389 protein-coding genes, 2 tRNA genes and 10 pseudogenes (1 of these 401 cut by a window edge) are annotated in these 456,631 nt (G+C 70.4%); 189 read left to right on the forward strand and 212 right to left on the reverse strand.

Annotation, left to right across the window (positions count from 1 at the left end; genetic code table 11):
- Positions 1–240: 240 nt before the first annotated feature.
- The 3 genes from ACIA8X_RS07920 to ACIA8X_RS07930 all read left to right on the forward strand — a co-directional run bounded on the left by ACIA8X_RS07920 (position 241) and on the right by ACIA8X_RS07930 (position 4,655).
- Entirely contained in the window at positions 241–2,637 is a 2,397-nt protein-coding gene (locus tag ACIA8X_RS07920) for a Tex family protein (protein ID WP_393444398.1), read from the forward strand.
- Between the two features lie 123 nt (positions 2,638–2,760).
- Positions 2,761–3,318 carry a putative glycolipid-binding domain-containing protein gene (locus ACIA8X_RS07925; RefSeq protein ID WP_393444400.1) on the forward strand — a complete coding sequence of 186 codons (558 nt, stop codon included), beginning with the start codon at positions 2,761–2,763 and terminating at the stop codon, positions 3,316–3,318.
- A gap of 116 nt (positions 3,319–3,434) precedes the next feature.
- Positions 3,435–4,655: a serine hydrolase domain-containing protein gene (locus ACIA8X_RS07930; protein WP_399457981.1), complete on the forward strand. Its 1,221-nt coding sequence runs from the start codon at positions 3,435–3,437 to the stop codon at positions 4,653–4,655.
- 20 nt (positions 4,656–4,675) lie between these two features.
- On the opposite strand, the gene ACIA8X_RS07935 is transcribed toward ACIA8X_RS07930, so the two are convergent.
- From ACIA8X_RS07935 to ACIA8X_RS07955, 5 genes are all read right to left on the reverse strand, one after another.
- Positions 4,676–6,316 (reverse strand): ABC-F family ATP-binding cassette domain-containing protein, encoded by a 1,641-nt coding sequence (locus ACIA8X_RS07935; RefSeq protein WP_399457982.1) that lies wholly within the window; start codon positions 6,314–6,316, stop codon positions 4,676–4,678.
- Positions 6,317–6,523: 207 nt separating this feature from the next.
- Complete coding sequence (locus ACIA8X_RS07940; RefSeq protein ID WP_399457983.1) at positions 6,524–7,546, reverse strand: oxidoreductase; 1,023 nt, start codon at positions 7,544–7,546, stop codon at positions 6,524–6,526.
- A 103-nt stretch (positions 7,547–7,649) separates the two neighbouring features.
- Positions 7,650–9,353: a BCCT family transporter gene (locus ACIA8X_RS07945; RefSeq protein ID WP_393444409.1), complete on the reverse strand. Its 1,704-nt coding sequence runs from the start codon at positions 9,351–9,353 to the stop codon at positions 7,650–7,652.
- Positions 9,354–9,441: 88 nt separating this feature from the next.
- Positions 9,442–10,701: a M14 family metallocarboxypeptidase gene (locus ACIA8X_RS07950; protein WP_399457984.1), complete on the reverse strand. Its 1,260-nt coding sequence runs from the start codon at positions 10,699–10,701 to the stop codon at positions 9,442–9,444.
- Complete coding sequence (locus ACIA8X_RS07955; protein WP_399457985.1) at positions 10,698–12,653, reverse strand: Xaa-Pro dipeptidyl-peptidase; 1,956 nt, start codon at positions 12,651–12,653, stop codon at positions 10,698–10,700. The genes ACIA8X_RS07950 and ACIA8X_RS07955 overlap by 4 nt, the downstream gene beginning before the upstream one ends.
- Before the next feature lie 208 nt (positions 12,654–12,861).
- Here ACIA8X_RS07955 and ACIA8X_RS07960 point away from each other — a divergent pair, with 208 nt between their 5' ends.
- Positions 12,862–14,409 (forward strand): M1 family metallopeptidase, encoded by a 1,548-nt coding sequence (locus ACIA8X_RS07960; protein ID WP_399457986.1) that lies wholly within the window; start codon positions 12,862–12,864, stop codon positions 14,407–14,409.
- Between the two features lie 287 nt (positions 14,410–14,696).
- Here ACIA8X_RS07960 and ACIA8X_RS07965 read toward each other — a convergent pair whose 3' ends face one another.
- Positions 14,697–16,163, reverse strand: a complete 1,467-nt coding sequence (locus ACIA8X_RS07965) for an amino acid permease (protein WP_393444418.1) — start codon at positions 16,161–16,163, stop codon at positions 14,697–14,699.
- A gap of 218 nt (positions 16,164–16,381) precedes the next feature.
- Here ACIA8X_RS07965 and ACIA8X_RS07970 point away from each other — a divergent pair, with 218 nt between their 5' ends.
- Positions 16,382–17,095, forward strand: coding sequence for a MerR family transcriptional regulator (locus tag ACIA8X_RS07970; RefSeq protein WP_399457987.1), 714 nt, complete (start codon positions 16,382–16,384; stop codon positions 17,093–17,095).
- Here the strand turns inward: ACIA8X_RS07970 and ACIA8X_RS07975 are convergent.
- Positions 17,081–17,806 carry an SDR family NAD(P)-dependent oxidoreductase gene (locus tag ACIA8X_RS07975; protein ID WP_399457988.1) on the reverse strand — a complete coding sequence of 242 codons (726 nt, stop codon included), beginning with the start codon at positions 17,804–17,806 and terminating at the stop codon, positions 17,081–17,083. The genes ACIA8X_RS07970 and ACIA8X_RS07975 overlap by 15 nt on opposite strands.
- 153 nt (positions 17,807–17,959) lie before the next feature.
- On the opposite strand from ACIA8X_RS07975, the gene ACIA8X_RS07980 reads away from it, so the two are divergent.
- Genes ACIA8X_RS07980 through ACIA8X_RS07990 form a run of 3 tightly spaced genes read left to right on the forward strand, consistent with a single transcriptional unit; the run spans position 17,960 to position 21,582 of the window.
- The gene (locus ACIA8X_RS07980) at positions 17,960–18,982 is read left to right on the forward strand and encodes an ABC transporter permease (protein ID WP_393444424.1); all 1,023 of its coding nucleotides are present in this window, start codon (positions 17,960–17,962) and stop codon (positions 18,980–18,982) included.
- A gap of 55 nt (positions 18,983–19,037) precedes the next feature.
- Entirely contained in the window at positions 19,038–20,105 is a 1,068-nt protein-coding gene (locus ACIA8X_RS07985; protein ID WP_399457989.1) for a sugar ABC transporter substrate-binding protein, read from the forward strand.
- 1 nt (position 20,106) lies between these two features.
- Complete coding sequence (locus ACIA8X_RS07990; protein WP_399457990.1) at positions 20,107–21,582, forward strand: sugar ABC transporter ATP-binding protein; 1,476 nt, start codon at positions 20,107–20,109, stop codon at positions 21,580–21,582.
- Between the two features lie 70 nt (positions 21,583–21,652).
- On the opposite strand, the gene ACIA8X_RS07995 is transcribed toward ACIA8X_RS07990, so the two are convergent.
- The 7 genes from ACIA8X_RS07995 to ACIA8X_RS08025 all read right to left on the reverse strand — a co-directional run bounded on the left by ACIA8X_RS07995 (position 21,653) and on the right by ACIA8X_RS08025 (position 30,742).
- Complete coding sequence (locus ACIA8X_RS07995) at positions 21,653–22,399, reverse strand: IclR family transcriptional regulator (protein ID WP_393444430.1); 747 nt, start codon at positions 22,397–22,399, stop codon at positions 21,653–21,655.
- A 75-nt stretch (positions 22,400–22,474) separates the two neighbouring features.
- Positions 22,475–24,103: a thiamine pyrophosphate-binding protein gene (locus ACIA8X_RS08000; RefSeq protein WP_399457991.1), complete on the reverse strand. Its 1,629-nt coding sequence runs from the start codon at positions 24,101–24,103 to the stop codon at positions 22,475–22,477.
- Positions 24,104–24,432: 329 nt separating this feature from the next.
- The gene (locus ACIA8X_RS08005; protein WP_393444435.1) at positions 24,433–26,610 is read right to left on the reverse strand and encodes a 3-hydroxyacyl-CoA dehydrogenase NAD-binding domain-containing protein; all 2,178 of its coding nucleotides are present in this window, start codon (positions 26,608–26,610) and stop codon (positions 24,433–24,435) included.
- A gap of 34 nt (positions 26,611–26,644) precedes the next feature.
- Positions 26,645–27,859 carry an acetyl-CoA C-acetyltransferase gene (locus ACIA8X_RS08010; protein ID WP_399457992.1) on the reverse strand — a complete coding sequence of 405 codons (1,215 nt, stop codon included), beginning with the start codon at positions 27,857–27,859 and terminating at the stop codon, positions 26,645–26,647.
- 21 nt (positions 27,860–27,880) lie between these two features.
- The gene (locus ACIA8X_RS08015) at positions 27,881–29,023 is read right to left on the reverse strand and encodes an acyl-CoA dehydrogenase family protein (protein ID WP_399457993.1); all 1,143 of its coding nucleotides are present in this window, start codon (positions 29,021–29,023) and stop codon (positions 27,881–27,883) included.
- Complete coding sequence (locus ACIA8X_RS08020) at positions 29,020–30,252, reverse strand: CaiB/BaiF CoA transferase family protein (RefSeq protein ID WP_399457994.1); 1,233 nt, start codon at positions 30,250–30,252, stop codon at positions 29,020–29,022. The genes ACIA8X_RS08015 and ACIA8X_RS08020 overlap by 4 nt, the downstream gene beginning before the upstream one ends.
- Before the next feature lie 109 nt (positions 30,253–30,361).
- Positions 30,362–30,742, reverse strand: coding sequence for an MmcQ/YjbR family DNA-binding protein (locus ACIA8X_RS08025; protein ID WP_399457995.1), 381 nt, complete (start codon positions 30,740–30,742; stop codon positions 30,362–30,364).
- Between the two features lie 92 nt (positions 30,743–30,834).
- On the opposite strand from ACIA8X_RS08025, the gene ACIA8X_RS08030 reads away from it, so the two are divergent.
- Positions 30,835–32,016, forward strand: coding sequence for a saccharopine dehydrogenase family protein (locus ACIA8X_RS08030; RefSeq protein ID WP_399457996.1), 1,182 nt, complete (start codon positions 30,835–30,837; stop codon positions 32,014–32,016).
- Between the two features lie 60 nt (positions 32,017–32,076).
- On the opposite strand, the gene mmpA is transcribed toward ACIA8X_RS08030, so the two are convergent.
- Both mmpA and ACIA8X_RS08040 read right to left on the reverse strand, forming a co-directional pair.
- Positions 32,077–32,223, reverse strand: a complete 147-nt coding sequence (mmpA, locus tag ACIA8X_RS08035; RefSeq protein WP_393444448.1) for a morphogenic membrane protein MmpA — start codon at positions 32,221–32,223, stop codon at positions 32,077–32,079.
- 91 nt (positions 32,224–32,314) lie between these two features.
- The gene (locus ACIA8X_RS08040; RefSeq protein WP_393444450.1) at positions 32,315–33,004 is read right to left on the reverse strand and encodes an endonuclease V; all 690 of its coding nucleotides are present in this window, start codon (positions 33,002–33,004) and stop codon (positions 32,315–32,317) included.
- A gap of 62 nt (positions 33,005–33,066) precedes the next feature.
- Between ACIA8X_RS08040 and ACIA8X_RS08045 the strand changes: the two genes are divergently transcribed.
- Positions 33,067–33,363: a YciI family protein gene (locus ACIA8X_RS08045; RefSeq protein ID WP_393444452.1), complete on the forward strand. Its 297-nt coding sequence runs from the start codon at positions 33,067–33,069 to the stop codon at positions 33,361–33,363.
- Between the two features lie 3 nt (positions 33,364–33,366).
- Here ACIA8X_RS08045 and ACIA8X_RS08050 read toward each other — a convergent pair whose 3' ends face one another.
- Both ACIA8X_RS08050 and ACIA8X_RS08055 read right to left on the reverse strand, forming a co-directional pair.
- The gene (locus tag ACIA8X_RS08050) at positions 33,367–33,693 is read right to left on the reverse strand and encodes a plasmid stabilization protein (protein ID WP_393444454.1); all 327 of its coding nucleotides are present in this window, start codon (positions 33,691–33,693) and stop codon (positions 33,367–33,369) included.
- A 48-nt stretch (positions 33,694–33,741) separates the two neighbouring features.
- Complete coding sequence (locus ACIA8X_RS08055; RefSeq protein WP_393444456.1) at positions 33,742–34,809, reverse strand: WD40/YVTN/BNR-like repeat-containing protein; 1,068 nt, start codon at positions 34,807–34,809, stop codon at positions 33,742–33,744.
- Positions 34,810–35,136: 327 nt separating this feature from the next.
- Here ACIA8X_RS08055 and ACIA8X_RS08060 point away from each other — a divergent pair, with 327 nt between their 5' ends.
- From ACIA8X_RS08060 to ACIA8X_RS08080, 5 genes are all read left to right on the forward strand, one after another.
- The gene (locus ACIA8X_RS08060; protein WP_393444458.1) at positions 35,137–35,553 is read left to right on the forward strand and encodes an SsgA family sporulation/cell division regulator; all 417 of its coding nucleotides are present in this window, start codon (positions 35,137–35,139) and stop codon (positions 35,551–35,553) included.
- 284 nt (positions 35,554–35,837) lie between these two features.
- Complete coding sequence (locus ACIA8X_RS08065) at positions 35,838–37,463, forward strand: ABC-F family ATP-binding cassette domain-containing protein (RefSeq protein ID WP_399457997.1); 1,626 nt, start codon at positions 35,838–35,840, stop codon at positions 37,461–37,463.
- Positions 37,464–37,473: 10 nt separating this feature from the next.
- Positions 37,474–39,738 (forward strand): ATP-binding cassette domain-containing protein, encoded by a 2,265-nt coding sequence (locus ACIA8X_RS08070; RefSeq protein WP_399457998.1) that lies wholly within the window; start codon positions 37,474–37,476, stop codon positions 39,736–39,738.
- Between the two features lie 102 nt (positions 39,739–39,840).
- Complete coding sequence (gene ddaH / locus ACIA8X_RS08075) at positions 39,841–40,617, forward strand: dimethylargininase (RefSeq protein WP_393444465.1); 777 nt, start codon at positions 39,841–39,843, stop codon at positions 40,615–40,617.
- A 219-nt stretch (positions 40,618–40,836) separates the two neighbouring features.
- Complete coding sequence (locus tag ACIA8X_RS08080; protein WP_393444467.1) at positions 40,837–41,811, forward strand: acyl-ACP desaturase; 975 nt, start codon at positions 40,837–40,839, stop codon at positions 41,809–41,811.
- An 88-nt stretch (positions 41,812–41,899) separates the two neighbouring features.
- Here ACIA8X_RS08080 and ACIA8X_RS08085 read toward each other — a convergent pair whose 3' ends face one another.
- Complete coding sequence (locus tag ACIA8X_RS08085) at positions 41,900–42,154, reverse strand: WhiB family transcriptional regulator (protein ID WP_177001316.1); 255 nt, start codon at positions 42,152–42,154, stop codon at positions 41,900–41,902.
- A 272-nt stretch (positions 42,155–42,426) separates the two neighbouring features.
- Here ACIA8X_RS08085 and ACIA8X_RS08090 point away from each other — a divergent pair, with 272 nt between their 5' ends.
- Both ACIA8X_RS08090 and abc-f read left to right on the forward strand, forming a co-directional pair.
- Positions 42,427–43,233, forward strand: a complete 807-nt coding sequence (locus tag ACIA8X_RS08090) for a VOC family protein (RefSeq protein WP_393445467.1) — start codon at positions 42,427–42,429, stop codon at positions 43,231–43,233.
- 124 nt (positions 43,234–43,357) lie between these two features.
- Positions 43,358–45,031: a ribosomal protection-like ABC-F family protein gene (abc-f, locus tag ACIA8X_RS08095; protein WP_399457999.1), complete on the forward strand. Its 1,674-nt coding sequence runs from the start codon at positions 43,358–43,360 to the stop codon at positions 45,029–45,031.
- A gap of 17 nt (positions 45,032–45,048) precedes the next feature.
- Here the strand turns inward: abc-f and ACIA8X_RS08100 are convergent, their stop codons facing one another.
- From ACIA8X_RS08100 to ACIA8X_RS08110, 3 genes are all read right to left on the reverse strand, one after another.
- Positions 45,049–46,086 (reverse strand): LacI family DNA-binding transcriptional regulator, encoded by a 1,038-nt coding sequence (locus ACIA8X_RS08100; RefSeq protein ID WP_393444471.1) that lies wholly within the window; start codon positions 46,084–46,086, stop codon positions 45,049–45,051.
- 137 nt (positions 46,087–46,223) lie between these two features.
- The gene (locus ACIA8X_RS08105; RefSeq protein WP_399458000.1) at positions 46,224–47,159 is read right to left on the reverse strand and encodes an ornithine cyclodeaminase family protein; all 936 of its coding nucleotides are present in this window, start codon (positions 47,157–47,159) and stop codon (positions 46,224–46,226) included.
- Between the two features lie 14 nt (positions 47,160–47,173).
- Complete coding sequence (locus ACIA8X_RS08110; protein ID WP_399458001.1) at positions 47,174–48,175, reverse strand: multicopper oxidase domain-containing protein; 1,002 nt, start codon at positions 48,173–48,175, stop codon at positions 47,174–47,176.
- A gap of 178 nt (positions 48,176–48,353) precedes the next feature.
- Here ACIA8X_RS08110 and ACIA8X_RS08115 point away from each other — a divergent pair, with 178 nt between their 5' ends.
- Entirely contained in the window at positions 48,354–50,834 is a 2,481-nt protein-coding gene (locus ACIA8X_RS08115; RefSeq protein ID WP_399458002.1) for a ThuA domain-containing protein, read from the forward strand.
- Positions 50,835–50,890: 56 nt separating this feature from the next.
- On the forward strand, positions 50,891–53,053 hold the full coding sequence (locus ACIA8X_RS08120) for an OmpL47-type beta-barrel domain-containing protein (protein ID WP_399458193.1): 2,163 nt from the start codon (positions 50,891–50,893) through the stop codon (positions 53,051–53,053).
- On the opposite strand, the gene ligD (ACIA8X_RS08125) is transcribed toward ACIA8X_RS08120, so the two are convergent.
- On the reverse strand, positions 53,040–54,092 hold the full coding sequence (gene ligD / locus ACIA8X_RS08125; protein ID WP_393444479.1) for a non-homologous end-joining DNA ligase: 1,053 nt from the start codon (positions 54,090–54,092) through the stop codon (positions 53,040–53,042). The genes ACIA8X_RS08120 and ligD (ACIA8X_RS08125) overlap by 14 nt on opposite strands.
- A 74-nt stretch (positions 54,093–54,166) precedes the next feature.
- Between ligD (ACIA8X_RS08125) and ACIA8X_RS08130 the strand changes: the two genes are divergently transcribed.
- Positions 54,167–55,237 carry an ATP-dependent DNA ligase gene (locus ACIA8X_RS08130; RefSeq protein WP_399458003.1) on the forward strand — a complete coding sequence of 357 codons (1,071 nt, stop codon included), beginning with the start codon at positions 54,167–54,169 and terminating at the stop codon, positions 55,235–55,237.
- Positions 55,238–55,274: 37 nt separating this feature from the next.
- On the opposite strand, the gene ACIA8X_RS08135 is transcribed toward ACIA8X_RS08130, so the two are convergent.
- Entirely contained in the window at positions 55,275–56,465 is a 1,191-nt protein-coding gene (locus ACIA8X_RS08135; protein ID WP_393444483.1) for a zinc-dependent alcohol dehydrogenase, read from the reverse strand.
- Between the two features lie 228 nt (positions 56,466–56,693).
- Here ACIA8X_RS08135 and ACIA8X_RS08140 point away from each other — a divergent pair, with 228 nt between their 5' ends.
- Complete coding sequence (locus tag ACIA8X_RS08140; RefSeq protein ID WP_393444485.1) at positions 56,694–57,686, forward strand: DUF3048 domain-containing protein; 993 nt, start codon at positions 56,694–56,696, stop codon at positions 57,684–57,686.
- Between the two features lie 12 nt (positions 57,687–57,698).
- On the opposite strand, the gene ACIA8X_RS08145 is transcribed toward ACIA8X_RS08140, so the two are convergent.
- The gene (locus ACIA8X_RS08145) at positions 57,699–58,163 is read right to left on the reverse strand and encodes a MarR family winged helix-turn-helix transcriptional regulator (RefSeq protein ID WP_393444487.1); all 465 of its coding nucleotides are present in this window, start codon (positions 58,161–58,163) and stop codon (positions 57,699–57,701) included.
- Positions 58,164–58,374: 211 nt separating this feature from the next.
- On the opposite strand from ACIA8X_RS08145, the gene ACIA8X_RS08150 reads away from it, so the two are divergent.
- The 8 genes from ACIA8X_RS08150 to ACIA8X_RS08185 all read left to right on the forward strand — a co-directional run bounded on the left by ACIA8X_RS08150 (position 58,375) and on the right by ACIA8X_RS08185 (position 65,794).
- Positions 58,375–59,157: a CoA transferase subunit A gene (locus ACIA8X_RS08150; RefSeq protein WP_393444489.1), complete on the forward strand. Its 783-nt coding sequence runs from the start codon at positions 58,375–58,377 to the stop codon at positions 59,155–59,157.
- Positions 59,157–59,801 carry a CoA transferase subunit B gene (locus tag ACIA8X_RS08155; protein ID WP_393444492.1) on the forward strand — a complete coding sequence of 215 codons (645 nt, stop codon included), beginning with the start codon at positions 59,157–59,159 and terminating at the stop codon, positions 59,799–59,801. The genes ACIA8X_RS08150 and ACIA8X_RS08155 overlap by 1 nt, the downstream gene beginning before the upstream one ends.
- Positions 59,798–61,000 (forward strand): thiolase family protein, encoded by a 1,203-nt coding sequence (locus ACIA8X_RS08160; protein WP_399458004.1) that lies wholly within the window; start codon positions 59,798–59,800, stop codon positions 60,998–61,000. The genes ACIA8X_RS08155 and ACIA8X_RS08160 overlap by 4 nt, the downstream gene beginning before the upstream one ends.
- A gap of 142 nt (positions 61,001–61,142) precedes the next feature.
- On the forward strand, positions 61,143–61,916 hold the full coding sequence (gene pcaH / locus ACIA8X_RS08165) for a protocatechuate 3,4-dioxygenase subunit beta (protein WP_393444497.1): 774 nt from the start codon (positions 61,143–61,145) through the stop codon (positions 61,914–61,916).
- A gap of 6 nt (positions 61,917–61,922) precedes the next feature.
- A complete protein-coding gene (gene pcaG / locus ACIA8X_RS08170) occupies positions 61,923–62,528 on the forward strand; it encodes a protocatechuate 3,4-dioxygenase subunit alpha (RefSeq protein WP_393444499.1) in 606 nt (201 codons plus the stop codon).
- Positions 62,525–63,823 (forward strand): 3-carboxy-cis,cis-muconate cycloisomerase, encoded by a 1,299-nt coding sequence (gene pcaB, locus ACIA8X_RS08175; protein ID WP_399458005.1) that lies wholly within the window; start codon positions 62,525–62,527, stop codon positions 63,821–63,823. The genes pcaG and pcaB overlap by 4 nt, the downstream gene beginning before the upstream one ends.
- The gene (gene pcaD, locus ACIA8X_RS08180; RefSeq protein ID WP_399458006.1) at positions 63,820–64,938 is read left to right on the forward strand and encodes a 3-oxoadipate enol-lactonase; all 1,119 of its coding nucleotides are present in this window, start codon (positions 63,820–63,822) and stop codon (positions 64,936–64,938) included. The genes pcaB and pcaD overlap by 4 nt, the downstream gene beginning before the upstream one ends.
- Positions 64,939–65,002: 64 nt before the next feature.
- A complete protein-coding gene (locus tag ACIA8X_RS08185; RefSeq protein WP_399458007.1) occupies positions 65,003–65,794 on the forward strand; it encodes an SDR family NAD(P)-dependent oxidoreductase in 792 nt (263 codons plus the stop codon).
- Positions 65,795–65,897: 103 nt separating this feature from the next.
- Here the strand turns inward: ACIA8X_RS08185 and ACIA8X_RS08190 are convergent, their stop codons facing one another.
- On the reverse strand, positions 65,898–68,567 hold the full coding sequence (locus ACIA8X_RS08190; RefSeq protein WP_399458008.1) for an ATP-binding protein: 2,670 nt from the start codon (positions 68,565–68,567) through the stop codon (positions 65,898–65,900).
- Positions 68,568–68,797: 230 nt separating this feature from the next.
- On the opposite strand from ACIA8X_RS08190, the gene ACIA8X_RS08195 reads away from it, so the two are divergent.
- From ACIA8X_RS08195 to ACIA8X_RS08205, 3 genes are all read left to right on the forward strand, one after another.
- A complete protein-coding gene (locus ACIA8X_RS08195; protein ID WP_393444509.1) occupies positions 68,798–70,075 on the forward strand; it encodes an MFS transporter in 1,278 nt (425 codons plus the stop codon).
- Between the two features lie 4 nt (positions 70,076–70,079).
- Complete coding sequence (locus ACIA8X_RS08200) at positions 70,080–71,234, forward strand: anhydro-N-acetylmuramic acid kinase (RefSeq protein WP_399458009.1); 1,155 nt, start codon at positions 70,080–70,082, stop codon at positions 71,232–71,234.
- Positions 71,235–71,309: 75 nt separating this feature from the next.
- Positions 71,310–72,521 carry a DUF2510 domain-containing protein gene (locus tag ACIA8X_RS08205; RefSeq protein WP_393444513.1) on the forward strand — a complete coding sequence of 404 codons (1,212 nt, stop codon included), beginning with the start codon at positions 71,310–71,312 and terminating at the stop codon, positions 72,519–72,521.
- A 183-nt stretch (positions 72,522–72,704) separates the two neighbouring features.
- Here ACIA8X_RS08205 and ACIA8X_RS08210 read toward each other — a convergent pair whose 3' ends face one another.
- Complete coding sequence (locus tag ACIA8X_RS08210) at positions 72,705–73,319, reverse strand: TetR/AcrR family transcriptional regulator (protein WP_093910243.1); 615 nt, start codon at positions 73,317–73,319, stop codon at positions 72,705–72,707.
- A 189-nt stretch (positions 73,320–73,508) separates the two neighbouring features.
- Between ACIA8X_RS08210 and ACIA8X_RS08215 the strand changes: the two genes are divergently transcribed.
- On the forward strand, positions 73,509–74,321 hold the full coding sequence (locus ACIA8X_RS08215) for a phosphatase PAP2 family protein (protein WP_399458010.1): 813 nt from the start codon (positions 73,509–73,511) through the stop codon (positions 74,319–74,321).
- The gene (locus ACIA8X_RS08220; RefSeq protein ID WP_399458011.1) at positions 74,318–75,283 is read left to right on the forward strand and encodes a hypothetical protein; all 966 of its coding nucleotides are present in this window, start codon (positions 74,318–74,320) and stop codon (positions 75,281–75,283) included. Before ACIA8X_RS08215 ends, ACIA8X_RS08220 begins: the two co-directional genes overlap by 4 nt.
- A gap of 27 nt (positions 75,284–75,310) precedes the next feature.
- Here the strand turns inward: ACIA8X_RS08220 and ACIA8X_RS08225 are convergent, their stop codons facing one another.
- On the reverse strand, positions 75,311–77,362 hold the full coding sequence (locus ACIA8X_RS08225; RefSeq protein WP_393444518.1) for a phosphocholine-specific phospholipase C: 2,052 nt from the start codon (positions 77,360–77,362) through the stop codon (positions 75,311–75,313).
- A 162-nt stretch (positions 77,363–77,524) separates the two neighbouring features.
- On the opposite strand from ACIA8X_RS08225, the gene ACIA8X_RS08230 reads away from it, so the two are divergent.
- Entirely contained in the window at positions 77,525–78,832 is a 1,308-nt protein-coding gene (locus tag ACIA8X_RS08230; RefSeq protein ID WP_399458012.1) for an MFS transporter, read from the forward strand.
- Positions 78,833–78,863: 31 nt separating this feature from the next.
- On the opposite strand, the gene ACIA8X_RS08235 is transcribed toward ACIA8X_RS08230, so the two are convergent.
- Positions 78,864–79,895: a LacI family DNA-binding transcriptional regulator gene (locus tag ACIA8X_RS08235; protein ID WP_399458013.1), complete on the reverse strand. Its 1,032-nt coding sequence runs from the start codon at positions 79,893–79,895 to the stop codon at positions 78,864–78,866.
- 348 nt (positions 79,896–80,243) lie between these two features.
- Here ACIA8X_RS08235 and ACIA8X_RS08240 point away from each other — a divergent pair, with 348 nt between their 5' ends.
- From ACIA8X_RS08240 to ACIA8X_RS08295, 12 genes are all read left to right on the forward strand, one after another.
- Entirely contained in the window at positions 80,244–81,263 is a 1,020-nt protein-coding gene (locus ACIA8X_RS08240) for a sugar ABC transporter substrate-binding protein (RefSeq protein ID WP_399458014.1), read from the forward strand.
- Positions 81,263–82,342 carry an ABC transporter permease gene (locus ACIA8X_RS08245; protein WP_399458015.1) on the forward strand — a complete coding sequence of 360 codons (1,080 nt, stop codon included), beginning with the start codon at positions 81,263–81,265 and terminating at the stop codon, positions 82,340–82,342. Before ACIA8X_RS08240 ends, ACIA8X_RS08245 begins: the two co-directional genes overlap by 1 nt.
- 5 nt (positions 82,343–82,347) lie before the next feature.
- Positions 82,348–83,262 carry an ATP-binding cassette domain-containing protein gene (locus ACIA8X_RS08250; protein WP_399458016.1) on the forward strand — a complete coding sequence of 305 codons (915 nt, stop codon included), beginning with the start codon at positions 82,348–82,350 and terminating at the stop codon, positions 83,260–83,262.
- Positions 83,263–83,310: 48 nt separating this feature from the next.
- Positions 83,311–84,162, forward strand: coding sequence for a sugar phosphate isomerase/epimerase family protein (locus tag ACIA8X_RS08255; RefSeq protein WP_399458017.1), 852 nt, complete (start codon positions 83,311–83,313; stop codon positions 84,160–84,162).
- Between the two features lie 91 nt (positions 84,163–84,253).
- Complete coding sequence (iolC, locus tag ACIA8X_RS08260) at positions 84,254–85,234, forward strand: 5-dehydro-2-deoxygluconokinase (RefSeq protein WP_393444532.1); 981 nt, start codon at positions 84,254–84,256, stop codon at positions 85,232–85,234.
- A 4-nt stretch (positions 85,235–85,238) separates the two neighbouring features.
- Entirely contained in the window at positions 85,239–86,111 is an 873-nt protein-coding gene (locus ACIA8X_RS08265; protein ID WP_399458018.1) for an aldolase, read from the forward strand.
- Positions 86,108–87,004: a 5-deoxy-glucuronate isomerase gene (gene iolB, locus ACIA8X_RS08270; RefSeq protein WP_393444537.1), complete on the forward strand. Its 897-nt coding sequence runs from the start codon at positions 86,108–86,110 to the stop codon at positions 87,002–87,004. Before ACIA8X_RS08265 ends, iolB begins: the two co-directional genes overlap by 4 nt.
- On the forward strand, positions 87,001–88,884 hold the full coding sequence (gene iolD, locus ACIA8X_RS08275) for a 3D-(3,5/4)-trihydroxycyclohexane-1,2-dione acylhydrolase (decyclizing) (RefSeq protein ID WP_399458019.1): 1,884 nt from the start codon (positions 87,001–87,003) through the stop codon (positions 88,882–88,884). Before iolB ends, iolD begins: the two co-directional genes overlap by 4 nt.
- A 29-nt stretch (positions 88,885–88,913) precedes the next feature.
- Complete coding sequence (locus tag ACIA8X_RS08280; RefSeq protein ID WP_399458020.1) at positions 88,914–90,410, forward strand: CoA-acylating methylmalonate-semialdehyde dehydrogenase; 1,497 nt, start codon at positions 88,914–88,916, stop codon at positions 90,408–90,410.
- Between the two features lie 36 nt (positions 90,411–90,446).
- Positions 90,447–91,889, forward strand: coding sequence for a sugar porter family MFS transporter (locus ACIA8X_RS08285; RefSeq protein ID WP_399458021.1), 1,443 nt, complete (start codon positions 90,447–90,449; stop codon positions 91,887–91,889).
- 62 nt (positions 91,890–91,951) lie between these two features.
- Positions 91,952–93,148, forward strand: a complete 1,197-nt coding sequence (locus ACIA8X_RS08290) for a Gfo/Idh/MocA family protein (RefSeq protein WP_393444545.1) — start codon at positions 91,952–91,954, stop codon at positions 93,146–93,148.
- Between the two features lie 31 nt (positions 93,149–93,179).
- A complete protein-coding gene (locus tag ACIA8X_RS08295; RefSeq protein ID WP_393444547.1) occupies positions 93,180–94,178 on the forward strand; it encodes a sugar phosphate isomerase/epimerase family protein in 999 nt (332 codons plus the stop codon).
- Between the two features lie 101 nt (positions 94,179–94,279).
- Here the strand turns inward: ACIA8X_RS08295 and ACIA8X_RS08300 are convergent.
- Positions 94,280–94,396, reverse strand: a pseudogene (locus ACIA8X_RS08300) (GntR family transcriptional regulator); the annotation flags it as partial.
- Positions 94,397–94,555: 159 nt separating this feature from the next.
- Here ACIA8X_RS08300 and ACIA8X_RS08305 point away from each other — a divergent pair.
- Positions 94,556–95,887, forward strand: coding sequence for a Gfo/Idh/MocA family protein (locus ACIA8X_RS08305; RefSeq protein WP_393444549.1), 1,332 nt, complete (start codon positions 94,556–94,558; stop codon positions 95,885–95,887).
- Positions 95,888–95,909: 22 nt separating this feature from the next.
- Here ACIA8X_RS08305 and ACIA8X_RS08310 read toward each other — a convergent pair whose 3' ends face one another.
- A complete protein-coding gene (locus ACIA8X_RS08310) occupies positions 95,910–97,076 on the reverse strand; it encodes an acyl-CoA dehydrogenase family protein (protein ID WP_399458022.1) in 1,167 nt (388 codons plus the stop codon).
- Between the two features lie 30 nt (positions 97,077–97,106).
- On the reverse strand, positions 97,107–98,306 hold the full coding sequence (locus ACIA8X_RS08315) for a CaiB/BaiF CoA transferase family protein (RefSeq protein ID WP_399458194.1): 1,200 nt from the start codon (positions 98,304–98,306) through the stop codon (positions 97,107–97,109).
- 165 nt (positions 98,307–98,471) lie between these two features.
- Here ACIA8X_RS08315 and ACIA8X_RS08320 point away from each other — a divergent pair, with 165 nt between their 5' ends.
- The 10 genes from ACIA8X_RS08320 (at position 98,472) to ACIA8X_RS08365 (ending at position 106,893) form a co-directional block, all read left to right on the forward strand.
- Positions 98,472–99,455 (forward strand): LysR family transcriptional regulator, encoded by a 984-nt coding sequence (locus ACIA8X_RS08320; protein ID WP_399458023.1) that lies wholly within the window; start codon positions 98,472–98,474, stop codon positions 99,453–99,455.
- Between the two features lie 97 nt (positions 99,456–99,552).
- Positions 99,553–100,092 (forward strand): phosphonopyruvate decarboxylase, encoded by a 540-nt coding sequence (locus ACIA8X_RS08325; RefSeq protein WP_399458024.1) that lies wholly within the window; start codon positions 99,553–99,555, stop codon positions 100,090–100,092.
- Positions 100,092–100,688, forward strand: coding sequence for a thiamine pyrophosphate-dependent enzyme (locus ACIA8X_RS08330; protein ID WP_399458025.1), 597 nt, complete (start codon positions 100,092–100,094; stop codon positions 100,686–100,688). Before ACIA8X_RS08325 ends, ACIA8X_RS08330 begins: the two co-directional genes overlap by 1 nt.
- Before the next feature lie 15 nt (positions 100,689–100,703).
- On the forward strand, positions 100,704–101,378 hold the full coding sequence (locus ACIA8X_RS08335; RefSeq protein ID WP_399458026.1) for an aldehyde dehydrogenase family protein: 675 nt from the start codon (positions 100,704–100,706) through the stop codon (positions 101,376–101,378).
- The gene (locus tag ACIA8X_RS08340) at positions 101,375–102,172 is read left to right on the forward strand and encodes an aldehyde dehydrogenase family protein (RefSeq protein ID WP_399458027.1); all 798 of its coding nucleotides are present in this window, start codon (positions 101,375–101,377) and stop codon (positions 102,170–102,172) included. Before ACIA8X_RS08335 ends, ACIA8X_RS08340 begins: the two co-directional genes overlap by 4 nt.
- Positions 102,173–102,222: 50 nt before the next feature.
- Positions 102,223–102,954, forward strand: a complete 732-nt coding sequence (locus tag ACIA8X_RS08345; protein WP_399458028.1) for an MFS transporter — start codon at positions 102,223–102,225, stop codon at positions 102,952–102,954.
- The gene (locus ACIA8X_RS08350; protein ID WP_399458029.1) at positions 102,955–103,575 is read left to right on the forward strand and encodes an MFS transporter; all 621 of its coding nucleotides are present in this window, start codon (positions 102,955–102,957) and stop codon (positions 103,573–103,575) included. It abuts the gene before it with no gap.
- A 19-nt stretch (positions 103,576–103,594) separates the two neighbouring features.
- Positions 103,595–104,476: a hypothetical protein gene (locus ACIA8X_RS08355; protein ID WP_399458030.1), complete on the forward strand. Its 882-nt coding sequence runs from the start codon at positions 103,595–103,597 to the stop codon at positions 104,474–104,476.
- A complete protein-coding gene (locus ACIA8X_RS08360; protein ID WP_399458031.1) occupies positions 104,473–105,414 on the forward strand; it encodes an HpcH/HpaI aldolase/citrate lyase family protein in 942 nt (313 codons plus the stop codon). Before ACIA8X_RS08355 ends, ACIA8X_RS08360 begins: the two co-directional genes overlap by 4 nt.
- Before the next feature lie 150 nt (positions 105,415–105,564).
- On the forward strand, positions 105,565–106,893 hold the full coding sequence (locus ACIA8X_RS08365) for a lipase family protein (RefSeq protein WP_399458032.1): 1,329 nt from the start codon (positions 105,565–105,567) through the stop codon (positions 106,891–106,893).
- Between the two features lie 749 nt (positions 106,894–107,642).
- Here the strand turns inward: ACIA8X_RS08365 and ACIA8X_RS08370 are convergent.
- A complete protein-coding gene (locus ACIA8X_RS08370) occupies positions 107,643–107,849 on the reverse strand; it encodes a hypothetical protein (RefSeq protein ID WP_399458033.1) in 207 nt (68 codons plus the stop codon).
- A 295-nt stretch (positions 107,850–108,144) separates the two neighbouring features.
- On the opposite strand from ACIA8X_RS08370, the gene ACIA8X_RS08375 reads away from it, so the two are divergent.
- Positions 108,145–109,830 (forward strand): ribonuclease J, encoded by a 1,686-nt coding sequence (locus ACIA8X_RS08375; RefSeq protein WP_393444577.1) that lies wholly within the window; start codon positions 108,145–108,147, stop codon positions 109,828–109,830.
- Positions 109,831–110,505: 675 nt separating this feature from the next.
- On the opposite strand, the gene ACIA8X_RS08380 is transcribed toward ACIA8X_RS08375, so the two are convergent.
- A complete protein-coding gene (locus tag ACIA8X_RS08380) occupies positions 110,506–111,090 on the reverse strand; it encodes a YceI family protein (RefSeq protein WP_399458034.1) in 585 nt (194 codons plus the stop codon).
- Positions 111,091–111,132: 42 nt separating this feature from the next.
- The gene (locus ACIA8X_RS08385; RefSeq protein ID WP_393444582.1) at positions 111,133–111,615 is read right to left on the reverse strand and encodes a hypothetical protein; all 483 of its coding nucleotides are present in this window, start codon (positions 111,613–111,615) and stop codon (positions 111,133–111,135) included.
- Positions 111,616–111,951: 336 nt separating this feature from the next.
- Between ACIA8X_RS08385 and ACIA8X_RS08390 the strand changes: the two genes are divergently transcribed.
- The 3 genes from ACIA8X_RS08390 to ACIA8X_RS08400 are packed head-to-tail and all read left to right on the forward strand — an operon-like array spanning position 111,952 to position 114,124.
- Positions 111,952–113,022: a Rieske 2Fe-2S domain-containing protein gene (locus ACIA8X_RS08390; RefSeq protein ID WP_399458035.1), complete on the forward strand. Its 1,071-nt coding sequence runs from the start codon at positions 111,952–111,954 to the stop codon at positions 113,020–113,022.
- A complete protein-coding gene (locus ACIA8X_RS08395; RefSeq protein ID WP_393444587.1) occupies positions 113,019–113,189 on the forward strand; it encodes a hypothetical protein in 171 nt (56 codons plus the stop codon). The genes ACIA8X_RS08390 and ACIA8X_RS08395 overlap by 4 nt, the downstream gene beginning before the upstream one ends.
- Positions 113,186–114,124, forward strand: a complete 939-nt coding sequence (locus ACIA8X_RS08400; protein ID WP_399458036.1) for a PDR/VanB family oxidoreductase — start codon at positions 113,186–113,188, stop codon at positions 114,122–114,124. The genes ACIA8X_RS08395 and ACIA8X_RS08400 overlap by 4 nt, the downstream gene beginning before the upstream one ends.
- On the opposite strand, the gene ACIA8X_RS08405 is transcribed toward ACIA8X_RS08400, so the two are convergent.
- Positions 114,039–114,944 carry an IclR family transcriptional regulator C-terminal domain-containing protein gene (locus ACIA8X_RS08405; RefSeq protein ID WP_393444592.1) on the reverse strand — a complete coding sequence of 302 codons (906 nt, stop codon included), beginning with the start codon at positions 114,942–114,944 and terminating at the stop codon, positions 114,039–114,041. The genes ACIA8X_RS08400 and ACIA8X_RS08405 overlap by 86 nt on opposite strands.
- A 168-nt stretch (positions 114,945–115,112) precedes the next feature.
- Here ACIA8X_RS08405 and ACIA8X_RS08410 point away from each other — a divergent pair, with 168 nt between their 5' ends.
- From ACIA8X_RS08410 to ACIA8X_RS08425, 4 genes are read left to right on the forward strand one after another with little or no spacing between them, the layout of a single operon-like run.
- Complete coding sequence (locus ACIA8X_RS08410; protein WP_393444594.1) at positions 115,113–116,081, forward strand: ABC transporter substrate-binding protein; 969 nt, start codon at positions 115,113–115,115, stop codon at positions 116,079–116,081.
- A gap of 47 nt (positions 116,082–116,128) precedes the next feature.
- The gene (locus ACIA8X_RS08415) at positions 116,129–116,902 is read left to right on the forward strand and encodes an ABC transporter permease (RefSeq protein WP_399458037.1); all 774 of its coding nucleotides are present in this window, start codon (positions 116,129–116,131) and stop codon (positions 116,900–116,902) included.
- Positions 116,899–117,678, forward strand: a complete 780-nt coding sequence (locus ACIA8X_RS08420) for an ABC transporter permease (protein WP_399458038.1) — start codon at positions 116,899–116,901, stop codon at positions 117,676–117,678. Before ACIA8X_RS08415 ends, ACIA8X_RS08420 begins: the two co-directional genes overlap by 4 nt.
- A 20-nt stretch (positions 117,679–117,698) precedes the next feature.
- Positions 117,699–118,505, forward strand: coding sequence for an ABC transporter ATP-binding protein (locus ACIA8X_RS08425; RefSeq protein WP_399458039.1), 807 nt, complete (start codon positions 117,699–117,701; stop codon positions 118,503–118,505).
- A gap of 276 nt (positions 118,506–118,781) precedes the next feature.
- Here ACIA8X_RS08425 and ACIA8X_RS08430 read toward each other — a convergent pair.
- The 13 genes and pseudogenes from ACIA8X_RS08430 to ACIA8X_RS08490 all read right to left on the reverse strand — a co-directional run.
- Positions 118,782–120,587: pseudogene (locus tag ACIA8X_RS08430) on the reverse strand (glycosyl hydrolase family 28-related protein); the annotation flags it as partial.
- A 45-nt stretch (positions 120,588–120,632) separates the two neighbouring features.
- Positions 120,633–122,222, reverse strand: a complete 1,590-nt coding sequence (locus tag ACIA8X_RS08435) for an alpha-amylase family glycosyl hydrolase (RefSeq protein WP_393444602.1) — start codon at positions 122,220–122,222, stop codon at positions 120,633–120,635.
- 30 nt (positions 122,223–122,252) lie between these two features.
- Positions 122,253–123,116, reverse strand: a complete 864-nt coding sequence (locus tag ACIA8X_RS08440; RefSeq protein WP_399458040.1) for a carbohydrate ABC transporter permease — start codon at positions 123,114–123,116, stop codon at positions 122,253–122,255.
- Positions 123,113–124,078: a carbohydrate ABC transporter permease gene (locus tag ACIA8X_RS08445; RefSeq protein ID WP_393444607.1), complete on the reverse strand. Its 966-nt coding sequence runs from the start codon at positions 124,076–124,078 to the stop codon at positions 123,113–123,115. The genes ACIA8X_RS08440 and ACIA8X_RS08445 overlap by 4 nt, the downstream gene beginning before the upstream one ends.
- A 6-nt stretch (positions 124,079–124,084) precedes the next feature.
- A complete protein-coding gene (locus ACIA8X_RS08450) occupies positions 124,085–125,434 on the reverse strand; it encodes an ABC transporter substrate-binding protein (RefSeq protein ID WP_399458041.1) in 1,350 nt (449 codons plus the stop codon).
- A 117-nt stretch (positions 125,435–125,551) separates the two neighbouring features.
- Positions 125,552–126,550 carry a LacI family DNA-binding transcriptional regulator gene (locus ACIA8X_RS08455; protein ID WP_399458042.1) on the reverse strand — a complete coding sequence of 333 codons (999 nt, stop codon included), beginning with the start codon at positions 126,548–126,550 and terminating at the stop codon, positions 125,552–125,554.
- Positions 126,551–126,618: 68 nt separating this feature from the next.
- On the reverse strand, positions 126,619–127,317 hold the full coding sequence (locus ACIA8X_RS08460) for a GntR family transcriptional regulator (protein WP_393444613.1): 699 nt from the start codon (positions 127,315–127,317) through the stop codon (positions 126,619–126,621).
- 93 nt (positions 127,318–127,410) lie between these two features.
- Positions 127,411–128,412 carry a proline racemase family protein gene (locus ACIA8X_RS08465; protein ID WP_393444615.1) on the reverse strand — a complete coding sequence of 334 codons (1,002 nt, stop codon included), beginning with the start codon at positions 128,410–128,412 and terminating at the stop codon, positions 127,411–127,413.
- Between the two features lie 63 nt (positions 128,413–128,475).
- Positions 128,476–129,390, reverse strand: a complete 915-nt coding sequence (locus ACIA8X_RS08470) for a dihydrodipicolinate synthase family protein (RefSeq protein WP_399458043.1) — start codon at positions 129,388–129,390, stop codon at positions 128,476–128,478.
- Between the two features lie 29 nt (positions 129,391–129,419).
- Complete coding sequence (locus ACIA8X_RS08475) at positions 129,420–130,844, reverse strand: NAD(P)/FAD-dependent oxidoreductase (protein WP_399458044.1); 1,425 nt, start codon at positions 130,842–130,844, stop codon at positions 129,420–129,422.
- Positions 130,837–131,139: a (2Fe-2S)-binding protein gene (locus ACIA8X_RS08480; protein ID WP_393444621.1), complete on the reverse strand. Its 303-nt coding sequence runs from the start codon at positions 131,137–131,139 to the stop codon at positions 130,837–130,839. The genes ACIA8X_RS08475 and ACIA8X_RS08480 overlap by 8 nt, the downstream gene beginning before the upstream one ends.
- Positions 131,136–132,287 carry an NAD(P)/FAD-dependent oxidoreductase gene (locus tag ACIA8X_RS08485; protein ID WP_393444624.1) on the reverse strand — a complete coding sequence of 384 codons (1,152 nt, stop codon included), beginning with the start codon at positions 132,285–132,287 and terminating at the stop codon, positions 131,136–131,138. The genes ACIA8X_RS08480 and ACIA8X_RS08485 overlap by 4 nt, the downstream gene beginning before the upstream one ends.
- 156 nt (positions 132,288–132,443) lie before the next feature.
- The gene (locus ACIA8X_RS08490; RefSeq protein WP_399458045.1) at positions 132,444–133,106 is read right to left on the reverse strand and encodes a hypothetical protein; all 663 of its coding nucleotides are present in this window, start codon (positions 133,104–133,106) and stop codon (positions 132,444–132,446) included.
- Between the two features lie 223 nt (positions 133,107–133,329).
- On the opposite strand from ACIA8X_RS08490, the gene ACIA8X_RS08495 reads away from it, so the two are divergent.
- Positions 133,330–133,980, forward strand: coding sequence for a helix-turn-helix domain-containing protein (locus ACIA8X_RS08495; RefSeq protein WP_393444628.1), 651 nt, complete (start codon positions 133,330–133,332; stop codon positions 133,978–133,980).
- Between the two features lie 38 nt (positions 133,981–134,018).
- Positions 134,019–134,543 carry a toxin-antitoxin system, toxin component gene (locus ACIA8X_RS08500; RefSeq protein ID WP_393445474.1) on the forward strand — a complete coding sequence of 175 codons (525 nt, stop codon included), beginning with the start codon at positions 134,019–134,021 and terminating at the stop codon, positions 134,541–134,543.
- Positions 134,544–134,559: 16 nt separating this feature from the next.
- Here ACIA8X_RS08500 and ACIA8X_RS08505 read toward each other — a convergent pair whose 3' ends face one another.
- Positions 134,560–135,603: an alpha/beta fold hydrolase gene (locus tag ACIA8X_RS08505; protein ID WP_399458046.1), complete on the reverse strand. Its 1,044-nt coding sequence runs from the start codon at positions 135,601–135,603 to the stop codon at positions 134,560–134,562.
- 266 nt (positions 135,604–135,869) lie between these two features.
- On the opposite strand from ACIA8X_RS08505, the gene ACIA8X_RS08510 reads away from it, so the two are divergent.
- Positions 135,870–136,100, forward strand: a complete 231-nt coding sequence (locus tag ACIA8X_RS08510) for a hypothetical protein (RefSeq protein ID WP_393444631.1) — start codon at positions 135,870–135,872, stop codon at positions 136,098–136,100.
- Positions 136,101–136,125: 25 nt separating this feature from the next.
- Here the strand turns inward: ACIA8X_RS08510 and ACIA8X_RS08515 are convergent, their stop codons facing one another.
- Together ACIA8X_RS08515 and ACIA8X_RS08520 are read right to left on the reverse strand one after the other, a co-directional pair.
- The gene (locus tag ACIA8X_RS08515; RefSeq protein WP_399458047.1) at positions 136,126–136,806 is read right to left on the reverse strand and encodes a 4'-phosphopantetheinyl transferase; all 681 of its coding nucleotides are present in this window, start codon (positions 136,804–136,806) and stop codon (positions 136,126–136,128) included.
- A complete protein-coding gene (locus ACIA8X_RS08520) occupies positions 136,803–137,663 on the reverse strand; it encodes a metallophosphoesterase family protein (RefSeq protein ID WP_393444635.1) in 861 nt (286 codons plus the stop codon). The genes ACIA8X_RS08515 and ACIA8X_RS08520 overlap by 4 nt, the downstream gene beginning before the upstream one ends.
- A 258-nt stretch (positions 137,664–137,921) precedes the next feature.
- Between ACIA8X_RS08520 and ACIA8X_RS08525 the strand changes: the two genes are divergently transcribed.
- The gene (locus ACIA8X_RS08525) at positions 137,922–139,040 is read left to right on the forward strand and encodes an ATP-grasp domain-containing protein (protein WP_393444638.1); all 1,119 of its coding nucleotides are present in this window, start codon (positions 137,922–137,924) and stop codon (positions 139,038–139,040) included.
- Between the two features lie 291 nt (positions 139,041–139,331).
- Here ACIA8X_RS08525 and ACIA8X_RS08530 read toward each other — a convergent pair whose 3' ends face one another.
- From ACIA8X_RS08530 to ACIA8X_RS08545, 4 genes are read right to left on the reverse strand one after another with little or no spacing between them, the layout of a single operon-like run.
- The gene (locus tag ACIA8X_RS08530) at positions 139,332–140,582 is read right to left on the reverse strand and encodes an alpha-L-fucosidase (protein WP_399458048.1); all 1,251 of its coding nucleotides are present in this window, start codon (positions 140,580–140,582) and stop codon (positions 139,332–139,334) included.
- A gap of 3 nt (positions 140,583–140,585) precedes the next feature.
- On the reverse strand, positions 140,586–143,642 hold the full coding sequence (locus tag ACIA8X_RS08535) for an alpha-mannosidase (RefSeq protein WP_399458049.1): 3,057 nt from the start codon (positions 143,640–143,642) through the stop codon (positions 140,586–140,588).
- A gap of 49 nt (positions 143,643–143,691) precedes the next feature.
- Positions 143,692–145,032, reverse strand: coding sequence for a 6-phospho-beta-glucosidase (locus ACIA8X_RS08540; RefSeq protein ID WP_399458050.1), 1,341 nt, complete (start codon positions 145,030–145,032; stop codon positions 143,692–143,694).
- Complete coding sequence (locus tag ACIA8X_RS08545) at positions 145,029–145,793, reverse strand: DeoR/GlpR family DNA-binding transcription regulator (RefSeq protein ID WP_399458051.1); 765 nt, start codon at positions 145,791–145,793, stop codon at positions 145,029–145,031. The genes ACIA8X_RS08540 and ACIA8X_RS08545 overlap by 4 nt, the downstream gene beginning before the upstream one ends.
- Positions 145,794–145,945: 152 nt before the next feature.
- Between ACIA8X_RS08545 and ACIA8X_RS08550 the strand changes: the two genes are divergently transcribed.
- The 9 genes from ACIA8X_RS08550 to ACIA8X_RS08590 all read left to right on the forward strand — a co-directional run bounded on the left by ACIA8X_RS08550 (position 145,946) and on the right by ACIA8X_RS08590 (position 158,619).
- The gene (locus ACIA8X_RS08550; RefSeq protein WP_393444649.1) at positions 145,946–146,965 is read left to right on the forward strand and encodes a carbohydrate kinase family protein; all 1,020 of its coding nucleotides are present in this window, start codon (positions 145,946–145,948) and stop codon (positions 146,963–146,965) included.
- 85 nt (positions 146,966–147,050) lie between these two features.
- Complete coding sequence (locus ACIA8X_RS08555; RefSeq protein WP_393444651.1) at positions 147,051–148,337, forward strand: extracellular solute-binding protein; 1,287 nt, start codon at positions 147,051–147,053, stop codon at positions 148,335–148,337.
- Complete coding sequence (locus ACIA8X_RS08560; protein WP_393444654.1) at positions 148,337–149,287, forward strand: carbohydrate ABC transporter permease; 951 nt, start codon at positions 148,337–148,339, stop codon at positions 149,285–149,287. Before ACIA8X_RS08555 ends, ACIA8X_RS08560 begins: the two co-directional genes overlap by 1 nt.
- Positions 149,288–149,299: 12 nt before the next feature.
- Positions 149,300–150,154 carry a carbohydrate ABC transporter permease gene (locus tag ACIA8X_RS08565; protein WP_393444656.1) on the forward strand — a complete coding sequence of 285 codons (855 nt, stop codon included), beginning with the start codon at positions 149,300–149,302 and terminating at the stop codon, positions 150,152–150,154.
- The gene (locus ACIA8X_RS08570) at positions 150,151–153,099 is read left to right on the forward strand and encodes a glycoside hydrolase family 2 TIM barrel-domain containing protein (RefSeq protein ID WP_399458052.1); all 2,949 of its coding nucleotides are present in this window, start codon (positions 150,151–150,153) and stop codon (positions 153,097–153,099) included. The genes ACIA8X_RS08565 and ACIA8X_RS08570 overlap by 4 nt, the downstream gene beginning before the upstream one ends.
- 72 nt (positions 153,100–153,171) lie before the next feature.
- Entirely contained in the window at positions 153,172–155,001 is a 1,830-nt protein-coding gene (locus ACIA8X_RS08575; protein ID WP_399458053.1) for a LamG-like jellyroll fold domain-containing protein, read from the forward strand.
- Positions 155,002–155,015: 14 nt separating this feature from the next.
- Positions 155,016–156,707 (forward strand): PHP domain-containing protein, encoded by a 1,692-nt coding sequence (locus ACIA8X_RS08580; RefSeq protein WP_399458054.1) that lies wholly within the window; start codon positions 155,016–155,018, stop codon positions 156,705–156,707.
- On the forward strand, positions 156,707–157,555 hold the full coding sequence (locus ACIA8X_RS08585) for a hypothetical protein (protein ID WP_399458055.1): 849 nt from the start codon (positions 156,707–156,709) through the stop codon (positions 157,553–157,555). Before ACIA8X_RS08580 ends, ACIA8X_RS08585 begins: the two co-directional genes overlap by 1 nt.
- Before the next feature lie 167 nt (positions 157,556–157,722).
- The gene (locus ACIA8X_RS08590; RefSeq protein ID WP_393444667.1) at positions 157,723–158,619 is read left to right on the forward strand and encodes an alpha/beta fold hydrolase; all 897 of its coding nucleotides are present in this window, start codon (positions 157,723–157,725) and stop codon (positions 158,617–158,619) included.
- A gap of 7 nt (positions 158,620–158,626) precedes the next feature.
- Here ACIA8X_RS08590 and fxsT read toward each other — a convergent pair whose 3' ends face one another.
- From fxsT to ACIA8X_RS08630, 8 genes are all read right to left on the reverse strand, one after another.
- Positions 158,627–162,682, reverse strand: a complete 4,056-nt coding sequence (gene fxsT, locus ACIA8X_RS08595) for an FxSxx-COOH system tetratricopeptide repeat protein (protein ID WP_399458056.1) — start codon at positions 162,680–162,682, stop codon at positions 158,627–158,629.
- Complete coding sequence (locus tag ACIA8X_RS08600; protein WP_393444671.1) at positions 162,669–163,970, reverse strand: TIR-like protein FxsC; 1,302 nt, start codon at positions 163,968–163,970, stop codon at positions 162,669–162,671. The genes fxsT and ACIA8X_RS08600 overlap by 14 nt, the downstream gene beginning before the upstream one ends.
- 50 nt (positions 163,971–164,020) lie before the next feature.
- Positions 164,021–164,857 carry an aminoglycoside N(3)-acetyltransferase gene (locus ACIA8X_RS08605; protein ID WP_393444674.1) on the reverse strand — a complete coding sequence of 279 codons (837 nt, stop codon included), beginning with the start codon at positions 164,855–164,857 and terminating at the stop codon, positions 164,021–164,023.
- The gene (locus ACIA8X_RS08610; protein ID WP_399458057.1) at positions 164,854–166,986 is read right to left on the reverse strand and encodes an FxsB family cyclophane-forming radical SAM/SPASM peptide maturase; all 2,133 of its coding nucleotides are present in this window, start codon (positions 166,984–166,986) and stop codon (positions 164,854–164,856) included. The genes ACIA8X_RS08605 and ACIA8X_RS08610 overlap by 4 nt, the downstream gene beginning before the upstream one ends.
- A 447-nt stretch (positions 166,987–167,433) precedes the next feature.
- Entirely contained in the window at positions 167,434–167,889 is a 456-nt protein-coding gene (locus ACIA8X_RS08615; RefSeq protein ID WP_399458058.1) for a MaoC family dehydratase, read from the reverse strand.
- A gap of 8 nt (positions 167,890–167,897) precedes the next feature.
- The gene (gene menE / locus ACIA8X_RS08620) at positions 167,898–169,400 is read right to left on the reverse strand and encodes an o-succinylbenzoate--CoA ligase (RefSeq protein ID WP_393444681.1); all 1,503 of its coding nucleotides are present in this window, start codon (positions 169,398–169,400) and stop codon (positions 167,898–167,900) included.
- Positions 169,401–169,410: 10 nt separating this feature from the next.
- Positions 169,411–170,286 (reverse strand): amidohydrolase family protein, encoded by an 876-nt coding sequence (locus ACIA8X_RS08625; protein ID WP_393444683.1) that lies wholly within the window; start codon positions 170,284–170,286, stop codon positions 169,411–169,413.
- Between the two features lie 11 nt (positions 170,287–170,297).
- The gene (locus ACIA8X_RS08630) at positions 170,298–171,215 is read right to left on the reverse strand and encodes an SDR family NAD(P)-dependent oxidoreductase (protein ID WP_393444685.1); all 918 of its coding nucleotides are present in this window, start codon (positions 171,213–171,215) and stop codon (positions 170,298–170,300) included.
- 207 nt (positions 171,216–171,422) lie between these two features.
- On the opposite strand from ACIA8X_RS08630, the gene ACIA8X_RS08635 reads away from it, so the two are divergent.
- The 3 genes from ACIA8X_RS08635 to ACIA8X_RS08645 all read left to right on the forward strand — a co-directional run bounded on the left by ACIA8X_RS08635 (position 171,423) and on the right by ACIA8X_RS08645 (position 173,985).
- A complete protein-coding gene (locus ACIA8X_RS08635; RefSeq protein ID WP_393444687.1) occupies positions 171,423–171,848 on the forward strand; it encodes a MarR family winged helix-turn-helix transcriptional regulator in 426 nt (141 codons plus the stop codon).
- Positions 171,849–171,858: 10 nt separating this feature from the next.
- Complete coding sequence (locus tag ACIA8X_RS08640) at positions 171,859–172,647, forward strand: IclR family transcriptional regulator (protein WP_393444689.1); 789 nt, start codon at positions 171,859–171,861, stop codon at positions 172,645–172,647.
- 930 nt (positions 172,648–173,577) lie between these two features.
- On the forward strand, positions 173,578–173,985 hold the full coding sequence (locus tag ACIA8X_RS08645) for a hypothetical protein (protein WP_393444692.1): 408 nt from the start codon (positions 173,578–173,580) through the stop codon (positions 173,983–173,985).
- Positions 173,986–174,720: 735 nt separating this feature from the next.
- On the opposite strand, the gene ACIA8X_RS08650 is transcribed toward ACIA8X_RS08645, so the two are convergent.
- The 3 genes and pseudogenes from ACIA8X_RS08650 to ACIA8X_RS08660 form a co-directional block, all read right to left on the reverse strand.
- A complete protein-coding gene (locus tag ACIA8X_RS08650; protein WP_393445513.1) occupies positions 174,721–175,161 on the reverse strand; it encodes a hypothetical protein in 441 nt (146 codons plus the stop codon).
- A 263-nt stretch (positions 175,162–175,424) separates the two neighbouring features.
- A complete protein-coding gene (locus tag ACIA8X_RS08655) occupies positions 175,425–175,556 on the reverse strand; it encodes a hypothetical protein (protein WP_393445515.1) in 132 nt (43 codons plus the stop codon).
- Between the two features lie 124 nt (positions 175,557–175,680).
- A pseudogene (locus ACIA8X_RS08660) lies at positions 175,681–175,800 on the reverse strand (lipase family protein); the annotation flags it as partial.
- A gap of 2,097 nt (positions 175,801–177,897) precedes the next feature.
- On the opposite strand from ACIA8X_RS08660, the gene ACIA8X_RS08665 reads away from it, so the two are divergent.
- Positions 177,898–178,281 carry a hypothetical protein gene (locus tag ACIA8X_RS08665; protein ID WP_399458059.1) on the forward strand — a complete coding sequence of 128 codons (384 nt, stop codon included), beginning with the start codon at positions 177,898–177,900 and terminating at the stop codon, positions 178,279–178,281.
- A 217-nt stretch (positions 178,282–178,498) separates the two neighbouring features.
- Here ACIA8X_RS08665 and ACIA8X_RS08670 read toward each other — a convergent pair.
- Positions 178,499–178,717, reverse strand: a pseudogene (locus ACIA8X_RS08670) (IS5/IS1182 family transposase); the annotation flags it as partial.
- A 1,466-nt stretch (positions 178,718–180,183) separates the two neighbouring features.
- Between ACIA8X_RS08670 and ACIA8X_RS08675 the strand changes: the two are divergent.
- Positions 180,184–181,017 carry a hypothetical protein gene (locus ACIA8X_RS08675; RefSeq protein WP_399458060.1) on the forward strand — a complete coding sequence of 278 codons (834 nt, stop codon included), beginning with the start codon at positions 180,184–180,186 and terminating at the stop codon, positions 181,015–181,017.
- A 1,577-nt stretch (positions 181,018–182,594) separates the two neighbouring features.
- On the opposite strand, the gene ACIA8X_RS08680 is transcribed toward ACIA8X_RS08675, so the two are convergent.
- The gene (locus ACIA8X_RS08680) at positions 182,595–183,518 is read right to left on the reverse strand and encodes an AraC family transcriptional regulator (RefSeq protein ID WP_393444700.1); all 924 of its coding nucleotides are present in this window, start codon (positions 183,516–183,518) and stop codon (positions 182,595–182,597) included.
- Between the two features lie 177 nt (positions 183,519–183,695).
- Between ACIA8X_RS08680 and tkt the strand changes: the two genes are divergently transcribed.
- From tkt to ACIA8X_RS08720, 8 genes are all read left to right on the forward strand, one after another.
- Positions 183,696–185,771 carry a transketolase gene (gene tkt, locus ACIA8X_RS08685; RefSeq protein WP_399458061.1) on the forward strand — a complete coding sequence of 692 codons (2,076 nt, stop codon included), beginning with the start codon at positions 183,696–183,698 and terminating at the stop codon, positions 185,769–185,771.
- Positions 185,772–185,790: 19 nt separating this feature from the next.
- Complete coding sequence (gene tal / locus ACIA8X_RS08690) at positions 185,791–186,963, forward strand: transaldolase (RefSeq protein WP_393444704.1); 1,173 nt, start codon at positions 185,791–185,793, stop codon at positions 186,961–186,963.
- Positions 186,960–188,501 carry a glucose-6-phosphate dehydrogenase gene (gene zwf, locus ACIA8X_RS08695; RefSeq protein WP_393444706.1) on the forward strand — a complete coding sequence of 514 codons (1,542 nt, stop codon included), beginning with the start codon at positions 186,960–186,962 and terminating at the stop codon, positions 188,499–188,501. Before tal ends, zwf begins: the two co-directional genes overlap by 4 nt.
- On the forward strand, positions 188,498–189,433 hold the full coding sequence (gene opcA / locus ACIA8X_RS08700; RefSeq protein ID WP_399458062.1) for a glucose-6-phosphate dehydrogenase assembly protein OpcA: 936 nt from the start codon (positions 188,498–188,500) through the stop codon (positions 189,431–189,433). The genes zwf and opcA overlap by 4 nt, the downstream gene beginning before the upstream one ends.
- Positions 189,426–191,105, forward strand: a complete 1,680-nt coding sequence (pgi, locus tag ACIA8X_RS08705) for a glucose-6-phosphate isomerase (RefSeq protein WP_399458063.1) — start codon at positions 189,426–189,428, stop codon at positions 191,103–191,105. Before opcA ends, pgi begins: the two co-directional genes overlap by 8 nt.
- 16 nt (positions 191,106–191,121) lie before the next feature.
- On the forward strand, positions 191,122–191,997 hold the full coding sequence (gene gnd / locus ACIA8X_RS08710) for a phosphogluconate dehydrogenase (NAD(+)-dependent, decarboxylating) (protein WP_399458195.1): 876 nt from the start codon (positions 191,122–191,124) through the stop codon (positions 191,995–191,997).
- A gap of 6 nt (positions 191,998–192,003) precedes the next feature.
- A complete protein-coding gene (locus ACIA8X_RS08715) occupies positions 192,004–192,591 on the forward strand; it encodes a histidine phosphatase family protein (RefSeq protein WP_399458064.1) in 588 nt (195 codons plus the stop codon).
- A gap of 213 nt (positions 192,592–192,804) precedes the next feature.
- Positions 192,805–194,271, forward strand: coding sequence for a membrane-associated oxidoreductase (locus ACIA8X_RS08720; protein ID WP_399458065.1), 1,467 nt, complete (start codon positions 192,805–192,807; stop codon positions 194,269–194,271).
- 6 nt (positions 194,272–194,277) lie between these two features.
- Here the strand turns inward: ACIA8X_RS08720 and ACIA8X_RS08725 are convergent, their stop codons facing one another.
- Together ACIA8X_RS08725 and ACIA8X_RS08730 are read right to left on the reverse strand one after the other, a co-directional pair.
- Positions 194,278–196,104 (reverse strand): bifunctional sugar phosphate isomerase/epimerase/4-hydroxyphenylpyruvate dioxygenase family protein, encoded by a 1,827-nt coding sequence (locus ACIA8X_RS08725; RefSeq protein ID WP_399458066.1) that lies wholly within the window; start codon positions 196,102–196,104, stop codon positions 194,278–194,280.
- Between the two features lie 97 nt (positions 196,105–196,201).
- Entirely contained in the window at positions 196,202–197,098 is an 897-nt protein-coding gene (locus ACIA8X_RS08730; protein WP_393444721.1) for a shikimate dehydrogenase, read from the reverse strand.
- A gap of 171 nt (positions 197,099–197,269) precedes the next feature.
- Between ACIA8X_RS08730 and ACIA8X_RS08735 the strand changes: the two genes are divergently transcribed.
- Both ACIA8X_RS08735 and ACIA8X_RS08740 read left to right on the forward strand, forming a co-directional pair.
- The gene (locus ACIA8X_RS08735; protein WP_399458067.1) at positions 197,270–197,935 is read left to right on the forward strand and encodes a TetR/AcrR family transcriptional regulator; all 666 of its coding nucleotides are present in this window, start codon (positions 197,270–197,272) and stop codon (positions 197,933–197,935) included.
- Between the two features lie 212 nt (positions 197,936–198,147).
- A complete protein-coding gene (locus tag ACIA8X_RS08740; RefSeq protein WP_393444726.1) occupies positions 198,148–199,488 on the forward strand; it encodes an MFS transporter in 1,341 nt (446 codons plus the stop codon).
- A gap of 150 nt (positions 199,489–199,638) precedes the next feature.
- Here the strand turns inward: ACIA8X_RS08740 and ACIA8X_RS08745 are convergent, their stop codons facing one another.
- From ACIA8X_RS08745 to wecB, 4 genes are read right to left on the reverse strand one after another with little or no spacing between them, the layout of a single operon-like run.
- Entirely contained in the window at positions 199,639–201,843 is a 2,205-nt protein-coding gene (locus ACIA8X_RS08745) for a glycosyltransferase (protein WP_399458068.1), read from the reverse strand.
- The gene (locus ACIA8X_RS08750) at positions 201,840–203,648 is read right to left on the reverse strand and encodes a hypothetical protein (RefSeq protein ID WP_399458069.1); all 1,809 of its coding nucleotides are present in this window, start codon (positions 203,646–203,648) and stop codon (positions 201,840–201,842) included. The genes ACIA8X_RS08745 and ACIA8X_RS08750 overlap by 4 nt, the downstream gene beginning before the upstream one ends.
- Positions 203,648–204,304 (reverse strand): class I SAM-dependent methyltransferase, encoded by a 657-nt coding sequence (locus tag ACIA8X_RS08755; RefSeq protein WP_399458070.1) that lies wholly within the window; start codon positions 204,302–204,304, stop codon positions 203,648–203,650. Before ACIA8X_RS08755 ends, ACIA8X_RS08750 begins: the two co-directional genes overlap by 1 nt.
- A complete protein-coding gene (wecB, locus tag ACIA8X_RS08760; RefSeq protein WP_393444738.1) occupies positions 204,297–205,385 on the reverse strand; it encodes a non-hydrolyzing UDP-N-acetylglucosamine 2-epimerase in 1,089 nt (362 codons plus the stop codon). The genes ACIA8X_RS08755 and wecB overlap by 8 nt, the downstream gene beginning before the upstream one ends.
- A 35-nt stretch (positions 205,386–205,420) precedes the next feature.
- On the opposite strand from wecB, the gene ACIA8X_RS08765 reads away from it, so the two are divergent.
- Genes ACIA8X_RS08765 through ACIA8X_RS08775 form a run of 3 tightly spaced genes read left to right on the forward strand, consistent with a single transcriptional unit; the run spans position 205,421 to position 209,443 of the window.
- Positions 205,421–206,890 (forward strand): glycosyltransferase family 4 protein, encoded by a 1,470-nt coding sequence (locus tag ACIA8X_RS08765; protein ID WP_399458071.1) that lies wholly within the window; start codon positions 205,421–205,423, stop codon positions 206,888–206,890.
- A gap of 5 nt (positions 206,891–206,895) precedes the next feature.
- The gene (locus ACIA8X_RS08770; protein WP_393444743.1) at positions 206,896–208,221 is read left to right on the forward strand and encodes a nucleotide sugar dehydrogenase; all 1,326 of its coding nucleotides are present in this window, start codon (positions 206,896–206,898) and stop codon (positions 208,219–208,221) included.
- Between the two features lie 55 nt (positions 208,222–208,276).
- The gene (locus ACIA8X_RS08775) at positions 208,277–209,443 is read left to right on the forward strand and encodes a glycosyltransferase (protein WP_399458072.1); all 1,167 of its coding nucleotides are present in this window, start codon (positions 208,277–208,279) and stop codon (positions 209,441–209,443) included.
- 24 nt (positions 209,444–209,467) lie between these two features.
- On the opposite strand, the gene ACIA8X_RS08780 is transcribed toward ACIA8X_RS08775, so the two are convergent.
- A complete protein-coding gene (locus tag ACIA8X_RS08780) occupies positions 209,468–209,878 on the reverse strand; it encodes a VOC family protein (protein WP_399458073.1) in 411 nt (136 codons plus the stop codon).
- Between the two features lie 294 nt (positions 209,879–210,172).
- Entirely contained in the window at positions 210,173–210,658 is a 486-nt protein-coding gene (locus tag ACIA8X_RS08785; protein WP_399458074.1) for a PPOX class F420-dependent oxidoreductase, read from the reverse strand.
- A 101-nt stretch (positions 210,659–210,759) separates the two neighbouring features.
- Between ACIA8X_RS08785 and ACIA8X_RS08790 the strand changes: the two genes are divergently transcribed.
- From ACIA8X_RS08790 to ACIA8X_RS08800, 3 genes are all read left to right on the forward strand, one after another.
- Positions 210,760–211,362, forward strand: a complete 603-nt coding sequence (locus ACIA8X_RS08790; RefSeq protein ID WP_393444754.1) for a TetR/AcrR family transcriptional regulator — start codon at positions 210,760–210,762, stop codon at positions 211,360–211,362.
- Entirely contained in the window at positions 211,359–212,732 is a 1,374-nt protein-coding gene (locus ACIA8X_RS08795; protein ID WP_399458075.1) for an MFS transporter, read from the forward strand. Before ACIA8X_RS08790 ends, ACIA8X_RS08795 begins: the two co-directional genes overlap by 4 nt.
- 66 nt (positions 212,733–212,798) lie before the next feature.
- Positions 212,799–214,031 carry a serine hydrolase domain-containing protein gene (locus ACIA8X_RS08800; RefSeq protein ID WP_399458076.1) on the forward strand — a complete coding sequence of 411 codons (1,233 nt, stop codon included), beginning with the start codon at positions 212,799–212,801 and terminating at the stop codon, positions 214,029–214,031.
- 24 nt (positions 214,032–214,055) lie between these two features.
- Here ACIA8X_RS08800 and ribA read toward each other — a convergent pair whose 3' ends face one another.
- The gene (gene ribA, locus ACIA8X_RS08805) at positions 214,056–214,724 is read right to left on the reverse strand and encodes a GTP cyclohydrolase II (RefSeq protein ID WP_093905925.1); all 669 of its coding nucleotides are present in this window, start codon (positions 214,722–214,724) and stop codon (positions 214,056–214,058) included.
- A 41-nt stretch (positions 214,725–214,765) separates the two neighbouring features.
- Between ribA and ACIA8X_RS08810 the strand changes: the two genes are divergently transcribed.
- Positions 214,766–215,554 (forward strand): creatininase family protein, encoded by a 789-nt coding sequence (locus ACIA8X_RS08810; RefSeq protein WP_393444760.1) that lies wholly within the window; start codon positions 214,766–214,768, stop codon positions 215,552–215,554.
- 146 nt (positions 215,555–215,700) lie between these two features.
- Here the strand turns inward: ACIA8X_RS08810 and ACIA8X_RS08815 are convergent.
- The 5 genes and pseudogenes from ACIA8X_RS08815 to ACIA8X_RS08835 form a co-directional block, all read right to left on the reverse strand.
- Positions 215,701–216,765, reverse strand: a pseudogene (locus tag ACIA8X_RS08815) (lysylphosphatidylglycerol synthase transmembrane domain-containing protein); the annotation flags it as partial.
- Complete coding sequence (locus ACIA8X_RS08820; RefSeq protein ID WP_393444763.1) at positions 216,762–217,826, reverse strand: class I SAM-dependent methyltransferase; 1,065 nt, start codon at positions 217,824–217,826, stop codon at positions 216,762–216,764. The gene ACIA8X_RS08820 and the pseudogene ACIA8X_RS08815, both read right to left, overlap by 4 nt.
- Positions 217,823–219,007 (reverse strand): glycosyltransferase family 4 protein, encoded by a 1,185-nt coding sequence (locus ACIA8X_RS08825; RefSeq protein ID WP_393445479.1) that lies wholly within the window; start codon positions 219,005–219,007, stop codon positions 217,823–217,825. The genes ACIA8X_RS08820 and ACIA8X_RS08825 overlap by 4 nt, the downstream gene beginning before the upstream one ends.
- A gap of 11 nt (positions 219,008–219,018) precedes the next feature.
- Complete coding sequence (locus ACIA8X_RS08830) at positions 219,019–219,417, reverse strand: 6-carboxytetrahydropterin synthase (RefSeq protein WP_093747920.1); 399 nt, start codon at positions 219,415–219,417, stop codon at positions 219,019–219,021.
- A 151-nt stretch (positions 219,418–219,568) separates the two neighbouring features.
- Complete coding sequence (locus tag ACIA8X_RS08835; RefSeq protein ID WP_399458077.1) at positions 219,569–220,552, reverse strand: zinc-binding alcohol dehydrogenase; 984 nt, start codon at positions 220,550–220,552, stop codon at positions 219,569–219,571.
- Between the two features lie 108 nt (positions 220,553–220,660).
- Between ACIA8X_RS08835 and ACIA8X_RS08840 the strand changes: the two genes are divergently transcribed.
- Positions 220,661–221,422 carry a CDP-alcohol phosphatidyltransferase family protein gene (locus ACIA8X_RS08840; RefSeq protein WP_399458078.1) on the forward strand — a complete coding sequence of 254 codons (762 nt, stop codon included), beginning with the start codon at positions 220,661–220,663 and terminating at the stop codon, positions 221,420–221,422.
- Between the two features lie 760 nt (positions 221,423–222,182).
- Here the strand turns inward: ACIA8X_RS08840 and ACIA8X_RS08845 are convergent.
- Genes ACIA8X_RS08845 through ACIA8X_RS08860 form a run of 4 tightly spaced genes read right to left on the reverse strand, consistent with a single transcriptional unit; the run spans position 222,183 to position 227,266 of the window.
- On the reverse strand, positions 222,183–223,415 hold the full coding sequence (locus tag ACIA8X_RS08845; RefSeq protein WP_399458079.1) for an MDR family MFS transporter: 1,233 nt from the start codon (positions 223,413–223,415) through the stop codon (positions 222,183–222,185).
- A complete protein-coding gene (locus ACIA8X_RS08850) occupies positions 223,412–225,208 on the reverse strand; it encodes an ABC transporter permease subunit (protein WP_399458080.1) in 1,797 nt (598 codons plus the stop codon). Before ACIA8X_RS08850 ends, ACIA8X_RS08845 begins: the two co-directional genes overlap by 4 nt.
- Positions 225,209–225,211: 3 nt before the next feature.
- Positions 225,212–226,726, reverse strand: coding sequence for an ABC transporter substrate-binding protein (locus ACIA8X_RS08855; protein ID WP_399458081.1), 1,515 nt, complete (start codon positions 226,724–226,726; stop codon positions 225,212–225,214).
- Between the two features lie 3 nt (positions 226,727–226,729).
- The gene (locus tag ACIA8X_RS08860) at positions 226,730–227,266 is read right to left on the reverse strand and encodes a GNAT family N-acetyltransferase (RefSeq protein ID WP_393444774.1); all 537 of its coding nucleotides are present in this window, start codon (positions 227,264–227,266) and stop codon (positions 226,730–226,732) included.
- Between the two features lie 170 nt (positions 227,267–227,436).
- On the opposite strand from ACIA8X_RS08860, the gene ACIA8X_RS08865 reads away from it, so the two are divergent.
- Positions 227,437–228,384 (forward strand): ATP-binding protein, encoded by a 948-nt coding sequence (locus ACIA8X_RS08865; protein ID WP_393444776.1) that lies wholly within the window; start codon positions 227,437–227,439, stop codon positions 228,382–228,384.
- Positions 228,385–228,456: 72 nt separating this feature from the next.
- Complete coding sequence (locus ACIA8X_RS08870) at positions 228,457–228,849, forward strand: SCO5389 family protein (RefSeq protein WP_393444778.1); 393 nt, start codon at positions 228,457–228,459, stop codon at positions 228,847–228,849.
- A 28-nt stretch (positions 228,850–228,877) separates the two neighbouring features.
- Here the strand turns inward: ACIA8X_RS08870 and ACIA8X_RS08875 are convergent, their stop codons facing one another.
- A complete protein-coding gene (locus tag ACIA8X_RS08875; protein ID WP_393444781.1) occupies positions 228,878–229,237 on the reverse strand; it encodes an amidase in 360 nt (119 codons plus the stop codon).
- 349 nt (positions 229,238–229,586) lie between these two features.
- Here ACIA8X_RS08875 and ACIA8X_RS08880 point away from each other — a divergent pair, with 349 nt between their 5' ends.
- A complete protein-coding gene (locus ACIA8X_RS08880) occupies positions 229,587–230,738 on the forward strand; it encodes an EcsC family protein (RefSeq protein ID WP_393444783.1) in 1,152 nt (383 codons plus the stop codon).
- Between the two features lie 52 nt (positions 230,739–230,790).
- Here the strand turns inward: ACIA8X_RS08880 and ACIA8X_RS08885 are convergent, their stop codons facing one another.
- Positions 230,791–230,967 (reverse strand): DUF397 domain-containing protein, encoded by a 177-nt coding sequence (locus ACIA8X_RS08885; RefSeq protein WP_393444785.1) that lies wholly within the window; start codon positions 230,965–230,967, stop codon positions 230,791–230,793.
- Between the two features lie 104 nt (positions 230,968–231,071).
- On the opposite strand from ACIA8X_RS08885, the gene ACIA8X_RS08890 reads away from it, so the two are divergent.
- Complete coding sequence (locus ACIA8X_RS08890) at positions 231,072–231,506, forward strand: hypothetical protein (RefSeq protein ID WP_393444787.1); 435 nt, start codon at positions 231,072–231,074, stop codon at positions 231,504–231,506.
- Here ACIA8X_RS08890 and ACIA8X_RS08895 read toward each other — a convergent pair.
- From ACIA8X_RS08895 to ACIA8X_RS08925, 7 genes are all read right to left on the reverse strand, one after another.
- The gene (locus ACIA8X_RS08895; protein ID WP_393444789.1) at positions 231,466–232,824 is read right to left on the reverse strand and encodes a GH1 family beta-glucosidase; all 1,359 of its coding nucleotides are present in this window, start codon (positions 232,822–232,824) and stop codon (positions 231,466–231,468) included. The genes ACIA8X_RS08890 and ACIA8X_RS08895 overlap by 41 nt on opposite strands.
- A 29-nt stretch (positions 232,825–232,853) precedes the next feature.
- Positions 232,854–233,693 (reverse strand): carbohydrate ABC transporter permease, encoded by an 840-nt coding sequence (locus ACIA8X_RS08900; RefSeq protein ID WP_393445481.1) that lies wholly within the window; start codon positions 233,691–233,693, stop codon positions 232,854–232,856.
- A gap of 7 nt (positions 233,694–233,700) precedes the next feature.
- Positions 233,701–234,690 (reverse strand): carbohydrate ABC transporter permease, encoded by a 990-nt coding sequence (locus tag ACIA8X_RS08905; RefSeq protein ID WP_393444791.1) that lies wholly within the window; start codon positions 234,688–234,690, stop codon positions 233,701–233,703.
- 5 nt (positions 234,691–234,695) lie between these two features.
- Positions 234,696–236,012, reverse strand: coding sequence for an ABC transporter substrate-binding protein (locus ACIA8X_RS08910; protein WP_393444793.1), 1,317 nt, complete (start codon positions 236,010–236,012; stop codon positions 234,696–234,698).
- Positions 236,013–236,241: 229 nt separating this feature from the next.
- A complete protein-coding gene (fusA, locus tag ACIA8X_RS08915) occupies positions 236,242–238,353 on the reverse strand; it encodes an elongation factor G (RefSeq protein WP_399458082.1) in 2,112 nt (703 codons plus the stop codon).
- Positions 238,354–238,736: 383 nt separating this feature from the next.
- Positions 238,737–238,934, reverse strand: a complete 198-nt coding sequence (locus tag ACIA8X_RS08920) for a ferredoxin (RefSeq protein ID WP_393444797.1) — start codon at positions 238,932–238,934, stop codon at positions 238,737–238,739.
- A gap of 32 nt (positions 238,935–238,966) precedes the next feature.
- Positions 238,967–240,181 carry a cytochrome P450 gene (locus ACIA8X_RS08925; protein ID WP_399458083.1) on the reverse strand — a complete coding sequence of 405 codons (1,215 nt, stop codon included), beginning with the start codon at positions 240,179–240,181 and terminating at the stop codon, positions 238,967–238,969.
- A 244-nt stretch (positions 240,182–240,425) separates the two neighbouring features.
- Here ACIA8X_RS08925 and ACIA8X_RS08930 point away from each other — a divergent pair, with 244 nt between their 5' ends.
- A complete protein-coding gene (locus ACIA8X_RS08930; RefSeq protein WP_393444802.1) occupies positions 240,426–240,992 on the forward strand; it encodes a MarR family winged helix-turn-helix transcriptional regulator in 567 nt (188 codons plus the stop codon).
- A 21-nt stretch (positions 240,993–241,013) separates the two neighbouring features.
- Here ACIA8X_RS08930 and ACIA8X_RS08935 read toward each other — a convergent pair whose 3' ends face one another.
- From ACIA8X_RS08935 to ACIA8X_RS08970, 8 genes are all read right to left on the reverse strand, one after another.
- Entirely contained in the window at positions 241,014–241,373 is a 360-nt protein-coding gene (locus ACIA8X_RS08935) for an iron chaperone (protein ID WP_393444804.1), read from the reverse strand.
- Positions 241,374–241,480: 107 nt separating this feature from the next.
- Positions 241,481–242,398 (reverse strand): TIGR03564 family F420-dependent LLM class oxidoreductase, encoded by a 918-nt coding sequence (locus ACIA8X_RS08940; RefSeq protein ID WP_399458084.1) that lies wholly within the window; start codon positions 242,396–242,398, stop codon positions 241,481–241,483.
- An 86-nt stretch (positions 242,399–242,484) separates the two neighbouring features.
- Positions 242,485–243,633 (reverse strand): LLM class flavin-dependent oxidoreductase, encoded by a 1,149-nt coding sequence (locus ACIA8X_RS08945; protein ID WP_399458085.1) that lies wholly within the window; start codon positions 243,631–243,633, stop codon positions 242,485–242,487.
- A complete protein-coding gene (locus tag ACIA8X_RS08950) occupies positions 243,626–244,708 on the reverse strand; it encodes an LLM class flavin-dependent oxidoreductase (protein WP_393444810.1) in 1,083 nt (360 codons plus the stop codon). Before ACIA8X_RS08950 ends, ACIA8X_RS08945 begins: the two co-directional genes overlap by 8 nt.
- A complete protein-coding gene (locus ACIA8X_RS08955) occupies positions 244,705–246,087 on the reverse strand; it encodes an NtaA/DmoA family FMN-dependent monooxygenase (RefSeq protein WP_399458086.1) in 1,383 nt (460 codons plus the stop codon). Before ACIA8X_RS08955 ends, ACIA8X_RS08950 begins: the two co-directional genes overlap by 4 nt.
- Positions 246,088–246,108: 21 nt before the next feature.
- Positions 246,109–247,314: an LLM class flavin-dependent oxidoreductase gene (locus ACIA8X_RS08960; protein WP_399458087.1), complete on the reverse strand. Its 1,206-nt coding sequence runs from the start codon at positions 247,312–247,314 to the stop codon at positions 246,109–246,111.
- Between the two features lie 118 nt (positions 247,315–247,432).
- On the reverse strand, positions 247,433–247,579 hold the full coding sequence (locus tag ACIA8X_RS08965; protein WP_393444816.1) for a putative leader peptide: 147 nt from the start codon (positions 247,577–247,579) through the stop codon (positions 247,433–247,435).
- 11 nt (positions 247,580–247,590) lie between these two features.
- The gene (locus ACIA8X_RS08970) at positions 247,591–248,337 is read right to left on the reverse strand and encodes a GNAT family N-acetyltransferase (RefSeq protein ID WP_393444818.1); all 747 of its coding nucleotides are present in this window, start codon (positions 248,335–248,337) and stop codon (positions 247,591–247,593) included.
- Positions 248,338–248,908: 571 nt separating this feature from the next.
- Between ACIA8X_RS08970 and ACIA8X_RS08975 the strand changes: the two are divergent.
- The 4 genes and pseudogenes from ACIA8X_RS08975 to ACIA8X_RS08990 form a co-directional block, all read left to right on the forward strand.
- Positions 248,909–249,262 (forward strand): annotated as a pseudogene (locus ACIA8X_RS08975) (ATP-binding cassette domain-containing protein); the annotation flags it as partial.
- Positions 249,263–249,353: 91 nt separating this feature from the next.
- Positions 249,354–249,761 (forward strand): hypothetical protein, encoded by a 408-nt coding sequence (locus tag ACIA8X_RS08980; protein ID WP_393445483.1) that lies wholly within the window; start codon positions 249,354–249,356, stop codon positions 249,759–249,761.
- The gene (locus tag ACIA8X_RS08985; protein ID WP_393445485.1) at positions 249,758–250,792 is read left to right on the forward strand and encodes an aliphatic sulfonate ABC transporter substrate-binding protein; all 1,035 of its coding nucleotides are present in this window, start codon (positions 249,758–249,760) and stop codon (positions 250,790–250,792) included. Before ACIA8X_RS08980 ends, ACIA8X_RS08985 begins: the two co-directional genes overlap by 4 nt.
- The gene (locus ACIA8X_RS08990; RefSeq protein ID WP_393444820.1) at positions 250,789–251,589 is read left to right on the forward strand and encodes an ABC transporter permease; all 801 of its coding nucleotides are present in this window, start codon (positions 250,789–250,791) and stop codon (positions 251,587–251,589) included. The genes ACIA8X_RS08985 and ACIA8X_RS08990 overlap by 4 nt, the downstream gene beginning before the upstream one ends.
- Before the next feature lie 109 nt (positions 251,590–251,698).
- Here ACIA8X_RS08990 and ACIA8X_RS08995 read toward each other — a convergent pair.
- From ACIA8X_RS08995 to sucC, 4 genes are all read right to left on the reverse strand, one after another.
- Positions 251,699–251,783: transfer RNA gene (locus ACIA8X_RS08995), tRNA-Leu, on the reverse strand.
- Between the two features lie 268 nt (positions 251,784–252,051).
- Positions 252,052–253,593, reverse strand: coding sequence for an aldehyde dehydrogenase family protein (locus ACIA8X_RS09000; protein WP_393444822.1), 1,542 nt, complete (start codon positions 253,591–253,593; stop codon positions 252,052–252,054).
- Positions 253,594–253,703: 110 nt separating this feature from the next.
- Positions 253,704–254,588, reverse strand: a complete 885-nt coding sequence (sucD, locus tag ACIA8X_RS09005; RefSeq protein WP_393444825.1) for a succinate--CoA ligase subunit alpha — start codon at positions 254,586–254,588, stop codon at positions 253,704–253,706.
- 29 nt (positions 254,589–254,617) lie between these two features.
- Positions 254,618–255,748, reverse strand: coding sequence for an ADP-forming succinate--CoA ligase subunit beta (sucC, locus tag ACIA8X_RS09010; RefSeq protein ID WP_393444828.1), 1,131 nt, complete (start codon positions 255,746–255,748; stop codon positions 254,618–254,620).
- Between the two features lie 145 nt (positions 255,749–255,893).
- Between sucC and ACIA8X_RS09015 the strand changes: the two genes are divergently transcribed.
- The 5 genes from ACIA8X_RS09015 to ACIA8X_RS09035 all read left to right on the forward strand — a co-directional run bounded on the left by ACIA8X_RS09015 (position 255,894) and on the right by ACIA8X_RS09035 (position 263,875).
- Positions 255,894–257,576 carry a thiamine pyrophosphate-binding protein gene (locus ACIA8X_RS09015; protein ID WP_399458088.1) on the forward strand — a complete coding sequence of 561 codons (1,683 nt, stop codon included), beginning with the start codon at positions 255,894–255,896 and terminating at the stop codon, positions 257,574–257,576.
- A gap of 10 nt (positions 257,577–257,586) precedes the next feature.
- Positions 257,587–258,828, forward strand: coding sequence for a formyl-CoA transferase (gene frc, locus ACIA8X_RS09020; RefSeq protein WP_399458089.1), 1,242 nt, complete (start codon positions 257,587–257,589; stop codon positions 258,826–258,828).
- Between the two features lie 4 nt (positions 258,829–258,832).
- Positions 258,833–260,977: an acetate--CoA ligase family protein gene (locus tag ACIA8X_RS09025; protein WP_399458196.1), complete on the forward strand. Its 2,145-nt coding sequence runs from the start codon at positions 258,833–258,835 to the stop codon at positions 260,975–260,977.
- A 119-nt stretch (positions 260,978–261,096) separates the two neighbouring features.
- A complete protein-coding gene (locus ACIA8X_RS09030) occupies positions 261,097–262,485 on the forward strand; it encodes an OFA family MFS transporter (protein WP_393444835.1) in 1,389 nt (462 codons plus the stop codon).
- A 1-nt stretch (position 262,486) separates the two neighbouring features.
- Entirely contained in the window at positions 262,487–263,875 is a 1,389-nt protein-coding gene (locus ACIA8X_RS09035) for an OFA family MFS transporter (protein WP_399458090.1), read from the forward strand.
- Between the two features lie 86 nt (positions 263,876–263,961).
- On the opposite strand, the gene ACIA8X_RS09040 is transcribed toward ACIA8X_RS09035, so the two are convergent.
- The 18 genes from ACIA8X_RS09040 to ACIA8X_RS09125 all read right to left on the reverse strand — a co-directional run bounded on the left by ACIA8X_RS09040 (position 263,962) and on the right by ACIA8X_RS09125 (position 287,256).
- Positions 263,962–265,038 carry a sugar phosphate isomerase/epimerase family protein gene (locus tag ACIA8X_RS09040; RefSeq protein ID WP_399458091.1) on the reverse strand — a complete coding sequence of 359 codons (1,077 nt, stop codon included), beginning with the start codon at positions 265,036–265,038 and terminating at the stop codon, positions 263,962–263,964.
- A 115-nt stretch (positions 265,039–265,153) separates the two neighbouring features.
- Entirely contained in the window at positions 265,154–266,617 is a 1,464-nt protein-coding gene (locus ACIA8X_RS09045; RefSeq protein WP_399458092.1) for a nucleotide pyrophosphatase/phosphodiesterase family protein, read from the reverse strand.
- Positions 266,614–267,783 carry a metabolite traffic protein EboE gene (eboE, locus tag ACIA8X_RS09050; protein WP_399458093.1) on the reverse strand — a complete coding sequence of 390 codons (1,170 nt, stop codon included), beginning with the start codon at positions 267,781–267,783 and terminating at the stop codon, positions 266,614–266,616. Before eboE ends, ACIA8X_RS09045 begins: the two co-directional genes overlap by 4 nt.
- A 3-nt stretch (positions 267,784–267,786) precedes the next feature.
- Entirely contained in the window at positions 267,787–268,755 is a 969-nt protein-coding gene (locus tag ACIA8X_RS09055; RefSeq protein WP_399458094.1) for a TatD family hydrolase, read from the reverse strand.
- Entirely contained in the window at positions 268,755–269,606 is an 852-nt protein-coding gene (locus ACIA8X_RS09060) for an EboA domain-containing protein (protein ID WP_399458095.1), read from the reverse strand. The genes ACIA8X_RS09055 and ACIA8X_RS09060 overlap by 1 nt, the downstream gene beginning before the upstream one ends.
- The gene (locus ACIA8X_RS09065; protein ID WP_399458096.1) at positions 269,603–270,574 is read right to left on the reverse strand and encodes a sugar phosphate isomerase/epimerase family protein; all 972 of its coding nucleotides are present in this window, start codon (positions 270,572–270,574) and stop codon (positions 269,603–269,605) included. The genes ACIA8X_RS09060 and ACIA8X_RS09065 overlap by 4 nt, the downstream gene beginning before the upstream one ends.
- Before the next feature lie 176 nt (positions 270,575–270,750).
- Complete coding sequence (locus ACIA8X_RS09070; RefSeq protein ID WP_393444847.1) at positions 270,751–271,935, reverse strand: inositol-3-phosphate synthase; 1,185 nt, start codon at positions 271,933–271,935, stop codon at positions 270,751–270,753.
- A gap of 86 nt (positions 271,936–272,021) precedes the next feature.
- Positions 272,022–275,744, reverse strand: coding sequence for a ThuA domain-containing protein (locus ACIA8X_RS09075; RefSeq protein WP_399458097.1), 3,723 nt, complete (start codon positions 275,742–275,744; stop codon positions 272,022–272,024).
- 335 nt (positions 275,745–276,079) lie between these two features.
- Positions 276,080–277,078: a sugar phosphate isomerase/epimerase family protein gene (locus tag ACIA8X_RS09080; protein WP_399458098.1), complete on the reverse strand. Its 999-nt coding sequence runs from the start codon at positions 277,076–277,078 to the stop codon at positions 276,080–276,082.
- 15 nt (positions 277,079–277,093) lie between these two features.
- On the reverse strand, positions 277,094–278,377 hold the full coding sequence (locus ACIA8X_RS09085) for a Gfo/Idh/MocA family protein (protein ID WP_399458099.1): 1,284 nt from the start codon (positions 278,375–278,377) through the stop codon (positions 277,094–277,096).
- Positions 278,378–278,687: 310 nt separating this feature from the next.
- The gene (locus ACIA8X_RS09090; RefSeq protein WP_399458100.1) at positions 278,688–279,725 is read right to left on the reverse strand and encodes a substrate-binding domain-containing protein; all 1,038 of its coding nucleotides are present in this window, start codon (positions 279,723–279,725) and stop codon (positions 278,688–278,690) included.
- A 49-nt stretch (positions 279,726–279,774) separates the two neighbouring features.
- Positions 279,775–280,794 (reverse strand): ABC transporter permease, encoded by a 1,020-nt coding sequence (locus ACIA8X_RS09095; protein ID WP_393444856.1) that lies wholly within the window; start codon positions 280,792–280,794, stop codon positions 279,775–279,777.
- Positions 280,791–282,311 carry a sugar ABC transporter ATP-binding protein gene (locus ACIA8X_RS09100; RefSeq protein WP_393444858.1) on the reverse strand — a complete coding sequence of 507 codons (1,521 nt, stop codon included), beginning with the start codon at positions 282,309–282,311 and terminating at the stop codon, positions 280,791–280,793. Before ACIA8X_RS09100 ends, ACIA8X_RS09095 begins: the two co-directional genes overlap by 4 nt.
- Before the next feature lie 113 nt (positions 282,312–282,424).
- The gene (locus tag ACIA8X_RS09105; RefSeq protein WP_393444860.1) at positions 282,425–283,606 is read right to left on the reverse strand and encodes an ROK family protein; all 1,182 of its coding nucleotides are present in this window, start codon (positions 283,604–283,606) and stop codon (positions 282,425–282,427) included.
- Between the two features lie 299 nt (positions 283,607–283,905).
- On the reverse strand, positions 283,906–284,583 hold the full coding sequence (locus tag ACIA8X_RS09110) for a GntR family transcriptional regulator (RefSeq protein WP_393444861.1): 678 nt from the start codon (positions 284,581–284,583) through the stop codon (positions 283,906–283,908).
- A 139-nt stretch (positions 284,584–284,722) separates the two neighbouring features.
- Entirely contained in the window at positions 284,723–285,661 is a 939-nt protein-coding gene (locus ACIA8X_RS09115) for a beta-ketoacyl-ACP synthase III (protein ID WP_093905877.1), read from the reverse strand.
- Between the two features lie 148 nt (positions 285,662–285,809).
- Positions 285,810–285,944, reverse strand: a complete 135-nt coding sequence (locus ACIA8X_RS09120; protein WP_393444863.1) for a hypothetical protein — start codon at positions 285,942–285,944, stop codon at positions 285,810–285,812.
- Positions 285,925–287,256: an OFA family MFS transporter gene (locus tag ACIA8X_RS09125; protein WP_393444866.1), complete on the reverse strand. Its 1,332-nt coding sequence runs from the start codon at positions 287,254–287,256 to the stop codon at positions 285,925–285,927. Before ACIA8X_RS09125 ends, ACIA8X_RS09120 begins: the two co-directional genes overlap by 20 nt.
- A gap of 281 nt (positions 287,257–287,537) precedes the next feature.
- Here ACIA8X_RS09125 and ACIA8X_RS09130 point away from each other — a divergent pair, with 281 nt between their 5' ends.
- The 7 genes from ACIA8X_RS09130 to ACIA8X_RS09160 all read left to right on the forward strand — a co-directional run bounded on the left by ACIA8X_RS09130 (position 287,538) and on the right by ACIA8X_RS09160 (position 297,387).
- Entirely contained in the window at positions 287,538–288,509 is a 972-nt protein-coding gene (locus ACIA8X_RS09130; RefSeq protein WP_393444868.1) for a 2-dehydropantoate 2-reductase, read from the forward strand.
- A 10-nt stretch (positions 288,510–288,519) separates the two neighbouring features.
- Entirely contained in the window at positions 288,520–290,445 is a 1,926-nt protein-coding gene (locus tag ACIA8X_RS09135) for a molybdopterin oxidoreductase family protein (protein WP_399458101.1), read from the forward strand.
- Between the two features lie 5 nt (positions 290,446–290,450).
- The gene (locus ACIA8X_RS09140) at positions 290,451–292,274 is read left to right on the forward strand and encodes an NAD(P)H-dependent oxidoreductase subunit E (protein WP_393444872.1); all 1,824 of its coding nucleotides are present in this window, start codon (positions 290,451–290,453) and stop codon (positions 292,272–292,274) included.
- Positions 292,271–293,131: a 2Fe-2S iron-sulfur cluster-binding protein gene (locus tag ACIA8X_RS09145; protein ID WP_393444874.1), complete on the forward strand. Its 861-nt coding sequence runs from the start codon at positions 292,271–292,273 to the stop codon at positions 293,129–293,131. The genes ACIA8X_RS09140 and ACIA8X_RS09145 overlap by 4 nt, the downstream gene beginning before the upstream one ends.
- An 8-nt stretch (positions 293,132–293,139) precedes the next feature.
- Positions 293,140–293,988: a formate dehydrogenase accessory sulfurtransferase FdhD gene (fdhD, locus tag ACIA8X_RS09150; RefSeq protein WP_393444876.1), complete on the forward strand. Its 849-nt coding sequence runs from the start codon at positions 293,140–293,142 to the stop codon at positions 293,986–293,988.
- A gap of 269 nt (positions 293,989–294,257) precedes the next feature.
- Positions 294,258–296,126 (forward strand): exo-alpha-sialidase, encoded by a 1,869-nt coding sequence (locus ACIA8X_RS09155; RefSeq protein WP_399458102.1) that lies wholly within the window; start codon positions 294,258–294,260, stop codon positions 296,124–296,126.
- 19 nt (positions 296,127–296,145) lie between these two features.
- Complete coding sequence (locus tag ACIA8X_RS09160; RefSeq protein WP_399458103.1) at positions 296,146–297,387, forward strand: DUF4185 domain-containing protein; 1,242 nt, start codon at positions 296,146–296,148, stop codon at positions 297,385–297,387.
- Here the strand turns inward: ACIA8X_RS09160 and ACIA8X_RS09165 are convergent.
- The gene (locus ACIA8X_RS09165) at positions 297,323–298,393 is read right to left on the reverse strand and encodes a bile acid:sodium symporter family protein (protein WP_393444882.1); all 1,071 of its coding nucleotides are present in this window, start codon (positions 298,391–298,393) and stop codon (positions 297,323–297,325) included. The two genes, ACIA8X_RS09160 and ACIA8X_RS09165, sit on opposite strands and share 65 nt — an antisense overlap.
- 180 nt (positions 298,394–298,573) lie before the next feature.
- Between ACIA8X_RS09165 and ACIA8X_RS09170 the strand changes: the two genes are divergently transcribed.
- Positions 298,574–299,437 (forward strand): LysR substrate-binding domain-containing protein, encoded by an 864-nt coding sequence (locus ACIA8X_RS09170; protein WP_393444884.1) that lies wholly within the window; start codon positions 298,574–298,576, stop codon positions 299,435–299,437.
- 106 nt (positions 299,438–299,543) lie between these two features.
- Here the strand turns inward: ACIA8X_RS09170 and ACIA8X_RS09175 are convergent.
- Positions 299,544–299,803: pseudogene (locus ACIA8X_RS09175) on the reverse strand (Lrp/AsnC family transcriptional regulator); the annotation flags it as partial.
- Here ACIA8X_RS09175 and ACIA8X_RS09180 point away from each other — a divergent pair.
- The 3 genes from ACIA8X_RS09180 (at position 299,720) to ACIA8X_RS09190 (ending at position 302,994) form a co-directional block, all read left to right on the forward strand.
- A complete protein-coding gene (locus ACIA8X_RS09180; RefSeq protein ID WP_399458199.1) occupies positions 299,720–299,944 on the forward strand; it encodes a hypothetical protein in 225 nt (74 codons plus the stop codon). The pseudogene ACIA8X_RS09175 and the gene ACIA8X_RS09180 overlap by 84 nt on opposite strands.
- Before the next feature lie 248 nt (positions 299,945–300,192).
- A complete protein-coding gene (locus tag ACIA8X_RS09185; RefSeq protein ID WP_393444886.1) occupies positions 300,193–302,019 on the forward strand; it encodes an AMP-dependent synthetase/ligase in 1,827 nt (608 codons plus the stop codon).
- A gap of 138 nt (positions 302,020–302,157) precedes the next feature.
- Positions 302,158–302,994, forward strand: coding sequence for an aldo/keto reductase (locus tag ACIA8X_RS09190; protein ID WP_393444888.1), 837 nt, complete (start codon positions 302,158–302,160; stop codon positions 302,992–302,994).
- A 127-nt stretch (positions 302,995–303,121) separates the two neighbouring features.
- Here ACIA8X_RS09190 and ACIA8X_RS09195 read toward each other — a convergent pair whose 3' ends face one another.
- On the reverse strand, positions 303,122–303,733 hold the full coding sequence (locus tag ACIA8X_RS09195; RefSeq protein WP_393444890.1) for a hypothetical protein: 612 nt from the start codon (positions 303,731–303,733) through the stop codon (positions 303,122–303,124).
- A 123-nt stretch (positions 303,734–303,856) separates the two neighbouring features.
- Between ACIA8X_RS09195 and ACIA8X_RS09200 the strand changes: the two genes are divergently transcribed.
- Positions 303,857–304,555 (forward strand): glycoside hydrolase family 75 protein, encoded by a 699-nt coding sequence (locus ACIA8X_RS09200; RefSeq protein WP_399458104.1) that lies wholly within the window; start codon positions 303,857–303,859, stop codon positions 304,553–304,555.
- A gap of 13 nt (positions 304,556–304,568) precedes the next feature.
- On the opposite strand, the gene ACIA8X_RS09205 is transcribed toward ACIA8X_RS09200, so the two are convergent.
- Together ACIA8X_RS09205 and ACIA8X_RS09210 are read right to left on the reverse strand one after the other, a co-directional pair.
- Positions 304,569–305,270 carry an SDR family oxidoreductase gene (locus ACIA8X_RS09205; RefSeq protein ID WP_393444894.1) on the reverse strand — a complete coding sequence of 234 codons (702 nt, stop codon included), beginning with the start codon at positions 305,268–305,270 and terminating at the stop codon, positions 304,569–304,571.
- A gap of 88 nt (positions 305,271–305,358) precedes the next feature.
- Positions 305,359–306,264 carry a class I SAM-dependent methyltransferase gene (locus ACIA8X_RS09210; protein WP_393444896.1) on the reverse strand — a complete coding sequence of 302 codons (906 nt, stop codon included), beginning with the start codon at positions 306,262–306,264 and terminating at the stop codon, positions 305,359–305,361.
- A gap of 136 nt (positions 306,265–306,400) precedes the next feature.
- On the opposite strand from ACIA8X_RS09210, the gene ACIA8X_RS09215 reads away from it, so the two are divergent.
- Positions 306,401–307,171: a phytanoyl-CoA dioxygenase family protein gene (locus tag ACIA8X_RS09215; RefSeq protein ID WP_393444898.1), complete on the forward strand. Its 771-nt coding sequence runs from the start codon at positions 306,401–306,403 to the stop codon at positions 307,169–307,171.
- Between the two features lie 109 nt (positions 307,172–307,280).
- Here the strand turns inward: ACIA8X_RS09215 and ACIA8X_RS09220 are convergent, their stop codons facing one another.
- On the reverse strand, positions 307,281–309,002 hold the full coding sequence (locus ACIA8X_RS09220) for a glycoside hydrolase family 6 protein (protein WP_399458105.1): 1,722 nt from the start codon (positions 309,000–309,002) through the stop codon (positions 307,281–307,283).
- 367 nt (positions 309,003–309,369) lie between these two features.
- On the opposite strand from ACIA8X_RS09220, the gene ACIA8X_RS09225 reads away from it, so the two are divergent.
- Positions 309,370–312,285: a glycoside hydrolase family 48 protein gene (locus tag ACIA8X_RS09225; protein ID WP_393444902.1), complete on the forward strand. Its 2,916-nt coding sequence runs from the start codon at positions 309,370–309,372 to the stop codon at positions 312,283–312,285.
- 282 nt (positions 312,286–312,567) lie between these two features.
- The gene (locus ACIA8X_RS09230) at positions 312,568–315,225 is read left to right on the forward strand and encodes a cellulose binding domain-containing protein (protein ID WP_399458106.1); all 2,658 of its coding nucleotides are present in this window, start codon (positions 312,568–312,570) and stop codon (positions 315,223–315,225) included.
- 62 nt (positions 315,226–315,287) lie between these two features.
- Here the strand turns inward: ACIA8X_RS09230 and ACIA8X_RS09235 are convergent, their stop codons facing one another.
- The 4 genes from ACIA8X_RS09235 to ACIA8X_RS09250 all read right to left on the reverse strand — a co-directional run bounded on the left by ACIA8X_RS09235 (position 315,288) and on the right by ACIA8X_RS09250 (position 319,437).
- Entirely contained in the window at positions 315,288–315,659 is a 372-nt protein-coding gene (locus tag ACIA8X_RS09235) for a hypothetical protein (RefSeq protein ID WP_399458107.1), read from the reverse strand.
- Positions 315,656–316,225, reverse strand: a complete 570-nt coding sequence (locus ACIA8X_RS09240; RefSeq protein WP_393444908.1) for a DUF6313 family protein — start codon at positions 316,223–316,225, stop codon at positions 315,656–315,658. Before ACIA8X_RS09240 ends, ACIA8X_RS09235 begins: the two co-directional genes overlap by 4 nt.
- Before the next feature lie 293 nt (positions 316,226–316,518).
- The gene (locus ACIA8X_RS09245; protein ID WP_399458108.1) at positions 316,519–318,429 is read right to left on the reverse strand and encodes a rhamnogalacturonan lyase; all 1,911 of its coding nucleotides are present in this window, start codon (positions 318,427–318,429) and stop codon (positions 316,519–316,521) included.
- A 39-nt stretch (positions 318,430–318,468) separates the two neighbouring features.
- Positions 318,469–319,437 carry a helix-turn-helix transcriptional regulator gene (locus ACIA8X_RS09250; RefSeq protein ID WP_399458109.1) on the reverse strand — a complete coding sequence of 323 codons (969 nt, stop codon included), beginning with the start codon at positions 319,435–319,437 and terminating at the stop codon, positions 318,469–318,471.
- Between the two features lie 39 nt (positions 319,438–319,476).
- Here ACIA8X_RS09250 and ACIA8X_RS09255 point away from each other — a divergent pair, with 39 nt between their 5' ends.
- Both ACIA8X_RS09255 and ACIA8X_RS09260 read left to right on the forward strand, forming a co-directional pair.
- Positions 319,477–319,968, forward strand: coding sequence for a hypothetical protein (locus tag ACIA8X_RS09255; protein ID WP_393444914.1), 492 nt, complete (start codon positions 319,477–319,479; stop codon positions 319,966–319,968).
- Positions 319,969–320,171: 203 nt separating this feature from the next.
- Positions 320,172–320,324: a hypothetical protein gene (locus ACIA8X_RS09260; protein ID WP_399458110.1), complete on the forward strand. Its 153-nt coding sequence runs from the start codon at positions 320,172–320,174 to the stop codon at positions 320,322–320,324.
- Here ACIA8X_RS09260 and ACIA8X_RS09265 read toward each other — a convergent pair.
- The 3 genes from ACIA8X_RS09265 to ACIA8X_RS09275 all read right to left on the reverse strand — a co-directional run bounded on the left by ACIA8X_RS09265 (position 320,293) and on the right by ACIA8X_RS09275 (position 322,549).
- Positions 320,293–321,036 carry a class I SAM-dependent methyltransferase gene (locus ACIA8X_RS09265; RefSeq protein WP_393444919.1) on the reverse strand — a complete coding sequence of 248 codons (744 nt, stop codon included), beginning with the start codon at positions 321,034–321,036 and terminating at the stop codon, positions 320,293–320,295. The genes ACIA8X_RS09260 and ACIA8X_RS09265 overlap by 32 nt on opposite strands.
- 5 nt (positions 321,037–321,041) lie before the next feature.
- Positions 321,042–321,344 carry a 4a-hydroxytetrahydrobiopterin dehydratase gene (locus ACIA8X_RS09270; RefSeq protein WP_393444922.1) on the reverse strand — a complete coding sequence of 101 codons (303 nt, stop codon included), beginning with the start codon at positions 321,342–321,344 and terminating at the stop codon, positions 321,042–321,044.
- Positions 321,345–321,442: 98 nt separating this feature from the next.
- A complete protein-coding gene (locus ACIA8X_RS09275) occupies positions 321,443–322,549 on the reverse strand; it encodes an ADP-ribosylglycohydrolase family protein (protein WP_393444924.1) in 1,107 nt (368 codons plus the stop codon).
- A gap of 30 nt (positions 322,550–322,579) precedes the next feature.
- Between ACIA8X_RS09275 and ACIA8X_RS09280 the strand changes: the two genes are divergently transcribed.
- Positions 322,580–323,410, forward strand: a complete 831-nt coding sequence (locus ACIA8X_RS09280; protein WP_393444927.1) for a helix-turn-helix domain-containing protein — start codon at positions 322,580–322,582, stop codon at positions 323,408–323,410.
- On the opposite strand, the gene ACIA8X_RS09285 is transcribed toward ACIA8X_RS09280, so the two are convergent.
- Positions 323,392–323,817, reverse strand: a complete 426-nt coding sequence (locus tag ACIA8X_RS09285) for a hypothetical protein (protein ID WP_393444929.1) — start codon at positions 323,815–323,817, stop codon at positions 323,392–323,394. The two genes, ACIA8X_RS09280 and ACIA8X_RS09285, sit on opposite strands and share 19 nt — an antisense overlap.
- A gap of 262 nt (positions 323,818–324,079) precedes the next feature.
- Between ACIA8X_RS09285 and ACIA8X_RS09290 the strand changes: the two genes are divergently transcribed.
- From ACIA8X_RS09290 to narI, 6 genes are all read left to right on the forward strand, one after another.
- Positions 324,080–324,943: a helix-turn-helix domain-containing protein gene (locus tag ACIA8X_RS09290; RefSeq protein ID WP_393444931.1), complete on the forward strand. Its 864-nt coding sequence runs from the start codon at positions 324,080–324,082 to the stop codon at positions 324,941–324,943.
- Positions 324,944–325,073: 130 nt separating this feature from the next.
- Positions 325,074–325,889 (forward strand): SAM-dependent methyltransferase, encoded by an 816-nt coding sequence (locus tag ACIA8X_RS09295; protein WP_393444933.1) that lies wholly within the window; start codon positions 325,074–325,076, stop codon positions 325,887–325,889.
- A 103-nt stretch (positions 325,890–325,992) separates the two neighbouring features.
- Entirely contained in the window at positions 325,993–329,688 is a 3,696-nt protein-coding gene (locus tag ACIA8X_RS09300; protein WP_399458111.1) for a nitrate reductase subunit alpha, read from the forward strand.
- A complete protein-coding gene (narH, locus tag ACIA8X_RS09305; RefSeq protein WP_399458112.1) occupies positions 329,688–331,328 on the forward strand; it encodes a nitrate reductase subunit beta in 1,641 nt (546 codons plus the stop codon). The genes ACIA8X_RS09300 and narH overlap by 1 nt, the downstream gene beginning before the upstream one ends.
- Positions 331,328–331,822, forward strand: a complete 495-nt coding sequence (narJ, locus tag ACIA8X_RS09310) for a nitrate reductase molybdenum cofactor assembly chaperone (protein WP_399458113.1) — start codon at positions 331,328–331,330, stop codon at positions 331,820–331,822. The genes narH and narJ overlap by 1 nt, the downstream gene beginning before the upstream one ends.
- Complete coding sequence (narI, locus tag ACIA8X_RS09315; protein WP_393444940.1) at positions 331,819–332,541, forward strand: respiratory nitrate reductase subunit gamma; 723 nt, start codon at positions 331,819–331,821, stop codon at positions 332,539–332,541. The genes narJ and narI overlap by 4 nt, the downstream gene beginning before the upstream one ends.
- On the opposite strand, the gene dnaK is transcribed toward narI, so the two are convergent.
- From dnaK to ACIA8X_RS09345, 6 genes are all read right to left on the reverse strand, one after another.
- Positions 332,538–334,424 carry a molecular chaperone DnaK gene (gene dnaK, locus ACIA8X_RS09320; RefSeq protein ID WP_393444942.1) on the reverse strand — a complete coding sequence of 629 codons (1,887 nt, stop codon included), beginning with the start codon at positions 334,422–334,424 and terminating at the stop codon, positions 332,538–332,540. The genes narI and dnaK overlap by 4 nt on opposite strands.
- Positions 334,425–334,684: 260 nt before the next feature.
- Positions 334,685–335,113 carry an OsmC family protein gene (locus ACIA8X_RS09325; protein ID WP_393444944.1) on the reverse strand — a complete coding sequence of 143 codons (429 nt, stop codon included), beginning with the start codon at positions 335,111–335,113 and terminating at the stop codon, positions 334,685–334,687.
- A gap of 65 nt (positions 335,114–335,178) precedes the next feature.
- Positions 335,179–336,996, reverse strand: a complete 1,818-nt coding sequence (locus ACIA8X_RS09330) for a hypothetical protein (protein ID WP_393444946.1) — start codon at positions 336,994–336,996, stop codon at positions 335,179–335,181.
- Positions 336,993–338,054 (reverse strand): ATP-binding protein, encoded by a 1,062-nt coding sequence (locus ACIA8X_RS09335; protein ID WP_393444948.1) that lies wholly within the window; start codon positions 338,052–338,054, stop codon positions 336,993–336,995. Before ACIA8X_RS09335 ends, ACIA8X_RS09330 begins: the two co-directional genes overlap by 4 nt.
- 80 nt (positions 338,055–338,134) lie before the next feature.
- Positions 338,135–340,171: a phage holin family protein gene (locus ACIA8X_RS09340; protein WP_393445492.1), complete on the reverse strand. Its 2,037-nt coding sequence runs from the start codon at positions 340,169–340,171 to the stop codon at positions 338,135–338,137.
- Between the two features lie 294 nt (positions 340,172–340,465).
- Positions 340,466–340,873: a hypothetical protein gene (locus ACIA8X_RS09345; protein WP_393444951.1), complete on the reverse strand. Its 408-nt coding sequence runs from the start codon at positions 340,871–340,873 to the stop codon at positions 340,466–340,468.
- An 84-nt stretch (positions 340,874–340,957) separates the two neighbouring features.
- Here ACIA8X_RS09345 and ACIA8X_RS09350 point away from each other — a divergent pair, with 84 nt between their 5' ends.
- A complete protein-coding gene (locus ACIA8X_RS09350; protein WP_393444953.1) occupies positions 340,958–341,731 on the forward strand; it encodes an MBL fold metallo-hydrolase in 774 nt (257 codons plus the stop codon).
- Positions 341,728–342,354, forward strand: a complete 627-nt coding sequence (locus ACIA8X_RS09355) for a DedA family protein (RefSeq protein ID WP_393444955.1) — start codon at positions 341,728–341,730, stop codon at positions 342,352–342,354. Before ACIA8X_RS09350 ends, ACIA8X_RS09355 begins: the two co-directional genes overlap by 4 nt.
- A 107-nt stretch (positions 342,355–342,461) precedes the next feature.
- Here ACIA8X_RS09355 and ACIA8X_RS09360 read toward each other — a convergent pair whose 3' ends face one another.
- The 4 genes from ACIA8X_RS09360 to ACIA8X_RS09375 all read right to left on the reverse strand — a co-directional run bounded on the left by ACIA8X_RS09360 (position 342,462) and on the right by ACIA8X_RS09375 (position 346,799).
- Complete coding sequence (locus ACIA8X_RS09360; protein ID WP_393444957.1) at positions 342,462–343,550, reverse strand: MBL fold metallo-hydrolase; 1,089 nt, start codon at positions 343,548–343,550, stop codon at positions 342,462–342,464.
- Positions 343,551–343,564: 14 nt separating this feature from the next.
- Positions 343,565–344,794, reverse strand: a complete 1,230-nt coding sequence (locus ACIA8X_RS09365) for an aminotransferase class I/II-fold pyridoxal phosphate-dependent enzyme (RefSeq protein WP_393444959.1) — start codon at positions 344,792–344,794, stop codon at positions 343,565–343,567.
- 135 nt (positions 344,795–344,929) lie between these two features.
- Positions 344,930–345,925, reverse strand: a complete 996-nt coding sequence (locus tag ACIA8X_RS09370) for a hypothetical protein (protein WP_393444961.1) — start codon at positions 345,923–345,925, stop codon at positions 344,930–344,932.
- 157 nt (positions 345,926–346,082) lie between these two features.
- The gene (locus tag ACIA8X_RS09375; protein ID WP_393444963.1) at positions 346,083–346,799 is read right to left on the reverse strand and encodes an ANTAR domain-containing response regulator; all 717 of its coding nucleotides are present in this window, start codon (positions 346,797–346,799) and stop codon (positions 346,083–346,085) included.
- Between the two features lie 121 nt (positions 346,800–346,920).
- Here ACIA8X_RS09375 and ACIA8X_RS09380 point away from each other — a divergent pair, with 121 nt between their 5' ends.
- Positions 346,921–348,030 (forward strand): PAS domain-containing protein, encoded by a 1,110-nt coding sequence (locus ACIA8X_RS09380; RefSeq protein ID WP_399458114.1) that lies wholly within the window; start codon positions 346,921–346,923, stop codon positions 348,028–348,030.
- Positions 348,031–348,137: 107 nt separating this feature from the next.
- On the opposite strand, the gene ACIA8X_RS09385 is transcribed toward ACIA8X_RS09380, so the two are convergent.
- Both ACIA8X_RS09385 and ACIA8X_RS09390 read right to left on the reverse strand, forming a co-directional pair.
- The gene (locus tag ACIA8X_RS09385; RefSeq protein WP_399458115.1) at positions 348,138–348,929 is read right to left on the reverse strand and encodes an RNA polymerase sigma factor SigF; all 792 of its coding nucleotides are present in this window, start codon (positions 348,927–348,929) and stop codon (positions 348,138–348,140) included.
- Positions 348,930–349,117: 188 nt separating this feature from the next.
- Positions 349,118–349,249, reverse strand: a complete 132-nt coding sequence (locus ACIA8X_RS09390) for a hypothetical protein (RefSeq protein WP_393444969.1) — start codon at positions 349,247–349,249, stop codon at positions 349,118–349,120.
- 132 nt (positions 349,250–349,381) lie between these two features.
- On the opposite strand from ACIA8X_RS09390, the gene ACIA8X_RS09395 reads away from it, so the two are divergent.
- On the forward strand, positions 349,382–349,780 hold the full coding sequence (locus tag ACIA8X_RS09395; protein ID WP_393444971.1) for a DUF2795 domain-containing protein: 399 nt from the start codon (positions 349,382–349,384) through the stop codon (positions 349,778–349,780).
- Between the two features lie 33 nt (positions 349,781–349,813).
- Entirely contained in the window at positions 349,814–350,374 is a 561-nt protein-coding gene (locus ACIA8X_RS09400; protein WP_393444973.1) for a type 1 glutamine amidotransferase domain-containing protein, read from the forward strand.
- Between the two features lies 1 nt (position 350,375).
- On the opposite strand, the gene ACIA8X_RS09405 is transcribed toward ACIA8X_RS09400, so the two are convergent.
- From ACIA8X_RS09405 to ACIA8X_RS09415, 3 genes are all read right to left on the reverse strand, one after another.
- Entirely contained in the window at positions 350,376–350,600 is a 225-nt protein-coding gene (locus ACIA8X_RS09405) for a DUF6158 family protein (protein ID WP_393444975.1), read from the reverse strand.
- Positions 350,601–350,742: 142 nt separating this feature from the next.
- Positions 350,743–352,362 carry an ABC-F family ATP-binding cassette domain-containing protein gene (locus tag ACIA8X_RS09410; RefSeq protein WP_399458116.1) on the reverse strand — a complete coding sequence of 540 codons (1,620 nt, stop codon included), beginning with the start codon at positions 352,360–352,362 and terminating at the stop codon, positions 350,743–350,745.
- Positions 352,363–352,517: 155 nt separating this feature from the next.
- Positions 352,518–353,177 carry a histidine phosphatase family protein gene (locus tag ACIA8X_RS09415; RefSeq protein WP_399458117.1) on the reverse strand — a complete coding sequence of 220 codons (660 nt, stop codon included), beginning with the start codon at positions 353,175–353,177 and terminating at the stop codon, positions 352,518–352,520.
- 72 nt (positions 353,178–353,249) lie between these two features.
- Here ACIA8X_RS09415 and ACIA8X_RS09420 point away from each other — a divergent pair, with 72 nt between their 5' ends.
- From ACIA8X_RS09420 to ACIA8X_RS09430, 3 genes are all read left to right on the forward strand, one after another.
- Positions 353,250–354,743, forward strand: a complete 1,494-nt coding sequence (locus ACIA8X_RS09420) for a bifunctional phosphatase PAP2/diacylglycerol kinase family protein (RefSeq protein ID WP_399458118.1) — start codon at positions 353,250–353,252, stop codon at positions 354,741–354,743.
- Positions 354,744–354,823: 80 nt separating this feature from the next.
- A complete protein-coding gene (locus tag ACIA8X_RS09425; protein WP_393444983.1) occupies positions 354,824–355,645 on the forward strand; it encodes a methyltransferase domain-containing protein in 822 nt (273 codons plus the stop codon).
- 42 nt (positions 355,646–355,687) lie between these two features.
- Positions 355,688–355,858 carry a hydrophobic protein gene (locus tag ACIA8X_RS09430; protein ID WP_393444985.1) on the forward strand — a complete coding sequence of 57 codons (171 nt, stop codon included), beginning with the start codon at positions 355,688–355,690 and terminating at the stop codon, positions 355,856–355,858.
- Between the two features lie 25 nt (positions 355,859–355,883).
- On the opposite strand, the gene ACIA8X_RS09435 is transcribed toward ACIA8X_RS09430, so the two are convergent.
- From ACIA8X_RS09435 to ACIA8X_RS09495, 13 genes are all read right to left on the reverse strand, one after another.
- Complete coding sequence (locus ACIA8X_RS09435) at positions 355,884–356,147, reverse strand: gas vesicle protein K (protein ID WP_399458197.1); 264 nt, start codon at positions 356,145–356,147, stop codon at positions 355,884–355,886.
- Positions 356,148–356,251: 104 nt separating this feature from the next.
- Entirely contained in the window at positions 356,252–356,440 is a 189-nt protein-coding gene (locus tag ACIA8X_RS09440) for a gas vesicle protein (protein WP_031475810.1), read from the reverse strand.
- Complete coding sequence (locus ACIA8X_RS09445) at positions 356,437–357,240, reverse strand: GvpL/GvpF family gas vesicle protein (RefSeq protein ID WP_393444987.1); 804 nt, start codon at positions 357,238–357,240, stop codon at positions 356,437–356,439. The genes ACIA8X_RS09440 and ACIA8X_RS09445 overlap by 4 nt, the downstream gene beginning before the upstream one ends.
- Positions 357,237–357,575 (reverse strand): gas vesicle protein, encoded by a 339-nt coding sequence (locus tag ACIA8X_RS09450; protein WP_399458119.1) that lies wholly within the window; start codon positions 357,573–357,575, stop codon positions 357,237–357,239. The genes ACIA8X_RS09445 and ACIA8X_RS09450 overlap by 4 nt, the downstream gene beginning before the upstream one ends.
- Positions 357,572–358,690, reverse strand: a complete 1,119-nt coding sequence (locus tag ACIA8X_RS09455; protein ID WP_399458120.1) for an SRPBCC family protein — start codon at positions 358,688–358,690, stop codon at positions 357,572–357,574. The genes ACIA8X_RS09450 and ACIA8X_RS09455 overlap by 4 nt, the downstream gene beginning before the upstream one ends.
- A complete protein-coding gene (locus ACIA8X_RS09460; protein ID WP_393445497.1) occupies positions 358,687–359,382 on the reverse strand; it encodes a DNA primase in 696 nt (231 codons plus the stop codon). Before ACIA8X_RS09460 ends, ACIA8X_RS09455 begins: the two co-directional genes overlap by 4 nt.
- Entirely contained in the window at positions 359,382–359,642 is a 261-nt protein-coding gene (locus ACIA8X_RS09465) for a gas vesicle protein GvpG (RefSeq protein ID WP_393444993.1), read from the reverse strand. Before ACIA8X_RS09465 ends, ACIA8X_RS09460 begins: the two co-directional genes overlap by 1 nt.
- 10 nt (positions 359,643–359,652) lie before the next feature.
- The gene (locus ACIA8X_RS09470) at positions 359,653–360,423 is read right to left on the reverse strand and encodes a GvpL/GvpF family gas vesicle protein (protein WP_393444995.1); all 771 of its coding nucleotides are present in this window, start codon (positions 360,421–360,423) and stop codon (positions 359,653–359,655) included.
- Positions 360,420–360,848 (reverse strand): gas vesicle structural protein GvpA, encoded by a 429-nt coding sequence (locus ACIA8X_RS09475; protein ID WP_393444997.1) that lies wholly within the window; start codon positions 360,846–360,848, stop codon positions 360,420–360,422. Before ACIA8X_RS09475 ends, ACIA8X_RS09470 begins: the two co-directional genes overlap by 4 nt.
- 52 nt (positions 360,849–360,900) lie before the next feature.
- The gene (locus ACIA8X_RS09480; protein WP_393444999.1) at positions 360,901–361,233 is read right to left on the reverse strand and encodes a gas vesicle protein; all 333 of its coding nucleotides are present in this window, start codon (positions 361,231–361,233) and stop codon (positions 360,901–360,903) included.
- Positions 361,234–361,292: 59 nt separating this feature from the next.
- Positions 361,293–362,234 (reverse strand): non-homologous end-joining DNA ligase, encoded by a 942-nt coding sequence (ligD, locus tag ACIA8X_RS09485; protein WP_399458121.1) that lies wholly within the window; start codon positions 362,232–362,234, stop codon positions 361,293–361,295.
- Complete coding sequence (locus tag ACIA8X_RS09490) at positions 362,231–364,078, reverse strand: transketolase (protein WP_399458122.1); 1,848 nt, start codon at positions 364,076–364,078, stop codon at positions 362,231–362,233. Before ACIA8X_RS09490 ends, ligD (ACIA8X_RS09485) begins: the two co-directional genes overlap by 4 nt.
- Positions 364,075–365,691: an FAD-dependent oxidoreductase gene (locus ACIA8X_RS09495; protein WP_399458123.1), complete on the reverse strand. Its 1,617-nt coding sequence runs from the start codon at positions 365,689–365,691 to the stop codon at positions 364,075–364,077. Before ACIA8X_RS09495 ends, ACIA8X_RS09490 begins: the two co-directional genes overlap by 4 nt.
- A gap of 283 nt (positions 365,692–365,974) precedes the next feature.
- Between ACIA8X_RS09495 and ACIA8X_RS09500 the strand changes: the two genes are divergently transcribed.
- A complete protein-coding gene (locus ACIA8X_RS09500; RefSeq protein WP_399458124.1) occupies positions 365,975–367,066 on the forward strand; it encodes an enolase C-terminal domain-like protein in 1,092 nt (363 codons plus the stop codon).
- Positions 367,067–367,087: 21 nt separating this feature from the next.
- Here ACIA8X_RS09500 and ACIA8X_RS09505 read toward each other — a convergent pair whose 3' ends face one another.
- Positions 367,088–367,600, reverse strand: a complete 513-nt coding sequence (locus tag ACIA8X_RS09505; protein WP_393445011.1) for a phage holin family protein — start codon at positions 367,598–367,600, stop codon at positions 367,088–367,090.
- Positions 367,601–367,697: 97 nt separating this feature from the next.
- Here ACIA8X_RS09505 and ACIA8X_RS09510 point away from each other — a divergent pair, with 97 nt between their 5' ends.
- Positions 367,698–368,045 carry a VOC family protein gene (locus ACIA8X_RS09510; RefSeq protein ID WP_093905805.1) on the forward strand — a complete coding sequence of 116 codons (348 nt, stop codon included), beginning with the start codon at positions 367,698–367,700 and terminating at the stop codon, positions 368,043–368,045.
- A 100-nt stretch (positions 368,046–368,145) separates the two neighbouring features.
- On the opposite strand, the gene ACIA8X_RS09515 is transcribed toward ACIA8X_RS09510, so the two are convergent.
- From ACIA8X_RS09515 to ACIA8X_RS09550, 8 genes are all read right to left on the reverse strand, one after another.
- A complete protein-coding gene (locus ACIA8X_RS09515) occupies positions 368,146–368,727 on the reverse strand; it encodes a GNAT family N-acetyltransferase (RefSeq protein ID WP_393445013.1) in 582 nt (193 codons plus the stop codon).
- Positions 368,728–368,746: 19 nt separating this feature from the next.
- Positions 368,747–369,001 carry a DUF1049 domain-containing protein gene (locus tag ACIA8X_RS09520; protein WP_393445015.1) on the reverse strand — a complete coding sequence of 85 codons (255 nt, stop codon included), beginning with the start codon at positions 368,999–369,001 and terminating at the stop codon, positions 368,747–368,749.
- Between the two features lie 55 nt (positions 369,002–369,056).
- A complete protein-coding gene (locus ACIA8X_RS09525) occupies positions 369,057–370,832 on the reverse strand; it encodes a CocE/NonD family hydrolase (RefSeq protein WP_399458125.1) in 1,776 nt (591 codons plus the stop codon).
- Positions 370,833–370,986: 154 nt separating this feature from the next.
- The gene (locus ACIA8X_RS09530) at positions 370,987–371,922 is read right to left on the reverse strand and encodes an LD-carboxypeptidase (RefSeq protein WP_393445019.1); all 936 of its coding nucleotides are present in this window, start codon (positions 371,920–371,922) and stop codon (positions 370,987–370,989) included.
- Positions 371,919–373,913, reverse strand: a complete 1,995-nt coding sequence (locus tag ACIA8X_RS09535) for a prolyl oligopeptidase family serine peptidase (protein WP_399458126.1) — start codon at positions 373,911–373,913, stop codon at positions 371,919–371,921. The genes ACIA8X_RS09530 and ACIA8X_RS09535 overlap by 4 nt, the downstream gene beginning before the upstream one ends.
- Positions 373,914–373,930: 17 nt before the next feature.
- Positions 373,931–375,235 (reverse strand): M20/M25/M40 family metallo-hydrolase, encoded by a 1,305-nt coding sequence (locus tag ACIA8X_RS09540; protein ID WP_399458127.1) that lies wholly within the window; start codon positions 375,233–375,235, stop codon positions 373,931–373,933.
- On the reverse strand, positions 375,228–376,061 hold the full coding sequence (locus ACIA8X_RS09545; RefSeq protein WP_399458128.1) for a M55 family metallopeptidase: 834 nt from the start codon (positions 376,059–376,061) through the stop codon (positions 375,228–375,230). Before ACIA8X_RS09545 ends, ACIA8X_RS09540 begins: the two co-directional genes overlap by 8 nt.
- Before the next feature lie 731 nt (positions 376,062–376,792).
- A complete protein-coding gene (locus ACIA8X_RS09550) occupies positions 376,793–377,245 on the reverse strand; it encodes a hypothetical protein (protein WP_399458129.1) in 453 nt (150 codons plus the stop codon).
- On the opposite strand from ACIA8X_RS09550, the pseudogene ACIA8X_RS09555 reads away from it, so the two are divergent.
- Positions 377,236–377,610 (forward strand): annotated as a pseudogene (locus tag ACIA8X_RS09555) (DM13 domain-containing protein); the annotation flags it as partial. The gene ACIA8X_RS09550 and the pseudogene ACIA8X_RS09555 sit on opposite strands and share 10 nt — an antisense overlap.
- Positions 377,611–377,649: 39 nt before the next feature.
- Here ACIA8X_RS09555 and ACIA8X_RS09560 read toward each other — a convergent pair.
- Together ACIA8X_RS09560 and ACIA8X_RS09565 are read right to left on the reverse strand one after the other, a co-directional pair.
- A complete protein-coding gene (locus tag ACIA8X_RS09560; protein ID WP_399458130.1) occupies positions 377,650–378,300 on the reverse strand; it encodes a peroxiredoxin-like family protein in 651 nt (216 codons plus the stop codon).
- A 145-nt stretch (positions 378,301–378,445) separates the two neighbouring features.
- Positions 378,446–378,592: a hypothetical protein gene (locus ACIA8X_RS09565; RefSeq protein WP_393445034.1), complete on the reverse strand. Its 147-nt coding sequence runs from the start codon at positions 378,590–378,592 to the stop codon at positions 378,446–378,448.
- A gap of 166 nt (positions 378,593–378,758) precedes the next feature.
- Between ACIA8X_RS09565 and ACIA8X_RS09570 the strand changes: the two genes are divergently transcribed.
- Positions 378,759–379,358 carry a TetR/AcrR family transcriptional regulator gene (locus tag ACIA8X_RS09570; protein WP_393445037.1) on the forward strand — a complete coding sequence of 200 codons (600 nt, stop codon included), beginning with the start codon at positions 378,759–378,761 and terminating at the stop codon, positions 379,356–379,358.
- Between the two features lie 19 nt (positions 379,359–379,377).
- Here the strand turns inward: ACIA8X_RS09570 and mctP are convergent, their stop codons facing one another.
- From mctP to ACIA8X_RS09595, 5 genes are all read right to left on the reverse strand, one after another.
- A complete protein-coding gene (gene mctP, locus ACIA8X_RS09575; RefSeq protein ID WP_399458131.1) occupies positions 379,378–381,000 on the reverse strand; it encodes a monocarboxylate uptake permease MctP in 1,623 nt (540 codons plus the stop codon).
- An 87-nt stretch (positions 381,001–381,087) separates the two neighbouring features.
- Positions 381,088–382,464: a cation:proton antiporter gene (locus ACIA8X_RS09580; protein ID WP_399458132.1), complete on the reverse strand. Its 1,377-nt coding sequence runs from the start codon at positions 382,462–382,464 to the stop codon at positions 381,088–381,090.
- Positions 382,464–384,116: a histidine phosphatase family protein gene (locus ACIA8X_RS09585; protein ID WP_399458133.1), complete on the reverse strand. Its 1,653-nt coding sequence runs from the start codon at positions 384,114–384,116 to the stop codon at positions 382,464–382,466. Before ACIA8X_RS09585 ends, ACIA8X_RS09580 begins: the two co-directional genes overlap by 1 nt.
- A complete protein-coding gene (locus ACIA8X_RS09590; RefSeq protein ID WP_393445047.1) occupies positions 384,116–386,170 on the reverse strand; it encodes an FAD/NAD(P)-binding protein in 2,055 nt (684 codons plus the stop codon). Before ACIA8X_RS09590 ends, ACIA8X_RS09585 begins: the two co-directional genes overlap by 1 nt.
- A 30-nt stretch (positions 386,171–386,200) precedes the next feature.
- Complete coding sequence (locus tag ACIA8X_RS09595) at positions 386,201–386,611, reverse strand: OsmC family protein (RefSeq protein ID WP_393445050.1); 411 nt, start codon at positions 386,609–386,611, stop codon at positions 386,201–386,203.
- Positions 386,612–386,895: 284 nt separating this feature from the next.
- Between ACIA8X_RS09595 and ACIA8X_RS09600 the strand changes: the two genes are divergently transcribed.
- The 4 genes from ACIA8X_RS09600 (at position 386,896) to ACIA8X_RS09615 (ending at position 390,477) form a co-directional block, all read left to right on the forward strand.
- A complete protein-coding gene (locus tag ACIA8X_RS09600) occupies positions 386,896–388,353 on the forward strand; it encodes an NB-ARC domain-containing protein (protein ID WP_399458134.1) in 1,458 nt (485 codons plus the stop codon).
- A gap of 49 nt (positions 388,354–388,402) precedes the next feature.
- Entirely contained in the window at positions 388,403–389,092 is a 690-nt protein-coding gene (locus ACIA8X_RS09605) for a haloacid dehalogenase type II (protein WP_393445056.1), read from the forward strand.
- 504 nt (positions 389,093–389,596) lie between these two features.
- Entirely contained in the window at positions 389,597–389,902 is a 306-nt protein-coding gene (locus ACIA8X_RS09610; RefSeq protein ID WP_393445059.1) for a DUF427 domain-containing protein, read from the forward strand.
- Positions 389,899–390,477, forward strand: a complete 579-nt coding sequence (locus ACIA8X_RS09615; RefSeq protein ID WP_399458135.1) for an SRPBCC family protein — start codon at positions 389,899–389,901, stop codon at positions 390,475–390,477. Before ACIA8X_RS09610 ends, ACIA8X_RS09615 begins: the two co-directional genes overlap by 4 nt.
- 12 nt (positions 390,478–390,489) lie before the next feature.
- Here the strand turns inward: ACIA8X_RS09615 and ACIA8X_RS09620 are convergent.
- Positions 390,490–391,091, reverse strand: a pseudogene (locus ACIA8X_RS09620) (TetR/AcrR family transcriptional regulator).
- Between the two features lie 105 nt (positions 391,092–391,196).
- On the opposite strand from ACIA8X_RS09620, the gene ACIA8X_RS09625 reads away from it, so the two are divergent.
- Complete coding sequence (locus tag ACIA8X_RS09625; RefSeq protein ID WP_399458136.1) at positions 391,197–391,844, forward strand: peroxiredoxin-like family protein; 648 nt, start codon at positions 391,197–391,199, stop codon at positions 391,842–391,844.
- Between the two features lie 19 nt (positions 391,845–391,863).
- Here the strand turns inward: ACIA8X_RS09625 and ACIA8X_RS09630 are convergent, their stop codons facing one another.
- The 3 genes from ACIA8X_RS09630 to ACIA8X_RS09640 form a co-directional block, all read right to left on the reverse strand.
- The gene (locus ACIA8X_RS09630) at positions 391,864–392,118 is read right to left on the reverse strand and encodes a TfoX/Sxy family protein (RefSeq protein ID WP_399458137.1); all 255 of its coding nucleotides are present in this window, start codon (positions 392,116–392,118) and stop codon (positions 391,864–391,866) included.
- A 93-nt stretch (positions 392,119–392,211) separates the two neighbouring features.
- Positions 392,212–392,457, reverse strand: a complete 246-nt coding sequence (locus ACIA8X_RS09635) for a hypothetical protein (RefSeq protein ID WP_393445069.1) — start codon at positions 392,455–392,457, stop codon at positions 392,212–392,214.
- Between the two features lie 353 nt (positions 392,458–392,810).
- Complete coding sequence (locus ACIA8X_RS09640; protein WP_393445071.1) at positions 392,811–393,482, reverse strand: CDP-alcohol phosphatidyltransferase family protein; 672 nt, start codon at positions 393,480–393,482, stop codon at positions 392,811–392,813.
- A 127-nt stretch (positions 393,483–393,609) separates the two neighbouring features.
- Between ACIA8X_RS09640 and ACIA8X_RS09645 the strand changes: the two genes are divergently transcribed.
- Genes ACIA8X_RS09645 through ACIA8X_RS09660 form a run of 4 tightly spaced genes read left to right on the forward strand, consistent with a single transcriptional unit; the run spans position 393,610 to position 396,788 of the window.
- The gene (locus ACIA8X_RS09645; protein ID WP_399458138.1) at positions 393,610–394,065 is read left to right on the forward strand and encodes a MauE/DoxX family redox-associated membrane protein; all 456 of its coding nucleotides are present in this window, start codon (positions 393,610–393,612) and stop codon (positions 394,063–394,065) included.
- Positions 394,049–394,360, forward strand: a complete 312-nt coding sequence (locus ACIA8X_RS09650) for a hypothetical protein (protein WP_393445075.1) — start codon at positions 394,049–394,051, stop codon at positions 394,358–394,360. Before ACIA8X_RS09645 ends, ACIA8X_RS09650 begins: the two co-directional genes overlap by 17 nt.
- 35 nt (positions 394,361–394,395) lie before the next feature.
- A complete protein-coding gene (locus ACIA8X_RS09655; protein ID WP_399458139.1) occupies positions 394,396–395,958 on the forward strand; it encodes a radical SAM protein in 1,563 nt (520 codons plus the stop codon).
- A complete protein-coding gene (locus ACIA8X_RS09660) occupies positions 395,955–396,788 on the forward strand; it encodes a class I SAM-dependent methyltransferase (RefSeq protein ID WP_399458140.1) in 834 nt (277 codons plus the stop codon). Before ACIA8X_RS09655 ends, ACIA8X_RS09660 begins: the two co-directional genes overlap by 4 nt.
- On the opposite strand, the gene ACIA8X_RS09665 is transcribed toward ACIA8X_RS09660, so the two are convergent.
- Positions 396,778–397,848 carry a class I SAM-dependent methyltransferase gene (locus tag ACIA8X_RS09665; protein ID WP_399458141.1) on the reverse strand — a complete coding sequence of 357 codons (1,071 nt, stop codon included), beginning with the start codon at positions 397,846–397,848 and terminating at the stop codon, positions 396,778–396,780. The two genes, ACIA8X_RS09660 and ACIA8X_RS09665, sit on opposite strands and share 11 nt — an antisense overlap.
- A gap of 222 nt (positions 397,849–398,070) precedes the next feature.
- Here ACIA8X_RS09665 and ACIA8X_RS09670 point away from each other — a divergent pair, with 222 nt between their 5' ends.
- The 3 genes from ACIA8X_RS09670 to ACIA8X_RS09680 all read left to right on the forward strand — a co-directional run bounded on the left by ACIA8X_RS09670 (position 398,071) and on the right by ACIA8X_RS09680 (position 400,347).
- A complete protein-coding gene (locus ACIA8X_RS09670; RefSeq protein ID WP_399458142.1) occupies positions 398,071–398,814 on the forward strand; it encodes a DNA alkylation repair protein in 744 nt (247 codons plus the stop codon).
- 127 nt (positions 398,815–398,941) lie between these two features.
- Entirely contained in the window at positions 398,942–399,430 is a 489-nt protein-coding gene (locus ACIA8X_RS09675) for a hypothetical protein (protein ID WP_399458143.1), read from the forward strand.
- A gap of 197 nt (positions 399,431–399,627) precedes the next feature.
- A complete protein-coding gene (locus tag ACIA8X_RS09680; protein ID WP_393445088.1) occupies positions 399,628–400,347 on the forward strand; it encodes a Crp/Fnr family transcriptional regulator in 720 nt (239 codons plus the stop codon).
- Positions 400,348–400,440: 93 nt separating this feature from the next.
- Here ACIA8X_RS09680 and ACIA8X_RS09685 read toward each other — a convergent pair whose 3' ends face one another.
- Positions 400,441–401,004 (reverse strand): DM13 domain-containing protein, encoded by a 564-nt coding sequence (locus ACIA8X_RS09685; RefSeq protein ID WP_393445091.1) that lies wholly within the window; start codon positions 401,002–401,004, stop codon positions 400,441–400,443.
- Between the two features lie 110 nt (positions 401,005–401,114).
- The gene (locus tag ACIA8X_RS09690; RefSeq protein WP_393445093.1) at positions 401,115–401,852 is read right to left on the reverse strand and encodes a flavodoxin family protein; all 738 of its coding nucleotides are present in this window, start codon (positions 401,850–401,852) and stop codon (positions 401,115–401,117) included.
- A gap of 416 nt (positions 401,853–402,268) precedes the next feature.
- On the opposite strand from ACIA8X_RS09690, the gene ACIA8X_RS09695 reads away from it, so the two are divergent.
- Both ACIA8X_RS09695 and ACIA8X_RS09700 read left to right on the forward strand, forming a co-directional pair.
- Positions 402,269–402,343 (forward strand) — tRNA-Arg (locus ACIA8X_RS09695).
- A 396-nt stretch (positions 402,344–402,739) separates the two neighbouring features.
- Positions 402,740–403,267: a glycosyltransferase gene (locus ACIA8X_RS09700; protein WP_393445095.1), complete on the forward strand. Its 528-nt coding sequence runs from the start codon at positions 402,740–402,742 to the stop codon at positions 403,265–403,267.
- On the opposite strand, the pseudogene ACIA8X_RS09705 reads toward ACIA8X_RS09700, so the two are convergent.
- A pseudogene (locus ACIA8X_RS09705) lies at positions 403,191–403,565 on the reverse strand (hypothetical protein); the annotation flags it as partial. The gene ACIA8X_RS09700 and the pseudogene ACIA8X_RS09705 sit on opposite strands and share 77 nt — an antisense overlap.
- A gap of 58 nt (positions 403,566–403,623) precedes the next feature.
- On the opposite strand from ACIA8X_RS09705, the gene ACIA8X_RS09710 reads away from it, so the two are divergent.
- The 15 genes from ACIA8X_RS09710 (at position 403,624) to ACIA8X_RS09780 (ending at position 420,299) form a co-directional block, all read left to right on the forward strand.
- Entirely contained in the window at positions 403,624–405,192 is a 1,569-nt protein-coding gene (locus tag ACIA8X_RS09710; protein ID WP_393445097.1) for a site-specific integrase, read from the forward strand.
- A gap of 92 nt (positions 405,193–405,284) precedes the next feature.
- A complete protein-coding gene (locus ACIA8X_RS09715) occupies positions 405,285–407,084 on the forward strand; it encodes a hypothetical protein (protein WP_393445099.1) in 1,800 nt (599 codons plus the stop codon).
- A gap of 101 nt (positions 407,085–407,185) precedes the next feature.
- The gene (locus ACIA8X_RS09720) at positions 407,186–409,222 is read left to right on the forward strand and encodes an integrase SAM domain protein (RefSeq protein WP_393445101.1); all 2,037 of its coding nucleotides are present in this window, start codon (positions 407,186–407,188) and stop codon (positions 409,220–409,222) included.
- Positions 409,219–409,656 carry a hypothetical protein gene (locus tag ACIA8X_RS09725; RefSeq protein WP_393445103.1) on the forward strand — a complete coding sequence of 146 codons (438 nt, stop codon included), beginning with the start codon at positions 409,219–409,221 and terminating at the stop codon, positions 409,654–409,656. Before ACIA8X_RS09720 ends, ACIA8X_RS09725 begins: the two co-directional genes overlap by 4 nt.
- 316 nt (positions 409,657–409,972) lie before the next feature.
- On the forward strand, positions 409,973–410,860 hold the full coding sequence (locus ACIA8X_RS09730) for a helix-turn-helix transcriptional regulator (RefSeq protein WP_382178839.1): 888 nt from the start codon (positions 409,973–409,975) through the stop codon (positions 410,858–410,860).
- 214 nt (positions 410,861–411,074) lie between these two features.
- A complete protein-coding gene (locus tag ACIA8X_RS09735; protein ID WP_393445106.1) occupies positions 411,075–411,956 on the forward strand; it encodes an aldo/keto reductase in 882 nt (293 codons plus the stop codon).
- A gap of 78 nt (positions 411,957–412,034) precedes the next feature.
- Positions 412,035–413,291 carry an MFS transporter gene (locus ACIA8X_RS09740; RefSeq protein WP_393445109.1) on the forward strand — a complete coding sequence of 419 codons (1,257 nt, stop codon included), beginning with the start codon at positions 412,035–412,037 and terminating at the stop codon, positions 413,289–413,291.
- A gap of 94 nt (positions 413,292–413,385) precedes the next feature.
- On the forward strand, positions 413,386–413,715 hold the full coding sequence (locus ACIA8X_RS09745; protein ID WP_393445111.1) for a carboxymuconolactone decarboxylase family protein: 330 nt from the start codon (positions 413,386–413,388) through the stop codon (positions 413,713–413,715).
- Between the two features lie 136 nt (positions 413,716–413,851).
- Positions 413,852–414,832 (forward strand): aldo/keto reductase, encoded by a 981-nt coding sequence (locus ACIA8X_RS09750; RefSeq protein WP_393445113.1) that lies wholly within the window; start codon positions 413,852–413,854, stop codon positions 414,830–414,832.
- 86 nt (positions 414,833–414,918) lie between these two features.
- Positions 414,919–415,692, forward strand: a complete 774-nt coding sequence (locus ACIA8X_RS09755; RefSeq protein ID WP_393445115.1) for an SDR family NAD(P)-dependent oxidoreductase — start codon at positions 414,919–414,921, stop codon at positions 415,690–415,692.
- A gap of 13 nt (positions 415,693–415,705) precedes the next feature.
- The gene (locus ACIA8X_RS09760; protein ID WP_393445118.1) at positions 415,706–416,023 is read left to right on the forward strand and encodes a putative quinol monooxygenase; all 318 of its coding nucleotides are present in this window, start codon (positions 415,706–415,708) and stop codon (positions 416,021–416,023) included.
- Positions 416,024–416,059: 36 nt separating this feature from the next.
- Positions 416,060–416,848 carry an SDR family NAD(P)-dependent oxidoreductase gene (locus tag ACIA8X_RS09765; RefSeq protein ID WP_393445120.1) on the forward strand — a complete coding sequence of 263 codons (789 nt, stop codon included), beginning with the start codon at positions 416,060–416,062 and terminating at the stop codon, positions 416,846–416,848.
- 45 nt (positions 416,849–416,893) lie between these two features.
- Positions 416,894–417,778, forward strand: a complete 885-nt coding sequence (locus ACIA8X_RS09770) for an aldo/keto reductase (protein WP_393445122.1) — start codon at positions 416,894–416,896, stop codon at positions 417,776–417,778.
- Between the two features lie 117 nt (positions 417,779–417,895).
- Positions 417,896–418,876, forward strand: a complete 981-nt coding sequence (locus ACIA8X_RS09775) for an SMP-30/gluconolactonase/LRE family protein (RefSeq protein WP_393445124.1) — start codon at positions 417,896–417,898, stop codon at positions 418,874–418,876.
- A gap of 274 nt (positions 418,877–419,150) precedes the next feature.
- Positions 419,151–420,299: an FAD-dependent monooxygenase gene (locus ACIA8X_RS09780; RefSeq protein ID WP_393445126.1), complete on the forward strand. Its 1,149-nt coding sequence runs from the start codon at positions 419,151–419,153 to the stop codon at positions 420,297–420,299.
- A gap of 167 nt (positions 420,300–420,466) precedes the next feature.
- On the opposite strand, the gene ACIA8X_RS09785 is transcribed toward ACIA8X_RS09780, so the two are convergent.
- The 7 genes from ACIA8X_RS09785 to kdpF form a co-directional block, all read right to left on the reverse strand.
- Positions 420,467–421,150, reverse strand: a complete 684-nt coding sequence (locus tag ACIA8X_RS09785; protein ID WP_393445128.1) for a phosphotransferase — start codon at positions 421,148–421,150, stop codon at positions 420,467–420,469.
- Between the two features lie 266 nt (positions 421,151–421,416).
- Positions 421,417–423,969 carry an ATP-binding protein gene (locus tag ACIA8X_RS09790; RefSeq protein ID WP_393445130.1) on the reverse strand — a complete coding sequence of 851 codons (2,553 nt, stop codon included), beginning with the start codon at positions 423,967–423,969 and terminating at the stop codon, positions 421,417–421,419.
- 13 nt (positions 423,970–423,982) lie between these two features.
- Positions 423,983–424,666 carry a response regulator gene (locus tag ACIA8X_RS09795; protein WP_393445132.1) on the reverse strand — a complete coding sequence of 228 codons (684 nt, stop codon included), beginning with the start codon at positions 424,664–424,666 and terminating at the stop codon, positions 423,983–423,985.
- 118 nt (positions 424,667–424,784) lie between these two features.
- On the reverse strand, positions 424,785–425,399 hold the full coding sequence (gene kdpC, locus ACIA8X_RS09800; RefSeq protein ID WP_393445134.1) for a potassium-transporting ATPase subunit KdpC: 615 nt from the start codon (positions 425,397–425,399) through the stop codon (positions 424,785–424,787).
- A gap of 5 nt (positions 425,400–425,404) precedes the next feature.
- Positions 425,405–427,534 carry a potassium-transporting ATPase subunit KdpB gene (gene kdpB / locus ACIA8X_RS09805; protein ID WP_393445136.1) on the reverse strand — a complete coding sequence of 710 codons (2,130 nt, stop codon included), beginning with the start codon at positions 427,532–427,534 and terminating at the stop codon, positions 425,405–425,407.
- Positions 427,531–429,195: a potassium-transporting ATPase subunit KdpA gene (gene kdpA / locus ACIA8X_RS09810; protein ID WP_393445139.1), complete on the reverse strand. Its 1,665-nt coding sequence runs from the start codon at positions 429,193–429,195 to the stop codon at positions 427,531–427,533. Before kdpA ends, kdpB begins: the two co-directional genes overlap by 4 nt.
- Positions 429,196–429,204: 9 nt before the next feature.
- Positions 429,205–429,294 (reverse strand): K(+)-transporting ATPase subunit F, encoded by a 90-nt coding sequence (gene kdpF, locus ACIA8X_RS09815; protein ID WP_033264828.1) that lies wholly within the window; start codon positions 429,292–429,294, stop codon positions 429,205–429,207.
- A gap of 372 nt (positions 429,295–429,666) precedes the next feature.
- Between kdpF and ACIA8X_RS09820 the strand changes: the two genes are divergently transcribed.
- On the forward strand, positions 429,667–430,194 hold the full coding sequence (locus ACIA8X_RS09820) for a hypothetical protein (protein ID WP_393445142.1): 528 nt from the start codon (positions 429,667–429,669) through the stop codon (positions 430,192–430,194).
- A gap of 165 nt (positions 430,195–430,359) precedes the next feature.
- Entirely contained in the window at positions 430,360–432,357 is a 1,998-nt protein-coding gene (locus ACIA8X_RS09825) for an amino acid permease (protein WP_393445499.1), read from the forward strand.
- 188 nt (positions 432,358–432,545) lie between these two features.
- On the opposite strand, the gene ACIA8X_RS09830 is transcribed toward ACIA8X_RS09825, so the two are convergent.
- Positions 432,546–433,304 carry a DUF4118 domain-containing protein gene (locus ACIA8X_RS09830; protein ID WP_393445144.1) on the reverse strand — a complete coding sequence of 253 codons (759 nt, stop codon included), beginning with the start codon at positions 433,302–433,304 and terminating at the stop codon, positions 432,546–432,548.
- Between the two features lie 18 nt (positions 433,305–433,322).
- The gene (locus tag ACIA8X_RS09835) at positions 433,323–433,412 is read right to left on the reverse strand and encodes a potassium-transporting ATPase subunit F (protein WP_393445146.1); all 90 of its coding nucleotides are present in this window, start codon (positions 433,410–433,412) and stop codon (positions 433,323–433,325) included.
- 1,355 nt (positions 433,413–434,767) lie between these two features.
- Between ACIA8X_RS09835 and ACIA8X_RS09840 the strand changes: the two genes are divergently transcribed.
- Positions 434,768–435,115: a GntR family transcriptional regulator gene (locus ACIA8X_RS09840; RefSeq protein ID WP_393445148.1), complete on the forward strand. Its 348-nt coding sequence runs from the start codon at positions 434,768–434,770 to the stop codon at positions 435,113–435,115.
- On the forward strand, positions 435,112–436,095 hold the full coding sequence (locus ACIA8X_RS09845) for a DUF1648 domain-containing protein (protein WP_393445150.1): 984 nt from the start codon (positions 435,112–435,114) through the stop codon (positions 436,093–436,095). Before ACIA8X_RS09840 ends, ACIA8X_RS09845 begins: the two co-directional genes overlap by 4 nt.
- A gap of 1,099 nt (positions 436,096–437,194) precedes the next feature.
- Here ACIA8X_RS09845 and ACIA8X_RS09850 read toward each other — a convergent pair.
- The 4 genes from ACIA8X_RS09850 to ACIA8X_RS09865 all read right to left on the reverse strand — a co-directional run bounded on the left by ACIA8X_RS09850 (position 437,195) and on the right by ACIA8X_RS09865 (position 441,263).
- Positions 437,195–438,613, reverse strand: coding sequence for a M1 family metallopeptidase (locus tag ACIA8X_RS09850; RefSeq protein ID WP_399458144.1), 1,419 nt, complete (start codon positions 438,611–438,613; stop codon positions 437,195–437,197).
- A 70-nt stretch (positions 438,614–438,683) separates the two neighbouring features.
- The gene (locus tag ACIA8X_RS09855) at positions 438,684–439,340 is read right to left on the reverse strand and encodes a M15 family metallopeptidase (protein WP_399458145.1); all 657 of its coding nucleotides are present in this window, start codon (positions 439,338–439,340) and stop codon (positions 438,684–438,686) included.
- Between the two features lie 52 nt (positions 439,341–439,392).
- A complete protein-coding gene (locus ACIA8X_RS09860) occupies positions 439,393–440,106 on the reverse strand; it encodes a hypothetical protein (protein WP_393445156.1) in 714 nt (237 codons plus the stop codon).
- The gene (locus ACIA8X_RS09865; protein WP_393445158.1) at positions 440,103–441,263 is read right to left on the reverse strand and encodes a serine hydrolase domain-containing protein; all 1,161 of its coding nucleotides are present in this window, start codon (positions 441,261–441,263) and stop codon (positions 440,103–440,105) included. The genes ACIA8X_RS09860 and ACIA8X_RS09865 overlap by 4 nt, the downstream gene beginning before the upstream one ends.
- A gap of 207 nt (positions 441,264–441,470) precedes the next feature.
- Between ACIA8X_RS09865 and ACIA8X_RS09870 the strand changes: the two genes are divergently transcribed.
- Positions 441,471–442,421: a MarR family transcriptional regulator gene (locus tag ACIA8X_RS09870; protein WP_399458146.1), complete on the forward strand. Its 951-nt coding sequence runs from the start codon at positions 441,471–441,473 to the stop codon at positions 442,419–442,421.
- Positions 442,422–442,498: 77 nt separating this feature from the next.
- On the opposite strand, the gene ACIA8X_RS09875 is transcribed toward ACIA8X_RS09870, so the two are convergent.
- The 6 genes from ACIA8X_RS09875 to ACIA8X_RS09900 all read right to left on the reverse strand — a co-directional run bounded on the left by ACIA8X_RS09875 (position 442,499) and on the right by ACIA8X_RS09900 (position 451,793).
- Entirely contained in the window at positions 442,499–443,803 is a 1,305-nt protein-coding gene (locus tag ACIA8X_RS09875) for an MFS transporter (RefSeq protein WP_399458147.1), read from the reverse strand.
- Positions 443,800–444,891 (reverse strand): PLP-dependent cysteine synthase family protein, encoded by a 1,092-nt coding sequence (locus ACIA8X_RS09880; protein WP_399458148.1) that lies wholly within the window; start codon positions 444,889–444,891, stop codon positions 443,800–443,802. The genes ACIA8X_RS09875 and ACIA8X_RS09880 overlap by 4 nt, the downstream gene beginning before the upstream one ends.
- Positions 444,892–445,029: 138 nt before the next feature.
- On the reverse strand, positions 445,030–445,458 hold the full coding sequence (locus tag ACIA8X_RS09885) for a hypothetical protein (protein WP_399458149.1): 429 nt from the start codon (positions 445,456–445,458) through the stop codon (positions 445,030–445,032).
- A 625-nt stretch (positions 445,459–446,083) separates the two neighbouring features.
- A complete protein-coding gene (locus ACIA8X_RS09890; protein ID WP_393445168.1) occupies positions 446,084–448,222 on the reverse strand; it encodes a hypothetical protein in 2,139 nt (712 codons plus the stop codon).
- Between the two features lie 256 nt (positions 448,223–448,478).
- Positions 448,479–450,263 (reverse strand): ABC transporter permease subunit, encoded by a 1,785-nt coding sequence (locus ACIA8X_RS09895; RefSeq protein WP_399458150.1) that lies wholly within the window; start codon positions 450,261–450,263, stop codon positions 448,479–448,481.
- A 6-nt stretch (positions 450,264–450,269) separates the two neighbouring features.
- Positions 450,270–451,793 carry an ABC transporter substrate-binding protein gene (locus ACIA8X_RS09900; protein ID WP_393445173.1) on the reverse strand — a complete coding sequence of 508 codons (1,524 nt, stop codon included), beginning with the start codon at positions 451,791–451,793 and terminating at the stop codon, positions 450,270–450,272.
- A 361-nt stretch (positions 451,794–452,154) separates the two neighbouring features.
- On the opposite strand from ACIA8X_RS09900, the gene ACIA8X_RS09905 reads away from it, so the two are divergent.
- On the forward strand, positions 452,155–453,528 hold the full coding sequence (locus tag ACIA8X_RS09905) for a glutamate decarboxylase (RefSeq protein WP_399458151.1): 1,374 nt from the start codon (positions 452,155–452,157) through the stop codon (positions 453,526–453,528).
- On the opposite strand, the gene ACIA8X_RS09910 is transcribed toward ACIA8X_RS09905, so the two are convergent.
- Complete coding sequence (locus ACIA8X_RS09910; protein WP_399458152.1) at positions 453,521–454,762, reverse strand: DUF418 domain-containing protein; 1,242 nt, start codon at positions 454,760–454,762, stop codon at positions 453,521–453,523. The genes ACIA8X_RS09905 and ACIA8X_RS09910 overlap by 8 nt on opposite strands.
- Positions 454,763–454,936: 174 nt before the next feature.
- On the opposite strand from ACIA8X_RS09910, the gene ACIA8X_RS09915 reads away from it, so the two are divergent.
- Together ACIA8X_RS09915 and ACIA8X_RS09920 are read left to right on the forward strand one after the other, a co-directional pair.
- Entirely contained in the window at positions 454,937–455,602 is a 666-nt protein-coding gene (locus ACIA8X_RS09915) for a response regulator (RefSeq protein ID WP_393445179.1), read from the forward strand.
- On the forward strand, positions 455,599–456,631 hold the 5' portion of the coding sequence (locus tag ACIA8X_RS09920; protein ID WP_393445182.1) for a sensor histidine kinase. 83 nt of this gene lie beyond the right edge of the window; only the first 1,033 of its 1,116 coding nucleotides appear in the window; its start codon is at positions 455,599–455,601; the stop codon falls past the right edge of the window. Before ACIA8X_RS09915 ends, ACIA8X_RS09920 begins: the two co-directional genes overlap by 4 nt.

A 456,631-nucleotide genomic window follows, 5' to 3' on the forward strand; every position in this document is an offset into this window, starting at 1 on the left:
GAGCTCGTTCGAGCGTGGGGGAGTCGGCGACCGACGACAACGCCGCTGGGGGTCCCCCCTCTGGGGGAGTGCGTGCCAGGGCCCGCGACGCCGGGATGATCCAAACGACAGGTCCTAGGCGGGCCGGCCTCGAAGGGGTGCCACCCGTCGCGACCTGCCGGGTTGCCGCCCTGATCCACGGTTGTCGGTGTCACCTGCCACAATTGCCGCGCAACCTCAGTGAGAAAGCGGGTCGGGATCGTGACGACACCCCTCGTAGGGTCCATCGAAGGCAGGATCGCCGCGGAGCTCGGCGTACGGGAGCGGCAGGTGAAGGCTGCCGTGGAGCTGCTCGACGGCGGTTCGACGGTGCCCTTCATCGCCCGCTACCGCAAGGAAGCGACCGAGATGCTCGACGACGCGCAGCTGCGCACGCTCGAGGAACGGCTGCGCTATCTGCGCGAGTTGGAGGAGCGGCGGACGGCGATTCTCGACTCGGTTCGGGAACAGGGCAAGCTGACCGAGGAGCTTGAGGCGCAGATCCGCGGAGCCGAGACCAAGGCTCGGCTGGAGGATATCTATCTGCCGTTCAAGCCCAAGCGCAGGACCAAGGCGCAGATCGCTCGGGAGGCCGGCCTTGAGCCGCTCGCCGACGGGCTGCTCGGTGACCCGACCGTCGAGCCCGCCGCCGCTGCCGCCGCGTTCGTCGACGCCGACAAGGGCGTGGCCGACCCGCAGGCCGCCCTGGACGGCGCCCGCGCGATCCTCACCGAGCGGTTCTCGGAGGACGCCGACCTGATCGGCGAGGTGCGCGAGCGCATGTGGGTGCGCGGTCGGCTGGCCGCCAAGGTGCGCGACGGCAAGGAGGAGGCGGGCGCCAAGTTCGCCGACTACTTCGACTTCGCCGAGCCGTTCACCGAGCTGCCCTCGCACCGGATCCTCGCGATGCTGCGCGGCGAGAAGGAAGAGGTCCTGGACCTGGTCCTGGAGCCCGAGGAGGCCACCGAGGGGCCCTCGTCGTACGAGGGGATCGTCGCCCACAAGTTCGGGATCGCCGACCGTGGCCGCCCCGGCGACAAGTGGCTGACGGACACCGTGCGCTGGGCCTGGCGCACCCGCATCCTCGTCCACCTCGGCATCGACCTGCGGCTGCGCCTGCGCACGGCCGCCGAGGACGAGGCCGTGGGCGTCTTCGCGGCCAACCTCCGCGACCTGCTGCTCGCCGCCCCGGCGGGCACGCGCGCGACGCTGGGCCTGGACCCCGGCTTCCGTACGGGTGTGAAGGTCGCCGTCGTCGACGCGACCGGCAAGGTGGTGGCCACCGACGTGATCTACCCGCACGTTCCGGCCAACAAGTGGGACGAGGCCATCGCCAAGCTCGCGCGCCTGGCGAAGGAGCACGCGGTCGACCTGGTCGCGATCGGCAACGGCACGGCCTCCCGCGAGACCGACAAGCTCGCCGGTGAACTCATCACCAAGCACCCCGAGTTGAAGCTCACCAAGGTGATGGTGTCCGAGGCGGGCGCCTCCGTGTACTCGGCCTCCGCGTTCGCCTCGCAGGAGCTGCCCGACATGGACGTGTCGCTGCGCGGCGCGGTCTCCATCGCGCGCCGACTCCAGGACCCGCTCGCCGAACTGGTGAAGATCGACCCGAAGTCGATCGGCGTCGGTCAGTACCAGCACGACCTGTCCGAGGTGAAGCTCTCGCGCTCGCTGGACGCGGTGGTCGAGGACTGTGTGAACGGCGTCGGCGTCGACGTCAACACCGCCTCCGCGCCCCTGCTCGCGCGCGTCTCCGGCATCACCTCCGGTCTCGCCGAGAACATCGTGTCCCATCGGGACTCCAACGGGCCGTTCACGTCCCGCTCGCAGCTGAAGAACGTCGCCCGGCTCGGCCCGAAGGCGTACGAGCAGTGCGCGGGCTTCCTGCGCATCCGCGGCGGCGACGACCCGCTGGACGCCTCCAGCGTGCACCCGGAGGCCTATCCGGTGGTCCGGCGGATGGTGAAGACGGCCGGCCAGGAGGTCGCCGCCCTCATCGGCAACACGGGCGTGTTGCGGTCCCTGAAGGCGAACGACTACGTGGACGAGACGTTCGGTCTGCCGACCGTGACGGACATCCTCAAGGAGCTGGAGAAGCCCGGGCGCGACCCGCGTCCCGCCTTCAAGACGGCCACCTTCAAGGAGGGCGTCGAGAAGATCTCCGACCTGGCCTCCGGGATGGTCCTGGAGGGCGTCGTGACGAACGTGGCGGCTTTCGGGGCGTTCATCGACGTCGGTGTCCACCAGGACGGTCTGGCGCACGTCTCCGCGCTGTCGAAGACGTTCGTCAAGGACCCGCGGGACGTGGTGAAGCCCGGAGACATCGTCAAGGTGAAGGTCCTGGACGTCGACATTCCGCGCAAGCGGATCTCGCTGACGCTGCGGCTCGATGACGAGGCGGCTCCGCAGGGACAGGGACAGCAGGGTGGCGGTGGCGGCGAGCGCCGGCAGCGGGGCGGGCGGCCGCCGCAGCAGCGGCAGGGCCGTGGTGGTAGCGGCGGCGGTGGTGGCGGGGGTGGCGGTGGCTCGCGCCAGGCGCCGCCTCCGGCCAACAGCGCGATGGCCGACGCACTGCGCCGCGCGGGTCTGCTCGACCCGAAGAAGGGCAAGCGCTGAGGCGACATACGCCCGGCAGGCGCTGAGCCGGCACACTCCCGGCAGGTGCTGACGCGACACGCGGGCCCGGACTCTCCTGTGCGCCACGGAGGGTCCGGGCCCGTTCGCCCGTAGGGTGATGACATGGCGACGTCACGGGTCATCACCTGGGAAGTGTCGGAGAGCAAGGGCATCGAGACCGCCTGGACCGAGCTCGGCGCCGACGCCCTGCGGGCCCGCGGCCGGGCGGTCGGGACATCGCCACAGCCGTACTGGGTCTCGTACGAACTCGACACGGCCGACGGCTTCGTGACGCGCCGGCTGCATGTCACCGCCGAGTCCGCGGACGGCGTGCGCACGCTCGATCTACGGCATGACGGTGCGGGCGGGTGGACGGCGAACGGTGGGCGTCTGCCCGACGTCGACGGCGCCCTCGACTGCGACCTCGGCCTGTGTCCGCTCACCAACACGATGCCGGTGCTGCGGCACGGGCTTCATCTGGCGCCCGGGGAGCGGGAGTTCCTGATGGCGTGGGTGTCGGTGCCGGACCTGGCCGTCGTGCCCTCGCGGCAGGCCTACGCGCACCTGGGGCGGGGCCTGATTCGCTTCGTGTCCGGCGACTTCCGCAGCGACATCACGTTCGACGACGACGGCTTCGTCGTGGACTACCCGGGGCTGGCGACGCGGTTCGGCCGGTCCTGAGGGGCGCGCCGCCTGTTGGGCCATGTGCAGTAGCGGGCGGCGGCTGCCCGGATCCGGGCGGGAATGGCTGGACGGACCGGACCGCTCGTGGGTCCGCCGCCGCCCGGGGAGAGCCGATGCCGATCCCCACACCGTCTCACCGCCGTTCCCCGCTCGGCCGCCGTCTGGGGGCGGTGTCCCTCATCACCGTCTGCCTGGTCCTGCTGTCCGCTGTCGGCGCGGGCGCCGCCCAGCCGCCCGGACCGCACCCGCACCCGCACCCGCACCCGCACCCGCACGACACCCTCCAGCACCAGCTCGACGACCTGGTCCGCACCCCGGGCGGCCCGCCCGGCGTCATCGCCGTCCTCAGCGACGGCCTGGGCAGCCGGGTCGTCCGGGCCGGCGTCGCGAACCTGGCCACGGGCCGCCGACCGGAGCCCGGCGACCACATGCGCATCGCCAATGCCGCGAAGGCGTTCAGCGGTGCAGTGGCGCTGTCCCTCGTCGACCGCCGCCACCTGCGTCTCGACGACACCTTGCGCGAGCGGCTGCCGCGCCTGCCGCGGGCCTGGGGCGCCGTGACGCTGCGTCAGCTGCTGAACCACACCAGCGGTCTGCCCGACCACGCGCAGGCCCCGGCGTTCCAACAGACCCTTCAGGCCGACCCCCGGCACCGCTTCGACTCCCCCCGGCTGCTCGACCACGTCGCCGACCGGCCGTTGCTGTTCCGGCCCGGCACCCGGTACCAGTACTCCAACTCCGACAACATCGCCGTCGCCCTGATGGCGGAAGCGGCCACCGGCGTTCGGTACGAGCGGCTGCTGGACGAGCTGGTGTACCGGCCGCTGGGCCTGCTCCGCACCAGCCTGCCGCAGGGCTACCGGATGCCGGTGCCGTATCTGCGCGGCTACGACGTGAGCCCGCCCGCGGCGCCGGAGGACGTGAGCGAGGTCCTCGGCATGTCGGGGGTGTGGACGTCGGGCGGCATCGTCTCCACGCCCGTCGACATGACCCGCTTCGTGCGGGGGTACGCCGGTGGCCGGCTGTACGGGCACCACGTCGTACGGGAGCAGCGGCGCTGGATCCCCGGGGCGTCGTCCGAGCCCGCCGGGCCGGGACGCAACGACGCGGGTCTCGGCATCTTCCGGTACACGACCCGCTGCGGTGTGGTGCTGGGGCACACCGGCAACACGCTCGGCTACACGCAGCTGATCGCCGCCACGCCGGACGGGCGCCGGTCGCTGACCTTCTCCGTCACCACCCAGATCAGCGAGGCCCTGAAGCCGGATCTGCTGCGGAAGCTGCGCGCCGTGCAGGAGAACTTCGTCTGTGAGCTGCTGCGCCACAGGGGCTGACCGAGGCTCGCGGACACGGCCTAGCGTTCCGTCACCTTGCCGTCGGCGACCTCCAGGCGGCGGGTGACGTGGACCGCGTCGAGCATGCGGCGGTCGTGGGTGACCAGGAGCAGCGTGCCCTCGTAGGCGTCCAGGGCCGATTCCAGTTGCTCGATGGCCGGCAGGTCGAGGTGGTTGGTGGGCTCGTCCAGGACCAGGAGGTTGACGCCCCTGCCCTGGAGGAGGGCTAGGGCGGCTCGGGTCCGTTCGCCCGGGGAGAGGGTGGCCGCAGAGCGCAGCACGTGGTCCGCCTTGAGGCCGAACTTGGCCAGGAGGGTGCGGACTTCCGCCGGTTCCGTGTCCGGGACCGCCGCGCAGAAGGCGTCCAGCAGGGACTCCTCGCCGTGGAAGAGCTTGCGGGCCTGGTCGACCTCGCCGATCAGGACGCCGGAGCCGAGGGTCGCCTGGCCCGCGGTCAGCGGGACGCGGCCGAGCAGGGCGGCCAGCAGTGTCGACTTGCCCGCGCCGTTGGCGCCGGTGACGGCCACCCGGTCCGCCCAGTCGATCTGGAGGGACACCGGGCCGAGGGTGAAGTCGCCGCGTCGCAGCTCGGCGTCCCGTAGGGTCGCGACCACCGCGCCCGAGCGGGGCGCCGAGGCGATCTCCATGCGCAGTTCCCACTCCTTGCGGGGCTCCTCTACGACCTCCAGGCGCTCGATCATGCGCTGGGTCTGGCGGGCCTTCGCGGCCTGCTTCTCGCTGGCCTCGCTGCGGAACTTGCGGCCGATCTTGTCGTTGTCGTTGTTCGCCTTGCGGCGGGCGTTCTTGACACCCTTGTCCATCCAGGAGCGCTGCATCTGCGCCCGGTCCTGGAGGGCGGCCTTCTTGTCGGCGTACTCGTCGAAGTCGTCGCGGGCGTGGCGGCGGGCCACGTCGCGCTCCTCAAGGTAGGCCTCGTAGCCGCCGCCGTAGAGGTTGATCTGCCCCTGGGCGAGGTCGAGTTCGAGGACCTTGGTGACCGTGCGGGTGAGGAACTCGCGGTCATGGCTGACGACCACCGTGCCGGCGCGCAGGCCGGCGACGAAGCGTTCGAGGCGCTCCAGGCCGTCGAGGTCGAGGTCGTTCGTCGGCTCGTCGAGCAGGAAGATGTCGTAGCGCGACAGCAGGAGCGAGGCGAGTCCGGCGCGTGCCGCCTGGCCTCCCGACAGGGACGTCATCGGCTGGTCCAGGTCCACGGCCAGGCCCAGCGAGTCGGCGATCTCCTCCGCCCGCTCGTCCAGGTCGGCGCCGCCCAGGTCGAGCCAGCGCTCCAGGCTCGTCGCGTACGCGTCGTCCGCGCCGGGCGCCCCGTCGACGAGGGCCTGCGTCGCCTCGTCCATCGTGCGCTGGGCCCCGGCGACTCCGGTACGGCGGGCCAGGAACTGCCGTACGGTCTCGCCGGGGCGCCGCTCCGGCTCCTGCGGGAGGTGACCGACGGTCGCCGTGGGCGGAGACAGCCGCAGATCTCCCTCCTCCGGGGCGCTCAGCCCGGCGAGCAGGCGGAGCAGCGTGGACTTCCCCGCGCCGTTGGCCCCGACCAGGCCGATCACGTCTCCGGGCGCGACGACGAGGTCGAGCCCGCTGAACAGGGAACGGTCGCCGTGCCCGGCGGCGAGGTTCTTGGCGACGAGGGTGGCAGTCACAAGGGGCGATCCTAATGGCCGCGCCACCTCGGACGCGCCGAGGTTTCCGGCGCGCGAGATCGCCGGGGGCGGCAACGCCCTCAGGGGCGCGGGGCTGTATCGATATGCGGCTCCGCCGCGTGGGCGCGACCAGCCACTGTGAGCCCGCGGACGGCTGACGGCATTCAGCGGCACCCACCTCCGTTCCATCGCGGCCCAAGCGGAGCGCTACCGCGCCATGGCCTCCACCAGCACACTCCCCGAAGTCCGCGCCACCACGAACGACTCCCCCCTCACCGCCTTCGCGTCCAGCGCGATGCGGTGGCGGCCCGGTTCCAGGATGCCGTCGAAGACCTCGTGGGTGTGGGTGCGGTAGAGGCGGTCGAGGCGGTAGGCGGTGAGGCGGACCCGGCAGGGGGAGGTGACCTCCAGGCCCGCCTCGCCGTCGGCGGCCACCAGGCGGGTCAGGCGACGCTGTTCGAGCGGGCTGCGGTCCAGGGCGTGTTCGATCTGGGCGACCAGCAACGGCACGATGGGCGCGAGGCCGTCGACGTACGACACGTCGACGCGGGCGTCCGCGAAGGCGTGGTGTACGGCGGCGCGCTGCTCCTCGCCGATCCCGCGGCCGAAGGCGACGGCGCCGTAGGCCCGCAGCTCGTCGGTGGCGACGCCGCTCACGTCGTGGGTGATGTCGGCGCCGATGCCGATGGTGCGCAGGGCGGCGGCGAGCTTGGCCAGGAGGGCGACGCGGGCGCCGATGAGGAGCACCCTGCGGCGTGGAGTGTCGGTGTCGTGGTCGAGCAGGGAGCCCAGTGCCGCGCGGTACTGGGCGCCTTGGAAGCGGAACGGACCGATGCCGTGGTAGCCGTTGAGCTCCAGGTCGGCGTGTTCGTCGGTCTGCCAGGCGAAGTCCTGCCAGATGTAGTCGTCGCCGTCCTGGTCGATGACCGCGGTGACGGCACCGCAGGCGAGGTCGGCGCACTCGGGGCAGCCGTATATGACGTACCGGCTGCCTGGAAGCGGGGCCTCCGCCTCCAGGAGCAGGCTGCGGACCTGTGCGGTGAAGATGGCGGGCGGGACGTCGGAGGCGAGCGGGGAGACGGCGTCGAGGTCGGAGAGCTGGAACAGCAGCGGGCGTCCGTCGACGATGAAGTCCACGAAGTCCCGGTGCACTTGGTAGTCACCGTTGGCCAGGACGCCACCGGCACGCATCGCCGGTGCCAGGCCGAAGGTCGCGTACTCGGCAGACATGCTGTGAGTATCCCCAGGGCGGGACCGATATGAGCGCGGCATGACATATTCCGCTACGTCCCGCCCTGGGAAGCGAACAGGTGGGCGAGGCCTGCGTGCGCCGTCAGGCGTGGTCGTGGCCCAGTGGGTCGCCCTCCGCTCCTGTGCCCGGGCCCGGCCCGACCTTGATCTCGAACTCGCCGTCGTACTTCCTGTGGCCCTCGATCACGGCCATTTCTACGGCCTCGGAGCCCATCTCGGTGCGCACGATGACCGGGTCCCGGCGCAGGTCGCGCATGAGGGCGACGCACATGCCGATCATCACGAGGACGAAGGGCGCCGCGGCCAGGATCGTGAGGTTCTGCAGGCCGGTGAGCGCGTCGCCCTGACCGCTGCCGACGAGCAGCATGATGGCGGCGACGGCTCCGGTCACCACACCCCAGAACACGACGACGAAGCGGCCGGGTTCCAGGGCGCCCTTCTGCGAGAGCGTGCCCATGACGATGGAGGCGGCGTCGGCTCCCGAGACGAAGAAGATGCCGACCAGGATCATCACGAGCAGGCTGGTGGCGGTCGCGATGGGGAACTCCTGGAGGAGGCCGAAGAGCTGGCCCTCGGGAGTCTCCTCACCGCCGAGCCCGCCACCCTCCTTCACCTTCATCGCCGTACCGCCGAAGATCGCGAACCAGACGAGGCTGACCGTGCTGGGCACGAGGATGACGCCGCCGACGAACTGCCGGATGGTGCGGCCCCGGCTGATACGGGCGATGAACATGCCGACGAAGGGCGTCCAGGAGATCCACCAGGCCCAGTAGAAGACGGTCCAGCTGCCGAGCCAGTCCGCGACGCCCTCGCCTCCGCTGGCCTCGGTGCGGCCTGCGAGCTGGGGCAGATCGCCGAGGTAGGAGAAGATCGACGTGGGCAGCAGGTCGAGGACGATGATCGTCGGGCCCGCGATGAACACGAAGAGCGCGAGGATCAGCGCGAGCACCATGTTGGTGTTGGACAGCCACTGGATGCCCCGCTCGATGCCGGAGACGGCCGAGGCGACGAAGGCCAGGGTCAGTACGGCGATGATCGAGACGAGCAGGCCGGTATTCGCCTCGTCCATCCAGTCCAGCTCCTCGAACCCGGAGCCGATCTGGAGCGCGCCGAGGCCCAGGGAGGCGGCGGAGCCGAAGACGGTGGCGATGATCGCGAGGATGTCGATCACCCGCCCGGCGGTGCCGTTCGCGTGCTTCTCGCCGATCAACGGCGTGAAGACCGCGCTGATGGTCTGGCGCCGGCGTTTGCGGAAGGTGCTGTAGGCGATGCCGAGTCCGACCACCGCGTAGATCGCCCAGGGGTGCAGCGTCCAGTGGAAGAGGGTGGTCGCCATCGCCGTCTCCATGCGTTCGGCGGAGTCGGCGGGGTTGGTGCCCGGTGGCGGGGTGTTGTAGTGCGCGAGCGGCTCGCTGACGCCGTAGAACATCAGGCCGATTCCCATGCCGGCGCTGAACATCATCGCGACCCAGGAGACGGTCTTGAACTCGGGCTCTTCGCCTTCGGCGCCGAGGTGGATACGGCCGTAGCGGCTGATCGCGAGCCACAGCGCGAACACCACGAAGCCCGAGGCGGCCAGTATGAAGGCCCAGCCGCCGTTGTGGATCAGGCCGTTCAGCATCTTCGTGGACACGCTCTCCAGCGAGTCCGTGGCCGCCCAGCCCCAGATCACGAAGGCCACAGTGATGGCGGCGGTGACGCCGAACACCACTCGGTCCGTGCTGCGGTGGTGAGGAGCGTCCGGAGGAACGTCCCCACCACCTCTCTTCTTCAGATCTTCGGTCATCAGCGGCACCTTCCCCGGTGAACGGTGGATACGCCGGTTCCACGTCGTCTTCCAGGACCTACCACAGATCCCGTCGATCTCAGCCGTTTCAGCAGTCGGTGTCGGGTTCTCCCGCCGTGAGGTGGTACGGGGCCCGCTCGTCGAGGAGCAGCGGGACGAGGGCGCGCAGCGGCTGGCGGAGCGGGACGTAGGTGCCGTGTGTCCTCACTCCGTGCAGGGCGAGTTCGTCCTTGACCTGGGCGTACTGGTCGGTGGTGAGCCGGTAGCCGCAGGGCGGGTCCTGGATCACCTCGGCCGGTTCGGCCGGGTCGTTGTCGGCGCCGCCGACGTACACGGGTCCGGTGTCGGCGTAGCCCGCCAGCCGGGCCAGACCGGTCGCCGCCTCGACCTGACCGCGACGGGCGTCCGTGAAGTCGAACAGGCCCTCCAGTGCGGCGAGTTGGGAGTGCACCCGGCGCCGGTTGTTGAGGGCCTCGTCGGTCTTCTCCGCGTCCGTGAGCGGATCGACCCGGCTCTCGATCAGCAGGCCGACCGAGTGCTTGACGCCGGACATGTTCCGCAGGATGCGTTCCTGGCCGTCGCCGGCGACCTGCTTGATCGGGTCGCCGGTGACGGGGTCGGTCCAGATGCCGTACGTGCCGGTCGAGTAGCCGGCGCTGGTGGCGGCGGGGCGTACGTACGACTCGGACAGGGCCTGGGCCTCGTCGTGGACGTGCGCGTCCGTGTTGAGGTTGCGCGGCCACAGGTCGAACAGGTCCTTGTCGTAGTACTGGGGTGTGGCGCCGTACTCGTGCAGGTCGTAGACCACGTCGGGGCGCTGGTCGCGGATGACCGCGGCCATGGCCCGGCCCTCGGCGGTCTGGAGCGCGAGGTGGTCGCGGTTGACGTCCACGCCGTCGCTGTTGCCGCGGGTGTCGGCGACCCGGCCGTCGGGGTTGGCGGTGGGCACGACCAGCAGGGTGGTGCGCTCCAGGAAGCGCCGGGTCTGCCGGTCCTTCGCGTAGGCCAGGTCGCGGATCGTGGACAGGCAGGCCTCGCGGCCGGAGGGCTCGTCGCCGTGCTGGCTGCAGATGAGGAGCACCTTGTTGGCGGCGGGGCGCGTGCCGATGCGCACCAGTTGGAGCGGGCGGTCCTGTTTCGTCGTACCGATGCGGGCGACGGAGACGCGGTCGCTCGCCTTGTCGACGGCCGCGAGGAAGCCCTGTTCGTCGGACTCCCCCGTCCAGGCGGCGCCGTTCGACTGCTCGAAGCCCGTGCGGGGCGGGGAGTCGGTGGCGTGGGCGGGGACGGCGACGACGGATGCGGCGAAGGCCGCCGCGATGACGGTGACGGCTCGGATGCGGGTCACCGGCCTCCCTCCGGGATGCGGTGGGTGGTGCGGGGTGCGGTCACGCCGTCGAGGGGCGTGGCCTGGGGAGTCGCGTGGACGGAGCCAGCCGTGGCGCGGGCGAAGGCGTGGGCGCCGCCGACGAACGGGACGCGGGCCTTGGTGCGGGAGAGGTCGAGGGTCAGGGTCGGCTTGGTCGACGGTGGGTCGATCAGGTCCTTGTCCGTGCCCGCGACGATCAGGGCGAGGCGGTGGCCGGCCGGGACGACGTGGTCGGTGGCCGCCAGATCGAGGGTCATGGTGTACGCCTTGCCCGGGGTGAGCGGTGCGCCGTGCAGATCGGAGGCGTGATTGCCCAGGTCGGCCCAACCCCGACTGACGACCGTGTAGTCGACGTCGGCTGTCTTGGCCTGGGTCTCCTTGAAGCAGGCGCTGTCGCCGGTGGTGCTCGCGCCCCAGCAGGTGCGGTCGGTGAGCGTGGTGATGCCCTCGCCGCTGGTCGCGTAGTCGCGGATGGTGTCGGGGCCGAGGTCGACGAGCACGGCGGAGAGGTGGGCCGTCGTGGTGCTCGGGGTCGCGGTGACGGTGATCTCGGAGGAGCCGGCCAGGCGCAGGTCGCGGGTGAGCGGCTTGGTCACGAAGCCCGCCTTGTCGGGAGTCGGCTGGTCGATGTGGGCGGCCCAGTCGGTCTCGCTGTGCTGTGGGTCGTCGGTGAAGGTCTCGGTGCCCTTGCCCTTGCTCAGGCCGAGGGTGCCGACGCCCGCCTGGGTGCCCTTGGCGGGGCGCAGGGTGGTGGTGTCGGTGCCGCGCGGGGGCCAGACCTTTGAGGTGACCCACTGGTCGGGGTGGCGCTCGATGTCGGCCATCGGCTCGCGGTCGATGCCGTTGTCGTAGCCGAGGAGTTCGTGGTCGAACCAGCGGTGCAGCGTGTCGACCCATTCGGCGCGGCGGAAGTCGAAGGGGTCGACGTGGCCGGTCTGGGAGAGCCAGATCTTGCGCTCGACGCCGTTCTTCGCGAGGGCGTCCCACCACTGGCCGACGTGCTTCATCCGGACGTTGAGGTCCTGCATGCCGTGGATCAGGAAGACGCTCGCCTTGACCTTGCGCGTGTCCTTCACGTAGTCGCGCTCGGTCCACAGGGGCGTCCAGTCGCCGGTGCGCGGGGCGCCGTCGACGAGCGTCTGCTGAACGGGGCCGCACTTGGCGCGGGCGTCGGTGCTTTCGACGTAGTCGGAGAGCCAGTCGGGGCCGGAGTCGTAGAGCGGCGCGCCCTGCTGGAAGTAGTAGTCGTACCAGGAGGAGATGGCGCTGATCGGGACGATGGTCTTCAGGCCCTCGACGCCGGTCGCGGCGACGCCGTTGGCGATGGTGCCGTCCCAGCTCTTGCCTATCATTCCGGTGCGGCCGTTGGTCCAGGTGGCCTTGGCCTTGGTGGCGCCGGTGCGGGTCGTGTACGCCTTCGCCCTGCCGTTCAGCCAGTCGACGACGGCCTTCGCGGAGAGGATGTCGGAGCGGCCGCCGACGTCCACGCAGCCGTCGGAGCGGTTGGTGCCGGCGAGGTCGACGCCGACGAAGGCGTAGCCGCGGGGCACGAAGTAGTTGTCGTAGAACAGCGGCATCTGGACGACGTCGCCGTCGGCGTCGTACGTCTTCAACTGGCTCTCGTTGCCGCGCCCGCAGCAGGAGTAGTACGGGCTGGCGTCCATGATGACGGGCACCCTGCGGCCCTGCGCGGCCGCCTCGCGGGGCCGGACGATGTCGACGGCGACGCGGTCGTGCTTGCCGTCGCGGTCGAGGTCGAGTCCGGTGTCCACCCATACGGCCTCGCGGATGGCGTCCTCGTACGAGTAGACGGGCCTGCTCTCCCGCGGGGCGGCGTGGGCCGCCGCGGGTGACAGGAACGCGGCCATCAGCGCGGCTGTGGCCGCCGTCGCGAGCAATCTCCAGATCGTGAAGCGCATGCGGTTCGGCATGCGCGGACGGTACATCGATCAACTCCCGTGCAGAAGGGGGTGGCTGATGACTTATGAGGTCCTGCGTGGCCGATAAACGTCCCTGGGGCGGGTCGGCTCATGTCGGCCGAATGGCGATCATGTGACAGCGGCGGTCATGGACACACAGGAGTCACAGGTGGTGAATAGGCTCCGGACAGACTTCGGGCCCCTACGACTTGGAGCTTTTGTGCACCGCAGAATCATGGCGCCGGGCGCGCTCGCAGCCGCCTCATTGATGCTGGTGATCCCGGCGTCGGCCGCGAGCAACACCCCCGGCGCTCCGGGCATCGGCGACCCCTACTACCCGGCGTACGGCAACGGCGGATACGACGTCTCCCACTACGACCTCCGGCTGAAGTACCAGCCGGCCACGGACGAGTTGGAGGGCACGGCGACCCTGCTGGCGAAGACGACGCAGGACCTGTCCCGCTTCAATCTGGACTTTCTGCTGGACGTCAGCGAGGTCCGGGTCAATGGCGCGAAGGCGTCGTTCGCGACGTCCGGCGAGCACGAGCTGGAGATCACGCCGAAGAAGCCGCTGGCCAAGGGCACGGACCTCACCGTCGTCGTGCGCTACCGCGGGGTGCCGTCCTCGAAGGAGGCGTACGGCTTCACCAGTTGGCACCGTACGCCGGACGGCGGAGTCGGGGCGAACGAGCCCGAGGCCGCCTGGTGGTGGTTCCCCAGCAACGACCACCCGCTCGACAAGGCGACGTACGACGTCTCCGTGCTGGTCCCGGACGGCACGCAGGCGATCTCCAACGGCACGCTGCAGTCGACGAGTTCACGGGTGGGCTGGACCCGCTACAACTGGCGCTCGGACAAGCCGCAGGCGACCTATCTCGCCACGCTCGCGGTCGGCAAGTTCGACGTGACCACGGGGACGACCGAGAGCGGCATTCCGGTCGTCAACGCCTACAGCAAGGACCTGGGCGCACACTCCGGCGCGGCGCGGGCGAGCATCGAGCGGACCGGGGAGATCGCGGACTGGCTGGCCGGGTACTTCGGGCCGTACCCCTACAACGCGCTCGGCGGCTATGTGCCGAACACCGACACCGGGTACGCGCTGGAGACGCAGACCCGGCCGTTCTACAGCCCGTCGAACTTCGCGAACGGGTCGAACACCTCGGTGGTCGTCCATGAGCTGGCCCATCAGTGGTACGGCGACCTGGTGTCCGTGAAGGACTGGAAGGACATCTGGGTCAACGAGGGCTTCGCGCGGTACGCGCAGTGGCTGTGGTCGGAGCACGAGGGCGAGGGGACGGCGCAGGAGATCGCCGACTACGTGTACGCCTCGCGTGCGGCCGACGACGCGTTCTGGACGGTCAAGCCCGGTGATCCCGGGCCGGAGAACCAGTTCCACATCGCGGTCTACGACCGGGGCGCGCTGACCCTGCAGGCGCTGCGCAACGAGATCGGGGACGAGGCGTTCTTCGCGATCCTCAAGGGCTGGACGAAGAAGTACGCCTACGGCAACGCGTCGGTGGCCGACTTCCAGCGGTACGCCGAGGAGGTGTCCGGCAAGCCGCTGGCGGCGCTCTTCGACACGTGGCTGTTCCAGCCGTCGAAGCCGGGTGCTCCCGCGGCGCGGGAGGCTTCGATCGCGAGGGCGTCGGTGGCTCCGGTGCAGCCGAAGTCGTGGAAGAAGATCGCGGCGACGAACGGCGTGCACGATCACGGGGCCGAGGGCGGCAAGGCGCACGAGGACGAGCACGCGCACACGCACGAGCGCTGAGCGCGCCGCTGGATTTGCCACGCCATGTCGTCCGGCGGCCGCGGGTGCGTCGTGGCTTGTCGCGCAGTTCCCCGCGCCCCTAGGGGCGCGGGCGCCGGCCACCGCACTGTGCAGGGTGCACTGGTGCGGTGGCTCGCCGTGGGCCCTTGGGACGGCGGTCGACTGCGAGTCGTACGTGGTTGGTCGCGCAGTTCCCCGCGCCCCTTCAGGGCGCGTCCGTGATCGTAGGACGACAAGCTCTGGACTGCGCGCCACCGTAGAGGCCGCCGCTGACGGCGGCCTCGGAACTACTTCGTGAGCTCGGTCAGCTCCCGGTCCTCCGTCTTCGCGACCCGGCGCCGGATCGCGTACCAGCCGCCGACGAGCATCGCCGCGATCACCGGGATCAGCAGCAGGGTCTTGCGGCCGACCTCGGGGTCGTTCCACATCATGCCCAGGCAGGCCAGCAGGAAGGCGATCGTGGTGATCTCCGTGATCGGGCTGCCGGGGAGGCGGAAGGAGGGCCGGGCCAGCAGGCCCGCCTTGGCGCGGCGGACGAAGACCAGGTGGCAGATCATGATGATCACCCAGGTCGAGATGATGCCGAGAGAGGCGACGTTCAGCACGATCTCGAAGGCCTGGCTGGGCATGAGGTAGTTCAGGCCGACGCCGAGGACGCAGACCGCGCAGGTGAGCAGGATGCCGCCGTAGGGGACCTGGCTGCGGTTCATGCGGGCCGTGAACTTCGGGGCCGAGCCCGCCATCGCCATCGAGCGCAGGATGCGGCCCGTGGAGTACAGGCCGGAGTTGAGGGAGGACATCGCCGCCGTGAGGACCACCAGGTTCATCACGTCGCCCGCCGCCGGGACGCCGATCTTCGACAGGACCGTGACGAAGGGGCTCTGGTCGGCCGAGTAGACCGAGCCGGGGAGGAGGAGGGCGAGCAGGACCACCGAGCCGACGTAGAAGAGGCCGACCCGCCACATGATCGAGTTCACCGCGCGCGGGACGATCTTCTCCGGCTCGGCGGTCTCGCCCGCGGCGACGCCGACCAGCTCCAGCGCGGCGTACGCGAAGATCACGCCCTGCATGACGAGGACGACGGGCATCATGCCGTGCGGGAAGACGCCGCCGTTGTCGGTGATCACGCTCAGGCCTGGGGTCTGGCCGCCGACCTCGTGCTGGGTGGCGAGGAGGAAGATGCCCACGAACATGAACGCGACCAGCGTGGCGACCTTGATGATCGCGAACCAGAACTCCATCTCGCCGAAGATCTTCACCGAGATCAGGTTCACCGCCAGGACCACCGCCAGGGCGATCAGGGCGAGCACCCACTGCGGGATGTCGGTGAACAGGCTCCAGTAGTGCGTGTAGAGCGCGATCGCGGTGATGTCGGCGATACCGGTCGTCGACCAGTTCAGGAAGTACATCCAGCCCGCGACGTACGCGCCCTTCTCACCGAGGAACTCGCGCGCGTACGACACGAAGGAACCGGAGGACGGGCGGTACAGGACGAGCTCGCCCAGCGCCCGGACCACGAAGAAGGCGAAGATGCCGCAGACCAGGTAGGCGATCGCGAGCGCGGGGCCCGCGTTGTGGAGGCGGCCGCCGGCGCCGAGGAAGAGGCCGGTGCCGATGGCCCCGCCGATGGCGATCATGTTGACGTGGCGGGCCTTGAGGTCCTTGCTGTAACCGGCGTCGCCCGCGTCCGCGGGCATCTGCGCCGCGTCGCTCTGGGGTGCGGCCACGGCCGTGTTCACGGCGTCCTTGCTCACGGGTGGTACCACTCTCTGGTGCGCCCGAGCGGGTCGCGCTCGGGTGTCCGGACGTACGTAGGTCTGCGCCCTCGGTGGAAGGCACAGACCAAGGGGCCACCTTCCCCGGAATCCCACCGGCACGCGGTGGTGTACGTCACAGAGCGGGACATCTCACATGGTCATCCAGGGTGCGGCAGAGGTTTCACAGCATTGGTGAGACAGCGATACTGCTGCACATGACGACCGAACCCATCGACGTCGAGGAGCCGACCCTCACGATCGACGAGCTGGCCGCGCGGGCGGGTGTCACGGTCCGCACGGTCCGGTTCTACGGCACCAAGGGGCTGCTGCCACCGCCGGTGATCGGTCCCCGGCGGGTGGGGCACTACGGGCAGGAGCACCTGGCCCGGCTCGCGCTCATCGAGGAACTGCAGCAGCAGGGGATGACGCTCGCCGCCATCGAGCGGTACGTGCAGCAGCTGCCGACGGACCTGAGCGTGCACGACCTCGCCATCCACCGGGCCGTCGTCGCCTCCTGGGCTCCGGACACCGTGGAGACGGTGACGCGCCAGGAGTTGGAGCGGCGGGCGGGGCGGGGCCTGGGCGACGACGACATCGAACGGCTGGGCGCGATGAACGTCGTACGGCACGAGAACGGCTCGTACCGTGTCGACCTCGGGCTGCTCAGACTCGGCGTCCAGCTCCTCGACGTACCGCTGTCCCAGGACGCGATCCTCGCCGCGCGGAAGGTCCTGATCGAGCACTCGCGCGCGGCGGCCCACGAACTGTCGCAGCTGCTGCGGGGCGAGGTGTCGGAACGCGCCGCGCAGGACGTGAAGTCCCTGTCCGCCCATATGCAACCCATCGTCATGCAGGCCCTGCTGACGACCTTTCAGCGGTCGCTGAAGGAGGAACTGCACGAGTGGCTGACGGACTCAGAGGAACGCTGATCCGCCTGACACGTTGAGGGTCTGCCCGGTGAGGAAACCGCTGCCCTCGTCGACGACGTACAGCAGTGTCGACACCAGGTCGGACGCCTCCTGGGTCCTGCGTACGGCCTGCCGGTCACGGACGTGCGCGAAGCCGCCGTCCGCGCCGACCGTGCGCTCGGCGGTGGCGGTGCGGACCATGCTGGGCGCGATCGCGTTGACGGTGATGTCGTACGGCGCGAGGGCGGCGGCGAGCGATCGGGTGAAGCCGATCAGGCCCATCTTCGAGGCGACGTACGGGACCATCGTGGGCGGCGCGGTGAGCACGGCGGCCGAGGCGATGTTGACGATCCGGCCCCACCCGGCCGCCTTCAGATAGGGCAGCGCGGCCCGGGTCACCAGGAACGGGGCCTCCAGGTTGACGCGCATGACGCGGCGCCACTCCTCGACCGACGTGTCCTCGAAGGGTTTCGCCGGGTAGACGCCCGCGTTGTTGACGACGACGTGCAGCGTGCCGAACCGGTCGATGACGCGCTCCAGTTGGTGGCACACCTGGGTCTCGTCGGTGACGTCGGCGGTCAACTCCAGGTAGTCGAGGATCATTCCGGCGGTTTCCGGCTGTGGCGCGAGGTCGAGGCCGGCGACCCGGTAGCCGCGCCCGGCGAGCGCGACGGCGAACTCCCGTCCGAGGCCCTGTGCCGCTCCGGTCACCAGGGCGGTACGCGTCTCCATGGGGCGAGTGTGATGACCCGTCAGCCGCTGGGCAAGGGTGCATTCCACTCCCTGAAACGCCCGTGTTGCCGCCGGGCCCCGCGCGCCCGACGCTGCGGGACGACACCCCCGGCGCCGCACCGGCGCAGGCCGTACGTACGGGAGCCGTGCCCGATGACCGAGACCGAGCGTGCCGTGGACGACGCCTCGCACGCCCCCGAAAAGGAGGGCGGCACCCGGCGGTCGATGCCACGCCGGCTGGTGCGGGACGAACTCGGTGTGCTGCTCGTGCTGGGGCTGCTGATCGCCGCGATCGGGATTCCGTACCCGGACTTCCTCGGCACCGACAACCTGCTGTCCACCGCGCACAACTCGGTCTACATCTCCCTGATGGCGTGCGGCATGGTGTTCGCGCTGGCCATGCGCGAGGTCGACCTGTCGGTGGGCGGCACCTACGCGATGTGCCTGGTCGTCGGGGCCCTGGTGGTGCGCGAGGGCCTGCCGCCCTGGTTGGCGGTGCCGGTGGTGCTGCTCACGGGGACCGTGCTGGGCGTGTTCAACGCGCTGGTGACGACGCTGCTGGCGCTGCCGTCGTTCATCGTCACGCTGGGCACGCTGATGCTGTACCGGGGTGTCGGGCTGGCGCTCGCCGACGGCAAGCAGATCACGGATCTGCCGCTGGACGACTCGTTCTTCACGTTCGCGGGCGGGGATCCCGGCGGGGTGCCGTTCGCGCTGTGGGTGCTGGTCGCGGTGGTCGCTGTGCTCGCCGTGGTGCTCGCCCGCACCCGTTTCGGGGCTCGGGTGCGGGCGATCGGGTCCAACCCCGACGCCGCCGCGTTCAGCGGCATCCCGGTCGTCCGCACCCGGATCCAGGCCCTGGCGCTGTCCGGGTTCACCACGGCCTGCGCCGCCACGCTCGCGCTCGCCTTCTACGGGGCCGGTGACCCGACGCTGGGCCAGGGTTACGAGTTGCAGGCCATCGCGGCGTGCATCATCGGCGGCACCCCGCTGGCCGGCGGACGTGGCTCGGTGGTCGGTGCGGTGGCCGGGGCGATGATCCTGTCGGTCGTGGCCTCCGGGCTGGTGTTCTTCGAAGTCCCCATCAACTGGACGTCGTTCGCGACCGGCGGGGTGATCCTCGTCGCGGTCGCGGCGGACAGCGCGCTGCGGCGGACCGGACGTCGCCGTGAATGAGCGTCGGCGTGACGCCGCCGAACCGCCCCTGTGAGCCGCCCCCTTGGAGGACCTGATGCACTCCCGATCCCGTACGGTGGCCGCCTCCCTCGGCGTCCTGGTCCTGCTGGGTGCCGCCGGATGCGGCGAGAGCGACGGCGCCGGTGGCGAGGGGGGCAAGCTGGAGATGGGCATCGCGGTGGCCAACATCTCGCTCAACTTCGCCCACGAGATGGTGCTCGGCGCCGAGAGCGCCGCGTCGCACGCCAAGGACGTCGACTTCCAGGCGGTCGGCCCGCCCAACACCGACGGGCCGGCCGAGGTGCAGCTCTTCCAGAACCTCACCACCACCGCCAAGGACGGCATCGTCCTGGAGAACCTCGACCCGCCGATCTTCACCCGCCCCGCCGCCCGTGCCGTGGACAAGGGCATCCCGATCGTCGCCCTGGACACCTCCCCCACCGACGGCAGCAAGGTGAACTTCTATGTAGGCAACGACAATTACGCGCTCGGCGAGCTGATGGCGAAGGAGGCGCTGGAGCGGCTGGGCGACGACCCGAAGGGCGAGGTCGCCATCGGCGTGCCCAACCCGGGGACGCCTGTGCTGGACAACCGGGCGCAGGGCATCGCCGACACCTTCAAGAAGGAGGCGCCGAACGTGCAGATCATCGGCCCCTTCCAGACGTACAGCGACCCCGGCCAGAACTACAGCTCCTGGTCCTCGCAGGTCAACGCGCACCCGAACGCGCTCGCCTTCCTCGGCGTCGGCGACGCCGACAGCTACAACCTCGCCAAGATCAAGAAACAGAAGAACGGCAAGTGGCTGACCGCAGGCTTCGACGTCGACCCGAAGACCCTCGACGCGGTCGAGGACGGCTCCAACTTCGTCGCCATCGACCCGCAGCACTTCCTCAAGGGCTACCTCTCGACGGCGATCCTGGTCGAGTCGGTGCGCGGACACGACGGCAAGCTGCCCGACGGCTGGTTCCTGTCCCCCGGCGGCGTGGTCGACTCCTCCAACATCGACGAGATCATCACCCGGCAGAAGTCGGCGGAGGCGGCGTACGACTGGTACAAGCCGACGATCGACAAGCTGCTCGGCGGCCAGGAGGGGAACATGCGCCCCTTGAAGGACGCGCGCTGAGATGACGTACGGCGACATCCTGGTGGCGCAGGGCCTGGTCAAGTCGTACGGCGGTGTTCGCGCCCTGGACGGGGCGGGGATACGGCTGCGGGGCGGCGAGGTGCACGCGCTGGTCGGCGAGAACGGTGCGGGCAAGTCGACGCTGGTGCGGATCCTGTCGGGCCAGCTGGCGGCGGACGAGGGGGCGGTGCGGTCGGCCGCGGACACCCGGATCGCCACCGTCTCCCAGGAGTTGAGCCTGTTCCCCGACCTCACCGTCCGGGAGAACCTCTTCCCGTACCGTCCCCCGCGCCGCCTCGGCCTGCTCGACCGGGGCGCGATGGACCGGGCGGCCCGGCCGGTCCTGGACGAGCTGGGGCTGGACGTGGACCTCGGCACGGAAGTCGGTGAACTCCCGCTCGCCGACCAGCAGTTGACGGAGATCGCGCGCGCTCTTCTGCGCGAGCCGAAGCTCCTGATCCTGGACGAGCCGACGTCCGCCCTCCCGGCGGCCGCCGTCGATCGCCTCGAACGGGTCCTGCGCACCCTCACGGGACGCGGTATCGCCGTCCTCTACGTCACCCACTTCCTGGAGGAGGTGATGCGCTTCGCGCAGCGGGTGACGGTGCTGCGCGACGGCCGGGTCGCGCTGCCGGGGGTGCGCCGGGCAGAGGTCGACGTGCCCGAGCTGGTGACGGCGATGCTGGGCGGTCGCCCGGAGCAGCCGGTGCGCCGGACGCGGACCGTGGTGGATCTGCCGCCGCCGGTGGTGCTGTCCGGGGTGAGCGTGCCCGGGCGGCTGGCGGACGTGACGTTCACGGTGCGGGCCGGCGAGGTGGTGGGGGTCGCCGGGCTGCAAGGCGCCGGGCATCTCGGCGCGTTGGAGGTGGTGTGCGGCCGTACGGCGATCTCGGCGGGGCGCGTGGACGTCGGTGGCCGCGGGCTGCCGCGCTCCCTGCGCGACGCGATCCGCGCGGGCGTCGCCTTCGTGCCGAGCGACCGCAAGCGGTACGGGCTGATGGCCGACCGCACGGTGTGGGAGAACGCGACGGCGGTGAGCTGGCTGGGACTGGGACGGGGCGGCTTCGCACCGTCGCGTGCCGAACTGGTCCGCAGGGCCACCGATCTGACGGAACGTCTGCGTCTGCGCGGCGGCCCGTACGACGTGGTGGCCCGACTGTCCGGCGGCAACCAGCAGAAGGTCGTCTTCGCCAAGTGGCTGGCGACCGAGCCGAGGATCGTCGTGCTGGACGATCCGACGCGGGGCGTCGACGTCGGCGTACGGGGCGAGATGCACCGCATCGTCGGCGAGTTGGCGGCGGGCGGGGCGGCGGTGCTGATCGCGTCCACGGATCTCGCCGAGCTGACGGAGGTGTGCGACCGGGTGCTGGTGTTCGTGCGTGGGCGCATCACCGGGGAGGTGAGCGGGGGGCGGCTGACGGAGCGGGGGTTGGCGGTGGCGGTGCAGCGAGGGGTGTCGAACCCGCCCTCAGGCTGAGACATCGCAGGCTGAAGACATCGCAGGCTGAAGACATCGCGCCAACCCACGGCTCAGGCTGAACCAGCCTTCACGCCGACAGCGTCCGCGTCAGTGCCCGTGCCGCCGCGCACACCCGGGCGCCCAGGCGGTCCACGTCGAGGCGTCGGGTGCCGCCGGTGACGGAGATCGCGGCGATCGGGTGGGACTCGGGGCCCTGTGCGTAGACGGGCGCGGCGACGGCCGAGACGCCGACCTCCGCCTCCTCAAGGTTGACGCCGTAACCGCGGGCCCGGGTCAGGGCGAGGTCGCGGGCGAGCTGGCCGGGCAGGACGAGGGTGCGCGGGGTGAGGCGGGGCAGCGTGCGGTGCGGTGGGCGCGGGTTCTGGGTGAGGGCGAGGAACACCTTGCCGGTGGCGGTGCAGTGGGCGGGCAGACGGCCCCCGGTGTGGGAGACGATCGGGGTGGCGCGGCGGCCGGTGACCTTCTCCAGGAACAGGGTGTCGGTGCCGTCCGGGACGGCCAGGTGCACGTTCTCCTGCGTGGCGTCGTGCAGATCGCCCAGATACGGCAGCGCGGCGTCGCACAGTTCGCGCACGGACGGCGCCGACTGGCCTAGGACGAACAGGCCGAGCCCGATGCGGTAGGCGCCCTCGGGCGTGCGCTCGACCAGGCCGAGCCGGACCAGTTCGCCGATCAGCCGGTGTGCGGTGGGTTTGGGCAGTCCGGTGCGCAGGGCGAGTTCGGCGAGAGTGAGGGCGGTGTCACAGTCACCGCAGGCACGCAGCAGCGCCGCGCCGCGCGCGAGCACCGACTTGGGCAGCGGGCCGTCCGTCATGGACCGATGGTGGGGGGCTGGTGGGTGCGGTGACAAGGTGTGGGCAGCTGTGAGTCGGGTGCGCGGGTGTCCTCGTCATGGGCGCAGCGGTACGTCGACCAGGAGCGGTCCCTTCAACTTGCCTGCTCCGGCGACCAGTTCGCGCAGCTGGGCCGCGCTCTCGGCGCGTACCGCGTCGACGCCGAAGAAGGCCGCGGCCTGCGTGAAGTCCAGTTGCCCCAGGTCGGTTCCGGGGCAGGTGCCCTTCCCTCCCATCGCCTCGTAGGTGTCCTGGAGGGTGCGGTAGGCGCCGTTGCCCATCACCACGAACAGGACCGGGGCGGCCTGCCGGGCAGCGCTCCACAGGCCCTGCAGGCCGAACATCGTGGAACCGTCGCCCAGGACCGCGACCACCGGCCGCCCGGGTTCGGCGAGCGCGCGGCCGACGGCGGCGCCGATGCCCCAGCCGAGGCCGCCGCCGACGGTGTGGGTGTAGCTGCCGGGGCGGTCGAGGCGGACGAAGCGGCGTAACAACAGGCCGACGGTGATGGCCTCTTCGACGACCACGGCATCCGGCGGCAGCCCACGGGCCACGGCGTGGGCGGCGGCCCAGGGGGCCAGCGGGGCCTTGGAGTACGCGGCGCGGGCGGCGGACTCGGCGCGGTCGCGCTCGGCGGAGTGCCGTTCGCCCGCGCGCAGGATGCGGGCCTTGGCGGTGTGGTCGGTGACGCGGTCGCCGAGCAGCGCGGCGAGGCGGTGCAGGGAGGGCGCGAGGGCGCCGACGAGTCCGGCGTCGACGGGGAAGTTGCGGCCGATCTCGTCCGGGTCGGAGTCGAGTTGTACGACGGTGAGGCCGGGCGGCAGCGCGGGGCCGGGGGTGTAGTGGTGCGGGGTGAAGGCGTGCGCGCCGGCGATCAGCACGGTGTCGTGCGCGGCGAGCACGGTGCGGATGGCGTCGTGGCGCGGTGGCAGCATCCCGGCGTACAGGGGGTGCGTGGTCGGGAAGTTCAGGCAGTCGGCCATCGGTTGGTGGTGGACCGTCGCGCCGCAGGCCTCCGCCGTGCGCACGAGCGCGCCGAGGGCGTCCTCGCGGCCCACGCCGTCGCCGGCGACGATCGCGGGGCGGGCGGCGTCGCCCAGCAGGAGGGCGGCGCGTTCCAGACCCGGGGCCGGTCCCGGTGCGGGATCAGGGGTGCGGGCCGGGACCTCGATCTCGGTGTCCTCGCCGAGCAGGTCCATGGGGACGGAGAGGAACACCGGCCCGGCGGGCGGCCGTACGGCCAGCGCGAAGGCGCGACGCAGGGCGAGCGGGAGGTCGCGGGCGTGCTGGACGTCGTACGTCGCCTTCACCGCAGGGGCGGCCAGGGCGCTCAGGTCGCCCGAGAGCATCGGGTCCTGCTGGAGGTGCCGGCGGTCCTGCTGGCCTGCCGTCACCACCAGCGGGGTGCGCGAGCGGCGGGCGTTGAGCAGGCCGATCAGGCCGTTGGCGAGGCCGGCCGCGATGTGCAGGCTCACGAAGGCGGGGCGGCCCGTGCCGCGTGCGTAACCGTCGGCCATGGAGACCACGGCGCCCTCGTGGACGCCGAGGACGTACTCGGGGGCGTCGTCGGCCTCCGACAGTGCGGCCAGGAAGGGCAGTTCGGTGGTGCCGGGGTTGCCGAAGACGCGGTCCACGCCCTCGCCGCGCAGGATGTCCAGCATTGCGAGGGCGGGGCGGGATCCCATGGGGGGCTCCTCGGGGAGACGGGGACCTTGCTACAGCTTTGCCCGTCAGGGTCGGTGACCGTGCCATGGGAGGGCAAGAATGGCGTGTCGGTCAGCGGTACGGGGGTGCGGCGGAGAGGGTTCTTCGCCCCCGCCGCCCCTATCCTTCCCGTCCTTCTGGGGCTCCGCCCCAGACCCCGCTCCTCAAACGCCGGAGGGGCTGATTTCAGCCCGTCCGGCGTTTGAGGACGAGGCCCCTTAAGGGCCGAAACGGGGGTCTGGGGGCGGAGCCCCCAGGGACGGGACGGGTAGGGGCGGCGGGGGCGAAAACCCCTCCCCCGCGCCCGGCGTCACGCGTCCCCGAAGCGCTCCCCCTTCTCCGCCTTCTCCACCAGCAGCGCGGGCGGCGTGAACCGGTCGCCGTACCGCTCGGCCAGCTCACGCGCGCGTGCCACGAAGCCGGGGAGCCCACCCTCGTAGCCATTGATGTACTGGAGGATGCCGCCGGTCCACCCGGGGAAGCCGATCCCGAAGATGGAGCCGATGTTGGCGTCGGCGACGGAGGTCAGGACGCCCTCCTCCAGCAGCTTGACCGTGTCGAGCGCCTCCGAGAACAGCATGCGCTCCTGCATGTCCTCGAACGGGATCTCGTGCCCCGCCTTGGTGAAGTGCTCCCGCAGACCCGGCCACAGCCCGGCCCGCTTGCCGTCCTCGCCGTACTCGTAGAAGCCCGCCCCGCCGCTGCGGCCGGTCCGGCCGAACTCGTCCACCATGCGGTCGATGACGCCCTCGGCAGGGTGCGCCGTCCAGGTGCCGCCCGCCTCTTCCACGGCCCGCTTGGACTCGCCCCGGATCTTGCGCGGCAGGGTGAGCGTCAGCTCGTCCATCAGGGACAGGACCTTGGCGGGGTAGCCCGCCTGGGCCGCCGCCTGTTCGACCGACGCGGGCTCGATGCCCTCGCCGACCATCGCCACGCCCTCGTTGATGAAGTGGCCGATGACGCGGGAGGTGAAGAAGCCACGGGAGTCGTTCACGACGATCGGCGTCTTGTTGATCTGCCGGACCAGGTCGAAGGCGCGGGCCAGCGCCTCCTCCCCCGTCCGCTCGCCCTTGATGATCTCGACCAGCGGCATCTTGTCGACGGGCGAGAAGAAGTGCAGCCCGATGAAGTCGGCCTGGCGGTCGACGCCTTCGGCGAGGGCGGTGATCGGGAGCGTCGAGGTGTTGGAGCACAGGAGTGCGTCCGGCTCGACGATGTCCTGGATCTCCTGGAACACCTTGTGCTTGAGCTCGGGGTTCTCGAAGACGGCCTCGATGACCGCGTCGCAGCCGGCCACGTCCTGCGGGTCGGCCGTCGGCGTGATGCGGGCCAGCAGCGCGTCGGCCTTCTCCTGCGTCGTACGGCCCCGGGAGACCGCCTTGGCGCACAGCTTCTCGGAGTAGCCCTTGCCCTTCACGGCGGCTTCCAGGGCCACGTCCTTCAGGACCACCTCGATGCCGGCACGGGCGCACGAGTAGGCGATGCCCGCGCCCATCATCCCGGCGCCCAGGACGGCGACCTTGCGGACCTTGCGCGGCTCGATGCCCTTGGGGCGGTTGGCGCCCGAGTTGACGGCCTGGAGGTCGAAGAAGAACGCCTGGATCATGTTCTTGGAGGTCTGGCCGGCCGCCAGCTCCACGAAGTAGCGCGCCTCGATGATCTGCGCGGTCTCGAAGTCGACCTGGGAGCCCTCGACGGCGGCCGCGAGGATGTTGCGCGGGGCCGGGTAGGGGGCGCCGTTCGTCTGCTTGCGCAGGCTGGCCGGGAAGGCGGGCAGGTTCGCCGCGAACTTGGGGTTGGCGGGGGTGCCGCCGGGGATCCGGTAGCCCGGCTTGTCCCAGGGCTGCTGCGACTCGGGGTTGGCCTCGATGAAGGCGCGGGCCTTGGCGAGCAGCTCCTCCTGGGTGGCGGCCACGTCGTCGACCAGGCCGTTCTGCAGGGCGCGCTGCGGGTTGTACTGGGTGCCCTGAAGGAGGACCTTCAGCAGCGCGTCGGCGATGCCGAGCAGGCGGACGGTGCGGACGACACCGCCGCCGCCGGGCAGCAGGCCGAGGGTGACCTCGGGGCAGCCGATCTTCGAGCCGGGCGCGTCGAGGGCGATACGGTGGTGGCAGGCGAGCGCGATCTCGTAACCGCCGCCGAGGGCCGCGCCGTTCAGCGCGGCGACGACCGGCTTGCCCAGGGTCTCGATGCGGCGCAGGTTGCGCTTGATGGCCATGCCGCCGTCGAACAGGTCCTGCGCGGTCTCGGGGGTGACCCGGATCAGGTCACGCAGGTCTCCGCCCGCGAAGAAGGTCTTCTTGGCGGAGGTGATGATGACACCGCGGATGGTGTCCTTCTCCGCCTCCAGGCGGTCGACGACCACGGCGAGGGAGTCGCGGAACGCCTGGTTCATGGTGTTCGCGGACTGGTTGGGGTCGTCCAGGACGAGGGTGACGACGCCCGAACGGTCCTGCTCCCAGCGGATGGTGGTGGACTCAGTGCTCATGTGGAGATGCTCCGTGTGATCCGTCGGGAGGGGGTCAGATGCGCTCGACGATGGTGGCGATGCCCATGCCGCCGCCCACGCACAGCGTGGCGAGGCCGTACCGCTTGTCCTGGCGCTCCAGTTCGTCCACGAGCGAGCCGAGGATCATCGCGCCGGTCGCGCCGAGGGGGTGGCCGAGGGCGATCGCACCGCCGTTGACGTTGACCTTGTCCAGGGAAAGGCCCATGTCCCGTACGAAGCGCAGGACGACCGCGGCGAACGCCTCGTTGATCTCGACGAGGTCGATGTCGTCGATGGTCAGCCCGGCCTTCGCGAGCGCCTTGCGGGTCGCGGGCGCGGGGCCGGTCAGCATGATCGTGGGCTCGGAGCCGGAGACGGCCGCGGAGATGATCCGCGCGCGCGGGGTGAGTCCGTGGCGCTCGCCGACCTCCTTGTTGCCGATCGCGACGAGCGAGGCGCCGTCGACGATGCCGGAGGAGTTGCCCGCGTGGTGGACGTGGTCGATCTTCTCGACCCAGTGGTACTTCTGCAGGGCGACGGCGTCGAAGCCGCCCAGGTCGCCGATGTCCGCGAAGGACGCCTTCAGCTTGGCGAGGGAGTCGGCGGTGGTGCCGGGGCGCATGTGCTCGTCGTGGTCGAGGACGACGAGCCCGGAGCGGTCCTTGACCGGGACGACAGAGCGGTCGAAGCGGCCCTCCTTCCAGGCCGTCGCCGCCCGCTCCTGCGAGAGCGCCGCGTACTCGTCGACGTCTCGGCGCGAGAAGCCCTCGATGGTGGCGATCAGGTCGGCTCCGATGCCCTGCGGCACGAAGTTGACGGAGAGGTTGGTCATCGGGTCGTTGAACCAGGCGCCGCCGTCGGAGGCCATGGGGACGCGGGACATGGACTCGACGCCGCCCGCGAGGACCAGGTCCTCGAAGCCCGAACGGACCTTGGCTGCGGCCATGTTCACGGCCTCCAGACCCGACGCACAGAAGCGGTTCTCCTGCACGCCCGCGACCGTGTCCGGCAGCCCCGCGGCGATGGCGGCGATGCGCGCGATGTCGGAGCCCTGGTCGCCGACCGGGCCGACGACGCCGAGGACGATGTCGTCGATGGCGGCCGGGTCGAGGCTCGGGAAGCGGTCGCGGAGCTCGTGGATGAGGCCGACGACCAGGTCGATGGGCTTGGTGCCGTGCAGGGCGCCGTTCGCCTTGCCGCGGCCACGCGGGGTGCGGATCGCGTCGTACACGTACGCTTCGGTGCTCACAAGCAAGCCTTTCAGTGAGGGTTAGCCCAGCAGGGAACGGCCGATGATCTCCTTCATGATCTCGGTCGTCCCGCCGTAGATGGTCTGGATACGGCCGTCGGTGAAGGCACGGGCGACCGGGTAATCACTCATGTAGCCGTAGCCGCCGTGCAGTTGGAGGCAGCGGTCCGCGACCCGCTTCTGGAGCTCGGTCGCCCACCACTTGGCCATCGACGCGTGGACTGCGTCCAGGTCCCCGTTCGAGTGATCCTCTATGCAGCGGTCGAGGAACGTGCGGGTGACGGCGCACTCGGTGGCCATCTCGGCCACCTCGAAGCGGATGTGCTGCTTGGTCGCCAGCGGCCGGCCGAAGGCCTCGCGCTCCTTGACGTACTCGGTGGTGATCTCCAGCAGGTGTTCGGCGGCGGCGATCGCGGAGACGGCGATGCTCAGGCGCTCCTGTGCGAGGTTCGTCATCAGGTGGACGAAGGCGCCGTCGAGGTCGCCGAGGAGGTTTTCCTTGGGCACGCGGACATCGTGGAAGAACAGCTCGGCCGTGTCCTGCGCCTTCTGGCCGATCTTGTCGAGGTTGCGGCCGCGCTCGAAGCCGTCCATGCCGCGCTCGACGACGAGCAGCGACAGTCCGTGGGCGCCGCCGTCGGGGGTGGTCTTCACGACGACGATCACCAGGTCGGCGAGGATGCCGTTGGAGATGAACGTCTTGGAGCCGTTCAGCACCCAGTGGTCGCCGCGGTCCTCGGCGTGGGTGCGGATGCCCTGGAGGTCGGAGCCGGCGCCGGGTTCGGTCATGGCGATGGCCGTGATCAGCGTGCCGTCGCAGAAGCCGGGCAGCCAGCGGCGCTTCTGCTCGTCGGTGGCGAGTCCGGTCAGATAAGGGCCGATGATGTCGTTGTGCAGGCCGAGGGCGAGTCCGGGCGCGCCCGCGCGCGTGAACTCCTCGGCGAGGACGGCGCTGTAGCGGAAGTCGGAGGTACCGCCGCCTCCGTACTCCTCGGGCACGGCGAAGCCGAGCAGGCCCTGCTTGCCGGCCGCGCGCCAGGCAGCGCGGGAGACGATGCCGTCCTTCTCCCACTGCTCGTAGTACGGCAGCACCTCCTTGGCCAGGAAGCTGCGCACGGTCTCGCGGAACGCGTCGTGCTCGGGGGCGAAGATCTGGCGCTTCATGCGAGGTCCTTCGTTGCGGGGCCGTCGGGGTCGGGGCCCTTCGATGCGGGGCCGCCCGGGTCGGCGCCCTTCGACGCGGGGCCGCCCGAGCCCGCGCCCTTCAGAAGGTCGGGGACCTCCCAGTCGTGGGCCACGTCCGCGGTGTGGGCGCCGGGCTGGGCCGGACCGGTGCGTACGGTCGTGGGGGTCGCCGAGAAGCGGGGCGCCGGGGCGGGCTGGGTGATGCCGCCGTGGTCGGTGAAGGTGCCGCGGGCGGCGAGGTGCGGGTGGTGCGGGGCCTCGCGCAGGGACAGCACGGGGGCCACGCAGGCGTCGGTGCCCTCGAACACTGCCGTCCACTCGTCCCGCGTACGGGACTTGAAGCGGGCGGCGACGGCCTCGCGCAGCTCGCCCCAGCGGGTCCAGTCCTTGCGGGCGGAGGCGAACTCCGTGATGCCGAGAAGCTCCAGGAACTCGTCGTAGAACTGCGGCTCCAGGGCGCCGACCGCCATGTACTTCCCGTCGGCCGTCTCATAGGTGCCGTAGTACGGGCAGCCGCCGTCCAGCAGGTTGGCGCCGCGCCGGTCCTGCCAGCCGCCGGCGGCGAGCATGCCGTGGATCATCGCGGCGAGGTGGGAGGTGCCGTCGACGATGGCGGCGTCGACGACCTGGCCGGTGCCGGTCGCGCGCGCGTGGTGGAGCGCGGCGAGGACACCGACGACGAGGTAGAGGGAGCCGCCCGCGTAGTCGCCGACGAGGTTGGCGGGGACGGCCGGCGGCTCGTCGGGGCTGCCGATCATGCCGAGGGTGCCGGTGAGCGCGATGTACGCGATGTCGTGACCGGCACGCTGAGCGAGCGGCCCCTCCTGGCCCCAGCCGGTCATCCGGCCGTAGACCAGCCCGGGGTTGCGGGCGTGGCACGCCTCGGGCCCGACGCCGAGGCGCTCGGCGACACCGGGGCGGTTGCCCTCGATGAGGATGTCGGCGCGAGCGGCGAGGTCGAGAACGCGGGCCGCGCCGTCGGGAGACTTCAGGTCGATGATCACCGACCGCTTGTTGCGGTTGGTGATGTCGTACTCGGTGTTGATCGCGAGCCCGTTGCCGCCGGGCCGGTCCACACGCACGACATCGGCGCCCAGGTCGGCGAGGAGCATGGCCGCGAACGGGCCGGGCCCGATACCGGCCAGCTCGACCACGCGCACGCCGGTGAGCGGGCCGTGCCCGGGCGTCGGCGTCGTTGCCGTTGTCATCCAGCCCCCATTGGCGTGACACAACTGATGTAACACCAGTGATGCTAAGAACGTGCCCCGACGGGCACAAGACCTGAGCGAGCAAGCGCTTAGCCAATTTACCGGCCGGTCAGCGTCCGTCCAGCTCCGCCGTCAGCCGCTTCGGCGCGATCACCCGGTAGCTCTCCTCCACCCAGTCGCACAGCAGCTCCGCCGCCGGGGCGCCCTGCTGCTCCAGCGGGATGCTCACCCAGCCCGACTTGCCCAGCCCGTATCCGGCGGGCTCGGCGCCCGGGCAGGTCAGGGCGTGGGCGTGGGCCGACTCGTCCTTGAGCTTCACGGTGATGCCCAGCGGATAGCTGCCGTCGTCCACGCCGAGGAAGACGAACACCTTCTTGTTGACCTTCGCGACCGTCTCGCCCCAAGGGAACTCCTCGGTGGCACCCGGCAGCCCGAGCGCGAACTCGCGCACTTTCTCCCACTTCTTCAGGGCATTCCTGGGCACGGCCACCGCGCTACCTCCGGGCTCGTCGTCGGGCTCCGCACACCTCACGCTAGCCTCGGCCACCGACAACGGCGCGTGGTGCGGAACCGAGGGGTGTCATGAGCAGGCCGAGCAGGACGGATCGTCCGTACGACATCGTGCTCTTCGGAGCGACGGGCTTCGTCGGAGCACTCACCGCGGAGTACCTCGCCGCGCACGCGCCCGAAGGGCTGCGCTGGGCGATCGCCGGGCGCAGCGGCCGGAAATTGGAGCTGCTGCGCGAGTCGCTGCCCGGCGGCGGTGAGGGGATCGGGGTGCTGGAGGCGGACGTCGCCGATCCGGCCTCCATGCGCCGGCTCGCCGAGCACGCGCGCGTGGTGGCCACGACGGTGGGCCCCTATGTGAAGTACGGCGAGGATCTCGTGGCCGCCTGCGCGGATACCGGTGCCGACTATCTCGACCTGTCCGGTGAGCCGGAGTTCGTGGACCGGACGTACGTCCTGCACGACGCACGCGCGCGTGAGACGGGCGCGCGGCTGGTGCACGCCTGCGGATTCGACTCCGTTCCGCACGACCTGGGCGCGTACTTCACGGTCCAGCAGCTGCCGGAGGGCGTGCCGCTCACGGTGGACGGGTTCGTGACCGCCGACGCCACCTTCTCGGGCGGGACCTTCGCGTCGGCGCTCAACCAGTTCTCGCGCGGGCGGCAGATGCTGGCCGCCGCACGGGACCGGGCCCGGCACGAACCGCGGCTCATGGGCCGCCGGGCGCTGGCGCCGACGGGCGCACCCCGGTTCGCCAAGGAGGTCGGCGCCTGGGCGGTGCCGCTGCCGACGATCGACCCGCAGATCGTCAAGCGCTCCGCGAGGGCCCTCGATCGCTACGGCCCCGACTTCCGCTACCGCCACTACGCCGCCGTACGGCATCTGCCCGTCGCGGTCGGCGGGGTCGCGGCTATGGGCGCGCTCTTCACGGCCGCTCAACTGCCGCCCGCCCGGCACTGGTTGTCCGACCGGCTCAAGCCCGGCGAGGGGCCGGGCCCCGAGAAGCGCGCGAAGAGCTGGTTCTCGGTCCGCTTCGTCGGCGAGGGCGGTGGACGGCGGGTGTTCACCGAGGTCGCGGGCGGTGACCCCGGCTACGGCGAGACGGCGAAGATGTTCGCCGAGTCGGCGCTGTCCCTGGCCTTCGACGAACTGCCTCCTACGGCCGGGCAGGTCACGACGGCGGTCGCGATGGGGGACGCGCTGATCGAGCGGCTGCGCCGAGCGGGGCTCACCTTCCGGGTGGCCGCGACCCGCTGAACCGATCCTGCGGCGCCCCTCTCCGGCTGCCGGCGGGGTGACCGCTCCGCCCGTCCGCTGCTAGAGCGGCCATCCGGCGATGGTGTAGATCATCCCGACGATCCAGCCAAGACCGGCCAGCGTGGCCAGAACGAGCGCGGCCGTCACGGCGCGCTCGATGGGGCGGTCGGAGTCGGTGAGGGGCTTCGGGGAGCGGTGCGTCGTCATGCGGCCCAGCCTGCCGGGCAGCGTGACGCACTCACATCCGTACGGGTACTCAGTCCAGGTACTCAGATCACGCACGCCTCGACGAGCCGCCTCACGGAGCCACCTCCCGCAGCGCGCTCCGGCACAGCGCGTCCGCCCTGCGCGTGGTCTCCGGGAGGCGGTAGGCGGGGCTCAACGCGAGCGTGTGGGCGCAGGCGTTGTCGAGGGTCACCCGGTGACCGACCGAGACGAAGACCGGCTTTACCGCGTCCCGGGTCCGCAGTGCCCGCCCGACCTCCTCGTCGTCCGCAAGCAGCGGGGCGAAGGAGCCGCGCGGCGCGTCCGGGTCGTCGTAGGTGAAGGTGAACGGGTTCTTGGCGACGCCGATCGTGGGCAGGCCGGTGAGGACGCCGAGGTGGCTGGCGAGGCCGAAGCGGCGGGGGTGGGCGAGGCCGTAGCCGTCGCACACGACGAGTCCGGGCGGGCAGGGCAGGGCGTCGAGCGCGGCCAGCACCGTGGGGATCTCCCGGAAGGCGAGCAGGCCGGGGACGTACGGGAAGGAGACCCGGCCGACCGCCGTGGCCTCGGCGACCACGTCCAGGGTCGCCGCGTCGAGGACGACCGCCGCGGCGGCGACGACATCGCGCTCGTCGTCGTAGGCCACGTCCACTCCGGTCACGTGCCCGGTTCCGGGCGGTGGCCCCGGCTCGTCGAGCACCACCCGCTCCCGCAGCTCGTCCTGGACGGCGCGGGCCTCTTCCTCGGTCGCGGGCCAGCCCGCGGGAATGCGTACGGTCGTCATGGTGGGCACGAGCGTACGGGGACCGGGCCGGTCGCCGGCGGCCCAGGGGTAGGCTGGTGATCATGTTCGTGCTGGAGCTGACCTACGCCGCCCCGATCGAGGACGTCGACGCCGTGCTGGAGGCGCATGTGGAGTGGCTCGACGAGCGGTACGAGCAGGGGGTGTTCCTGGCGTCCGGGCGCAAGAACCCCCGTGACGGCGGGGTGATCATCGCCGTCGCGGAGAACCGGGCGCGGATCGAGGAGATCGCGGCGACCGATCCGTTCGTCGGCGCCGGCGTCTGCGCGTACCGGATCACCGAGTTCGCCGCCACGAAGACGGCGCCGGAGCTCGCGCGGTACCGCGAAACGCCTGCCTGACCGTCACTTGCCGCCCAGCGCCTGCTTGAGCTGGGTCTTGTTCATGTCCGAACGCCCGTGGATGTTGCGCCGCTTGGCCTCCTCGTACAGCTGGTCGTACGTGGGGCCCTGGGAGCCCTTGCCCGACCGCTGACCACCGCGCTTGCCGGACGACATGTCCTGGGTGGACGTACGGCTGGCGGTCTTCGACTCACCGGAGCGGGCGCGTTCCTTGTTCACCGTCCGCGCGGCGATCTCCTTGGCCCGATCGGTGCTCTCGCCCCGCTCCTGGGCGCTCTCCTTGATGTGCTCGTACTGGCGTTCCCGCTTGGGACTCGAACCACGTGGCATGTCGGGTCACTCCTCTCGCAGTCGGCGCCCGAGTACCCGCATTCCGGCTCAACTCTCCAGACGAGCGACCCGGCCCTTCTCCCCCGCGGCCCAGCAGCCCAGGTCCGGTGTGCAGTCCACGGTGTCGTACGAGCCGGTGTCGACGGTCCGCCAGGTGCGGCCGGCGTCGGTCGTGAGGTCGGTGCCGGTGGGGCCGACGGCCAGGGCGGCGGTACGGCTGTGCGGGAGCCAGGCGACGCCGGAACGGTAGGCGGTCACCGGCGTCGCGGCGGGCTGCCAGGTGGCGCCCTTGTCACCGGTACGGGCGGCTGCCCGCGGTGACGCCTGGTCGGGGCGGTAGTCGCCGCCGACCGCGAGGCCGTGCGTGCGGTCGCGGAAGGCGAGGGCGAAGACACCGCGGGCCGGGTCGCCGGCCGGGATCGGTGTGTCGGCCACGGTCCACGTCAGCCCTCGGTCGGCGGAATGCAGCACACGCGCGCGTGCCGCTCCCCCGGTGGCCAGCCAGACGTCCTTCGGCCCGGAGCCGACCAGACACTGCCCGCTCGCCGCGAAGCCGGCCTCGCCCTCCAGCGCGGCAGGCATCCCGTCGCTCGGAAGCACCCGCCACGAGCGGCCGCCGTCGCTCGTCGACAGGATGCGGAACTTGCCGTCGACCGGGTCGCTCATCGCCAGTCCGTGCCGTCGGTCGAAGAACGTCATGCAGTCGTAGAAGGCCCGCGCGTCGGTGTTGCGGAAGGACTCGGTCCAGGTCGCGCCGCCGTCGTCCGTGCGGTACACCCGGGACGCCTCGCCCTCTCCGATGGCCAGCACCACGGCGCGCCGCGCGTCGAATGCCTCGATGTCCCGGAACTGCAGCTCGGCGGCGCCGGGCGGTGAGACGTCGCGCCAGCTCGCCCCGCCGTCGGTGGTACGCAGGACGGTGCCCGCGGTTCCGGCCAGCCAGGCGGTGTTCCGGCTGACCGCGGAGAGCCCCCGGAACCGCACCTCGGGCGTGCCGCTGTCCTTGAGCTCCCAGTGCGGCGACCGGCGCTCCGGCTCGTGCGCCTGCGCGGGTACGGCCGTCAGCGCGGCCAGCGCCGCCCCGCACGCCACCCCCGCGGCCAGTGTCCGAAACATGTACCCCGACCGTCGCGTGCTCCCCGAACGCCTCATGGCGGGCGAAGCTAGCCCACCGCCGCGGCGCCGTCCAGATGGCCACGACGGCCACGACGGCCACAGGAGAAGACAGGAGAAACCAGCGAAGGCAGGAGGAGACAGAACGAGACAGACGACCACATGTGACTTTCCGGTCACGGGAGGGCGAACGGCCCACTCCCGTGCATGAAGGTGGTGACGGAGGTCACTCGCCCTTCGTGTGCACGGATTGGCTGATTCCGTCGTCTCTACCAGTGCCCGGTCTCATCCGCCCGGACGTTCGTCCAGCCATCACAAGGGAGCAAGGCGTTGTCCACCGTCATCGAGCAGCCCGTAGAGGCCCGCCTCGTCGCCGCCGCGCCGCGGATGCCGAGCATTCCCGCGACCCTTCACTACGACCGGCGCGACCCCTTCGCCGTCCGCATGACCTTCCCGGCCCCCGCCACCCTGGAGGGCGTGGAGGTGTGCTGGACCTTCAGCCGCGAGCTGCTCCTGGCCGGCCTGGACGAGCCCCAGGGCCACGGCGACGTCCGGGTGCGACCGTACGGCTTCGACCGCACAGTCCTGGAGTTCCACGCCCCCGAGGGCACCGCGGTCGTGCACATCCGCACCGGTGAGGCCCGCCGCTTCCTGCAGTCCACGAGCGAGCTGGTCCCCCTCGGCCTGGAGCACCTCCAGCTCGACCTGGACCGTGACCTGGCGGAGCTGATGCGGGACGCCTGCTGAGGCGTCCCGCCGGGCCGCTTTTAATTACGTTGACACCCTCGTAGCCCCCTCCTACCGTGTAACTCGGTCCTGTTGCCGTCGATTGGAGAAGGACGTTGCTCGTCTGAGGTCCTGAGACACCGCGTCACACACCTGAAGTGTGTGTGCGCTGCGTGCGACCTCGGCGTTCGAGCCGTCCTCCGGAAACAGGGCTTTTCTCATGCCCTCCCGAGGCCTCCCCGTCGGTCGCCGGTGTCTCGAAACGCGTTTGCCCTTGATCGCTTCGAGCATCCGCGGAGGCCCGCATGTCTACTTCCATCACCTGTACGTCCCTCTCCTTCACCTGGCCCGACGGCACCTCCGTCTTCGAGGGCCTCGACGTCGCGTTCGGCCCCGGCCGCACCGGCCTGGTCGGCGTCAACGGGTCAGGAAAATCAACCCTGTTGAAGCTCATCGCCGGTGAGCTCACCCCGGCCGACGGCACCGCGCGTGTCGCGGGCGAGGTCGGCTATCTCCCGCAGAACGTCACCCTCGACACCGGCCTGAAGGTCGACGAGGCCCTCGGCATCGCCGCACAGCGGGCCGCGCTGCACGCCATCGAGGCGGGCGACGTGGCCGAGGAACACTTCGAGACCGTCGGTGACGACTGGGACGTGGAGGAGCGCGCGCTCGCCACCCTCGGCGAACTCGGGCTCGGGCACGTCGAGTTGGACCGCACGATCGGCGAGGTATCCGGCGGCGAGTCGGTGCTGCTGCGGCTGGCCGCGCTGCTGCTGCGCCGCCCGGACGTCCTGCTGCTCGACGAGCCCACCAACAACCTCGACCTGTACGCACGCCGGCGGCTGTACGCGGCCGTCGAGTCCTGGCCGGGGGTGATGGTGGTGGTCAGCCACGACCGTGAACTCCTCGACCTGGTCGACCAGATCGCCGATCTGCGCTCCGGGGAGATCACCTGGTACGGCGGCAACTACTCGGCGTACGAGGAGGCGCTCGCCACCGAGCAGGAGGCGGCCGAGCGCATGGTGCGGGTCGCCGAGGCCGACCTGAAGAAGCAGAAGCGTGAACTGGTCGACGCCCAGGTCAAGTTGGCCCGTCGCAAACGCTACGGACAGAAGATGTGGGACCAGAAGCGCGAGCCGAAGATCGTCATGGGAGCACGCAAGCGCGCGGCACAGGAGTCCGCGGGCAAGCACCGCATCATGCACGAGGAGAAGCTCGCCGAGGCCAAGGACCGGCTCGACGACGCGGTGGACGCCGTACGGGACGACGACGAGATCCGCGTCGACCTGCCATACACGGCCGTACCGCCGGGCCGGGGCGTCCTCACGCTGCGCGACCTGGAGCTGGCGTACGGCGCGCGCGTGGCCGGTGGCTTCGATCTGCACGGTCCGGAGCGGATCGCGCTGATCGGGCGCAACGGCTCGGGCAAGACGACGCTGCTGCGGACGATCGCCGGCGAGCTGGCGCCGGTGGCGGGCGAGGCGACGGCGCATGTCCCGCTCCGGTTCCTGCCGCAGCGGCTGGACGTCCTCGACGACGGGCTGTCGGTCGCCGAGAACGTGGCCCGGTTCGCGCCGGGCGCCACCAACAACCGGATCCGGGCGCGGCTGGCCCGCTTCCTGTTCCGGGGCGCCCGTGCCGACCAGAAGGCGGCGACTCTGTCCGGCGGCGAACGCTTCCGGGCGGCGCTGGCAGCGCTCATGCTGGCGGAGCCAGCGCCCCAGCTGCTGATGCTGGACGAGCCGACGAACAACCTGGACATGGCGAGCGTGCGGCAGCTCACCTCGGCCCTGGAGTCGTACGAGGGGGCGCTGATCGTGGCCAGCCACGACCTGCCGTTCCTGGAGTCGATCGGCATCACGCGCTGGCTGATGATGGAGGACGGAGAACTGAAGGAAATCACGCCAGAAGCTGTCGGGTATCCCGCCTAGCTTCGGGTGCATGCCCGATTTCACGCCTGAGTTCATCACCATCACCGGAGCCCGGGAGAACAACCTCAAGGACGTCACCCTCCGCATCCCGAAAGGCCGGCTGACCGTGTTCACCGGCGTTTCGGGATCGGGGAAGTCGTCGATCGTCTTCGACACGATCGCGGTGGAGTCGCAGCGCCAGCTGAACGAGACCTTCACCTGGTTCGTGCGCAACCGGCTGCCCAAGTACGAGCGCCCGCACGCGGAGGAGCTTCAGGACCTCTCCCCCGCGATCGTCGTCGACCAGCGGCCGATCGGGGGCCACTCCCGGTCCACGGTCGGCACGATGACCGACATCTACTCGGTGATCCGGGTGCTGTTCTCCCGGCACGGCGCCCCGAGCGCCGGACCGGCGACCGCGTACTCGTTCAACGACCCCTCCGGCATGTGCCGCGAGTGCGACGGCCTGGGGCGGACGGTACGGCCGGACTGGGACCGCATCCTCGACCCCGACCGCTCCCTGGCCGACGGGGCGGTCCGCTTCCCCCCGTTCGCCGCGGGCACCTGGCAGGGACAGGCGTACACCAACAGCGCCGACCTCGACCCGCACAAGCCCGTCGGGCGCTTCACCGCCGCCGAGCGGGAGTTCCTGATGCACGGCCGTCCCGGCAGCAAGGTCACCGTCAACGGCACGGGCGGCACCTGGACGACCGAGTACGAGGGCCTCGCGGATCGTTTCGAGCGGCTGTATCTCAAGCGGGACCTGTCGGCGATGAGCCAGAAGACCCGCGACCTGGTCCGGGAGTTCCTGGCACAGGGCACCTGCCCGGACTGCGCCGGAGCCCGCCTCAACGCGGCGGCACTCGCGACCCGCGTCAACGGCCTGACCATCGCCGACTGCACGCACATGCAGGTCACGGACCTGATCGACGTGCTGAAAGACATCGACGACCCCGTCGCCGGACCGATCGCCCGCGCCGCCGCCACTGCCCTCGAACGCATCGACGCCATCGGCCTCGGCTACCTCAGCCTCGACCGCGAGACGTCCACGCTCTCCGGCGGCGAGGGGCAGCGCCTGAAGACGGTCCGCCACCTGGGTTCCAGCCTCACCGGCATGACGTACATCTTCGACGAGCCCAGCGTCGGACTGCACCCGCGCGACGTCGGCCGGCTCGGCGATCTGCTGCTGCGGCTGCGCGACAAGGGCAACACCGTGCTGGTGGTCGAGCACGACCCGGACGTCATCGCGCTCGCCGATCACGTCGTCGACATGGGTCCTGCGGCCGGTGCGGACGGCGGGCGGGTCGTGTTCGAGGGGACGCCGGGCGAGCTGGCCGGGTCGGGCACGGTGACCGGGCGGTGCCTGGGGCGCCATACCGCGATCAAGGAGGACGTGCGGACGGCGGGCGGTGGGCTCTGGGTGAAGGGTGCCGGCCGCCACAATCTGCGCGACGTGACGGTGGAGTTCCCCACCGGGGTGCTCACCGTGGTGACCGGGGTCGCCGGATCCGGGAAGAGCACGCTGGTCGCGGAGTTCACCGCTGCTCACGACGCCGTGGTCGTGGACCAGTCGTCGATCGGGATCTCGGCGCGGTCGACCCCGGCGACGTATCTGGGGATCATGGACACGGTACGGAAGATCTTCGCGCGCGAGACGGGCGCCGAGCCGGGGTTGTTCAGCTTCAACTCCTCCGGCGCGTGCGGCACTTGCGAAGGTCGCGGGATCATCTACACCGACCTCGCCTTCATGGACCCGGTGACGACGACCTGCCACGACTGCGAGGGACGGCGCTTCAAGGACGAGGTGCTGCGGCTGACCCTCGGCGGCAACTCCGTGGCGGACGTGCTGGAGATGACGGCCGGACAGGCGCTGGAGTTCTTCCAGGACGCGGGCGTACGACGACGCCTGCGCGCCCTGCGAGACGTGGGGCTGACGTACCTCACGCTCGGCCAGCCGCTCTCCACCCTCTCCGGCGGTGAACGTCAGCGCATCAAGCTGGCGACGCGGCTGCACCGCACCGGGGCGGTGTACGTCCTCGACGAACCGACGACCGGACTGCACATGTCGGACGTCGACGGGCTGCTCGGACTGCTGGACCGGCTGGTCGACGCGGGCAACACGGTCGTCGTCGTCGAGCACAACCTGGATGTGGTGGCGCACGCCGACTGGATCATCGACCTGGGGCCGGACGGGGGCCGGGACGGGGGTCAGGTGATCTTCGAGGGACCGCCACGGCAGCTCCTCAAAACCTCCGGCTCCTTCACCGCGGAGCATCTCAGGAGGGCCACAGCCTGACACCGAGGGTTTTCTACGGGCGGGTAAGCCCTGCATGATGGCGGACCGGTGCCCCATACATCAGGGGGCACCGAAACCTGCCACCGATCCGGAGATCCCGTCGTGCCCAGCAAGAAGGCCCTCGTCCGCCGCCCGAGCCCGCGCCTCGCCGAAGGGCTGGTGACGCACATCGAGCGGGAGAAGGTCGATGCCGATCTCGCGGTCGAGCAGTGGGAGGCGTACGGGGAGGCACTGCGCAAGCACGGCTGGGAGACCGTCGAGGTGGACCCGGCCGACGACTGCCCCGACTCGGTGTTCGTCGAGGACACGGTCGTCATGTACCGGAACGTCGCGCTGATCGCCCGGTCCGGTGCCGAGTCCCGGCGCGACGAGACCCTCGGCGTCGAGGAGGCCGTGGCCTCGCTCGGCTGCTCGGTGAACTGGATCTGGGAGCCGGGCACGCTGGACGGCGGCGACGTGCTGAAGGTCGGCGACACGATCTACGTCGGCCGCGGCGGCCGCACCAACGCGGCCGGCGTGCAGCAGCTTCGGGCCGCGTTCGAGCCGCTGGGGGCGCGGGTCGTCGCCGTGCCCGTGAGCAAGGTGCTGCACCTGAAGTCGGCGATCACGGCGCTGCCCGACGGAACGATTCTGGGCCGCATCCCGCAGTTGGACGCCCCATCGCTGTTCCCGCGCTTCCTGCCGGTGCCGGAGGAGTCCGGGGCGCATGTGGTGCTGCTCGGCGGCGACAAGCTGCTCATGGCGGCGAGCGCGCCGAAGACGGCGGAGCTGCTCGCCGACCTCGGCCACGAGCCCGTCCTGGTCGACATCAGCGAGTTCGAGAAGCTCGAAGGGTGTGTGACATGTCTCTCGGTGCGGATGCGGGAGCTGTATGGCTGACCGGGCTGAACGGATCTCGCTTTCAGCCGCGGGACCTGCGGGTCCTGGGGCGTTTCGCAGGCCCGTGAAATCCCGACGGAACGGCTGCTGATCAGCGGTGTTTACGCCGCTCTTAACCTACGGCTTCGTAACCTACGGTTTCGTAGCCTACGATTCCGTAGGTTCCGGCAACCGCTCGCCGGTCATCTTCCTCAGTGTCGTGCGTCCCCAGGAGTTCCCGTGACGATCGCTTCCCCTCACCTCGGCAGCCCCGCCGTCTGGACCGACGCCAAACTGCTGTACGCGCTGGAGGAAGTGGTCGAGAAGGAACTCAACCGGCATCTGCAGGTCACCAAGGACTGGATGCCGCACGAGTACGTGCCGTGGAGCGACGCCCGTAACTTCCCCGGTTTCTTCGAGGACGGCGAGGCCTGGGACAAGGAGCAGTCCAAGGTCACCGAGATCGGCCGCATCGCGCTCGTGGTGAACCTCCTGACCGAGGACAACCTCCCCAGCTACCACCACGAGATCGCCACTCTCTTCGGCCGTGAGGGCGCCTGGGGCACCTGGGTGCACCGCTGGACCGCAGAGGAGGGCCGCCACGGCATCGTGATGCGCGACTACCTGCTCGCCTCGCGCGCGGTGGACCCGGACAAGCTGGAGCAGTTCCGGATGGCCCACATGAGCGAGGGCTTCGAGTCGGACAACCGCCACTCGATGCTGCACTCGATCGCCTACGTCGCCTTCCAGGAGCTCGCGACCCGCATCTCGCACCGCAACACCGGTCACCAGTCCGGTGACCCGGTCTGCGACCGCATGCTGGCGCGCATCGCGACCGACGAGAACCTCCACATGGTCTTCTACCGGAACCTGCTGAAGGCCGCGTTCGAGCTCGCCCCCGACCTGACCATGCAGGCGGTGCGTGACGTCGTGGTCGACTTCCGCATGCCCGGCCACGGCATGCCCGGCTTCGAGCGCGCCGCCGCGCAGATGGCCATCGGCGAGGTCTACAACATGCGCATCCACCACGACGACGTCCTGCAGCCCGTCCTGCGCTTCCTGAAGGTCATGGAGATCGACGGCCTCGGCCCGGAGGGGCAGAAGGCACAGGAGGAGCTGGGGCTGTACATGGGCGGGCTGGACGCGGAGGCCGCGAAGTTCGACGAGAAGCTCGCCGCCCGCAAGGCCCGGATGGCGGCTCGCGCGGCGGGCTGATCGACCCGGTTCGTGCCGAGGGCTCGGGCGGGGAGGCCGACGGGCAGGTCGGTGGCCCCGCCCTGACGCGAGCGGCGAGTCCGGACGTTCAGCGGGACGTGCGCCGGAGCTCCAGGCGTTCCTTCTCCGAGAGGCCGCCCCAGACTCCGAAGCGTTCGTCGTTGTCCAGTGCGTACTCCAGGCAGGTGGAACGGATCGGGCACAGGCCGCAGATCCGCTTCGCCTCCCGTACGGAGCTGCCCGGCTCGGGGAAGAAGAAGTCCGCCCCGGTCTGTGCGCACAACGCCTCCTGCTGCCAGTCCAGGTCGGGCGAGGTGATCGTTGTGATCGTGTCGATGTGCATGCGCAGGATCGTGCCGGTCGGCGAAAAACGTTCGATCAACGCGGGATCAACGCCGCGCCGCAGGGCCTCCGCCCGACCCGATGGTCTCCTTCCACGCGCCGCGGCGCACGGCGGCGCGCGCGGAACCGGGTGAGAACAAGGAGATCCAGGCCGGTCACCGAGGGTGACCGCGGCCGTCGCCCCCACCGGCGGCACGGTTCCGGCGGCGATTGTCAGTGGGCGGTGCGAGACTCGGCAGAGCAGACAACGGGACCCTTCCGAGGAGGGCCATGATGCTCACCACCCGTTACGTCACCGGGGCGCCGAACTGGATCGACCTCGGCACACCGGACATCGAGGGCGCCCGTGCCTTCTACGGCGACCTGTTCGGCTGGCGGTTCCAGCCGGGCGGGCCCGAAACCGGCGGCTACGGCCTCTTCCAGCTCGACGGCAGGACGGTGGCCGGCGGTATGCAGATCACCGAGGGGCAGGGTGCGCCCTCCTGGACGGTGTACTTCCAGACGCCGGACGCGGACGCCACGGTGAAGACGGCCGAGCAGGCGCACGGCTCGGTGTGGATGCAGCCCATGGACGTGCTGGACCTGGGCCGCATGGCCATCCTCGCCGACAAGGCGGACGTGCCCTTCGGCCTGTGGCAGCCCGGCACCAACAAGGGCCTCGACGTCGTCCAGGAGCCCGGTTCACTGTGCTGGCTGGAGCTGTACACGACGGACGTGCCGGCCGCCGCGGGGTTCTACAACGCGACGCTGGGCTTGGAGACCTTCGCCCTCGACTTCTACGGCGGCACGTACACGACGTTCAGCCCCGCCGGCGCCGGGGAGGACGCCATGTTCGGCGGCGTCGTCGACAAGTCCGACGACCCGGCGGAGGCGGAGGGCCCCCCGTACTGGCTGCCGTACTTCGAGGTGACGGACCCGGACGCCACGGTCGCCAAGGCGCGGGAACGGGGCGGCACGGCCCGCACGCAGGCCACCGACCTGCCGGACGTCGGCCGCATCGCCAAGCTCACCGACCCATACGGCGCACGTTTCGCGGTGATCAAGAGCGCGGCGTCACCGAGCCGAGAAACGCACGACTAGAGACGAGACGTTCCGTTCTGTTAAAGTGAACGTGTGGCTTTCTACTACTTCCCCTGAGTCCGGGCGCGGCCGACGCCGCCGTCTTCGCCGCCCGTAGACCCTTCACACCCTCAGGGGAAGTCACATGCGCGAACGCGCCCATGCCTCCATGCCCGCTGCCGTGGCGCAGCTGTCCGTCAAGGGCGTCACCAAGTCCTGCGGCACCCGGCTCGTCCTCGACCAGGTCTCCTTCACCGTCCGCCCGGGCGAGAAGGCCGCCGTCATCGGCGAGAACGGCTCCGGCAAGTCCACCCTGCTCCGGCTGCTCGCCGCGATCGAGACGCCGGACGCCGGGGAGCTCACCGTCGGCTTCCCCGGCGGCACCGGTCACCTCGCCCAGACCCTCGACCTCGATCCCGACCGCACCGTGCGGGACGCGGTCGACCTCGCCCTTGCCGACCTGCGCGATATGGAGCGCCGGCTGCGCGCGGCGGAGGAGCGGCTCGGGGAGGCGTCGGAAGGCGAACTCGCCGCGTACGGCGAGCTGTTGATCGCATACGAGGAACGGGGCGGCTACGAGGCGGACGTCCGCGTGGACGCCGCGATGCACGGGCTCGGGCTCGCCGGCATCACCCGCGACCGCGTGCTCGGCTCGCTCTCCGGCGGCGAGCAGTCGAGGCTCGCGCTCGCCTGCGTCCTGGCCGCCGCCCCCGAGCTGCTGCTCCTCGACGAGCCGACGAACCACCTCGACGCGACGGCCGTGCGCTGGCTGGAGGAGCATCTGCGCGCACACCGCGGCACCGTCGTCGCGGTTACGCACGACCGCGGCTTCCTGGAGCGCATCGCCACCACGATCCTCGAAGTCGACCGCGACGCGCGCACCGTGCACCGGTACGGCGACGGCTGGGCCGGCTACCGCGCCGCGAAGGCCGCCGCCCGACGCCGCGCGGAGCAGGAACACGCGGACTGGCTTGAGGAGGTCGCCCGTACCGAGGAGCTGCTGGACGCCGCCGGGAAGCGGCTGGCCACCACCGGCAAGGATCCGCGGCAGGGCTTCGGCAAGCACCGCCGCTCGCACGAGGCGAAGCTCGGCGGGCAGGTACGCGCGGTCCGCGAGCGGCTGGCCCAGCTGCGGCGCCACCCGGTGGCGGCGCCGCCACAGCCCCTGCGGTTCACGTCGGCTCTGCCGGCAGCGGACGGCGGGCATCCCGTAGAGCGCCCGCTCGCCGAACTCGACGGCGTGGCGGTCGGCGAGCGGCTGCGGCTGGACGGGCTGCTGTCCGTCGCGTCCGGGGAGCGGCTGCTGGTCACGGGAGAGAACGGGGCCGGCAAGACGACACTGCTGCGCGTCCTGGCCGGCGACCTGGAGCCGGACGCGGGCGCGGTGCGCCGTCCCGCCCGCATCGGGTACCTGCCACAGGAGCTGCCCGCACGCTCCACCCGGCTCCCGCTGCTCGCCGCCTTCGCTGCCGGGCGGCCCGGGCTGCCGGACGAGTACGCCGAACAGCTGCTGGCGCTGGGTCTGTTCCGTGAGGAGGACCTGCACGTCCCGGTCGCGGCGATGTCCGCGGGCCAGCAGCGGCGGCTGCAGATCGCGAACCTCGTGACCCGGCCCGCCGACCTCCTCGTACTCGACGAGCCGACCAACCACGTCGCGCTCGACCTGGTCGAGGACCTGGAATCGGCGCTCGCGGCATACCCGGGGGCAGTGGTCGCGGTCTCACACGACCGCGGCTTCCGCGAACGGTTCCCGGGACAACGGCTCGCACTGCACGGCGGCCGGACGACCGCGGGGCCCCTGCGCGCGTCCGTGCCCTGAGCCCCGCCTCGGAGGGCCTACGCCGATGCCCGCCGCACCAGCGTCGTAGGCAGCACGACGCTGGACGGCGCGGCGCCGATGCCCTGGTCGGCTGAGTGGCGGTCGAGTCCGCGCAGGAGCAGGCGGGTCATCAACCGGCCCATTTCCTCGATGTCCTGACGGACCGTCGTGAGCGGTGGGTCGGTCTGCTCCGCCACCGGCAGCATGTCGTCGAACCCGACCACGGCGACGTCGTCCGGCACCCGCCGCCCCGACTCGCGCAGCACCCGCAACGCCCCCGACGCGGTGAGGTCGTTGGCGGCGAACACCGCGTCCAGGTCCGGGCAGCGGGCGAGCAGCTCTCGCATCGCCCGCTCGCCGCCGGCCGGCGTGAAGTCTCCCTCGGCGATGAGTCGCGGATCGGCGTCGACCATGACGTCCCGGTATCCGTCGAGCCGGTCCACGGCCGACGTCTGGTCGAGGGCGCCGGCGATATGCGCGATGCGGCTGCGGCCGAGGCCGATGAGGTGCCGTACGGCGTCTCGCGCACCGCCCCGGTTGTCGCTGTCGACGTAGACCACGCTCCGCCGGTCGCCGCTCCAGTCGGGCCGTCCGCCGAACACGGTGGGCACTCCGGCGCGCTGGATCAGTCCGGGCAGGGGGTCGTCGAGGTGCAGCGAGAACACGAGCGCCCCGTCGACATGCCCGCCGGCGAGGTAGCGGGCGACGCGGGCGTGGTCGTCGCGCCCCTCGGTCAGCAGCAGCACCAGCTGGTTGTCGTGGGCCGTCAACTCCTTACTGATGCCCCGGAGTTGCAGGGCGAAGAAGGGGTCGGCGAAGACGCGGGTCTCCGGTTCGGCCACGACGACCGCGACGGCGTCGTGCCGCCGGGTCACCAGACTGCGGGCGGCCTGGTTGGGTACGTACCCGAGCTCCTCCACCGCCTTGCGCACCCGCTCGACGAGCGGTTCCCGCACCCCGTCGCCGCCATTGACCACCCGCGACACGGTGGCCCGCGAGACCCCGGCACGTTCGGCCACGGCTTCCAGGGTGGGACGCGGGGCGGTCTCGGTCACTGCGCGGCTCCTCCTCGGTGGCTGCGGATCAGGATAGCCCCGAGGTGGGTGGACTCGTGAGAGCGCTCTCGCACAGGCGGAGCCACACCCGCGACGAACATCACCGGAGCCCGCCGGAATGGTCCGGGACGGTCCGGTCACGCCAGCAGATCCACCCGCCGCCCGACGCCCGCCCGCTCCGCCGCCCGATACGCCAGCCGGCTGAGCGCCAAGTCCTGCCAGGGCAGCCCGACCGGTGCGTAGACCGTACGGCCCTCGGCGCTCACCCGCCCCGGATGCTCCCCCCGCAGCACGTCCCCGAGCGTGGCGTCGGCGGCCGACGCCGGAAGTCCCGCCGCCGCCAACGCCCCCATGCTCGCGGCGAGTTCCCGGTCGTCCACGACCAGCAGGGCTGCTCGCAGCAGGTCGTCCGCCAGCTCCTGCTTGCCGGGCTCGTCCGCACCCACGCTCGTGAAGTGCTGGCCCACCCGTGTGTCCGACAGCTGCAGCAACGGGGTCCGGGCCCAGGTCGCCAGCAGTACGGTGTCGGCCGCCGCCGCGACCTCCTGCGGCGAGCCCACGGCCCGGCCGTCGTGCCGTTCGGCGAACGCGGAGGCCCGCCCGGGGTCCGTGTCATGGACGACGAGTGCACGGTGCGGCCGCAGCACCGCCAGCCCTCGCACCATCAGCTCGGCCTGCGCCCCCGCGCCGATCACGCCGAGGACCTCTCCGGCCCCGGCCAGCGCATGCGTGCCCAACGCCGCCGCCAGCCCCGTACGCCATGCGGTGACCGTCGACGAGTCGAGCAGCGCCAGCAGCTCGCCGTCCCGTCCGCTGTGCAGGCAGATCACCCCGCGCAGGGCGGGCCGCGCGCCCGGGAACTTGGCGTTGACCTTCACCGTGTATGCCTCGACGCCCGGCAGGAGTCCGGGCAGCAGAGCGGTCGCAGTGCCCGGGAACGGCAGATCGGTCCGCACCCGCTGCCCCGCGACCGATACGGCGTCCGCGCACCGGAATCCCTCGCTCAGCGCTGCCAGGCACGCCTCCGGCTCCAGTACGGCTTCCAGGTCACTTCGCGTCAGAACGAGCGTCACCCGGCCATGATCCCTCAGTGCTCGTGCGCGGCCCCCGAGCTCGGCTCATGACCGTGCTCGTGCGGGTCGTAGCCCGGAATCGTCCCGTCCGCCTTCTTCACCAGGAACAACCCGACCATCCCCATGTCCGAGTGGCTCTGCACATGGCAGTGGTACATCCACGCCCCCGCGCCGACCCCCTCCCCCGCGATCACCTGGAACCCGAACGAGTCCGCCGGGCCGACGATCTTGTTGTCGATGACCTGACTCGGGTCGTCGGGGCCGGTGAGCATGCCCGTGCGGTTGTCCGCCCAGCGGTGACCGTGCATGTGGAAGGTGTGGTAGTACTCGCCGTGCGTGATCATCACGAACTCGACGCGATCACCCACCGTGGCCTCGAAGTTGGGGCCGGTGTGCGCGGGCTTGTTGTTGATCAGCATGTCGTTGAAGACGACGGTGTGGGTCGCGTCCGGGAGGATGTCGCCCTTGCGCCGCACGATCACCGGCCCGTACAGACCCTTGCGGATGCCGCCTGTGCCGTGCTCCGTGCCGACGACGTGGTCGTGGTAGTGCCAGTAACCGGCGCTGCCCGCCCGCCAGGTGCCGTCCCCCCGACGGCCGGGGGCGTGGGTGCGCCAGGTGTAGGTGCGGGTGCCGCCGGGCTCGACGTCGCTCTTGTTCAGCTTCGTGCCGTCGCTGGTGATCTCGTAGTCGAGGCCGTGGACATGCAGGCTCACCGGCACGTCCATCGTGTTCTCGAACTCGATGTGCGCGGTGTCGCCCTCGTTGAGCTCGATCAGGGGGCCGGGGATCGTCGCCTTGCCCTTCTCGAAGCCGTAGCCCATCTGTCCGTCGGCGAGCTTCTCGGCATACAGCTTGAGGTGCCGGACCTCACCGCCGGCCGGCGCCGTCTTCGGTGGTGTGTCGGCACCCATGGCCTCGGGTGCCGATGCCAGCGACAACGATGTCGCGGCGGTCGCGCCACCCAGCAGTACACCTCTGTTGAAGGTACGCCTGTTGAAGCTGCGTCTGTCCATGCCGAACTCCCCACGGCGGTACGGAATTTACGGGGATGAACCGCTGAGACGGTACCGGCCGTCCCCTCGTTTATCCACACTCAGGACAAAGTTGGTCCCAGTGCGGTCATAGGTATTGGCGAGCCGTTCAAAGGGGTCTAGCTTCCTTGTCGCTGTTGCTGTGACCGTGGAGGTGCCCATGCGCTTAAGAGCTTTGAGCACAAGAAGACAGACCTGGGTGGCCACCGTGACCGCCGGGATCGTCGCCGCCGGGCTGATGTCGGCCCCGGCCGCCGACGCGCGCCCGGCCCCGGAGCCACCCCTGACAACGATGTCCGTCAAGTCGCCGCCGGGCGGCGCGAATGTGCGTGTGCTGGTCTTCTACGGATCCGCGGCCGCAGGCGAGGAGTCGCCCCTGGTGAACGCCGGCATCGAGGCGATCGAGAAGATCGGCCTGTCCGGCGCGGCCGACCAGCGCTTCAAGACCGAGGCCACGAACGACGCCTCGGTCTTCACCGACGAGACCAAGCTGGGCCGTTACAACGCGATCGTGTTCCTCACGGGCGGCGGCGACGTCCTCGATCCCGAGCAGGAGGCGGGCCTGGAGGCCTACATGGAGGCGGGCGGCGGTTTCGTCGGCATCCATGACGCGGCCCGCGCCGAGCCGTACTCGGACTGGTTCACCGGCCTCGTCGGCGCCCGCCCGGCCGCCGCGAGCCCAACGGCCGTACAGCGTGCGGTGGTTGAGGTCGGCGACCGGCGGCATCCCGCCACCAAGGACCTGCCGGTGCAGTGGAAGCGTCCCGACCAGTGGTTCAACTGGACGAAGAACCCGTCGGGCGAGGTGCACACCGTGGCCCGGGTGCGCGAGTCGACGTACCAGCCGGGTGACAGCAAGAACGGCTGGGACCACCCGGTGAGTTGGTGCCGCGACTACGACGGCGGCCGCTCCTTCTACACCGGCATGGGCGGCACGGTGTCGTCGTACGACGAGACCGACTTCCGTACGCATCTGCGCGGCGCCCTGCTGTGGACGACCCGGCTGGTGCAGGCCGACTGCAAGGCCACCATCACCGGCAACTACAAGGCCGAGCGCCTCACGCAGCCCAACCAACCCGGCCAGAACGACCAGATCGGCGAACCGCACGGCCTGGTCACGGCCCCCGACGGCCGCGTCCTCTACATCGGCCGGGGCGGCGCCGACTCCGCCCAGCCGGTCGTCACCGACTGGAACAACCCGGACATCGGCAAGGGCCAGGGCGAGATCCACGTCTACGACCCGCAGACCAAGAAGGTCACCCTGGCGGGGGCGCTCACGGTCTTCGGCAACAAGGGCGGCGGCGACGAGCTGATCAAGGTCGAGGAGGGGCTCCTCGGCATCGAGCTCGACCCGCGCTTCGAGGAGAACGGCTGGGTGTATCTGCACTACACCCCGCACTCCCAGCTCAACCGTGACACACGGATGGCCGAGCGGCGCGTCTCCCGCTTCACGCTCGACCTGGCCACGAACAAGCTGGACCTGAGCAGTGAGAAGGTGCTGCTCAAGTGGCCGGTGCAGGTGCACAGTTGCTGCCACTCGGGCGGCGGGATGGCCTGGGACTCCAAGGGCAACCTGTACATCGCGACCGGCGACAACAACTCCAGTGGCTTCAGCGACGGTTACTCGGGCAACAACCCCGAGCCCAACTACAAGGGCGTCTCCTTCGCCGACGCGCGCCGCACCGCCGGCAACACCAACAACCTCAACGGCAAGATCCTGCGCATCCACCCGGAACCGGACGGCACGTACACCCTGCCGGACGGCAACCTCTTCACCGGCGAGGAGACCGACGAGGGCGGCGGCAAGACGCGCGGCGAGATCTATGTGATGGGCGTCCGCAACCCGGCGCGCATCTCCGTCGACAAGCAGACCGACGTCCTCTACGCGGGCTGGGTCGGCCCGGACGCCTCGGCGCCCTCGACCACATGGGGCCCGGCGAAGTACGACACGTTCGCCGTCATCACCAAGGCGAGCAACCGGGGTTGGCCGTACTGCATGGGCAACAAGCAGCCCTACCGGGACCGCAATCTGACGGATCCGAGCAAGCCGCTGGGCTGGTACGACTGCGACCACCCGAAGAACGAGTCGCCGAACAACGACGGCCTCGTCAACCTCCCGCCGGTCACCGGCAACAACATCTGGTACTCGCCCCAGGGCGGCGCCCCGGACTTCCCGCGCGACGCGAACGGCGTGCCGTCGTACAAGCAGGAGGAGTCCACCTATCAGCTGCCATGGCTCAAGGGCGGCGGCCAGGCCGCGATGAACGGGCCGGTCTACCGGTACGACGCGGCGAGCACCAGCGGGACCAGGTGGCCGGCCTACTGGGACGGCAAGTGGTTCGTCGGCGACTTCTACGACGCCGACCAGCCGCGCAACGCGGTGATCACCGACCCGAAGACGCACGGTGACGGCGGTCTGCCGATTCACTCGGAGTCGCTGAAGAAGATCGTGCCGATCGGCAACGACGGCATCAAGAACCTCATGGACTGGAGGTTCGGTCCGGACGGCGCGCTGTACGTGCTCGACTACGGCCGGGGGTTCTTCACCTCGGACGCCAAGTCGGCGCTGTGGCGGGTCACTTACACGGGCGGCGGAGCGACTCCGGCCGCCGACCAGCTGGCGAGAGGAGGAGCCCAGTGATCCGCAGACGCCGTCAACGAAGAGTCTGGACGGCCTTGGTGGCCGTACTGCTCGTGATGCTGGGGCTGCAGTCCGCGCCCGTCGCCGCCGGACAGCCCGATGCCCCGACCCCGACCGCGGCCGCCGCGCAGGTGCTCACCTGGACCGCGGGCGACGACATCACCAAGTACACGACGGCTCCCGCGACAGCCGTCGCCGGTCAGACGACGATCGTCTTCGAGAACAGCACGGCGACCGGCAACACCACCGGAATGCCGCACACGTTGACGTTCGACACCTCCGACCCGGAGTTCAACAACGACGTCCAGCTGAACATCCTCGCCAACCCGAACGACGACCAGGGCGGCAAGCACACCGCCGAGGTCACGCTCACCCCCGGCCGCTACCGCTACTACTGCACGATCCCCGGTCACGGGCAGATGCAGGGCATCCTGGTGGTGACCGAGGGCAGTGGCGAGGACACGACGGCGCCCGAGGCGTCGGCGCACGTCAGCGGGGTACAGAACGGGCAGGGGCAGTACGTCGGTTCGGCGAGCGTGGCCATCCATGCCACGGACAACGAGGGCGGTTCCGGGGTCGACCGCGTCGAGTACGCGATCGGCGATGCGGGCGCCTGGCAGCCGTACACCGCCCCGGTCGTCGTCGACCAGGTCGGCGACCACAAGATCCGCTACCGCGCCCTCGACAAGGCGGGGAACGTCTCGGCGGAGAAGAGCGCCCAGTTCACGGTCGTCCCACCGTCGACCGACGACACGACGGCGCCGGAGACCTCGGCGACCGTCAGCGGTGAGCAGAACCCCGACGGCACGTACATCGACATGGCGACCGTCACCGTGTCCGCCTCCGACACCGGTTCCGGCGTCAACACCATCGAGTACGCGATCGGCGACGGCGCCTGGCAGCCGTACACCGCGCCCGTGATGGTGCACGAGGTTGGCGCTCATACGGTGCGCTACAGGGCCACCGACAAGGCGGGCAACGTCGCCGCCGAGAAGAACGTGCGGTTCACGGTGGTCGCGGCGCCCCAGCCGGACACGACCGCGCCGGTGACCGGTGTGACCGTCGAGGGCACGAAGAACTCGTCGGGGGCGTACGTCGGCAACGCCAAGGTGACCGTCACGGCGACCGACGAGCACCACGGCTCGGGGGTCGACCGGATCGAGTACTCGATCGACGGCGGACCGTACCTCGCGTACGGCGCCCCGGTGGTCGTCGACCGCGCGGGCACCCACACCCTCGCCTACCGGGCGACGGACAAGGCGGGCAACACCTCGGCGGCCCGCACGGTGACCTTCACCGTCGTATCCGGTCAGGTTCCGGCGCCCAACTGCCCAGAGTTCGACGAGCGGTTGACAGTGATCGTCGGCACGGTCGACTCGGGTGTCCCGAACCGGCTCACCAACAGCCGATGCCGGATCAACGAGTTGATCGAGGACGAGAAGGAGTGGACGTCCCACGCGCTGTTCCTCAAGCACGTGACGACGGTCCTGGACAAGCTCCTCAAGGAAGGGGTCGTCGACCAGCGCGAGTACGACGCCGTCCGCAAGGCCGCCCGCCAGTCCGGGATCGGCAAGCCCGGCCAGACCGAGGGCTACCGCACGATCCTCGACGGCAGCGCGGAGTCGTTCGCCAAGTGGCAGCAGGTGGGCGGCGGTTCGTTCGCGCAGAACGCCGACGGCTCGATCACCAGCGGAACCAGCAAGGCGGGCCTTGGCATGCTGTGGTTCCCCGAGCGCAAGTACGGCGACTTCTCGCTCAAGCTGCAGTGGCGTGACGACGCTCCGGGCACCGGCAACGCCAACTCGGGCGTCTTCGTCCGGTTCCCGTGGGTGCACGACCACGCCGAGGAGTCACGGCCCGAGTGGGTCGCCATCAAGTACGGGCACGAGGTGCAGGTGCTCGACCGTCCTGACGGCGACATGTACAAGACGGGCTCGGTCTACGGCTTCGACCGGGTGGGGCTCGCCGGTGCCGGCGTCACCCAGAAGGGCACGTGGAACGACTACGAGATCCGCGTGGTCGACCAGCACTACTCGGTCTACCGCAACGGCGTGCTGATCAACGAGTTCGACAACATCGGCGGCCAGGACTTCGTCCCGCCCCGCTCGGACGACCCGGGCACGGACGGGCGCAGGTTCGCCTCCGGTTACGTCGGGCTCCAGGTGCACGGCACGACGGATGTGGTCTCGTACCGGGACATCCGGATCAAGGAGTTGTAGGTTCCGAGGGAGGCGCCTGTGACGGGGGCGCCTCCTTCTTCGCCCGGCTCGGCTGCACCCGCTTCGGCTCGCCCGGCATCTTCGGATACTCGGGCGGGTACGGCAGATCGCCGAGCCCGTGGTCGCGCTCGTCCTTGTTGGCCAGCTCCAGCAGCGCGTCGAGCGAGAAGCGATGGTCGTCCATGTCCGCGTGCACGTCGCCGAGTTCGGCGAAGCGCGCGGGCATGGTCGCGATGTCGAAGTCCTGGGGATGGGCCACGCCGACCTCGTCCCAGCGCAGGGGCGCGGAGACCGGGGCGTGCGGGCGGGGCCGTACGGAATAGGCCGAGGCGATGGTCCGGTCCCGGGCGGTCTGGTTGTAGTCGACGAAGATGCGCTCGCCCCGCTCCTCCTTCCACCACTTGATCGTCACCTGCTCCGGCATCCGCCGTTCCAGCTCCCGGCCGACCGCGATGGCGGCGCGCCTGACCTGGGTGAAGGTCCAGCGTGGCTCAATGGGCACGAAGACGTGCAGGCCCCGGCCGCCGGAGGTCTTGGGCCAGCCGCGCAGGCCGCCGAACTCGTCGAGGACGGCGCGCAGTTCGTGGGCGGCGCGGACGGCGTCGTCGAAGTCGGTGCCGGGCTGCGGGTCGAGGTCGATGCGCAGTTCGTCGGGGCTGTCGACGTCGTCGCGGCGGACCGGCCAGGGGTGGAAGGTGAGGGTGCCGTACTGGGCGGCCCACAGGACGGCGGCCTCCTCGGTGGGGCACATCTCGTCGGCGCTACGGCCGCTGGGGAAGGTGATGTGGGCGGTGGGGATCCAGTCGGGCATGTTCTTGGGCGCCCGCTTCTGGAAGAAGTTCTCGCCGGTCACGCCGTCCGGGTAGCGCTCCAGTGTGGTGGGCCGGTCGCGCAGGGCGCGCAGGATGCCGGGGCCGACGGCGATGTAGTACTGGGCGAGGTCGAGCTTGGTGAAGCCGCGCTCCGGGAAGAAGATCTTGCCGGGACTGGACAGGCGCACCTTCCGGCCGCCCGCCTCCAGCTCCACCGCTTCACCCATGCGAGCCACGGTAGGCCCGGCGCCCACCCCTCGCACACTGGGCGGCGGCTGCCTTGTGCGCGCAGAATCGGACCATGGACCTTCCGGTGATGCCGCCCGTGAAGCCGATGCTCGCCAAGTCGGTGCCGAAGATCCCGCCGGGCATGCAGTACGAGGCGAAGTGGGACGGGTTCCGGGCGATCGTGTTCCGCGACGGGGCCGAGGTCGAGCTGGGCAGCCGTACCACCAAGTCGCTGACCAGGTACTTTCCCGAGCTGGCTGCGGGGCTGAAGGAGCGGTTGCCGCAGCGGTGCGTGCTGGACGGGGAGATCGTGATCGCGCGGGAGGGGCGGCTCGACTTCGACGCGCTCACCGAGCGCATCCATCCGGCGGACTCCCGGGTGCGGATGCTGGCCGAGCGGACGCCGGCGTCGTTCGTGGCCTTCGACCTGCTGGCGCTGGCGGACCAGTCGTTGCTGGAGACCTCGCTGGCGGACCGGCGGGCGCTGCTCACCATGGCGTTGTCCGGGGTGACGGAGCCGGTGCATGTGGCGCCGGCGACGACGGACATCGAAACGGCGCAAGGGTGGTTCGAGCAGTACGAGGGTGCCGGGCTGGACGGGGTGATCGCCAAGCCGCTGACCCTGCGCTACCTCCCGGACGAGCGCGCCATGTTCAAGATCAAGCACGAGCGGACGGCGGACGTCGTCGTCGCGGGCTACCGCCTGCACAAGAGCGGACCGATCGTGGGATCCCTGCTGCTCGGCCTGCACGACGACCAGGGCACCCTCCAGCACGTGGGCGTGTCGGCCGCGTTCTCGATGAAGCGGCGCGCGGAGCTGATCGAGGAGCTGGAGCCGCTGCGTATGGCGGATGCCGCGGGGCATCCCTGGGCGGCCTGGGCCGAGGAGGCGGCGCACGAGTCGGCCCGGCTGCCGGGCGCGCCGAGCCGCTGGTCGGGCAAGAAGGACCTGTCCTGGGTACCGCTGAGGCCGGAGCGGGTGGCCGAGGTGGCCTACGACCACATGGAGAACGGCGTGCGCTTCCGGCACACGGCCCGCTTCCGCCGCTGGCGCCCGGACCGCACCCCCGAGAGCTGCACCTACGCGCAGCTGGAGGAGCCGGTCCGCTACGACCTGGCGGAGATCTTCGCGCCGCAGGCCTGATCAGAAACAGCGGCCTGATCAGAAGCAGCAGCGGGTTTCAGGGCTTCATCAGCACCTTCACCGCGCCCTCCTGCTTGCGCTGGAACATCTCGTACGCGTGCGGGGCATCGCTCAGCGGCACGCGGTGCGTGGCGAAGTCGTCGACGCCGAGGGGGTCCTCGTCCGTCAGGTACGGCAGGATGTCGTCGCTCCAGCGGCGCACGTTGGCCTGGCCCATCCGGATCTGGAGCTGCTTGTCGAAGAGGGTGACCATCGGCAGCGGGTCGGCGGTGCCGCCGTACACGCCGGACAGGGAGATCGTGCCGCCGCGCCGGACCAGGTGGATGGCCGTGTTGAGTGCGGCGAGCCGGTCGACGCCGAAGCGTTCGGCGAGCGGGCCGCCCAGTTTCCGCGGCAGCATCGCGGAGGCCTGCTGGGCCAGCCGGGCGGCCGCGCTGCCGTGCGCCTCGGTGCCGACCGCGTCGATCACGGCGTCGGGGCCGCGGCCGTCGGTCTCGTCGCGGATGGCGGCGACGAGTTCCTTCTCGTCGTGGAAGCTTCGCAGGTCGTACGTCTCGACACCCCGCTCGCGCGCCCGCCGCAGCCGCTCGGGCACCAGGTCCACGCCGAACACGCGCCCGGCGCCCTGCACCTGGGCGACCCGGCAGGCCATGTCGCCGATGGGGCCGAGGCCGAGCACGGCGATGCTGCCGCCCTTCGGGACCTCGGCGTAGCGGACCGCCTGCCAGGCGGTGGGCAGGACGTCGGAGAGGTAGACGAAGCGGTCGTCGGGCGGCCCTTCCGGAATCTTGATCGGGCCGAACTGCGCCTGCGGGACCCGTAGGTACTCCGCCTGGGCGCCCGGCACCGAGCCGTACAGGCGGGTGTAGCCGAAGAGGGCGGCGCCCATGCCCTCGCCGGTGACCTGGGTGGTCTCGCACTGGGTCGGCAGCCCGGTCAGGCACATCCAGCAGTTGCCGCAGGCGATCTGGAACGGCACCACGACCCGGTCGCCCGCCTGTAGGTCCGGCACCCCGGCGCCGACCTCCTCGACGATGCCGATCGGTTCGTGGCCGAGGATGTCGCCCGGGGTCATGAACGGGGTGAGCACCTCGTAAAGATGCAGGTCGGAGCCGCACAGTCCGCTGGACGTGATGCGGATGACCGCGTCCGTCGGCTCCTGGATCTGCGGATCCGGGACGTTCTCCACGCGCACATCGCGCTTGCCCTGCCAGGTCACTGCCTTCATCGCCGCGCGCTCCCTCCGTCACTCGCGCGCCTCCGCGCGTCCGGTGGCCGCCGGGTACCCCGGCGGTCCGCGCGGCATACACCGACCGGCCGAACCACCGACCGGCCACCCGAACCAGGGGCGACCAGCGGAGTGAACCGGGCGGTCGAAAGCGATCGACCGTGGGCACTAATGAACTGATAAGCACACAATTAACGAGACGGACTGGGCGGGTGGTGGCGGGTGACCATGAAGGTCAGGCAACGAGCGACGCGCACAAGACGCGCCACGACGACGGCGCTGCTGGCCGCCGCACTGAGCGCCGCGCTGGCGGCCGGCTGCACGACGTCCGACGGCGCACGCGACGACGGGCGCGGCCAGGAGCAGTCACCGGGGTCGAGCGAGGGCGGAAGCCGGCAGGCCCAGGGGGCGGTGCTCGCCGTGAAGATCGACAACGTCAGCGCCGCGCGGCCCCACACCGGCCTGAACGAGGCGGACATCATCTACGTCGAGCAGGTCGAGGCCGGGCTCAGCCGGCTGATGGCGGTGTACGCGCAGAAGCTGCCGAAGGTCATCGGGCCGGTGCGCAGCGCCCGCGAGACCGACCTCGAGCTGCTGGGCCAGTTCGACCGGCCGACGCTCGCCTTCTCGGGGGCGCAGGGCAAGCTCATGCCGCTGATCAACAAGGCGCCGCTGCAGGCGGAGCCGCCCGGCAAGGCGTCCGACGCCTACTTCCGCAGCCCGTACAAACGCTCGCCGCACAACCTCTACCTGCGGCCCGACCGGTTGATGTCATCCGCGCCGGGCACCAGCGTGCTGACGACCGGCTTCCGCTTCGGCGCCGCCCCCGCGGGCGGCAAGGCCGAGACCTCGCGGACGGTGAGCTTCGAGGCGGCCCGGTACACGTTCACCTGGTCCGAGAGCCAGGACCGCTGGCTGGTCGCCATGGACGGCAAGGCCGCCGCGACGTCGGACGGGAAGCCGATGACGGCCGGGACGGTCATCGTGCAGTACGTGAAGGTGCGCAAGTCCGAGTTCCACGACTCCCGCGGCAACTACACGCCGTACACCGAGACGGTGGGCTCCGGGACGGCGTCGGTGCTGCGCGACGGGCGCGCCTACGACGACGTGCGGTGGCAGCGGCCGACGGCCAAGGACGGCACGACGTTCACGACCCACGAGGGCAAGCCGATGAACTTCCAGCACGGGCAGGTGTGGGTGGTGTTCGCGACGGCGCCCTGAGCGGCCCCGGAGTCAGGGCTGTGCGACGAGGGGTTCCGCCGGGTTGCGGAGTCCCTCGGCCGCGTCCGCGACCCGCTGGATCAGGTCGAAGAACAGGGCCTGTTCCTCGGCGGAGAGCGGGGCCAGGAACACCTGGTTCATCCGGGCCGTGCGGACGGTCAGCTTCTTGTGCGTGCGCAGCCCCTCGTCCGTGAGCCGCAGCAGGAAGCGGCGGCCGTCCTGAGGATCGCGCACCTTGTCGAGGAGCCCACGGCGGCCGAGCCGGCTGATCACCTCGGCGATGGTGGACCGGTCGAGCCCGACCCGTTCCCCCACGGTCCGCTGGTCCAGGCCCGGCTCGGCGACGAGCGTGTTGAGCACGGCGAACTGGGGCGAGGTGATCTCCTCGGAGACCATCGTGTTCCACAGCAGGTAGTGCGCCTGCTGGAGCCGCCGGGCCAGATGCCCGGGGTGGGTGGTGAGGTCCACGGCGCCCATGCGCACTCCCCTGATCAGATTCGTCGGTGCACTGAACAATACCTGGCACCGACGAGACTGTCTGCGGTGCGCGCACTCCACCGAGGCTCGCATTTGCCGAGGTCTTGACGGACTTCCCGGTCCAGTGGCAGCGTGAAGGAGAACCTCGAAGAAATAATCAGTGCCCTGACTAATCCGGGTGCTGGGAGCTCGCAGAGATGAGGCTTCTCGGATGGACAAGGTGGTCGCCACGGCCCTGGAGGCGGTGGCCGATGTGGGTGACGGCGCGTCGCTCGCGGTGGGTGGTTTCGGGCTGAGCGGTGTGCCGAACGTGCTGATCCAGGCGCTCTACGAGCGTGGCGTGTCCGGCGTTTCGGTCGTCTCCAACAACTGCGGGGCGATGGAGTCCGGGCTCGCCGTCCTGCTGTCGGCCGGGCGGATCGCGCGGGTGACCGGCTCCTACATCGGCGCGAACAAGGAGTTCGCGCGGCAGTACCTGTCCGGGGAGCTGGAGGTCGAGATGATCCCGCAGGGCACGCTGGCCGAGCGGCTGCGGGCCGGCGGTGCCGGGATCCCTGCGTTCTTCACGCCGGCGGGGGTGGGTACGCAGGTCGCCGAGGGCGGGCTGCCCTGGCGGTACGACGGCTCCGGTGGGGTCGCGCTGGCCTCGCCGCCGAAGGAGGTGCGGGAGTTCGACGGCGCCGAGTACGTACTGGAGCGCGGTATCCGTACGGACTTCGCGCTGGTGCGAGCCGCGAAGGGTGACCGGCACGGGAACCTGGTGTTCAACAAGTCCTCCCGGAACTTCAATCCGCTGGCCGCCATGGCCGGGCGGGTGACCATCGCCGAGGTCGAGGAACTCGTCGAGCCCGGCGAGATCGAACCGGACGCGGTGCATCTGCCGGGGATCTTCGTGCAGCGGGTGGTCGCGCTGACCCCGGAGCAGGCCGCGGACAAGCAGATCGAGAAGCGCACGGTTTCCGCGCCTTCAGCACGAGGGACGGAGAGCAACTGATGGCCTGGACACGTGAGGAAATGGCCGCCCGCGCAGCGCGCGAGCTCCAGGACGGCCAGTACGTCAACCTCGGCATCGGGCTGCCGACCCTGATCCCCAACTATCTGCCGGAGGGCGTCGAGGTCATCCTGGAGTCGGAGAACGGCATCCTGGGCACCGGCCCCTACCCCACCGACGACCAGGTCGACCCGGACCTGATCAACGCCGGCAAGGAGACCGTCACGGTCCTGCCGGGCGCGTCCTTCTTCGACTCGGCGCTGTCCTTCTCGATGATCCGCGGCGGGCACATCGATGTCGCCGTGCTCGGCGCGATGCAGGTCTCGCAGACCGGTGACCTGGCCAACTGGGCCATCCCCGGCAAGATGATCACCGGCATCGGCGGGGCGATGGACCTCGTGCACGGGGCCCGTACCGTCATCGTCGTGATGACCCACACCGCCAAGGACGGCTCGGCGAAGATCCTCGCCGAGTGCGCCCTGCCGCTGACCGGCAAGGCGTGTGTGAACCGGATCATCACCGACCTCGGCGTCCTCGACGTCACCGACGACGGGCTCGTCCTCGTCGAGACCGCGCCCGGTGTGAGCGTCGACGAGATCATCGCCAAGACCGACGCCAAGCTGACCGTCGCGGAGGCACTGCTGTGAACACCGTCTATCTCGTCGACGCGGTCCGCACCCCGATCGGCCGCTACAACGGCGCCCTCGCCTCCGTCCGCCCGGACGACCTGGCCGCGCACGCCATCCGTGAACTCGTCGGCCGTACGCCCGACTTGGACCCGTCTCGGATCGAGGATGTGTACTTCGGCAACGCCAACGGCGCCGGCGAGGAGAACCGCAACGTCGGCCGCATGGCCGCGCTGCTGGCCGGCCTGCCCACCAGCGTTCCCGGCGTGACCGTCAACCGGCTCTGCGCGTCGGGTCTTGAGGCTGTGATCCAGGCGGCCCGCGCCATCGCGGCCGGGGACGCCTCCATCGCCGTGGCCGGTGGCGTCGAGTCGATGACCCGGGCGCCGTACGTCCTGCCCAAGTCGGACAAGCCGTTCCCGGCCGGGCACGCCGAGCTGTACTCCACCACCCTGGGCTGGCGCATGGTCAACCCGAAGATGGAACCGCAGTGGACCATCCCGCTGGGCGAGAGCGCGGAGCTGATCGCCGAGAAGCACAAGATCAGCCGCGAGCAGCAGGACGAGTTCGCGCTCGCCAGCCATCGGAAGGCCGCGCGTGCCCAGCAGGCCGGTCTGTTCGACGCCGAGCTGGCCCCGGTGAGCATCCCGCAGCGCAAGGGTGACCCGAAGGTCTTCGGCACCGACGAATCCGTACGGCCCGACGCGTCGCTTGAGGCGATGGCGGGGCTCAAGCCGTCGTTCCGCAAGGAGAACGGCACCGTCACCGCGGGCAACGCGTCCCCGCTCAACGACGGCGCCGCGGCCCTGCTGCTGACCGACGAGGAAGGCCTGAAGGCGACCGGTCGCGAGCCACTCGCCCGGATCTCCGCCACCGGTGTGTCGGCGCTCGATCCGCACTACTTCGGGCTCGCTCCCGTCGAGGCGGTTACGCGTGCGCTGGCCAAGGCGGGCAAGGGGTTCGGCGATCTGTCCGTGCTGGAGCTGAACGAGGCGTTCGCCGCCCAGGTGTTGGGCTGTGTCGCCGAGTGGCCCGAGTTCGACCCGGCGATCCTCAATCCGCAGGGTGGTGCCATCTCCCTCGGGCATCCGCTGGGCGCCTCCGGGGCCCGTCTCGCCGGTACGGTCGCCCACCAGCTCGCTCGCGCGGGCGGTGGGGTCGGTGTGGCCACGTTGTGCATCGGCGTTGGCCAGGGACTCGCCCTCGTCCTGGAGCGTTGAGCATCGTCAGCGGCTGCGGGCCCGTTGTGGCTGGACGCGCCCGCGCGGCGGAGCCGCATATTGATACAGCCCCGCGCCCCTATGGGGCGCTCCACCAACCCCCTGCTTTGACGTGAACGTCAGGAACCCACAGGAACCTCCCATGACCCTCACCCAGCACGACATCGACCAGGAGATCGCGGCCGAGCACGCCGCCTACGAGAAGCGTGTCGCCGACGGTGCCCCCGTCGAGCACCAGCCGCGCCGCGACTACGCCCCGTACCGGTCCTCGGTTCTGCGTCACCCCAAGCAGCCGCCGATCTCGATCGACGTCACCAAGGACCCGGAGCTGGTGGAGCTGTCCTCCCCCGCGTTCGGGGAGCGGGACATCACCGAGATCGACAACGACCTCACCCGGCAGCACAACGGCGAGCCGATCGGTGAGCGGATCACCGTCGAGGGCCGGCTCCTCGACCGTGACGGGCGACCGATCCGTCGGCAGCTCGTCGAGATCTGGCAGGCGAACTCGGCCGGTCGCTACGCGCACCAGCGTGAGCAGCACGACGCGCCGCTGGACCCGAACTTCACCGGCGTCGGCCGCACGCTGACGGACGACAGCGGCTTCTACCGGTTCACCACCGTCCAGCCGGGCCCGTACCCCTGGCGCCAGCACGTCAACGCCTGGCGGCCGGCCCACATCCACTTCTCGCTGTTCGGTTCGGCGTTCACGCAGCGGCTGGTGACGCAGATGTACTTCCCGAGCGATCCGCTGTTCCCGTACGACCCGATCATCCAGTCGGTGACGGACGACGCGGCCCGGCAGCGGCTGGTCGCGACGTACGACCACAGCCTGTCGGTGCCGGAGTTCTCCATGGGCTACCACTGGGACATCGTGCTCGACGGCCCCCATGCCACCTGGATCGAAGAAGGGCGCTGACCTGCGATGACGAAGATCGACACGAGCCGTCCGGAGACGGTGCTGCCCACTCCGTCGCACACCGTCGGCCCCTTCTACGGCCACGCCCTGCCCTTCCCCGGCGGCGGTGACATCGCGCCCGTCGGCCACCCGGACACGATCGCGCTGCAGGGGTACATCCTCGACGGCGAGGGCAAACCGCTCCCGGACGCCTTCGTGGAGCTGTGGGGCGCCGACCCGGACGGCAATCTCCCGCAGGTCGACGGCTCGATGCGGCGCGACCCGGCGAGCGGCGGCTTCCTGGGCCGCAACGGCGTGGAGTTCACCGGCTGGGGCCGTATCCAGACGGATGCCAACGGGCACTGGTCCGCGCGGACCCTGCGGCCGGGGGCACGCGGGCAGAGCGCGCCGTACCTCAGTGTGTGCGTGTTCGCGCGCGGGCTGTTGGTGCATCTGTTCACCCGGATCTATCTGCCTGGCGACGACGCGGTGCTGGCCGCCGACCCGCTGCTCTCCCGGCTGGACGAGGCGCGGCGCGACACGCTGATCGCCGAGGACCGGGGCGATGGCACATACCGTTTCGACATCCGCCTTCAGGGCGAAGGCGAGACGGTCTTCCTGGAGTTCCAGTGACTTCTGTCGATTCCGACGACACCGGCCTGCTCGCCCCCGGGTGGGCAGGCTCCCCCGCCGCCCACGCGACCGGCGACACGGCCTACCTCCAGGCCCTGCTCGACGCGGAGGCTGCCCTCACCCGGGCCCAGGCCGCCCTGGACCTCGCCCCGGCCGAGGCGGCGTCGGCGGTCACGGAGGCGGCGGACGCCGGCCGATTCGACGTACGCTCCCTCGCCGAGCGGGCCCGTGCCGGCGGCAACCCGGTCATCCCCCTGGTCGCGGATCTGACGAAGGCGGTCGGCGACACGTACGGCCCCTACGTCCACCGGGGCGCGACCAGCCAGGACATCATGGACACGGCGACGATGCTGGTCGCCGCGCGCACCCTCGACCTGGTCCTCCGCGACCTCGACCGCACGCAGCGGGCGCTGGCCCGGCTGGCCGCCGAGCACCGCGACACCGCGATGCCGGGGCGGACGCTCACCCAGCACGCCGTACCGACGACGTTCGGTCTGAAGGCGGCCGGTTGGCGGTCGCTGGTGCTCGACGCGCGGGACCGGGTGACGGCCGTACGGGACTCGCTGCCCGCCCAACTCGGCGGCGCGGCGGGCACGTTGGCGGCCTTCGGGACGTACGGCGCGAGCGATCCGACCGCGCTGCCGACGGCGTACGCCCGCGAACTCGGCCTTCGGGCGCCCGATCTGCCCTGGCACACCCTGCGGACGCCCGTCGCCGATCTCGCCGGGTGCCTCGCTTTCACGGCGGGGGCGCTCGGCAAGGTCGCCGTGGACGTCCTCACCTTGTCCCGCACCGAGATCGCCGAGGTCGCGGAGGGCAGTGGCGGGGGCTCGTCGGCCATGCCGCACAAGTCCAATCCCGTACGGTCCACCCTCATCGCGTCCGCCGCACGGCGGGCGCCGCAGCTCGCGGCCACGCTGTACGGGTCGCTGGCCGCTGAGGACGAGCGGCCGGCCGGGGCCTGGCACGCCGAGTGGGAGCCCCTGCGGGAACTGCTGCGGCTGGTCGGCGGCGCCGCGCGGGACGCGGTCGAGCTGGCCGAGGGGCTGCGGGTGCGGGCCGACGTGATGCGTGAACACCTGGATCTCACCCGCGGGTTGATCGTCTCCGAGCGGCTCTCCGCGGAGCTGGCCCCGGTGCTGGGCCGGGCCCGCGCCAAGGAACTGCTCACCCGGCTCGCGTCCGCGGGGCGCCCGCTCGCCGAGGCACCCGAGCTGGCGGACGTCGACCTCGATCCCACCCACTACACCGGTTCCGCCGGTTCCCTCACCGACCGTGCTCTGGAGCGACGTTGACCGACAAACTCCTCAACCACCGTGCCGAGGGGCCCACTTCCGCTCCCCCGCTGCTGCTCGGCCCCTCGCTCGGCACGTCGTACGCCCTCTGGGACAAGGTCGCGCCCGAGCTGTCGATCACCCATCGGGTGGTGCGCTGGGATCTGCCGGGGCACGGTGGATCCGCCGCCGATCTCATCGGGGCGGGCGCCACCGTCGGTGATCTCGCCCGCCTGGTGCTGGCGCTCGCCGACTCGCTCGGCATCGAGCGGTTCGCGTACGCGGGTGTCTCGCTCGGCGGTGCCGTGGGGCTGCATCTCGCCGTGCACCATCCGGAGCGGGTCGCGTCCCTGGCCGTGATCTGTTCGTCGGCGCACTTCAACGGTGCGAAGCCGTGGGAGGAGCGGGCCGCGCTGGTGCGGCGCGAGGGGCTGTCGGGGCTCGCCGAGGGCGCGAACACCCGCTGGTTCACGCCCGGGTTCACCGTGCCTGAACTGGTCCAGGACCACCGGGACGCCGATCCGGCCGCCTACGCCGCCTGCTGTGACGCGCTCGCCGCCTTCGACCTGCGGGAGCGGCTGGCGGAGATCTCCTCGCCGACCCTGCTGATCGCCGGACGCGAGGACCCCGCGACCCCGCCCGCGCATCTGCGGGAGATCGCGGACGCCGTGCCGGGTGCCGCGCTCGTCGAACTCCCGGGCGCCTCGCATCTGGCGCCTGCGCAGTGTCCGGAGGCCGTGCTGACCGCCCTGCACGCACACTTGGACGGGGGTGCCAAGCGGGGCATGGAGGTGCGGCGCGAGGTCCTCGGCGACGCGCACGTCGACCGGGCGCAGTCCCGGCAGACCCCCTTCACCGCACGCTTCCAGGACTTCATCTCGCGCTACGCCTGGGGCGAGATCTGGACCGACCCGACGCTCACCCGTCGCGAGCGCAGCATGATCACCCTGACGGCGCTGGTCGCGCACGGTCACTACGACGAGCTGGCCATGCATGTGCGCGCGGCGCGGCGCAACGGGCTGACGCCGGAGGAGATCGGGGCCGTACTGCTGCAGACGGCGGTGTACTGCGGGGTTCCGGCGGCGAACTCGGCGTTCGCGGCGGCGCAGCGCGTCCTCGCCGAAGAGGAAGGGTGACCCTGCTGGTCGTAGCCTCAGCAGCACCTCGCGCATGCCTCCACCCCGTGCCTACGGTGGAGGCATGTCCACGATTCTCATCACCGGCGCGACCTCGGGTCTCGGCCGGTACGTAGCCTTCGAGCTGGTCCGCTCGGGACACGTCGTCCTCGTACACGGACGGGACCCTGGCCGTACGGAACAGCTGGTCGAGGAGTTGCGCACCGAGGGTGACGCCGAGGGGTTCGTCGCCGATCTGGCCTCGCTGACGCAGGTGCGCGAGCTGGGCGCGCATGTCGCCGACGCGCATCCCGACCTGGACGTGCTGATCAACAACGCGGGCGTGGGAGCGGGTGCGTCCGGCGCGGGGCGCGAGCTGAGCGCCGACGGCCACGAACTACGGCTCGCCGTCAACTACTTGGCTCCCGTGGCGCTGACCCTCGCGCTGCTCCCGGTGCTGCGCGCGAACACCCCCGCCCGGATCGTCAACGTCGGCTCGGTCGGCCAGGAGCCCCTCGACTTCGACGACGTGGAGTTCCGACGCGGATACGACGGCTTCGCGGCCTACCGACGGGCCAAGTTCGCCCTGGCGGCCCATACGTTCGCCCTCGCCGAGGAGTTGGCGGACACCGGTGTCGCCGTGAACGTGCTCCACCCGGCGACCTTCATGGACACGGCGATGGTGCGCGAAGGCGGGGTCGCCCCCTGGAACACGGTCGCCGACGGCGCCCCGGGTGTCCTGGCCCTGGCGACCCAGGACCTGGGCACGGGCGCGTACTTCGACGGCACGAGCCCTTCCCGGGCGCACGAGGCGACGTACGACCCCGAGGTGCGCAAGCGGCTCTCGGCGGTCACCGATCAACTCCTGACGATCTGACGCGCCCTGAAGGGGCGCGGGGCTGTAACAATGTGCGGCTCCGCCGCAGGGGCGCGACCAGCCACGACGGCGCCGCAGAAGACAGACGGCCCCCCGCGGCCCCCTAGCGGAGCGCAAGCGCCGCCTCCGCCTCCAGCACCAGCCCGTCCGCACCGCACGACCGTGCCAGGGTCAGCCCGCGCTGGAGTTCCGTGGACGAGCGGGCGGCGAGGCCGTACTCGACGCGGGCGGCCGCGTGTTCGTACTGGCAGGGCGAGGACTCCAGGTAGGTGACGGCCTGTTCGGCGAGGCGGACCGCGCGCTGGCCGGTCTCCAGGGCGGCGGCGCAGCGCAGGGCCTCGCCGATGGCGGTGTCGGTGCCGAAGCGCTCGGCGTGGCGGCGGACCTCGGTGGCGAGCCGGGCGGCGCGCGCCGGGTCCTGGCTCGCGAGGGCGCGGGCGAGGTCCACGGCCCAGGGGACCAGAACCGTGTTGTGGTGGCCGCGTACGGCCGCCGCCTTCTCCGCCGCCTCCAGTTCGTTGATGCCTTCCTGCGTGCGGCCGACCGCGATGAGCAGACGGCCGCGGACCGAGCGCGGGTCCGGCAGGACGATGGTGGACGGGTAGGGCGGGGCGAAGCCGTGCTCCTCGGCGACCTCCCAGGCCTCATCGACATGGCCGCGGGCGAGCAGGGTGTCGACGAGGTTGCAGGTCGCGGACCAGTGCAGGGGCAGTCGGCGGCCGACGCGCTCGGCGAGCGCCAGCGACTTGCGCAGGGATGCCTCGGCCTCGCGGAGCCGGCCGCGCCTGCGGTGTCCGACGCCGACGTAGGCGTGGGCCAGGGCGAGGTGGCCGCCGCTCCAGCCGGCCGACTCGTAGGCGCGCAGGGCCTCGTTGTAGAGGGCCTCGGCACGGTCGAGGCGGTCGGTGAAGGCGTAGGAGTTGGCCAGCATCATCAGCAGCTCGATGCCCCACTCCGGGTCGGTCCAGCCGAGCCCGGGGGCGAGGCGGCCGTTGACGAGGGCGCGGTCGCACAGCTCGGCGACCTCCTCGGCGTTCTCGCCGCGGGCCATCACGTCGAAGCCGCGCAGGATGAGCAGCGCGCGCTCGGAGTTGTCGCGGCCGGTGCAGGTGCCGGCGAGGTCGGCCAGGCGTGCGGAGCGTCCGGGTGAGGTGGCCTCGCCCGCGTAGATGCCCTCCCACATGAACTGCACCGCCTGGAGCCGCAGTTTGGCGGGTCCGGCCTGGTGCTTGGCGGCTTCCGCCTCGACGGTGCGGACGGCCTCCTCCAGCTGGTCGTTGTGGAGCAGCGCCTGGGAGAGGCGAAAGACGGCGTCGACGCGTTCGTCGCCGTCGAGGCCGGGCATGGCCAGGGCGGTCTGGAGGTGGTCGATGGTGGTGGCGGGCGCGGTGAGCAGGGTGGCGCAGCCGAGTTCGTGGAGCACGCGCGCGTGGACCTCGGGCAGGGGCGGCTCCAGCAGGGCGCGCTCCAGACAGCGGCGGGCCGCGTCGGGGGCGCCGACGGCGAGGTGTTCGCGGGCGGCCTCGCGCAGCTGCTCGACGAGTTCCTCGTCGTTGTCCGGGTGGACTTCGAGGAGGTGGCGGGCGGCGACCGCGGCTCCGCGACCGTTGTCGGTGACGACGCGGGCGGCGATGCCGTGCATCGCGGTGCGCAGGGCGTCGGGGATGGAGTTGTAGACGGCGGTGGCGATCAGGGGGTGCACGAACTGCAGCTCGCCGTCGTCCGGTTGGGCCCCGGCCGGGTCGGGCTCGGTGAGGATGCGGGCGGTGCGCAGGAGGTCGGCGCAGCGCTCGGCGTCGTCCACGCTCATGGTGGCGAGTTCGGCCACCAGGTCGACCGAGATGCCGGTGCCGAGGATGGCGGCCGCCCAGGCGAACCGGGTGGCGTCGATGCCGAGCGTCTCCAGACGGGCGACGAGGCCGCCGCCGCGTGCCGCCCGGTTCAGGGCGCGCAGTTCGCCGGCCGCGGACTCGGTCGGCTCGAACTCGCTGTCCTGCACCTTGGCGAGGAGTTCCACGGTCTCGTAAGGGTTGCCGCCGGTGACGGCCCAGACCTCTCGGCAGAACGGGGCGTCGGCGTGCTCGCCCAGGGTGGCGCGGGTGAGGCCGGCGGTGGCGTCCGGGGTGAGGGCGCTCAGGTTGGCGACGGAAGAGCCGGCGGCGGCGATCGTGTCGAGGTGGCGGGCGCTGTCGCCGCTGACTCCGCCGGGGCGGCGGGCCATCACCACCATGACGCTCTGCTCTCCGAGGCGTTCGGCGAACGCGGCGAGCCAGCGCAGGGTCTCCTGGTCGGCCCAGTGGGCGTCGTCGATCAGCAGCACCAGCGGCCAGTCGCGCCGGGCGAGTCGGCGTACGACCGCCACCAGGCCGTCGCACACGCCCTGCGGGTCGGCCTGGCGCTCGCCGGGGTCCGTTATGCCGAGGGCGGGTCCGGCGATGTCGTACCAGTCGCCGAGGTACTCGCGCGCCTCTTCCGGCATCAGCGACAGCAGCGCCGGCTGCAGCAACTGCCGTACCACGTTGAAGGGGACGGAACTGAGGGTCTCGCTGCCACGCGCGGACCACACCATGCAGCCGCGGGCCTCGGCGAGGCGGCGGGTCTGGGCCAGCAGCGCCGTCTTGCCGAGTCCGGCTTCGGCCCGCAGCACCAGGAGGCTGCCCGAGGAGGACTTGTCCGCTGCCAGAGTGTCGAGGGCCCGCTCGACCGCGGCGAGTTCCTCGTCGCGCTCCCAGAGGGAAGCCGAGGCGGCCGTTGTGGGCCGTACCTCCGTCATCCCGCTACCTCCCCAAGTCGCCCGAACGACGTACAGACCTTGAGCGTAGCCGTCCGATTGCCTAAGTGGAGGCCGGTCCGGGCAGCTGTTGCCGTGATGGGTGAAAGCGCGTGCGCTCGGGCGACGCGCATGGCCCGCGACCTGCCCGGCTGAAACTTACCGACAGTCAAGAACCGACGGTCAAACGGCAGTCCGACCGGCAGTTGGACCGATAGTCAGAAGGCTCGGGAATGACACTGACGCAGCATGACCGCAGCACGGTCCGGTCCCGCAAGGCGCTGGTCGCGGGATCGGTGGGCAACTTCATCGAATGGTACGAATTCGGTGTCTACGGCTACTTCGCGACGATCATCGCGGCGCGCTTCTTCACGCCGGAGGGCGGCAGCGAGGCCGAGGCGCTGGTGAGGACGTACGCCTCGTTCGCGCTGGCGTTCTTCTTCCGCCCCGTCGGAGCGGCCCTGTTCGGCCGGCTCGGCGACCGGATCGGCCGCAGGCCGGTACTGATCCTGGTGATCACACTGATGACGGGTGCGACGACGCTGATCGGAGCGCTGCCGACGTACGCCACGGTCGGCGCCCTCGCGCCCTGGCTGCTGACGTTTCTGAGGGTGCTGCAAGGGCTCTCCGCGGGAGGGGAGTTCGGCGGCGCGGTCTCGGTGATGACCGAGTTCGCGCCACCGGGGCGGCGCGGGCTGTACGGGTCGTGGCAGTCGTTCACCGTGGCGCTGGGTCTGCTGGGCGGGGCGGGTGCGGCGGCGCTGCTGGCCACCGTACTGACTGAGGATCAACTACATGACTGGGGCTGGCGGTTGCCGTTCCTGCTGACGTTACCCCTCGGGCTCGGCGCGCTGTGGCTGCGGCTGAGGCTGGACGAGACACCGGCGTTCCGGGAGGAGAGGGAGGCCGAGCGACCGCCGGCGCGGGAGATCGCGAGGGCGATCGCGCTGGGCGCCGGGCGGATCATGGGCTGGGCGGCGGCCGGGTACACCTTCCTGGTGGTGCTGCCGTCGTATCTGCAGTCCACGCTGGACGCGACCTTCCAGCAGGCGCTGATCGCCACGGTGCTGGCCAACCTCGGTTTCGCGGTGACGATCGTGCCGGCGGGTTGGCTCAGCGACCGGTTCGGGCGGCGGCCGGTGATGCTGACGGGGGCGGTGCTCGTGGTGGTCCTCGCGGTGCCGTTGCTCAACCTTCTCCAGGACCCGGGCGTTTCCCTCACCGTGAAGGGAGTGGCGGTGTGCGGCGCGGGTGCCGTCGTGGGGCTGATGGCGGGACCCGGTCCGGCGATGCTCGCCGAGCTGTTCCCGACGAACGTGCGCTACACGGGGCTGGGACTCGCCTACGCCCTGTCCAATGCGGTGTTCTCGGGCTGCGCCGGGCTCATCATCACGGAGACGATCGAACGGACCGGGAGCGTGGACATCCCCGCGTACTACGCTGCCGCGACCTGCGCGGTGAGCGTCCTCGCGCTGGCATGGAACCCCAGGGCCTGGAGAAAGGCGAGTTGAGCGGATGCGGGTGATCGGCCTGATGTCGGGCACGTCGTACGACGCCATCGACGCGGCTGCCGCCGACCTGAGCCTCGTCGGGGACTGCCTCGTCCTCAAGCCGCTGGGGCTGGTGAGCGAAGCGTACGACGCAGCGCTGCGCGAGGCGCTGGCGGCGGCGCTGCCGCCGGGGACGACCTCGATGGCCGAGGTGTGCCGGCTGGACACGCGGATCGGGCAGGCCTTCGCGGCGGCGGCCGTCCGGGCGGACCGTGAACTGTGCGACGGGCGGGCCGAGTTGGTCGCCTCGCACGGGCAGACGGTGTACCACTGGACCGAGGACGGACAGGTGCACGGCACGCTGCAGCTCGGGCAGCCCGCGTGGATCGCCGAGGCGACCGGGCTGCCCGTGGTCGCCGACTTCCGGCCACGCGACATCACCGCCGGCGGCCAGGGCGCACCGCTGGTCAGCCTGGTCGACCTGCTGTGGCTGCGCGGCCGGACGGGCTCGCCCGTCGCCCTCAACCTCGGCGGCATCGCCAACCTCACCGCACCCGACGGCACCGCTTTCGACACCGGGCCGGGCTGCGCGCTGATCGACGCGGCGGCCCGGGGGTTCAGCGGCGGGCGTCTTGCGTACGACGTGGACGGGGCGCTGGCCGGTCGCGGCACGGTCCACGAGCCGCTGCTGCGCAGGCTGCTGGAGGAGCCGTACTACGCGCTGTCCGCGCCCAAGACGACCGGCAAGGAGCTGTTCCATCTCGGCCATCTGCGGGACGCGCTGGCCGGGGTCGGGACGCTGCCCGCCGAGGACGTCGTCGCCACCCTGACCATGCTCACCGCCCGGACGGTCGCCGACGCCGTGCGCGCGGTGGGCGCGACCGAGGTGATCGCCTCGGGGGGCGGGACGTGCAACCCCGTGCTGATGAGGATGCTCGGGCAACTGCTGCCCGGGGTGGCGCTGCGCACCTCCGACGAGCTGGGGCTGCCGGCGGCGGCCAAGGAGGCGTATGCCTTCGCCGTGTTGGGGTTTCTGACCGCGCACGGGTTGCCCGGCACCGTGCCGACAGCCACCGGTGCGCGGCACGCGCGCGTGCTCGGTTCCGTCACCCCCGGCCAGGACGGACTGCGGCTGCCTGCGCCCGCTCTGGAGCAGCCGGTACGGCTCGTTCTGGAGTGACGCGGATCGAAGTCCGGAGGCGTCGGGGCCGGATCCTCTCATCACACTTTCACCGAGGCCTCATACGGTGGACCCATGACGCAGGTGACTCCTCCCGGCTGGTACCCCGACCCCGGCCGGAAAAGTGACGGTCCGCCCACCGAGCGCTGGTGGGACGGCAAGGCATGGACGGACCAGGTCCGGCCCGCGGGGTCGGCCGCCGAAGGGACGCCTCCAGGGCAACCTCCGGCCGACGGGGCGCCCTCGGGGCAGCCGGCGGCCGACGGTTCTCCGTCGGGGCAGTCGGCGACTGACGATTCTCCGGGGCAGCCCGCAGCCGACGGTGCTCATCCGGCGTATCCGGCGCAACCACCGGCCGGCGCGGCTCATCCGGGGTATCCGGGACAGCCGTCGGCCGACACGGCTCATCTCGCGTATCCGGTGCATCCGGGGTATCCCGGCGAGCCTCCGTCGAGCGGGCGGCGGGGACTGCGCACCGGCATAGCGGTGGGGGTGGCCGCGGTCGTCCTCGCGAGCATCGGTGTCGGTGTGTACGCGCTGACCGCCGACGGCGGCTCGGGCGGCGCCGGCGCCGGCGCCGGCTCCCAGCAGGGCAGCGGTGGTCAGGGCGGGCCCGGCGGACAGGGCGGTCAAGGCGGGTCCGGCGGTGGTCAGGGCGGCCCCTTCGGTGACTCCGGCGGCGGCAACGGGGGTTCCGGCGGTGGCAACGGGGGTTCCGGCGGTCAGTCGCCCTCCCCCGACCAGTCCGAGGCGCCGAAGGTGGACAGCGGTTCGGTGACCGACCCGGTGAGCGGGATCAGCATCCCGATTCCGGACGGCTGGTACGGCCAGCAGCTCAACTTCGGCGCGCACGTGGCGTCGGACGACACGTACAAGTGCCCCGCCGACACCTCCCAGACCTGCCAGAAGGGCGGCGCCTACTCGGCCCCGGCGATCGCGCACGGCACCAAGGGCGACACGGCCGAGGAGGTCGCCAAGGCGGACATCGAGGCGAACGCCGAGGAGTCCTACGGCAAGGGGTACGGAAAGATCACCTCGCACGAGGTGCTGGCGTCCAAGGCGGTGACGGTGGCCGGGCAGAAGGGCTACCTGGTCCGCTGGAAGGCGATCACCAGCAAGGGCACCGACGGCTATGTCGAGTCGCTGGCCTTCCCCTCGCCCGCCATCGACCAGCAGATGGTCGTGGTCCGTCTCGGCGTCGACACCACGGAGAAGCAGTCGATCCTGGACGAGATCGCCAAGGGCATCAAGGTGTCCACCGGGGGTGGCAACGGCCAGGACGTCTGAGCCGCTCCTGCGCTCGTTCGCCTGTTTCGCCCCGGACATGATCCGGACATGATGCGGCCGGGTGGGGCGCCCCTCCACTCAAGGGGAACCCCACCCGGCCGGGGGGTGCGCGCCGCCCCCGTCCCCACGGTGCGGCGCGGAACAGGTCACCGTCCAGTCATCCCGTGGACGGCGGCCTGAGTCTCAGGTCAGGCCCAGCGTCGGCAGCACCGCGGCCTCCACGAACCGGACGATGTAGTCGGGGTCGGCGTCCTCGCCCTCCAGGACGGGGCGGGCCCGCAGCACGCCGAAGATCTGCGCCGGGATGTACTCCAGGGCCGGATGGTCGGCGGCCACCTCCCCCCGGTCGACACCGCGCTGCAGGATCTCCTTCAGCGCGTCGAGCTCGGGGTCGATGAGCGCCTCGCGCAGCGCCCGCTGGAGTTCCGGGTCCTGCATGACGGCGTGGCCGAGGGCCTGGAACAGCCGGGTGTCCTTGCCCGACCACGCCCCCGCCGCCCGGGCGGCCTCCTTCAGATCCCCCGCGAGGGTGCCGGTGTCGATGCCCTCGAAACGGGTCCGCCGACTGGCACGCAGGGCTGCCGCCACGAACTGCGGCTTCGTCTTCCACTGCCGGTAGAGCGTGGACTTGCTGCAGCGCGTGCTGGCGGCGACGCCCTCCATGGTGACGGAGTCGTAGCCGCACGCGCGGATCTGTTCGAGCACGGCGTCGAAGAACTCCTGCTCACGCTCGGGCGTGATCTTGGAGCGGCGCGAGGCGGTGACCGTGTCCGGTCCGTCCGCAGCCTGCGACGTCATCTGCTCGTCTCCTCGCTCGGTGCGACGTCCCGCGGTGTGAAGGGGGCCGCGTTTCCAGTGTGGCGTACGTCTATCGATACGCCACTGTACCGGAACGCTCCCGTATCGGTACAGTGGCGTATCGGTACAGTGGCGTTTCGGTACGTCGCCGTATCGATGACCCACCGTTCGGCGAAAGGGCCGGGGGAAATGAATGGCCGCACCGAGCCTGCAGAAGCGGAGACCGACGCGATAGCGCGGCCTCCGCTGGTCCGTGAGCTCCTGCTCGTCGCAGGGCTCTTCCTCGTCTACAAGCTCGGCCGGCAACTGGCCACGGGCCACACCGGAGAGGCCTTCCGCAACGCCGACCGTGTGTGGAACTTCGAACGAGCAGCCCACCTCCCGGGCGAGGGGTCGGTGCAGAACCTCCTCCTGCACGACGACGCGCTCATACACATCGCGAACACCTACTACGCGACCGTCCACTTCCCGGCCACAGCGGCCTTCCTGGTCTGGCTCTACCTGCGGCGCCCCGCGCACTACGTCTGGGCCCGCCGCGTCCTCGCCGCCGTCACCGCCGCCGCCCTGGTGGTGCATCTGACGTTCCCGCTGGCCCCGCCGCGCATGCTGGCCGCGGCCGGTCTGGTCGACACCGGCCAGGTGTACGGCCCCTCCGTCTACGGCTCCCCCGAGACCGACCACCTGTCGAACCAGTTCGCGGCGATGCCGTCGCTGCACTTCGGCTGGGCCCTGATGGTGGCGATAGGCCTGATCGCGGCGACCCGGTCGCGATGGCGCTGGCTGTGGCTGCTGCATCCGCTGCTGACGCTGCTGGTCATAGTCGGCACGGCCAACCACTACTGGCTCGACGCGATCGTGGCGACGGCGATGCTGGGCCTCGCCCTCGCGGCCATCAACCTGCCGCAGCGCACGGCGACGACGGCCGGACGCGGCGCCGACCGGCTCGTACCGGCCGCCCGGGACGAGGAGAACGCCCTCGTGGGAGCGGGAGCGGGCCGATGAACGCCACCCTCCTCGCCATCGTCCTGTCCCTCTTCTCCGCCGTCGCCTACGCCGCCGCGGCCGTCACCCAGGAGCGGCTGGCCTCCCGCGCGCAGGGTTCGGGTCTGCTCCGGCTGCTGGGTTCCGGCGCCTGGTGGGGGGCGGTTCTGCTCAACGGCTCCGGCGCGCTGCTGCACGTGGTGGCTCTCAAGTACGGTCCGCTGACCGTGGTGCAGCCGCTCGGTGCGCTCACCCTGGTGACGGCGGTGCCGCTGGGTGCGCGCATCGCGGGCCGACGGGTCAGCGCGGTCGAGTGGCGCGGTACGGCGCTGACCCTGGTCGGCTTGGCCGCGATCCTCGTCACGGCGTCCGGGCACGCGCCCGACGAGGTCCTGAGCACGTCCGAGGCGCTGGCGGTCGCGGCGGCGACCGTGGCACTGATCGGCATGCTGTCGCGGCCGGGCGCCCGGCCGGGGCTGCGGCACGCGGCGGCGTCCGGCTTCGCCTCCGGGGTGGCCTCGGCACTCACGCAGACCGTGACGGTGGCCCTGACGGACCACTCCGCCCCAGTGCTCAGCCTCCAGGTGTCCGGGGTGGCGCTGCTCATCGCAGCCCTCGCGGCGAGCGGACTGCTGCTGTCGCAGACCGCCTACCGGGGTGGCCTGGGCGGCCCGCTCGCGGTGGTGACCCTGGCGAACCCGATGGCCGCCGCGGTGATCGGGCTCGTCCTGCTCGGCGAGCGGTTGCAGGGCGGCGCGGCAGGCATCCTGCTGGCGCTGGCCGGTGCGGGCCTGGCGTCCTGGGGCGTGGTGCTGCTCAGCCGGGCGGCACCGGAGTCCGCCTCGGACACGGAGCACGTCGATCCCGCGTCGGTCGACGAGCACCCCGTGGCCGCCGTACTGGCCCTGGAGCCCGAATCGGCGAAGCCGGAGCCCGCGTTGGTGCCCCGGCAACCGGAGCCGGGGCACCTCACAGCACTCTGATCCGAGGAGTCCGTCCCTCGCGACCGGTTACTCGGTGATGATCGCCGGGTCGCTCACCCCCGGCCGCCCGTTCTCGACGCGCCCCGCGAACCGCCGCAGGAACGCCGGGTCGGCCTCGGAGGTGACGGTCAGGTCGTACCAGCGCCGGCTCGCCAGCAGGTCGACCGTGCGGCACACCGTGGCGCCGGGCCGCACGGTCACCGTCGTGGCGCGACCGTCGTATCCGCCCGCGATCTTCAGGCGGACGCTCGTCGTTCCCTTGTTGGTGAAGGTCAGCTCGATGTCGTCGCCCTTGTGCCGGGCTGTGACCTCGGGGCCGGCCGCCTTGTTCGAGCCCTTGAAGTAGCGCACGAAGCCGGCCGGGCCGTGCACGGTCAGGTCGTACGAGCCGCCCGAGTACGCCGAGTTCCAGGTGTCGGCGAGGCTCTTGCCGGCCTCGGTCGTGTACATCCAGGGGCCGTCGGTGCGGTTGCCGGACGTGACGTGGAAGGCGGCACCGGCCTTGGCGCCGGAGGCGAAGGACAGCGTGAACTTGCCGGCCGCGGCGTCCACCGAGCCGTCCACGTGCGGGGCGTACTTGAGCGGCCGGGAGGGCCGCAGACCGCGCTCCTGCTTGGGCATGTCCGGGTCGGCCGGCGGCGTCGGCTTGTAGTCCGGGTGACGCTCGCGGTCCTGCGGCTCGTACTCGTCCGTCTCCGGCAGCGGGGCGGGGCGGCTGTCCTTGCGGGAGAAGTCGAAGGCCGAGGTCAGGTCGCCGCAGATGGCCCGGCGCCAGGGCGAGATGTTGGTCTCCTCGACGCCGAAGCGGCGCTCCATGAAGCGCAGGATCGAGGTGTGGTCGAGGGTCTCGGAGCAGACGTAGCCGCCCCTGCTCCACGGCGAGACGACCAGCATCGGCACGCGCGGGCCGAGGCCGTAGGCGCCGGCCGGGCGGTTGCTGTCGCCCTTGTAGAGGTCGAGCGAGACGTCGACGGTGGACTTGCCCCGGGAGGCGTCCTTCGGCGGCAGCGGCGGGACCACGTGGTCGAAGAAGCCGTCGTTCTCGTCGAAGGTGATGAACAGGGCCGTCTTCGACCAGACCTCCGGGTTGGCGGTCAGGGCGTCCAAGACTTGGGCGATGTACCAGGCACCGTAGTTCGAGGGCCAGTTGGAGTGCTCCGAGAAGGCCTCGGGGGCCGCGATCCAGGAGATCTTCGGCAGCTTGCCGGCCTTGACGTCGGCCTTCAGCCGGTCGAAGTAGCCGTCGCCGTTCTTGACGTCGGTGCCGGTGCGGGCCTTGTCGTACCAGGGGTCGCCGGGCCCCGCGTCGCGGTACTTGTTGAAGTACAGCAGCGAGTTGTCGCCGTAGTTGCCGCGGTAGGCGTCCTCGATCCAGCCCCAGGAGCCGGCCTTGTCCAGACCGTCGCCGATGTCCTGGTAGATCTTCCAGGAGACACCCGCCTGCTCCAGGCGCTCGGGGTAGGTCGTCCAGCCGTAGCCCAGCTCGTCGTTGCCGAGGACCGGGCCGCCGCCGGTGCCGTCGTTGCCCGTGTAGCCCGTCCACATGTAGTAGCGGTTCGGGTCGGTGGAGCCGATGAACGAGCAGTGGTAGGCGTCGCAGACGGTGAACGCGTCGGCGAGGGCGTAGTGGAAGGGGATGTCCTCACGGGTCAGGTACGCCATGGTCGTGGTGCCCTTGGCGGGGATCCACTTGTCGTACTTGCCGCCGTTGTAGGCCTGCTGGCCGTCGGTCCAGCCGTGCGGGAGGCCCTCCAGGAACTGCATACCGAGGTCGTCGGCGTCCGGGTGGAACGGCAGGATGTCCTTGCTGCCGTTCGACTGGTGCCAGTTCGACTTGCCGTTGTCCAGCTTCACCGGGCGCGGGTCGCCGAAGCCGCGCACACCGCGCAGCTTGCCGAAGTAGTGATCGAAGGAACGGTTCTCCTGCATCAGGACGACGATGTGCTCGACGTCCTCGATCGAGCCGGTGCGGTGGTTCGCCGGGATGGCGGCAGCCCGCTGGATGCTGCTCGACAGAGCCGTGAACGCCGTGGTCGCGCCCGCGAGTTGAAGGAAGCTGCGCCGATTGACTTCGGGCATGAGTGAGGGACCTCTTCCCATTGAGGGTGATTTGACCGGACGGCATGTGACGGAATGCGCGCGGAAGGAGTGTTCCAGGAGCACCAAACGTCAGGGAAGGGTCCGGTGGCGCTCGTGTGAAAGTCGTGGGTACGTGAGGTGTGCCGGGGCCGGGGTGGGGGGATGGTCGCGATCATGACAGAGACGACCCAGAAGGATCCCTCGCCTTCCCCGCCGACGAAACGGCCCGTACGCCAGCTCCTCGCCGCCTCGGTCGGCAACGCCGTGGAGTGGTACGACTGGTACGCCTACACCTTCCTCGCCACCTACATCGCGGCCGAGGTCTTCCCCAAGAGCGCGGACAACTCCCTTGTCCCGCTGCTGTCGACGTTCGCGGTCTTCGCGGTGGGCTTCTTCATGCGGCCGGTCGGCGGGCTGCTCATGGGCGCCATCGCGGACCGACAGGGGCGGCGCGCCGCGCTGACGGTCACCATCCTCCTGATGGGCGGCAGCAGTCTGCTGGTCGGGCTGACCCCGACGTACGAGTCGGTGGGCGTCCTCGCTCCGGTGATCCTGGTCCTCGCCCGCCTCCTCCAAGGCCTGTCCGTGGGCGGCGAGTTCGCGGCGTCGACGACCTTCCTGGTGGAGTCGGCGGGGCCGGGGCGGCGCGGGCTGTTCTCCAGTTTCCAGTACGTGTCGACGACCGTCGGGCAACTGGTGGCGTCCGGTATCGCGACGCTGCTGGTGGACACCTTGAGCGACGGGCAGATGAACGGCTGGGGCTGGCGGGTGCCGTTCGTGCTCGGCGCCGTACTCAGCCTGGTCGGCTTCTGGATCCGGCAGGGCGCTGAGGAGACCAGGAGCGCCGAGCAGCAACAGGCCCCGCGCCCCGGCCTGTTGGAGGCGCTGCGCCGCCATCCCCGCCAGTCCCTGCTGATCTGCGGCATCACCGCGGGCGGCACGATCGCGTACTACACCTGGACGTCGTATCTGCCGACGTACGCCGAACTCAACGCGGGCATCGAGAAGTCCGACGCGCTGCTCGCGGGCACGATCTCGCTGGCCTTCTTCGCCCTGCTCCAGCCGCTGGGCGGCCTCCTGTCCGACCGCTTCGGCCGCCGCCCCCTGCTCCTCTTCTTCGGGCTGGGCTTCGCCCTGCTCACCGTCCCGCTGCTGCACGCCCTGCGCGACTCGTTCGCGGTGCTGCTGCTCGTGCAGTGCGCGGGCATGGTGCTGCTGACCGGGTTCACGTCGATCAGCGCGGCCGTGAACGCCGAGGTGTTTCCGCCGCGGGTGCGAGCGGCGGGCATCGGGTTCCCGTACTCGCTGACGGTCGCGATGTTCGGGGGTACGGCGCCGTACGTGGGCACGCTGTTCAAGGAGCTGGGTCACGCGGGCCTGTTCCCCTGGTACGTGGCCGCACTGTGTCTCGGCTCGTCGCTGGTGTACCTGCGCCTTCCGGAGACGGCGCACAAGGCGCTCGAACGGTGACTTCGCGGCGCCGGGGCCGCACCGCAGCGGCTCAGCGCGGCTCGGCGATGGTCCCGCGCACGACGAGCTGCGGGGTGAGGACCACCTCTCGGGGTTCGGTGCGGTCCTGGTCCAGGCGCTCCACCGCGGCGGCGACCGCGTACCGGGCCTGTTCCCGGGCCTCCTGGCTGACCGTGGTCAGGTTGAAGCAGCTCAGCCGGGACAGCGTGTCGTCGTCGTAGCCGGCCACGGACACCTCGCCGGGGACGGCCACTCCGGCGCGCTGGAGGGCGGCGAGGACGCCGATGGCGCACTGGTCGTTGTAGGCGACCACCGCGGTGGGGAGGTCGCCGGAGTCGAGGAGCTGGCGGGCGGCTCGTTCGCCGGCCTCCTCCGTGTTGTCGCCGCGCAGCACCCTGATGTGCGCGTCCAGGCCGTGCCGGCGCATGGCCGTGCGGTACCCGCGGCGCCGGTCCGTGGCGATCACGCCCTTGCCGCCGTCGACGTAGGCGATCGCCCGGTGGCCGAGGCCCACCATGTGGTCGACGATCTGGCCGACCCCTTCGTCGTCCGCGCTGCGCACGACGTCCAGCTCTCCGTCGGCGATACGGCGGCCGACGACGATGACGGGGGACTTCTGGTCCAGGGAGGTGAGGGTGTCGGCGGGGGCGGTCGGGCCGAGCAGGATCAGGGCCTCGCTGCGGAAGGCCAGCAGCGTCTCGACGGCGGTGTGCTCGTCGCGGGTGCGGGTCTGGGTGCTCAGGACCAGGTCGTAGCCGACCTCCTCGGCGGCCGTGTGCAGATGCTCGACCAGTTCCGCGTGGAAGGGGCTGTGCACGTCGACCATCACGCCGAGTAGCCGGGTGCGCCTGGAGGCGAGCATGCTGGCGGTGCGGTCCACCTGGTAGCCGAGGTCGGCGGCGGCCTTCAGGACCTTCTGACGGGTTCGTTCGCTGGGTCCGGGTACTCCGCGCAGCACGAGTGACACGGACGCGGTGGACACGCCCACGCGTGCTGCCACGTCCTCCAGTCGCGGGCGCCTGTTGGCGCCGTTGCGCCGACCCTCGGCCTCGACATCGCCCACTGCAAACCTCCCGGCGGCAATCTCCTCGCGCAACACCCTTGACACGCTCTGGAAACGAGCCGATAGTACCAGCACTTAAAGCGCTTTAAATTGTCCTGTTGTTTCAACCAAGAAAGCCCGAGAGTCAGGTCGATCGGGGTCGGCGTCATCGGCGTCGGTGACGCCCACAAGGTGTACACCCGCGACACGGCCACCACCCCTGCGGCTCCCCGTATGCCGATGCCGACCACGGCATCGTCGTCCCGACCCAGTTCATGACATCGCGGGCGTGCCCGATCCCGGCCCACCAGCAGCCCCGGATCCCCACCCCGAATTCCCCGCTCCGTCGCACAGTGAGGTGCACGCACCATGAACCGTACGTTCCGCCCCCGCTCCCGCAGACTCGCCTCCGCCGTGGCCGTGGCCGCCGCGGCCGCGCTGGTCCTCGCCGGCTGTTCCAGCAGCTCAGGCGGCAAGGAGGCCGAGGACGCCGACAGCGGCGTGTCCGCGGGCAAGGCCAGCACGCCCCGGATGACCATCGCGATGGTCACCCACGCGCCCTCCGGCGACACCTTCTGGGACACCATCCGCAAGGGCGCCGAGGTCGCGGCGGCCAAGGACAACGTCAAGCTGATCTACTCCAACGACGAGACCGCCGCCGATCAGGCGAGCCTCGTCCAGAACGCGATCGACCAGAAGGTCGACGGCATCGCCGTCACCCTCGCCAAGCCCGACGCCATGAAGGACGTGGTCGCCAAGGCGGTCAAGGCCGGGATCCCGGTCGTCGGCCTCAATGCCGGGATGTCCGACTGGCAGAAGCAGGGCCTGCTGTCCTTCTTCGGCCAGGACGAGGCCATCTCCGGCGAGGCGCTCGGCACCAAGCTCAACGACACCGGCGCCAAGCACGCTCTGTGCGTCGTCCAGGTCCAGGGCGCGGTCAACCTGGAGCAGCGCTGCGCCGGTGTGGAGAAGGGCTTCAAGGGCAAGACCGACAAGCTCTACGTCAACGGCGCTGACATGCCGTCCGTGAAGTCGACGATCACCGCCAAGCTCAAGCAGGACTCCTCCATCGACCAGGTGGTCACGCTCGGCGCGCCGATCGCGCTGACGGCCGCGCAGTCGATCGACGAGACGGGCAGCAAGGCGAAGATCGCGACCTTCGACCTGAACAAGGAGCTCATCGCGGCCATCAAGGACGGCTCCATCGAGTTCGCCGTCGACCAGCAGCCCTACCTGCAGGGCTACCTGGCGGTCGACTCCCTGTGGCTCTACAAGAACAACGGCAACTACATGGGCGGCGGCGAGGCGCCGATCCTGACCGGTCCGGCCTTCGTGGACAAGTCCAACGTCGAGACGATCGGTCAGTTCGCCGCGAAGGGCACTCGGTGATGAGCATGACCCAACAGGCTGCGCCGGCGGTGACCACACCGCCGGCCTCCGGCCCCGGCAAGGAAACCGACGGGCGGACCCGGCAACGGCCTCTGGCGCTGGGCCTGCTCGCCCGTCCCGAGGTGGGAGTCTTCCTCGGCGCCGTCGCCGTTTTCGTGTTCTTCCTCGTCGCGGCGCCCCCGGTGCGCGACGGGGGCTCGATGGCCAACATCCTGTACCAGTCGTCGACGATCGGGATCATGGCTCTGCCGGTCGCGCTGCTGATGATCGGCGGCGAGTTCGATCTCTCGGCCGGTGTCGCGGTGATCACCTCGGCGCTCACCGCGAGCATGACCGCATACCAGCTGAGCATGAACGTGTGGGTCGGCGTGATCGTCGCCCTCGCCGTGTCCCTCGCGGTCGGGCTGTTCAACGGCTGGATGCTGGTCAAGACCGGGCTGCCGAGCTTCCTGATCACCCTCGGCACCTTCCTGATCCTCCAGGGCGTCAACCTGGCGGTGACCAAGCTGGTCACCAGCAATGTCGCCACGGACGACATCAGCGACATGGACGGCTTCGAGCAGGCCAAGGCGATCTTCGCCTCGTCCTTCGACGTCGGCGGGGTCAACGTGAAGATCACGGTGGTGTGGTGGCTGGTCTTCGCGGCCCTCGCCACCTGGGTGCTGCTGCGCACCAAGTACGGCAACTGGATCTTCGCCGTCGGCGGCAACCAGCAGTCCGCCCGCGCGGTCGGTGTCCCGGTGACCTTCACCAAGATCTCGCTGTTCATGCTGGTCGGCTTCGGCGCCTGGTTCGTCGGTATGCACCAGCTGTTCTCGTTCAACACCGTGCAGTCGGGTGAGGGCGTCGGCCAGGAGCTGATCTACATCGCCGCGGCCGTCATCGGCGGCTGTCTGCTGACCGGTGGTGCCGGTTCGGCGATCGGCCCGGTCTTCGGCGCGTTCATGTTCGGCATGGTGCAGCAGGGCATCGTCTACGCCGGCTGGAACCCCGACTGGTTCAAGGCGTTCCTCGGCGTGATGCTCCTCGGCGCCACGCTGATCAATCTGTGGGTCAGCCGTACGGCGACCAGGAGGTGACCGACATGACGACCACCCAAGGAACCGGCACCCACGGCGCCGTCCTCCAGGACACCGCGTCCCAGGACGACAGCACCGTCGTCGAACTGCGCAACGCGGGCAAGGCCTACGGCAACATCCGCGCCCTGCACGGCGTGAGCCTCGCCGTCCACCCCGGCAAGGTGACCTGCGTCCTCGGCGACAACGGCGCCGGCAAGTCGACGTTGATCAAAATCATCTCGGGTCTGCACCAGCACACCGAGGGCGAGTTCCTCGTCGACAACGCCCCCGTGCGGTTCTCCACCCCGCGTGAGGCGCTCGACGCCGGTATCGCCACCGTCTACCAGGACCTGGCGACCGTGCCGCTGATGCCGGTGTGGCGGAACTTCTTCCTCGGCTCCGAGATGACCAAGGGCCCCTGGCCGATCCGACGTCTCGACATCGAGAAGATGAAGAAGACGGCCGACCAGGAACTGCGCAACATGGGCATCGTCCTCGACGACATGGAGCAGCCCATCGGCACCCTGTCGGGCGGCCAGCGCCAGTGTGTGGCGATCGCCCGTGCCGTCTACTTCGGCGCCCGGGTACTGATCCTGGACGAGCCGACGGCCGCGCTGGGTGTGAAGCAGTCCGGTGTCGTGCTGAAGTACATCGCCGCCGCCCGCGACCGCGGACTCGGCGTCATCTTCATCACCCACAACCCCCACCACGCCTACATGGTCGGCGACCACTTCAGCGTCCTGCGCCTCGGCACCCTCGAACTCTCCGCCGCCCGCAGCGAAGTCAGCCTCGAAGAGCTCACCAACCACATGGCCGGCGGCACCGAACTCGCAGCCCTCAAGCACGAGTTGGCACAAGTACGCGGCGTCGACGTCGAGGAGCTCCCGGAAGCGGAAGACCTCAGCGCACCCGTCGCGAAGGCGCCCGACGGCTCGGCCTGACACCGGCGCACGATCCACCCTCTCCTACTGACCCGAAGGCATTCCCTCATGAAGATCGCCCTCGACCCGTACATGATCCGCAACGTGCCGTTGCTCGAACTCCCGGCCGTGGTGGCCGAGTTGGGCTACGAGTGGATCGAGCTCTCCCCCCGGGAGGACTTCATCCCCTTCTTCCGGCACCCGCGCGTCGACGACGCCACCGTACGGAAGTTCCGCAAGGCCCTGGACTCGGCCGGTGTCGGCATCTCCTCCCTGCTGCCGCTGTTCCGCTGGTCCGGCCCGGACGAGGACGCCCGCCAGGCCGCCGTCCGCTACTGGAAGCGGTCCATCCAGATCTGCGCGGACCTCGGCGTGGACAGCATGATCTCCGAGTTCAACGGCCGCCCCGAGGACGCGGACCGCAGCGAGGCGCAGTTCTGGAAGTCGCTGGACGAGCTGCTCCCGGTCTTCGAGCGCGAGGGCATCAAGCTCACGCTGGAGCCCCACCCGGACGACTTCATCGAGAACGGGTACGACGCGATCAACCTGATCCGGGGCATCAACCACCCCAACGTCACCTTCCTCTACTGCGCGCCGCACACCTTCCACATCGGCAACGACGCCCCCGGCATCATCAAGTACGCGGGCGACCTCCTCACCCACGTGCACCTCGCGGACGCCTTCGACCACACCGCGTCGTCCGGCCTGCGCTACATCCTCAACCCGCCCGGCACGGCGGCCCGCGTCCACCAGCACCTGGACATCAGCCAGGGCGAGGTCGACTTCGACGAGCTCTTCCGCGAGCTGCGCGCGAACGGCTTCGACGGGACCCTCACCGCCTGCGTCTTCGCCTGGGAGGAGCGGGCCAAGGAGTCGTCCCTCTTCATGCGCGAGAAGATCGCCGAGTACCTGGCCAAGTAATCCGGACAACCTATTGACATGACATTTAGGCGCAAGGCATCGTACCAACGAGCTTTTAAAGCGCTTTAAGTCACGAAGGGAAACCAGTCAGATGCCGTTCGAAGTGCTGACCATCGGCCGTGTGGGAGTGGATGTGTATCCGCTCCAGACCGGCGTCGGGCTGGCCGAGGTCACGTCGTTCGGCAAGTACCTGGGCGGCAGCCCGACGAACGTCGCCGTCGCTGCCGCCCGGTACGGGCACTCCGCCGCTGTGATCACCAAGACGGGCCGCGACCCGTTCGGGGACTTCGTCCGGACCGCGCTGGAGGGCTACGGCGTCGACCCCCGCTTCGTGGGGACGTCGGACATCGCGCCGACGCCGGTGACGTTCTGCGAGATCTTCCCGCCGGATGACTTCCCGCTGTACTTCTACCGGCTGCCGAAGGCTCCCGACCTGGACATCCGGGCCGACGAGCTGGACCTGGAGGCGGTCCAGGACGCGACGATCTTCTGGTTCACGGGCACGGGGCTGAGCGAGGAGCCGAGCCGCTCGGCCACGCTCGCCGCTCTCGCCCACCGGGCCAAGGCGGGCACGACGGTCTTCGACCTGGACTGGCGGCCGATGTTCTGGACCGACCCGGCCGAGGCGCGGTCCTACTACGCCGAGGCCCTGCGCCATACGACGGTCGCGGTCGGCAACCTCGACGAGTGCGAGGTCGCCACCGGTGAACGCGAGCCGTACGCCGCGGCGAAGGCGTTGCTGGCGGCCGGGGTCGAGCTGGCGGTGGTGAAGCAGGGTCCCAAGGGTGTGCTGGCCATGGACCGGGACGGTTCGGCCGCCGAGATCGCGCCGGTCGCGGTGGACGTGGTCAACGGGCTCGGTGCCGGTGACGCCTTCGGCGGGGCCCTGTGCCACGGGCTGCTGTCCGGCTGGGACACCCGCCGCACGGTGTCCTTCGCCAACGCCGCCGGTGCCATCGTCGCGGGCAGGCTGTCCTGCTCCGACGCGATGCCCACTCAGGACGAGGTCGACGCCAAGCTCCGCGAGGCGGGCGCCTCCCCCGCCGCAGTCTCCACCGATCGAAAGGCGTGACGACGTGCCCTCCACCAATGTGAGCCGGATCGTGGACGCCCGGGTCAACGCCCCCGGCGCCATCGCGGCCGCCGCCGCACGCCGCGTCCGGGCCGGCTCGCTGCTCGGCGAGCACGGCAAGGCGATGATCATCGCCGCAGACCACCCCGCGCGTGGAGCGAATGGTGTGGGCGCCGACCCCAACGCCATGGCCGACCGCTTCGAGCTGCTGGACCGTCTGTGCATCGCCCTGGAGCGGCCCGGCGTGACCGGTGTGCTGGGCACCGCCGACATCCTGGAGGACCTGCTGCTGCTCGGCGTCCTGGACGGCAAGAGTGTGTTCGGCTCCATGAACCGGGCGGGGCTTGCGGGTTCGGTCTTCGAGATCGACGACCGCTTCACCGGCTACGACGCCGCCACGATCGCCGCGATGGGCTTCGACGGCGGCAAGATGCTCACCCGTATCGCCCTGGGCGACCCCGCCACCCCGTCGATCCTGTCCGAGACGGCACGGGCGGTCAATGAACTCAACGACCGTCAGCTCATCGCGATGGTCGAGCCGTTCCTCTCCGCGTGGCAGGACGGCAAGATCCGCAACGACCTGTCCACCGACGCCGTCATCAAGTCCATCACCATCGCCTCCGGCCTGGGCCGGCGCACCGCCTACACCTGGCTGAAGCTGCCGGTCGTCGACGACACGGAGCGCGTCCTGGCCTCCTCCACGCTGCCCGCGCTGCTGCTGGGCAGCGAGGTCAAGGACGCCGACGCGGCCTTCGCCTCCTGGGGCAAGGCGCTGAAGCAGCCCACCGCGCAGGGCCTGGTCGTCGGCCGGTCGCTCCTCTACCCCTCCAGCGGCGATGTCGCCGGTGCCGTGGACCGGGCGGTGAGCCTGCTGTGAGCGAGACCAGCAAGTACCACCTCCCCGCGGGGAGTGCGGCCGATGGCCCTTACGACCTCCTGGTCACGCCCGAGTCGGCGGGCTGGGGATACTCCGGGCTCAGGATCCTGACCCTGCAGCCCGGTGAGGCGCACGCCCTGTCCACCGGAGAGTCCGAGTTCCTGGTCCTGCCGCTGACGGGCTCCTGCACCGTCACCACGGACGGCAGGGCCTTCGAACTCACCGGTCGGACAGGCGTGTTCGCCTCGACCACCGACTTCGCGTACCTCCCCCGCGAGTCGGAAGCCTTGATCAGCAGCGCATCCGGTGGGAGGTTCGCGCTGCCCTCCGCCCGTACCGAGCAGGGAGGTCAACCGGCTCGGTACGGGCGCAAGGAGGACGTCCCCGTCGAGCTGCGCGGGGCGGGGCCGTGCTCCCGGCAGGTCAACAACTACTGCCTGCCGGGGACGTTCGAGGCCGAACAGCTGCTGGTGTGCGAGGTGCTCACCCCGGGTGGCAACTGGTCGTCGTATCCGCCGCACAAGCACGACCAGGCCCGCACCGACGAGAACGGCGACCCGGTCGAGTCCGAGCTGGAGGAGATCTACTACTTCGAGGTCTCCGGCGGCGAGAACGGCTTCGGCTACCAGCGGGTCTACGGCACGGACGAGCGGCCCATCGACGTGCTCGCCGAGATCCGCTCCGGCGACACCGTCCTGATCCCGCACGGCTGGCACGGCCCCTCGATCGCCGCGCCCGGCTACGACCTGTACTACCTCAACGTCATGGCCGGCCCCGGCCAGGACCGCGCCTGGCTGATCTGCGACGACCCCGCCCACGGCTGGGTCCGCGCCACCTGGGACGCCCAGGACGTCGACGACCGGCTTCCCTTCGAAGGACACAACGAGCGATGAACACCGTCCGACTGACCACCGCTCAGGCCTTGGTTCGCTTCCTGGCCAACCAGTACAGCGAGCGCGACGGCCAGGAGCAGCGACTGATCCCCGGGGTGTGGGGCATCTTCGGGCACGGCAACGTGGCCGGGATCGGGCAGGCGCTGCTGCAGGCGGCGATCACGCGCGAGGCCGATCTGCCGTACTACCTCGCCCGCAACGAGCAGGGCATGGTGCACGCCTCGGTCGCCTACGCCAAGATGCGCGACCGGCTGGCCACCTTCGCCTGCAGCGCCTCGACCGGGCCCGGCTCCACCAACATGATCACGGGCGCGGCGCTGGCGACGACCAACCGGCTGCCGGTCCTGCTCCTGCCGTCCGACATGTTCGCCACCCGCGCCGCCGACCCGGTCCTGCAGCAGCTGGAGGACACCCGCGGCGGGGACGTCACCGTCAACGACGCCTTCCGCGCCGTATCGAAGTACTTCGACCGCATCCAGCGGCCCGAGCAGCTGATCCCGGCCGCGCTGGCGGCGATGCGGGTGCTGACCGACCCGGTCGAGACCGGCGCCGTCACCCTCGCACTCCCCCAGGACGTGCAGGCCGAGGCCTACGACTGGCCCGTCGACTTCTTCCGGCGCCGGGTCTGGCACGTGGGCCGTCCGGTGCCGGAGCAGGCCGCTGTGGAGCGGGCCGCCGCGTTGCTGCGGAACGCGAAGAAGCCGCTGATCGTGGCCGGTGGCGGGGTCGTGTACTCCGGTGCGGAGACCGCCCTGCGCGCCTTCGCCGAGGCCACCGGCATCCCGGTCGCGGACACCCATGCCGGCAAGGGCGCCGTCCCCTGGGACCACCCCTACGCCGTCGGCGGCATCGGCTCCACCGGCTCGCACGCGGCCAACGAGCTCGCGAAGGACGCAGACGTCGTCCTGGGCATCGGCACGCGGTACTCCGACTTCACCACCGCCAGCCACACCGTGTTCGGCGACCCCGACGTCACCTTCGTCAACCTCAACGTCGCCCGCCTGGACGCCGTCAAGCACTCCGCGGAGCCGCTGGTGGCCGACGCCCGGCTCGGCATCCAGGCCCTCGCCGGAGCGCTGACGGAGTGGGAGGTCGAGCCGGAGTACCGCACGCGCACCCGTCGACTCATCGCCCGCACGCGTGAGATCGAGAACGAGTGCTTCGCCCCCGACCGCAACACCGGCGACCTCCCCGCCCAGACCCAGATCCTCGGCGCCCTCAACGACGTACTCGACGACCGCGCGGTCGTCATCAACGCCGCCGGATCCATGCCCGGTGACCTGCAGCAGCTGTGGCGGGCACGCGACCCGAAGGCCTACCACGTCGAGTACGCGTACTCCTGCATGGGCTACGAGGTCGCCGCCGGAGTCGGCGCCAAGATGGCCGACCCGACGCGTGAGGTCGTCGTCCTCGTCGGCGACGGCTCGTACCTGATGATGGCTCAGGAGATCGTGACCATGGTCGCCGAGGGCCTGAAGGTCATCATCGTCCTGGTCCAGAACCACGGGTTCGCCTCCATCGGCTCGCTGTCGGAGTCGCTCGGATCGCAGCGGTTCGGCACCAAGTACCGCTTCCGGGACGGGGATTCGGGCCAGCTCGACGGCGACGTCCTCCCCGTCGACCTCGCGGCCAACGCCTCCTCGCTGGGCGCGGACGTCCTGCACGCCACCTCCGTCGACGAGTTCCGAGCCGCGATGGAGAAGGCCAAGGCCGCGACCCGCACCACCGTCGTGCACGTCGAGACCGACCTCTACGGCCCCAACCCGCCCGGCCACGGCTGGTGGGACGTCCCGGTCAGCCAGACCTCCGCCCTGGAATCCACCCGCGCCGCCTACGAGACGTACGCCGCGAACAAGCTCAACCAGCGGCACTACCTGTAAGCCCCGTCCCCGCAAAGGAAACCCGCACCGTGAAGACCATCCCGCACTGGATCAACGGCAGCCCCGCCCCGGGCGCCACCGCCGACACCCAGCCGGTGTTCAACCCGGCCACCGGCTCCGAGCAGGCTCAGGTCGTCCTCGGCGCCGGCGCCGATGTGGACGCGGCCGTGCAGGCCGCCTCCGCCGCGTTCGAGACCTGGTCGGAGTCCTCCCTCACCCAGCGCACCCAGGTCATGTTCAACTTCCGCCAACTCCTCGTCGAGCACGAGGAGGAGCTGGGCCGGATCATCTCCGCCGAGCATGGCAAGACCGTCGACGACGCCCGCGGCGAGATCGTGCGCGGCCGGGAGGTCGTGGAGTTCGCCTGCGGTCTCGGCGACGTGTTGAAGGGGTCCTTCTCCGACCAGGTCTCGCGCGGTGTGGACGTGCACAACTTCCGCCGGGCCCTCGGCGTCGTCGCGGGCATCACACCGTTCAACTTCCCGGCCATGGTGCCGCTGTGGATGCACCCGATCGCCATCGCGACCGGCAACACCTTCATCCTCAAGCCGTCCGAGCGCGATCCCTCCGCCGCCAACTTCGTCGCCGAGCTGTACAAGAAGGCCGGCCTGCCCGACGGCGTCTTCAACGTCGTCCACGGCGGCAAGCCCGCCGTCGACGCGATCCTCACCCACCCCGGCATCCGGGCCGTCTCCTTCGTCGGGTCGACGCCGATCGCCAAGTACGTCCACGAGACCGCCACCGCCCACGGCAAGCGCGTCCAGGCCCTCGGCGGCGCCAAGAACCACGCCGTCGTCCTGCCCGACGCCGACCTCGAATTCGCCGCCAACCACATCACCGCGGGTGCGTACGGTTCGGCCGGCGAGCGCTGCATGGCCGTCTCCGTCGCCGTGGCCGTGGGTGACGCGGCCGACGGGCTGGTGGAAATCCTGGAGCGCAAGGCCCGCGAAGTGAAGGTCGGCCCCGGCGACGCGCCCGGCACCGACATGGGCCCGCTGGTCACCAAGGCCGCCCAGGAACGCGTCGAGAACGCCGTCGGCGGAGCCGCCGCGCAGGGCGCCACCGTCGTCGTCGACGGCCGTGGCCTGAAGGTCGAGGGCCACGAGGAGGGCTTCTTCACCGGCCCGTCCCTCCTGGACCACGTCACCATCGAGATGGACGCCTACAAGGAGGAGCTCTTCGGCCCGGTCCTCGCGATCGTCCGTGCCGAGAGCCTCGATCAGGCGATCGACCTCATCAACGCCAACCCCTACGGCAACGGCACCGCCCTGTTCACCGGCTCCGGCGAGGCGGCCCGCCGCTTCCAGCGCAAGATCGACGTAGGCATGATCGGCATCAACGTGCCCGTCCCGGTCCCGATGTCGTACTACTCCTTCGGCGGCTGGAAGGACTCCCTCATCGGCGACTCCCCCATCCACGGCCCCGAGGGCATCCGCTTCTACACCCGCCCCAAGGTCGTCACCACCCGCTGGCCGGAGCCCAAGCAGCAGGTCACCGCCGGCTTCAACTTCCCCACCTCCAACTGAGGTCCCCCCCCACACATCGACCGGTAGGAGGTGGCCATGGACGTCAGGGACGACGCATCCCAGGCCCTCACACCAAGCAGTACCGCCAAGGACAACGCCTCGCCGGAGGTCTATCGACGACTGCGGCTCATCACCGTCATCGCCACCTTCGGCGGGCTCCTCTTCGGCTACGACACCGGCGTCATCTCCGGCGCGCTGCCCTTCATGTCCCTCTCGGCCGAGGAGGGCGGGCTCGGGCTCACCCCGCTGACCGAGGGCGTCGTCGCGTCTTCGCTGGTGCTCGGCGCGGCCTTCGGGGCGCTGTACGGCGGGCGGCTCGCCGACCGCCACGGGCGCAGGCGGACGATCCTCGGGCTCGCCGTGCTGTTCTTCGTCGGTGCGCTGGGCACCGCGCTCGCGCCGGGTCTCGAAGTGATGGTGCTGTTCCGGGTGCTGCTCGGGCTGGCCGTCGGCGGTGCGTCCGCGACGGTGCCGGTGTTCATCGCCGAGTCGGCCCCGGCGGAGCACCGCGGTCGGCTGGTGACACAGAACGAGCTGATGATCGTGACCGGGCAGTTGCTGGCGTACACCTCGAACGCGGTCATCGCCAGGACCGTGGGCGAGGGTGGTGTGTGGCGCTGGATGCTCGCGATCGCCACCGTTCCGGCCGTGGCCCTGTGGATCGGGATGCTGTTCGTGCCCGAGTCGCCGCGGTGGCTGGCCTCGCGCGGGCGGTTCGACGACGCGGCCCGCACGCTCGACCGGATCCGTGACGCGCGGGTCGTGGATGCGGAGTTCGCCGAGATCAAGCGCACCGTCGCAGCCGACGCCGATGAGCCGCGGGCCGGTTGGCAGGATCTGCGTACTCCGTGGGTACGGCGCATCGTGATAGTCGGGCTCGGGCTGGCCGTTCTGTCGCAGCTGACCGGCGTCAACTCGATCATGTACTTCGCGCCGACGATCCTGCTGGACACCGGCCTCGGCACCCAGGCGGCCCTGACGGCCACCATCGCCAACGGCGTCGTCGCCGTGCTCGCGGTGTCCACCGGCATGTGGCTGCTGGGCCGGTTCGGCAGGCGTCCGATGCTGCTCACCGGGCAGGTCGGCGTCACCGTCTCCCTGGTGCTGATCGCGCTGTGCTTCCTGCTGCTGCCGGAGTCCACCGTGCGCAGCTATCTCGTGCTCGCGTCCATGCTGACGTTCCTGCTGTTCATGCAGGGCTGCATCGCGACCGTGTTCTGGCTGATGCTCTCGGAGATCTTCCCGCTGCGGCTGCGCGGCTTCGCGATGGGCATCGCCGTGTTCGGCACCTGGATGGCCAACTTCGTGGTCACGCTGGTGTTCCCGCCGCTGATCGACGCGGTCGGCGGGGTCACGTTCCTGATCTTCGCCGCGATCAACGTCGCGACGTACTTCTTCTATCTCCGCACCATCCCCGAGACCAAGGGCCGCTCGATGGAAGCCATCGAGTCCCACTTCCGGCAGCAGTTCGCCGCCTGAGCACGCTTCCCTTCCTTCCCCCCAACCCCGCCTCTCTTCTGAGACCTCTGAAAGGCACCGCCATGACCACCTCCGCCAAACCACTCTCCGTCGCGGTCATCGGCGCCGGTATGGCCGGGCGCAGCCACGCCGCCGGGTACCGCAACGTGAACACGGTCTTCGGCGCCGGCCTGCCGCCCGTCCGGCTGGCCGCGATCGCCGACGCCAACGTCGCGCTCGGTGAGGACGCCGCGCGTCGCTACGGGTTCGAGAAGGCGCTCCCGAGCTGGGAGGCCGTGGTCGAGGACCCGACGATCGACGCCGTCAGCATCGTCGTCGGCAACGCTCTGCACCGGCCGATCGCCGAGGCGCTGGTCGCCGCGGGCAAGCACGTGCTCTGTGAGAAGCCGCTGGCCGGCTCGATGGAAGACGCCCGTGCGATGGCCGAGTTGGAGCGCACCGCCGAGGTCGTGACCTCGGTCGGGTACACCTTCCGGCGCGCCCCCGGCATCGCCGCGGTCCGCGAGCATGTGCGGGGCGGTGAGCTGGGTGACCTGACCCTGTTCAGCGGTCGCTACTGGTGCGACTACGCGACCGACCCGAAGGGGCCGCTGAGCTGGCGCTTCAAGGGCGGCCCGGGTTCCGGCGCGCTCGGCGACATCGGCTCGCACGTCATCGATGTCGCCGAGTACGTCGCCGGGCCCATCGCCTCGGTGTCCGGCGCCTCGCTGTCGACGCAGATCCCGAAGCGGCCGTTGCCGCTCGGCGCGGTCGTCGGGCACAACGCCGCCCCTGTTTCGGACGAGTTCGGCGAGGTCGAGAACGAGGACACCGCGACCTTCACGGCCCGCTTCGAGTCGGGTCTCGTCGGCACCTTCTCGGTGTCGCGCACCGGTTTCGGTCTGCCCAACGGCCTCTTCTTCGACGTGCTGGGCGTGGGCGGCCGGGCCGCGTTCGACCAGCACCGGCCCGCCGAGTACCTCTTCGACGACGCCCAGCCGGAGGCCCGTACGCGGGGCGCCCGGCAGATCATCGCCGGCCCGCAGATGCCGTACTTCGCGGGCGGTGTCCCGATGGAGGCGCCGGGTGTGGGCGCCAGCAACGGCGACAACTTCACCTACCAGGCCCGGGCGTTCCTCGACCAGGTCGCGGGTGTCGCCGAGCCGCTGCCGGCCTGCGCGACGTTCGCCGACGCGCTGCGGACGATGGAGATCATCCAGGCCGTCGTCGAGTCCTCCCGCACCAACGGCGCGGCCGTCACCGTTCCGCCCGTCGCCTGACTTCCCGCACTTGTCTCCAAGGAGCACCCGCATGGCCCTCAAGCTCGGCGCCTACACCGCCTGTCTGCACGACCGCACCCTCACCGACGCCCTCGACATCCTCAAGGAGAACGGTCTGACCTCGGTCGAGGTCAACACCGGCGGCTTCATCCCGTCCCCGCACTGCCCGGTCGACCTGCTGCTGTCCTCGGCCAAGGCGCGCGAGGAGTACCTGGCGACCTTCGCCGACCGCGGCATGGAACTGACCGGCCTCAACTGCAACGGCAACCCGCTCAACCCGCTGCCGGGCGTCGGCCCGAAGCACGCCGACGACCTGCGCCGCACCATCCGCCTCGCCGGCCTGCTCGGCGTCAAGCACGTGGTCACCATGTCCGGCACGCCGGGCTCCGACCCGGACGCCAAGTACCCCTCCTGGGTCGTGAACCCCTGGGACGGCGTCTACATGGACGTCCTGGACTACCAGTGTGGCGTGGCCGTCGAGTTCTGGAAGGAGATCGACGCCCTCGCCCGGGAGAACGACGTCCGGGTGGCCATCGAGATGCACCCGCACAACGTCGTGTTCTCGCCGGTGACCTTGAAGCGGCTGGTCGACGAGGGCGGCTTGACGAACGTCGGCGCGGAGATGGACCCGTCCCACCTGATGTGGCAGGGCATGGACGTCATCGCCTCCATCAAGTGGCTGGGCCCGCTGGTGTTCCACGCCGCCGCGAAGGACGCGACGCTGTGCCCCGGCGCCGACATCCGCGGCGTCCTGGACACGTCGTTCACCCGGGTGCCGGCCGACGCCGACGGCAAGGTGCCCACCGGTTACGGCTTCTGGTGCAACGCCTGGCCCGAGAACCCGGCGTGGAAGTTCGTCGCCGTCGGCCTCGGCAACGACGTGCCGTTCTGGACCGAGTTCCTCGGCGCCCTCGCCGAGATCGACCCGGACATGGCCGTGAACATCGAGCACGAGGACGCCGCCTACTCCCAGACCGAGGGCCTCGCCCTGGCCGCGAAGAACCTGCACAGCGCCGCGGCAGCCTTGTAGCCCGCCCCGCGTCACATGGCTCCGCCCCCGCCAGTCGGGTGCGGGGCCATGTCGCGTTCCGGTACGGACTCGTCGGCGCTCAGGTGCTCCCGCAGCCCCCGCAGCCACTGCTCCGTACTGCCGACATGCACCAAAGCCCGGTGGAACGCCGCGTCGTGCGCGTTGAGTTGCTCGACGTCGTCGCGGGCCTCCCGCATCGCGTCCAAGTGCCGCTTCACCGGTGACCGGGGCCGCCGCCGTGCTGCTGACCATGGCCCCGGTCCTGCCGCTCGTCGTCTTCGGCCCGCCGGCCTTCGCCGCCACGGCGGCGGACGCCTGGCAGCCCCTGCCATCCTGATGGTTGGCCCGACAACTCCCCTGTTGGAACGGAGACTTGCATGCCCCGAGACACCGCACGCCGCCGAGCCGCCGTGGTCGGTCTGGGCGCCCGCGCCCGGCTGTTCACCCAGGCCCTGGCCGGTCCCTACGCGGACCGGATCGAGCTGGCCGGCTTCTGCGATGTCAATGCCCACCGGATGACGGTCCACGACGCCTGGCTCGCGGACGCCCACCCGGGACGGCCGCCCGTACCGACGTACGCCGCCGAGGACTTCGACGAGATGCTGCGCCGCGAACGGATCGACCTGGTCGTGGTGTGCACGGTGGACCACACCCACGACGACTACATCGTGCGGGCCCTCGAAGCGGGCTGCGACGTGATCACCGAGAAGCCCATGACGACGGACGCCGACAAGGCCCGCCGCATCCTCGACGCCCGGCGGCGCACCGGCCGGGAGGTCCGGGTCGCCTTCAACTACCGCTACAACCCGGTGCATTCGGCCGTACGGGAGCACCTGGCGGCCGGTGCGATCGGCGAGGTCGGCTCGGTGCACTTCGAGTGGCTGCTCGACCTGCGCCACGGCGCCGACTACTTCCGCCGCTGGCACCGCGACAAGGCCAACTCCGGCGGCCTGATGGTGCACAAGTCCACCCACCACTTCGACCTGGTCAACTGGTGGCTGGGCACCCGGCCCGAGACGGTCTACGCCCAGGGCGGCCTGTTCTTCTACGGCGACGAGGCCGGCCGGCGCCGGGGCCTGGCGCGTGACTACGACCGCGCCCACGGCTCCCCCGCCGCCGAGACCGACCCGTTCGCCGTGCACCTGTCCGACTCGGCCGTGCTCAGTGCGCTGTACCTGGACGCGGAGGCCGAGGACGGCTACCACCGCGACCAGAACGTGTTCGGGCCCGGCGTGACGATCGAGGACGACATGGCGGTGCTGGTCCGGTACGCCACGGGCGCCACCCTGACGTACCACCTCACCGCTTACTCCCCGTGGGAGGGCTACCGGATCGCCTTCAACGGCAGCGAGGGACGCCTGGAACTGCTGGTGGAGGAGTCGACGTGGACCCGTCCCGGCGTCCGGACCGACAGTGCCGACCCCGTCCTGCACGGTGCCGGGGCGGACGACAACGCCGGGCGCACCGAGCTGCTGCTGCGCCCCTTCTGGGAGAAGCCGCGCGAGATCAAGGTCACGACCGGCGAGGGCGGGCACGGCGGCGGTGACGTACGCATGCTTCAGGACCTGTTCGGCACCCCGGCCCCGGACCCCCTGCACCGGGCGGCCGACGCGTCCGACGGCGCCCGCTCCCTGGTCACAGGGCTGGCCGCGAACCGCTCGTTCGAGACGGGGCTCCCGGTACGGGCCCGGGACCTGCTCGACGTCTGACGGGACCTCCCCGCACAGGACTTCAGGCGTCCAGCCCTCCCCGCTTGACCAGCTGGCTCGCGATGACGTTGCGCTGGATCTCGTTGGTGCCCTCGCCGACGATCATCAGGGGCGCGTCACGGAAGTAGCGCTCGACGTCGAACTCGGTCGAGTAGCCGTACCCGCCGTGGATGCGTACGGCGTTGAGGGCGATCTGCATGGCCGTCTCGGAGGCGAAGAGCTTCGCCATCCCGGCCTCCATGTCCACCCGGCGTCCGGCGTCCGCCTCCCGGGCCGCGTACAGGGTGAGTTGCCGGGCCGCCGTCAGTGAAGTCGCCATGTCGGCCAGGTAGTTGCCGATGGACTGGTGTCGCCAGATGGGCTTGCCGAAGGACTCGCGTTCCTGGGCGTAGGCGAGGGAGTCCTCCAGGGCGGCCCGGCCGACGCCGAGGGCGCGGGCGGCGACCTGGAGGCGGCCGGTCTCCAGGCCCTTCATCATCTGGGCGAAGCCCTTGCCCTCGACGCCCCCGAGCAGTGCCTCGGCCGGTGCACGGTGGTCCTCGAAGGACAGCTCGCAGCTCTCCACGCCCTTGTAGCCGAGCTTGGGCAGGTCGCGGGAGACGGTCAGGCCGGGGCCGTGCTCGACCAGGAGGATGGAGATGCCCTGGTGCGCCGGGCTCGCCTCCGGATCGGTCTTGCACAGCAGCGCGATCAGCTGGGAGCGGCGGGAGTTGGTGATCCAGGTCTTCGCGCCGTTCACCAGATAGCCGTCCGCGTCCCTTCGGGCGACGGTGCGCATCGCCTGGAGGTCGGACCCGCCGCCCGGTTCGGTGAGGGCCATCGTCGCGCGGATCTCGCCGGTCGCCATGCGCGGCAGATAGCGCCGCTTCTGCTCCTCCGTACCGAACCGCAGCAGCAGCTTGGCCACCACCGTGTGCCCGCCCATCGCGCCGGCCAGGCTCATCCAGCCGCGGGCCAGCTCCTCGGTGATCAGTACGTAGCAGGGCGTGGAGACGGGTGTGCCGCCGTACTCCTCGGGGACGGCGAGCCCGAAGACGCCGAGCTGCTTCATCTGCTCGATCAGGGCTTCGGGGTAGGTGTCGGTGTGCTCCAACTCCCGTACGACCGGCCTGACTTCCTTGTCCACGAAGTCGCGCACCGCGCGCACGGCGAACCGCTCGTCCTCGGACAGGGTGTCCAGAGTGCTCATGCTGTGTTGCTCCCGGAAGTGGGACCGGCGTCAGAGGACGCGGTCGGCTCGTAGGGCCTGGATCTCGGCAGGTGTGTAGCCCAGTTCGGCGAGGACGGTCTCGGTGTGGTCGCCCACGGCGGGGACGGCGCCCATACGGGGGGTGACGCCCGCCAGGTCCGCCGGCGGGACCAAAGCCGGTACCGCGACGCCAGCGGGTATCGGGACGTCCCGCCAGCGGCCGCGGGCGGCGAGCACGGGGTGGGCCAGGAAGTCCTCGATGTCGTTGAGCCCGGCGTTGGCGATGCCCGTCTCGTCGAGCACCTTCATCACCTCGGCGCTGGTCGAGGCGGCGAACCGCTCGGCCACGATCGCGTTGAGTTCGTCGCGGTGGGCCACGCGCGCCGGGCCGGTGGCGAAGCGGGGGTCGTCGACGAGGGCGGGGGCGTCGAGGAACCGCTCGCACAGGGCGGCCCACTCGCGCTCGTTCTGGATGGAGAACAGGACGTCCTTGCCGTCGGCGCAGGGGTAGGCGCCGTACGGGGCGATGGTGGCGTGCTGGGTGCCGACCCGCGGGGGCTGGCTGCCGCCGAACCGGGTGTAGTAGGCGGGCTGGCCCATCCACTCGGCGAGCGCCTCGAACAGGGACACCTCGACGGCCCGGGCAGCGCCCGTGGTCGCCCGGGCGAGCAGGGCGGTGAGGATGCCGGAGTAGGCGTACATGCCGGCGGCGATGTCGGCGATCGAGATGCCGACGCGGGCGGGCTCGTCGCGGCCGCCGGTCAGGGAGACCAGACCGGTCTGGCACTGCACCAGCAGGTCGTAGGCCTTGCGCTCGGCCCAGGGGCCGGTGGCGCCGTAGCCCGAGATCGAGCAGGGGATCAGCGAGGGGAAGCGCTCGGTGAGGGCCTGCGCGCCCAGGCCCATCCTCGTGGCCGCGCCGGGCGCCAGGTTCTGCACGAACACGTCGGCCCGCGCGAGGAGTTGCTCCAGGACACGGCGCCCGCTCTCCGCCTTCAGGTCGAGGGTCAGGGACTCCTTCGACCGGTTGAGCCACACGAAGTAGCTGGACTCGCCGTGCACGGTGGTGTCGTACCGGCGGGCGAAGTCGCCGCCTCCCGGGCGCTCCACCTTGATGACCCGGGCCCCGAGGTCGGCCAGCTGGCGGGTGGCGAAGGGGGCGGCCACCGCCTGCTCGACACTGACGACGGTGATGCCGGACAGGGGCAGGGCTTCGGGGTGTTCGGGCATGCGCTGGCCTCCGGGGGTGGGCTCGACCCGCTGGACTACCATCATGTGCGCTCATGAGACCCTGAGTGAAATAGCGAATTCTGATGCATCCATGCCCGGCGCGGATGGCCGTGGCATGGATGGCCGTGGTGCGGATGCCCGTGCAGCGATGGTGGTGGAGAAGCCATGGACGTCAAACAGCTCAAAGCGCTCGTCACCGTCGCCGAGGTGGGCAGCGTCACCCGGGCCGCGGAACTGCTGCACCTGGTGCAGCCGGCCGTGACCCGGCAGATCCGCACCCTGGAGCAGGAGCTCGGCGTCCCGCTCTTCGAGCGCACCCGGCAGGGCATGCGGCCCACCGAGGCCGGGACGATCATGGTGGACCGGGCGCGGCGCGCCCTGAACGAGCTGGAGCGGGCGCGGGCCGAGGTCCAGCCCACTCCGGGCGCGGTCACGGGCATCGTCACCGCCGGACTGCTGGAGAGCACGACCGACCTGCTGGCCGAGCCCCTCGTCTCGACCCTCGCCCGGGATCACCCCGGCATCGAACTACGCCTGATGACCGCCTACTCGGGACACCTCCAGCAGTGGCTCGACGACGGCGACCTGGACCTGACCCTGCTGTACAACCTGGACAGCACGCCCTCGCTCAACGCCCGGCCACTGGTCCGGGAGCAGCTGTGGGCGGTCGCTCCGCCCTCGGCCGGACTGCGGGCCGACCGTCCCGTGCCCTTCACCGACGCCGCGGCCCACCCCCTCGTCATGCCCGCCTCCGGCCATGCCCTGCGCGCCCTGATCGACGCCGCCTCGGCGCGGGCCGGGACCACCATGGACATCGTCGTGCAGACCAACTCGATGCGGGTGCAGAGGCAGCTCGTCCTCGCCGGGCACGGCTGGACGGTCCTGCCGGGCGTCGGTATCGCCGAGGACGTCGCCGACGGCACGCTGAGCGCGGCGCCGCTGTGCGAGCCCGACGTGTGGCGTTCGATCGTGCTCGCCACGCCGCGGTCCGGGCGGACGCCGCCCGCCGTGGAGGTCGTCGCGCGGGAGCTCGTACGGCAGATCAACACGGCCGTACGGCAGGGCAGATGGCCGTCGGCGCGACAACCGCAGCCGCAGCGTCAGACGGAGCCGCAGCCGGAGCCGCAGCAGCGATCGCAGGGCGGGTGAACGACGCGGCCAGGACGTGTGGTCATGCGGGCGGCGCATGCCGGGATCACACTTTTTTATTGTTCAGGGCCATCCATCAGTACCCATGATGTGCGGCATGAACGAGACAGCCGCTGCCGCGCCACCCTCCTGGCAGGAGGACGTCTTCGCCGCTCTGAAGAAGCGTGGCGTCCAACAGATCGCCTACGTCCCGGACTCGGGCCACTCCCACGCCATCCGCGAGGCCCAGCGGGACCCCGCGATCCACGACGTGGTGCTGACCACCGAGGAGGAGGGCGTCGCCGTGGTCAGCGGCGCGTGGCTGGGCGGTCAGCGGGCGGTGCTGTTGATGCAGAGCAGCGGCGTCGGCAACTGCGTCAACATGTTCTCCCTGCTAGAAATGTGCCGGTTTCCCTTCCTGACGCTGGTGACGATGCGGGGCGAGTACGCCGAGTTCAACCCGTGGCAGGGCCCCATGGGCCGCACCACCCAGCAGGCCCTGGAACTCATGGGCATCACCGTCCTGCGCGCCGACACCCCCGACGAGGTCGAGGAGACCGTCGAAGCCGCCCTGGACTCGGTGTTCGAGGCGGGCGAGCGCGTCGCCGTCCTGCTCGGACAGAAGCTGATCGGCCGCAAGAAGTGGGAGCGGGACTGATGACCGCCACGACCGACATACGTCTCGACCGGCGCAGCTTCGTCGCCGACCTGATCGGCCGCGTTCCCGAGGACACCCTGATCGTCTCCGGCCTCGGTTCGCCCAGCTACGACCTCTTCGCCGCCGGCGACCGACCGGAGAACTTCTACCTGTGGGGCGCGATGGGCGCCGCCGCCCCGCTCGCCCTCGGTCTCGCCCTGGCCCAGCCGCAGCGCGCGGTCATGGCGGTCACCGGGGACGGCGAACACCTCATGGGCATCGGCACGTTGGCCACCATCGGCGCCCAGCTCCCGCTCAACCTCACCCTCGTCGTCCTCGACAACGCCCACTTCGGCGAGACCGGCATGCAGCCCAGCCACACCGGCCTCGGCACCGACCTCGTCGCCGCCGCCCGGGGCTTCGGCATCCCCGATCCCCTCCGGATCACCGACCTGGGCCAGACCGAGGAGCTCGCCCGGCGCATCGCGGCGCGCGCCGAGACGACGTACGCCCAGGTACTCATCGCCACCGACGAACCGCCGCGCGCACTGCCGCCCCGCGACGGCGTCGCCAACAAGAACTCCTTCCGCGCCTCGCTCGGCCTGAGCACCTTCTGAACGGGTGGGTCACCCATGCAGCGCTACGAGTTGTTCATCGACGGGGAGAGCCGCGCGGCCGCCGGCGGTGAGTGGTTTCCCACCGACAACCCCTACCTGGGCACGCCGTGGGCGGAGATCGCCAAGGGCACCTCGCAGGACGTCGACGACGCCGTGCGAGCCGCCGACCGCGCCCTGCGTACCGGCCCCTGGGCCGAGCTGACCGCCAGTGCGCGCGGCGCCCTGCTGCGGCGGCTCGGCGACACCGTCGCGGCCCACGCCCGCGACCTCGCGGAGCTCGAAGTCCGCGACAACGGCAAGCTGTTCACCGAGATGCACGGCCAGGTCGCCCACCTGGCCGAGTGGTTCCACTACTACGGCGGCCTCGCCGACAAGATCGAGGGCAGCGTCCCACCGCTCGACAAGAGGGGCTACTTCGCCTACACGAAGAAGGAGCCGGTCGGGGTCGTCGCGGTCATCACGCCGTGGAACTCCCCGCTGTTGCTGCTGGCCTGGAAGATCGCTCCGGCGCTGGCCGCGGGCTGCACCGTGGTGGTGAAGCCGTCGGAGTTCACCTCCGCCTCCACCCTGGTGCTGGCCCGGCTCTTTGACGAGGCGGGGCTGCCCCCGGGCGTGTTCAACGTCGTCACCGGGTTCGGCCAGGACGTCGGCGCCGCGAGCTCGTCGAGCACCCGCTGGTCCGCAAGGTGAGCTTCACCGGCTCGGACGCCACGGGCCGTCGTATCAACGAGTCGGCCGCCCGCGACTTCAAGCACGTCAGCCTCGAACTGGGCGGCAAGTCGCCCAACATCGTGTTCGCCGACGCCGATCTGGAGGCCGCCGTGAACGGCGCCGTCTCCGGCATCTTCGCCGCCACCGGACAGACCTGCATCGCAGGCTCCCGCCTCCTGGTGCAAAGGGACGTGCACGACGAGGTCGTGGGCCGCCTGGTGGAGCTGGCGGGCACGGCCCGCATGGGCGATCCGATGGACGAGGCCACCCAGGTCGGCCCGATCACCACCCCCGCCCAGTACGCCAAGGTCCTCGACTACATCGGCATCGCGGGACGGGAGGGCGCCACGCTCGCCCTGGGTGGCCGGGCCGCCGACCGGGGCGGGTGGTTCGTCGAACCCACCGTCTTCACCGGCGTGCACACCAGCATGCGCATCGCCCAGGAGGAGGTCTTCGGCCCGGTCCTCGCCGTCATCCCCTTCGAGGACGAGGACGAGGCGGTCGAGATCGCCAACGACAGCCGCTACGGCCTCGGCGCCGGCGTGTGGACCGGTGACATCGGCCGCGCCTTCCGTATGGCCGACCGCATCCGCTCGGGCACCGTCTGGGTCAACACCTACCGCGCGGTCAGCTACCTGACGCCGTTCGGCGGCTTCAAGGACTCCGGCCTCGGCCGCGAGAACGGCATCGCCGCCGTCGCCTCCTACCTGGAGGACAAGAGCGTCTGGATCAACACCGGCGCGCCCACGGGCAACCCCTTCGTCCTGGGCTGAGCGGGACCGCACGAGCCGTCCCCACCGCGACACAAGCAACGGAGCTTCACATGTCGCAGAGCCGCACCCCTGCCCCCGCACGCTCCCAGGTCACCGCCAACGTCGTACGCGGCTGTCTGGGCAACCTGATCGAGTGGTACGACTGGTTCGCCTACGCCACCTTCAGCATCTACTTCGCCGCCGCCTTCTTCCCCGAGGGCGACGCCACCGCCCAACTCCTGTCCACGGCCGTCGTGTTCGCCGTCGGCTTTCTCATGCGGCCACTCGGCGGCTGGCTGCTCGGCGCGTACGCCGACCGGTACGGCCGCCGTCGCGCCCTGACCCTGTCCGTCACGTTGATGAGCGTCGGCTCGCTCACCATCGCCCTCGCCCCCGGCCACGCCACCATCGGCGTGTGGGCGCCCGTCCTCCTGGTCCTGGCCCGCCTGCTGCAAGGGCTCTCCGTGGGCGGCGAGTTCGGCTCCAGCGCCTCCTACCTGGCCGAGGTCGCGCCGCCGGGCCGACGCGGCTTCTACTCCAGCTTCCAGTACGTCTCCATCGTGCTCGGCCAGCTCGCCGCCCTGCTCGTGGCCATCGTCCTGCAGCACCTGCTCACCGACGACCAGGTGCAGAGCTGGGGCTGGCGCATCCCCTTCGTGATCGGCGCCGTGGCCGGTCTGGCCGTGATGTACCTGCGCCGCACCATGGAGGAGTCGCAGCACTTCCAGCAGGAGCGTGCGAGGGCCTCCGCACCCCACGAACGCAAGGGCCTGTACGCCCTGTTCACCGAGTATCCGCGCTAGTTGCTCGCCGTCTTCGGGCTGGCCGTCGGCGGTACCGTCGCCTTCTACACGTACACCACGTACCTGCAGAAGTACCTGGTCAACACCGCGGGCATCGCCAAGTCGACGGTCTCCGTCATCGGCTTCGCCGCGCTGTTCGTCTACATGCTGCTGCAACCGGTCGCCGGCGCGCTGTCCGACCGCTACGGCCGCCGCCCCGTCATGTTCGTCTTCTCCCTCGGCGGAATGGCGCTCACGGTCCCGATCATGACCGTCCTCGGCCACACCGACAGCCCAGGGCTCGCCTTCCTGTTGATGACCGTGGCCCTGACCTTCCTGACCGGGTACTCGGCGCTGGCCGCCATCATCAAGGCGGAGATGTTCCCCACCAAGGTCCGGGCCCTGGGCGTGGGCCTGCCGCACGCCCTGGTCACCGCCACCTTCGGCGGGCTGACGGAACCCATCGCCCTCGCCCTGAAGAAGGCCGGACACGAGACCGTCTTCTTCTGGTACGTCACCGGGTGCATCGCCCTGACCTTCCTTGCCACCCTGGTGGTACGCGAACCGTCCCGCACCTCCCTGCTGGAGACCGGGGCGACCAGCGCGACACCCGCCCCGCCGACGACCGCCCCACTCCCCTGACCTCCCCCGAGGACCCGACATGCCCGCCTCCCTCTCCTCCCACGTCGAGTCATGGCACCCCGAAGCGGTCACCGACGAGGACGCCCTGCCGCCCGGCCCGGCCACCGCCCTGTCGGCGCTGCTGGACCTCCCCGACGCCGCCGCGAAGTCCGGCGACGCGCTGCCACCGCTATGGCAGTGGCTGTACTTCCTGCACTGGGCACCACAGCGGGCCCTCGGCCCCGACGGACACCTGCGCGAGGCCCGCTTCCTGCCGCCCCTCCCCCGGCGTCGGCGCATGTTCGCCGGGGGACGCTGCGAGATCGCCGAGCCCCTGCGCCTCGGCGAACCGGCCGAGCGTGTCAGCAGCCTGGCCGCGGTCACGCCCAAGCAGGGGCGCAGCGGCGAGCTGCTGTTCGTCACCGAGCGACAGGAGTTCCGGCAGAACGGCCGTACCTGCCTGGTCGAGGAGCAGGACATCGTCTACCGGTCGGGGCAGGGTTCCACTCCACGGCACCCGGCCGCCGTCGACGACACGGCCGTACCCGAGCCCGAGGTCCCGGACTCGGGCGCGGGCACGTGGCGGCTGCGCCTGCGGCCGGAGGAGACCCTCCTCTTCCGGTTCAGCGCGCTCACCGCCAACGCCCACCGCATTCACTACGACGCCCCGTACTGCCGCGACGTCGAGGGCTACCCGGGCCTCGTCGTCCACGGCCCCCTGCTGGCCGTCCTCATGCTCGAACTGGCCCGGCGCGAGGCCCCGGAACGCCGGGTACGGTCGCTCTCCTACCGGCTGCACCGGCCGGCGTTCACGGGCGAGCACCTCCTCGCGGCGGGCACGCCGACCGACGCGGGCGCCGAGCTGCGCGTCGCCACCCACCGCGAGGCCCGGCACGCCACCGCCGAGGTGACCTTCGCATGAGCCACCCGGACCGCGCCCGCGTCGCCGCCGCGCGCACCCTGCTCTTCGTCCCCGGCGACCGGCCCGACCGCTTCGCCAAGGCGGCCTCCTCGGGCGCGGACCTGGTCATCATCGACCTGGAGGACGCCGTCGCCCCCGGCGACAAGGACAGCGCCCGCGCGGACGCCGCCGCGTGGCTGGCCGACGGCAACCGGGCCGTCGTACGCGTCAATCCGCCCGGTACCCCCTGGTTCGAGGCGGACCTGGCGCGGATCGCAGGCCACGGCGTGCCCCTCATGGTGCCCAAGGCCCAGGACCCGGCCGTCCTCGCGGACATCGCCGCCCGCACGGACGGACGCTGCCCACTGATCCCGCTCGTCGAAACCGCCCTCGGCGTCGAGCGGGCCCTCGACCTGTGCACCGTCGCCGGAGTCGTCCGGGCCGCCTTGGGCAACGTCGACCTCGCCGCCGGGCTCGGCATCGCCCACGACGACCACCTGGCCCTCACCCACGCCCGCTCCCGGCTGGTCCTCGCCTCGGCGGCAGCGGGCATCGCCCCGCCCGTCGACGGTGTCACCACCGCCGTACGCGATCCGGCCGCGCTCGACACCGACGTCACCCACGCCCGACGCCTGGGCTTCACCGCCAAGCTCTGCATCCACCCTGCCCAAGTACCGTCCGTCAGCGACGGGTTCACCCCCACCCCGGACGAACTGCGCTGGGCCCGCCGCGTCCTCGACGCCGGCGAGTCGGTCACCATGGTCGACGGGGAGATGATCGACCGGCCGGTACTCGAACGGGCGCGCGGCGTCCTGGCCCGAGCCACGCCGCCGGGCGCTCGGACGCCATGCGGAGCTACGCCCGGGCACCTGGCGCGAGAACAGCCGGTGGTTCGCGCCGCGCCGAAGGCAGCGAGGCCGAGCCGAAAATTAGGTAGCCCGTCAATTACCGAACCGTAACCTCCAGGGTGCTACCACGAGTAACTTACTCATAAGTAAGGTCTTGGCGAACCACTCCCGAGCGGCGTGGGCCGGCCCGTGGGACGGCCGTGCTCCCGTGCCGCATTCACCCGTGCACCTCTCTGCCGGCCGCTTCACAGGAGGTTCGCCATGCCCGCACGCAGAAGGCTCCTGGGCGCAGCAGTCACCGCTGCCGCCTGCCTCGGCGCCCAGGCCCTCTCGGACACCGCCGCCGCCACCTCAGCGGACGAGGTCGTCTCCCGAGGCGTCACCATCCCCACCTTCTACAACCCGCCCGCCACCCTGCCCACTGCCAACGGCATGCTCATACGCAGCGAGCCCCTCCCCCTGGCCCTCAGCCTGCCCGGCCTGGGCGGCCCGCTGCCGGGACGCGCGACCCGGCTGATGTACAAGTCCACCGACTCGAACGGTCAGCCGATGGCCGTCACCGGCGCCTACATCGAACCGACCGCCGCGTGGAAGGGCGACGGACCGCGGCCTCTGGTCGCGGTCGCGCCCGGCACCATGGGACAGGGCGACCAGTGCGCCGCGTCCATGGGCCTGGAACACCCGCTGACGCTGAACGGCCAGACGGTGTCCGTCGGTTACGAGGACCTGGCGATCTACCGCCTCCTCGCACAGGGCGTGGCCGTGGTCGTGACCGACTACGCCGGTCTGGGCGCGACGGACCGGCTGCACACCTATGTCAACCGGGTCGACGAGGGGCATGCGGTGCTGGACGGCGTCCGCGCCGCCCGCTCGGTCAACGGGGCCTCCGTCACGACCGCTTCCCGGGTGGGCCTGTTCGGGTACAGCCAGGGCGGCGGAGCGACCGCCGCCGCGGCCGAACTCCAGTCCTCCTATGCCCCCGACGTCACGCTCGCCGGGACCTACGCCGGCGCGCCGCCCGCCGATCTGACCTCGGTCACCAAGGCCGTCGACGGCAGCGAGCTGGCCGGTGCGCTGGGCTGGTCGCTGAGCGGCTTCCTCCAGTCCGACCCGTCCCTGAAGCCCATCGCCGAGGCGCATCTGAACGCCGCCGGCAAGGCCGCCCTCGCCGACCTGTCGACGATGTGCGTCGGGGACGCCCTCTTCGGCTACGGCTACGCGAAGAGCACCAAGTGGACGACCGACGGACGATCCGTCAACGACATCATCGCCGCCACGCCCGCGCTGCAGGCGTTCCTGGACAGCCAGCGCATCGGCACACGGAAACCGTCCGGCCCCGTCCGCCTGGCGACGGGGGTCAGCGACAACCTCGTCCCGCATGGCCAGGCCCGCCAACTTGCCGTCGACTGGTGCAAGAAGGGTGCCGACGTCACGTACAAGGCCGTCGTTCTGCCCAACGTCGGCAGCGCGCTCCTGAACCACTTCGCACCGCTGCTGACCGACCAGGGCGACGCCATCTCCTGGTTGACCGACCGGCTGTCCGGCAAGCGGGCCGCCGCCAACTGCTGGAGCCTGCCCGCACAGCCCTGACCGGGTCAGTCGGCGCGAACCGGCGGCGGCGTGGGCAGTGCCGGCTCAGGTCAGAGTTCGTAGATGCGTCCGGTCTGGGCGCCTTCGATGGAGCGGACGTATGCCTGTGACGGCGTTGATCCGCTGTGGTGCGAAGTGAAGGAGCCGCGCTCGGTGACGTGGGGCAGGCCCTGGCGGACCAGTTCGATCTGGGAGCGGACCTGGGTCGGTCGTGTCGTAGCGCAGGTCGCCGGAGCTGCGGCCGACGGTCAGGACGCGGTGGCCGCGCTCCTGCAGTGTGGTGTGGAGGGCCTGGCCCAGGGTTCCGGCGCCGCCGATCAGCAAAATGTTCATGCCTCCCGAGCATCAGTCGTTGAGGGGAGGCATTTCCCTCCAGGTGACGGACACCCTGTTCCGGCGGCAGCGGGTACTCGGCGAGAACCACCCCAACACCCTGCACACGCTGACCTGCGAGAGGACATCAGCTAGCAGCTGATAGGCAGTAAGCCAGTCGTGTGGGCGCAGCCGCGAAGAGCAGCCGGCCCAGATCCAGAAGGGCTTGCACAAAGAACCAACCGCCGGCGCACGGGCCCGTCGCCGCTCACCAGGCCCCAACTCCCTTGCATGCCCGCGGACCGTCCTCGCCAGATCCTCCATCGCTCCGCCCGCGCCCGCTCAGCACCGCCCGGGCCGCGTTCCGGGCATCGAGCGGGTCCGACTTGCCGCGCCAACGGCGGTCGGTCCGGTCGGGCCGGTTCACGTCGAGCACGTCACGCCCTGGGCCAGTGGGCAGCGGGACAGGCCGCCCCGAAGGAGCCGGTCCCCTCCACTCCGGCCCGCCGCACCGTGCCCAGCCCCCTGGCCCACTCCAGCATTTCGCGGTACCCGTCCGCAGTGGCCCGGAACACCTCGATGCCGATCACTGCCCCCACCAGGCAGAGCACAGCAGCCACATGAGCGTCACTGTGCATGTCCACGCCAAGGACCACCTCCCCCCGGCGTCGGCGGCCACGCGAGGCAGGAGACGTACTGGTCATGCCCATTCATCTTCCGACCCGAATGGCGCATCGCGTAGCCGGCACCGGACCGCGCGGACGGTCGGATTCGTGACGACGTCTGGTCGGCAAGCCCCTATCGATGAAATCGCCTCTGTCCGACCACAATCTCGAAGGCCGATCGACGTCACCCACTGCGCACGTCCCGCTCCGTCGGGAAGAAGAGATCACACAGGTAATGGATCACCCCGTCCCGCTCTCCGGGTAACGTCAAGGTATGAGTCATCCGCACCCCGAGCTCAAGTCCGCTCCGCCCCTTCCCTCAGGAGGGTTGCGGGTCGTTGCTCTGGGCGGCCTGGGTGAGATCGGCCGCAACATGACCGTCTTCGAGCACGCCGGCAAGCTGCTCATCGTCGACTGCGGCGTGCTGTTCCCCGAGGAGACCCAGCCCGGCGTGGACGTGATCCTGCCGGACTTCACCTCGATCCGGGACCGGCTGGACGACATCGTGGCCGTGGTACTCACCCACGGCCACGAGGACCACATCGGCGGCGTGCCGTACCTGCTGCGCGAACGGTCCGACATTCCCGTCGTCGGCTCCAAGCTGACGCTGGCGTTCCTGGAGGCCAAGCTCAAGGAACACGGCATCCGGCCGCGCACGGTGCGGGTGCGTGAGGGCGACCGGCGCGGCTTCGGGCCCTTCGACTGCGAGTTCGTGGCGGTCAACCACTCCATCCCGGACGGCCTCGCGGTCGCGATCCGCACCGGCGCCGGGATGGTGCTGCACACCGGCGACTTCAAGATGGACCAGTTCCCTCTCGACGACCGCATCACCGATCTGCGCGCCTTCGCCCGCCTCGGCGAGGAGGGCGTGGACCTGTTCCTCACCGACTCCACCAACGCCGAGGTCCCCGGCTTCACCACCTCCGAGCGTGAGCTGAACCCGGCGATCGAGCAGGTGATGCGCACCGCCCCGCGCCGGGTCATCGTCTCCAGCTTCGCCAGCCATGTGCACCGCATCCAGCAGGTCCTGGACGCCGCCCACCAGCACGGCCGCAAGGTCGCCTTCGTAGGCCGCTCCATGGTCCGCAACATGGGCATCGCCCGCGACCTGGGCTACCTGAAGGTCCCCTCCGGTCTGGTCGTGAGCCCGAAGGAGCTGGAGAAGCTCCCGGACCACAAGATCACTCTGGTGTGCACCGGCTCCCAGGGCGAACCGATGGCCGCGCTGTCACGGATGGCCAACCGCGACCACGTGATCCGCATCGGCAAGGGCGACACCGTCCTGCTCGCCAGCTCCCTCATCCCAGGCAACGAGAACGCCATCTACCGGGTGATCAACGGACTCACCCGGTGGGGCGCCCACGTGGTCCACAAGGGCAACGCCAAGGTGCACGTCTCCGGGCACGCCAGCGCCGGCGAACTCGTCTACTGCTACAACATCGTCAAACCCCGCAACGTCATGCCCGTGCACGGCGAATGGCGCCACCTGCGGGCCAACGGCGACCTCGCCATCCGTACCGGCGTCGACCCCGAGCGGGTCGTCATCGCCGAGGACGGCGTCGTCGTCGACCTCGTCGACGGGCGCGCGTCCATCACCGGCAAGGTCCCCGCCGGCAACGTCTACGTGGACGGCATGGAAGTCGGCGGCGCCACCGAAGCGTCCCTCAAGGACCGTCTCACCCTCGCCGCCGAAGGCGTGGTCACGGTGGTCGCGATCGTCGACGCTGACACCGGCGCCCTCGCCGAGGCCCCCGACTTCCTGGCCCGCGGCTTCGTCCACGACGACACCACCTTCGAGCCGGTCATCCCCGTCATCGAGAAGACCCTGGCCACCGCGGCCGAGGAAGGCGTCGGGGACGCGCGCCAACTCGAACAACTGGTCGCCCGCGCCGTGGCGAACTGGGCGTTCCGCACCCACCGCCGCAAGCCCCTCATCATCCCCGTCATCATCGATGCCTGAGCCACAGCCCGTCAGCACTCCCCTGGTTCCGGTCGAGGTCTCGCCGGCATCGAGTTCGGCACGGGAGTCAGCAGCCACCCCCGGAGGCCGGGGTGGCAACGCACTCCACATGATGCGTCATCGGAAACACCTCACAGTGAGCATGGTTGGGAGAAACCACAGGTCAATCCGGGTTTCCGGCTCGACGAGGGGCACCTATCAGGCGGCCGGAGCGTCAAACGAGCGTCACGACCGATCCGCACTGCCTCGGCCAGGTCGGCGGGCCGGGCAGGGCGGGCATCGACCGCTTGCCGTAGCGACGAGGCGATGCTCGGAGCAGGGTGCTCCTGCCGATGCCGCGACGACGAGTGTTCCGCCTCGGGCGACGGTGGCACCGAGGACGTGTCCCGGCGGGAGGGCCATCGGCGAATGGAGCAGTCGGCGACGTCGATGCCCTGCTCAGTGGACCATGACCGCATCACCGGAACGGTGGAGTCGCTCGCGGTGAGGAGCACGATTGTCGTGAGCCTTCGGTGTGCGGCCTTCGCGGTGGCTCGGGCTTCGGCGGCGTTCGCCAGTTGCTCGGCCTGGGCCGGCACACCGAGCGCGGCCGGGCTCAAGCGCCAGGCTCTCTCGGTGCTGACCGGCGCGGATCGGAGTCAGGTAGGGGGGCCAAAGGCCGCCGGTAAGCCGTGATCAGGCGGCCGGTTCGCCGGCCTCAAGGACGGCCTCAAGGACGGCCTCGATGTCGACCACGACATCGACCATGGCGCTGACGACGACTCCACCCCGGTCGACCACGTCGTTCCAGCTCACCCCGAAGTCATGGCGATTGATGCGGGTGGTGGCCGTGAACCCGGCGCGCCTCCTGGGGCCCATGTCTCGGCCGCCCTCCCACCAGGGGGTATCCCACTGTCCCAGGCAGGTGACGTCGAAGCGTACGGGATGCGTGACGCCCCGTACGGTGAGATCTCCGGTGACCTCGAATTCGGTTGCGCTGAGCTGATGAACGCGTGACCCGACGAATGTCCACGTCGGGTGCTCTTCGACGTCGAAGAAATCGGCACTGCGTAGATGGGCGTCACGCTGGGGCTGACCGGTGTACACCCCGGTCGCGTCGACGGTCGCCTCGACGCGGGCCTTCTCCGGCTCCTCGAGATCGACCTCCAGCCAGCCGTGCACGTTCTTGAACTGTCCGCGCACGTAGGTGACCATCATGTGCCTGGCGCGGAACTCCGCGCCGGTATGGCCGGGCTCGAAGAACCATCTCGTCGTGGCCATGTCGGCTCCTCTGGCACCGTTGCGCCCGGGGCGGTGAGTTGATCAGCCTCGCAGCATGCGGCGCCAAGGGCCGAGGGCGGCGGTCGCGGGCCCCTGGTGTCTGGTCATGCCCTCGGCGATGAGGGAGATGCCGACGCCCAGCATCCAGACATCCTTGGCCAGCACGGTTCCCTGCTCCGTGGGGCGCAGACTGCCTTCCTGACGCATGCCCGGCGTACGCAGGTAGAGCCCGAGAGTCCCGCAGGAGAATGAGGTGAGCGCAGCCCCGGCGACAGCGGCAGGGACGACCGGCAGGAGCAGCGCGGTGGCAATGGCGATCTCCCCGGTGGAAAGCAGCCGGGTGAACTTCTGGGCGTCGAGCTTGCCCAGGAAGGGGTAGGTGGCGGCGGCGAACTGCTGGAGTCGCTGAGCGGTGGCCTGGTCCGCGTTGCGTTTCGACAGTCCGGAGTTGAGGAAGAACGCACCGACGGTGAGCCTGAGTGGCAGTTGCCGCGCCGCGCAAGGCCATACCGAACCAGATGCCATACCGGGCCTCCCAACCGTCGCCCCGTCACCACCTTGCCACCCGTCCGAACCATGTCAAACGGGGAGTAGTCGCGGCCGAAGCGGCGTATCCCGGCGAGTGTCACCGCAACCGCGCCTACTCCACCTCCCAGACCGCCCTGGCTCAGATCCAGCAGGTTGAGGTGGAAGTCGTCGGTAGGCGGCACCTTCCGCTTGGGTCGAGCACCGGGGCGTATCCAGATCAGCCATCTGAACAGGCCTTTTACGTCGCGCCTTCCGTGAGGCGGAAGCCGTATTGCGTCCCTGTGGCGCCCTTGCGGACGATGTCGCCACCACCCAACGACGGGAGCCGCAGCCATGCCGCACACGACGAGTTTCGCCAGGAACCAGTGGTACGTCGCCGCCTACAGCCACGAGGTCGGGCGCGAGTTGCTCGGACGGACGATTCTCGGGGAGACCCTCGTCCTCTACCGCACGGAGGAGGACGGGACGCCGGTCGTCCTGCACGACCGGTGTGTGCACCGCCGCTACCCGCTGTCCGAGGCGCCGACCCGGCTCGACGGTGACCGGATCGTGTGCGGGTACCACGGGTTCACGTACGACACGACCGGTGCGTGTGTGTACGTGCCGGGGCAGAAACGCGTCCCGCGGACGGCGCGTGTCGCCTCGTACCCCGTCGTCGAGCAGGACTCCCTGATCTGGGTGTGGATCGGTGACCCGGCGCTCGCCGACCCCGAGAGCATCCCGCGGGCCAAGCACCTGGACTCCCCCGGCTGGGTCACCGTGCGCGGCATGGAGCCCATCGACTGCGACTACGGCCTCCTCGTCGACAACCTCCTGGACCTGTCCCACGAGACCTATCTGCACGGCGGCTACATCGGCACCCCCGAGGTCGCCGAGACACCGATCACCACCGAGGTCGACGAGGGCGCCGGCATCGTCCGGGTCAGCCGGCACATGGACGACGCCGAGTGCCCGCCGTTCTACGCCAAGTCGACCGGCATCGAGGGCCGCATCACCCGCTGGCAGGACATCGACTACCACGCCCCGTGCCTGTACCTGCTGCACAGCCGCATCGCCCCGGTCGGCGTGCTGCCCGAGGCGGACGGCAGCGACCCGAACGGCTTCCACACCGAGATCACGTACGCCATCACGCCGTCCGGCGACGGCAAGGTGTACGACTTCTGGGCGGTCTCCCGGGACTGGGCGACGGACGACGAGGAGGTCACCGAGTTCCTGCGCGGCAACAACCACACGGTCGTCATGCAGGACGTCACCGCCCTCAACCTGCTCCAGAAGACCCTCGGCACCGAGCGGCACGGCTACCAGGAGCTGAGCATCAACATCGACACCGGTGGACTCGCCGCCCGCCGTATCCTCGCCCGGCTGGTCGAGGAGGGCGCCAAGCCGATGGAGAAGGTCCAGTGACGAGCCCTACCGGCGAGATCTACCGCATCGAGTGGCTGCCGGGCACCGACGTCCTGCACGGCACCTGTCACTGCGGCCGCGAGCACACCGCGAAGGACCCGGTGGAGATGTGGGAGTGGATGCTCGCGCACCCACAAGGACACGAGCCGCGAGGAACCAGTTCATGAGTGACGTGTACGAAGCCGAACTCGTCGTCGACCGCAGAGAGTTCGCGGCCGACGGCGTGCTCGCCCTCACCCTGCGCCACCCGCTGGGCGAGCAGCTCCCCGCCTGGGAACCCGGCGCTCACATCGACGTCGTGCTCGGTCCGGAGCTGGAGCGGCAGTACTCGCTGTGCGGCGATCCGGCCGACCGGACGCGGTGGCGGATCGCCGTCCTGCGGGAGCCGGACGGGCGCGGCGGATCCGCCCATGTGCACGAGCAGGTGGGGCAGGGCGACAAGCTCCGGGTGCGCGGTCCCCGCAACCACTTCCGGCTGGAGCCCGCCCCCCGCTACCGCTTCATCGCCGGCGGTATCGGCATCACCCCGATCCTGCCGATGCTGGCCGCGGCCGAGGCGGCGGGCGCCGAATGGACGCTGCTGTACGGCGGGCGCAGCCGTCAATCGATGGCTTTCACCGAGGAGTTGGGGCCGCACGGCGCACGGGTCACCGTCGCCCCGCAGGACGAGTCCGGGCTGCTGGACCTCGCCTCCGTGCTGGACGACGTACCCGACGGCACCCTCGTCTACTGCTGCGGTCCCGGTCCACTGCTGGACGCCGTCGAGGAGCGCTGCCCGTCCGGTGCACTGCGCATCGAGCGGTTCCAGGCCAAGGAGCAACCGGTCGGTGAGGACGGAGAGTTCGAGGTCGGGCTGGCCCGGAGCGGGCTCACGCTGACCGTGCCGCCGGGGGTCTCCCTGCTGGACACGGTGCGGGCGGCCGGCGTCGAGGTGCTCTACTCCTGCACCGAGGGCACGTGCGGGACCTGCGAGACCGACGTGCTCGACGGAACCCCGGACCACCGGGACTCCGTCCTCACGCCGGAGGAGCAGGAGAGCGGCGAGACGATGATGATCTGTGTGTCGCGGTGCCGGGGGCAGCGGCTGGTCCTGGATCTGTAATCCGTCCTGGATCCGTGCCCCGCCCCGGATGCGTGACCCGCCCCGGATGCGTGATCCGCAGGTCGGCCTCGATCCCGGCGACGGTCGCCAGCAGATGCGGCAGCAGGTCCCGGCGTACGGAGTCGACGGAGTTGCGGCCGGCGTGCACGGCGATGTTCACGGCCGCGACCACCTCGCCGCTCCGGTCCCGCACCGGGGCGGCGACCGACCTCAACCCCTCCTCCAGCTCCTGGTCGACGACGGCGTAACCCTGACCGCGGACGCGGCGCAGCTCCGCCCGCAGGGCGTCCGGGGAGGTGATGGTGCGCTCGGTCAGGGGCTTCAACTCCACGCGGGCGAGCCGGACTTCGACCTCCTCGTCCGGCTGATGGGCGAGGATCACCCGGCCCACCGACGTCACATACGCCGGGAAGCGGGTGCCGACCGTGATGGTCGCGGTCATGATGCGGTGGGTCGGGACGCGGGCGACGTACACGATGTCGTCGCCGTCGAGAACGCACAGCGACGACGACTCCCGTATCTGCGCGACGAGTTGCTCCAGATGCGGTTCGGCGATCTGGGGCAGGGTGTAGCTGGAGAGGTAGGAGTAGCCGAGTTCCAGCACGCGCGGGGTGAGGCGGAAGAGCCGGCCGTCCTGGTGGACGTAGCCGAGGTCGGCGAGGGTGAGCAGGAGGCGGCGGGCCGCGGCGCGGGTCAGGTCACAGGTCTGGGCGACCTCGCTGAGCGTGCGGGCGGGATGCTCGGCGTCGAAGGAGCGGATCACGGCGAGGCCGCGCTCGAAGGACTTCACGAAGTGCGGTGCGCGGGCTTCGGCGGACATCGCCACCTCCAGAAGTGTCAACAATGTTGTCGTCGAATACCTTGCGAACCCATTGACCGGATCCGCTTGAGGCTTCTACCTTCCCGCTGAGCAACCTCGCGCACTACTGTGCGCCTTGCGCACAACCTGTCGGAACACCGCTGCACCGTTGTCTGTACAGGAGGAGCCATGCGTCGTCTGTCCGCCGGTCTCACCGCCGGCGCCCTGCTGTTCGTCGCGACGGCCTGCGGCTCGTCCGACGGCGGTTCACCGTCCGCCGGCACGTCGTCCGGCGGTGTCACCACCGTCAAGCTCGGGCTGATCCCGATCGTCGATGTCGCGCCGCTGTATCTCGGCCAGAAGAAGGGCTTCTTCGAGAAGCAGGGTCTGAAGCTGGAGTTCACCACCGCTCAGGGCGGTGCGGCGATCGTGCCGGGGGTGGCGAGCGGTCAGTTCCAGTTCGGGTTCAGCAATGTGACGTCCCTGATGGTGGCCCAGTCCAACGGCGTCCCCGTGAAGGCCGTCGCCAACGGGATCGCGTCGACCGGCGTGCGGGGCAAGGACTTCAACGGCCTGATGGTCAAGAAGGACAGCCCCATCAAGTCGGCGAAGCAGTTGGAGGGCAAGAAGGTCGCCATCAACACCCTGAAGAACATCAACGAGACCGCGGTCCGCCAGGCGGTGCGGGTGGCGGGCGGCGACCCGGACAAGGTGACCCTCGTCGAGATGGCCTTCGACCAGATGCCCGCCGCCCTCGACCAGGGCCAGATCGACGCCGCGTGCGTGGTCGAGCCGGCGACCGCCACCATCCGCAGCGAGGGCGGCCGGGAGATCGCCTCGCCGTTGATCGACATCGCGCCCGAGCTCACCGTCGCCATGTACTTCACCTCGACGCAGTACGCGCAGCAGAACCCGGACGTGGTCAAGAAGTTCCAGGACGCCACCGCCGAGTCCCTCGCGTACGCCGAGGCGCATCCGGACGAGGCCCGGCAGATCGTCACGACGTACACCAAGATCCCGGCGAACGTGCTGGACCAGGTGACCCTGCCCAAGTGGCCGGCCGAGGCGAACCGCTCCTCCATCGAGGCCCTGATGAAGCTCGGCGAGGAGGACGGCCTCTTCAAGAAGACGCCCGACCTGGACGCGCTGCTGCCGTGAGGGGCACCCACGGATGAGAGACGGGGACGCATGAGGGACGCAAACCCATGAGGGGCGTGAACGTCGCCCTCGGTGCGGCCGGGCTCGCGGTCTTCCTCGCCCTGGGCGAGGCGGTGCCGCGGCTCGGCCTGGTCAAGGAGGCCTACTTCCCGCCGACCAGCCGGATCGCCGACGCGCTCGCGGACGAGGTCGCCGACTCCGCCTTCTGGACCGCGCTCGGCGACACGCTCACCGGCTGGGCGCTGGGCCTGATGATCGCGTCCTGCGCGGGCATCGTGATCGGCGTGCTCGTCTCGGTCGTGCCGTATCTGCGCGAGGCGACGGCCTCCACCATCGAGTTCCTGCGCCCGATCCCGTCGGTCGCGCTCATCCCCCTGGCCGTCCTGCTGTACGGCACCGAACTGCGCTCGGTCCTCCTCCTCGTCATCTACGCCTCCTTCTGGCAGGTGCTGATCCAGGTCCTGTACGGCGTCCAGGACGTCGACCCCGTCGCCGAGGAGACGGCGCGGTCGTACGGCCTCGGCACCTGGGCGCGGATCCGGCATGTGCTGTGGCCGACCGCGCTGCCGTACGTCATGACCGGCGTGCGGCTCGCGGCGGCCGTCGCGCTGATCCTCGCCATCACCGCCGAACTCGTCGTCGGCGCACCGGGGTTGGGCAAGCGCATCGGCGTGGCGCAGGCGTCGCAGGCCGTGCCCGAGATGTACGCGCTGATCGTGGTGACCGGGCTGCTGGGGCTGCTGATCAACGTGGGCGCGAGGACCGTGGAGCGACGGGCGCTGGCCTGGCACCAGTCGGTGCGCGGGGAGGTGGCGGTGTGACGCGCGTACTGCTGCGGCTGGTCTTCGTGTTCGCGCTGCCCGCGCTGCTGGTCACCGTCTGGTGGGTGGCCTCCGCCGGGAGCACGGACGTGTACTGGCCGCCCTTGCGGACGATCCTGGAGGCCTTCCCGGACGTATGGACGGCGGCGCGGCTGAGGGAGGACGTGCTGCCCAGCGTGCTGCGGCTGGCGGGCGGCTACGCCCTGGCGGCCGTCGTGGGCGTGGCGGTCGGTACCGTCATCGGCTCCTATCGGCGGGTGCGGGCCGTGTGCGAACCGGTCCTGGAGTTCCTGCGGGCGGTGCCGCCACCCGTGCTGGTGCCGGTCATCATGCTGTTCGCGGGCATCGGCGACACCATGAAGGTCACGGTGATCGCGAGCGGCTGCGTGTGGCCGATCCTGCTCAACACCGTCGAGGGCGTGCGGGCGGTGGACCCGGTGATGGCGGAGACGGCACGGTCGTACGGCGTGACAGGCGTGGCCCGCCTGCGACACCTGGTCCTGCGCTCGGCGAGCCCGCAGATCTTCGCGGGCCTGCGTCAGGCCCTGTCCATCGGCATCATTCTCATGGTGATCAGCGAGATGTTCGCCGCCAGCAACGGTCTGGGCTTCACCATCGTCCAGTTCCAGCGGGGCTTCGCGATCCCGGACATGTGGACCGGCATCCTCGTGCTCGGTCTGCTCGGCTTTGTGCTGTCGGTCGTCTTCCAGTTGGTCGAGCGGCGGGTGCTCGGCTGGTACCACGGTCTGCGCGCCTCGACCCGGCGGTCGCCGTGAACATCGAGAAGGGGTGGTCCATGCTCGACGTACGCGGCCTGAAAAAGGTCTACGAGGGGTCGGGGCGGCGGGTGGAGGCGGTCCGCGACCTCACCTTCACGGTCGACGCCGGGGAACTCGTCTGCCTCGTCGGCCCATCGGGCTGTGGCAAGACGACACTGCTGAAGTGCATGGGCGGACTGCTCGCACCGACGGGCGGCGAAGTACTCCTGGAGGGGCGCAAGGTAACGGGCCCGCCGCCCGGGATGGCCTTCGTGTTCCAGGAGTACGGGCGCAGTCTGTTTCCCTGGATGCGGGTCGGCGAGAATGTAGAACTGCCCCTGAAGCAGAAGGACTTGAGCAAGGCGCGGCGCCGGGAGCTGGTGCGGGACGCGCTGGAGTCGGTCGGTCTCGCGGATGCCGTGGGGGCGTATCCGTGGCAGCTGTCGGGCGGGATGCAGCAGCGGGTCGCGATCGCCCGGGCGCTGGCGTACGAACCCCGTGTGCTGCTGATGGACGAGCCGTTCGCGGCGGTCGACGCACAGACCCGGGCCGATCTGGAGGACCTGGTCCGGGGGCTCTGGCGGGAGCGCGGCATCACGATCCTGTTCGTCACCCATGACATCGACGAGGCCGTCTATCTGGGCGAGCGGGTGATCGTACTGTCCGCATCGCCGACCGTCGTCCAGGAACAGCTGAAGGTCGACCTGCCCGCCCAGCGCGACCAGTTGCACACCCGCGTGGACCCGCGCTTCGCCGAGCTGCGGACCCATGTGTACGAGCAGATCCAGGCGGCGAAGCGCGGGGGGACCGACAATGCCGGCCCCCCCAGGAAGAGCGTCACCTGAGATACGCCTCCACCTCAGTCAACTACCCAGCGCGAGGCACCAAGGGCTTGCACAGCGGGCGTCACTGGCGGTCACACGTCGCTTGCGTCCAGCTCCGCCGGGCGGAGCAGGGGTGGTTGACGGCACCCCGCACCTACGTGATCGACGCCCCGTACAACCGGGTCCACCGGCCATGCCGGAGTTGTGCCTTCGGGGGCTCCCACGTGGGACCACCAAGACTAGAGTAACTGTTCGGAGTTGACCAACTCCACAGTGCTGTCACCTCGAAGCGCCGCCCTGAGAGCCGGTGGCGGTGGCCGGGCGGCCCTTGGCCAGGTTGCGGTGCGGATCCGGGTCCGGGTTGCCCTGGCCGGGCTGTGGCCAGGTCGAGCAGTCGGACCAGGTGCTGCTCCAGCCGGAGTTGCCGCCGCCGTCGGTGAGGGTGAAGGTGCCGGAGCCGGACGGGTAGGGGCAGTTGTAGATGCCCGCGGCGCCGACGCCGGTCGCCGTGACGTTGCGGAAGGTGGCGGCGCCCTGGGTTTCGGCCTGGACGACGACCGTGCCGGTGTTGCGTACGGTCGCGCCGTCGACGGTGACGTTCTTCGCCGCGAAGCCGCGCCCGCTGCCCGAGACGAACTCGAAGGCGCTGTACGGGCTGTCGGTGATGGTCGTGTTGGTGATGCGGACGTTCGCCTCGATGGCACTGTCGTAGGAGTCGACGCGCAGGGCGCCCATCGGGTGGTTCCAGTTGGGGTTCATCGCGCCCGTGCGGACGAGCGTGTTGCCGTCGACCGTGATCGTGCCGGACAGCGGGTGGAAGGGGTCCAGGAACTTCTGGTTGGAGATCGCGATGCCGCTGCCGAGGGCGTTGGTGTCGGAGATCAGGTTGTCCTTGACGGTGATGTCGGTGCCGCCGTAGATCGCGATGCCGTTGGCCAGGTTCGGCTGCGTGATGGTGTTGTTCTCGAAGCTGCTGTTGGTGTCCGGCGCGTACAACGACCACATGGCGAGCGCGTCGTCGCCCTGGTTGCGCAGGAAGTTGTGGCGGACCCGGACACCGCGCGCGTTGCCGTTGAGGTTGAGGCCGTCGGCGGTCATGTCGAGGAAGCGGTTGTTCTCGACGACCAGGTTGTCGTTGTTGCCCATCAGCCAGAGGCCGACCTTGAGGTGCTGGAGCCACATCCCGGAGACGGAACTGTTCGGCCCCAGCGAGCCGTTGACGAAGTTGTCGGGGTTGGAGTCGACCCGCTCGGTGACCTCGCCGATGACCGCGAAGTCCGTGATGTGGACGTTGCCGGAGGAGCTCGACTGGTCGATGAAGCGCGAGGTGCGCACGATCGAGTGCCAGCTGCCCGCGCCCTGGAGGGTGACGTTCTGGACGCCGCTGAGGGAGGATGTCAGCCGGTACTCGCCCGGCGGGATCCACACCACCCCGCCCTGCGCCGAGGCGATGGCGTCGCGGAAGGCCTGGGTGGAGTCGCCCTGGCCGCTGGGGTCAGCACCCTTGGACGTCACCGACACCGACCCGGCGGGCTGGCCGCCCGCCCCGGCGACCTGCTCGAAGTCGGCCACGTCGACGGTGACTTGAGCGTCGGCCGCCTCCAGGGCCACCTTGTCGCCCGCCTGCACGTTCTGGCCGAGCAGTAGTCGAGCGTTGTCGTAGAAGTGGTGGGTCTTGGCGCCGGGGATCCAGGCGGTGTCGACGTACGAGTACTTGGAGGTGACGGCGACGGTCTTGGCGAGCTTCGTTCCGTTGACGTACACGTCCAGGGAGCCGGACTGTCCGTCGGGGACGCTGTAGGCGACGTTCAGGGCGTTGGCCGCGCCCGGGGCCGTGAACTCGACGCGCTGGCCTGCTGCGAGGCGGACGGCCTGGCGTCCGGAGGCCTCGGAGGCGAGGGTGCCCTGGGTGTAGTCGGGGCCGATCTTCGTGCCGGTCGTGGTGGCGGACTCGGCCTCGACCGAGGTGAAGGGGAGGGTGGCGCCCGCGGCCGCGTGGGCAGTGGGGGCCGTTGCGGTGAGCAGGCCGGCGGCGAGGGCGACGGTGATCGCGGTCGAGGTGACGTTTGGCGTGATCCTGACAGATCTGCGCGTGTGCTGCATGGCTGATCCCTTCGGGGTGGGGGTACGGGGATAGCGGCCGCGGTCTCAGGCGCGCAGCCAGACCGCGGTGTCCTTCGGCAGTCGCCCCATGTCGTCCAAGGGGCCGCTGGCGAGGAGGAGTTCGGTGTGGGCGGGCAGGTCGGCGGGCTCGTCCGCCAGGTTCAGCACGCAGGTCACGCCCGGTGCGCGGGTGAAGGCGAGCACTCCGTGGGGTGCGGGCAGCCAGGTGAGTGGACCGTCCCCGAACACCGACCGGAGCGCGATCGCGCGGCGGTAGAGGGCGAGCATCGACGCGGGGTCCGCGGTCTGACGGTCGGCCGCGTACGCCGCCCAGTCGGCGGGCTGTGGCAGCCACGGCTCCTCATGTGAGCCGAAGCCCGCGTGCGGCGCGTCGGCCGCCCACGGCAACGGCACCCGGCAGCCGTCCCGGCCCGGGTCGGTGCGGCCGGAGCGGGCGTGCATCGGGTCCTCGATGCGGTCGAGCGGGATGTCGGCCTCGGGCAGGCCCAGCTCCTCGCCCTGGTAGACGTAGACGGCTCCGGGCAGGGCGAGTGACAACAGCGCGGCGGCGCGGGCCCGGCGGGTGCCGAGGGCGAGGTCGGTAGGGGTGCCGAAGGCCTTGGTGGCGAAGTCGAAGCCGGTGTCGGTCCGGCCGTAGCGGGTGACCGTGCGCGTCACGTCGTGGTTGCACAGCACCCAGGTCGCGGGAGCGCCGATCGGAGCGTGCTCGGCGAGCGTGTCGTCGATGGCCGTGCGCAGCCGTGCCGCGTCCCAAGGGCAGGTCATGAAGGAGAAGTTGAAGGCGGTGTGGAGTTCATCGGGGCGCAGATAGCGGGCGAAGCGTTCGGTGTCGGGGAGCCAGACCTCGCCGACGAAGACGCCGCCGTACTCGTCGGCGATCGCGCGCCAGGAGCGGTAGATGTCGTGGAGTTCGTCGCGGTCGACGTACGGGTGCGGGTCCCGGCCTTCGGTGAAGTCCGGCAGCCGGGGGTCCTTGGCGAGGAGGGCGGCGGAGTCGATGCGGACACCGGCGACCCCGCGTTCGAACCAGAAGCGCAGGATGTCCTCGTGTTCCCGCCGGACGGCCGGGTGGGCCCAGTTGAGGTCGGGCTGCTGCGGAGCGAACAGGTGCAGATACCAGTCGCCGTCGGGCAGCCGGGTCCAGGCGGGGCCGCCGAACTCGGAGCGCCAGTCGTTGGGCGGCAGTGCGCCGCGGCCCGCGCGGAAGTGGAACAGGTCCCGTTCCGGCCCGCCCTTGAGTGCCGCCCGGAACCAGGGGTGCTGGTCCGAGACATGGTTCGGCACGATGTCGACGAGGGTGCGGATGCCGAGTGCGTCCGCCTCGGCGATGAGTTTCTCCGCCTCGGCCAGGGTGCCGAAGGCCGGGTCGATCGCACGGTAGTCGGCGACGTCGTAGCCGCCGTCCTTCATCGGTGAGACGTACCAGGGTGTGAACCAGAGCGCGTCCACGCCGAGTTCGGCGAGGTACGGCAGCCGGGCGCGGACGCCCGCGAGGTCGCCGGTGCCGTCGCCGTCGCCGTCCGCGAAGCTGCGGACGTACACCTGGTAGATGACGGCGGTACGCCACCAGTCGTGCGCCTCACGGGCCGTCCGGGCATGGGTGGGCTGTCCCACGGTGGGTGCCTTTCTGTCGGAGGGGCGGCGTCAGCCCTTCGAGCCGCCCGCGCTGATGCCGGCGATGATGTGCCGCTGGAAGACCAGGAACATCGCGACCATGGGGATGCTGGCGATCACCATCGCGGCGATGAGCACGGTGAGCTGGATGTTCTGCGACAACTGCACGAGGGCCACGCTGACCGGCTGTTCGTCGGTGTCGGAGAAGACCATCAGCGGCCACAGGAAGTCCTGCCAGACGGCGACCAGCGCGAAGATCGACACGACGCCGAGCACCGGCCGGGACATGGGCAGCACGATCGACCACAGGACGCGCAGCCGGCCGGCCCCGTCGATCTCGGCGGCCTCCAGCGCATCGCGCGGGATCTGGTCGAAGAACCGCTTCAGCAGGTAGAGGTTGAAGGCGTTGGCGACGGCCGGGAGCCAGATGGCGAGGGGGTCGTTGAGCAGGCCCAGGTCGGCCACGGTCAGGTACTTCGGCACCACCAGCGCCTGGGCCGGGACCATGAGGGTGGCGAGGATGCCGCCGAGGATCACCTTGCCGAAGGCGGGCCGCAGCTTGGACAGGGCGTAGGCGGCGGCCGTACAGAACACGAGCTGGAACGCCCATGCGCCGGACGCCTGGACCACCGTGTTCCACAGGTGCGTCGGCAACCGCATCAGTTCCCAGGCATCGGTGTAGCCGCTGAGGCGCCATTGCTCCGGTACGACCGTGGGAGGCGTCCGCGCCACCTCGTCCGGGGATTTCATCGCGCCGGTCACCATCCAGTAGACCGGGAAGAGGAAGGCGAGCGCGAAGAGCAGGACGACCCCGGAGAAGACGGTCCAGTAGGCGGCCTTCCCGCGTGGGCGGGCCAGCACGGCCGGGGAGACGAGGGTGCGGGTGGTGCTCATACGTCCCCCTCGGTGCGGGTCAGCCTCAGGTACAGGACGGAGAACAGGCCGAGCAGCGCGAGGAGCAGCACGCTCAGTGCGCAGGCGCCGCCGAAGTCGTTGTAGAGGAAGGCGTACTTGTAGATGAGGTAGAGGACGGTGACCGTGGCGTTCTCGGGGCCGCCGCCCGTGATCACGAACGGTTCGGTGAAGACCTGCATCGTGGCGATGATCTGAAGGAGCATCAGCATGAGGATCACGAAGCGGGTCTGCGGGATCGTCACATGGCGGACGCGTTGCAGCAGGTTCGCGCCGTCGAGTTCGGCCGCCTCGTACAGCTCCCCCGGGATGGACTGGAGCGCCGCCAGGTAGATCAGGACGGTGCCGCCCAGGTTGGCCCAGGTGGCGACGATGACGAGGGAGACCAGGGCCGTGTCGGCGCCGTTGGACCAGTTCGACGTGGGCAGGTGCAGGAACCGCAGCGCCTCGTTGGCGAGGCCGGTTCCGGGGTCGTAGAACCACTTCCACAGCAGGGCGCTGACCACCGGCGGGATCATCACCGGCAGATAGACCACGACCCGGAAGAACGCCTTGGCGTGCCTCAACTCGTTGAGAACCAGGGCGAGTACGAAGGGGACCGCGAAGCCGATCAGCAGGGCGAGCAGCGTGAAGGTGAGCGTGTTGCGCCAGGCCGCCGCGAACTCCGGGTCGGCGAAGACACGGGTGAAGTTGGCGGTGCCGACCCACTCGGGGTCGCTGCCGGGCGTGTACTTCTGGAAGGCGATCACGACCGCGCGGATCGCCGGGTACCAGGAGAAGAGGGCGAAGCAGACGACGCCGCCGAGGAGGAACCCGTAGGCGCGGGCCTGGTCGGTGAGACGGCGCCGCCTCCGCTCCCCTGCCGGGTGCGGCGCCTGCATCGGGCGGACCGCGACCTTCTCCGCGGTCTTTTCCATGGTTCGTCGCTGAGCCGTCCTGGTCACGGCCCGTCAGTCCCGCGCCAGGATGCCGTCGATCTTCCCGGACGCGTCCTTCAGGAGCCGGTCGATGTCAGCGTCCTCCTTGGTGAGGACGGCGGAGACGACGCCGTCGAGGACGGAGTAGATCTGCTGGGCGTGCGGTGGCTCGATCTTCATGTCGAGGCTCTGGTTGCCGTCGAGGAAGGCCTGGTAGTTCTCCACCGGGACGTTGGCGTTGGCCTCCTTGACCTGCTGGTCCTTGGTGTCGGCGGGGCCGGTGAAGAGCCGCGGTTCGGGCAGTCCGACGGGGGCGTCGTTCTTCTTGGCGCGTGCGTAGTCGCCGAGGTAGCCGTCGCCGGGCGTGAGGAACATGTGGTCGAGCCACTTCAGGCCGGCGCGGATCTGCTCGGGGCTCGCCTTCTTGTTGAACATGTAACCGTCGCCGCCGATGAGCGTGCCCTTGCCGCCGGGCATGGGGGCGAGGGCGAGGTCCTTGTAGTCGCCGCCCTTCTCCTTGACCAGGATCGGGATGTTGTCGGGCGCGGCGAGGTACATGCCGAGCTTGCCGGAGCCCATCATCTGCTGGACGTCGTTGATGACGAGGAGCTGCTTGCTGCCCATCGAGTCGTCCGTGAAGCGCATGTCGTACAGGTTCTGCAGCACGGCGCGGCCCTCCGGCGTGTCGACGGTGGCCTGCTTGCCGTCGGCGCTCACCACGTCGCCGCCCTGGGAGTAGAGCTCGGCGGTGAAGTGCCAACCGCCCTGGTTCTGGGCGCTGTAGTCGGCGTAGCCGACGGTGCCGTTGCCGAGAGCGGCGATCTTCTTGGCGGCGGCGCGGACCTCCTCCCAGGTGGCCGGGGGCTGTTCGGGGTCGAGTCCCGCCCGCTCGAAGAGCTTCTTGTTGTAGATCAGGCCCATCGAGTAGCCGGTGCGCGGGATGCCGTAGATCTTGCCGTCGACGGTGTAGATGTCGCGCAGCTGCTGCTGGATGGTGTCGTAGCTCTTCAACTCCTTGACGTACGGCGTGAGTTCGGCCGCCTGGTTGATGTCCACGACGTGCCGGGCGTCCGTGAAGTACGTGTAGAAGACGTCCTCCATCTGCCCGCCGGCGAGCTTCGCGTCGAAGGTCTTCGGGTCCTGGCAGGGGAACGCGTCATGGGCCACGACGTCGATGTCCGGGTTGGCCTTCTCGAAGGACGCGATGTCCTGCTCGAAGAACTGACGGTCGACCTTGGCGCTCTTGGGCGGCATGCAGTTGACCGTGATACGGGTCTTACCGCCGCTCGCCGCGTCGTCGTCCGACCCGCAGGCGGAGACGGCGAGGGCGAGGGAGCAGACGCTCAGCGCGGCAAGGGCACGGCGGAACCCGGTGCTTCTCATCGGTGGACCCCTCTGGGCTCTGGGCAGGAGCGGTGGGCGCCGCACACTCAAGCACCGGCGACAGGGGTTCGCAAGATGTCGCGCACAGTTTGCAATTTTTGAACAGAGGAAGGGATCTCAGGAACGAGGCGCCTGCGCCGTGGATCCGCGCACCACCAGCTCCGGCTCGAAGAGCAACTCCTCGACGGGTACGGCCGTGCCCGCGATCTGCGCGTTCAGCAGCTCCACGGCCGCCCTGCCCATGGCCTCGATGGGCTGACGGACGGTGGTCAGGGGCGGTTCCGTGCAGTTCATGAACGCCGAGTCGTCGTACCCGACCACGGAGATCTCCGACGGCACGTCAAGTCCCTTGCGGCGGGCGGCCCTGATCGCCCCGAGCGCGAGCGGGTCACTGGCGCAGATGATGCCGGTCACCCCCCGGTCGATCAGCCGGGAGGCCGCCGCATGACCGCCCTCGATGGAGAAGATGGCCCGCGCGACGTGCCCCTCGGGCAGATCCCCGGCGATACCCCGCGCGGCGGCAAGCTTGCGTGCCGACGGCACGTGGTCGGCCGGCCCGAGCACGAGCCCGATGCGCTCGTGGCCCAGCGAGGCGAGATGGCGCCAGGCCTGCTCCACGGCCACGGCGTCGTCGCAGGACACGCCCGGGAAGCCCAGGTGCTCGATGGCCGCGTTGACCAGCACGACCGGGATGTTGCGGTCGGCGAGCTCCTGGTAGTGGTCGTGCGGCGCGTCGGCCTGGGCGTACAGCCCGCCCGCGAACACGACGCCGGAGACCTGCTGTTGCAGCAGCAGCGCGACGTAGTCGGCCTCGGAGACACCGCCCTTGGTCTGCGTGCACAGCACCGGGGTCAGGCCGAGCTGGGCGAGCGCTCCGCCGATCACCTCGGCGAACGCCGGGAAGATCGGGTTCTGCAGCTCCGGCAGCACGAGGCCGACCAGCCGGGCGCGTTCGCCGCGCAGTTGGGTGGGCCGCTCGTAGCCGAGGACGTCCAGGGCGGACAGCACCGCCTGCCGGGTGGCCTCGGAGACGCCGGGTTTGTCGTTGAGCACCCGGCTGACCGTGGCCTCGCTGACCCCGACCTTCTTCGCCACTTCAGCAAGTCGTCGCGTCATGAGCGCAAGAATAACGCAAGAAGCGCAAGCGGCTTGCGTTGCGATGCCACCTTGCCTTGCGCAGCCGCCTACTTCTTCGCCGCCCAGAGTCCGCGAACGTGCCCGAGGTGACGGGTCATGACCTCGTGTACGGCCTCCTCGTCGCGGGCGATCAGCGCGTCGAGGAGTTCGAGGTGCTCCTCGGCGGAGGCCAGCAGGCGGCCCGCCTCGACGAGCGCGGTGAGGCCGTAGAGGCGGGAGCGCTTGCGCAGGTCGCCGACGACCTCGACGAGGTGGGCGTTGCCGGCGAGGGCGAGCAGGCCGAGGTGGAAGCGGTTGTCGGCCTCGACGTAGGCGATGAGGTCACCGGAGACGGCGGCCTGCACGATCTCCCTGGCGGCGGGACGCAGCGCCTCCAGGGAGACCTTGTCGGCGGTCCGGGCCAGCTCCACCACCGTGGGGATCTCGATGAGCGCCCGGATGTGCTTGTACTCGTCGAGCTGCTTCTCGGAGACCGCGGTGACCCGGAAGCCCTTGTTGGGAACCGTGTCGACCAGGCCCTCCTTGACCAGGTCCAGCATGGCCTCGCGCACCGGCGTCGCCGAGACGCCGAAGCGGGTGGCCAGCGTCGGCGCCGAGTACACCTCGCCCGGGAGCAGTTCCCCGGCGATCAGCGCGGCGCGCAGGGCGTCGGCGACCCGCTCCCGGTAGCTGCTCTTCTTGCCGCCCAGGGTGGGCAGCGCCGGGCCGGCTGCGGCGGACGGGGCGCTTGTGCGCTGGGCGGCCATGGGTCCTGGGTCTCCTAGCTGTGCAATGTCACGCGGTACGCGGCCTCATTATTCCCGCCGCTCGGGATCCTCGACCCGCAGAACCCTCGATGCTCAGAGCACGAACCCGGCAGGGAACGGGTCCGACGGATCGAGCAGGTACTGCGCCGTGCCCGTGATCCACGCACGGCCGGTGAAGCTCGGCAGGACGGCGGGGCGCCCCGCGACCTCCGTGGTGCCGAGGAGGCGTCCGGTGAAGCGGGTCCCGATGAACGACTCGTTCACGAACTCGGTGTGCAGCGGCAGTTCGCCCCGGGCGTGCAGCTGCGCCATCCGCGCGCTGGTGCCCGTACCGCAGGGTGAGCGGTCGAACCACCCGGGGTGGATCGCCATGGCGTGCCGGGAGTGCCGGGCGGTGGCGCCGGGGGCGATCAGGTGGACGTGGTGGCAGCCGCGGATGGACGGGTCCTCGGGGTGGACGGGCTCCTCCTCGGCGTTGATCGCCGCCATGAGGGAGAGCCCGGCCTGAAGGATGTCGTCCTTGCGCGACCGGTCGAAGGGCAGCCCGAACTCCTCCAGCGGCAGGATGGCGTAGAAGTTGCCGCCGTACGCCATGTCGTATGTCACCGTGCGCCCGTCGGCCAGTGCGATCTTGCGGTCGAGGGCGACGGAGAAGGAGGGCACGTTCTGAAGGGTGACCGCCTTCGCGGCGCCGTCCTCCACGGCCACCTCGGCGACGACCAGGCCCGCCGGGGTGTCGAGCCGGATCGTGGTGACCGGCTCGACGACCTCGACCATGCCGGTCTCGACGAGCACCGTCGCCACACCGATCGTGCCGTGCCCGCACATCGGCAGATAGCCGGAGACCTCGATGTAGATCACGCCCCAGTCGCAGTCGGGGCGGCTGGGCGGCTGCAGGACGGCGCCGCTCATCGCCGAGTGGCCGCGCGGTTCGTTCATCAGGAGCTGCTTGATGTCGTCGCGGTGCTCACGGAAGTACAGGCGCCGCTCGTTCATGGTCGCGCCGGGGATCGTGCCGATGCCGCCGGTGATCACGCGGGTGGGCATGCCCTCGGTGTGCGAGTCGACGGCGTGCAGGACGAGTTTGCTGCGCACGGTCCAGCCTCCTTTGCGGTGACGCGAGTTGCGATGACGCGAGTTGCGAGAGCGCGGGTGCGGTTACGCGAGCCCTGCGGCGACGGCCTTCTCGGTGGCGGCGCGGACGGCCGCCTCCTGCTCGGGCAGCAGCGGGACCCGCGGCGGGCGGACCGGGCCGCCGTGCCGACCGACGAGGTCCATGGACAACTTGATGGCCTGCACGAACTCCACCTTGGAGTCCCAGCGCAGCAACGGGTGCAGTTGCTCGTACAGCTTCTTGGCCGTGCCGAGGTCGCCGTCGACTGCGGCGCGGTACAGCTCGACGGAGGACTTCGGCAGCGCGTTCGGGTAGCCGGCCACCCAGCCCTTCGCACCCGCGATGGCGAGCTCCAGCAGCACGTCGTCGGCGCCGATCAGCAGGTCGAGTTCCGGTGCGAGTTCGGCGAGTTGGTAGGCGCGGCGGACGTCGCCGGAGAACTCCTTGACCCCCTGGATGCACCCCTCGCCGTGCAGCTTGGCGAGCAGTTCGGGCACGAGGTCGACCTTGGTGTCGATGGGGTTGTTGTACGCCACGATCGGCACGCCCGCCTCGGCGACCTCGGCGTAGTGGGCGAGGACGGAACGCTCGTCGGCGCGATAGGCGTTGGGCGGCAGCAGCATCACGGCCCCGCAGCCCGCGTCGCGCGCCTGCTCGGCCCAGCGGCGGGACTCGGCGGATCCGTAGGCGGCGACGCCGGGCATCACGCGCGCGCCGCCGATGGCGGTTACGGCCGTCTCGACGACCTTGGCCCGCTCCTCGGGGGTGAGGACCTGGTACTCGCCGAGCGAGCCGTTCGGGACGACGCCGTCGCAGCCGTTCTCGACCAGCCAGGCGCAGTGCTCGGCGAACCTGCCGTGGTCGACGGAGAGGTCGTCGTTCAGCGGGAGCGCGGTGGCGACGAGGACGCCGCGCCAGGGGCGGCTGCCGGAATCGAGGGTGGTGGAGCCATGGGTCATGAATTTCCCTCTCAATAGCGTGTGACATTTTACTGATGGTCGGTCTCTCCGGCCCGGGCCAGAACCCCGAGCGGCACCGGACGGGCGAACGGCCGCCGGGACGGGGTGAGTTCGCACCCGGCGAGCCCCGCGACCGCGGGCCCGCACATCCGCCCCTGGCACCAGCCCATCCCAGCCCGCGTCAGCAGCTTCACGGTGCGCGGGTCACCGGCCCCGAGCTCTGCCACGGCCTCACGGACCGCCCCGCCGGTGACCTCCTCGCAGCGGCACACGACGGTGTCGTCGGTGACCTGCTCGGTCCAGTGAGCGGGCGGGACGTACACGGAGTCGAGCGCGGCGAAGAACGCGCGCAGTCGGGTACGGACCTTGGCGGCCGCCGCCCATGCGCCCGGGTCGGGTGCGATACCGCACAGGCGCGCCGCGGCCGAGCGTCCGGCGATATGGCCCTCGGCGAGGGAGAGGGCGTTGCCGCCGATGCCCGTGGTCTCCCCGGCGGCCCAGACGCCGGGTACGTCGGTGCGCTGCTCGGCGTCGACGTGCACGCCGAGCCCGTCGAGCCGGCAGCCCAGTGTCTCGGCGAGGTCGGTGTGCGGGAGCATGCCGTGGCCGACGGCGAGGGTGTCGCAGGGGATACGGCGCTCACTGCCGGGCCTGACCCGCCCGTCGCCGTCGAGGTGGGCGACGGTCACGGCCTCCAGCCGCTCGGTGCCATGCGCCTCGACGATCGTGTGCCGGGCGAGGATTCGCACCCGGTGGCGCAGCAGTTGGGCGGCGAATCCGGCCCCCTCGACGACCTTGCCGGGCTGTGCCGCCAGCGCGCGGGACTGTCGTAGGAAGGCCTTGGGGTCGGCGGAGTCGACGAGCGCGGCCACCTCGACCCCGGCCGCGGCGAGTCCGGTCGCCACGGGGAGCAGCAGCGGGCCGGTCCCGGCGACCACGGCGGTGCGTCCCGAGACGGCGAGGGAGCCCTTGAGCATGGCCTGGGCGCCGCCCGGGGTGACGACACCGGGGAGGGTCCAGCCGGGAAAGGGCAGCACCTTCTCGTAGCCGCCGGTGGCCAGGAGCACGGCGTCGGCGGGTACTTCGGCCGGCTCCTCCTGTTCGGGGCCGAGGAGGGCGTGCACGGTGAAGCCCTGGTCAGGGTCGGCACGGTGCTCGACGAGCCAGACATGATGCTCCGTCAAGTGCCGTACGGTGCCTGCTCGGACGTACCGGTCGAGCCCGTCCCTCAGCCGCTCCCATGTGCGCCACTGGTGGTGCAGGGCCTGCGGTCGGCGCGCGCCCAGCCCGGCCGCGGGCCGACGGTAGAACTGCCCGCCCGCCTCCGCCGCCGAGTCGACCAGCGTGACCCGGATGCCCTGTGCCGCGGCGGCCACGGTCGCGGCCAGCCCCGCCGGACCCGCGCCGATCACGGCGAGGTGCGGGTCCGCCCCTCCGCGGTTCGGGTCAGTCATCGTGGCCCGTCCCTTCCTGGGTGCGGATGGCGTCACCCGGGTGCAATGGCACCAGGCAGGCCCGCTGGTTCGGGCGGTCGTTGACGGTCACGAGGCAGTCGAAGCACACGCCGATGCCGCAGAAGACCCCGCGCGGCCGGCCCTGGCCCCGAGTGCTGCGCCACGACGTGACACCGGCGGCCCACAGCGCCGCGGCGACCGTCTGGCCGGGCAGTGCCTCGATCTCACGGCCGTCCAGGGTGACCGTGAACGCCGGGCCGGGGTGGGCGTCGGCAAGCTCCAGCGGGGTTCTCACGCGGCCTCCTCGGCGAAACGGTCGGGGCGCAGCGGTGTCAGGTCCAGGTCGGGGGTCTTCGCGGTCAGCGCTTGGGCGATCAAGTGGCCGGTTCCGGTGGCGAGTCCGATGCCCGCGCCCTCGTGACCGCAGGCGTGGTACAGCCCGGGGACACGGGGATCCGGTCCGACGGCGGGCAGGTGGTCGGGCAGATACGGGCGGAAGCCGAGGTAGGAGCGCATCGCGCGCACCCGCTCCAGGAACGGGAACAGCCGGGTCGCCCCCGCGGCCAGCGCCCGCACGACCGGCAGCGAGAACGTCCGGTCGAAGCCGACCCGTTCCCGGCTCGCCCCGATGAGGATCGGCCCCGCGGCCGTGCCCTCCACGACCGGTGAGGTCTGCAGCGCGGCCGAGTCGCTGGCCACGTCGGCCACGTAGTCGGCGGCGTACACCTTGTGGCGGACGCGGCGCGGGAGGGGTTCGGTGACGAGGACGAAGCCGCGCCGGGGAAGGACGGGCAGGTGGACGCCCGCGAGTGCGGCGAGCTCGCCGCCCCAGGTGCCGGCCGCGTTGATGACGGCCGGGGCGTGGATGTCCCCCTTGTCCGTGCGGACCCCGCGCACGGCGCCGTCCGGCGAGCGCAGGACGTCGGTCACGGTGTGGCCGGTCAGCAGGCGGGCGGTGGAGGCGCGCAGCAGGTGGGCGGCTGCCAGGGCGGGCATGACCTGGGCGTCCTGGGGGTAGTGGACGGCGCCGGGCAGGCCGGGGGCCAGATGGGGTTCCAGGTCGTGGAGCCGGTCACCCGGCACCGGTTCGGCGACGACCCCGGCGGCACGCTGCCCTGCGGCGAACCGCTCCAGCGCCGCGAGTCCGCCGGGCGACGAGGCCACGACCACTCCCCCTTTGGCCTCGTGCTCGACGGCCGCACCGAACTCCCGCGCCAGTTCGTCCCACAGCCGACCGGACAGCAGCGCGAGGTCCAGCTCGGGGCCCGGTTCCTTGTCGGAGACGAGGAGATTGCCCTCCCCGGCCCCGGTCGTGCCGCCGGCCACCGTGCCACGGTCGACGAGGATCACGTCGAGGCCCGCCCGGCCCGCGTACAGGGCACAGGCCGCGCCCACCATTCCGGCGCCGACGACCACGACATCGCAGGTCAGTCGCTTGCTCACGCCAGTACTATGTCACATGTCGCTGATGCTGGGAATGACACCGACACCAGGAATGACGCTGAGGCAGGGCACGAGGGAACTCGACCCCGTCACGGGCCAGAGGCCGTCCTTGCTGACGGGGCGCCGTCGGCGACCTGAACGCCGACGGTGCCCCGTTCAGTCCTCGGAGTTGCGCACGATGCTCAAGTGACTCGCGGTGCGGCGTACCCCACGCCCCCTGGGCCGGTCGCGGCGCGCCTCGCGCAGCACCAGGGTCAGCCGGGTGTAGCCCAACTCCTGAAGGGTCCTGGGCGTCTCGTCGACGACCCGGCACTCGGTCGCACCCCAGCGCGGGTCGGGGTGCAGCAGCGGTCGTACGGCACCGTCCTGTGCGACGGCCCGCTCGCCGACCGCGCGGATCCAGTGCGGCAGGCCCTGCCGGTAGGCGGCCTCCATGATCGGGTCCTGGGCGATCTCCCGGCGGATGGCCTGCAGCCCGTGGTCGTGGCCGTCGCGTTCCAGGGCGGCGGTGAAGTGGGCCAGCATCGGCAGGCACCACCTGGACTCATGCTCACCGAGGACGGTGTTCGCGTCCGGGTGAAAGAGGACGAACCTGAGGAAGTTGTCGCCGGGCATGGCCGTCGGGTGCGGGCCCACACCGCGGAAAAGTGACGCGAAAGCGGTGTTCGCCAGAACGACGTCCCAGCGGTGGTCGAGGATGACGGACGGGAAGGGTACGGCCTCCACCAGAGCGGCGTAGTCCCGCAGATAGGCCTGGGCCTCGCAGCTCTCGGGGACGGGCCGCGGCTCGAACCACTGCCCACCTGCCTGATATGCCATCGGGAGGTCACCCCTCTTGCCTATGCGGCCTTCACGCGGCGCCTTGATCCTGCTGCCCTGGTCGGAGCCGTGTCAACTATCGTGGCATTCCACGCTTGTTGACGGCTGAAATTGGCCACAGTTGTGGCGAGACCTGGATGTGAGTTCGAACCAGCGGGTAATCTCCGTCCAGTTCACGGCAACCGCTTGTGAGAAGCCTGTGAGAGACGTAGGAGATCTGTCGGTGACGGATGGCATCGAGGGTCCGGGCGCCACGTCGACGGCTGCGCTGCCGGCCGTCGTCGCTCGTATCACCGCGCTCGCCGACCGGCTCGGCGTGCCGCACGCGGAGGTCTTCGACACCCGTCGCCTGTCCGTGGCCTCAGGCGTCCCGGAGCCCGTGGTCAAGGCCCTGCTGAGCGGCCGCCTGGCGGGTGAGCCCGACGTACAGGCCCGCTTCCTCCAGCGCCTGGACCTCCTGCGCCGTACCCGCCTCAAGCCGAACGGCCGCAAGTACACCCAGCAGGAGATCGCCGACGGCGCGGGCATGTCGCGCCAGCAGGCGGGCGCCCTCATCAACGGCGACCGGCGCCCCACCATGGAGCACTGCGACGCCATCCAGCGCTTCTTCCGCGTGCACGCCGGCTTCCTCACGGCCGAGGACCCCGAGGCACTGGCGGGCGCCCTCCAGCGCCCCGAGCAGGATCTGCTGCAGAAGCTCGCCGAGCGCGAGACGGCGCAGGCCACCGAGGATCCGCTGGAGAAGCTCCTCCAGGACCACGGCGTACGCGGAATCGCCTGGCGGGCCGCCCAACTGCCCACCGACCAGCACCGTGACAAGGTCGCCGAGTGGCTGGACATGCTCTTGGAGAGCGTCAAGCGGCCCGAGTCGTGATGTGGGAGAACGGGAGACTTGTGGGCATCGGTAGGGAAATGCGCCGCCTGTGCGGCGAGTTGGTCGCGGAGCTGACGCTTCCCGCGCCCGCGGCGCCCGAGAAGTTGTACGGCGCCCTGTGCGACGCGATGAGCAGACGCCGCGGCCGTCCCGTCCTCTTCCGTACGTCCGCCTTCCCGCCCGGCACCGCGAGCGGGCTGTGGCTGGACATGCCCGACCAGGATCTCGTCGTGATCGAGGAGCGCACCGCGCCCGACCACCAGTTGGTGATCCTCGGCCATGAGCTGTGGCACATGAAGGCCGGCCACTGCAGCCACAGCGTCGACGGCGCCACGGTGGCGGCTCGTCTCCTGGACGACGAGGCCGATCTGCGCTCGACGGTCCTGAAGGTCGCCGCCCGCAGCCACTTCGACCAGGCCGAGGAGAAGGAGGCCGAGACCTTCGGACTCCTGCTGGCCAGCAAGTGCCGCACCTGGCTGGCGGTTTCGTCGGCACGGGGCCAGCGGGACCACTTGGCGGGCCGGATCGAGGCGTCGCTCGGTTACCTCGGGCCACAGGGCTGACCCGGCACGCCTCGGCTCACGTCGCGCTGCGTTCGCTCGCCTCCCGCAGGTCGCGTTCCCTCGCGCGCGAACGGGCCGTGTCCGGCTGCCCCGCGGCCGTGCCGGGCCGCCCCGTCCGCAGCAGCTCACGCCAGGACTCGCGGCTCCAGTCCGCGCGGGCGGTGGTGGCCGTGAACTCCTCGACCAGCGCCACGAACCGGGCCGGGTCGGTATGGAAGGGGAAGTGCCCCGCTCCCTCGAAGATCTCCAGCCTGCTGCCCGGCATCGCCTCATGCGCCCCGTACGCGTGCCGCACCGGCACCACGCTGTCCCGGTCGCCCCACAGCAGCATGGTCGGCATGCCCTCGGTCAGATAGCAGCGGTCCAGCATGGTGACCACCTGGCCACGCCAGTCGACGACCGCCCGCAGGGTACGGATGAAGGCGTTGCGCGAGGTCTCGTCGGGCAGCGCGTCCACCAGAGTGAGCAGTTCCGGCGCGTCCTGACCGAGATCGGTGTCCAGGAGCCTCATCAGCCGTACCGCCAGCCCCACTTGGAGCCGCATCCCCGGCAGCCGCAGCGTCGACAGCATCAGATGCGCGCCCGGCAGCGAGACCAGCCGCAGCACCGGGTTGACCTCGCGGCCCACCCCGCCCGCGCTGACCAGGATGAGCCGCTCCGTACGCTCGGGGAACTGGTAGGCGAACTGCATCGCCACTCCCCCGCCCAGCGAGTGCCCGACCAGCGTCGCCGACTCGATGCCGAGGGTGGTCAGCAGATCGCGCACGCCGTTCGCGTAGGCGGCCACCGAGTAGTCGGCGCGCGGCTTGTCGGAGGCGCCGTGGCCGAGCAGGTCGGGGGCGATGACGGTGTGCGTGCGGGCGAGGTCGGGGATCAGCTCGGCCCAGGTGTCGGAGGAGTCACCTATGCCGTGGATCAGCACCAGCGCCGGACCCTCGCCGGCCATCCGGAACGCGCGCCGGTAGCCGTGCACGACGCGGTACTGCAACTCGAGTTCTCCGTCGCCCACCGGGCGCAGCCGTACGGCGCGCGCCTGGCGCGGTCCCGGGATGTCGACCACGCTTCTCGCCCCAGTTCCTGTCGCCGTTCCAGTGCCCGTGCCTGGCCACTTCCTGACCTCGTCCCCTGCCACGAGAGCGCGGCCGAAAGCCCTTCCCCCAGCGTAGGACGGCTTTCCCACAAGGGATTTCGGGGAGGTTTCGCCTCCGCTAAGCGGGCGAACGGAGGTGTGGCCGGGCCCGATTGTCAGTGGTGGGCGGCAAGCTGGTGGTACGCCCTCATATGCAGGGCGTGACGCGACGACGCCGACTTGGGGAGAGCCGACCGATGCCCACCGCCGTACTGACCGACCGCGAGCGCACCGCCGTCCAGGCCTATCTGCGGCTGTTGCACACCGTACGAGCCGCGTTCGACGCTCCCCCGGGCTCCCGCCGACCACCCGTGGTCCCGCCCTCCGTCCTCGCCGAGGCGGAACAGGCCCTGGCGGACGCGGGACTGAGCGGCAACGAGGAGGAGTTCTTCCGGCTGCTGCAGAGCTGGTGCCCGGCGGAGCCGTAGCGGAGTCCGCCGGATGCCAGGGGGCTCAGGTGTGCGGCACGCTCACCGCTGTCGCCACCAGCCCCCGCCGGACCGTCCACCGGCCCTCGAAGACGTCCACCCGGCGGTCGCCCACCGTCGGGCCCGGTACGAGGAGCCGCGCCCGGAAGCCGCCGCCGTACTGCTCACCGGGGTCGGCGAAGAGGTCGATGTCGGCCTCGGTGAAGTCCAGCCACTTTCCGGTGAGGGGGAACCACGCCTTGTAGACGGACTCCTTCGCGCTGAACAGGAGCCGGTCCCAGTGGACGGCGGGGTGGTCGCCGGCCAGCCGGCGCAGCCGCTCCTCCTCGGCGGGCAGGGCGACGGCCGGCAGGACGCCCTCCGGGAGCGTCTGGTGGGGCTCGGCGTCGATGCCGAGGGAGGCCAGGTCGGCGGCGCGGACCAGGGCGGCGGCGTGGTAGCCGTCGCAGTGGGTCATGCTGCCGACCAGACCGGCCGGCCAGCTCGGGGCGCCGCGTTCGCCGGGCAGGATCGGCTGCGGCGGCACGCCGAGCTTCTCCATGGCGTGGCGGGCGCAGGAGCGTACGACGGCGAACTCCCGGCGGCGCTTGGCGACCGCCTTGGCCACGACCGCCTCCTCCTCGGGGTAGAGGGCCGTGTTCGGGAGCTCCTCGTCGCCGTACGCCTCGACGGTGACGACCGAGTCCGGCAGCAGTTCCTCGATCAACGGGTCCCGTCCTCCCTGGGCAGAATCCGGCGCAGCCGGCCCGGCGGATCCGGTCGCTTTCGCCACTCCCGGGGGTACCCCACCGACACCTCCTCGAAGCGGACGCCCTCGTGCCAGGTGGTGCGCGGGATGTGGAGGTGGCCGTAGACCATGGTCTCCACGCGGAACCTGCGGTGCCAGTCCGCGGTCCGCTCGGTGCCGCACCACATGGCGAACTCGGGGTACCACAGGACGTCCGTGGGGTGCCGGTCCAGTGGGTAGTGGTTGACGAGCACGGTGGGCAGGTCCGCGGGCAGTGCGGCGAGCCGGCGCTCGGTCTCGGTGACCCGGGCCTCGCACCAGGCCTCGCGGGACGGGTACGGGTCGGGGTGCAGCAGGAACTCGTCGTTGCAGACGATCCCGGTCCCGTGCGCGTACCTCAGCCCCTCCTCCTTGGTGGTGCAGCCGGAGGGCAGGAAGGAGTAGTCGTACAGCAGGAACAGCGGCGCCACGGCCACCGGCCCGCCGGGGCCCTCCCAGACCGGGTAGGGGTCCTCGGGGGTGGTCACGCCGAGTTCCCGGCACATCTCGACCAGGTACTCGTAGCGGGCTACGCCGCGCAGGGTGACGGAGTCCTTCGGGTGGGTCCACAGTTCGTGGTTGCCGGGTGCCCAGACGACCTTGCGGAAGCGGCCGGCGAGGGTCTCCAGGGTCCAGCGGATGTCGGCGACGGTCTCGGCCACGTCACCGGCGACGAGCAGCCAGTCGTTGTCCGATTCGGGGCGCATCTTGTCGACGAGGGCGCGGTTCTCCTCGTAGCCGATGTGCAGGTCACTGATGGCCAGCAACTGTCCGGCACCGCCGGCCGTCGACGTCACCCCTCGCCCCTTCCGATGATCCGAATGACTCCACGAGACCACATGGCGCCGCGCGAGGACAAGGCGGGATCACGTCGGCATGATCGGAAATCCGTAACACGTACGTTGCACGCGGCACCCTTTGAAAGCCGTATGATCGCCCCAACACCACCGCTCTGAACGTCCCTTCGCACGGGGCGATTTGGTGTCCCTCCAAACACCCTGCCCGGGCACGGGCTTGCTTCGCCCTGCCCGCGAACCCCGAAAGGACGGCCCTGCATGGTCTCTCGCGTACGCGTCTGGCTCAACCGCACGTACGCGGAGAACGTGTTCTTCATGGATCAGCTGCGGAGAAATCCCAGTGATCGGGCGGTCGAGATCCATGCGACGCACGGCGACGCCGATTCGCCGGTGCTGGCCGCCGCCGACACCGCCGATCTTGAGCCGGAGGGCCTGTCCCCGGCCGGGTATGTCGAGTACGCGCTCGCCCAGTGCCGGCGTCGCGGCATCGATGTCTTCGTGCCCCGGATGCACCAGTCGGCGATCGTCGCGCACCGCGCGGAGTTCGCGGCGGTCGGTACGGCACTGCTGGCGCCGCCGCCGGAGGCCGTGGCGGTCTTCCACGACAAGGTGATCGCGTACGAGGCCGTACAGGCGATCGGGGTGCCGGTGCCGCCGTGGTGGCGGGTGCGCACCGCCGACGAACTCGTGGCCGCCGTCGAGGAGTTGGAGGCCGGCGGGTACAAGGCCTGCTTCAAGCCGGCGTCCGGTGCGGGCGGGGTGGGCTTCCGAGTCATCACGCGCTCCCCCTTCTCGCTCATGCACCTCAACGGGTTCCCGACCCCGTACGTGCAGCTGGATCTGGTGGTGGACGCGCTACGGCGGGCCGACGAGCCGGTGGACTGGCTGGTCATGCCGCGGCTTGAGCAGCCGGAGGTGTCGGTGGACTGCCTCACCGGTCCGGACAACCGGGTGCGGCTGGCGATCGGCCGCAGCAAGAACGGTCGGCGTCGTGGGTTCACGTTGCAGGAGCAGTGGCTGGAGCCGGCGCGGCGGATCGCGGAGGGGTTCGGGCTGCACTACCTGTCCAACATCCAGTTCCGGATGTTCGGGGAGACGCCGGTGCTGATGGATGTCAACACGCGGCCCGCGGGTGGGTTGCATCAGCTGTCGCTGTGCGGGGTCAATGTGCCGTGGCTGGCTGTGCAGCTGGCGCTCGGGGAGGATCCGGGGGAGGTTGTGCCGCCGTTCCTCGGCCAGGACTACACGGTGGTGTCCGGGCCGCGGCAGGTCAGGCCCGTGTCCATTCCCCAGCAGCGGGCGGAGGAGACGGAGCGGTTGTTGCCTGCGATGCCCGTGCCTCCGGCGGTGGGGGCGGCTCAGGTACTGCCGCTTTAGGTTGGCTGCCGGGTGCGGGTTGTGTGTGGTTGCTCGCGCAGTTCCCCGCGCCCCTGAGGGCGTCATCTGATCCTCGGTTTGACCAATCCCGGAAACTTTTCCCGGCGCGGGTGTATCAGGGCGCCGAACTCGCGCTCTACAGAAGTGAAAGGCAACGGGGGAACAACGGGGGAAACGCACCACCACGGGGGAAGCACCACCATGGGGAAGCACGGGGGATTCGGGCCGGCCGACCGCTGTTCACGGGGGCGGCGGCCGACCGGTCCGAGTTGATCCGCGGAGCCCGAAGGCTCAGAAGCGGCCCGCGCCCCGGTAGAGCTCCAGCTCGCCGTCCAGTTCGACGGCCAGCACCGTGGCGTGCGGGTCGAGGTCCGCCTCTGCGGGCGGCTCGATCCACAGGACACCCGGCGTCTCGTGCAGGCCACCGGTGATGCGGTGGGCCAGTTCCGTACCGCTGCCGAGCACCGTGACCCGGCGTACCGAACCGAGCAGCCCGCGTACGTTGATCTCGGCGCGCGGGGCGTCGAAGAGGATCAGGTACAGGGTGCGGTGGTCCTTGGAGAGGGTGCTCGGGCCGTAGTGGTGACCGGCCGGGAGGCCGCGCTCGGTGCCGTAGACCGCCTCCGCGTGCTTGGCGATCCAGTCGCCGAGCCCCTCCAGCCGCTCGACATGCTCCCGTGGGACCGTGCCGTCCTCCCTCGGACCGACGCTGAGCAGCAGGTTGCCGCCGCCCCCGATCGTCTCCGTGAAGTAGCGGACCAGCTGGTCGACGGACTTGTGGTTGTGGTCGTGGTGCTGGTGACCCCAGGAGTCGTTGAGCGTCAGGCACAGCTCCCAAGGGCCCTCCGGCGGGATGACCGGGGCGCCCTGTTCCGGTGTCGCGTAGTCGCCCTCGCTGAGCATGCGGGCGTTGAAGACGACGTCCGGCACCTCGGAGCGGATCAGCGCGGCGAGTTCGGGGATGCGCCATTGCTCCGCGCTACGGTCCCACTCGCCGTCGAACCACAGCAGGTCCGGCTTGTAGCGGGAGGTGAGTTCGCGGATCTGGCCGTCCCGGTAGGCGAGGAAGCGTTCCCAGGCGTCCAGGTCCTCGAACTCCTCGGCGACTTCGGAGTACCGGTTGTCCTCCTGCTCCGGCGGACGGCCGGGCTTGCGCGTGGAGGCGTAGTCGGGGTGGCTCCAGTCCGAGTGGGAGTAGTACAGGCCGACCTTGAGGCCCTGCTCGCGCAGGCCGTCCGCGTAGCCGGCGATCAGGTCGCGGCCCACGTTCAGGTCGCCGTGGGCGGTGTCCCAGAGGGCGACGCCGTCGTGGTGGCGGCTGGTGAGGACGGCGTACTTGGCGCCGGCCCGCGCGAAGAGCTTCGCCCAGTCGCGCGGGTCGTAGCGGGAGGCGGTGAAGCGGTCGAACTGGGACATGTACTGGTCGTACGGGACGATGTCGTCGTAGAACGACCAGGACTCCTGGACGCCGTCCACGGCGTAGATGCCCCAGTGGATGAAGATCCCCAACTTGGCGTCGGTGAACCAGGGTTGCATCGGCACGGTTCAGTTCCCCTCGGCGCGCTTCAGGCGGAGCGTGAGGACCTGGAACGGGCGCAGGGCGACCGCGACCCCGCCGTCGGCGGTGATCTCCGCGTCCTCCTCCAGCGGCCGCTCCAGCAGGTCGGTCACCTGGGCGCCCGCGAGCGGGAAGCCGGTGCGGACGACGCCGGTGGCCCGGCCGCCACGGGACTCGTAGAGGCGTACGACGACGTCGCCGGAGCGGTCGTCGGCCAGCTTGACCGCCTCGACGGTCACCCCGTCCCCGTCCCCGGCGACGACCGGCTCGGGCGCGCCCGCCGCGTCCGCCACCCGCAGGGGGAGGTTGAGCGCGTAGCCCTCGGCGACCGCGTCCTCGATGCTCGCGCCGGGCAGCAGGGAGTACGTGAAGCGGTGCTTGCCCTGGTCGGCCTCGGGGTCCGGGACGCGCGGGGCGCGCACCAGGCTGAGGCTGACCCTGGTCGTCGTACCGCCGTCGTCACGGACCGTGCGGGAGACGTCGTGGCCGTACGTCGAGTCGTTGATGACCGCGACGCCGTAGCCGGGCTCGGCGATGTGCACCCAGCGGTGGCCGGAGACCTCGAAGCGGGCCGCCTCCCAGCTGGTGTTGGTGTGGGTGGGGCGCTGGATGTGGCCGAACTGGATCTCGGCGGAGGAGTGCGGGGCGCGGATGTCCACCGGGAAGCCGGCCTTGAGGATCTTCTCGGCCTCGTGCCAGTCGATCTCGGTCTCGAAGTCGATCCGAGGGCTGTCGGCGCGGAGCGTGATCGTCTGGGTGATCTTCGAGCCCTTGCCGAAGGACCGCTCGACGCGGATCGCGCCGATGAGCGGGCTCTCCTCGACGACCTTGACGGACTCGGGGTCCAGCAGATCGGTGAAGCGGTTCTTGTAGTGCTTGTCGATGTCCCAGGCGTCCCAGTAGTTGGGCAGGTCGGTGTGGAGGCGGAGCAGGTTGCCCTTCTCCGCCAGGACCTCACGGCCTGCACGGAGATCCCGTACGGAGGCCAGCGTGCCGTCCTCCGCGACCTCGACCCGGATCAGGCCGTTGTCGAGGACACGGCCGGAAGCCGAGACCGGGTGCGCGGGTTCGGCGGCGCCGAGGGGCGCGCTGCCGCTCGCGGGCACCTGCACATACGCCGGTGCGCCGTCGGCCGTACGGACCACGTCGGCACGCTCGAACGGGCTCGTGTTGAACACCCGCGCGTCGCCACCGCCCAGCGCGGCCACCGCCTCCGCCGTCAGCGCCTCCAACTCCTCGGCCACCCGGGCGTATTCGGCCTCGGCCTCGCGGTGCACCCAGGCGATGGACGAGCCCGGCAGGATGTCGTGGAACTGGTGGAGGAGGACCGTCTTCCAGAGGCGGTCGAGCTTCTCGTACGGGTAGGCGTAGCCCGGCGCGTGCAGCGCCGCCGTCGTCGCCCACAACTCGGCCTCGCGGAGCCGGTGTTCGCTGCGGCGGTTGCCCTGCTTGGTGCGGGCCTGGGAGGTGTACGTCGCCCGGTGCAGCTCCAGGTACAGCTCGCCGACCCAGACGGGGGCGTCGGGGTACTCCTCGCGGGCCTTGGCGAAGAAGTCGTCCGGGTGCTCGACGACGACCTTGGGCGAGCCCTCCAGGTCGGCCAGCCGACGCGCCCGCTCCATGATCTCGCGGGTGGGGCCGCCGCCGCCGTCGCCCCAGCCGAAGGGCGCGAGGGAGCGTGAACCGCCGCCCTTCTCCGAGTAGTTGCGGACGGCGCGGTCCATCTCCTCGCCGCTGAAGCGGGCGTTGTAGGTGTCGACCGGCGGGAAGTGGGTGAAGATGCGGGTGCCGTCGATGCCCTCCCACCAGAAGGTGTGGTGGGGGAACTTGTTGGTCTGGTTCCAGGAGATCTTCTGGGTGAGGAACCAGTCGTTGCCGGCGAGCTTGGCGAGCTGCGGGTAGGCGGCGGTGTAGCCGAAGGAGTCCGGCAGCCAGACGCCCTTGGTCTCGACGCCGAAGTGCTCGATGAAGAACCGCTTGCCGTGGATGAGCTGGCGGGCGATGGCCTCGCCGCCGGGCAGGTTGCCGTCGGCCTCCACCCACATGCCGCCGACCGGCGCCCACTGGCCCTTCTTCACGGACTCCTGGATGCGGGCCCAGACGTGCGGGTAGTTGTCGCGCACCCACTCGTACTGCTGGGCCTGGGAGCAGGCGAAGATGAAGTCGTCGTACTCGTCGGCCAGAGACGTCACGTTGGAGAAGGTGCGGGACGTCTTGCGCTTGGTCTCGCGGATGGGCCACAGCCACGCCGAGTCGATGTGCGCGTGGCCGACGCCGGAGATGGTGTGCGCGCTGGCGTGGGCGGGGCGGGCCAGGACGGGGGCGAGCACCTCGCGGACGGCCGCGGCGCTGCCGGAGATGTCGTCCAGGTCCAGGGCATCCATGGCCCGGTCCAGGGTGTGCATGATCTCGTGCCGGCGCGGCTCGTGCTCGCCGAGGTGGACCATGAGCTCGCGCAGCACCTGGAGGTCGAGGTCGAGGTGCCAGACCTCCTCGTCCAGGACGGCGATGTCGGCGCGCTGGAAGGTGTAGAGGGGCTTGTCGCCCGCCGTGCGGATGTCACCGAGCGGGGTGGGGGCCACGAAGTTGTTGGCCAGGATGTCCGGGTTGGAGGCGGCCTCGACCAGGTAGTCGATCTCCTCGCCGCCCGAGACCGGGTTGCCGATCGGCACGTACTGGTTGAGCGGGTTGACCGCCTTCAGGGGCCGGCCGTCGGCCAGGTGGACCAGGGCCTCGGCCTGGTTGCCGGGCCAGTCGCCGACGAAGCCGAGGTCGATGACCGCCTCGACCCGTCGTCCGGCCCACTCGGCGGGCACCCGGCCGCGCATACGGAACCAGGTCGTGCCCCAGGGCGGGCCCCACGGGGTGTCCATCGCGAAGGGTTCGTACCGGGCGGCCGCGGCCTCCTCGAAGGAGACGGGCTCCCCCGGTGCCTGCCAGGCCTCGACCTCGAAGGGGACGGTGGCAGCGTACGTCGCGGGCTTGATGCGCTGGTCGTGGAGGCGCTCGACGCGCTCTTCGATCCGGCGGCGTTCGTCGTGCATGAAGAGTCTCCAGAGAGAGCTGGCGGGAAAGCGCTTTCCGTCAGGGGGCTTACTTAAGGTACGCGAGACCGGGGTGGACGGAGGTGTAGCCGTCGACGAGGCGACGGGCGACGTTCACGGAGTCGACGAGCGGGTGCAGCGCGAAGGCCTTCACCGCCGTCGTACGGGAGCCGGACTCGGCGGTGGCGAGCACCTCGCGCTCGACGGCCTTGACCGCGCAGACGAGCCCGGTGGCATGGTCGGGCAGCGGGGCGACCGCGACCGGGTGGGCGCCGTTGGCGTCGACCAGGCAGGGCACCTCGATGACGGCGTCCGTGTCGAGGACGGACAGGGTGCCCTGGTTGCGGACGTTGAGGATCAGGGTCGTGCGCTCGTCGCGGGCGATGGCCCGCATCAGGGCGAGCGCCACCTTCTCGTACCCACCGGAGAGATCGTCGGCGTCGCGCTCGCCGGCGCCGGCCGTCTCCCGGTTCTCCGACATGTAGGTGGCCTCGCGCTCGGCGCGGGTGCGGTCCCAGACGTCGAGGGCGGCGGCCTCCGGGTCGCGCATCTGCTCGTAGAAACCGGCCTGCTGGTCGCGCAGGAACGCGCCGCGGGTCTTCTCCGCCTGCTGGTAGGCGTGTACGGCTTCCCGGTTGAAGTAGTAGTAGTGCAGGTACTCGTTCGGGATCGCGCCGAGCGAGCGCAGCCAGTCGACGCCGAAGAGCTTGCCCTCCTCGAAGGAGCCGAGCAGGTCGGGGTCGGCGAGCAGGCGCGGGAGTTCGTCGCGGCCGGCGACGCGCAGGCCGCGGACCCAGCCGAGGTGGTTGAGGCCGACGTAGTCGATCCACGCCTCGCCGGGGTTCTTCACGCCGAGCACGCGGGCGATACGGCGGCCGAGGCCGACCGGCGAGTCGCAGATGCCGATGACGCGGTCGCCGAGGTGGCGGGACATGGCCTCGGTGACCAGTCCGGCGGGGTTGGTGAAGTTGATGACCCAGGCGTCCGGCGCGAGGCGGGCCACCCGCTGCGCGATGTCGACGGCGACCGGGACGGTCCGCAGGCCGTAGGCGATGCCGCCCGCGCCGACCGTCTCCTGGCCGAGGACGCCCTCGGCGAGCGCGACCCGCTCGTCGTTCGCCCTGCCCTCCAGGCCGCCGACGCGGATCGCCGAGAAGACGAAGTCGGCGCCGCGCAGGGCCTCGTCGAGGTCGGTGGTGGCGGTCACCTCGGGTGCGTCTGGCACTCCGGCCGCCTGCTCGGCGAGGACGCGGGTCACCGCGGAGAGCCTCTGCGCATCCAGGTCGTGCAGCACGACATGGGTGACCCGGCCCTCGGCGCGGTCCGTCAGGAGCGCCCCGTACACGAGCGGCACGCGGAATCCTCCGCCGCCCAGAATCGTCAGTTTCACGCTTGCACCTTTCCCGCCACGACGACCTCGACGCCCGCCTCCTGCAAAGAGGCCTGCGTCGCCGTGTCGACCGGCGCGTTCGTCACCACCACGTCCAGTTCCTCGGGACCGCACACCTTCGCCATCCCGTGCCCGGGGAACTTCGCCGCGTCGGCGAGCAGGACGACCTTCTCACCGGCCTTGATCATGGCCCGCTTGACCGGCACCTCGACGACCGTGGTGTCCATGACCTGCCCGCCCGGCCGTACCCCGCTGGTGCCGAGGAACAGCCAGTCGGCGTGCAGCTGGCGCAGGTTGTCCTCGGTGAGGAAGCCGACCAGGGAGCGGTACTCGCGGCGGAGCATGCCGCCGAGCAGCACCAGCTCGATGCCCTCGTCGTCGGCGAGCTCCTCGTAGACCACCAGGTTGCTGGTGATCACGGTGAGCCGGCGGCCGTGCAGCTGGCGGGCGAGCCGGAAGGCGGTGGTCCCGATGTCGAGCAGCACCGACTGACCATCTTCGATCATCGCGGCGGCGTGCGCGGCTATGGCGTCCTTCTCGGCCACGCGCATCTCGGCGACCTCGGCGAAGGGCTGGTCGCCCTCCTCCACGACCGCGCCGCCGTGCACCCGCGTGAGCAGGCCGTCCTCCTCCAGTTTGACCAGGTCACGCCTGATCGTGGCGGGGCTCACACCCAGCTGCTCGGAGAGATCGGTCACGGCCGCGGGGCCACCGGCACGCAGGGCCCGCAGGATGAGTTGGTGTCGTCGTTCCGCTAGCACGCCGTGAACACTACTCGTCATCTTCAATCATCGCCATGCTCATTTCTGCTCGGGTATTGACCAATCTCTCCGAGCGGCGCACGATTCCGGTCACCGAATTGAAGAGTTTTGACGAGCTCTGCTGAGCGGGTCCCGAACGAGAGGACGTAACCGTGGACGACGACCGGCCCGATGTGCTGCTGACCGGGCTGCTCTTCTACGACCTCGTCCTGACGGGGCTCGGGAAGCCGCCGACGCCGGGCGAGGAGATCTGGACGGGCGGCATGGGCTGCGGCCCCGGCGGCATCGCCAACCTGGCGGTGGCCGCCGCGCGCTTCGGCCTGCGCACCTCGCTGGCCACGGTGTTCGGCGACGACCTGTACGGCGAGTACTGCCGGGACGTCCTGTGCGACCAGGAGGACATCGACCTCTCGCTCTCCCGCACGGCGGACGGCTGGCCCACCCCGGTCACCGTCTCGCTCGCCTACGGCCACGACCGGGCCCTCGTCACCCACGGCCAGGAGCCCCCGTACTCGCAGGACGCGCTGATGGGCGACCCGCCCGAGGCGCGCACCGCCCTCGTGCACATCGAGGCCGAACCGCGCGAGTGGCTGGCCAAGGCCGCCGCGAACGGCACGCGGATCTACGCCGACGTCGGCTGGGACCCCACTCAGCAGTGGTCCACCGACCTGCTCGACCAGCTCCGCCTGTGCCATGCCTTCCTCCCGAACGAGACCGAGGCGATGGCGTACACCCGCACCGACAGCGCGGTCGCGGCCCTGTGGACGCTCAGCGAGCTGGTGCCGGTGGCCGTGGTGACGCGCGGCGGTGACGGGGCGGTCGCCGTGGACCAGGTGACCGGCGAGTACGCGGAGGTGCGCGCCCTGGACGTCGACGTCCTCGACGCGACGGGTGCGGGCGACGTGTTCGGGGCGAGCTTCGTCGCGGCCTCGCTGGGCGGCTGGTCCCTGGAGGAACGGCTCAGGTTCGCCGTCCTGGCCGCCGGGCTGTCGGTCGGGCGGCACGGCGGCGCCCTGGCCGCGCCCGGCTGGTACGGCGTCGACCGCTGGTGGCGCTCCCTGACCGACCCCGACCTGAAACGGACGTACGGCTTCCTCACGGACCGGCTCCCGGCGGATCCCGGTCCCCCGCTCGCGTACGCCCCCGTCACCCCACCCGCACGGCAGCACTGACTCCCCCCACCTGCCTTCCTCACCTGTCCCCCACATGCCCCTGCTCATGCGAAGTCCCGAACAGATCCGAAAGGCGGTGGGAGCTGTGCGGCTCTCACGAAGAGGCCTGCTGCGCGCGGGCCTGGCCGGTACGGCCGCCACGGCGCTCGGCGGCCTGGCGTCCGGCTGCGCCGTACCGACCGGCTCGACCGGCCGGAACATGGTCCTGTGGTACTGGAGCGGCGGTCTGAGCGACACCGTCGTGAAGAACGCCAAAGCGCGTTACGACAGCTCCGTGGACCTTGATGCCATCCAGATCGGCGGCCAGTACCGCTCGAAGCTCATCACCACCATCACCGGCCGGGCCCACATCCCCGACATCGCGGGGCTCAAGGGCGAGGACATGGCCGCCTACCTGCCGAACGCGGACCAGTTCATCGATCTGCGGACGCTGGGCGCGGAGAAGTACAAGAGCCAGTACCTGTCCTGGAAGTGGGACCAGGGCATCGCCGACGACGGCTCGATGGTCGGCTTCCCGATCGACTGCGGGCCGGTCGCGCACTACTACCAGTTCGAGATCTTCCGCAAGGCCGGGCTGCCGTACGAGCCGGATGACGTGTCGAAGGAGCTGAACACCTGGGAGAGGTTCTTCGACGCGGGCGTGCAGCTGGGCAAGCGCGTGCCGGGGGCCAAGCTGCTCACGGATGTCAACTCGGTCTTCGAGAACGTCGTGCAGCAGGGCGCGCAGCGCTACGTCGACAAGGACCGCCACTTCATCGGCGACCAGGACCATGTGCGCCGGGCCTGGGCGCTCGCCGTGGAGGCCAAGCGGCGCGGGATCGTCTCGGACCTGGTCAGCGGCACCCCGGACCAGCAGTCGGCCGTCCAGGACGGCAAGCTGCCGAGCCAGCTGAACGCCTCCTGGGCCAGCTTCGACATCAAGAACGGCGTGCCGAAGACCAAGGGCAAGTGGCGGGTGGCGCAGATGCCCGTGCGGCCCGCCAACAACGGCGGCTCGTTCCTGTCGATCACCAAGGCGTGCCGGGAGCCCGAGCAGGCCTTCGAGATCATCACCTGGCTCCTCAACGCCTCCAACCAGGCGCAGGGGTACGTCGACGCGGGCCTGTTCCCCTCGACCCCCGCCTCCTACGGCCTGAAGCAGATGCAGGAGCCGGACGACTTCTTCGGCGGCCAGGTCACGACGGACGTCTTCGGACCCGCCGCGCAGAAGATCGTGGTCGCCTACAACAGCCCGTACGACATCGCGCTCGGGCAGCCCCTCAAGGACGAGATCAAGAACGTCGGCGTCCTCGGCAAGGACCCCAAGAAGGCCTGGAGTGACGCCATGAGCAAGTGCCGTCGCATCGCGCAGCACCTGGGGGTGAGCTACTGATGGCCGTCATCGAGCAGACCCCGCCCGCCGTGGCACAGCCCTCCCCGACGCAGCCGAAGAAGGGCTGGCGCAAGTACTGGCACCTCTACGCCGCGATCTCCCCCTTCTACCTGATCTTCCTCGGCTTCGGCCTGTTCCCGGTCGGCTTCTCGCTCTACCTGTCCTTCCACCGCTGGGACGGACTCGGCTCGATGGAGTGGGCCGGGCTCTCGCAGTACCAGTACCTGCTGAGCGACAGCGACTTCTGGAACTCGATCGGCAACACGATCATCATCTGGGCGCTGGCCACCTTCCCCATGATCTTCCTGGCGATGATCACGGCCGTGATGCTCAACTCGGCGGTCCGGTTCAAGGGCCTGTACCGCGTCGCGTACTTCCTGCCGAACGTCACCTCGGTCGTCGCCATCGCGATCGTCTTCGGCTCGATCTTCTCCACCAACGCCGGCATGGTGAACGCCGTCCTGAACGCGGTGGGGATCGACCAGATCGCGTGGCTGAACACGCCCTGGGGCATCAAGGTCACCATCGCGGCGCTGATGACCTGGCAGTGGACCGGCTACAACGCCATCATCTTCCTCGCCGGACTCCAGACCATCCCGAGCGACCTCTACGAGGCGGCGCGCATGGACGGAGCAGGGCCCGTCCAGACCTTCTTCCGGATCACGCTGCCCCTGCTGCGGCCCACCCTGCTCTTCGTGCTCGTCGTCTCGACGGTCACGGGCCTGCAGAGCTTCTCCGAACCACAGGTCCTGCTCCAGACCTCGTCCAACGACTCGACGTTCGCGGGCGGTCCGGGCCACTCGGGCCAGACGATGGTCCTCTACTTCTTCCAGCAGACCTTCGACAACAACGACTTCGGGTACGGCGCCGCGGTGGCGTGGGGCATCTTCCTCGTCGTCGTCCTCTTCTCGATCATCAACTGGCGCCTCGTGCAGCGCCGGGGCGACTAGGAAGGGCGCGCCATGTCATCCATCAAGGGATCGTCCATCAAGGGGTCCCGCCGCAGAGGGATCGCGCTGCACCTCCCCCTGGTCATCGGCACCCTGCTCTCGGCCTTCCCGTTCTACTGGGCCGTGATCATGTCGACGCACAGCTCGTCGGAGATCTTCTCGTACCCGCCGAAGCTGCTGCCGGGTACGCACTTCCTGGAGAACGTCCGCAACCTCTTCGACGCCGTCGACTTCTTCGGGTCGATGTGGAACTCGCTGCTGGTCGCGGTGGCGGTGACCTTCCTGGTCCTGCTCTTCGACTCCCTCGCCGCCTTCGTCTTCGCCAAGTTCGAGTTCCCCGGCAAGGGGCTGCTGTTCGGGCTGCTCATGGTCATCTTCATGGTGCCGGCGCAGCTGTCGGTCATCCCGCAGTTCGTCCTCATGGCGAAGATCGGCTGGATCGGCTCGATGACCGCGCTGATCGTGCCGGCCGCGGCCAACGCCTTCGGCATCTTCTGGATGCGCCAGTACATGAAGACCGCCATCCACGACGAGCTGCTCGACGCCTCCAAGCTCGACGGCGCGAACTTCCTGCGCCAGTACTGGCATGTGGCGCTGCCGGTGGTCCGCCCCGGCCTCGCCTTCCTCGGCATCTTCACCTTCATGGCCCAGTGGAACGACTTCGCCTGGCCCCTGATCGCCCTCACCAACCCGAACAACGTGACCCTCCAGGTCGCGCTCTCCCAGCTCAACGGCACCCACGGCACCACCGACTACGGCATCGTGATGACCGGCGCCCTGCTCGCCCTCATCCCGCTGCTGATCGTGTTCGCGATCGGCGCCAAGCAGATCATCGGCGACCTCGCGAAGGGAGCCGTGCGCGGATGAACGATCCGTCGATCCTCGGTCCCGGCGCCGTCGATCCCCTGATCGCGCTGCGCCCCTGGGAGGCACCCGAGGTGACCTCCTGGGGGCGGCTGCCCATGAACGCCGTCGACCGGCGCTCCGGAGCACCCCCCCTCGACGGCGACTGGCGTTTCCAGTTGCTGTTGGCTCCGGACGCGCCGGTCGGCGGTGCGTGGTCCTCGGCCCGGGTGCCGGGTGTGTGGACCATGCAGGACACCGACGACCTCCCGCAGTACCTCAACATCCGGATGCCGTTCGCCGAGTTCCCGCCGGGCTCGCCCGCCGCCAACCCGACGGGCGTGTACGAGCGTGAGGTGGACGTGCCCGCCGAGTGGGCGGGGCGCCGGATCGTGCTGCAGGTCGGGGCCGCCGAGAGCGTGCTGCTGGTGCATGTGGACGGGCGGCCCGTCGGTATCTCCAAGGACTCCCATCTGGCCGCCGAGTTCGACCTCTCCGACGTCGTACGCCCCGGCGAGCGCGCCACCGTACGGCTGACGGTCGTGAAGTGGTCGGACGCCTCGCACATCGAGGACCAGGACCAGTGGTGGCACGGCGGGATCACCCGCTCGGTGCTGCTGTACGCGGGGCATCCCCTGCACCTCGCGGACGTCACCGTGCGGGCGCCGTACAGCGGTGAGCTGCGGGTCGACTGCCGGGTGCGGGACGCCGGCGGTGCGCTGCCGGAGGGGTGGTACCTCACCGGCGAGGTGGACGGCCGGCCGCTCACCCAGGACACGGAGTTGGACCGCGCCAACGTCGAGGACGAGCGCGTCTCCGACTTCCTCGGCGAGGCCCGGCTGCTGACCACCGTCCCCGAGGTGCGCACCTGGAACGCGGAGACGCCCGAGCTTTACGACCTGACCGTCCGCCTGCACCGCGCCGACGGCACGGTCGCCGACACCTCCCGCCACCGGATCGGCTTCCGGGACGTCGAGATCGTCGGCCGGGACCTGCTGGTCAACGGCGAGCGCGTGTTCATCCGGGGCGTCAACCGCCACGACTTCCACCCGCTGACCGGGCGGACGGTGTCGTACGACGACATGCGCGCCGATCTGGTGGTGCTCAAGCGCTTCGGCTTCAACGCGATCCGCACCGCCCACTACCCGAACGACCCCGCGCTCTACGACCTCGCCGACGAGCTCGGCTTCTACGTCGTCGACGAGGCGGACATCGAGTCCCACGACCACGCCCACGAGATCGCCGACGACCCGCGCTATCTGAACGCCTTCGTGGACCGCGTCTCGCGCATGGTGCTGCGCGACAAGAACCACCCGTCGGTCATCATCTGGTCGCTGGGCAACGAGTCCGACTACGGCGCCAATCACGACGCGGCGGCGGGCTGGGTGCGCCGGCACGACCCGACGCGGCCGATCCAGTACGAGGGTGCGGCCAAGCTCGACTGGGCGGCGACGGACGACGCCTCGGACATCGCCTGCCCGATGTACGCGCCGCTGGAGGACTGCGTGGCCCACGCCCGGTCCGGCGAACAGACCAGGCCGCTCATCCAGTGCGAGTACTCGCACGCCATGGGCAACAGCAACGGCACGCTGGCCGACCACTGGGCCGCCATCGAGGCCACCCCAGGTCTTCAGGGCGGGTTCATCTGGGAGTTCTGGGACCACGGGATTCTGCAACGCGTGAGCAACGGAAGACCGGTCGGGCGTGGGGGCGCCGGGCTCTACGACAACGGTGTCACCGCGCCCGGGTACCGCTGGGCGTACGGCGGCGACTTCGGCGAACCCGAGCACGACGGCGCGTTCATCGCGGACGGCGTGGTGTTTCCCGACCGCACGCCCAAGCCCGCGATGTACGAGCACCGGGAGCTCGCGGCGCCGGTGCGCATCGAGTGCTACAAGCACGAGGGCATCGTGCTCGGCAACCACCAGCACTTCCGTGGCCTGAACTGGCTGGCGGGCGTATGGGAGCTGGTCCTCGCGGACGGCCGGACCTTTACCGCTCCCGCCGAACTCCCCGACCTGTGCCCCGGAGAGACGGCCGCCGTACCGCTGCCCTTCGAGGTGCCGCGCGACGGCGGCGAGGTCTGGCTGACGCTGCGGGTGACGACGGCCGACGACGAGGCGTGGGCGCCGCGCGGCACCGAGGTGTGCGTTCCGCAGATCCGGCTGCGCGGGCCCGCCGTGGCGGCGGAAGTCGCCGTGGACGGGCGCGTCGAGGTCGACGGCGAGGGCCACCTCGTGCACCCGTTGCTGACGGCCGCGCCCGCGCTCTCGCTGTGGCGGGCGCCCACCGACAACGACGAGTTGGGCGGGATGGCGCCGCGCTGGCGGGACTGGGGTCTTGACGCGCTGGTGCGCAAGGTCGTGTCGGTGCGTGAGGACGCGGGCCGGGTGACGGTGGAGGCCGAGTACGCGGGCACGATCGGCGTCGTACGGCACCGGCAGGTGCTCACGGCCGTCGAGGGCGGGGTCCGGGTCGAGGAGGAGGCCGAGCTGCCGGAGGCGTTCCACGACGTGGCGCGGGTCGGCACGGTCTTCGAGACGGTCGCGGGGCTCGACCTGCTGGAGTGGTTCGGGCAAGGGCCCTGGGAGTCGTATCCCGACCGCAGTGGGGGCGCGCCCGTCGGCCACCACTCCCTTCCCGTGGACGAGTTGTTCACCCCCTACCTGCGCCCGCAGGAGAGCGGCGGCCGGCACGGCGTACGGCGGTTCACGCTGTCCGCACCGGACGCCACCGGCCTGATGGTGGCGCTGGACGAGCCGCGCCAGGTCTCCGTCACCCGCTACCGCGCCGAGGACCTGACCGCCGCGGCACACCACGACGAACTGGTGCCGCGCCCCGGCTGCGTGGTCCACATCGACGCGGCGCACCGAGGCCTCGGCACGGCGTCGTGCGGCCCCGACACCTTCCCCTCCTATCGCGTCGCACCGGGCATCCATCGCTGGAGCTGGACCCTGCGCGTTCTCTGACTCCCCCACGCCTCCTCTCCCTCCTCCCTCCCCCCACGCCTCCCCTCCCCTGTCACCCTTCACGGAGCACACGTGTGTACTTCGCATGACCATGTCCCGGGCGGCGAGGCCGCGCAGGCCGGCGCCGGACGACGCAGTTTCCTCCGGGCCACCACGCTGCTCGGTGCCGCCGCGACGGCCTCCGTCGCCGTCCCGGCGGTCGCCGAGGCCGCGCCCGCCAGCGGCTGGCGACCCGACCCGGACAGCCGGCGCTTCACGGTCGCCGTCATGCCGGACACGCAGTACCTCTTCGACGGGCCGAGCATCGACAAGGCCCCGGTCGAGGCGTCCCTGCGCTATCTGCTGGAGCACGGCCGGGAGGAGAACATCGTCTTCCTGTCCCACCTCGGCGACCTCACCCAGAACGGCACCCAGCCCGAGGTCGCCGCGATCGGCGAGGCGTTCCGGCTGCTGGACCGGCGGGGCGTGGGCTACAGCGTCCTCGCCGGCAATCACGACGTGAAGTCGTCCACGGACGACCAGCGCGGCGCGACGCCGTATCTGGACGCCTTCGGGCCGGAGCGGTTCCAGGGGAAGAAGACGTTCGGGGGCGCCTCCCCCGACGGCTACAACACCTTCCACCTCTTCAAGGCCGCCGGACGCGAGTGGCTGGTGCTGGCGCTGGACTGGCGGCTGTCGGCGAAGGGCTACGCCTGGGCCAAGGACGTGCTGGCCCGGCACCCGAAGACGCCGGTCATCCTCACCACCCACGAGCTGGTGGTCGAGGACAACTCCCTGTCGGAGTACGGGCAGCAGCTGTGGGACCGGCTGATCGAGGACCACGACCAGATCTTCCTCACCCTCAACGGGCACTACTGGCCAGCGGGGCGGGCGACCCGCAAGAACGCGGCGGGCAACGACGTACACCTGCATCTGACGAACTACCAGAACCGCTACTTCGGCGGCGCGGCGATGATCCGCCTCTACCGCTTCGACCTCGACCGCAACGTCATCGACGTGGAGACGGTCTCGCCGTGGATCCTCGGCCGGGCCGCCAAGGGGCTCAACGAGCTGGAGCGGCAGGAGATCGAGCTGAGCGGCGACGTCGACCGGTTCTCCGTGGACATCGACTTCGCCGCGAGGTTCGCCGGCTTCGACCCGGTTCCGGCGCGTCCTGCGCGACCGGCGTCGAAGATGCTGGTGCCGGGCACGGTCGCCTACTGGCGCTTCGACTCGGCCGCTTCCGGCACGGTCCGCGACCTGTCCGGACGCGGCAACGACCTCACCCTCGTGACGGTGGGCGGCGGCAAGCTGGGCTGGTCCGACGACCACCACCCGGACCAGCCCGGCCACGGCAGCCTGGAGTTCCAGGGCTTCAAGTCCCCGCTCAAGGGCGCCTACCTGCGCACGATCGACGGCGCACCGCTCAACTCGGCGACGTTCAAGGCCGGTTACACCATCGAGGCCTTCTACCGCCTCCCCGCGGACTGGGACCCCTCCCACCACGCCTGGTCGGGCATCGTCAGCCGCACCGGCACGGGCGGCGCCGCCGGAAAGACCGCCGACGACCCGGACGAGCCGCTCGCCACCCTCTCCCTGTCCAACGACCGGGAGCCGCAGTGGGCGATGCGCCCCCTCAACCAGCAGGGCATCGCCACCAACTGGGGCCAGGAGACCCCGCTGGAGACCTGGTGGCACCTCGCGGTCGTCAACGACGGCAGGCACACCACGCTGTACGTCGAGGGCTGCCCGGTGATCCGCAACCCGAAGGCGTCCGCGATCGGCATCACCTCGGTCGGGCTGCCCTGGCTGCTCGGCGGCTACGACTACGGCGGCAAGATCGACCAGATCCTGCACGGACGGCTCGGCGACGTCCGCATCGCCGAACGGGCGCTGCCCGTCACCTCCTTCATGAACCACTGACTCCGGAGAGATTCATGACCGAGCAGCAGCTCCCCTCCTGGGCCGACCCGGCCGTCTCCCCCACCGACCTCGACGCGCAGGGCGTGTCGAGACGCGGTCTCCTGCACCGCGCGGGCCTGTTCGGCGCCGCGTTCGCGCTGGGCTCGGCGGCCGTACCGGCGACAGCGGCCGCGGCCCCGGCTTCGGCCCCGGCCGGCCGGCGTCTCGGCGGCGACGACCCGCGCCTCGCCTACCTCGTCGGCGACCACCACATCCACACGGTCTACAGCCACGACGCCAAGTACACGTTCTCCCAACTGGCCGCCGCCGGCGCCAAGTACGGCCTCGACTGGATGGTGTTCACCGAGCACTCCAACTTCGGGCACGCCAAGTTCGGCGCCGCGCTGGAGCACGAGGAGATCCGCGCGGCCCGCGCCGAGAACCCGCGCCAGCTGATCTTCCAGGGCCTGGAGTGGTACATCCCGGCCGCCGAGCACTGCACGGTCTTCTCGGCGCCCGGCGCGCACGAGGTCGACCTGCTCACCCAGTTCGAGAGCGCCTACGACGGCAAGCTGCTCGGCTACGACAAGGGCGGCGCCGCCGACGCGGACACCGCCCGCAACGAGGCACACGCCGTCAAGGGCATCAAGTGGCTCGCCGAGCAGCGCCGCAGGGGCTACGTGGACGACGTCCTCGTCCTCGCCAACCACCCGATGCGCCTCGGTATCGACTCCCCGCACGAGATACGGGGCTGGCGGGACGCGGCCCCCGAGATCATGATCGGCATGGAGGGCGCACCCGGCGCCCAGGGCGCGGCCATCCCCGGCTGGCGCGGGGCCACCTCGATGCGCGGCGAGTACGAGAACAAGCCGTCGGCGCAGTCCTGGGCGGGCTACCCGGCCGAGGCGTATCTGACGTACGGCGGCTTCGACTGGGCGACCGCGACGGTCGGCGGTCTGTGGGACTCGATGCTGGCGGAGGGCCGGCTGTTCTCGATCACCACGAACTCCGACGCCCATCGCATCGTCTTCGACACCTGGAAGAACGGCGACTGGCCGACCGGGCAGAACTTCGACACCACCGGCAAGCTCCCCGACCCGGTGAACACCGACACCCCGCAGCCGGGCAGCGACTTCTGGCCGGGCCAGTTCAGCCGCACCCACGTCGGCGTCACCCGCTACGGCTACCGCGCGGTGATGGCGGGCCTGCGCGCGGGCCGCGTCTGGCTGGACCACGGGCATCTGCTCGACGGCCTCGACGTCCGCCTCAAGCGGGACTGCGACTTCGGCCGGGGTGTCACGCTGGGCGGCCGGCTGCGTGTGCGCAAGGGCGAGAAGCTGACGCTCCACATCACCGTGACGACGGCCTCGCGGCCCAACCCCCAGGGAATCCTCCCGGAGTTGGCGCACGTGGACGTCATCCAGGGCGCGGTGCACGGCCCGACGGCCGACCGGGACGCATGGAAGGCGCCCGACACGAAGGTCGTGCGCACCGTGGACGTGGCGGGCCGCAAGGGGACGTATACCCTGCGCGTCCCACTGACCGCCGGCGAGGAGTCCTTCTACGTCCGGCTGCGCGGCAGCGACGGTAACCGCCACGGCGCCGGCTACCTCGGCGCGTCGGTCGACCCGCACGGGCCGATCCCGCACGAGCCCGGAAACGGTGACCCGTGGGCGGATACGTGGTTCTATTCGAACCCGGTATTCGTCGACGTGGCAGGAGCCTGATGAGACGTCAATTCCTCACCTCCGGTTGCTTATTGGGGGCGCTCGCGCTCGGCGCGGGGACGGCGTCCGCCGCCGGTGACCCGCGCTGGGCGGAGACCGGCACGGCGTACACGGACACGCTGGGCGGCGGGCAGGGCCTGGCGAGCCGCGCGGACGGCTCCCTGCTGTACCGCGGGCTCGCCTCCATTCCCCTGGACCTGCGGATCAAGGGCTGGAACCACATCGGCGACCCGGACGTCGCCCGCGGCCACACCTTCGACGCCTACCAGGGCCCGGACACGGCCACGTCCAAGATGTTCGCGGTGACGACCCCGGCCGGGAAGCGCTATGAGTACGTCCATCAGCTCAACCCTGGCGAGAAGCTGAACAACTCCTTCGCCACCGTCTCGCCCGACGCCCAGTGGCTGGTGTCGGGCGAGTGGGGCGAGCAGCGCAGACTCCAGGTCTTCCCCGCTCCCCTGCTCAACCCGGCCACCCCGCCCACGGGCGGGGACCTCAAGGAGGCGTGGCAGATCACCCTGGACAAGCCGGTGCGCGACATCCAGGGCTGCGACTTCGTGACGGACACACGGCTGCTGTGCGCCTCGAACGACGCCACGGGGACGTTCTTCCCGGAGCTCCGCCCGCTGCTCCAGGTGGACCTGCCGCGCAAACTGGACGGGCAGCCGATCACCGGCACGGTGCAGAGCCTGTTCGCCCTGCCACAACGCAGCGTGTGCACGGGCACCTTCGAGACGGAGGGCGTCGACTACGACGTGAACAGCGGCACCCTGCGGGCGCAGATGATCCCGCCGGGGGTGTGCGCGGTGGCGACGGCCGTGTACGCGTACAAGCAGGTCAAGGACTGACCGAGTTCGGCGGCCGAAGCGACAACTCCCCGTCACCTGCCGGTCATCGACCCGCCAGAAGCCGGAAACACCCGCACATCGGGATGATCTGGGGCACGATGGGGAATGGCCGTTGCACGACCACACGGCATGCCACTGCGGGCGGGGGCTTCGAGGGGAGACCGCGCATGCTCAAAGACGTGTACACGGGGGACGGACGCCGATTAGCCGTGGAGATCTCCGGTGATCTCAGCGGTTTTCCGGTGTTCCTGCTGCACGGCACGCCCGGCAGCAGACTCGGCCCTGCGCCCCGGCCCATGCTGCTCTACCACCAGCGGGTCCGGCTCATCACCTACGACCGCCCGGGCTACGGTTCCTCGGACCCGTTGCCCGGGCGGTCCGTCGCACATGTCGCGGCCGATGTCGCCGCCGTCGCCGACGCCCTCGGCATCGAGCGCTTCGCCGTCGTCGGCCGCTCCGGCGGCGGACCGCACGCGCTGGCCTGCGCCGCCCTGCTGCCCGACCGGGTGACCCGGGTCGCCGTCCTGGTGAGCCTGGCCCCGCGTGACGCCGACGGCCTCGACTGGTTCGCCGGGATGGCGGCCTCCAACGTCAACGAGTACTCCAAGGCCCTCGCCGGCCCGGATCGGCTCGCGGCCAGCCTGCGCAAGCGGTCCGTCGCCATCCGCTCGGACCCGGTGCGGTTACTGGCACAGCTGCGCCGCGACCTCACCGAGTCCGATCTCCGGGTGGTCGCGGACGCCGGGGTGCGGGCCATGCTGCTGCGCAACTACCGCGAGGCGCTGCGGGTGTCCGCCGACGGCTGGGTGGACGACGCGCTGTCGTTCTGCAGCCCCTGGGGGTTCAACCCGGCCGACATCCGCGTGCCGGTGCTGCTGTGGCACGGCGAGCAGGACGTCTTCTCCCCGCCCAGCCACACCCGCTGGCTGGCCGCCCGCATCCCCAGCGTGACGGCCATCCTGCAGCCGGCCGCCGCGCACTTCGGCTCGCTGCGCGTGCTGCCGGACATCGTGACCTGGCTGCTGGGCGGCCGCCGACCCGGGGTGACCGTCGACCAGCACTGACCATCGCTCACACCGGCAGGGGCTCCAGGTCCCGGTGGATCCGCTTGCCCTCGCGCACGGTCGCCGTGTGCGGGTGGTCCTCGCCGAGCAGCCGGGCCAGGTCGGTGCGGGCGCTCTCCTGGAGCTGTTCGGCCTCCGGGATCCGGTCCAGGGCGCGCAGGGTCACCGACAGGTTGGCGCGCGAGACGACGGTGTCGGGATGGCCGTGGCCGAGACCGGCCTGGAATCCGGCGACGGCCGTCCGCTCCAGCTGCTCGGCCTCGCTCAGCCTGCCCAGTTCCGCCAGTACGTTGGCGAAGTTGACGGCGCAGGCCAGGCTGTACGGATGGCGCTCGCCGAGCACCTCACGCAGCGTGGCCAGGTTCTCCTCCAGCAGCTCGCGGGCCCGGCCGACCTCGCCCGAACCGCGCAGGAAGATACCGAGGTTGTTGACGGCGGCCAGCGTCGCCGGGTGCCGCACACCGGGTGCCATCCGGTACTGGGGCACGATCTCCTGGGCGAGGTCGAGGGCCTCCTCGCGGGCGCCGGTGGCGTACAGGTCGGTGGCGTAGTTGAGGGTGCAGTCCAGGACGTCGGGGGTCGTGGTGGGGATCTCCCGGGTGCGGTAGTACTCGCGGGTCTGGTGGGTGATGGCGCGGGCCTCGGTGACCTGCCCCGCCTTGCGCAGGGAGACGGCGAGGCTCTTGGCCGTGCGCAGGGTCTCGGGGTAGGTGTCGCCGAACAGCTCCTGATAGGAGGAGTAGCCGCGGCGCAGCAGCGAGATCGACGTGGCGTACTCCCCCACCTCCCGCAGGTCCCGGCCCAGGTTGGTGATGCTCAGCAGGGTCTCGGGGTTGGTCTCCCCGAGATCGTTGCGCCACCGGTCGTAGATCTCCTGGTCGACCTCGCGGGCCTCGCCGTAGCGGCCGAGCTGGCGCAGGCAGACGGCGCGGTTGTTGTTGGCCTTGAGGGTGCGCGGGTGGTCCTCACCGAAGCTCTCCTTGAATCCGCCGTACGCCGCCGTGGCCATCTCCAGGGCCTCGGCGAACCGTCCGATGCTCCCCAGGTCGGTGGCCAGGCCGCTGGTCGTCATCAGCACGTGCGGGTGGTCCGGGGCGAGGAGCCGGCGCTGCTGGGCGAGGGTGTCCGAGCCCACCCTCTCCGCCTCCACGTACTTGCCGAGGGAGCGCAGTACGTTCGCGATGTGGAAGCGCAGATAGAGGATCTGCATCCGCAGGTCCCTGGCATAGCGCTCGTGTTCCGCCAGTGCCGTGGTGTGCTCGGCGTCGGCCGTGCCGGTGCGCTCCTTGTCCGCGGCGATCCGTTTCTCCAGCTCGGCTATCTGGACGCCGCGGGCGTTCAGCTGCACCTCCCAGGACGAGCGCAGCTCCTCGCCGAGGCCGTAGGCGGCGTTGAGGTCACCGCGCTTCCAGAGGTAGCGCACCCGGTCGATGAGGAGTTGCCGGGTCTTGGGCTCGTCGCACGCGCTTGCCTCGGAGGCCTCCAGGTGCGGCCAGATCGCGGCGAAGACGGGACGGTTCTCCGGGGCGTCGATCGGCTCCTCGCCCGAGGGCCGGGCGCCGGCCAGGATGCGGTGCACCACGTGCTGGGCGTCCAGTTGTTCCTGCGGCGTCAACTGCGCGCGGATGACGGCCTGGACCAGCCGGTGCACCTGGATCGACTCGGTACCCCGGTCGACCTTGGCGAGCGCGAAGCGGCCGATCTCCCGGATCACCCGGCCGAGGACCATCTTCTCCTGCAACGAGGGGTCCTCCTCCGCGAGGACGCGGATCATCTCGTCGCCGTAGAGCAGCTTCATGGAGATCGGCTCGGCCGCGAAGAAGGCGCACAGCCGGAGCAGTTGCACCGCGGCCGGGGAGCGCTCCTTGAGGCGCTCGATGGAGACGTTCCAGGTGGCCGCCACCGGTTGCGGGTAGTTGGAGGGCTGGCTGAACGAGAGGACCAGTTCGGCCTGTTGTTCCAGTTCCGCCAGATAGGTGTCGACGGGGGTGCCGGTCTCGGCGAGCCAGGCGCCGGCCTGGTCGAGGGCGAGGGGCAGGTCGCCGACGGCCGCGGCGACCCGGTCGGCGTCCTCGGCGCTGAGGTCGGCGGCCCGGCGCAGCAGGTGCTCGACGCTCTCCTCGCGCAGGAAGGGGTCGACCTCGATGGTCTCCCCGTGCTGCGACCAGCCCTGGTTGCGCGAGGTGACCAGGATGTGTCCGCTGCCGCCGGGGAAGTGCCGGCTGACCTCCTGCGGCTCGTCGGCGTTGTCGAAGACCAGCAGCCAGCGCAGGGTCGAACTCGACTGCCGCAGATGGTCCCGCACCTCCTGCGCGGCCTGCGCTGCCTCGTCGCCGACCCGCAGGCCGAGGCGCGCGCCCAGTTCGGCGAGGGAGGAGATGACGAGCTCGTCCTGCTCGGAGGGGATCCACCACACCAGGTCGTAGTCGGCGGCGAACCGGTGCACGTACTCCAGCGCGATCTGTGTCTTGCCGACGCCGCCGAGTCCGTAGAGGGCGTACGGCGCCGGGGAGACGCCGGTGGTGCTGGAGCCGAGGCTGTCGCGCAGCTTCTCCAGCAGGGCGCTGCGGCCGGTGAAGGCGGCGTTGCGGGGCGAGACGTTCCAGAACTTGGGGGCGGTGCCCGGGAAGCGGGCCTCGGTGGGCGGACCGTCGGCCTGGCGCTCGGCGGGCAGGGCGGGCTTGCCGAGGGCGCGCAGCAGCGCTCCGGTGGCCTGTGTCTCGTCCAGCCGCACCACGTCCACCGGCGCCCACTCGCTGAACGTCGGCGCCGGGCGGATGTCGCCCACCCGGACCGGGACGACCTGGCGCCGCCCTGAGGGGTCGCCCCCGGTCGCGGCCTCCCACACCTGGCGGGCACGTGCCGAGCGCTGGTAGGCCGGGGAGAGCACGACCACCGTGCGGTCGGCCGGCTTCTCGGCTCCGTCGCCCTCGCAGCCCACGTATTTCAGCACCACCCGGAATCCGGCCCGGGTGAGCAGCGCGGCGATCCAGTCGGCCCACATCCGGTCCTCGGCGACATAGCTGAGGTGCAGATCGGCCGGGAGCGCCGAACGGCTGCGGGTGAACGCCTTCTTGATGCCGAGGCGCACGTCCTCGTCCATGCGGGGCAGCGCGGTGACGGCCTGGTCCGTGATGACCCCGGTGAGCCGCTCGAACGCCGCGAGCAGCGAACCGGCGTTGCCGGCCTCGTCACCGAAGGTGGCCAGGGTCTCCTCGTAGGCGTAGTAGGGGCGGTACGGGATCTCCACCGAGCCCCAGTAGCCGGTGAGCTGGGTCTCGGTCATGCCGGAGGGAAACCGGTCGAACTTGGCCCGGGCGAGGGACCGGCCCGCGTCGGCCTTCTCCTTCTCGCCCTCGTCGATCCGCATCGGGACGGGCAGGATGCGGATACGGCGGCTGCGGAAACGTTCGTCGATGTGGCGGGCGACCGCGGCGGCTCCGTCGATGCTCTGGCCGCTCAGGGTGAAGCAGTCGACGAGGACGTCGGGCAGATGGGCGGTGCAGATGTCCGCGATGTCGGAGAGACCGGTGCGGCTGTCGATGAGGACGTAGTCGTAGTGGTGGCGCATGTCGTCGCGTAACGCGTCGAAGAACAGCCCGCCGCCGAGGTGTTCGTAGAAGTTGTCCCAGTCGAAGGTGGAGACGATCGCCGAGTAGTCGCGGTTCTGCCGGCCGGCGGAGACCAGGTCGAGGGTGCCGGGCTCGGGGAATCGCCAGTCCAGGGAGACCGCGTGGCGCTGGATGCGGGCGTACTGGCGGTGCCAGTCCGGGGGCCGGTGCTCGGTCTCCGTGGCGTCGCCGGAGGCCGCCCAGGCGTAGTCGGTGAGCAGGTCGATGACGCCGGTGGTGGCGCCGACGGTCGCCGGGTCGAGGAAGGGGTGGAAGAAGCGGTGCAGGCCGGGCGCCTCCAGGTCCCAGTCGACGGCGAGGACGCGTTTGCCGTTGGCGGCGAGGATCCAGGCGGTGTTGGCGAGGGCCATGGTCCGGCCGGTGCCGCCCTTGTACGAGTAGAACGTCACGATCCGGCCCTCGCGGCCGTCACGTCCGTCAAGGCTGCTCATCGCGGTCTTCCTCCTCGGCATGCGGGCGATGCACCGGTGGCCGGCTGTCGTCGTGTCCCGCGATGCTCAGCCGGAAGCGCGGGGTGGCCCTGCCCGGCGGCGGCTGTGCGGGGGCTTGCTTGAGGTGCTGGGTCGCTGCCCACTGCACGACGTGCGGCAGCAGCGCGCCGAAGGACTCGTGGTCGGGGATGCCGCGAACGGCGGGCCGGCACGCCTGCCGCCCTTGGTTCACGATGCGCGGCAGGGTCGTCTCGACCTCGTCGGTGAGGCTCTCCCGGGCGTCCTCGCTGTCGGGGTCGGCGTCGTTCCACGGCACCATGAGGCCGGTGGCCGGCCGGTGGCCGGCGTCGAACTTGGCCAGCCGGGTGCGCTGTTCGGGGTCGCGCAGCACCCAGCGGTCGAGCAGCATCACCTCCGGGCCGCCCGCCGGGGGTGAGTCGTCGGCCTCGCTGTGCCAGGTGTCGAACTCCTTGAGGTCCGGCCGGTATTCGAGGCGCTCGGCGATCTCGGCGGCCACCTCGGCGAGCGGTCTCGCGCACTCGGGCCGATAGGGGTTCCAGTCGAGCGCCGAGGGACCGTAGTAGTGGCTGCCGCGTTCCTCGGGCAACCGGTCCAGGGAGCCCGCGGCCACGGTGATCCGCAGGGTCCGCCGGGCGCGCACGGGTGCGAAGGCGTCCGGCACCGCACTCCAACGGGTCTGCTCCCCCTGGTCGACGAGCACGTTCTCGCCCACGTCGATGATGCGCCGGGCCAGTTCCAGTACGGCTCGCTGATAGGCGGAGCGGAACGAGCTGACCTTGATCAGGCCGTACAGCCCGAAGTCGCGGTAGCGGTCGCCCAGTTCGGGGTGGGCGTACTGCAGGTCCCGTACGGATTCGGGGAGTTGATGGTCCTCGACCGGCGCCCACAGGGCCGGCACGATCGCGCCGGGCGTGCCACGGCGTCCCGCGCTGCGGTGCCGGGCGGGTCGCTGGTCGAAGACCGTCCACTCCTTGCCGCACCAGGAGCTGCGGAAGTAGCGCGGCGAGTACAGCGGAACGAACACGCGGCAGGCGGCGAGGGAGTCACCGAGTTCGGTCGTCCAGAGCTGTCCGGCCCGCATCGAGCGGTCCATGTACCCGGCCGCGCCGACGGGCACGGCGGTCATGTGTCTGATGTGGCCGCACAGGTCGCGAAAGAGCCGGTGGACCCACAGGTCGGGATCGCCGTCGTCGGTGTCGTCCCGGGGAGTGTGGGCGTAGCTCAGGAAGAAGTACGGGGCGGCTGTCTCCGCGCGTAAGTGCTCCATCGGCTCCACATGATCCCCCGATCCCGCCCCCTCCCCCGGGGCGTGGACACTCAGTGTAGGAAGCCGGACGCGTTTTGTAGCCGTTCGGGCGTGGACCGCCGGGGGCGATTTCCGGCCAGCCATCCGGTGGCGAAGTCCACCGCCGCCCGCAGCGGCAGCACCCGGGTCTCGGCGGACCCGAGCCGCCCGCGCCCAACGGCGGGCGTGGGCAGCGCGGCGTCGTGCGCCTCGTATGCGGCGCCGAGGGCGGCGAAGTCGCTGTCGTCGAGATCCACGTCCTGGTAGGAGATCCAGCGCCGCCGCCCGTCCCGCAGGACCACGCAGCGGTACTCGCGCCGGGGCGGATCGTCGATGCGGTACTCGGCGAGGTGGAAGGCGCTGCACACGTCGTACCCGACGCCGATCAGCAGGACGCGGGCGTCGGCCGCGTAGAGGCGGGCCAGGGGCGATCCCTCACCGAGGTGACAGTCCTCGTCGTGCCGGGCCATCAGCTGCGCCGCGCGGGCGCCCACGGCCGCGAACGACGTCTGCGGATGGGTGCTGCGCACCGCCCCGGGGCTGCGCCGCACGGCCTCGGCCAGTCGGCCCATGCCCTGGGAGGGCGTGTGCCGGGGGTTGAAAGGCGGCATGGCCGCCTGATGGGCCGCCACCTGACTGGCCGTCATCCCATGTGTACGCGCCCGGAATTCGGGCGAGGTGTCGGAGTTTCCGGCGGTGAACGCGGGGACGACGAGCGTCCCGTCCGGGCCGAGGGCGGTGAGCAGCGTGGCCAGAACCGTGTCGGCGGCCGGGCCGACCCGGCGCAGCGAGGCGTGCACCAGCAGGGTGGCTCCGGCCCGTACGCCCAGGGCGTCCAGGTCACGGGCCGGGATCCGGGCCGCGGTCATCCGCCGCTCCTGCGCATCCCGTCGGCGAAGCGCCGGCCGAGCGCGGTGAGCGACGGGGCGGCCGTCAGTTCGTCCAGGCGGGCGCGGGTGTGCCGCGTCGCCTCGGGGTCGGGGCTCACCAGGTCGGTCGCGACGCCCGCGTAGACGTCGGCGAGCAGTTCGCCGACGCGAGTGTCGGTCTCGTCGTAGAGGTCACACAGGTCGAGCAGGGCGTCGAGGGCACCGAGCCGGAATCCGCGCACCAGGTCGCTCGCGAGGCGCACCGGGTCGGAGGTCGGGGCGGCCCCCAGCGCCGCGAATCCCGCAGCGGCCGCGATGGAGTGGGGATCGGCCGGGCCGACGAGCGGGGTCACCACGCGCACACCGGCGGCCATCGCCTCGGCCGTCCGCGGCAGCGCCTTGCGGATCAACGCCCAGGCCTGGGGCAGCACATGCCGCCACTGTTCGACCTCGTCGTCCGTCAGCCGCCCCTGGACGGGCCGGTCGAAGCAGTCGCGGTACGGATCGATGTCGTCCAGCGCCACCTCCAGCCCGTCGGCCCGCAGCCACCGCAGGGGCTCCCATCCCGGGCCGTCGATCCGATCGGGCGTCAGCTCGACCGTGGGTGCGGTGGTTTCGGTGCGCAGCCGCCCCAGCCCGGGGAGGTAGGCGTAGCCCTCACGCACCGGCACGGTAATGCGGTCCACGGCGCCGACGGGCAGCGCGGCAGCGGCCACGAGCGCGGCGAGATGGTCGGCCGGCGCCGCACCGTCGAGACAGCGCACGGCCCAGATCCGCGTGTACGGGTGGGACAGCAGTGCCGCCACCGGAGCGCTGTCCCGTCGGCCGATCTCCAGCGCCGTCCGCCATGCGGCGGCCCACAACTCACCGCCCGTGTCCGGTCCCTGGTCGATGAGGGTCAGCAGCTCACGGGTGACCGCCTGCCTCCCCCGCGCCAGCTCCCGTACGGCCATGCCGTCGTCGCTGCCGTCGGCCAGGGCGTCGAAGCCCTCGACCGGCCGGGCCGCTCCGGCACCGGTGCGTGCGTCGATGGACCGGATGAGCTCCTGGAGGTCCGCGCAGTAGATCGACGGATTGTCGAAGTCCGTGCCGTCACCGCGATACCGGTGCGCGTACAGCCCGCCGCCGCAGGAGCGCACGACCGGGCAGGACCGGCAGGTCTCGCTCAGGCCCGCCAGCCCCTGCTGCCGGGCCGTGATGCCGGGGTGCAGCGCCACCTCGTCCAGGGAGTGCCGCAAGACGTCCTCGCCGGTGCCGGGTGCGCCGTCGTAGGCGGTCTTGAGCGAGTCCGTCTGCTCGAAGGTGCCGTCGGTCTCGACCACCACGACATCGGCCGGTGCGAGCCCCATGGCCTCGGTCAGGCTCGGGCCGCCGCCCAGGGTGCTGATGACCGAGTCGAACAGCCGCACCGGCATCGGACGGCCCTGGGCGTCCCAGCGGTCGTAGACCGCCATCAGCCAGTCGGCGTACGGCGTGGCGGCTCCGTCGGGACGCGGGGGCGGGTCGTCCCAGGTGGCGTGCGGCAGAAGGAAGTCGATGCGCGGCGGGTCCTGGGCGGCCAGCGCGTCGTAGGCGGCGACGGGGTCGTTGCGCACGTCGATGGTGCAGAGCAGGCCCGCGTAGAGAGGGCGGTGGCGTTCCTGCCGGAGGAGTGAGAGGGCCGCGAGCACCTTGTCGTGACTGCTGCGGCCGTCGGCATAGCGGCGGTGCAGGTCGTTGGCGGCCCGGTCGCCGTCCAGGGAAATACCCACCCGGACGTCGAATTCCGCGAAAAGATCGAGAAATCTGCTGCTGAGCTGAATGCCGTTGGTGTGAATGCGTAAGTCGAGCCGGGAAATCCCGTCCAGGCTGTTCCGCAGTTCTTCGCAGATTCGGCGTAAGCGAGCCGGGCCGGCCAGCAAAGGCTCACCTCCGTGCAGGATGACCTGCACGGAGGGCAGTGCGTGAGCCTTGGCGTGTTCCGCCAGACGCTGGGCCGTCCAGGACACGACCTCGTCCGAGATCACTTTCGGCCGGGAGGTCCAACTCTGGTCGGCGTGCTCGTACACGTAGCAGTGATCACACGCAAGGTCGCACCTGCTGTGCACCTTGAGTACGAGTTGTCGAAGCGGAACCAGCGGGCTTGTCATTCCGGCAGACTCGATGTCATCCAACCGACGACGAGAAAGTGATCCCGTCCGTCCTATGGTTCTGCGTGGCAGAGAGAGCGCGGCGCCGTGCTCGGGCGTACTTGGGTTCACTCGGGGCGTCGAGTCGCGTCGCGGCGGCTTGGGCGTCGACGACGGCCGTCGACCGCGCAGTGGTTCTTGCTCGCTTGATCACAGTGTCCCCTGGTCAGGAGAGTGGAAAGGTGAGGTGGTCGACCCTGCGCCGCGCGGCGGAGAGCCTAGACCGCAAACCGTATCGCCTACCGAGGCGTAGCGACCCTAGGGAAAGGCTACGAGTCGGGACCTTCCGCAGGTCAACGAGCGGCGAACGCGAAGTGTGAACTCTAGGCCGCTCAGGTGACTTCCCTCACACGCCCCATCCTTCACACACCCCGTCTCTCCCCTGCCCCGTCGGCGCCGCGCTCCGGGTCAGGCGTAGAACCGCGACACGCTCTGCAGCACCGCCGCCGGCTTCGCCCCGCCCTCGATCTCGATCGTGCCGTCGACCGTGATCTGCGCCCCGCCCGGCACCTCCTCGACCTCCGCCAGCCTGCCGACCAGCCGTATGCGCGAGCCGACCTTGACCGGCGAGGGGAAACGCACCTTGTTCAGGCCGTAGTTGACCTTCGTGGTGACGCCCTGGACGTCGAGCAGCTCGGTGAACAGGGGGATGAACAGGGAGAGGGTGAGGTAGCCGTGGGCGATCGGGGCGCCGAAGGGCCCCTCGGCGGCCTTCTCGGGGTCGACGTGGATCCACTGGTGGTCGCCCGTGGCCTCGGCGAACGTGTTGATGCGCTCCTGGGTGATCTCGATCCACTCACTGGTGCCGAGGTCGCTGCCCGCGAGCTTCTTCAGTTCGTCGAGGCCGTTCACGGTGATGCTCATGCGGTTCCTTACTGGTTGCCGTACCGGTTACGGACACGGGACTTGAGGAGTTTTCCTGAGGCGGTGCGCGGGAGTTCGTCCGCGAGCACCACCGATTTGGGGATTTTGTATTTGGCGAGGCGGCCGGCGAGGGACGCGAGGAGTTCTTCGGGGTCCGGTGACGCGCCCTCGCGCGGCACGACGACCGCGCGCGGCACCTCGCCCCACTTGTCGTCCGGCACCCCGATCACGGCGCACTCGACGATGTCCGGGTGGGCGAGGAGCAGGTCCTCGATCTCGGCGGGGTAGATGTTCTCGCCGCCGGAGATGATCATGTCCTTGATGCGGTCGACGATGAAGACGTAGCCGTCCTCGTCGACGCGGGCGGCGTCCCCGCTGCGGAACCAGCCGTCCGCGAAGGAGGCGGCCGTCTCCTCGGGCAGCCCCCAGTAGCCGGGCATGACATGAGGGCCGCGGACCACGACCTCGCCGGTCTCGCCGACGTCGACCGGCACCATGTCCGGCCGTACCACCCGTACGTCGCTGAAGTAGTGCGGTACGCCCGCCGAACCGGCCTTGGTGACCGCGTGTTCGGCGTCCAGGAACAGGGTTCCGGGGGCGGCCTCGGTCATGCCGTAGCCCTGAAGGAACGTCAGTCCCCGTTCCTGGTAGGCGGCGATGAGCGGGGTCGGCACCGGGGAGCCGCCGCAGGTCAGGATCCGCAGGGACGACAGGTCCGCGTCCGGCCAGCGCGGGTGCCTGGCCACCTGGTCGAACATGGTCGGGACGCCGAACATGAAGGTGATCCGGTGTCGTTCGATCAGGTCGAAGGTGCCGTCCGGGTCGAAGGCCTCGACCAGGACACAGGTGCCACCCTTGAGCAGGACCGGGAGTGTCAGCATGTTCAGCCCTGCCGTGTGGAACAACGGGGCCGAGACCAGGGCGCGTTCGTCGGCGATCAGGTCGGTGTCGACCAGGACGTTGAGCGCGTTCCAGGTGATGTTGCCGTGCGTGAGCATCGCGCCCTTGGGGCGGCCGGTCGTGCCCGAGGTGTACATGATGATGCAGGTGTCGTCGGGGGTGACCGGCGCGTCGACGGGCTCCTCGGAGGCGGACGCGAGCGCCGCCTCGTACTCGGCGCCCACCTCGACGTACGTACGCACGTCGGTGCTGCCCGGAAGTCCCGCGACGAGCCCGGCATGTGACGGTCCGTAGATCAGGGCCTTGGCGCCGGAGTCGGCGAGCTGGTAGGCGATCTCGGGGCCGGCCAGGCGGGTGTTGAGCGGGACGAAGACCGCGCCGAGCGTGCCGGCCGCGAACAGGGTCTCCAGGTAGGAGGGGTGGTTCGGGCCGAGGTAGGCGATGCGGTCACCGCGCCGCACGCCCCGCTCGCGCAGGGTGTGGGCGAGCCGGGTGGTGCGGTCGTGCAGCTGCGCGTACGTGTACGCGGTGTCGCCGTGGATCAGGGCGGTGCGGTGGGGGGTCTTGCGGGCCCGGCGTGCGGGCCACGACCCCAGTCCCTCGTTGCGCATGTCGCGCCCCTTACGGTTTCGTCAGCCCGAGCAGGCGGGCGGCGTTCTCCTTGAGGATCTTCGGCCTGACCTCGTCCTTGATCGACAGCTTCGCGAAGTCGGCGAGCCAGCGGTCGGGGGTGAGGACGGGGAAGTCGGAGCCGAAGAGGACCTTGTCCTTCAGCAGGGTGTTGGCGTACTGCACCAGCTGCGGCGGGAAGTACTTCGGCGACCAGCCGGACAGGTCGATGTGCACGCCCGGCTTGTGCGTGGCGACCGCGAGGGCCTCGTCCTGCCAGGGGAAGGACGGGTGGGCGAGGATGATCTTCAGGTGCGGGAAGTCGGCTGCCACGTCGTCGATGTGGAGCGGGTTCGAGTACTTGAGCCGGATGCCGCCCCCGCCGGGCACTCCGGCGCCGATGCCCGTCTGGCCCGTGTGGAACAGGGCGATCGTGCCCGTCTCCTCGATCACCTCGAAGAGGTCGTAGGCCACCGAGCGGTCGTTGGGGAAGAAGCCCTGGATGCTGGGGTGGAACTTGAAGCCCTTCACCCCGTACTCCTCGACCAGCCGGCGGGCCTGCTTGACGCCCGCCTTGCCGCGGAAGGGGTCGATGGACGCGAAGGGGATGAGGACGTCGGCGTTGGCGGCGGCCGCCTCGGCGACCTCCTCGTTCGGGACCGGCGCTGTGCCCGTCGCGGACTCGGCGTCGACCGTGAAGATGACGGCGGCCATCTTCCGCTCGCGGTAGTAGGCGGCCGTCTCCTCCAAGGTCGGCTTCCGCTTGCCCTCGACCTTGAAGTAGGCGGAGGAGGCGTCGTGCAGGTCGTCGTCCAGCGAGGAGTGGCCTTTGGAGGAGACCTCCGCGTGGGTGTGGACGTCGATCGCGACCAGTTCTTCGGGATTCATGGAGGGGGCCATCACGCCTCCGGGAACTTGGGCGCCGGAATGCCGACCGACTGGAGCTCGGCACCGACCGAGGTGGGCCAGACGTCGGCGAGGGTGTCGGGGGTCCAGCCGCCGTCGGCGTAGGCCGCCGCGATCTCCTGCGGATGCGACCAGAGTGCCACCTTGTCGCCGCCGACGCCGATGGCCTGACCGGTCACGCTCCGGGCCGCCTCGGAGGCGAGGAAGGGGACGAGGGCCGCGCAGTCCTCGGGGGTGCCGAAGCCCTCGCCCTTGCGCAGGAAGTCCGGCAGCGGCTCGCCGTTCTTCATCGCCTCGACGTACGGGGCGAAGGCGGGGATGGTCTCGGTCATCGCGGTCGCCGCGACCGGCACGATCGCGTTGACGGTGATGCCCGCGCGGCCCAGCTCCATCGACCAGGTGCGGGCGAAGGCGGCGATGCCGGCCTTGGCGGCGGCGTAGTTCGTCTGCCCGAAGTTGCCGCGCTGTCCGGCAGGGGAGCCGACCAGGATCAGGGTGCCGCCCTCGCCCTGCTCGCGCATCCGGACGGCGGCGGCGCGGGCGCAGGTGAAGGTGCCCTTGAGGTGGGTCGTGATCACGGCGTCGAAGTCGTCGTCGGTCATCTTCCACAGGACCTTGTCACGCAGGATGCCCGCGTTGGTCACCAGGATGTCGAGCCGTCCGAACTCCTCGACCGCGCGGTTCACCAGCCGTTCCGCGGCCTCGGTGGTGCCGACCGGGACGACCTCGGCGACGGCCGTGCCGCCGGCCTCGGTGATGGCCTTCACGGCCGCGTCGGCAACGGCCTCGTCGACGTCGTTGACGACCACGGAGGCGCCGTGGGCGGCCAGGGCCTGCGCGTAGGCGAGGCCGAGGCCCCGGCCACTGCCGGTGACGACGGCGACCTTGCCGGTGAGATCGATGCTGGGCACGAGCGGGTCCCTTCAGGTGGGGGTGCGGCTTCGAGATCGAAGGTAAGAACAATAGTTGTCGACGTCAATAGTTGTTGTCGACTCGTCCTTGCGTCATGCTGGGTCCAGTACGTACGCACCGCCCCACCCGGGGCCTCGACCAGGGAGCCCGCCATCACCAGCCGGCAGACCACGAACCCCGCACCGATCGGCTCGAGCGAGCCGTGGATGCGCGGACTGCACGCGGACACGGGCTATCTGCTGTACCGCCTCGGTCTGCGCTCCGGTCAGCTGTTCAACTCCTTCCTCCAGGAGTCGGGCCTGCGCCTGCGCCACTACGCGCTGCTGCGGTTCCTCGCCACGTCCCCGGGCGCGCTCCAGCGCGAGCTGAGCGCCTCGCTGGGCTATGACCCGAGCGCGATCGTCGGCCTGGTCGACGACCTGGAGAAGCTGGGCTTCGCCGAGCGGCGGCCCTCCCCCGACGACCGCCGCAGCCGGATCGTCGTCCTGACCGACGGCGGCCGGGCCTTCCTGCGGGACACCGACGAGGCCGGTCAACGCGTCACCAACGAGCTGGTCCAGCCGCTCGACGCCGCCGAGCGCGACCAGCTGCACGCGTTGCTGCGGAAGGTCACCGAGTCCGGGCTGGGGTGACGGGATTCCGATGACCGCCGACGCCGTGCCCTCCGCGGCTCCCCAAGGGACGCGTTCCGCGCCCGACCGGCTGCTGGCGGTGCTCGCGGCCTTCGACCTGGCGCATCCGGCGCTCAGCCTGACCGACATCAGCAGGCGGGCCGGGCTGACCCTGACCACCGCGCACCGGCTCGTGGCCGCCCTCACCGAGTGGGGCGCCCTGGAGCGGGACGACTCCGGCCTCTACCACGTCGGGCTGCGGCTGTGGGAGGTGGCCGCGCTGGCCCCGCGCGGGCTGGCGCTGCGGCAGGTCGCGCTGCCGTATCTGGAGGACCTGTACGAAGCGACGCACGAGAACGTGCAGTTGGCGGTCCAGGACGGGCCCGAGGTCGTCTACATCGAGTGGCTGTCGGGACGGTCGGCGGTCGGCGTACACATCCGGGTCGGGGCACGCTGGCCGCTGCACGCCACCGGGGTGGGGCTCGCGCTGCTCGCGCACAGCACCCCGGAGTTCCAGGAGGACTACTGCGCCGCGCCGCTCGCCGCCTTCACGCCGTACACCGTCACCGAACCGGCCCGGCTGCGCCGCGTCCTGGCAGACGTGCGCCGCACGGGCGTGGCCGTGAGCAGCCGCCAGGTCACCGACGACGCGCTGTCGGTCGCCGCCCCGGTGCGCGGCCCGGGCGGTGCGGTCGTCGCCGCCGTCTCGGTGGTCGTACCGCAGGCGGACGCGCAGGTGCCGGTGCTGGTGCCGGCGGTACGGCTCGCGGCGCGCGGGATCTCGCGGGGGCTGGGGTGGCAGCCGGAGACGGGGGTGTAGGTGTCCTGCGGCGCTGCAGATCCGCAACTGGCCGCGGCGAGGTTGTCCTCGGCGAGGGCGTGCAGGGGCTGACTGTCAGGTGCGGTCATCGTGCTGATCTCCTTCGAGTTTCGGCACCTCGAAGATCAGCCGGTGGCGGTTCATCTGTGCGGGCATCGGCCAGGAGCCGGAGCGAATCCCGGATCAGGTAATCCGCACACCATCTCCATGGACACAGCCCACGGGCGGGTCATTCCCCGGAAATGGACAGATGAATGACGTTGCCAATGTTGTCGATAATCCCGCGGGCGGTGGTCTGCTGTGCATCGGCCGATGCATCAGTTGGATTCCGGCTTTGGGATTGCGCCGTGTCGTGGGGTCTCGGGGTTTGACGGATTGCGGCGGGTCCGTTGAGCGGGCCACGCTTTTCTGCGGTTCCTGGTGCAGCACGGTCCGGCGGGTCAGGGATCGGGCCCGTATGGCAGTCGCTCCGGATACGGGGTCTGAGGGTCGGCGGGTGTGCTGCGTGAGGGGTCGGCCAGTGAACGCGGAAGCGTGGAGCTGCGTGGTCGGTTGCCGGGTGTGCTTTTTCTTGCGGCTTGTCCGGGGCGGGGAGGCGGAGCAGGTCCCCGGTCCGGGCCGCGGGCCGGTGGCATGCTCGCGCCTCGTCGGGCGGGTGTGGTTTCGGCTGGGGGTGTCACCGCGAGCGGGCAGCGGCTTTTTTCTCTTCTGTCAAGTCCCGACTTCTCGGTAACGGAATTCCGTGACGTGACCCGGCGGCCGGGCCGGAGGTTAATTGATGTAGCGGGTTCACGCAGCAAAGGTGAATCGGCCGCACCGTCCGAAAGCGGGTGGTGTGATGCGCGGGACAAGTGTCCCGTCGGCGGACAGTCTGCGAATGAGCCGGGCTGTCCGGCAGGTTTCACTATTTCTCACACGAGGAGAATTCTCATGGCACATATCCTGACGATGCGACGTCTTTCGGTGGTCGCTGTCTCTGCCCTTCTGGCCGCGGGCGGTGCTTCGCTGTCCACCAGCGCGTTCGCCGCCACGCCCACCGAGGTGCCGCACATCACCGTGGCCGGCGACGGCAACGGGAGCGGTAACGGTAACGGCAACTGGGGCAACGGCAACGGCAGCGGCAACGGCAACCAGAACTGGGGCAGCAACAACGGCAGCGGCAACGGCAACCAGAACTGGGGCAGCGGCAACGGCAGCGGCAACGGGAACGGGAACTGGGGCAACTGGAACGGCAGCCTCAACGGTAACGGGAACCTGGGCAGCAACAACGGCAGCGCCAACGGCAACGGGAACTGGGGCAGCGGGAACGGGAGTGGTAACGGCAACGACAACCGCTAGGGCCTGGCCGCGGCCTGGCGTCGCATGAGGCCGGTATCCGGCCGGGTGGCATGGGGACATGCCACCCGGCCGGACAGGCGTGTGTCCGCGCCCGGCGCAGCGCCCGCACGGGGGCATGTCACCGCCGTGTGCGCTCTGGTCCTGAAGGCAGGTGGTGGTTGTGAGCGACTGGCCTGCCGGCGGCCCCGGGGGTGAGGGTGTCCTGGCGGCCGGTGACGGCCTTGCGGCGGGGCCGCTGCCGGTCGGGTGCCTTCGGGTGCACGCCCCGGTCGGGGCGGTCCGGCGCATGTGCGCCCGGTGCCCGGTGTGCTCCGGCGCAGCCGTTCACTCCCGCCCCGGTCCTCGCCGGGTGAGCGGCGGCGCCGGTTTGTGAGGGGTGGGCTGCATCGACTCGTCGCCGGGTGGACGACGCCGGATCGCGGTGTCGGTGCATCGGTTTTCGCTGCCCGGCTGCGCAGGGGTTCCGGTTCCCGTTCCTCACCCGCCTGCGCCACCCGGGCGGATGTGTGCGTGCTTGCGCGGTGTTTGTGGGGGTGCCGGATGCGGTGACGCGACCGCGACCGCGATGGCCGGTCGGCCCGCCCGCGGCCGGGATCGTGTGAAGGGACCGCACGCCAGGGCCGGTTGATGCGGGGAACGCGAGCATCCGGCCATCTGGCCGGACGGCAGATGCTGCCGTCCTCGCCGTCCGGCCAGATGCGGGCCGTGTGCGGCGGTTAACACCGCACTGAGGCTTCAGCGGTTGTTGTTGCCGTTGCCGCTGCCGTTGCCGCTCCCGGTGTTGCGGTTGCCGCTGTCGCTGCCGTTGCCGTCGCCCTTGTTCTTGTTCCCGTTGTTGCTGCCGTTGTCGTTGCCCTTGTTCTCGTTGCCGTCGCGGGAGCCGTTGTCGTTGCCCTTGTTCTCGTTGCCGTCGTCGCTGCCGTTGCCGTCGCCCTTGTTCTTGTTGCCGTTGTCGCTGCCGTTGCCGGTGCCTTCGTTGCCGTTGCCGTTACGACTGCCGTTGTCGTTGTTACTGCCGTTGGTACCGGTCTTGCTGCTGCCGTCGCCGGCGACAGCCGTGTGCGGCATCGCCTGCTCGGCGGCGACGGCAGTGGTCGACAGCGAGGCGCCTGCCGCGGCCAGAAGAGCGCAGACGGCGATCACCGCAAGGCGTCGGGTCTTGAGGGTGTGAGCCATGAGGATTCTCCTTGTGAGGAAGGGTGAACGATTGAAGAATCGAATCCCCCCGTCCATGCCGGGGGGCCCAGGTGGGACGTAGGTGCCACAACCACACCGCCGGGTTCCGTCGACAACGACGGCCTCTTCAGGCCGCCGCGCCCAAGGCTTCTCGCATCGCGGGGTGGGCGGCACAGGTGGCGGCGAGGCGGGGCGGGCCTGGTGGAGCCGCCCGGCTCCACCAGGGCAGCCGCACCACGAGCCGGTGCCGTGGTGCTGGGCCATCAGGAGAGGTTCTTCTCCAGGACCGCGATGTAGTTGTTCATGAAGTGGTCGCGGATCCCGTCGTCGGCGGGGGCGAGGGGATCGGCGGTCATGCCTTGGGCCCGCTCGACAAGGCCGCCGAGCAGGGGCATGCCAGTCGTGGAGCCGTCCCGCCCAGTCGATACAGCGCAGGGCCTGGACATGGGTGAAGCGGGGCTCGGGCGGCAGTCGGGGCACGATGTCGTTGTGGTTGACGAACCGGTACATGCGGTCGGCGAAGCCCTTGTTGTACGCCTTGGCCGGCTCCTGGTCACAGGTGCGGGGCCGGCCGTAGGCGTAGACGCCGTCGGCGGCCGGCCGCGGCTGGTCCGGATACGTCCGCGCTCCGGCCGGCATGGCGAGGGCCCTGGCGAGGCCGTGCCCGGTGGAGAACAGCTTCCGGCGGTTGGTGCGCGGCTCGGCCGGGGTGTCTTTGACCTGCGGTAGATCGCCTGCAGTGCCTCGACGAGGCCGTGGTGCACCCAGCCGGTGCCTCCCGGTCCCGGGCCGAGCGATACGTGGTGGCGTCCGAGAGCCAAGCTTTGGTCTGGGCCGGTTTTGTGCCGCACAACACCGTGATGATCATGTGGTCGTCGGCCAGGGCGCGGGCCTGGGTGTCCGGGAGCGGGACGGGGGGAGTGCTTGGCGTCCCGTGGTGTCGAACCCACCTCGAACCCCCGGGCACCGGCCTGTTCCTCGATCGCCTCCCGGCTCTTGTGGGCGAGATGGCAGGCCCGCGCCAGCCAGTAGCCCCGCTGAAAGCTGTCACCGGTCGAGCGGTGCTCGAACGACGAGGGTACGGCCACCGGAGGCCCCTTTCGTGGCAGTGGAGTTGAGCGGCCTGAGCGAGGGCGCTCCACACCGCCCGCGTTGATCATTTCGTAGTATCGGCGCCGCCGCGGCGCGGCAGGCGAGAACACACCGGCACTCACCTGAACGGATCCGCCCTGCGCCGTCACCGCGGACCCGGCGAGCTGCCGGGCGGCGGCCCGTCCCCCGCACCCGGCGAGCCGGAAACCCCCGCCCCGACCGGGTGGGGTCGGCGCAGGGTTCCCCCGGCGGGTCGACCGTGCTCGTCGGGCAGGGGTGCCGGGCGCCTTTGCCCCTGCCTCGTCCACACCCTGCCGCGCACGGGCCGGTGCTGGTGCACGCGGATGTGACACCGTGCAGGCGTACGCGAACCAGCCGGCCGTGCGGGGTGGAGTCCCGCCGGCAGCCGTCCTTGTCCTTCGCCGAGGACCACGGTGTCGACGTGCCCGATACCCTTGAACCTTCGGTACCCCGGCGCGAGACCGGCCTTGACCCGCTTGAAGAAGGCCTGGAACGCCTTGTCCAGGCGGCGCAGCACGGCTGGCCGGGAGGAGAACGACCAGCGGCCCCTCGCGCGGGGCCGCAGCCGCGGATCTCCTTGAGCCGGGCGGACCGGTCGCCGTATCCGATGCTCGTCCCCGAGCTGTGCCGGTAGGCACCGCAGCGTTCCTGCAAGACTCCGTTGCAGGGCGAGCAGTGATCCGCAAGCATCTCGCGCAGGGCCTGCTCCTGGCGCACGGTGGGGCGAAGGAGGAACGTGCCCGCCCGTATCACGCGGCGTCCTCCTTCTCCTTCTTCCACGGGCGCTCCCACCGGGTGTCGATGTACTTCTTCACCGTCTCCGCCGAGCCGGCGAAGTACGACGATGACCACAAGGGTGGGCGGCCGCGTCTTCGGGTGCGCCAGGTGCGCCGCAGGACGCGGGCGGTGAAGCCACGGGCCGCCTTCTCCTCGGCCCTTCTGCCGGATCAGCTCATCCAGGCGGGTCGCGACCCGTCCGCCGAGAACCGGGGTGGCGGTACTTCGGGCACCACACCACGTTCAGACCCCGGTCAGATCCGTACAGAGGCGGTTGACAATTGCCATTGCCCGCCCCGCTGAAGCGGGGCGTTTCCTGGCTGGCCTCAAGGATGCGGAACTGCTCGAGTGGACGGGCAGGGACGTCGCTCAGGGGAAACATCGACGTCAGCTCCGCCCTTGGGGACAGGCCGGGTGAACGTCTTCAACGCCCCCGACGAGAACGGGTTCAGCTTCGGCTCTGCCCCGACGAGCCGGCGCTACAAGCCGGCGCTCCCGCCCCGAAGTCACGGTCCGCGGTGCGGTGATCGGCCCCCGCAAGCCCGAGGCCTCACCACCAAGCCCCCAACTCGGAAGGCAGCCAGCTCTCGTGACACAGACATCGGGGAACCAGCGCGCCCACTGCGTGCCTGTTGTGAACTCCGGGATGTCGAGAAGCGGGGGGCTGCCGTGGTGCGACCGGTATGGGCGGTGAACCCAGAAAAGGCAGAAAATCTTTGCAGAAGTCCTGGGCCGAGGGAGGGAATTACAGACACACCAGCGCGCCGGACGACCGTCAGGGGGAGTGTCTCGGCATCCTGTCGCCCGATGCTCAAGTTCCCCGGTACGGATGGAAGGTACGGCCGAATGAAGCTGACCCACAGGCTTGCCACGATCAGCACCGCTACGACGGCACTGTTGCTGTGCGGTGCCGGCAGCTCTCAGGCTCTAGGTGACGGGGGGCTGTTCCCGCTCCTGGGCAGCCCTTCGATCGTCCTCGTCTGCCTGCCCGCAGGACAAGTGGGTCACGACAACTCCTTCAACGGCATCCAGAACATCAGCTGCAGTCAGTCGGGCACGCCAGCAACCACAGCTGCGGGTGACTCAAAGGGCGGGGGCATCACGGTCACCGTGATCGACAACACAGGCGGTTCCAACACCGGCAACGGCAGCGGCAACGGCAACGGCAACACCGGCAATGACAACGGCAGCAACGACGGCAATAACACGGGCGGGACCACCACCGGTTAGAAGCCCCCGGGCGCAACGGACGGGATGGCAGATCATGGGGTGGCCGGCACAATCAGCGCACAGATGCCTCGTCACCGCCCAGGACGTCACCGAGGTCACCGGCGTCCTTTTCTACGCCCCCACAGCTCCTGCTGCGACGAGGGCATCCTCGCCTTCAGCAGCGCAATCTCCCTCCCGTCCCCCGCCCGCGGCCACCACTGAACCTTTTCAATCTTGATCAGCTGGCGAGTTCGAGGGCGGTGACGGCTCGGACGACGGCGGTGATCCGGGTGGTGCTGCAGTGGAGCTTCCGCAGGAGCCGCCAGCACTTGAGGATTGCCATGGCGCGTTCGCCCTCGCTGCGGATCTTGGCGTGGTCCCGGTTGTGACGCCGGCGCCAGCCGCGATGATGCTTGCCCCGGATCGGAACGCGGATCGCGGGACCGGCGCCTTGATACGCCTAATAGGCATGTGGGTTGGCCGGTTGGGCCGATCGGCAGGGGCCGGAGCGAGACGTCTGGGATATACGCAGCGCCAGGAGTGCTTCGACAAGACGGACGCGGCTCAGGCTCCTGTCATGTCGGCTCCAGTCGCCGTACCGTGCCGTGATTCGAGCCGTTCCCAAAGTCACCTCCCAATTGGCCAGAGCCTTCGAGCTCTTCACGAGAGCGAGGACTTTGGGCAGGGCTGGGGCCACGGACGGCTGATGGGACCCTTGCCGGACGCCACGGCCAAGACCGCCGCAGCGTTCTCCTGGGCGGCGAACACCCCCGTGCCAATGAGCGTGCCTCCGGCCACCGGAAGCAGCCGGCATCAGAAAAGAACGGAGCACGAGATCTGCGGGCACATGATGCGCCGAACAAAGAAAAGAGGGAAAGCCGGCGAGGGAGAGGTAATTTATTCGCTTTCCCTGGACGGTCCGCCCGGCTGAAAGACACAGAAGCCGGCACCGGAAGAGTCCGGGCGTTGTTGGACAACCGCAGCGGCGGGCACCGACAGCCGAGCAATCCGGCCCGGAAGCCGCACCACGGATGCACAGAGCATGCCAGGCCCATGACGGCCGGGCGCAGCCGAGACGGCACACAGACCGCCCCGGCACCACCACGGCCCCTCGCGAACCCGCGCGCACCTGCGCCGACAGGCCGTCCTGGCCGCGGGTGGGGGTGCCACCGGCGATGACACCGGCGGGCACATGGACACCGGCGGGCACATGCCGGTGACCACCGTGCCGGCGCCGATGCCCGCGTTGGTGCCCGGTCACCGCACAGCGGGCACACGACGACCCCACCGCGAGACCGGCGCGCACGGCGGTGAACCGTCCCGGTACCGCGCGGCGGGTCACGCAGCCGGACTCCGCACCGTCCGGGCCCACCCGTCCGCTGCCGGCGCCGCCCCGCAGGGCGTGCCTCTGAGCCCTCGGGCTGCCCCGGACCGCCGCCGCAGGTGACCGGGCCACTGCCCGGCCTGCGGCCCCAGAACACCGAACCCTCTGCCGGGACCGTTGCCTGCTGATCCCCCCGCGCGAACGGCAGGCCCCCCGGATGATCCGCGAGGCGAAGGCGGTGCGGGCCGCCCGGGGACGATCAGGACCCGGGGCGGCGTCCCAGCCGCGGGCCGGCTTGCCGCACCCCTGTGCCTGCCCGCTCACCCGTCCGCCGGACCGTCTAACACGGCCGCCACTGCGGTGTCAAGTCCCGACCTTGCGTGCCACGGCTTCCCGGGACGTGACCCGGCCGCCCCACCCGGGGCTTAATTGAGGCATCGGTTCACACCGGAAAAGCAATCGGACACACCGCCCGAAAAAGAATCCCCACGGTGTGAACGCGGGACCTGCGTCCCGCCCAGGAATCCCTCCCCCGCACGGGAGGAAATATTCCTCAAACATTCCCCATTTCTCACCATTTCTTACCAAGGAGAATTCTTATGTCTTACGCCCTCAAGAACCGCCGCCTTGCGATGATCGCCGTCTCCGCTCTTCTGGCTGCGGGCGGCGCCTCGCTGTCCACCACTGCCTCCGCCGCCGAGCAGGCGGTGCCGCACGTGGCTGTCGCCGGTGACGGCAACGGCAGCGGTAATGGAAACGGTAATACCGGCAACCACAACGGTAGTGGTAACGGCAACAAGAATAAGGGCCACCACAACGGCAGTGGTAACGGCAACAAGAACAAGGGCGACGGCAACGGCTCCCGCAACGGCAACGAGAACAAGGGCAACGGCAACGGCTCCCGCAACGGCAACGAGAACAAGGGCAACGGCAACGGCTCCCGCAACGGCAACAAGAACGAGGGCAACCACAACGGCAGCGACAACGGCAACAGGAACGAGGGCAACCACAACGGCAGCGACAACGGCAACGACAACAAGGGCGACAACAACGGCTCGAACAACGGCAACGACAACACCGGCAGCGACAACGGCTCGAACAACGGCAACGACAACACCGGCAGCGGCAACGGCAGCGGCAACGGCAACGACAACACCGGCAGCGGCAACGGCTCGGACAACGGCAACGGCAACACCGGGAGCGGCAACGGTTCGAACAACGGCAACGGCAACGAAGGCGACGGAAACGGCAGCGGCAACGGCAACGACAACACCGGGAGCGGCAACGGCAGCGGCAACGGCAACGGCAACACCGGCAGCGGGAACGGTTCGAACAACGGCAACGGCAACACCGGGAGCGGCAACGGTTCGAACAACGGCAACGGCAACGAAGGCGACGGAAACGGCAGCGGCAACGGCAACGGCAACGTCTGACACCTGACCGCGGCGCGTCACGCGAGACTGGAATCCGGCCGGATGGCACGGGCGAACACGCCCCCCATCCGGCCGGACAGACGCATGTCCGCGTACACATCAGCGCAGGACGGCCGACCGGGCTACCAGCCCCACGCCGGTGCCTGCCCACACCGAACCAGCCCTGAGGCCCCCCGCACCAGCACCTTCCGCACCCAGGAAGTTGCCGCCCGGGGCCAGGGCCCCCGAAGTTCTGCACGAGACCTTGACTGCCACAGAAATCAGCCGCACTTGAGTTGCACGGGGCGGGGGAGAGGGCCGGCAGCACCGTGCCGGGCGCGAGATAGCGATCGACCTCGCTGGCGCCGGTCAGATACGCGGCCAGGAACTCCTCGACAGCGGAGGCCAGTTCACCGTCCGCAACACGCACCCGGTACGGCGAGGTCGGCGCCCCGGCCCGGGCCGCCACCACAGCGGGCGCGCCCATCACCGCGAACGAGCCACCCGTGCGGCCGGCAACGACCGGCACGGCGTAGTAGCGCACCGTCGCGTCGGCGTACTGCGCAGCCACCGTCACCGACCACGTCCCGCCCGCCCGGCGCGCACTGCGCACCGCAATCACCCACTGCGGCGCCTGCGCACCCGCGGCCGCCTCGGGCAACTCGACATCCGGCGTCATCGACTGCGCAAGCCGCGCCTGCGCACTCCGGCGTCGTCGGCGCTCTGCGCAGCCACACACTCACGAACAGCTGCGCATAGCCGCCTGGGTCGGCGGCGGCCGTAGCGGTGCGCACGGTCGCGGGCCTGGCCGCGGCGGCGGCCTCCACCGCGGTCGGGGAGGAGGCGACGGCGACGCCCAGCGCGGCCGGGCCGGCCGCGATGACGGACCAGACGGCCAGGCGGGAAAGGCGGACACGGCGCCGCATCGCCCTCAGCGCGACACCCGCGGCCACCGGAGCAGCCAACTGGCCCGTAGAGGCTTGCTTGCCACGAAGCATGGTCGAACTCTCCTGGTCAGAACTGACGTTGCTGCTGGCGCCGGAGCTGGGGCCGGTGCAGGCGCCGGAGCCGGAGCTGGGGCCGGGGCCGGGGCAGGTGCCGGCTAAGGCTGACCGGTCGGCCGCGTTGATGAGTTCGCGGTCTGGCTGGGTGGCAATGCAGCGGCCACGCCACCCAGCCAGGCCGCCAAATGTCCGCAGGAATGCGGCGCATGTGCGGGCCGCTTTCTGCGGCCCGCACAGCCGTGCACCCGGGGCTCGAATGCAAGCCTGGAGCCGGTTTACTTGAGGTTGAGCCTGTGGTGCCGTTCGGGCTGCCCCACCGCCTGTGCGCGCACCACCCAGCCCTGCCCCGATCGCCGCGGTCCCGTGCGGGCTGCGGACATCACCGTCGACGGCACCGGCCTGCTACGTCACCCCGCTGCTTTCCCGGCCTCTGGGAGGGAGCCTTCGTCGAAGCCGCGCAGGGCCGGTGGTCTGCGGGTGGCCGAGAGCCGGGCGAGGAACGCGGCACCGGTGCCGGAGGCTGTCTCCAGCCACGAACCCGCAGGCGCCCGACGGCCTACCGCAGCACCCCCTCGCGGCCCTACCAGCGGAGCGTCACCGCAACTCCGCCCGGAACACCGCCGGCGTCACCTCCGTGTGCTGCAAGAAGAACTTGGAGAAGTTCGCCGCGTCCGGGAAACCGACCGCCGCCCCGATCCGGCCGATCGGCATGTCCGTATGGGCCAGCAGCCGCTTCGCCTCCAGGATCACCCGCTTGTCGATGAAGCCCTTGGGCGTCTCGCCGGTGGCGGCGCGGACCGCGCGGACGAGGGTGCGGCGGGAGTAGCCGAGCTGGTCGGCGTAGGCGCTGACGCTGTGGTTGGTGGCGAAGCCCCGCTCCACCGCGTCCCGGAAGAGGGTGAAGGTCGTGTCGCCCTGGTGGCGCGCGGCCTCCGCCGAACTCGCGGCGAGGTGGGCGAGGCGCAGGAGGAATGCCGTCAGCGAGTGGCGCAGGACCGCCGTGTGCAGGCTCAGGGGGAGGGTCGCCGTGTCCTCGTACTCACCCTGGAGTTGGGCCAGGGACGAGCGCAGGGCGGTGAGTTGGGCGGCGTCGGGGTGGAGCAGGGGCGGGAGGTCGTAGCGGTAGAGGCCGGTGGCCTCGACCGTGGCGCGGGGCAGGAAGCCGGGCTGCATCGTGAGGACGGTGCCCCGGTAGTCGCTGGTGCGGGCGAAGCGGTGGACCTGGCCGGGGCGGATCCACAGCAGGTCGCCGGCCTTCGCCTCGTACTCGGCGAAGTCGATCATGTGGCGGACCGGGCTCTCGTCGAACAGCATCACGACGTGGAAGTCGATGCGGTGGACGCGCTCCAGCGGTGCGTCGGCGGCGTGCCAGGTGCGGCCGGAGCCCATCGGGCCGACGTGCATGCCGACGCCGAGGACGCTCAGATCGACCGGGAAGGGGAACGTTCGTATGGGGTCGCCGCCGCCCTCGCCGTCGCCCTCGCGGCCCGTTCCGTCTTGAGGCCTTGTGTCCACCATGTCCGTCTCGTGCCGTCTCAGTCGTGCGCGGCCCGCGCTCAGCCGTGCACCGCGCCCGCCGCGGTGTCCCACTTTCACCACAGCCTGACACACACCGACCTTCCCTCGTAAAAGTCAGACTTTTACTTTTGAACGCGTTGGACCAGCCACTTCGCTCCGATCGAGGACTTTTTGAAGATGAGCACGCAGACACCGGACAGCTTCGAATGGACCGAACTCGACCGGCGTGCCGTCGACACGGCCCGCCTTCTGGCGGCGGACGCCGTGCAGCGAGTCGGCAACGGCCACCCGGGCACCGCGATGAGTCTCGCCCCGGCCGCGTACACGATCTTTCAGAAGGTGATGCGTCACGATCCCGCCGATCCCGAGTGGACCGGTCGGGATCGTTTCGTCCTCTCCCCCGGCCACACCTCGCTGACCCTTTACACGCAGCTCTTCCTCGCCGGGTACGAGCTGGAGCTCGACGACCTCAAGGCCTTCCGGACCCATGGTTCGAAGACGCCGGGTCACCCCGAGTACGGGCACACGGCAGGGGTCGAGACGACGACCGGCCCGCTCGGCCAGGGTGTCGCCAACGCGGTCGGCATGGCGATGGCCGCCCGCTACGAGCGCGGCCTCTTCGACCCCGAGGCCCCGCAGGGCGAGTCCCCGTTCGACCACACCATCTGGGCGATCGTCTCCGACGGCGACCTGCAGGAGGGCGTCTCCGCCGAGGCCTCCTCGCTCGCCGGCCACCAGAAGCTCGGCAACCTCGTCTTCCTCTACGACGACAACCACATCTCCATCGAGGGCGACACCGCGACCGCCTTCTCCGAGGACGTGCTGAAGCGCTACGAGGCGTACGGCTGGCACGTCCAGCGGATCGAGCCCGCGCTCGGCGGCGACATCGACGTGGCCTCGCTGTACGGGGCGCTGAAGGCCGCGCAGGCCGAGACCGAGCGCCCGTCCATCATCGCGATGCGCACGATCATCGCCTGGCCCGCCCCCAACGCCCAGAACACCGAGGCCTCCCACGGCTCCGCGCTCGGCGCCGACGAGATCGCCGCCACCAAGCGCATCCTCGGCTTCGACCCCGAGCGGTCCTTCGAGGTCGCCGACGAGGTCCTCGCCCACTCCCGCCGTGCGCTCGACCGGGGCGCCGAGGCGCACGCCGCCTGGGACAAGCAGCTCGGCGCCTGGCGCGCCGCCAACCCGGAGCGCGCCGAGCTGTTCGACCGGATCGTCGCCGGTCAGCTGCCCGAGGGCTGGGAGTCGTCGATCCCGGTCTTCGAGGAGGGCAAGTCGGTCGCCACCCGCGCCGCCTCCGGCAAGGTGCTCCAGGCGCTCGGTGCGGTCGTCCCGGAGCTGTGGGGCGGCTCGGCCGACCTGGCCGGCTCCAACAACACCACCATCGACAAGACGAGTTCGTTCCTGCCGAAGGGCAACCCGCTGCCCGAGGCCGACCCGTACGGCCGGACCGTCCACTTCGGCATCCGCGAGTTCTCGATGGCCGCGGAGATGAACGGCATCGCCCTGCACGGCAACACCCGTGTCTACGGCGGCACGTTCCTCGTGTTCTCCGACTACATGCGCAACGCCGTCCGCATGTCCGCGCTGATGCAGCTGCCGGTGACGTACGTCTGGACGCACGACTCCGTCGGCCTCGGCGAGGACGGCCCGACCCACCAGCCGGTCGAGCACCTGGCCTCGCTGCGCGCCATCCCGGGCCTGAACATCGTCCGCCCCGCCGACGCCAACGAGACCGCGATCGCCTGGGCCGAGATCCTCAAGCGGCACGCCACCAACCCGGCCCCGCACGGACTCGCGCTCACCCGCCAGGGCGTGCCGACGTACGCCCCCAACTCCGATGCGGCGAAGGGCGGTTACGTCCTCCAGGAGTCGTCCACCGCGACGCCCGACGTCGTCATCATCGCCACCGGCTCCGAGGTCCAGCTCGCCGTCGCTGCGCGGGAGCGGCTGGAGGCCGAGGGGATCGGCACCCGGGTGGTGTCGATGCCGTCCGTGGAGTGGTTCGAGGAGCAGCCGCGCGAGTACCGCGAGAGCGTCCTGCCGCCGGCCGTGAAGGCACGGGTCGCCGTCGAGGCCGGGATCGGGCTCACCTGGTACCGGTTCGTGGGCGACGCCGGACGCATCGTCTCCCTGGAGCACTTCGGCGCCTCCGCCGACGCCAAGACCCTGTTCGTCGAGTACGGCTTCACGCCCGAGAACGTCGCCGCCGCAGCCCGGGAATCCCTTGCTGCCGCCCGCGGTTGATCCGAACGCCATAAGGAAGTTGATCACTGTGACCACCGAAGCAACCACGACTGCGGGCATCCTCAAGCGCCTCTCCGACGAGGGCGTCTCGATCTGGCTGGACGACCTGTCGCGCAAGCGGATCGAGTCCGGCAACCTCGCCGAACTGATCGCCGGCAAGAACGTCGTGGGCGTCACCACCAACCCGTCCATCTTCCAGGCCGCCATCGGCTCCGGCGAGGGCTACGAGGAGCAGCTCGCCGACCTCGCGGTGCGGGGCGTCACGGTCGACGAGGCCGTGCGGATGATGACCACCGCCGACGTGCGCGCCGCCGCCGACATCCTGCGGCCGGTGTACGACGCCACCGCGGGCCGCGACGGCCGGGTCTCCATCGAGGTCGACCCGCGCCTCGCACACAACACGGCGGCCACCATCGCCGAGGCCAAGCAGCTCGCCTGGCTGGTCGACCGCGCCAACGTGATGATCAAGATCCCGGCGACGAAGGCCGGTCTCCCCGCCATCACCGAGGTCGTCGCCCAGGGCATCAGCGTCAACGTCACGCTGATCTTCTCCCTGGAGCGCTACCGCGAGGTCATGGACGCCTACCTGTCCGGCCTGGAGAAGGCCGCCGCGAAGGGCCTGGACCTGTCCGGCATCCACTCCGTGGCGTCCTTCTTCGTCTCCCGCGTCGACTCCGAGATCGACAAGCGGCTGACGGCGATCGGCACGGACGGGGCCCTCGCACTCAAGGGCAGGGCGGCGCTCGCCAACGCCCGTCTCGCCTACGAGGCGTACGAGGAGAGGTTCGGCTCTGCCGACAATTCGACACGCGCCGGTGACCGCTGGATCGCCCTCGCCGGCGCGAAGGCCAACAAGCAGCGCCCGCTGTGGGCGTCGACGGGCGTGAAGGACCCGGCGTACAAGGACACCCTGTACGTGGACGAGCTGGTCGCGCCGGGCACGGTCAACACCATGCCGGAGGCCACGCTCGACGCCACCGCCGACCACGGCGAGATCACCGGCGACACGGTGACCGGCGGCTACGCGCAGGCCCGCGCCGACCTGGCCGCCGTAGAGGCGCTCGGGGTCTCCTACGACGAGGTCGTCACCCAACTGGAGGACGAGGGCGTCGCCAAGTTCGCGGTGGCGTGGCAGGACCTGTTGGACGCCGTCAAGAAGTCGCTCAGCAGCAAGGGAGCTGACGCAGCATGACCTCCGACTGGGACTGGAACTGGGACAACCCCCTGCGTGACCCGCGCGACCGCCGTCTGCCCCGTATCGCGGGCCCGTCCGGGCTCGTCATCTTCGGCGTCACCGGCGACCTGTCCCGCAAGAAGCTCATGCCGGCGGTGTACGACCTCGCCAACCGCGGGATGCTGCCGCCGGGCTTCTCGCTCGTCGGGTTCGCCCGGCGGGACTGGGAGGACGAGGACTTCGCGCAGATCGTGCACGACTCGGTGCGCGAGCACGCCCGCACCGAGTTCCGCGAGGAGGTCTGGCAGCAGCTCTCCGAGGGCATGCGGTTCATCCCCGGCGACTTCGACGACGACACGGCCTTCGAGCAACTGCGCCGGACCGTCGACGAGCTGGACTCGGCGCGCGGCACGAGCGGCAACTACGCCTTCTACCTCTCCGTACCGCCGAAGTTCTTCCCGAAGGTCGTCCAGCAGCTGAAGAAGCACGGCCTGGCGGACGCCCCCGAGGGATCCTGGCGGCGCGCGGTCATCGAGAAGCCGTTCGGGCACGACCTGGCGAGCGCCCGGGAGCTGAACGAGATCGTGCACGACGTGTTCGACCCGGAGCAGGTCTTCCGGATCGACCACTACCTGGGCAAGGAGACCGTCCAGAACATCCTGGCGCTGCGCTTCGCGAACCAGATGTTCGAGCCGATCTGGAACCGGTCGTACGTCGACCACGTCCAGATCACGATGGCCGAGGACATCGGCATCGGCGGCCGGGCGGGCTACTACGACGGCATCGGCTCGGCCCGTGACGTCATCCAGAACCACCTGCTGCAGCTGATGGCGCTGACCGCGATGGAGGAGCCGGCCGCCTTCGACGCCGGTTCGCTGCTCACCGAGAAGCTGAAGGTGCTCAAGGCCGTGAAGCTGCCGGAGGACCTGGGCAAGCACACCGTGCGCGGCCAGTACGCGGGCGGCTGGCAGGGCGGTGCGCAGGTGCTCGGGTATCTGCAGGAGGACGGCATCGACCCGACGTCGAAGACCGACACCTACGCCGCCGTCAGGCTGAACGTCGACAACCGGCGCTGGGCGGGCGTGCCGTTCTATCTGCGCACCGGCAAGCGGCTCGGACGGCGGGTCACGGAGATCGCCGTCGTCTTCCAGCGGGCGCCGCACTCGCCGTTCGACTCCACCGCCACCGAGGAGCTCGGCCAGAACGCCATCGTCATCCGGGTCCAGCCGGACGAGGGCATCACGGTGCGGTTCGGGTCCAAGGTGCCGGGTACCTCGATGGAGATCCGGGACGTGACGATGGACTTCGCCTACGGCGAGTCGTTCACGGAGTCCAGCCCGGAGGCGTACGAGCGGCTCATCCTGGATGTCCTCCTCGGAGACGCCAATTTGTTCCCCCGTCACCAGGAAGTGGAAGAGTCCTGGAAGATCCTCGACCCGATCGAGGAGTACTGGGACAGGCACGGCACGCCGGCGCGGTACGCGTCCGGGAGCTGGGGACCCGAGGAAGCCGACGAGATGCTCGCACGAGACGGACGGAGCTGGCGCAGGCCATGAAGATCGACCTGAGCGACACCACGGCAAGCAAGATCAACAAGGCGTTGGTGCAGGGTCGCCGCGCGATCGGCACGCCTGCCGTGGGCATGGTCCTGACGATGGTCATCGTCACGGACGAGGAGAACGCGTACGACTCGATCAAGGCGGCGGAGGAGGCCTCGCACGAGCACCCCGCCCGCACCCTGGTCGTCATCAAGCGGCACGCCCGCACCCCGCGCGACCGCACCCGCTCCCACCTCGACGCCGAGGTGCGGGTGGGCGCCGACGCCGGCACCGGCGAGACGGTCGTGCTGCGCCTGTACGGCGAAGTGTCCGACCACGCCGACTCGGTGGTGCTGCCGCTGCTGCTGCCGGACGCCCCCGTCGTCGTGTGGTGGCCGGTGGACGCGCCGGAGAACCCCGCGAAGGACCCGCTGGGCGCGCTGGCCCAGCGCCGCATCACCGACCTGTACACCACCGAGAACCCGCAGGCGGAGCTGGAGGCCCGGGCCCGCTCCTACGCGCCCGGCGACACCGACCTCGCCTGGACCCGGCTCACCCCGTGGCGCTCCATGCTGGCCGCGGCCCTGGACCAGGCCCGGGTGCCGATCGTCTCGGCGACCGTGGAGGCCGAGGCCGACAACCCGGCCGCCGAGCTGCTGGCCCGCTGGCTGGAGGCCCGTCTGCACGTCACCGCCGCACGGGTCGTCACCGCCGGTCCGGTCGTGACCGGTGTGCGCCTGGGCACCGAGAACGGCGAGATCGTCATCGACCGTCCCGAGGGCCCGCTGGCCACCCTGCACCTGCCGGACCAGCCGTCCCGCACCCTCGCGCTGAAGGTCCGCACCACCTCCGAACTCATCGCCGAGGAGCTCAGGCGCCTCGACGCGGACGAGATGTACGCCATCGCCCTGCGCGGCGAGGCCCCCAAGGAGACCCCTGCCAATGTCTGACTCACCGTCCGACTCCCCGAGGCTCACCCGGCGCCCCGAGTGGGCGGCCCTCGAAGACCACCGCGCTCAGGCGCTGCAGCGTCCGCGGCTGCGTGAGCTGTTCGCGGCCGATCCGTCCCGCGCCGAGCGGTACGTGGTGCGCGTCGGCGATCTGCGCATCGACTACTCCAAGCACCTGATCAACGACGAGACCCTCGCCCTGCTGCGCGAACTGGCCGTCGCCACCGACGTGTTCGGGCTGCGGGACGCGATGTTCCGGGGCGAGAGGATCAACGTAACCGAGGACCGGGCGGTGCTGCACACCGCACTGCGGGCGCCGCGGGACGCGGTGATCGAGGTGGACGGGGAGAATGTCGTGCCCGCGGTCCATGCGGTGCTCGACAAGATGAGCGACTTCGCCGACCGCGTCCGCTCCGGCGCGTGGACCGGCCACACGGGCCGCCGTATCCGCAACGTCGTCAACATCGGCATCGGCGGCTCCGACCTCGGCCCGGCGATGGCGTACGAGGCTCTCCGCCCGTTCACGGCACGGGAGTTGACCTTCCGCTTCGTCTCCAACGTCGACGGCGCCGACCTCCACGAGGCGGTCCGGGACCTGGATCCGGCGGAGACGCTGTTCATCGTCGCCTCCAAGACGTTCACCACGATCGAGACGATCACCAACGCCACCTCGGCCCGTTCCTGGCTGCTGGCCGGACTCGGCGGCGAGGACAAGGCGGTCGCCCGGCACTTCGTGGCGCTGTCGACCAACGCCGAGAAGGTGGCGGACTTCGGCATCGACCCGGACAACATGTTCGAGTTCTGGGACTGGGTCGGCGGGCGCTACTCGTACGACTCGGCCATCGGGCTCTCGCTCATGATCGCCATCGGCCCGGAGCGCTTCCGGGAGATGCTCGACGGATTCCACATCGTCGACGAGCACTTCAAGAACGCGCCCGCGGAGGCCAACGCCCCGTTGATCATGGGCCTGTTGGGCGTCTGGTACGGCAACTTCTGCGCCGCCGAGTCCCATGCGGTGCTGCCGTACTCGCACTACCTGTCGAAGTTCACGGCGTATCTCCAGCAGCTGGACATGGAGTCCAACGGCAAGTCGGTGGACCGTGACGGCCAGGTCGTGGGCTGGACGACCGGTCCGGTGGTGTGGGGCACGCCCGGCACCAACGGGCAGCACGCCTACTACCAGCTGATCCACCAGGGCACGCGCCTCATCCCCGCCGACCTGATCGGTTTCGCCCGGCCGGTCGCCGAGCTGAGCGACGAACTCAAGGCGCAGCACGACCTGTTGATGGCGAACCTCTTCGCCCAGGGCCAGGCTCTCGCCTTCGGCAAGACCCCGGACGAGGTACGCGCGGAGGGTGTGCCCGAGGAGCAGGTGCCGCACCGCACCTTCCTGGGCAACCACCCCACCACCACGATCCTCGCCCCCGAGCTGACCCCGTCGGTCCTCGGCCAGCTGGTCGCCCTCTACGAGCACAAGGTCTTCGTGCAGGGCGCCGTCTGGAACATCGACTCCTTCGACCAGTGGGGCGTCGAGCTGGGCAAGGTCCTCGCCAAGCGGGTCGAGCCCGCACTGACCGAGGGCGCTGACGTCCCCGGTCTCGATGCCTCCACCGCCGCTCTCGTGACCGCCTACCGTGAACTCAAGAACGCAGAAGCGTTCGGGAAGAAGTGAACTGATCATGGCAACAATGCAGTTGGGCCTCATCGGCCTCGGCAAGATGGGCGGCAACATGCGCGAGCGGATCCGCCGCGCAGGCCACACCGTCATCGGCTACGACCGCAATCCCGAGGTCTCCGACGTCAAGAGCCTCGAAGAGCTGGTCCAGCGGCTCGACGCGCCGCGCACGATCTGGGTGATGGTCCCGGCCGGCACCGCCACCCAGGGCGTCATCGACGAGCTGGGGGACCTGCTGTCCGAGGGCGACACGGTGGTCGACGGCGGCAACTCCCGCTGGACGGACGACGAGAAGCACGCCGCCCAACTCGGCATCAAGGGCATCGGCTTCGTCGACGCGGGCGTCTCCGGCGGCGTGTGGGGCCTGCAGAACGGCTACGCGCTGATGGTCGGCGGCGACAAGGAGCACGTACAGCGACTCCAGCCGATCTTCGAGGCGCTCAAGCCGGAGGGCCCCTACGGCTACGTCCACGCCGGCCGGGTCGGTGCCGGGCACTTCTCGAAGATGGTCCACAACGGCATCGAGTACGCCATGATGCAGGCCTACGCCGAGGGCTGGGAGCTGCTGGAGAAAGTCAACTCCGTGACCGACGTCCGCGAGGTGTTCCGCTCCTGGCAGGAGGGCACCGTCATCCGGTCCTGGCTGCTGGACCTCGCGGTGAACGCCCTGGACGAGGACGAGCACCTGCAGAAGCTGAAGGGCTTCGCGCAGGACTCCGGCGAGGGCAGGTGGACCGTCGAGGCGGCCATCGACAACGCGGTGCCGCTGCCCGCGATCACGGCGTCGCTGTTCGCCCGCTTCGCCTCCCGCCAGGACGACTCGCCGCAGATGAAGATGATCGCGGCGCTGCGCAACCAGTTCGGCGGCCACGCCGTCGAGTCGAAGTAGCGGGCCGTGGGGGATCTTCTCCTGGTCCGCCACGGTGAGACGGAGTGGAGCAGGTCGGGACAGCACACCAGCTGGACCGACCTGCCCCTCACCCCGGAGGGCGAGGAGCAGGCCAAGTCCCTGGCCCCGCTCCTGTCCGGCCGGACCTTCGCCCTGGCGCTCACCAGCCCGCTCGACCGCGCACTCCGCACCGCCGAACTCGCGGGCGTGACGGGTGCCGTACCGGACCCCGACCTGCACGAGTGGGACTACGGCGGCTACGAGGGCGTCACCACCGTCGACATCCACCGCACCCGCCCCGACTGGTACCTGTGGACCGACGGGGTGCCACCGGGCCCGGACGGGCACCCGGGCGAGTCGCCCGCGGAAGTGGGCGCGCGCGCCGACCGTGTGCTGGCCCGCGTGGCCGCCGCCCTTCCCGACGGCGACGTGATCCTCGTGGCCCACGCCCACTTCCTACGGGTTCTCACGGCACGTCGGCTGGGCCTGGCCCCGGCGGACGGCCGGTTGTTCCAGCTGGCGACCGCGACGGTGAGCCGACTGTCCGTCGAGCACGGCCGTCCGGTCGTGGCGGAGTGGAACACGAGGCCGTAGGCAGACGAGGGCCCGGGCCACAGCACGTCTCCGAACTCACTCAACACCCCTGGCGGGGCGAGGGCGTTGACGTAGTGGCCCGGGGCCTCCGTGACTCGCTGCGCAGAACGCGTTCCAAGGCCTGGATGACGAGATGGCGCCGCCGAGCGGTCCTTCCTGACCTGCACGGCGGCGAGTTGACAGGTTGGGCGGCCGGCGTCAGAGTCCCGGCTGATGGAGATCAACGAGCTGACGCCGGCCGAGCGAATGGTGTGGGAGGCCTTCCCCAAGGGTGAGGCCGTGGACTTCCGCGCGACAGAGGACGAGAGCGCGGCCCACGGCTCCGACTGGGGAGAACAACGGACCGTCCGTGCCGCCGTGTTGAAGGCCCTGCTGCTCGACGGCCCCGCGGTGAGCGGGGAGGTGGCCGCCCTCAAGGTGGCGGGTGCGCGGATCACCGGCGTACTGGACCTGCGCTACGCGACGATCGAGAGCGTCGCCCGCCTCAGTCACTGCCACTTCGACGACGTCCCGGACTTCTCCGGCGCCCAGCTGAAGTACCTCAATTTGACCGGGTCCCGGCTGCCCGGACTGGCGGCCGCGCGAGTTCGGGTGGACGGCGGGCTGCGGCTGACGGGGTGCCGGTTCGAGGGGCCGGTACGGCTCGGCGGGGCGCAGGTGGCCGGGGCTCTGTACCTGGAAAGTGCCGAGATCACCGCGCCGGAGGGAGACGAGCGGCCGGTCCTCCAGCTCCACCAGGTGACCGTCGGCGAGGACCTGTGCGCGTCCCGGCTGCGCACGCACGGCGAGATCCGCCTCAACGGCGCCACGGTCAGCGGCTCGCTCCGGCTGGAGAACGCCGAGCTCCGTCACGACGGCGACTTCGTCCTGAACGCCGAGGCCCTCGAAGTCGGCGCCAACGTCCTGGGCAGACGCCTGAGCGCGCAAGGCCGCATCGACCTGCGCGGCGCCCGCATTCCCGGTCGACTCGACCTGCTGTACAGCAGGCTGTCCAATCCCGGCGGCACCGCGATGCGGGCGAGCAGCTGCGTCATCGGCGAGGTGTGGCTGCGCGGGGGCACCCCGATGGAGGGCAGGCTCAACCTGCGCCGCTCGCAGATAGAGCACCTCAACCTGGATCCGGAGATGCTCCCGGACCAGGTCCGCCTCCTCGACCTCACCTACACGTCCCTGACCCCGCATGTGTCGCCCGAGCTTCGGCTGCCCATGCTGGAGCGGGACGAGGACACCTTCGACCCGCACGGATACGAGCAGTTGACGGCGTCGTACCGCCGTACCGGCGACGACCACGCCGCTCGCCTGGTCCAGCTCGCCAAGCAGCGCCACCATCGCACGACGCTCGCCTGGTACGGCCGGCTGTGGGGCCACGTCCAGGACGCCACCGTCGGCTACGGCTTCCGGCCGATGCGCGCCCTGGGCTGGCTGCTGTCCCTGCTCGCCGTCGGCTCGGTCACCTTCGCGCTGCACGCACCCCCGCCGCTGAAGGCGGACGAGGCACCGGACTTCAACGCGGTGTTCTACACGCTCGACCTGCTGCTGCCGGTGATCTCCTTCGGCCAGGAACCGGCGTTCGCCCCGGAGGGCGGGCAGCAGGCCCTGGCGTATGTCCTCGTCCTCACCGGCTGGATCCTGGCGACGACGGTCGTCGCCGGTGTGACCAGGACCGTCAGCCGCCAGTAGGACCGTTCACCGGACCGGCCGCCCGGCGTGCTGGGCGGCCAGCCGGACGGGCGCGTTCTGGGCGCCGTACCCCCGGTAGCCGTCCCGCTGCACCAGCTCGAAGAAGACGCGGCCGACCGTCACGGTGTAGCAGTGCCGGAACTCCCCGTGTGCGTCACGGTCGTAGAGGATGCCGAGTTCGCGGTACGTGTCCAGCTCGCCGTCAGCGAACTCGTACCGGGCCGCCAGGTCGTCGTAGTAGTTGGCCGCGATCGGCAGCAGACGTCCGCCCGCCGCCCGGAAGCGACGGGCCGCCGCGACCACGTCGTCCGTGGCCAGCGCGATGTGCTGGGCGTGCACGGTGTCGTCCGTGGGCGCCGCGCCGACGCTCAGGGCGATCCGCACGCTGCCGTCGGCGTTGGTGACGGCGCGGCTGCGCATCAGGCCGTACGGGTCGGCGACGTCGACGCTCTCCTGGGCGTGCAGGCCGAGGACGCTGCGGTGGAAGAGGGTCGCCTCGTCGAAGTGGTGCCAGGGCTGGACGAGGGCGAGGTGATCGATCCGGGTCACCCCAGGGGTGCCGGCCTCGTGTCCGACGTCCGCGAAGTCGGCGCGCCAGTCGGGCGGTTCGGGCCGGACGGGGGCGCCTCCCTGCTCGGGCGAATCCGAGGGCCCGGGGGACGCGCAGAAGAACAGTTCCGTGCCGTCAGGTGCCGCCACCGCGTCCAGCGCCGCGTCCTCCAGGGCTCGGCGGCGCGGCAGCACGGGTGCCAGGAGGGCCTCGGCACGGCGGGCCGCCGATGCCGGGTCCGGTGACTCCAGGCCGATCGCGGCGAGTCCGGTGCCGTCGCGGCGTGCGGCGCCCGCGGTGTTGACCAGGACGCGGGCCTCGCCCTGTTGCCAGAGGTCGACCGGTTTGCTGCGGTGCCGTGCGGTGCGGGTGAAGCCCAGGGCGCCGAGCAACGCCGAGACCGGCTCGGCGTCGGGCGTGACCAGTTCGGCGAAGGCGACGCCGGTGGGGACGACCGGGGCGGGCGGTGCCGCCACACCGACCGCCTCCTGGAGGACCAGCAGGGAGCGGTGGGCGTCCACGGCGGTCGGGCCGGCCTCGGCCTGGCGGAAGACGTCGTTGAAGACTTCGAGGGAGAGCGGACCGTCGTAGCCGGTGTGCAGGACACGACGGACAAGATCCGCCACATCGAATCCCCCCTGCCCCGGGAAGCAGCGGTAGTGGCGGCTCCACTGCAGGACGTCCATCGCGAGCAGCGGGGCGTCGGCGAGCTGGAGGAAGAAGATCTTCTCGCCGGGGATGTCCTCGATGCCCTTGGGGTCGGAGCCCCGGGAGAGGATGTGGAAGCTGTCCAGACAGGTGCCGAGCGCCGGGTGGTCGGCGGCCTCGACGATGCGCCAGGCGTGGTCGTACGTACTGACGTGCCGGCCCCAGGCGAGCGCCTCGTAGGCGACGCGGATGCCGAAGTCCTGGGCCAGGTCGGCGAGTTGACGCAGGTGATACGCGGCGAGCGCGTCGTCGTCCACGGCGAGCGGATGGACGCTGGAGCAGACGAGGACGGTGTCGGCCCCGAGCCGCCGCATCAGCTCGAACTTGTGCCGCGCCCGCCGCAGATTCCGACCGAACTCCTCGGCGGGCACGGCCTCGATGTCCCGCATCGGCTGGTAGAGGTCGATGGTGAGACCGAGGTCGGCGCAGCGGTGGCGGATCTCCTCGGGGGTGAGAGGGCTGGCCAGCAGGTCGTTCTCGAAGATCTCCACACCGTCGAAACCGGCCCGGGAGGCGGCCGTGAGCTTCTCGGTGAGGGATCCACTCAAAGAAACAGTGGCAATGGACGTACGCATGGACGCGCTCCTTCAAGCTGCCGGGTGCTACAGCGCCCCGTAAGGGGCACGGGGAACTGCGCGACCAGCCACACACGGCCCGCAGTGATCACACGACCTAGCCCGCCGAGCTCTCGATGCTCTCGACAACCCCGGCCAAGTCCGCAATGTCCGCCAACATGCGCACACTGTCCGGCTCACGCCCGGTGAACAGCCGAAAAGCATCCGCAGCCTGGAACACAGCCATCCCACCCCCATCCAAAGCGGCGCAGCCAACCGCACGCGCGGTGCGCAACAGCTCGGTCTCCAGCGGACGGTAGACAACCTCCGCCACCCACAGGCCAGGGTGCAGCAGCTCCGCCGGAAGAGGCAGGCCGGGATGGGCGGCCATACCGGTAGGCGTGGCGTGCACGAGACCGTCGGCACGGCTCAGCAGCGCGGGCACCGCATCCGGAACGGCACCGACCGCCCGGCCAGGGCCGAAGTGCCGGTTCAGCGCAACGGCGAGCCCCGCGGCCCGGTCGGCCAGCGCGTCCACCACGGTGACCCGCTCGGCGCCGAGCGTCAGCATCGCGTGCGCGACGGCCGCCCCCGCACCCCCGGCACCCAGCTGCACGACCCGCTCCAGCGGTACGTCGGGCAGCCCGCGCGCGAAGGAGGCGGCGAACCCGGTGACGTCCGTGTTGTGGCCGACGGCCCGGCCGTCCTCGAAGACGACGGTGTTGACCGCGCCCAGCGCCTCCGCCTGCGGGGCGAGCGCGTCCAGGTGCTCGATGACGAGCTGCTTGCACGGGTGCGTGATGTTGAGCCCGTCGAAGCCCAGGTCACGCGCGGCCCGCACCAGGTCGCCCACCGCCTCGGGCGGGACGCCGAGCGTGTCGATGTCGATGAGCCGGTACAGATAGCGCAGGCCCTGCCGGTCGGCCTCCCGCTCGTGCAGCGCGGGGCTGAGCGAGGGGCCGATGCCGGAACCGATCAGCCCGACGAGATACGAGTCCTTGGCGTCCTTGGCCACCGGGGGGACCTCCTGAGCGGCTCACTAATGTACGAACTGGTGAGTTAGTCATAGCAGGCGGCACCGGAGCTTGGGAAGACCTGACCCGACACACGAGGCGAGCGGGCTTCTACAATCACCGGCACGCGGGTGGGCCACCGGGGCGCGCCCGCACTCGCCGAAGGAACCCCGATGACCAGCGTCGAAGAGCCGGCACGAACGAACGGGCGGATCCGTGACGCCGCCCGCACCCAGGCCGAGATCCTCGACGTCGCGACGCAGGAGTTCGCCCGGGCCGGCTACGACGGCGCCCGCGTCGACGAGATCGCCGCCCGCACCCGCACCACGAAGCGGATGATCTACTACTACTTCGGCGGCAAGGAGCAGTTGTTCACGGCCGTGCTGGAGCGGGCGTACGGCGTGATCCGCGAGACCGAGCAGCAGCTCGACGTCGAGCACCTGGATCCGGTCGCGGCCATCCGCCGCCTCGCCGAGCTGACCTTCGACCACCACGAGCAGCACCCGGACTTCATCCGCCTCGTCAGCATCGAGAACATCCACGGGGCCGAGCACATCGCCGCCTCCGAGAAGCTCGGCAAGATGGGCTCGCCGGCCCTGGACGTGATCCGCCGGATCCTGGAGTCCGGGCGGCAGTCGGGCCTGTTCACGGCCGACGTCGACGCCGTCGACCTGCACGCGATGATCAGCTCCTACTGCTTCTTCCGGGTCTCCAACCGGCACACCTTCGGCGCCCTGTTCGGCCGTGACCTGGTGGATCCGTCCCGGCGCGAGCACTACAGGGCGATGCTCGGCGACATGGTGATCGCGTATCTGACGGCGGCGCGGGCCGAGGACTGATCCGGGCGCCCACTGAAACAAGATCCTTCGGCATGACCTCTTGACACCCGGGAAACGTCGGCGCAACATCCGTAGCCATCCGCTACTAACTATCCAGTGGGTTAATTAGCCGGGTAGCACCCGGCGCGGCCGACCCGTCACCCCAGGGATCCGGCGCCTCTTTCTCGCCACGCACTCCCCGTATGGTGGAGTTCCCTCGAAGGAGCACCCCTGTGTCCGTCCCCGACACTCCCGCCGGCCAGCCGAAGAAAGCGGCCACGGCTGCCTGGATCGGCAGCGCCCTGGAGTACTACGACTTCTTCATCTACGGCAGCGCGGCCGCGCTGATCTTCCCCGAGGTCTTCTTCGACGAGTCCGACCCGGCGACCGCCACCCTGCTGTCGCTGGCCACGTTCGGCGTGGCCTACGCCGCGCGACCGGTCGGAGCGCTGTTCCTCGGTCACTTCGGCGACCGGCTGGGCCGTAAGAAGATCATGGTCTTCACGCTGATCCTGATGGGCGTGTCCACGTTCCTCATCGGCTGTCTGCCGACCCGCGACCAGGTCGGCACCCTCGCGCCCGTGCTGCTGGTGCTGTGCCGGGTGCTCCAGGGCATCTCGGCGGCGGGTGAGCAGGCCAGCGCCAACTCGATGACCTTGGAACACGCGCCACCGCACCGGCGCGGCTTCTTCACCAGCTTCACGCTGAGCGGCACCCAGGGCGGGCAGCTGCTGGCCACCCTGGTCTTCATCCCGGTCGCCGCGCTCCCGGAGGAGCAGCTGCTGTCGTGGGGCTGGCGGGTTCCGTTCTGGATGAGCATCGCGGTCGCCGTCGCCGGCTACGTCATCCGCCGCAAGCTGGAGGAGACGCCGGCCTTCGAGCAGCAGGCCGCCACCGAGGGCGTCGTCAAGCTGCCGCTGGTGGTGCTGATGCGGGAGCACTGGGCGGATGTCCTGCGGGTGATCGGCGGTGCGCTGGTCGCCTCGGTCAGCACGATCTTCACGGTGTGGGCGCTGTCGTACGCCACCAGCGACTCGGTCGGGATGAGCAAGTCCTCCATGCTGTGGGTGGGCGCCCTCGCCAACCTGGTCGCGCTCGGCGCGATCCCGCTGTGGGCCACGCTGTCGGACCGCATCGGCCGCCGCCCGGTGTTCCTGATCGGCGCGGCCGGCAGCGCGGTGATGATGTTCCTGTACCTGTGGTCGATCTCGACCGGCTCCTACCCGCTGACCCTGCTGCTGGGCATCGTCACCTTCGGTGTGGTCTACAGCGCCGCGAACGGCGTGTGGCCCTCCTTCTACGGCGAGATGTTCTCCACCCGGGTCCGGCTGTCCGGCATGGCGATCGGTACCCAGATCGGCTTCGCGGTCGCCGGTTTCGCGGTCACCTTCGCCGCGCAGATCGCCGGCCCGGACGGCGACAACTGGTCCGCGGTGGCCCTGTTCACGGCGGCCCTGTGCGTGCCGGCGATCGTGGCCGCGCTGTCGGCCCGCGAGACGGCGCAGGTCCCGACGGAGCGGCTGGGTGAACGGACAGCAGGGCAGTCCCCGCAACCGGCAAAGGTCGCGGCCTGACCAACACCGGTCCCCGGACGCCATGAGGGCCCCGGGGACCGGGCACTGAACAGCCGGCGGCGGTGGCGCGCCCCTTCAGGGGCGCGGGGCGATATCACTGTGCGGCTCCGCCGCGTGGGCGCGATCAGCCCCCACCGGCCCGCACAAGAGTCACTGCCCTCCCAACGGCGCGCACAACAACTCCGTCCAGGTCTCAGCCACCCGATCCAGCGAGAACCCCTCCCTGACCTGTGTGCGGGCCAGCTCACCCGCGGAGCGCCAGTCGTCCTCCTCAAGGACGGCGATCGCCTCCGCCATCGCCTCGGGGTCGTCGTGGATCCAGCGCCGGTCGTAGATCTCGTCGGCACCGGGCCACGGCAGCAGCGAAGGCACCGCACCCGAGGCCATCCCCTCGGCGGGCGCGAGGTGGAAGCTCTCGTCGTCGCTGGTGGACAGCACGTGTCCGACCCGCCGCAGCCAGCCCGCCACGTCCGGCCCGAACGTGTCGAAGAAGACGGCCCCTTCGAGCAGCGGCGAGGTCTGCATACGGCGCAGCACGGCCTCGTAGTGCGCACGTTCCTCGGGCTTGTTCCAGATCCACCAGTACTCCCACGGCGGCTTCGACTTGACCGACAGATGCCACCGCCGGTCGTGGGCGCGCAGCGCCTCCAGCACGTCGAGGCCGAGGTCGAGGCGCTTGCGGCTGGGCGCGATGCCGATCATGCCGAGGCGGTGGTGGGCGCCGGGTGCCTTCGGGCGGTCGAGCTGGTCGGTGTCGACCCAGTTGGGGACGACCACGACCTTGGACTCGGGCCAGCCGGTGTGCTCGCGGGTGCGGCGGGCGTAGTACGGGCTGACGCACACCACCCGGTCGACGGCGTCGATGTCGACCTGGCCGGGCCAGGGGGCGCCCAGTTCGAAGCGGTGCAGCCGGACGATCAGCCGGCTGCCGCGCCGCTTGTGACGGCTGTACCAGACGGCGGCCGGGCCGCACCACTCGACGACCACCACGTCGGCCCAGTCGGCGAGTTCCCGGCTGGCGTCCGGGTCGTGGCGGGACAGCGCGGGCCAGGCGTCGACCCGTACGTCGAGACCGGGCAGCGCGCGGAAGTGGTCGAGCAGCCGGGTGAGGAACTTCAGGTCGTGCCCGGCGACGCCCACGCGCAGGGGGCGTTGACGGGTCGTCACCTCTCCGGGCGCGGAGGGGAATGCCCGGTCGAGGTGGGCGCGCCAGCGGTCGGCCGCTCCGTCCAGGGTGTGGTGCCGGGCGGCCTCGCGGCAGCGGTCCGCCGCAAGACGTCTGGCCTCCGGCTCGCGCACGGCGCGTGCGACGGTGTCCGCGGCGTCGTCGAGTCCGGCACGTCCGGGCACGAACAGCGGATAGTCGATGCCGAGCAACGCCTCGTGTGCCGGAGTGCGGTTGAGCACCACGGGCAGGCCCAGGGCCCCGAACTCCAGGACCTTGGTGGACAGTTCGAGGCTGGAGTCGAGCACCGGATCCCGCCAGCCCAGCCCCACGTCGCAGCCCGCGGCGATGCGCATGGCCTCCTCGCGGGGCTGTCCGCCGTGGTGCTGGACGCCGGGAGTGGCGGCCAGTGCCCGCGCCATGTCGGCCTGGAAGTGGGGGTGGCCCGGATCGTCGTGGATCTTGTCGCCGACGGTGTGCAGTTCGGCGGGGACACCTCGCCCGGCGAGCAGCTCGGGCAGCCGGGTCATGGGCAGGGTGTTCCAGCGGGGTGCGAACTTGCCGGTGTAGACGAGCCGTAGCGGATCGTGCGGCCGGCCGGCGCCGTCCCGGTCCGGCAGTGGGAAGTCCGGCTCGGGTACGGCGGGCGGGCTGAGCACGCACTTGCCGCAGGCCTCGGGCACCCAGGTCTCCAGGAAGCAGCGCAACTCCTCGGTCTGGCACAGCAGCCGGTGCGAGGCTTCGGCGATCCGGACCAGGTCAGCGCGGGCCGCCTCGGTCATCTCGGGGGCGGACTGCGGAATGTCGGTGAGGTAGGCCCAGATCCTGCCGTCGAACACGCCGTCGGACACGATCCGGGTGACCAGCCGCCGGCCGCGCAGCACCAGCAGATCGCAGGGGTCCTCCTCGTCGAGCCGGGTCAGCACCTGCGAGGCCTGCACCGGGGACATGGGCCGGTCGGCGAGCCCCGGCAGCAGCCGCTCCTCGTGCGGGCGCACCAGGGTGACCCCGGGCAGCTCGGCCAGCGGATCGGTCAACCGGCCTGTGCGGACAGGGGACTTGAGGACGAGCCGGACCTCGCAGCCCGCCCGGGAGAGCGCCTGCACCGTCGACTGCGCCCACACGGCGGAGCCGTCGATGAGGTTGAGGTCGACGTCGCCGTAGACCAGCGCCCGCAGTTTGCGGCTCATGACGGCTCCTTCCCGCGCACGGCGAACAGACGATGCCCTTGCCCCGCCCAACTGCCGGGTTCCGTACCGGACATGTGCAGCGACCGGCGCACCAGCAGCGGACGCAGCGACGGTACGAAGACGTAGTCGTCGGCGGTCGGCGTGTGGCCCACCGCGTCGGCGCCGGAGTGCTCCTGGGCGCACATCAGATCGAGCAGCAGCGTGTCCGGCCGGTCCTCGGTGAGGTCGGTCCAGTCCGCGATCCAGGGCGCCAGGGGCTGCCCCCGGCGTACGGTCACCCCGGCGGCGCTGAGTTCGTCGAGCCCCGCAGGATCGGGTACGACGACCTCGACCGGGCGGTGCAGCTGGCCGAGCACCTGGCCGACCAGCCGGGCGACGTCGGTACGGTCCCGGGGCGCGGCCAGCACGGCGACGCGCCGCTCGTCCAGCGGATCCGGGGCGCCGGTCAGCCGCGCGAGCCGCGACAGCCGTACGCGGGTGCTGTCCTCCCGGAACACCTCGCGCAGCCGTTCCCGGCCCTCGGCGGCCGGGTGGAGCCGGGCGAGCCGTACGCCGGTGTCGGCGTCGACGACGGCGTCCCAGGCGAGCCGGGCGAGGCCGGGCGCGGCGGAGGCCGGGCCGTCCCGCCACAGCACCGCCGACCGGCCCAATGCCCTTGCTTCGGCGAGGAGTTCAGAGAGAGTACGGTCCAGATCGGGGGCGAGGCCGGTACCGGTGAGCCACCAGGGGCCGTCGCCCGTGCAGGCGCTCAGCTGGACGACGAGCGCATCGGGGTCGGTGCGCCGCAGGAGCAGCCGACCGTCGTGCGGCAGCAGCCGGTTGACCACAACGTCGGCCGCGAAGTCCTCGGCGGTGGCGGCGGTGAGCACACCGGCGACGACTAGACGGTCGCGGGGCGCCGCGGTCAGCGCGCGATGAGCGAGGTGGAACCGTTCGTCGACGGGCGCGTCCGGCTCGGTCTGCGGCTTCGGCGCGCTGTCGGGCGCCCGCCCGGCGGAGCCGCGCCGACCACGCCACAGTCCGTACAGCTCCCCCGGCAGCCGTGCCGCGCCCCGCTTCGGCGAGCGCGCGGCCGTCACCAGCGCCTTCCCCACCTGCAGCGAGGTCGACCCCTCCAGCATGCGCACCCGCGCCTGCAGCACGTCGACCCGGTCCCGGGCGGCACGCAGGGCGGCGGCGAGCTGGTCCTTCTCCCGTACGGCGGCGGCGAGTCGGTCGGCGATCCCGTCCTGCCCGGCGGCGCCCCGGATGCGTTCCGCCTCCTCGACGGCCCGCTCCAGATCGAGCGTACGGGCGCGCAGGGACCGGGACGCGAGGTCGGCGAAGACGTACTCGTCGGCGATCCGCAGCGCGGTGGCGTAGCCGTCGGAGGGGACCGGGCGACCGAAGAAGTCGTGCGGTGGCAGGAGTTCGTCGGTGCGGGCGATGACCGCGCCGGAGTGCAGATGGACGTAGTCGAGGGGGGCCGCGCGCAGGACCTGGCAGCGGTGGGCCACCAGGTCGTCGAGGAGCCGGTGGTAGGGGAGTTCGGATCCGCGGTGACCGAACACGATCAGCCCGCGTGCGCCGGGCCGCATCCGCGCCAGTACGGCACGGCAGGCGTCTTCGGTGCCGTGCAGGTCGGTGTCCGGGCCGTAGGACAGGAGGGCCAACTCCCCGCCTGCGATGGGCCGTTCGTCGTCGGCACGCAGGGCGACACCTGGCGGCAGGTGCAGATAGGGCTCCAGGCGCAGGCCGGCGCCGGTCGCGTCCACCACCGTCGTGACGGCGTCGAGATGCGGATGGAGCAGATCGGTCAGTCGCATCAGCGGGTCCTCGCGAAGACGTGGAAGCCGACCCGGTTCTCCCGGAAGCCGTACGGCCTGAAGAGGGTGTGCCGCAGGCCGAGCGGCTCTAGTTCGGCGCGGTAGGCGGCGGTCGGGCGGTGCGCGATGCGGGCGCCGCGGGTCGTACGGTGGGCGGTGTCCTCGTCGGTGACGATCAACCGTCCGGCGACGCGGACCAGGGAGGCGAGGTTACGCAGCCCGGCCGCCCACTCCTCGTCGTCGGGCACGTGGAACAGGACGTCCACGCAGACAACGATGTCGTACGGCCACGGACTGCGCCACTCGTCGAGCGCGGCGACGGCGTAGCGCGGGCCGCCGCCCTCGGCGCCGGCGTGGTCGATCGCGTACGGGCTGATGTCGAAGGCGTCGACGCGGTGGCCGCAGCGGGCCAGGGCACGGGCGAAGTACCCCTTGCCGCAGCCGGCGTCGAGCGCGAACAGCGGGGCGGTGGGGCTGGACAGGTCGCCGACGAGGGAGAGCAGCGAGCCGAGCCGCTGGGCGTAGAAGAGCTCGTTGCCCGGACGGTCGAGGTCTGTATTCCCGCCGGAAGCGAGCTCGTCGTGGTCCGCGTGGCGGGCGTCCCAGTACTCCCCGGGCGTCCGCTCGGTGACCTGGATCGGCGTCTCGTCAGCCATGGCGCTCCAGCCACCCGGTGATCACACGGGCGATGCGGCCACCCGCCCGGCCGTCCCACAGCGGTGGCCCCTCCCCCGGCGCCGCTCCCCCGCCGTCCAGCACCTTGCGCAGCGCGGGCACCAACTCCCCATGCGTGACCAGCCGGTTGGTGCCGTGGGTGACCGTGATCGGGCGTTCGGTCGTGGTGCGCAGGGTCAGACACGGGACGCCCAGGACGGTCGTCTCCTCCTGGACGCCGCCCGAGTCGGTGATCACCGCGGCGGCTCCGCGCACGAGGCTCATGAACTCGACGTAGCCGAGCGGGTCGAGCAGATGGACACCCGGCGCGTCCGCGAGCCCCGCCGCCCGCAGCGCCGCCCGGCCGCGCGGATGCAGCGGGACGACCAGGTCGAGATGGCGGGCGGCCTCGGCCAGCACGCGCGCGGCGGCCTCGGCGGCCTCCGGGTCGTCGACGTTGGCGGGCCGGTGCAGGGTGACGACGCCGTAGCGCTCGGGCAGGCGGTGGGCGGCACGGGCGGTCGCCGGGTCGAAGTGCTCCATTTGGGTGAGCAGGGTGTCGATCATCGGGTTCCCGACGAGGTGCACCCGCTCGGCGGCGATCCCCTCGCGGGCGAGGTGCCCGACGGCCTCGGGGCTAGTGACGAACAACAGCTCCGCCAACTGGTCGACCAGACGCCGGTTGACCTCCTCCGGCATCGCCATGTCGAAGCTGCGCAGCCCGGCTTCCACATGCGCCACCGGGACGCCCAGTTTCGCGGCGACCAGCGCTGCGGCCAGCGTCGAGTTCACGTCGCCGTACACCGTGACCAGCGCGGGTGCGCGAGCGGTCAGTTCGCCCTCCAGGGCCACCAGCAGATCGGCGGTCTGCCGGGCGTGCGTGCCGGAGCCGACGCCCAGGTCGGTGTCGGGTTCGGGCAGGCCGAGCTGCCGGAAGAAGACGTCCGACATCCGCTCGTCGTAGTGCTGCCCGGTGTGCACGAGCACCTGGTCGCAGCCCGCGACGCCGAGGGCGGCGACGACCGGCGCGGCCTTGACGAAGTTCGGCCGGGTGCCGACCACATGAAGTACGCAGCCATTCATCGGCGCCTCCTGCTTGCGCGGCCTACCTTTGCCCTATGTCAGGTATGTACCGCAATATCCCCCGCGCCCTCAGTCTGGCCGCCTCGGTGGCACTTGGCGAGCTGCGCCAGGATCCGGCGCGGGCCGCACTGCTCGGTCTGCGGCTGCTGCCGGGGCGGGTCCGGCGTGGGGCGGAGCCGCTGGAGCGGCGGCTTGCCGGGCGGGCGCGCGGCGCCGGGCCGGTCGCGACACCGTCCGCCTCGCCGGTGCCCGCGCCCGTCGGTCGGCCGTTCCGTCCGGTGCCGGGGCGTGTGCTCCATCTGGTCACCAACGGGCTGCCGTTCCGGCACGCCGGCTACACCGTGCGCACGCAGAAGCTGGCCGAGGCGCAGGTGGCGGTGGGCCTGGACCCGCATGTCGTGACCCGGATCGGCTTCCCGGTGACGATGGGGGTGCTGGACGCCCGTCCGTCGCAGCGCGTGGGCGGGGTGCCGCAGCACCGGCTGCTGCCGCCCCGGCTGCCGTACGGGCAGGCGGCGGCACTGGCGCGCAACGCCGAACTGGCCGCCCGGCTGGTGGAACGGTTGCGGCCCGCCGTACTGCACGCGGCGACGGACCACGGCAACGGGCGTGTGGCGCTTGCCCTGCGGGAGACGTACGGGCTGCCGGTGGTCTACGAGGTGCGGGGTTTCCTGGAGGAGACCTGGCTGACGCAGGCGCCGGGTCGCGGCCGGGACGACGAGACGTACCGGGCACGGCGCGCCCTGGAGACGTTCTGCATGCGCGAGGCCGATCTGGTGCTGACGCTGGGCGAGGCGATGCGGGCCGAGATCGTGGGGCGCGGTGTGCCCGAGGAGCGCGTTCTCCTCGTGCCCAACGCCGTGGACGACGCGTTCCTGGCCCCGCTGCCGGACGGGGCGCCCGTGCGCGCCCGGCTCGGGATCGCGCCGGACGAGTTCGTCGTCGGCACGGTCGGCAGTCTCACCCCGCACGAGGGGATCGGAACGCTGCTCCATGCGGGTGAAGAGCTGCGCAGGCGTGGTGTCCCGCTTCGGCTGTTGATCGTCGGCGACGGACCGGAGCGGCCGGCGCTGGAGCGGCTGGCCGCCGGGCTCGGCCTGAACGACGGGGTCGTTCTGTTCACCGGCCGGGTGCCGCACGCCCAAGTCCGGGATTTCTACGCCGTGTTGGACGTGTTCGCGGTGCCGCGCACCGACGAGCGGGTCTGCCAGTTGGTGACGCCCCTCAAGCCGGTGGAGGCGATGGCGAGCGGTATTCCGGTGGCCGCGAGCGATGTCGCCGCACTGCGAGAACTGGTCGTACCGGAGGTGAACGGACGGCTAATTCCATGCAAATCGACAAAATCCTGGGCTGATGAACTGGAAATGCTCATTTACAGTCAAAAGCGGCGGGATGAGTGGGGAGCTGCCGCCCGCGCGATGGTCGCGCGTGACCGCACCTGGAAGCGGGTCGCCGCCACAACCCGTGAGGCGTACCGGACCCTTGGCTGCCTTGACGCGGGGTGAGTCTTATGCAGGTCGAACAGACCGGACCGCTCGGGGAAAAGAGCGAACCGCTCGGGGAAGCGGAACCGCCCGATCACGTGGAACTCGCGGTGATCGGGCTCGGATACGTCGGACTGCCGCTCGCGCGCGAGGCCGCGTCGATCGGCTTGAGAGTCGTGGGCCTCGACCGCGATCCCCGGGTCGTGGAGGCGCTGAACACCGGGCACTCCCATGTCGACGACGTCTCCGACGAGGACGTCCGCCGGATGCGGGCGGCCGGATTCACCGCGTACACGGACGACGCCTGTCTGGCCCGCGCGCAGACCGTGGTGATCTGCGTGCCGACCCCGCTCAGCGAGGACGGCGGCCCGGATCTCAGCGCGGTCAAGGCGGCGGTGCGCTCGGTGGCGGGGCGGCTGTGGCCGGGACAGCTGGTCGTGCTGGAGTCGACCACCTACCCGGGTACCACCGAGGAGGTCGTACGGCCGCTCCTGGAGGAGTCGGGGCTGCGCGCCGGCGTGGACTTCGCGCTGGCCTTCTCACCCGAGCGCATCGACCCCGGCAACACCGCGCACGGGCTGCGCACCACGCCCAAGGTGGTCGGCGGCTGCACCGCGTCCTGCGCGGCGCGCGCGGTCGCCTTCTACGGCAAGCTCGTCGACACCGTCGTCCAGGCGAAGGGCACCCGCGAGGCCGAGATGGCCAAGCTGCTGGAGAACACCTACCGGCATGTGAACATCGCCCTGGTCAACGAACTGGCCGTGATCAGCCATGAGTTGCACGTCGACCTGTGGGACGCGATCCGCTGCGCCGGCACGAAGCCCTTCGGCTTCCAGGCGTTCCGGCCGAGCCCCGGGGTCGGCGGCCACTGCATCCCCATCGACCCCAACTACCTGTCGTACAAGGTGCGTTCGTCACTCGGGTACGAGTTCCGGTTCGTCGAACTCGCGCAGGAGATCAACCGGCGGATGCCCGAGTACGTGGTGCGCCGGGCCCAGGACCTCCTCAACCACGCCGGCCGGCCGCTGCACGGCTCCCGGGTGCTGCTGCTCGGGGTCACCTACAAGCCGGACGTGGCGGACCAGCGGGAGTCACCGGCGGTGCCGGTGGCCCGGCTGCTGCGGGAGCGGGAGGCGGAGGTCTCCTTCCACGACCCGCATGTCCGCCTGTGGTCCGTGGACGGGGCGAGTGTCCCGCGCGTCGGCGACGTCATGGCGGCGGTGCGCGAGCACGACCTGACGATCCTGCTCCAGGACCACTCGGCCTACGACCTGCCGGCGCTCGGCGACACGGCCCGGCTGCTGTTCGACACCCGCGGGCGGATCTTCCGGCCGGACGTCGAAGTGCTGTGACCGGCCCGGTCGTTCGGGCCATGGATCTCGGGGCAGTCGAAAGGTACGTGCACTGATGCGGATACTCGTCGTCACCGTCGTCCACCATCCCGAGGACGCCCGGATCCTGCACCGGGAGATCGCCGCGCTGCGGGAACGCGGGCACCGCATCGTGTACGCGGCGCCGTTCGCGGCCCGCGAGGTGGCGCCACGGCCGTACGTCGAGGGCGTGGACCTGCCCCGGGCAGCCGGCCGGGACCGCCGGGCGGCACTGCGCGCGGCCCGCGCCCTGCTCGCCGAGCGGGGACCCCAGGCGGACGTCGTCCTGCTGCACGACCCGGAGCTGCTGCTCGCCCTGCCCGGCACGCTGCGCCAATGGCGGCGCGCGGGACGCGTGCCCGTCACCGTGTGGGACGTGCACGAGGACACGGCGGCGGCGCTGACGATGAAGCGCTGGCTGCCCCGACCGCTCCGGCCGCCGCTGCGGCTCGCCGTGCGCGCGGCGGAACGGCTGGCGGAACGGCAGCTGCGGCTACTGCTCGCCGAGGACGCCTACCAGCGGCGTTTCCGTCGCACGCACCCCGTGGTGGCCAACCTGACGACGGTGCCGCCCGAGCAGCCCGAGCCGCCCGGCGACGACCGCGTGGTGTACCTCGGACACCTGTCGCAGGCGCGGGGTGCGCCGGAACTCATCGAGGCGGCACGGCTGCTGGCACCCGACTTCCGGGTCGAGGTGATCGGCGCGGCGGACCCGGACGTGCGGGGCGCGCTCACCGAGGCCGACCGCGACGGCGTGCTGCGCTGGCACGGGTACCTGCCCAACGACCGCGCCCTCGCCCTGCTCTCCGGCAGCCTGGCCGGCCTCTCCCTCCTGCGGGACCAGCCCAACTACCGCCATTCACGCCCCACCAAGGCGGTGGAGTACATGGCCCACGGCGTCCCCGTGGTCACCACCCCCACCCCCCTCGCCGCCGACCTGATCGAGCGCTACGGCTGCGGGCTCGTCGTCCCGTACGAGGATCCGGCCACCGCGGCACAGGCCGTACGGCATCTGCGCGCCGACCGGCAGCTGCGCCGACGAGCCGCCGTACGCGGCTGGGAGGCGGCGCTCTCCGACCTCAACTGGGCGGACCGGGCGACCGAGTTCGTGATGTGCCTGGAGTCCTGGGTGAAGGAGGCATCCGCGGCACCGGGCAGCGCCCCGCCGTCATCGTCCCAGGATGACGCGGCCCGCACGGCCTGACCTCCAGGGCCTGTCAGACGGGCCCTAGACGTTGGACCAGCCCCGCCTGCACAGCACCAGCCGGTATCCGTCCGGGTCCTCGATCGTGACGCCCCACCCGTTCCAGTACGGGTTGGGCGACAGCACCCGCTTGCCACCGTGCTCCTCGAGCCTGGCCACCAGATCCTCCGGCACAGGTCCGTCCACGTAGATGACGAGGAGGTCCTCCTCGGTCGGCCGGGGCTCGACGGGCCGGGCGGGTTCGTGGACGAGTTCCAGATGCCAGTCGGCGTCCGGCCACCCCAGCATCAGCAGGTCGTGCTCACCGGGTTCCGGACCGCCCGTCGCGCGCCATACGACGCCGAGTCCCAGCCCTTCGCCCCAGAACCGCTCCGCCGCGCCGAGGTCCCGGGACGGGCGGGCGATACGGATGTGGCTGCGGCCGTTGACTGGCATGGTGACCCTCCAGGTGTCCTGCTGAGCGGCGTTGATCCACTCGGCAGCGTAGGCAGCAGGCGCCGGCGGAGACCATCGGTCATCGGCCTTGGTCCCTGCGCCCTAAGCCCTGTCGACCTCCCTACGCCCCGTTGACAGGTGACGTTTCGCGCATGAACATCGGCCGGAACGTGCAGAAAAGAACAGCACGGAGCCAGGGAGGGGGAGCTTCGCGCGTACCGGCCGGTTTCAGGGGCGGCCGGTGCGCGCGGAGTGGTAGGCGCGGCGACCTCGCGTCAGGGAGGTGACGGAGAGTCAGCCCTGGTTGGCGTCCTTCGGAATCCCGTACGCCCGCTCCACCCGCAACCGCAGCACCAGCCGCCGGTCCCGGACCATCGCCGCCCGGAAGTCCTCCCAGTCGGGATGCTCGCCCAGGACGTCGCGATAGAGGCGGGCGAGTTCGTCGACCGTCGCGTCGTGCGGGTCCTGCGCGACCGGCGTGAGGTCGGCCGTGCCCTCGGCCACGACGTAGGCCCACCGGTCCGGGCTCGTGACGTGGTACGACGCCCTCGGGTCCCGGCGCAGATTGCGGGTCTTGGCACGGTCGTCGGTGATCGAGACGCGGATGGTGCGCTCGTCGGGGTAGTAGGCGTGGCTGACGTTCGACAGCTGCGGCCGTCCGTCACGCTTGAGGGTGACCAGCACCCCGCCGTGGCCCTCGGCGAGCAGGGCGAGCAGTGCCTTCTGGGCGGGGTCCTCGGTGGCGTGCTGGGGGGCGTTCTCGGTGGCGTCCTGAGTCATGCCTTGATCAACCCTGGTGAGCAGCCCGCACATTCCCTCCCGGCCCTCCCTCCCGGATATCTCCATAGACACTGTCTACTCGATCATGGTAGACAGTGTCTATGCCTTCTGTGCAGGAACCCGATCACGAATCCGATACCGGGTTGCGGGCCCGACTCGTCGAGGTCGGCGTGGATCTCGTCGCCCGGGAGGACGCCCAGGCGCTCACCCTGCGGGAGATCGCCCGCCGGGCAGGCGTCTCGCACGGCGCCCCGCGTCGCTACTTCCCGACCCACCTGGAGCTGCTCTCGGCCATCGCGCGCCGCGGCTTCGAGGAACTCGCCCATCGGGCCACGGTGGCCATCGGCGACAGCGGGGCGTCCGGCCCGCGGGCGCAGCTGACCGCGCTCGGTCGCGGCTACCTGGAGTTCGCTCTCGCCAACCCCGGCATGTACGAGCTGATGTTCCGTCATGATCTGTTGGAGAGCGGACACTTGGGCCTGCGCGACACCAGCCTTCCCCTCTTCGGCCGCCTGGTGGACCTGGTCGGTCAGGTGCGCCCCGACGCCGACGCACGACTCGTCGCGGGCGCGCTGTGGGCCAACCTGCACGGCATCGCCCAGCTGTGGGGCTGGGGCAGCCTCCAACTCGCCACGAACACCGACGACTTCGTACCACTGCTGGGGTCGGCCCTGGACGCACACCTCGGGCCGGAGGCCGAGTGAACCCGCGGCTCACCCTCGCTGCCAGCGTCGTCGGGGCCGTGATCGTCGTGCTCGACGGCACCGTCCTGACCGTCGCCCAGCCCACCCTGCAACGCGACCTCGGCGCCTCCTTCGGCCAGGTCCAGTGGACCAGCACCGGTTATCTCATCGCGGTGGCAAGCCTGTTGGTGTTCGCCGGGCGGCTCGGTGACCGGTACGGCCACCATCGCGTCTTCGGCATCGGCATGCTCGGGTTCGGGGCCGCGTCGGCGGGGATCGCCCTGGCGCCCGGGGTCGGCTGGGTCATCGGACTGCGCGTCGTGCAGGGCGTGTTCGGGGCGCTGCTGCAGCCGGCCACGCTCGGGATGCTGCGGGCCGCGTTTCCGGCCGACCGGCTGCGGACGCCGATCGCCGTACGGACGGCCGCGATCGGAGTGGCGGCGGCCGCCGGGCCGGTCGTGGGCGGGGTGCTGGTGGACGGGCCCGGCTGGCGGGCCGTGTTCCTGCTGAACGTCGTCCCCGCCGTCGTCTTCGGCGGGCCGGCCCTCGCCGTACGACCCCCTCGCGCAACCTCTCCCGCCCGGCTGGACCTGCCCGGCGCCCTCCTTCTCGCGGTGTCCCTGGCCTGCCTGGTCCACGCCCTCGTCGCACAGTCGGGGTGGGTCTCGACCGCCGCGAGCGCCACTATCGCCACAGTCACCGGCGCCGCCTTCGTCCGGCACGAGCGCCGGAGCGCGAGCCCCCTCCTGCCACCCGACGTCATCGGCTCGCCGGCGGTCGGCTCGGCGCTCGGCATGCTGGTGGCCGCTTCGGCGGCGCTGTCCGGGAGCCTCTTCGTCGGCACGTTTCTCCTGCAGGGCAGGCTCGGTCTGGACCCGTTCCGCAGCGCCCTGGTCAGCCTGCCGCTGGCCGCCCTGATGGTGCTCGCGGCACCTTCGTGCGCAGTGCTGCTGCGCCGGTTCGGCGCCCGGCATACGACCACGGCGGCGATGGCGGTCCTTGCGCTCGGGATCCTCTTCCTGTCCCGCGCCTCGGCCGTGCCCGCCCTCTGCGCTGGGTTCGCCCTGGTGGGAGCCGGGTTCGGCACGGTGATGGTGGCGGCAACCCATGTCGTCGTACGGGAGGCCGCCGTCGAATCGGCCGGGGTGGCGGGCGGGCTGCAGCAGACCGCGATGAACCTCGGGCCGGTGCTGGGCGTGGCCGCCGCGACCGCGCTCATGGGAGCGGGCGGTGACCCTGAGCTGCCGCTCGGTGTCCTCGCCGCGCTCGCCCTGGCCGGTGCGGTGGCGGGCCGGGCCCTGCCGGGACGGGCCGACGGGGGATGCCGGGCGCGCGCAATCGACGATCATGGCCAATCGAAGGACCGTACAGGCGTTCCTGAGCGACGATGAGGTCAGAGGCCGTTCCCGCGGGGTATGCCGGAGCGCACCCTCGTCGTACGTATTCGGAGGAGAGCGATGGCACTGCTGACACAAGAGGTCGACCCGGGTGAGGTCGGACTGGACGCGAAGGTGCTGGACCGCCTCGACCAGTACTTCGCCCACTACGTCGACGAGGGGCGGCTGCCCGGCTACCTGGTGTCCGTCGCCCGCGGTGGACGCGTCGCCCACCTCACCGCGCACGGCCACCGGGACATCGCGGCCGGGCTGTCCGTCGAAGCGGACACGCTGTGGCGGATCTACTCCATGACCAAGCCGGTCACCTCGGTCGCCGCGCTGCTGCTGGTGGAGGAGGGCAAGCTGTCGCTCGACGACCCGGTCGGCCGCCATCTGCCCGCCTTCGCCGAGCCCCGGGTGTACGTGAGCGGATCCGGCGCCAACGCCGTGACCCGCCCCGCCGACGGGCCGATAACCGTCCGGCACCTGATGACCCACACCGCCGGACTCACCTTCGCCTTCTACCACACGCATCCCGTCGACGCCCTCTACCGCGACGCCAACCTGGAGGCCGCGGTGGTACCGGGCTCCGACCTGGCCGAGACGGTCGGCGTGTACGCGAGCCTGCCGCTGCAGTTCGAGCCGGGGACGCAGTGGAACTACTCGGTCGCCACCAACGTCCTGGGCCGGGTCATCGAGGTCGTGTCCGGGCAGCCGCTCGACGCGTTCTTCGCGGAGCGGATCTTCGGGCCGCTCGGGATGACCGACGCCGGGTTCTGTGTGAGCGACGAACAGGCGGACAGGCTCTCCGAGTTGTACGGCGAGACCGAGCGCGGCGGCATCGAGCCGATCCCCGGTCTCCCGTTGCGTGGCCGGCCCCGCTTCCTGTCCGGCAGCGGCGGCATGGCGGCCTCCGCGCACGACATCCACCGCTTCATGGAGCTGCTGCGCCGCCGCGGCGAACTCGACGGCACCCGTCTGCTGGCCCCCGCGACCGTGGACCTGATGACGTCCAACCAGCTCCCGGGCGGCGCCGACCTGCGCGCCTTCGGCAGCCGTCCCGCCCATGACGAGGCCGGCAACGACGGCCTCGGGTTCGGCCTCGGCGTCTCCGTGGTGATCGACCCGACCCGTACCAAGGCACCGGCCGGCCTCGGTACGTACGGCTGGAGCGGGGTGGCGACCACGACGTTCTTCGTCGACCCGGGCCGCGACCTGACGGTGCAGTTCATGACGCAGGTGCGGCCGAGGACCTCGCACACCATGCTCCAGGACCTGAAGCGGCTCGTGCACGAGGCCGTCACGGACGACTGAGCTCGGTCATACGCGGCTGGCGGGTCAGGACAGATGCGCCACCGCATCCAGATGCGGCAGGTGGTGATCGAGCCGCTCCCGCTTGGTGCGCAGATAGGTGATGTTGTTCTCGCACGGCGGGATCAGCAGCGGAACCTGCTCGGCCACCTGGATCCCGTGCCGCACCAACGCCTCCCGCTTGCGCGGGTTGTTGGACATCAGCCGGACGGAGTCGACGCCGAGGTCGTGCAGGATCTCGGCGGCGACGCCGTAGTCGCGGGCGTCCACCGGCAGGCCGAGGGCGAGGTTGGCCTCGACGGTGTCCAGCCCCTCCGCCTGGAGGGCCATCGCGCGCAGCTTGGCGAGCAGACCGATGCCACGGCCCTCGTGGCCCCGCAGATAGACGACGATGCCGCTGCCTTCGGCGACGACCGCGCGCAGTGCCGAGGCCAGCTGGTCGCCGCACTCGCAGTGCTGGGAGCCGAACGCGTCACCGGTCAGGCACTCGGAGTGCAGCCGGGTGAGCACGTCCTCAGTGCCGATCTCTCCGTAGACGAGGGCGACTTGCTCGTCACCGCGGTCGTGGTCGAGGTAGCCGATCGCGCGGAATTCCCCGTACACGGTGGGCAAGGGGGCATTCACCACGCGTTCCACGCCGGAACGCTGCGTCCGCGGTGCGGACTTCTTGCCGAGGACACCAATTTTTTCTGTCATGATTCTTCAGATCCTAAGCAGAGACGAAAGGCCGGAAAAAGATGAGTGATTCGCAGACGCAGCCGGCGGCGCACTCGCTGGTGCCGGCGGACACCACCGAGGACGTACGGACGCGAGGAGCGGGCGTCTCACGACAGGTCGCGGTCCTTCCCGTCGGGAGCTTCGAGCAACACGGCCCGTTCCTACCGCTGGCGACCGACACGCTCGTGGCCTGCGCCATCGCGCGCGAGATCGCCGCCACACACCCGGTGCACCTCCTTCCGCCCGTCACGATCTCCTGCTCGCACGAGCACGCGGCCTGGCCGGGGACCGTCAGCATCTCCTCCGTGACCCTTCATGCGGTGATACGGGACATAGCGGCTTCACTCCGCCGATCGGGCGTCGACGCCCTGGTGCTGGTCAACGGGCACGGCGGAAACTACGTACTGGGCAATGTCGTTCAGGAGTCCTCCGCGCGGGGCGAGCGAATGGCACTGTTCCCGGCCCCGGAGGACTGGGAGGCGGCGCGGGAGCGGGCGGGAGTGGAGACCTCGCTCCTCACCGACATGCACGCGGGGGAAATTGAGACCTCCATCCTTCTGCACACTCATCCCGAATTGATCCGACCCGGATATGAGACTTCCGATTTCGTGGCGGACGACCGCCGTCATCTCTTGACCCTCGGTATGTCCGGCTATACCGATTCGGGGGTCATAGGCCGCCCTTCACTGGGTTCTGCGGAAAAGGGGAAGCGCCTGCTGGCGAGCCTCGCGGATTCCTTCGGCGCGTATGTGTCACTGCTGACCTCCGCGGACGATTGCGTACGGGACACGGGAGACGCAAGGGCGTAGCGCTCGGTTTCCGGGTCCGCCTCGGTGACAGCGGTCCCGGAGCCGGCGCGCAGGCCGGTGTACCAGCGGGCGACGAGGACGAGGACGCCGGGCAGGGCGGCCACGAAGCTGAGCACGCCGTACACGACGGAGACGGCCAGTCCGCTGCCGGCGCCCAGCCCGGCCGCGCCGAACGCCCAGGCGGTGACGCCCTCCCGGGGGCCGAAGCCGCCGACGTTCAGGGGCAGGCCCATGGCGAGCAGGGCGAGCACGGCGAGCGGCAGCAGGACTGCCACGGAGGCGGTGGTGCCGGCGACCCGGGCGGCGAGCACGAACGTCGCGAGGTGGCCTGCCAGGACGATGACCGAGGAGACGGCGACACCGGGCCCGTTGCGGCGGGACAGCAGGGCTTCCCGCACCTCGTCGAGCGTGGTGCGCAGCGCCGTCGGGTTCGACCGGTCACGGCGGGACGGCGCGCGGTTCATGCGCACGGCGGCCACGACGGCGAACGCGCCCGCCGCGGCGAACAGCAGGACGGGCGTGAGGTCGCGGGCCTCGTTCAGCACCGGTGACGGCATGGTCAGCAGGACGACGGCGCCGACGGCCGCGAGCATGACCTGACCGGCCGTCCGCTCCAGCACCACCGCGCGGACACCGCGGCCCAGGTCACCGGCGCTCTGCCCGTGTCGCACCGCCCGGTGCACGTCGCCGAGGACTCCGCCGGGAAGGGCCGCGTTGAGGAACAGGGCGCGGTAGTAGTCGGCGACGGCCGACCCGAGAGGCAGCCGGATCCGCAGCCCGCGCGCCACCAACTGCCAACGCCATGCGCTGAACACGGTGGTGACGAGCCCGATCCCGAGCGCCCCGGCCAGCGCCGCCCCGTCGATCCGCCGCAGCCCGTCGAGGAAGACACCGGTTCCGAGCCGCCAGAACAGCACCGCGAGGATCGCGATGCCGACGGCCGTGCCCAGGTGGGTGCGGACGGTGGGGGTGTTGAGGCGGGACAGGACAGCGCGGAGGGAAGTGCGCAGGGGCGTGCGGGGGCGCGGTGCGCCGGGGGTGGCCGCCGCCGGGCGGGGCTCGGTGACGATGACGCCGATGCGGGAGGAGGAGACGGCTTCGGGCTTGGGTGCCGGCGGGGCGGCGGGGAGGGCGGTGGCGGCGGGGGCCATGATCACGGCCCCACCCACAGCCGAACCCTTGATGACCCTGGCCACCGTCTCCACGCTCATGACGCTCCGTCCGTCGGTCGGCACAGTGCCAGCAGGTCGCTGTGGTGAACGACGACCTGTAGCTCGCCGGCCTGGCAGGCGGCGAGGCGCTCGCTCAGGTAACGGTCCGCGCGCTCGCGGAGTTCAGGTCGTTCCTCGACCGCGGCGCCGACCCAGCCGCGCAGCCACTGGGCGGTGAGCGCCGACTCGCCGGGGCCGAGCCGCCAGGGGCTCGGGTGCACCTGGACGGTCGCGCCGTGCTCGGAGAAGGCCTCGGCCGCCGCCGTGATCGCGTCCGGGCCCAGCAGACCCGAGCGCCGCTGGTGGGCGTTGAACGCCTCGGCGATCTCCCCGTCCAGCGGGTCGGACGGGGTGAACTCGACGCGGCCGGCGACGGAGAGCGTCAGCAGCGCCGGGCAGCCCGCGCCGGCACAGGCGGCGGCGAGCGTGTCGACCTCCTCGCGGGTGAGGACGTCGAGCAGCGCGGAGGCGGTCACCAGCGAGGCGCCGAGGAGGGCGTCCGGGGTGAGGCGGCCGATGTCGCCGCGGCGCGTCTCGACGGTGACACGGCTGCCGTCGGCGGAGGAGCGCGGGGAGGCCACGGCGGCGAAGTGCAGGAGGTACGGGTCGCGGTCGTGCAGGACCCAGTGCTGGGCGCTGTCCAGGTGGGGCGCGAGCCAGCGGCCCATGGAGCCGGTGCCGCAGCCCACGTCGTGGATGACCAGGCCGGACCGTCCCGGCAGGTTGGCGAGCCGGATCCGCAAGGGGTCGAGCAACTCGTGCGACCGCGCGGCGGCGTCGGCGCCCTCACGCAGCTCCAGCCACTCGGGGGCGTAGCGGGGCGGGTCGTCCGGCCCGGCGTCCCTGAGGCGTACGGTGGCCCGCTCACCGGGTCGGAAGCCGGGACCGGCACCGAGGATCACGGCGTCGGCGTCGGACTCGGCCGGTACGGACACACCACTCATGTCGCTCCCTGCTGAAACGATCCCGCTCTGCGGCGCGTGGGTGGCGTCGGTTGCGTCCTTCGGTCCCGGCTGGGCCGGAATCGTCCCCCCGCTCTGTGTCGTCGCTGTCTTCCTCATGCGGCCCTCCGGGGTTCGTTCGGCAGCCGGCCCAGTACCGCGGCCAGGCTGCGGGCCGTGCCGGCCCAGCCGTTCAGGGCGGCCCGGCGTCCCCGGGCCGCCGCCTTCAGTCGGCGTCGTACGTCTGCCTCGCCGAACCAGCCGCGCAGTTCGGCGGCGATCGCGCCGGGGTTCTCCGGCGGGACGAGGATGCCGGGGACGCCGCCGTCGGGGGCCACGCCGACCGCCTCCGGGAGGCCGCCGACGTCCGACGCCAGCACGGGGATACCGCGCGCGAGGGCTTCCGTTACCGCCATGCCGTACGTCTCGGCGTAGGAGGTGAGCACCATGAGATCGGCGGCGTTGTAGCTGGCGTCGAGTTCGGCGCCGGCCTGCGGGCCCGCCAGGATCAGCCGGTCCTCAAGGCCGTGCTTCGCGATCAGCGACCGCAGTTCGGACACATACCCGGGGTCCTGGTTCAGCCCGCCCACGCACACGCAGCTCCACGGCAGGTCGGTCACCGCCGCCAGTGCCTCCACCAGCCGGTGCTGTCCCTTGCGCGGCGTCACGGCGGCCACGCACAGCAGCCGCGACACTCCGTCGGTGCCGGACGCGAGGGGCGCGATGTCGGCGCCGGGGGCGGCGGCGTGGACCCGGTCGGGGGCGAGGCCGTGGTGGGAGACCAGGCGGCGGACCGCCCAGTCGCTGGTGGCGATGACCGCGGGGACGGCGCGCAGCACCGTGCGTTCCCGGGCGTCCAGTTCCGCGGCGACGGCGGGCTCAAGCCCTGTCTCGTCGCCGAGCGGGAGGTGGACGAGGACGGCGAGACGCAGCCGTTCGGCCTCGGGGACGATGATCTCCGGCACACCGCAGGCGACCAGTCCGTCCAGCAGGACGACCGTCCCGTCCGGGAATTCCCGCAGCGTGCGGGCGAGTTCCGCACGGGCCGCCGCCCCGGGACGGGGCCAGCTGCCGTCGACCGCGTGCTTGTGCACCTGCCAGCCGAAGCCGGGCAGGTCCAGACTCACGCGCCGGTCATAGGCGTTGCCGCCGCTCGGCGCGGCCTGGTCGTCGACGCCGCCCGGCATGACGAAGTGCACGGAGCTCAGGGACATGGGGATGATCTCGGCGTTCTTCAGGGCGGAGTGCTGCACGGGCACATAGCCGAGCGTGGCCGCCCCCGCCTTCTCCGGCCTTTCCATCATGGTGTCGGTCACAGCGCACGCTCGTAACTCGCCCATGCGACATGCGACTCGTGCAGCGTGACGGTGAGGCCCGCGAGACCCTTGGCGCCCTCGCCCAGCGCGCCCTTCTCGATCCGCTCCGCCAGCCGGTCGGCGATGACCTTGGCCAGGAACTCGGTGGAGGTGTTGATCCCGGCGAAGTCGGGCTCGTTGTCGAGGTTTCTGTAGTTCAGCTCGCCTACGACGGCGCCCAGTTCCCGGGTGGCCAGCCCGATGTCGACGACGATGTTGTCGTCGTCCAGCTGTTCACGCCGGAACGTGGCGTCCACCAGGAACGTCGCTCCATGCAGGCGCTGAGCGGGTCCGAAGACGTCGCCGCGGAAGCTGTGGGCGATCATGATGTGATCGCGGACGGTGATGCTGAACAACGGACGACCCTCCAGGTGCGGTGCGCTCCTCATCCCCGCTGATCGATGCCGGGGATGTCGTGTAGTACGGCTCTTGGCTTCCCCGTGTTCAGCCGTCTCTCACTCTTTTCTCAGGTCAGGCGCTCTTGTCGTCCGGGAATGAACGAGTCCGTCAGGGCGTGTCCGCGTACCTGACGCGGTGACAGAGCGCCGGGATCTCCCCGGAGGCGAGCTTCGGCATCACCTCGGCCAGCTCCGCGAAAGCGCTCTCCCCTGTGATCAGCGCGTCGAGGGCCGGATCGGCGAGCAGTTCGAGGGCGAGGGCCAGGCGGTCGGCGTAGGTGCGGCTCGCGCGGCGGGCCGGGGAGACGGTGCCGACCTGGCTGCTGCGCAGGACGAGCCGCCGGGAGTGGAAGGCCTCGCCGAGCGGCAGACTGATCTGCCGGTCGCCGTACCAGCTGAGTTCGAGGACGGTGCCCTCGGCGGTGAGCAGGTCCAGGGACCGGGTGAGGCCCTGCTCGGTGGCGCTCGCGTGGACGACCAGGTCGCACGCGCCGAGCGCCTCTTCGGGCGAGGCGAATCCGACGCCGAGGGCCTTGGCGACCTCGGCCCGGCTCGGATCGGCGTCGACCAACTGGAGCCGTACGCCCGGGAAGCGGGCCAGCAGGGCGGCCACCGAGCAGCCGACCATGCCGCCGCCGACCACGGCGATACGGTCGCCGACCAGGGGAGCCGCGTCCCAGAGCGCGTTGACGGCGGTCTCGACGGTGCCGGCGAGGATGGCGCGTGCGGCGGGGACGGTGTCCGGTACGACGGTCACGGCGCTCGCGGGGACGACGTACCGTGTCTGATGCGGGTACAGGCAGAAGACCGTACGGCCGACGAGTTCAGTCGGCCCCTCCTCCACCAGTCCGACGTTGAGGTAGCCGTACTTCACCGGTGCGGGGAACTCGCCCTCCTGGAACGGTGCCCGCATGGCCGCGTGCTGGCTCTGCGGGACGCCGCCGCGGAACACGAGTGTCTCCGTGCCCCGGCTGACCCCGGAGTACAGCGACCGCACCAGCACATCGCCCTCGGCCGCTTCCGGAAGGGCGATCTCCCGGATGTTTCCTTCACCCGGAGAGCTGACCCAGAACGCACGTGCGGTGCGGTTCATCAGAATCCTCCTGAACGATCGTGAAGCTGTGCACGTACCGAGGAGTGCACAGGTCGCGCACAGTACGCGGCCTTGATCGACTCTGTCACCTGGCCGGAGGAATGTGCGGTGGCCCTGAACAACACTTACGACGCGAGGCTGGTCCAACAGGAGACCGCTGTGGGAGCGGGCGTGCAGATCCTGTTGCTGGCCCTGCTCGGATCGGCGATCGGCATGGGGCCGGCGGGCTGGCTGACCGGCCTCGTCTTCGCCATCGCCACGTGGGCGCTGCTGTCGCTGGCCCTGCACCGATCCCGGCTCCGCTCCTTCGGCCCGGCCAACCGGGTCACCCTGGGGCGGGCGACGCTGGTGGGCGGCGTCACGGCGCTGGTGGCGGACTCCTTCTTCCAGAGCTCACTGCCCGTCACGCTCTTCGTCGGCCTGACGGCTGTCGCCCTGATCCTCGACGGCGTGGACGGCAAGGTGGCCCGCCGCACGGGCACCTCCACCGCTCTGGGCGCACGCTTCGACATGGAGGTCGACGCGTTCCTGATCCTCGTGCTGAGCGTGTACCTCTCGATGTCGCTGGGCCCCTGGGTCCTCCTCATCGGCACCATGCGCTACGCCTTCGTCACCGCCGCCCGCGTCTGGCCCTGGCTGAACGCCCCGCTCCCGCCGAGCACGGCCCGCAAGACGGTCGCCGCGATGCAGGGCGTGTTCCTGCTGCTGGCCGCGTCCGGCTACCTCCCGCACGCGGCGACGTTCGCGGTCACCGCGCTGGCTCTGGCGGCGCTGGTCTGGTCGTTCGGCCGGGACATCCTGTGGCTGTACCGGACGTCGAGGATGGAGGGGGTGTCCGTGGCGGAGGTGCGGGAACTGGTGGCGTCCTGAGCGGTGGGCCTCCGGCGGTTGGGCGGGGGGTGCCTGCGGCGGCCTGCGCGGGTTGGGTGGGGGTACGCGTAGCGCCTGCGGGTGCGTTGTGGGTCGGGGCCGCGTCGGGGGGTGTCCGTCCTCGGACCGGCGGCTGGACTTAGGCCAAGAGGGTGCTGCGTGTTGACGCCGGCCACTGCGGGCGGACACCCCCCGACGCGTCCCCTTGCCGCCGTGGGCGACTGCGGCGCCGCGGGGGTACGCGCCATCGCCGGATCGCCAAGTCGCCGTATGCGACTGCCACGCCGAAGGGGTACGCGCCACCGCCTCACGCCGGATCGCCTCACCGCCGTATGCGACTGCCACGCCGAAGGGGTACGCGCCACCGCCTCACGCCGGATCGCCTCACCGCCGTATGCGACTGCCACGCCGAAGGGGTACGCGCCACCGCCACACGCCGGATCGCCTCATCGCTATGCGCGACCGCGCCGCGAGGGTGCGCGCCACCGCCCCACGCCGGACCGCCTCACCGCCGTATGCGACTGCCACGCCGAAGGGGTACGCGCCATCGCCGCCAGGTCGCTGCAGCCTGCGTAGCTGCGGGCAGTCGTGCCGCTGGGGCGGCGCCCGTCCCCAAAAGGCGGCACCCCACCAGCGCGGGTGAGCCACCCAACCCCGCCTCACCCTCGATGCCGGGCACGACACAAGTCGGGGGGGGGGAAGCAGACAGCTGGCCGCAGAAACGGGTCGCGGTCGCGGAGCCGCTCAGGGGGCACCGGCTCTATCTGCGCGGCAGCACCCCGATCGCCGCGAGCGGTACCGCCGCCAGCACCAGCCACGGCACGGCGGCGGGCAGGCCGGTGTCCAGGAGGGTTCCCGTGGCCGAGCTGCCGAGCAGGACGATGAGGCCGGAGACCGAGGACAACGCGCCGGTGTAGAGGCCGAGTCGACCCTCCTCGGCGAGGTCGGGGACCCAGGCGCGGGCGACCGGTGCGACGAGCATCTGGCCGAGGGTGAGCAGGACTACGAAGCCGGCCGCGGGCAACAGTCCTGCCGTTCCCGTCCAGTCGGCGGGCCGTGCCACGGCAACGACCGCGAATCCCGCCGAGATCAGCAGCAGTCCGGCCACCATGGACCGGCGCAGCGTGAGCCGCTCCCCCACCCAGTGGGTGACGGGCAGCTGAGCGACCACCACCAGCAGCGAGGACAGCGCGAACAGCCAGGCCAACGCCGTCTGGGAACCCGTTGCGCGCTCGACCTCGTCGGGGAGGGCGAGGTAGAGCTGGTTGTAGGCGAGCAGGTAGGCACCGTACGCACAGCACAGCGCGAGGAAGCGACGGTTACGGAGGAGCTTTCCCATGCCGCCGCGGAACCGGACTCCCCCGCGCCCGGGTATGTGCTGCGGCAGTAGCCACGCGTGCCCGGCCAGGACGAGGACGAAGATTCCGGCGCCGGCGAGGCAGACCGTACGGAAGTCCAGCGACAGCAGCAGCGCGCCCAGCAGCGGCCCGACGAACGCCCCCGCCTGTCCGGCCACGGTCAGCAGCGCGAGGACGCGGGTGCGCGAGCCGCCGCCCGACTCCTCCCACATCACGGCCTGCCGGGCGACTTCGGACTCCACGGCGGGCGAGAACAGCGCGGCGGCGAATCCGATGAGCAGCACCGCGCCGATGACGGCCCATGTCTCCCGCGCGTACCCGAGCCAGGCGAATCCGGCGATCCGCAGCACGCATCCCGTGAGGACGACCGGGCGGATCCCGTACCGGTCGGACAGCGCGCCACCGACGACGAACAAACCCTGCTGGCTGAAGGTCCGCAAGCCCAGCACGAACCCGACCAGCCACCCCGCCATGCCGACGGCCTGTCCCAGGTGTTCGGCGAGGAACGGCAGGACGGCGAAGAAGCCGATGTTGAAGGCGAGTTGGGTGAGGATGAGGAGGCGGAGGAGGGGGGAGAGGCGGGGCCGGTCCGGCGCCGCCTCGCGGAAGCGGAGGGTGAGTGTCGGCCGCGTCATCGGGTGGCCACCAACTTCCTTGTGTCCGACGGCTGTTCGGGGCGGGGCGCGAGGGGTTCCGCTTTGCGGATACGGCGCCGTCCGCCTCCCATCCCGCCGGCCGCCGTCACCGCCAGCGCGCCCAGCAGGGCGAGTACGGCGGCGGGTGCCAGGACCACCCAGGGGGCGCGCTCGGCGTAGGGCTGGTTCTCGGCGAGGAGCAGGCCCCACTCCGGGGAGGGCGGCTGGGCGCCCAGGCCGAGGAAGGCCAGCGAGGCGAGTGCGAGGGCGATGCCGGGCAGGCGGAGCAGGGCGTGGCGGGTGACGGGTGGGAGGACGGCGGGGAGGAGTTCGTGGCGCAGGAGGTACCAGGGGCCGGCGCCCAGCGCGCGGGTGGCGGTGAGGTGGAGGGCGGCGCGTTCCTGCCGGAGCAGGGCTGAGGTGTGCGCGGCGAGCGGCGCCCAGGCGACGGCGGCCACGGCGAGCGCGGGCGTGGCGGTTCCGCTGCCGACGACCGCGGTGACGAGGAGGGCCACGAGGACCGGCGGCAGCGCGGTGACGGTGTCGACGAGGGGACCGGACAGCCGGGGCAGCAGGCCGAGCGCCAGTCCGGTGAGCAGGGCGGCGGCGGTGATCGCGAAGGCGAGCAGCAGGGTGTCGAGGGCGCCGTGACCGACGCGGGCGAGGACGTCCCGGCCGAGGGCGTCGGTGCCGAACGGGTGCGTCCAGGAGGGGGCCGTGAGTCGCTCGGTGGTGTCGAGGGCCAGCGGGTCGCGGGGTAGGCCGAGGGCGATGACGGCGGCGAGCAGGCAGCCGTAGGCGAGGGGCAAGAACCTGCGGGCGGGCGGCGCCGGGCGGTGCAGGGACGGCAGTGCGTCGTCGCGCAGGGCGGGGCCGATCAGGAGGCGGGCGAGGGGGTGGGCCAGTCCGGCGGCGGCCGCGGCGAGCAGGACGAGGGCGAGCGTGCCGGCCTGGAGGACGGGCAGGTCCTGGGCGAGGGCGGCCTGGAGGGTGGTGCGGCCGAGGCCGGGGATGTCGAAGATCTGCTCGACGGTGACCGATCCGCCGGTCAGGCCTACGACGAACAGGCCGGTGTTGGGGAGCAGTCCGGGCAGGCAGCGGCGCAGGGCCTGGCGGGCGACCGTGCGGCCGGGCAGTCCGCGTGCGGTGGCGGCCAGGGCCCAGGGCTCGGCGAAGGCGCCGGGGAGGAGGTCGTCGAGGAGCCGGCCGAGGACGGCTCCGGCGGGGAGGCCCAGGGCGAGGGCGGGCAGGATCGTCCACTGGGGGCCGTACCAGCCGAGGGCGGGCAGCCAGCCGAGCTGTACGCCGACGACGGTGGCGAGGACGGACGCGGTGAGGAACTCAGGGAGCGCGGCGAGGACGGCGGAGCCGCTGCCTCCCGCCCGCCGTCCGCCGAGCCGCCGCCGGGCACCGAGCCACAGGGTGCGGGCGCAGATCAGCGCGGCGGTGATGGTGGCGACCGCGAGGGCCACCGCCATCAGCAGCAAGGAGACGCCCAGTGCCTGGAGCACGGCGGGCGTGACCTCGCTGCCGGAGATCCACGACCGGCCGGCATCCCCGCGCCACAGCCCGCCCAGCCAGTCGCCGAGGAGATGCAACGGGCCGGCGTCCAGGCCGAGCTGGGCGCGGATGTCCGCCAGCACCTCGGGCGTGGGGTCGCGGTCCGCCGACCGGGCCTTGAGCACGGTGAGCGCCGGGTCGGTGTGCGTCAGCCAGGGCAGTACGCCGATGGCACACACCAGGGCGGCCGCGATCCCCGCACGCCACAGGAGCGTGACTGCCTGGCTCCGCATGGATCAGCGCCGGGTGCCGATGCCGACGAGGGTGCGCTCGTAGGGGTCGAGGAGCGCGCCGGTGACGGAGGTCGCGACGCCGGTGATGATGCGCTGATGGACCAGCGGTACGACGGCGTCCGTGCCGAGGATCTTCGCCTCGGCCGCCATGGCCGCGTCCTGCCGCTTGTCGGTGTCGGCGATGTCCGCGGCCTCGGCCACGGCGCGGTCGACATCCTTGTCGCACAGTAGCGCCAGGTTGTAGCTGCCGTCGCAGGTGAAGTCGCTGGCGAGGACGCCGACGGGGTCGCCGGTGTCGACGAGGCTGTTGCGTGCGCCGACGAAGGCGTCGAACTTCCCGGCCAGCGCGTCGCTCTCCAGCCGCGAGTACTCCCGCACCTCCAGCGTGACCTCGAACCCGGCCTTCTCCAGCTGCTGCTTCAGCACCTGGGCGACTTCCGGCAGCTCGGGCCGGTTGTCGTACGTGGCGAGGGTGATCCGCGTCCCGTCCGGCTTGCCCGCCTTCGCGCGCCCGGCCGGCTCGGTCCGCTTGCCGGAGGCCCAGGTGACGGCGGGCCCGTAGATGCCGGCGCCGGGGTCGGCGTACCCCTCGTAGACGCCCTTGGCGAGCGCGGAGGTGTCGACGGCCTGGCGGGCGGCGGCCCGGAGCGCGGCGTCCTTGAAGGCGCCCTTCTCGGTATTGAGGAGGAGGCTCGTGGTGCGGGTGGTGGCGGTCGCCTCGCGGGTGGCCTTGTCGAGGGTGGCGGCCTGGGCGACGGGGATCGCCTCGGCGAGGTCCACCTGGTCGGTGCGCAGGGCGCTGGCGCGGGCGGTGCCGTCGGCGACGAACTTCACGTCGATGCCGGTGGCCTGGGCACGGCCGCCCCAGTAGTCGTCGTAGCGGTCGAGGGTGGCCGCGGTGGTGCCCATCACCTTGGTGAGTTCGAAGGGCCCGGTGGCGGTGCCGACGGGGTCGACGTCCCCCTTGGCGTCCCCTTTGGTGTCCTCCTTGCCGTACGCCTTGGCGGCGAGGATGGCGAGGGAGGGGCTGGACAGGCGCAGCGGCAGGATCGGGTCGGGGTCCCCGGTGGTGATCCGTACGCCGGTGTCGCCGTCGGTCTTGGCGGTGAGGGTGACGCCGGAGAGGGCGGCCGGGGCGGGCCTGGCCTGCGTGGCGTGGGTGAGGGCGGCGACGACCGCGGCCGGGGTGACCTTGGAGCCGTCCTGGAAGGTGGCCTCGCGCAGGGTGAACACCCAGGTGCGGTCGTTCTCCTGGCGCCAGGAGGCGGCGAGGGCCGGGGCGGCGGCGCCGTTGGCGTCCAGCGCGGTCAGGCCCTCGGTGACGCCGAGGCGGCTGAGGGTGGTGGCGTCGGCGCCGTACGGCGAGAGCTTCTCGGCGGGCGGGAAGGCGAGGGCGACGCGGAGGCGGGAGCCGTCCTGGGCGTCGCCCGCCGCGTCGGAGCCGCCGCCGGAGGCGAAACATCCGGCCAGCACGGGGGCCAGTACGAGGGCGAGGATCGGGCGGAGTCGGCGTCGCACGGTCTATCGCTCCATGGGTATCTCGAAGTGGACGACGCCGTTGCCGCCGTCGGTGTCCTCGCGTTCGTCGTGCACGACCTTGCCGAGCGAGCGCCAGAAGCCCTCGGCGCCGGGCACCTTCGGGTCGGTGTGCAGATAGACGGCGCGGTAGCCGCCGTCCGCCGCGGCGAAGGCGAGCAACTCGGCGACGAGCCGGCCCGCGAGGCCGCATCGGCGGTGCTCGGCGCGGACGTAGACGCGGCGCAGCTGCGCGGTCTCGCCGGAGGGGTAGCGCTCGGCGAGGTCGCGCGGGTTCGGCGGGTGGGCCGGACCGCGGGAGTCGAGGGCGGCGGTGGCCACGACACCGTTGTCGCGCGGGTCGATCGCGACCAGGAGGGTGTGGCGGGGCGGGGCGAGGTAGGCGGCGGCCGGATCGATGATGTCCGCGTGCCAGCGGGGCACATAGCCGGTGCCGAAGTCGTGGTAGACGGTGTCGAGCATCAGGGCTCGCGCACCGTCGAGGTCGTCCGGGCCCGCCGCCCTGATGCTGTAGTCGTGCACTTGCACATCATAGGCATCAAGCGCGAAAGGCCTTTCCACCCACCCCGCCTCGCCACTCAACCCCCTTACGGCTCAGGCGATTTGACAGTGATCGAAGATCACCTCCAACCTTGCCACATGACATCCATTTTCAAAAAGGATACTCTGACGGTGAAGTCGGGGTGCCGCTGATGCGCATCGCGTTCGTCGGCAAGGGCGGCAGCGGCAAGACGACTCTGTCCGCGCTCTTCTCCCGCCACCTGGCCCACTCGGGCGCGCCCGTGCTGGCCATCGACGGCGACATCAACCAGCACCTCGCCGAAGCCCTGGGCCACCACGGCGACGAGCCGGCCGCCCCGCCGCTCGGCTCCGCCCTGCGGGACATCAAGGAGTTCCTGCGCGGCACCAACCCGCGCATCCCCTCCGCCGACGCCATGATCAAGACCACCCCGCCCGGACGCGGCTCCCGCCTGCTGACCCTGCTCGGCGACGACGAGCTGCACGCGCGGCACGTCCGGCGCGTGGGGGACGTTCCGCTGATGGTGACGGGCGAGTTCGACGAGAGCGACCTCGGGGTGGCGTGCTACCACTCCAAGCTCGGCGGGGTCGAGCTCTACCTCGGCCACCTCGTCGACGGCCCCGGCGAGTACGTGGTGGTCGACATGACGGCGGGCGCGGACGCCTTCGCCTCGGGCCTGTTCACCCGCTTCGACATGACGTTCCTGGTGGCCGAGCCCACGCGCAAGGGTGTCTCGGTGTACCGCCAGTACCGCGACCACGCGCGGGAGTTCGGCATCCGCATCGCGGTCATCGGCAACAAGGTGACGGGCGAGGACGACCTGCTCTTCCTCAAGGAGGAGGTCGGCGACGACCTCCTCACCCACCTGGTCCACTCCCCCTGGGTCCGCGCGGCCGAACAGGGCCGGGAGCAGGGCGAGCTGGAGTCGCACAACGCGCACGCCCTGAACGTCCTGCGCGAGGCGGTCGACGCCTGCCGGAAGGACTGGCCCACGACCCACGGCCACGCGGTCGAGTTCCACCTGCGCAATGCGCGCGCGTGGGGGGACGACAGGACGGGGCAGGATCTGGCCGCGCAGGTGGACCCGGGGTTCGTGCCGGGGCCGGCGGCACTGGCCTGACCACGGTCCCCCTCCCTCTCTCCTTCCCTTCCTTCCCCTCCCCTCCCTCGATCGCTGAACAGGAACCCCCGAATGTCTCTAGACGTCTCCCCGAAGCTCCTCGCCGAAGCCGAACACGGCGACATCCGCGAGGAGGACTTCGTGGACACCGTCCGCACCTCCCTGCCGTATGCCTACGACCTCATCGCCTCTCTCGCCGCCGAACTCCGCGACGGCACGGCCGAGTTCACCGACAACCAGACCCCTCCCCCGTCCGAGAAGGAACGCGGCCAACTCCTGCGCGCCCTCGCCAGCGACGCGATCCGTGGCAGTCTGGAGCGCCACTTCGGCGTGAGCCTCGCCTTCCAGAACTGCCATCGGGTGGCGGCGTTCCGGGCGGAGGCGCGGGGTGGGGAGACGTTTGCGCGGTTCACTTCTGTGCGGGCGCAGGTGTTGAATCAGTCGGCGGAGTTTCGGGACTGCTGAGCTGACCCCGCTGCCTTCTTCGATTCGGCTACTGAACGCCCGTCGCGTCGAGTAGCCGGATCACGTCCGAGCGACCGTAGCCGAGCAGTGCGGCACGGTACACGCCCATCATCACCAACTGGGCCGCGATCTCCGCCCCGTATCCGTTCTTCGTGGCATCGAACCACTCATGGACCTTCTCGATACCAAGGCCGCTCATCAGCACGCCGTGATCGCGCCGAACCTCGGAGACCGTGTCCGCCACCGCTTCCCACAGCGTCGCTCCAGGCCGCTCGCACTTCAGGGCTAAGCATCCCCAGTCGACGGGCTCACACCCGGAAGGCGGCCTCTCACGCAGGCTCGCGTACCGCAAGGCATCGAATCCCTCGCCGTCGAATGCTTCGTCCACCAGGGCGAATCGGTGGTATCCAGGCGGCACGGGAGGTGGCGGAGGGGTGTAAGCCCAGCCCGCGTACTCCCTCTCGTGCCCGCAGCCGGGAACGCACCCGATCGCGTGACCTTGCCCAACGGGGGTGCGTGGAGGCGGCATTGGACGATACTCAGGCATGCGGGATGGACAGAGTCCTGAGGACGAGTACGGCGATCGTCGCCGAGTACGACCGCATGGCCACCGCCGGCCTCACCTGGAGAACCCGCTCGTCGAAGGCGAGACCTACTCCCCCACCCTCACCCCGTCCCCGGCCACGGCCCCGCCACTCCGCCTGACAACTCACCCTCAGACAGGAGCGCCACGGACCATGAGCAACCCGCGGTACCCGCAGCAGCCCGATCAGCTGCCCTCGGACTACGAGCTCGACGCATGGCGTGCCGTCCAGCAGTTCAAGGGCCGCCCCCTGTCACGAGCGATGAGACACGCCGGCGAGCAAGTGGCCAGCGGGGTCTCGGAACTCGGCAGGCGTGCCGCGAAGCAACTGGAGAACCACCCACGGGCGAAGTCTGCGCTCTCGCGGGGACAGGAAGTCGTCGCCAAGGGCGCTCAAAAGGTCGGCGCGGGGGCGCGCGGGGCCGCCGACCGCCTCCCGGACTGGAGCGGTACCGCCTTTCAGTCCGTACGGCAGACGGTGGGGCGGGCCTCGCGAGCGGGCCTCTCCGCCAAGCGCGTGGTGGCGCTCCACAAGAAGCGCGGGCATGACGTCGCGTCGCTGTCCGACCTGCGCCGCCTCGACCTCCAGCAGATCGACGCGGTCCGTGGACGGGCGGCGAACCTGTACTACCCAGCCGCCGCCGCGCTCTCGGGAGCCAGTGCGGGGCTGGTGATCTCCGGAGGCCAGCTCGCCATCGCCGCCTCCGCCGGTGCCGCGGCAGCTCCTTCGGGGGGTGCGATCGCGGGCGCATTCGTCGCCGATACCGCGGTCGTCCTCGGACTCGCGTCCCGTGCCGTCGGCCAGGTCTCGCTGTTCTACGGCTACGACCCCGAGGAGCCCGCCGAGAAGCTGTTCGTGATGTCTGTCGTCAACGTCGGGACGGCAAGTTCGGCCTCCGCCAAGAACGCCGCGATGGCCGACATCTCGCGGCTCACCCAAGCACTCTTCCGCGGCAAGACGTGGGAGGTCCTGAACGACGCGGTTGTCACCAAGGTCTCCCAGCAGTTCGCGAAGGCGTTCGGCTTTCGACTCACCAAGAAGGGGCTCGGCAAGGCCGTACCCGCATTCGGGATCGTCGTGGGAGGCACCCTCAACTGGACCACTCTGGAGGGGATCGTCGACGCCGCCGAGGTGGCGTACCGGCGGCGGTTCCTCCTGGAGAAGTACCCGCAACTCGCTGACGAAGAGACAGCCGGATCGTTTCCCGACACCAGCCCGGACGGCCCGGATGCCGCGGACGAAGCCGACGAGGAGATCAGCCTGCTCGACGAGATAGCCGAGGCGGGCGGACCCGACCTCCACTGACCCGGCGTCCCGGCGGCGTACGTGACCACGCGACCGCCGGGACGAACACGGCTCAGGCCCCCGCCGCGAACCCCACGAACCGCGACCACTCCTCACGCCCGACAGCGACAGGCGGACGCGCCACGTCCTTGGAGTCCCGTACGTGGATGGCCTGTTCGGTGACGGCGACCTCCACACTCAAGGCGGCACCCCTCGACGAAGGCACGCTCCCCGAAAACGACCGGCTCATCCAGAACCCGTACCGAGTCCGCTGCCGCAGCCCGGCCGGCCCCCCAGAGCCGAAGGCGGAGACGTCGACCGACCGCCGCCATCATGATCCTCATGACCTGAGCGGTGGATGTGTGGGCGGCCGCAGCCGAGTTCGACCGGGGCACCGTCTCAGAGGTCCAGGCCGCCATCGAGGACGAGCGCAAGCAGGTACTGGACCTGGTGGCCGCGGCCCTGCTGGAACAGTGTGTGGAACTGGTGCGAGACGGGCTGCGACGCGACTATGTACGGCGCCAGAGCCTCGAACCGGTGCGCCGGAGGCGCCTGGACTTCGCGGCCCAGGCCACCCGCCATTGCGGGCAGCTCGACCAACTGCGCATACGCACCTTCGACCGGGAGACCGACATCTGGGACAACCGTGTCCTGGGCATGGTGTCGTGCGGAAGACTCCAGCGACTCCCCCTTCCGCTGGCCCATGCGGATCGGGCGCGGCGCGAGCTGTCCGCCTCGACTCCGGCTGTCAGACCGCGCGCTCGTCCCGTGCCCCGTGCGCGCGGATGATGTCCGCGTACCGATGCCCGGAGCCCTTGATCGTGCGGGCCTGCGTGCCGTAGTCGACATGCACCAGCCCGAACCGCTTGTCGTAGCCATACGCCCACTCGAAGTTGTCCAGCAACGACCAAGCGAAGTACCCCGCCAACGGTGCACCCTTCCGCGCGGCGGACGCGCAGGCGGCCAGGTGCCGGACCAGGTAGTCCTGCCGCTCGGGGTCGTCGACCGTGCCGTCGGGGCGCACGACGTCCCGGTAGGCGGAGCCGTTCTCGGTGACGTACAGCTTGCGGGCGCCGTACTCCTCGGTCAGGCGGAGGAGAAGGGCCTCGATGCCGTTCGCGTCGACCTCCCAGTCCATGCCGGTGCGTGGGACGTCGGGGCGGCGGATGGCGCGGGCGTGCGGGGCGGGGCCCGTGGGGTCGTCGGAGACGGTCGTCGGGAAGTAGTAGTTCAGGCCCAGCCAGTCGAGGGGGGCGGCGATCGTCTCCAAGTCGCCTGGTTGTTCCGGGAGTTCGACGCCGTACAGCTCGCGCATGTCCGTCGGGAAGCCTCGGCCGTGCACCGGGTCCAGCCACCAACGGTTGGTGTGGCCGTCCATGCGGCGGGCTGCGGCGAGGTCCTCGGGGCGGTCGGTCGCCGGGTGGACGGTGGAGAGGTTGGTGACGATGCCGACCTGGGCGTCCGGCGCGGCCGCGCGGATGGCCTGCGTGGCGAGACCGTGGCCGAGGAGGAGGTGGTAGGAGGCTCGGACCGCCGCCGTGAGGTCGGTCAGGCCGGGGGCCATCTTGCCTTCCAGGTGGCCGATCCACGCCGAGCACAAGGGCTCGTTGAGGGTCGTCCAGTGGGTGACGCGGTCTCCGAGGCGTTCGGCGACGACCGAGGCGTACGCCGCGAAGTGCTCGGCGGTCGCCCGCTCGGGCCAGCCGCCCCGGTCCTGGAGCGTCTGCGGCAGGTCCCAGTGATAGAGGGTGACGGACGGGGTGACGCCCGCCGCCAGCAGGCCGTCGATCAACTCGTCATAGAAGGCGAGGCCCTTGGGGTTCGCCGGGCCGTTGCCGTCCGGGACGACCCGCGGCCACGCGATCGACAACCGGTAGGCGTTCGTGCCCAGTTGGCGCATCAGCGCGATGTCCTCGCGCCAGCGGTGGTAGTGGTCGCAGGCGACGTCACCGTGGTCGTCGCCGTCGATCTTGCCCGGCGTGTGCGCGAAGGTGTCCCAGATCGACGGGGAACGGCCGTCCTCCGCCACGGCTCCCTCGATCTGGTACGCCGATGTGGCCGTGCCCCACAGGAAGTCGTGCGGGAGTGCGGCGAGGTCGATGGTCACTGAAGTCCCTTCGCGGACGGGAGAGTCGGTCACTTGACGGCTCCGGCCGTCAGGCCGGCGACCAGGTAGCGCTGGAGGAGGAGGAACCCGGCCACCACGGGCACGCTGACGACCAGGGAGGCGGCCATGATCTGGTTCCAGTACACGTCGTTGAGCGTGGAGTAGCCCTGGAGGCCTACGGCGAGGGTGCGCGTGGTGTCGTTGGTCATCACCGACGCGAACAGCACCTCGCCCCACGCGGTCATGAAGGCGTAGACGGCGACCGCGACGATCCCGGGTATCGCGGCCGGTACGACCACCCGGAACAGCGCGCCGAGCGGGCCGCAGCCGTCCACCAGCGCCGCCTCGTCCAGGTCGCGCGGCACCGAGTCGAAGTACCCGATCAGCATCCAGATCGAGAACGGGAGGGAGAAGGTGAGGTACGTCAGGATCAGGCCGCCGCGCGAGCCGAACAGGGCGATGCCGGTGGCGTTGCCGATGTTGACGTAGATGAGGAACAGCGGGAGGAGGAAGAGGATGCCCGGGAACATCTGCGTGGACAGGACGGTGACCGTGAAGACGCGCTTGCCCCGGAAGGAGTACCTGCTGACGGCGTACGCGGCGAACACCGCGATCACCACCGAGCAGACCGTCGCCGCGCCCGCCACGATCAGCGAGTTCACGAAGTACCTCGCGAGCGGCACCGTCGACCAGATGTCGATGTACGGGCGGATGGTGAGGTCGCTGGGCAGCCAGCGGAACTTCCCCGTGACGTCCGCGAGCGGCTTCAGCGAGCTGGAGACCATCACGTAGACGGGGACCAGCACGAAGCCGGTGAGCAGGGTGAGGAAGATCCGCCGGGACCAGAGGAAGGAACGCGGCGGAGCCATGGGCGAGTTACGCATGGGAGGCACTCCGTCCGCGCGAGGTGAGCACCAGGTACCCGCCCGTGACGACGAGCAGGAAGAGCAGCAGGAGTACGGACATGGCCGAGCCGGTGCCGAAGTTCCAGGTGACGAACGACGCCTGGTAGATGTGGACCGAGATGAGGTCGGCCGCCGCGGGCGCCGCCTTGCCGAACAGGACGTACGGCGTGTTGAAGTCGTTGAACGTCCACAGGAACAGGACGAGCACCAGGACCCGGTTGACCGGGCTCAGTGACGGCAGGGTGATCCGGCGGATCTGCTGCCACATCCCCGCGCCGTCCAGGGCCGCCGCCTCGTACAGCTCCTTCGGGATGTTCTGCAGCCCGGCCATGACGATGAGGAAGGCGAACGGCCAGCCCTTCCACACCGACACCGTCAGCAGCGCGACGAAGCTGTTGTCGCCGATGAGCCAGAAAGAGGGCTTGTCGATGAGGCCTAGCTGGTCGTGCAGGACGTGGTTCACCAGGCCGTTGTCGTGCTGGAACATGAACACCCAGGTGATGACGGCCGTGTAGACCGGCAGCGCGTACGGCACCAGGAACAGGGCGCGCAGCAGGCCCCGGCCGCGGAAGGTGTCCTGCAGGTAGACCGCGGCGGCCGTGCCGATCAGCCAGCACAGGCCGACCGAGAGCAGCGTGAAGGCGACGGTGACCAGGAACGAGTGGAGCAGCGCCTCGCCCACGGGGGCGTTGAAGTCCACCGACATCTTGTAGTTGTCGAGGGCGTTCCAGGGCGCGGTGGTCCAGTCGCGGATGTAGAACTGTGTGAGCTCCTTGAAGCTCATCACGATGCCGATCACCATCGGCACCAGGTGGACCAGGAGTTCGAGGAGCAGCGCGGGCAGGAGCAGCAGGTACGGCAGTCCGATGCGGCGGATCCGCCCGGGGCGGCGGCGGGGGCCGTCCGCCGTCCCGGGCGAGCTCTGACGCGCATCGGTCGCTGCGGGGACCGTGGTCGTCATGGTGCTCACTTCGTCGGCATCTGCTGCTGGGCCTTCTCCAGGGCCGCCTTCACCGAGTCCTCGGTCACCGGGCGGCCGGCGGCCGCATCGGCGAACAGTTCCTTGATGGCCGTACCGACCGTCGTCTCGAACTGGGACTCGTCGGCGACCTGGGGTGCCGCGACCGCGCTCCCCGCGAGGGTGTCCTTGAGGACCGTGTTCGCCGCCGTGTTGAAGGCCTGGTCCGACTGGGCGCCCTTGACCGGCGGGATGGAGCTGTAGGCCTCGTTGAGGGTCTTCTGCTCCGCGTCGCTCGTCATGAATTTCACGAACTTCGTGGCACCGTCGAGGTTGTCGGTGTTCTTGAAGACGGCCAGGTTGATGCCCATGACCATGGAGTTGACGCCGGTACCGGAGCCGGGGGTGCCGGACCGCACGGGCACGGGGGCGATGCCGTAGGCGTCCTCGCTCATGCCCTGCGACTTGAGGTTGGCGGACGCGGACTGCCAGAGCAGCATCGCCGTCTTGCCCTTGGCGAAGTCGCTGACGGACTGGTTCTGCGCGTACTCGGCGTTGCCCGGGGCGATGATCTTGTCCTTGGCCATCAGGTCGACGAACTGCTTGACGCCCGCGACCGCTCCGCCGGAGGTGAAGTCGGGTTTGCCGTCGGCGGTGAAGAAGTCGGCGCCGTGCTGCTTGGCGAAGACGACGGCGTGGTGGATGTTCTCCGACGGGTTCGAACCCTCCGTCCCCAGGCCCCACTTGCCGTCCTGCGACAGCTTCTGGCCGGCGGCTGTGAGCTCGTCCCACGTGGCCGGCGGCTTCTCCATGCCCGCGTCGGCGAACATCTTTTTGTTGTAGTAGAGCGCGTACGCCATCGAGTACAGCGGCACCGCGGCCGGGTCCTGGCCCTGCGCGCCGGTCGAGCCGAGCGCCGACTCGACGAACCGGTCCTTGCCGCCGATCTTGCCGAACTGCTCGGCGTCCCAGGGCAGCAGCGCACCCGTGGCCTGGAGGGAGGCGCTCCAGGTGTTGCCGATGTTGAGGACGTCGGGGCCCTGCCCTGAGGTGGTCGCGGTGAGGATCCGGTTGAGCAGGTCCGACCAGGGCACGACCTCCAGCTTCACCTCGATGCCGGTCTGCTTCTCGAACTTGTCGAGTTCGGGCTGGAGGACCTTCTTGTCGACCTCGATGCTCGCGCCCTGGTTGGACGCCCAGTAGGTGAGGGTCTTCGGCGAGTCGTCGGGCCCGCCGCCCGTCGACGTACCGCCACCGCAGGCCGAGGCGGCCAGGGCGAGGGACATGGTGACGGCGCCTACGGCCGCGGCTCGGATGCTGCGCATGCTCCTGGGTGGCCCTTCCGGGAAGTGCGTCACGGCTTAATTTAGAGCGTGAGTTAAGCCTCAGGAGGCGGATGCGTCAAGGGTTTTGACACGCCTTCCGTGGGGCGGCCCCTCCCGCCTATGGGAGGGGCCGCCAATGGGAGGGGCTGCCTGCGGGAGGAGTCGCCTGCGGAGGACGGCGGGCCCGTTCCTCGACAGGCCCTGTCCGCTCTACCGCAACGCCGTCGCCCTACCGCGTGGCCGTCGTCATCGGCGCCGCTGCCCCTGCCCCTGCCCCTGCCCCTGCCGGCGCCGGTGCGTACCCGGTCGGCCGGGACGTGAAGCTGCCGCGGCCCTGGGTGCGGCTGCGCAACCGCGTCGCATAGCCGAACAGTTCCGCCAGCGGCACGGTCGCCGTGACGATCGCCGCGCCCGCCCGCGTGGTCGAGCCGGTCACCCGACCCCGTCGCGCCGCGAGGTCGCCGAGCACGCCGCCGACCGCGTCCTCGGGCACGGTGACCGTGACCTCGACGACCGGCTCCAGCAGGACCATCGCGCAGGTGCGCAGGGCATCGCGCAGGCCGAGGCGGCCGGCGGTGCGGAAGGCCGTGTCGGAGGAGTCCTTCACGTGGGTCGCCCCGTCGGTGAGGGTGACGCGCAGCCCGGTCACCGGGTGGCCGCCGAGCGGGCCTTCGGCGAGGGCGTCCCGGCAGCCGGCCTCGACGGCACGGACGTACTCCTGCGGAACGCGCCCGCCGACGACGGCCGAGCGGAACTCGAAGCCGGACTCCGTTTCCAGCGGCTCCACGTCCAGGACCACGTGCGCGAACTGCCCTGCCCCGCCGTCCTGTTTGACGTGCCGGAAGACGTAGCCGGAGACCCCGCGGCCGACCGTCTCCCGATAGGACACCCGGGGACGCCCGACGTTGACCTCCAGCCCGCTGTCCCTACGGATCTTCTCCACCGCCACCTCCAGATGCAGTTCACCCATGCCGGACAGCACCGTCTGCCCCGTCTCGGCGTCGGTCCGCACGACCAGCGACGGGTCCTCCTCGGCCAGCCGCCCGAGCGCGGAGGCCAGCCGGTCGGTGTCGGTGGACCTGCGCGCCTCGGCCGCCACGGAGACCACCGGGTCGGCCACACCGGGCGGTTCGAGGACGAGCGGGGCGTCCGGTGCGCACAGGGTGGAGCCCGGACGGGTCGACTTCAGGCCGACCACGGCCACGATGTCCCCGGCGACCGCCCGGTCCACCTGGGCGTGACGGTCGGCCTGGACCCGCAGGATCCGCCCGATCCGCTCGGTGCGCCGCGCGCCGGCGTCGTACACCGTGTCTCCCTTCTCGATCATTCCCGAGTACACCCGCAGGTAGGTCAGCCGCCCGGTCGCGGTGGCGCTCACCTTGAACGCCAGTGCCGCGAACGGAGCCTGCGGATCCGCGGGCCGCTCTTCGTCGACGTCGTCGCGCAGGCCGCGTACGGCCGGCACGTCGAGCGGCGAGGGCAGATAGGCCACGACCGCGTCGAGCAGCGGCTCGATCCCCCGGTTGCGGTAGGCCGAGCCGCACAGCACGACCACGCCGTCGCCCGTGCGCGTCAGGTCGCGCAGGGCGGTGACGAGGGTCTGAGGCGTGACCGTCGACCGCGCGCAGAACTCCTCCAGCGCGCCGGCGTGCAGTTCGGCCACGGCCTCCTCCAGCAGCCGCCGACGCCGCTGCGCCTCCTCGCGGATGTCGTGTGGCACGGGTTCTTCTACGACCGCCTCGGCGCCGTCGGCCCACACCAGTGCCCGCATGCGTACGAGGTCCACGACGCCGCGGAAGCCGTCCTCCGCACCGATGGGCAACTGCACGACCAGCGGCGCCGGATGCAGCCGTTCCCGGATCGAGGCGACCGCTGTGTCGAGGTCGGCCCCGGCACGGTCCAGCTTGTTGACGAACGCGATCCTCGGCACGCCGTGCCGGTCGGCCTGCCGCCACACCGACTCGCTCTGCGGCTCTACGCCCGCGACGGCGTCGAACACCGCGACCGCACCGTCGAGGACACGCAGCGAACGCTCCACCTCGTCGGCGAAGTCGACGTGCCCGGGGGTGTCGATCAGGTTGATCCGGTGACCGTCCCAGGTGCAGCTGACCGCCGCCGCGAAGATGGTGATGCCGCGATCGCGCTCCTGCGGGTCGAAGTCGGTGATGGTGGTGCCGTCGTGGACCTCGCCGCGCTTGTGCGTGGTCCCGGTGGCGTACAGGATCCGCTCGGTGACGGTGGTCTTGCCGGCGTCGACGTGGGCGAGGATGCCGAGGTTGCGGACGACGGCGAGGGGGGTGTTGATGTTGGTGTTGAGATTGGCGTTGAGGTTGGTGCGCACGGCCCTTGGCCTTTCCGATGATCCGGAAGCGGAACGGGTTCAGCGCGATTCCCGGACGGCACCAGCGTGCACGAGGCGCACGCGAGCACGGCCTGTCGTCCCGTCAGAAGGGGGCTACGGCAGGAGGGTTGATGTGCTCGGGCGCGAGGCGCTCTCAGGTGTTCGTCACGGGCATCCGGTACCGGCCGCGCAGCGGGCACCGGGCGGACGAGGACACCAGGATCACCTCGTACCGGCAGAGGGAGACGACGGCAGCGGTGTGATCACACATGGCCCGGTCCCTCCACTCGTCACGACGGACGCGCCGCCGGGTGGTGGACGGCGCGTGATTGCGTGCCGAGTCTAGGGAACCGGGCCTGGTCGAAGCAGCCGGTTTTTTTCTCTTACTCGTCGTCGATGGTGATCGCCGCCGCGGGGCAGACCGCGGCGGCTTCTCGGGTGGCTGACTGCAGGTCGGGGGCGGGGTCCGGTTCGAGGAGGGTGACGATGCCGTCGTCGTCACGCTGGTCGAAGACCTCGGGTGCGATCAGCACACATTGGCCGGCGCCGCAGCAGCGGCCCTGGTCCACCTTGACTTTCACGTCCGTTGCCCTTCTTTCTCGCCGGGGAGCCGTCACCACCGCACGGGTACCGTCCGCAGTCCGCCGATGAGGAGTCCCTCCACACGCAGCAACTCATCGACGGATACGGCCAGTTGAAGAGTCGGCAGCTTGCGGAGGAGGACTTCGAGGGTGACCTGCAGTTCGGTGCGGGCCAGGCTCTGCCCCAGGCACGAGTGCGGTCCGACGCCGAACGTCAGATGCGGGTTCGGGGACCGGGACAGCACCATGTCGTCCGCGTCGGCGAAGACCTGCTCGTCCCGGTTGGCGGACGGCATGCTGCACACGACGGTCGTGCCGCTGGGCAGCACCTCGCCGTCGATCTCGACGTCCTCGGTGAGATAACGCCGCAGGCCGAAGCCGAGGTTGGCGTCGAAGCGCAGCGCCTCGTCGACCGCGGTGCGCACCAGGGTGGGGTCGGCGAGCAGCCGCTCCCAGCGGGTCCGGTCGGCGAGCAGCATCGCGATCATCTTGCCGATCATGTTCGCGGTGGTCTCGTGCCCGGCGACCAGCAGGCCCATGGCGGTGCCGAGCAGTTCGTCGTCGGTGAGCCCCTGGCCCTCCTCCTCGCTCTCCCTGATCACCATGCTGATCAGGTCGTCGCCCGGCTCGGCGCGCGTCGCCGCGATGTGCGCGGACATGTACTCGGCGTACTCGGTGTAGGCCACCCGGGTCTGGTCGCCGGAGTAGCGGCTCACGTTGAGGAAGGCGTCGGACCAGTGCGAGAAGCGGTCCCGGTCCCCGGCGGGGACGCCCAGGATGTCGCAGATGACGTAGACGGGCAGCGGGAACCCGAGCCCTGCCTTGAGGTCGGCGGGCTGTCCGCCGCGGACCATGTCGTCGACGAGGCTCTCGGCGGTCCGCACCATGCCCGGGCGCAGCGCCGTCATGCGCCTGGCGGTGAAGTACTTGCCCACCTGTCGCCGCCACTTGAGGTGCGGTTCCCCGCGGTCGGGCAGGGCCAGGGTGGTGCTGCCGTCGGCGGCGGGACCTCCCGCTCCCTCGGGGGCGATCCGGGCGGCGCCGTCCTCGGCGGTCGGGCGGACGAAGCGGGCATCGGACAGCAGGGCTTTGACGTGGTCGTAGCGGGTCAGGTAGGTCGCCTTGTCACCGCTGGGGAGTTCGACGGTGGTCACCGGGCACTGGCGGCGCAGCTGCTCCCATTCGGCCGGCGGCTCCAAAGGATTGTCGCTGGGGAGTGGCAGCCGGAGAAGGTCGTTCTCGCGCATCTTGCATCACCTTGCGTGGGGGGGGCGGCGGGAGGTGGGTGAGCGACGCGGAAGCGTTCACAGCACGGCACGTTACGCACGTTGTGCATCATGCATCAAGAGTGCATGATGCAATTTTCATGTATGGCGCAATCTCACCGTAGGGTGGGGCCTCAGGGGCCTAGGGGACCTCGGGACCTGGGGATTTGGACCTGGGGATTGGGCACTTGGGGACTTGGCCTTCGCGGCCAGGAAGGAGACCGGCGTGGACGCCCGAGAAGCCGCGGAGCGTATCGAGCAGGAACTGCTGATCCTGACCCGCCACAAGGAGATGAGGGCGCCCCGGGGCCCACGCGGCGGGGACCCGCTGGACCAGAGCGCCTACGTGCTCCTCAACAGGATCGAGGCCCAGGGCCCGATGTCCATCCCGGACTTCGTCGAGGCCTTCGGACTCGCCGCGTCCACGTTCACCCGCCAGACCTCTGCCCTGTTGCGCAACGGGCTGGTGGAGCGCGCGCTCGACCCGGCCGGCGGCGTGGCGCGCAAGTTCCGCATCACCGAGGAGGGCGTCAGGTTGCTGTCGGAGCAGCGGGAGGGAATCGTCACCGGCCTGTCCACGGTCGTGGCCGACTGGACGCCCGACCGTCTGGACCGGTTCATCGCCGACCTACGGCAGTTCAACGCCGACATCGAACGCATCACCGGCCGCCCCTGGCCGAGGAACGCGGAGGACACGGGCGGCACGGACGACGCGGGCGAGGCGGGCGAGGCGGGCGAGGCGGGCCACGATGACCGTTCCGCAGTCGGCGCGGTCACGGCCGACCGCGACTGACGACGCCCCCCGGCAGGGACGTCAGCAGATCTGGCCCCGGTCGGCCGCGGTGGCGTGCAGCAGATCCCGCACCAGGTCGATCTTCCCGGGTGTGCGGAAACGCAGGCACCCCTTGCCCATGTCCTGTCCGGCCAGCCGCTCCTGGAAGGCGTCACGGACATCGCCGCGCATCAGATAGAAGGAGATGTACTGCTTCTGGCTCGCGAACGCGATCTCGGCCGTACCGTCGCGCTGGTAGGTCGGCATGCCGTACGCCATCTCCTCGCTGAAGCCGCGCAGCTCCGCGCGGCACAGCTCCCGCAGCCTCGTCAGGGCCGCCCTGCGTTCGTCCGGCACCTCGGCCAGATAGGCGTCGACATCGTCCGCCGTGCTGTGCACCATGCTGTGAGGCTAAGCGGCGGCCATCATGCCGATCAATCCTTCGAGGTGGCGTCGGTGGCCGGGCGGAGTCGGACAGCTGTGGAGCGATTCCTCAACTGACGGCCGGCTCAGCCACCGGCCAGCTCGCCCAGGAGCTTCCAGGTGCGCCGCCGGTCGGCCTCACCGCCCAGGTCCGTCGTAGAGAACACCACCTCCGTCGCCCCGGCCTCCCGGTACCGCCGCACCTCGGCGGCGACGGCCTCCTCGTCGCCGATCACGGCCAGGTCGGCGGCCCGAGTACCGCCGGAGAGCCCGATGACCCGCTGGTAGGAGGGGAACCGCTCGTAGAACGCGAGCGCCTCGGTCGCGCTCTCCCGCACTGCCTCGGCGTGGGCGGTGACCACGCCGGGTACGAACGCCACGATGCGCGGCGCCGGCCGGCCCGCCGCCTCCGCCGCGGCGGTGACGGCCGGGACGATGTGCTCTGCGAGCGCACGCGGGCCGGCCAGGTACGGAAGGATGCCGTCCGCGAGTTCGCCGGAGACGCGCAGCGCCTGCGGTCCCATGGCCGCGACGAGGATCGGCACCGGCGGTTCGGCGCCCGGCACCGCCGCCGACAGTGGTGTGGTGGCGGTCAGCAGCTCTCCGTGGAAATCGGCACTGCCTGTTTCGACGAGTTGGCGCAGGGCGCTGAGGAACTCCCGGAGCAGGCGGATGGGGCGCTCGTACGGGATGCCGAAGCCGGCCTCCGTCAGCTGCCTGGTGCCGAGGGCGAGCCCAAGGTGGTAGTGGCCTGCGGTGGCCGCCTGGGCGGTTTGGGCCTGGCTGGAGACGAGCAGCGGATGACGGCCGAAGATGGGGATGGCGGCTGTCCCGACGTGCAGCCCGGGCACTTCGCGGCCGGTGATCGCGGCCAGCGAGGGAGAGTCGTAGGCGAAGGTCTGCCCGAACCACACGGAACGTAATCCGGCCTCATGGGCCTCCCGCGCGAGCTGCACCGTGGCGTCGAGACGGCTCTGGAGATTGAGCGCTACTCCGATAGTCATACCTCGGGCAACCGGCGTGCTGGCGAACGTCATTCCGGCTCGCGTATGACAAGTTCATGGCCGCCTCGTAACAGGGTCCGCTAGCGTCAGCGCGTCCGCGAGGAGTGACCCCGGCGGCGCCATTCCGCCGCCAGGAGTTCATACGAACGGACCCGGTCGTTGTGGTCGTGGGTGATGGTCGTGATGAGCAACTCGTCGGCGCCGGTGGCCTCCTGGAGTTGTTCCAGACGGTCGGCGACCAGCCCCGGTGAGCCGGCGAACTGGGTGTCGAGGCGGTCCCTCACCAGCTCCTGGTCCTCGTCGGTCCAGGGGTGGGCGCGTGCCTCCTCGGGTGTCGGGTACTCGATGGCGCCCTCGGCAGTGCGGATGCTGCGCACCCATGGGCCGTAGCCCGCCGCGAGTTCCCGGGCCGTCTCGTCGTCGTCGGCGACCACGACATCGGCCGAGACGCTGACGTAGGGCTTGTCGAGGACGTCGGAGGGCTGGAAGGAGGACCGGTAGCCGTCCACCGCTTCCAGAACGGTGGCCGGGCTGACGTGGTAGTTCGCGGCGAACCGCAGTCCCCGCGCGCCGGCCACCTCGGCGCTCACGCCGCCGCTGCTGCCCAGGATCCACACCTCGACATCGGCTCCCTCGCCCGGCACGGCGCGCGCCTCGATGCCCTCCGGGGAGCGGTAGGTGCCGGCCAGCAGCGCGAGGATGTCGTCGATCTGCTCGGCGTAGTCCTGCGACTCGGCGCCGGGCAGCAGGAGCAGCCTGCGTTGAAGGGCGATCCGGGGTGAGCCGAGGAGTCGTTCGAAGGAGAAGCGGGGCGGGATCGGCAGGCCGTTCGGGGCCCGGCCGTCGACGACCGGCGTGGCCGTCGGTGGTGGGGCGGCCGGCTGTCCCGGGGGTCGGCCGCCCGAGCGGCCCAGGCCGAGGTCGAGGCGGCCCGGGTGCAGGGCGTCTACCAGGCCGAACTCCTCGACCGTGCTCAGCGCAGTGCGGTGGCCGAGCTGTACGGCGCCGGAGCCGAGCCGGATCGTGGAGGTGGCGGACGCCGTCAGTGCGAGCACGACCGCAGGGGACGTGCCCGCGACGCCCGGGTTGAGGTGGTGCTCGGCGAACCAGTAGCGGGCGTAGCCGAAGCGCTCGGTCTGCCGGGCGAGGTCGATGGAGTTGCGCAGGGCGTCGGCGGCTGTCGAGCCGGACGGGATCGGCACCAGGTCGAGGACGCCGAGGGGTACGTCAGGCATGGGCGGGCTCCTCTGTGGCGGGCAGGACCGGTCCCCAGGGGAAGGGCGGGTCAGGGATCTCGCGGCGCAGTACGGGGGCGGCCTCGGACTGGAACAGCTCAAGGGAGTCGCGGTGCTGAGTGTCCGTCAGCCCGCCTGCGTCCGCGTGCAGATGGAGCACGGTGTGCCCGAACTGCTCGTGGTAACGATGCACCTTGTCGATGACCTGCTGTGGACTGCCGATCAGGGCGGAGCTGCGCTCGACGAAGTCCTCCAGGGTCTCGAAGACCACGGGCAGACCGAACCGCTTCTGGAACGCCAGGTTCGCCTCGAAGATCGGCCGGTACACGTTGAGGGCGTCCTGGGAGGTGCGGGTCACCAGGAGCCCGGCCGTGCCGGCACCGACCGCGAGGGCGGCCGGGTCGTGGCCGTAGTGCTCCCAGCGCTCGCGGTAGTAGCGGATCAACTCGGCGTACGGCTCTATGGGGTTGGTGACGTTCGCCGAGAACAGCGGGTCGCCGTAGCGGGCGGCCAGGTCCACCGACTCCTTGCTGGTGGCGCTGCCGTGCCAGACCCGGACGGGCTGCTGGTAGGGCCGCGGCCACACCTCGGCGTCGGTCAGTGCCGGCCGGAAGCGGGTCTTGGCCGTGACCTTGTCCTGCCGCCAGATCTGCCGGAACACCTCGTAGCTCTCGGCGTTGCGGTCCCACTGGTCCTCGGGGGTGACATGGAAGAGCTCGCGCTGGGCGGCGCCGTTGCCCTTACCGATGATCAACTCCAGACGGCCCTCGGAGAGATGGTCGAGGGTGGCGTAGTCCTCGTAGGCCCGCACCGGGTCCAGGAGGCTGAGCGTCGTCACGGCGGTGAACAGCCGGATGCGCCGGGTCAGTGCCGCGAGGTGGCTGAGGACGACGGTCGGTGAGGAGGAGATGAACGGCCGCTCGTGCCGCTCCCCCACGCCGAAGCCGTCGAAGCCCAGTTCCTCGGCGAGCAGCGCATTGTCGATCACCTCGCGGAAGCGGTCGTGGGTCGGCTTCTGCTCTCCGGTGACCGGATCCGGGCGGTGCACGATCAGGGTGATGGCGAGGAACTTCACGACGCCGCCCGCTGTTCACCCGCTACGTCGTCCGGGTGGGCCAGGCCGAGTTGGTGCCGCAGGGTCGGGCCCTCGTACTCGGTGCGGAAGACGCCCTGTTCCTGGAGCAGCGGGACGACCTTGTCGGCGAACTCGTCGAGGCCGCCGGGCGTGATGTGCGGGACGAGGATGAAGCCGTCGGCGGCGTCGGTCTGCACGAACTCGTTGATGGTGCGGGCGATCGTCTCCGCCGAACCGATGAAGTTCTGCCGGTTGCCGGACTCGATGACCAGGTCGCGGATCGACCAGTTGTTGGCGGCGGCGAGCTCGCGCCACTCGCGGGCGGTGGCCAACGGGTCGCGGTACATGCGGACCTGGGCGCGGCCCTTGGAGATGTGGTTGTCGCTGACGTCCGGGTCGATGTCGGGGAGCGGCCCGTCCGGGTCGTAGGAGGACAGGTCCCGGTTCCAGACGAGCTCCAGGTGCTTGAGGGCGGTGGCGCCGCTGACCTGCTGGCGGCGCACCAGTTTGGCCAGCTCCTCCGCCTCGGCGTCGGTGTCGGTGTCGGCGAGTGTGAAGGTGGCGGCGGGCAGGATCAGCAACTGGTCGTCGCGGCGGCCGTACTTGGCGAGGCGCTTCTTGACGTCGGTGTAGAAGGCCCGGCCCGCTTCGAGAGTGGCGTGCCGGCTGAAGATCGCGTCGGCTTCGGAGGCGGCGAACTCTCGGCCCTCGTCGGAGTCGCCGGCCTGGAAGATCACCGGGCGGCCCTGGGGGGAGCGCGGGACGTTGAAGCGGCCGTGGATGTCGAAGTGTCGGCCGGAGTGGACGAAGGCCCCGGCCTTCGCGTCCCGCAGGAAGGCACCGGTCTCCTGGTCGGCGAGGATCTCGTCGCCGTGCCAGGAGTCGAAGAGTTCGTTCGCCGTGGCCAGGAACTCCTTGGCTCGGGAGTAGCGCTCCTCCTGCGGCAGGAATCCGCCGCGGCGGAAGTTCTCGCCGGTGAAGGCGTCCCAGGAGGTGACCACGTTCCAGGCGGAGCGGCCGCCGGAGAGGTGGTCGAGGCTGGCGAACTGGCGGGCGACCTCGTAGGGCTCGTTGAAGGTGGAGTTGATGGTGCCGGTCAGTCCGAGGTGTTCGGTGACGGCGGCGAGCGCGGCGAGGACGGTGAAGGTGTCAGGGCGGCCGACGACGTCCAGGTCGTAGATCTCCCAGCCCTGTTCTCGGAGTCTGAGCCCCTCGGCGAGGAACAGGAAGTCGAACTTGGCGCGTTCGGCGGTCTGCGCGAAATGCACGAAGGAGCTGAACTCGACGTGGCTGCCGGCCCGGGGGTCGCTCCAGACGGTGGTGTTGTTGACGCCGGGGAAGTGCGCGGCCAGGTGGATCTGCTTCAGCGGCTTGCTCATGGTCGTGGAAATCCCTCCGGCTCAGGCGGTCGCGGCGTAGCGGTTGGCGGGGCGAGCCAGGCCCAGCAGCCCGCGCAGGGTGTCGGCTTCGTAGGCGCTGCGGAAGACACCTCGGCGCTGGAGTTCGGGGACCAGGCCCCGGGTGATCGCCGGGAGGTCGTGCCCGGCCACGGCGGGGCGCAACCGGAAGCCCGTCAGCCCGGCGCTCTGCAGTTCCTGGAGCAGGTCGGCGAGTTGGGAGGGAGTGCCGGTGAAGATCGGGGCGTCACTCGTGTACGGCTGTCCCGCGAGCGCGTCGAGCCGTTCCCGGCGGGCGGTCGCGGCGGCCGGGTCGTCGTCGAGGAAGACCACCAGGTCGCCGAAGACGTGCAGGGTCTCGGCGGCTCGCCCTGCCGCGTTCTGCTCGGCACGGATCTGGGCGACGATGGCGCGGGCTTCGTCGGCGTCGTGCGGGGTGACATAGCCGACGTCGGCGGTGCGGGCCACGAGCCGGTAGGGAATGGTGTCGTGGGCGAGGGCGCTGACGATCGGCTGGCCCTGTGGCGGCCGAGGCGTGATGGAGGGGCCCTTGACGCTGAAGTGTCTGCCCTCGAAGTCGATGTAGTGCAGTTTGTCGCGGTCGATGAAGCGGCCGGTGGCGCCGTCCCTGATCTCGGCGCCGTCCTCCCAGCTGTCCCAGAGTCGGCGCACCGCCTCGACGTGGTCGGCGGCCTCGTCGAAGAGGTCGGTCACCACCTCCTGGGCGGCCGGGCTGTCGTAGGCCTCGATGCGGGGGACGGTGCGTCGGCCGAAGTGCGCTGCTTCGTTCGGGCGGGCGGTGATCTGAACGCGCAGGCCGGCGCGGCCGGTGCTGACGTAGTCGAGGGTGGCGATGGCCTTGGAGATGTGGAAGGGCTCCGTGTGGGTGGCCACCACGGTCGGTACGACACCTATGTGCCGGGTCAGCGGGGCGACGCGGGAGGCGATGAGGACGGCGTCGAGACGGCCGCGTACCTGGTCGGTGCGCTCGTCCGGGTCCAGCCAGTGGGAGGACTGCGGACCGAGACCGTCCTCGATGGTCACGAAGTCGAGCAGGCCGCGCTCTGCCTCCGCGACCAGATCGGCCCAGTAGCCCGCGGTGAGCAGGTCCCGGGGGCGGGCCACCGGCTCGCGCCAGGAGGCGGGATGCCAGCCCGTGCCGTCCAGGGCGACGGCAAGGTGCAGGAGAGAAGGGGTAGTTGAGGACACGAGTCGGTGCCTTCCTGAAGATCCTTACGAGATCGCCGGCCTCGCGCAGGAGTGGGCACGGCGATGGCGAGAGCAGCGGGACTGGTCCCCCCGGCCGAAGGCTCTGGGGGGGGGAGGGTCAGGGGCGACAGAGAGCGCCGGCGACGCGCTGCAGATCTATGTGCGGGCGGGAGTGGAGGCGGACGACTCGGCGCGGGTTCAGGGCACAGGGGTGGGGCAGCTGTCGCATGTGCCGAACCCCCGTCCGTCGCGCCGTAGTACACATCCCGTCATGAGTCACAACGCCCCGGCTCCGCGCTGTGTTCCCGGCGTGCGCACCTGGAAGATTCTTGTGCGGCGGCGCGGGGTGAAGCCGATCGACTCGTACAGTCGGATCGCCTGTGTGTTGGTCTCGGAGGCGTGCAGCAGCGGGGTGTCCCCGCGTTCACGGATGCCTGCGGCGACCGCGCGCACCAGCCGGGTGGCCAGCCCCCGGCCGCGGTACGCCGGGTCGGTGCACACGGCGCTGATCTCCGTCCAGCCGGGCAGCCGCAGCCGCTCACCGGCCATCGCGATCAGCCGCCCCTGGTGCCGGATGCCGAGGTAGGTGCCGAGTTCGACCGTCCGCGTCAGGAAGGGTCCCGGTCTGGCGCGGGCGACCAGGTCCAGGATCTCCGGTACGTCGTCGGGTCCGAGCCGCACCGCCTCCGGCGCGGGTTCGGCACGCAGCGCGGTGTCGACCAGTTGGACGCCCCGTCCGCCACCGACGACTTCCCATCCGGCCGGCACCCCCTCGACTCCCTTGACGCGTACGACGGTTGCGGGTCCCGCGAGGGTGTGCAGATCTGCCCAGGCGCCAGGATCCGCCGGATCGGCGACGGCGGCGAACGCGTAGACGTCGGCCGGATAGCGGGCGGCTCGGCCCACCCGTTCGGCGAAGTGGGCGTGCGGGCCGGCCAGTGCGGACCAGACCGCGTTGTCCAGGAGGGTCGTGCTCGGGTGGACCAGGTCTTCGCCACCACGAACGTCGATCGGAGGTGCCACGGAGACGGAGTCCTTGTCCTTATGGGTCGACGATGGTCCGGGGCCGGGATTCTGCTGTGGAGGTCACTCCACCATGTCTAGCAGACAGTTGAGGGATTGATCATTGCAGCTGCATAAACTTCCGCTCGGCGAGGTGAGTCGACCGTAGGAGTGATCGTCTCGGATTCCGGAGGCGCGTTGACGCCTCTGATCCGCCCGTGCTTGCATCGTCCGCATGCCGCGCCAGACGCTCACCTGCCGCCGCTGCGTCGACCTGGTACGTGTCGCAGCCGCGCTCTGTCGCGCCGTCTCTCGCTGATCGCCCGTCACTTCGTGGGCTGATCGCCTGCCGATCCGTACGCTGCTCCGTGCGCTGATCCGTCCGCCGATGCGTGCGCTGATCGCCGGTACGACGTGCGTTGATTTGGCCCTCCGACGTTGAGTCGGTCTCCGATCCAGGAGACGGTCGCGCCGGTCGTTGTGTGCGAAATCTTCGGGTCTCAGGCCGAGTTCCCGAATCCCACGTCCCCACCCGGGTGCGCCGACGGCGCCCGTGCCCGCTCTTTCCCGCTGCCAGAGCGAGGAGACATCCATGCCCGTACCCGCACCCGTGCGGTCAGGCGGTCCGGCGACCCTCGAACTCCGCGGTGTGTCCCGGACCTTCGGACGCGGGGCAGCCGCACAGGCCGTCCTCGCCGGCATCGATCTCAAGCTGGCGGCCGGTGAGACCGTCGCCGTCCTCGGCCCCTCCGGTTCCGGAAAGTCCACGCTGCTGCGCCTCGTCGCCGGGCTGGACACGCCCACCGCCGGAACCGTCCTTGTCGACGGCGAGCCGGTCCGCGACATGGACCGGCGGGCGGCCGTGGTGTTCCAGGACGCACGCCTCATGGCCTGGCGCACCCTCGCCTCCAACGTGGCCTTCGGACTGCCCGCCGGGATGCCGCGTGCCGAGCGGCGGGCCGAAGTGGCGCGCTGGCTGGGCATGGTGGGCCTGGACGGTTTCGGGCGGGCACCGGCCCAGTCAGGTCTCCGGCGGCATGGCCCAGCGCGCCGCACTGGCCCGCGCTCTGGTCCGCAGACCGGGCGTCCTCCTCCTCGACGAACCGTTCGCGGCGCTGGACGCCCTGACCCGACTGCGCATGCAGGATCTCCTCGACGAGGTCCGCACCGCCGCTCCCACCACCGTCCTCCTCGTCACCCACGACGTCGACGAAGCAATTCAACTCGCCGACCGCATCGTCCTGTTGAGCTCCGGACCCGCCGCGTCCATCACTGCCGACCTCGATGTGCCGGTGCCCCGCCCGCGCGAACGCGGCGATCTCGAACTGGCACCGCTGCGCGCCGATCTGCTGCACCGCCTGGGCGTCAGCCGCACCCCTGCCACCTCAGCTGCCCCTGTCGCCTCTGCCGTCCCTGCCGTCCCACACAAGGAGCCCCTCCGATGAACCGCCGCACCTTCGCCGCCGCTCTTGTCTCCGGGCTGTTGCTCCTGACCACGGCCGCGTGCGCCGAGGGCGAGGACTCGTCGGGCAACGCGGGGACGGGCGCCGGGGCAGCAGCGAGCGGCGCCACCGAACTCCGCCTCGACTGGGCGTACTACAACCCGCAGAGCCTCGTCCTCAAGGACAAGGGCTGGCTTCAGGACGCTCTCAAGGCGAAGGGCCTCGACAACGTCGAGGTGACCTGGACTCAGTCCCTGGGCAGCAACAAGGCCAACGAGAACCTGCGCGCCGACGCCATCGACTTCGGCTCCACCGCCGGCACCCCGGCGCTGCTGGCCCGCGCCAACGGGACACCGCTCAAGACCGTCGACGTCTACAGCCAGCCCGAATGGTCATCCCTCGTCGTCGCCAAGGGCTCGAAGCTGGACTCGGTCGAGGACCTCAAGGGCAAGAAGGTCGCCGTCACCAAGGGCACCGACCCCTACTTCTTCCTCCTGCAGGCCCTCAAGGCGAACGGCCTGACGGCCAGGGACGTCACCGTCGTCAACCTCCAGCACGGCGACGGCAAGACCGCACTGGAACGGGGCGACGTCGACGCGTGGGCGGGCCTCGACCCGTACCTCTCCCAGAGCCAGATCGACAACGGCTCCCGGCTCATCTACCGCAACCTCGACTTCAACTCCTACGGTTTCCTCAACGTCTCCGAGAAGTTCCTCGCCGCGCGTCCCGACCTGGTGCAGATCGTCGTCGACGGTTACGAGAAGGCGCGCACCTGGATCGAGAAGAACCCGGAAGCCGCCGAGAAGATCCTCGCCGACACCGCGAAGATCGAACCCGCCGTCGCCGCACGGCAGCTGACCGAACGCACCCGCGTCGACATCTCGCCCGTACCCGGCGCCGCCCAGACCAAGGTGCTCGAACGGATCGCGCCCCTGCTGGTGTCGGAGAACCTGGTCGCGGACGCGACGGATGTCGACGAGGCCCTCGACACCCTCTACGCCCCCGAGTTCGCCCGCAAGGCCGCCGCGTCGTGAGTGCTGTCGTGAGCGGTGTCGCCGCCGTCGTCCGCTCGCGCTGGGGCCGCACCGCGCTGCGCACGGCCGCAGGTCTGCTTCTGCCGACGGCGCTCCTGGTCGCCTGGCAGCTGGCCGCGACGTCCGGCGCCTTCTCGCGCAGCCAGCTCCCTCCGCCCGAGGCCGTACTGGACGCCGCCCACGCCCTTCTCGACCGCGGCGAGCTCCAGCACCACATCGCCATCAGTGTGCAACGCGTGCTGATCGGCTTCGCCGTGGGTGCCTTGTGCGGGCTGCTCCTGGGCGGCCTGGTGGGTCTGTCCCGGGCCGCTCGGGCCGTCCTCGCCCCGACCGTTCAGGCGATACGCGCCGTGCCTTCGCTGGCCTGGGTCCCGCTGCTCCTGCTGTGGCTCGGCATCGGCGAGACACCGAAGATCACGCTCGTCGCGATCGGCGCCTTCTTCCCCGTGTACACGACGGTTTCGTCGGGCCTAGACCACGTCGACCCGCGCCTGCGGGAACTCGGTCGCGCCTACGGCAGGCACGGCCCCGCCCTCCTCGCCGAGGTGCTGATCCCGGCCGCGGCGCCCGCTGTGCTGTCGGGGCTGCGGCTCGGGCTCGCGCAAGGCTGGCTGTTCGTCGTCGCGGCGGAACTCATCGCCTCCTCGATGGGGCTGGGCTTCCTGCTCATCGACAGCCAGAACACCGGCCGCACGGACATCCTGCTGCTCGCGATCGTCCTGCTGGCCCTCCTCGGCAAGGCGAGCGACGCACTGCTGGGGGTCGCGGAACGCTACGTCGTACGCCGGTGGAGCTAGGAGCCACCGAAAGCCCGGGGCGTGTCCCCGCCGCGTTTGCCCCAGAAACAGCTTGTGCGAGCCGAGGCTTCGCTCGACTCGCACAGATGGGGAATCTGATGTGTATGTGTGTCCGAGGGGGGACTTGAACCCCCACGCCCGATAAAGGGCACTAGCACCTCAAGCTAGCGCGTCTGCCATTCCGCCACCCGGACTAGGTGTCTGTCGCCTTACCGGGGGTGTTCCCCGTGGCGACATGGACAACAATACCAAGGTTTCGGAGTGCCTTTCACCTGCATATCCGCCCGTCGAACGGCCGACGCGAGGCCAGAGACCAGGCGGCCTGAAGGGCTTCACCTCGCGTGATCCACCGGTCACGCACGGGTGAGGTCGACGGGTCACGCACAGGTGAGATCGACGGGTCACTCAGGGGTGAGATCGACCGGTGGCGCCCACAGGGGGCGGGCGCCACGGCCGGTCTCGTCACGGCATGAGGTGGTACTCCGGGAAGTTCCCGGGCAACCGCTCCCCCACCGGCCCCTGAGTGACCGCGCGCACCAGCAGTTCACCGCCGACGAACGCCCCTCGCCAGGACGCGCCGAACCCGCCGAACAGCTCGTCGCGGTCACCGCGGGAGCGCGCCTTGCCGTGACCGACCTTGAACGCGCGGATCTGCGGCGCCAGGCGGTCGTACGTCGCCCGGTCGTCCGTGGACAGCGTGGCGACCAGCGCGCCGTTGGACGCGTTCATCGCCGCCAGCAGCTCCGCCTCCGTGTCGACCAGGACGATCGTGTCGACCGGACCGAACGGCTCTGCGTGGTGGAGCGGGGAGGACGGCGGCGGGTTCAGCAAGGTGACCGGCTGGACGTACGCCGAAGTGTCCTGGCCGGGCAGGAAGCGGGCGTCGGACAGCCGGGCCCGGTGCAGCGGGACGGCGCCGCGGTCGATCGCCTCGGCGACCTGGTCCTGCAGCTCCTTGGCCTTGGCCGCGTTGATCACCGGCCCGAAGTCCAGCTTCGGGTAGGGATCGTCCCGTTTCTCGACCGCCAGGGGGTGGCCGACCTTCAGCGTGCGCACCGCCGGGAGGTACGCCCCGAGGAACTCGTCGAACAGCTCGCGCTGGACGACGAAGCGCGGGTAGGCCGTGCAGCGTTGTTTGCCGTAGTCGAAGAGCTTCGGGATGACCGCCGTGAGCGCGTCCCAGTCCGTGTAGTTCCAGATGCCCCAGGTGTTGAGTCCTTCCTGTTCGAGTACGTGTCGTTTGCCGAGGTCGGCGACTGCCGTGGCCACCGCGGCGCCGGTGTCGCGACCGCCGACGAAGGAGACGCAGCCGATCTCGGGCGCCCGCACCAGCGCCTGGGACAGCTCGCCTCCGCTGCCGCTGACGAGGGTGACGGGAATCCCCTCACGGGCGGCGAGCGCCGAGGCCAGGGTCAGACAGGCGACACCGCCGTCGGTCGGGGTCTTGGCGATGACCGCGTTGCCTGCGAGTGCTTGTACCAACACTGCGTGAACGAGCACGCTCATCGGGTAGTTCCAGCTCGCGATGTTGGATACGGGACCGTCCAGCGGAGCCCGTCCGTCGACCATCGGCTCGATGCCGTCGACGTACCAGCGCACTCCGTCGATGGCCCGGTCGACGTCCGCCTGGGCGAGCCGCCAGGGCTTGCCGATCTCCCAGACGAGAAGCAGGGCGAGCAACTCCCGGTGCTGGGTCAGGGCGTCGAGGGTGGCCGCGACACGGGCTCGGCGTTCGTCCAGGGGGATGTGCCGCCACGCGCGGTGCTGGTCGAGCGAGGCACGTACGGCCTGGTGGGCGGTGGCCCCGTCCAGGCGCGGCGGGCCGGCGATCGGGCTGCCGTCGACGGGGCTGGTGGCGGGCAGCGCACGGCCGTCCGCCTGCCAGCTGGAGTTCCAGAGGTTGAGGACACGGTCGTCCCGGAAGGCCTCGGGAGCGACCGCGAGGCAGCGCTCCCAGGCTTCGGACCAGGAGGTGCCGGATTTGACGGTGAGGGTGGTTGCCATGGAGGACTCCGCTCTCGGTGCACACTCGGGGGCGGTTGTGGATGGCTACGGCGGACACCGGCGAAGCCCGGTCCCGCCTGAAAGTGACCTCGCGTGGACTATGCGTGATGTCACGCCCTTGCGCTGAGGCGATCCAGCACCAGGCGGGCGGTCTCGGTGGGGGTGCCGCCGACCTGCACACCTACGGCCTCCAGCGCCTCCTTCTTCGCCGCCGCCGTACCGGACGAGCCGGACACGATCGCTCCCGCGTGCCCCATCGTCTTGCCCTCAGGTGCGGTGAACCCGGCGATGTAGCCGACGACCGGCTTGGTGACGTGGTCGCGGATGTACGCGGCTGCGCGTTCCTCGGCGTCGCCGCCGATCTCCCCGATGAGGACGATCAGTTCGGTGTCAGGGTCGTCCTGGAAGGCGGCGAGGCAGTCGATGTGGGTCGTGCCGACGACCGGGTCGCCGCCGATGCCGACGCAGGTCGAGAAGCCGATGTCACGCAGCTCGTACATCAGTTGGTAGGTGAGCGTGCCGGACTTGGAGACCAGGCCGATGCGGCCGGGCTTGGTGATGTCGGGCGGGATGATGCCCGCGTTGGACTGGCCGGGGGTGATCAGGCCGGGGCAGTTGGGGCCGATGATGCGGGTGCCGCGCGCCTTCGCGTACGTGGTGAAGGTGACGGAGTCGTGGACGGGGATGCCCTCCGTGATCACGACGGCGAGTCCGATGCCGGCGTCGGCGGCCTCGACGACGGCCGCCTTGGCGAAGGCGGGCGGCACGAAGACGACGGTCACGTCGGCGCCGGTCGCGCGCATGCCGTCGGCGACCGAGCCGAAGACGGGGACGGCACGGTCGTCGAAGTCGACGGTGCGGCCCGCCTTGCGCGGGTTGACGCCGCCGACGACGTTCGTGCCGGCGGCGAGCATGCGCCGGGTGTGCTTCATGCCCTCGCCGCCGGTCATGCCCTGGACGAGAACCTTGCTCTCCTTGGTGAGGTAGATGGCCATGTCGTCATGTCTCCTCAGGCTGGGACGGCTCAGGCCGTGGTGGCGAGTCGGGCGGCCCGGAGCGCGGCGCCGTCCATGGTGGTGGCCTGCTGGACCAGGGGGTGGGCACGGTCGTCGAGGACGGCGCGACCGCGGGCGGCGTTGTTGCCGTCGAGGCGTACGACGAGCGGCTTGGTCAACTGGACGGTGTCCAGGGCCTGCACGATGCCGTCGGCGACCGCGTCGCACGCGGTGATACCGCCGAAGACATTGACGAAGACGGACTTCACGGCCGGGTCGGAGAGGATGACGGACAGGCCGTCGGCCATGATCTGGGCCGACGCGCCGCCGCCGATGTCGAGGAAGTTGGCGGGGCGGGCGCCGCAGCCCGCAACCACGTCGAGGGTCGACATGACGAGGCCGGCGCCGTTGCCGATGATGCCTACCTCGCCGTCGAGCTTGACGTAGTTGAGGCCCTTGGCCGCAGCCGCCGCCTCCAGCGCGTCGTCGTGCTCCACGTCGTCGGCGCCCCAACGTGCCTGGCGGAAGCGGGCGTTGTCGTCGAGGGTGACCTTGCCGTCGAGGGCGAGGATCTGCCCCTGTGCGGTGCGTACGAGCGGGTTCACCTCGACGAGGAGGGCGTCCTCGCGGACCAGCACCTCCCAGAGTCGTACGAGGACGTCGACGGTCTGCGGCGGCAGTCCCGCCGCGTCGGCGATCTCGCCCGCTTTCGCGGAGGTGACGCCCTCCGCCGGGTCGATGAGGATACGGGCCACGGCCTCGGGCCGGCTGGCGGCGACCTCCTCGATCTCCATGCCGCCCTCGGCCGAGGCGATGGCGATGAAGTCGCCCGCCGCCCGGTCGAGCACATAGGACACATAGAACTCGGTCTCGATGTCCACGGGTTGGGCCAGCATCACTTTGCCGACCGTGTGGCCCTTGATGTCCATGCCGAGGATCTGGCGGGCCGTGATCTCGGCGGCGGCCGGGTCGGCGGCGAGCTTCACACCGCCCGCCTTCCCGCGACCGCCGGTCTTCACCTGCGCCTTGACCACGACCCGGCCGCCGAGCCGACGTGCGATCTCGCGGGCTTCCTTGGGTGAGTCCGTCACCTCTGCCCGCGGCACCAAGATGCCGTGTTCCTCGAAGAGTTCCCTTGCCTGGTGTTCGTACAGGTCCATTCCGGCTCCTGACTCAAAAGTGCCGCACGCCCCCTGGACACCACCCACCGGATGCGGGATAACAAGGTTCATACAGTATTCGTCGACTGTATGCAATGTACCGCGAGAGCCGTTCCAACCCCCTACGAAGGGACAGGACTTCGCCATGCCCGACGACACCCAGGACGTCATTTCCGGTGGTCATCTCGTTGCCAAGGCGCTGAAGGCCGAGGGGGTCGACCGCATCTACACGCTGTGCGGCGGCCACATCATCGACATCTACGACGGCTGCGTCGACGAGGGCATCGAGGTCGTCGACGTCCGCCACGAGCAGGTCGCCGCCCACGCCGCCGACGGCTACGCCCGCATCACCGGCAAGCCCGGCTGCGCGGTCGTCACCGCGGGTCCCGGCACCACCGACGCCGTCACCGGTGTCGCCAACGCCTTCCGCGCCGAGTCCCCGATGCTGCTCATCGGCGGCCAGGGCGCCCTCACCCAGCACAAGATGGGGTCCCTCCAGGACCTGCCGCACGTCGACATGATGACGCCGATCACCAAGTTCGCGGCGGCCGTGCCGGACACGGCGCGCGCGGCGGACATGGTGTCGATGGCGTTCCGCGAGTGCTACCACGGCGCGCCCGGGCCCTCCTTCCTGGAGATCCCGCGCGATGTCCTCGACGCCAAGGTGCCGGTGAGCAAGGCGCGCGTGCCCAAGGAGGGCGCCTACCGTGCCTCCACCCGCTCGGCCGGCGACCCCGAGGCCATCGAGAAGCTCGCCGACCTACTGGTTCACGCGGAGAAGCCCGCCATCCTGCTCGGCAGCCAGGTGTGGACGACGCGCGGCACCGAGGCGGCCATCGAACTCGTGCGCACCCTCAACATCCCCGCGTACATGAACGGGGCAGGTCGCGGCACGCTCCCGCCCGGCGACCCGCACCACTTCCAGCTCTCGCGCCGGTACGCCTTCTCCAACGCCGATGTCATCGTCATCGTCGGCACGCCCTTCGACTTCCGCATGGGCTACGGCAAGCGGCTGTCACCGGACGCGACCGTCGTGCAGATCGACCTCGACTACCGCACCGTCGGCAAGAACCGCGACATCGACCTCGGGATCGTGGGCGACGCCGGGCTGGTGCTGAAGTCGGTCACCGAGGCGGCCTCCGGACGCGTCAACGGCGGGGCGTCGAAGCGCAAGGAGTGGCTCGACGAGCTGCGCGCGGCCGAGCAGACCGCCCTGGAGAAGCGGCTGCCGAGCCTGAAGTCGGACGCCTCACCGATCCACCCCTACCGGCTGGTCAGCGAGATCAACGACTTCCTCACCGAGGACTCGATCTACATCGGCGACGGCGGCGACATCGTCACCTTCTCCGGTCAGGTCGTGCAGCCCAAGTCCCCCGGGCACTGGATGGACCCGGGCCCGCTGGGCACGCTCGGCGTCGGGGTGCCGTTCGTGCTCGCGGCCAAGCAGGCGCGGCCCGACAAGGAGGTCGTCGCACTCTTCGGCGACGGCGCGTTCTCCCTCACCGGCTGGGACTTCGAGACTCTGGTCCGCTACAACCTCCCCTTCGTCGGCATCGTCGGCAACAACTCCTCCATGAACCAGATCCGCTACGGCCAGGCCGCCAAGTACGGCAAGGAGCGCGAGCGGATCGGCAACACCCTCGGCGACGTCCACTACGACAAGTTCGCGCAGATGCTGGGCGGTTACGGCGAGGAGGTCCGTGACCCCGCCGACATCGGCCCCGCGCTGCGGCGCGCCCGCGAGTCCGGGAAGCCGTCGCTGATCAACGTCTGGGTCGACCCGGACGCGTACGCCCCCGGAACCATGAACCAGACCATGTACAAGTGAGGTGGCCTCCATGACTGGCACGCCGACCAAGGCTCTCGAAGGCATCCGCGTCCTGGACATGACCCACGTCCAGTCCGGGCCCTCCGCGACCCAGCTGCTCGCCTGGCTCGGCGCGGACGTCGTCAAGCTGGAGGCGCCGACCGGTGACATCACGCGCAAGCAGTTGCGCGATCTCCCGGACGTCGACTCCCTCTATTTCACGATGCTCAACTGCAACAAGCGGAGCATCACCCTGAACACCAAGACCGAGCGTGGCAAGGAGATCCTCACCGAGCTGATCCGGCGCTCCGACGTCATGGTCGAGAACTTCGGACCGGGCGCGGTCGACCGCATGGGCTTCACCTGGGACCGCATCCAGGAGATCAATCCGCGTATCGTCTATGCCTCCATCAAGGGGTTCGGTGACGGCCCGTACACCAACTTCAAGGCGTACGAGGTCGTCGCGCAGGCCATGGGCGGGTCGATGTCGACCACTGGTTTCGAGGACGGGCCGCCGCTGGCGACCGGAGCCCAGATCGGGGACTCGGGGACCGGAGTGCACGCCGTGGCGGGGATTCTCGCGGCGCTCTTCCAGCGCGAGAACACCGGGCGTGGGCAGCGGGTCAACGTGGCTATGCAGCACGCCGTACTCAACCTGTGCCGGGTGAAGCTGAGGGACCAGCAACGCCTGGCGCACGGGCCGCTTGCTGAATATCCGAACGAGGACTTCGGCACGGAAGTTCCCCGCTCGGGAAACGCGTCCGGCGGCGGTCAGCCGGGCTGGGCGGTCAAGTGCGCGCCGGGCGGCCCGAACGACTACGTGTACGTCATCGTGCAGCCGGTCGGCTGGCAGCCACTCAGCGAGCTCATCGGCCGGCCCGAACTCGCCGACGACCCCGAGTGGGCGACGCCGGAGGCCCGGCTGCCCAAGCTGAACAAGATGTTCCAGCTGATCGAGGAGTGGTCCTCGACCCTGCCCAAGTGGGAGGTGCTGGAGCGGCTCAACGCCCACAACATCCCGTGCGGGCCGATCCTGTCCACGAGGGAGATCATCGAGGACTCCTCGCTGGTCGCCAACGAGATGGTCGTCACCGTGCCGCACCCCGAGCGGGGCGAGTTCGTGACCGTCGGCAGCCCGCTGAAGCTCTCCGACTCCCCCGTAGAGGTGAGCAGTTCGCCACTGCTCGGCGAGCACAACGAACAGGTCTACGTCGGCGAGCTCGGCCTCGGCGACGAGGAGCTGCGCCTACTCAAGTCGAACGGAGTGATCTGACGTGATGGCCGAAGACCGCGTCCTGCGGGTGCGGACGCTCCTCGACTCCGTGCGGGCCGAGGGACGCACCGCGCTGACCGCGCCCGAGGGCAAGGTGGTCGCCGACGCGTACGGGATCGCCGTACCGGGCGAGGAACTCGCGACGGACGTCGACGAGGCGGTCGCGTACGCGGCGCGCTTCGGCGGGCCCGTGGTGATGAAGATCGTCTCGCCGGACATCCTCCACAAGACCGACGCGGGCGGTGTGATCGTCGGCGTCGAGGGGGCGACGGACGTACGGGCCGCGTTCCACCAGATCATCGACAACGCTCGCGCGTACAAGGCGGATGCCCGCATCGAGGGCGTACAGGTGCAGGAACTGCTCCCGCAGGGGCAGGAGGTGATCGTCGGCGCGGTCACCGACCCGACGTTCGGGAAAGTCGTCGCCTTCGGGCTCGGCGGGGTGCTCGTCGAGGTCCTCAAGGACGTCACCTTCCGGCTCGCGCCCGTGACCGCCGACGAGGCCTTGTCCATGCTGGACTCGATCCGGGCGGCGGAGATCCTGCACGGGGTGCGGGGTCAGGCGGCCGTGGACCGATGGGCGATCGCCGAGCAGATCCGCCGTGTCTCGCAACTCGTGTCGGACTTCCCGGAGATAGCCGAGGTGGACCTCAACCCGGTGATCGCGACCGCGGAGGGGGCGGTCGCGGCCGACATCCGCGTGATCCTCTCCGAAGCAGCGATCAAGCCGCGCCGCCGCTACTCGCGCGACGAGATCCTCGCCTCCATGCGCCGACTGATGCAGCCGTCGTCGGTCGCCGTCATCGGAGCCTCCAACGAGCAGGGCAAGATCGGCAATTCGGTCATGCGCAACCTCATCGACGGTGGCTTCGCCGGGGACATCCACCCGGTGAACCCCAAGGCCGATGACATTCTGGGCCGCAAGGCGTACAAGAGTGTCACGGACGTTCCCGGTGAGGTGGATGTGGCGGTCTTCGCTATCCCCGCCAAGTTCGTGGCCTCGGCCCTGGAGGAGGTGGGACGCAAGAAGATCCCGAACGCCGTGCTGATCCCCTCCGGGTTCGCGGAGACCGGCGAACACGAACTCCAGGACGAGATCGTGGCCATCGCCGAGCGGCATGGCATCCGGCTGCTCGGGCCGAACATCTACGGCTACTACTCGACCTGGCAGGACCTGTGCGCCACGTTCTGCACGCCGTACGACGTCAAGGGCGGGGTGGCGCTGACCTCGCAGTCCGGCGGCATCGGGATGGCCATCCTGGGCTTCGCACGGACCACGAAGACGGGCGTGTCGGCGATCGTCGGCCTCGGCAACAAGTCGGACCTGGACGAGGACGACCTGCTGACCTGGTTCGGCGAGGATCCGCACACCGAGTGCATCGCGATGCACCTGGAGGACCTCAAGGACGGGCGCGCCTTCGTCGAGGCCGCGCGGGCGACCGTACCGAAGAAGCCGGTCGTCGTCCTCAAGGCGGGCCGTACGGCGGCGGGCGCGAAGGCGGCCGGCTCGCACACCGGGGCCCTCGCCGGCGACGACGCCGTGTACGACGACATCCTCAAGCAGGCCGGTGTCATCCGGGCGCCCGGGCTGAACGAAATGCTGGAGTACGCGCGCGCGTTGCCGGTGCTTCCCGCTCCCCAGGGTGACAACGTCGTGATCATCACCGGGGCCGGCGGCAGCGGCGTACTGCTGTCGGACGCGGTCACCGACAACGGCCTGTCGCTGATGGAGATCCCGCCGGACCTGGACGAGGCGTTCCGGAAGTTCATCCCGCCCTTCGGGGCGGCGGGCAACCCGGTGGACATCACGGGCGGCGAGCCGCCGTCGACATACGAGGCGACGATCCGGCTCGGCCTGGAGGATCCGCGCATCCACGCGCTGGTCCTGGGCTACTGGCACACGATCGTCACTCCCCCGATGGTCTTCGCGGAGCTCACCGCGCGCGTGGTGGCCGAATTCCGGGAGCGCGGCATAGAGAAGCCCGTCGTCGCGTCGCTCGCGGGCGACGTCGAGGTCGAGGACGCCTGCCAGTACCTGTACGAGCGGGGGGTCGTGGCGTACCCGTACACGACCGAGAAGCCGGTGGCCGTGCTGGGCGCCAAGTACCGGTGGGCGCGGGCGGCAGGGTTGTTGGGGGGCGGTTCATGAGGTGAGGCGGTGGGGCCGGCCGACGGTGCGCGTCGGCCGGCTCCGGGACCCGTGCGCGCACGAAAGGCATTGGACAGGGGGCGCTGGCCAGAACTTTCGACGCAAGGGGTGCAACCAACGTGACTACCACCGACGTTTCACGGGTCGCCGCCTATCGGGAGGTGACCGACAAGAACGGACGCGTCTTTCGCGTCGGCGAGTCCGACATCGACATCATGGGCCGCAAACGCAAGTGGATGGTGATCCTGCCCTGGATCGGCATGATGGGCATCTCCTCCGCCGAGTACGCGTTCGCGTCCGCCGAGGACACCCTGCACACAGCGCATAGCTGGAACAGCATGCACATCTTCTGGATGATGACCGTGTGGGTCTTCTTCCAGGCCGCGGTGGCCTTCCCCGCGGGCAAACTTCGTGAGAGCGGAAAGCTGCCGGCCCGCTGGGCGATGATGCTGGGCGCGACGGGCACGTTGATGGGTTATCTGTCGCTGGCCTTCGCGCCGCACGTCGTCGTCGCGTACATCGGCTTCAGCATGTTCAGCGGCATGGGCGCGGGCATGGTGTACGCCACCTGCGTCAACATGGTGGGCAAGTGGTACCCGGAGCGCAAGGGCGGCAAGACCGGCTTCGTCAACGGCGGTTTCGCCTACGGCTCCGTACCCTTCGTCTTCCTCTTCACCGGCTTCATGGATCTCACCAACTTCCGCTGGGTGCTGGTGTCGGTCGGTGTCTTCCTCGCCGGAATCGTCGCGGTCTCCGGCTACTTCTTCAGGGACCCGCCGAAGAACTGGTGGCCCGCCGCGGTCGACCCGCTCAACCCACCCGCCGACCCGCGCGCGGCCCGCTCGCTGCGGATGAACCCGCCGGCGGTCCGCCAGTACTCACCCAAGGAGGCGTGGAAGACCGGCCGGGTGGCCCTGATGTGGTTCTGTCTGGCGTGTACGTCCGGCGTGAACATCTTCGGTATCGCCTTCCAGGTGGACATCGGCGAGGAGGCCGGATTCGCGGGCGGGATCGTGGCCACGGCCATGTCTCTGAAGGCGATCGTCAACGGCACCGGCCGAGGTGTCATCGGCTGGCTGTCCGACCTGTACGGCCGTAAGCGGTGTCTGCTCGCCGTGTGCGTCATCCTGGGTCTGTCCCAGTACGGCATCCTCTGGTCGGCCGACGCCAAGAACCTTCCCCTGTTCCTGATCTTCTCCTCGATCTCCGGCTTCGGCGGCGGCGCCATCTTCCCGATGTTCGCGGCGCTCACCGCCGACTACTTCGGTGAGAACAACAACGCGTCCAACTACGGCATGGTCTACAGCGCCAAGCTCGTCTCCGGTCTGGGCGCGGGCATGGGTGCCGTGGTCGTCAGTGCCTGGGGACACTCCGGTGCCTTCATCCTGGCCGGCTCCATCTCGCTCTTCGCCGGCTGCGTGGCGGTGTTCCTCAGTCCGCCGGGCCGCGACAAGGAAGACAGCCGCATCGTTCCCAACCCACGACCGCTCGGCGAGGACATGGCCTGACATGACGGCAGATCCGTACGCAGCAAGCAGTTCGTCCGCACCGTCCGACGCCGCACACCGTCCCTACCGCGAGGTGACCGACGCGCGAGGCCGCGTCTATCGGGTCGGCGAGACCGACCGCGACATCCTCGGTCACTCCCGCAAGCTCATGGTGTATCTGCCGTGGATCGCCATGATGGCCATCAGCGTCTTCGAATACGCGTACGGCTCCGCGGAGGACACCCTGTCCCACGCGCACGGCTGGACGCAGAGCAACACCTTCTGGATCCTCAGCGTCTGGGTGTTCTTCCAGGCCGGCATCGCCTTCCCGGCGGGCTGGCTGCGCGAGAAGGGCATCCTGACGGCCCGCACGGCCATGTACATCGGCTCCGGCATGTGTCTGCTGGGGTTCCTCGCCCTGTCCCACCTGCGCAATGTCTGGCTCGCGATCCTCGGCTTCGGCGTCATCGGCGGTATCGGCGCCGGGCTGATCTACGCGACCTGCATCAACATGGTGGGCAAGTGGTTCCCCGAGCGGCGCGGCGCCCGGACCGGGTTCGTCAATGGCGGGTTCGCGTACGGATCACTGCCGTTCATCTTCATCTTCAACTACGGGTTCGACACCGCGAACTACCACCGGGTGCTGGACCTGATCGGCTGCTACATCATGATCGTCGTCTTCGGATGCGCGTTCTTCTTCAAGGACCCGCCGAAGAACTGGTGGCCCGCGGACGTCGACCCGCGGACGTACACGGGCGACCGGAAGAACGCGACGAGTCTGGCCAAAAACCCTCCGGCGGTGAAGCAGTACACGCCCCGGGAGGCCATCAGGACGGGCATGCTGCCCCTGATGTGGCTGTCGGTCGTGCTGACCGCCGGGGTGTCGATCTTCGGCATCTCCTTCCAGGTCGACTACGCCAAGGAGGTGGGCTTCGGCCCTCTGGTCGCGGCGTCGTCGATGGGCGTGATGGCGGTCGTCAACGGCATCGGCCGCGGTGTCGTGGGCTGGCTGTCCGACCGGTGGGGCCGCAAGTCGACCCTGGTGTTCGTGATCGTCGTGCTGGGTCTCGCACAGTTCGGCGTGATCTGGGCGGGCGATCTCAGGAGCGAGGGGCTGTTCCTGTTCTTCGCCTTCCTCTCCGGCTTCGGCGGCGGCGCGTTCTACCCGTTGTTCGCGGCGCTCACCCCGGACTACTTCGGGGAGAACTTCAACGCCACCAACTACGGCCTCGTCTACAGCGGCAAGCTGATCAGCGGCCTGTTCGGCGGCGGTCTTGGCTCCATGGTGGTCGCGGCCTGGGGCTATGACGGCGCGTACGCGCTGGCCGGTGGCGTGTCGATCGTGGCGGCGGCGATCGCGCTGCTGCTGCGCCGGCCGGAGCGGACGGCAACGCCGCACCCAGTGGGCTAGACACCGCACCCAGTGGGTTGAATGGTCGCGAACATGAGGAGGCCCTCCCCGGCTTCGGGGAGGGCCTCCTCATGTCGGCACGGCCGTCAGCATTTCTCCCGCAGCGAGTGCAGGTGCTCGCTCGAACGGCGGGCGAACGTGAGGGACTCGGTCGGGTTGTCGTGCTCCGCCTGCCAGTGGTGGGCGAATCGCTGACCGCGCAGTCTGGTGACGGCCGAGATGAACCGCTTGTAGTCGATGTCGCCGTCACCGACGTCGACCATGTCGTAGCCGTACTGGTTGGTCGGGTCGCTCACGCCGTCCTTGACGTGGAAGAGCGGGTAACGGTGGGGCCGCTTCAGCACGTAGTCCAGCGGGTCGAAGGGGGCGGGTGAGCCGTCGGGCCGCTTGGAGAAGCGGAACTGGCCCGAGTACGCCCAGAAGATGTCCATCTCCAGGAAGACGAGGTCGGGGTCGGTCTCGGCGAGCAGCACGTCGTAGAGGCGGACCTTGGGGTTGTCGGTGGCGAAGGAGAACTCCTCGGAGTGGTTGTGCTGGTAGAACTTCATGCCGCGTGCCTTCGCCGCGGCGCCGTAGGTGTTGAACTCCTCGGCGGCGCGCTTCCAGGCGTCGACGGTGGAGCCGTAGCGGAACGGCCCGGACGCGGTGCCTATGTGCTTCAGGCCGAGGGCCTGGGCGTCGTCGAGGACCTTGGTGAGGTTCTGGGCGAAGGTGTAGGCACCCGGGTCGTTGGAGTAGTAGCCGACATGGCTGCCGATCGGGTTCAGGCCGTGGTTCCGGGCCAGCCGCTTGAGCTGGGCGAGGGTGATCGGGCCGGCCGAGCCCTGGGTGTAACCGGCGAACTCGACCTCGTCATAGCCGTACTTCTCCAGTTCGGCGAAGACGGGGGCGAAGCCGAGTGTGGAGACCTTGTCGCGCAGGCTGTAGAGCTGGATGCCGAGGCGGCCGGGCGGAAGGACGGGGCGGCCGCGGCCGGCGCCATGGGAGGCGGTGCCGGTGGCGGACGCGGGGGCGGACTCGGCGGCGGGGGCGGCGGCCGCGGGGGCGGCTGCGGCTGCCGCGCCCAGCAGGGCGGTGGCCGTGGTGCCCGCCGCCACGCCGAGCATGCCTCGTCTGGAGAGGCGGTGGGTGAGTTCGGGATCCGTCTGCGAAAAGCGGCTCATGCCTGGAACTCCTCGAGGTCGAAGGCCGTTGTCAGTGGTGAGTGCTTCACTTGTGATCAGTCGGAAGAGACGGGTCGGTGGGACCGGCGAGGTTCTGCGTGCCGGTCGTGACCGGTCAGCCGAGACCGGCGAGTTGGAGCAGGAGTGACTTCACATCGGTGGCCGCGACGCGGTCGCCGACAGCGCGGGGGGTGGAGCAGATGAGGAGCGGACCTTCGTCGTCGCTCGCAGGAAGGCGGCCGTGGCTGCCGCGAATAGGTGACGGATCCAGGGGCACGACCGCCATGCGATAACGCATGCCGAGTTTCTTACGGGCAAGCACGGTCGCGGCCTTGACCTTGACGTAGGGGTCGAGGGGATCCATGAAGAGTTCGACCGGGTCGTAGCCGGGTTTGCGATGGATCTCGACGAGTCGCGCGAAGTCGGGCGCGAGGGCGTCGTCGAGCCAGTAGTAGTACGTGAACCAGGCGTCCGGCTCCGCTACTGCGACGAGTTCGCCGGAGCGCGGATGGTCGAGATGATGGGCCTTCTTGCCCTCGTCGTCGAGGAGTTGCTCGATGCCGGGCAGATCCTCCAGCGCGGCCCGGGCCGCGTCGAGGTCCTCCGGCCGGCGTACGTAGACGTGGGCGATCTGGTGGTCGGCGACGGCGAAGGCACGTGACGCCATCGGGTCGAGGTACTCCATGCCGTCCTGGGTGTGCACCTCCAGCAGGCCTGCCCGCCGCAGGGCACGGTTGATGTCGACGGTGCGGTGCACGCGGGTGATGCCGTACTCGGACAGCGCGACGACGGTACGGCCCTCGGCGCGCGCGTCGTCCAGGAGAGGGGCCATGGCGGCGTCCAAGTCGGCGGCTGCCTGCCGGGAGCGCGGGTCGTCGGGGCCGAAGCGCTGCAGATCGTAGTCGAGGTGAGGGAGGTAGCAGAGGGTCAGGTCGGGGTGGCGGGTGCGGATGATGTGGCGGGTCGCGTCGATGATCCAGCGGCTGGAGACGAGGTCCGCGCCGGGTCCCCAGAAATGGAAGAGGGGGAAGGTGCCGAGTTTCTGGGTGAGTTCGTCGTGCAGGGCGGGCGGCCGGGTGTAGCAGTCGGGTTCCTTGCGGCCGTCGGAGTAGTAGATCGGACGGGGGGTGACGGTGATGTCGGTGTCGGCGCCCATGGCGTACCACCAGCAGATATTGGCGACCGTGTAGCCGGGATGGGCACGGCGCGCGGCATCCCAGATTTTGTCGCCGGCGACCAGTCCGTTGTGCTGACGCCACAGGAGTACGTCACCCAGGTCACGGAAGTACCAGCCGTTGCCGACGATGCCGTGCTGCGACGGGTGGGTGCCAGTGAGGAAGGTGGACTGGGCGGCGCAGGTGACCGCTGGCAGGACGGTGCCGAGGGGCGCGTGGGAGCCGGACTGGGCGAGCCTCTTGAGGTGGGGCATGTGGTCGAGGAGACGGGGGGTGAGGCCGACGACGTCGAGGACGAGGAGAGGGGTGGGGCGACTCACGACGGTGGCGTCCGATCGCGGCGCCGGGCGGGAGGACGGGACTGCTGGGAGCGCCGGGAGTGCTGGGTCCGGTGGTTCGGTCATGGCAGCTCCTTCAGACCGAGGTCCGTCAACAGATCGCGGACGAGGGTGAGTTCGTCGGCGATGCCGTCGGCGAGCTGGCTGCGGGCGCGGGGTCGCAAGTCGGCCGGGAGGGCCTGCCAGGTGTAGGTCTCGACCTCCAGGTGCCGGGTGAGCGGGCTTGGCCCGCCGACTAGCCGGGTCAGTGCCGCCTTGAGAACGGGAATCGTGGAGGTGAGGGGCGCGGCGGGAGCCGCGTGGAGCGGTACGTGGAAGTGGGCTCGCCATGGAGAGGCGTCGGGCAGGGCGTCGCCCTTGAGGGCCTCGTCGAGGTCGTCGGTGCCGCGCAGACCGGCGGCGGTGGCGGTACGGGTCTGGTGCAGGAAGCGGGGTTCGTCGAAGGCTGAGAGGGCCTCGCGGACCTCGGGGAGATGAGGGTGCTCGGCGTGCAGGGCGGCTGAGAGCTGGGACTTGACGATGGGGACGCGGGCTTCGACGAGGGCGTCCAGGGCGGTGTGCGGATCTTCGAAGGAGGTGGCGAGGTGACAGGTGTCGACGCAGATGCCGATGCGGTCGTGGCCGATCGCGCTGAGCGGGGCGATGGCGTCGGCGGTGGTCTCGACGATACAGCCGGGCTCGGGTTCGAGGCCGACGCGGATGTCCCGCCCGGTCAACTCCCGGAGTGCGTCAAGGCGTTGGGCGAGAGTGAGCAAGGCGGCGCGGGCGGTCTCGGCGCAGCGGTCGTCGTAGCCGGTGCGCCAGGCGAGGGGCAGCGTGGAGATGCTGCCCTGGGTGACGTCGTCGGGAAGGAGGCTGGCGAGGACACGGGCCAGGGCGGTGGTGTGGTCGAGGCGTTCGGGGTCGGTCCAGTCCGGCTTGTAGACGCGGTACTTGACCTCTTCGGCACCGAAGCCCTCATAGGGGAAGCCGTTGAGCGTGACGACCTCAAGGCCTCGCCGGTCGAGTTCCGTGCGCAGACCGCGCAGGGCGGACGGGTCGGAGACGAGGGCGTGCGCGGCGTCCTTGGCGAGCCACAGGCCGATCCCGAGGCGGTCGCGGCCGAGCCGTCGGCGGACGGGTTCGCAGTGGTCCCGGAGTTGAGCGAGGACGCCGTCGAGGGTCTCGGCCGGGTGGACGTTGGTGCAGTAGGCGAGGTGGACGGTGGAGCCGTCGGGGTGGCGGAAGCGCATCGGTCACGCTCCCGGGGTCGGGGTCGGGGCCGGGGCCGGGGTGTGGGTCGGGTCAGGTCGCCGTTTCGGTGTGCCGGCCGGTCCTTCGGGGGCATTCGGAGCGTCTGCGGATTCCTTGGGGTCCTTCGGAGCGCCCCGGAGAATGGAGTTGCCCTCGTGGGTCGCCTGCGGGGTCGCGACGTCGAGGGTGAGGCGGCCGCTGAGCCCGTAGAAGGCGGCGGGGTTGCGCCACAGCACCCGGTCGACGTCGTCCTCGTCGAAGCCCTCGGCCAGCATCAGGTCGGCGACCTTGCGTGTCTTCAGGGGGTCGCTCCTGCCCCAGTCGGCGGCGGAGTTCACCAGCACCTGCTCGGGCCCGTACTCGCGGAGGATCGCGACCATCCGCTCCTCGTCCATCTTGGTGTCGGGATAGACGGAGAAGCCGAGCCAGCAGCCGCTGTCCTTGGCCTCCTTGACCGTCGTCTCGTTGAGGTGGTCGACGAGGACACGGTCCGGGGACAGTGCGGACTCGCGGACGACGTCGAGGGTGCGGCGCAGGCCGGCCAGCTTGTCGCGGTGCGGGGTGTGGACCAGCGCGGGCAGTTCGTGGTCGGTGGCGAGCTGGAGCTGGGCGGCGAGGGCGGTGTCCTCGGCCGGGGTCATCGAGTCATAGCCGATCTCGCCGACGGCGACGACCTGGTCCTTGACGAGATACCGGGGCAGTTCGTCGAGGACGGGGACGCAGCGGGGGTCGTTCGCCTCCTTGGGGTTGAGGGCGAGCGTGCAGTGGTGGGCGATGCCGTACTGGGCGGCACGGAAGGGCTCCCAGCCGAGGAGGGAGTCGAAGTAGTCGAGGAAGGAGGCGGGAGAAGTGCGGGGCTGGCCGAGCCAGAAGGAGGGCTCGACGACGGCGCGGACACCGGCGGCGTACATGGCCTCGTAGTCGTCGGTGGTACGCGACGTCATGTGGATGTGGGGGTCGAAGAGGCGCATCAGGACTCCTTGCCATCGGTTCCGTCGGTGCCGCGGGGGCCGCACGGGGCGGCGGGTGCGGGTGGGGTGGCCGTGGGGTCGGTGAGGGTCAGGACGCGGTGCAGGTCTTCGGGTACGGAGCGGCCTGCGGCGGTGCGTTCGGCGGCGTAGTCGCCGAGCATGCGGGCGAGTTCGGTGTCGCGGTGGGCGCGGCGGGCGAGGTCGGACACCACATCGACGGACACACCGGTGAAGAGGCACTTCAGGACGGCGTGGCGCCACTGGTGGGGGTCGAGGTGGCGGGCGGCGTAGGGGCCGACGGCGGCGGCGAGGAGCCGGGTGTCGTTGGTGCGCAGGGCGTCTTCGACGAGCGGGAGGGCTTCCGGGCCGGGCACGAGGTGGGGCAGTGCGTGCACGACGGCGCGGCGTTCGGCGGCGGTGCCCTGGAAGTAGACCCGGGTGAGGGCGTCCGCGTCGGCGCGGGCCGCGTGCAGGATGAGGACGCGGGCGGCGTCGGCGTGCTCGGGGCCGCAGCGTCGTCCGGCCTCGGCGATGCGCAGCTCCCAGACGGAGATGGGCCCGTGCGAGCCGGGATTCGCGGCGGCCTCGTCGAGGGCGCGGTGGAGCCAGGCGCGGGCGGCGGGGCCGAGGTGGGCGGTGAGGTGGGCGCGCAGGTCGGCGGGTTGGGTGAGGGCGAAGGACTGCGGGGTGCCTCGGGTGTCCGGTGCGTGCATGGCATCTGACGGGTCTTCGAGGCCCGTTCCGCCTTCGAGGCCCGCTCGGGTGCCCATGCCAGGTCTGCCTTCGGTGTCGGCTCTGTGCTGGTGGGAGTCCGCTGCCGGGGTCGCCGGGCTGGTGCGGGGGTGGGTCATGAGGTGCTCCCTTCAGGGGTGGCGGAGGGATCGCCATGAAGTGGGACTGGGACAGGGATCGGTGTTCGGGCGGCCGTGGCCTCGGCGCTGCGGAGGAACGGGAGGGACATTTCGGCGAAGTGTGGGCCCGCGTGGGAGTGACGGGGCAGTTCGACGACGGTCAGGTCTTGGTAGCCGGTGGCGGAGAGGGCGGCGAGCACGGCTGGGAAGTCGATCTCGCCGTCGCCGAAGGGGAGGTGTTCATGGATGCCGCGGCGCATGTCCTCGATCTGGACGTGACGCAGCCAGGGAGCGGCGGTGCGTACGCAGTCGGCAGGGGAAAGGGGTTCGAGGCATTGGCAGTGACCGATGTCGAGGGTCAGGCCGAGGTGGTCCGGGTCGCCGAGGGTTCGGCGGAGTCGGTGGAAGTCGGCGAGGGTGGAGAGGAGGTGCCCGGGTTCGGGTTCGACGGCGAGAGGAACGCCGGCGGTGGTGGCGGAGTCCAGGACCGGCGTGAGTGCCTCGGCGAGACGGTCCCAGGCCATGTCCGGATCGGTGCTCGCGGGCGTGATGCCGCTGAAGCAGTGGACGGCGTGGGCTCCGAGGTCGGCGGCGACCTGTACGGCGCGGATCAGCAGGTCGGCGCGGCGGGCGCGGGCGTCCGGGTCGGGGTCCAGCAGGGAGGGACCGTGCTTGCGGCGTGGGTCGAGCACATAGCGGGCGCCTGTCTCCACGGCGACGCTCAGACCGAGCGCGTCCAGCCGCTGCGCGAGGTGGCGGGTGCGGGCGGCGAGGTCGGGAGCGAGCGGGTCGAGGTGCATGTGGTCGAGGGTCAGGCCGACGCCGTCGTATCCGAGGTCGGCGAGCAGGGCCAGGGCGTCGTCGAGGCGGAGGTCGGCGAGGCCGTTGGTGCCGTAGCCGAAGCGGAGGGGGGTGCGGAGGGAGGCCGATGCGCCGGGGTCTCGCGCCGGGTCGGGCAGCGGGCTCATGGGACTGCGCGGAGAGGCCAGTTCGCCAAGATCTCCCGCCGGATCAGGCAGCGGGCTCATGGGACTGCGCGGAGAGGCCAGTTCGCCAAGATCTCCCGCCGGATCAGGCAGCGGGCTCATGGGACTGCGCAGAGAGGCCAGTTCGCCAAGATCTCCCGCCGGGTCGGGCAGGGGGCTCATGTGTCGCTCACCTTCTTCGCCGCCGTCTCCCCCCGAGCCATCTCGCAGGCGCCCGCCCGGCGGAGCCGCTCCCCCAGCCCCGTCAGCGCCGCGTACTGCTCTCCCAGGCTCGCCGGCCCGTCCCCTACCGGGTCCTTGAAGTAGAAGCCGAGTTCGGTGAGCGGGCCGGTCAGGCCCGCCTCGTGGGACCGGAGGGTCAGGCGGGCCAGGTCAAGGACCAGGGGTGCGGCCAGCGCCGAGTCGCAGCCCTGCCAGATGGTCTGGAGGATCATGCGAGTGCCGAGGAAACCGTCGAAGGCGATGTGGTCCCAGGCGGTCTTCCAGTCGCCGAGAGCCGGGACGTCGTCGATGTGGACCTCGCCCTCGGGGACGGTGCCGAGGGTGTCGGCGAGGACGCGTTCCTTGCCGGCGTTCTTCGCCGCTGCGGCGGCCGGGTCGGCGAGGGCGGCTCCGTCGCCGCCGCCGAGCAGGTTCGTGCCGGACCAGGCCCGGACCCTCAGCGCCCGTTGCGCGAACATCGGGCCCAGCACGGCCCGCAGCAGAGTCTGGCCGGTCTTGCCGTCCCGGCCGGCGTACGGCAGGCCGCTCCGATCGGCCTCGCGGGCGGCGACGGGGTGGTGCATGCCCTCGGACGGGGTGAAGTTGACGTAGGGGCAGCCCGCGCGCAGGGCCGCCAGTGCGTACAGGGTGCTGGCAGGGAGAGGGGTGTCGGGGCCATGGGGCGCGGGTTCGGTGGAGGCGACGTTCACCACCACGGTCCGTTCCAGATCGTGGCGGCGCGCGAAGTCGCGTATGTCGTCGGCGAAGGCCGTGATCAGTTCGGCCTCGCTCCTGGTGTCCCCCGGGGTGGGGCCGCCGGGCCTGATCTCCCGGTCGGCGGCGGCGAGTTCGGCGGCGACGGCGGTGGCGACGCCCGGCGGAAGGACGCCGCCGGCGGTCAGGGTCTCGGCGCGTTTGGGCAGCGGGCAGTCGAGGGTGTCGTGGCCACCGAAGACGAGGTCGGACAACGCGGGCAGGCCGCTGTCGGTGAACGCCGCGGTCTCGGTCACCATGCCGGTGGGCGGGTGCAGTCCCGCGGTGACGGCGGCGCACCCCGTGACGACGGTGGTGGCGACGGAACCTCGGGCTCCGATCAGCCACACCCCCACACGCGGTCGGGAAAGGGACGCGGACGCGGACATGGGCAGCCTCCTGATCGTGCGCTAACCCGCGGAGGGGGGAGGAAGTGACGGCGGGCGGGGGTCCGGCGTCCCCCGCCCGCCGCCGTTCAGTCGCCCTGGACGGGCAGTTCCTTCAACTGGATGTTGCGGAAGGCGACCTGGTCGTCGGCGCCATGGTTCTGGAGGCCGATGTGACCGTCGGTCAGGCTCCGCTCGGGGTCCTGGTTGGTGAAGTCGTTGATCTTGACTCCGTTGAGGAACACCTGGAGGCGTTCGCCCTGGACCTTGATCTCGTAGGAGTTCCACTGGCCGGGTGGCCGCAGAACCTGGTCACGGGCCTTGATGTTCGCCGACTTGAACGAGTAGACGGAGCCCGTGGTGCGCTCGGGCGCGTCCGTGGCGTCGATCTGGATCTCGTAGCCCTTGTTCACCGCGGACCAGGGGTCGTCGGAGGCCGGGAAGCCCACGAAGATCCCGGAGTTGTCGTCGCCCTGCATCTTCCAGTCGAGCTTGAGGGAGTACGACTTCAGCTCCTTGGCCTGGTACCAGAGCAGACCCATGCCGCCCTCGGTCTCCAGGGTGCCGTCCTTGACGTTGAACTTGCCGGGGCCGGCCTGCTTCCAGCCTTCCAGGGTCTGGCCGTTGAAGATCTTCCGGAAATCCTTGCTCGGCTTGCAGTCCGCCTTGACCTGGCCGGTGGCGTACTGCAGGCCGCCGAGCAGGTGGGCGCGGAAGGCCTCCTCGGCGTAGGACTCCTTGGTGTGGCCGCCGCCGGTGTAGAAGGAGCGGCCGCCGCCGTAGCTCTGGCACCAGGCGATCGGGTGGTCGCCCTTCATGTTCCCGCCCTGGTAGGTCGTCTCGTCCAGGGTGGCGAGGACCTTGGCCTGCTCGCGCGGGTTGGTGCGGTAGTTGTACCACTCGTCGGTGCGCTCCCAGGCGTCGCCCAGGTGGGCGGTCGACGGGTGGTCGTGGTCCTCGACGCGGACGGTGGCCTTCTGGATGGCCGGGTGCGAGTCGAAGTAGGCGCCGACGAGGCCGCCGTAGAACGCCCAGTCGTACTCGGTGTCGGCTGCGGCGTGGATGCCCATGTAACCGCCGCCGCCCGCCACGTAGTTCTCGAACGCCTGCTGCTGTTCGGCGTTGAGCACGTCACCGGTGGTGGACAGGAAGGCCACCGCGTCGTACTTGGCGAGGTTGGTCGTGGTGAACTGCCGGGCCTCCTCGGTCGCGTCGACCGTGATGCCGGCCGGGGCGCCGAGTTCCTTCAGGGCGGCGATGCCGGCCGGGATGGAGTCGTGCCGGAAGCCGGCGGTCTTGGAGAAGACCAGGACCTTCTTGCCGCCCTTGAACGGCTGGGTGGAGAACTCGAAGTCGTCCACGTCGTAGAGCGCGCCCTCCCCGCCCTTGAAGACCAGGTAGATCTCCGTGGTCTTCTTGGGCAGCGACCGCAGCGGAACGTCGACGTTCTGGAAGGTCTCCCAGCCGCCGGTCGGCGGGATGTAGGCCGAGCCGTGCAGCGGTCCGTCGGGCGAACCGGTGCGCAGCTCGATGAAGCCGCCCGCTCCGCCGGAGGAGGCCCGCACGGTCATCTTCTTCTGGCCGTCGAACCGGTAGGGGGTGAAGGAGATCCAGTCGCCGTCGTTGATGTTGCCGACGGTCTTGCCGCCGTTGGCGCCGGTCTTGTCGATCACCGTCACGCCCGACTGGGTGCTGAAGTGCTCGCCCTGGCGGTGCAGCGGCTGGAGCACGGTGCGGGCGGTGCCGGTCAGGGCCTCCTGGCTGTTGGCCCCGCCGTCGGTGTAGCTGGCGCCGACGACACCGTAGATGTTGGCGTTGGGGTCGTGGCCGCCGTCACCGGCGGGCGGCTTCAGAGTGCCTTCGCAGCCCATCTCGCTGGTCAGCTCGTGGGCGTGGGAGTCGTGGCCGAGGCTGTAGGCGACCTTGACCTTGGAGCAGTCGATCGTCTCCTCGGGGTCGGTGACCGTCACCTTGAACGGGACGGGCTTGCCGAACTCGGCCATGGTGCCGTTGCCCGGGACGTCGATCCGTACCTTGGGTTCGGTGTTGCCGACCACGATCCGGGTGCTGGCGTTGCCGGTGTTGCCCTCAGGATCTTTGGCGGTGAAGGTGGCGGTGTAGGTGCCGACCTTCTTGTACTTGTGGGTGGGGTTGAGGCCCTCGCCCTTGGTGCCGTCGCCGAAGTCCCAGCTGTAGGTGAGGTCCGGGGAGTCGGCGTCCTTGGCGGAACCGGTGAACTTGACGTTCAGGCCGGCCGCTCCGGAGGTCCTGTCGGCGCTGACCTCGGCGATCGGCGAGAAGCCGTCCTCGGCGTTCTCGATCCGGTACAGCGCGGAGTGCTCGTCACCCTGGAACCAGGAGATGCCGTAGTCGAGGACGTAGAGCGCGCCGTCGGGGCCGAACTCCATGTCCATGATCTGGGTGCCGGTCCACGGGAAGTCGTTGATCTTCTCGACGGCGCCCTCAGCCGTCTGCTCGATCCGCTTGATCCAGCGGCGGCCGAACTCACCGGCGAAGAAGTCGCCGTCGTAGGCCTCGGGGAACTTCACCTTGGAGTCGAGGTCGGGGTCGTAGCGGTAGACCGGGCCGGCCATCGGGGACTCGGAGCCGGTGCCGAACTCGGGCACGGAGGCGCCGTCGTACGGGATCCAGGCGGCCTGCGCGGGCGGCAGGTCGGTGAGGCCCGTGTTGTACGGCGAGGTGTTCTTCGGGGCGGCGCAGTCGAACTTCTCGCCGGACTCCTTGGTGGCGAAGTCGTAGTCGACGTAGGCGTCGTTGTTGCCGGTGCAGAACGGCCAGCCGAAGTTGGCGGCCTTCGTGACCTTGGCGAACTCGACCTGACCCCCCGGGCCCCGCTTCGGGTCGGCGGCGCCCGCGTCGGGGCCGTAGTCGCCGACGTAGACGATGCCGGTCTTGTCGTCGACGCTCATCCGGAACGGGTTGCGGAAGCCCATCGCGTAGATCTCGGGACGGGTCTTGTCCGTGCCGGGAGCGAAGAGGTTGCCCTCCGGGACGGTGTACGAGCCGTCCTCGGCGACCTTGATACGGAGGATCTTGCCGCGCAGGTCATTGGTGTTGCCGGAGCTGCGGCGGGCGTCGAAGGCGGGGTTGCGGCCCTCGCGGTCGTCGATCGGGGTGTAGCCGTCGGAGGCGAAGGGGTTGGTGTCGTCGCCGGTCGACAGGTAGAGGTTGCCGGCCGCGTCGAAGTCGATGTCGCCGCCGACGTGGCAGCAGGTGCCGCGGGAGGCCGCGACGTCGATGACCTTCTTCTCGCTGGCCGTGTTCAGCGTGCCGTTGGCGTTCAGGACGAAGCGGGAGAGGCGGTTGACGCCGTCGAACTTCGCGAACTCCTCGGCGGTGCCGGTCTCCGGGGCGTCGCCCGCGGGGGTGTCGAGCGGCGGGGCGTAGTAGAGGTAGATCGCCCGGTTGTTGGCGAAGTCCGGGTCGATGCCGACGCCCTGCAGGCCCTCCTCGTCGTGGCTGTAGACATCGATCTTGCCGGCGACCTTGGTGACGCCGCCCTGGTCGGTGAGGCGCAGTGTGCCGTCGCGCGAGGTGTGCAGCACGCTGCGGTTCGGGAGCACGGCGAGCGACATCGGCTCGCCCATCTCGGGTTCGCCCTTGGCGAGCGGCACCTGCTGGAACTGTCCCTCGGCGGCTGCCGGTTCGTCGTGTTCCGGGTGGCCGGGGTGGGCGCCGGCGACGGTCGCCGGGGTGCCCACGGCCAGGAGCAGGCCGGTGAACAGGGCGACGGCGGTGCGGAGTCTGGGGCGCCTGGGGGTGCGGGTGCTGCTGAGTCTGGTTCTGTGCACGAAGTCCCTCCGGGAACGGGTGGGCCGTACGGGGTGGGTGCGAAGACGTGCGGTGCGGGCGCCGGGGTGCGCCGTCACCCCGGAGGTGGCTGTGCCATGAACACTTCCGTGCGTCCTGAACGCTTCCGTCCTGGACACATCCGTGTGTGCTGAACGCTTCCGTGTGTGTCCTGAACACTTCAGGGAAGGTAACCGCGTCCGTCCGGGGCGAACACCCCTTGCGTCAGACTCGGTTGAACTTTCTCCTGCTGAAGGACAAAGCAGGATCCGCGCAGGTCGGAGGGGGGACCGGCGGTGCATCCGGGCCCGTCCCCGACCAGCGCCGGGTGCGTGGTTCAGTTGTTGAACGCGGCGTCGAAGGACGCGCTGGGGGGCTCGAAGTCGTAGGCCTTGAGTCGGGTCAGCGCCTCGGGGGCGCCCTGGAGCCGGTCCATGCCGGCGTCCTCCCACTCGACGGAGATCGGGCCCTGGTAGTCGATGGAGCGCAGCATCCGGAAGACGTCCTCCCAGGGGACGTCACCGTGCCCGGCCGACACGAAGTCCCAGCCCCTGCGCGGGTCGCCCCACGGCAGGTGTGAGCCGAGGCGGCCGTTGCGGCCGTCGAGGCGCTTGCGGGCCTCCTTGCAGTCGACGTGGTAGATACGGTCGCGGAAGTCCCAGAGGAAGCCGACGGGGTCGAGGTCCTGCCACACGAAGTGCGACGGGTCGAAGTTCAGGCCGAAGGCGGGGCGACCCCCGACCGCCTCCAGGGCCCGCCAGGTGGTCCAGTAGTCGTAGGCGATCTCGCTGGGATGGACCTCGTGCGCGAACCGCACGCCCTCCTCGTCGAAGACGTCCAGGATCGGGTTCCAGCGCTCGGCGAAGTCCTCGTAGCCGCGCTCGATCATCGACTCGGGCGCGGGCGGGAACATGGCGACCAGATGCCAGATGGCGGAGCCGGTGAAGCCGATCACCGTGTCGACGCCGAAAGCGGCAGCGGCGCGCGCGGTGTCCTTCATGCGGGCGGCGGCGCGCTGCCGGACCCCCTCCGCATCTCCGTCGCCCCACACCTCGCCCGGCAGGATGGCCTGGTGACGTTCGTCGATGATGGCGTCGCAGACGGCCTGGCCGACAAGGTGGTTGGAGATCGCCCAGCACTTGAGGCCGTACTTGTCGAGCAGCGCCTTCCTGGAGTCGATGTACGTCGGGTCCGCGAGGGCCTTGTCGACCTCGAAGTGGTCGCCCCAGCAGGCGAGTTCGAGGCCGTCATAGCCGAAGTCGCGGGCGAGCCGGCAGACCTCCTCCAGCGGCAGGTCGGCCCACTGGCCGGTGAACAGCGTGAACGTACGCGGCATTGCGCGTCAGCCTCCTCAGACCGCTATCGGGGTGTAGACGGAGTTCTTCTCGGCGCTCTCCTCCACCGCCGCGAGCACGCGCTGCACCTGCAGCCCGTCAGCGAAGGAGGGTTCGGGCCGGCGGCCCTCGGCGATGGCGTGGACCAGGTCGCGGGCCTGGTGGACGAAGGTGTGCTCGTAGCCGAGGCCGTGGCCCGGCGGCCACCAGGCGTCCAGGTAGGGGTGGTCGGGTTCGGTGACGAGGATGCGGCGGAAGCCGGCGTGGGCTCCGGGTTCGGTGCCGTCGTGGTAGCTGAGCTCGTTGAGCCGCTCCAGGTCGAAGGCGATGGAGCCGTGGGAGCCGTTGAGTTCGAGGCGCAGGGCGTTCTTGCGGCCGGTGGCGTAGCGGGTGGCCTCGAAGGAGGCGAGGGCGCCGGAGGGGAAGCGGCCGGTGAACAGGGCGGCGTCATCGACGGTGACCTGTCCGGTGGCGCCCTCGGCCGCCGCGGCGGACAGTCCCTTCACGGCCCCGCCGGGCAGCGGCCGTTCCTTCACGAAGGTCTCCGTCAGGGCGGACACCCCCGTGAGCTGCTCGCCCGCCAGGTACTGCGCGAGGTCGATGATGTGCGCCCCGAGGTCGCCGAGCGCGCCGGAGCCGGCCAGCTCCTTGCGCAGCCGCCAGGTGAGCGGGAACTCCGGGTCCACGAGCCAGTCCTGAAGGTAGGTCACCCGCACATGCCGCAGGGTGCCGAGCCGGCCCTCGGCGACCATGCTGCGGGCCAGCGCGCTGGCCGGCACGCGGCGGTAGTTGAAGCCGACCATGGCCAACTGGCCGCGCCGAGAGGCTTCTTCGGCCGCCGCCGTCATCGCCTCGGCCTCCTCGACGCTGTTCGCGAGGGGCTTCTCGCACAGGACGTGCTTGCCGGCGGCCAGCGCGGCGAGCGCGATCTCGGCGTGGCTGTCGCCCGGCGTGCAGATGTCGACGAGGTCGATGTCGTCCCGTTCGATCAGGGCGCGCCAGTCGGTCTCCGCCGTCGCCCAGCCGTGCCGGTCGGCCGCCGCGCGCACGGCCGCCGCGTCCCGCCCGCAGATCGCGGCCAGGACCGGGGTGCGGGGCAGGTCGAAGACGCGGCCTGCGGTGCGCCAGCCCTGGGAGTGCGCGGCGCCCATGAAGGCGTAGCCGACCATGCCGACGCGCAGGGGTGGCTTGCCTGCCGCCGTGACGGGCCGGGACACGTCGGCCCCGGCCTCGGCGGCGGGGCCGGTCACGCCCGTTCCTGCCTCCGCCTCGGCCTCGTCGGGCTGCTGCGGCTGTCCCATGCGATGGTCCTCCTCGTCGTCGTGCCGCGGTGGGGGGTTGGGGGCGTCCTGCTGACCTCGCCTCGGTGGCCACGGCCCGTATCACGACAGCAGCGGGCGCCACGGCGTCGACCCGGGCCGCGGCATCAGCCGGCCGGGGCCACGGCGTCAGCCAGTTCCGAAGCCTGATCCCATACGGCGATCCCGTCCCGTAAGGCGGTCCCGTCCCGCCCGGAGCTGCCGTTACCGCCGCACCCCGAGCCGGCTCGATCCCCAGAACGCTCCCGGCCCTGCCCGACGAACCCCTCGTCCCCGTCGGGCAGGGTGCGCCTCACTTGAAGCCGGTGGACATGTACTTGTCGATGTTCGTCTTGTCGACGACCGCCGAGTAGAGCGTGATCGAGGCCGGGATCTCGAACTCGGCCATGCCGCCGACGCCCTTGCCCTGGCCCAGCGCACGGGCCAGGTCGATGGCGGACGCGGCCATCGTCGGCGGGTACAGAACCGTGGCCTTGAGGACGCCGTCGTCCTGCTTGATGGCCTGGAAAGCGGACAGCGCGCCCGCGCCGCCGACCATCAGGAAGTCGTCGCGCCCCGCTTGCTCGATGGCGCGCAGGGCGCCCACGCCCTGGTCGTCGTCGTGGTTCCACAGGGCGTCGAACTTCGACTGCGCCTGCAGGAGTTGGGCCATCTTGGCCTGCCCGGACTCGACCGTGAACTCGGCCGCCTGGCGGGCCACCTTCTTGATGTTGGGGTAGTTCTTCAGGGCGTCGTCGAAGCCCTCGGTGCGCTGCTTGGTCAGTTCCAGGTTGTCCAGGCCCGCGAGTTCGATGACCGTGGCGTTGGACTTGTCCTTGAGCTTCTCGCCGATGTAGTGGCCGGCGTTGAGTCCCATGCCGTAGTTGTCGCCGCCGATCCAGCAGCGGTAGGCCTGCGGGGTGTTGAAGATCCGGTCCAGGTTGATGACCGGAATGCCCGCCCGCATCGCCTTCAGGCCGACCTGGGTGAGCGCCTTGCCGTCGGCGGGCAGCACCACCAGCACGTCGACCTTCTTGTTGATCAGCGTCTCTATCTGGCCGATCTGCGCGGCGGTGTCGTTGGAACCCTCGGTGATCTCCAACGTCACGTCGGAGTACTTCTTCGCCCGGCTCTTGGCGTTGTCGTTGATCGCGTTGAGCCAGCCGTGGTCGGCCTGCGGTCCGGCGAAGCCGATGGTGACCTGCTTGCCGGGCTTGTCGTCGGCGGCCGGCTGGTCGTTGGCGGCCGGCTCGTCCTTGGACTCGTTGCTCGTGCAACCCGTGAGGAGGGCACCGGCTCCTATGGCGGCGGATCCGAACAACAGCCCTCTGCGACTGGTGAGCTCTGGCATGGCGGTGAACCCTTTCCTCAGGTCGTGCGAAGCGGAAGCGGGACGACCCTCAAGTCGTGCTCGCGGTACGGCGCTGGACCAGCACGGCGGCGACGATGATCGCGCCCTTGGCGATCTGCTGGACGTCGCTCTGCAGGTTGTTCAGGGCGAAGATGTTGGTGATCGTGGTGAAGATCAGGACGCCGAGCACGGAGCCGACGATGGTGCCGCGGCCCCCGGTGAGCAGGGTGCCGCCGATGATCGCGGCCGCGATGGCGTCGAGTTCGTAGAGGTTTCCGTTGGTGTTCTGGCCGGAGCCGGACAGGATGATCAGCAGGAAGGCGGCGATGCCGCAGCACAGTCCGGACAGCAGGTAGAGGTAGAGCCGCTGACGGCGGACATCGATCCCGGCGAGCCGGGCCGCCTCCGCGTTGCCGCCGACGGCGACCGTGCGCCGCCCGAAGGTCGTGCGGTTCAGGATCAGCCAACCGATGATCGTCACGACCGCGAACACCATGACCAGGGGCGGGATGCCGAGGACGTATGCGTCGCGCTCGCCGAGGTCGAGTACCGAGGGGATGGTGACGATCTGCGTCTTGCCGTCGGTGATCTGCAACGCCAGCCCGCGCGCGGAGGCCAGCATGGCGAGCGTGGCGATGAACGGCACCATCGCGCCGTAGGCGATCAGCAGTCCGTTGACCAGCCCGCATCCGACACCGACGATCACCGCCGTGAAGAGGATGCCGGCGAAGCCGTACTCCTGGGTGGCGACCGTCGTCGCCCACACCGAGGCCAGCGCGACGATCGCCCCGACGGACAGGTCGATGCCGCCGGAGACGATGACGAAGGTCATGCCTACGGTGACGACGCCGATCACGGAGGCCTGGGTGAGGACGAGTTGGAGGTTGCGGGTGTCCAGGAACTCGTCCGGCTTGGTGATGCCGCCGATGACGATCAGCGCGGCGAGGACGCCGAGCAGGGAGAGGGTGCGCACGTCGGCGCGGGCCATCAGGCCCCGCCATGCGGGCGCTGCGCCGGCCGAGGGCACCTTGCCGGTGCTGTCCCGCGGCGGTGAGGCGTGCTGCGTCATGACGCCGGGCTTCCTTCCATGACGAGGTCGAGTACGCGGTGTTCGTCGAGTTCGCCGGCCGGTGCCGTGTGGACGACGCGGCCTTCGCGGAGGACAAGGACGCGGTCGGCGAGGCCCAGTACCTCGGGCACCTCGCTGGAGACCAGCAGCACGGCGAGGCCTTCGTCGGCCAACCGGCGGACGACCGCGTACAACTCGGCGCGGGCGCCGACGTCGACGCCGCGGGTGGGTTCGTCGAGCAGCAGGACACGGCAGCCGCGCAGCAGCCAGCGGGCCAGGACGGCCTTCTGCTGGTTGCCGCCGGAGAGCGTGCGCACGGGCACCGAGGGGTTGTCGGGCCGCAGCGACAGTTCACGTGTCGCGGCCCGCGCGGCCCCCAGTTCGGCGGCGCGGTCGATCCAGCCGCCGCGCGAGAAGCGGGACATGGACGACACCGACACATTGCGGGTGACGGACTCCAGCATCAGCAGTGCCTGCGCCTTGCGTTCCTCGGGGGCGAGCCCGAGCCCTGCGCGCACGGCGGCCCGTACGCTGCCGGGCCTGAGCGCCCGCCCGTCCACGAGGACCTGACCGGCGCCGGCCTTCCTGGCCCCGTAGATCGTCTCCAGGATCTCGGAGCGCCCCGAGCCCACGAGCCCCGCGAGCCCGACGATCTCGCCGGGCCGCACGGTCAGGTCGAGGGGCTCGAACTCACCGTCCCGGGCGAGTCCACGCACCTCCAGCAGGGGCTCCCCGACCGTCGCGTCCCTGGTCGGCCGCTCGGGGAAGACGTACTCGACATTGCGTCCCGTCATCATCGCCACGACGTCGCGCGTCGGCGTCGTCTTCGCCGGGAGCCCGACGGCCACGGCCCGTCCGTCCTTCAGGACGGTGACCCGGTCGCCGATCCGGCGGATCTCCTCCAGCCGGTGCGAGATGTAGACGACGGCGACGCCGGCGGCTGTGAGGTCGCCGACGATGCGGAAGAGGTTGTCGACCTCGTCGGGGTCGAGGGCTGCGGACGGCTCGTCCATCACGATCAGCCGTACGTCGTGGGAGAGCGCCCGCGCCATGGACACGATCTGCTGCTGCGCCGCGGACAGCTCCCCGACCAGGCGGGCCGGGTCGATCTCCGGATGCCCAAGTCGCTTCAGCAGCTGGGCTGTCGACTCCCGGGCGACCTTTCCGCGTACGACGAAACCGGCGGCCGTGGGTTCATGGCCGAGGTGGACGTTCTCGGCCACCGACAGGTGCTCGACCAGGTCGAGTTCCTGGTAGATCGTGGCGATGCCCAGCCGCATCGCGGCGATCGGCGAGCGGAGGGTGACCTCCTCGCCGCGCCAGTGGATGGTGCCGGTGTCGGGCTGGTGGGCGCCGGCCAGGACCTTGATGAGCGTGGACTTGCCGGCGCCGTTCTGGCCGAGCAGGCAGTGCACTTCACCGGCTTGGACGTCCAGGTCGACGCCGTCGAGGGCGCGGACTCCGGGGAACGACTTGGTGATGCCGGACATGCTGAGCAGCGGTGGTTCTGGTGCCATGAGGTCCCCTTGGCGGGCGTGCGGGCCGGTTTCAGGGCGGGGCGAGGCAGAGCAGGGCGAAGCTGAGCGCTTTACGGGGGTGCGGTGCTGGTGAGCCGTGCGGAGTACGTGACTTACGCGGGTGAGAACAGGTGGTCGCTGATGAGCCGGGCCGCGCCGATGACTCCGGCGGTGGGGCCCAACTCACCGAGGACGATGGGCAGGTTGCCGGTCGCGAGGGGCAGCGACTGGCGGTAGACCTGGGTGCGGATCGCGGCGAGCAGGTTGTGGCCGAGGCCGGTCACCCCGCCGCCGATCACCACCAGGCCGGGGTTGAAGAAGCTGACGAGTCCGGCGATGACCTGGCCGACGCGGTTGCCGCCCTCGCGGATCAGGTCGAGGGCGGTGGCGTCGCCCGCGGCGGCCGCGGCGGCGACGTCGACGGCGGTCAGGGTGCCGTTCGCCTCCAGCCGCGAGGCGAGTTCCTCCGACCGACCCTGCTGGGCCGCCTCCACGGCGTCCCGGGCGAGGGCCGACCCGCTGAAGTGGGCCTCCAGACAGCCCCGGTTGCCGCAGGCACAGGAGCGGCCGTCGGGCACGGCCTGGATGTGCCCGATGTCGCCCGCGCTGCCGGTGACACCGCGGTGGACGTCACCGCCCGCGACGATGCCGCAGCCGATGCCGGTGCCGATCTTGACGCAGAGGAAGTCGCCCACGGAGCGTGCGACGCCCGCGTGCTGCTCCCCCATCGCCATGAGGTTCACGTCGTTGTCGACCATGACCGGGCAGCCGAGTTCCTGGCTGAGCGCCTCCCGCACGGGGAAGCCGTCCCAGCCCGGCATGATCGGCGGGGCCACGGGGACGCCCTCGGGGAAGCGGACCGGTCCGGGGACGCCGATGCCGGCGCCGTCGTACCCCTCCGCGAGCCCGGAGGCCCTCAACTTCGCTGCCATGGCCAGGACTTGCTCGAAGACCGCGACCGGTCCCTCGCGCACGTCCATGGGCTGGTTGAGGTGGCCGAGGATCTCCAGTTCGGCGTTGGTGACGGCGACGTCGACCGAGGTCGCGCCGATGTCGACGCCGAGGAAGCGCAGCCCGGGGTTGAGCCGGATGTTGTGGGAACGGCGCCCACCGCGCGAGGCGGCGAGTCCGTCGGCCACGACCAGGCCCGTCTCCAGCAGGCGGTCCACCTCCACGGCCAGCTTGGACCGCGAGAGGTCGATCTGATCGCCCAGCTGGGCCCGGGAGTTGGGCCCTCCGTCGCGCAACAGCCGGAGCAGTTTGGCCTGATGGGCGTTCGCGGGTCGCGCCGTCATACGTCTCACGAGCCCCTCCCCGCCTCAATCGGCCTGTGCGCGCCGGGTTTCGGCCTTCCCCAAGCTCTCGGCTTCGCTCGAGCCCGGGGAGGCCCCATTCGTGGCCTGCTTTCGAGGGGAACGTAGCAGCGGCCGTCGGGACTGGGAAGAAGTTGCGCAGAGATTGCCCTCAACTTTCTCCACTCAGTGGACAAAGGCGCCGCGATCGTTGCGCGCACTGGTGCCGCCCCGACAAGCAGGCGGCCCCCGCGCCCTCCGCCAGGGAGGACACGGGGGCCGGGGAGCCGCGGTGAGTGCGGCTACGACCGCTGACGTGCGTGATACGACTGCCGGGTGTGCTCCGTGTGCTCCCGCATCAGCTGCGTGGCACGCTGCTCGTCCCGCTCGGTGATCGCGGCGATCATTCCCCGGTGCTCGATCCAGGACTGCCGGCCGCGCTGACGGGCGACGGGCGTGTAGTACCAGCGGACGCGCCGGTCGACCTGTGCCGCCAGCTCGGCGAGGACCGCGTTGCCCGCGAGGTCCATGATCTTCGCGTGGAAGCGGGCGTTGAGGGCGACGGCGGCGTCCACGTCATCGGCGGCGACGGCCTTCTCGCCCTCCGCGCACAGCTGCTCCAGGGCCGCGATGCCGGGGCTGTCGGCGTGGGCGGCGGCGAGCCGGGCGGCCTCGGCCTCCAGGAGGGTGCGGACGGTGAGGAGTTGGTCGGCCTCCTCCTCCGTCGGCTCGTGCACGAACGCGCCCTGCGCGGGCCGCAGATCGACCCAGCCCTCGGTGTTCAGCCGTTGCAGCGCCTCGCGCACCGGCTGCCGTGACACGCCGAGATGGCCGGCGAGTTCGCTCTCGACCAGGTGCTGGCCGGGCTGGAGGGCGCGGGTCGTGATGAGTTCGAGCAGCGCTTCGTAGACGCGGTCACGCAGCGGACCTGGCCGTTCGAGCTTGGGCACCGCACCCTGCGGCAGTCCTGTCGACAACATCGGTCCCCTCCTGGGCGAACGCCGGGCGACTGCGTCCCGTAGCCGGCCGTCACGGAAAGCCAGTATCGATTGTCTTTCGTCTACAGTCTACGGCGCACAAAGGCCAGAGAACCGGGGAGTTGGCCACATCACACCGGCGTCAGGGACAGCGGACGACCTGCCCGGCGTACGAGAGGTTCCCGCCGAACCCGAACAGCAGCACCGGATCCCCGCTGGAGATCCGGCCCTGCTCCACCAGCTTGGAGAAGGCCAGCGGAATGCTCGCCGCCGATGTGTTCCCGGACTCGGCGACATCCCGTGCGACCACGGCGTTGACCGCGCCGAGCTTCATGGCGAGGGGCTCGATGATGCGCAGGTTGGCCTGGTGCAGCACGACCCCGGCGAGGTCCTCGGGTGCTAGGCCCGCCCGCTCGCAGGCCCGGCGGGCGATGGCCGGCAGCTGGGTCGTCGCCCAGCGGTAGACGCTCTGCCCCTCCTGTGCGAACCGCGCGGGCTGCCCCTCGATGCGCACCGCGTGCCCCATCTCGGGCACCGAGCCCCACAGCACCGGCCCGATGCCGGTGTCCTCGGACGCCTCCACGACCGCCGCGCCCGCCCCGTCGCCGACCAGTACACAGGTCGTGCGGTCGCCCCAGTCGGTGACGTCGGACATCTTGTCGGCGCCGATCACCAGGGCCCGGGTCGCGCCGCCCGCCCGGACGGCATGATCGGCGGTGGCCAGGGCGTGGGTGAAGCCGGCGCAGACGACGTTGAGGTCCATGGCGGCGGGCGACGGGATGCCGAGCCGGGCCGCGACGCGTGCGGCCATGTTCGGGGACCGGTCGATGGCGGTGGAGGTGGCGACCAGGACCAGATCGATGTCGCCGGGTGCGAGACCTGCCGCCGCGAGGGCCTTGGCGGCGGCGTGGGCGGCAAGTTCGTCGACCGGCTCGTCGGGGCCGGCGATGTGGCGCGTGCGGATCCCCACCCGGCTCATGATCCACTCGTCACTGGTGTCGACCATGCCCGCCAGGTCCTCGTTGGTGAGTACCCTGGCGGGCTGATAGTGGCCGACAGCGGCGATGCGGGAGCCGTTCATCGATGGTGATCCCCTCGAACTTCGGGTAACGGGATGCACCAGTCTGATCAGTGACTCGCGGGTACGAGGGCACGTGATGCCACAGGAAACGGGCGCCCTCGTTGTCAGCTTCGATCAGACCCTCGGACGCCCGACAACTTCCGAACCCCTAGCCGGTGAACAGCTGCGTCGCCTTCTGTACCAGTTCGTAGACCCCGTACGCGAGGGGCACCCCCACCCACACCCAGGCGAAGGCGATCAGCCCTCGTCGGTCGGGCGGACTGCTACTGCTGTCGCTGGACATCCGCGGTCTCCTTCTCCTTCGACTCCGGCGCGGGAATGTGATGGCGGGGGTGGACGGGCCGTACGAGTTCGTTGGCGACGAAGCCGACGGCGAGCAGTCCGATCATGATGAACAGGGACATGGTGTACAGGGACGAGCCGTCCTTGCCCGCCTCCTCCTGCCGGTCGGCGATCCAGTTGACGATCAGCGGCCCGAGGACGCCGGCCGTGGACCAGGCGGTGAGGAGCCGCCCATGGATGGCGCCCACCTGGTACGTCCCGAAGAGGTCCTTCAGATAGGCGGGGATCGTCGCGAAGCCTCCGCCGTAGAAGGACAGGATCACCAGCGCGCACAGGATGAACAGCGGCTTCGACGAGTCCCCGGCCAGCGCGATCAGGCCGTACATCAGCGCGCCCGCACCCAGGTAGAGGCGGTAGATGTTCTTGCGCCCGATCAGGTCGGAGGTCGACGACCAGCCGATGCGGCCCGCCATGTTGGCCGCCGACAGCAGCGCGACGAACCCGGCCGCAGCGGAGACCGACACCGGGGTGGAGGTGTTCGCGAAGAAGTCCGTGATCATCGGCGCGGCCTTCTCCAGGATGCCGATGCCCGCGGTCACGTTCATGCAGAGCACGACCCACAGACACCAGAACTGCGGCGTGCGCACGGCGTTTCGCGCGGACACCTGAGGCCCGTCGAAGGCGCTGGGCCCGTCGCCGACCGGCTTCTCGGTGCGCGGCACGCGGACCAGCAGCACACCGAGCAGCATGAACACGGAGTACGACAGCCCGTGCACCAGGAACGCCATGGCGATCCCGGAGCTGTCACTGCCGAACGACTCCAGCATCTGCGCCGACCAGGGCGAGGCGATGAGCGCGCCGCCACCGAAGCCCATGATCGCGATGCCGGTGGCCATGCCGGGCCGGTCGGGGAACCACTTGATCAGTGTGGAGACCGGCGAGATGTAGCCGATGCCGAGACCGATGCCGCCGACGAAGCCGTAGCCGAAAACGATCAGCCAGTACTGCTCGGTGGCCGCGCCCAGCGCGGAGAGCAGGAAGCCGGACGAGAAACAGATCAGGGCGACGGTCATCGCCCAGCGCGGCCCGTTGCGCTCCACCAGCGTGCCGCCGAACGCGGCCGACAGGCCGAGCATGACGATGCCGAGCTGGAAGGGCAGCGCACTCTGCGTGCCGCTCAGACCGAGCGCGGATTCGAGCGGGGGCTTGAACACGCTCCACGCGTAGGCCTGGCCGATGGACAGATGAACCGAGAGAGCGGCGGGCGGAACCAGCCAACGGCTCCATCCCGGCGGTGCGACAGGGGGACTCATGATCCCGAACGGTAGGGAGCGGCAGGCCGGTTGAGAAGGCGGCGCGTCGACCGTATGCGATGAGCGGTATGCCGGGCGCGACGAACGGTCGAACGCCGTGCGGAAGGACGACAGAAGGACGACGCAAGGACGACGCAAGGACGCGTCGAAGGCGTGCGCGAACCCTTGCTGACCCCCTATCCATACTGTAGACAATATTCAGTCGACGAGATTCGACCTGATCGGACACTGCTTCCCAGCCACCTCCGCGGTACTCCCTCGACCGAACGGAGCGTTCCGAAGTGAAAGTTGCAGTCCTCGGCGCCGGTGCGATCGGCGCCTATGTCGGAGCCGCGCTGCATCGCGCCGGCGCCGACGTGCATCTCATCGCCCGTGGACCGCATCTCGCGGCCATGAGGCAGCACGGAGTGCGGGTGCTCAGTCCGCGCGGCGACTTCACCGCCCGCGCCCACGCCACCGACGACCCGGCCGAAGTCGGCCCGGTCGACTACGTCTTTCTGGGCCTGAAGGCCAACTCGTACGCGGCGTGCGGGCCGCTGATCGAGCCCCTTCTGCACGACAGCACGGCGGTCGTGGCCGCCCAGAACGGCATCCCCTGGTGGTACTTCCACCGGCACGGCGGCCCCTACGACGGCCACCGCGTCGAGAGCGTGGACCCGGACGGCGCGGTCAGTGCGGTGCTCGCGCCCGAACGGGCCCTCGGCTGCGTGGTCTACGCCGCGACCGAACTCGAAGGCCCGGGCGTCGTACGGCACTTGGAAGGCACCCGGTTCTCCATCGGCGAGCCCGACCGCAGTGTCTCCAGACGCTGCCTCGCGCTCAGCGAGGCGATGATCGCCGGTGGCCTGAAATGCCCGGTCGAACCCGACCTGCGCAACGACATCTGGCTCAAGCTGCTCGGCAACATCTCCTTCAACCCGATCAGCGCGCTCGCCCGCGCCACCATGCGGCAGATGTGTCTGCACGGCGGCACCCGCAAGGTCATCGAGATCATGATGACCGAGACGCTGACGGTCGCCGAGGCACTCGGCTGCGAGGTCGGCGTCTCCATCGAGCGCCGCCTCGCGGGCGCCGAGCGGGTCGGCGACCACCGCACCTCCACGCTCCAGGACCTGGAGCGCGGCAAGCCGCTCGAACTCGACGTACTCCTCGCGGCGGTCGTCGAGTTGGCGGAGATCACCGGCGTCCAGGTGCCCACCCTGCGCACCGTGCACGCCATCTCGGACCTGCTCGCGCTGAGGAGCGCCGCATGAGGAGCGCCGTATGAGGAAACGCGACCGTACCCCGAAGAACTACACCCGGCTGACGCACCCCCTCGTCCGTGACTCCCGCGACGAGCCCTTCCGGCGGGCGACCTGGGAGGAGGCCCTGACCCGTGCGGCGGAGGGCCTGGCCCGCAACCGGGGCGCCTTCGGCATGTTCTCCTGTGCCCGCGCCACGAACGAGATGAACTTCGTGGCGCAGAAGTTCGCCCGGGTCGTCATGGGCACCAACAACGTCGACTCCTGCAACCGCACCTGCCACGCGCCGAGCGTGGCAGGTCTGTCGGCGGCCTTCGGCTCGGGCGGGGGCACCTCCTCGTACGAGGAGATCGAGCACACCGACGTCATCGTGATGTGGGGCTCCAACGCCCGCTTCGCGCACCCGATCTTCTTCCAGCACGTACTGAAGGGGATCAGGAACGGTGCCCGCATGTACGCGGTCGACCCGCGCCGCACCTCCACCGCCGAGTGGGCGGAGAGCTGGATGGGGCTCAACGTCGGCACCGACATCCCGATGGCACATGCGATCGGCCGCGAGATCATCCACGCGGGACTCGCGAACGAGGCGTTCATCGAGCGGGCGACCAGCGGCTTCGAGGAGTACAAGGCGCTCGTCGAGCCGTGGACACTGTCTCTCGCGGAGAAGGTGACAGGCGTACCGGCCGCCGCCATACGGGAGTTGGCGCACTCCTACGCCCGCGCCGAGCGCGCCCAGCTCTGCTGGACCCTCGGCATCACCGAGCACCACAACGGCACCGACAACGTCCGCGCGCTGATCAACCTGTCCCTGCTGACGGGGCATGTCGGGCGCTACGGCTCCGGGCTCCAGCCCCTGCGCGGGCAGAACAACGTGCAGGGCGGCGGCGACATGGGCGCGATCCCCAACCGCCTGCCCGGCTTCCAGGACATCCTCGACCCCGACAGCCGCCTGAAGTTCGAGTCGGCCTGGGACACCGTGATCCAGCCCCACTACGGCCTCAACCTCACCGAGATGTTCGAGGCGATGGAGGAGGGCACGCTCAAGGCCGTCTACTGCATCGGCGAGAACCCGGCGCAGTCGGAGGCGGACAGCGAGCAGGCCGTACGGCGCATGCGGGAGCTGGACTTCCTCGTCGTCCAGGACATCTTCCTGACGAAGACGGCCGAGCTGGCGGACGTCGTCCTCCCCGCGACCGCCGGGTGGGCCGAGACCGAGGGCACCACCACCAACAGCGAGCGGCGGGTACAGCGGGTGCGCCGGGCGGTCACCCCGCCCGGCGAGGCACGCGAGGACATCGACATCATCTGCGAGCTGGCGGCGCGGCTCGGCCACGACTGGAAGTACGCGGACGCCGAGGCGGTGTGGAACGAGCTGCGCGCGGTCTCCCCGGACCACTACGGGATGACGTACGAACGCCTGGAGGAGCACCAGGGCATCCAGTGGCCGTGCCCGAGCACCGAGCAGCTCGAACCGACCTATCTGCACGGCCGGTTGTGGGAGAAGGACCCCGCCGAGCGCGGAATGCCGGCGCCGTTCGGGATCGTCCAGCACGATCCGCCGGTCGACCTCACCGACGAGGAGTACCCGGTCCGGCTCACCACCGGGCGGCGCCTCGACTCGTACAACACCGGTGTGCAGAGCGGGAGTTTCGCCTCTCCGCTGCGGCGCGGCGAGTTCGTCGAGATCAGCCCGGAGGACGCCGAGCGGTACGGGGTCGTGGTCGGCGAGGAGGTCCAGGTGACCTCGCGGCGCGGTTCGGTCGTCGCGCCGGTGTGGGTCGACACCGCGCTGCGGCCGGGGCTCGCCTTCATGACCATGCACTTTCCCGACGAGGTGGACACCAACCAGCTGACGATCGAGGCGAACTGCCCGATCGCGGGGACGGCGGAGTTCAAGGCGTCGGCGATCCGGATCGAGAAGCTCCCCGTCGCGACCATCGTGAGGTGACGTAAGTGGACCTGCACTTCGGCGACAGCAAACCGACGGACGACGAACGGGCCGCCGTCGACGCCCTGTTGGGCCCTCCGCAGTCCTCCTGGGAGGGCGCCGACCGCTCCGACGCAGACCTGCGGTGGGCGCGCGGCGGACGCGAGGCCCGGGACCGCCGCGACCTGCTGTTGCCGGGGCTGCACGCGATCAACGACCGGATCGGCTGGATCAGCGAGGGCGCCCTCGACTACCTGTGCCGGCGCCTCACGGTGCCGCCGTCGGAGGCCTACGGGGTGGCCACCTTCTACGCCATGTTCTCGGTCAAGCCCCGGCCCGCCACCGTGCTCCATGTCTGCACGGACCTCGCGTGCGCGGCCGCCGGGGCGAGCGAGCTGTGCGCCGGGATCGAGGCGCGGCTCGGGCTCGGGAGTGGCGTGTCGGTCGAGCGCAGTCCGTGCCTGGGCCTGTGCGAGCGGGCTCCGGCGGCGCTCGCGATCAAGGCAGGCGATCCGGTGCGTACGGCGGTCTCGGCGCCGGCGACCGTGCACGACGCGGTCCTCGCCGCGAGCGCGCCGGACTCGGCGCCCGAGGAGCCGTCGGCGGCGACGGCGGTGCCGCAGGCCGGAGACCCCTCATTGACCTTGCTGCGCCGGATCGGCGTCGTCGACCCGTCGTCGCTGGACGACTACCGGGCCCACGGCGGCTACACCGCTCTACGCCGGGCCTTCGAGCTCGGTCCCGCCGGAGTCATCCGCGAGGTCAGCGACTCCGGCCTGGTCGGGCGCGGCGGCGCCGCCTTCCCCACCGGCCGCAAATGGCAGGCCACGGCGTCGCAGCCCGACCATCCGCACTACGTCGTCTGCAACGCGGACGAGTCCGAGCCGGGCACCTTCAAGGACCGGGTGCTCATGGAGGGCGACCCGTTCGCGCTGGTCGAGGCGATGACGATCGCGGCGTACGCGACCGGCGCCCACCAGGGCTACCTGTATCTGCGCGGCGAGTACCCGCGTGCGCTGGGGCGACTGGAGCACGCCATCGCGCAGGCACGCGCGCGTGGGCTGCTCGGCGACGACGTCCTCGGGCAGGGATACGCCTTCGACATCGAGATCAGGCGAGGCGCGGGGGCGTACATCTGCGGCGAGGAGACGGCGCTCTTCAACTCCATCGAGGGGTATCGGGGTGAGCCGCGCTCCAAGCCGCCGTTCCCGGTGGAGAAGGGTCTGTTCGGCAAGCCGACGGTCGAGAACAACGTGGAGACGCTGGTCAACGTCCTGCCGATCCTGACCATGGGCGCACCGGCGTACGCGGCGATCGGCACGGGGAAGTCCACCGGTCCGAAGCTGTTCTGCGTGTCGGGGAGCGTGGCACGGCCGGGCATCTACGAGCTCCCGTTCGGTGCGACGCTCGGGGAGCTGCTGGAGCTGGCAGGCGTGCGGGACGGGCTGCGGGCGGTGCTGCTGGGCGGCGCGGCGGGCGGCTTCGTACGGGCCGACGAGCTGGACATCCCGCTCACCTTCGAGGGCACGCGGGAGGCGGGCACGACGCTCGGCTCCGGCGTGGTCATGGCCTTCGACGACACCGTCCCGCTGCCCCGCCTGCTGCTGCGGATCGCCGAGTTCTTCCGCGACGAGTCATGCGGACAGTGTGTGCCGTGCCGGGTCGGGACCGTACGGCAGGAGGAGGCGCTGCACCGGATCGTCGAGCGGACGGGTGCGGCGGCCGCCGATGACATCGCCCTGCTCAGGGAGGTCGGCCGCGCGATGCGGGACGCCTCGATCTGCGGTCTGGGGCAGACCGCCTGGAACGCCGTGGAATCCGCCATCGACCGTCTGGGGGCGTACGAATGACCGTGGTACCGCTGGGGATCCCGCGCCGACTGCTGGAGTTCACCCTCGACGGGGAGCCCGTGCGCACGACGGAGGGCTCCACGATCCTCGACGCCTGCCGGGCCGCGGGGAAGGACATCCCGACCCTGTGCCAGGGGGACACGCTGCGACCCAAGAACGCCTGCCGCGTGTGTGTCGTCGAGGTCGAGGGCTCGCGGACGCTCGTCCCGGCCTGCTCACGCAAGGCCGAGGCAGGCATGGAGGTGAGGACCGACACCGAGCGCGCCCGGCACAGCCGCAAGATCGTCCTGGAGCTTCTGGCCTCCTCGGTCGACTTGTCGACCACCCCGCAGGTCGCCGAGTGGATCAAGGAGTACGAGGCGAAGCCGGACCGCTTCGGCCCGGACGCGGCCCGGATCGACGAGGAGCCGAAGATCGACAACGAGCTGTATGTGCGGGACTACGACAAGTGCATCCTCTGTTACAAGTGCGTGGACGCGTGCGGGGACCAGTGGCAGAACAGCTTCGCGATCTCCGTGGCCGGGCGGGGTTTCGACGCCCGGATCGCGGTGGAGCACGACGCGCCCCTCACGGATTCCGCCTGCGTGTACTGCGGGAACTGCATCGAGGTGTGCCCGACGGGGGCCCTGTCCTTCAAGTCCGAGTTCGACATGCGGGCGGCGGGTACGTGGAACGAGACCGAGCAGACCGAGACGACGACCGTGTGCGCGTACTGCGGAGTGGGCTGCAACCTCACGCTCCACGTGCAGGACAATGAAATCGTGAAGGTCACCTCGCCGCACGACAACCCGGTGACCCACGGCAACCTCTGCATCAAGGGCCGCTTCGGCTACCAGCACGTACAGAACCGGGACTGAGACACGACATGGGACGAGTCACGGAACGACGCAAGGTGATCCGCATCCGGGACGGGGCGATCTCCACCCGCCCGGACACGCTCGTCGCCGAGGAACCGCTGGAGATCCGGCTGAACGGCAAGGCGCTCGCGATCACCATGCGCACCCCGGGTGACGACTTCGCGCTCGCCGCCGGGTTCCTGGTGAGCGAGGGGGTGCTCGGCGAGGCGGGCGACCTGCAGAACATCGTCTACTGCGCGGGCGCCACGGCGGACGGCTCGAACACCTACAACGTGGTGGACGTGAGGACCGCGCCGGGCGTCACCCTGCCCGACATCACCCTCGAACGGAACGTCTACACGACCTCGTCCTGCGGCCTGTGCGGCAAGGCGAGCCTGGACGCGGTGCGCACGACGGCCCGCTGGCCGATAGCCGACACTCCCCCGGTCCGGGTCGGGCCCGACCTGCTCGCGAGCCTCCCCGACCGGCTGCGCGCGGCCCAGCGGGTCTTCGACCGGACCGGGGGTCTGCACGCGGCGGCCCTGTTCACCGAGGACGGCGAGCTGCTGGACATCCGGGAGGACGTGGGCCGGCACAACGCGGTCGACAAGCTGGTCGGGCGTGCCCTGCAGAACGGCGACCTGCCCCTGTCCCGCACGATCCTGCTGGTCTCGGGGCGGGCCAGCTTCGAGCTCGCCCAGAAGGCGGTCATGGCGGGCATCCCGGTCCTGGCGGCGGTCTCGGCGCCCTCGTCCCTCGCGGTGGACCTCGCCGCGGAGACGGGGCTGACGCTGGTGGGCTTCCTGCGGGGCAGCTCCATGAACGTGTACGCGGGCGAACACCGGCTGGCCCTGCGGACCGCGGCCGCCCAGGCCTGACAGGCTCCCCGCGACACGGCGGCGGGGCCCCGATCGGCGGGGAGCGCCCCCTGCGCCGGGTTGGGGCCCCGTCGTGCAGTTCCCCGTGGCTGCTGGGGGGACGCTTGCTCAGAGGGAAAGCAGTACTCCATCCGTGATGTGACACGTGCACGGTTCTTGTGATGCGTGCGATAGCCCAACTAACGTCTGTGATGCGCACTTTGGACGTGGGATGTCCGAATGTTCAGATGCCTGGACGCATGACCAGACGATGAAGGGCGGGCCGCACCATGCCGTCAAGAGTTCGCGCACGTCTCAGAGCTGCCCTCGTCGCGGCCGTCGCCCTCACGGCGACGGCCGCGACCTTAGGTCCGGCGCAGTCCCAACCCACCACCCGGACACCGCTGTTCGAGCAGCAGATCCTCTTCAGGGCCGACCAGGACCCCGGCTACGCCTGCTTCCGCATCCCGGCGATCACGAAGACCAAGGACGGCACCCTGCTGGCCTTCGCCGAGGGGCGGGTACTCAACTGCGGCGATGCCGCCGACATCGACCTCGTGCTCAAGCGGTCGACCGACGGGGGCCGCACCTGGGGCCCGCTCCAGGTCGTCAACGACGGCGCCGGCGACACCCACGGCAACCCCGCGCCGATCGTGGACCGCGAGACCGGGCGCATCCTGCTGGCGGAGACGTACAACACGGGCCGTACGGACAGCGGCAGTTGCTCCGTACCGTGTGATCGTTCGCCCTATCTGCAGTACAGCGACGACGACGGCAAGACCTGGTCCAAGCCGCGCGATCTGAGCGACCAGATACTGCCGGCGGACTGGAACTCCTGGTACGCCACCGGCCCCGTGCACGGCATCCAGCTCAGCAAGGGCAAGCACGCCGGGCGTCTCGTCTTCGGCGTCAACACCGAGACCTGGAACGGCAGTCGGGTCAGCGCCAACCACGCCGCCCTCATCGTCAGCGACGACGGCGGCGACACCTGGCGGGCCGGCGCCATCGACTCCTGGCCCATCGCCGCCGACGACGGCACCTTCCGGCAGAAGCCGTCCGAGGTGACCCTCAGCGAGCGCGCGGACGGCACGATCATCATCAGCGGACGCGAGCAGGACGGCTCCGACCTCGGCCACCGCTCCCAGACGTTCAGCCGCGACGGCGGCGACACCTTCACCGGGCCCTTCCGCGGCCTGCCGGACCTGTACACGCCGCAGGTCCAGGCCGCCACGCTCCGCCTGGGCAACCGCATGCTGCTGTCCGCGCCCGCCGACCCCGACCGCCGGCGGACCATGATGGTCCGGTCCTCCTACGACGGCGGCACCACCTGGGAAGGCGTGGACCGCGGCAAGGTCGTCACCTCGGACTGGTCGGGCTACTCCGACATGGTGGACATCGACGCGTCCACGGTGGGCCTGATGTACGAGGCCGGCACCGTGGACGCACGCGACGAGATCCGCTTCGCCCGGTTCGACGAGGACTGGCTCGGCCCGCGCCGCGCCCCCGACCCGACCACCCCCGACCTCGCTCCGGGCGCTCCCCGCGCGACCGTCCTCGGCGGCGCGAGGACGACGGACGGTGTGTTCGGCAAGGCTGTCGAATTCGACGGCACGGACGACGCCGTACGTCTGCCGTACCGCTCCCGACTCCCGCTCGGGACAGGGGACTTCACGGCCTCGCTGTTCTTCCGGTATTCGGCCACCAGTGGCGAGCAGCCCTTCCTGTGGATGGGCGGCATCGGCACCACCCAGCCCCAGATCTGGCTGCGCGGCGAGCCCGACAACGACCGGGTGCGCGCCCTGATCACCACACGGGAGGGATTCCGGACCGTGCGCACCGCGTCCGTGTGGTTCAACGGCGCCCACAACGACGACCAGTGGCACCACCTCGCCCTGCGGCGGGGCGGCGGACAGCTGACGCTCTTCCTCGACGGTACGGCGATCAGCACCGCGGACGTGGCCGGCTCGGTCAGCCGCAACTCGCCGTTCGGTGTGCACGTCGGCCAGCGCATGGACAGCCGGGCCTTCCTCACCGGCGCGATCGACGACGTCCATGTGTGGAACCGGGCGCTCGGCGACTCCGAGATCCAGGCCGCACGCAAGAAGACCGGAACCACCTCAGGCACCGTCCTGTGGCTGCCCATGGACCAGGTGCGCTGAGGCCACTAACGTCCCTGAAGTGCCCGACGACACACGAGCACGGCAGCGCACGGGAACCGGCCTCGGACTCCTGCTGGTCCTGGTTCTCGCGGCAGTGCTGCTCACCGCCCTCCCGGACGACGGCGAACGGGAGGGCGGTGGCGCGTGTACACCGCACTCCGTCGCGTCCTGGTCGGCCGACAAGGACCTGAACGCGGAGTTCGTCCGCTACGGCGACGATCCCTCCCGCGGCGACGACTGGACCGGCGGCGACGGGACGCACTCCGTCCGGCTGCCGGACGGGCGGCTGCTGTGGCTGTTCTCGGACACCTATCTCGGCCAGGTGTACGCCCCGCCCAATCCGTTCGGCGAGTCCTTCACCTGGCGGGACACGACCGCTCCCCTGGTCCGCAACTCGGCGGTCGTCATGCGCGACGGACGCCTGGAGCGCACCCTGCCCACCCCGCTCTTCCCCGACCCCGGCCCGGGCCAGTGGCGCTGGCCGGTCGCGGCCCGCGTCGAGCCCCGCTCCCCCGGCTCGTCCGACCAGGTCCTGCGGGTGCTGCTGTGGGTGCGTACGGCCGGGCAGCCGCCCTGGATCTTCGGGGTGCCGACCGCCACCGAGGTCGCCACGCTCTCGCTGCCCGATCTGCGGGTCGAGTCGGTGGTGAAGGTCTTCGACCAGCAGCTGGTGCCGGCCCCCTCCCGGCGGGTCCTGTTCGGGACGACGCTGGTCGAGGAGGGCGGCTGGACGTACGTCTTCGGCGGTGACGACGGTCAGGCCGCGTCCCGGCCCGCCTCGCACGCGTACGTCGCACGCGTGCGGGAGGGCAGGCTGGCGGAGCCGGGCGCCTGGCAGTACTGGAACGGCTCGGCGTGGGCGGGTGGAGCGGATGCCCGGCCGCGCGCGGTGCTCGGGGACGGGCAGCGCACGGGGGTGGGCAGTGCGTTCTCGGTGGCGCGGGTGCGGGGGACGTACGTCCTGTTCACGATGGCCGCGGGGACCGAGGGGCTGACGACCGTCACGTCGTACTGGGCCTGCTCCCCCACCGGCCCGTGGCACGGGCCGACGAGGGACTTCAGCCCGTCGCTGCCGCAGGGCGGCGGCCAGGTCGCCGCGTACAACCCGCAGACGCACCCCGAGCTGAGCGACGACGGGCGGCTCGTGCTGAGCTATGACGTCAACTGGCTGGAGACGGGCGGTGCCGCGGCGCAGCTCAACCGGAACGTGTCCCTGTACCGACCGCGGTTCGTGGCTCTGAAGGTGGCGCCGACGCGGTGACCGGCTCCGGGGTGTCGATCTCGGCGTCGTCGATCTGGGCGTTGTCGACCTCGTTGTTGTCGACCTCGGCGTCGTGGGCGCGGCGCTTGGCGATGACCGCGCACACCATCAGCTGCATCTGGTGGAAGAGCATCAGCGGCAGCACGGCCAGCGAGGCGTGCGCGCCGAACAGGACGCTCGCCATGGGCAGCCCGGCCGCGAGGGACTTCTTGGACCCCGCGAACTGGATCGCGATGCGGTCCGCGCGGTCGAAGCGCAGCGCCTTGGCGCCGTACCAGGTCAGGGCGAGCATCACGGCCAGCAGCACCGCCTCCACGGCGAGCAGTCCGCCCAGCCGGATCGGGCTCACCTGGCCCCAGATGCCCTGGACCATGCCCGCGCTGAACGCGGTGTAGACGACCAGCAGGATCGAGCCGCGGTCGACAAGCCCGAGGACCTTCTTGTGCCGGGTGACGAAGCCGCCGATCCAGCGGCGCAGCAACTGCCCGGCGACGAACGGCACCAGCAGCTGCAGCACGATCTTGACCACCGAGTCGGCGGAGAACCCGCCGGCGCTGCCGCCGAGCACGGCCGCCGCGAGGAGCGGGGTGATGACGATGCCGACGAGCGAGGAGAAGGAGCCCGCGCAGATCGCCGCGGGCACGTTGCCGCGCGCCATCGACGTGAAGGCGATCGACGACTGGATGGTCGACGGGACGAGGGTGAGGAAGAGCAGACCCTGGTAGAGCGGGTGCGTCAGGAACACCGGGACGAGCCCGCGGGCGGCCAGGCCCAGCAGCGGGAACATGACGAAGGTGCAGGCCAGGACGGTGACATGGAGTCGCCAGTGCTTCAGCCCGTCCAGCGCCTCACGGGTCGACAGCCGGGCGCCGTAGAGGAAGAAGAGGAAGGCGATCGCGGCCGTGGAGGCACCGGACGCCACGTCGGAGGCCGTCCCGCGGGCCGGGAAGAGGGCCGCGAGGCCGACGGTTCCCAGCAGCAGCAGGATGTACGGGTCGATCGGCATCCAACGCGGCCATTGCAGGCGTTTCACTGTGCTCCACTACTTCGCTGTCGCTTCGCCGAACCTGAGGTTCCGGGCACGGACGTGCCCTTTCCATCGTCCTCCGACGATCAGCGATCGGGAATCCGGCATACCACTCTGACTGTCATCACGTCTCGCGATAACAGTGGCTACCCTGGAGGCGTGTACGACCCCTCTCATCTGCGTACGTTCCTCGCGGTGGCCCAGACGCTGAGTTTCACGCAGGCCGCCCGCCGGCTCGGCCTGCGCCAGTCGACCGTCAGCCAGCATGTACGGCGCCTGGAGGACGCGACCGGGCGGCAGCTGTTCACCCGTGACACCCACTCGGTGGAACTGACCGAGGACGGCGAGGCGATGCTCGGCTTCGCCCGCCGGATCCTGGAGGTGCATGACCAGGCGACGGCGTTCTTCACCGGCACCCGGCTGCGCGGCCGGCTCCGCTTCGGCGCGTCCGAGGACTTCGTCCTGACCCGGCTGCCGGAGATCCTGGAGGGCTTCCGGTACGACCATCCCGAGGTCGACCTGGAGCTGACGGTCGAGCTCTCCGGCACCCTGCACGAGCAGTTGGCCGCCGGGAAACTCGACCTGGTGCTCGCGAAACGGCGTCCCGAGGATCCGCGGGGCGAACTGGTCTGGCACGACCGGCTGGTGTGGATCGGGGCGGAGAGGCTCCGCCTTGAGCCGGATCGTCCCGTGCCGTTGATTGTCTATCCGCCGCCGGGGATCACCAGGGCGCTGGCCCTGGAGGCGCTGGAGCGGCAGGGGCGGGAGTGGCGGATCGCGTGTACGAGCGGCAGCCTCAACGGCCTGATCGCGGCCGCCCGCGCCGGGCTCGGCGTGATGGCCCACTCACAGGGCCTGATCCCGCCGGGGCTGGTCCGGGTCCCCGATCGGTTCGGGCTTCCGGAGCTGGGCCGGGTCGATTTCGTGCTCGTCCACGGCCACCGCCGCACGGCCGCGAAGGGCGCTGCCGGTGCGTTGGCGGCGGCGATTTTGGCGGGTGGGGATCGGTTGCACCGGCGTTGAGCGCTGCGCGGGTAGGGCCGTGTTCGGCTGCAGCGCCGTCGTGGCTGGTCGCGCCCACGCGGCGGAGCCGCATGTTGAGCACAGCCCCGCGCCCCTGACGGGGCGCTCAGCGCGTCGAGCGTTGATACGTCAACTGCTTCACCCTCCGCAGGAACACCGACGACTCCACGTGCTGGACCCCCTCAGCGGCCCGAGCGGTCCGCTGAGGTACGTGTACAGGTCCGCGCCGTTGCGTACCACCGCGGTCGCGATGATGTTGCAGGGGCCCGCCGTGGCGGCGGCGTGGGCGATCTCGTCGTGGGCGGCGAGGGCCTCGCCGACGGAGGTCAGGGCGGCGGGGGCGGCGGTGATCCACAGGAGGGCGGCGAACGGGGGAGGCGGCGCATGCCCTGGCGGGCGGTGGCGCCGGTGCTCGCGCTGGTCAGGAGGCCGTCCGCGGAGAAGTCCGGAGTGACGGATTCGGCCACGCGGGCGCTGACAGAGGAGACGACGGCACGCCGGGGATGACAGGATCAACAGGGCCCGAACCGGGTAATCGGGTCGTACAGATTCGGTGGAGATTACGGGCCCGAAACTTACTCAACCGTCAGTTTTCTGTCCGACCCTTCCCCATGTGAGCGCATTTTCCGGCCCTGACCAGTGCGTACCCGAGCGTCCGTCGGTTTCCGGCCCCCTCCCGTCCGAAAGGCGGGTGGGGTAGCTTTCACGGCGCTGAGCGGAGCGTCTGCCGAGGCATTCGGAGCGGGGAGCGGGGTTTGCGCGAGTTCACCAACCCTCCGTTGGCGTTGGCGCCGCCGGTGGGCGGCCTGGCCGACGTCGTGTTCGAGCATGCCCAGGATGACCCGCTCTATGTCGCCCTCGGACGCAAGGACGAGGGCGGGCAGTGGCGGGACGTCACCTCGGCCGAGTTCCGGGACGAGGTGCTCGCCCTGGCCAAGGGCCTGCTCGCCCGGGGCATCCGGTTCGGTGACCGGGTCGCGATCATGTCCCGCACCCGGTACGAGTGGACGCTCTTCGACTACGCGCTGTGGACCATCGGCGCCCAGGTCGTGCCGATCTACCCCACCTCCTCGGCCGAGCAGTGCTTCTGGATGCTGTACGACGCCGAGGTGTCGGCGGCGGTCGTCGAGCACGAGGACCACGCGATGACCATCGCCACGGTCATCGACCGGCTGCCCCGGCTGCACCAGCTGTGGCAGCTGGACTCGGGCGCCGTGCAGGAGCTGTACGACGCCGGCGCCCACCTCGACGACGACGTGGTCCACCGTCACCGGCAGGCGGTCACCCCCGACTCCGTCGCGACGATCATCTACACGTCGGGGACGACGGGGCGCCCCAAGGGCTGTGTCATCTCGCACGGCAACTTCATGTACGAGTCGGACACCGTCATCGAGCGCTGGGAGCCGGTGTTCCACTCCAAGAAGGGCGACGAGGCGGCGACCCTGCTGTTCCTGCCGCTCGCGCACGTCTTCGGGCGGATGGTGCAGGTCGCCGCGATCCGCGGCCGGGTCCGCTTCGGCCACCAGCCGCAGATGAACGCCGCCGCGCTGCTGCCGGACCTGGCCGCGTTCAAGCCGACGTTCTTCCTCGCCGTGCCGTACATCTTCGAGAAGGTCTTCAACGCCGCCCGCCGCAAGGCCGAGAAGGAGGGCAGGTCGGGCGCCTTCGAGAAGGCCGTCGAGGTCGCCGTGAAGTACGCGGACGCCGTGGAGTCCAAGGCGTGGGGCATCGGCCCCGGCCCCTCGGCGGGGCTGCGCATGCAGCACCAGCTCTTCGACAAGCTCGTCTACTCCAAGATGCGGGCCGCGATGGGCGGCCGGATCAAGCAGGCGATGACGGGCGGTTCGGCGATGGACCGGCGCCTCGGCCTGTTCTTCGCGGGCGCCGGCGTCCATGTCTACGAGGGCTACGGCCTCACCGAGTCGACGGCGGCCGCGACCGCCAACCCGCCCTATCGCACCCGCTACGGCACCGTCGGGCAGCCCATCCCGGGTATGACCGTGCACATCGCGGACGACGGCGAGATCTGGCTGCACGGCGCCAACATCTTCCAGGGCTACCTCAACAACCAGAAGGCCACCGACGCGTCCCTGCACGACGGCTGGCTGGCCACCGGTGACCTGGGCTCCCTCGACGAGGACGGCTACCTCACCATCACCGGCCGCAAGAAGGAGATCCTGGTCACCTCCGGCGGCAAGAGCGTCTCGCCGGGCGTGCTGGAGGAGCGCGTCCGGGACCACCCGCTGGTCGCCCAGTGCATCGTCGTCGGCAACGACCGCCCGTACATCGCGGCCCTGGTCACCCTCGACCAGGAGGCCGTCGAACACTGGCTGATGATGCGCGACAAGCCCCAGATGACACCGGCCCAGCTGGTCCGTGACGCGGATCTGGAGACCGAGGTGCGGCGCGCGGTGGTCGCCGCCAACACCCTTGTCTCGCAGGCCGAGTCGATCCGCACGTTCCGTATCCTCGCCCAGCCGTTCACCGAGGAGCACGGCCTGCTCACGCCCTCGCTGAAGCTGAAGCGCAAGGCGATCGAGAACGCGTACTCGGGCGAGGTGGAGGCGCTGTACAGGGCGTGAGGTGCGTGAGGTCGCTTCCGGTGGCATCGTTTCCGGAGAATTCGTTTCCCGCGGATTCTCCGGTCAGGAATGCATCGCGGCCCGTGATCGTTGACGATGGGCGTACCACCTGACGACAACCGTAAGGATCACAGGCTCGTGAGCAGCAAGGTCCCCCCGATCATCCTCAACAACGGCGTCGAGATGCCCCAGCTGGGCTTCGGCGTCTGGCAGGTGCCGGACGACGAGGCGGAGCAGGCGGTCACCACGGCGCTGGAGGCCGGGTACCGCAGCATCGACACAGCGGCGATCTACGGCAACGAAGAGGGCACCGGCAAGGCCATCGCGTCCGCCGGCGTCCCGCGCGAGGACATCTTCGTCACCACCAAGCTCTGGAACGGCGACCAGGGGTACGACGCCACACTGCGTGCCTTCGACGTCTCGCTGGAGAAGCTGGGCCTGGAGTACGTCGACCTGTACCTCATCCACTGGCCGCTGCCGGCCCGGGACACCTACGTCGACACGTACAAGGCCTTCGAGAAGCTCCTCTCCGACGGCCGGGTGCGTGCGATCGGTGTCTCCAACTTCCTTCCGGAGCACCTTGAGCGGCTCGTCGCCGAGACGTCGGTGATCCCGGCGGTCAACCAGATCGAGCTGCACCCGCACCTGCAGCAGCACGCCTCCCGCGACTACCACGCCGAGCAGGGCATCGCCACCGAGGCCTGGTCGCCGCTCGGCCAGGGCAAGGGGCTGCTGGAGGTCCCGGCGATCGTCGCCATCGCCCAGAAGCACGGCCGCACCCCCGCCCAGATCGTGCTGCGCTGGCATCTGCAGCTGGGCAACGTCGTGATCCCGAAGTCCGTGACGCCGTCGCGGATCAAGGAGAACATCGAGGTCTTCGACTTCAGCCTGGACGACGAGGACCTCGCGGCGATCAGCGCGCTCAACGAGGACCGGCGGATCGGCCCGGACCCGGCCACGTTCGACGTCGCCTGACACCCGCCTCGGTACGACCGTCCGCCCGCCGCTCGGCTGCCCGAGCGGCGGGCGGACGCGTACGGGCCGCTGCCTCGCCGCGTGAGGCGTCAGTCGCCGCCCACGGCCGCAGGCTCCGCGAACGGCGTCAGTCGCCGCGTACGTCGGTGTGGACGACCTCGAACTCCTCCAGCCCGGTCACGGTCACATGCGCCTTGGCCGCACCCTCGTGCCGGGCCGCAGCCTGGCCCGCGCGGGACGCCGCCAGGGACGCCTGGTCGACGAAGAGCACTCCGACCATCCCGCGCCCCCGTTCCCGGTCCACCAGCAAAGACGCCCGCGCCAGCCCCGGGAGGGTCTCGAACCTGGGGAGCACCGACGCCCGGAAGGTGTCGGCGAGCAGGTCGGTGTCCCTGGGGTCGAACTCCAGCCTGCTGACCCGCAGTCCGCCGCCCGCCGACGGCTGCCGGACCTGGTGGAAGACCAACGCCTCGTAGTTCTCGACGGCCAGTGTTCCGAGGAACGGGTCCAGCATCGCCGTCCGCCGCTCCCGCAGCACCTCGTCGCTGTTGCGCCGTGCCTCCTCCGTCTCCCACCAACTCGCCGCGAGCAGTTTTCCGAGCGTCCGGTCCACGAAGACACTCCCGCCGCGGTACCCCGGACGGTCCTCCAGCAGGTCCCGCCCCTCGGTGTTCAGTGCTCTGATGGCCGTGTCGATCTTCGTGGGATCGCCGGTCGTGTAGATGGCGCGTACGAACATGACACCTCCAGAAACCGGGCCAAGGTCCGACATCTCCGACACGACCAGTCTTCTACCGGGGTCATCGCGCCGCAATCAGCACCGAACGCAGGTAAGGAAACTTGCCTAACAGAAGGGCTTCATGTGCGCATCCGAACACTGACCCTGACCGCGGCCTCCGGCGCCGCGCTGCTGGCCACCGCGCTGCTCCCCGCGAGCGCCTCCGGCACGCCACAACCGATACCGCCCCTGGAAGCTCCGGTCAGCGCGGCCGACCTGCTCGCGAAGGTGGCCTCCTGCGCGCAGATCTCGAACGGCAAGTACCGCACCGACGAGCGGGCCACGGCCGCCACGATCCCCGTGTGCGGCAAGCACGGCGCCGTCTTCTGGAAGGCCGACATGGACATCGACTGCGACGGCCAGCGCACCGACAGCTGCAACGAGGACACCGACCCCTGGTTCCAGCCCGCCACGTCGTTCCACCAGTCCGACGGCAAGCCGCTGCGGTCCGACACGCTGCCGTATGTCGTCGTCCCCGGCATCAGCGATACCTGGGACTACTCGAAGGCGGGCGTCAAGGGCGGCAGTGTGGTCGCCGTCATCCACGACGACCAGATCCTGTACGCCGTCGTAGGCGACACCGGCCCCAAGGGGATCATCGGCGAGGCCTCGTACGCCGCCGCCGAGGCCCTCGGCATCGATCCCGACCCGGCCACCGGCGGCACCGACTCCGGCGTGACGTACATCCTCTTCAAGGACTCCCAGGTCACGCCCATCGAGAGCCACGACGCGGCGGTGTCGCTGGGCGAGCGGCTGGCGAAGGAGTTCATCCAGGCCAACTGAGAGCCGTAGCACGTCAGTTGGGCTGCCCGATCGGCCGTACGACGACGGTGTTGACGTCGACGCCGTCGGGCTGCCGGATGGCCCACACGACCGAGTCGGCGATCTGGTCGGCGGTGAGCAGATGCCCCGGCGGCAGGCTGCCGTAGCTGTCCCAGAACGGTGTCTCCACACGGCCGGGCGCGATCAGGGTCACGCCGACGCCCCAATCGGTGACCTGCCGCCGGGTGTTCTCGGCAAGCCCGGTCACCGCCCACTTCGTCGCCCCGTAGATGTTGCCCGGCCCATGCACGAACCCGGCGACGCTGCCGACGAGGACGATCCGGCCGCGGGTCTCCTTGAGGGCGTCGATGGCGGCGCGGATGAGCAGGGCCGGGCCGAGGACGTTGGTCAGCACCATCTCGGTCCAGCCGGCCGGGTCGCCCTCGGCGACCGAGTCGTGGGTGGCGAAACCGGCGTTGGCGACGACGGTGTCCAGTCGGCCGAAGGCCTTGAGCGTCGTGTCGACGGCCGCCTGCACGTCGCCGTGCTCCGCCGCGTTCCCGACGATCGTCAACAGGCCGTCGGGCTCCCCGAGTTCCTCGGCGAAGCCGCGCAGCCGTGCCTCGCCGCGGCCGGTGACGGCGACCCGGTGGCCGGCGTCGAGGAGCTGCCGCGCGACGGCGGCGCCGATGCCGCTGCCGCCGCCGGTGATGAGTGCGACCGGAGAGTCGGTCATGGTTACCCCCTGTATGTGTCGAACAGGGGGGGAGTAGATCAGCTGGAGCGCTCTCGAAGTCAAGGGCGTTCGCAGGTGCTGATCGGCGTCACTTCGTCCGCACCGCCGTGTACACCGTCTGCGCCGCGAGGACGAACACGTCCGGCCGGTGGTGGACGCTCGCCTTGTCGTCCGGGTCGAGGAGCCGGTCCAGGGTCGCGCGGTCGTCGGCGTCGAGGTGGTCGGCGAGCCCGTCGCGGGTGTAGGTCAGGGAGTCGACGATGTACGCGCGGGCGCGGTCCGTGGTCGGCGCGGGCAGGTCGAGGAGGAAGGTGCGGGTGCCGGTGGGCCGCAGGCCGGCGGCGGTGAGCAGGGCGGGCCAGTCCTCGGTCTCGGCGACGGAGCCGGACAGATCGGCCCGCATCGCGGCGAACCGCTCCTCCTCCAGGGCGTCGAGGCGGGCCTGGAGCCCGGGCCGCCCGAAGCCGAGGTCACGCGGGAGGAAGCGGGCCGGCAGGCCGCCTTCCTGCAGGGCCAGCGTGCCGCCGTGCGTGAGGCGGGCGGCGAAGGCGGCGAGGGCGGCGCGCTGGTCGCCCAGGTGGTGCAGGCTGCGACTGGCCCACAACAGGTCGGCCGGGTACTCCAAGTCGTCCAGGACACCCGGCAGTTCACCGGCGAGGGTGCTGAAGCGATCGGCGACACCGAGCCGCTCGGCGCGGGACCGGGCCCGTTCGAGGAGCGGCTCGGAACCATCCACGGCGACGACGCGGGCGCCCGGGAAGGTGTCCGCGAGCAGGCAGGCGACGACGCCGGGCCCGCTGCCCGCGTCGACGATCAGCCCCGGCTCGGTCTGCCGCTTGGCGAGCCAGGCCATGGCGTGCTCGAACAGGGGCGTGAAAAGCTCCGCCTGCGCCTCCAGGTGCGGAGCCATCTCGCTCCAGTCGATGTCGGTGTGGTCGTGGTGATGGTGACCGGCCTGGTGGTGTCCGTCGTGGTTTCCGTGGTCGTGCGCCATGCTCGCCAGCCTCTCCTTCGGATGGGGCCAGCGTGCGCCGACGCACCGGCGCGGGGCCACTGTCGTTGCCGTAACGGCAAAACGACAGCAAAAAAATGGGATGCGGGCACTGAGGCCCGTCACCCACGATGGCCCGATGGACGACGAGATGGTGGAGCGCTTCCTCGAGGACGGTTTCGTGAAGATCGAGGGCGCCTTCCCGCCACGCGTCGCCGAGCACTGCGCCCGGCTGCTGTGGCGGGAGACGGGATACGACCCCGAGGACCCGGGCTCCTGGAAGGACCCCGTGCACTGGGTGTACGACATGGCGCAGGGCCCGTTCGCGGCCGCCGTCAACACCCCTGTGCTGCACGAGGCCTTCGATGTGCTGGTGGGTGAGGACCGCTGGCAGTCGCGCTACTCGCTGGGCAGCTTCCCGCTGCGCTTCCCGCACGAGGAGGAACCGAACGACGCGGGCTGGCACATCGAGGGGAGCTACGCGCCCGACGGCGCCGAGCACCCGCACACCAACCTGCGCTCGAAGGACCGCGCGCTGCTCATGCTGTTCCTGTTCAGCGAGGTCACCGAGGCCGACGCCCCGACCCGCATCCGGGTCGGCTCACATCTGGACGTACCGCAGGTCCTGGCACGGTACGGCGAGACCGGCGCCTCCTTCCTGGAGCTGGGCCCGAAGGTGGCCGAGGCCTCGGCCCACCGCCCCCTCGCCCACGCCACCGGCGCCCCCGGCGACGTCTACCTCTGCCACCCCTTCCTGGTCCACGCGGCCCAGCCCCACCACGGCACCCGCCCACGCTTCATGGCGCAGCCGCCACTGCACCCGTCGGTGCCGTTGGAGCTGGAGCGGGCCGACGGCAACTATTCAGCGGTGGAGTTCGCCATCCGCCGGGGCCTGGCCAGAGAAAACTGACCAACCCCGGCGGACTACACGCCCTGAAGGGGCGCGGGGCTGCATCTATTTGCGGCTCCGCCGCGCGGGCGCGACCAGCCACAACGGACCAGCAGTCGCAGTCATCGCACTACGACAACGGCGGGTACGCGTTCTGCATCAACTGCTGGAACTGCGCCGAGAACCAGTGCCCGGACAGCGGAGCGTCCGGCAGCGACCCGGACATGTTGTTCCCGTTGCGCGGATTACCCGTATAGGTCGGGTCGCACATCCGGTCGAAGCCCTTGCCCTCGTCGTTCGGTATCTCCTGGCTGGCCCCGTCGGACTCACCCGGCGGCTTGATCCACACGTACGCGTCGATCCCGGCCGCCGGATTGGCCTGCGGCCGCTCGCCGATCCCGGCACCGGACTGGTTGCACCAGTTGCCGACGTGGATACGACGGTCGTAGCGGCCACCATTGATGTAGGTGTCGACGTCGGTGGTCGCCCCCGGGCCCGCAGGCCGCGCGCTGCCACCCCAGCCGTTCCGCGACGTGTCGATCAGCATGCCGATCCCGGAGTTGAACCCGGTGGTGACCAGCTGGTTGCGGAAACCCTGCGCGAAGGACAGCTCGTCGACGTACCGGTTCCAGTCGACCCACTTCGACTCGCGGACCGACTTGCCGCCCACGGAGTCGTTGACGGTGAAGTTGTTCTCCTTCAGGGCGCTGTAGTTGGCCGTGTTGGCGATGAAGCCGTGCACGTCGTTCACGGTGGCGCCCTCGGAGGTGGCGGCCTCCTTCATCACGGTGGCGCTGGCGGCGAAGTTGTCGTCCCAGCCGATCCAGCCGTGGTGGCCGGCGTCGATGTAGTTGTAGACGTTGGCCGCGTCGCCCAGCTTGTTGAGGGCGTAGCCGACGCCCTTCTGGTAGTTGCCGTTGGCCTTCATCACGTCGCACTGCGGGGTGGCCGTGGGCCGGCTGCCGGTGTTGGTGACGAGGTTCGGCAGCGAGTCGATCTCGATGGTGGTGACGATCCGCAGCGCGGCGTACTTCGGGTCGGCGAGGATCGCGGCGATCGGGTCGATGTACTCGGTCTTGTAGCGGCCGAGCTCCGTCGGGCCGAGTTCGCCGTTGGAGGCGAGGGCGGCGCAGTCCCGTCCCGGCAGGTTGTAGATGACCAGCTGCACGACGAGCTCGTCGGAGCCCTTCTGGGTCAGGGCCTCGTCGAGGTGGTCGCGCAGCCCCATGCCGCCGCCCACGCCGTTGATGGCGGCGATGCGGTCCAGCCACACACCGGTCGGCTGGTTCGCGACCCGGCTGCCGCCCGGCTCGGCGGCGGCCTTCGCGGACCACTCCGGGTTCACGTACACCTTGGCGCCGGAGTAGGGGTTGTCGACCTTGGGACCGGTCGGGTCGGGGTCCGGCGGATCCGTGGGTCCGCCGCTGCCGTCGTCGACGTTGCAGGTCACGCCGTCGAGGGTGAAGGTCGCGGGGATCGCGTTGGTGCCGCTGTACGAGCCCTGGAAGCCGAAGCTGACCGAACCACCGGTCGACAGCGTTCCGTTGTACGTCTCGTTGGCGGCGGTGACGTCGGCACCGCTCTGGCTGATCCTGGCGTTCCAGCCGCTGGTGACCTTCTGGTTTCCGGCGTACGACCACTTCACCGACCAGTTCGACTTCGCGCTGCCCTGGTTGGTGACCGTCACGGCGGCGGTGAAGCCGGTGTCCCACTGGTTCTGCACCTTGTAGTCGACGGTGCAGGGCACGGCGGCCGTGCCGATGTCCTCGGGGCCGGCCGCGGCGAGCGCGGTCCCCGAGGCACCGGCGACCAGCGCCAGGGCGGCGAGCATCGCTGTTCTGGTACGACTCATGAGTGCGGGTTCCTTCTTGGTTGCGGGTGCTGACGGTCCGTCCGTGCAGGGCGCGCAAGAGGCAAGGAGGAGGTGCCGACGACGGCTAAAAGTACTGAACACGGGGGGTGTCGCATGAGCGACTCCTTGCAGATCCGGCACGCCGTGGCGGACGCGTCGACTGATGGAATCGCTCCCACTGGTGCTTTTGAAGCTAGCGCCAAGTGACGGTGAAGGACAGGGGAGTTGCTGACTTTCGCTCAACTGAACTCATCGAATCTTTTCGACTCTTCAAGCACCTTGACCCCTTGCACCCCCGTCCTCACTATGGGAGCGCTCCCACTGGTTCAAGCCTTGACTTCTCCGAGCCGCAAGGAGGAACCAGCACGTGCATCCCCCACGCAGACGCAGTGCCGTACGACGGTTGTGGACGGCCGTCGTCGCGGCCCTGGCGCTTCCCTTGACGATGCTGAGCACCGGATCGACTCCCGCTCAGGCGGCGGCGGTTCAGTGCAGTGTCGACTACAAGACCAATGACTGGGGCTCCGGCTTCACCGCGGATCTGACGATCACCAACCGCGGTACGGACGTCATCGACGGCTGGACGCTGACCTACAGCTACGCGGGCAACCAGAAGCTCGGCAACGGGTGGAACGGCACCTGGTCCCAGTCCGGCCAGTCGGTCACCGTGCAGAGCGCCGCCCACAACGCGCGGATCGCCGCCGGAGCCGCGGCCACCACCGGCGCGCAGTTCACCTACAGCGGCTCCAACGCCGCCCCCACGAACTTCGCGATCAACGGCACGTCCTGCACGGGCGCCCACCAACCCCCCATCACCGTGCTGACCAGCCCGGCGGCGGGCGCCGTCTACTCGCAGGGCGACGCGGTCCCGCTCGCGGCCACCGCCGCGGCCGCGGACAACGCCACGATCAGCAAGGTCGAGTTCTACGACAACACCACGCTGCTGGGCACGGACACGACGGCGCCGTACTCGCTCTCGGTCTCAAGTTTGACCGTGGGCAGTCATTCGCTCCTCGCGAAGGCGTACGACAGCCTGGGCGCGTCCGCGGAGTCCACGCCGGTCGGCGTCACGGTCGCCTCGGGTCCGGCCGTGGTGGCCTCGCAGACCCAACTCCCCGTCCAGCAGGGCAAGACGGCCTCGTACGACGTCAAGCTGTCGACCCAGCCGTCGGCGAACGTGACCGTCACGACCACCCGCGCGAGCGGCAACTCGGGGCTGTCGGTGACCGGTGGCGCCTCACTCACCTTCACCCCCTCGAACTGGAACACCGCCCAGAAGGTGACCATCACCGCCGCCGCCTCCGGAACGGGCGCGGCCACCTTCGAGTCGACGGCGGGCGGGCACGCGAAGGCCGCGGTCACGGCGACCCAGATCGCGGCGACGAAGGCGTACGACGCCCGCTTCCTGGAGCTGTACGGCAAGATCACCAACCCGGCGAACGGCTACTTCTCGCCCGAGGGCATCCCCTACCACTCGGTGGAGACGCTGATCGTCGAGGCGCCGGACCACGGTCACGAGACCACGTCGGAGGCCTACAGCTACCTTCTCTGGCTGCAAGCCATGTACGGCAAGGTCACGGGCGACTGGGCCAAGTTCAACGGGGCCTGGGAGATCATGGAGAAGTACATGATCCCGACCCACGCCGACCAGCCGACGAACTCCTTCTACAACGCCTCGAAGCCGGCGACGTACGCACCCGAGCTGGACACACCGAACGAGTACCCGGCGAAGCTCGACGGGTCGGTCTCGGTCGGCTCGGACCCGATCGCGGGTGAGCTGAAGAGCGCGTACGGCACGGACGACGTCTACGGCATGCACTGGCTCCAGGACGTCGACAACACCTACGGCTACGGCAACTCGCCGGGCAAGTGCGAGGCGGGCCCGACGGACACCGGGCCGTCGTACATCAACACCTTCCAGCGCGGCGCGCAGGAGTCGGTGTGGGAGACGGTGCCGCAGCCGACCTGCGACGCCTTCAAGTACGGCGGTACGAACGGGTACTTGGACCTGTTCACGGGTGACGCGTCGTACGCGAAGCAGTGGAAGTTCACCAACGCCCCGGACGCCGACGCGCGTGCGGTGCAGGCCGCGTACTGGGCCGACAAGTGGGCCGACGAGCAGGGCAAGGGCGGTGACATCTCCGCGACCGTGGCGAAGGCCGCGAAGATGGGCGACTACCTGCGCTACGCGATGTACGACAAGTACTTCAAGAAGGTGGGCAACTGCGTGGGGCCCGCCGCCTGTCCCGCCGGCACCGGCAAGGACGCCTCGCACTACCTGATGTCCTGGTACTACGCCTGGGGCGGCGCCACCGACACCTCGGCGGGCTGGGCCTGGCGTATCGGGTCCAGCCACGCGCACGGCGGCTACCAGAACCCGATGGCCGCGTACGCCCTGTCCAACTACGCCGACCTGAAGCCCAAGTCGGCGACGGGGCAGGCGGACTGGGCCAAGTCGCTTGAGCGGCAGGTCGAGTTCTATCGCTGGCTGCAGTCCAGCGAGGGCGCGATCGCGGGCGGTGCGACCAACAGCTGGGCGGGCCGGTACGCGACCCCGCCGGCCGGGAAGTCGACCTTCTACGGCATGTACTACGACCAGCAGCCCGTCTACCACGACCCGCCGTCCAACCAGTGGTTCGGCTTCCAGGCGTGGTCGATGGAGCGGGTGGCCGAGTACTACCAGCAGACGGGGAACGCGGCCGCGAAGGCCGTCCTCGACAAGTGGGTCGACTGGGCGCTGTCCCACACCACCATCAACCCGGACGGCACCTTCCGGTTCCCGTCCACGCTCCAGTGGTCGGGCCAGCCCGACACCTGGAACGCGTCAAGTCCGGGCGCGAACAACGGACTTCACGTCACCGTCGCCGACTACACCAACGACGTCGGCGTGGCGGCCGCGTACGCCAAGACCCTGACGTACTACGCCGACCGCTCCGGTGACACCGAGGCCGCGTCCACGGCCAAGGCGCTCCTCGACGGCATGTGGGACCACCACCAGGACGCCCTGGGCATCGCCGTCCCGGAGACCCGGGCGGATTACCTCCGGTTCGACGACAGCTTGTACGTCCCGAGCGGCTGGACCGGCACCATGCCGAACGGTGACGCGATCAACTCGTCGTCGACGTTCGACTCGATCCGGTCGTTCTACGAGGACGATCCGGCGTGGTCGAAGATCGAGGCGTATCTGGCAGGCGGTGCGGCGCCGTCGTTCACGTATCACCGGTTCTGGGCCCAGGCGGACATCGCGTTGGCCATGGGTTCGTACGCGGAGCTTCTCGAATAGTCCCCGCCGGGCGCTCCGCGGGTTTGGCCGTGTTCGGCTGCGGGCCCGTCGTGGCTGGTCGCGCAGTTCCCCGCGCCCCTAAGGGCGTGGCAGGTCACGGCGTTTCCTCGGAACCGCCTGAAAGGTTCCGCGTGCGTGGTCTCGTCACCTGACGGCGAGGCCGATCCGCCGGGCGGCCCTCTCCCGCACTGAGGGTCGCCCGGCTACTCTCGCGAGCGATAGCAAGCGCTTGCCATCCCTGGATTCCTCTCCCCTCCCCCCACATCCCGGAAAGGACCCTCCGTGCGAAGAACCCGCATCCTCACGGCGGTGCTGGCGCTGGCGGCCGGCCTGCTCGCGGGCAGCCCGCCCGCGCTGGCCGCCGACGCCTCGAAGAACGTGTCGATCAGCGCCGACACCTACACCTGGAAGAACGCCCGTATCGACGGCGGTGGGTTCGTCCCCGGCATCGTCTTCAACCGTGCCGAGAAGAACCTCGCCTACGCCCGTACCGACATCGGCGGCGCCTACCGCTGGCAGGAGTCGTCGAAGACCTGGACGCCGCTGCTGGACTCGGTGGGCTGGGACGACTGGGGGCACACGGGCGTGGTTAGCCTGGCATCCGACTCCGTGGACCCGGACAAGGTGTACGCGGCGGTCGGGACGTACACCAACAGCTGGGACCCGGGGAACGGCGCGGTCATGCGCTCCGCCGACCGGGGCGCGAGCTGGCAGAGGGCCGATCTGCCGTTCAAGCTGGGCGGCAACATGCCCGGCCGCGGCATGGGTGAGCGACTGGCGGTCGACCCGAACAGGAACAGCGTGCTGTATCTGGGGGCGCCCAGCGGCAAGGGGCTGTGGCGGTCCACGGACTCCGGGGTGACCTGGTCGCAGGTGGCGAACTTCCCCAACGTCGGGAACTACGTGCAGGATCCGAGCGACACCAGCGGGTACGCCAGCGACAACCAGGGCATCGTCTGGGTCACCTTCGACGAGTCCACCGGGACGTCCGGGAACGCGACGCAGACCATCTACGTCGGGGTCGCCGACAAGGACAACGCGGTCTATCGGTCGACGGACGCAGGCGCCTCCTGGTCGCGGGTCGCCGGGCAGCCGACGGGATACCTGGCCCACAAGGGCGTCCTGGACGCGGCGAACGGCTACCTCTATCTCGCCTACAGCGACAAGGGCGGGCCGTACGACGGCGGCAAGGGCCGGCTGTGGCGGTACGCGACGGCGAGCGGCACCTGGACGGACATCAGCCCGGTGGCGGAGGCCGACACCTACTACGGCTTCAGCGGCCTGGCCCTCGACCGGCAGCGGCCCGGCACGGTGATGGCGACGGCGTACAGCTCCTGGTGGCCGGACACGCAGATCTTCCGCTCGACGGACAGCGGCGGCAGCTGGACGAAGGCGTGGGACTACACGTCGTATCCCAACCGCGCCAACCGCTACACGATGGACGTCTCGTCGGCACCGTGGCTGACCTGGGGCGCCAACCCCTCCCCGCCCGAACAGACGCCGAAGCTGGGCTGGATGACGGAGGCGCTGGAGATCGACCCGTTCGACTCGAACCGGATGATGTACGGGACGGGTGCGACGATCTACGGCACCGAGGATCTGACGAAGTGGGACAGCGGGAGCCAGTTCACCATCAAGCCGATGGTGCGGGGCCTGGAGGAGACGGCCGTCAACGACCTCGCCTCGCCCCCGTCGGGCGCCCCGCTCCTGAGCGCCCTCGGCGACATCGGCGGCTTCCGGCACACCGACCTCACCAAGGTGCCGTCGATGATGTTCACGCAGCCGAACTTCACCACGACGACGAGCCTGGACTACGCCGAGTCCAACCCCAACACGGTGGTACGGGTCGGCAACCTCGACTCCGGCCCGCACATCGCGTTCTCGACGGACAACGGCGCCAACTGGTTCGCGGGGACCGACCCTTCGGGTGTGAGCGGTGGCGGTACGGTCGCGGCGGCGTCGGACGGCAGCCGGTTCGTGTGGAGCCCGGCCGGGACGGGTGTGCAGTACGCGACGGGCTTCGGTACGTCGTGGCAGGCGTCGAGCGGGATTCCGGCGGGCGCGACCGTGGAGTCCGACCGGGTCGACCCCAAGACCTTCTACGGCTTCAAGTCCGGGAAGTTCTACGTCAGTTCGGACGGCGGCGCGACCTTCACGGCGAGCTCCGCGAGTGGCCTGCCCAGCGGTGACAGCGTCCGGTTCAAGGCGCTGCCCGGGGTGAAGGGTGACGTGTGGCTGGCGGGCGGTGCGACGGACGGTGCGTACGGGTTGTGGCACTCGACGGACGGCGGCGCGAGCTTCACGAAGCTCTCGGGCGTCGAGCAGGCCGACACCATCGGCTTCGGCAAGGCGGCGACGGGAACGTCGTACCAGACCCTGTACACCAGCGCGAAGATCGGCGGCGTACGCGGCATCTTCCGCTCCACCGACAAGGGCGCGACCTGGACCCGCGTCAACGACGACGCCCACCAGTGGGGTTGGACGGGGGCGGCGATCACGGGTGACCCGCGGGTGTACGGGCGGGTGTACGTGGCGACGAACGGCCGCGGAGTCATCTACGGCGACACGTCGGACACGGGCGGCGGAGACGGCGGCGGCGAAACCGACCCCACACCGACCGGCGCCTGCGCGGTGACGTACAAGCTCACCAACCAGTGGTCGGGCGGCTTCCAGGCGGACGTCCAGCTGTCCAACACCGGCTCAAGTGCGTGGAACGGCTGGTCCCTTGACTGGTCCTTCACGGACGGGCAGCAGATCTCCCAGCTGTGGAACGCCGAGTACACGCAGTCGGGATCGGCGGTGACCGCGAAGAACGTGGGCTGGAACGGGAACGTGGCGGCCGGTGCGTCCGTGGGCTTCGGGTTCACGGGGAGTTGGTCGGGGGCGAACGGGAAGCCGACCGTGTTCAAGGTGGGTGAGCAGAGCTGCACGGTGGCGTGAGGACGAGGGTCCCGTAGGACGGGCGGCGGCGCTCCGAGCGGGCGACCGCCGCCTGTGGGATGTCAGAATGCGGGCGGCACACCCGGGTCTTGGCGCCGGGTGTGCGGGTCGTCCGGCTCCGGCGGCTGCCGCCGGAACGGAAGGCTGTCGCGGATCTGGTCGGGGCGCGACCAGACGCGGTAGTCGGCCGGCCTTACCTCACGCCTCGCGGGTTCGGCGCGATGGAACTCCTCGACTCTGAAGTCACCGACGAACACAAGGTCTTCCAGCATGCGCTCCGACTGCTCGGGGCCGAGGTGCTCAGCCGCTCCCTCCGCGCCCCAGCGCAGCAGGTGCTCGGCGGCTCGGGCCAGCCCGTCGGCGGAGGCTCCCGGGAAGGCCAGCGCCAACGATGCCCGGACGATCTCCACGGCGTCCTCGGAACGCACGGTCACCGCCGCCTTTCACATACGATGCAGTGGCCCACGCGCGCTGTCACCGCCAGGGTGAGACGCGCCGTCCCCTGCGCCTGCCGCAGGCCCTCATGGCGGTCGACATGAGCGTACTGCTGGGTGGAGAGCATGTCCCTGATGAAGACCTCCCAGTGGTCCTGGGCCCGGTCCCAGTCGTTGCGGTGCGCGATCCGCACCCACACGTCGACGAAGTACTGCTGAGGGACGGAGCCGTGGAAATACGGCCGCAGGTCGTCGATCCGCCCCGGAGGTTTCAGCCGCTGCCCCAGGGTGCGCTGCCGGAACAGTGTCTCGGTGGAGATCGACTTGGCACTGCTGATCCGCGTGGCGATCACATGTCCGGCGACCCCACCGATGATGGCGGGGACCAGGAGCCAGCCGATGAGGGACGAAGCCCACAGGGAGAATCGCTCGGGAGGTTCGATGAGGGTGAAGGCCTTGTAGACCTCGCTGGGTGACGTGGACCGGGCGGCATAGACGTAGAGCACCGCCGCACCGCCGAGCAGGGGTGTCCCCCAGTCGATCAGCCACTGGGTGATGCCCTTCAATGCCTTCCGTGAACGCCAGATCCGCCGGAACCGCCGGTAGGTACCGGGTTTCGCAGGCGCCAGTTTCAGATCCGGTGGAACCGGGATGGGCCCAGTAGGCAAGGAGTCCCCCGTACGCACGCGCGAACAACGGCGCGCCCCACCGGAGCCGGCTTCGTTCGGCAGAACACGCGAAGGCTGATTCTGCATCACATATCACGCGGACATCCACCTGTTCCGGACAACAGGCCATGCTGAACACCGAGTTCGTGGGTGGTGGGTGCGTGCTCCGATCCGCACGCACCCACCATGGCTCACGGCGTGTAGACCGTCGGCCGGGGTGCCGTGCCCATGCCGTTGCCGATGAAGAAGCTCGGGTGCGGCGGCTGGTTGTATGCCGTGTTCTGCCAGGCGAGGCCCGTGCGGTACATCGTGTCGTGGAGGAGGGTCGTGATCTTGGTGGTGGTTTCGGTGGGGGTCGAGTAGATGCGCAGGGCGGTGTTGCCCGAGGTGCGCCAGATGACCTCCTCGCGCCAGTCGCCGAGGATGTCGCCGGACAGGACGGGCGTGGCCTTCGTGCCGTTGTTGGAGGAGACACCTGAGCCGGTCAGGAGGCGGGTGTCGGAGGATGTGCCGTACTTGTCGATGCGGGTGCCGTCGAGGAGTTCGCGGACGGTGTCGCCGTCCCACCAGGACAGGAAGTTGACGGAGGACGGCTCGCGGCCCTTGGTGGCGCCGGCCTCGTCACGGATCGAGGTGTCGGAGGCGGACCACACCTCGGCACCGTCGTTGCCCGCCCAGATGTCGCCGGCGACTCCGCGGCCGTTGTCGCAGCAGGCGGCGAGGGACCAGTTCACGGTGCCGTTCGCCGGGTTGATGTACACCTCGGCCGGCTGGGACGTGGACTCCGAGACCTTGAAGTACTCCAGGCCCCCACGCGCGGGGTCGAGGTCGCCCAGGTGCTGGGCGTCGCCATGGCCCGTCTTCGTGGTCCACAGGCCGTTGCCGTTGTCGTCGACGGCCATCGAGCCGTAGACGATCTCGTCCTTGCCGTCCCCGTCGACGTCCCCGACGGACAGGCTGTGCGAGCCCTGGCCGTCGAATCCCTTGCCGGTGTTGGTGGAGGAGTTGGTGTCGAAGGTCCAGCGGCGCGTGAAGCTGCCGCCTCGCCAGTCCCAGGCCGCGATGACCGTACGGGTGTAGTAGCCGCGGGCCATGATGAGAGAGGGGCGTGAGCCGTCCAAGTAGGCGGTTCCGGCGAGGAATCGGTCGACCCGGTTGCCGTAGGAGTCGCCCCACGACGCGACCGAGCCGCGAGCCGGGACGTAGTCCACCGACTGCATCGCCTTGCCGGTCTGGCCGTTGAACATGGTCAGGAACTCGGGGCCGGACAGGATGTAGCCGGACGAGTTCCGGTGGTCGGCCGACGAGCTGCCGATCACCGCGCCCGTGCCGTCCTTCGTGCCGTCGGCCGTCTTCATGGCGACCTCGGCCTTGCCGTCGCCGTCGTAGTCGTACACCTGGAACTGCGTGTAGTGCGCGCCGGAGCGGATGTTGCGGCCCAGGTCGACGCGCCACAGCCGGGTGCCGTCGAGCTTGATGCCGTCGACGAACGTGTTGCCGGTGTAGCCGGACTGGGAGTTGTCCTTGGCGTTGGTGGGCTGCCACTTGAGGACGATGTCGAGGGCGCCGTCGCCGTCGAGGTCGCCGACGGAGGCGTCGTTTGCCTCGTAGGTGTACGCCACTCCGTCGGGGGTCGTGCCGCCGGCCGGTGCGCTGATGGGGACGTCCTTGTAGCCCGTGCGGAACTGGACGGCGTGCACCGAGTCGGCCTGCTCGACGCCTCCCACGATCGCGCGGACGGTGTAGTCGGCCTGTTCGGGGGCGCCGGAGTGGAAGTAGTTGGTGGAGCCCGTGATCGGGGTCGAGTTGACCAACGCGCCGGCCCGGTAGACGTTGAAGGAGACGTCGTTCGGGTCGGTGCCCAGCCAGCGCCAGCTGACCAGGTTGCCGCTCGACGTGTGGACGCTGACCACGCCCCGGTCCAGCTTCTCGACCTGGCGGGCGGTGGCGGCCATGGGGGCCCCTCCCGCGCGAGTCAGTTCGAGCGTGGGGGACGCGCCGACTCCGTTCAGGGTGGTGAGGCCTGCGCCGACGAGTGCGGCGGTGGCGCCGAGCGCGGAGAGGACGAGCCTTCGTCTGCGGTGCTTGTGCGGGTGCTGCACGAGACGTACCTCCTGGGAGGACGGACGGATTCCGAATCCTCAGTGGTCGCCGGGCACCGCGAAGTTGCCGTATCTTCCGGCCAGTTCGGCCGCGGTACGGGCGATCCGCGCCCGCAGCTCCGGCGGCTGAAGCACCTCGACGTCCGTGCCCAACCGCAGGAACTCGCCGTACGCGTGGTCGACGGACTCGATGGGGACCACCGCCTGGGTCCAGCCGTCGGAGTCGGTACGGCCGTTCGCGGCCACGGCACGGGCGAGCGGCCCGGTGAGCGCGGCTCCGGGTGCCAGCCGTACCACCGCCTCCGCGCGGTACAGGCGGTCGTGGAAGTCCCGCTGGTACGCCGTCCAGTACGCGGCCAGGTCGAAGTCACCGGGGCGTTCGAACTCCTCGTCGGACGTGGCGAGTTCGAGGATCTGGTCGACACGGAAGGTGCGCGGTCCGGGGCCGGCGACGACGTACCAGCGGCCCGCCTTGAGGACCAGACCGTACGGCTCCAGGCGGCGCTCCACGTCCGTGGGCTCGCGCCAGCGCCGGTAGACGACGTTCAGCACACGGCTGTTCCACACCGCGTCGGCGACCGCCGGGAGGTACGGGGCCTCCTCGCCGTCCGCGTACCAGCCGGGGGCGTCCAGGTGGAAGCGGCCGCTGATCCGGTCGGCGTGGGCGCGCAGCTCCGCGGGGAGGGCGGCGCGGACCTTGAGCTGGGCGGCGGCGAGCACCGAGCCGAGGCCGAGTTGGGCGGCCGGACCGGGGACGCCCGCGAGGAACAGCGCCTCGGCCTCGTCGGCGGTCAGCCCGGTGAGGCGGGTGCGATAGCCGTCCAGCAGCCGATAGCCCCCGGCGTGACCGGCGTCGCCGTACAGCGGCACACCGGCCGCGCTGAGCGCGTCGACGTCCCGGTAGACGGTGCGGACGGACACCTCCAGCTCCTCGGCGAGCTGGGCGGCGGTCATCCGGCCCCGGGTCTGCAGGAGGAGCAGGATCGAGACGAGTCGGCTGGACTTCACTGCCACATGGTGTCAGTGAAGAGGTCCTAGCGTGCCGTCATGAGCTTCACCGAGAAACTGCTGACGGTGCCGCCGCCGATCGAGGTAGCGGGTCGGCACATCAAGCGCTACCACGTCACCGCCGACCCGGCGGGCATCGCGCCCGAGGTGGAGAAGGCGGCGTACGCGATCCTGCCCGAGCTGCTGCCGGAGGCGGACGGCACTCCCCCGGCGACGTTCGTGGTCCTGCACCGGGGCGGTGACGACGGCGCCTACCTCAACGCCTACAGCTGGGTGTGGGACAACGTCCTGCACTTCAAGGGCGCGTCGGCCGGGCAGCCGGTGCTCGGCTGCCCGGACAACGACCCCACGCACTTCATCACGCCCGACCTGCCGTGGATCGGCTGCGTCTGGGAACTCCCGCCGATCCTGCACGAACGGGACGCCTGGGTGCGGCATCTGCTCGCGCCCGAAGTCCCGGACCTCAAGGCCTACTTGGCCGATTCCCTGCCCGAAGGAACCACAGGAGACCGCGTCGCTGCGCTGTCGTGAGCCGAACAAATGCCGGGGCGATCTGTCGCGTGACCGTCGCTGGGGGCCGCGCCCCCAGACCCCCGCTTCGGCCTGAACGGCCTCGTCCTCAAACGCCGGACGGGCTGGGATACCGCTGACCGGCACCGAGAGGGCCGACTACACCTTCCCGCAAGTTCTCGGCTCCGCCAGAACAGGGAACCTCCATCGGCAAGGACGTACGCGTGCGCTTCGTCTGGTCCGGCATCTCCGCCACCACGGCCCGCTGGGAGCAGGCGTTCTCCCTGGACGGCGGGGACACCTGGGTGTCCAACTGGGTCATGGAGTTCACCCGGGCCATGGAGTTCACCCAGGCTTCCGGAACGCGCGGAGCGTGAACACCGGGTCCGGGCGGGGCCGGTCCTGGTCCGGGAGGCGGGCCAGCCGGGCGGCGAAGTCGTCGGCGCGCGCGTCGCCGGGCGGCAGGGTGACGAACCAGCCCCGGCGCAGGTCGGCGATCGTGCGGCGGGGGCTGCGGCCCTGACCGCGGCCCGTGAAGCCGGCCTGCCCGGCCGGGACCAGGCCGTGGTCGAGGGCGTACGACGCGACGAGCGCCGCCTCGTCCCGGGCCGGTCGGCGCGGGCGGGACGCCATGACGGCGTCGATGTCACTGCCCACGTTGTGGGCGGCGGCCTTGTCGACCGTCGTGACGTAGACCCCGCCGGGCCGCAGCATGCGCGCGCACTCACCGACGGTCCTGCGCACGTCGTCGTCCGTTCGGGCCAGGTGCAGCAGCCACACACTGCTGACGGCGTCGAACCGGCCGACCGGGAACGGCAGCCGGCGGCTGTCGGCCAGCACGACGGCGCCGGGCATACGGGCGGCGGCCTGTCGGGCCATGCCGGGCGCGAGGTCGACGCCGGTCACGCGCAGGCCGTCCCGTCCGGCGGCGAGCCGGCGCGTCACGATGCCGGTGCCGCAGGCGACGTCGAGCAGGCGCCGGGTGCCGTCCGGCAGGAGGCCCAGCACCGCCTCGGCGGCGGCCTGCGCCCTGGGCTCGCCGCCGCGCGAGGCGTCGTACCGCTCTGCTTCCTTGTCGTAGTCCAGCACGCGCGTCAGTGTGCCCCGTGACCAGGGGCGAGCTCCTCGATTTTCCGGGCGAGCAGGAAGTCCCGCTTCGTCACGGCGCCCACGGTGTGGGTGTTCACGGTGAGGGAGATCGTGTTGTAGCCGAGGGTGAGGTCGGTGTGGTGGTCGAGCTCCTCCTGGACCTGGGCGATGTGCACGACCATCGCCGTGGCCGCGAAGTGTGAGGGGAGCCGGTAGGAGCGTGCGATGCGGTCGCCCTCCTGCGACCAGCCCGGCAGCTCCGCGAGCCGGTCCTCGATCTCCTTCTGCGACAACGGTTCGAGGGGCATGGCCTCGCTCCTTCCTGCACGGGAGGGCTACGGGAGGTTCGTCTTCAGCCTGCCACAGCCTGGGCGCGGCGGCCCTGGTCAGACGGGTTCCCCGATGATCAGCGCCGCACGCCTTCGGCCGCCAGATCGTCGGCGAGCGCGGCGATCTGGGCCCGCCCCTCGACCCGTTCCAGCCACGCGTGCGGGAGGCCGTGCTCGCCGTACCGGACGCCCAGCAGGTTGCCGCAGACGGAGCCGGTGGAGTCGCTGTCACCCGAGTGGTTGACGGACAGCAGCAGCGTGTCCCGCACGGAGGGCGCGACGAGGGCGCAGTACACGCCGATGGCGAGGGCCTGCTCGGCGACCCACCCTTCCCCCAGGGCCTCGACCTTCTCCGCGGTCGGGGAACCCTGCTCGGCCAGGTCGACGGCCTCGGTGAGCGCGGCCGAGGTCTCCTCGTGGCCGGGGTGGCGCCGCAGCAGCCGTAGCGTGCGCAGGACAGCGCCCTCCAGGGAGTCGCCCGCGACGAGGTGCGCCACGATCGCGGCGAAGGCACCCGCCGCGTAGTAGCCGGTGGGGTGACCGTGGGTGATCTGGGCGGCGCGGGCGGCCATCGCGAAGGCCGCGTCGGCGGTGTTCACCAGGCCGAAGGGCGCCGAGCACATCACCGCGCCGCAGCCCTTGGAGTCGGGGTTGACCTCGCCGGGCTTGCCGTCGAGAGCGAGCGACGGGTCAGGGGCGTACATCTGCGTGATCCCGGAGACGCAGGCGTTGCCGGGGGCGCGGCTGGGGGTCCCCCCTCTGGGGGAGTACAGCCACTCCTGCGTGATCAGACCGCCGTCGGGGGCGCCGCTCTGTGGAGGTGCGGCGTGCTCCGGGCCGGGATGGCGCTGGGTCTCCAGCCAGCGCTCGTACGCCCACCGCACCAGCAGGGCCCACCCACCGCCGATTCCCTTGAGCCGCTCCCGCTGATGGGCCTGGATGAGCGCCTCGGCGGTGAAGAGGGTCATCTGCGTGTCGTCGCTGATCTTGGCCACATCGCTGTCCCCGGCGAAGAGGAGCCCGGTCACTCCGCGCTCTCCGTTGGCGGCACGGATCCGGTCCAGCGTGCTGAACTCGATCGGGTAGCCGAGGGCGTCACCGAGGGCCCCGCCGAGCAGACAGCCACGCACCCGGGCGCGGTACACGGCCTCGCCTGCGAGGGACGACATCCACGGCTCGTTCATTCCACGCGCTCCTCGACTACGGTCGTACTCATGACCATTGTCCCGCCCGGTAGCGGCGTGCCCGCCACCGCCCCGGCCGACCAGGGCGTGGGCCCCCTCCTGCGGGCCTGGCGGGAGCAACGGCGCGTGAGTCAGCTGGAGTTGGCGTTGCGGGCGGACTCCTCGGCGCGGCACATCAGCTTTATCGAGACGGGCCGTTCCCGGCCGAGCGAGGAGATGGTGCTGCGGCTGGCCGAGCACCTGGACGTCCCGGTGCGGGAGCGCAACGCGCTGCTGCTGGCCGCCGGCTACGCCCCGCGCTACCCGGAGACCCCGCTGGACGACCCGGCACTCGACGCGCTCCGCGCGGGAATGGAGCGGCTCATCCAGGGCTACGAGCCCTACCCGGCCCTCGTGGTCGACGCGATGTACAACGTCCACGCCGCCAACCGGGGCGTCCTGACGCTGCTCGACGGCATCCCCGAGCACCTCCTCACGCCCCCGCTGAACGCGATGCGTCTGACCCTGCACCCGGAGGGCCTCGCGCCGCGCATCCGCAACCTGCGCGAGTGGCGCGGGCATCTGCTCGCCCAGATGGACCGCCAGATCGCGCTGCGCCGCTCCGAGCCGCTGCGCCGACTGTACGAGGAGGTGGCGGCGTACCCGGTCCCGGAGGAGACGCCCGGCCCCGAACCGGCCGAGCCCGTCCCCTACTTCGCGCTGCCGATGCAGATCGAGCACGAGGGCCGCGTCCTGTCCTTCATCTCCTCCATCTCCACCTTCAACACCCCCATGGACGTGACCGTCGCCGAGCTGGCCATCGAGACGCTCCTCCCGGCCGACCCCGCGACGGTCAAGTACCTTCAGTCGCTGCTGCCCTGACGTGCTTTCAGCGCCGCGTACTGCAACCCGGCGAACCCTGCGACGGTGAGCGCCTGGAGCACGGTCCACACCGCACCGGCCGTGCTCGGCGACAGCCACACCGCGAGGCCGACCAGACTCAGCACGGTCCAGGCGAGGTTGGCCTCGATCACGGCCCGCACAGGGAACACGGCGGGGCGGGCACGGGAGGCGAGCAGGCCGACGGCGGCCGCGTACACGGTGAGGAAGGCGCCGAGCGCGAGCAGCAGCGTGGAGTCGACACCGAGGAAGCGGCCGAGCGGCCCGGAAACAGCAAGGTAGGCAAGCCCGTTCGCCCCGGTCACCACCGCGTCCAGGGCCAGAAAGCGGCGCAGCACGGTGTGCGGGTCGGAGGTCCGGGCGAGAGCGGCGAGCGAGGTGGCGGACATGGTGAATCACCCTCCGTCGAGGTCGAGTTGAGGCGGCGAGGCCGGATCCCGAGACGGAGTGCGCCGCCCCGGAACCCGGTGACTCAACGTTCTCGCGACCGGGCAAAGGGGTCGATTACCTGCCGGGTAATGACACCCCCCAGGGGCGCGGGGAACTGCGCGACCAGCCCCCACGAACCTGCACCCGGCACACAACAGTGACCACCCCACCGCTTCCCCGTAACATGGCGCCCGTACTTTCGGCGCGTAGGGGAGGCGTGGCGTGAGTGAGCGGCGACCCGCTCCCACCGTGGGCCAGGTGGTGCTCGGCAAGCGCCTCCAGGAGCTGCGCGAGTCAGCCGGGCTGGGACGCGACGAGGCAGCCCGCGTGCTGCACGTTGCCGCGGCGACCGTACGCCGGATGGAGACGGCCGAGGTCGCGCTGAAGATCCCGTACGTCCAGGTCCTGCTGGAGACGTACGGCGTACCGGAGGACGAGGCGGCGGCCTTCGTCGCCCTGGCCGAGGAGGCCAACCAGCCGGGCTGGTGGCAGCGGTTCCACGACGTGCTGCCGGACTGGTTCAGCCTGTACGTGAGCCTGGAGGGCGCCGCCCGCATCATCCGCTCCTACGAGCCGCACTTCGTGCCCGGCCTGCTGCAGAGCGAGGGCTACGCGCGTGCCGTGATGGAGGCCGGGACGATCGGGCAGGCGGGGCCGGAGACCATGGAGCGGCATGTGTCGCTGCGCATGGAGCGGCAGCGGCTGCTGGAGCGCCCCGACCCGCCGCACCTGTGGGTGATCATGGACGAGACGGTGCTGCGGCGCCCGGTGAGCGCCGACGGCGAGGTGATGCGCGAACAGCTGGACAAGCTCCTGGAGTTCGCCGAGCGCGACCGCGTCACGCTGCAGATCGCCGAGTTCGCCTCCGGCCCGCACCCGGGGACGTACGCGCCCTTCTCCCTGTTCCGCTTCGCCGAGCCGGAGCTGCCCGACATGGTCTACACGGAGTACCTCACCGGCGCCCTGTATCTCGACTCCCGCAGTGAGGTCGCCGCGCACCTGGAGGTCCTGGACCACATGTCGACGGCCGCGGCGTCGGCCGAGCGCACGAAGAAGATCCTGCGAGAGTGCCGCGAGGCCGTCTGACCGGCGTACGGCAACCTTTCCGCCCACGGCCGACGACCTGTCCACGACCGCGGACGAGCACAGCGGACGAGCACAGCGGATGAGCACCGCAGACGAGCACCGCAGACAAGGACCGAGGAGAACACACCGCATGACCGGATCCGATGCCGTACCCGCCCGTATCGACACCAGCCGGCCGCATCCGGCCCGGGTGTACGACTGGTGGCTGGGAGGCAAGGACAACTACCCGGTGGACGAGGAGCTGGCCCGCAGGATCCTCGCCGTGGACGGCACGGTCCTGCGCGGGGCGCGCGCCAACCGGCGTTTCATGCAGCGGGCCGTACGCACCGCCGCCGAGGCCGGGATACGCCAGTTCCTGGACATCGGCACGGGCATCCCCACCGAGCCGAACCTGCACCAGGTGGCGCAGGGCGTCGCTCCGGAGGCCAGGGTCGTGTACGCGGACAACGACCCGATCGTGCTGCGGCACGCGCAGGCCCTGCTGCACGGCACCCCGGAGGGCAGCACCACCTACGTGCACGCCGACGTCCGGGACGTCGACAACTTGCTGAGCCGGGCCGGCGACTCCCTGGACTTCGACCGTCCGGTCGCGCTGTCGCTCGTCGCGCTGACCCACTACTTGGGCGACGACCCCGACGGCGACGACGTGTACGGCATGCTGAAGAAGTACGTCGCCGTGCTCGCCCCCGGCAGCTACGTGATCCTCTCCCAGGTCACCCCGGACCTCAGCCCGGAGGCCATCGAGCAGGCGGCGAACCACTTCCGGCGCAGCGGCACCCCCTTCTACCCCCGGTCCCTGGCCGAGTTCTCCCGTTTCTTCGACGGCCTGGAACTGCTCGGGCCCGGCGTCATCCCCGTCTACGGCTGGCGTCCGGAGCAGGTGGACGTGGCGGCGCAGGCCGAGGGCATCGTGCCGGTGTACGCGGGGGTCGCCCGCAAGCCCTGATCCACCCGCGTGCCGTGCGGCGGTACCCGTACGGGTGCCGTGAACAGGTGCCTTCCCGCGCTCCGCCCTAGGTTCGGGACCAGGGCAAGCCAAGGGAGCGCCTGTGACCGACACGCAGATACCGCCCGCCGCGCCCGCGGAACCGGGCGCGGCGCTGCTGAAGGCCGGGAGGTTCTTCCGGCCGGGCACGGCCGCGCCCGATCTGCACAGCGTCGCGCTGACCGGCGGGCGCGAGGCGGACGCCTTCTACCGGGACCGTTGGAGCCACGACAAGGTCGTGAACTCCACGCACGGCGTGAACTGCACGGGCTCCTGCCGCTGGAAGGTGTACGTCAAGGACGGCATCATCACCTGGGAGACCCAGCAGACCGACTATCCGAGCGTCGGCCCCGACCGCCCCGAGTACGAGCCCCGCGGCTGCCCGCGCGGCGCCGCCTTCTCCTGGTACACCTACTCCCCCACCCGGGTGCGCTACCCGTACGTCCGCGGTGTGCTCCTGGAGATGTACCGGGAGGCGAAACAGCACCTGGGGGATCCCGTCCTGGCCTGGGCGGACATCCAGAACGACCCCGAGCGCCGCCGCCGCTACCAGCGGGCGCGCGGCAAGGGCGGTCTGGTGCGGGCGAGTTGGGACGAGGCGGTCGAGCTGGTCGCCGCGGCCCACGTCCACACCATCAAGACATACGGCCCCGACCGCGTCGCCGGCTTCTCGCCCATCCCCGCGATGTCGATGGTGTCGCACGCGGCGGGCGCCCGCTTCCACTCCCTCATCGGCGCCCCGATGCTCTCCTTCTACGACTGGTACGCCGATCTGCCCGTCGCCTCCCCGCAGGTCTTCGGCGACCAGACCGACGTACCGGAGTCGGGCGACTGGTGGGACGCGGCGTATCTGATGATGTGGGGCTCGAACGTCCCGGTGACCCGCACGCCCGACGCGCACTGGATGGCGGAGGCCCGCTACCGGGGCCAGAAGGTCGTGGTCGTCGCCCCCGACTACGCCGACAACGCCAAGTTCGCCGACGAGTGGCTGCACCCGCACCCCGGCACGGACGGCGCGCTGGCCCTCGCGATGGGCCACGTCATCCTCAAGGAGTTCTTCGTCGACCGCGAGACACCGTTCTTCGCGGACTATGTACGGCAGTTCACCGACCTGCCCTTCCTGGTCACGCTGGAGGAGCGGGACGGCGCCCACGTCCCCGCGAAGTTCCTGCGCGCCTCGGACCTGGGGCAGGCGGGCGAGGGCGCCGAGTGGAAGACGGTCGTGCTGGACGAGGTGTCGGGCCGCGCGGTCGCCCCGAACGGCTCCCTCGGCTTCCGCTGGACCGAGTCGGGAAAGGGCCGGTGGAACCTCCAACTCGGCGACATCCGGCCCCAGTTGAGCATCTACGGCAGTGAGGTCTCGGCTGGTGTCGAGGTGCTGCTGCCCCGCTTCGACACCGAGGGCGGGACGCACGGGCAGGGGCGCGGGGCCGTCGTACGGCGTGGTGTTCCGGCGGTGAAGCTGGGCGGTGCGGGCGGGCCGCTGGTGACGACGGTCTTCGATCTGCTGCTCGCGCAGTACGGGGTGGCGCGGCCGGGGCTGCCGGGCCGCTGGCCGGTGTCGTACGACGACGCCGACGCGCCCGGCACGCCCGCCTGGCAGTCGGCGCACACATCCGTTCCGGCGGCCAAGTGCGCACGGATTGCGAGGGAGTTCGCCCGGACGGCCGAGCGGTCGAAGGGCCGCTGCATGATCCTGATGGGCGCCGGCACCAACCACTGGTTCCACTCCGAGACGATCTACCGCGCCTTCCTCGCCCTGCTCCAGCTGACCGGCTGCCAGGGCCGCAACGGCGGCGGCTGGGCGCACTACGTGGGCCAGGAGAAGTGCCGTCCGGTGACCGGCTGGGCGACGCTCGCGGCGGCGTCGGACTGGTCGCGACCGCCGCGTCAGATGATCGGCACGGCGTACTGGTTCCTCAACACCGACCAGTGGCGCTACGACCGGTTCACGGCCGACGTGCTCGCCTCGCCGCTCGGTTCGGGGCGGTTCCGGGGGATGACGGGGGCTGACTGCCTCGCGCTGTCGGCGCGTGCGGGGTGGATGCCGTCGTACCCGACCTTCGACCGCAATCCGCTGGAGCTCGGCGAGGTGTTCGGCGATCCGGTGGCGCGGGCGGTGGCCGAACTGCGCACGGGCAGCCTGAAGTTCGCCTGCGACGACCCGGACGCGCCGGAGAACTGGCCGCGGGTGCTGACGCTGTGGCGGGCCAACCTGCTGGGCTCGTCGGCGAAGGGCGCCGAGTACTTCACCCGGCATCTGCTGGGCACGCACTCGTCGCTCCAGGCCGAGGAGGCTCCCGAGGACGTACGGCCGCGTGAGGTGACCTGGCACGAGGAGGCGCCCGAGGGCAAGCTCGACCTGCTGCTGTCGCTGGACTTCCGGCAGACGTCGTCCACGCTGCTGTCGGACGTCGTGCTGCCCGCCGCGACCTGGTACGAGAAGCACGACCTGTCCAGCACGGACATGCACCCGTTCGTCCACTCCTTCACCCCGGCCGTGGATCCGCCGTGGCAGGCCCGCACCGACTTCGACGCGTTCAAGGCGCTGGCCGAGCGGCTCAGCGAGCTGGCCGTCGACCATCTCGGTGTACGGAAGGACCTGGTGGCGACGCCGCTCCAGCACGACACCCCGGGCGAGATGGCCCAGCCGGGCGGGGTCGTCCTGGACTGGAAGCGGGGGGAATGCGCTCCCGTGCCCGGGCGGACCATGCCGAACCTGACCGTCGTGGAGCGGGACTACACGGCGATCGGCGCCAAGTTCGCCGCACTCGGGCCGCTGGTGGAGCAACTCGGCCTGCCCGCCAAGGGCATCACCCTGAAGCCGGACGAGGAGGTCGAGGACCTTCGGCACCTGAACGGCGAGACACCCGACGGCCGCCCCTGCCTCGATACGGCCGTGAAGGCGGCGAACACCATCCTCGCCCTGTCCGGCACGACCAACGGCCGCCTCGCCACCCAGGGTTTCCGCACCCTTGAGGCCCGGACCGGGCAGGAGATGGCGCACCTGGCGGCCGAGCACGAGGGCAGGCGGATCACGTACGCGGACACGCAGGCCGCGCCGGTACCGGTGATCACCTCGCCGGAGTGGTCGGGCAGCGAGTCGGGCGGCCGGCGCTACACGGCCTTCACCCTCAACACCGAGCACCTCAAGCCCTGGCACACCCTCACCGGCCGCCAGCACTTCTTCCTCGACCACGACTGGATCCACGAGCTGGGCGAGGCGCTCCCGGTCTACCGGCCGCCGCTGGACATGAACAAGCTGTTCGGCGAACCGCGCCTGGGACCGGACGGGCAACGGGAGGTGACGGTCCGTTACCTCACCCCGCACAGCAAGTGGTCCATCCACTCCGAGTACCAGGACAACCTGTTCATGCTGGCCCTCTCCCGAGGCGGCCAGAACATCTGGATGTCCCCGCAGGACGCCGACGCGATCGGCGTCGTCGACAACGACTGGATCGAGGCGGTCAACCGCAACGGCGTGGTCGTCGCCCGTGCCGTCGTCTCGCACCGTATGCCGCCCGGCACGGTCTACATGCACCACGCGCAGGAACGCACGGTCGCCGTCCCGAAGTCGGAGACCACCGGCAAGCGCGGCGGCATCCACAACTCGCTCACCCGGCTGATCCTCAAGCCGTCCCATCTCGTCGGCGGGTACGCCCAGCTCTCCTGGGCGTTCAACTACCTGGGCCCGACGGGGAATCAGCGCGACGAGGTGACGGTGATCCGCCGCCGCAGCAGCCAGGAGGTCGAGTACTGATGCGCCCCATGGCCCAGATCGCGATGGTGATGAACCTCGACAAGTGCATCGGCTGCCACACCTGCTCGGTCACGTGCAAGCAGGCGTGGACCAACCGGCGCGGCATGGAGTACGTCTGGTTCAACAACGTCGAGACCCGCCCCGGACAGGGCTACCCCCGCCGCTACGAGGACCAGGAGCGCTGGCGCGGCGGCTGGGAGCTGAACCGGCGCGGGGCCCTGAAGCTGAAGGCGGGCGGCCGGTTCCGCAAGCTCGCCGGGATCTTCTCCAACCCCGAACTCCCGGAGATCAAGGACTACTACGAGCCCTGGACGTACGACTACAAGAACCTCACCGACGCCCCGCTCGGCGACGACTACCCGGTGGCCCGGCCGATCTCACAGCTCGACGGCAAGCCGATGAAGATCGAGTGGTCGGCGAACTGGGACGACAACCTCGCGGGCGCCACGGCCTACGGCGACTTCGACCCGATGGTCGAGCGGGCGCGCAGACAGGCCTCGGACAAGGTGCGGTTCGAGTTCGAGCAGAGCTTCATGTTCTATCTGCCGCGCATCTGCGAGCACTGCCTCAACCCGTCCTGCGTGGCGTCGTGCCCGTCGGGGGCGATGTACAAGCGGGCGGAGGACGGCATCGTCCTCGTCGACCAGGACCGGTGCCGGGGCTGGCGGATGTGCGTGACCGGATGCCCGTACAAGAAGGTCTACTTCAACCACAGCACCGGCAAGGCCGAGAAGTGCACGATGTGCTACCCACGCGTCGAGGTCGGCCTGCCGACGGTCTGCTCGGAGACGTGCGTGGGCCGGCTGCGCTATCTCGGGGTGATGCTGTACGACGCCGACAAGGTGACGGCCGCCGCCTCGGTCCGGGACGAACAGGCCCTGTACCAGGCCCAGTTGGATGTCTTCCTCGACCCCGAGGACAGCGGCGTGCGGCGGGCGTGCGAGGAGGCGGGCATCCCGTACGACTGGCTGGAGGCGGCCCGCCGCTCCCCCGTGCACGCGCTGATCAGCAAGTACCGGGTGGCGCTCCCGCTGCATCCGGAGTACCGGACGATGCCGATGGTCTGGTACATCCCGCCGCTCTCCCCGGTGGTGGACGCGCTGTCGGAGACCGGGCACGACGGCGAGGACGCGGGGAACCTGTTCGGCGCGATCGACAGCCTGCGCATCCCGCTGGAGTACCTGGCGGAACTGTTCACGGCCGGTGACATCGGCCCGGTGCGGTCCTCGCTGGAGAAACTCGCCGCGATGCGCGCCCACATGCGGGCGATCAACCTCGGCGAGGAGCCGGATCCCTCGGTGCCGGCCGCCGTGGGCATGGGGACCTTCGAGATCGAGGAGATGTACCGGCTGCTGGCGATCGCCAAGTACGAGGACCGGTATGTGATTCCGACGGCCGCCGTCGGGGATGCCCGGCGGCTGGAGGAGTCGGCGCTCCCGCAGGGGTGCAGCCTCGACTACGCCGGCGGGCCCGGCATGGGCGGCAGCGGACCCTTCGGCCAGGACTCGGGCCGCAAGATGCTGCCGCTGGTGTCGGTGGAGAACTTCCACGCCCTGCGCGGACGGCAGACCTCCGACGGCACCACCGACACAGTTCCCACGGCCGACACAGTTCCCACGACCGACACCGAGGAGGCCTGATGCCCTCCTTCGAGGTGCTCTACCAGGCGGCCGCGCTCTGCCTGACCTACCCCGACGACGACTTCCGCGCCCGCCTGCCGCTCCTGCGCGAAGCCGCCCCCCAGCTACGGGAGTTCACCGACCACGCGGCGGTCACGCCCCCGCGGGACCTCGCCGCGCACTACGTCGAGGTCTTCGACTTCAGGAACCGCCACAGCCTGTACCTGAGCTGGTGGAGCGACGGGGACACCCGGCGGCGCGGCATGTCGCTGCTCCGCTTCAAGGACCTCTACCGCGCGCACGGCCTGGAGTTCACCTGCGAGGAGTTGCCCGACTTCCTGCCCGCGGTCCTGGAGTTCGCGGCCCGCACCGGCAGCACCGAACTGCTGCTGGAACACCGGGACGCCCTGGAACAGCTCCGCTCCCGGCTCACCGACTTCGGGACACCGTACGCGTCCGTCCTGGACGCCGTATGCGCCACACTGCCGACCGCACACTCGGGGGTGCGCTCATGACCACACTCCTCTGGGGCGTCCTGCCGTACGTCACCTTCGCCCTGCTCGTCGCCGGCCTCGTCTGGCGTTACCGCTACGACAAGTTCGGCTGGACCACACGCTCCTCCCAGGTCTACGAGTCGAAGCTGCTGAACATCGCCTCGCCCGCCTTCCACTACGGCATCCTGTTCGTGCTGGCCGGCCACCTCGTCGGGCTCTTCATCCCCGAGTCGTGGACTCAGGCCGCGGGCGTGAGCGAGCACACCTACCACCTCTTCTCCCTCTACGGCGGCACGGCGGCCGGCGTGCTCGCGGTCGGCGGGATCGGACTGCTGATCTACCGCCGGCGCACCAACGCCCCCGTGTTCCGGGCGACGACCGCCAACGACAAGGTCATGTACGTCGTGCTGCTCGCGGCGATCGTGATGGGCATGGTCGCCAAGCTGGCCCACGCCGGCGGCGACGGCTACGACTACCGCCAGTCCATCGCTCCCTGGGCCCGCAGCCTGTTCACCCTCCAGCCGGACATCGACCGTATGGCGGGTGTGCCGGTGCTGTACGAGGTGCACGCGGTGATCGGCATGGTGCTGATCGCGCTGGTGCCGTACACGCGGCTGGTGCACATGTTCAGCGCGCCGGTGCAGTACCTGTTCCGGCCGTATGTGGTGTACCGCAGCCGCGACCCCGAGCAGTTGGGGCCGCGGCCGGAGAAGCGGGGCTGGGAGCGGGCGGGGTCCTAGGCGGCCCCTCCCTTCTGCTCCTTGTCGTCGTCGACGATCTCGGCGTCCACCACGCCCTCCTCGTCGGACGTGTGGGACGTGTCGGATGTACGCGCGCTCTGGTCCTCGGCCGCTGAACCGGCCGAGGCGGACGCGTACATGGCCTGGCCCATCTGCTGGCTGACCGTGGCCAGCTTCTCGATCCCCGTGCGCAGGGCGTTCGTCTCGGCGTTCCGCTCCAGTTGCTCCTTGAGGTCCGCGATCGCCGACTCGACCTCCGACCTCGTGTCCGCCGGGACCTTACCCTCGCTGTCGGGGTTGTCGCGGAGGAACTTCTCGGTCTGGTAGACGAGTTGTTCGGCCTGGTTCCGGGTCTCGGCCGCCTCACGGCGGTTGCGGTCCTCCTCGGCGTACTGCTCGGCGTCCCGCATCATGCGGTCGATGTCGTCCTTGGGGAGGGCCGAGCCGCCGGTGACCGTCATCTTCTGTTCCCGACCGGTGGCCAGGTCCTTGGCGGAGACGTGCATGATGCCGTTGGCGTCGATGTCGAACGCGACCTCGATCTGCGGGACCCCGCGCGGCGCCGGCGGCAGCCCGGTGAGGTCGAAGACGCCGAGCTTCTTGTTGTACGCGGCGATCTCGCGTTCGCCCTGGTAGACCTGGATGCCGACGGAGGGCTGGTTGTCGGTGGCGGTGGTGAAGATCTCCGAACGCCGGGTGGGAATGGTCGTGTTGCGTTCGATGAGCTTCGTCATGATGCCGCCCTTGGTCTCGATGCCGAGGGACAGCGGGGTGACGTCGAGCAGCAGGACGTCCTTGACGTCGCCGCGGATGACACCGGCCTGGAGGGCGGCGCCGACGGCCACGACCTCGTCGGGGTTGACGCCCTTGTGCGGGTCCTTGCCGGTGAGTTCCTTCACGAGGTCGGTGACGGCGGGCATCCGCGTGGAGCCGCCGACGAGGATGACGTGGTCGACCGCGGAGAGCTTGATGCCGGCGTCCTTGACCGCCTGGTGGAAGGGGGTCTTGCAGCGGTCGAGGAGATCGGCGGTGAGCTCCTGGAACTGGGCGCGGGTGAGCTTCTCGTCGAGGTGGAGGGGGCCCTCGGCGGAGGCGGTGATGTAGGGCAGGTTGATCGTCGTCTCGGAGGAGCTGGACAGCTCGATCTTGGCCTTCTCGGCGCCCTCGCGCAGCCGCTGCAGCGCCATCTTGTCGTTGCCGAGGTCGATGCCGTTCTGCCCCTTGAACTTCTTGACGAGGTACTCGACGACCCGCTGGTCCCAGTCGTCGCCGCCGAGGTGCGTGTCGCCGTTGGTGGCCTTGACCTCGATGACGCCCTCGCCGATCTCCAGCAGGGAGACGTCGAAGGTGCCGCCGCCGAGGTCGAAGACCAGCACGGTCTGCTCCTCACCCCGGTCCAGGCCATAGGCGAGGGCGGCGGCCGTGGGCTCATTGATGATCCGCAGCACCTTCACGCCCGCGATCTCCCCGGCCTCCTTGGTGGCCTGCCGCTGGGCGTCGTCGAAGTAGGCAGGGACAGTGATCACCGCGTCGGTGACGTCCTCACCGAGATAGGCCTCGGCGTCCCGCTTCAGCTTCTGCAGCACCCGGGCCGACAGCTCCTGGGCCCGGTAGCGGGTGCCGTCGATGTCGCCCTGATCGGGGAAGCGCCAGGGGCCGTCGCCCATGTGCCGCTTCATGGAGCGGGCGGTGCGCTCGACGTTCGTCACCGCCTGCCGCTTGGCCACCTCCCCCACGAGCACCTCGCCGTTCTTGGCGAAGGCGACGACCGACGGTGTGGTCCTGGCCCCCTCCGCGTTGGCGACCACAGTGGGTTCGCCGCCCTCCAGGACGGCGACCACCGAGTTCGTGGTCCCGAGATCGATCCCGACCGCGCGTGCCATCGTTGTCCCCTTCCGCCAGGGCACCCCTTTGAACTCCAGCACAAAACTTGAGTGAGTTCTTGTCAATGGGACGGGTGACCAAGCGGACGGTCACCAAACGGGGACTGAGCGCTCGCTCAGCGGCTGAGGGTCGGTCCGAAGGGCCACCCTTCAGGGGCGCGGGGCTGTGTCGATATGCGGCTCCGCCGCGTGGGCGCGACAAGCCACGACGGCGCCGCAGACGCCACACAGCCCTTCCCGGCACCCCCGTGGGCGACCCGCTACGCCAACTTCGCCGACAGCGTGATCGTCGTCCCTGTCAGCGCCTGACTGACCGGACAGTTCTTCTTGGCGTCCTCCGCGGCAGCGACGAACGCCTCGTCGTCGATCCCCGGCACCGTCCCCTCCACGGTGAGGTGAATCCCAGTGATCCCCTCACCCGGCTGGAAGTTCACGTCCGCCGAGGTGACCAGCTTGGTGGGCGGCGTACCGGCACCGTTCAGGGCGTGCGACAGCGCCATGGAGAAGCAGCTGGAGTGCGCGGCGGCGATCAGCTCCTCGGGGCTGGTCTTGCCGTTCGCGTCCTGGGAGCGCGAGGCCCACGTCACCGGCTGCGCCTCGATGGCACCGGAAGAGTCGAAGTTGACGACACCGTTGCCCTCGAGCAGGTTGCCTTCCCAGACGGTGTGTGCGGAGCGCGTGGTTGCCACGATTCTTCCTTTCGGATGGGGGCCCGTTCTCCTGGGCCCGTGTCCCCATCCGATCACACTCCGGCTCAACTCACGCGGAAGACCGGCCCACGCGGGGTGAACGGCAGGCGACGGCCTTGCGGAATCAGGTACGCGTGCTCGCGCCGCACCCGCAGGACGTCGCACCAGCCGTCCGTGATGACCAGGACGGGCGCGCCCGGCGGGAAGTCGTCGGCGCGGTGGAGGAGGTCGATCCCGGGCTGCAGGACCGTACCGCCCCGGCCGTGCACCCGCACCCGCCCGGCGATGTCCGTCACCGGCACATACCCCGCGTCGTGCGGCCCCGCGTCGCAGAACACCACCCGCGCCGCCGGTACGTCCCGGGCTTCGGCGTAGGAGGCGATGGCGCCGAGCGCCTTGCCGAGGAGCACGCGGTTCATGGACCCGGAGGTGTCCAGGACGACGCCGAAGGTGCAGCGGGCGATCTCCTCGGGCGGGAAGTAGCGGCCCGCGCGCGGGATGTCGGGGGTCGACGCCTGGCGGCGCGCAGGACGGGCGTACGTCCGCACCGGCTCAGGGCGTGGCACGAACTCGTCGAACCAGCGGGCCAGTCGGGCGTCCCACGGGAGCGGCGGATGGCTGAGCGCGCGGATCTCCTCGACCAGGCCGCCGGGCAGGAAGCCGCGCTCCTGCTGCTGGTGCAGGTCGAGGCCCTGGCACAGGCCCCGGCGGTAGAACTCGTCGAGGTCGACGAAGTCGCCGGGCGCGCTGAGCGGGGCGCCCAGCACATCGCCGAGGCCCTTGCCGCGCAGGGTGGCCAGCCGGCGCATCCGGCGCAGGTCGCCGACGATCCGGTCGTACACCTCCTCGGCGGACAGGCCGCTGAACTGCGCGTCGTACAGCAGTCCTTGGGGCATCTCGCCGACCTGCATCTCGCGCAGCCAGCCGTTGATGACGTAGTCGCAGGCGACGTTGAAGAGGTAGGGGTCGCGGGTGCCGCAGCGGTCGCCGTGGCGCAGGGCGGCGTGCAGCATCTCGTGGGCGAGGATGAAGCGCCACTCCTCGTCTTCGAACGTCCGCAGCGGGTTGATGTAGATCTCGCCGGCCTCGGCGTTGACCGCGGCGACGGCGATGCCGTGCGCGCGGGCCAGTTCGGCGTCGGCGACCAGCTTGATGCCGGCCGCGATGCCGCCGAGCAGGGGGTAGGAGGTGATGAACCACTCCAACGCCCACTGCCAGGGCCGCTTCTTGACCGGTTCGCCGTCCATGGAGTCGCGGCGGCCGCCCGCCATGTCCATCGCGGTGGAGACGGTGCGGGTCAGCGCGGTGGCGAAGGCCAGTTGGTGATCCGGGGGCGACCCGAACCATCCCGTCCACTCCACGAGCAGCAGGTCGGGCTCGGCGCCCGCCGTGCCGCAGCGCTCGTACGCGGCCGGGATGCCGTCGCGCCGCCAGCGCGCGGCGAGCTGCTCCTCGTCGCCGTCCGGGTAGGTCAGGGGCAAGTGGTCCGGGGCCCGCCCGACCGGGAAGGTGAGCAGGAATCGGTTGACGACGACGCAGCGGGCGGCGAGTTCGGCGCGGTCGGGCTGCGCGGGCCTGCCCTTCTTGGAAGGGACGTGACCGAAGCCCAGGTGCAGGACGGCGTGCGCGATGGCCCAGGCCCAGGTGGCCGGTTCGGCGATGCAATCGGGGTGGGCGTGCAGGTCGCCGTCGGAGTCGACGCGGACGAGGCCGTCGTGGGGTGCCTGCTCGCAGTCCTCCAGACGGCAGACGGCGAACTCGACCGCCGCCAACGCCGGGTTGGCCTTCACCAGCGCCATCCCCTCGGCGAAGGCCTCCGCCGCGAGGTCCCGCTTCTTCTTCCCCTTCCCCTTGCCGTTGCCCTTGTCCTGGGTGCGGCTCATCGGCGCGCCTCCACCAGCCGGGGCATGTCACGCGCCGCCTCCACCAGGAACCAGGACGGCAGCACCGGATTGCCGTCGGCGTCGGAGGCGATGACGCTCTGGGCGACCTCGACGGAGATCTCCGCGAGCTGTACCAGCAGCGACTTGGCGCGGTACGCGGTCTGCCGGCCGCTCGCCGACATGTGGTCCTTGCTGACCGGCAGTTCCTTGATCAGGCGCCCGCGGAAGGACTCGGCGAGGTAGTAGAGCAGGTCGCGGTCCTCCACACGGTGCGGCCAGCGGGCGTCGCCCTTGATGATCGCCTCGATGCCGAACTGGCTGCGCACGATCTTGACGTAGCCGCAGAACGCGGTGGCGTGCGTCGGCGTCAGCGTGCCGTGCGCCAGTACCTTCAGCGTCTCCTCGTCGAGGTCACGGCCGAAGGAGTGCAGCGCGTCGGAGAGCATGTGCCAGGAGCGGGGCGTGGAGAACGGCTCCTCGGTCTTCGGTGGCTTGGACCACAGGTGGTCGGGGCGGTCGGTGAGGTGGTCCAGGATCCACGGGTGGATGCCGTTGTTCGCGGCCCAGGTCAGCCAGTCCTTGGCGGAGGCCTCCAGGTGGACGTGGGTGAGGCGGTTGACCAGCGCGGACGCGATGGGGCGGGCGAGGGCGTTGTCGGTGGCACGGTTCCCGGCGCCGATGACGATGGACCCCTTGGGCAGCTCGTAGTTGCCGATACGGCGGTCCAGGATCAGCGAGTAGAACGCCTTCTGCACATCCGGTGTGGCCGCGTTCAGCTCGTCCAGGAACAGGCAGTACGGCTCGTCGCGGGCGATCGCCTCCGGCGGGCAGAAGACCGAGCGCCCGTCGCGGATCTGCGGCACGCCGATCAGGTCCTCCGGCGCGAGCTGGGTACCGAGCAGGCTCACGCACTCCAGGCCCAGCGACTCGGCGAAGTCCCTGACCAGGGAGGACTTTCCGATGCCGGGGGCGCCCCAGATGAAGACCGGCCGCACGGTGGCGAGGCCGAGAAGGAGGTCGGGGATTCGGGTGGGCGTGACGGTGACGGCTGCCTGCAAGGCAGGAACTCCTTGGGGGTGTTCGAGGGATTTGCGACTCGAACAGTGTGTGCCTGCGCGCCCTCGAACGCAGCCGATTTTCAGGCGGCCCGCTCCTCCGGCTCCGTCTCCAGCGGCACCTGGGGTCCGTTCGATTCGCGCAGCCAGCGGCGCAGTACACGGTGCACGTGCTCGGCGCCGACGAGGTCCTCCCCGTCGTCGACCGGCGTGGAGAAGGCGATAGGCGACAGCAGGAACGGCTTGCCCTGCGCGCCGCCGAGTCCACCGTGCGAGCCGATCTGCTCCTCGAAGGCGAGCACCTCGCCGTCGGCGGGGTCGTAGGCGGAGTTGACCATGATGTCGGCGGCGTTCGGGAAGGAGTGCGTACGGCGGACGGCGTCGGCGGCGCCCGGCCCGAAGACCGCCAGCGGCCCGGGGTCGTCGTCCAGCCGGTCCAGGGGGATCTCGGCGCCGTACGCGCCGAGTACCACCCCGCCGTACTCCTCGCTGCGGACGAGCAGGAAGCCGATACCGGGGTGGTTGGCGAGGGTGGTGAGCAGGGCCGGGTGGCGGGCCTCGATCTCCTCCTTGGTCATGCGGTGCGGCACGTCCGGGAAGGAGACAAGGCCGAGGTTGCCGGAGGCCAGCACGATCGGCTCGGAGCGGCGGCGCGAGGGGCGGTGCTGCTCGCCGCCCTCCTCGACGGGCCGGCGCAGCGCCGCCCGCACGGAGGCTCGGGCCTCGGCGCCACTGTGCGTGCGCTGCGCCTTGCGCGGCACGGGCAGCCCACAGCCTGCCCGCACCAGGTCGCCGAGGCCGAGGCCGTAGCGGGCGCGGAAGGTCTCGCCGGGGCTCTGGCCGTGGTCCGACAGCACGACGATGCGGTACGGCCGCGGCGCGTGGTCGGCGACCTTCTCGATCAACGCCAGCGCCCGGTCCAGGCGTTCGAGGACCTTCTCGGTGTCGCGGCCGGCCGGTCCGGAGTGGTGGGCCACCTCGTCGTACGCCACGAGGTCGGCGTAGACGGCGGTGCGGCCGGCGAGCATGTCGCCCATCACCGCGGCGACGACGACGTCCCGCTCGACGACGGTCGCGAAGGCGCGGACGAGCGGATAGAGGCCACCGCGGGACACCCTCGGCCGGACCTTGCGGGCGCGGGCCCGGGTGGACTGGCCGATCTCGCGGCCGACCTCGGCGACGAAGGACAGGGCGGTGCGCACGGCGTTGGCCGGGTCGGAGAAGTAGGCGAAGTAGCCCGCCCGGGAGCGGTTCTCCCGGCCGCGCCGTCTGGTCGCGATGGACAGCACGAGGGCCTGCTCGTCGGCGCCGCCGCCGAAGAGATTGCCGCGGCTGGCGCCGTCGGCGCTGAGGAGCCCGCCGTCGCCGGTGCGGTCGATGGCACGGCGCTGGAGTTCGGCGGCGCTGGTGGGGCGGTTGCAGACCATCACCTCGCGGCCGGCCTTCTCGTACCAGCGGAACGCGGGCACGTCGTGGTTGCTGCCGTGCAGGATGCCGAGCTGGCTGGCGCCGGTCTGGCTGGACCAGTCGGTGCGCCACGGGTTGAGCCGGTGTGTGGGGCCGGATCCGGTCAGGGAGGGGTCGCCGTTGCCGAGCCAGCGGGCGACGGTGGGCATCAGGTCCTTTCCCACGGCGTCGAGGAGGACGTCGTGGCCGACGCCGTCGAGTTGCAGGAAGACGGTGCCCGGGCTGGTCGGGCCCGGGGGCAGGGCGCCGCGGCGGCGGTCGGCGAGACGGTACAGGCGACGGCGGTACGCGTCGTCGTCCCGTACGGCCAGGGCGGCACCGGTGGCGGAGGCGACGGCGGACATCACGGCGGCGACGATGACGGCGGTCTCCGGGGCGGCCTCGCTGTCGCCGGAGGGGACCAGGCGCAGGGCGACGGTGAGGAGCGAGCCGTTGAGGAAGAACACCAGCAGGCCGAGCACGAGCGCGGGCACGAGGAGCAGGAGCCGTACGAGAAGGGGCCAGACGAGGGCGGACAGCAGGCCGAACGCGCCGGCGCCGAGAGCGGCGGTCATGGCGATACGGGTGGCGCTGTCGCCGTCGGCCGACTGCAGCTGGAAGTCGGGCAGGATCCCGGCGAGCACGAGCATGGTGACGGTGGACACGGCCCACACGGCCACGCTCCGCCCGACCTGACTGGCAACCCGCCGCCAACGCCCACCACGCACGCGCAGCCCACCTCACGTCCCGACCCGTTGTCTCGGTACGGGCCCTACGCCCCAGACTGGCACACGCCTCCGACAACGCCTGTGCCGCCCGAGTCTGCTCGCCCCCGCCGCCCCTACCCGTCCCATCCCCCAGGGGCTCTGCCCCTTCGACCCCGGGGCCTTCTGGGGGCTGCCGCCCCCCAGACCCCCGCTTCGGCCCTTAAGGGGCCTCGTCCTCAGACGCCGGACGGGCTGAGATTGTCAACGGCCGTCGTACCCCGCCGTCGGCATCGACAGCCTCCGGTGCACCCGGGCCTTCATCTGCGCGTCGTACAACGGCTCCGCGCGCCCCACCGTCTCCACCCGCACACCGCGCCGGGCACACTCCGCGGTGAACGCCTCGACGGACGACAGCGCGCTCTCCAGTACCCGTCGGCTGGGTGCCACGAACAGGTCGAGACCAGGGCGGACGCCCTCCCACAGCACACTGTGGTCGGCCCGCAGCCCGCGGACGAGAAGCTCGCGCGCGACGACGTACCCGTGCTCGACGGCCCAGTGCGCGCACATCGCGTGCTGACTGCGGGAGTCCACCAGGAAGGGGTCGGCGTCCAGCTCTTCGAGCGGCGTCAGACTGGCGATCGCCGTCACGCGCACTACGGATGACCCCATGGCGTCCCCCTCACCTCCGGGTTTCGCCGCCGACCCTACTCCAGCCCGTACGCTTCGGGGAGTCGCGCGAAGGGGGCAAAGAAGGTGCCGGTGGAGATCACCTGGTGGGGCCATGCCACCTGCACGGTCGAGGATTCGAACGTGCGCATCCTCACCGATCCCTTGTTCGCGCGCCGGCTCGCACACCTGCGCCGCCGCCGGGGCGCGCTGCCGTCGCCGGACGCCTGGCGTGCGGACGTCGCCGTGGTCTCCCACCTCCACTCCGACCATCTGCACGTCCCGTCGCTGGCGAGGCTGCCGCAGGGCACCCGGCTGCTCGTGCCCGAGGGCGCGCCCCGCGCGGTGCCGGGCCTGCGCCGCCTCACGCAGCTGCGGGTGACCGAGATGACGCCCGGGGACGTGACGTCGGTGGGCGGGGTGACCGTACGGGCCGTGCCCGCGCGGCACGACGGGCGGCGACTGCCCGTCGGGCCGCACCGCTCCCCCGCCCTCGGCTATGTCATCGAGGGCGAGGCACGCACGTACTTCGCCGGGGACACCGGCCTGTTCGAGTCGATGGCCAAGGAGGTCGGCCCGGTCGACGTGACGTTGCTGCCGGTGGGCGGCTGGGGACCGTATCTCGGGGAGGGCCATCTCAACGCGGGGCGGGCGGCCGAGGCGCTGGTCCGGCTCGCGCCGCGCAGTGCGGTGCCGGTGCACTACGGCACGTACTGGCCGATCGGCATGGACGCCGTACGTCCGCATGAATTCCACGCGCCCGGCGACGAGTTCGCACGGCTTGCGGCCGAGCGCGCGCCCGGCGTATCGGTGCACCGGCTCGCGCACGGGGAGAGCGTGCGCCTGGGGGTGGCCCGGTGACGATACTGGCCGCCACCGCGACGACGGTGCCGCCGGAGTCGACGCAGCAGGCGATCGGCTATCCGTCGCTGTTCCTGCTGGTGCTGATCGGGGCGCTGGTGCCCATCGTGCCGACGGGGGCGCTGGTCAGTTCGGCGGCGGTCGTGGCCTTCCATCAGACGGCGCCGTTCTCGCTGGCGCTGGTGTTCGTGACGGCGTCGACGGCCGCGTTCCTGGGCGACGCGACGCTGTACTGGCTGGGTCGGCGCGGCATGGGCTCGAAGAACGGCTCTCGCTGGCTGGAGGCGATCCGCTCGCGCGCGCCGGAGGAACGGCTCACGCAGGCGCAGGAGAAGCTCGCCGAGCATGGGGTGGCCGTGCTGGTGCTGTCCCGGCTGGTGCCGGCGGGGCGGCTGCCGGTGATGTTGGCGTGTCTGCTGGCGAAGTGGCCGATGCGGAGGTTTGTTCGCGGGAACCTTCCGGCGTGCCTCGCCTGGGCGGTGACGTATCAGTTGATCGGGATCCTTGGGGGGTCGTTGTTCGACGAGCCCTGGGAGGGCGTGGTCGCGGCGGTGGCGCTGACGCTGGTCATCAGCGGGGTGCCCAGTTTGTGGCGTCGTGCGCGGAAGGCTTCTACGGGGTGAGGTGCGATGCGCCCAGGGGGCGGGGCCTGCTCTCGTGTGGCGACTGCGGGCAGTGGGGGCTGGTCGCGCAGTTCCCCGCGCCCCTATAGGCGTCCACTGAACGTCGGCTACTTCAAAACCCGCGATCCTCCCACCGGCAGATCCCACAGGTGCTCCCGTGCCAGCCCCGCCCTCTCCCACGCCGCACGCACGCGCGTGAGGGGTTCCAGGACCGGCTCCGCCGACAGCACGAACGTGGCCCAGTGCATCGGCGCCATCCTCCGCGCTCCCACATCCTGGGCGGCCCGCACCGCTTCCTCCGGGTCGCAGTGGACGTCGCTGAGCCACCAGCGGGGGTCGTAGGCGCCGATGGGAAGCAGGGCGAGGTCGATTCCGGGGTAGCGCTCGCCGATGCGGGTGAACCAGGGGCCGTAGCCCGTGTCGCCCGCGAAGTACACGCGCTGTCCGTCGGGGGCGGTGAGCACCCAGCCGCCCCACAGGCTGTGGCAGGTGTCGATGAGGGTGCGCTTGGACCAGTGGTGGGCGGGCACGAAGTCGAAGCGGACGCCGGACAGTTCGGCCGCCTCCCACCAGTCCAGCTCGGTGACCTGGGTGAACCGGCGGCGACGGAACCAGCCGGCGAGGCCGGCCGGCGCGAACACGGGGGTGTCGCGCGGGAGTCGGCGCAGTGTGGGTGCGTCCAGGTGGTCGTAGTGGTTGTGGCTGATGACGACCGCGTCCACGCGCGGCAGGGCGCTCCAGGCGACGCCGACGGGGGTGATGCGGGCCGGGGTGCCGAGGATGCGCCGTGACCAGACCGGGTCGGTGAGGACGGTGAGTCCGCCGATCCGGACGACCCAACTGGCGTGTCCCGCCCAGGAGACGGCGACCGTGCGCGCGTCCACGCGGGGCAGCGGGCTCGGCTCGAAGGGGAGCCGCGGGATGTCGGCCAGGCCTTCCCGGCCGGGGCGTACGGCGCCTTCGCGGGCGAAGCGGGCGAGGGCCTTGATGCCGGGGAGCGGGGCGGTAAGGCGGTCGTGGAAGGTGTGTGGCCACACCCGGCGTTCGCCCAGCGGGCGGGGTGCGGCGAGCGGCGGGAACGCGGGCGCGAAGGGGGACGGGGCCGCCGGAGCGTCGGCATTCTGCGTGGTCGTGCTCGTGCTTGCCGTGCGCGTGGTGGTCTTACGCGTGGTGGTCGACTCGGACTGCTGCGTCATCGAGGAGGCTCCCATCACTGGGCGTCGTCGCGGAGATCGTCGAAGACAGACTTCAAGTGGATCAACGCGCGTTGCACGTGTGGCAGTTCCAACGGCGTGGGTGAACCGATGCATTCCGCGCGTTCCTCGTCGGTGCCTGCCAGCAGCGGTCCGGTGGACAGCCGCACGCGCAACGCCCCGAGGTCGTCGCCGAAGCGGTGCCCGCCCGGCGCGGGCATGCCGAGCCGGGCGGCGAGGAAGTCCTCCAGGTCCTGCGCGTCCCCCACGTCGTGCGAGGACAGCCCGGCACGCAGGGGGCCCAGGTCGACGTACAGATGCCTCCCGGCCTGCGGGGGTCGCGCGAGAGCCCCGGCACCTACGGCGGCGGCATGCGCGGCGGCGGCCACGCGCGCGTGCAGGCGTACGGCGGCGGTGAGGCGCGCGGTCACCGGCTCGGGTTCCGTCAGCGCGTACCGGGCGGCGAGGGCGACAGGGCCGGCGACGCGGGCGCCGAGCGCGGTGAGCACGTCCAGCACGCGCGCGTGGAGGGCGTCACCGTCCTCGCCCGCGGGGAACCGGGCGACCGCGGCCGGCCAGCCCGGTGGGAGGTGGGCACCGGCCAGGTCGGTGACGACGGTGACCTGCTCGGGCAGCATCTCGGCGGGGCTGACCAGCACGGTGTCGGGCGGGGCGTGCACGGTGTCCCGCCAGGTCTCGTCGCTGACCAGGTGCAGCCCCTCGCCGGTCGCCGCCTCCAGGGTCTCGTGCAGCACCTCGGGCGGGGCCACGGTGGCGGTCGGGTCGTCGACGACGGACAGCACGAGCAGCCGCGGGTCACCGCCCTCGGCGCGGACCCGGCGGACGGTCTCCAGAAGGGCGTACGGATCCGGGACACCGCCGCATTCGGCCGGCGTCGCCACGTGGAAGACGGGTCTGCCCAGCAGGCGTGCGTACGGCGCCCACCAGGCCGCACAGGGCCGCGGCACCAGGACGTCGCCGCCGATCGCGAAGGTCAGGGCGAGCAGCAGGGCGGGGGCGCCGGGGCCGGCCACCGCCCGCGCGGGCTCGGTCGGCAGGCCGCGCCGTTCCCAGTAGCCGCACGCGGCCTCCAGGAGTGCGGGGCCGCCGCCGATCGGTTCGCTCTCGGCCCGCCCCGCTGCCGCGGCGAGCACGGCGGCCAGCTCGGGCAGCACGGGCAGCCCGTCGTCCGGGAGCGGCGGCCCGTAACGGACGGGTCCGTGGCCTTCGGGGTCCGTCCGGCGCATCGGTGCCTCCGCGCTGTGCCTGGTGCCGGGGTGGTTCGTCGTGGTGGTCGGGTGCGCCGTGTGCCCCCAGCGCTCCGCGTACCCATCGTGGCGCCACGCCATGGGCGCCCGCCGGGGTTTCGCCCGTCCCGCCCGTCAGTCCTCCGCGGCGGACGTCTTACGACGAAGCCGGTACGCCGCGCCGCCCAGCGCACCCGTGATCAGGACGCCGCCTGCGACCAGGGCGGGGACGGAGTCGGTGAAGGTACCGCCCGCGCCGGCCTGCACCCCGTGCTGCGTGTCCGCGCGGCGGCAGTCCTCCGAGTGTGAGTCGCCCCCGCCCCAGGAGGCCCCGGTGCCTTCGGAGTAGGGCTCGCTCCGGTCGGGCTCGGTTCCGTCGGCAGGGGACCAGGTGCAGGGACGCCGGCTGCCACTGTCGGCACCGTCCTTGCCACCCTCAGTGCCTTGCTTACCGCCGTCAGTGCCTTGCTTACCGCCGTCAGTGCCTTGCTTACCGCCGTCAGTGCCTTGTTTGCCGCCCTCGGTGCCTTGCTCACCGCTGCCCTGATCGCCTTCTGTGCCTTCCTTACCGCCTTCGGTGGCGTCCTTACCGCCCACGCTTCCGTCCATGGCACCGCCACTGCTGTCCTTGGCGCCCACGCCGGCGTCCGTGGCACCGCCGCTGCCCTCCTTGCCACCGCCACCGCCACTGGTGCCGGCGCCGTCACTGTCGCGGGTCACCGTGAGCGTCGCGCTCCACGGCTTGCCCTCCCCGCCGGACGCCGCCGGGCAGGTGCCGTCGACGGTCCACGCGGAGTCGGATCCGACCGCGTCCGGGTCGCCCTCGAAGTTCTCGGCCGGTGGGAGGCGGGCGGTGCCGCTGTAGGCGGGCCCTGCCGCCTTCTCGTCGTTGCCGGAGACCAGCTTCAGCTGGGCGGTGCCCTCCTCGAACGCCTGCGAGGTGGCATCGATGGTGCCGGGCGCGCTCCCGTCGAGGGGGTCGCAGGTGACGGAGACGGTGATGTTGCCGCCCGGGGAGACGGTGCCGGGGCTGACCTCCGCGGCCGGGTCCGCCCAGGCGGCCGAGGCGGCGAAGCCCAGGACGACACCGACCAGGGCGGCGACGGACAGGGCACGGGCGGTGCGGCGCATGGGGTGAACTCCTTCGGCCGACGGCTGCGGGGGTACGGCGGTCGTGCCCCCGCAGCCATGACAGCCCGCCCGGCGTCCGGGCGCGCGCGGCCGGACACCATTCGCGGGACGGGGACGGCCGACCGGGTGACACCACAGAGCGGGTCGGCCGACCCGGTCAGTTCAGCAGCGCCGCCAGGTCCCGCTCCAGCCCCCGTCCCCGCTTGCTGACGACGCCGGACGCGACGTCCGCCAGCTTGCGGTTGGTGCCCTGCGAGATGCGGCGCAGCACGCCGAAGGCGGTGTCGGCGTCACAGCCGAGGACGTGCATGACGATGCCGCACGCCTGGTCGACGACGGGCCGGGAGCGCAGGGCGGTGCCGAGGTGGCCGAGCTCGGTGAGCGCGGCGCGGTAGGAGCGGTCGCGGACCAGACAGCTCGCGGCGAATTCGCCGAGGGCCTGCACGGGCCCGTGCGAGGCGTTCTCCAGGGTGCCCGGCCGGAAGCTGTAGAGACTGAGCGTCACCGTGAGCCCGGAGCGACGGAACGGCAACGTGACGCTGGACCGCACGCCCGAGTCGAGCGCCACGGCGCGGTACTCCGGCCAGCGCTCGTCGTGCAGCAGGTCGGCCGCGTCGACGGGCCCGCCGTGTTCCAGCGCGTCCGGGATGGGCCCGTCCCCGGAGCGGAGCTGCACGGCGACGAGTCCGGCGAGGTCGGGATGGGTGACGGCGGCGGGCCGTTCGGCTTCCGCCTCGCGCACCATGCTGCTCGCCCCGCAGCAGTCGGCGGTGCAGCGCACGGCCTGTTCGGCCAACTCGGACAGCCTGCGCCCCGGTAGGGCGGCCTCGGCCGACTCGTCACCCCAGCGATCAACCTGTTCGTGAGCGGGCATCCGCAACTCCTCCTCGTTTGTGCGCGTTCCCTCTGCCGCAGCGGGGAAACAACGGGAGAACAGAGCAGGCCAGTTGCTTTCCGCCGCCCCGAACCGCCTTGTCACCAGCTAGGTTCATCCCATGGCGCAGACCGACGAATTCGGTGAGGAACTCGTGGACTTCGTGCGCCGCGTCGCGGAACTCAAGGCGGCGCGGTCCGTGTCGGAAGGGGATCTGCCGACGGTCCTGGACGCGGCCATCTTCGAACTCGACCACGTAGCCGACCAGTTGTGGCCGTGGTACGAGCGGCTGTCCTCGGGCGGACAGCCCCGTACGGCGTCCGCCGACCGCCAGGAGCAGCATCTGCTGCGCGCGGTCTTCCAGGGGTTTCCGCTGCCCGTGGCGCTGGTGGACCGGGAGGCGGTGGTGCGCCGGCTTAACTTCGCGGCGACGTCGTTCCTGGGCGTCCGGGCGGGCTTCGCGACGGGCCGGCCGCTGACCGGTCTGCTCGCCCACGCCGACCGGGCGGCGTTCCGTTCCCAGGCGGCGGCGGTGGCCCGCGGCGAGGGCGACCGCGGTCTCACCGTGCACCTCCAGCAGCACCCGTCCGCTCCGGTCCACGCGACCCTTGCCGCCGTACGCCCGAGCGGCGAGCCGCACACCACGGTCCTGGTGGTGCTGCAACCCGGCGAGCCGGCCCCGCCCGCCCAGCCGGCGGCCCAGGTTCCCGACCTCACCGAGACGACCCGGCACGCCGCCCTGACGGACCTCCAGGACGAGATGACCACGGCCCTCCTCACGGCACCGCGCGGGGACCGCGAGGCAGTCGTCCGACAGGCGGCCCGGGTCCTGCACGGCCGCTTCGCCGACTGGGTGATCGCCGACACGGGCACCGCACGGTTGTCCCGTACGACGGTGCTGGCCCCCTCGGAGAAGGAGGCGAGCGCACTCACGGAACAGGACCCGGCCACCTGCCCGCTGATCACGGAGACGACCCGCACCGGATCCCCGTCCCTCCAGGTACGCCCGGAGAACCCGGACGCCTTCGGCAGGAACACGGACGGCGCCCCCGTCCTCGTACAGGCGAACGTCACCTCACTGCTGTGCGCGCCTTTGACGGTCGACGGCGCCGTACAGGCCGTACTCACCTTATTCAGATGCGGCCCCCGCACACCGTTCTCCATGGCGGAGGCGAAGACGATGGACACGATGTCCCGCCACATTTCATTGGCGGTGACGGCGGTGCCCTGAAGGGGCGCGGGGCTGTATCGATATGCGGCTCCGCCGCGTGGGCGCGACAAGCCACATACGGCCCGCAGACCGCAGCACACCCGCGCCCCTACGGCGAAACCCGCCCCTCAGGCCACATCACTGAGTACTTGCTCCCGCACCCGACTGCAGCACCGGCTGATCAGCCGGGACACATGCATCTGCGAGATACCCAACTGCTCGGCGATCCGGCTCTGAGTCATGTCCCCGAAGAACCGCATGTACAGAATCGCCCGCTCACGCTCGGGCAGCGCCGCAAGCCGAGGCTTGACGGCCTCACGGTCGACGACCGTGTCCAGCGCGGGATCGGCGGAGCCCAACGCGTCGCTCAACGAGTACCCGTCGTCGCTGCCGGGCAGCTCCGCGTCCAGCGACAGGGCGGTGAAACTCTCCAGCGCCTCCAGGCCGGCCCGGACGTCGGCCTCACTCATGTCCGCGTGCTCGGCGATCTCGGCGTTGGTCGGACGCCGGCCCGAGACGGTCTGCAGGTCCTGGACGGCGAACCGCACCCGGTTGCGCAGGTCCTGCACCCGGCGCGGCACGTGCAGCGTCCACATGTGGTCGCGGAAGTGTCGCTTGATCTCGCCGGTGATGGTGGGCACGGCGTAGCTCTCGAAGGCGTTGCCGCGCTCGGGGTCGTATCGGTCGACGGCCTTGACCAGCCCGAGGGCGGCGACCTGCCGCAGGTCCTCGAAGTTCTCGCCGCGGCTGCGGAACCGTCCGGCGAGCCGGTCGGCCATGGGCAGCCAGGCCTCCACGATCCGGTCTCGGATGGTGTCGCGCTGCTGTCCCTCGGGCAGCGTGGCGAGCCTGCGGAAGTCGGCCGCGGTGTCGGGGGCGTCGTCGTGCGGGTGGTGCTTCGCGCTCACTGAAGTGGGCATGGTGCGTCGCAACTCCCTTGAATGTGCTCTGGGTTGGACGGTCACCGTGGGAGTGCGGGCGAGTACCGGAACCGGACACACCCGTGGCGGGGAATCGCCGCTCCCACGGACGTGCCTCCTGTCCGAAGCACTGATGGTTCGCCTGCCCCCGTGCCCGCCCCGCAAACACCGCGCAGCCGGACCGCCGCTCAGTGAGCGGGCGCGGCCCCCTCAGGACCGTCGTCGTCCTGCTCCGTCGGCAGGAGCAGATCCTCGTAGCGGCCCAGGGCCAGCACCACGCCGAGCATGAGGAGCGGAAGAAGCACAGCGAGCAGTGCCATGGGCCTGGTCCTTCCCCGGGATGCGCGTGGGGGTGGTGAACGCCGGGTCACCCGCCTTCCGGGGCGCAAACCCCGTGTCGGCCCCCTCTCATCGGGTACGCGGTGCGCAGCCCCGAAGATCTGGAGAAAGTCATGCAGCGAGGCAGTGACCGGCTGAGCGTCCACCGTGACGAGGAGATGAAGCACGAACTGCAGGGGTTGCTGCGGTCCGGGCACCCCACGCGCACCGAGGAGTGGCACGACCCCGAGCCGTCCGCAGAGGACGATCCGCAGGTCGCGGGCGGGCCGGTGACACCGGGTACGACGGCGTCCCTGGCGGCGGTCCGGCTGGAGCTGGCGCGGATCCTGGGCCGCAGTGCCTTTCCGGCGAGCCCCCGTGAGCTGATCGGTGAGCTGCGCCGCGGGTATGCGCCCGACGCCCTGGTCGAGTCCCTGGAGCGCCTGCCGCGTTCGACGCGCTACACCAACGTCCAGGAACTGGCCGAGGACCTGACCGGGACCGGGCGGTCCGCGCGGCGCAGGCACGCATAGGCGGCTCGGATCATGAAAGGACGTTGAGGCATCATGCGTATCGCTTTTCTGACCGCCCCCGAGGGCGTCGAGGAGGTCGAGCTCACCGATCCGTGGCGGGCGGCGGTGGACGCGGGCCACGAGCCGGTGCTCGTGTCGACGAGGCCGGGCGCGATCCAGGCGTTCCGCCATCTCGACAAGGCGGACAAGTTTCCCGTGCAGGAGGTCGTGGGCGAGACGTCGGCGGATTCCTTCGGCGGGCTGGTACTGCCGGGCGGCGTCGCCAATCCGGACTATCTGCGGACGAACCGCAAGGCCGTCGCGTTCGTGCGGGATTTCTTCGAGCAGGGCCGGCCGGTCGCCGCGATCTGCCATGCCGCGTGGACGCTGGTGGAGGCGGACGTCGTACGCGGGCGCGTGCTGACGTCATGGCCGAGCGTGCGGACCGACATCCGCAACGCGGGCGGCACCTGGGTCGACGAGCAGGTGCGGATCTGCGACCACGGCCCGAACATGCTGGTCACCAGTCGTAAGCCGGACGACCTGAAGGCGTTCTGCGAGACCTTCCTGGAGGTGTTCGCCAGGGAGGCCAGGCAGTCCAAGGAGACCGTCTGATCTACGGGCAGCGGTCGCGGGCACCCTCACGGGTTCGGCCCGCGGCCACGGTGCGGCGCGGGTTGCGGCGCAGGTACTCGCCCTCCAGCTGCGCCATGCGTTCGTTGTGGGCCCGCAGCGCGTCGTTCGAGCCGTAGAGAAGCGTGTCGTGGCGCGTCCGGTGGATGGTCTCCAGCTCCTTCATGAGCTGCTGGTCGTCCAGCCGGCCGGGGTCGACTCCAGTCATGGTGGTGCCCCGCTCGTCGTGCCGTCGTTGTCGGCGACCTGGATTCAGTTCCTGTCTGCATCCACTGTACGAACACCCCGGCCCCTGGGCCCTCCGTGCACGTCCGTCCAGCGGGCAGAACCCCTGACGGGGGGGCGAACACCTACCGCGCCCGCTCCACCCGCCGCTCGTCCCACACCGGCTCCGGCGTCTCCCGTACCCGCCCGTCACTGCCGAAGACCAGGTAGCGGTCGAAGGAGCGCGCGAACCAGCGGTCATGGGTGACCGCCAGCACCGTGCCCTCGAACGCCTCAAGGCCCTCCTGGAGCGCCTCGGCGGATTCCAGGTCGAGGTTGTCGGTCGGCTCGTCGAGGAGCAGGGCCGTGACGCCCTCCAGCTCCAGCAGGAGGATCTGGAAGCGGGCCTGCTGACCACCGGAGAGCCGATCGAAAGCCTGTTCGGCTTGCTGGGTCAGCTCGTAGCGGCGCAGGCGGGACATGGCGGCGCCCCGGTCCTGAGCGTGTTCCTTCCACAGAATGTCGAGGAGGGTACGGCCGATCAGCTCGGGGTGTGCGTGCGTCTGGGCGAAGTGCCCGGGCACCACGCGCGCGCCCAGCTTCCACTGCCCGGTGTGCGCCACGTCCTCCCCCGCCAGCAGCCGCAGGAAGTGCGACTTGCCGGAGCCGTTGGAGCCCAGGACGGCGACGCGCTCGCCGTAGAAGACCTCCAGCGAGAACGGCTTCATCAGGCCCGTGAGCTCCAGCTCCTCGCAGGTGACGGCCCGCACCCCGGTGCGGCCGCCCTTCAGCCGCATCCTGATGTCCTGCTCGCGCGGCGGCTCGGGCGGTGGCCCCGCCTCCTCGTACTTGCGCAGCCGGGTCTGGGCGGCCCGGTAGCGAGAGGCCATGTCGGGGCTGTTCTCGGCGGCCTGACGGAGCGTCAGCACCAGCTTCTTCAGCTGGGCGTGCTTCTCGTCCCAGCGTTTGCGCAGCTCCTCGAAACGGGCGAAGCGCTGACGCCGGGCCTCGTGGTACGTGGCGAAACCGCCGCCGTGCACCCAGGCGTCGGCGCCCGCGGGCGAGGGCTCGACGGAGACGATCTTCTCGGCGGCGCGGGCGAGGAGTTCCCGGTCGTGGGAGACGAAGAGGACGGTCTTGCGGGTCTCCTTGAGCCGCTCCTCCAGCCAGCGCTTGCCGGGCACGTCGAGGTAGTTGTCCGGCTCGTCGAGCAGCAGCACCTCGTCGGTGCCGCGCAGCAGCGCCTCCAGCACCAGCCGCTTCTGCTCACCGCCGGACAGTGTGCGCACCTGCCGCCACTGCGCCTTGTCGTACGGCACCCCGAGCGCGGCGGTCGTGCACATGTCCCACAGCGTCTCGGCCTCGTACCCGCGCACCTCGGCCCAGTCGGCGAGCGCCTGCGCGTACTTCAGCTGGGCGGCCTCGTCGTCGACGGTCATGATCGCGTGCTCGGCGGCGTCGACGGCCTTCGCGACCTCACGGATCCGGGGCGGCGCGACCGAGACGAGCAGGTCACGTACGGTCGTCTCGTCCCGTACGGACCCCACGAACTGCCGCATCACCCCGAGACCGCCACTCACGGTGACGGTGCCGCCGTGCGGTTTCAGCTCCCCGGAGATCAGCCGCAGCAGGGTCGTCTTCCCGGCACCGTTGGGCCCGACCAGCGCCACGACGGCCCCTTCCCCCACCCGGAAGGACACGTCGCCGAGCAACGCCCTCCCGTCGGGGAGGTAGTACTCGAGGTGCGCGGCTTCCAGATGTCCCATGGGCCGCATTCTGCGGGCCGCCGCAGAGCTCGGGCAAACTCTTATCCCAAACGCCGGGCTGTTTCGAAGGCGGGGGCAAGGAGACGCCCTAAAGGGGCGCGGGGAACTGCGCGACCAGCCACAACACACCCGCACCCGGCATCAAAGACGCACCCCTACGGCGCATCCCCGACAACAGCCCACCCCGCAGGCCCGCCTTCCCCGGCGGGAGCCACCACGGCCCCGGCCCAGGCCAGCGCCTTCCACCCATCCGCAGGCGACCCGTCAAGGATCACCACTCCCGTGTTCTCCAGCGGATGCGCCGCGGCGAACGGGACATCGACATTGACGGCCCGGGCAGCCGTCCACAGACGGATCACCGCACCATGGCTCACCAGCGCAACGGTCCCGGCCCCACTGCCGGCGGCCTCGGAAACCACCGCGTCGAACCGCGCCAGCGCCTCCGCCCCGCTCTCACCACCCGGCATCCGCAGCTCCGTGTCACCGCCCGCCCAGGCGAACACGGTCTTCATGTAGAGCGCGCCCTGCTCGGACTCGCCGGGCAGCATCTCCAGGTCGCCCGCGGTCACCTCGCGGATGCCGTCCCGCACGATCACGTCGAGGCCGCGCGCGGCGGCCAGCGGGGCCGCGGTCAGCTGGGTGCGGGTCAGGGTGGAGACGTAGATCGCCTCGATGTCCTCGCCGGCGAGGGCCTCGGGGAGGGCGGCGGCCTGCCCTTCGCCGAGTTCGGTCAGGCCCGGGCCGGGGACCGCCGTGTCGAGCAGATGGCCCAGGTTCGACGGGGTCTGACCGTGACGTATGAGGAGCAGACGCATGTACAGGTTCCTTCGTGTGTCGGTCACCGTCGGCCGGACACCAATCGGGCACTTCAGGGTACCCAGCCCTGTATGAGCCCAGACGTCGACCTCACCGTCCCCAAGCCCGGCCGGCACGTCCTGCGCGACCGGCTCCTGGCCCTCGACTCCCGGCTGTTCGAGTTCGCCGCCGAGCAGCATTGGCCGTATGCCGAGCGGGTGCTGCCACGGCTCAGCCGGAGCGCGAACCACGGGGTGCTGTGGTTCGCGACGGCCGCAGCGATCGCCGCGAGCCGCTCGCCACGAGCCCGTCGGGCCGCGGCCCGGGGCCTCGCCTCGTTGAGCCTGGCCTCGCTGACCATCAACACCCTCGGCAAGCGGTCGGTACGCCGCCCCCGGCCCGTCCTGGACCCCGTACCGCTCGTCCGGCAGCTGAAGCGGCAGCCGATCACCACCTCGTTCCCGTCGGGGCACGCCGCGTCGGCCGCCGCGTTCGTGACCGGTGTCGCCCTGGAGTCGCCCACGTGGGGCCTGGTCGTGGCCCCGATCGCCTGGTCGGTCGCGCTGTCCCGGGTGTACACGGGCGTCCACTTCCCGAGCGACGTACTCGCGGGCGCGGCTCTGGGCGCGGGTGCCGCGTTCGCCGTACGGGGCATGGTGCCCACCCGCGACCGGCTGATTCCGTCAGCCGGGCCCCGTACGGACGTGCCGGCGCTGCCGGACGGAGACGGCCTGGTGATGGTGGCCAACAAGGGGTCGGGCACCTCCGACCGGGTGCACTCCCTGCTGGACGCGCTGCCGCGCGCCGAGGTCGTCGAGTGCGAACCGGCCGACACCCGCGTCGAGTTGCAGAAGGCGGCGCTTCGAGCCCGGGTGCTCGGCGTGTGCGGTGGCGACGGCACGGTGAACGCGGCCGCGGAGGTGGCCCTGCGGCACGGCCTGCCCCTGGCGGTGCTGCCCGGCGGTACCCTGAACCACTTCGCGCAGGACCTGGGTGTGGAGGACGAGCGCGATCTGGGCCGGGCCGTGCAGCGGGGCCAGGCCGTGCGCGTGGACGTGGGCCGGTTCACCTGCGACGGACGCGAGGGCCTGTTCCTCAACACCTGCAGCCTGGGCGTGTATCCGGAACTGGTGCGCCAGCGGGATCACTTCTCGCCCCGCATCGGCGCCTGGCCGGCCGGGGTGTTCGCGGCACTGCGCGTCCTGCGCAGCGAACGCCACCCCCTGCACGCCGAAGTCGCCGGCCGCAAGCACCCGTTGTGGCTGCTGTTCGCCGGAAACGGCACCTATCACCGGGTGGGCCTCGCCCCCGCCCGGCGCCTGGACCTCGCGGACGGCGTGCTCGACGTACGGGTCGTGCACGGCGGGCGCCGCCCCGCCCTGCGCCTGCTCGCGGCCGCCCTCGCGGGCCCGCTGACCCGCTCTCCGGCCCATGCGGCGGTCCAGGTGGGCCGACTTCGCCTGAGCGGGGTCACGCCGGGCGCGCTTCTCGCGTACGACGGCGAAGTGACCGAGGTGGGGGGCGAGGTGACGCTGGAGAAGCTGCCGGAGGCGCTGACGGTCTACCGTCCGCTGCCCGGTCACTGATCGCCGGCACCTGATGGGCCATCAGTCCACATAGCAAAACAAGGGTCTCGGTATTCGATATGCGGGCGTAGCGTGGAGCCATGTCCAAGACACAGGAGACCGCCGTCTACACGCACGGACACCACGAGTCCGTGCTGCGTTCGCACACCTGGCGCACCGCCGCCAACTCCGCTGCCTACCTGCTCGGTTCACTCAAACCGCATATGCGGATCCTGGATGTCGGCTGCGGCCCGGGCACCATCACCGCGGACCTGGCGGGCCTGGTCCCCGACGGGCACGTCACCGGTGTCGACCGGGCGCCGGAGATCCTGGAGCAGGCCGGGGCCACGGCCGCCGGACGCGGCCTGACGAACGTCGAGTTCGCGGTCGCGGACGTGCACGCCCTGGACTTCCCGGACGACACGTTCTGCGTCGTCCACGCCCACCAGGTGCTCCAGCACGTCGGCGATCCGGTGGGCGCGCTGCGCGAGATGAGGCGGGTGACCAAGCCGGGCGGCTTCATCGCGGTCCGCGACTCGGACTACGCGGCCATGACCTGGTATCCGGCGTCCGAAGGCATGGACGCCTGGCTGGACCTGTACCGCCGGGTCGCGCGGGCCAACGGCGGCGAGCCGGACGCCGGGCGCCGGCTGAAGTCCTGGGCACTGCGCGCGGGGCTCACCGACATCACCGCCACCTCGGGCACCTGGACCTTCTCGACGCCGGACGAGCGCGCCTGGTGGAGCGGCCTGTGGGCGGATCGGACGCTGGCGTCGGCGTATGCCGAGCGGGCCACGGAGGGCGGGCACGCGAGTGCGGAGCAGTTGCGGGCCGTGTCGGAGGCCTGGCGGGAGTGGGGGCGGCAGGAGGACGGCTGGTTCAGCGTGCTGCACGGGGAAATTCTGTGCCGTAAGGACGTCTGAATCGCCGAATTCGGGTAACCCGGAATGCAGGAGGTTCACATTATGGTTCCCATCCTGCTGGTGTTGCTACTCGCACTGATTCTCTTCGGTGCGGGATTCGCTGTCGAGCTGCTTTGGTACATCGCGATCGCGGTGCTCGTTCTGTGGTTGCTGGGATTCCTGCTGCGCGGCACGACCGCGGCCGGGGGCAGGGGCCGCTGGTACCGGTGGTGACATAAGTCCCGGTACCGGTGATGACTCACTCCCGGGGGAGCAGCGGCCCGAGCGGCCCGAGGTCCAGGTTCAGGTCCTCGGGCCGCAGGCCGTAGCGCTCACGCAGTTCGGTCATGCGGTCGTCGAGCAGCATGAGCGTGAGACCGATCCGCTCCTCCTGGTCCTCGCTCAGGTCGCCCGTGTCGAAGCGGCGCAGCGCCTGGCGCTCCATGAGCTGGCGCAGCAACTCCACGACCGTGAGGACGAGTTTCACCAGGTCGCGTTCGACGGTGTCGGGTTCGAGGTCCAGCCGGCCTCGTTGTGAGGTGCCGCCGCGTCGGCCCCAGTGTGACGTACCGCCTTGTGCAGAACCTCGCTGTGCCGAGGCTCGTTGCGTCGAACGTCGTTGCGGCATCATGTCAACTCCCCCCAGGGCGACGGGACCTGCTCGTTGACGGAGCTGATCAGCGCGTTCAGGTCGATGCGGACGAGGTCGACGTCGGCGATGCGCAAGGTGATGTCCCCCGTGACGACGACGCCCCCGGCGAGCAGCCGGTCGAGCAGGTCCACGAGGGCGATCTCACGGCGTTCGACGACGGTCACGGCCCCACCTCCGGCTCCTCCGTGAACTCTCCGGTGAAGGAATACGCCGCCCACGGCCCGGTGAGTTCCACACGAATTCCCGGGGCGTCGTCCTTCTCCCGGTCCACGAGTTCCACGAATTCCTCGGAATCCGCGCGCGGCACCAGATAGGCGGCGTTGAGCACATTCTGCCCGGAGGCCCCGGAAAGCGCGGTGTTCTGCGGAGCATGCAGCCGGGAATCCTCGGCGAATGCGGAGAGCTTTTCGTGCAGCCGGCCGGAGAACACGGCGGCTTTCTCCCACGTGTCCTCGCGGGCCCGTGTCTGGGTACGGCGCTGTCGCAGATAGTCACGGCCGGACACGGCCTCGCCCCGCGCCCGGCCGGTACCCGCCGACTCCGCCGAACCCGCTGCCTCCGCGGCCACGGACTCGGCGTACACCTTGACGCCCCACTCCACCCGTCCCTCCAGCCGGTCGAGCACACGCTGGAAGGCCTCTTCGCGGGCCTCCATCATGGTCCGTACGCCGCTGTCGTCCCGGAAGACGGTGGCGAGCCGCAGCGGCAGCGGGGTGGTGACGACGGTGAGCGCGTCGATGACCTGCTGGTGGGCGCGGGCCGTGACGGTGAGCCAGTCCAGATCCTCCAAGTGGGAACGCAGTGGCTCCTCGGCGAAGTCCGCCTCCGGCACCGTACTGACGACGGCGACCAGGCCGTGGTGCGTGAGCTGTTTCGGCGGTGCCCCTGCGACCCCCGTCAGCTGGGACTGGAGCGCGGAGCGAAAGGGGCGGCAGACGGCGTAGACGTACCGCAGTGCGGTCATGGGGCCTCCTCCTGTTCCTCCCACTGTTCCCGGGCGGGCTCCAGCTGGGCCAGGCGCTCACGCAACTCGGCGTTCTCCCGGGCGAGTTCCTTGCGGCGGGCGCCGGAGGACAGCGCCGGGTCGTCCTCCCACCAGTCGATGCCCATCTCCTTCGCCTTGTCGACCGAGGCGACGATGAGACGCAGCTTGATCGTGAGGAGTTCGATGTCGAGCAGGTTGATGCGGATGTCGCCCGCGATGACTATGCCCTTGTCGAGCACCCTTTCCAGGATGTCGGCGAGGTTGGCGCCACTGCCCTGGCCGTAGGGCTCGGGCAGCCGGCTGGACATCGTCATCGTCGGCTCCCGCCACCGGCGTACTCAGGTACATCCTCGTACTCGGGCTCTTCCTCGTCCTCGTACGCGTCCTCGGGCTCCTCCTGGTCCCCTCGCTCCGCGTCCTCGCCCTCTACGTCCTCGTCCTCCGCGTCCTCTTCGTCGTACTCGCCCTCGGGCTCCTCGTTCTCGGGCTCCTCGTCCTCGGCGTACTCGCCGTTCTCGCCCTTCTCCTCGTCTTCGTCGTACTCCTCCTCGTCCTCCTCCTCGACCGCGTCCTCATGGCTGCGGACGACCTCGCCGTCGCGGATCTCGCCGCGCCAGCCGTCCTCGGCCTCTCCCTTGAGGGTGATGAAGCGGACGTAGTTCTTCAGGTCGAGGCGTACCCGGCGGCCCTGCGAACGCCAGATGTTGCCGGTCTTCTCGAACAGGCCCGAGGGGTAGTACTCGACGACCAGCAGGACACGGGTGAGGTTGTCGTCGAGCCGGTGGAAGGAGACGACGCCCTTCGTGGTGCCCTTCGCGCCTTCCGACTTCCAGGCGATCCGGTCGTCCGGCACCTGCTCGGTGGTGTGCGCCTTCCAGCTGCGGTTGGACCAGAAGACCTTGAGCTGCCAGTCGGAGGTCGTGTCGTCGGCGCGGTTCGCGCTCTTCACGCCCTTCGCGAAGGTGCTGAAGTCCTGGTACTGGGTCCACTGGTCGTACGCGGTGCGCAGCGGCACACCGACGTCGACGTACTCGATGATGACGGTGGGCTTCTTGCCGGCCGAGCCCTTGCGCTTGCCCTTGCCGCCGCCGAGGTTCTTGAACGCGCCGACCACCTTGTCCTTGGCCTGTCCGGCGCCGACCTCCAGCGCGCTGCGCAGCGGGCTCTTGCCGCCGGCGAGCTTGCGGCCGCCGTCGAGCGCGAGCTTGGCCAGACCTGGGCTTTGGCCCTCAGCGATGTCGTTCAGCTTGACCGTGGCCTCGCCGAGCTTGCGCCCCGCGCCGACCAGCAGCCGCTGGGTCTGCGCGGCGAGGTACTCCTGCAGCTCGGCCTTCAGCCGGTCGGCGGCCTCACTGTGGGCCACGTCGGCCAGTGGTTGCTTCGCGGCTCCGCGGGCAGCGGAACTCGCGGATCCGAGCGTGTCGGTCATCGCCCTTCACCGCCCTTCGACTGGCGCGCCCGGCCGCCGCGGGCGGATCCGCGAGCCCCGGCCGTCTTTCTGCTGGTGGTCGACTTGCCGGTCCCGCTCCGCTTCGCGGCCGCCTTCTTGGGCGCTGTCCTGCCGGCGGTGGTCTTCTTCGCCGCCGTCTTCTTCGCGGGGGCCTTCTTGGCCGCCTTCTTGGCGGTCTTCTTCGGCGCTGCCTTCCGGGACGGCTCCTCGTCCTCGGAGTCCTCAGCCTCGTCGTCCTCGGAGTCCTCAGCCTCGTCGCGGTCCTCGTCCTCCGCGCGCGGCTCCTCGTCCTCGGTCTCGTCCTCGGACTCCTCGGCGTCCTCATCCTGAGCGTCGAGATCCGGCGTCGGTACCGCGCCCGACAGCTGCTCGCGCACCTCGGCGGTGCGTCCGTGCAGCCGGTCGGAGAGCGCGTCGAGCTGTCGTTCGACCAGGGCGCCGGACGCCGCCTCGCCGACGCCGCGCAGGTCCTCGCGCAGCTGGTCCCCGATCTCCTTGAACTGCGGGTTCTTCAGGAGCTGTTGGGAGACCATGTCCGCGACGGCCCGTGGGCTCAGATGCATCCGCTTGCCGGCCACGGCACTGCCCACGGCCAACGCCAGTTTCAGTTTCCTCGTCCGTCCGAGGAAATATCCGGCCCCTATCGCGAGGCCCAGTCCCACTCGGTTCATCATGCTGTCCCGTCGCTGTTCCCGTACCCTGCGCGTTGGCCGATCTCCAGTCGGTCGAGAAGTTCGTCCTCACGTCGGTCGAACTCCTCCTCGTCGATCTCGCCCGCGGTCAACCGCTCCTCCAGGCTCGCCAGTTCGGCCCGCACGGTGACCGGGTCGTAGTAGATGCGTTCCGCCTCGTTCAGCACCTGTCTGATCACCCATCCGCTGCCGCGCACCGGGGCGAACGGCAGGAGCAGCACCTCTCCGATCAGTCCCACCGCCACCACCTCACTCCGTCGCCGTTTCGCCGCCGGACATGCTGTCCGCGGGCTCGGCGGGGCCGGGCTCGACGAAGCTGTACGGCGGCAGCGGGCCATTGACGCGCAGGTCGAGGTGCGGATGGCCCTTGCGGAGCTGTTCGACGGCGGTCAGGAACGTCTCGACCTCGTCGCGGCCGACCAGGAACGACACGTTCGCGATCCAGCCGGTGGACTCGGGGCCCACGCTGACCGCGTCGGCGGCCGGTTCCAGGGTGTGCTGCACATCGGTCGCGTCCTCGGACTCCTGCGCCTTGACCGCGGCGACCACCATCTCGCCGAGGCGGAGCCGATCGTCGTAGGAGCCGCCGCCGGCCTGCCGGTTGGCCTCCGTCATGGCCCGGATCTCCGGGTTCGCGGCCAGCACCCGGTGCAGCACGGCCTCCTCGGCGTGCGTGGCCTTCACGTTGTACTCGACCTTGCCGTCCAGGGCGGCGAGCCGCTCCCGGTAGTGCTCGGTGCGCTCGGCGAGTACGCCGGTGACCGTGTCGTCGTCGGGGGCGACGCTGCCGAACCGCATGGGCAGGACAGGGCCGGTCGCACCCGCCTCGGCGAGCACGTTCGAGTGGGCGAGCAGTTCCCTGCGCTTGGGGCGCAGGTCTTCGGGGGCCTCGCTGACCAGGGCGGCGAGCGGACCCTCCTTCAGCACACGCACGGGGCGCGGCGGCTCGCCCACACCGCCGAAGTCCTTCGGGAGGGCGGGATGGGAGCTCGCGGTGATGCCGTACACATAGGTACTCACTCCTGGTCCTCCTTCCTGCGCGACGGGGTGGACTTGTGCGTGCGCTGCCTGGGCCGCTCCTCCTCGCCTTCGTCACGTGCCTGCTTGAAGGCGTCGGAGATGGTCTCGGCGGCGCCGGACAGCGCCCCCTTGGACTTGCCGCGCGCGCCGGACTCGGTGATCTCGCCGACCAGGTCGGGCAGGCCCGGCGCCTTGCGCGGCCCGGCCTCCAGGTCGAGCCGGTTGCACGCCTCGGCGAAGCGGAGATAGGTGTCGACGCTGGCGACGACGACACGGATGTCGATCTTCAGGATTTCGATGCCGACCAGGGAGACCCGTACGAATGCGTCAATGACGAGCCCCCTGTCGAGGACGAGTTCGAGAACGTCGTAGAGGCCACTGCTGCCGCCTCCGCCGCCGGTCTGCTGTGCCGGGACAACGGTCATGCCGGACCTTCCTCCATTTCTCGGGACGGCGCGCTGGACGTGGGTGGGCGGCCTATCGACCGCCGGGCCTTCGTGCGTCGGAACGCCCGCGTTCGTAGCGGCGTACGCGCCGGTAGCCCGCGAGCTGTCCTTGGGGGTCGAGATCGACCTGGTAGCTCGCCATCAGGCTCATCGTGTCGGGGACGCGGGCCAGTTCCAGGACCTCGATTTCGAGCGTCCAGCCGTCCTCCGTGTGCTCGAAGGACGTCACCGTCTCCGCGTTCATACCGGTCAGTTCGGCGAGCTGGGCCCGTGCCTGACGCAGGACCTCCATCGGGGCCGGCTGTTCGTCCGCCCCGCCCGTCTGCCGTCTGGATGATTTGGGTGTGTTCTGTGAATCATTCATGGGCGCCTCCTGCGCCGAGTGACCTGGAAGGCGCCGGTCAAACCCGTGGCCCGGTTTCTTCAGCCGCGCAGTGCGTCGAGCCTGCGCCTGGCCGGGCCCAGGGCGCGGCCGCGGTCCAGCAGTCCGCCCCAGGGATTGGTGCGGGCCTGCTCCACGGCGTCGGCGATGCTCCAGCGGCGGGCGTCCAGCTCCGGGTCGTCCAAGTCGGCCCAGGTCAGCGGCGTGGCGACGGGGGCGCCGGGCCGGGCGCGCACGGTGTAGGGCACGACGACGGTCTGGGCGTAGGCGTTGCGCTGCACATCGAGGTAGAGACGGTCGCCGCGTTCCTTCTTGCGGGCGGCGGTGGTGAGCCGGTCCGGGTGGGCGGCCTCCAGCACCCCGGCGACGTCCTTGGCGAACTCGCGGACCTCGTCGAAGTCGTGGTGCCCATTGAGGGGTACGACGATGTGCAGCCCGCGCGAGCCGGTGGTCATCGGAGCCGAGGGCAGCCTCAGTTCGTCGAGGAGTTCACCGAGCAGCTCGGCCGCCTCCCTGACCTGCGCGAAGGAGTCCTCGGCAACGTCGCCGGCCGGGTCGAGGTCGAAGACCATCCGGTCGGGGCGGTCGATGCCGTTGGTGCGGGAGAGCCAGCGGTGGAGGGTGAGGCAGGCCTGGTCGGTGAGGAAGACGAGGCCGGCGGTGTCGTCGCACACCGTGTGACAGACGGTGCCGCCTTCCTTGGGCACCTCGAAGCGGGTGATCCAGTCCGGGTAGTGGTCCGGTGTGTTCTTCTGCATGAACCGGGGGCCGTCGAGACCGTCCGGGTAGCGCTCCAGCATCAGGGGGCGCCCGCGCAGATGCGGCAGCATGAAGGCGGCGACGGACCGGTAGTAGTCGACGAGGTCGCCCTTGGTGTACTCCTTGGCGCCCCCGTCGCCGGGGAACAGCACCTTGTCGACGCGTTTGACCTCGACGGTACGGCGCCCCGCCCGCACCTTCTTCGTACCGTCGTCGCCCGTCACCGTACGACCGCCTCCTCCACGAGCAGCTTCCCGGCGGCGGCGATGGACACGGCGTCGATGCCCGCGGTGTGCAGCTGCTGGTCCGGGGAGGCGGAGCCCGGCATCCGGCGGACGGCGAGGCGCACCAGGCGCGGCACCGGGCGCCCGTCGAGGAACGCGTCCAGCACGGCGTCGCCGATGCCGCCCTCCTCGCGATGGTCCTCCACGGTGAGCAGACAGCCGGTGTCCTCGGCGGCCCGGCGCAGCGTGGACCGGTCGACGGGCTTGACCGAGTACAGATCCACGACCCGCACCTGGATGCCCTCCCGGTCCAGGACGTCGGCGGCGGCGAGCGCCTCGTGCACGGTGACGCCGGCGGCGACGACGGTCAGCCGGTCCCGGTCACTGGCGCGCAGCACCTTGCAGCCGCCGACGGGGAACTCCTCGTCGGGGCCGTAGATGACCGGGCTCTCGCCGCGCGAGGTGCGCAGATAGCGGATGCCCTCCAGGCCGGCCATGGCGGCGACGAGCCGCGCGGTCTGGTTGGCGTCGCACGGATACAGCACCGTCGAGCCGTACACGGCCCGCATCATCGCCAGGTCCTCCAGGCCCATCTGGCTCGGCCCGTCCTGCCCGATCGCGACACCGGCGTGCGAGCCGACGAGGTTGATGCCGGCACCGCTGACCGACGCCATGCGCACGAAGTCATGGGCGCGGGTGAGGAAGGCGGCGAAGGTCGCGGCGTACGGCACCCAGCCGCGCGTCGCGAGTCCCACCGCGGCGGCGACCATCTGCTGCTCGGCGATGTAGCACTCGAAGTAGCGCTCGGGGTGTTCCTTGGCGAAGAACTCGGCGCGGGTGGAGTCGCCGACCTCGCCGTCGAGGGCGACGATGTCACCGCGCCCGGTGCCGAGAGCGGCGAGTGCCTCGCCGTAGGCGTTGCGGGTGGCGACCTTCTCCCCCTTCTCCCAGCGGGGCAGTTCGAGGTGTCCGGCGTGCACGGCGTGCAGCACGCGGGCGGCGGGCGGCTCATGGACGTGGATGTGGATGTCACGCTCCCCGCCCAGTTCGGCAATGGCCTCGTCGGGCTCCGGCAGGGGCTTTCCGTGCAGTCCCTCCCGGTCCTGGACGGCTGCGACGCCCTTGCCCTTGAGGGTGCGGGCGAGGATCACGGTGGGCTGCCCGGCGGTGGACCTGGCCTCCGCGTACGCCCGGTCGACGGCGTCCACGTCATGCCCGTCCACCTCGACGGTGTGCCAGCCGAACGCCCGGAAGCGGCGGGCGTAGGCATCGAGATCGTGGCCGTGCCGGGTCGGGCCGCGCTGGCCCAGCCGGTTCACGTCGACGATCGCGGTGAGGTTGTCCAGATGCTCGTACGCCGCGTGCTCGGCGGCCTCCCACACGGACCCTTCCGCGAGCTCGCTGTCCCCGCACAGCACCCACACCCGGTACGCGACCCGGTCGAGCCGCTTCCCGGCCAGCGCGATCCCCACCCCGATCGGCAGCCCCTGCCCGAGCGACCCGGTCGCGGTCTCCACCCACGGCACCTGGCGCGGCGTGGGGTGCCCTTCGAGCCGGCTGCCGAGCTTGCGGAAGGTGAGCAGCTCACCGTCCTCGATGGCGCCCGTCGCCTTGTAGGCGGCGTACAGCAGGGGCGAGGCGTGCCCCTTGGAGAGGACGAAGCGGTCGTTGCCGGGGTGGGCGGGCCGGTCGAAGTCGTAGCGCAGGTGGTTCGCGAGGAGTACGGCCGTCAGATCGGCGGCGGACATCGACGACGTCGGATGCCCCGACCCCGCGGCGGCGGAGGCCCGCACACTGTCCACGCGCAACTGCTGGGCGAGTTCGACGAGTTCGGCGGTGTTCATGGGGCTCCTTCCGAGGAGTTACGGGAGTGGGGTGCGGGGGTCTCGGGGTGCGGCTTGTGGACTGCGGGGGCGTCGGCGGGCGGCTCGTGGGCGGCCCGGAGATCGGAGCGCGTGACGGGGCCGGGTGGTTCGGGGTGTGTGGCGGCGTCGGGGTCCTGAACGGGGTCGGGGCGCCGGGCGGAAGCCGGGGCGTCTCCGGGCCGGTCCTTGGCGGGCTCGCTGACCGCACGACTCTTCTTGGTCATCTCAGCCTTCTCTGTCTTCTCGGCCTTGTCGGCCTTGTCGGCCTTGTCGGACTCAGTGGCCCCGGGACCCGGCCCCCGGACCAGCTCCGGCGACGCGGTGTCCAGCGGCACCGACCACGACCGCACGAGTCCCAACTGCACGGCCTGGCGCGGCAGTACGGCGTCCAGGAGCCAGTCGGCGGCGACGCGGATGCGGTTGCCGGGCATCGCGGCGAGGTGGTAGCCGCGGGTGACCGCGCCCGCCGCCACGCCGGAGAGCGGGACGCCGAGCGGGTTGGCGGCCGCCTTGACGCCGCCCAGGTCCACGACGAAGCCCATGTCGCGGTGGCGGTAGGGACGCCGCTCGCCGATGCCCAGGGACGCGGCGACGTTGTGGGCGACGACCTTGCCGTGCCGCCAGGCATGCTGGGCGGTCATCGGCGTGTACTCACCGGGCCGCTCCAGGTCGGGCACGGCGGCGCCGTCCCCGGCGGCGAACAGCTCGGGCCGGCCCGGCACCTGGAGGTACGGGTCGACGAGCAGACGGCCCCGCTCCAGGGGCAGTCCGAGGGATTCGGCGAGCGGATCGGGCCGTACGCCGACGCACCACACCAGCGTGCGGGTGTCGACGAACTCGCCGTCGGTCAGCAGGACCCCGCGGTGCGTGGCCTCCTTCACGGAGGTGCCCATCCGCACCTCCACGCCCCGCTGCCGCAGCACCCGGTCGGCGGTGCGCGACAGCCGCTCGTCCAGCTCGGGCAGGACGCGTTCGGCGATGTCGAGCAGCAGCCAGCGCGGCCGCATACGGGCCCGCAGCGGGTGTTTGCGCACCTGGGCGTCGGTGAACAGCTTCCCTTGCGCGGCGACCTCGGTCCCGGTGTAACCGGCGCCCACGACGACGAAGGTGCAGCGTGCGGCGCAGGTCTCGGGGTCGTCGGCGGCAGCCGCCAGCTCCACCTGCCGGGTCACGTGATCGCGCAGGTACAGCGCCTCGGGCAGGCCCCGGAAGCCGTGCGCGTGCTCGGCGACACCGGGGATGGGCAGCAGCTTGTTGACGCTGCCGGCGGCGAGGATCAGCCGGTCGAAGCGCAGGGTCCCGTCGTCGCCCTCGGGTCCCGTGTAGCGCACAGTGTGCGCGTCGAGGTCGATGGCGTCGGCCTCGCCCAGGACGAGCCGTGCGTGGGGCAGGGTGCCGGAGAGCGACACGGTCACCCGGCGCGGTTCCAGGATGCCGGCGGCGACCTGGGGCAGCAGGGGCAGATACAGGAAGTAGTCGGTCGGGTTCAGCAGGGTGATGTCGGCCTTGTTCCGGGTGAGCCGGGACAGGGTGCGGGCCGCACGGTACCCGGCGAACCCGGCGCCGACGATCACGATGCGGGGTCGACTCACGGTAAGCCTCCGGGGCTGTCGGTACCTCGGGAGCCTTCCGCGTCCCCCTGGCCAGGGCCGCCAAACGTCGGCCGGGACAGCCCCGGGCTTCCGGCACGTCACGCATCCGCACCGCATCCGACCGGGTTTCCGGCCGCACCTCCGGGTACCCGGAACGGCGACCCGCCCCCGACGCCGGCACGGCAGTCCCGGAGGTGTCCCGCCCCATGCCCCAGTACGGCTCCTTCTTTCCCGCGGCGGCCGATCGGCGCTCCGCGACGGTGACGAGGGGCGGCCTCGCGCGATGAGGCTCCATCTCCCCGTCGTCTCCGTCTACACGGTGCCCACGGACGCCCCCGAGGCCGACGGCACGCTGGCCTGGAACTCCACGACCGTGGTGATCGCCGAGGTGACGGCGGGAGACGCGACCGGCACGGGCTGGACGTACGGCCCCGCGGCGATCGGCGACTTCCTGCGCGACCATCTCGCGCCGCTCGTCGAGGGCCGCCACGCCCTGGACATCCCGGCCGCGCACGACGCGATGTCCCGCGCGATCCGCGACGCGGGCCGCCCGGGCGTCGCCGCGTGCGCGATCTCGGCGCTGGACATCGCCCTGTGGGATCTCAAGGCGCGCCTCCTCGAACTGCCGCTGACCCGCCTGCTGGGCGCCTGCCGCGAGCACGTCCCCGTGTACGGCAGCGGCGGCTTCACGACGTACCACGACACCCATCTGGTCGCGCAGTTGAACGGCTGGGTGCACGGTCAGCACATCCCGCGCGTGAAGATCAGGATCGGCGAGGATCGGGGCGGTGCCGTCCCGCGCGACCTGACCCGTGTGCGGGCGGCACGCCAAGTGGTCGGCTCCGAGGCCGAGTTGTACGTGGACGCGGGCGGCGCCTACACCCGCAAGCAGGCGATCCGGGTCGGCCACGCCCTCGCCGAGCACGGCGTGGAATGGTTCGAGGAGCCGATACCTTCGGACGACCTCGCCGGCCTGCGCCTGATCCACGACGTCCTGCCGTGCGACGTCACAGCGGGCGCGTACGGCTACGACCTCCCGTACTTCGCCCACCTGATCACCGCGGGCGCGGTCGACTGCCTCCAGATCGACGCCACACGCTGCGGCGGCCTGACGGAGTTCCTCCGCGCCGCCGCCCTCGCCCAGGCCCACGGCCTGGACGTCTCGGCCCACCGCGCCCCGCACGCGCACGCCGCCGTGGCCGCGGCGATCCCCAACCTCCGCCACATCGAGTGGTTCCACGACCACGTCCGCATGGAGGACATGTTCTTCGACGGCGCCCTGGACCCGACGGGCGGCACGGTCACCCCGACGCAGCGCATCGGCCACGGCCTGACGCTGCGCACGGAGGAGGTGCGGGAATACCGGGTGGCGTGAACGCCGTCGGGCTCGGCGGTGTCACGCCCGGTGGTGCGGCTGCACGGGGTCGATGGCGTCCGGGAGCGGCGTCTGCGCACCGGGCGGCGCGTCCGGCGCCGCAGTGCCCGTCGCCGGCGGGCCGGGCGGCATCGGCGGATACGGCGTGCCGAGCCCACCCGATGGGGCGGCCGCTGCCGTGCCACCGACGGCGCCTCCCTGGGCGGCGGCCTCGGCCCGGTGCTCCGGGCTCGGCCGGGACGCCGACGGGTGTGCCACACTCCGCAGCCCATACGCCACCGCGCCCAGGATGACCGCGGTGATCAGCGCGGCGGCCCAGTCCGGCAACCCCTCCGCGAGGCCCAGTCCCAGCGCGAGCGCGAGGGCCGCGCCCGCGTACAGGGCGACGGCGCCCGAGCCGGCGTACAGCATGGCCCGGCGGCGCTGCCTGCGCGTCTGCTCGCGCAGTTCGTCCCGTACGGTCTCGCGCGCCACCTGCGCCAGTTCGTCGACCAGGTGCTTGTCCAGATGCTCAAGATGATCCAAGCGGTCCATGGCGGCCGAGTACCCGTACAGGGGTCCACGTAACGGGGAGTGAGGGGATCGCGTGAAACGATCTCCCTGTCCGGCCGCTCCCCACTAGGCTCTCCACATGGACATTCTGGGAGCCACGCTGCGCGTCTGCGTCGACGACCTGGAGACCGCGGTCCCCTTCTACGAACGACTCTCGGGCGCCGCCGCCCTCCGCTTCGAACGCGGCGGTGTCCAGGTGGCCGCCGTCGGCTGCTTCCTGCTGATGAGCGGCCCCGAGTCCGAGTTGGAGGTACTGCGCAAGGTCGTGGCGACGATCGCCGTCAAGGACGTCGAGGAGACCCACCAGGTGCTCAGCGAGCTGGGCGCACACGTCATCGCCGGCCCGGTACCGACGCCGGTGGGCCGCAACCTGATCGCGATGCATCCCGACGGGACGATCTACGAGTACGCGGACCGCCAGGCGTGACCCGCCGACGGTTGGGCAACGCCCCAAAGGGGCGCGGGGAACTGCGCGACCAGCCACAACGGACCAGCAGACGGCAGCCGACAGACGCCCAACGGCGCTGTCACCGCACTCCCCGCGCAGCGCCCCGCATCTCGGCGGTGACAGCCCACCGCTCATGATCCCGCCACGCCCCGTCGATGAAGAGCATCCCCGGTGAGAAGCCCTCCAGCCGGAACCCACAGGCCCGCGCGAGGGCGATCGACGCGTTGTTGGCGGGCTGGACGTTGATCTCCAGCCGGTGCAGCCGCATCGGACCGAAGGCATGGCCGACCACCAGGTCGAGCCCTTCCCGCATCAGCCCGCGCCCGGCCGCGTGGGCGAAGGCGCCGTAACCGAGGGCGCCGCACTGAAAGGCGCCCTCGACGATGTTGTTGATATTGACGAACCCGGCGATGCCCCCGCCGTCGCCGCCCCCGCCGTCACCCTTCTCACAGACCAGGAACCCCGCCTTCGTCGGATCCTCGATCAGCCGCCCGGCATAGGCGGTGTAGGCCGATGCGCTGTCCGGCGGGAAGAGCCACGGATGGTGCAGCTTCTTGCTCTCCCGGGCACGCGCGGTGAACTCGGCACCGTCCTCGTAGCGGAAGTGGCGTATGCCCACGCGAGGGCCTTCGGCGAGGTAGCGGGACGCAGGGTGCGGCATTGCGCCAGCCTACGGCCCCCTATCGGCGCCGCCCCATGAAGTACGCCCCGCACAGCGCACCGATGATGCCCATGCCGAGCAGCGCCAGCCACAGCGGCATCGTGACCTCAGGGATCAGCAGCCGGATCTCGGTGGCGCGGGTGTTCTCGAAGATGAAGATCAGGGCGAGGGCGACGAGCACCAGCACGGTGGTCCGGGCGGGGGTCAGCGCCCCGCCCGGGCCACTCCGCTGCCCGCCGGCCTTCTTGCCGCTCTCCGACGTCTTCGCGGTCATACGACCAGGATGCTCCCGTGGACGCGATCACGCACGGTGAGTGCTCGCTCGCCTCTCAGTCAATCACCGGCAGCCGCAGCACCCCCGTGTCCTCAGGCGCGCTGACCACGGTCACCGGCTTGATCCCCCGGTTCCCGAAGTAGGCGTCGTCACTCGCCGCGACCACGAACCGCAGCCGGTGCCCCTTCTCGTACCGGTGCACGATCCCCGGCAGCGTCACGGTGAAGCTCCGCGTGACGTCCGGCACCCGCACCGGCGCGACCAGCCGGTGGACCAGCGTCTGGGTGCCGTCGGGCGCGACGTCGTACAGCTTGGCGAACAGCACGAGCTTGTCGGCGGCGTCCCCGGAGTGCTGCGTCCGCTCGGCCTTCGGGGAGACGACCTTCAGGGTGGCCCGGGGCGCCCCCACCACGTCGGTCGTGCGCGCGAGCGGCTCGCTGGTCCAGCCGAGATAGGTGCCCTTGGTGTCATACGGCGCCGGGTCCGGGAGCCCGATGATCCCGTACAGCGAACTCTCCGAATGGCTCGTGGGGACAAGCCAGTTGGTGTACGTGCGGCTGCCGCGCGCCACCTTCTTTCGGTTGTCGACGAGTTTGCCGTCGCCGGAGAGGTAGAGCGTCCGGGTCGGCTCGGGGACGCGATCGGCGGTGGCGTAGGTGCCGCCCGGGTCGGTGATCCAGTCGCGGTAGTAGGCGAAGGACGGTCCGGTGTCGACGTGCTGCTTGCGCAGGTAGCGGTCGAACCAGGCCAGGATGCGGCGGCCGACGTAGCTGGTCTCCAAGTTGCCCTGGGAGAGGTTGAGTTCACCGGATGCCGGATCGGTGAGGCCGCCGCTGTGGCCCCAGGACTGCCAGATCATCTTCGTCGGCGTTCCCTGGGCCTTGAGCGTCTTGTACGTCGCCGTCGCCTCGTTGAGGTTGAAGAGGCTGTCGGCCTGGCCCTGGACGAGGAGGGTGGGTGCCTTGACGCGGTTCAGGTACGACACCGGCGAGACGCTGCGGGCGTAGGAGAGCAGCTCGGCCGTCTGCTTCGCCGGGTAGCGGCCGGAGTTGAGGGTGCGGATCGTGTCGCAGGCCTTGGTGACGAAGTGCAGGCAGGCGAGGGAGTTGATGCGGGAGGGGTCGAGGTTCGGTTCCAGCAGGGGCTGGCCCTCGCCGATGAGGTAGAAGCCGTTGGCCCACTGCCACTTGAAGGCGCCGGGCACGCCGCCGCTGCCGACGGCGTTGTTCGGGTCGAGGGCGTAGGCGAGGTCGTTCCAGGTGATCATCGGGACGAGCGCGTCGACGCGCTGGTCGACGGCGGCCGTGGCCAGCTGGACGGCCCCGCCGTAGGAGCCGCCCGCCATGCCGACCCGCGGGTCACCGGGGCCGTCGAGGGTGACGAAGTCGGCCTTCGTGCCGTCGTCGGCGGCGCGTCTGCCGCCCAGGAAGTCGATCAGCCGTGAGGCGGCGACGCCGTCGATGGTGGGGTCGTCGAGCGAGATCAGACAGCCGGACCTGCCGAAGCCGAGCCCGGAGTAGATGAGGGAGACGTAGCCGCGCTGGGCGAAGGCCTTGCCGATGGCGTCGGTCGAGCCGTCGGACTTGCTGCCGCCGAAGCCGTTGGTGGCGAGGACGGCCGGTGCGGGACGGGCGCGGTCGACGCCCGCCGGCCGGTACAGGTCGGCGTCCACGGTGCAGGTACGGCCGCCTGCCTGGACGGTGAACTTCAGTGCGGTGACGGTGTATTGGCCAGCCGCGACGGCGGGGGCGGTGAGGGCGAGGGGGGCGGTGAGCGTGGCGCCGAGGACGAGAGCGAGTGGGGCTCGGGATCTGGGCACACGACGGGACACGGAGACCTCCACACTGAGGCACGCTGGGGACAACCCTGCTTACCGACCAGTAAGTACTGGCCGGTTGTCATGGTGTGACACGTGTCAGAAGAGGTCAATCACCGGGAAGGAGGGTTTCTTGACGGGAATTCAGTGAACTGGGCGTCACCAGAGGTCAGCGCAGCGCGGGCTCGTCGAGGACCAACTGAACGGCATCGGCGTCGAGTTCGGCGCTCACCCCGAAGGGGACCGTCAGCGCCCCGTCACCGTGCCCGAAGCCGAACTCCTCCACGACCGGAACGCCGAGGCCCCCGAGCCGGTCGACGAGGACCGCGCGCACCGCGTCGTACGGGCCGCACGCCGCCCAGGACCCGAGGGCGATCCCGGCGACTCCGTCGAGCCAGCCCGTGCGCAGGAGTTGGGTCAGCATCCGGTCGATGCGGTACGGCTGCTCGCCGACGTCCTCGGTCAGGAGCAGTCCGCCCCGGGCACCGGCTCGGGCGTGCGGTGTACCGAGATCGGAGGCGATCATGCTCAGGCAGCCGCCGAGGGTGACGCCGCGGGCCCGGCCGGGAACCATGGCCGTACCGTCGGCGGGGATCACACGGACCGTCTCCGGGGCGAAGAGCGTGGCCCTCAGGTGCTCCTGCGCGCGGGCGTTCTTGACGAAGTCGATCCCGGCCGCCGCCGGCCCGTGCAGGGTGACCAGGCCCAGCCGGGTGGCGAACGCCTGGTGCAGCACCGTGATGTCGCTGAAGCCGACGAACACCTTCGGCCCGGCCGCCCGCATCGCCGCCCAGTCGAGGAGGTCCACCATGCGCTGGGCCCCGTAGCCGCCCCGGGCGCACAGCACCGCGTCCACGGACGGATCGCACCAGGCGCGCTGGAGGTCGGCGGCCCGGTCGGCGTCCGTGCCCGCGAGGTAGTCCAACTCGCCGTGCCGGTCGAGCACATGGGGTGCCACGACCGGGTCGAGGTCCCAGCCACGCAGCACGTCGAGCCCGGCCTCCAGCCGCTCCTCGGACACCGGCCCGCTGGGCGCGACGACGGCGACGCGGGCGCCAGGGCCGAGGCGGGACGGTCGTACCAATGGCCGTACGGGCTGCGTCACTTGGCGAGCTCCAGCTTGGGGATCCCGGGCGGATTGAGCCCGAACACCTGGGCGTACAGGGAGAGTTCGGACTCCAGGACGCGGATCATCGTCTCCGACCGCCTGAATCCGTGGCCCTCCCCCTCGAAGGCGATGTAGGCGTGCGGCACCCGGCGCCCCTCCATACACGCCAGGAACCGCTCGCACTGCGCGGGCGGGCAGATCACGTCGTCCAGGCCCTGGAGCAGCAGGAAGGGCACGGTGAGGCGGTCGGCGTGCGCGGCGGGCGAGCGCTCCGCGTACCGTCCGGGGACCTCGGCGAGCGAAGCGAGATGGGGGTCCCCCCGCCCGGAGGGTGGGGGAGGGCCGACGAGGGTCTCCAGGTACCGGGACTCGAAGTCGTGGGTCTCGCCCGTGCCCCAGCCCTCCAGGTCGAGGATGGGGTAGAGGATCGTGCCGCAGGCGTAGACGTCGGTCGTGGTGAGCGAGGCGGCCGTGGTCCAGCCGCCCGCGCTGCCGCCCCGGATGGCGAGCCGGTCGCGGTCGGCGGTGCCCGCGTCGGCGAGGGCGAGCGCGACGGCCGCGCAGTCCTCGACGTCGACCACGCCCCACTGCTCGCGCAGCCGGTTGCGGTACTCCCGCCCGTATCCGCTGGAGCCGCCGTAGTTGACCTCGGCGACACCGATGCCGCGCGAGGTGAAGTAGGCGATGGCCAGGTCGAGCACCAGGGGCGCCCGGTCGGTGGGGCCGCCGTGCGCCCAGACGACGTACGGCGGCGGTGTGCCGCCGGGGGCCACGCAGCCGGGGTTGTGGGGCGGGTAGATGTGCGCGTGGACGTCGTCTCCGGCGGGGCCGGTGAAGGTGCGGATCTGCGGCTCGGGGTAGTAGGCGGGGTCCACGGCGTCGTCGTGCGCGGCCCCGATCACCCGGGACCGGCCGGTCCGCGTGTCCAGCTCGACCACCTCGTAGGCGCTGCGCGGACTGGCACCGACGGACACGACGCGCTCCCCGCTCACCGCGAGCGTGGGCGCGAACTCGGTCCAGGGTCCTGCCGCGTCGACGATCTCGCCGGTCTCGGGGTCCAGTATCCCGAGGGCGGTCGAGCCACGTCCGTGCACGACGGCGACGAGCCCGGTCTCCAACGGGGCGAACCAGCGCAGGCCGAGCTTCCAGAGCGGTCCGCCGAACTCCTCGTCGCGCGGACAGAGCGGTTCGCCGTCGCGGTAGAGGTTCCACCAGCCGCCGCGGTCGCTCACGTACAGCAGCCGGCCGTCGGCCGCCCAGTCGACCTGCGCGATCGACTCCTCCGGGCCCCCGGCGACGGTCCGCGGTCCGCCGAGCGCGCCATCCGCGCCAACGTCGGCGACCAGCAGCTCCGTGCCGTCCCACGGCATCCGCGGATGGTCCCAGGCGACCCACGCCGCCCGCCGCCCGTCGGGCGAGATCCGCGCTCCGGTGACGAACCGGTGCCGGTCGTCGGTGAGTTCGCGTACGGCGTCCCGGTCCTCGCCCGCGGAGCCGTCCAGCGGGACGGCGGCCAGGACACGCCGCACGTCGGTGGGCCCCTCCCCCGTGAACTCCTCCAGCACGCACCACACTTCACCGAGTTCGAGCCGCAACTGCGGCTCCACCCACCGCAGTCCACCACCCACGGAGGACAGGGGAGTGAGGGGACGCGGCTCACCGCCGCCCTCCTCGTACCGGTAGAGCCGCTGGTCGGCGAAGTCGACGAAGACGACGAACGGCCGGCCGTCGACCACCGTGCCCGCCCAGGGCTGTCCGCCGTACTCGACGACCCGGCTGCGCACGTTCCACGGAGCGGCCAGCACCGACTCCTCCACGCCGTCCGCCCGCCGCCGCACCAGCGTGCGCCGCCCGCCCTCCGTGGGCCGCGGCTCGGTCCACCACGCCTCGTCGCCGACGAAGCCCACGTACTCGGGACGTCCGTCGTGCGCGGCGGCGAGGGCCGCGTCGATGGGCGAGGGCCAGGAACCGTACGCCAGTGTCCGCACCGTCTCCCCCAACTCCCCTAGGCCGCGCACAGAAAACGGTCGAGAACGCGGACGCCGAAGTGCAGCGCCTCGACGGGCACGCGCTCGTCGACCCCGTGGAACATGGCCCCGTAGTCGTAGCCCTCCGGCAGCCGCAGCGGCGAGAAGCCGTAGCCGGTGATGCCGAGCCGCGAGAACTGCTTGGCGTCCGTGCCGCCGGGCATGCAGTACGGCACGACGTGGCCCTCGGGCGCGAACTCCTCGACGGCGGCGCGCATACGGGCGTACGTCGGCGAGTCCACGGGGGATTGGAGGGCCACCTCGTGGTGGTGGAACTCCCAGTCGACGTCCGGCCCGGTGAGCTCGTCGAGGGTCGCGCGGAACTCGTCCTCGAAGCCGGGGAGATACCGGCCGTCGACGTACGCCACGGCCTCCCCCGGAATCACGTTCACCTTGTAACCGGCGTCCAGCATGGTCGGGTTGGCGCTGTTGCGGACGGTCGCCTCGACGAGCCCCGCCGCCGGGCCGAGCTTCGCCAGCAGACCGTCCACGTCGTCCAGGTCGGCGTCGAGGCCGTACAGCGCGGCGAGTTCGGTGAGGGCGGCGCGGACCGTCGGGGTCAGCCGCAGCGGCCACTCGTGGGCGCCGATCCGGGTGACGGCAGCGGCGAGGCGGGTCACCGCGTTCTCCCGGTTGGGCCGGGAGCCGTGCGCGGCCCGCCCGCGTGCGGTGAGCTTGAGCCAGCCGGTGCCGCGCTCCCCTGCCGCGAGGGGGTAGAGCTGCCGCCCGCTGCCGTCGTGGACGGTGAACGCGCCGGACTCACCGATGCCCTCGGTGCAGCCCTCGAACAGCCCGGCGTGCCGGTCCGCGAGGAACCCTGAGCCGTCCTCGGCGCTGGCCTCCTCGTCGGCCGTGAACGCGATCACGACGTCACGCCGGGGCCGTAGGCCCTCGCGGGCCCAGGCACGGACGACGGCGAGGATCATCGCGTCCATGTTCTTCATGTCGACCGCGCCCCGCCCCCACACCACCCCGTCGCGGATCTCCCCGGAGAAGGGGTGCACGCTCCACTCGTCGGCCTGTGCGGGCACGACGTCGAGGTGACCGTGGACCAGCAGCGCGTCCGCCGACGGGTCGGTGCCCTCGATGCGGGCGACGACGTTCGTACGGCCCTTGGTGCGCTCCAGCAGGGTGGGCTCCAGGCCCGCCTCGGCCAGCCGCGCGGCGGCGTACTCGGCGGCGGGGCGTTCCTGGCAGTCGCCGCCGCCCCGGTTGGTCGTGTCGATGCGGATCAGGTCGGACGTGAACGTCACGACCTCCTCCAGTGCCTGCTGGTCAGCCATACTGCTCCTCCACCGCGGCCGAGACGATCGTGATGACCGCCTTGAAGGTACGGATTCCCTCGTACATGCGCTCGCTGGTGTACGCCACCTTGCGCTCACCGATCCGTTCGACGCCGGGTACGACGGTGGCGGCCATCGCGAGATGCTCGGCGTCGAATTCGACGGCGATGGTGAACGGACCCTCACCGACCGGCTCCCGACGGACCGCAAGACCGGCCGCCTCCTTGGCCGCGGCGCGGATGTCGGCGGCGGTCCTGGCCGGCGTACGGCACACGGCGGCGTACCGCGACACGTGGTCCTTGACGGCGACCTTCAGCGCCTCGGGCGCGTACCCGAGCGCGTCCTCGCAGGCCAGGTCGTCCCCGGTGACGAGTACGACGGGCACGCCGTACTCGGCGACGACGTGCGCGTTGAGCAGGCCCTCGCTCGCCCGTACGTCGTTCAGCCACACCCCGGTGATCTGGTTCGCGAGGTAGGTGTGGGCGAGGACTCCCTCCATGCCGGCGCCCGCGTGGTAGCCCACGAAGGCGATGCCGTCCACGTCCCCGTGCTGCACGCCCTCGACCATGGAGAGCGCCTTGTGCCGGCCGGTGAGCATCTCGGCCCGCTCGTCGAGCCGTTCGAGCAGCAGATTGCGCATGGTCCAGTGGGCCTCATTGATGACGACGGCGTCGGCGCCCCCGTCGAAGAAGCCCAGCACGGCGGCGTTGACGTCCGAGGTGAACATCCCCCGGCACCGCTCCCACTGAGGCGTCCCCGGCAGCACGTCGCCCGGCCAGGTCACGCCGGTGGCGCCCTCCATGTCGGCACTGATGAGGATCTTCATGCGGGTCCGTTCCCTCACAGGTCAGAGGCTTATCGTCCAGCTGATGACAGCAGTTTGCGACATCATGCGGTGAAACGTGCAGCGGTGACGGGGATCTTCATGCTGCTTCACCTTACGCGTCGACGCGGGAACTTCTTACGAGGCAGAGAGGGGGTCCACTCCTGAGACTCGGCACCTCGGAGAGCATGGACCTGAGGTCCCACATGCGTCCCGCAAGACTCCATGAGAGGTAGAGCAAGCGCCTTCTAAGCGCTTGGCCGCAGGTTCGAGTCCTGCCGGGGGCGCCTAGTCTCCGCCCTCCCATCGAGAGGGCGTTTTTGCTGGTCAGACGCCGTTTATCGGGCTCGGCGGAGTAGCTTCGCGGGTGCGGGTGGGCCCTCGGGCGGAGTCGGCGGGTGTCCGGCTGGGGACGATTTCGCCCGGCCCTCGGCGGGTGTTCTTCCCGAAAACTTCCCGAAGTTTCAGTACGGTCTCTTGCCGTCGAACCGCTCACTCACGCCGCGGTCTGTGGTCAGCCACAAGCATCGCACTCGGTCTCGCAAGGCGGGGCGCTCTGACCGTCCGTGTCATCCCACCCGGCCGACACTCGGATTCCCAGGCGTCGCCGCAGATGGCAGGGACACTGAGGCACATGCTCATCGAGGATGCAGGCCATCGAAACACCCGCTCAAGAGACCCCGACGTCTGACGAGGCCCCCATGGGCGGGAAGGACGAGCGTGGGGTGAGTCGGTCATTGGCTTATGGAGTCGCCGACTTGGGCGCGCTTCGGGTCGAAGACGGCTCGTAGGGCAGCTTCATCGCCTTCGATGTCGACGAGCCCAAGGGTGTCGTTGAGGGTGAGCCCACCCGCTGCCAGCCCGAGGACGATCGAGGCGTCGGCGCGCAGGACGGCATCGAGATCGCGACCATCATGCAGGCTCACTTCGATGCCCGAGCGCGTCGCCCGCACCTGGAGCAGCTGGTCGTCGACCGCGATCCCCACCGTCGATGACCGGTGTGCGGTCGCCCTGCCGACGAGCAGGGCTCGGAGGGCGACGACAAGCCATTCGGCGTGGAAGCGGTCGCCGCCTGGCCCGCGCACCATGAGCGGCGTGGACCAGCGGATGAGGCCCTCAATCGGCTCCCGCAGCCCAGCGCCCCATGGGGTGAGCGCGTACACGACGGCGTTGCCCTCCGCGGCCAACCGCCGCCGGACCACAGACGCTGGCGAGCGGTGAGCTGATCAGCCACGAGCACACGACATCGGGCACCGTGAAACTCGTACGGCTGGCCGACGGCTCCCACGTCGTCCGGTTGGAGAACCTCGACACCAGCAACGGCCCCGACCTGCGCGTGTGGCTCACCGACGCACCGGTGAAGGAAGGGAAGACCGGCTGGCACGTCTTCGACGACGGGAAGTACGTCAGCCTCGGCAAGCTCAAGGGCAACAAGGGCAGCCAGAACTACGCCCTGCCCGAAGACGTCGACCCGGCCCGGTTCAGCAGCGTCAGCATCTGGTGCGACCGGTTCGACATCTCCTTCGGTGCGGCCGAACTCGCCCATGCCTGACAGGCCCTGACGGCACCAACTCTGTTCGGGCTGCCTGCTTCAGGCCGACGCGTCGAGGGCGGCGAGGATGTCTGCCGGTTCGGCGCGGGTGGTGTAGTCGGTGTTGACGAAGGCCCAGCGGATCACGCCGTCGCGGTCGATGACGTACGTGGCGGGCAGCGGCAGGGTGCGCGGGTGGCCGTCGTTGACGCGCTGGAGGTCGAAGCCGAGCTTGTCGTAGACGGCGGCGAGGTCGTCGGGGAGGTCGAAGGCGAGGCCGTACTGCTTGGCGGTGTCGGAGCCGACGTCGCTGAGGACGTCGAAGGCCAGGTCGTGCTTCTCGGTCAGGGACAGGGACTCGTCGGGGATCTGCGGGGAGACGGCCACCAGGCGGGCGCCGCGCGCGGTGATGGCCTCGTGGTGCTGCTGAAGGGAGCGCAGGGCGATGTTGCAGTACGGGCACCATGCACCGCGGTAGAAGGTTAGGACGACCGGGCCGTCGACGAGCAGGTCGTCCAGGGACAGGGTCTGCCCGGTCGCGGAGGGGAGGCTGAAGCGCGGGGCCTTGTCGCCCACTGCCAGGGCGCGGTCGGCCTGGCCGGAATCGGCGAGGTACTGCCCGGCCCGCTGCATGATCTCCCGGATCTCGGCGGGGATCTGCTGCTGACGCGCTTCGTAGAAGGTACGCAGTTCGGTGTTGAGGGTGGTCATGCTGCTCGTTCCTCCTGGTTGGCGACTGGAGCGGGACCGGACGCGACGAAGCGTCCGAGCGGTACCCGCGAGCAAATCTTGAAACGTCCGTTCCAAGATAAGGGTGTGCGTGGTCCCGCGCCAGCCGTGCGGAGTTGTCGATGCGTCAGAGGCTGGTGAACGGGCGATGGTCGGTCAAGGCGAGAGTCCGGATGAAGGCGCCGAGATGGACCACACGGCGGGCGACGAAGCGGCGGAGGCGGGGGGACTGCGACCCGTACGCGGCCGCCCAGAGGGCTGGTATGCGATTCATGGGGGCATGGTCGCGGCGCACGGGCGGCCACCGGGCGGATCGTGGACGAAGCTGGACGCCTTCGCACTGGTGGGCGACCTGCCCCGCTCTGTATCTGTCGGCACCTTTGCGGCATGCTGAACGGGGAGTATCTTGGAATCCCTATTTCAAGATGGCGGGGTGAAACATGCCGGACATCAAGCACTTCGATCCGGATGCCACCTTGGAGACCGTGGTGCGACTGTTCTGGCGGCAGGGCGTGGCCTCGACCGGGATCCAGGACGTGGTGACCGCGACCGGGCTCAACCGTTCCAGCCTGTACGCCACGTTCGGCGGCAAGCAGGAGCTCTACCTCGCCGCGCTGCGCCGTTACATGGAGCAGCGGTCCGAGCCGATGTTCCGGCGCCTGGCCGAGGACGAGCGGGGCCTGCCCGCGATCTCCGAGTTCTTCGGCGGCCTGATCGAGGCGCGTTGCTCGGGTGAGTACGCCCGCTGGGGCTGCATGGTCTCCAACGCGCACGCCGGGGCCGAGAACAGCGATCCTGAGGTACGGGCTGTCCTGGACCAGCACCACCGAGGGCTGCGCGAGGCACTGTACGCCGCCCTCGTCACCGCTGACCGCGAGGGGCAGCTCGCCGCCGGCGCCGACCCCGGAGCTTCCGCGGACCTGCTGTCGCTGCTCGCCTATGGCGTCAACCTGCGCTCCCGTGCCGGGGCGGATGCCGCGGCGCTGGGCAAGACGGTGACCGCCGCCCTGGACTCGATCGGCGTCCGGGCGGCGGCTTAGACGTGCGCGGAGCTAGCTCTCAACTGGGGTTGGGGGCAGGCGAAGTGCCCGGACGGAGAGCGGGAGCATCCTTCGCTTCCGCTTCTGCCGCATCCGCCGTGTAGTCCCCGGGGGACGTGACGTCGATGCCCTCGGGGGCCTTAGCAGCCCTCAGGACGAAGGTCAGCACCACCGCCACCAGCACGTTCAGCACGAACGCCGTCAGACCGATGTAGCCGATCTCGCCGATGCCCGGGATCTCCTTCGCCGAGCCGCCGAAGTGCTTCTGCGTCGGCGAGGCGACGCCGTACGCGGCGACCGTGCCGTAGATCATGCCGACCGCCCAGCCGGCCAGCAGGGCCCACCGGTGGAACCAGCGGGTGAACAGGCCACCGACCAGGGCCGGGAAGGTCTGCAGGATCCAGATGCCGCCCAGGAGCTGGAAGTTGATCGCCACCGTCTTGTCCATCGTCAGAACGAAGACCAGGGCGCCCACCTTCACCATCAGCGAGACCAGCTTGGATACCTTCGTCTCCTGCGCGGGCGTCGCGTCCGGCCTGATGAAGTCCTTGTAGATGTTGCGAGTGAAGAGATTGGCCGCCGCGATGGACATGATGGCCGCGGGCACCAGCGCGCCGATGCCGATCGCCGCGAAGGCCACGCCCGCGAACCAGTCCGGGAACATGTCCTCGAACAGCTGCGGGATCGCCAGCTGGCCGTTGGTGACCTTGACGCCGGCCGCGATCGCCATGAAGCCCAACAGGGCGAGCAGGCCCAGCATCAGGGTGTAGAGGGGCATCACCGTCGTACTGCGCCGGATCACCTCACGGCTGCGGGACGACAGCGTGGCCGTGATCGAGTGCGGGTACATGAACATGGCCATGGCGGAGCCCAACGCCAGTGTGGCGTACGTCCATTGGCCCGTCGGAGCCGGGAGCAGTCCGCCCACACCGGCGTCCGTGTACTTCTTGTCCGCCGCGGCGAAGATCTCGTCGAACCCGCCCAGCTTGATCGGGATGTAGATGATCGCGACGACGATGACCACGTAGATCAGCGTGTCCTTCACGAAGGCGATCATGGCGGGAGCGCGCAGGCCCGAGGAGTAGGTGTACGCGGCCAGCACGCCGAACGCGAGCAGCAGCGGGAGGTCCTTGACGAACCAGTTGGTGTTCTCGCCGCCGCCGACTCCCATGACGTCCAACACTGCCTGGATGCCGACGAGTTGGAGCGCGATGTACGGCATCGTCGCCAGGATGCCTGTGAAGGCCACGGCGAGCGACAGGCCCTTCGAGCCGAACCGGCCGCGGACGAAGTCCGCTGTGGTGACGTACCCGTGGCGGTGGCACACCGACCACAGCCTGGGGAGGAAAGTGAAGATCAGCGGGTAGACGAGGATCGTGTACGGGACCGCGAAGAAGCCGGCCGCGCCCGCCGCGTAGATCGCCGCCGGGACCGCCACGAACGTATAGGCCGTGTAGACGTCACCGCCGAGCAGGAACCAGGTGATCCAGGTCCCGAACGACCGGCCGCCCAGGCCCCATTCGTCGAGGCTGTGCTCGTTCTCGGCCCGGCGCCAGCGCGAGGCGAGGAAGCCCATGACCGTGACGGCCAGGAAGAAGAAGATGAAGACGGCGAGTGCGACGCCGTTCACGCCGTTGGGCATGGCTGCTCCCGTGCGGGGACGAAGGATTTCAAGCGGGTGATGACGTGAGGGCCGGCCGGGCGCTTACGCGTCCGGCCGGCCGGTGGGTCAGGCGTGTACGGGCTCTGCCTCGGCCGGGGTTGGTCCGGAGGCCACCTTGGGCTGTGGTGCCGGTGGGGACATCCGCTGTTCGAGCCGCTCGGGCAGCGCCCAGCGGTACAGCGGCATGGCACCGGCGGTGGTGATGACCGCGACCAGGACCAGCATGGAGAAGACGTCCTTGGTGATCATCCCCTGGGCGAGGCCGATGTTGATGAAGATGAGGATCATCAGGCCGCGGGCGTTCATCAGGCCGCCGACCGCCCAGGACTCGCGCCAGGAGAAGCCGACACCGCGCATGGCGAGCGCGCAGCCCGCGTACTTGCCGACGAAGCCCGCCGCCAGGATCAGCACGAACGGGCCGATCATGGCCCAGCCGGCGATTCCGCCGAGTTCCGTGTTGAGGCCGGAGAAGGCGAAGAAGATCGGCAGGAGTAGGACGCAGACGAGGTCCATCATGCGACTGTGCAGGGCCTCGCGGAAGGCGGGGTTGCGCGGCATCGCAAGTCCGGCGATGAAGCCGCCGAAGACCGAGTAGATGCCGATGTAGTCGGTGAACAGCCCGGACAGCAGAACGATCGCTACGACGATGTACATCTGGTCGAAGCCGAAGTGGCCGGTGCGCTCGACCCGTGCGCCCATTGGCCGCAGCAGGCGGGCCACGACGGTGAGCATGACGAGGGCGAACAGGGCCGTGAAGCCGATGGTGCGCAGGACGTGCATGGCCCCGGCGCCGGTGTGCATGGCCGACAGCACGGCCAGGAAGCACCACGCGGCAGCGTCGTCGATCGAGGCGCCCAGCAGGGTCATCCGGCCGAGCGGCGAATTCTGCAGCCGCCGCTCGTAGAGGATGCGGGCGAGCATCGGGAAGGCCGTGATCGACAGGGCGCCACCGATGAACAGGGCGAACTCGAACGGCGTGACGTCGGGGCGGGAAAGCCGGTCGTAGAGGAGGTATGCGGCTCCGGCGCCGAGCAGGAGGGACGGCAGGATGCCGGAGACGGCGAGGACAGCGGCATTCTTAGTGTCCTTCTTGCCGTTACCGCCGCCGTGGTCGAGGCCGGCGCCGACCAGGAACATGAAGACGGTCAGGCCGATGGTGCTCAGGACGTAGAGGATGGGCTTCACATCGGCGGTGAAGATCGCCTTCTGTGCCTCGGGGAACAGCGCGCCGAACAGGGTGGGGCCGAGTAGCACGCCGGCGACCATCTCTCCCAGTACTCGCGGCTGCTTCACCAGGAGGGCGAGGCGTCCGCAGAGGGCCGAGGCGGCCAGGATGACGACGATCGCGGGGAGGACGTGGAGGACGAGTTCGAGGTTCTTGTCGGTGGTGGCGGCCAGATAGGCCGTGGGGTGCGTGGGGTGCACATCGACTCCCGTGGTCATCAGGAACGGGCGGGGACGGAGGACTCGCGCGGGTCCTCGGTGGCCGGGCGGCCGCGCACGGGACGGTGCGCGGGAAGTCCGAGGACGGCCGGCCAGCGCGCGTCGTCGGGGGCGACGACGAGGAAGCGGGCGTAGAAGCTGTCGAAGAACGACAGGACGAACATCGGCAGCAGAGTCCAGATCGCCACCTGCTCCAGCGGCCCGTTGCCGGTGAGCGCGGCGATGATGACCACCACGAAGACGTTCGGGTAGGTCATGGCGGTGTAGTCGTCGAGCGTCTGGACGTGGCGGCGCCGCTTGAGCAGGGCGGCGATCAGTCGCAGGCCGACAGCGATGCCTACGGCAGTCGGCGCGTAGGTGGTGAAGCCGTCAAGGTCGAGCTTGAGGCAGACGAGCACGATGAACGCGGTGAGCAGCAGTACGGCCACGTATCCGTTGCGCTCGCCGTACTTGGCCGTACGGATGGGAGAGCGCTCCCGCAGGCGTTTGACCAGGACGTAGGCCGCCGTGACGACACCGGTCGAGGTGGCGGCGCTGATGGCGACGGCCGGTGCCACGTCCTCGTGCAGGGTCAGGGCGAGGACGGCCGAGAACGACAGCGTCGCCGCCAGTGAGGAGAGCAGGACCTGCGCGAACGTCGGCATGATCATGCCGCCGAGGCAGCGGCTGACCGTCATCGCCACCACGGAGCTGGGGGTCGCGAGGAACACCGCGGCGATCGCCGCCGTACTCGAACTGCCCACGTCCCACCAGTGCACCAGAGCCGCGAAGGCAATCGGCAGCGCGAGGTAGCGCAGGGCAACGGACCGAAGGGTGCCACGGTCGGTCACGAACGCTCGCGCGTTCTCCAACTCGATGCGGCACATGGTGATGACGCTGGCCAATACCAGCAGCAGGAGCAGCAGGTACGGCGAAGTGGAGATCCGCAGTCCCGCCAGGTTGGCGAGGAGACCAGCGGCCAGACCGGTGCAGAAGACCACGGGATGGTTGACGACCATCCAGTCGTAGACCATGTTCATGGTCTTGTTCTCGTTCTTCACATAGCTGTGGATCCGATCGCCCTGCAGCATCTGGGAGTTGGGCAGGCGCAGGTCGTACGATTCGTCGGCCGGGCGGTCCAGGATGAACCGGCAGATCAGCTCGACGACGTACTTGTGCGAGACCACACAGACCACCTCGCCGCGCCGCAGCGCGGGCAGCAGCTCCTCCTCGTAGAAGGCGTGGACGCGGTCCTTGAACTGCTGGAAGGTCTCCCCGCCGTGCATGGTCGGGCTGTCGGCGTTCATGGCCCGCTCGTACTCGGCGATGCCGTGGCGGCGCTGGAGGATGGACTTGCTCTCCAGCGTGTAGCTGCCGAAGTCGCGTTCCATCAGGCGCTCGTCGACCACGACCTCGGGGGCGTCCGGGTTGGGGGTGTCGATGCCGAAGATGGTGTCGGCGGTCTCGTAGGCGCGGGTCAGCGGGGAGACGTAGACGCGGTCGAAGTGCTGGCCACGGTGGCCGTTGGCGACCTTCTCGGCCTGGATCCGGCCGAGGAAAGTCAGGGGGGCGTCGCGCTGACCGGCGATGCGGTGGACGGAATTACAGGTCGATTCGCCGTGCCGGACCATGAACAGGCGGCCGAGCAGCTCCTGCTCGTCGTGGCCTGCCATCACATGCCCTTCTTCGGGGCGTGCTTGACCTGGTCGGCGTACTGGGAGTCCCAGCCCGCCAGCTTGGTGATGTCGCACAGGTTGTGTACCGCGTGCTTCTCCACCAGGGTGGCCAGCAGGGAAACGGTCCGCCGGGCCTGCTGCGTGGTGAGGTCGAACTCGCGGGCCAGGGCGGCGCCGAAGTCCGCCAGGTCGTCGTCGAGGATGCCGCGGTACTTGCGGCGCTCGGTGCGGTCCTGGGCCTGCAGGTAGTTGACGGCGTTGGGGTAGGCGCTCTCGCGGGCGTAGCTCTGCAGGCGCTCCCGCAGGCGGGTGGCCTGCGGCTCCTCGGCGGTGAGGTCGGCGGCGATCCAGTCGCTGCTGCGGATCAGGCAGTGGTGGATACCGTCGGGGATGTCCATCTGCTCCTCGTCGCTCGCGGACTTCACGCGGCGCAGCACCTCCATCGCCGTGTCGAAGCACTGGTTGCGCAGGGTGCCGATGCTGAACACGAACGCGCCGAGACGGCCGCGGCGGGTGGTCTCGTCGCCCTGGCGCATCGGGCCGACGCCGAACAGGCCCGGTGCCACCTCGCCGTCGGCGGCGATGAGTTGTCCGTGCGCGCCGACCTCGATGCCCCGGTGGGTCTTGGTCTGCGGCTGCGCGTATCCGTGTCCGTTGACCAGGCCGTTCCACAGAGGGTGGTCGGTGTGCTCGTAGTCGGTCTTGTTGCCCAGGCAGTTGACGACGCGGTCGACGACGATGTCCGGCTGGTCGGCGAAGACCACCCGGATCTTCGTGCCGTCCTCGACCAGGCGCATGTCCTGGATGCCGGCGGACAGGACGTCGACGGTCCTCGGTGCGCCGTTGAATCCGCGCATCCGGTTGCGTACGACTCCGCCGATCTCCCGCACGGTGCTGGTGCGGTTGGTGACGATCAGGCTCTTGTGCCGGTCGAGCAGCATCCGCACGTCGCGGGCATCCATGCGGGAGATCAGCTCGATGACGTACGGCTCCCACGCCTTCATGACACGCTCGGGGAAGACGGCGTCGAGCGCGCTGCCCGGCTCCACGCCCTGCTCTTCGCGCAAGTGCGCGTACTCCGCCTTGATCCCCTCGACCACCGACTCGGGAGTGAGCTCCTCCGCGTCGAGGAACGGCGGTCGGCGGGACTGCCAGATGTCGTGCTCGTGGTCGACGGGGTAGGTACCGTGCATGTGGCCGCCGCGCGAGCAGATCAGGATCTGTCCCCGGTGCCCGGCGTGCACGAGGGAGATCACCGTGTCGAAGGCCGACAGCGCGGAGCCCGTGACGAGGACGGTCTCCTCGGGGCCGACCTCCTGGAACCGCTCCTGAGCTCCAGGGGCGTAGGGGTCGGCGATGAAACGGTCGGAGTCCTTGATGCGGTGGTAAAAGGGCGCCTGCATCGGCGAGAGGTGACCGGTCGCGAGGATCACCTGGTCCGACGGCAGGTCGTGCACCCCGCCCTGCTCTCCGGCGTCGGCGTACTTGACGACGTAGCCGCCGCCCTGGCCGCGTACGTCGATGACCTCACCGGTCAGCTCCCGCAGCGTCACCTCGGCGTGGGCGTGGGCGTCGGCGGCCGCGCCGCGCAGCCGCTCGGCCAGGTACTGCCGGAAGATCCGCCGCGGTACGACACAGGCCACGCCGAAGTGGTGGTACTGCCACTTCTGCGGCCACTCGGAGCGGTCCGCCTCCTCGTTGGCCCACTCCAGGAAGTCCTCCGGGCGCTCGCGGCGCAGGGTGATGCGGCCGGCCTGGATGTTGAGCATGTGCTCCCAGTTGGTGGACGCCCAGCCGAAGGCGATACCGCCGTAGCGGTAGCCCTCCTCCCGCTCTATCAGGCATATCTCCAGTGGTGTATCGGCGAAGTGGAGCAGCCGGATGGCGGTGAGCGTGCCGGAGAACCCGGCGCCGACGATCGTGACGCGCCGGGTGCCGGGAGCCACACTGCCCATGGAGCCGTGCTGCATGCTGCTCGCGTGCCTCGCCATGTCCGCCATGCCGCGGTCCTGGCTGTGGCTGTCCTGCGTCGTGATGTGCTGCGTTTCCACGGTCTTGTCTCCTTCGGTGGGGGGGAAGAGTCAGCGCCACTCGTGGGTGAAGCGGACTGTCACGGCGTCACGGATCGAGTTGTGGACGATGCAGCCCCGCTCGGCCTTGAGTAGGGGTTTGGAGATCAGGTCCTGGAGGACGGCCGGCGCCGACACCTGCACGGTGATCTCGGAGAAACGGGCCGGTCCGCTCACGAGGGTGCCGTCGACCTGGAAGCTGATCTCTGAGGCGTCGGCCTCCGGGTCCTCGGCTCTCAGGGCCGCGAGGAACGTGCTCACATAGCAACCGCCGAGAGCCAGAAGCAGCAGCTCACCGCCCATGGGGCCGGTGTCGGTCCCCTCCTTCTCCTTGGGCCGGTCGATGGTGACCGTGTGGTCTCTGGCCTGACCCACGACGACGCTGCCGCCGACGGGGCGTAGGGACACACCGATTTCGGGCATGGCGATGCACGGACTCCTGTCCTGGAACGGGGCACGCGGGGCGTCCCGGGGTGCCGGTGAGCGGGAACGGGCCTCAGCATCAGGACGGAATACAGGCTTCCGGACGGATCGTGGATGATCCTGGATGCGCTCCGTGGCCGGAGCTCAACAGATGGAAACCAGTTGACAGGTACAGCCCCATGACGGCTAACTTGAAACGACCGTTCCAAGTTGGTCGTGGCCCAGGTATCCCATGGGGGAGGATGTTCGTGCCGCAGGTACTGGATCCGGGAAAAGCCCGCACAATGGACGAATTCATCGCGGAACTGAGACTGCTGAAAGCGTGGGCGGGCAACCCGTCGATCACCGAGATCACACGGCGTATCCACCGGGACTGGCAGCGGGCAGGCCGCCCGCGCGGTGAATGGCCGGCCCGCTCGACCGTGGGCAACTGCTTCCAGGTCGGCCGCCGCCGCCCCAACTCCGACCTGCTGCTGGCCGTGGTGCAGGCCCTCGTCGGCGCCGACGAAGCCGTCCTCTCCGTGTGGCGCCAGTCGCTTCGGGCCGTGCTCGGCGAGGCCGAGGCCGCCGCACGGGTCAGCGCCTACGACCGGCTGCCCGCAGGGCACCCCGTTTTCGTCGGCAGGACTGACCTGGTGGCCCGGGCGGAGGTCTTACTCGCCCGCGACCAGGACGTCACCACGCTGGCGCTGGAGGGCATGCCCGGGGTGGGCAAGACGTCACTCGCCCTGCACATCGCTCACCAGCTGCTCGCCGAGGAACGCACCGGCACGCCCGTCCTGTTCGCAAACCTGCGCGGCTCCGCCCCGCAGGGCCCGCCCGCCGACCCGGCAGCCGTACTCGAAACCTTCCTTCGCCTGCTCGGCGCCACCGGCGACCGCATCCCGTACGACCTCGACACACGCGCAGCTCTCTACCGGCAACTGCTGGCGGGAACCGGCGCACTGATCGTCCTGGACGATGCGGCGGACGCGGAACAGCTGCGTCCCCTGCTGCCCGGGACCCCAGGATGCCGCACTGTGATCACCAGTCGGCGCGCACTCGCCGGCCTCGGCGGAGCCACCCGTCTGCCGGTGCCGCTCATTGAGCCGGACGACTCTGTCGAACTGCTGCGGGCAACGGCGGGAGCCGACCGCATCGCCCCGGACATCACGGCCGTCCAGCAGATCGCGGACATGCTGGGCCACCTCCCGCTGGCTCTGTCGGTCATCGGCCGCCACATGCGGAACCACCCCGCCTGGGCGCTCAGCGACTACTACCGCGAACCCCTGGTCACCTTGGCCCTGGAGGACGGCGTACGGATCGCACTGTTCGCTTCCGACACGAGCTTGCCGACGGGCACGCGACGGTTACTGCGCCTGCTGGCCCTCCAGCCGATGCAGGAGACCGACGCCGCCACGGCCGCCGCACTCCTGGGCGAATCGCCCGCCGCAGCCGAGCACCACCTCGCCGCCCTGACGGCAGCACACCTGATCGAGCGCACCGCGCCCGGCCGCTTCCGGCTCCACCCCCTCGTCCACGCCTACGCGGAGGAACGTATCTGCATCGACGAACCGGCGAGCCGTATCCGACAGGCCCTGGGCCGCCTGCTGGAACACGGCCGCAGCCGCAATGCCGCCGTACACCTGGAGAATCGGACCATCCGTGGATTCCGGCTGCCCATGCCCCGGCAGCACTCCGAAGCCGACGGAGAGACCAGGCTGCCGCAGCACTTGCGAGCAGGGCGGGTACTCGCAGCCTGATGGGCCTTCCACCCGACATCGGACGTTCGGACGCCAAGAGGAGGAGAGCATGCCCGCCGACCGGCCCCAGGTCCTCGTCTTCGACGTCAACGAGACACTCAGCGACCTCACGCCGCTGCGCACCCGCTTCGAGGACATCGGCGCCCCCGGGCATCTGCTGCCCACCTGGTTCGCCGGGGTACTGCGGGACGGGTTCGCGCTGACGGCGGCCGGCGGTTACGCGGACTTCGCGTCCATCGCCCACGACGGACTTCAGGCGACGCTGTCCGGGCTGGCGGGCTGGGCGGGAGATGGAGAAGCGGCAGCCAGGCACATTCTCGATGGCTTCGCCCACCTGGACGTACACCCCGATGTGCCGGACGGCGTACGGAAGTTGAGTGAGGCAGGCTATCGCCTGACGGCGATGACCAACGGCAGCGTCGCAATGACCGAGCGGCTACTGGACAAGGCCGGAGTACTGGACCGCTTCGAGGCTCTGTCGGACGTGAGCGGCCCACGCTGCTGGAAACCAGCGCCGGCCGCCTACCACTACGCCGTCGAGCGGGTCGGCGTACGGCCCGACCAGGCACTGATGGTCGCCGTGCATCCCTGGGACATCGACGGAGCGCAGCGAGCAGGGCTGGACGGTGCGTGGCTGCGGCGCGGAGCGTCGGTGTATCCGCAGACGGCGACCCCACCCAGTTACAGCGCGCAGGACCTGCGGGAACTTGCGGACATGCTGACGGCCGAACGACCGTGATGTCGTCCGTCGCGGCGCGCTGGGCGGGGTCCGTCAGTGGGCCAACGGCTTGCTCTGCCTGGCAGTGCCTCATCTTGACCAATGGCAACGGCGGATGGGCTTCCGCACGGACGTGCGCAGGGTCATCTCCACGCTGCCCGACCTCATGTCGATCTACCCCACGCACAGCAGGCAGCGCCGGCGTACTGAGAACATGGCGGGCCGAGCAGCAGGAGGCGAGGGGCATGCGCACCTGGCAGGAGGAGCTCGATACCCTATGGGCCTCTTTACGCCGCCACGCAGGCCATGAGCAGGCGTCGGCGTAGCGGGGTGCGCGTATGTGGCAGCGGATCGGATCGGCCAGTGCGCGGCCGAATCGGGCCAGCACCTCAAGGGAACAGTGGACTGTTTGCGGCCGGCGCCAACACCAGCTCCGCACTGTAAGCGAGGTCACCGAAGGGGCCGAAAGTGCCGCGCTAACGTCGCAGACATGAACTCTCCCGACCTGTTCGGAGGTGGAGGCTCATGATGCGCGCTGTGTGGCGCGGCGCGGTACTCGCCCAGGCGGAGCGCACCGTCGTGGTGGAAGGCAACCACTACTTCCCGCCCGAGTCGCTCGACCGCGCGTACTTCACGGAGAGCCGGACGCGGTCGCTGTGCTTCTGGAAGGGGCTCGCCCGCTACTACACGATCACCGTCGACGGCCAGGTCAACCGGAACGCAGCCTGGTACTACCCGCATCCCAGCCCGCTCGCCAGGCGGATCAAGAACCATGTCGCCTTCTGGAACGGGGTCACGGTCGGAGAAGTCGCGCCGGAGGACCACCCGTGACCAGCGCCGCCCGTCTGATGCGGATCGCGGCATGGACGTCGGGTCTGGGCGGCGGACTGGCCGCCGCCTCCCTGGGGCTGGTGACCGGGGCGCTGCCCGTCGACGTGGGTGTGGGGCGGCGGGTACGCCCGCTGGGGCCGCAGACCGTGGATATCGCGGCACCTCGGGAGGTGGTCTTCGACGTGGTGGCCCAGCCGTATCTGGGCCGCACTCCGAGGGCGATGCGGGAGAAGCTGAACGTGCTGGAGCGCGGCAGCGACTTGGTGCTGGCCGAGCATTTCACCCCCGTCGCGGGCGGGCGATTGACGGCGGTCACCGTGGAGACCGTGCGCTTCACCCGACCCGAGCGCATCGACTTCCGGCTGGTCCGCGGCCCGGTGCCGCAAGTGACCGAGTCCTTCGTGCTGAGCGAGCACGGGTCGGGAACGCGCCTGGTGTACGCGGGAGAGCTGGGCACCGATCTGTGGCGGGCCGGAGCCTGGTGGGGTCGCATGGTGGCCGCCCGGTGGGAGGTGACCGTCGCCGGATCGCTCGCGAGGGTCCAGGAGGAGGCGGAGCGTAGGGCCCGGCCCTGACCAGTAGGACCGTCAGGGAATCGGCGTTGCCTGGCCGCCGAGCGCGGCCAGGGCGGCAGTCACCGTCCTGCCCAGGTCATGTGCGTCCGCTCCGGCGCGGGAGCGGAGGTTGACGCCGTATGCGAGCAGTGCCAATAGGTCGGCGGCAGCGCCGAGGGCGCAGCCAGGCGAGAGCTGCCCCTGAGTATCGGCGGTGACGAGTGCCGCGTACATCGCGTCCCGCAGCTCCTGGTGATGCCGGTCCAGAAGGGCGCGCACCTCGGAGTCACTGTTCTCAGCCCCCGCATGCGCGTTGGAGATCATGCAGCCCCAGCGGGCGTACTCGCCGGAGCAACGCGCCTCGATCAGGCCGACGAAGAACTTGGCCGGCAGTCCGCGCCCGTCCTCCGCGAGGCGCCGGAACACCGGCAAACGGAGCGCTGCTCCATGTAGCGGCGCAGCGCGGCGAGGTAGCGCTCCTGCTTGCCACCGAACGTGGCGTACAGGCTGGAGCGATTGAGCCCGGTCGCGGTCACGACGTCCTGGATCCCGGTCGAGGCCACGCCCTGCCGCCAGAACAGGCGGACCACCGCCTCCAGGGCCGTGTCCGGGTCGAAGTGCTTGATGTCCGGCATTCTTCACCCGCCAACTTGAAACGAGGGTTCCAGGATACTTCGGGCGCGTCATCTTGGAACGATCGTTCCGAGTTAAGCGACCCTGACCCCAGGAGGTCAATCCCCATGACCCTCAACGCCGAGCTGCGCACCTTCTACGAATCCCGCCAGCAGCAGATCCCCGCCGAGGTACGGGAGATCATGCGGCGATCCGGACAGGAACTCGCCGACTCCGGCCAGGCCGACCGCGCCCTGGCCGTCGGCGACCGGGCCCCGCGCTTCACTCTGCCCACGGCTACCGGCGAATCCCGGTCCCTGGACGACCTCCTCGCCGCCGGCCCGGTCGTCCTCACCTTCTACCGCGGCGCCTGGTGCCCGTACTGCAACCTCGCCCTGCGCGCTCTCCAGCAGCACCACGAGACCATCACCGCGCGCGGCGCCCGCCTGGTGGCCGTCTCCCCGCAGATCCCCGACGAGTCCCTGACCCTGACCGAGAAGCACGACCTGGCCTTCGACGTCCTCAGCGACATCGGCTCCGACACCGCCAAGCAGTACGGCCTCGCCTTCGACCTCCCCGACGACCTCGCCACCGTCTACGACAAGCTCGGCTTCAACCTCCAGCGCGTCAACGACGGCCACCCACGCACCCTCCCCCTGCCCGCCACCTACGTCATCGACCGCGACGGCGTGATCCGCTGGGCCTTCGTCAACACCGACTACACCACCCGCGCCGAACCGGCCGACATCCTCGCCGCCCTCGACGCCCTCGGCTGACCCACCAGGGCAGCGCCGCCTACTTGGGCGGCAGGGTTGCCGCGAAGGCGTGTCCCTCGTCGATCCACGCGCCAAGCGCGTCGTCCTCGGCGACGGCGGAGCCCGCGACCACGACCCAGCCACGCATCGGGCGGCCCGTCATGTCGAAGATCCGCGCCCCCGGCCGGGCGAGCGCCGCGTCGGTGGCGTCCGGGCCGACGCGGACCATGAGCTCGTCGCCGGTCACGCCGACGGCCATGTTGCCCCGGTACAGGAAGGCGATCCCGCCGAACATGCTCCCCCAGAGGGGGGACCCCCATCTCGGTGATACCGGGATCCGCGCCGAACCGTTCGCGGATCCGCTCGGCCAGTCCCTCGTCGTACGCCATCAGGCACCTCCATGCTGCTCGCTGGCCCTGCGTTCGAGATCGCGCAGGTCCTTGGTGAGGGAGGAGCGGACCTGGCGGGAGAACAGGGGTGCGGCCAGGCGGAGGAGGCCACCAGGCCCTCCCCGGACGCGGATGGCGGCGAGAGTACCGCGCGGGTGCGGCTCGAAGGAGTACGTGACATGCATCGGCATGGGAGCACCCACGGAGACCATGTCCAGCAGCCGCGGGGGCTCGTACGCGACCACGCGCAGGACGTAGTCGATGCGCCGGCCGAGGAAACGAGCTGTGCGGGTGACCTCGGCGCCCGTCCCGAACCCGCCGTCGTCCGCCTGCCGGGTCAGCTCCGCCGTACGGATGCCCTGCGTCCTCCCCCATAGCCCTGAACGGGCATGGGAGGTGCCCCCAGGCGTCGTGGCGCCAGTCCATGGCGTAACCGGCCACCCGCTCGGGCGGCAGCGGGATCACGCGCCGCACCGTCACGTCGATCGTCATCGCCTCGCCGCCTCATGCTCGTACCCCAGATTCCGGTCTCGGTCGGTGCTGTGTCGCCTCCAGCATGGCCGTGAGCGTCGGCGGGCGCGCGTTGCCGAGTGTCCGGTCAGCGACGCGCGACGTGCCGCACGGCGACAACGGCCTGCATCGCGGCGGCCGGACGCAACAGTGCCGGCCGGGGCCTGTCGGGCATCCTGCCGCGGCGGATACCGACGGCGGTGACCGCGACCACGGGCACCATCCATGTCGCGAGGGCCACGCCCCGCACCGTGCGGCTGGGTTCGTGCCGCAGTACGAGCCAGGTCCAGAAGGCAGCGTCGGCCAGGGAGTCGGCGTAGTCGCCGAACGGGGACACGGTGCCCTGGCGGCGGGCCAGGCGGCCGTCGGCCAGGTCGAGGGCGATCGCCAGCAGGCCCGACCAGCGGCTCCGCCCGAGGGCGGTAGTGGGGAGATTGCCTCGCAACAGGGTGATCACATCGGCCCCGGAGAGCCGGTCGCGGGTCTCCAGCAGGCCCAGATGCAGGACGGTGAGAGTCCAACTGGTGGCCACCCACGTCCGGGCTCCGGGGCCTCGCGCGGACGTGGACAGTAGCCCGTGCAGGGCGCCGGCCTGCGTGAACGCACACGGATGCCGGGTCGCCTGCCGCAGTGACCGGTGAGCGGCCATGCGGAGGAAGCGCCCGACGGCGCCCGGTCTCCACCGACCGTTGCGGAGTGTCTCCAGCAGGGCGTCGGTCGCCGCACGGCTGTCGCTGAGCTCGTATACGGGTACGGACACGGCGCTTCGGTCCTTCCTCGTGCCCGAGGTGTGCTCGTCTCACCGTAGGCAGAAGTTGTCTTGGACCGGCAGGTTCGGTGAGCGCGCTTACAGTTCCCGGCCTCAATGTGGCCGTAGCGTCGTGAGCATGGTGCTACGGCTCGCACTGGGCGCGATCTACGCGGCGATGGGGATCGGTCAGCTCGCCTCCCTGGGCGAGATGCCGGCCATCCTCGGCGCGTACGGCCTGGTGCACGGTGCCGCCGCGACTGTGCCGGCTGTGATGCTGATCGCCGGGGAGCTGGTGTGCGGCATCTGGTTCCTGGCCCGGCCACGGTCGAAGGCGCTGGCGCCGGTGTGGGTGTACACGGGCGTGTTGGTGGTGTGGACACTGCTGGCCGTGCAGGCGTATGCCCGGGGTCTGGCGGTGGCCAACTGCGGCTGCTTCGGGACTCACCTCGCCCAGCGGCTGAGCTGGTTCGTCCACCTCCAGGACGCCCTGGCCCTGCTCTACGCCGGACTGCTGCTGCGCGCCGCACGCACGCCCCCCTTGCGGGAACCAGCCCGCGGAGTGGAGGTGGGGCGTGATGTCCGCATCCCGTGAACGCCCGGGGTTCGGCGGGGCTGCCGGGGCCGTGGGGGCAGGGCTGGTCCTGGTGGTGTGCTGCGCGGGCCCGCTGCTCGTGGCCGGAGGGGCGCTCGGCGCCGTCGGCGACGTACTGCCGAACCCCTGGCTGATCACCACTGGCGCGGTCGTGCTCCTCGCCGCTGTCGCGTATGCCCTGCGGTGTCGGGTCCGGCGCCGGCACGGTGCCAAGCCGGAGGACTGCTGTCCGAACGTCTCCTGCCCGCCTCCGCACCAATGCGAAGAGGACGGTCCGGGACGTGCCCTCCACTGACGGATACGACCGCCCCATGAGAAAGGAGTTCTTCGATGACCCAGGCGCCGGCGCCCCGCCGCAAAGTAGACCGGGACGAGGTGTTCGTGGAGTTCACCAAATCGATCTGCCCGATGTGCAAGACCGCGATCGACGCGCAGGTCAACATCCGCGACGGGAAGGTCTTCTTGCGCAAACGCTGCCGCGAGCACGGTGAGTTCGAGGCGCTGGTCTACGGGGACGCCGAGGAGTACCTGTCGTCCGCCCGGTTCAACAAGCCCGGCACCATCCCGCTCACCTTCCAGACCGAGGTGAAGGACGGCTGCCCGAGCGACTGCGGGCTGTGCCCGGAGCACAAGCAGCATGCCTGCCTGGGCATCATCGAGGTCAACACCGGCTGCAACCTGGACTGTCCGATCTGCTTCGCCGACTCCGGCCACCAGCCCGACGGCTACTCGATCACGCACGACCAGTGCGCACGCATGCTGGACACCTTCGTGGCCTCCGAGGGTGAGGCGGAGGTGGTGATGTTCTCCGGCGGCGAGCCCACCATCCACAAGCACATCCTGGACTTCATCGACCTGGCCCAGGCCCGCCCGATCAGGAACGTCACCCTCAACACCAACGGCATCCGCCTGGCCACCGATCACCACTTCGTCGCCGAACTGGGCAGGCGCAACCGGACGCCCGGCCGCTCAGTGAACGTCTACCTGCAGTTCGACGGCTTCGAGGAACGCACCCACCTGGCGATCCGCGGCCGGGACCTGCGCACGCTCAAGCAACGCGCGCTGGACAACTGCGCCGAGGCCGGACTGACCGTCACCCTGGTCGCCGCGGTCGAACGTGACCTGAACGAGCACGAGTTGGGCGACATCATCGAGTACGGCGTCGACCACCCGGCCGTGCGCTCGGTGGCGTTCCAGCCGGTCACGCACTCCGGGCGGCATGTGGAGTTCGACCCGCTCCAGCGACTCACTAACCCCGACGTGATCCGGCTCATCGGCGAGCAGCTACCGGGCTGGTTCCAGAAGGGCGACTTCTTCCCCGTGCCCTGCTGCTTCCCCACCTGCCGCGCCGTCACCTACCTCCTCGTGGACGGGCAACCGGGCAACCGTACCGTCGTCCCCATCCCGCGGCTGCTGAACGTGGAGGACTACCTCGATTACGTCACCAACCGGGTCCTGCCCGACGCCGGTATCCGCGACGCCCTGGAGAAGCTCTGGTCGGCGTCCGCGTTCATGGGTACGGCCACGACCGAGGAGAAGCTGCGTGCCACCGCCGAAGCCCTCGACTGCACGGGCGCTTGTGGCATCGATTTGCCAACTGCCGTAAGAGACTTGAACGACAAGGCGTTCATGATCGTCGTACAGGACTTCCAGGACCCCTACACCCTCAACGTCAAGCAGCTGATGAAGTGCTGCGTCGAGGAGATCACCCCGGACGGCCGGCTCATCCCGTTCTGCGCCTACAACTCCGTCGGCTACCGCGAGCAGGTCCGCGCGGCGATGTCCGGCGTCTCCGTCGCCGACGTCACCCCCAACGCCCTGCCCCTCGCCGACCGCCTCACCGACACGCCGTACGGCTCGAAGACGGCGCGTGCCGAAGGGAGTTCAGGATGACCGCCGACGAAAACCTCAAAGCGTGCTGCGCGGCGGCGTACTCCTCCGACGTGGTCGCCCTGCTCCTCGGCGACTCCTACCACCCCGGCGGCACCACCCTCACCCGCCGCCTCGCCGATGCCCTCGGGCTGGTCTCCGGCAGCCGGGTCCTGGACGTCGCCTCCGGCCGGGGCACCACCGCCCTGCTCCTCGCCGACGCCTACGACCTGCGCGTGGACGGCGTGGACTACTCCCCGGCCAACACCGCCCTCGCCCAGGGCTCCGCCGCGGCCACCGGCCTTACCGAGAAGGTCACGTTCACCACCGGGGACGCCGAGCAACTGCCGTACCCAGAAGGCGCGTTCGAGGCCGTGGTGTGCGAGTGCGCCCTGTGCACCTTCCCCGACAAGGCGAAAGCCGCCGCCGAGTTCGCCCGGGTCCTCAAAGCCGGCGGCCGGGTCGGCATCACCGACGTCACCGCCGAACCAGGTCGGCTCCCTGCGGAGCTGTCCACGCTCGCCGCGCGGATCGCATGCATCGCCGATGCCCGCTCCCTGGCCGAGTACGCCGAGATCCTCACGGCCGCCGGACTCCGGACCCTCCGCACCGAACGCCACGACCAGGCGATGCTGCGCATGATCGACCAGATCGAGGCTCGGCTGAACCTGCTCCGGCTGACCGCCGCGGACAGGCTCGCCGCCGCCGGCATGGACACGGCCGCGGCCCCAGCCGTCCTGAACGCGGCCCGCACGGCCGTTTCCAACGGTGCCCTTGGCTACGCCCTTCTCGTCGCCGAGAAGCCCCAAGCAGCTCAGGGGCACCCGCCTGCGCCGGTGCGGCCTATGGCTTGATGTCGTACAGGACGTTGAAGGGGTCATCCGTCGTGGACCGGGCCACGGCGCTGAAGCCCGCCTCGGCGCACAGATTGCGTACGCCCGCCTCGGGCATGCCGCAGGTTCCCAGGGCTGCCCCGCCGCTCGCGAGGGACGTGGTCATGCAGTAGAAGACGCTGAACCCGTAGAGCATCGAAGCAACGGGGCCCACGTTGTCCTCGGGGCGGTCCTCGCAGTTGATCTCCAGCATCAGGTAATCGCCGTCATCCTTGACCGCGGCCCTGACGGCGGCGAGCAGCCGCTTGGGTTCCGCCGCGTCGTGGATGACGTCGAAGGTGGTGACGAGGTCGTAGCGACCGGGAAGCCCCTGGGCGGCATCGACCGTCTCGAAGGTCACACGGTCGCCGACACCGGCCTCCTCCGCGTTCGCCCGAGCCCGTTCCACCTGGCCCGGGAAGTTGTCGAACCCCGTGAAACGGGAGCGGGGAAACCTCTTGGCGAGCACGATCAGGGCACGACCCGCACCGCATCCCACGTCCGCGACGTCGATGCCCCGCTCCAGCCTCTCGACGACGTGAGGAAAGGTGCTCAGCCAGTCGTCGACCATCACGCTCTCGAACCAGCTGCCGGTGAACCGGCTCATGCCGTCCCACAGGATGTCCGGGTAGTCGCTCTGCCGTACACCTCCCCCGCTCCGGAACGCCTCGATCAGTCGTTCGTACGGCGCGAAGGCGGCCGGCATCATCTGGTACACGCCGCCGAGGAACATGGGCCCGTTCTCGTCGGCCAGCGCGGGGGCGTGCTCGGCGGGAAGGGTGAAACGCCCGAGCTCAGGTTCCTCCAGATAGCCCGCGGCGGTCATACCCCGCAGCCACTCGCGTACATACCGCTCGTTCAGGTCCAGGCGGTCCGCGAGCTCCCGGCTGCCGGCAGGGCCGTTGGCCGCGAGGTCCTTGAACAGGCCCAGCCGGTCGCCCAGGTGACACAGACCGGTGATCATCGTCCCGCTGATGTCCCCGAGCGCCTTCTCCATGAAGGCGTCGACCTTTGCCTCGTCCCATTCGTCCTGTGCCGCCACGGTGTCCCTCCTGGCCGAGCGTGATCGCGGAGTGCGATCGGCCGCCCGGCAAGCGAAGCACCGGGCTGCTCCCTCGCGGCGCCGCCACGACAGAACGGGGCGGCTCCGGCCGGGTTGCCTCACCCAATCCGCATATCTGATGCGCGCCCTGGTCGCTGACGGCCTCCGGAGCGGTCGCCGAAGCCCTTGCCGGACTCCTCAAGCCGTGTTCAAGTGACCACGATGTGCACGACCGACAAGCCCACCACCCGCCTTGTCGCTCTGCTCGACTCGGCGGCCGAGCAGCGCACCCGGGAGTACTGGGAGCGGTACATGAAGGGCACCGCCCGCTTCCGCGGCGTGCCCATGGCCGGAGTGCGGACGGCGGTGCGCACCGTGTGGCGGGAGCAGGAGCTCGTCTCCTGGACGACGCCGGACCTGCTCTCGCTGGCCCACCGGTGGTTCGCCCAGGAAATGAGCGAGGACAAGCTCGCCGCCATCCTGCTGATCACCGAACATCTCGGCCCCCGGCTCGGCCTCGGCGACGTCGAGGCCCTTGGCCGACCGTTCACCGCCGGGCACATCACCGACTGGGGCATCTGCGACTGGTACGCCACCAAGGCGCTGCACGGCTTCATCACCGGCGAGGACACCGAACTCCGGCCCCGCGCCGAGGCCATCGCCGCCTGGTCGACGGCCTCCGGCCTGTGGCAGCGTCGCGCCTCCGTGGTCGCCTTCGTCAGGCTGGCGGCCCAGTCTCCCGATCCCTTCGACGGATGCACGGACCTACTGCTCGACACCTGCGCCGCGAACCTCGTCAGCGGCGACCGGTTCGCGCACACCGGCCCCGCATGGCTGCTGCGCGAACTCTCCCGGCACCACCCCGAGCGCGTCGCGGACTTCGTACGGCAGCATCCCGAGCTGTCCCCGGAGGCCACGCGCATGGCCACCGCCCGGCTGAGACCGGGGCCCTACCGGCGCCGCTGACCACCGGGCCGCCATACCGGCCGGTACGTAAGCGCGCTCACATACCCGCACCATGCATCGCTCCTAGCGTCGGACCCGAGAGGAAAGAGGAAACAGGAAACAGGACACCCACTGCAGGAGAGGAGTCATGATGACAACCACCTTGCGGGTATCTCCCACCACCGCGGTCATCCCGGTCCACGCCGTGTGGGGCGCGGCAGCCGGACTGGCCGGCGGCATCGGGTTCGGCATCTGGATGTCGGTGTCCCGGCCGATGGCGGACACCGCGATGATCACCATGGTCGCCGGGCTGCTCGGCTCCACCAACGCCTTCATCGGCTGGCTCATCCACCTAGCCATCGCTCTCTTCGCCGGCATCGGCTTCGGCGTCCTGCTGGGCGAGTTCGCCCAGCAGCTCGTGCCGGCCGTCGTGCTGGGACTGGTCTACGGTGCCGCGTGGTGGACCGTCGGCGCCTTGTGGATCATGCCCGCCAACATGGGCATGCCGGTCTTCGAGTGGAACGACGTCACCAGCTCCAGCTTCGGCGGCCACCTGGTGTTCGGAGTGCTCACCGGTCTGGCCTACTTCTGCATCGCTCAGGTGATGCGCGGGCAGACCGGTTCGGCCCGGCGATGACGCCGATTCCGCCCGGGCCGCCCGGGCCGCCCGGGGGCGAGGTCGGTACGTCACGGGGAGCTGCCCAGCGCGGCAGTACCCCGGCGGACGCGGTCCTGCCCTACTGTCTGGCCGAGGACACCGTGGGACTGGCCGGCCCACCGTGGGGCGCGTCGCCCCCGCCCTGGGCGCCGGGGCGACGCGAGGAGACGCACCGCATGATCGAGCGCGAGGCAGACGAAGATCCGGACCGTACCTGGTGCATGTCCGAAGTGGACATCTTCCGCGACCTGTCGGAACCGGAGATGGACGCCATCGCCGCCGCGGCCCCCATGAAGACCTACGCCGCCGGCGAGATCCTGCACTCCCCACAGCAGCCCAGCGAGGTCCTGTTCATCCTCAAACGCGGTCGGGTGCGCATCTTCCGTGTCTCCGCCGACGGCCGCGCTCTGACCTGCGCGATCATCAGCCCCGGCACAATCTTCGGCGAGATGGCGCTGCTCGGCCAGCGCATGTACGACAACTTCGCCGAGGCCCTCGACGACGTCACCGTGTGCGTGATGAGCCGCGCCGACGTGCACCGGTTCCTGCTGTCCGACCCGCGGATCGCCGCCCGGATCACCGAGATCCTGGGCCGCCGTCTCGCCGACCTCGAACAGCGCCTGTCCGACAGCGTCTTCAAGACCGTCCCGCAGCGCATCGCGACCACCCTGACCACGCTCGCCGCCCGCGCCGACACCCCGGCCGGACGCCTCCGCCCCGGGACCCGCCACCCTCAGATCACCCTCACCCACGAGCAGCTCGCCGCCCTGGCCGGAACGTCCCGCGAGACCTGCACCAAGGTCCTGCACGACTTCGCCGACCGCGGCCTGCTCCGACTGGCCCGCGGCCGCATCTCCGTCCTGGACCCGGTCCGACTACGCGACGAAGCCGGATAGCCGAGCGCTTCTCGTCCGAAGCGCTCGGCGTGGTCACCGCCCGATCTCCGAACAGGCACTCCTCGGCATACGTAGCCATGCTGTGCACCGGTGTCAGGCGTGGGCGAGTTCGGCAGCGCCGAAGGACACGTCGAAGCGGTCGCACCAGATACTGACGCTGGTGTAGCGAGCGGGGTCGATGTCATCGGGCAGGGTGTAGTTCTGGCTGCCCTTGTTGCCCTTGAGCTTGCCGAGGCTGACGTACTCCCCGTCGTCGAAGACGTGCCAGCCCGCCCGCCCCTCCTTCACCGGCGCGTCGGTCAGCCACACCCGCAGGTCCGGGCCATTGCTCGTGTCGAGGTTCTCCAGCCGGACGACGTGGGTGCCGTCGGCGAGACGCACCAGCTTCACCGTGCCCGACGTGGCGTGTTCGTGACTCACCAGCTCGCCGCTCGCAAGCGTCTGCGGCCCGGGGGCCGGCGAGACAGCGGTGGCGGACGGCTGGGCCGCGGGGGTCCCGGAGGTCTCCACGACGCTGGGCAGCGCCTCGTCCACGGTCTCGTCCTGCCACAGTTTCCACGGCTGGAACCAATACAGCCCGAACCCCGCCGCGACGACTACCACTACCAGCGCGCCCACGACCAGCCGTCTGCGCAGCGTCCTCCGCGTCCGTTCCATTCCCGCCTCGCATCCTGAGTGTCTCCTGTCGGTGCCTCATTCAACGGAACCGGCGGCCCTCATGGAGCAGGCGAGAGATAACGGAAGTCTTACGCCTGGGGCGAGTGGTCTCAGCGGTGCTCGGGGTTGTCCGCGCCCGCGCGGCAGCCCGCGTCCCACTGCGAGCGCTGGTTGCCGTACGCGGGGACGCCGCCGGCGCGCTTCAGCAGAGCGGCGACGTGCATCAGGTTCCAGGTCATGAAGCTGGTGTTGCGGTTGGTGAAGTCGTTCTCCGGGCCGCCCGATCCGGGGTCGAGGTACGACGGCCCGGGGCCGGCCGCGCCGATCCAGCCGGCGTCCGCCTGGGGCGGGATTGTGTAGCCGAGGTGCTGGAGGCTGTACAGGACGTTCATCGCGCAGTGCTTCACGCCGTCCTCGTTGCCGGTGATCAGACAGCCTCCGACGCGGCCGTAGTAGGCGTACTGGCCCTGCGAGTTGAGCAGTGAGGAGCAGGCGTAGAGCCGCTCGATGACCTTCTTGGTGACGGAGCTGTTGTCGCCGAGCCAGATCGGGCCGGCCAGGACCAGGATGTCGGCGGCCATCACCTGCTCGTACAGTGCGGGCCACTCGTCGACCGCGAAGCCGTGCTCGGTCATGTCCGGATACACGCCGGGCGCGATGTCGTGGTCGACGGCCCGGACCTCGGATGTGGTGACCCCGCCCTCCATCATGACCGCCGCGCTCTTGTCGATCAGCCCCTGGGTGTGGCTGAGCTGCGGGGACGGCTTGAGCGTGCAGTTGATGAACAGGGCGGTGAGGTCGTCGAAGCGGTGCAAGTCGTTCGAGGAGGGGGCAGGCGACGTTGCCATGACGGTCTCCCTTGCCGAAGCTGACAGGCGCGAACGTCAGCGTCTCGCGTGCGTACCGATTTGTCCCCTTCCGACGCACCCTATGGTCACCGGAGGCCGGCGATTTCCGTGGTTCACCGAAGGAGGCACAGAACAGGCACCCCGATGGCGTGCCCGATAACCTTCTGCCAGGTGTGCCGGGAAGCCTGGTCGGCGATCACCCGCCTGCTGCCCCGGAGCCCCGATGCGCCTCGTCCGATTGCGCCACCGCAAACAGTCCGGGCCCCAGGGCATGCGCGCTCACAAGGTGGTCCGGCTGCACGGCGACCTGGACGCCGGCAACGCCGACGCGACCGGTCGGCGCCTCGTCCGGTTGACCGACGCGGGACCGGAGGTCCTGGAATCCCTGACAGCCAGTCAGGACTACGCGTCAGGGCAGGTCAGAGGGGCAGCAGACGCGCCAGGCCAGGCGCCTTCTAAGCGCTTGGCCGCAGGTTCGAGTCCTGCCGGGGGCGCCCAGTCTCCGCCCTCCCATCGGGAGGGCGTTTTTGCTGTTCAGAGGCCATTCATCGGGCTCGGCGGAGCAGCTTCGCGGGCGCGGGTGGGCCCTCGGGCGGAGTCGGCGGGTGTCCGGCTGGGGACGATTTCGTCCGGCACTCGGCGGGTGTTCTTCCCGAATTTTCGGTGCGGTCTCTTGCCGTCGAACCGCCCTCGTCGCAGGCATCCTGCACTCCGTCTCCAAGACGGGACTCGGGGTCCTCGCCGGACGTCCACACCATGGACTGGCAGTCTCCGAGTTCGTCCGACGCCAGGCGCCCCGAACCGACGTCACCCAACTGTCCGACCTCCACCCACCCTTCATGTTGCCCCGGCCGGGACACCGCGTAGAGCGCACCGAGGCCCTGCTCATGGTCAACCCGGTCCCGGCGAAAGGCGCCAACCTCCTGCACCAGCTCATCCGCCGCATGCCGGAGCAGCACTTCACCCTGGTCGAAGGCTGGTGGAACACGGTCGAACAGTTCGCCGGCTACCCCAACGTCACCTACGTGCCGCGGGTCTACGACATGAGCACCCTCTACAGCGGCCACCGCCTCCTGCTCGTGCCGTCCACGGTGGAGGATGCCTTCCCCCGCGTGATCGTCGAAGCCGCGCTGCACGGGACACCGAGCATCGGCACCGACCGAGGCGGGATGCCCGAAGCTATGGGGCCCACCGGGATCGTGCTCCCCGCCGAAGTCGGCCCAGAGGAGTGGGCGGGCGCCATCCGCAGCCCTAATCACCGCGGCCTGGGGAAAAGGCTCGGCATCGGGCGACCGCTCTCGCCGGGCCACGCCTGCCGGACCTCGAACGCCTCGGGATCTACCCTTCGGCGAACGCGTCCTCCACCTGATCCAGCCGGTCCGTCCACCAGTGCAGCAACGCCTCGTCCGCCGTGAACAGCTCATCGAACGAGAAGTCATCGCGGTCGTAGTGAAACTCCAGCTGCCAGAAGTCCGTCATCCGCTTCCACCACAGCCGACGAGCGCCATCCACCAACGCGGACGACTCCAGCGGCACGACAGACCTGTACCCGCCGACGAACGCCGACACCCGGGCGAGGTCAAATACCCCGTCCACACCGAACTGCACCTGCGCCGTCCGCACAACCTCCTCCGCGTACGGGCGAATCCCAACCCGGTCCCAGTCCAGGACGGCGGCAAGCTCCTCGCCTTGCCAGAGCACATTCCGGTACTTTCACTAGGCTTCTCAGAGTTGTCGGGTAATCGGCTCATGACTCGCCCTTGGAGAAGTGATGTTGGATCGTTGGGGCGTCGAGTTCTACGACTTCCTGAAGCCACCGCCGTCCTTGGACGAAGGCATGCTCAGCGGGTTCGGTGATCTACACGACCGGGCGGCGAGGAACGGAGCTCAGCATGGCACGCCAGTCCTTGCCACTGTCTCGGCCTTTGTCGATCCAGGCGTGAATCTGTTCTTTCGCGTCTCGCCGATGAAGGGGCGTGGGGCTCGGACTTGGAAGCGGTACGCATACACGCTGGTCGTGTGGTTGAACTTCCTGCAGGTGTTCGGCAAGGGCTGGCGTGAGGCGACGGCGCGGGACGTGGAGGCGTTCAAGGACTGGCGCCTGACCGACGTACGCAATGACGAGCGGATCAAGGCGGCCAGCTTCGACACGGATCGTGCAGCTCTGAACACCTTCTACACCTGGGCGTGGGGGAAGTACGGCGTCCAGAACCCGATGTCCGGGATCGCTCCGGCGTCGAACTCCGGTGGCCGTTCTGGACAGGGGGTCGGCCCTGGGGGAGAGCGGCGCGATGGGATCCGGCCAGCGGGTTCACGTGGTCGGCAGGTGAAGTGGATGCTGCGTGCACCCTTCGAGCAGTGGCGGGACATCGGTCTGCGCGGCTACGGCTTCGATGGGTTGCGCAGAGCCGGCTGGTCGGGGCCGAACGAGGACCGGGATGCGGTCTTCGTCGACGGGTTGTACGGCACGGGGCTGCGTCTCCAGGAGTGGGGCAGTGTCCTCGACGTGGAGATCCCGCGTTCCACCGGAGGCCGATTTCCGCGGGCCTGGTTGGCGGCGGCGTGCGTGAAGGGCGCCAAGGAGGGGCGGTGGTATCGAATACCGAGGGCGGTGCTGCGGGAGATCGAGGGCTACATCGACCCGTTGGAGGGGTCCCGGACGCAGGCGATACGCCGAGCGCAACGGCGAGGAACCTACGAGAAGATCTCGTATAAGCGGGTGGTCCGTGGCTACAACGCCCGAAGCCGGCTGCTGTACCTGGAGAGCGGGGGATCGCTCTCGGTGGACATACTGGGCCCCGATGAACGGCGATTGCTGTTCCGGCGTACCGCGTCCGGGCTGGAGCCACTGGCCCTGTGGCTGTCGCCGAACGGAATGCCGAAGAAGTTCGAGGGCTGGGAGGACACGTTCACCGCCGCCAACGAACGGATCCAGCGGGTCTGGGCGCAGGCGGGCGGGGAAGGGCTCGTGCCGTTGTGGTGCCGTCCGCACATGTGCCGGCACTCCTTCGCCCTCAAATGGTATTCGCTGCTCTCGACAGTGTGGCAGCCCCGGTTGAATGGGTTCACCGAGCAAGAACTGTCGGACATCCGGGAGATGTTCGGCGGCGTGTGGTACGCGCTGTCGCTCATGTTGGGGCACGCGGATCCGTCCACCACGCGGGAGACGTATTTGGAGCCGTTCACCGCGCTGCAGGTCGACTACTTGATGGAGTTGCTGGACAGCGAGGAGACCCCGGCGGTCGAGGTGCTGATCCGCACCGTGGCCGAGCAGGGTGGACGGACGCTGACCAGCGTCGCTCGTCCGGGCACCCAGGTCCAGACGGGGGGCCGTGCGTGAGCGCGGGAGGACGCGGCGGGCGCCAGGCGGGAATGCCCCCGAGTGACTGGCGGCCTCCGGAGCGGCTGCTGGAGGCATCGGGGGGCACCGCGGTGCGAGTTATCGAGGAGTCCGGCGCCCGCTCGCGGGTGTTCGACTTCGCCGACATCCAGGACCCCAAGGGGAAGCGGGTCGTCATTGATGAGGGCCTGCAACGCTGGTTCGCCTCCGCCTTCGCGGAACGCACCTCGCCGCGTTCGGGCGTGAAGCGGGTGAGAGGGGCCGAGAGTCTTTACTCGGTGTTGTCCTGGCTGGCCCGCTACTTCTCCGTCCAGAGTCCGACCGTCCGAGGGCCGGGCGACGTTACTGCGGCGCACGTGCTGGAGCTGTGGACGCACACGGAGGGGCGAAACGCCGCCTCTCAGTGCAGTCACCTTCATCGGCTCCGGCAGTTGTGGCGGGATGACGACCGGCTGTCGAAGGAGGTGAGAGATGCGCTGTACAGGGAGCGGATGCCCGAGGTGACAGAAGTTTCCGACGTCCCGGCATACGACGACAACGCCATGCAGCGGATCATGGTCGCCCTCCGGCACGACATTCGGGTGGCGCGGGATCGCATCCGGGCCGGCCAGGGCCTCCTGACCCGCTTCCGAGCCGGTCAGATCGGGTACGGGCATCCAGACCACACGCTCGGCATGCTGCTGGACGTCTTTGAGCGCACGGGCGATCTTCCACGCACCCCCGGAGGCGCCATGGTGAGGGTGGTGTGGAAGCTGGGCGGCTCCCAGGAGATCACCCGAAGGTTGTGCCTGACCTCGCGGGAGTTGACGGCGTTCTGCCTGCTGCTGACGGCATTGACCGCAGAGAACTTCGGCACGGTGGCATCCTGGCCAGCCGCGCATCACCGGCCGGATGGCGGAGTCGAGGGAGTTCCCCAGGTCGCGCTAATCGAGGCATCCAAGCCCCGGCGCGGCCCGGAGCACGAGCACATGGTGACACCAGTGGAAGATGTGCCAGAAGGACTGGCCGTTCTGCTGGTCGCCGATGATCCAGAGCCCCGGTTGTTTCGTTCACCGCTACGGGTCTATCAGCTGCTGCTGGAGCTGACTCAACTCGCCAGGCACCACGGCGGCCACGGCTCGGCCTTCGCCGGATTCCGGACACAAACAACCGGAGCGAAACGCTGGACGCGCGGAGCCGACGCCAAGAACATCGCCCGCTGGTCCGCTCAACACGGATTTCCCACCCAGGAGCCCACGAAGGACGGGGTCGAGCCGGTGGAAGCCAGACGGTTGCGGCAGACCGGCATCGAGCGCAAGCGGCGCCCAGTGGCCCACACCCGGGCCACCATGAACGACCACTACCTCTCCCGCAGCGAGGACGTCGCCACCCAGTCCCGCGTCGTCGTCGCGGACGCACTGCGCTCCCAAGTAGCCGCTGCCCGCAAGCGACGCAGCATCACCGTACTGCCGGCCACGCTGGTTGCCCGGGCGGCCTCCGATCTGGAGGGCGCCGCCCGGGACGCGGACCTGGATCCTGTGGTCCTTCAACGCCTGGTCTCCGGTGAGCAGGACACCGTGCTGACGGGGTGTACCGATCACCTCAACAGTCCGGGGGCCCCTCCAGGTGAACCCTGCGCGGAATCGTTCCTGGCCTGCCTGGGATGCGAGAACGCCCGCGCCCTGCCCCACCAACTCCCTCTGCAAATAGCGGCCCTGGATCAAATGAGCATCCTGAGGGTTCACACCGACGCGGCGACGTGGAATGCGAGACACGCGGTACACCACGAGCGGCTCGAGGACCTGGTGAGCCAATATCACCAATCCGAGCAAGACCAGGCACGCCAGCAGCTCACCGGACGCCAGTCGGAAATGATCAACAACCTGATGGTCGGACGGATGGACCTGCGATGACCACGGCCAATGACGCTGCCGCTACCTTGCCGTCGCTACTGAGCGAGCTCGCAAACAGGGAAGTCCTCCATACCCGGTCTCTGAGGCACGGAACCGACCGCGTGGCACTGTCACGGGTCCGGGATCCCACCTGGTCGCTGGCGGAAGTCCAGCCGGACCAGCACATCCAACCGATCACACTCCATTGGTCGACGTACCCGATCCTGCTGGAAAACGACTTCAAAGTCTTCACCTTGGCGACACTCGACAGCCCTTACCCACCCGTCCTGAGCAGGCTCACGGGGATCGACCAGGCGAGCATCTCCACGGTGCATCTGTGGTTCAAGCGCCTTCGCGTTTTCGCGACCTGGCTGCGGCATCGCGGCATCGATCGGCTCTACGAAGTGACCGATCGTGATCTCGACCTGTATCTGGACCATGTCCTGTCCATACAGGCCAGCACGAGCACGCGCCGTTCACTCCTCAACGCCGTTCGGGCCGTGTGGGCCTACGCGCCGCATTTGCCTCCAGAATGCCGAATGTCCGCTGCGGAGCCGTGGCAAGGGCGCACTCCGGGCGAGCTCGCGGAGGACATCCAGACCGGCCGCGGCAACAAGACCGCGAGGATCGCGGCGGACACGATGATCCCCCTACTGGACTGGGCCCTGCGGATCGTCGAAGACATCGGCCCCGATGCCCGCGACGCTTGGCGAGAGTTCCGTCAGCTGTGCACCGGAACCCATCCCGGGCAGGCACGGTTCGCCGGGCTGCCACACGCCGAACGCATGAACCTCTTCCTCCTGGATGCGCACCGCACAGGCGTCGCGCTGCCAGGTGACCCCGAGAACCCCGGCGCGATCGACTTCAAGTACCTGGCCTGTCTCCTCGGGCTTCCCGCGCTGTCCAATTCCCTCTCCCGCGGTCCCCGTTCGATTGCCAAAGCCTCGGGGGTTCCGGTGGCCGGGGACTTCTTCGTCGGCAGTGTCACTGGTCGGATCGACGGGCGCCCGTGGAGGGACAAGCCGATCACAGTGTCAGAACTGCCGAGCCTCGTCTGGGTGGTGACGGCAGCATGTTTCGTCATGGTGTCCTATCTGTCGGGTATGCGCCCCGGGGAGGTGGCCAATCTCCACCGCGGCTGCCGTGCGGAGGATCCGGATTCCGGGGAGTTGCTGTTGTTCGGGCACCGTGGCAAAGGCCACGACCGCACCGCGGCGGAGTCACGGGGACCGGCCAGCCGCCCCTGGGCCGTCGTCCGCCCCGTACATCAGGCCATCCACCTGCTGGAGACGCTCCACGAGACCGACCTGCTCTTCCCGACCCGCCTACCCGGCACCGGTGGCCGCAAGAGCCGCATGGGCGCCCTCACGTGGGGCTCCAGCAAGACGATCCGTGAGCTGCAGCGGCTCCAGGACTGGGTGAACTCCACCTATACCCCCGCCGATGGCGGCGTCGCGATTCCTCCAGATCCCATCAAGCACCTGCACGCGTCGCGCTTCCGCCGCACCCTCGCCTTCTTCATCGTGCGCCGCCCCCGCGGGCTCATCGCCGCCGCCCTGCAGTACGGCCATCTCAAGACGAAGGTCACTTTGAATTACGCCGCCCAGGGCGACGATTCCTGGCTGGATGATGTCGCGGTGGAACGACTGGAAATGTTCCTCGAGCAGTCCGAGGACGACTGGACCCGTCTGGAGGAGGACGACGAGCACGTCAGCGGGCCGGCCGCCGCAGAGTACAGGCGCCGCACTGCCGGCACAGCGATCTTCCTCGGCCGCACCGTACGCGCGCAGGCCAGCGTCAAGCGACTCCTTGAGCAAAGCGACACCGACATTCACCACGGCGAAGCCATGACCTGCGTCCATCGTGCCGAAACCGCCGCTTGCCGCAAGGAGAAGCTGCTGTTGGGGCTGCCCGACGACGACGGGCCCGACGAATCGCTGTGCCGCAGCACCTGCGCCAACCTCGCCTACACCGACCGGGACATCGCCGAACACCGCATGCGACTGCCCGTCCTGGAAAACGAGGCCCGTGACCCGATGACTCCACGTCCGCGCCGGGACCGAGCTGCCGCACAAGCGGCGCAGATCTGCGCGGTGATCGAGCAGCACGAGACATCACGCCCGGAAGCCACGCACAGGGAAGGCGCCCAGGTCGCATGACACGAAAGAACCGAGACCGAGAAGCCGAACGTCAGGAGATACGCGCCGCCGCAGAACGCCTTCTGGCCGGGACGCCCCTGCGTTCGCCAGTCGGAAAGCTCACGGGGACCGAGCTGATCGCCGAGTGCGGGCTACGGCGCGACGTCGTCTACGGCGATCACAAAGAGCTCGTGGACGAGTTCCGGGCACGGGCCAAGGCGCAGAACTTCACCCCGCAGGTCGTCCAGACCATGGCCGATGAGAACACCACGCTGCGCGAAGTCCTGACGAAGATCAAGACGGATCTCGCAGCGGAGCGCGAACGGGTTCGCGCACTGGTACGTACCGCCACCGAGCTTTCCCTGGAGCTGGAGCAGACCCGCGAAGAACTCGCAGCGGCTCAGCAGGTCACTCGCCTTCCGGGTCCACGAGGAACTGGACGAGTGCCCGGCTGAAGGTGGACACACTTCCCGTGACGGCGTGTGTGCCACGCAGCGAGTATCAGCGAGATCGATCTTGGTGAACGTGGTGGCGCCGTACGTGCTGACCGCGCTCATCGAGCGGCAGGCACGGCTTGTATACGTCAGCAGCGGAATGCGCCGCGGCGGGCGGCCGGACCTCACCGACGTGGACTGGTCAGGCGCGCGCAGGCAGCGAACCCATCTGACCTGTGGCTCCACCCAACCGGAAGGGGCTGGCGCTGGGGGTTACTGCTGTGAGGGGTAATGACAGGGTCTCTCAGTTGGTGGGCGGCGAACCTACCCTGACCTCATGGACAACCGCGCCGAAATCAGTGCGTTTCTGAAGTCTCGCCGTGACAAGATCACGCCCGAGCAGGCCGGTCTGCCCGTGTACGGCCAACGCCGGGTGCCGGGGCTCCGCAGGAACGAGGTCGCGACGCTCGCCGGCGTCAGCGTCGAGTACTACACGCGTCTGGAGCGCGGCAATCTCAGCGGTGTCTCCGACAGCGTCCTGGAGGCGCTGGCCCAGGCTCTGCGGCTCGACGACACGGAGCGCACGCACTTGTACGACCTGGCCCGAGCGGCGAACACGACGCCCGCCCGGGTGCGGCGCCGGACTGCCCGGCCGGCTGTGCGGCCCAGCGTGCAGCGCATCGTTGACGGGATGCCGGGCATGCCGGCGTTCGTGAAGAACCACCGATTCGACATTCTGGTCGCCAATCCACTCGGTCGCGCACTGTTCTCGGAGATGTACGCCGATCCGGTCTGTGGGGCGAACACCGTGCGGTTCGTGTTCCTCAGCCCCGCGGCCCGGCGGTTCTACGTCGACTGGGAACGCATCGCCAGGGGCGCTGTGGGTGCGCTGCGGATCGAGGCGGGCAAGAACCCGTACGACCGCGAGTTGTCGAACTTGATCGGTGAGCTGTCGACCCGCAGCGACGCCTTCCGCGTGATGTGGGGCGCCCACGACGTGCACGTCTTCCATGAGGGGACGAAACGCCTCAGGCATCCGGTCGTGGGCGAGCTGGAGCTCAACTTCGAATCGATGAACCTGCCGGACGGGTCGGGGCTGGTGGTGGCGTTGTACAACGCGGCCCCCGGCTCCGCGGCCGCGGACGCGCTGAACCTGCTGGCGAGCTGGTCCGCCACGGCCGAGGCCGCGGATGTGCAGGCCGCCGAGGCGGACTCCGAGAACTGAACCGACGTCCACAGCCCCGCCTTCTGCGGCTGCCGCCGGCAGCAAGGGCGGGGCTTTGGCCTGCGCATATGCCGCTGGGGGTCCCTGATGTTACCCCTCACAGCGGAGACTCCCTCATCGTGTCCGTTCCCGGTTGCATGGTCAGTGCCCCGCTTTGGGGCCACCCGGTATCAAACCTCGTATCGGTCCGTCTCCGCTCATGCAAGGAGCCACCATGACTGGCAAGAGCACGATGATCACGCTGAACAATGGCGTGCAGATGCCCGCGCTCGGCCTCGGCGTCTTCCAGAACCCACCGGAGGAGACCGCCACCGCGGTCACGACCGCGCTCCAGCACGGCTACCGACTGATCGACACCGCCGCCGTCTACGGCAACGAGAAGGAGGTCGGCGAGGGCATCGTCGCCTCCGGCGTCGACCGCGGCGAGGTCTTCGTGACCACCAAGCTGTGGCTCTCGGACTTCGGCCATGACGCGACCCTGCGTGCCTTCGACGCCAGCCTGGGCAGGCTGGGCCTGGACTACCTGGACCTGTACCTGCTGCACTTCCCGTACACGTCCGAGTTCGACTCCACGGTCGCCGCGTACAAGGCAGCACAGAAGCTGCTGGCCGACGGGCGGGTGCGGGCGATCGGCGTCTCCAACTTCAGCCCCGAGCGTCTGAACGACCTGATCGTGCGCACCGACGTCGTACCGGCGGTCAACCAGGTCGAGCTGCACCCGTACTTCATCCAGGGCGAGCTGCGCGAGGCGCATGCCGGCCTCGGCATCGTCACCCAGGCGTGGTCGCCCCTCGGCGCGGTGAACCTGTACTGGCCCGACGCCCCGCACGCGGGCAAGAGCCCGCTGCAGGACCCGGTCATCACTCGGATCGCTGCCAGGTACGGCAAGACCCCCGCGCAGATCGTGCTGCGCTGGCACATCGAGCACGGCCTGTCCGCGATCCCGAAGTCCGTCACGCCGCACCGCATCGCGGAGAACATCGGCATCTTCGACTTCGCGCTCACCGCCGACGAGACGGCCGCCGTCGACGCCCTCGACACCGGCCTGCGCGGCGGCCCCGACCCGGACAGCATCAAGGCCGACTCCTTCGGCTGAACCGGCGCCGGCGCCCGGCCGCTCCCGCGACGCGGCCCCCTGTTTCACCCCCACCTTCAGCAAAGGCTCTACCTCCGCATGTCTTCTCACCGAGAAAAGCCCGCCAGGCTGCCGTTCGTCGTCCCGCTGCTGGCCCTCGGCACCTTCGTGATGGTCACCAGCGAGTTCATCATCGCGGCTCTCCTGCCCGAGGTGTCCGCCGACCTCGGCGTCAGCGTCTCCACGGCCGGCCTGCTGATCACGGCGTTCGCGGTCGGCATGATCGTGGGCGCGCCCACAATCTCGATCGCCACGCTGCGCCTGCCCAGGCGTTTCACCCTGGTCCTGGCGCTTGCCGTGTTCGCCGTTGGCCACGTGATCGCCGCACTCAGCTCCTCCTTCCCCATCGTGCTCGCGGCCCGTGTGATCATCGCGCTGGCCACCGGTACCTTCATCTCCGTCGGCTCGGTCGTGGCCACCTCCGCCGCGGGACCGGCCGCCGCCTCCCGCGCCATGGGCGTGATGATGAGCGGCATGAGCCTGGCCATCGTGGCCGGTGTGCCGCTGGGCTCCTGGGTCGGTCAGGCGATCGGCTGGCGCGGCACGTTCTGGGCGCTGGCTGCCCTCGCGGGCGTGGCTGCCCTGGTCATCGGCCGGTTCATCCCCGCCGCGGAACGCGCCGAGGTGACCCCCTCCGTCCGCTCCCAGCTCGCCGTCCTGCGCCATGGCCGTATGTGGCTGGTCCTTGCCGCCACCGCGCTCGTCACGGGTGGCTTCATGGCCGCGTACAGCTACATCTCTCCGCTGCTCACCGAGCGGACCGGGATCTCCGAAGGTGCCGTACCGCTCGTCCTGGTCGGCTTCGGCGTCGGTGCTCTGCTGGGCACGAACATCACCGGGCGCCTCGGCGACCGCAAGCCGCTGGCCACGTTCATCACCACCTCCGTCGCCTCGGTGCTGGTACTGCTCCTGCTGATCCCGCTGTCCACCAGCCCCGTGGCGACCGTCGTCCTGGTGGTGCTCCTGGGTGTGACGGGCCTGGGCATCACATCGATCGCCACCCCGCTGGCCGTGCGCTTCGGACACTCCTCGCCCGCCCTCGCCGCTGCCTTGACGGTGTCGGCCTTCAACCTGGGGATCGCCCTCGTCTCCTGGCTGGCGGGCACGACCTTGGACACCTCCCTGGGCGTGACCGGACCGGAGGTGGTCGGCGCGGTCATGGCCGGCCTGGGCCTGATTCCCCTGCTCGTCCTCGCCGCGATACGAGCCACCCGCACCGCCGTACCTCAGGTGTCCCTGCCTGCGGCGGACGAGGAGACCTCGCACAAGGCTCAGGCCCACCGCGCGGCGGCCTGACTCCCGGACACCACAGGGTGTTCCGGCAACAAACCCAACAACTCGTTTGATTCAGTTTTGTAACGGATCAAACACATAGAAAGGATGAAACGCCATGGCTGAAGAACAGACCGCCGCACAGAAGCTGCTCGGCGACTTCGCGCCCGAACTGGTCCGGCTCACCGACGACGTCCTGTTCGGCGAGGTGTGGGCGAGCGAGGGCCTGTCCCAGCGGGACCGCAGCCTGATCACCGTTGCCACCCTGGTCGCCCTCTACCGCGCCGACCAGCTCGCCTTTCACCTGCCGAAGGCGCTGGAGAACGGGGTGACGAAGAACGAGCTGGTCGAGGCCATCACCCACATCGCGTTTTACGCCGGCTGGCCCAATGCGATGTCCGCGATCACCCAGCTGAAGAACCTCGTCGAGGGCGCCGACGCGAGCTGACCCCGCGCCGACCCGTCGGAAGCAACACCCCATGCGACGACGCGGACTGACCAGACGTCTGGCACACCTCCGACCATCAGGACCCACACCGGCCAGGGCGTTGCCGTCGCTCCTGGCCACTCGAAAGGAAAACGAAATGAAGAAGCGTGTACTGGGAAACAGCGGCCTCGAAGTGTCGTCGATCGGGCTCGGCTGCATGGGAATGACCTTCGGCTACGGCCAGGCCGCGGACACCGGTGAGGCCATCAAGCTGATCCGGGCCGCCGCCGAGCACGGTGTGACGCTCTTCGACACCGCGGAGGGGTACGGAGAGGCGAACGAAAGGCTGGTGGGCGAGGCCCTGGCGCCGGTGCGCGACCAGGTCGTCCTCGCCACGAAGTTCGGGTTCAAGGACGGCAACCCCACGGCGGGGCTGGACAGTCGGCCGGAGCGGATCCGCCTGGTCGCCGAGCAGTCCCTGCAGCGTCTGCAGACCGACCGCATCGATCTGTTCTACCAGCACCGGGTGGACCCCGACGTGCCGATCGAAGAGGTCGCCGGCACGGTCCGGGATCTCATCCAGGAAGGCAAAGTCAAGCACTTCGGCCTGTCCGAAGCTGGTGCGGACGTCATCCGCAGGGCCCACGCGGTCCAGCCGGTCACGGCCCTGCAGAGCGAGTACTCGCTGTGGTGGCGCGAGCCCGAGGAGACCATCCTGCCGACCCTGGAAGAACTGGGCATCGGCTTCGTGCCGTTCAGCCCGCTCGGCAAGGGGTTCCTGACCGGCGCGATCAGTCAGGACACGAAGTTCGAAGCCAACGACATCCGCAACGTGCTGCCGCGCTTCGAGGAAGAAGCGCGTGAGGCCAACCTCGCCCTGATCGCGCTGCTGGGTGAGATCGCGGACGCCAAGCAGGCCACCCGGGCTCAGACCGCCATCGCGTGGCTGCTGGCACAGAAGCCGTGGATCGCACCGATCCCGGGCACGACGAAGCTGCACCGCCTCGAAGAGAACATCGGCGCCGACAACGTGGAACTGACCTCCGAGGACCTCAAGCGCATCGAAGAGGCCGTTGCCCAGGTGCAGATCAAGGGCGAGCGGTACACCGCAGCGCAGCAGAAGACCATCAACCGGTAAGTCACCGGCCTCCATCGGCCCGTTCCTGACGAAGCGTCGTTCGAGGCGCTTCGTCAGGAAGGCCCTGCCCATCAGGAGAAGTTCACATGGAATCGCAGGCACTCAGGGGGCGTATCGCCCTGGTCACCGGCGGCACGACCGGACTCGGCTTCGGCGCCGCCAAGCGTCTGATCGAAGAGGGCGCCACGGTCTACATCACGGGCCGGCGCAAGGACGTGCTCGACGCCGCCGTGGAGAAGCTCGGCACGTCCGCCACCGGGATCCGAGCCGACGTCACCAGCAAGGCCGACATGCTGCGCGTCGCCGATACGATCAAGGCGGCGCACGGCCACCTCGACATACTCTTCGCCAACGCGGGTGGCGGACACGCCACGCCCCTCGCCGAGCTGACCGAGGAGCAGATCGACAGCGAGCTCGGGATCAACATCAAGGGTGTCGTCCTCACGGTGCAGAGCGTGCTGGACGTCCTGCGCGATGGCGCGTCCATCGTTCTCAACGCGTCGATCACCGCCGACATGGGGCTGCCCGGGTTCGCCGTCTACGCGTCGTCGAAGGCGGCCGTACGCTCCCTCGCCCGCAGCTGGACGACGGACCTCAAGGACCGTGGGATCCGGGTCAACTCGATCAGCCCCGGGGTGGTGCCCACCGAGGGCTACAGCCACGAACAGAAGCTGAGCGACGAGGACATCGCCGCCTACGTCGAGCGCGTCGCGAAGGAGATCCCGGCGGGACGCGTGGGGACGGCCGAGGACATCGGCGACGCCCTCGTCTTCCTGGCCTCGGACACCAGCCGCTACATCACGGGCGTCGACCTGGTCGTGGACGGCGGCATGACCCGCGTCTACGCCGGCCAGAACTGACGGAGGAATCCACATGGGCACGGTCAAGTCGGCAGAGCGCCACATCATCTGTGAGGTACGCGGCCAGGCGGCCCACCGCGCCAGGGTCGAGGAGCTCCTGCTGGAGCTCGTGGGCCCCGCGCGGGCGGAGGCCGGATGCCTCTACTACGACCTCTACCAGCAGTCGGACGAGCCCGACACCTTCTACATCGTCGATGGCTGGGCCTCGGCCGAAGCCGTCACGGAACACGCCGAGCACCCCAACGTGACGAAGGTCGTGGAGCAGTTGCTCCCGCTGCTCGAAGTACCCCTCAAGGTCACCACCAGCAATCGGGTCAGCGACCCGGCCTAGCGACTGGTCGGGGTCCGAACCCGTCAGGAAAGATCCATGGCTCGCATCTTCATCACCGGTTCCACCGACGGCCTCGGTCTGATGGCCGCTCAGTTGCTGTTTCGGCAGGGCCACACGGTGGCGCTCCATGCACGCAACGACACCCGGGCCCGCGACGCACACGCCGCGCTCCCGGACAACGCGGGCATCGCCGTCGGTGACCTCTCCAGCATCGCCCAGACCCGCGATGTGGCGGCCCAGGTCAATGACTTGGGCACCTTCGACGCGGTCATCCACAACGCCGGCGTCGGCTACTACGGGCGAGGACGGGTGGAGACCGAGGACGGCCTCTCGGACGTCTTCGCGGTCAACGTGCTGGCGCCCTATCTCCTCACGGCGCTGATCACCCCGCCCCGACGGCTCGTCTACCTCAGCTCCGGCATGCACCACAGCGGCGACCCCACCCTGCGGGACCCGCAGTGGGCGACGCGGCCGTGGCAGGGCTCCCAGGCGTACTCGGAGTCGAAGTTCCACGTCACCGCTCTCACGCTCGCCGTCGCAAGGAAATGGCCCGCGGCGCTTTCCAACGCCGTCGACCCGGGCTGGGTCGCCACGAAGATGGGCGGGACCAGCGCCACCGACGACCTGCGGCTGGCTCCGGTGACCCAGGCATGGCTGGCGGCCGGCGACGACGCCGAGGCGCTGGTCACCGGCCGCTACTTCCACCACCAGCAGCCCCGCCGTCCACACCCGGCGACGCAGTCGCCCGAGGTGCAGGACCGGCTGCTGGCTTACTGCGCCGACCTCACCGAGGTCGAGCTGCCGACAGCGGTCTCAGCCGACTGAGCCCGCGCCCCCCTCCACGTCCGCACACCCTGATGGGAGCGAACCATGACCGGAACCAACCCACTCATCACCCTGAACAACGGCGTCCAGATCCCCGCCCTGGGACTCGGCGTCTACCAGAGCGCCCCCGAGGAGACCACCGACGCGGTCGTGACCGCGCTGCACGACGGCTACCGACTGATCGACACCGCCGCCGCCTACTTCAACGAGCGAGAGGTCGGCGAGGGGATCGCCCGCTCCGACGTGGACCGTTCCGAGATCTTCGTGACGACCAAGGTGTGGATCAGCGACTACGGCTACGACTCCGCGCTGCGAGCCTTCGACGTGAGCCTGCGCAAGCTGGGCCTCGAACAGCTCGACCTGTGGCTGCTGCACCAGCCGCTGCCGTCCGACTTCGAGAAGACGATCTCGGCGTACAAAGCGGCGGAGAAGCTGCTCGCGGAGGGGCGCGTCCGTGCGATCGGCGTGTCGAACCAGACGCCCAAGCAGCTCGACGAACTCATCGCCCGCACCGACATCGTTCCGGCGGTGAACCAGATTCAGGTGCACCCCTACTACACGCAGCCTGAGTGGCGGGCGGCGAACGAAAGCCACGGCATCCTGACCCAGTCGTGGTCGCCCATCGGCGGTTCCTACGTGTACCGAGGAGCCGAGACGAATCCTCTTGAGGACCCCGTCATCACGACCCTGGCCGACAAGTACGCGAAGACGTCGGCGCAGATCGTGCTGCGCTGGCACCTCGACCACGGCTTCTGCGCGATCCCGAAGTCCGTGAAGGCCCATCGCATCGCCGAGAACTTCGATGTCTTCGACTTCGCCCTGACCCCCGACGAGGTGGCCGCGATCGACGCCCTCGACACCGGCGTGCGCGGCGGACCCGACCCGGACTCACTCGACCTGCAGAACGCCGGCTTCCCGATCCCCGACTAGCTAAGGGCTCCCCAGCCGATCAGGCAGGTCGTCAGCGCCGCTGACGCCCCACTCCGGTCGGGCCTGCGGCACCGACGGAAAGAACGAAAGAGCGCAATGACCACGAAAGACATATCCATGAAGAAGCCATTCAAGCTCGCGGCGATCTCCGCGACCGCAGCCGTCATCGTCTCGGCACCGTACGCGTCCGCCGCGACCGGACACGCGGCCGCGCGGCCCGCCGTCACCCACGTGAAGACCGTGGCCGCATTCGACTTCGCCACCGGCGACGTGCCCGAGAACATCACCGTCGCCCCGGACAACTCACTGACCGTCTCGATGGTGGGCACGCCCGCGGGCGAACGGCCGGCCCTGGTGCGGATCTCGCCGTCCGGGTACCGCACGGTGCTGGTCACCGGGCAGAAGGGTGACGGGATCACCGGCAACACCCGCGGCCCCGACGGCACCGTCTACTACAACGTGTGGTCCTCCGACGCCTCCCGGAACGGGGTGTGGAAGCTGGCGCCCGGCGGCACTCCACGCCGCATCGCGGCATTGCCTGCGGGCGGAGTCCCCAACGGTCTGGCCATCGATCCGGCCGGGCGCACCTTGTACGTCGCCGACAGCCAGATGGGCACCGTCTGGGCGGTACCGGTCTCCGGCGGTCCCGCGACCGCGTGGCTGGTCGACCCCGCCCTCGCGATCAAGGCGTCCGCGCCCGTGCCGTACGGTGCGAACGGACTCCGCTTCCACAACGGCGCCGTATGGGTCTCCAACCTCAGCAAGGGCACCCTGCTGCGGATCCCCGTCACCGCCACCGGAGCTCCGGGCCGGATCCACACGGTCGCCGACGGCCTCACTGGCATCGATGACTTCAACTTCCTCAGCGAGCGCTCCAACGTCGTGTTCGCCGCGCTGAACACGCAGAACAAGATCGTGGTCGTCTACCCGAACGGCACCACCAGGACCGTGCTGACCGCCTCGGACGGCCTCGCCTCGCCCACCGCCACCGCGGTGCGCGGGAAGCGGCTGTACATCACCGACGGCGGACTCAACGAGCCCCATGACGCGCAAGTGCAGAGCGGGAAGATCGAGCTCGGCGCGCTGCTCTCACACTGAGCGTCCGGCAGTTCCCAGTCATCCAGAGGGCGTGGCCTGCAGGGATGCCAGCTGGGGGTCCCTGCAGGTACCCCTCACAACCGAGACTCCCACGTCATCGCCATTGCCGGTCGCATGGTCAGTGCCCCACTTCCGCGGGGATGGGACACAACTGGCTTGAGCCCGGTGATCACGCTGGACAGCGCCGCCGAGATGTCCACCCCGAGCCTCGGCGCCCGCCACAGCGCGCCGGCCCAGACCAACACCGTGACGACTCCGTGAGGAGAACAACAGCATGACCACAGCTATGCGCGACGTGCCCCGTTCCGGCAACCGGGACGAGCGCCAGGGCGCCGCCATCGTCGTCGGTGCATCTCTCGCGGGTCTGATGACCGCATTGGCCCTGTCGCACGCCGGAGTCGACGTGACGATGCTGGAGCGATCGGGCGCCGCCCCTCGGGCCCGGAAGGGGGCTGCTCTCGGCGGGGTGAGTGAGGGCCTCCTCAGCAGAATCACGGGATCCCGTCACTCCCAGAGCGGTTCGGCGCCACTGAGTTCAGTGGCCCCCGGTGTGCAGAGCTGGATGGCGGTCCACGCCCGGCTCCGGGCGGCCGTCGACGCCGACCCCTATATCGAGCTGCGCCCCCATACGCTCGTACGGAGCGTCGACCAGGACGCGGATTCCGCGTGGGTGATCACCTCGGACCAGCAGACGTTCCGAGGCGATGTCGTGATCGGGGCGGATGGCCACGGAAGCGTCGTGCGCGTGGGCGTCGCACCCGACAAGCCCGACGCGACGTTCGCCGGCTACCTGATCTGGCTCGGCCTCACCAACGAGTCCTCGCTCGCGTCCTCGCGCCGCCTACCACGGGACGTCGACATCCTCAGCGGCGGAGAGGACTATCTCCTCGGCTACCCACTGCCCGGTCCCGACGGTTCCGTTGCCCCGGGTTCCCGCCAGGTCGGCTGGGCCTGGTACGACGCGAGCCACAATGATCTCCTACGCGAAACGGGCAGTGTTGTCGGCAACGTGGTGCGACGGTCGCTCACCTCCGCCGACATACCGGAGGCGACCTTCCGCGAGCTCGCGGACAAAGCCGAGGACCTGTGGCCCTCGCCCTGGCGCGAGGCCATCCTCGATTGCATCGAGCGGCGTGCCGTCATCGGCACCCCCATCGCCGAGTACGTCCCCGACAAACTCGTCAAGGGACGTCTTGCCCTCGTGGGAGATGCCGCGCATGTGCCGACCCCGATGACCGGCTCGGGCTTCAGCGCATCGCTCCACGACGCCGAGGCCGTCGCCGAAGCCGTTGCTGTGGGCGTGCGTGGATCGACGGTGGAGCAGGCCCTCATAGGGTACGAAAGGAAGCGGCTCGGCAACGTCCGCGGCATGGTCCAGTCGGGACAGCAGTTCAGCCGCTCCTTCACCGGTCGAGCCGCCTGAGCTCATCCTGGGCGCCGGCGTACCACCCGAAGCCGAATCCACATCGTCACTAGCGCCCTCACCGGCGCCGACGACTCCGCCGTGGGGCTGCCCCACCGAACCGCCCCCACGGCGTTGTTTACGGGGTATCTCAAATCCGACAGTTTCCATCCCGACAAGAGACTTGCCTAGTGAAGGAGTTGCACATCACCATGCGTCCACCCGTAGCCACCGACAGGCGTCGCAGATCGCGGACGACGATCGGCGTACCCGAGGACGAGGGTCCGCCGGTGGTCCAAAACTGTAATGGCCGCCTTGTCGAAGCCGCTTCCTGTGCCCTTGTCGAGCACAGCCGCAGACAGCCGCTCGGCCTTCTCCACCGCCCGCTGCGGCGACGTGACCTCCGCCGTGATCGCCTCAGGAACACCTGGCAGCAGACCCCGACCGCAAGCCCGGCCCATGCTCAGGTGCAGGCGCCCGAGATGCGCGCCCAGCGAGGCCACCTGAGACAGGCTGAGGTCGACACCCCGGACGTGGGAGCCCGCCACCCACGGGAACAGGCACCAGGCGCCGCCACCGACCCACGCCACGAGCGACCCGGAAGTGGTGGGGGTGGGTGCGCTCACCGGGACGCCGTCGGCGGCAAGGGCCGCCAGCATCCCGAGATTGCGCTGCAGCCGATCAAGCGAGACGTCCGTGACCCGCTTCAGAGCGAACCTCCCCGCGGGGGTGTCCAACCTCCAGTTCGCATTCATCAGCCCATCAGCGAGATAGCGGCGCTCCTGCACTTCTCGAAGGTCAAAGACGTCGATCAGCTCAGCGAGGATCCGGTCGGTGATATCGCTCCGAAGCGCCACGGTCGCATCAATCACCCCACGGACGATACGCGAGCGCATCCCGCCCCGGCACGAGGATCACGCGCCTCCTTTGTGGGTCCACGGCCTGCTCGACTACCTACGCGTGCCCTATACAGCCGGCTCGACCGCTTCGATGCTCGCACCGGCTAGATCTGGCTGACCGGGGGACTCGCCGGAGTCGCGCTGCTATTCGCCGTCAGCGCCGTCGGCCGCGGCCTTCAGCAGGACAGTGACGAAGAGCGCCATCGGGAACTCATGCCGACTCCTCCACGCCGGCCCGTCTACTGCCTGACCGTCTCCGGCACGTCAGTGTGTGCCTGAGGACGGCCCGGTGCCATCGGCACGCTCAGCACCATGGTCAGCCCGCCGCCGGGCGTGTCCTCGGCGGCGAGGGTGCCGCCCATGGCCTCGACGAAGCCGCGGGCGACCGCGAGGCCAAGGCCGACTCCGTTGCCGCGCGGGGCGTCGCCGTAGCGCTGGAAGGGTTCGAAGATGCGGTCCTTGGCCTCGTCGGGGACGCCTGGGCCACGGTCCACGATGCGGAGTTCCACGCGGTCGGCGATGGCACTCGCGGACACCAGTACCGGTTCGTCGTCGGGGCTGTACTTGACCGCGTTCTCGACGATGTTGGCGACCGACCTTTCCAGCAGGCCCTTGTCCGTGGCCACCATGGGCAGCGTTTCGGGGATGTCCAGGACGACGGTCGTTTCGGGGTCCGGGATGCCGCCCAGGGCCATGGGGACCACCTCGTCGAGGTCGATCTCGCGGATCAGCGGGGCGACTGTTCCAGTCTGCAGCCGGGACATGTCCAGGAGGTTCCCGACGAGGTGGTCGAGGCGGTCGGCGCCATCCTCGATCGCCTCCAGGAGTTCGGCCTGGTCCTCCTCGGACCACTCCACATCGTCCGAGCGCAGGGACGACACCGATGCCTTGATGCCGGCCAGCGGGGTGCGCAGGTCGTGGCTGACGGCGGCGAGCAGTGCGGTACGCATGCGGTTGCCCTCGGCCAGCACCTTGGCCTGGTCGGCCTCGTGCTGCAGGCGCTGGCGGTCCAGGACCACGGCTGCCTGGGCGGCGAACGCGGCGAGGACGCGTCGGTCCTCGGCGGGCAGGACGCGGCCTCTCAGGGCGAGTGCCATGTGGTCGCCGACCGGCACGTCCACATCCGCGGCCTCGGGACGTTCCACGGCCGCTCTCGGGCCCACGCTGCCCGCGCAGGTCCAGGGCGCGACCTCGCTCTCCCGTTCCAGCAGGGCCACCGACTCCATGCCGAAGGTCTCCCGGACGCGCTCCAGCAGCGCTTCCAAGCTGGTCTCGCCGCGCAGCACACTGCCCGCCAGGAAGGAAAGGATCTCCGACTCGGCGCGCAGCCGGGCCGCCTGGTGAGTGCGGCGGGCCGCCAGGTCCACCACTGACGCCACCGACACCGCAACGGCGAAGAAGACCGCGATGGCGACCATGTTCTTCGGGTCGGCGATCGTGATGCGGTGCACCGGCGGGGTGAAGAACCAGTTCAGCAGCAGCGAGCCGAACGCCGCCGACACCAGCGCCGGGATCAGCCCGCCGAGCAGGGCGGCGGCCACCGTGAACGTCAGGTACAACAGCATGTCGTTGGCCAGGCCGAGGCTGGGGACGACGCTGGTCAGCAGCAGGGTCAGCAGCAGCGGACCGCCGAGGCCGGTCAGCCAGCCCCAGATGAGACGGGCTCTGCCGAGCCGCGCACCGCGGGAGACGGGCAGCCCGCGGCCTTTGCCGACCTCGTCGTGGGTGATCAGGTGGACGTCGAGGTCGGGGCCCGAGTCTCGGGCCACCGTCGCGCCGACACCCGGCCCGAATATGTACTGCCATCCCTTGCGGCGGGACACGCCGAGGACTATCTGGGTGGCGTTGACCCCGCGCGAGAAGTCCAGCAGCGCGTTCGGGATGTCGTCGCCGACGACGTGGTGGAAGGTGCCGCCCAGGTCCTCAACCAGCGTCCGCTGGACGGCCAGTTCCTTGGGCGAGGCGGAGGTGAGGCCGTCACTGCTGGCGATGTATACGGCCAGCACCTCGCCGCCGGCTCCCTTCTCCGCCAGACGGGCGGCGCGGCGGATCAGTGTGCGGCCCTCCGGGCCGCCGGTCAGGCCGACCACGATCCGCTCGCGCGAACCCCAGATCTTCGACACCCGGTGATCGCTGCGGTACTGCTTCAGGTACTCGTCGACCCGGTCCGCCACCCACAACAGCGCCAGCTCCCGCAGCGCGGTGAGGTTGCCCGGGCGGAAGTAGTTCGACAGCGCCGCGTCGACCTTGTCCGGCTTGTAGATATTGCCGTGCGCCATACGGCGGCGCAGCGCCTGCGGCGACATGTCGACCAGTTCGACCTGGTCGGCCCGGCGCACCACCTCGTCCGGCACGGTCTCCTGCTGGCGGATCCCGGTGATCGACTCCACCACATCACCCAGCGACTCCAGGTGCTGGATGTTCACCGTCGAGACGACGTCGATGCCCGCATCGAGCAGTTCCTCGACGTCCTGCCAGCGCTTGGTGTTGCGGGAGCCGGGGATGTTGGTGTGGGCCAGTTCGTCCACCAGCGCCACCCGGGGGCGGCGGGCCAGGACGGCGTCCACGTCCATCTCTGTGAAGACGCTTCCCCGGTACTCCAGCTCCTTGCGCTGGATCTGCTCCAGGCCGTGCAGCATCACCTCGGTGCGCGGCCGGTGGTGATGCTCCACGAAGGCGACCACGCAGTCGGTGCCACGCTCGATCCGGCGATGCGCCTCCGACAGCATCGCGTACGTCTTGCCGACGCCCGGTGCCGCACCGAGGTAGATCCGAAGCTTCCCGCGTCCCATTCCCACCCTTTGTTCAGCCTTCGAAGCGGTAGCCCATGCCCGGCTCCGTGATCAGATAGCGCGGGTGAGCGGGGTCCGTTTCCAGTTTGCGTCTCAGCTGGGCCATGTAGACCCGGAGGTAGTTGGTCTTGTTGCTCTGGGAGGCGCCCCAGACCTCCTGCAGGAGCTGCTTCTGGCTGACGAGGCGGCCGGGGTTGGTCACCAGAATCTCCAGCAGGTGCCACTCGGTGGGGGTGAGGCGAACATCCCTGCCGCCTTTTCTGGCCTTCTTTGCCAGCAGGTCCACGGAGAAGTCCTCCGTGGTGACCACCGTCGCCTCCGGGGCGAGTGGCACATCCTCGGTGCGGCGTACGGCGGCCCGCAACCGTGCCATCAGTTCGTCCATGCTGAACGGCTTGGTGATGTAGTCGTCGGCTCCCGCGTCCAGGGCAGCGACCTTCTCCTCGGAAGCCCGCCGGGCGGACAGCACCAGGATGGGCACCCGGGTCCAGGCGCGCAGCGCCTTTATGACGTCCACGCCGTCCATGTCCGGCAGGCCGAGGTCGAGCACCACCACGTCGGGCTGACGCGCGGCGGCGAGCCTCAGCGCCGTGGCCCCGTCGGGCGCGGCGTCCACGCCGTACTGCCGGGCCCGCATGTTGATCACGAGGGCTCGTACGAGTTGCGGGTCGTCCTCCACCACCAGCACCCGGGTCATCGGTGCGCGGCCTTCCTGTCTTCGGTGAGGTCGGGGGTTTCAGTACGGCGGAGGGAGTCGGCGGAGCCGGGATTCCCGGTCCGCCGACTCCCCGCCGTGCTTGTGTCTGCTAACGCCATCAGCTCTTCGCCGCGAGTTCCTTGAGCGCGATGTTGAGTTCGAGGACGTTGACGCGGGGCTCGCCCAGGAAGCCGACCCCTCGGCCCGTGGTGCGGTCGTCGACCAGCTTCTGGACCTGGGTGTCGGTCAGCCCGTTCGCCTCGGCGACCCGCTTGACCTGGATGTCCGCGTAGTCCGTGGAGATGTCCGGGTCGATCGCGGAGGCCGAGCCGGTGACCGCGTCCTTGGGCACCTCGGACTCGGGCACATCGTTGAACTCGGCGACCTGCTTCTTGGCCGCCTTGACGTTCTTCACCAGGGTCGGATCGCTGGCGCCCAGCTGGCTGGAGCCCGTGGTCAGCGGGTCGTAGCCGCTGTTGGACGGGCGGCCCTGGAACCACTTCGGGTCGGGCTTGTCGGTGCCCTTGATGTTCCAGCTCTGGCCGATCAGCTTGGAGCCGACCTCCTTGCCGTCGGCCTCGACCATGGACCCGTTGGCCTTGTCGTTGAAGGCCGCCTGGCCGATGCCGGTGACCACCAGCGGGTAGATGATGCCGGTCACCACGGTCAGGACGAGCAGCATGCGCAGCGCCGCCCACACCATGCGCCCGGTGTTCACAACTGAGTTGTTCATGCGGATCAGCCGATTCCGGGGATGAGGGAGATGAGCAGGTCGATGATCTTGATGCCGATGAAGGGCGCGATCAGGCCGCCGAGACCGTAGATGGTGAGGTTGCGGCGCAGCATCTTGTCGGCGCTGACCGGCCGGTACTGCACGCCCTTCAGGGACAGCGGCACCAGCGCGATGATGATCAGCGCGTTGAAGATGACCGCGGACAGGATCGCGGAGTCCGGCGAGGACAGGTTCATGACGTTGAGCTTGTCCAGGCCCGGGTAGACGGCCGCGAACAGCGCCGGGATGATCGCGAAGTACTTCGCGACGTCGTTGGCGATGGAGAACGTGGTCAGCGCACCGCGCGTGATCAGCAGCTGCTTGCCGATCTCGACGATCTCGATGAGCTTGGTCGGGTTGGAGTCGAGGTCGACCATGTTGCCGGCCTCCTTGGCGGCCGACGTACCGGTGTTCATGGCCACGCCGACGTCCGCCTGGGCGAGCGCGGGCGCGTCGTTCGTGCCGTCACCGGTCATCGCGACGAGCTTGCCGCCGGCCTGTTCCCGCTTGATGAGTGCCATCTTGTCCTCGGGAGTGGCCTCCGCGAGGAAGTCGTCGACGCCCGCCTCGTCGGCGATCGCCTTGGCGGTCAGCGGGTTGTCACCCGTGATCATGACGGTCTTGATGCCCATGCGGCGCAGTTCCTCGAACCGCTCGCGCATGCCGTCCTTGACGACGTCCTTGAGGTGGATGACGCCCAGGATGCGAGCACCCTGGTTGTCCTCGATCGCGACCAGCAGCGGCGTGCCACCGGCCTCGGAGATGCGGTTGGCGATCGTGTCGGCGTCCTCGGCAACCTCGCCGCCCTGCTCGCGCACCCAGGCGACGACGGAGGCCGTGGCCCCCTTGCGGATCTTCTTGCCGTCGACGTCCACACCCGACATGCGGGTCTGGGCGGTGAACTCGATCCACTCCGCGTGCGCCAGCTCGCCCTGGTGGCGCTCGCGCAGCCCGTACTTCTCCTTCGCCAGGACGACGATGGAGCGGCCCTCGGGCGTCTCGTCGGCCAGCGACGACAGCTGGGCGGCGTCCGCGACCTCGGCCTCCGTCGTCCCGCTCACCGGCACGAACTCGGCGGCTTGGCGGTTGCCGAGCGTGATGGTGCCGGTCTTGTCGAGCAGCAGCGTGGAGACGTCACCGGCCGCCTCGACCGCGCGGCCCGACATCGCCAGGACGTTGCGCTGCACGAGCCGGTCCATGCCCGCGATGCCGATCGCGGAGAGCAGGGCGCCGATGGTGGTCGGGATCAGACAGACCAGCAGGGCGATCAGCACGACCATCGTCAGGTGCGTGCCGGCGTAGTCCGCGAACGGCGGCAGGGTCGCCACCGCAAGCAGGAAGACGATCGTCAGCGAGGCCAGCAGGATGTTCAGCGCGATCTCGTTCGGCGTCTTCTGCCGGGCCGCGCCCTCGACCAGGTTGATCATCCGGTCGATGAAGGTCTCGCCGGGCTTCGTCGTGATCTTGATGACGATGCGGTCGGAGAGAACCTTCGTACCGCCGGTGACCGCCGAGCGGTCGCCGCCGGACTCACGGATGACCGGGGCCGACTCACCGGTGATCGCCGACTCGTCGACGCTCGCAACGCCCTCCACGACGTCACCGTCACCGGGGATGACATCGCCCGCCTCGCAGACGACCAGGTCGCCGACCTTGAGCTCGGTTCCGGGCACCTGCTCCTCGCGGTCGCTGATGAGCCGACGCGCGACCGTGTCGGTCTTGGCCTTGCGCAGGGTGTCGGCCTGCGCCTTGCCGCGGCCCTCGGCGACCGCCTCCGCCAGGTTGGCGAAGATCACCGTCAGCCACAGCCAGGCACTGATCGTCCAGCCGAACCAGTCGCCCGGCTCCTTGAAGGAGAAGACCGTGGTCAGCACGGACCCGACGAGCACCACGAACATCACGGGCGACTTGACCATCACCCGCGGATCGAGCTTGCGGAGGGCGTTCGGCAGCGACTTGAGCAGCTGCTTGGGGTCGAACAGACCGGCACCGACACGGTCGCCGTCCTTGTGGCCGGTCGGCATGTCCTGGTGCGGTGCCCGGGTGGGGGTAACCGTGGACATCGAGTCCTCTTGCTTCTTGATGTTGGTGGTCATGTCGCCAGTCCCTCGGCCAGCGGGCCCAGCGCGAGGGCCGGGAAGAACGTCAGGCCGGTGATGATGAGGATCGCGCCCACCAGGAGGCCGGTGAACAGGGGCGCCTCGGTGCGGAGCGTGCCCGCCGTGGCCGGGACGGGCTTCTGCTCGGCGAGCGAGCCGGCCAGCGCCAGCACGAACACCATCGGCAGGAAGCGGCCCAGCGTCATGCACAGGCCGAGCATCGTGTTGTGGTACTCGGTGTTGGCGGCGAAGCCCGCGAAGGCCGAGCCGTTGTTGTTGCTGGCCGAGGTGTAGGCGTAGAGCACCTCGGAGAAGCCATGCGCGCCGATGTTCGTCATCGACGACTCGCCCTTGCCCAGCGCCATCGCCAGCGCCGTGCCGATCAGCACCAGGGCCGGGGTGATGAGGATGTAGCAGGCCGCCAGCTTGATCTCGCGGGAACCGATCTTCTTGCCCAGGTACTCGGGCGTACGGCCGACCATCAGACCGGCGATGAACACCGCGATGATCGCCATGACCAGCATGCCGTAGAGGCCGGAGCCGACACCGCCGGGCGCGATCTCGCCCAGCATCATGCCGAGCAGCAGTACCCCGCCGGACAGACCGCTGAAGGAGTCGTGGAAGGAGTTGACCGAGCCGGTCGAGGTCATGGTCGTGGACACCGCGAACAGGGACGACGGGCCCTCGCCGAAGCGCTGCTCCTTGCCCTCCATCGCGCCGCCCGCGAGTTGCGAGGCGGTGCCCGGGTGGGCGTACTCGATCCACGTCACCGCGATCACGGCGACGAACCAGATGGTCGCCATCGCGCCGACGATCGCGTAGCCCTGCTTGACGTTGCCGACCATCTTTCCGAAGGTGCGCGGCAGCGAGAACGGGATCACCAGCAGCAGGAAGATCTCCAGCAGGTTGGTGAACCCGTTCGGGTTCTCGAACGGGTGCGAGCTGTTGGCGTTGAAGTAGCCGCCGCCGTTCGTGCCCAGGTCCTTGATGGCCTCCTGCGACGCCACCGCGCCGGGGCTGATGGCCTGCTTGTCGCCGGTGAGCGTGGTGATCGAGTGGATGTCGCCGAAGTTCTGGATGGCGCCCGCCGCGATCAGAAGCACTGCCGCGACCACGGAGATCGGGAGCAGCACGCGGACGATGCCGCGCACCAGGTCCGACCAGAAGTTGCCCAGGTCGCCGGTGCGGGACCGGGCGAAGCCCCGCACCAGCGCGACGGCCACCGCGATGCCCACGGCCGCCGACACGAAGTTCTGCACAGCCAGGCCGGCGGTCTGGGTGACGTGGCTCATGGCCGCCTCACCCGAGTAGGACTGCCAGTTCGTGTTGGACACGAACGACGTGGCCGTGTTGAACGCCTGGTCGGGAGTGATCGCCTTGAAGCCGAGCGACAGCGGCAGCTTGTCCTGGACGCGCTGCATGACGTACAGGAAGACGACGCTGACCGCGGAGAAGACGAGCACGCCGCGCAGGTAGGCGGGCCAGCGCATCTCGGCGTCGGGGTTGGCGCCGACCGAGCGGTAGATCCACCGCTCCACGCGCAGGTGCTTCTTGGACTGGAAGACGGCGGCCATGTAGTCGCCGAGGGGACGGTGCACCAGGGCGAGCGCGCCGATCAGCGCGGTCACCGTGAGCACGTCAGCAAGTACGGGGCTCATGTCGGGCGCTCAGAACCTCTCCGGGAAGACGAGGGCGAGGACGAGGTAACCCAGCAGGGCGACGGCCACGACCAGGCCGACGATGTTCTCCGCGGTCACAGCTTCGCCACCCCCTTGGCGACGAGAGCCACCAACGCGAACACCGCGATCGTGGCGACGACGAAGGCCACGTCGGCCATCGGGACTCCTGGTGAGATTCGGAAACGTTGAATCGGACCAGAACAGGAAACCGGTCCCGCTGGCGTGATTCGGTCCCCGTTAACGGTCCTCTTACGGCGAGCCGGGAACCTTTGACGGGATCAATACGCCGCATCACTGCCGCCGTTTACGGGCGATCACGGCTCGCGCGGAGACGACGCCTTCACGGCACCGATCGTGGACGGCCGCGCAGCGTCAGGGATGGGTCGGCGACGCGTCAGCAACGCATCAAGATCTGCGGCGTGGCGCTGCCCCGCGCCTACCGTCGGTTGTATGGGGCGCCTCATTGACCGCCGCTGGGCTGCCGACCTGCGTGGCACAGTCGTCTGCGCGGGCTCGCTCCTTGGCCTTCTGCTGCTGGTGGACGCGGCGGCCGGGACGTTCACCTCGGCGCGCGCGGCCTTGTGGAGTGGCCTCGCCCTGGTGCTGTTCCTCGTGCTGTTTCCGCCGCGGGTCACCGCGGGTGAGGGCTGGCTGGCCGTACGCGGCGTCCTGCGCGCACGCCGGGTACGCACGGACCGCCTCGTCGCCGCGCACATCGCGGGGACGGCCAGTCGGCGCCTGGTGTTGCTGGACGCTTGCGGCAGCCGCGTGGAACTCGACCCCGAGGTCCTGGTCGCCAACCCGCCGTTGTGGCACCGGCTCGACACGGACATCCGTGTCGCGGCGACGCGGGGTCACTTGTGCGAGCACCCCGCGGCGCTGCGGGATCTGTCGGAGCGCATCGACCGAGAAACGGCCTGGACGGTCTTCAAGATCTCCGGGCTGACAGACGACGTGGATGAGCCCTTCACCCACTGAAGCGGGCCCCTTTTACGCCGTCTGTACGTATTCCGCGAAATCCTAACGGCTCTTTAACGCCCTGCACCCCGTACGCCCTCCCCCGCGAGCCCCCATCCGGCACCTAACCTCGCGCCCGTGCCCAACGTCCCCGAGATCCTCAAGCGCCTGGTGATCGGCCGGGCCATGCGCAGCGAGGAGCTGCACGAGACGCTGCTGCCCAAGCGGCTCGCCCTGCCGATTTTCGCGTCCGACCCGCTGTCGTCGGTGGCGTACGCGACCCAGGAGATCCTGCTGGTCCTGTCCCTCGGCGGGCTGGCCTACTGGCACTTCACGCCGTGGATCGCGGCGATAGTGGTGGTGCTGCTGGCGGTGGTGGTGCTCTCCTACCGGCAGGTGGTCCGCGCCTACCCGAGCGGCGGCGGCTCGTACGAAGTGGCCTCCACCAACCTCGGGCCGTCCGCCGGGCTCGTGGTGGCTGCCTCACTCCTGGTCGACTACGTCATGACAGTGGCCGTCTCCGTCGCCTCCGGCGTCGACAACATCATCTCGGCCGTACCCGAACTCGCCGAGCAGCGCGTGCCGATGGCCCTGGGCTTCGTCGCCCTGCTGACCGCCATGAACCTGCGCGGCGTACGCGAGTCGGGCCGCGCCTTCGCCACGCCCACGTATCTCTTCGTCGGCGGCGTCATGATCATGATCGCGACGGGGCTGTTCCGCTACCTGGTCGGGGACGCGCCCGTCGCGGAATCCGCCCGCTACGGCATCGAGGCCGAGCCCGGGGAGGCGAACCTGACCGGCCTGGCCCTGGTGCTGCTGGTGATGCGCGCCTTCTCACAGGGCTGTACCGCGCTCACCGGCGTGGAGGCGATCTCCAACGGCGTCCCGGCCTTCCGCAAGCCAAAGCCGAAGAACGCGGCGACCACCATGGCCGTCATGGGCGCCATCTCCATCACCATGTTCGCCGGCGTCACCACGCTCGCGCTGATCTCCAAGGTCCGCATCGCCGAGGACGCCTGCCACCTGACCGGCCTTGACGGGGACTGCGAGGCCCACACCCAGCGCACCGTCATCGCGCAGATCGCCGGCGCCGTCTTCGGCGGCGAGAACAGTGTCGGCTTCTACTACATCCAGACCGCCACCGTCCTCATCCTCATCCTCGCGGCGAACACCGCCTACAACGGCTTCCCCCTGCTCACCTCGATCCTCGCCCAGCACCGCTACCTGCCCCGCCAACTGCACAACCGCGGCGACCGGCTCGCCTTCTCCAACGGCATCCTGGCCCTCGCGATCGTCGCCGGCCTGCTGCTGTGGGGCTACCAGGCGAACGTCACCAACCTCATCCACCTCTACATCCTGGGCGTGTTCACCTCCTTCACGCTCTCCCAGACCGGCATGGTCCGGCACTGGAACCGCGAACTGCGCACCGAGACCGACCCGGCCGTGCGCCGTCGGCACCAGTTCGTCCGGGTCATCAACGCCACCGGCGCCGTGGTCACGGGACTGGTCCTGCTGATCGTGCTCGCCACCAAGTTCACGCAAGGAGCCTGGCTCGCGGTGCTGGCCGCGGTGGTGCTGTGGGTGACGATGCGCGGCATCCGCCGCCACTACGACGCCACCGCCGCCGAGCTCGCCGTGACCGACCCGACCGGCGAACTCGTCGCGCCCAGCCGGGTGTTCGCGATCGTCCTGGTCTCCACGATCCACAAGCCGACGCTGCGCGCTCTGTCGTACGCCCGTGCTTTCCGCCCCAGCCGGCTGGAGGCCCTGACGGTCTCAGTCGACCGGGACGAAGCGACGGCGTTGCGCGAACGCTGGGAGGAGTACGGCATCGAGGTCCCGCTGAAGATCATCGACTCGCCGTACCGCGAAGTGACCCGGCCGGTCGTGGACTATGTGCGCTCCATCCACCGGGACAGCCCGCGTGACATCGTGGCCGTATTCATCCCCGAGTACGTCGTAGGCCACTGGTGGGAGAACCTGCTGCACAACCAGTCCGCGCTGTGGCTGAAGAGCCGCCTGCTGTTCACGCCGGGCGTGATGGTCACGAGCGTGCCGTGGCAGCTGACGTCGTCGGCGCGCGCGGACCGGCCGGCGGCACGGGCGCCGGGGTCGGTGCGGCGCGGCGAGCCTCCGAGCCCGGTGCCTCGGCACGGCGGTGAGCGCGGGTCCCGGCAGCCCTAGGCTGCCTGTCGGCCTCCCGGCTCCCTCCGTCTGCGGGTCGAGTGCTGCTGCTTGCCGGTCATAAGGATGTCCGGACCGAGCCGGGTTGTGGCGAGCACGATGCGGTCGGCTGCCTGCAGGGCGCGGTGGTTCCGGTGCTCGGCGGGCAGCGCGTCAAGAGTGCGTATGCACTCGCTCGTGCGGTCGGCTCACGCGCCGGTCCGGCCCCTCGTCAGTCCCGCCGTGTCCAGCGCCGCACCGGCCTGGTCGGCAAGCGTCACGGCCACCAGCCGTACCTTGAGCGGCGGCAGGTTGCCCGGGGTGGGGTCGAGCATGAAGCGGCCGAAGTAGTGGCCGTTGCCATACGCACGCAGCTCGATCTCGCCGTCCGGCCAGCCGCCGGCCTCCGGGTCCCAGGCGCGGCGCCCTACGGCGATCGTCCCGTCCTGTTCCAGCCTCGGTGGCCGTCCCATCAGCGTGCCGTACTCGAATCGGCAGCCGCGCAGGCCGAGCAGGTCGGTCAGTTGGCGTCGTACGTGCTCGACCACGGCGTCGGCCGAGCCGGTGGTCCTGGCGAGGTCGGCGGTCTCGTGGATGCGGCGGAGGTGGTCGGCGTCCGTCACCGTGATCACTTCCAGCCGCCGTGCGCGGGCGGCCAGCTGCGACACGATCAGCCCGACGACCAGCAGTAGTACTGCCGTCTCAATGTCGTCCGTGTCGGTCATGGTGAACCGTTGGTACGGACGGGTGAGGAAGAAATCGAACCAGGCCGCCGCCGAAAGCGCTGCGAGGGCGCCCGCGGCCCGGTTGCCGACAGCTGCCACCGCGACGACGACCACGACCAGGATCAGCGCCGCATTCGTGTTCGACAGGTCGGCGCGGAAAGGCACCAGGGCAAGCGCCACCAGGAACGGTGCCACCAGGCCCGACACCAGAGCGAGCCGATCCCGCAACGGATAACCGGTCATACGCCGCCGCCTTCCGCCTCAGAACTTCTCCGGAAAGATCCTGGCCAGAACGAGATACCCGACCAAGGAGCCGGCGACGATCAGTCCCACGACGTTCTCGGCAGTCACCGGCGCTCAGCTCCTCTGACCTCGACTCTGTCTTCGTACAGCGAAGCCGATCCACGCGCCATCGGACACCGCTTTGACGCATCCCTGGCGGCGTTCGGGTGGACCCTTGACGCGGCCTGTCAGCACGCCCGCGGCGAGCGGGGCCGTGGCCGCGCGCAGGAGGCGCAGCTGTGCGGGCACGGTGGCCCGGTAACGGCGGCGCAGAGCGGCCCACGCGGTCACGGCCTTCAGGCCGAAGGCGCTGCCCCCGGGGCGGCCGGCCACGGCCCCCTCCTGGCCGCGGACCGGGGCCGCACCCGGGCGGGGCGACCAATCCGTGCTGTGCCTGCGCGACAGCTCCGGCCGTCGTTTCAGGGCTGCGCGTGGTTCCGGCCGTGACTGTCACTGGCCCTCCAACGTCACACCACGGACGGATCGCCCGTCCCCCGTGGCACTCATTCTGCGACGAGATTCGGCCACGCAGGTGTCTGCTTGACGTGGCTCTGACGCCCGTTCAGCTTCCTTTGACGGCTCCTTGATGCCAGTCGCCCAGCAGCCGTAAGAGGACCGCTAATTCCGCGCCGATCCCGGCAGTCGGGGCATGCGGCACGACTAGATTCCCTGTCGGCCGCCCGAAGAGGCCGCGGGCGTCAGTGGCCTCACGGCTTTCGGAGCACCCGTCCGAAACCGCACACGGGCGGCCCGGTACGTGTCCTGCACGTGCGAGGGCGCGCGCCGCGCACGGGCTCCCCGTCGTCGTCCCATGGCCGGCGCCCGTGCGCTGCCGTGCGCGTCTCCCTCTCGACTCACGAAGGTCTCCATGTTTCCCGCCGCTCCCGAGCAGGCCCCGCCGTCCCGCCAGCAGCGCGTCCCCCGGCCCGAACCAAGTGGAGGAGCCGGACACCGTGCCCCGAGCGGATTGTTCGAACCCGCCCAGCTCGTACGGTCCTTCCCCGATGCGCTGCGCAAGCTGCACCCCAGGGTCCTGGTGCGGAACCCGGTTCTCTTCGTGGTCTCCGTCGGCGCGGCGGTGAGCCGGGGCGCCTCTCCACCCCGAGGCCCGGCGACCAGTCGGTGTACCGGGGGAAGCTGGCCGGCCAAGGGGAGGGCGAGGGTGATCGTGCCGAGGCGTCCGGTGAACATCAGGACGATGACCGTGAGTTGACCTACTGCGGTCGGCGGCGGTAGCGCGGCAGTGGCCAGTGATCGCCGCGGTGCTGACAGCACCCCTGCTTGGACGGGCACATGGAACGCGGCACGGCGTCAAAAAAGCGTCGAAGACCGCGACGAGCCCAGTTAAAGGTGGCCGTTCGACCGTCACGTTCAGCGTCGCACCACTTCCACATGAAGCGAATGGTGCGATCGTCAGTAGCATCATGCTGCTGAGACTGGATGTCGCAGACAATCGCCCCTTGCACGAGCAGGTGGCGGGCGCGATCCGGCGCGCCATCGCCGAGGGAGAGTGCGGTCCGGGGGACCGACTGCCTCCGGCGCGTGACCTTTCACAGGCGTTGGGCGTCAACGCCAACACCGTGCTGCGCGGCCTCCGGACGCTGCGCGCCGAGGGCGTGCTGGAGTTCCGGCGCGGCCGGGGTGTGACGGTGGCCGACGGGGCGGACCAACGCTCCGTACTGCTCGATCGCGTGGGCGATCTGGTGGCCGATGCGGCACGCCTCGGTTACAGCAAGACCGACCTCATCGAGATGATCAGGGGGATTCCGTGAAGTACTCGGGCCGCGGCGGCGGGACCACGTGGGGGCTTGTCGGGTGGTGCGCCGGGATTCTGCTGTTGCTGGTGGGCATGCCGCTGGCTGCGAGCGGACGGTTGCCGGAGAGGCTGGCCACGCACTGGAGCGGGGCAGGGGGACCCGACAGTTCCATGCCGCTGTGGGGGGCAGCGGTCTTCCCGGCTGCGATCTGGGCGGTGCTGGCTATGGGGGTGGCGTTCGGGTTGCGGCGCACAGGCCCGGAGTTCGCAGGAGCGATACGCGGATGGACGGGCGTCACGCTGGCGGCCGGGGGCGTCTTCCTGGTCGGCGGGCAGGCGTCGGTCGTACGGGCGAACCTGGACCGGTCCGACTGGCGCGAGGCCGGTCCGGTGACGGGCTGGGTCGTGGCGACCGTCGTAGTCGCGGCCACGGCAGGTGTGGTCGCCTGGCTCGCGACCCGTCACGGGCCCGCGACGCAAGACCAGGCGGCGGACGGCCCAAGTATGGACATCCCTGAAGGCCAGCGAGTGGTGTGGCTCTCCCGCACATCCAATCCGTGGCTTCAGATGACCTCGGCCGTCACGGGGCTGGTGGCCCTGGCCGCTGTCGTGGCCGCACTAGGGGGGCTGGCGGGTCCGCTTCCGGCGCTGATCCTGATGGCACCGTTCGCGCTCACCTCGGTCCTGGTCCTCGGCTGCGCCTCGGTGCAGGCGCGGGTCAGTGAGGAGGGGCTGAAAGTGTCCTTCGGCCCGCTGGGCTGGCCGGCACGACGCTGGGCCGTCCAGGACATCGAATCGGCCCACGTCGAGCAACGCACACCCGCGCAGGCGGGGGGATGGGGATACCGGCTGAGCGGGCTGGGGACCACCGTGATGCTGCGCCGCGGCGAGTGCCTCGCCATCCGCGCGAAGGGCAAGGACTTCGCCGTAAGCGTCGACGACGCCGAACGGGGCGCCGCTCTTCTGAACTCCTTGGGTGCAAAGTCCCCGAGGTGAGAAGTCGGACACGCGCCGGGATAATCTAGTTTGCACGGCGAGACGGACTCGGCCTCTTCCTCGCCTGCCAGCAGAGCATGGGCTGAGCCGAGCCGGACCATCAGTAGATTCGCTCATGTAACGCAACGGTCGCTGCAGACTGGTCCATGGCTAACCGCAGCCACCCCGTCCCCTGGGAGAAATCTGGGAGGAGATCTTCTCCCAAAGCCTCTGCGGGACCGCTTCAAACCAACCGACACGCAGGGCTGCACGCCGGACCCGCACCCAGTACTAGTCGGAACCAGCGGGATCCTTCCCGAAAACGCCGGATGAAACACTGACGGCCGGTCAGACCATCGCGTAAGAGCAGGTCAGAAGCACAGCAGACGTGCCCTCGCCAGGCGCCTTCTAAGCACTGGGCCCATCGCGACGTCCACCGAAAAGGGGCTGAAGTAATACATCCGCCAATTCATGGTCGTCACAAGGACCTTCGACACGCAGGTGATCTCTCGAAGGAGGTCCGCACCTCGCTGGCGGAGCACGCCGACCGGATCGAGCTGTAGTACCTCCTGCCCTCGCATGCGTCCAAGCTCAATCCGGACGAACTGATCAACGCCGATCTCAAGTCCAGCCCGAGTCCGTGACCAGGCCCAACTCGCTGGGGAGACCAGCCGCTTCTTCCACCAACACCAGCCCCAGCCGCATGTCGTGCGCGGCAACTTCGGCGGACCGCACGTGCGCTACCACTTCGAATCGAACCCAATCCGTTTCGGGATCAATACAAGGCGGACTCCCTCCGGCCACGACCGGAGGGAGTCTCTGCACGCACAGAGCAAGACGCAAGTGCGCTGCGGCGGCCCAAGCTGCTGGCTACCAAGAGTGACGGCGCCAGGGGCCCGACATCAGTTCTGACATCTGCCGCCATGGGCGACAGTGGGTTTGAACGGTCATCAGTGGTCCGACGAACTGCCGTTCTCCGCCGGGCGCCCAAGGTCACGGCGACGATCCCAGGAGATGAGGATCTTCATGCTGCTTCACGTTACGCGCCGGGGAGGGAAGTTCCTACGAGCCGGAGGAGGTCGAGCGGGCTACGCGTATCGGATGGCCGGAATCTCGTGTGTCACCGGATGCGGTGCTTCCGCCAGAAGGGGTCCAGGTCGTCGTCCGTCACGGACTGGGCGGCCTTCTTGAAGTCGGCGGTGGTGGAGACGCCGTACCAGTGGTCGCGTGCGTACCGCTTGAGGAGTCGTGCCATCGGGTCGGCGCCGATGGTGCGCTCCAGGTTCGCCAGGGCGCAGGATCCGGCCGTGTAGACGAGGTGGTACTCGCCTGGGTGCTTGGCCCAGTAAGCCATCGAATTGGTGAGCGCGGTGCTCTCGCTCGGCCAGTCGTCGTCCGACCAGCAGTCGCGTGTGTCCCAGCCGTAGAAGCGCGCGTTGGCGTATTGGGCGAAGCTCTCGTCCAGCCAGGGCGCGCCGTATTCGTCGTTGCCCACGATGCCGTACCACCACTGGTGGGCCACCTCGTGGACGACGGCACTGCCCTCCTCGGTGGTGCCGAGGATGACCAGGCCGGGGTACTCCATACCGCCGCCGAAGTCCTTGGTCATCACGAGGTCGATCTCGCCGTACGAATAGCGGCCGAACTCCTTGCCGAACCGGTCGACGGCGGCGACGCCGTCCTCGCGGTTGAGGCGCACACCCGCCGCGGGCGTGTTCGGCGCCCAGTACGACTTCACGCGCACACCACCGGGCGAGGTCTCCGTCGCCACGCGGAACGGGCCCGCCGCCCACGCGAAGTCCCGCACCCGGTGCGCGACGCTGTGCGTGATCGTCCGCCCGGACGTGCCGTGGCGGGTCCAAGTGCGGCCGGTCGCGGGGACCTTGAGGGTCGACGGGTGGTCGATGCGCACCCGGAAGTCGCTCGCCAGGGCGTAGAAGCTCTCGCCGGTCGACACATACGGATCGAGGTGCCATCCCTTCGCGTCGTGCACGGCGAGCACCGGCAGCGCGTTGCCCAGGAAGCGGAAGGCGCCCTCGCGGCCGAATCGGTCGTTGCGCTCCGGCACGGTGATGGACACGTCGAAGGAGACGGCCGTCCGCTCGCCGCGCGCGAGCGGCTTCGGCAGGGTGATGCGCAGCGCGGTGCAGTTCACGGTGAGGCGGCCCGGATTGCCACCGCGCACCTTGGACACCTTGACCGGGGACGGCTTGCCCGGCGTGCCGCACTTGTCGTCGCCGTTGCCCCACAGGCGTACGTACACCTCACGCAGTTGTCGATCGGAGGCATTGCGGAAGGACACCCGCTGCCGGCCCGTCCAGTGGGAGCCGTCGGCGTCGCCGCGCAGGGACACGTCGTAGCGAAGCCGATCGGGCGTCGCGGCCTTGGATGCCGGTGCCGGTGCCGACGTCTGTGCCTCTGCCTGTGCCGTGACGGCATCGGCGCCCGTGGCGCCCGCTGCCATGAGCAGGGCGAGCGGGACAACGAGCAGACGGCGACCGGCCCTTGACCACCACGCGTGTGCGCGTATCGACGACATGGCAGCGGATCATGCCACATCGGTCCGACAGTTGACGGTTGTCAGGATCGGGCGGTCGCCGCACCTGCGGTCAGCCGAGTTCCCTGGGTCCGTAGTGGGCGGCTGCCGCTCCTGTCTCCAAGGCCCAATAGCGGTCTCCGTAGGACCAGTGCCACCACTCTGTGGGGTAGTTGACCAGGCCGACAGCGGTGAGCGCGGTACTCAGGATGTCCCGGTGAGAGCGAGCGTCGTCGTTGATGTTGTCGGCCTGCGTGTAGCAGGCGCCCGCGCTCTCCTCAGGGGTCGCGTTCAGGCGGGTGCCCATGTCGAGTTCCTGGCCGGCGTCATCGGCGAGCGTCAGGTCGACGGCGGCACCAGCGCTGTGCGGTGCGATCTCGGGCGGGGACACATAACGGCTGGCTGCCGAGCGGACCTGTTCGGCGGACCATTCCGGATGCTCGGCCCGCAGCTGGGCCGCGTATGTGTCGAAGTAGTGGCGTTGCAGGGACGGTGGGCGGTATCCCTCGACGAACAGCAGCCGCATCCCTTGAGGCAGCTGTGCCTGGGCCTTGAGGAGACGGTCGAGCACTCCTGCCCGCAGGTGGGCGAAGGCGCCGGCGGAGTCCTGCCATTTCCGTTCGTCGACCAGCAAGGGGCTGTCCCGGCGCACATCCACCAGCGGCTCACCGCACTCCTGAACCGGCACGGCTGCGACCTTCGGGTCGGACATCAGAACGATCTCAGTCATGAAGCGATCATCTCGTGGCAAGCAGGTCCAGTCCGCCCAGGAGCCGGTCGGGTTACTGACCGTGCAGCCAGATCCGCAGCGGACCGACCGGCTCGAAGCCATGACGGACGGCTGCCGCCAGGGCGTCGCCCTGCTCGTAGCCGACCACCGGCAGGCTGGGGAACAGCGACGTGACGGCGTCCAGTACGACCGGCCAGGCCGCGTCGGGGTCGCCGTCCAGCGCGAAGACATTGGAGATTCCGACCACTTGGTCGCTGCGGCTGGCCACCGCGCCGGTGACCACGTGGCCGTCGGCGGAGTGTCCGGCGAGCACGAAGGTGGCGGGGTCGTCGAGCAGTTCGGGACGGAAGAGGTCCGCGTTGCCCTCCCCGTCGTCCCAGGCGAGCGCCCAGGCGTGCAGCAGGTCCGGGTCGCCCGCCACGTCCCAGGTGAGATCCGACACGGGGGCGGGCACACTCGCCGGGCGGTGGATCCATTGCGCCTCGAACAGCACCTGGAAGCCGGACGCTGTCAGGTCCAGGTCGGCGAAGCTGTCCTTGACGGAGGCGCCGGGCGCGGTGGTGTCGATCGCCGCCGCCAGCGCGGCCGGGTCGGCGTCCGGCACCAGCGTCACCGCGTCGGGGTAGTAGAGGGGCGTGCGAGACGGAGCGGCCCAAGCCTGCGCTCCGAACTCGCCCGCCAAGCCGTGCGATCGGCTCATCGCCGCGCACCACTCGGCGTTGTTGTGGGCGGCGGCCCGGACCAGGTACTGCTCAGGTGTCGTCACGAGTGCGGATCATGACAATTCCAGTCCGGCCTGTCGACCGGTTTCCCGGAGACCCAGGCGGATTCGGCACTGCGGCCGAACTCGGCCTCCAGGAGGTCGGTGAAGATGCCGATGGGGTCCTCCCAACGTCCGGTCGCCCAGTCGGCGTTGATGTTCACCGCGAGCGTGTGTGTGCCCTCGCGTGTGCCGTAGACGTACGACCAGGAGCCGAAGAGTGCGCCGCCCATGCCCCAGACCTCCGTGCCGGAGGGCAGGGTCAGGCGGGAGACGCCGAGACCGTAGGTGGCACCGGGAAGCCAGCTTTCCGTCGGGACCATGGTGAACATCTCGCGCTGTTGTTCCGGCCGGAGGAGGCGCCCTCCCAGCAGTGCCGCGAAGAACCGGTCGAGGTCGGCGACGGTGGAGATCATGCCGCCCGCCGCCCAGTACGGACTCGTCTCCAGTTCCGTGACGTCGTGGACCGTGGCGTCCGGGTCGGGGGAGAACAGTTTGGTGTAGTGGCTCGAATGAGGTCCGGAGAGCACCGGGTCGGCGCCGAGCGGCAGGGAGGTTCCCGTCAGGCCGAGCGGGCGGGCGAGACGGTCGGTGATCTCATCGGCGAGCATCCGGCCGGTCACCTGCTCGACGATCATCCCGGCGAGAACGTAGTTGGTATTGGAGTACGCCCAGCCCGTCCCCGCCGGGAAGTCGGCCGGATGCGACACGGCGATCGCCACGAGCTCTTCGGGCGTGTAGGTCTCCTGCGTGCTCAGTGCCGGCTGGTCGCTGGTGTGGCTGAAGACTCCGCTGGTGTGGTTGAGGAGCTGTCGGACCGTGATCGTGTCGCCGTCGTGCCCGTTCCCGGTGACCACGCCCGGCAGCCATCGCTCCACCGTGTCCTCCAGGGCCAGTTGGCCCTCGGTCACGAGTTGCAGGATCACTGTGGCGGTGAACGTCTTGGTGATGCTGCCGATCCGGAACCGGTCCTCGTGCCCGCGCGCCCGACGTGTCCGTGTGTCGGCGACCCCCGCCGTGCCGAACCAGTGCCCGTCGCCGTCACGGACCTGAGCAAGAATTCCCGGCACTCCTCCCTCCCGCACCGCTTGGTCGAGCACACGCTGGACGGCGTCGTGGTTCCTGCGGGTGGTGGCGTGCGCTGCAGGCGTGGCGTCTTCCATGTGAACCCCCTGGTTTCATCTTTTCGCGACACCTGAAAGCTACGGTGCACATGCATCCGCGGAAGCGGTGAAAGCCTTGGAATCTCCGGGAGTTGGGGCGATTTCCGGATCTTGTAGCGTTGCCGGTGACGGCTAACGCAACGCACGGGGGTGTGCGGAGTCGGTCACGTCCGGCCGGCTCGCTGTGCCCACGGTGGGAGGGCGGACATGGGCGGCGGCAGACTCACCGCGGAGGACCGCAGGGTCATCGAGGCAGGACTGGCCGAGGACTTGCCGTACGCCGCGATCGCCCGACGACTGGGACGGCCGACTTCGACCGTCAGCAGGGAGGTTGCCCGCCACGGCGGGCCGGGCGGCTACCGAGCGGAACACGCCGACCGGGCCAGCGCCTGGCAGCGGCGCAACCGGCCGCCTCGGCCCGCGCCGCCACCGGCCACCGACGCCGAGGGCACGCACGGGCGGGACCCCGCCGCCGTCGACCCCGCCGCCGTCCACGCCTACATGGACAGATTCGCGACGATGATGATCGCGACCGGACTGCCCCGCACGGCCGCCAGGGTGCTGGCCTGCCTGGTAACTGCCCCCTCTGGTGCGCGCACCGCTGCGGAGCTCGCCCAGCGGCTGGGGGTCAGCCCGGCCTCGGTGTCCAAGGCCGTGGCATACCTCGAAGGGCTCGACGTCCTCACACGCACGTACGAGCCCGGCCGACGCCGCGCACACCACGTCCTCGATGACGACGTCTGGCTGCGCGCCTGGCTGACCAGCGCCCAGAAGAACGCGGTGTGGGCCGAGACCGCCCAGGAGGGTGCCGACCTGTTCGGACCCAGCAGCCCCGCAGGCGCACGGCTCCAGGCCATGCACGAATTCTTCGTCGGCATCCACCGGGACATGACCGGCCCGTCGACCACCGTGCCCCTCGACGACGCGATCACCGTACTCGCCGCCCTGCTCCACGCGGGCCGGCCCCTCACCACCAGCGAGGTCGCCGCCGCCCTCGGCTGGCCAACGGCGCGCGCCGCCGCTGCTGTGCAAGCCGCCGAGCACCAGCCGGAAGTCTGCGGACCACTGGCACTTCAACGCACCTTCTCCGGCGCCCACCTGGTCACAGCCCAGCACGACAGGCTCACGCCGGCCCAGCGCGCGGCTCTCGCCGGGTGACCGGCCTCGGAGTCGACGCTCGGCCCGGCAGGGGTGGGCGCCGTACGACGCGCCCACCCCCCTTCGCGACCGGTGGGTCAGGCCGCGACGGGCCGCGACGCGGGCGCCGGGGTCACCAGACGGCCGGTGCGGTGCAGTCCGTACAGGGCGGCCGCGCAGGCGAGACCGAGCGCCGCCAACGAGATCCACGGCAGTGCGGGCATGCCCACTTCACGGGCGGCGTCGAGTGAGGCGCCGGTGAGCAGGTTGCCGAGGGTGATGCCGATCCCGCAGATGGTGTTGTACAGCCCGTAGTGCGTGGCCACGAGACGGTCGCCGGAGAGCCGGACGATGGTGTCCATCTCGAAGGGGTAGACGATCATCGTGCCGACCGCCAGCAGCAGCGCGGCGAGCGTCGGCGGCACTGCCGCCAGCAGCCACAGCCCGACGCCGGAGTCGGGTACGGGAACGGCGGTGGCCGCCAGCAACGGCACGAACGCGATGCCCATGACGGCCAGTCCCCGGGTGAGCACCTGGCCCGGCTCGTACCGTGCCTTGCACCAGGCGGTCACCCTGGTCTGCCCGAGGATCGTGCTCAGCCCGGAGACCGCGAAGAGCACCGCCACCGCCGCCGTACCGAACTCCCCCTCGCCACCGAGCCTGCGCACCTCCAGCGGCAGCGCGAGATAGACCTGGAAGGACAGCACATAAGAGCCGACCATGGCGCCGGAGAAGAGCAGGAACGGCCGGTTGGCCAGGATGGCGCGCCACTGCGCCAGTACGCGGTCCTGGCCCGTCCGCGTCCGCTCCTCGCCCTTGGTGTCCTCGGCCCGCCTGGCGGGCAGGGCACGGATCTGTACGACGGACAGCAGCGCGAAGATCCCGGCGGCGACCAGGCAGGTGACGCGGAAGTCCACCCCCGTGAGCACCATGCCCACGAGCGGGCCGAGCAGGATCCCGGCCTGGTAGAAGACGTTGAACAGCGCGAACGCCTCGACCCTGCGCTCCCCCGCGTCTGCGGCGAGATACGCCCGGACCGCCGGGTTGAACAGTGCCCCGGCGAGCCCGGTGGCCGCGGAAGCGGCGATCAGCGCGGCCGTCGAGTCGACCAGGCCGAGGGCCGCGAAGCCGACCGTGCGCAGCAGGCAGCCGGCCACGATCATCGGCTTGTAGCCGAACCGGTCGGCGAGCGTCCCGCCGACGAGGAACATGCCCTGCTGGCTGAAGTTCCTTACGCCGAGGACGAGTCCGACGACCCAGCCGGCCAGCCCGAGGGTTCCGGAGAGGTGGGCGGCCAGGTAGGGCATCAGCATGTAGAAGCCGAGGTTGATGGTGAACTGATTGACCATCAACAGCTGGACGCTGCGTTCGTATGTGGGTACCTGTGCGAGGGTGCCCTTCACCGGCTCTCCTCCACCGTGTCGTCGAGCGGGTCGGCGACGGTGGTGCACCGGGTCCAGCGGGTGACCTCCTTCTCGTCGGCGCGGCCGATCACCTCCGGTTCGGGAGCGGGCTCGGAGTCGAGCAGCCCGTGGGCGGCGCAGTAGTCGTCGTCGAACACCGTGCCGAGGTAGCGCTGCGGGCCGTCGGGGAAGACCGCCGCGATCCGGGTGTCCGGGTGCAGGGTGCGGGCCAGCCATCCGGCGACCAGGGCGACCGCCCCCACGCTCCAGCCGCCGGTGGCGTAGTGCGAGGTGGCCAGCCGGCGGCAGGTCCACACCGCCTCGGCCGGGGCCACCCAGTGGACCTCGGAGAAGTTGGCGTAGGCGACGTTGCGGGGGTAGATGCTCGATCCGAGGCCACGCATCAGTCGCGGCCGGGCCGGCTGCCCGAAGATCGTGGAGCCGACGGTGTCGACCCCGACCAGCATCAGTTCGGGGTAGAGCTGCTTCAGCACCCGGGAGACGCCGGCGGAGTGCCCGCCGGTGCCGACGCTGCACACCAGGACGTCGACATGGCCCAGCTCTGCCGCCAACTCGAGGGCGAGTGGGGTGTAGGCGCTGGTGTTGTCCGGGTTGTTGTACTGGTCCGGGCACCACGAGCCGGGGTCTTGCGCCATCAGCAACTGGACCCGCTCGCGGCGAGCCTGCTGCCAGCCGCCGGTGGGGTGGGGCTCGGACACCACGTTGACCTTGGCGCCGTACGCGATCAGCAAGCGGCTCATGGACATCTCCAGGCCGGGGTCGGTGACCAGGGTGACCGGGTGGCCGTAGACCAGTCCGGCCAGGGCGAGTCCCAGACCGAGGGTGCCGCTGGTGGACTCGATGATCCGAGCGCCCGGTCGCAACTCGCCGCGGGCGCGGGCCCGTTCCACCATGTGCAGGCCGGGTCGGTCCTTGATCCCGCCGGGGTTGAAGCCCTCCAGCTTCGCCCAGAAGCCACGGTCCGCGGGAGTCAGCGGCTCGGACACCCGCAGCAGCGGCGTGTTGCCCACCAGCGCCGACAGGGCGGACCGGTCGGGCGTGACGGTCGTATTCGTCAGTGACTGCATCTGTTTCGCTCTCGCTCGATGAATGCGCGGTGCGTGCTCATCTCGCGCCACGGCCGCACGGCGGACGGTCGGTCCGTCCGGGCTCGTGAAGCCGTCGCGCGGCAGCGGACACGGGGCGGTCGGCTGCGGGCGAGAGGCCTAGATGCGCCACCGACAGGTGCGGACGAGCACGGTCCTGCCCGTACGTCTGCTGCGGAAGTGGTACGGCCTGCGGAACGCGCGCGGCCACACCAAGGCGGCCGCGGGGGCGCCGGCGAGCGCGGCTGCCACCAGGCCGGCGGGTGGATGCTGGGCTGCCTGGACCATCGCTCGGACGGCAGCGGCCGGGGTGCACTTCTCGTTGCCGTGGTGCGGATGCGGTCCATGGGGCACCGCACTGCCCGCCACCGTCACCGATGCCGTGGTCGATGTGGCGGAAACGCTCGAAGCCGGTCGGCCTTCCTCGCCGAACGGCCCGTGCACGAGGGCGCAGAGACCGACCACCGCCAACAGGGCGGCACGCAGCACGACCACGAGTGGGCGCGGCCGACGCGCGTTGGCCGACGCCCGCAGGGTGTGCGCGGGCAAACGGAAGTGCGTGAGCACAGGTCCTCCGACAGGCGTGGTGGGCGGCAGGACGGCATCGACGACGCAGATCCGGGTCACCTGACGTGTGCGGGCCCGGGCTCTCGTCGTGCACCGGCCGGCGAACGGCCCCTCACCCATCGGGGGCGGGCGTGGCCGGACAGCCGGAAATGACGGAGTCCGGCTTCTAGACCTGCTGAATCACGGACGGTCTCAGTGCCGTTGGCGAAGCGGTGGAAGGCACCGGCTCGTTGAGACCCTGCCTGGCCAAGGCACGCCTCAGGGCAGGGGATTCGCCGACCGACACGGCAGAGCACGGTGGCGTCAGCACCGGCCCCTGCTGGGGTGGAGCGGTTACACAGTGCTCGATCGGATGCGAGGAGCCGTGCCCCTCGGGCGACACAGAAACGGACACCGCCGCGCCGGTCACCAGGTGTCCTCGGTCACTGTCGGCGTGAACGCCGTGCGAGCACACGATGCCCGACAGCAGCAGGGCCATGGCCAACACCCGTAGCAGCGGACCCGCAGACACGCGGGCCCGCGGCATCCGCGGGAGTGACCAAGCCGCAATCATGCCGTGATCGTAGCGGCTCGTGGACCTTGGTCCGGGGGCAACCTCCAACTGGGCCTATGCGGTTGGCCGTTGGAACGGCGGCCACGGCTTCCGGCCGGTGGAACGAAGGGTGACCGCGCAGGCCAGCGCCAGCACGAACAGGGCGCCGGGCAGCGTCCCCGCGAACGGGGTGTCAGGACCGGGTTCGGTGAACGAGGAGGCGCGGACCCGGGGCCACTTCACGGTCACGTCGCCCGAGGAGGTGAGGTAGGCCACCGCGCCGTCGAAGCGGTCCACCGCCCAGAACAGGCCGCGCCGGTCCTGCGGGGTGCGGGCCGGTGACGGCAGCGGACCCAGCTCGCTCGTACCGACGCGGTCGGCGGGCACCGCGTCCGGGAAGTAGGTGATCAGCAGCTTGCGGGCCGCGGTCGCCTGGCTGACCAGGTAGCCGTCGGCCAGCTGCGCGTATCCGGACGGTACGTCGATCTGCCGCCCCGTGGCCCGGTCGTACACGCCGGCGTCACCGTTGGGCCCGCAGGTCCAGTAGATCCAGCGGCCCACCACCTGCAGTTCCTCGGGAACGCAGGTGGCGCCGACGGTCTCCGCGGCCACTGGCTTCAGGGTCGGCAGAGAGGCCGCGTAGACCGTGCCGGGTTCGCTGCCCGGCATCCACAGGGTGCTGTCCCACAGGGCCGCGGGCTGCCGGGGACCGCTGCTCAGTACCTTGTCCCCGTCCCGTACCTCCTGCTTGCCCGATCCCGCCGGGCAGATCTTCTGCTCCGACGGGCGGACCACCCGGTAGGGACCGGCGGCCGCCACGACCTGCCCGACACCGCACACGTTGTGGGCGACGGAGGACTCACCTGTGGCGGTGAGACGCAGGCAGTCCTCGTAGCACGGCTGGTCCCAGCCCGCGCTCATGGCGTCGATGTAGGGCTCTTGGTCCGGCACCCGGTACCCCAGGTTGCCCAGCTCCTCCAGCGGTCCGGCGGTCAGCGTTCCGTCCGCCGCGAGGGAGAGCTTGGACGCGGTGAGGAAGGTGTTGCCCTCGCCCGGTGCGGGCGCCCTCTCCGTGGCGAGCAGCAGCCGCCCGTGGTCGAGGGCCATGCCGCCGGCCTCCCACGCCGTGACCGCGGGCAGTGGCACGGCCGGCTCGGCGACCGGAGTGCCGTCTTCGGCGATCGTGATGCGCTGCACCGCCCAGTGCTCCTCGTCGCTGCCACCGTCGATGTAGACGCTGCCGTCCTGGGCGTTGACGAAGCGGGTACGGAGGGTGGAACGGGGCAGCAGCGTCCGGGCCGGGCCGCCCGCGACGGGGACGGCGTGGACCGTGCCGTCGATCATGTTGGCGTACACCAGCCAGTCGCCGACCGCCCGCACCATGTCCGCGTTCCATTGACCCTCAAGGGCCTTCTCCTCGTCGGGCAGCCGGTCGATGAGGGTTCCGGGCCTGTCCGGCCGGGCACGGTCGATGGCGTACAGCTTCGACGTTGTGAAACTCTTGTCGCCGACCGAGAAGACGACCTTGTCGCGGCCGAGGTGCAAGGCGCGCATCCGGTCGAAGCCCCCTCGCGGTACATAGGTGACCCGGGCAGTCGCGAAATCCAGCAGCGCGTTGCGCCCGGCTTCGCCGCCCGCGGGCTTGTAGTGGAACACGCCGCCGCGGCCGTCCGACGTCGAACCCTGGACGAAGTCGCCTTCGGCGTTGGCCACAGCCTCGTCGAGGTCGTCCAGGACTCCGGTCACCTGACGATCGGTCGGCTGCCCGCCGCCATCGGGGATTTCGAGGAGGTGCAGGGTTCGCTCGCCGTCGACGACACGCTGGGTCACCAGACGGTTCTCGGCGAACATCTGGGTGGCGATGTCGGTCTCGGGCAGGTCCACCCGTACGACCTCGCCGGTCGCGTAGTGCCGGATCCGGTAGGTGTTCGTCTCCTTCCCCCGTTCCAGCCCGAGCCCGCCGAGGACGGCGACCGGTGTGGGCAGGCCCTCGACGGTCGAGCCGTCTTTGCCGACCCACGTCGACAGGCTCGACGGCTCTCCGGGCGACGGCGTCGACAGGTAGCCGGAGCTGTCCGCGGCGTACAGGTTCGCCGGCCTTGTCGTCATGGGGGTCGCCTGAAGCGTGACGGACGGCATCTCCTCGTCGTCCGCCGCGGCCGCCGAGGCAGGCGTCCAGGTCAGCAGCCCGGCTCCGACCGCCAGGACCACCACCGTGCCGACGGCAAGTCCGGCCCTGCCTCTTCTTCCTCTTCCTCGCCCTGTTCGCACCACGCGCCCCTGAGTACTTGAGTGCCGTCAACCGGCTGTCCGACCGGTCCGACCCTCGGCACGGGGCACAGGTTGCGCGCGCCTGGCGTAAAGATCCGAACTGCTTCAGTCCTGTGCGCAGCAGACATTCGGCCGCCATGTGCCCTACCCGTGCGAGCCGTCCGGTGTTCATCTCACCGGGTTCAGGAGGTCCCAGACGTCAGTCGGAATGGGGCCCGGCGGTGCGGCGTTGGACCCGGCCGCGTCTCCACGCCGTACCGGAGACGGCGAGGACGGAGAGGAGGACGAGTGCCGTGGCCGGGCCGAGTACGGTCCAGGGGGCCAGTTCCGCGTAGGGCTGGTTCTCCGAGAGCAGGCGGCCCCACTCCGGGGTGGGCGGCTGTTCGCCGAGGCCGAGGAAGCCGAGGGAGGCGAGGACGAGGACCGTGGTGGGCAGCCGTAGCAGGGCGTTGCGCACCAGTGCGGGCAGGACCGCGGGCAGCAGGTGGTGACGCAGGAGGTAGGAGGGGCCGGCGCCGAAGGAGATCGACGCGAGCATGTGGACGCTGGCCCGTTCCTGTTCGAGCAATGCGGCCGTCTGGGCTGCGTACGGGGTCCAGGCCACGAGGCACACCGCGCACGCGGCACCCCAGACCGACGGTCCGGTCACCGCGGTCGTGAGCAGGCCGGCGAGGACGGCCGGCAGAGTCGACACCACTTCGGTCAGGCCCGCCCCCACCTGTGTCGCCATGCCGATCAGGAGTCCGAGGAGGGCGCCGGCCGCGGTCACCGCGAGGGCCACACCGGCGGTGTGCAGGGCGCCGTGGCCCAGCCGGGCCAGGAGGTCTCGGCCGAGTGGGTCGGTGCCCAGCGGATGCGCGAAGGACGGCGGGAGCAGTCGGGCCGTCGTGTCCACGTGGAGGGGATCGCGCAGCATGCCGGCCACGACGAGGAGGAGCAGGGCCAGGGCACAGAAGCCGATGATCCAGGGCAGTGAGCGCGGCCGTGGGAGGGTGGGCGGGTGCAGGGCCGGCAGCGCGCCGTCCCGCAGGGCCGGGCCGAGCAGAGCGCGGCGTACCGCCTGGATCAGGAGGCCGGCGCAGACGCCGAGCAGGACCAGGGCCAGCGTCGCGGTCTGGAGCGGCGGAAGATCCTGGGCGATGGCGGCTTCCAGCGCGAGACGGCCGAGGCCCGGGATGTTGAAGATCTTCTCCACCGCGACCGCGCCGCCGACCAGGGCGACGACGGTCGGCAGGAGCTGCGGGAGCACCCCGGACACCGCGCGGCGCAGCGCGGTGCGCGCGATACGGCCGGGCGGGAGGCCGGAGGCGCGCCAGGTCCGTGCCCAGGGCTCGTGGAAGGCGGCGGGCAGGGACTGGTCGAGCAGTCCGCCGACCATCGCCCCGGAGGGCACCCCGAGGGCGAGGGCGGGCAGCACCATCGACTGCGGCCCCTCCCAGCCCTGGGACGGAAACCAGCCCAGCCACACCCCGCACACCGTCGCGAGCAGCGAGGCGAGCACGAACTTGGGCAGCGCGGCAAGGACGGCCACCCCGGCGCCCGTCTTCCCCTGCCACAGCTGCCGCGAGCCCAGGTAGAGCGTGCGGGCGCAGATCAGCGCCGCGACCACGACGGTGACCAGCAGCGCGCCGAGCATCAGCGTGACGGAGACCGCGAAGGCGGTCGTCACCTGGGGCAGGACCGGTTCGCCCGACACCCAGGACGCGCCCGCGTCCCCGCGCGCCATACCCTCCAGCCATCGCGCGAGATGGGCGAACGGCCCCTCGTCGAGGCCCAGTTGCTCGCGTACGGCGGCCAGCTGTGCCGGGGTCGGGTCCTGTTCGGCGGAACGGGCGCGCAGGACGGTCAGCGCGGGGTCGGTGCCGGACAGCCAGGGCAGGAAGGCGACGGCGGTCAGCAGCGCGGTCCCGGCGACGACGCGGCCGGCGCCCGCGCGCCACCGGGTCGGGAGGCCGTGGGCACCGGCCGACGACGTGATGCTCATCGGCGGCTACTTCAGGTGGGTGTCGACGTCGATCAGGGAGCGCTCGCGGGGGTCGAGGAGGACGCCCTCGACGTCGCCGGCGATGCCCTGCACGACCTTCTCGTGGACCAACGGGACGACTGCGTCGGTGCGCAGGATCTCCGCCTCGGCCTGCATGACCTTCTTCTGCCGCTCGGCGGTGTCGCCTTCCTCGGCGGCGGACTCGATGGCCTGGTCGACCTTCGCGTCCTTCAGGCCCGCGATGTTGTAGACGCCGTCGCTGGTGTAGTCGCTGGCGAGATAGGCCACCGCGTCGCCGGTGTCGAGGAGCGTGACCCGGGAGAAGACGAGCGCGTCGTACTTGCCCGCGAGGAGGTCGGCCTCCATCTGCGTGTACTCGCGTACGTCCTGCTTCACGGCGAACCCTGCCTTCTCCAGCTGCTGCTGCAGGACCGTCGCGGCCTCGGGGAGTTCGGCGCGGTTGGTGTAGGTGGCCAGGCGCAGGGTCTTGCCCTGCGCCTGGGCCTTCACCTGCGCTGCGGTCGCGGCCTTCGCCCGGCCGGTCACCTCGACTCGGCGGTCGGCGGCCCAGGAGACGGCCGGCCCGAACAGGCCCTGCGCGGGGTCGGCGTAGCCGCCGAAGACGGAGTCGACGAGGACGCCGCCGTCCACGGCCTCGCGGGCGGCGGCGCGCAGGCCGGCGTCGGTGAAGAGACCGCCGGCCGTGTTGAGGATCAGGCTGTCGGTGCGCACGGAGGGCACCTCGTGGCGGGTGCTGTCGTCGAGGAGCTTCGCCTGGGCGGTGGGGATCCACTCGGCGATGTCGACGTCGCCGCCGCGCAGGGCGTTCGCACGGGCGGTGCCGTCGGCTATCCAACTGACGTCGATGCCGGACGCCTTGGCCTTGCCGCCCCAGTGGCCGTCGTAGCGGTTGAGCGTGGCCTTGGTCTTCCCGGTGAGCTTGGTGATCTCGAAGGGCCCGGTGCCGGTGCCGATCGGGCTGACGGTGCCGTCCTTGGCGTACGCCTTCTCGGAGAGGATGCCGAGGGCGGGGCTGGCGAGCCGCAGCGGGAGGACCGGGTCCGCGGTCTTGGTGGTGATCGTGACGGTGTCGGCGTCGTCGGCCTTGGCGGTCAGTGTCACGTCGCTCAGCACGCGCGGCTTGGTCTCGGCCTCGTTCGCGTGGCCGAGCGCGCCCACGACCGACTCGGCGGTGACGTCGGTTCCGTCCTGGAACGTGGCCTTGCGCAGTTCGAAGGCCCAGGTCGTGGCGTTCTTCTGACTCCAGGACTTCGCCAGGGCGGGCGCGGCGGCACCGTTCTCGTCCAGCGCGGTGAGGCCTTCGGCCACGGAGAGCTTGCTGAGTACGGTGGCGTCGTTGCTGTACGGCGACAGGGCCTGCACCGGCGGTACGGCGAGAGCGACCCTCAGCCGACCGCCCGATCCCGACCCGCCACTCGCATCCGAGCCGTCGTCGCCGGAGGCGAAGCATCCGGCGAGCAGCGGGGTGAGGGCGAGAGCCGCCAGGAGGCGGCGCGGAGTGGTGCGCATGGTGGGTCCTGTCGTGGGGAGGACAGATCGATCCCCCGGTGCTTGATGTGCGGCAACCGGGGGCGTGATCACACAATATAAGGGAAGCCTTACCAAACTCTCGTCAGGTAGGTGAAATCTTAACCATTGAGACGTCCCTCCGGCCGCCGACTCAGGCAGGGGTCTCGCCGATGGCGCGACTCACCGGACTCGGGCAACCCCCAATGGTGCGACAACAGCCAGTATGCCCAAGGGAAAATCCAGCTCATCAGTCCGCAAACCGATCACCGGATCGGTGTAATCGGCACTGATGCCGGGCCGCCCGTGGATCTAGCGTCGAAGTGCACGGGGTCACAGAGGCCAGGAAGGCACCCACGTACTCATGTCCATCCCGCAAACCGACGCCAAGCCCGCAACTGCGTTCGAGCCCCTCCCCTCTTCGCCCCACCTCGGCCACCGGCCCACCGACACCCTCCTGCCGCCGATCGACGAACTGCCCGAGTCGGCGTCGTCGCCTGAACTGGTCAGCCGCCGTGTGCGGGACGAGCTGATGCTCGACGGCAACGCCCGGCTGAACCTCGCCACCTTCGTGACGACATGGATGGAGCCACAGGCTCAGCAGTTGATGGCGGAGACCGCGGACAAGAACCTCGCGGACCGCGCCGAGTACCCGCAGATCACGGCGATGGAGGAGCGCTGCGTGCGGATGCTGGCCCGGCTGTGGCACGCGCCGCACGCGGAGCAGGTCCGCGGCTGCTCCACCACCGGATCCAGCGAGGCGGCCATGCTCGGCGGGCTCGCGCTCAAACGCCGCTGGCAGGACCGCCGGCGCGCCCGGGGCAAGGACGTCGCCCGCCCGAACATCGTCATGGGCGCGAACGTCCAGGTCTGCTGGAAGAAGTTCGCCAACTACTTCGAGGTGGAGCCCCGGTACGTCCCGATGGAACCGGGCCGCTACCACCTCACCCCCGACACCCTCACCGCCCACTGCGACGACAACACCATCGGCGTCGTGACCGTCCTCGGCTCCACGTTCGACGGCTCCTACGAGCCCGTCGCCGACATCTGCATGGCCCTGGACGGGTACCAGGCCGCCACCGGCACCGACATCCCCGTCCATGTCGACGGCGCGTCCGGCGCCATGGTGGCCCCCTTCCTCGACCCCGGACTGATGTGGGACTTCCAGCTCGAACGCGTCGCCTCCATCAACACCTCGGGGCACAAGTTCGGGCATGTCTTCCCGGGCCTCGGCTGGGCCCTGTGGCGCGACGCCGAGGCCCTCCCCGACGACCTGGTCTTCGAGGTCGACTACCTCGGCGGCAGCTCCCCCAGCTTCACCCTCAACTTCTCCCGCCCGGGCGCGCACGTCGTCGCTCAGTACTACAGCTTCCTCAGGTACGGCTTCGAGGGGCTGCGCAACCTGGCGGCCCAGAACCGTACGACGGCCCGCGAACTCGCCACCCGCATCCAGGCCGTCTCCCCCTACGAGCTGGTCACGGACGGCTCCGAACTCCCGGCCTTCGCCTTCCGCCTGGCACCCGGCACACGGGGCTTCACGGTCTTCGACATCTCCCAGGCGATGCGGGCACGAGGCTGGCACCTGCCCGCCTACGCCTTTCCCGCTCCCTGCCAGGACGTCTCCGTCCTGCGCCTGGTGGTACGCACCGGATTCACCGCCGAACTCGCGGCCATGTTCCTGGCCGATCTGACCGAGGTCACCAGGCAGCTCCACACCACGCACCAGGTGGTCACCTGATGTGGCGGGCCGGCCGGGTCGTGGCATGCAGGAGGTACTCCAGCGGGCCCCTGCGGAACCGGCGGGTCCAGACCATGGCGAACACCATGGCTCCCGCGATGTAGCAGGACAGCACCAGCAGTGCGGACATCGAGTCGTCCTCATTGCCGAAGACGCGTACGGCGACGATGTGCAGCACGTAGGCGCTGAGCGCCACCACGCCCACCGCGGCCACGGGTCGCAGCAGGCGCGTGACGCGTGGCGCTCGGTACGCGACGGTGACGCACGCCGCCACGACGACGAGGGCGACACCCGTGTTGCCGAGGATGGAGAAGGTCGTCTGGCTGTGCGGCGCGGCCACCAGCAGCCACTCCGGCGGGGTGCCGTCCGTGAGGGCGCCGACGGTGTCGGACCACCAGGCTGAGGATGCCGAACCGCCGTCGGTGGCGTCGGCGATGGCGGTGCGGGCCTGCGGCACGAGGTGCAGGGCCAGCCAGGAGCCGCCGTAGCCGACCACGGCCAGCGCGCCGCCGGTCAGAGCGAGACGGGCGCGGACCTTGGCGTCGGTGAGGTCGAGCCGGGCCAGCGCCATGCCGGCGATCATGAACGATGCCCAGGTGAGGACCGGGTACTCGCCGGTGAACAGCAGTTCCAGGAGTCCGTCCGAGTCGGTGAACCGGGCGAGCGGGTCCCAGGAGATGACCGTGTCCGACCAGGTTCCTTCGTAGATCGACTGCTGGATGACGTACAGCACCTGGGGCAGGACGAGGGCTCCTACGGCGGCGATCACCGCGAGTGTCGTGGCCCGCAGTCGGTACAGCGGCAGCACGGCGAGGAAGATCAGCCCGTAGAAGGCGAGGATCACGTCGATCGAGGTGTCCAGGGCGGTCAGGGCGAAGCCCAGCGCTATCAGGAGGACGGAACGGATGACGACCCGGCCGGCCGCCTGCCGCCCGTCGCGCCCGGTCCGTGGGGACGGGCGGCCGGTGATGATGACGAGGGTGAACCCGGCGAGCACGGCGAACAGGGCGGAGGAACGGCCGCGCGTCAGCTCCAGCAGGAAGCCCACCGGCCCGCCCACCGACGGATCGGGGCCGACATGGGTGGCGTACATACCGAGGACGGCGAGTCCACGGGCGATGTCGATGCCGATCAGCCGTACCGTCGACGGTGTCGGGGCGGGGGCGGCGGGAGAACCGATCCCCAGGGTGGGTGTCACCGTCGACGGTACGGCCGAGCATGTGTCGCCGGTCATGGAATTCACGATCCGCAGCGAACGTGCCGCGTACCACCCGTCGGTCGTCCGGAGCCACCCCGCCGACCGGCGGTACGTTTCCCGCCAGGTAGCGGCAATCGGCACAAAGTAACCTGAAAGCCGCGCGGGGCGTCGTGGGAATCCGGCGTTGGTCCGACGACGGGTGGAGCACAGGTGATCCGGGTACTGGTGGTCGACGACGAGGCCCTGATCCGTACGGGCTTCCAGCACATTCTGAACAGCGCGGACGACATCGAGGTCGTGGCGGCCGTGCCCGGCGGACAGGCCGTGCGCGCGGCACGGCAGTCACGTCCGGATGTGGTGCTGCTCGACATCCGCATGCCGGACGTGGACGGGCTCACCGTCCTGGCCGATCTGCTTCGGCTGCCGGATCCACCGGTGGTGGCCATGCTCACGACGTTCGACATGGACGAGTACGTGGCGGCGGCGCTGCGTTCGGGGGCCGCCGGCTTCCTGCTCAAGGACACCGATCCCCGGCAGCTGCCGTATTTGGTGCGCACCCTGGCCGACGGCGGTGTCGTGCTGTCGTCCACGGTCACCCGCACCGTCGTGGACGGCTATCTGGACCACAGCCAGGAGGAACCCGCCGTCCGCGCCGTCGCCCGGCTGACCGAGCGCGAGCGCGCCGTCCTCGTCCTCATCGCCGAGGGACTGTCCAATACCGACATCGGCCGGCGGATGCACCTGAGCACGGGCACGGTCAAGGATCACGTGAGCACCGTCCTCGGCAAGCTGGAGGTGGGCAGCCGGGTCCAGGCCGCCCTGCTCGCCGAGCGCGCGGGTCTGCTCAGGCAGCCGGGACACCGGGAGGGCGGATGAGACCACGCCGCCCGCCCCCTGTGCTGTTCGACCTCGCGCTGGTCGGAGTGTCGCTGCTGGACGTCTGGGTCAATGTGGACGGCGACGAGCGGCCGCCCCTGGCCTGTGCCCTGGTCGGCGCCTTCGTCCTCCTGCTGCGCCGCCGGCTGCCGCTGACGACCTTTGTCCTCACCCTGCCCAGCGTCCTGGTCACCGACGCGGTGTTCGCCACCCTGGCCGCGCTGTACACGCTGGCCTCCCTGACCCGCCACCGCGTCCTGCTCGGTGTCTGCGCCGCCACCTTCGCCGTCTGCAACATCACCGTCTGGTCGTGGCCGTCACCGGAGTTCGCCGATCTCCCGGACACCTCTTCCACCCTCATCGCCGTCAGCTACAGCCTTGCGGAAGCGGTCGCACCCGTCTTCCTGGGCCAGCTCGCCCAGGCCCGACGTGAACTGTCGCTGCGGCTGGCCGAGATCTCCAAGGGGCGCGAGCGTGAGCAGCAGCTGATCACGCAGTCGGTACTGGCCAAGGAACGCGCACAGCTCGCCCGGGAGATGCACGACGTGGTCTCCCACCAGGTCAGCCTGATCGCCGTGCAGGCCGGGGCCCTGCAGATGCGCAGCCATGACGCGGAGGTCACTGAGACGGCGTCCGCGATCCGGCGGCTCAGTGTGCACACGCTCGAAGAGCTGCGGCACATGGTGGGCGTGCTGCGCGCCTCAGGGAGCCGCCCGACGGAGCTGACCCCTCAGCCGTCCCTTGCCGATCTGCGACGGCTGGTGGTCGGCAGCGACCTCGACGCCACGCTCGACACCGACCTGCCCGACGGCCTGGCGCCACCTCTCCAGCGCGCCGTCTACCGCACGGTGCAGGAGGCGCTGACAAACGTGCGCAAACACGCACCAGGGGCCCGGACGACGATCCGCGTCCAGCACGAGGACGGCACCGTGCACGCCACCGTCACCAACACCGCTCCCACCCGGCCCCCGCTCCCCCTGCCCGGCTCCCGCCACGGCCTGGTCGGACTGCGCCAGCGCGCCGAACTCC

Source organism: Streptomyces sp. NPDC051738, assembly GCF_044453205.1.
Taxonomy (GTDB): Bacteria; Actinomycetota; Actinomycetes; order Streptomycetales; family Streptomycetaceae; genus Streptomyces.

What these genes read in the sequence shown, in the direction of transcription:
- ACIA8X_RS09035 (WP_399458090.1), top strand. Translation starts at nt 262,487, where the DNA reads ATGACGGCAGATCCGTACGCAGCAAGCAGTTCGTCCGCACCGTCCGAC.
- ACIA8X_RS08725 (WP_399458066.1), bottom strand. Translation starts at nt 196,104, where the DNA reads ATGCGTACGTCCATTGCCACTGTTTCTTTGAGTGGATCCCTCACCGAG.
- ACIA8X_RS09115 (WP_093905877.1), bottom strand. Translation starts at nt 285,661, where the DNA reads ATGAACGGCTCCCGCATCGCCGCTGTCGGCCACTATCAGCCCGCCAGG.
- ACIA8X_RS08785 (WP_399458074.1), bottom strand. Translation starts at nt 210,658, where the DNA reads ATGACTCAGGACGCCACCGAGAACGCCCCCCAGCACGCCACCGAGGAC.
- ACIA8X_RS09865 (WP_393445158.1), bottom strand. Translation starts at nt 441,263, where the DNA reads ATGGAAGACGCCACGCCTGCAGCGCACGCCACCACCCGCAGGAACCAC.
- ACIA8X_RS08910 (WP_393444793.1), bottom strand. Translation starts at nt 236,012, where the DNA reads ATGCGCAGCATCCGAGCCGCGGCCGTAGGCGCCGTCACCATGTCCCTC.
- ACIA8X_RS08455 (WP_399458042.1), bottom strand. Translation starts at nt 126,550, where the DNA reads ATGACGCGACGACTTGCTGAAGTGGCGAAGAAGGTCGGGGTCAGCGAG.
- ACIA8X_RS09135 (WP_399458101.1), top strand. Translation starts at nt 288,520, where the DNA reads ATGAGGAAACGCGACCGTACCCCGAAGAACTACACCCGGCTGACGCAC.
- ACIA8X_RS08800 (WP_399458076.1), top strand. Translation starts at nt 212,799, where the DNA reads ATGGCACTGCTGACACAAGAGGTCGACCCGGGTGAGGTCGGACTGGAC.
- ACIA8X_RS08720 (WP_399458065.1), top strand. Translation starts at nt 192,805, where the DNA reads ATGGAGATCAACGAGCTGACGCCGGCCGAGCGAATGGTGTGGGAGGCC.
- ACIA8X_RS08680 (WP_393444700.1), bottom strand. Translation starts at nt 183,518, where the DNA reads ATGGTGGACACAAGGCCTCAAGACGGAACGGGCCGCGAGGGCGACGGC.
- wecB (WP_393444738.1), bottom strand. Translation starts at nt 205,385, where the DNA reads ATGAATGGCTGCGTACTTCATGTGGTCGGCACCCGGCCGAACTTCGTC.
- ACIA8X_RS09285 (WP_393444929.1), bottom strand. Translation starts at nt 323,817, where the DNA reads ATGTCCGCCACCTCGCTCGCCGCTCTCGCCCGGACCTCCGACCCGCAC.
- ACIA8X_RS08325 (WP_399458024.1), top strand. Translation starts at nt 99,553, where the DNA reads ATGAACGAGACAGCCGCTGCCGCGCCACCCTCCTGGCAGGAGGACGTC.
- ACIA8X_RS08240 (WP_399458014.1), top strand. Translation starts at nt 80,244, where the DNA reads ATGAACCGTACGTTCCGCCCCCGCTCCCGCAGACTCGCCTCCGCCGTG.
- ACIA8X_RS08735 (WP_399458067.1), top strand. Translation starts at nt 197,270, where the DNA reads ATGACCAGCGTCGAAGAGCCGGCACGAACGAACGGGCGGATCCGTGAC.
- iolC (WP_393444532.1), top strand. Translation starts at nt 84,254, where the DNA reads ATGCCGTTCGAAGTGCTGACCATCGGCCGTGTGGGAGTGGATGTGTAT.
- pcaG (WP_393444499.1), top strand. Translation starts at nt 61,923, where the DNA reads ATGACGAAGATCGACACGAGCCGTCCGGAGACGGTGCTGCCCACTCCG.
- ACIA8X_RS09735 (WP_393445106.1), top strand. Translation starts at nt 411,075, where the DNA reads ATGACTGGCAAGAGCACGATGATCACGCTGAACAATGGCGTGCAGATG.
- mmpA (WP_393444448.1), bottom strand. Translation starts at nt 32,223, where the DNA reads ATGACGACGCACCGCTCCCCGAAGCCCCTCACCGACTCCGACCGCCCC.
- ACIA8X_RS09040 (WP_399458091.1), bottom strand. Translation starts at nt 265,038, where the DNA reads ATGAGCCGCTTTTCGCAGACGGATCCCGAACTCACCCACCGCCTCTCC.
- ACIA8X_RS09580 (WP_399458132.1), bottom strand. Translation starts at nt 382,464, where the DNA reads ATGACCACGGGAGTCGATGTGCACCCCACGCACCCCACGGCCTATCTG.
- ACIA8X_RS08195 (WP_393444509.1), top strand. Translation starts at nt 68,798, where the DNA reads ATGACACTGACGCAGCATGACCGCAGCACGGTCCGGTCCCGCAAGGCG.
- kdpB (WP_393445136.1), bottom strand. Translation starts at nt 427,534, where the DNA reads ATGACCACCAACATCAAGAAGCAAGAGGACTCGATGTCCACGGTTACC.
- ACIA8X_RS08980 (WP_393445483.1), top strand. Translation starts at nt 249,354, where the DNA reads ATGGCCCAGCGCGCCGCACTGGCCCGCGCTCTGGTCCGCAGACCGGGC.
- ACIA8X_RS08790 (WP_393444754.1), top strand. Translation starts at nt 210,760, where the DNA reads ATGCCTTCTGTGCAGGAACCCGATCACGAATCCGATACCGGGTTGCGG.
- ACIA8X_RS08770 (WP_393444743.1), top strand. Translation starts at nt 206,896, where the DNA reads ATGCAGGTCGAACAGACCGGACCGCTCGGGGAAAAGAGCGAACCGCTC.
- ACIA8X_RS09775 (WP_393445124.1), top strand. Translation starts at nt 417,896, where the DNA reads ATGAAGAAGCCATTCAAGCTCGCGGCGATCTCCGCGACCGCAGCCGTC.
- ACIA8X_RS09730 (WP_382178839.1), top strand. Translation starts at nt 409,973, where the DNA reads ATGGACAACCGCGCCGAAATCAGTGCGTTTCTGAAGTCTCGCCGTGAC.
- ACIA8X_RS09385 (WP_399458115.1), bottom strand. Translation starts at nt 348,929, where the DNA reads ATGCCCACTTCAGTGAGCGCGAAGCACCACCCGCACGACGACGCCCCC.
- ACIA8X_RS08360 (WP_399458031.1), top strand. Translation starts at nt 104,473, where the DNA reads ATGAGCCACCCGGACCGCGCCCGCGTCGCCGCCGCGCGCACCCTGCTC.
- ACIA8X_RS09755 (WP_393445115.1), top strand. Translation starts at nt 414,919, where the DNA reads ATGGAATCGCAGGCACTCAGGGGGCGTATCGCCCTGGTCACCGGCGGC.
- ACIA8X_RS07990 (WP_399457990.1), top strand. Translation starts at nt 20,107, where the DNA reads ATGACGTACGGCGACATCCTGGTGGCGCAGGGCCTGGTCAAGTCGTAC.
- ACIA8X_RS08295 (WP_393444547.1), top strand. Translation starts at nt 93,180, where the DNA reads ATGGCCCTCAAGCTCGGCGCCTACACCGCCTGTCTGCACGACCGCACC.
- ACIA8X_RS09595 (WP_393445050.1), bottom strand. Translation starts at nt 386,611, where the DNA reads ATGCCCGAAATCGGTGTGTCCCTACGCCCCGTCGGCGGCAGCGTCGTC.
- ACIA8X_RS09110 (WP_393444861.1), bottom strand. Translation starts at nt 284,583, where the DNA reads ATGTTGTCGACAGGACTGCCGCAGGGTGCGGTGCCCAAGCTCGAACGG.
- ACIA8X_RS09475 (WP_393444997.1), bottom strand. Translation starts at nt 360,848, where the DNA reads ATGACCGTTGTCCCGGCACAGCAGACCGGCGGCGGAGGCGGCAGCAGT.
- ACIA8X_RS08385 (WP_393444582.1), bottom strand. Translation starts at nt 111,615, where the DNA reads ATGGCATCTGGTTCGGTATGGCCTTGCGCGGCGCGGCAACTGCCACTC.
- ACIA8X_RS08820 (WP_393444763.1), bottom strand. Translation starts at nt 217,826, where the DNA reads ATGAGGAAGACAGCGACGACACAGAGCGGGGGGACGATTCCGGCCCAG.
- ACIA8X_RS08560 (WP_393444654.1), top strand. Translation starts at nt 148,337, where the DNA reads ATGGCCGTCATCGAGCAGACCCCGCCCGCCGTGGCACAGCCCTCCCCG.
- ACIA8X_RS08410 (WP_393444594.1), top strand. Translation starts at nt 115,113, where the DNA reads ATGCGTCGTCTGTCCGCCGGTCTCACCGCCGGCGCCCTGCTGTTCGTC.
- ACIA8X_RS08510 (WP_393444631.1), top strand. Translation starts at nt 135,870, where the DNA reads ATGCCCACCGCCGTACTGACCGACCGCGAGCGCACCGCCGTCCAGGCC.
- ACIA8X_RS08885 (WP_393444785.1), bottom strand. Translation starts at nt 230,967, where the DNA reads ATGAGCCGGTCGTTTTCGGGGAGCGTGCCTTCGTCGAGGGGTGCCGCC.
- ACIA8X_RS09850 (WP_399458144.1), bottom strand. Translation starts at nt 438,613, where the DNA reads ATGTCGTCGATACGCGCACACGCGTGGTGGTCAAGGGCCGGTCGCCGT.
- ACIA8X_RS08200 (WP_399458009.1), top strand. Translation starts at nt 70,080, where the DNA reads ATGCGGGTGATCGGCCTGATGTCGGGCACGTCGTACGACGCCATCGAC.
- ACIA8X_RS09270 (WP_393444922.1), bottom strand. Translation starts at nt 321,344, where the DNA reads ATGCCCCTCGAACCGTTGTCGCAGAAGGAGATCGAGGACCGGCTCGCG.
- ACIA8X_RS08135 (WP_393444483.1), bottom strand. Translation starts at nt 56,465, where the DNA reads ATGAAGGCAGTGACCTGGCAGGGCAAGCGCGATGTGCGCGTGGAGAAC.
- ACIA8X_RS08110 (WP_399458001.1), bottom strand. Translation starts at nt 48,175, where the DNA reads ATGGACAGACGCAGCTTCAACAGGCGTACCTTCAACAGAGGTGTACTG.
- ACIA8X_RS09820 (WP_393445142.1), top strand. Translation starts at nt 429,667, where the DNA reads ATGGGGCGCCTCATTGACCGCCGCTGGGCTGCCGACCTGCGTGGCACA.
- ACIA8X_RS09455 (WP_399458120.1), bottom strand. Translation starts at nt 358,690, where the DNA reads ATGACCGACACGCTCGGATCCGCGAGTTCCGCTGCCCGCGGAGCCGCG.
- tkt (WP_399458061.1), top strand. Translation starts at nt 183,696, where the DNA reads ATGAGCACGCAGACACCGGACAGCTTCGAATGGACCGAACTCGACCGG.
- ACIA8X_RS07995 (WP_393444430.1), bottom strand. Translation starts at nt 22,399, where the DNA reads ATGACGGACGGCCCGCTGCCCAAGTCGGTGCTCGCGCGCGGCGCGGCG.
- ACIA8X_RS08070 (WP_399457998.1), top strand. Translation starts at nt 37,474, where the DNA reads ATGCCCGATTTCACGCCTGAGTTCATCACCATCACCGGAGCCCGGGAG.
- ACIA8X_RS09125 (WP_393444866.1), bottom strand. Translation starts at nt 287,256, where the DNA reads ATGAGTCCCCCTGTCGCACCGCCGGGATGGAGCCGTTGGCTGGTTCCG.
- ACIA8X_RS09395 (WP_393444971.1), top strand. Translation starts at nt 349,382, where the DNA reads ATGCAGCGAGGCAGTGACCGGCTGAGCGTCCACCGTGACGAGGAGATG.
- ACIA8X_RS09460 (WP_393445497.1), bottom strand. Translation starts at nt 359,382, where the DNA reads ATGAACCGAGTGGGACTGGGCCTCGCGATAGGGGCCGGATATTTCCTC.
- ACIA8X_RS09210 (WP_393444896.1), bottom strand. Translation starts at nt 306,264, where the DNA reads ATGGCGCACGACCACGGAAACCACGACGGACACCACCAGGCCGGTCAC.
- ACIA8X_RS09085 (WP_399458099.1), bottom strand. Translation starts at nt 278,377, where the DNA reads ATGGGACAGCCGCAGCAGCCCGACGAGGCCGAGGCGGAGGCAGGAACG.
- ACIA8X_RS09145 (WP_393444874.1), top strand. Translation starts at nt 292,271, where the DNA reads ATGACCGTGGTACCGCTGGGGATCCCGCGCCGACTGCTGGAGTTCACC.
- ACIA8X_RS08215 (WP_399458010.1), top strand. Translation starts at nt 73,509, where the DNA reads ATGAATGGCCGCACCGAGCCTGCAGAAGCGGAGACCGACGCGATAGCG.
- ACIA8X_RS09375 (WP_393444963.1), bottom strand. Translation starts at nt 346,799, where the DNA reads ATGCCCGCTCACGAACAGGTTGATCGCTGGGGTGACGAGTCGGCCGAG.
- ACIA8X_RS08880 (WP_393444783.1), top strand. Translation starts at nt 229,587, where the DNA reads ATGAGCAACCCGCGGTACCCGCAGCAGCCCGATCAGCTGCCCTCGGAC.
- ACIA8X_RS09655 (WP_399458139.1), top strand. Translation starts at nt 394,396, where the DNA reads ATGACCCAGGCGCCGGCGCCCCGCCGCAAAGTAGACCGGGACGAGGTG.
- menE (WP_393444681.1), bottom strand. Translation starts at nt 169,400, where the DNA reads ATGCGCAACGAGGGACTGGGGTCGTGGCCCGCACGCCGGGCCCGCAAG.
- ACIA8X_RS08600 (WP_393444671.1), bottom strand. Translation starts at nt 163,970, where the DNA reads ATGGAGCACTTACGCGCGGAGACAGCCGCCCCGTACTTCTTCCTGAGC.
- ACIA8X_RS08750 (WP_399458069.1), bottom strand. Translation starts at nt 203,648, where the DNA reads ATGCGACTGACCGATCTGCTCCATCCGCATCTCGACGCCGTCACGACG.
- ACIA8X_RS08285 (WP_399458021.1), top strand. Translation starts at nt 90,447, where the DNA reads ATGGACGTCAGGGACGACGCATCCCAGGCCCTCACACCAAGCAGTACC.
- ACIA8X_RS08015 (WP_399457993.1), bottom strand. Translation starts at nt 29,023, where the DNA reads ATGAAGCGCCAGATCTTCGCCCCCGAGCACGACGCGTTCCGCGAGACC.
- ACIA8X_RS09765 (WP_393445120.1), top strand. Translation starts at nt 416,060, where the DNA reads ATGGCTCGCATCTTCATCACCGGTTCCACCGACGGCCTCGGTCTGATG.
- ACIA8X_RS09515 (WP_393445013.1), bottom strand. Translation starts at nt 368,727, where the DNA reads ATGCCGCACCCTGCGTCCCGCTACCTCGCCGAAGGCCCTCGCGTGGGC.
- ACIA8X_RS09740 (WP_393445109.1), top strand. Translation starts at nt 412,035, where the DNA reads ATGTCTTCTCACCGAGAAAAGCCCGCCAGGCTGCCGTTCGTCGTCCCG.
- ACIA8X_RS09895 (WP_399458150.1), bottom strand. Translation starts at nt 450,263, where the DNA reads ATGAGCATCACGTCGTCGGCCGGTGCCCACGGCCTCCCGACCCGGTGG.
- ACIA8X_RS09405 (WP_393444975.1), bottom strand. Translation starts at nt 350,600, where the DNA reads ATGACTGGAGTCGACCCCGGCCGGCTGGACGACCAGCAGCTCATGAAG.
- ACIA8X_RS08185 (WP_399458007.1), top strand. Translation starts at nt 65,003, where the DNA reads ATGTCCACGATTCTCATCACCGGCGCGACCTCGGGTCTCGGCCGGTAC.
- ACIA8X_RS08140 (WP_393444485.1), top strand. Translation starts at nt 56,694, where the DNA reads ATGAAGGTCAGGCAACGAGCGACGCGCACAAGACGCGCCACGACGACG.
- ACIA8X_RS09365 (WP_393444959.1), bottom strand. Translation starts at nt 344,794, where the DNA reads ATGCGCCGGACGGACCCCGAAGGCCACGGACCCGTCCGTTACGGGCCG.
- ACIA8X_RS09120 (WP_393444863.1), bottom strand. Translation starts at nt 285,944, where the DNA reads ATGTCCAGCGACAGCAGTAGCAGTCCGCCCGACCGACGAGGGCTGATC.
- ACIA8X_RS08755 (WP_399458070.1), bottom strand. Translation starts at nt 204,304, where the DNA reads ATGGCTGACGAGACGCCGATCCAGGTCACCGAGCGGACGCCCGGGGAG.
- ACIA8X_RS09480 (WP_393444999.1), bottom strand. Translation starts at nt 361,233, where the DNA reads ATGAATGATTCACAGAACACACCCAAATCATCCAGACGGCAGACGGGC.
- ACIA8X_RS08570 (WP_399458052.1), top strand. Translation starts at nt 150,151, where the DNA reads ATGAACGATCCGTCGATCCTCGGTCCCGGCGCCGTCGATCCCCTGATC.
- ACIA8X_RS08470 (WP_399458043.1), bottom strand. Translation starts at nt 129,390, where the DNA reads ATGACCCATGGCTCCACCACCCTCGATTCCGGCAGCCGCCCCTGGCGC.
- ACIA8X_RS08210 (WP_093910243.1), bottom strand. Translation starts at nt 73,319, where the DNA reads ATGACGTCGCAGGCTGCGGACGGACCGGACACGGTCACCGCCTCGCGC.
- ACIA8X_RS09790 (WP_393445130.1), bottom strand. Translation starts at nt 423,969, where the DNA reads ATGGGACGCGGGAAGCTTCGGATCTACCTCGGTGCGGCACCGGGCGTC.
- fxsT (WP_399458056.1), bottom strand. Translation starts at nt 162,682, where the DNA reads ATGAGCAGCCTTGACGGACGTGACGGCCGCGAGGGCCGGATCGTGACG.
- ACIA8X_RS09065 (WP_399458096.1), bottom strand. Translation starts at nt 270,574, where the DNA reads ATGAGCCCGCTGCCCGACCCGGCGCGAGACCCCGGCGCATCGGCCTCC.
- ACIA8X_RS08150 (WP_393444489.1), top strand. Translation starts at nt 58,375, where the DNA reads ATGGACAAGGTGGTCGCCACGGCCCTGGAGGCGGTGGCCGATGTGGGT.
- ACIA8X_RS07930 (WP_399457981.1), top strand. Translation starts at nt 3,435, where the DNA reads ATGCCGATCCCCACACCGTCTCACCGCCGTTCCCCGCTCGGCCGCCGT.
- pcaH (WP_393444497.1), top strand. Translation starts at nt 61,143, where the DNA reads ATGACCCTCACCCAGCACGACATCGACCAGGAGATCGCGGCCGAGCAC.
- ACIA8X_RS08865 (WP_393444776.1), top strand. Translation starts at nt 227,437, where the DNA reads ATGCGCATCGCGTTCGTCGGCAAGGGCGGCAGCGGCAAGACGACTCTG.
- sucC (WP_393444828.1), bottom strand. Translation starts at nt 255,748, where the DNA reads ATGGACCTGTACGAACACCAGGCAAGGGAACTCTTCGAGGAACACGGC.
- ACIA8X_RS09490 (WP_399458122.1), bottom strand. Translation starts at nt 364,078, where the DNA reads ATGAACACCGCCGAACTCGTCGAACTCGCCCAGCAGTTGCGCGTGGAC.
- ACIA8X_RS09770 (WP_393445122.1), top strand. Translation starts at nt 416,894, where the DNA reads ATGACCGGAACCAACCCACTCATCACCCTGAACAACGGCGTCCAGATC.
- ACIA8X_RS09660 (WP_399458140.1), top strand. Translation starts at nt 395,955, where the DNA reads ATGACCGCCGACGAAAACCTCAAAGCGTGCTGCGCGGCGGCGTACTCC.
- ACIA8X_RS08955 (WP_399458086.1), bottom strand. Translation starts at nt 246,087, where the DNA reads ATGAGCAAGCCGCTGAAGCAGATCCACCTGGCCGCGCACTTCCCCGGC.
- ACIA8X_RS09255 (WP_393444914.1), top strand. Translation starts at nt 319,477, where the DNA reads ATGAGCTTCACCGAGAAACTGCTGACGGTGCCGCCGCCGATCGAGGTA.
- frc (WP_399458089.1), top strand. Translation starts at nt 257,587, where the DNA reads ATGACTGGCACGCCGACCAAGGCTCTCGAAGGCATCCGCGTCCTGGAC.
- ACIA8X_RS08765 (WP_399458071.1), top strand. Translation starts at nt 205,421, where the DNA reads ATGTCAGGTATGTACCGCAATATCCCCCGCGCCCTCAGTCTGGCCGCC.
- ligD (WP_393444479.1), bottom strand. Translation starts at nt 54,092, where the DNA reads ATGGGTGAAGCGGTGGAGCTGGAGGCGGGCGGCCGGAAGGTGCGCCTG.
- ACIA8X_RS08665 (WP_399458059.1), top strand. Translation starts at nt 177,898, where the DNA reads ATGAAGCTGACCCACAGGCTTGCCACGATCAGCACCGCTACGACGGCA.
- abc-f (WP_399457999.1), top strand. Translation starts at nt 43,358, where the DNA reads ATGCGCGAACGCGCCCATGCCTCCATGCCCGCTGCCGTGGCGCAGCTG.
- ACIA8X_RS09760 (WP_393445118.1), top strand. Translation starts at nt 415,706, where the DNA reads ATGGGCACGGTCAAGTCGGCAGAGCGCCACATCATCTGTGAGGTACGC.
- ACIA8X_RS09605 (WP_393445056.1), top strand. Translation starts at nt 388,403, where the DNA reads ATGCCCGCCGACCGGCCCCAGGTCCTCGTCTTCGACGTCAACGAGACA.
- ACIA8X_RS08155 (WP_393444492.1), top strand. Translation starts at nt 59,157, where the DNA reads ATGGCCTGGACACGTGAGGAAATGGCCGCCCGCGCAGCGCGCGAGCTC.
- ACIA8X_RS07985 (WP_399457989.1), top strand. Translation starts at nt 19,038, where the DNA reads ATGCACTCCCGATCCCGTACGGTGGCCGCCTCCCTCGGCGTCCTGGTC.
- ACIA8X_RS08645 (WP_393444692.1), top strand. Translation starts at nt 173,578, where the DNA reads ATGGCACATATCCTGACGATGCGACGTCTTTCGGTGGTCGCTGTCTCT.
- ACIA8X_RS09745 (WP_393445111.1), top strand. Translation starts at nt 413,386, where the DNA reads ATGGCTGAAGAACAGACCGCCGCACAGAAGCTGCTCGGCGACTTCGCG.
- kdpC (WP_393445134.1), bottom strand. Translation starts at nt 425,399, where the DNA reads ATGAACAACTCAGTTGTGAACACCGGGCGCATGGTGTGGGCGGCGCTG.
- ACIA8X_RS08675 (WP_399458060.1), top strand. Translation starts at nt 180,184, where the DNA reads ATGTCTTACGCCCTCAAGAACCGCCGCCTTGCGATGATCGCCGTCTCC.
- ACIA8X_RS08835 (WP_399458077.1), bottom strand. Translation starts at nt 220,552, where the DNA reads ATGAACCGCACCGCACGTGCGTTCTGGGTCAGCTCTCCGGGTGAAGGA.
- ACIA8X_RS08475 (WP_399458044.1), bottom strand. Translation starts at nt 130,844, where the DNA reads ATGACTGACCCGAACCGCGGAGGGGCGGACCCGCACCTCGCCGTGATC.
- ACIA8X_RS08345 (WP_399458028.1), top strand. Translation starts at nt 102,223, where the DNA reads ATGTCGCAGAGCCGCACCCCTGCCCCCGCACGCTCCCAGGTCACCGCC.
- ACIA8X_RS09360 (WP_393444957.1), bottom strand. Translation starts at nt 343,550, where the DNA reads ATGACGCAGCAGTCCGAGTCGACCACCACGCGTAAGACCACCACGCGC.
- ACIA8X_RS09100 (WP_393444858.1), bottom strand. Translation starts at nt 282,311, where the DNA reads ATGGCACCAGAACCACCGCTGCTCAGCATGTCCGGCATCACCAAGTCG.
- ACIA8X_RS09420 (WP_399458118.1), top strand. Translation starts at nt 353,250, where the DNA reads ATGAGCCCAGACGTCGACCTCACCGTCCCCAAGCCCGGCCGGCACGTC.
- ACIA8X_RS08085 (WP_177001316.1), bottom strand. Translation starts at nt 42,154, where the DNA reads ATGCACATCGACACGATCACAACGATCACCTCGCCCGACCTGGACTGG.
- ACIA8X_RS08615 (WP_399458058.1), bottom strand. Translation starts at nt 167,889, where the DNA reads ATGAGCATCACCGTGAACGGCCTCGACGAACTGAAGAAGCTCGCGGGC.
- ACIA8X_RS09900 (WP_393445173.1), bottom strand. Translation starts at nt 451,793, where the DNA reads ATGCGCACCACTCCGCGCCGCCTCCTGGCGGCTCTCGCCCTCACCCCG.
- ACIA8X_RS08405 (WP_393444592.1), bottom strand. Translation starts at nt 114,944, where the DNA reads ATGTCCGCCGAAGCCCGCGCACCGCACTTCGTGAAGTCCTTCGAGCGC.
- ACIA8X_RS08945 (WP_399458085.1), bottom strand. Translation starts at nt 243,633, where the DNA reads ATGCCTGACGTACCCCTCGGCGTCCTCGACCTGGTGCCGATCCCGTCC.
- ACIA8X_RS08450 (WP_399458041.1), bottom strand. Translation starts at nt 125,434, where the DNA reads ATGAGAAGCACCGGGTTCCGCCGTGCCCTTGCCGCGCTGAGCGTCTGC.
- ACIA8X_RS09390 (WP_393444969.1), bottom strand. Translation starts at nt 349,249, where the DNA reads ATGGCACTGCTCGCTGTGCTTCTTCCGCTCCTCATGCTCGGCGTGGTG.
- ACIA8X_RS09870 (WP_399458146.1), top strand. Translation starts at nt 441,471, where the DNA reads ATGGGCGGCGGCAGACTCACCGCGGAGGACCGCAGGGTCATCGAGGCA.
- ACIA8X_RS08810 (WP_393444760.1), top strand. Translation starts at nt 214,766, where the DNA reads ATGAGTGATTCGCAGACGCAGCCGGCGGCGCACTCGCTGGTGCCGGCG.
- ACIA8X_RS08305 (WP_393444549.1), top strand. Translation starts at nt 94,556, where the DNA reads ATGCCCCGAGACACCGCACGCCGCCGAGCCGCCGTGGTCGGTCTGGGC.
- sucD (WP_393444825.1), bottom strand. Translation starts at nt 254,588, where the DNA reads ATGGCCATCTACCTCACCAAGGAGAGCAAGGTTCTCGTCCAGGGCATG.
- ACIA8X_RS08655 (WP_393445515.1), bottom strand. Translation starts at nt 175,556, where the DNA reads ATGCCCCTGCTCGGCGGCCTTGTCGAGCGGGCCCAAGGCATGACCGCC.
- ACIA8X_RS08030 (WP_399457996.1), top strand. Translation starts at nt 30,835, where the DNA reads ATGAGCAGGCCGAGCAGGACGGATCGTCCGTACGACATCGTGCTCTTC.
- ACIA8X_RS09205 (WP_393444894.1), bottom strand. Translation starts at nt 305,270, where the DNA reads ATGACCGACTCTCCGGTCGCACTCATCACCGGCGGCGGCAGCGGCATC.
- ACIA8X_RS09710 (WP_393445097.1), top strand. Translation starts at nt 403,624, where the DNA reads ATGTTGGATCGTTGGGGCGTCGAGTTCTACGACTTCCTGAAGCCACCG.
- ACIA8X_RS08055 (WP_393444456.1), bottom strand. Translation starts at nt 34,809, where the DNA reads ATGTTTCGGACACTGGCCGCGGGGGTGGCGTGCGGGGCGGCGCTGGCC.
- ACIA8X_RS08020 (WP_399457994.1), bottom strand. Translation starts at nt 30,252, where the DNA reads ATGACAACGGCAACGACGCCGACGCCCGGGCACGGCCCGCTCACCGGC.
- ACIA8X_RS09585 (WP_399458133.1), bottom strand. Translation starts at nt 384,116, where the DNA reads ATGGCAGGCCACGACGAGCAGGAGCTGCTCGGCCGCCTGTTCATGGTC.
- ACIA8X_RS08065 (WP_399457997.1), top strand. Translation starts at nt 35,838, where the DNA reads ATGTCTACTTCCATCACCTGTACGTCCCTCTCCTTCACCTGGCCCGAC.
- ACIA8X_RS09095 (WP_393444856.1), bottom strand. Translation starts at nt 280,794, where the DNA reads ATGACGCAGCACGCCTCACCGCCGCGGGACAGCACCGGCAAGGTGCCC.
- ACIA8X_RS09400 (WP_393444973.1), top strand. Translation starts at nt 349,814, where the DNA reads ATGCGTATCGCTTTTCTGACCGCCCCCGAGGGCGTCGAGGAGGTCGAG.
- ACIA8X_RS07970 (WP_399457987.1), top strand. Translation starts at nt 16,382, where the DNA reads ATGACGACCGAACCCATCGACGTCGAGGAGCCGACCCTCACGATCGAC.
- ACIA8X_RS08780 (WP_399458073.1), bottom strand. Translation starts at nt 209,878, where the DNA reads ATGCCAGTCAACGGCCGCAGCCACATCCGTATCGCCCGCCCGTCCCGG.
- ACIA8X_RS09000 (WP_393444822.1), bottom strand. Translation starts at nt 253,593, where the DNA reads ATGGCAACCACCCTCACCGTCAAATCCGGCACCTCCTGGTCCGAAGCC.
- ACIA8X_RS08365 (WP_399458032.1), top strand. Translation starts at nt 105,565, where the DNA reads ATGCCCGCACGCAGAAGGCTCCTGGGCGCAGCAGTCACCGCTGCCGCC.
- ACIA8X_RS09295 (WP_393444933.1), top strand. Translation starts at nt 325,074, where the DNA reads ATGACCGGATCCGATGCCGTACCCGCCCGTATCGACACCAGCCGGCCG.
- ACIA8X_RS07940 (WP_399457983.1), bottom strand. Translation starts at nt 7,546, where the DNA reads ATGTCTGCCGAGTACGCGACCTTCGGCCTGGCACCGGCGATGCGTGCC.
- ACIA8X_RS09855 (WP_399458145.1), bottom strand. Translation starts at nt 439,340, where the DNA reads ATGACTGAGATCGTTCTGATGTCCGACCCGAAGGTCGCAGCCGTGCCG.
- ACIA8X_RS09520 (WP_393445015.1), bottom strand. Translation starts at nt 369,001, where the DNA reads ATGACCGCGAAGACGTCGGAGAGCGGCAAGAAGGCCGGCGGGCAGCGG.
- ACIA8X_RS08245 (WP_399458015.1), top strand. Translation starts at nt 81,263, where the DNA reads ATGAGCATGACCCAACAGGCTGCGCCGGCGGTGACCACACCGCCGGCC.
- ACIA8X_RS07975 (WP_399457988.1), bottom strand. Translation starts at nt 17,806, where the DNA reads ATGGAGACGCGTACCGCCCTGGTGACCGGAGCGGCACAGGGCCTCGGA.
- ACIA8X_RS08525 (WP_393444638.1), top strand. Translation starts at nt 137,922, where the DNA reads ATGGTCTCTCGCGTACGCGTCTGGCTCAACCGCACGTACGCGGAGAAC.
- ACIA8X_RS09830 (WP_393445144.1), bottom strand. Translation starts at nt 433,304, where the DNA reads ATGACCGGTTATCCGTTGCGGGATCGGCTCGCTCTGGTGTCGGGCCTG.
- narJ (WP_399458113.1), top strand. Translation starts at nt 331,328, where the DNA reads ATGCCCTCCTTCGAGGTGCTCTACCAGGCGGCCGCGCTCTGCCTGACC.
- ACIA8X_RS09840 (WP_393445148.1), top strand. Translation starts at nt 434,768, where the DNA reads ATGCTGCTGAGACTGGATGTCGCAGACAATCGCCCCTTGCACGAGCAG.
- ACIA8X_RS08115 (WP_399458002.1), top strand. Translation starts at nt 48,354, where the DNA reads ATGCGCTTAAGAGCTTTGAGCACAAGAAGACAGACCTGGGTGGCCACC.
- ACIA8X_RS09690 (WP_393445093.1), bottom strand. Translation starts at nt 401,852, where the DNA reads ATGGCAACGTCGCCTGCCCCCTCCTCGAACGACTTGCACCGCTTCGAC.
- ACIA8X_RS08045 (WP_393444452.1), top strand. Translation starts at nt 33,067, where the DNA reads ATGTTCGTGCTGGAGCTGACCTACGCCGCCCCGATCGAGGACGTCGAC.
- ACIA8X_RS09015 (WP_399458088.1), top strand. Translation starts at nt 255,894, where the DNA reads ATGCCCGACGACACCCAGGACGTCATTTCCGGTGGTCATCTCGTTGCC.
- ACIA8X_RS09565 (WP_393445034.1), bottom strand. Translation starts at nt 378,592, where the DNA reads ATGAATCGCATACCAGCCCTCTGGGCGGCCGCGTACGGGTCGCAGTCC.
- ACIA8X_RS09545 (WP_399458128.1), bottom strand. Translation starts at nt 376,061, where the DNA reads ATGAAGATCCTCATCAGTGCCGACATGGAGGGCGCCACCGGCGTGACC.
- ACIA8X_RS09345 (WP_393444951.1), bottom strand. Translation starts at nt 340,873, where the DNA reads ATGGGGTCATCCGTAGTGCGCGTGACGGCGATCGCCAGTCTGACGCCG.
- ACIA8X_RS08130 (WP_399458003.1), top strand. Translation starts at nt 54,167, where the DNA reads ATGGACCTTCCGGTGATGCCGCCCGTGAAGCCGATGCTCGCCAAGTCG.
- ACIA8X_RS08635 (WP_393444687.1), top strand. Translation starts at nt 171,423, where the DNA reads ATGCGCGGACTGCACGCGGACACGGGCTATCTGCTGTACCGCCTCGGT.
- ACIA8X_RS08605 (WP_393444674.1), bottom strand. Translation starts at nt 164,857, where the DNA reads ATGACCGCGGCCCGGATCCCGGCCCGTGACCTGGACGCCCTGGGCGTA.
- ACIA8X_RS08145 (WP_393444487.1), bottom strand. Translation starts at nt 58,163, where the DNA reads ATGGGCGCCGTGGACCTCACCACCCACCCCGGGCATCTGGCCCGGCGG.
- ACIA8X_RS08255 (WP_399458017.1), top strand. Translation starts at nt 83,311, where the DNA reads ATGAAGATCGCCCTCGACCCGTACATGATCCGCAACGTGCCGTTGCTC.
- ACIA8X_RS09105 (WP_393444860.1), bottom strand. Translation starts at nt 283,606, where the DNA reads ATGACGGCGCGACCCGCGAACGCCCATCAGGCCAAACTGCTCCGGCTG.
- ACIA8X_RS09055 (WP_399458094.1), bottom strand. Translation starts at nt 268,755, where the DNA reads ATGCGCCTCTTCGACCCCCACATCCACATGACGTCGCGTACCACCGAC.
- ACIA8X_RS09510 (WP_093905805.1), top strand. Translation starts at nt 367,698, where the DNA reads ATGGACATTCTGGGAGCCACGCTGCGCGTCTGCGTCGACGACCTGGAG.
- ACIA8X_RS08320 (WP_399458023.1), top strand. Translation starts at nt 98,472, where the DNA reads ATGGACGTCAAACAGCTCAAAGCGCTCGTCACCGTCGCCGAGGTGGGC.
- ACIA8X_RS08745 (WP_399458068.1), bottom strand. Translation starts at nt 201,843, where the DNA reads ATGAGCCGCAAACTGCGGGCGCTGGTCTACGGCGACGTCGACCTCAAC.
- ACIA8X_RS09090 (WP_399458100.1), bottom strand. Translation starts at nt 279,725, where the DNA reads ATGCCAGAGCTCACCAGTCGCAGAGGGCTGTTGTTCGGATCCGCCGCC.
- ACIA8X_RS08905 (WP_393444791.1), bottom strand. Translation starts at nt 234,690, where the DNA reads ATGACGACCACGGTCCCCGCAGCGACCGATGCGCGTCAGAGCTCGCCC.
- ACIA8X_RS08230 (WP_399458012.1), top strand. Translation starts at nt 77,525, where the DNA reads ATGGTCGCGATCATGACAGAGACGACCCAGAAGGATCCCTCGCCTTCC.
- ACIA8X_RS09070 (WP_393444847.1), bottom strand. Translation starts at nt 271,935, where the DNA reads ATGTCCGCGTCCGCGTCCCTTTCCCGACCGCGTGTGGGGGTGTGGCTG.
- ACIA8X_RS08225 (WP_393444518.1), bottom strand. Translation starts at nt 77,362, where the DNA reads ATGCCCGAAGTCAATCGGCGCAGCTTCCTTCAACTCGCGGGCGCGACC.
- ACIA8X_RS09195 (WP_393444890.1), bottom strand. Translation starts at nt 303,733, where the DNA reads ATGTTCGTACGCGCCATCTACACGACCGGCGATCCCACGAAGATCGAC.
- ACIA8X_RS09215 (WP_393444898.1), top strand. Translation starts at nt 306,401, where the DNA reads ATGGACGACGAGATGGTGGAGCGCTTCCTCGAGGACGGTTTCGTGAAG.
- ACIA8X_RS09750 (WP_393445113.1), top strand. Translation starts at nt 413,852, where the DNA reads ATGAAGAAGCGTGTACTGGGAAACAGCGGCCTCGAAGTGTCGTCGATC.
- ACIA8X_RS08425 (WP_399458039.1), top strand. Translation starts at nt 117,699, where the DNA reads ATGCTCGACGTACGCGGCCTGAAAAAGGTCTACGAGGGGTCGGGGCGG.
- ACIA8X_RS09220 (WP_399458105.1), bottom strand. Translation starts at nt 309,002, where the DNA reads ATGAGTCGTACCAGAACAGCGATGCTCGCCGCCCTGGCGCTGGTCGCC.
- ACIA8X_RS07955 (WP_399457985.1), bottom strand. Translation starts at nt 12,653, where the DNA reads ATGCCGAACCGCATGCGCTTCACGATCTGGAGATTGCTCGCGACGGCG.
- ACIA8X_RS08925 (WP_399458083.1), bottom strand. Translation starts at nt 240,181, where the DNA reads ATGCGCGAGAACGACCTTCTCCGGCTGCCACTCCCCAGCGACAATCCT.
- ACIA8X_RS08870 (WP_393444778.1), top strand. Translation starts at nt 228,457, where the DNA reads ATGTCTCTAGACGTCTCCCCGAAGCTCCTCGCCGAAGCCGAACACGGC.
- ACIA8X_RS09670 (WP_399458142.1), top strand. Translation starts at nt 398,071, where the DNA reads ATGTGCACGACCGACAAGCCCACCACCCGCCTTGTCGCTCTGCTCGAC.
- ACIA8X_RS08190 (WP_399458008.1), bottom strand. Translation starts at nt 68,567, where the DNA reads ATGACGGAGGTACGGCCCACAACGGCCGCCTCGGCTTCCCTCTGGGAG.
- ACIA8X_RS08935 (WP_393444804.1), bottom strand. Translation starts at nt 241,373, where the DNA reads ATGGTGCACAGCACGGCGGACGATGTCGACGCCTATCTGGCCGAGGTG.
- narI (WP_393444940.1), top strand. Translation starts at nt 331,819, where the DNA reads ATGACCACACTCCTCTGGGGCGTCCTGCCGTACGTCACCTTCGCCCTG.
- ACIA8X_RS08825 (WP_393445479.1), bottom strand. Translation starts at nt 219,007, where the DNA reads ATGGAAAGGCCGGAGAAGGCGGGGGCGGCCACGCTCGGCTATGTGCCC.
- ACIA8X_RS09060 (WP_399458095.1), bottom strand. Translation starts at nt 269,606, where the DNA reads ATGACCCACCCCCGCACCAGCCCGGCGACCCCGGCAGCGGACTCCCAC.
- ACIA8X_RS09080 (WP_399458098.1), bottom strand. Translation starts at nt 277,078, where the DNA reads ATGCCGCGTACGTTCACGCTGTTCACCGGCCAGTGGGCCGACCTGCCG.
- ACIA8X_RS09450 (WP_399458119.1), bottom strand. Translation starts at nt 357,575, where the DNA reads ATGACGATGTCCAGCCGGCTGCCCGAGCCCTACGGCCAGGGCAGTGGC.
- narH (WP_399458112.1), top strand. Translation starts at nt 329,688, where the DNA reads ATGCGCCCCATGGCCCAGATCGCGATGGTGATGAACCTCGACAAGTGC.
- ACIA8X_RS08375 (WP_393444577.1), top strand. Translation starts at nt 108,145, where the DNA reads ATGAGTCATCCGCACCCCGAGCTCAAGTCCGCTCCGCCCCTTCCCTCA.
- ACIA8X_RS09825 (WP_393445499.1), top strand. Translation starts at nt 430,360, where the DNA reads ATGCGCAGCGAGGAGCTGCACGAGACGCTGCTGCCCAAGCGGCTCGCC.
- ACIA8X_RS08000 (WP_399457991.1), bottom strand. Translation starts at nt 24,103, where the DNA reads ATGGGATCCCGCCCCGCCCTCGCAATGCTGGACATCCTGCGCGGCGAG.
- ACIA8X_RS09880 (WP_399458148.1), bottom strand. Translation starts at nt 444,891, where the DNA reads ATGCAGTCACTGACGAATACGACCGTCACGCCCGACCGGTCCGCCCTG.
- ACIA8X_RS09430 (WP_393444985.1), top strand. Translation starts at nt 355,688, where the DNA reads ATGGTTCCCATCCTGCTGGTGTTGCTACTCGCACTGATTCTCTTCGGT.
- ACIA8X_RS09155 (WP_399458102.1), top strand. Translation starts at nt 294,258, where the DNA reads ATGCCGTCAAGAGTTCGCGCACGTCTCAGAGCTGCCCTCGTCGCGGCC.
- ACIA8X_RS07980 (WP_393444424.1), top strand. Translation starts at nt 17,960, where the DNA reads ATGACCGAGACCGAGCGTGCCGTGGACGACGCCTCGCACGCCCCCGAA.
- ACIA8X_RS09280 (WP_393444927.1), top strand. Translation starts at nt 322,580, where the DNA reads ATGACCATTGTCCCGCCCGGTAGCGGCGTGCCCGCCACCGCCCCGGCC.
- ACIA8X_RS09645 (WP_399458138.1), top strand. Translation starts at nt 393,610, where the DNA reads ATGGTGCTACGGCTCGCACTGGGCGCGATCTACGCGGCGATGGGGATC.
- ACIA8X_RS09780 (WP_393445126.1), top strand. Translation starts at nt 419,151, where the DNA reads ATGACCACAGCTATGCGCGACGTGCCCCGTTCCGGCAACCGGGACGAG.
- ACIA8X_RS08850 (WP_399458080.1), bottom strand. Translation starts at nt 225,208, where the DNA reads ATGCGGAGCCAGGCAGTCACGCTCCTGTGGCGTGCGGGGATCGCGGCC.
- ACIA8X_RS09045 (WP_399458092.1), bottom strand. Translation starts at nt 266,617, where the DNA reads ATGACCGAACCACCGGACCCAGCACTCCCGGCGCTCCCAGCAGTCCCG.
- ACIA8X_RS09650 (WP_393445075.1), top strand. Translation starts at nt 394,049, where the DNA reads ATGTCCGCATCCCGTGAACGCCCGGGGTTCGGCGGGGCTGCCGGGGCC.
- ACIA8X_RS09685 (WP_393445091.1), bottom strand. Translation starts at nt 401,004, where the DNA reads ATGGAACGGACGCGGAGGACGCTGCGCAGACGGCTGGTCGTGGGCGCG.
- dnaK (WP_393444942.1), bottom strand. Translation starts at nt 334,424, where the DNA reads ATGGCACGCGCGGTCGGGATCGATCTCGGGACCACGAACTCGGTGGTC.
- ACIA8X_RS09570 (WP_393445037.1), top strand. Translation starts at nt 378,759, where the DNA reads ATGCCGGACATCAAGCACTTCGATCCGGATGCCACCTTGGAGACCGTG.
- ACIA8X_RS09675 (WP_399458143.1), top strand. Translation starts at nt 398,942, where the DNA reads ATGATGACAACCACCTTGCGGGTATCTCCCACCACCGCGGTCATCCCG.
- ACIA8X_RS09680 (WP_393445088.1), top strand. Translation starts at nt 399,628, where the DNA reads ATGATCGAGCGCGAGGCAGACGAAGATCCGGACCGTACCTGGTGCATG.
- ACIA8X_RS08940 (WP_399458084.1), bottom strand. Translation starts at nt 242,398, where the DNA reads ATGACTATCGGAGTAGCGCTCAATCTCCAGAGCCGTCTCGACGCCACG.
- ACIA8X_RS09025 (WP_399458196.1), top strand. Translation starts at nt 258,833, where the DNA reads ATGGCCGAAGACCGCGTCCTGCGGGTGCGGACGCTCCTCGACTCCGTG.
- ACIA8X_RS09330 (WP_393444946.1), bottom strand. Translation starts at nt 336,996, where the DNA reads ATGAGCCGCACCCAGGACAAGGGCAACGGCAAGGGGAAGGGGAAGAAG.
- ACIA8X_RS08220 (WP_399458011.1), top strand. Translation starts at nt 74,318, where the DNA reads ATGAACGCCACCCTCCTCGCCATCGTCCTGTCCCTCTTCTCCGCCGTC.
- ACIA8X_RS08845 (WP_399458079.1), bottom strand. Translation starts at nt 223,415, where the DNA reads ATGACGCGGCCGACACTCACCCTCCGCTTCCGCGAGGCGGCGCCGGAC.
- ACIA8X_RS08490 (WP_399458045.1), bottom strand. Translation starts at nt 133,106, where the DNA reads ATGGCATATCAGGCAGGTGGGCAGTGGTTCGAGCCGCGGCCCGTCCCC.
- ACIA8X_RS09725 (WP_393445103.1), top strand. Translation starts at nt 409,219, where the DNA reads ATGACACGAAAGAACCGAGACCGAGAAGCCGAACGTCAGGAGATACGC.
- ACIA8X_RS08900 (WP_393445481.1), bottom strand. Translation starts at nt 233,693, where the DNA reads ATGGCTCCGCCGCGTTCCTTCCTCTGGTCCCGGCGGATCTTCCTCACC.
- ACIA8X_RS08205 (WP_393444513.1), top strand. Translation starts at nt 71,310, where the DNA reads ATGACGCAGGTGACTCCTCCCGGCTGGTACCCCGACCCCGGCCGGAAA.
- ACIA8X_RS09795 (WP_393445132.1), bottom strand. Translation starts at nt 424,666, where the DNA reads ATGACCCGGGTGCTGGTGGTGGAGGACGACCCGCAACTCGTACGAGCC.
- ACIA8X_RS08005 (WP_393444435.1), bottom strand. Translation starts at nt 26,610, where the DNA reads ATGAGCACTGAGTCCACCACCATCCGCTGGGAGCAGGACCGTTCGGGC.
- zwf (WP_393444706.1), top strand. Translation starts at nt 186,960, where the DNA reads ATGACCTCCGACTGGGACTGGAACTGGGACAACCCCCTGCGTGACCCG.
- ACIA8X_RS09600 (WP_399458134.1), top strand. Translation starts at nt 386,896, where the DNA reads ATGGACGAATTCATCGCGGAACTGAGACTGCTGAAAGCGTGGGCGGGC.
- ACIA8X_RS09415 (WP_399458117.1), bottom strand. Translation starts at nt 353,177, where the DNA reads ATGCGTCTGCTCCTCATACGTCACGGTCAGACCCCGTCGAACCTGGGC.
- ACIA8X_RS08500 (WP_393445474.1), top strand. Translation starts at nt 134,019, where the DNA reads ATGCGCCGCCTGTGCGGCGAGTTGGTCGCGGAGCTGACGCTTCCCGCG.
- ACIA8X_RS08775 (WP_399458072.1), top strand. Translation starts at nt 208,277, where the DNA reads ATGCGGATACTCGTCGTCACCGTCGTCCACCATCCCGAGGACGCCCGG.
- ACIA8X_RS08090 (WP_393445467.1), top strand. Translation starts at nt 42,427, where the DNA reads ATGCTCACCACCCGTTACGTCACCGGGGCGCCGAACTGGATCGACCTC.
- ACIA8X_RS09910 (WP_399458152.1), bottom strand. Translation starts at nt 454,762, where the DNA reads ATGACCGGCGACACATGCTCGGCCGTACCGTCGACGGTGACACCCACC.
- ACIA8X_RS08640 (WP_393444689.1), top strand. Translation starts at nt 171,859, where the DNA reads ATGACCGCCGACGCCGTGCCCTCCGCGGCTCCCCAAGGGACGCGTTCC.
- mctP (WP_399458131.1), bottom strand. Translation starts at nt 381,000, where the DNA reads ATGCCCAACGGCGTGAACGGCGTCGCACTCGCCGTCTTCATCTTCTTC.
- ACIA8X_RS08965 (WP_393444816.1), bottom strand. Translation starts at nt 247,579, where the DNA reads ATGTGTACTACGGCGCGACGGACGGGGGTTCGGCACATGCGACAGCTG.
- opcA (WP_399458062.1), top strand. Translation starts at nt 188,498, where the DNA reads ATGAAGATCGACCTGAGCGACACCACGGCAAGCAAGATCAACAAGGCG.
- eboE (WP_399458093.1), bottom strand. Translation starts at nt 267,783, where the DNA reads ATGCGCTTCCGCCACCCCGACGGCTCCACCGTCCACCTCGCCTACTGC.
- ACIA8X_RS07945 (WP_393444409.1), bottom strand. Translation starts at nt 9,353, where the DNA reads ATGACCGAAGATCTGAAGAAGAGAGGTGGTGGGGACGTTCCTCCGGAC.
- ACIA8X_RS08565 (WP_393444656.1), top strand. Translation starts at nt 149,300, where the DNA reads ATGTCATCCATCAAGGGATCGTCCATCAAGGGGTCCCGCCGCAGAGGG.
- ACIA8X_RS09275 (WP_393444924.1), bottom strand. Translation starts at nt 322,549, where the DNA reads ATGAACGAGCCGTGGATGTCGTCCCTCGCAGGCGAGGCCGTGTACCGC.
- ACIA8X_RS09625 (WP_399458136.1), top strand. Translation starts at nt 391,197, where the DNA reads ATGACCCTCAACGCCGAGCTGCGCACCTTCTACGAATCCCGCCAGCAG.
- ACIA8X_RS09165 (WP_393444882.1), bottom strand. Translation starts at nt 298,393, where the DNA reads ATGCCGATCGACCCGTACATCCTGCTGCTGCTGGGAACCGTCGGCCTC.
- ACIA8X_RS08585 (WP_399458055.1), top strand. Translation starts at nt 156,707, where the DNA reads ATGAGACGTCAATTCCTCACCTCCGGTTGCTTATTGGGGGCGCTCGCG.
- ACIA8X_RS08625 (WP_393444683.1), bottom strand. Translation starts at nt 170,286, where the DNA reads ATGAATCCCGAAGAACTGGTCGCGATCGACGTCCACACCCACGCGGAG.
- ACIA8X_RS08315 (WP_399458194.1), bottom strand. Translation starts at nt 98,306, where the DNA reads ATGCCCGAACACCCCGAAGCCCTGCCCCTGTCCGGCATCACCGTCGTC.
- ACIA8X_RS09610 (WP_393445059.1), top strand. Translation starts at nt 389,597, where the DNA reads ATGATGCGCGCTGTGTGGCGCGGCGCGGTACTCGCCCAGGCGGAGCGC.
- ACIA8X_RS08120 (WP_399458193.1), top strand. Translation starts at nt 50,891, where the DNA reads ATGCTGGGGCTGCAGTCCGCGCCCGTCGCCGCCGGACAGCCCGATGCC.
- ACIA8X_RS09445 (WP_393444987.1), bottom strand. Translation starts at nt 357,240, where the DNA reads ATGACCGCACTGCGGTACGTCTACGCCGTCTGCCGCCCCTTTCGCTCC.
- ACIA8X_RS08040 (WP_393444450.1), bottom strand. Translation starts at nt 33,004, where the DNA reads ATGACGACCGTACGCATTCCCGCGGGCTGGCCCGCGACCGAGGAAGAG.
- ACIA8X_RS08650 (WP_393445513.1), bottom strand. Translation starts at nt 175,161, where the DNA reads ATGGCTCACACCCTCAAGACCCGACGCCTTGCGGTGATCGCCGTCTGC.
- ACIA8X_RS09410 (WP_399458116.1), bottom strand. Translation starts at nt 352,362, where the DNA reads ATGGGACATCTGGAAGCCGCGCACCTCGAGTACTACCTCCCCGACGGG.
- ACIA8X_RS08985 (WP_393445485.1), top strand. Translation starts at nt 249,758, where the DNA reads ATGAACCGCCGCACCTTCGCCGCCGCTCTTGTCTCCGGGCTGTTGCTC.
- ACIA8X_RS08460 (WP_393444613.1), bottom strand. Translation starts at nt 127,317, where the DNA reads ATGGCCGCCCAGCGCACAAGCGCCCCGTCCGCCGCAGCCGGCCCGGCG.
- ACIA8X_RS08380 (WP_399458034.1), bottom strand. Translation starts at nt 111,090, where the DNA reads ATGGCCACGACGAGATGGTTCTTCGAGCCCGGCCATACCGGCGCGGAG.
- kdpA (WP_393445139.1), bottom strand. Translation starts at nt 429,195, where the DNA reads ATGAGCCCCGTACTTGCTGACGTGCTCACGGTGACCGCGCTGATCGGC.
- ACIA8X_RS09540 (WP_399458127.1), bottom strand. Translation starts at nt 375,235, where the DNA reads ATGGCTGACCAGCAGGCACTGGAGGAGGTCGTGACGTTCACGTCCGAC.
- ACIA8X_RS08415 (WP_399458037.1), top strand. Translation starts at nt 116,129, where the DNA reads ATGAGGGGCGTGAACGTCGCCCTCGGTGCGGCCGGGCTCGCGGTCTTC.
- ACIA8X_RS08335 (WP_399458026.1), top strand. Translation starts at nt 100,704, where the DNA reads ATGCAGCGCTACGAGTTGTTCATCGACGGGGAGAGCCGCGCGGCCGCC.
- ACIA8X_RS08580 (WP_399458054.1), top strand. Translation starts at nt 155,016, where the DNA reads ATGACCGAGCAGCAGCTCCCCTCCTGGGCCGACCCGGCCGTCTCCCCC.
- ACIA8X_RS09630 (WP_399458137.1), bottom strand. Translation starts at nt 392,118, where the DNA reads ATGTTCGGCGGGATCGCCTTCCTGTACCGGGGCAACATGGCCGTCGGC.
- ACIA8X_RS08290 (WP_393444545.1), top strand. Translation starts at nt 91,952, where the DNA reads ATGACCACCTCCGCCAAACCACTCTCCGTCGCGGTCATCGGCGCCGGT.
- ACIA8X_RS09505 (WP_393445011.1), bottom strand. Translation starts at nt 367,600, where the DNA reads ATGGACCGCTTGGATCATCTTGAGCATCTGGACAAGCACCTGGTCGAC.
- iolD (WP_399458019.1), top strand. Translation starts at nt 87,001, where the DNA reads ATGAACACCGTCCGACTGACCACCGCTCAGGCCTTGGTTCGCTTCCTG.
- fdhD (WP_393444876.1), top strand. Translation starts at nt 293,140, where the DNA reads ATGGGACGAGTCACGGAACGACGCAAGGTGATCCGCATCCGGGACGGG.
- ACIA8X_RS09380 (WP_399458114.1), top strand. Translation starts at nt 346,921, where the DNA reads ATGGCGCAGACCGACGAATTCGGTGAGGAACTCGTGGACTTCGTGCGC.
- ACIA8X_RS08330 (WP_399458025.1), top strand. Translation starts at nt 100,092, where the DNA reads ATGACCGCCACGACCGACATACGTCTCGACCGGCGCAGCTTCGTCGCC.
- ACIA8X_RS08440 (WP_399458040.1), bottom strand. Translation starts at nt 123,116, where the DNA reads ATGAGCACCACCCGCACCCTCGTCTCCCCGGCCGTGCTGGCCCGCCCA.
- ACIA8X_RS09560 (WP_399458130.1), bottom strand. Translation starts at nt 378,300, where the DNA reads ATGACCACCCTCAACACCGAACTGCGTACCTTCTACGAAGCGCGTCAG.
- ACIA8X_RS08400 (WP_399458036.1), top strand. Translation starts at nt 113,186, where the DNA reads ATGAGTGACGTGTACGAAGCCGAACTCGTCGTCGACCGCAGAGAGTTC.
- gnd (WP_399458195.1), top strand. Translation starts at nt 191,122, where the DNA reads ATGCAGTTGGGCCTCATCGGCCTCGGCAAGATGGGCGGCAACATGCGC.
- ACIA8X_RS08250 (WP_399458016.1), top strand. Translation starts at nt 82,348, where the DNA reads ATGACGACCACCCAAGGAACCGGCACCCACGGCGCCGTCCTCCAGGAC.
- pgi (WP_399458063.1), top strand. Translation starts at nt 189,426, where the DNA reads ATGTCTGACTCACCGTCCGACTCCCCGAGGCTCACCCGGCGCCCCGAG.
- ACIA8X_RS09905 (WP_399458151.1), top strand. Translation starts at nt 452,155, where the DNA reads ATGTCCATCCCGCAAACCGACGCCAAGCCCGCAACTGCGTTCGAGCCC.
- ACIA8X_RS09370 (WP_393444961.1), bottom strand. Translation starts at nt 345,925, where the DNA reads ATGCGCCGCACCGCCCGTGCCCTGTCCGTCGCCGCCCTGGTCGGTGTC.
- ACIA8X_RS09425 (WP_393444983.1), top strand. Translation starts at nt 354,824, where the DNA reads ATGTCCAAGACACAGGAGACCGCCGTCTACACGCACGGACACCACGAG.
- ACIA8X_RS08050 (WP_393444454.1), bottom strand. Translation starts at nt 33,693, where the DNA reads ATGCCACGTGGTTCGAGTCCCAAGCGGGAACGCCAGTACGAGCACATC.
- ACIA8X_RS08610 (WP_399458057.1), bottom strand. Translation starts at nt 166,986, where the DNA reads ATGACAAGCCCGCTGGTTCCGCTTCGACAACTCGTACTCAAGGTGCAC.
- ACIA8X_RS08355 (WP_399458030.1), top strand. Translation starts at nt 103,595, where the DNA reads ATGCCCGCCTCCCTCTCCTCCCACGTCGAGTCATGGCACCCCGAAGCG.
- ACIA8X_RS08390 (WP_399458035.1), top strand. Translation starts at nt 111,952, where the DNA reads ATGCCGCACACGACGAGTTTCGCCAGGAACCAGTGGTACGTCGCCGCC.
- ACIA8X_RS08590 (WP_393444667.1), top strand. Translation starts at nt 157,723, where the DNA reads ATGCTCAAAGACGTGTACACGGGGGACGGACGCCGATTAGCCGTGGAG.
- ribA (WP_093905925.1), bottom strand. Translation starts at nt 214,724, where the DNA reads ATGACAGAAAAAATTGGTGTCCTCGGCAAGAAGTCCGCACCGCGGACG.
- ACIA8X_RS09500 (WP_399458124.1), top strand. Translation starts at nt 365,975, where the DNA reads ATGAGGCTCCATCTCCCCGTCGTCTCCGTCTACACGGTGCCCACGGAC.
- ACIA8X_RS09700 (WP_393445095.1), top strand. Translation starts at nt 402,740, where the DNA reads ATGGTCAACCCGGTCCCGGCGAAAGGCGCCAACCTCCTGCACCAGCTC.
- ACIA8X_RS08535 (WP_399458049.1), bottom strand. Translation starts at nt 143,642, where the DNA reads ATGCACGACGAACGCCGCCGGATCGAAGAGCGCGTCGAGCGCCTCCAC.
- ACIA8X_RS08310 (WP_399458022.1), bottom strand. Translation starts at nt 97,076, where the DNA reads ATGAGCACTCTGGACACCCTGTCCGAGGACGAGCGGTTCGCCGTGCGC.
- ACIA8X_RS07925 (WP_393444400.1), top strand. Translation starts at nt 2,761, where the DNA reads ATGGCGACGTCACGGGTCATCACCTGGGAAGTGTCGGAGAGCAAGGGC.